Source organism: Nitrosomonadales bacterium, assembly GCA_016716325.1.
Taxonomy (GTDB): Bacteria; Pseudomonadota; Gammaproteobacteria; order Burkholderiales; family Gallionellaceae; genus Gallionella.
The window spans coordinates 1,948,730-2,328,424 of the sequence record JADJWO010000001.1 but is presented as its reverse complement, the minus strand read 5'-3'; the positions used below and the strand labels follow the sequence as shown (position 1 = coordinate 2,328,424).

368 protein-coding genes, 9 tRNA genes, 3 rRNA genes, 1 other RNA gene, 10 pseudogenes and 1 riboswitch (1 of these 392 running past the window's edge) are annotated in these 379,695 nt (G+C 59.0%); of the genes and pseudogenes, 128 read left to right on the top strand and 263 right to left on the bottom strand.

Annotation, left to right across the window (positions count from 1 at the left end; genetic code table 11):
* Positions 1-565: 565 nt before the first annotated feature.
* The 8 genes and pseudogenes from IPM27_11335 to IPM27_11300 all read left to right on the top strand — a co-directional run bounded on the left by IPM27_11335 (position 566) and on the right by IPM27_11300 (position 6,381).
* Positions 566-1,704, top strand: a pseudogene (locus tag IPM27_11335) (efflux RND transporter periplasmic adaptor subunit).
* 3 nt (positions 1,705-1,707) lie between these two features.
* Positions 1,708-2,891 (top strand): annotated as a pseudogene (locus IPM27_11330) (ABC transporter permease).
* A 5-nt stretch (positions 2,892-2,896) separates the two neighbouring features.
* A pseudogene (locus tag IPM27_11325) lies at positions 2,897-3,593 on the top strand (ABC transporter ATP-binding protein).
* Between the two features lie 24 nt (positions 3,594-3,617).
* A pseudogene (locus tag IPM27_11320) lies at positions 3,618-4,228 on the top strand (TetR/AcrR family transcriptional regulator).
* A gap of 120 nt (positions 4,229-4,348) precedes the next feature.
* Positions 4,349-4,691: pseudogene (locus IPM27_11315) on the top strand (cytochrome c).
* Between the two features lie 39 nt (positions 4,692-4,730).
* Positions 4,731-5,198 carry a hypothetical protein gene (locus IPM27_11310; GenBank protein MBK9162126.1) on the top strand — a complete coding sequence of 156 codons (468 nt, stop codon included), beginning with the start codon at positions 4,731-4,733 and terminating at the stop codon, positions 5,196-5,198.
* Positions 5,199-5,252: 54 nt separating this feature from the next.
* Positions 5,253-5,661, top strand: a pseudogene (locus tag IPM27_11305) (hypothetical protein).
* A gap of 402 nt (positions 5,662-6,063) precedes the next feature.
* Positions 6,064-6,381, top strand: coding sequence for a hypothetical protein (locus IPM27_11300; GenBank protein ID MBK9162125.1), 318 nt, complete (start codon positions 6,064-6,066; stop codon positions 6,379-6,381).
* 662 nt (positions 6,382-7,043) lie between these two features.
* Here the strand turns inward: IPM27_11300 and pntB are convergent.
* Complete coding sequence (gene pntB, locus IPM27_11295) at positions 7,044-8,456, bottom strand: Re/Si-specific NAD(P)(+) transhydrogenase subunit beta (protein ID MBK9162124.1); 1,413 nt, start codon at positions 8,454-8,456, stop codon at positions 7,044-7,046.
* Positions 8,457-8,469: 13 nt separating this feature from the next.
* Positions 8,470-10,059, bottom strand: coding sequence for a Re/Si-specific NAD(P)(+) transhydrogenase subunit alpha (locus tag IPM27_11290; GenBank protein MBK9162123.1), 1,590 nt, complete (start codon positions 10,057-10,059; stop codon positions 8,470-8,472).
* 156 nt (positions 10,060-10,215) lie between these two features.
* On the opposite strand from IPM27_11290, the gene mutL reads away from it, so the two are divergent.
* From mutL to IPM27_11260, 6 genes are all read left to right on the top strand, one after another.
* Positions 10,216-12,147 (top strand): DNA mismatch repair endonuclease MutL, encoded by a 1,932-nt coding sequence (gene mutL / locus IPM27_11285; protein ID MBK9162122.1) that lies wholly within the window; start codon positions 10,216-10,218, stop codon positions 12,145-12,147.
* Positions 12,148-12,157: 10 nt separating this feature from the next.
* On the top strand, positions 12,158-12,829 hold the full coding sequence (locus IPM27_11280) for a hypothetical protein (protein MBK9162121.1): 672 nt from the start codon (positions 12,158-12,160) through the stop codon (positions 12,827-12,829).
* A gap of 24 nt (positions 12,830-12,853) precedes the next feature.
* Positions 12,854-14,257: an MHS family MFS transporter gene (locus tag IPM27_11275; protein ID MBK9162120.1), complete on the top strand. Its 1,404-nt coding sequence runs from the start codon at positions 12,854-12,856 to the stop codon at positions 14,255-14,257.
* A 136-nt stretch (positions 14,258-14,393) separates the two neighbouring features.
* Positions 14,394-15,455: a tRNA (adenosine(37)-N6)-dimethylallyltransferase MiaA gene (gene miaA / locus IPM27_11270; GenBank protein ID MBK9162119.1), complete on the top strand. Its 1,062-nt coding sequence runs from the start codon at positions 14,394-14,396 to the stop codon at positions 15,453-15,455.
* A 21-nt stretch (positions 15,456-15,476) separates the two neighbouring features.
* Complete coding sequence (locus IPM27_11265) at positions 15,477-15,866, top strand: DUF302 domain-containing protein (GenBank protein MBK9162118.1); 390 nt, start codon at positions 15,477-15,479, stop codon at positions 15,864-15,866.
* Positions 15,867-15,924: 58 nt separating this feature from the next.
* Positions 15,925-17,091: a nucleotide sugar dehydrogenase gene (locus tag IPM27_11260; protein ID MBK9162117.1), complete on the top strand. Its 1,167-nt coding sequence runs from the start codon at positions 15,925-15,927 to the stop codon at positions 17,089-17,091.
* Positions 17,092-17,134: 43 nt separating this feature from the next.
* On the opposite strand, the gene IPM27_11255 is transcribed toward IPM27_11260, so the two are convergent.
* The 4 genes from IPM27_11255 to IPM27_11240 form a co-directional block, all read right to left on the bottom strand.
* Complete coding sequence (locus tag IPM27_11255) at positions 17,135-18,832, bottom strand: GAF domain-containing protein (GenBank protein ID MBK9162116.1); 1,698 nt, start codon at positions 18,830-18,832, stop codon at positions 17,135-17,137.
* On the bottom strand, positions 18,829-19,200 hold the full coding sequence (locus IPM27_11250; protein ID MBK9162115.1) for a hypothetical protein: 372 nt from the start codon (positions 19,198-19,200) through the stop codon (positions 18,829-18,831). Before IPM27_11250 ends, IPM27_11255 begins: the two co-directional genes overlap by 4 nt.
* Before the next feature lie 66 nt (positions 19,201-19,266).
* The gene (locus tag IPM27_11245) at positions 19,267-19,821 is read right to left on the bottom strand and encodes a GNAT family N-acetyltransferase (protein ID MBK9162114.1); all 555 of its coding nucleotides are present in this window, start codon (positions 19,819-19,821) and stop codon (positions 19,267-19,269) included.
* A 95-nt stretch (positions 19,822-19,916) separates the two neighbouring features.
* Positions 19,917-20,348: a DUF4902 domain-containing protein gene (locus IPM27_11240; GenBank protein ID MBK9162113.1), complete on the bottom strand. Its 432-nt coding sequence runs from the start codon at positions 20,346-20,348 to the stop codon at positions 19,917-19,919.
* 153 nt (positions 20,349-20,501) lie between these two features.
* Here IPM27_11240 and IPM27_11235 point away from each other — a divergent pair, with 153 nt between their 5' ends.
* A complete protein-coding gene (locus IPM27_11235; GenBank protein MBK9162112.1) occupies positions 20,502-21,215 on the top strand; it encodes an autoinducer binding domain-containing protein in 714 nt (237 codons plus the stop codon).
* A 2-nt stretch (positions 21,216-21,217) separates the two neighbouring features.
* On the opposite strand, the gene IPM27_11230 is transcribed toward IPM27_11235, so the two are convergent.
* The 17 genes and pseudogenes from IPM27_11230 to gyrA form a co-directional block, all read right to left on the bottom strand.
* Positions 21,218-22,114: a 4-deoxy-4-formamido-L-arabinose-phosphoundecaprenol deformylase gene (locus IPM27_11230; GenBank protein ID MBK9162111.1), complete on the bottom strand. Its 897-nt coding sequence runs from the start codon at positions 22,112-22,114 to the stop codon at positions 21,218-21,220.
* A 76-nt stretch (positions 22,115-22,190) separates the two neighbouring features.
* Entirely contained in the window at positions 22,191-23,231 is a 1,041-nt protein-coding gene (locus tag IPM27_11225; protein ID MBK9162110.1) for a bifunctional UDP-4-keto-pentose/UDP-xylose synthase, read from the bottom strand.
* A 118-nt stretch (positions 23,232-23,349) separates the two neighbouring features.
* On the bottom strand, positions 23,350-24,267 hold the full coding sequence (locus IPM27_11220; GenBank protein MBK9162109.1) for a formyltransferase: 918 nt from the start codon (positions 24,265-24,267) through the stop codon (positions 23,350-23,352).
* A 146-nt stretch (positions 24,268-24,413) separates the two neighbouring features.
* Positions 24,414-25,340: pseudogene (locus tag IPM27_11215) on the bottom strand (glycosyltransferase).
* Positions 25,341-25,512: 172 nt separating this feature from the next.
* Positions 25,513-25,932, bottom strand: a complete 420-nt coding sequence (locus tag IPM27_11210; protein ID MBK9162108.1) for a hypothetical protein — start codon at positions 25,930-25,932, stop codon at positions 25,513-25,515.
* 7 nt (positions 25,933-25,939) lie between these two features.
* A complete protein-coding gene (locus IPM27_11205) occupies positions 25,940-27,076 on the bottom strand; it encodes a DegT/DnrJ/EryC1/StrS aminotransferase family protein (protein MBK9162107.1) in 1,137 nt (378 codons plus the stop codon).
* Between the two features lie 154 nt (positions 27,077-27,230).
* Positions 27,231-27,602, bottom strand: a complete 372-nt coding sequence (locus tag IPM27_11200) for an EamA family transporter (protein MBK9162106.1) — start codon at positions 27,600-27,602, stop codon at positions 27,231-27,233.
* Positions 27,599-29,239: a glycosyltransferase family 39 protein gene (locus IPM27_11195; GenBank protein ID MBK9162105.1), complete on the bottom strand. Its 1,641-nt coding sequence runs from the start codon at positions 29,237-29,239 to the stop codon at positions 27,599-27,601. Before IPM27_11195 ends, IPM27_11200 begins: the two co-directional genes overlap by 4 nt.
* 102 nt (positions 29,240-29,341) lie before the next feature.
* On the bottom strand, positions 29,342-30,211 hold the full coding sequence (locus IPM27_11190) for a class I SAM-dependent methyltransferase (GenBank protein ID MBK9162104.1): 870 nt from the start codon (positions 30,209-30,211) through the stop codon (positions 29,342-29,344).
* A gap of 14 nt (positions 30,212-30,225) precedes the next feature.
* The gene (locus IPM27_11185; protein ID MBK9162103.1) at positions 30,226-31,098 is read right to left on the bottom strand and encodes a prephenate dehydrogenase/arogenate dehydrogenase family protein; all 873 of its coding nucleotides are present in this window, start codon (positions 31,096-31,098) and stop codon (positions 30,226-30,228) included.
* Positions 31,099-31,192: 94 nt separating this feature from the next.
* Positions 31,193-32,209 carry a 3-deoxy-7-phosphoheptulonate synthase gene (gene aroF / locus IPM27_11180; GenBank protein ID MBK9162102.1) on the bottom strand — a complete coding sequence of 339 codons (1,017 nt, stop codon included), beginning with the start codon at positions 32,207-32,209 and terminating at the stop codon, positions 31,193-31,195.
* Complete coding sequence (locus IPM27_11175) at positions 32,206-33,312, bottom strand: histidinol-phosphate transaminase (GenBank protein MBK9162101.1); 1,107 nt, start codon at positions 33,310-33,312, stop codon at positions 32,206-32,208. The genes aroF and IPM27_11175 overlap by 4 nt, the downstream gene beginning before the upstream one ends.
* A gap of 192 nt (positions 33,313-33,504) precedes the next feature.
* A complete protein-coding gene (locus IPM27_11170; protein MBK9162100.1) occupies positions 33,505-34,275 on the bottom strand; it encodes a methyltransferase domain-containing protein in 771 nt (256 codons plus the stop codon).
* Between the two features lie 22 nt (positions 34,276-34,297).
* Positions 34,298-35,362, bottom strand: a complete 1,065-nt coding sequence (gene pheA / locus IPM27_11165) for a prephenate dehydratase (protein ID MBK9162099.1) — start codon at positions 35,360-35,362, stop codon at positions 34,298-34,300.
* Entirely contained in the window at positions 35,359-36,564 is a 1,206-nt protein-coding gene (locus IPM27_11160) for a phosphoglycerate dehydrogenase (protein MBK9162098.1), read from the bottom strand. The genes pheA and IPM27_11160 overlap by 4 nt, the downstream gene beginning before the upstream one ends.
* Positions 36,557-37,639: a 3-phosphoserine/phosphohydroxythreonine transaminase gene (serC, locus tag IPM27_11155; GenBank protein MBK9162097.1), complete on the bottom strand. Its 1,083-nt coding sequence runs from the start codon at positions 37,637-37,639 to the stop codon at positions 36,557-36,559. Before serC ends, IPM27_11160 begins: the two co-directional genes overlap by 8 nt.
* 87 nt (positions 37,640-37,726) lie before the next feature.
* Entirely contained in the window at positions 37,727-40,273 is a 2,547-nt protein-coding gene (gene gyrA / locus IPM27_11150) for a DNA gyrase subunit A (protein MBK9162096.1), read from the bottom strand.
* A gap of 179 nt (positions 40,274-40,452) precedes the next feature.
* Between gyrA and IPM27_11145 the strand changes: the two genes are divergently transcribed.
* The 8 genes from IPM27_11145 to IPM27_11110 all read left to right on the top strand — a co-directional run bounded on the left by IPM27_11145 (position 40,453) and on the right by IPM27_11110 (position 48,405).
* On the top strand, positions 40,453-41,085 hold the full coding sequence (locus IPM27_11145; GenBank protein MBK9162095.1) for an OmpA family protein: 633 nt from the start codon (positions 40,453-40,455) through the stop codon (positions 41,083-41,085).
* 1 nt (position 41,086) lies between these two features.
* Positions 41,087-41,836, top strand: coding sequence for a bifunctional 2-polyprenyl-6-hydroxyphenol methylase/3-demethylubiquinol 3-O-methyltransferase UbiG (gene ubiG, locus IPM27_11140; GenBank protein ID MBK9162094.1), 750 nt, complete (start codon positions 41,087-41,089; stop codon positions 41,834-41,836).
* A gap of 83 nt (positions 41,837-41,919) precedes the next feature.
* On the top strand, positions 41,920-42,573 hold the full coding sequence (locus IPM27_11135; protein ID MBK9162093.1) for an HAD-IA family hydrolase: 654 nt from the start codon (positions 41,920-41,922) through the stop codon (positions 42,571-42,573).
* A 34-nt stretch (positions 42,574-42,607) separates the two neighbouring features.
* Positions 42,608-42,977, top strand: a transfer-messenger RNA (tmRNA) gene (gene ssrA / locus IPM27_11130).
* A gap of 311 nt (positions 42,978-43,288) precedes the next feature.
* On the top strand, positions 43,289-44,500 hold the full coding sequence (locus tag IPM27_11125; protein MBK9162092.1) for an alpha/beta hydrolase: 1,212 nt from the start codon (positions 43,289-43,291) through the stop codon (positions 44,498-44,500).
* Positions 44,497-45,246: a glycerophosphodiester phosphodiesterase gene (locus tag IPM27_11120; protein MBK9162091.1), complete on the top strand. Its 750-nt coding sequence runs from the start codon at positions 44,497-44,499 to the stop codon at positions 45,244-45,246. Before IPM27_11125 ends, IPM27_11120 begins: the two co-directional genes overlap by 4 nt.
* Positions 45,243-46,643, top strand: a complete 1,401-nt coding sequence (locus tag IPM27_11115) for a carbohydrate kinase (protein ID MBK9162090.1) — start codon at positions 45,243-45,245, stop codon at positions 46,641-46,643. The genes IPM27_11120 and IPM27_11115 overlap by 4 nt, the downstream gene beginning before the upstream one ends.
* A 118-nt stretch (positions 46,644-46,761) precedes the next feature.
* The gene (locus IPM27_11110) at positions 46,762-48,405 is read left to right on the top strand and encodes a hypothetical protein (GenBank protein ID MBK9162089.1); all 1,644 of its coding nucleotides are present in this window, start codon (positions 46,762-46,764) and stop codon (positions 48,403-48,405) included.
* Between the two features lie 65 nt (positions 48,406-48,470).
* On the opposite strand, the gene efp is transcribed toward IPM27_11110, so the two are convergent.
* The 13 genes from efp to IPM27_11045 form a co-directional block, all read right to left on the bottom strand.
* The gene (gene efp / locus IPM27_11105) at positions 48,471-49,025 is read right to left on the bottom strand and encodes an elongation factor P (GenBank protein ID MBK9162088.1); all 555 of its coding nucleotides are present in this window, start codon (positions 49,023-49,025) and stop codon (positions 48,471-48,473) included.
* Positions 49,026-49,037: 12 nt separating this feature from the next.
* Positions 49,038-50,339 carry an elongation factor P maturation arginine rhamnosyltransferase EarP gene (gene earP, locus IPM27_11100; GenBank protein ID MBK9162087.1) on the bottom strand — a complete coding sequence of 434 codons (1,302 nt, stop codon included), beginning with the start codon at positions 50,337-50,339 and terminating at the stop codon, positions 49,038-49,040.
* Between the two features lie 21 nt (positions 50,340-50,360).
* Positions 50,361-50,837 carry a cyclic nucleotide-binding domain-containing protein gene (locus tag IPM27_11095; GenBank protein ID MBK9162086.1) on the bottom strand — a complete coding sequence of 159 codons (477 nt, stop codon included), beginning with the start codon at positions 50,835-50,837 and terminating at the stop codon, positions 50,361-50,363.
* A gap of 374 nt (positions 50,838-51,211) precedes the next feature.
* Positions 51,212-52,411, bottom strand: coding sequence for an ABC transporter permease (locus IPM27_11090; protein ID MBK9162085.1), 1,200 nt, complete (start codon positions 52,409-52,411; stop codon positions 51,212-51,214).
* A 15-nt stretch (positions 52,412-52,426) separates the two neighbouring features.
* Positions 52,427-53,635 (bottom strand): ABC transporter permease, encoded by a 1,209-nt coding sequence (locus IPM27_11085; protein ID MBK9162084.1) that lies wholly within the window; start codon positions 53,633-53,635, stop codon positions 52,427-52,429.
* Positions 53,632-54,312 (bottom strand): ABC transporter ATP-binding protein, encoded by a 681-nt coding sequence (locus tag IPM27_11080; protein ID MBK9162083.1) that lies wholly within the window; start codon positions 54,310-54,312, stop codon positions 53,632-53,634. Before IPM27_11080 ends, IPM27_11085 begins: the two co-directional genes overlap by 4 nt.
* Before the next feature lie 13 nt (positions 54,313-54,325).
* The gene (locus IPM27_11075) at positions 54,326-55,507 is read right to left on the bottom strand and encodes an efflux RND transporter periplasmic adaptor subunit (GenBank protein MBK9162082.1); all 1,182 of its coding nucleotides are present in this window, start codon (positions 55,505-55,507) and stop codon (positions 54,326-54,328) included.
* 21 nt (positions 55,508-55,528) lie between these two features.
* A tRNA-Thr gene (locus IPM27_11070) sits at positions 55,529-55,604 on the bottom strand.
* Between the two features lie 34 nt (positions 55,605-55,638).
* The gene (thiO, locus tag IPM27_11065) at positions 55,639-56,706 is read right to left on the bottom strand and encodes a glycine oxidase ThiO (protein MBK9162081.1); all 1,068 of its coding nucleotides are present in this window, start codon (positions 56,704-56,706) and stop codon (positions 55,639-55,641) included.
* Positions 56,707-56,709: 3 nt separating this feature from the next.
* Positions 56,710-57,633, bottom strand: coding sequence for a 4-hydroxy-3-methylbut-2-enyl diphosphate reductase (gene ispH / locus IPM27_11060; protein MBK9162080.1), 924 nt, complete (start codon positions 57,631-57,633; stop codon positions 56,710-56,712).
* Positions 57,614-58,135: a lipoprotein signal peptidase gene (locus tag IPM27_11055; protein ID MBK9162079.1), complete on the bottom strand. Its 522-nt coding sequence runs from the start codon at positions 58,133-58,135 to the stop codon at positions 57,614-57,616. Before IPM27_11055 ends, ispH begins: the two co-directional genes overlap by 20 nt.
* 147 nt (positions 58,136-58,282) lie before the next feature.
* A complete protein-coding gene (ileS, locus tag IPM27_11050) occupies positions 58,283-61,168 on the bottom strand; it encodes an isoleucine--tRNA ligase (GenBank protein MBK9162078.1) in 2,886 nt (961 codons plus the stop codon).
* A gap of 27 nt (positions 61,169-61,195) precedes the next feature.
* Positions 61,196-62,122, bottom strand: a complete 927-nt coding sequence (locus IPM27_11045; GenBank protein MBK9162077.1) for a bifunctional riboflavin kinase/FAD synthetase — start codon at positions 62,120-62,122, stop codon at positions 61,196-61,198.
* 22 nt (positions 62,123-62,144) lie between these two features.
* Here IPM27_11045 and IPM27_11040 point away from each other — a divergent pair, with 22 nt between their 5' ends.
* Positions 62,145-62,585 (top strand): hemerythrin family protein, encoded by a 441-nt coding sequence (locus tag IPM27_11040; protein MBK9162076.1) that lies wholly within the window; start codon positions 62,145-62,147, stop codon positions 62,583-62,585.
* Positions 62,586-63,240: 655 nt separating this feature from the next.
* Here IPM27_11040 and IPM27_11035 read toward each other — a convergent pair.
* Positions 63,241-65,094 (bottom strand): transporter substrate-binding domain-containing protein, encoded by a 1,854-nt coding sequence (locus IPM27_11035; GenBank protein MBK9162075.1) that lies wholly within the window; start codon positions 65,092-65,094, stop codon positions 63,241-63,243.
* 272 nt (positions 65,095-65,366) lie between these two features.
* Positions 65,367-65,903 (bottom strand): rRNA large subunit pseudouridine synthase E, encoded by a 537-nt coding sequence (locus IPM27_11030; GenBank protein ID MBK9162074.1) that lies wholly within the window; start codon positions 65,901-65,903, stop codon positions 65,367-65,369.
* 29 nt (positions 65,904-65,932) lie between these two features.
* Here IPM27_11030 and IPM27_11025 point away from each other — a divergent pair, with 29 nt between their 5' ends.
* Together IPM27_11025 and IPM27_11020 are read left to right on the top strand one after the other, a co-directional pair.
* A complete protein-coding gene (locus IPM27_11025) occupies positions 65,933-68,155 on the top strand; it encodes an NADP-dependent isocitrate dehydrogenase (protein ID MBK9162073.1) in 2,223 nt (740 codons plus the stop codon).
* 52 nt (positions 68,156-68,207) lie between these two features.
* The gene (locus tag IPM27_11020) at positions 68,208-68,921 is read left to right on the top strand and encodes a hypothetical protein (protein MBK9162072.1); all 714 of its coding nucleotides are present in this window, start codon (positions 68,208-68,210) and stop codon (positions 68,919-68,921) included.
* A gap of 70 nt (positions 68,922-68,991) precedes the next feature.
* On the opposite strand, the gene IPM27_11015 is transcribed toward IPM27_11020, so the two are convergent.
* A complete protein-coding gene (locus IPM27_11015; protein ID MBK9162071.1) occupies positions 68,992-69,195 on the bottom strand; it encodes a cold-shock protein in 204 nt (67 codons plus the stop codon).
* Between the two features lie 244 nt (positions 69,196-69,439).
* Here IPM27_11015 and clpS point away from each other — a divergent pair, with 244 nt between their 5' ends.
* The 3 genes from clpS to gluQ are packed head-to-tail and all read left to right on the top strand — an operon-like array spanning position 69,440 to position 73,065.
* Positions 69,440-69,748, top strand: coding sequence for an ATP-dependent Clp protease adapter ClpS (clpS, locus tag IPM27_11010; protein ID MBK9162070.1), 309 nt, complete (start codon positions 69,440-69,442; stop codon positions 69,746-69,748).
* A gap of 1 nt (position 69,749) precedes the next feature.
* Complete coding sequence (gene clpA / locus IPM27_11005; protein MBK9162069.1) at positions 69,750-72,005, top strand: ATP-dependent Clp protease ATP-binding subunit ClpA; 2,256 nt, start codon at positions 69,750-69,752, stop codon at positions 72,003-72,005.
* A complete protein-coding gene (gene gluQ / locus IPM27_11000) occupies positions 71,980-73,065 on the top strand; it encodes a tRNA glutamyl-Q(34) synthetase GluQRS (GenBank protein ID MBK9162068.1) in 1,086 nt (361 codons plus the stop codon). Before clpA ends, gluQ begins: the two co-directional genes overlap by 26 nt.
* Here the strand turns inward: gluQ and glmM are convergent.
* From glmM to rlmE, 4 genes are all read right to left on the bottom strand, one after another.
* Entirely contained in the window at positions 73,062-74,417 is a 1,356-nt protein-coding gene (gene glmM / locus IPM27_10995) for a phosphoglucosamine mutase (GenBank protein MBK9162067.1), read from the bottom strand. The two genes, gluQ and glmM, sit on opposite strands and share 4 nt — an antisense overlap.
* A gap of 144 nt (positions 74,418-74,561) precedes the next feature.
* Positions 74,562-75,383, bottom strand: coding sequence for a dihydropteroate synthase (gene folP / locus IPM27_10990; protein MBK9162066.1), 822 nt, complete (start codon positions 75,381-75,383; stop codon positions 74,562-74,564).
* A 130-nt stretch (positions 75,384-75,513) separates the two neighbouring features.
* Complete coding sequence (gene ftsH / locus IPM27_10985) at positions 75,514-77,379, bottom strand: ATP-dependent zinc metalloprotease FtsH (protein ID MBK9162065.1); 1,866 nt, start codon at positions 77,377-77,379, stop codon at positions 75,514-75,516.
* Positions 77,380-77,472: 93 nt separating this feature from the next.
* Positions 77,473-78,096 carry a 23S rRNA (uridine(2552)-2'-O)-methyltransferase RlmE gene (gene rlmE, locus IPM27_10980; protein ID MBK9162064.1) on the bottom strand — a complete coding sequence of 208 codons (624 nt, stop codon included), beginning with the start codon at positions 78,094-78,096 and terminating at the stop codon, positions 77,473-77,475.
* A gap of 145 nt (positions 78,097-78,241) precedes the next feature.
* Here rlmE and IPM27_10975 point away from each other — a divergent pair, with 145 nt between their 5' ends.
* Entirely contained in the window at positions 78,242-78,604 is a 363-nt protein-coding gene (locus tag IPM27_10975) for a YhbY family RNA-binding protein (GenBank protein ID MBK9162063.1), read from the top strand.
* 54 nt (positions 78,605-78,658) lie between these two features.
* Here IPM27_10975 and greA read toward each other — a convergent pair whose 3' ends face one another.
* The 9 genes from greA to IPM27_10930 form a co-directional block, all read right to left on the bottom strand.
* The gene (greA, locus tag IPM27_10970; GenBank protein ID MBK9162062.1) at positions 78,659-79,135 is read right to left on the bottom strand and encodes a transcription elongation factor GreA; all 477 of its coding nucleotides are present in this window, start codon (positions 79,133-79,135) and stop codon (positions 78,659-78,661) included.
* An 11-nt stretch (positions 79,136-79,146) separates the two neighbouring features.
* Complete coding sequence (carB, locus tag IPM27_10965) at positions 79,147-82,380, bottom strand: carbamoyl-phosphate synthase large subunit (GenBank protein ID MBK9162061.1); 3,234 nt, start codon at positions 82,378-82,380, stop codon at positions 79,147-79,149.
* The gene (carA, locus tag IPM27_10960; GenBank protein ID MBK9162060.1) at positions 82,381-83,568 is read right to left on the bottom strand and encodes a glutamine-hydrolyzing carbamoyl-phosphate synthase small subunit; all 1,188 of its coding nucleotides are present in this window, start codon (positions 83,566-83,568) and stop codon (positions 82,381-82,383) included.
* Between the two features lie 114 nt (positions 83,569-83,682).
* Positions 83,683-86,673 (bottom strand): EAL domain-containing protein, encoded by a 2,991-nt coding sequence (locus IPM27_10955; GenBank protein MBK9162059.1) that lies wholly within the window; start codon positions 86,671-86,673, stop codon positions 83,683-83,685.
* A gap of 97 nt (positions 86,674-86,770) precedes the next feature.
* Positions 86,771-87,043, bottom strand: coding sequence for a TMEM165/GDT1 family protein (locus tag IPM27_10950; GenBank protein MBK9162058.1), 273 nt, complete (start codon positions 87,041-87,043; stop codon positions 86,771-86,773).
* Positions 87,044-87,072: 29 nt separating this feature from the next.
* Complete coding sequence (dapB, locus tag IPM27_10945; GenBank protein ID MBK9162057.1) at positions 87,073-87,861, bottom strand: 4-hydroxy-tetrahydrodipicolinate reductase; 789 nt, start codon at positions 87,859-87,861, stop codon at positions 87,073-87,075.
* A gap of 12 nt (positions 87,862-87,873) precedes the next feature.
* Positions 87,874-88,998: an outer membrane protein assembly factor BamE gene (bamE, locus tag IPM27_10940; GenBank protein ID MBK9162056.1), complete on the bottom strand. Its 1,125-nt coding sequence runs from the start codon at positions 88,996-88,998 to the stop codon at positions 87,874-87,876.
* Between the two features lie 43 nt (positions 88,999-89,041).
* Positions 89,042-90,703 (bottom strand): DNA repair protein RecN, encoded by a 1,662-nt coding sequence (recN, locus tag IPM27_10935; GenBank protein MBK9162055.1) that lies wholly within the window; start codon positions 90,701-90,703, stop codon positions 89,042-89,044.
* Positions 90,704-90,827: 124 nt separating this feature from the next.
* A complete protein-coding gene (locus IPM27_10930) occupies positions 90,828-91,700 on the bottom strand; it encodes an NAD kinase (GenBank protein ID MBK9162054.1) in 873 nt (290 codons plus the stop codon).
* A gap of 199 nt (positions 91,701-91,899) precedes the next feature.
* Between IPM27_10930 and IPM27_10925 the strand changes: the two genes are divergently transcribed.
* The 4 genes from IPM27_10925 to IPM27_10910 all read left to right on the top strand — a co-directional run bounded on the left by IPM27_10925 (position 91,900) and on the right by IPM27_10910 (position 94,415).
* Entirely contained in the window at positions 91,900-92,334 is a 435-nt protein-coding gene (locus tag IPM27_10925; protein ID MBK9162053.1) for a type I restriction-modification system subunit M N-terminal domain-containing protein, read from the top strand.
* A gap of 188 nt (positions 92,335-92,522) precedes the next feature.
* Positions 92,523-93,131: a hypothetical protein gene (locus IPM27_10920; GenBank protein MBK9162052.1), complete on the top strand. Its 609-nt coding sequence runs from the start codon at positions 92,523-92,525 to the stop codon at positions 93,129-93,131.
* Entirely contained in the window at positions 93,131-94,177 is a 1,047-nt protein-coding gene (locus IPM27_10915; GenBank protein MBK9162051.1) for a nucleotidyl transferase AbiEii/AbiGii toxin family protein, read from the top strand. The genes IPM27_10920 and IPM27_10915 overlap by 1 nt, the downstream gene beginning before the upstream one ends.
* A 16-nt stretch (positions 94,178-94,193) precedes the next feature.
* Positions 94,194-94,415 (top strand): type II toxin-antitoxin system MqsA family antitoxin, encoded by a 222-nt coding sequence (locus IPM27_10910; protein MBK9162050.1) that lies wholly within the window; start codon positions 94,194-94,196, stop codon positions 94,413-94,415.
* Between the two features lie 251 nt (positions 94,416-94,666).
* On the opposite strand, the gene IPM27_10905 is transcribed toward IPM27_10910, so the two are convergent.
* The 6 genes from IPM27_10905 to IPM27_10880 form a co-directional block, all read right to left on the bottom strand.
* Complete coding sequence (locus IPM27_10905; protein MBK9162049.1) at positions 94,667-94,804, bottom strand: hypothetical protein; 138 nt, start codon at positions 94,802-94,804, stop codon at positions 94,667-94,669.
* An 11-nt stretch (positions 94,805-94,815) separates the two neighbouring features.
* Positions 94,816-95,634 carry an alpha/beta fold hydrolase gene (locus IPM27_10900; GenBank protein ID MBK9162048.1) on the bottom strand — a complete coding sequence of 273 codons (819 nt, stop codon included), beginning with the start codon at positions 95,632-95,634 and terminating at the stop codon, positions 94,816-94,818.
* Positions 95,631-96,182: a hypothetical protein gene (locus IPM27_10895; GenBank protein ID MBK9162047.1), complete on the bottom strand. Its 552-nt coding sequence runs from the start codon at positions 96,180-96,182 to the stop codon at positions 95,631-95,633. The genes IPM27_10900 and IPM27_10895 overlap by 4 nt, the downstream gene beginning before the upstream one ends.
* A gap of 74 nt (positions 96,183-96,256) precedes the next feature.
* Positions 96,257-99,361 (bottom strand): efflux RND transporter permease subunit, encoded by a 3,105-nt coding sequence (locus tag IPM27_10890; GenBank protein ID MBK9162046.1) that lies wholly within the window; start codon positions 99,359-99,361, stop codon positions 96,257-96,259.
* Between the two features lie 214 nt (positions 99,362-99,575).
* Positions 99,576-100,604, bottom strand: a complete 1,029-nt coding sequence (locus IPM27_10885; GenBank protein MBK9162045.1) for an efflux RND transporter periplasmic adaptor subunit — start codon at positions 100,602-100,604, stop codon at positions 99,576-99,578.
* A gap of 230 nt (positions 100,605-100,834) precedes the next feature.
* Entirely contained in the window at positions 100,835-101,491 is a 657-nt protein-coding gene (locus tag IPM27_10880; protein MBK9162044.1) for a TetR/AcrR family transcriptional regulator, read from the bottom strand.
* A gap of 115 nt (positions 101,492-101,606) precedes the next feature.
* Here IPM27_10880 and hrcA point away from each other — a divergent pair, with 115 nt between their 5' ends.
* The 3 genes from hrcA to IPM27_10865 all read left to right on the top strand — a co-directional run bounded on the left by hrcA (position 101,607) and on the right by IPM27_10865 (position 104,221).
* Positions 101,607-102,626 (top strand): heat-inducible transcriptional repressor HrcA, encoded by a 1,020-nt coding sequence (gene hrcA, locus IPM27_10875; protein ID MBK9162043.1) that lies wholly within the window; start codon positions 101,607-101,609, stop codon positions 102,624-102,626.
* 43 nt (positions 102,627-102,669) lie between these two features.
* Positions 102,670-103,050 carry a GxxExxY protein gene (locus IPM27_10870; protein ID MBK9162042.1) on the top strand — a complete coding sequence of 127 codons (381 nt, stop codon included), beginning with the start codon at positions 102,670-102,672 and terminating at the stop codon, positions 103,048-103,050.
* An 82-nt stretch (positions 103,051-103,132) separates the two neighbouring features.
* Positions 103,133-104,221 (top strand): ferrochelatase, encoded by a 1,089-nt coding sequence (locus tag IPM27_10865; protein MBK9162041.1) that lies wholly within the window; start codon positions 103,133-103,135, stop codon positions 104,219-104,221.
* 1 nt (position 104,222) lies between these two features.
* On the opposite strand, the gene IPM27_10860 is transcribed toward IPM27_10865, so the two are convergent.
* Both IPM27_10860 and orn read right to left on the bottom strand, forming a co-directional pair.
* Positions 104,223-104,666, bottom strand: coding sequence for a universal stress protein (locus IPM27_10860; protein MBK9162040.1), 444 nt, complete (start codon positions 104,664-104,666; stop codon positions 104,223-104,225).
* A gap of 43 nt (positions 104,667-104,709) precedes the next feature.
* The gene (gene orn, locus IPM27_10855) at positions 104,710-105,255 is read right to left on the bottom strand and encodes an oligoribonuclease (GenBank protein MBK9162039.1); all 546 of its coding nucleotides are present in this window, start codon (positions 105,253-105,255) and stop codon (positions 104,710-104,712) included.
* A gap of 78 nt (positions 105,256-105,333) precedes the next feature.
* On the opposite strand from orn, the gene IPM27_10850 reads away from it, so the two are divergent.
* The 3 genes from IPM27_10850 to rsgA are packed head-to-tail and all read left to right on the top strand — an operon-like array spanning position 105,334 to position 107,764.
* The gene (locus IPM27_10850; GenBank protein MBK9162038.1) at positions 105,334-106,590 is read left to right on the top strand and encodes a M48 family metallopeptidase; all 1,257 of its coding nucleotides are present in this window, start codon (positions 105,334-105,336) and stop codon (positions 106,588-106,590) included.
* Positions 106,587-106,892: a cytochrome c gene (locus IPM27_10845; GenBank protein MBK9162037.1), complete on the top strand. Its 306-nt coding sequence runs from the start codon at positions 106,587-106,589 to the stop codon at positions 106,890-106,892. The genes IPM27_10850 and IPM27_10845 overlap by 4 nt, the downstream gene beginning before the upstream one ends.
* Before the next feature lie 5 nt (positions 106,893-106,897).
* A complete protein-coding gene (gene rsgA, locus IPM27_10840; GenBank protein MBK9162036.1) occupies positions 106,898-107,764 on the top strand; it encodes a ribosome small subunit-dependent GTPase A in 867 nt (288 codons plus the stop codon).
* A gap of 121 nt (positions 107,765-107,885) precedes the next feature.
* Here the strand turns inward: rsgA and IPM27_10835 are convergent, their stop codons facing one another.
* The 3 genes and pseudogenes from IPM27_10835 to IPM27_10825 form a co-directional block, all read right to left on the bottom strand.
* Entirely contained in the window at positions 107,886-108,077 is a 192-nt protein-coding gene (locus IPM27_10835) for a hypothetical protein (protein ID MBK9162035.1), read from the bottom strand.
* Positions 108,078-108,203: 126 nt separating this feature from the next.
* A riboswitch (cyclic di-GMP riboswitch) is annotated at positions 108,204-108,284 on the bottom strand.
* A 179-nt stretch (positions 108,285-108,463) separates the two neighbouring features.
* Positions 108,464-110,833 (bottom strand): Flp pilus assembly complex ATPase component TadA, encoded by a 2,370-nt coding sequence (gene tadA / locus IPM27_10830; protein ID MBK9162034.1) that lies wholly within the window; start codon positions 110,831-110,833, stop codon positions 108,464-108,466.
* 302 nt (positions 110,834-111,135) lie between these two features.
* Positions 111,136-111,504 (bottom strand): annotated as a pseudogene (locus IPM27_10825) (serine/threonine protein kinase).
* A 160-nt stretch (positions 111,505-111,664) separates the two neighbouring features.
* Between IPM27_10825 and IPM27_10820 the strand changes: the two are divergent.
* Genes IPM27_10820 through IPM27_10810 form a run of 3 tightly spaced genes read left to right on the top strand, consistent with a single transcriptional unit; the run spans position 111,665 to position 116,402 of the window.
* Entirely contained in the window at positions 111,665-113,155 is a 1,491-nt protein-coding gene (locus IPM27_10820) for a site-specific integrase (GenBank protein MBK9162033.1), read from the top strand.
* A gap of 8 nt (positions 113,156-113,163) precedes the next feature.
* Positions 113,164-115,749, top strand: coding sequence for an integrase family protein (locus IPM27_10815; GenBank protein ID MBK9162032.1), 2,586 nt, complete (start codon positions 113,164-113,166; stop codon positions 115,747-115,749).
* A complete protein-coding gene (locus tag IPM27_10810) occupies positions 115,746-116,402 on the top strand; it encodes an alpha/beta hydrolase (GenBank protein ID MBK9162031.1) in 657 nt (218 codons plus the stop codon). The genes IPM27_10815 and IPM27_10810 overlap by 4 nt, the downstream gene beginning before the upstream one ends.
* On the opposite strand, the gene IPM27_10805 is transcribed toward IPM27_10810, so the two are convergent.
* The 16 genes from IPM27_10805 to IPM27_10730 form a co-directional block, all read right to left on the bottom strand.
* A complete protein-coding gene (locus IPM27_10805; protein MBK9162030.1) occupies positions 116,380-116,649 on the bottom strand; it encodes a hypothetical protein in 270 nt (89 codons plus the stop codon). The genes IPM27_10810 and IPM27_10805 overlap by 23 nt on opposite strands.
* Before the next feature lie 28 nt (positions 116,650-116,677).
* Positions 116,678-117,379: a carbohydrate porin gene (locus IPM27_10800; protein MBK9162029.1), complete on the bottom strand. Its 702-nt coding sequence runs from the start codon at positions 117,377-117,379 to the stop codon at positions 116,678-116,680.
* Positions 117,312-117,926 carry a carbohydrate porin gene (locus IPM27_10795; protein ID MBK9162028.1) on the bottom strand — a complete coding sequence of 205 codons (615 nt, stop codon included), beginning with the start codon at positions 117,924-117,926 and terminating at the stop codon, positions 117,312-117,314. Before IPM27_10795 ends, IPM27_10800 begins: the two co-directional genes overlap by 68 nt.
* Before the next feature lie 132 nt (positions 117,927-118,058).
* Positions 118,059-118,484 carry a hypothetical protein gene (locus IPM27_10790; protein ID MBK9162027.1) on the bottom strand — a complete coding sequence of 142 codons (426 nt, stop codon included), beginning with the start codon at positions 118,482-118,484 and terminating at the stop codon, positions 118,059-118,061.
* A 100-nt stretch (positions 118,485-118,584) separates the two neighbouring features.
* Positions 118,585-118,893 (bottom strand): DUF3240 family protein, encoded by a 309-nt coding sequence (locus tag IPM27_10785; GenBank protein MBK9162026.1) that lies wholly within the window; start codon positions 118,891-118,893, stop codon positions 118,585-118,587.
* The gene (locus tag IPM27_10780) at positions 118,890-121,985 is read right to left on the bottom strand and encodes an efflux RND transporter permease subunit (GenBank protein ID MBK9162025.1); all 3,096 of its coding nucleotides are present in this window, start codon (positions 121,983-121,985) and stop codon (positions 118,890-118,892) included. The genes IPM27_10785 and IPM27_10780 overlap by 4 nt, the downstream gene beginning before the upstream one ends.
* Positions 121,982-123,283 (bottom strand): TolC family protein, encoded by a 1,302-nt coding sequence (locus IPM27_10775; protein ID MBK9162024.1) that lies wholly within the window; start codon positions 123,281-123,283, stop codon positions 121,982-121,984. Before IPM27_10775 ends, IPM27_10780 begins: the two co-directional genes overlap by 4 nt.
* A 103-nt stretch (positions 123,284-123,386) precedes the next feature.
* Positions 123,387-123,749, bottom strand: a complete 363-nt coding sequence (locus tag IPM27_10770; protein ID MBK9162023.1) for a hypothetical protein — start codon at positions 123,747-123,749, stop codon at positions 123,387-123,389.
* Positions 123,750-124,052: 303 nt separating this feature from the next.
* The gene (locus tag IPM27_10765; GenBank protein MBK9162022.1) at positions 124,053-125,039 is read right to left on the bottom strand and encodes a serine/threonine protein kinase; all 987 of its coding nucleotides are present in this window, start codon (positions 125,037-125,039) and stop codon (positions 124,053-124,055) included.
* 110 nt (positions 125,040-125,149) lie between these two features.
* Positions 125,150-125,773: a serine/threonine protein kinase gene (locus IPM27_10760; GenBank protein ID MBK9162021.1), complete on the bottom strand. Its 624-nt coding sequence runs from the start codon at positions 125,771-125,773 to the stop codon at positions 125,150-125,152.
* On the bottom strand, positions 125,774-126,712 hold the full coding sequence (locus tag IPM27_10755; GenBank protein ID MBK9162020.1) for a CobD/CbiB family protein: 939 nt from the start codon (positions 126,710-126,712) through the stop codon (positions 125,774-125,776).
* Between the two features lie 323 nt (positions 126,713-127,035).
* On the bottom strand, positions 127,036-128,286 hold the full coding sequence (cysN, locus tag IPM27_10750) for a sulfate adenylyltransferase subunit CysN (GenBank protein MBK9162019.1): 1,251 nt from the start codon (positions 128,284-128,286) through the stop codon (positions 127,036-127,038).
* Positions 128,287-128,421: 135 nt separating this feature from the next.
* Positions 128,422-129,327 (bottom strand): sulfate adenylyltransferase subunit CysD, encoded by a 906-nt coding sequence (cysD, locus tag IPM27_10745; protein MBK9162018.1) that lies wholly within the window; start codon positions 129,325-129,327, stop codon positions 128,422-128,424.
* Between the two features lie 109 nt (positions 129,328-129,436).
* On the bottom strand, positions 129,437-130,249 hold the full coding sequence (locus tag IPM27_10740; GenBank protein ID MBK9162017.1) for a phosphoadenylyl-sulfate reductase: 813 nt from the start codon (positions 130,247-130,249) through the stop codon (positions 129,437-129,439).
* The gene (locus IPM27_10735) at positions 130,246-132,339 is read right to left on the bottom strand and encodes a nitrite/sulfite reductase (protein MBK9162016.1); all 2,094 of its coding nucleotides are present in this window, start codon (positions 132,337-132,339) and stop codon (positions 130,246-130,248) included. Before IPM27_10735 ends, IPM27_10740 begins: the two co-directional genes overlap by 4 nt.
* Before the next feature lie 124 nt (positions 132,340-132,463).
* Positions 132,464-133,279: a sulfite exporter TauE/SafE family protein gene (locus IPM27_10730; GenBank protein ID MBK9162015.1), complete on the bottom strand. Its 816-nt coding sequence runs from the start codon at positions 133,277-133,279 to the stop codon at positions 132,464-132,466.
* Between the two features lie 76 nt (positions 133,280-133,355).
* Here IPM27_10730 and cysB point away from each other — a divergent pair, with 76 nt between their 5' ends.
* Both cysB and IPM27_10720 read left to right on the top strand, forming a co-directional pair.
* Entirely contained in the window at positions 133,356-134,282 is a 927-nt protein-coding gene (gene cysB / locus IPM27_10725) for an HTH-type transcriptional regulator CysB (GenBank protein ID MBK9162014.1), read from the top strand.
* A gap of 44 nt (positions 134,283-134,326) precedes the next feature.
* The gene (locus tag IPM27_10720) at positions 134,327-134,659 is read left to right on the top strand and encodes a DNA-binding transcriptional regulator (GenBank protein MBK9162013.1); all 333 of its coding nucleotides are present in this window, start codon (positions 134,327-134,329) and stop codon (positions 134,657-134,659) included.
* 392 nt (positions 134,660-135,051) lie between these two features.
* On the opposite strand, the gene IPM27_10715 is transcribed toward IPM27_10720, so the two are convergent.
* The 13 genes from IPM27_10715 to IPM27_10655 form a co-directional block, all read right to left on the bottom strand.
* Positions 135,052-136,293: a DNA polymerase IV gene (locus IPM27_10715; GenBank protein MBK9162012.1), complete on the bottom strand. Its 1,242-nt coding sequence runs from the start codon at positions 136,291-136,293 to the stop codon at positions 135,052-135,054.
* Between the two features lie 15 nt (positions 136,294-136,308).
* A complete protein-coding gene (locus IPM27_10710; protein MBK9162011.1) occupies positions 136,309-136,887 on the bottom strand; it encodes a LexA family transcriptional regulator in 579 nt (192 codons plus the stop codon).
* A 129-nt stretch (positions 136,888-137,016) separates the two neighbouring features.
* Positions 137,017-137,205, bottom strand: a complete 189-nt coding sequence (locus IPM27_10705) for a hypothetical protein (GenBank protein ID MBK9162010.1) — start codon at positions 137,203-137,205, stop codon at positions 137,017-137,019.
* A 38-nt stretch (positions 137,206-137,243) separates the two neighbouring features.
* Positions 137,244-138,110, bottom strand: coding sequence for a hypothetical protein (locus tag IPM27_10700; GenBank protein MBK9162009.1), 867 nt, complete (start codon positions 138,108-138,110; stop codon positions 137,244-137,246).
* Between the two features lie 144 nt (positions 138,111-138,254).
* Positions 138,255-140,123 (bottom strand): hypothetical protein, encoded by a 1,869-nt coding sequence (locus IPM27_10695; protein ID MBK9162008.1) that lies wholly within the window; start codon positions 140,121-140,123, stop codon positions 138,255-138,257.
* Positions 140,113-140,784, bottom strand: coding sequence for a response regulator transcription factor (locus IPM27_10690; protein ID MBK9162007.1), 672 nt, complete (start codon positions 140,782-140,784; stop codon positions 140,113-140,115). Before IPM27_10690 ends, IPM27_10695 begins: the two co-directional genes overlap by 11 nt.
* A 113-nt stretch (positions 140,785-140,897) precedes the next feature.
* Positions 140,898-141,323, bottom strand: a complete 426-nt coding sequence (locus IPM27_10685; GenBank protein MBK9162006.1) for a hypothetical protein — start codon at positions 141,321-141,323, stop codon at positions 140,898-140,900.
* A gap of 160 nt (positions 141,324-141,483) precedes the next feature.
* Positions 141,484-143,643, bottom strand: coding sequence for a hypothetical protein (locus IPM27_10680; protein MBK9162005.1), 2,160 nt, complete (start codon positions 143,641-143,643; stop codon positions 141,484-141,486).
* Between the two features lie 123 nt (positions 143,644-143,766).
* Complete coding sequence (locus tag IPM27_10675) at positions 143,767-144,423, bottom strand: hypothetical protein (GenBank protein ID MBK9162004.1); 657 nt, start codon at positions 144,421-144,423, stop codon at positions 143,767-143,769.
* A 22-nt stretch (positions 144,424-144,445) separates the two neighbouring features.
* Positions 144,446-145,306 carry a hypothetical protein gene (locus IPM27_10670; protein MBK9162003.1) on the bottom strand — a complete coding sequence of 287 codons (861 nt, stop codon included), beginning with the start codon at positions 145,304-145,306 and terminating at the stop codon, positions 144,446-144,448.
* Positions 145,307-145,397: 91 nt separating this feature from the next.
* Positions 145,398-145,901: a spore coat protein U domain-containing protein gene (locus tag IPM27_10665; protein ID MBK9162002.1), complete on the bottom strand. Its 504-nt coding sequence runs from the start codon at positions 145,899-145,901 to the stop codon at positions 145,398-145,400.
* 26 nt (positions 145,902-145,927) lie between these two features.
* Positions 145,928-146,416 (bottom strand): spore coat protein U domain-containing protein, encoded by a 489-nt coding sequence (locus IPM27_10660; protein MBK9162001.1) that lies wholly within the window; start codon positions 146,414-146,416, stop codon positions 145,928-145,930.
* A gap of 474 nt (positions 146,417-146,890) precedes the next feature.
* Positions 146,891-147,403: a spore coat protein U domain-containing protein gene (locus IPM27_10655; protein ID MBK9162000.1), complete on the bottom strand. Its 513-nt coding sequence runs from the start codon at positions 147,401-147,403 to the stop codon at positions 146,891-146,893.
* A gap of 304 nt (positions 147,404-147,707) precedes the next feature.
* Here IPM27_10655 and IPM27_10650 point away from each other — a divergent pair, with 304 nt between their 5' ends.
* Genes IPM27_10650 through IPM27_10640 form a run of 3 tightly spaced genes read left to right on the top strand, consistent with a single transcriptional unit; the run spans position 147,708 to position 148,652 of the window.
* The gene (locus IPM27_10650; GenBank protein ID MBK9161999.1) at positions 147,708-148,016 is read left to right on the top strand and encodes a type II toxin-antitoxin system HigB family toxin; all 309 of its coding nucleotides are present in this window, start codon (positions 147,708-147,710) and stop codon (positions 148,014-148,016) included.
* Positions 148,006-148,362: a transcriptional regulator gene (locus tag IPM27_10645; protein MBK9161998.1), complete on the top strand. Its 357-nt coding sequence runs from the start codon at positions 148,006-148,008 to the stop codon at positions 148,360-148,362. The genes IPM27_10650 and IPM27_10645 overlap by 11 nt, the downstream gene beginning before the upstream one ends.
* A complete protein-coding gene (locus tag IPM27_10640; protein ID MBK9161997.1) occupies positions 148,359-148,652 on the top strand; it encodes a type II toxin-antitoxin system MqsA family antitoxin in 294 nt (97 codons plus the stop codon). Before IPM27_10645 ends, IPM27_10640 begins: the two co-directional genes overlap by 4 nt.
* A 39-nt stretch (positions 148,653-148,691) precedes the next feature.
* On the opposite strand, the gene IPM27_10635 is transcribed toward IPM27_10640, so the two are convergent.
* Both IPM27_10635 and IPM27_10630 read right to left on the bottom strand, forming a co-directional pair.
* Positions 148,692-149,126 carry a type II toxin-antitoxin system VapC family toxin gene (locus tag IPM27_10635; GenBank protein ID MBK9161996.1) on the bottom strand — a complete coding sequence of 145 codons (435 nt, stop codon included), beginning with the start codon at positions 149,124-149,126 and terminating at the stop codon, positions 148,692-148,694.
* A complete protein-coding gene (locus IPM27_10630) occupies positions 149,108-149,335 on the bottom strand; it encodes a type II toxin-antitoxin system Phd/YefM family antitoxin (protein MBK9161995.1) in 228 nt (75 codons plus the stop codon). Before IPM27_10630 ends, IPM27_10635 begins: the two co-directional genes overlap by 19 nt.
* 164 nt (positions 149,336-149,499) lie before the next feature.
* Here IPM27_10630 and IPM27_10625 point away from each other — a divergent pair, with 164 nt between their 5' ends.
* Genes IPM27_10625 through IPM27_10615 form a run of 3 tightly spaced genes read left to right on the top strand, consistent with a single transcriptional unit; the run spans position 149,500 to position 153,117 of the window.
* Positions 149,500-150,270 (top strand): molecular chaperone, encoded by a 771-nt coding sequence (locus tag IPM27_10625; protein MBK9161994.1) that lies wholly within the window; start codon positions 149,500-149,502, stop codon positions 150,268-150,270.
* 7 nt (positions 150,271-150,277) lie between these two features.
* Complete coding sequence (locus tag IPM27_10620) at positions 150,278-152,692, top strand: fimbrial biogenesis outer membrane usher protein (GenBank protein ID MBK9161993.1); 2,415 nt, start codon at positions 150,278-150,280, stop codon at positions 152,690-152,692.
* Positions 152,692-153,117: a spore coat protein U domain-containing protein gene (locus IPM27_10615; GenBank protein MBK9161992.1), complete on the top strand. Its 426-nt coding sequence runs from the start codon at positions 152,692-152,694 to the stop codon at positions 153,115-153,117. Before IPM27_10620 ends, IPM27_10615 begins: the two co-directional genes overlap by 1 nt.
* 183 nt (positions 153,118-153,300) lie before the next feature.
* On the opposite strand, the gene IPM27_10610 is transcribed toward IPM27_10615, so the two are convergent.
* Together IPM27_10610 and murJ are read right to left on the bottom strand one after the other, a co-directional pair.
* Complete coding sequence (locus IPM27_10610) at positions 153,301-153,654, bottom strand: thioredoxin (protein ID MBK9161991.1); 354 nt, start codon at positions 153,652-153,654, stop codon at positions 153,301-153,303.
* A gap of 270 nt (positions 153,655-153,924) precedes the next feature.
* Positions 153,925-155,469, bottom strand: a complete 1,545-nt coding sequence (gene murJ, locus IPM27_10605) for a murein biosynthesis integral membrane protein MurJ (GenBank protein ID MBK9161990.1) — start codon at positions 155,467-155,469, stop codon at positions 153,925-153,927.
* 229 nt (positions 155,470-155,698) lie between these two features.
* Between murJ and rpsT the strand changes: the two genes are divergently transcribed.
* From rpsT to IPM27_10560, 9 genes are all read left to right on the top strand, one after another.
* Positions 155,699-155,962 carry a 30S ribosomal protein S20 gene (rpsT, locus tag IPM27_10600; GenBank protein ID MBK9161989.1) on the top strand — a complete coding sequence of 88 codons (264 nt, stop codon included), beginning with the start codon at positions 155,699-155,701 and terminating at the stop codon, positions 155,960-155,962.
* 333 nt (positions 155,963-156,295) lie between these two features.
* Positions 156,296-157,468, top strand: a complete 1,173-nt coding sequence (locus IPM27_10595) for an acetylornithine transaminase (GenBank protein ID MBK9161988.1) — start codon at positions 156,296-156,298, stop codon at positions 157,466-157,468.
* A gap of 79 nt (positions 157,469-157,547) precedes the next feature.
* Positions 157,548-158,471, top strand: coding sequence for an ornithine carbamoyltransferase (gene argF, locus IPM27_10590; protein MBK9161987.1), 924 nt, complete (start codon positions 157,548-157,550; stop codon positions 158,469-158,471).
* Positions 158,472-158,483: 12 nt separating this feature from the next.
* The gene (locus tag IPM27_10585; protein MBK9161986.1) at positions 158,484-158,624 is read left to right on the top strand and encodes a hypothetical protein; all 141 of its coding nucleotides are present in this window, start codon (positions 158,484-158,486) and stop codon (positions 158,622-158,624) included.
* Between the two features lie 471 nt (positions 158,625-159,095).
* Positions 159,096-160,322, top strand: coding sequence for an argininosuccinate synthase (locus IPM27_10580; protein ID MBK9161985.1), 1,227 nt, complete (start codon positions 159,096-159,098; stop codon positions 160,320-160,322).
* A 66-nt stretch (positions 160,323-160,388) separates the two neighbouring features.
* On the top strand, positions 160,389-160,877 hold the full coding sequence (locus IPM27_10575) for an Appr-1-p processing protein (GenBank protein MBK9161984.1): 489 nt from the start codon (positions 160,389-160,391) through the stop codon (positions 160,875-160,877).
* Positions 160,878-160,885: 8 nt separating this feature from the next.
* Complete coding sequence (locus IPM27_10570; protein MBK9161983.1) at positions 160,886-161,206, top strand: pyrimidine/purine nucleoside phosphorylase; 321 nt, start codon at positions 160,886-160,888, stop codon at positions 161,204-161,206.
* A gap of 18 nt (positions 161,207-161,224) precedes the next feature.
* The gene (locus IPM27_10565; GenBank protein MBK9161982.1) at positions 161,225-161,713 is read left to right on the top strand and encodes a YajQ family cyclic di-GMP-binding protein; all 489 of its coding nucleotides are present in this window, start codon (positions 161,225-161,227) and stop codon (positions 161,711-161,713) included.
* 63 nt (positions 161,714-161,776) lie between these two features.
* Positions 161,777-162,319: a DJ-1/PfpI family protein gene (locus tag IPM27_10560; protein ID MBK9161981.1), complete on the top strand. Its 543-nt coding sequence runs from the start codon at positions 161,777-161,779 to the stop codon at positions 162,317-162,319.
* Positions 162,320-162,324: 5 nt separating this feature from the next.
* On the opposite strand, the gene IPM27_10555 is transcribed toward IPM27_10560, so the two are convergent.
* The 4 genes from IPM27_10555 to IPM27_10540 form a co-directional block, all read right to left on the bottom strand.
* Positions 162,325-162,549 carry a glutaredoxin family protein gene (locus tag IPM27_10555; protein MBK9161980.1) on the bottom strand — a complete coding sequence of 75 codons (225 nt, stop codon included), beginning with the start codon at positions 162,547-162,549 and terminating at the stop codon, positions 162,325-162,327.
* A gap of 5 nt (positions 162,550-162,554) precedes the next feature.
* A complete protein-coding gene (locus IPM27_10550; GenBank protein ID MBK9161979.1) occupies positions 162,555-163,217 on the bottom strand; it encodes an HAD family hydrolase in 663 nt (220 codons plus the stop codon).
* A 140-nt stretch (positions 163,218-163,357) separates the two neighbouring features.
* On the bottom strand, positions 163,358-164,023 hold the full coding sequence (hda, locus tag IPM27_10545) for a DnaA regulatory inactivator Hda (GenBank protein ID MBK9161978.1): 666 nt from the start codon (positions 164,021-164,023) through the stop codon (positions 163,358-163,360).
* Entirely contained in the window at positions 164,020-165,078 is a 1,059-nt protein-coding gene (locus IPM27_10540; protein ID MBK9161977.1) for an AI-2E family transporter, read from the bottom strand. The genes hda and IPM27_10540 overlap by 4 nt, the downstream gene beginning before the upstream one ends.
* A gap of 62 nt (positions 165,079-165,140) precedes the next feature.
* On the opposite strand from IPM27_10540, the gene purM reads away from it, so the two are divergent.
* Genes purM through IPM27_10520 form a run of 4 tightly spaced genes read left to right on the top strand, consistent with a single transcriptional unit; the run spans position 165,141 to position 168,586 of the window.
* Entirely contained in the window at positions 165,141-166,184 is a 1,044-nt protein-coding gene (gene purM, locus IPM27_10535; protein MBK9161976.1) for a phosphoribosylformylglycinamidine cyclo-ligase, read from the top strand.
* Between the two features lie 5 nt (positions 166,185-166,189).
* Positions 166,190-166,828: a phosphoribosylglycinamide formyltransferase gene (locus IPM27_10530; GenBank protein ID MBK9161975.1), complete on the top strand. Its 639-nt coding sequence runs from the start codon at positions 166,190-166,192 to the stop codon at positions 166,826-166,828.
* Between the two features lie 2 nt (positions 166,829-166,830).
* The gene (locus IPM27_10525; protein MBK9161974.1) at positions 166,831-167,535 is read left to right on the top strand and encodes a DUF3108 domain-containing protein; all 705 of its coding nucleotides are present in this window, start codon (positions 166,831-166,833) and stop codon (positions 167,533-167,535) included.
* A 10-nt stretch (positions 167,536-167,545) separates the two neighbouring features.
* On the top strand, positions 167,546-168,586 hold the full coding sequence (locus IPM27_10520; protein MBK9161973.1) for a DUF3108 domain-containing protein: 1,041 nt from the start codon (positions 167,546-167,548) through the stop codon (positions 168,584-168,586).
* 4 nt (positions 168,587-168,590) lie between these two features.
* Here IPM27_10520 and IPM27_10515 read toward each other — a convergent pair whose 3' ends face one another.
* Positions 168,591-168,986 carry a hypothetical protein gene (locus IPM27_10515; protein MBK9161972.1) on the bottom strand — a complete coding sequence of 132 codons (396 nt, stop codon included), beginning with the start codon at positions 168,984-168,986 and terminating at the stop codon, positions 168,591-168,593.
* A gap of 244 nt (positions 168,987-169,230) precedes the next feature.
* Here IPM27_10515 and IPM27_10510 point away from each other — a divergent pair, with 244 nt between their 5' ends.
* Positions 169,231-170,484, top strand: a complete 1,254-nt coding sequence (locus IPM27_10510) for an RsmB/NOP family class I SAM-dependent RNA methyltransferase (protein ID MBK9161971.1) — start codon at positions 169,231-169,233, stop codon at positions 170,482-170,484.
* A gap of 181 nt (positions 170,485-170,665) precedes the next feature.
* On the opposite strand, the gene IPM27_10505 is transcribed toward IPM27_10510, so the two are convergent.
* From IPM27_10505 to IPM27_10495, 3 genes are all read right to left on the bottom strand, one after another.
* Positions 170,666-171,835, bottom strand: coding sequence for an IS4 family transposase (locus tag IPM27_10505; GenBank protein MBK9161970.1), 1,170 nt, complete (start codon positions 171,833-171,835; stop codon positions 170,666-170,668).
* A gap of 156 nt (positions 171,836-171,991) precedes the next feature.
* Positions 171,992-172,441, bottom strand: a complete 450-nt coding sequence (gene ssb, locus IPM27_10500; GenBank protein ID MBK9161969.1) for a single-stranded DNA-binding protein — start codon at positions 172,439-172,441, stop codon at positions 171,992-171,994.
* A gap of 1 nt (position 172,442) precedes the next feature.
* Entirely contained in the window at positions 172,443-173,801 is a 1,359-nt protein-coding gene (locus IPM27_10495) for an MFS transporter (protein MBK9161968.1), read from the bottom strand.
* Positions 173,802-173,890: 89 nt separating this feature from the next.
* Between IPM27_10495 and uvrA the strand changes: the two genes are divergently transcribed.
* Together uvrA and arfB are read left to right on the top strand one after the other, a co-directional pair.
* Positions 173,891-176,662 (top strand): excinuclease ABC subunit UvrA, encoded by a 2,772-nt coding sequence (gene uvrA, locus IPM27_10490; protein ID MBK9161967.1) that lies wholly within the window; start codon positions 173,891-173,893, stop codon positions 176,660-176,662.
* 59 nt (positions 176,663-176,721) lie between these two features.
* Entirely contained in the window at positions 176,722-177,138 is a 417-nt protein-coding gene (gene arfB / locus IPM27_10485) for an aminoacyl-tRNA hydrolase (GenBank protein ID MBK9161966.1), read from the top strand.
* A 19-nt stretch (positions 177,139-177,157) separates the two neighbouring features.
* Here arfB and cysK read toward each other — a convergent pair whose 3' ends face one another.
* From cysK to IPM27_10205, 56 genes are all read right to left on the bottom strand, one after another.
* Positions 177,158-178,135, bottom strand: coding sequence for a cysteine synthase A (gene cysK / locus IPM27_10480; GenBank protein MBK9161965.1), 978 nt, complete (start codon positions 178,133-178,135; stop codon positions 177,158-177,160).
* An 83-nt stretch (positions 178,136-178,218) separates the two neighbouring features.
* On the bottom strand, positions 178,219-178,605 hold the full coding sequence (gene rplQ / locus IPM27_10475) for a 50S ribosomal protein L17 (protein MBK9161964.1): 387 nt from the start codon (positions 178,603-178,605) through the stop codon (positions 178,219-178,221).
* 39 nt (positions 178,606-178,644) lie between these two features.
* Positions 178,645-179,613 carry a DNA-directed RNA polymerase subunit alpha gene (rpoA, locus tag IPM27_10470; GenBank protein MBK9161963.1) on the bottom strand — a complete coding sequence of 323 codons (969 nt, stop codon included), beginning with the start codon at positions 179,611-179,613 and terminating at the stop codon, positions 178,645-178,647.
* 17 nt (positions 179,614-179,630) lie between these two features.
* Positions 179,631-180,260, bottom strand: a complete 630-nt coding sequence (gene rpsD / locus IPM27_10465; protein MBK9161962.1) for a 30S ribosomal protein S4 — start codon at positions 180,258-180,260, stop codon at positions 179,631-179,633.
* 18 nt (positions 180,261-180,278) lie between these two features.
* Positions 180,279-180,671 (bottom strand): 30S ribosomal protein S11, encoded by a 393-nt coding sequence (gene rpsK / locus IPM27_10460; protein ID MBK9161961.1) that lies wholly within the window; start codon positions 180,669-180,671, stop codon positions 180,279-180,281.
* 29 nt (positions 180,672-180,700) lie between these two features.
* Positions 180,701-181,066 (bottom strand): 30S ribosomal protein S13, encoded by a 366-nt coding sequence (gene rpsM / locus IPM27_10455; protein MBK9161960.1) that lies wholly within the window; start codon positions 181,064-181,066, stop codon positions 180,701-180,703.
* 58 nt (positions 181,067-181,124) lie between these two features.
* Positions 181,125-181,238: a 50S ribosomal protein L36 gene (gene rpmJ / locus IPM27_10450; protein MBK9161959.1), complete on the bottom strand. Its 114-nt coding sequence runs from the start codon at positions 181,236-181,238 to the stop codon at positions 181,125-181,127.
* 22 nt (positions 181,239-181,260) lie between these two features.
* Positions 181,261-181,479 carry a translation initiation factor IF-1 gene (infA, locus tag IPM27_10445; GenBank protein ID MBK9161958.1) on the bottom strand — a complete coding sequence of 73 codons (219 nt, stop codon included), beginning with the start codon at positions 181,477-181,479 and terminating at the stop codon, positions 181,261-181,263.
* Positions 181,479-182,795, bottom strand: coding sequence for a preprotein translocase subunit SecY (gene secY / locus IPM27_10440; GenBank protein ID MBK9161957.1), 1,317 nt, complete (start codon positions 182,793-182,795; stop codon positions 181,479-181,481). Before secY ends, infA begins: the two co-directional genes overlap by 1 nt.
* A gap of 9 nt (positions 182,796-182,804) precedes the next feature.
* Positions 182,805-183,239: a 50S ribosomal protein L15 gene (gene rplO / locus IPM27_10435; protein MBK9161956.1), complete on the bottom strand. Its 435-nt coding sequence runs from the start codon at positions 183,237-183,239 to the stop codon at positions 182,805-182,807.
* Between the two features lie 3 nt (positions 183,240-183,242).
* Positions 183,243-183,428, bottom strand: coding sequence for a 50S ribosomal protein L30 (gene rpmD / locus IPM27_10430; GenBank protein ID MBK9161955.1), 186 nt, complete (start codon positions 183,426-183,428; stop codon positions 183,243-183,245).
* Positions 183,429-183,431: 3 nt separating this feature from the next.
* A complete protein-coding gene (gene rpsE, locus IPM27_10425) occupies positions 183,432-183,953 on the bottom strand; it encodes a 30S ribosomal protein S5 (GenBank protein ID MBK9161954.1) in 522 nt (173 codons plus the stop codon).
* 13 nt (positions 183,954-183,966) lie between these two features.
* On the bottom strand, positions 183,967-184,320 hold the full coding sequence (gene rplR, locus IPM27_10420) for a 50S ribosomal protein L18 (GenBank protein ID MBK9161953.1): 354 nt from the start codon (positions 184,318-184,320) through the stop codon (positions 183,967-183,969).
* 14 nt (positions 184,321-184,334) lie between these two features.
* Positions 184,335-184,868 (bottom strand): 50S ribosomal protein L6, encoded by a 534-nt coding sequence (rplF, locus tag IPM27_10415; GenBank protein MBK9161952.1) that lies wholly within the window; start codon positions 184,866-184,868, stop codon positions 184,335-184,337.
* A 10-nt stretch (positions 184,869-184,878) separates the two neighbouring features.
* Positions 184,879-185,277, bottom strand: a complete 399-nt coding sequence (gene rpsH, locus IPM27_10410) for a 30S ribosomal protein S8 (protein ID MBK9161951.1) — start codon at positions 185,275-185,277, stop codon at positions 184,879-184,881.
* 9 nt (positions 185,278-185,286) lie between these two features.
* On the bottom strand, positions 185,287-185,592 hold the full coding sequence (gene rpsN, locus IPM27_10405) for a 30S ribosomal protein S14 (GenBank protein ID MBK9161950.1): 306 nt from the start codon (positions 185,590-185,592) through the stop codon (positions 185,287-185,289).
* A gap of 10 nt (positions 185,593-185,602) precedes the next feature.
* A complete protein-coding gene (rplE, locus tag IPM27_10400) occupies positions 185,603-186,142 on the bottom strand; it encodes a 50S ribosomal protein L5 (GenBank protein ID MBK9161949.1) in 540 nt (179 codons plus the stop codon).
* A 13-nt stretch (positions 186,143-186,155) separates the two neighbouring features.
* Positions 186,156-186,470, bottom strand: coding sequence for a 50S ribosomal protein L24 (gene rplX, locus IPM27_10395; protein ID MBK9161948.1), 315 nt, complete (start codon positions 186,468-186,470; stop codon positions 186,156-186,158).
* Positions 186,471-186,499: 29 nt separating this feature from the next.
* The gene (rplN, locus tag IPM27_10390) at positions 186,500-186,868 is read right to left on the bottom strand and encodes a 50S ribosomal protein L14 (protein MBK9161947.1); all 369 of its coding nucleotides are present in this window, start codon (positions 186,866-186,868) and stop codon (positions 186,500-186,502) included.
* A 133-nt stretch (positions 186,869-187,001) separates the two neighbouring features.
* Positions 187,002-187,265 carry a 30S ribosomal protein S17 gene (rpsQ, locus tag IPM27_10385; protein ID MBK9161946.1) on the bottom strand — a complete coding sequence of 88 codons (264 nt, stop codon included), beginning with the start codon at positions 187,263-187,265 and terminating at the stop codon, positions 187,002-187,004.
* Positions 187,265-187,456 (bottom strand): 50S ribosomal protein L29, encoded by a 192-nt coding sequence (gene rpmC / locus IPM27_10380; GenBank protein ID MBK9161945.1) that lies wholly within the window; start codon positions 187,454-187,456, stop codon positions 187,265-187,267. The genes rpsQ and rpmC overlap by 1 nt, the downstream gene beginning before the upstream one ends.
* Position 187,457: 1 nt before the next feature.
* Positions 187,458-187,874 (bottom strand): 50S ribosomal protein L16, encoded by a 417-nt coding sequence (gene rplP, locus IPM27_10375; protein ID MBK9161944.1) that lies wholly within the window; start codon positions 187,872-187,874, stop codon positions 187,458-187,460.
* Positions 187,858-188,568: a 30S ribosomal protein S3 gene (gene rpsC, locus IPM27_10370; protein ID MBK9161943.1), complete on the bottom strand. Its 711-nt coding sequence runs from the start codon at positions 188,566-188,568 to the stop codon at positions 187,858-187,860. The genes rplP and rpsC overlap by 17 nt, the downstream gene beginning before the upstream one ends.
* Positions 188,569-188,576: 8 nt before the next feature.
* A complete protein-coding gene (gene rplV, locus IPM27_10365; protein ID MBK9161942.1) occupies positions 188,577-188,909 on the bottom strand; it encodes a 50S ribosomal protein L22 in 333 nt (110 codons plus the stop codon).
* A 9-nt stretch (positions 188,910-188,918) separates the two neighbouring features.
* Positions 188,919-189,197 carry a 30S ribosomal protein S19 gene (gene rpsS / locus IPM27_10360; protein MBK9161941.1) on the bottom strand — a complete coding sequence of 93 codons (279 nt, stop codon included), beginning with the start codon at positions 189,195-189,197 and terminating at the stop codon, positions 188,919-188,921.
* Positions 189,198-189,208: 11 nt separating this feature from the next.
* A complete protein-coding gene (gene rplB, locus IPM27_10355) occupies positions 189,209-190,036 on the bottom strand; it encodes a 50S ribosomal protein L2 (GenBank protein ID MBK9161940.1) in 828 nt (275 codons plus the stop codon).
* A 5-nt stretch (positions 190,037-190,041) separates the two neighbouring features.
* Entirely contained in the window at positions 190,042-190,359 is a 318-nt protein-coding gene (gene rplW, locus IPM27_10350) for a 50S ribosomal protein L23 (protein ID MBK9161939.1), read from the bottom strand.
* Positions 190,356-190,982: a 50S ribosomal protein L4 gene (gene rplD / locus IPM27_10345; protein MBK9161938.1), complete on the bottom strand. Its 627-nt coding sequence runs from the start codon at positions 190,980-190,982 to the stop codon at positions 190,356-190,358. Before rplD ends, rplW begins: the two co-directional genes overlap by 4 nt.
* Positions 190,982-191,626 (bottom strand): 50S ribosomal protein L3, encoded by a 645-nt coding sequence (gene rplC, locus IPM27_10340; GenBank protein ID MBK9161937.1) that lies wholly within the window; start codon positions 191,624-191,626, stop codon positions 190,982-190,984. Before rplC ends, rplD begins: the two co-directional genes overlap by 1 nt.
* Positions 191,627-191,697: 71 nt before the next feature.
* The gene (gene rpsJ, locus IPM27_10335) at positions 191,698-192,009 is read right to left on the bottom strand and encodes a 30S ribosomal protein S10 (protein MBK9161936.1); all 312 of its coding nucleotides are present in this window, start codon (positions 192,007-192,009) and stop codon (positions 191,698-191,700) included.
* Between the two features lie 88 nt (positions 192,010-192,097).
* On the bottom strand, positions 192,098-193,288 hold the full coding sequence (gene tuf, locus IPM27_10330; protein MBK9161935.1) for an elongation factor Tu: 1,191 nt from the start codon (positions 193,286-193,288) through the stop codon (positions 192,098-192,100).
* 25 nt (positions 193,289-193,313) lie between these two features.
* Entirely contained in the window at positions 193,314-195,410 is a 2,097-nt protein-coding gene (fusA, locus tag IPM27_10325; protein ID MBK9161934.1) for an elongation factor G, read from the bottom strand.
* Positions 195,411-195,437: 27 nt separating this feature from the next.
* Positions 195,438-195,908 (bottom strand): 30S ribosomal protein S7, encoded by a 471-nt coding sequence (rpsG, locus tag IPM27_10320; protein ID MBK9161933.1) that lies wholly within the window; start codon positions 195,906-195,908, stop codon positions 195,438-195,440.
* 33 nt (positions 195,909-195,941) lie between these two features.
* Positions 195,942-196,319 carry a 30S ribosomal protein S12 gene (gene rpsL, locus IPM27_10315; protein MBK9161932.1) on the bottom strand — a complete coding sequence of 126 codons (378 nt, stop codon included), beginning with the start codon at positions 196,317-196,319 and terminating at the stop codon, positions 195,942-195,944.
* 116 nt (positions 196,320-196,435) lie between these two features.
* Entirely contained in the window at positions 196,436-200,695 is a 4,260-nt protein-coding gene (rpoC, locus tag IPM27_10310) for a DNA-directed RNA polymerase subunit beta' (protein MBK9161931.1), read from the bottom strand.
* A gap of 35 nt (positions 200,696-200,730) precedes the next feature.
* The gene (gene rpoB, locus IPM27_10305) at positions 200,731-204,807 is read right to left on the bottom strand and encodes a DNA-directed RNA polymerase subunit beta (protein ID MBK9161930.1); all 4,077 of its coding nucleotides are present in this window, start codon (positions 204,805-204,807) and stop codon (positions 200,731-200,733) included.
* A gap of 172 nt (positions 204,808-204,979) precedes the next feature.
* Entirely contained in the window at positions 204,980-205,360 is a 381-nt protein-coding gene (gene rplL / locus IPM27_10300; GenBank protein ID MBK9161929.1) for a 50S ribosomal protein L7/L12, read from the bottom strand.
* 31 nt (positions 205,361-205,391) lie between these two features.
* A complete protein-coding gene (gene rplJ, locus IPM27_10295) occupies positions 205,392-205,889 on the bottom strand; it encodes a 50S ribosomal protein L10 (protein ID MBK9161928.1) in 498 nt (165 codons plus the stop codon).
* A gap of 245 nt (positions 205,890-206,134) precedes the next feature.
* On the bottom strand, positions 206,135-206,830 hold the full coding sequence (gene rplA, locus IPM27_10290; protein ID MBK9161927.1) for a 50S ribosomal protein L1: 696 nt from the start codon (positions 206,828-206,830) through the stop codon (positions 206,135-206,137).
* A 1-nt stretch (position 206,831) separates the two neighbouring features.
* Positions 206,832-207,266 (bottom strand): 50S ribosomal protein L11, encoded by a 435-nt coding sequence (gene rplK, locus IPM27_10285; protein ID MBK9161926.1) that lies wholly within the window; start codon positions 207,264-207,266, stop codon positions 206,832-206,834.
* Positions 207,267-207,392: 126 nt separating this feature from the next.
* A complete protein-coding gene (gene nusG / locus IPM27_10280; protein MBK9161925.1) occupies positions 207,393-207,926 on the bottom strand; it encodes a transcription termination/antitermination protein NusG in 534 nt (177 codons plus the stop codon).
* A complete protein-coding gene (secE, locus tag IPM27_10275; GenBank protein ID MBK9161924.1) occupies positions 207,926-208,273 on the bottom strand; it encodes a preprotein translocase subunit SecE in 348 nt (115 codons plus the stop codon). The genes nusG and secE overlap by 1 nt, the downstream gene beginning before the upstream one ends.
* A 34-nt stretch (positions 208,274-208,307) precedes the next feature.
* Positions 208,308-208,383: transfer RNA gene (locus tag IPM27_10270), tRNA-Trp, on the bottom strand.
* 61 nt (positions 208,384-208,444) lie between these two features.
* Positions 208,445-209,635 carry an elongation factor Tu gene (gene tuf / locus IPM27_10265; protein MBK9161923.1) on the bottom strand — a complete coding sequence of 397 codons (1,191 nt, stop codon included), beginning with the start codon at positions 209,633-209,635 and terminating at the stop codon, positions 208,445-208,447.
* Between the two features lie 49 nt (positions 209,636-209,684).
* A tRNA-Thr gene (locus IPM27_10260) sits at positions 209,685-209,759 on the bottom strand.
* A 10-nt stretch (positions 209,760-209,769) separates the two neighbouring features.
* Positions 209,770-209,843, bottom strand: a tRNA-Gly gene (locus tag IPM27_10255).
* A 72-nt stretch (positions 209,844-209,915) separates the two neighbouring features.
* A tRNA-Tyr gene (locus IPM27_10250) sits at positions 209,916-210,001 on the bottom strand.
* Between the two features lie 115 nt (positions 210,002-210,116).
* Positions 210,117-211,412, bottom strand: coding sequence for a histidinol dehydrogenase (gene hisD, locus IPM27_10245; protein ID MBK9161922.1), 1,296 nt, complete (start codon positions 211,410-211,412; stop codon positions 210,117-210,119).
* A 12-nt stretch (positions 211,413-211,424) separates the two neighbouring features.
* Positions 211,425-212,063 (bottom strand): ATP phosphoribosyltransferase, encoded by a 639-nt coding sequence (locus IPM27_10240; protein MBK9161921.1) that lies wholly within the window; start codon positions 212,061-212,063, stop codon positions 211,425-211,427.
* Between the two features lie 8 nt (positions 212,064-212,071).
* The gene (gene murA, locus IPM27_10235) at positions 212,072-213,322 is read right to left on the bottom strand and encodes a UDP-N-acetylglucosamine 1-carboxyvinyltransferase (protein ID MBK9161920.1); all 1,251 of its coding nucleotides are present in this window, start codon (positions 213,320-213,322) and stop codon (positions 212,072-212,074) included.
* The gene (locus IPM27_10230) at positions 213,319-213,564 is read right to left on the bottom strand and encodes a BolA family transcriptional regulator (GenBank protein MBK9161919.1); all 246 of its coding nucleotides are present in this window, start codon (positions 213,562-213,564) and stop codon (positions 213,319-213,321) included. Before IPM27_10230 ends, murA begins: the two co-directional genes overlap by 4 nt.
* 133 nt (positions 213,565-213,697) lie before the next feature.
* Positions 213,698-213,985 carry an STAS domain-containing protein gene (locus IPM27_10225; protein MBK9161918.1) on the bottom strand — a complete coding sequence of 96 codons (288 nt, stop codon included), beginning with the start codon at positions 213,983-213,985 and terminating at the stop codon, positions 213,698-213,700.
* On the bottom strand, positions 213,982-214,614 hold the full coding sequence (locus IPM27_10220; GenBank protein ID MBK9161917.1) for an ABC transporter substrate-binding protein: 633 nt from the start codon (positions 214,612-214,614) through the stop codon (positions 213,982-213,984). Before IPM27_10220 ends, IPM27_10225 begins: the two co-directional genes overlap by 4 nt.
* A 30-nt stretch (positions 214,615-214,644) precedes the next feature.
* Positions 214,645-215,109, bottom strand: coding sequence for an outer membrane lipid asymmetry maintenance protein MlaD (gene mlaD / locus IPM27_10215; GenBank protein ID MBK9161916.1), 465 nt, complete (start codon positions 215,107-215,109; stop codon positions 214,645-214,647).
* 3 nt (positions 215,110-215,112) lie between these two features.
* A complete protein-coding gene (mlaE, locus tag IPM27_10210; protein ID MBK9161915.1) occupies positions 215,113-215,901 on the bottom strand; it encodes a lipid asymmetry maintenance ABC transporter permease subunit MlaE in 789 nt (262 codons plus the stop codon).
* A gap of 3 nt (positions 215,902-215,904) precedes the next feature.
* Positions 215,905-216,708 (bottom strand): ABC transporter ATP-binding protein, encoded by an 804-nt coding sequence (locus tag IPM27_10205; GenBank protein ID MBK9161914.1) that lies wholly within the window; start codon positions 216,706-216,708, stop codon positions 215,905-215,907.
* 171 nt (positions 216,709-216,879) lie between these two features.
* On the opposite strand from IPM27_10205, the gene IPM27_10200 reads away from it, so the two are divergent.
* From IPM27_10200 to IPM27_10150, 11 genes are all read left to right on the top strand, one after another.
* Positions 216,880-218,301: a sigma-54-dependent Fis family transcriptional regulator gene (locus IPM27_10200; GenBank protein MBK9161913.1), complete on the top strand. Its 1,422-nt coding sequence runs from the start codon at positions 216,880-216,882 to the stop codon at positions 218,299-218,301.
* Between the two features lies 1 nt (position 218,302).
* Positions 218,303-219,775 carry an AAA family ATPase gene (locus IPM27_10195; protein MBK9161912.1) on the top strand — a complete coding sequence of 491 codons (1,473 nt, stop codon included), beginning with the start codon at positions 218,303-218,305 and terminating at the stop codon, positions 219,773-219,775.
* Positions 219,776-219,853: 78 nt separating this feature from the next.
* Positions 219,854-221,581: a pilus (MSHA type) biogenesis protein MshL gene (mshL, locus tag IPM27_10190; GenBank protein ID MBK9161911.1), complete on the top strand. Its 1,728-nt coding sequence runs from the start codon at positions 219,854-219,856 to the stop codon at positions 221,579-221,581.
* Between the two features lie 10 nt (positions 221,582-221,591).
* Complete coding sequence (locus tag IPM27_10185; protein MBK9161910.1) at positions 221,592-222,728, top strand: hypothetical protein; 1,137 nt, start codon at positions 221,592-221,594, stop codon at positions 222,726-222,728.
* Between the two features lie 7 nt (positions 222,729-222,735).
* On the top strand, positions 222,736-224,436 hold the full coding sequence (gene tadA / locus IPM27_10180) for a Flp pilus assembly complex ATPase component TadA (protein MBK9161909.1): 1,701 nt from the start codon (positions 222,736-222,738) through the stop codon (positions 224,434-224,436).
* 2 nt (positions 224,437-224,438) lie between these two features.
* Positions 224,439-225,641: a type II secretion system F family protein gene (locus tag IPM27_10175; protein MBK9161908.1), complete on the top strand. Its 1,203-nt coding sequence runs from the start codon at positions 224,439-224,441 to the stop codon at positions 225,639-225,641.
* Entirely contained in the window at positions 225,641-227,134 is a 1,494-nt protein-coding gene (locus IPM27_10170; GenBank protein MBK9161907.1) for a hypothetical protein, read from the top strand. The genes IPM27_10175 and IPM27_10170 overlap by 1 nt, the downstream gene beginning before the upstream one ends.
* 13 nt (positions 227,135-227,147) lie before the next feature.
* Positions 227,148-227,771, top strand: a complete 624-nt coding sequence (locus IPM27_10165) for a hypothetical protein (protein ID MBK9161906.1) — start codon at positions 227,148-227,150, stop codon at positions 227,769-227,771.
* Complete coding sequence (locus IPM27_10160) at positions 227,768-228,124, top strand: hypothetical protein (protein ID MBK9161905.1); 357 nt, start codon at positions 227,768-227,770, stop codon at positions 228,122-228,124. The genes IPM27_10165 and IPM27_10160 overlap by 4 nt, the downstream gene beginning before the upstream one ends.
* Before the next feature lie 61 nt (positions 228,125-228,185).
* Entirely contained in the window at positions 228,186-228,626 is a 441-nt protein-coding gene (locus IPM27_10155; protein ID MBK9161904.1) for a hypothetical protein, read from the top strand.
* A gap of 710 nt (positions 228,627-229,336) precedes the next feature.
* Entirely contained in the window at positions 229,337-230,140 is an 804-nt protein-coding gene (locus IPM27_10150; GenBank protein ID MBK9161903.1) for a prepilin-type N-terminal cleavage/methylation domain-containing protein, read from the top strand.
* On the opposite strand, the gene IPM27_10145 is transcribed toward IPM27_10150, so the two are convergent.
* The 3 genes from IPM27_10145 to IPM27_10135 all read right to left on the bottom strand — a co-directional run bounded on the left by IPM27_10145 (position 230,137) and on the right by IPM27_10135 (position 233,771).
* Positions 230,137-231,588 carry a cysteine--tRNA ligase gene (locus IPM27_10145; GenBank protein ID MBK9161902.1) on the bottom strand — a complete coding sequence of 484 codons (1,452 nt, stop codon included), beginning with the start codon at positions 231,586-231,588 and terminating at the stop codon, positions 230,137-230,139. The two genes, IPM27_10150 and IPM27_10145, sit on opposite strands and share 4 nt — an antisense overlap.
* A 135-nt stretch (positions 231,589-231,723) precedes the next feature.
* The gene (locus tag IPM27_10140) at positions 231,724-232,104 is read right to left on the bottom strand and encodes a hypothetical protein (GenBank protein ID MBK9161901.1); all 381 of its coding nucleotides are present in this window, start codon (positions 232,102-232,104) and stop codon (positions 231,724-231,726) included.
* 2 nt (positions 232,105-232,106) lie between these two features.
* Positions 232,107-233,771 carry a glutamine--tRNA ligase/YqeY domain fusion protein gene (locus IPM27_10135; protein ID MBK9161900.1) on the bottom strand — a complete coding sequence of 555 codons (1,665 nt, stop codon included), beginning with the start codon at positions 233,769-233,771 and terminating at the stop codon, positions 232,107-232,109.
* A gap of 209 nt (positions 233,772-233,980) precedes the next feature.
* On the opposite strand from IPM27_10135, the gene IPM27_10130 reads away from it, so the two are divergent.
* The 5 genes from IPM27_10130 (at position 233,981) to IPM27_10110 (ending at position 240,346) form a co-directional block, all read left to right on the top strand.
* Positions 233,981-235,072 (top strand): tetratricopeptide repeat protein, encoded by a 1,092-nt coding sequence (locus IPM27_10130; protein ID MBK9161899.1) that lies wholly within the window; start codon positions 233,981-233,983, stop codon positions 235,070-235,072.
* A gap of 1 nt (position 235,073) precedes the next feature.
* A complete protein-coding gene (locus IPM27_10125; GenBank protein ID MBK9161898.1) occupies positions 235,074-236,237 on the top strand; it encodes a L,D-transpeptidase family protein in 1,164 nt (387 codons plus the stop codon).
* Positions 236,234-236,830, top strand: coding sequence for a peptidyl-prolyl cis-trans isomerase (locus tag IPM27_10120; protein MBK9161897.1), 597 nt, complete (start codon positions 236,234-236,236; stop codon positions 236,828-236,830). Before IPM27_10125 ends, IPM27_10120 begins: the two co-directional genes overlap by 4 nt.
* 68 nt (positions 236,831-236,898) lie before the next feature.
* Entirely contained in the window at positions 236,899-237,621 is a 723-nt protein-coding gene (locus IPM27_10115; protein ID MBK9161896.1) for a UDP-2,3-diacylglucosamine diphosphatase, read from the top strand.
* 283 nt (positions 237,622-237,904) lie between these two features.
* On the top strand, positions 237,905-240,346 hold the full coding sequence (locus IPM27_10110) for a cation:proton antiporter (protein MBK9161895.1): 2,442 nt from the start codon (positions 237,905-237,907) through the stop codon (positions 240,344-240,346).
* A gap of 32 nt (positions 240,347-240,378) precedes the next feature.
* Here the strand turns inward: IPM27_10110 and tldD are convergent, their stop codons facing one another.
* The 3 genes from tldD to IPM27_10095 are packed head-to-tail and all read right to left on the bottom strand — an operon-like array spanning position 240,379 to position 246,775.
* Entirely contained in the window at positions 240,379-241,842 is a 1,464-nt protein-coding gene (gene tldD / locus IPM27_10105; GenBank protein MBK9161894.1) for a metalloprotease TldD, read from the bottom strand.
* Between the two features lies 1 nt (position 241,843).
* Positions 241,844-242,698, bottom strand: a complete 855-nt coding sequence (locus tag IPM27_10100) for a carbon-nitrogen hydrolase family protein (protein MBK9161893.1) — start codon at positions 242,696-242,698, stop codon at positions 241,844-241,846.
* Positions 242,699-242,701: 3 nt separating this feature from the next.
* Entirely contained in the window at positions 242,702-246,775 is a 4,074-nt protein-coding gene (locus IPM27_10095) for a hypothetical protein (GenBank protein ID MBK9161892.1), read from the bottom strand.
* An 86-nt stretch (positions 246,776-246,861) separates the two neighbouring features.
* On the opposite strand from IPM27_10095, the pseudogene glnE reads away from it, so the two are divergent.
* Positions 246,862-249,587, top strand: a pseudogene (gene glnE, locus IPM27_10090) (bifunctional [glutamate--ammonia ligase]-adenylyl-L-tyrosine phosphorylase/[glutamate--ammonia-ligase] adenylyltransferase).
* Here glnE and IPM27_10085 read toward each other — a convergent pair.
* Positions 249,569-250,858: an adenylate/guanylate cyclase domain-containing protein gene (locus tag IPM27_10085; GenBank protein ID MBK9161891.1), complete on the bottom strand. Its 1,290-nt coding sequence runs from the start codon at positions 250,856-250,858 to the stop codon at positions 249,569-249,571. The pseudogene glnE and the gene IPM27_10085 overlap by 19 nt on opposite strands.
* Before the next feature lie 192 nt (positions 250,859-251,050).
* Between IPM27_10085 and IPM27_10080 the strand changes: the two genes are divergently transcribed.
* The 4 genes from IPM27_10080 to IPM27_10065 all read left to right on the top strand — a co-directional run bounded on the left by IPM27_10080 (position 251,051) and on the right by IPM27_10065 (position 254,752).
* Positions 251,051-251,971, top strand: a complete 921-nt coding sequence (locus IPM27_10080; GenBank protein MBK9161890.1) for a branched-chain amino acid transaminase — start codon at positions 251,051-251,053, stop codon at positions 251,969-251,971.
* On the top strand, positions 251,946-252,182 hold the full coding sequence (locus IPM27_10075) for a zinc-finger domain-containing protein (protein ID MBK9161889.1): 237 nt from the start codon (positions 251,946-251,948) through the stop codon (positions 252,180-252,182). Before IPM27_10080 ends, IPM27_10075 begins: the two co-directional genes overlap by 26 nt.
* Before the next feature lie 157 nt (positions 252,183-252,339).
* Positions 252,340-253,383 (top strand): lipopolysaccharide heptosyltransferase II, encoded by a 1,044-nt coding sequence (gene waaF / locus IPM27_10070; GenBank protein MBK9161888.1) that lies wholly within the window; start codon positions 252,340-252,342, stop codon positions 253,381-253,383.
* Complete coding sequence (locus IPM27_10065) at positions 253,376-254,752, top strand: phosphomannomutase/phosphoglucomutase (protein MBK9161887.1); 1,377 nt, start codon at positions 253,376-253,378, stop codon at positions 254,750-254,752. Before waaF ends, IPM27_10065 begins: the two co-directional genes overlap by 8 nt.
* A gap of 46 nt (positions 254,753-254,798) precedes the next feature.
* On the opposite strand, the gene ychF is transcribed toward IPM27_10065, so the two are convergent.
* The 8 genes and pseudogenes from ychF to IPM27_10025 all read right to left on the bottom strand — a co-directional run bounded on the left by ychF (position 254,799) and on the right by IPM27_10025 (position 261,195).
* On the bottom strand, positions 254,799-255,890 hold the full coding sequence (ychF, locus tag IPM27_10060; protein MBK9161886.1) for a redox-regulated ATPase YchF: 1,092 nt from the start codon (positions 255,888-255,890) through the stop codon (positions 254,799-254,801).
* Positions 255,891-255,954: 64 nt separating this feature from the next.
* Positions 255,955-256,530 (bottom strand): aminoacyl-tRNA hydrolase, encoded by a 576-nt coding sequence (gene pth / locus IPM27_10055; GenBank protein ID MBK9161885.1) that lies wholly within the window; start codon positions 256,528-256,530, stop codon positions 255,955-255,957.
* Positions 256,531-256,731: 201 nt separating this feature from the next.
* Positions 256,732-257,376, bottom strand: a complete 645-nt coding sequence (locus tag IPM27_10050; protein MBK9161884.1) for a 50S ribosomal protein L25/general stress protein Ctc — start codon at positions 257,374-257,376, stop codon at positions 256,732-256,734.
* An 81-nt stretch (positions 257,377-257,457) separates the two neighbouring features.
* On the bottom strand, positions 257,458-258,408 hold the full coding sequence (locus IPM27_10045; GenBank protein ID MBK9161883.1) for a ribose-phosphate pyrophosphokinase: 951 nt from the start codon (positions 258,406-258,408) through the stop codon (positions 257,458-257,460).
* 88 nt (positions 258,409-258,496) lie between these two features.
* Positions 258,497-258,571, bottom strand: a tRNA-Gln gene (locus tag IPM27_10040).
* Between the two features lie 7 nt (positions 258,572-258,578).
* Positions 258,579-259,426 (bottom strand): annotated as a pseudogene (gene ispE, locus IPM27_10035) (4-(cytidine 5'-diphospho)-2-C-methyl-D-erythritol kinase).
* Positions 259,427-259,666: 240 nt separating this feature from the next.
* Complete coding sequence (gene lolB / locus IPM27_10030) at positions 259,667-260,365, bottom strand: outer membrane lipoprotein LolB (GenBank protein ID MBK9161882.1); 699 nt, start codon at positions 260,363-260,365, stop codon at positions 259,667-259,669.
* Positions 260,257-261,195 (bottom strand): tetratricopeptide repeat protein, encoded by a 939-nt coding sequence (locus IPM27_10025; GenBank protein MBK9161881.1) that lies wholly within the window; start codon positions 261,193-261,195, stop codon positions 260,257-260,259. The genes lolB and IPM27_10025 overlap by 109 nt, the downstream gene beginning before the upstream one ends.
* A 1-nt stretch (position 261,196) precedes the next feature.
* Here IPM27_10025 and IPM27_10020 point away from each other — a divergent pair, with 1 nt between their 5' ends.
* The 6 genes from IPM27_10020 to IPM27_09995 all read left to right on the top strand — a co-directional run bounded on the left by IPM27_10020 (position 261,197) and on the right by IPM27_09995 (position 267,133).
* Entirely contained in the window at positions 261,197-261,970 is a 774-nt protein-coding gene (locus IPM27_10020) for a hypothetical protein (GenBank protein ID MBK9161880.1), read from the top strand.
* Positions 261,971-262,053: 83 nt separating this feature from the next.
* Complete coding sequence (locus IPM27_10015; GenBank protein ID MBK9161879.1) at positions 262,054-263,013, top strand: ABC transporter ATP-binding protein; 960 nt, start codon at positions 262,054-262,056, stop codon at positions 263,011-263,013.
* A gap of 5 nt (positions 263,014-263,018) precedes the next feature.
* Positions 263,019-263,762, top strand: a complete 744-nt coding sequence (locus IPM27_10010; GenBank protein MBK9161878.1) for an ABC transporter permease subunit — start codon at positions 263,019-263,021, stop codon at positions 263,760-263,762.
* 3 nt (positions 263,763-263,765) lie between these two features.
* On the top strand, positions 263,766-265,115 hold the full coding sequence (locus IPM27_10005; protein MBK9161877.1) for a GldG family protein: 1,350 nt from the start codon (positions 263,766-263,768) through the stop codon (positions 265,113-265,115).
* Between the two features lie 216 nt (positions 265,116-265,331).
* Complete coding sequence (locus IPM27_10000; protein ID MBK9161876.1) at positions 265,332-266,261, top strand: Fpg/Nei family DNA glycosylase; 930 nt, start codon at positions 265,332-265,334, stop codon at positions 266,259-266,261.
* 44 nt (positions 266,262-266,305) lie between these two features.
* The gene (locus tag IPM27_09995) at positions 266,306-267,133 is read left to right on the top strand and encodes an acid phosphatase (protein ID MBK9161875.1); all 828 of its coding nucleotides are present in this window, start codon (positions 266,306-266,308) and stop codon (positions 267,131-267,133) included.
* Between the two features lie 175 nt (positions 267,134-267,308).
* Here IPM27_09995 and IPM27_09990 read toward each other — a convergent pair whose 3' ends face one another.
* The 5 genes from IPM27_09990 to IPM27_09970 all read right to left on the bottom strand — a co-directional run bounded on the left by IPM27_09990 (position 267,309) and on the right by IPM27_09970 (position 271,368).
* A complete protein-coding gene (locus IPM27_09990) occupies positions 267,309-267,560 on the bottom strand; it encodes a YfhL family 4Fe-4S dicluster ferredoxin (protein ID MBK9161874.1) in 252 nt (83 codons plus the stop codon).
* 20 nt (positions 267,561-267,580) lie between these two features.
* Positions 267,581-268,054, bottom strand: coding sequence for a pantetheine-phosphate adenylyltransferase (gene coaD, locus IPM27_09985; GenBank protein MBK9161873.1), 474 nt, complete (start codon positions 268,052-268,054; stop codon positions 267,581-267,583).
* Complete coding sequence (gene rsmD, locus IPM27_09980) at positions 268,047-268,586, bottom strand: 16S rRNA (guanine(966)-N(2))-methyltransferase RsmD (protein ID MBK9161872.1); 540 nt, start codon at positions 268,584-268,586, stop codon at positions 268,047-268,049. Before rsmD ends, coaD begins: the two co-directional genes overlap by 8 nt.
* A 96-nt stretch (positions 268,587-268,682) precedes the next feature.
* On the bottom strand, positions 268,683-270,014 hold the full coding sequence (locus IPM27_09975) for an insulinase family protein (GenBank protein ID MBK9161871.1): 1,332 nt from the start codon (positions 270,012-270,014) through the stop codon (positions 268,683-268,685).
* The gene (locus IPM27_09970; protein MBK9161870.1) at positions 270,004-271,368 is read right to left on the bottom strand and encodes an insulinase family protein; all 1,365 of its coding nucleotides are present in this window, start codon (positions 271,366-271,368) and stop codon (positions 270,004-270,006) included. Before IPM27_09970 ends, IPM27_09975 begins: the two co-directional genes overlap by 11 nt.
* Positions 271,369-271,449: 81 nt before the next feature.
* Between IPM27_09970 and ftsY the strand changes: the two genes are divergently transcribed.
* From ftsY to rpoH, 4 genes are all read left to right on the top strand, one after another.
* The gene (gene ftsY / locus IPM27_09965) at positions 271,450-272,427 is read left to right on the top strand and encodes a signal recognition particle-docking protein FtsY (protein ID MBK9161869.1); all 978 of its coding nucleotides are present in this window, start codon (positions 271,450-271,452) and stop codon (positions 272,425-272,427) included.
* Positions 272,424-273,077 carry a cell division ATP-binding protein FtsE gene (gene ftsE / locus IPM27_09960; GenBank protein ID MBK9161868.1) on the top strand — a complete coding sequence of 218 codons (654 nt, stop codon included), beginning with the start codon at positions 272,424-272,426 and terminating at the stop codon, positions 273,075-273,077. Before ftsY ends, ftsE begins: the two co-directional genes overlap by 4 nt.
* Entirely contained in the window at positions 273,074-273,982 is a 909-nt protein-coding gene (locus IPM27_09955) for an ABC transporter permease (GenBank protein MBK9161867.1), read from the top strand. The genes ftsE and IPM27_09955 overlap by 4 nt, the downstream gene beginning before the upstream one ends.
* A 169-nt stretch (positions 273,983-274,151) precedes the next feature.
* A complete protein-coding gene (gene rpoH, locus IPM27_09950) occupies positions 274,152-275,012 on the top strand; it encodes an RNA polymerase sigma factor RpoH (protein ID MBK9161866.1) in 861 nt (286 codons plus the stop codon).
* A gap of 45 nt (positions 275,013-275,057) precedes the next feature.
* Here rpoH and IPM27_09945 read toward each other — a convergent pair whose 3' ends face one another.
* The 7 genes from IPM27_09945 to IPM27_09915 all read right to left on the bottom strand — a co-directional run bounded on the left by IPM27_09945 (position 275,058) and on the right by IPM27_09915 (position 280,405).
* Complete coding sequence (locus IPM27_09945; protein MBK9161865.1) at positions 275,058-275,453, bottom strand: ClpXP protease specificity-enhancing factor; 396 nt, start codon at positions 275,451-275,453, stop codon at positions 275,058-275,060.
* Entirely contained in the window at positions 275,450-276,046 is a 597-nt protein-coding gene (locus tag IPM27_09940) for a glutathione S-transferase N-terminal domain-containing protein (GenBank protein MBK9161864.1), read from the bottom strand. The genes IPM27_09945 and IPM27_09940 overlap by 4 nt, the downstream gene beginning before the upstream one ends.
* A gap of 126 nt (positions 276,047-276,172) precedes the next feature.
* Positions 276,173-276,904 carry a cytochrome c1 gene (locus IPM27_09935; GenBank protein MBK9161863.1) on the bottom strand — a complete coding sequence of 244 codons (732 nt, stop codon included), beginning with the start codon at positions 276,902-276,904 and terminating at the stop codon, positions 276,173-276,175.
* 19 nt (positions 276,905-276,923) lie between these two features.
* Positions 276,924-278,159 carry a cytochrome bc complex cytochrome b subunit gene (locus tag IPM27_09930; GenBank protein ID MBK9161862.1) on the bottom strand — a complete coding sequence of 412 codons (1,236 nt, stop codon included), beginning with the start codon at positions 278,157-278,159 and terminating at the stop codon, positions 276,924-276,926.
* A complete protein-coding gene (gene petA, locus IPM27_09925; protein ID MBK9161861.1) occupies positions 278,159-278,761 on the bottom strand; it encodes a ubiquinol-cytochrome c reductase iron-sulfur subunit in 603 nt (200 codons plus the stop codon). Before petA ends, IPM27_09930 begins: the two co-directional genes overlap by 1 nt.
* A gap of 203 nt (positions 278,762-278,964) precedes the next feature.
* Positions 278,965-279,390 (bottom strand): hypothetical protein, encoded by a 426-nt coding sequence (locus tag IPM27_09920; protein MBK9161860.1) that lies wholly within the window; start codon positions 279,388-279,390, stop codon positions 278,965-278,967.
* 268 nt (positions 279,391-279,658) lie between these two features.
* Positions 279,659-280,405 (bottom strand): Nif3-like dinuclear metal center hexameric protein, encoded by a 747-nt coding sequence (locus IPM27_09915; protein MBK9161859.1) that lies wholly within the window; start codon positions 280,403-280,405, stop codon positions 279,659-279,661.
* Between the two features lie 41 nt (positions 280,406-280,446).
* Here IPM27_09915 and IPM27_09910 point away from each other — a divergent pair, with 41 nt between their 5' ends.
* Positions 280,447-281,598 carry a Do family serine endopeptidase gene (locus tag IPM27_09910; protein MBK9161858.1) on the top strand — a complete coding sequence of 384 codons (1,152 nt, stop codon included), beginning with the start codon at positions 280,447-280,449 and terminating at the stop codon, positions 281,596-281,598.
* Positions 281,599-281,636: 38 nt separating this feature from the next.
* Here IPM27_09910 and tatC read toward each other — a convergent pair whose 3' ends face one another.
* From tatC to IPM27_09840, 14 genes are all read right to left on the bottom strand, one after another.
* Positions 281,637-282,368, bottom strand: coding sequence for a twin-arginine translocase subunit TatC (tatC, locus tag IPM27_09905; protein ID MBK9161857.1), 732 nt, complete (start codon positions 282,366-282,368; stop codon positions 281,637-281,639).
* A complete protein-coding gene (gene tatB / locus IPM27_09900) occupies positions 282,365-282,721 on the bottom strand; it encodes a twin-arginine translocase subunit TatB (protein MBK9161856.1) in 357 nt (118 codons plus the stop codon). The genes tatC and tatB overlap by 4 nt, the downstream gene beginning before the upstream one ends.
* 4 nt (positions 282,722-282,725) lie before the next feature.
* Entirely contained in the window at positions 282,726-282,920 is a 195-nt protein-coding gene (gene tatA / locus IPM27_09895) for a Sec-independent protein translocase subunit TatA (protein MBK9161855.1), read from the bottom strand.
* A 16-nt stretch (positions 282,921-282,936) separates the two neighbouring features.
* The gene (locus IPM27_09890) at positions 282,937-283,287 is read right to left on the bottom strand and encodes a histidine triad nucleotide-binding protein (protein ID MBK9161854.1); all 351 of its coding nucleotides are present in this window, start codon (positions 283,285-283,287) and stop codon (positions 282,937-282,939) included.
* Entirely contained in the window at positions 283,284-283,601 is a 318-nt protein-coding gene (locus tag IPM27_09885; GenBank protein MBK9161853.1) for a phosphoribosyl-ATP diphosphatase, read from the bottom strand. Before IPM27_09885 ends, IPM27_09890 begins: the two co-directional genes overlap by 4 nt.
* 30 nt (positions 283,602-283,631) lie before the next feature.
* Positions 283,632-284,021: a phosphoribosyl-AMP cyclohydrolase gene (gene hisI / locus IPM27_09880; protein ID MBK9161852.1), complete on the bottom strand. Its 390-nt coding sequence runs from the start codon at positions 284,019-284,021 to the stop codon at positions 283,632-283,634.
* A 139-nt stretch (positions 284,022-284,160) separates the two neighbouring features.
* The gene (gene hisF / locus IPM27_09875) at positions 284,161-284,919 is read right to left on the bottom strand and encodes an imidazole glycerol phosphate synthase subunit HisF (protein ID MBK9161851.1); all 759 of its coding nucleotides are present in this window, start codon (positions 284,917-284,919) and stop codon (positions 284,161-284,163) included.
* Positions 284,919-285,665: a 1-(5-phosphoribosyl)-5-[(5-phosphoribosylamino)methylideneamino]imidazole-4-carboxamide isomerase gene (gene hisA / locus IPM27_09870; protein ID MBK9161850.1), complete on the bottom strand. Its 747-nt coding sequence runs from the start codon at positions 285,663-285,665 to the stop codon at positions 284,919-284,921. The genes hisF and hisA overlap by 1 nt, the downstream gene beginning before the upstream one ends.
* An 18-nt stretch (positions 285,666-285,683) precedes the next feature.
* Complete coding sequence (gene hisH / locus IPM27_09865) at positions 285,684-286,385, bottom strand: imidazole glycerol phosphate synthase subunit HisH (protein MBK9161849.1); 702 nt, start codon at positions 286,383-286,385, stop codon at positions 285,684-285,686.
* 6 nt (positions 286,386-286,391) lie between these two features.
* Positions 286,392-286,979 (bottom strand): imidazoleglycerol-phosphate dehydratase HisB, encoded by a 588-nt coding sequence (gene hisB, locus IPM27_09860; GenBank protein ID MBK9161848.1) that lies wholly within the window; start codon positions 286,977-286,979, stop codon positions 286,392-286,394.
* Positions 286,980-287,308: 329 nt separating this feature from the next.
* Entirely contained in the window at positions 287,309-288,400 is a 1,092-nt protein-coding gene (locus IPM27_09855; protein MBK9161847.1) for a histidinol-phosphate transaminase, read from the bottom strand.
* Positions 288,401-288,595: 195 nt separating this feature from the next.
* Entirely contained in the window at positions 288,596-288,790 is a 195-nt protein-coding gene (locus tag IPM27_09850; GenBank protein MBK9161846.1) for a type II toxin-antitoxin system HicA family toxin, read from the bottom strand.
* Positions 288,790-289,023: a DUF1902 domain-containing protein gene (locus tag IPM27_09845; GenBank protein MBK9161845.1), complete on the bottom strand. Its 234-nt coding sequence runs from the start codon at positions 289,021-289,023 to the stop codon at positions 288,790-288,792. Before IPM27_09845 ends, IPM27_09850 begins: the two co-directional genes overlap by 1 nt.
* Positions 289,024-289,170: 147 nt before the next feature.
* Positions 289,171-290,478: a hypothetical protein gene (locus IPM27_09840; GenBank protein MBK9161844.1), complete on the bottom strand. Its 1,308-nt coding sequence runs from the start codon at positions 290,476-290,478 to the stop codon at positions 289,171-289,173.
* Between the two features lie 253 nt (positions 290,479-290,731).
* Here IPM27_09840 and IPM27_09835 point away from each other — a divergent pair, with 253 nt between their 5' ends.
* On the top strand, positions 290,732-290,983 hold the full coding sequence (locus IPM27_09835) for a type II toxin-antitoxin system prevent-host-death family antitoxin (protein ID MBK9161843.1): 252 nt from the start codon (positions 290,732-290,734) through the stop codon (positions 290,981-290,983).
* Positions 290,980-291,234, top strand: coding sequence for a Txe/YoeB family addiction module toxin (locus tag IPM27_09830; GenBank protein MBK9161842.1), 255 nt, complete (start codon positions 290,980-290,982; stop codon positions 291,232-291,234). Before IPM27_09835 ends, IPM27_09830 begins: the two co-directional genes overlap by 4 nt.
* Here the strand turns inward: IPM27_09830 and IPM27_09825 are convergent.
* The gene (locus tag IPM27_09825) at positions 291,206-292,828 is read right to left on the bottom strand and encodes a sulfotransferase (GenBank protein ID MBK9161841.1); all 1,623 of its coding nucleotides are present in this window, start codon (positions 292,826-292,828) and stop codon (positions 291,206-291,208) included. The genes IPM27_09830 and IPM27_09825 overlap by 29 nt on opposite strands.
* 523 nt (positions 292,829-293,351) lie before the next feature.
* Complete coding sequence (locus IPM27_09820; protein MBK9161840.1) at positions 293,352-295,025, bottom strand: HAMP domain-containing histidine kinase; 1,674 nt, start codon at positions 295,023-295,025, stop codon at positions 293,352-293,354.
* Positions 295,026-295,266: 241 nt separating this feature from the next.
* On the opposite strand from IPM27_09820, the gene IPM27_09815 reads away from it, so the two are divergent.
* Positions 295,267-295,971, top strand: coding sequence for a prepilin-type N-terminal cleavage/methylation domain-containing protein (locus tag IPM27_09815; GenBank protein ID MBK9161839.1), 705 nt, complete (start codon positions 295,267-295,269; stop codon positions 295,969-295,971).
* Between the two features lie 45 nt (positions 295,972-296,016).
* Here the strand turns inward: IPM27_09815 and IPM27_09810 are convergent, their stop codons facing one another.
* Positions 296,017-297,990 carry a cation:proton antiporter gene (locus tag IPM27_09810; protein MBK9161838.1) on the bottom strand — a complete coding sequence of 658 codons (1,974 nt, stop codon included), beginning with the start codon at positions 297,988-297,990 and terminating at the stop codon, positions 296,017-296,019.
* A 241-nt stretch (positions 297,991-298,231) separates the two neighbouring features.
* Here IPM27_09810 and IPM27_09805 point away from each other — a divergent pair, with 241 nt between their 5' ends.
* From IPM27_09805 to IPM27_09745, 13 genes are all read left to right on the top strand, one after another.
* Positions 298,232-299,218, top strand: coding sequence for a KpsF/GutQ family sugar-phosphate isomerase (locus IPM27_09805; protein MBK9161837.1), 987 nt, complete (start codon positions 298,232-298,234; stop codon positions 299,216-299,218).
* A gap of 13 nt (positions 299,219-299,231) precedes the next feature.
* Positions 299,232-299,750, top strand: a complete 519-nt coding sequence (locus IPM27_09800) for an HAD hydrolase family protein (protein MBK9161836.1) — start codon at positions 299,232-299,234, stop codon at positions 299,748-299,750.
* Complete coding sequence (lptC, locus tag IPM27_09795) at positions 299,747-300,328, top strand: LPS export ABC transporter periplasmic protein LptC (GenBank protein MBK9161835.1); 582 nt, start codon at positions 299,747-299,749, stop codon at positions 300,326-300,328. Before IPM27_09800 ends, lptC begins: the two co-directional genes overlap by 4 nt.
* The gene (lptA, locus tag IPM27_09790) at positions 300,309-300,896 is read left to right on the top strand and encodes a lipopolysaccharide transport periplasmic protein LptA (protein MBK9161834.1); all 588 of its coding nucleotides are present in this window, start codon (positions 300,309-300,311) and stop codon (positions 300,894-300,896) included. Before lptC ends, lptA begins: the two co-directional genes overlap by 20 nt.
* Positions 300,893-301,615: an LPS export ABC transporter ATP-binding protein gene (lptB, locus tag IPM27_09785; GenBank protein ID MBK9161833.1), complete on the top strand. Its 723-nt coding sequence runs from the start codon at positions 300,893-300,895 to the stop codon at positions 301,613-301,615. Before lptA ends, lptB begins: the two co-directional genes overlap by 4 nt.
* A 48-nt stretch (positions 301,616-301,663) precedes the next feature.
* Entirely contained in the window at positions 301,664-303,088 is a 1,425-nt protein-coding gene (locus IPM27_09780) for an RNA polymerase factor sigma-54 (protein ID MBK9161832.1), read from the top strand.
* A 16-nt stretch (positions 303,089-303,104) separates the two neighbouring features.
* The gene (gene raiA / locus IPM27_09775) at positions 303,105-303,428 is read left to right on the top strand and encodes a ribosome-associated translation inhibitor RaiA (GenBank protein MBK9161831.1); all 324 of its coding nucleotides are present in this window, start codon (positions 303,105-303,107) and stop codon (positions 303,426-303,428) included.
* 48 nt (positions 303,429-303,476) lie between these two features.
* Positions 303,477-303,938, top strand: a complete 462-nt coding sequence (locus IPM27_09770; GenBank protein ID MBK9161830.1) for a PTS sugar transporter subunit IIA — start codon at positions 303,477-303,479, stop codon at positions 303,936-303,938.
* 142 nt (positions 303,939-304,080) lie between these two features.
* On the top strand, positions 304,081-305,019 hold the full coding sequence (locus IPM27_09765; GenBank protein ID MBK9161829.1) for an HPr kinase/phosphorylase: 939 nt from the start codon (positions 304,081-304,083) through the stop codon (positions 305,017-305,019).
* A 10-nt stretch (positions 305,020-305,029) separates the two neighbouring features.
* Positions 305,030-305,866 carry an RNase adapter RapZ gene (rapZ, locus tag IPM27_09760; protein MBK9161828.1) on the top strand — a complete coding sequence of 279 codons (837 nt, stop codon included), beginning with the start codon at positions 305,030-305,032 and terminating at the stop codon, positions 305,864-305,866.
* 4 nt (positions 305,867-305,870) lie between these two features.
* Complete coding sequence (locus IPM27_09755) at positions 305,871-306,251, top strand: NusG domain II-containing protein (GenBank protein MBK9161827.1); 381 nt, start codon at positions 305,871-305,873, stop codon at positions 306,249-306,251.
* On the top strand, positions 306,232-306,753 hold the full coding sequence (locus IPM27_09750; protein ID MBK9161826.1) for a Gx transporter family protein: 522 nt from the start codon (positions 306,232-306,234) through the stop codon (positions 306,751-306,753). Before IPM27_09755 ends, IPM27_09750 begins: the two co-directional genes overlap by 20 nt.
* 125 nt (positions 306,754-306,878) lie before the next feature.
* The gene (locus IPM27_09745) at positions 306,879-307,490 is read left to right on the top strand and encodes a UbiX family flavin prenyltransferase (GenBank protein MBK9161825.1); all 612 of its coding nucleotides are present in this window, start codon (positions 306,879-306,881) and stop codon (positions 307,488-307,490) included.
* On the opposite strand, the gene mutY is transcribed toward IPM27_09745, so the two are convergent.
* Genes mutY through hemN form a run of 3 tightly spaced genes read right to left on the bottom strand, consistent with a single transcriptional unit; the run spans position 307,487 to position 312,238 of the window.
* Positions 307,487-308,575, bottom strand: a complete 1,089-nt coding sequence (mutY, locus tag IPM27_09740) for an A/G-specific adenine glycosylase (protein ID MBK9161824.1) — start codon at positions 308,573-308,575, stop codon at positions 307,487-307,489. The genes IPM27_09745 and mutY overlap by 4 nt on opposite strands.
* Positions 308,575-310,788, bottom strand: coding sequence for an AsmA family protein (locus IPM27_09735; protein ID MBK9161823.1), 2,214 nt, complete (start codon positions 310,786-310,788; stop codon positions 308,575-308,577). Before IPM27_09735 ends, mutY begins: the two co-directional genes overlap by 1 nt.
* Positions 310,789-310,846: 58 nt before the next feature.
* On the bottom strand, positions 310,847-312,238 hold the full coding sequence (gene hemN, locus IPM27_09730) for an oxygen-independent coproporphyrinogen III oxidase (GenBank protein ID MBK9161822.1): 1,392 nt from the start codon (positions 312,236-312,238) through the stop codon (positions 310,847-310,849).
* A 221-nt stretch (positions 312,239-312,459) separates the two neighbouring features.
* Here hemN and IPM27_09725 point away from each other — a divergent pair, with 221 nt between their 5' ends.
* Both IPM27_09725 and IPM27_09720 read left to right on the top strand, forming a co-directional pair.
* Positions 312,460-312,966 carry a hypothetical protein gene (locus IPM27_09725; GenBank protein MBK9161821.1) on the top strand — a complete coding sequence of 169 codons (507 nt, stop codon included), beginning with the start codon at positions 312,460-312,462 and terminating at the stop codon, positions 312,964-312,966.
* Between the two features lie 3 nt (positions 312,967-312,969).
* Entirely contained in the window at positions 312,970-313,647 is a 678-nt protein-coding gene (locus IPM27_09720; GenBank protein ID MBK9161820.1) for a hypothetical protein, read from the top strand.
* A gap of 65 nt (positions 313,648-313,712) precedes the next feature.
* Here the strand turns inward: IPM27_09720 and ccoS are convergent, their stop codons facing one another.
* The 9 genes from ccoS to IPM27_09675 all read right to left on the bottom strand — a co-directional run bounded on the left by ccoS (position 313,713) and on the right by IPM27_09675 (position 322,676).
* Positions 313,713-313,925, bottom strand: coding sequence for a cbb3-type cytochrome oxidase assembly protein CcoS (ccoS, locus tag IPM27_09715; GenBank protein MBK9161819.1), 213 nt, complete (start codon positions 313,923-313,925; stop codon positions 313,713-313,715).
* A 4-nt stretch (positions 313,926-313,929) separates the two neighbouring features.
* Positions 313,930-316,386, bottom strand: a complete 2,457-nt coding sequence (locus tag IPM27_09710; GenBank protein ID MBK9161818.1) for a heavy metal translocating P-type ATPase — start codon at positions 316,384-316,386, stop codon at positions 313,930-313,932.
* Between the two features lie 14 nt (positions 316,387-316,400).
* Positions 316,401-316,955, bottom strand: a complete 555-nt coding sequence (locus tag IPM27_09705) for a FixH family protein (protein MBK9161817.1) — start codon at positions 316,953-316,955, stop codon at positions 316,401-316,403.
* Between the two features lie 27 nt (positions 316,956-316,982).
* On the bottom strand, positions 316,983-318,422 hold the full coding sequence (ccoG, locus tag IPM27_09700) for a cytochrome c oxidase accessory protein CcoG (GenBank protein MBK9161816.1): 1,440 nt from the start codon (positions 318,420-318,422) through the stop codon (positions 316,983-316,985).
* Positions 318,423-318,938: 516 nt separating this feature from the next.
* Positions 318,939-319,919: a c-type cytochrome gene (locus tag IPM27_09695; protein ID MBK9161815.1), complete on the bottom strand. Its 981-nt coding sequence runs from the start codon at positions 319,917-319,919 to the stop codon at positions 318,939-318,941.
* Positions 319,916-320,128 (bottom strand): CcoQ/FixQ family Cbb3-type cytochrome c oxidase assembly chaperone, encoded by a 213-nt coding sequence (locus IPM27_09690; protein ID MBK9161814.1) that lies wholly within the window; start codon positions 320,126-320,128, stop codon positions 319,916-319,918. Before IPM27_09690 ends, IPM27_09695 begins: the two co-directional genes overlap by 4 nt.
* A complete protein-coding gene (gene ccoO / locus IPM27_09685) occupies positions 320,121-320,918 on the bottom strand; it encodes a cytochrome-c oxidase, cbb3-type subunit II (protein MBK9161813.1) in 798 nt (265 codons plus the stop codon). Before ccoO ends, IPM27_09690 begins: the two co-directional genes overlap by 8 nt.
* A 12-nt stretch (positions 320,919-320,930) precedes the next feature.
* On the bottom strand, positions 320,931-322,325 hold the full coding sequence (ccoN, locus tag IPM27_09680) for a cytochrome-c oxidase, cbb3-type subunit I (protein ID MBK9161812.1): 1,395 nt from the start codon (positions 322,323-322,325) through the stop codon (positions 320,931-320,933).
* A gap of 260 nt (positions 322,326-322,585) precedes the next feature.
* Positions 322,586-322,676: transfer RNA gene (locus tag IPM27_09675), tRNA-Ser, on the bottom strand.
* Between the two features lie 52 nt (positions 322,677-322,728).
* Between IPM27_09675 and mltF the strand changes: the two genes are divergently transcribed.
* Complete coding sequence (mltF, locus tag IPM27_09670; protein ID MBK9161811.1) at positions 322,729-324,114, top strand: membrane-bound lytic murein transglycosylase MltF; 1,386 nt, start codon at positions 322,729-322,731, stop codon at positions 324,112-324,114.
* Here mltF and IPM27_09665 read toward each other — a convergent pair whose 3' ends face one another.
* The 15 genes from IPM27_09665 to bioB form a co-directional block, all read right to left on the bottom strand.
* A complete protein-coding gene (locus tag IPM27_09665) occupies positions 324,115-324,897 on the bottom strand; it encodes a two pore domain potassium channel family protein (protein ID MBK9161810.1) in 783 nt (260 codons plus the stop codon).
* A gap of 8 nt (positions 324,898-324,905) precedes the next feature.
* Complete coding sequence (serS, locus tag IPM27_09660; GenBank protein MBK9161809.1) at positions 324,906-326,261, bottom strand: serine--tRNA ligase; 1,356 nt, start codon at positions 326,259-326,261, stop codon at positions 324,906-324,908.
* Between the two features lie 17 nt (positions 326,262-326,278).
* Complete coding sequence (locus IPM27_09655; GenBank protein ID MBK9161808.1) at positions 326,279-327,976, bottom strand: hypothetical protein; 1,698 nt, start codon at positions 327,974-327,976, stop codon at positions 326,279-326,281.
* A 69-nt stretch (positions 327,977-328,045) separates the two neighbouring features.
* Positions 328,046-329,392 carry a replication-associated recombination protein A gene (locus tag IPM27_09650; GenBank protein ID MBK9161807.1) on the bottom strand — a complete coding sequence of 449 codons (1,347 nt, stop codon included), beginning with the start codon at positions 329,390-329,392 and terminating at the stop codon, positions 328,046-328,048.
* Positions 329,393-329,406: 14 nt separating this feature from the next.
* A complete protein-coding gene (lolA, locus tag IPM27_09645) occupies positions 329,407-330,021 on the bottom strand; it encodes an outer membrane lipoprotein chaperone LolA (GenBank protein MBK9161806.1) in 615 nt (204 codons plus the stop codon).
* Positions 330,022-330,024: 3 nt separating this feature from the next.
* Positions 330,025-332,292, bottom strand: a complete 2,268-nt coding sequence (locus IPM27_09640) for a DNA translocase FtsK 4TM domain-containing protein (protein MBK9161805.1) — start codon at positions 332,290-332,292, stop codon at positions 330,025-330,027.
* Entirely contained in the window at positions 332,285-332,947 is a 663-nt protein-coding gene (locus IPM27_09635) for a response regulator transcription factor (GenBank protein MBK9161804.1), read from the bottom strand. The genes IPM27_09640 and IPM27_09635 overlap by 8 nt, the downstream gene beginning before the upstream one ends.
* Positions 332,944-334,341: a hypothetical protein gene (locus tag IPM27_09630; GenBank protein MBK9161803.1), complete on the bottom strand. Its 1,398-nt coding sequence runs from the start codon at positions 334,339-334,341 to the stop codon at positions 332,944-332,946. Before IPM27_09630 ends, IPM27_09635 begins: the two co-directional genes overlap by 4 nt.
* A gap of 2 nt (positions 334,342-334,343) precedes the next feature.
* A complete protein-coding gene (locus IPM27_09625; protein MBK9161802.1) occupies positions 334,344-334,934 on the bottom strand; it encodes an SCO family protein in 591 nt (196 codons plus the stop codon).
* A complete protein-coding gene (locus tag IPM27_09620) occupies positions 334,921-335,631 on the bottom strand; it encodes a sulfite exporter TauE/SafE family protein (GenBank protein ID MBK9161801.1) in 711 nt (236 codons plus the stop codon). Before IPM27_09620 ends, IPM27_09625 begins: the two co-directional genes overlap by 14 nt.
* Positions 335,624-336,304 carry a dethiobiotin synthase gene (bioD, locus tag IPM27_09615; GenBank protein ID MBK9161800.1) on the bottom strand — a complete coding sequence of 227 codons (681 nt, stop codon included), beginning with the start codon at positions 336,302-336,304 and terminating at the stop codon, positions 335,624-335,626. Before bioD ends, IPM27_09620 begins: the two co-directional genes overlap by 8 nt.
* Positions 336,301-337,170, bottom strand: coding sequence for a malonyl-ACP O-methyltransferase BioC (gene bioC / locus IPM27_09610; protein MBK9161799.1), 870 nt, complete (start codon positions 337,168-337,170; stop codon positions 336,301-336,303). The genes bioD and bioC overlap by 4 nt, the downstream gene beginning before the upstream one ends.
* Positions 337,157-337,927, bottom strand: coding sequence for a pimeloyl-ACP methyl ester esterase BioH (gene bioH / locus IPM27_09605; protein ID MBK9161798.1), 771 nt, complete (start codon positions 337,925-337,927; stop codon positions 337,157-337,159). The genes bioC and bioH overlap by 14 nt, the downstream gene beginning before the upstream one ends.
* A complete protein-coding gene (locus tag IPM27_09600) occupies positions 337,911-339,194 on the bottom strand; it encodes an 8-amino-7-oxononanoate synthase (protein MBK9161797.1) in 1,284 nt (427 codons plus the stop codon). The genes bioH and IPM27_09600 overlap by 17 nt, the downstream gene beginning before the upstream one ends.
* A complete protein-coding gene (bioB, locus tag IPM27_09595) occupies positions 339,194-340,189 on the bottom strand; it encodes a biotin synthase BioB (GenBank protein MBK9161796.1) in 996 nt (331 codons plus the stop codon). Before bioB ends, IPM27_09600 begins: the two co-directional genes overlap by 1 nt.
* A gap of 85 nt (positions 340,190-340,274) precedes the next feature.
* Here bioB and IPM27_09590 point away from each other — a divergent pair, with 85 nt between their 5' ends.
* Positions 340,275-340,970: a ComF family protein gene (locus IPM27_09590; protein ID MBK9161795.1), complete on the top strand. Its 696-nt coding sequence runs from the start codon at positions 340,275-340,277 to the stop codon at positions 340,968-340,970.
* 175 nt (positions 340,971-341,145) lie between these two features.
* On the opposite strand, the gene IPM27_09585 is transcribed toward IPM27_09590, so the two are convergent.
* From IPM27_09585 to tadA (IPM27_09510), 16 genes are all read right to left on the bottom strand, one after another.
* Positions 341,146-342,228 (bottom strand): tetratricopeptide repeat protein, encoded by a 1,083-nt coding sequence (locus IPM27_09585; protein ID MBK9161794.1) that lies wholly within the window; start codon positions 342,226-342,228, stop codon positions 341,146-341,148.
* Positions 342,225-343,181: an AAA family ATPase gene (locus IPM27_09580; GenBank protein ID MBK9161793.1), complete on the bottom strand. Its 957-nt coding sequence runs from the start codon at positions 343,179-343,181 to the stop codon at positions 342,225-342,227. Before IPM27_09580 ends, IPM27_09585 begins: the two co-directional genes overlap by 4 nt.
* A gap of 1 nt (position 343,182) precedes the next feature.
* On the bottom strand, positions 343,183-344,883 hold the full coding sequence (locus tag IPM27_09575) for a secretin N-terminal domain-containing protein (protein MBK9161792.1): 1,701 nt from the start codon (positions 344,881-344,883) through the stop codon (positions 343,183-343,185).
* On the bottom strand, positions 344,880-345,320 hold the full coding sequence (locus tag IPM27_09570) for a hypothetical protein (protein ID MBK9161791.1): 441 nt from the start codon (positions 345,318-345,320) through the stop codon (positions 344,880-344,882). The genes IPM27_09575 and IPM27_09570 overlap by 4 nt, the downstream gene beginning before the upstream one ends.
* Complete coding sequence (locus tag IPM27_09565) at positions 345,305-345,976, bottom strand: type II secretion system protein M (protein ID MBK9161790.1); 672 nt, start codon at positions 345,974-345,976, stop codon at positions 345,305-345,307. The genes IPM27_09570 and IPM27_09565 overlap by 16 nt, the downstream gene beginning before the upstream one ends.
* The gene (locus IPM27_09560; protein MBK9161789.1) at positions 345,973-346,614 is read right to left on the bottom strand and encodes a PilN domain-containing protein; all 642 of its coding nucleotides are present in this window, start codon (positions 346,612-346,614) and stop codon (positions 345,973-345,975) included. The genes IPM27_09565 and IPM27_09560 overlap by 4 nt, the downstream gene beginning before the upstream one ends.
* Before the next feature lie 91 nt (positions 346,615-346,705).
* Positions 346,706-347,662, bottom strand: coding sequence for an agglutinin biogenesis protein MshI (locus IPM27_09555; GenBank protein ID MBK9161788.1), 957 nt, complete (start codon positions 347,660-347,662; stop codon positions 346,706-346,708).
* A gap of 104 nt (positions 347,663-347,766) precedes the next feature.
* Complete coding sequence (locus tag IPM27_09550) at positions 347,767-348,210, bottom strand: hypothetical protein (protein ID MBK9161787.1); 444 nt, start codon at positions 348,208-348,210, stop codon at positions 347,767-347,769.
* Positions 348,207-349,013: a hypothetical protein gene (locus IPM27_09545; GenBank protein ID MBK9161786.1), complete on the bottom strand. Its 807-nt coding sequence runs from the start codon at positions 349,011-349,013 to the stop codon at positions 348,207-348,209. Before IPM27_09545 ends, IPM27_09550 begins: the two co-directional genes overlap by 4 nt.
* A gap of 152 nt (positions 349,014-349,165) precedes the next feature.
* Complete coding sequence (locus tag IPM27_09540; protein ID MBK9161785.1) at positions 349,166-349,783, bottom strand: type II secretion system protein; 618 nt, start codon at positions 349,781-349,783, stop codon at positions 349,166-349,168.
* Between the two features lie 7 nt (positions 349,784-349,790).
* Entirely contained in the window at positions 349,791-350,225 is a 435-nt protein-coding gene (locus IPM27_09535) for a prepilin-type N-terminal cleavage/methylation domain-containing protein (protein MBK9161784.1), read from the bottom strand.
* Between the two features lie 191 nt (positions 350,226-350,416).
* Positions 350,417-350,782 (bottom strand): type II secretion system protein, encoded by a 366-nt coding sequence (locus IPM27_09530; GenBank protein MBK9161783.1) that lies wholly within the window; start codon positions 350,780-350,782, stop codon positions 350,417-350,419.
* Positions 350,783-350,949: 167 nt separating this feature from the next.
* The gene (locus tag IPM27_09525) at positions 350,950-351,567 is read right to left on the bottom strand and encodes a hypothetical protein (protein ID MBK9161782.1); all 618 of its coding nucleotides are present in this window, start codon (positions 351,565-351,567) and stop codon (positions 350,950-350,952) included.
* On the bottom strand, positions 351,552-352,073 hold the full coding sequence (locus IPM27_09520; GenBank protein MBK9161781.1) for a type II secretion system protein: 522 nt from the start codon (positions 352,071-352,073) through the stop codon (positions 351,552-351,554). Before IPM27_09520 ends, IPM27_09525 begins: the two co-directional genes overlap by 16 nt.
* Positions 352,070-353,308 carry a type II secretion system F family protein gene (locus IPM27_09515; protein MBK9161780.1) on the bottom strand — a complete coding sequence of 413 codons (1,239 nt, stop codon included), beginning with the start codon at positions 353,306-353,308 and terminating at the stop codon, positions 352,070-352,072. The genes IPM27_09520 and IPM27_09515 overlap by 4 nt, the downstream gene beginning before the upstream one ends.
* Position 353,309: 1 nt before the next feature.
* Positions 353,310-355,013 (bottom strand): Flp pilus assembly complex ATPase component TadA, encoded by a 1,704-nt coding sequence (tadA, locus tag IPM27_09510; GenBank protein MBK9161779.1) that lies wholly within the window; start codon positions 355,011-355,013, stop codon positions 353,310-353,312.
* A gap of 90 nt (positions 355,014-355,103) precedes the next feature.
* Between tadA (IPM27_09510) and IPM27_09505 the strand changes: the two genes are divergently transcribed.
* On the top strand, positions 355,104-355,574 hold the full coding sequence (locus IPM27_09505) for a tRNA (cytidine(34)-2'-O)-methyltransferase (protein ID MBK9161778.1): 471 nt from the start codon (positions 355,104-355,106) through the stop codon (positions 355,572-355,574).
* Here IPM27_09505 and IPM27_09500 read toward each other — a convergent pair.
* From IPM27_09500 to IPM27_09455, 10 genes are all read right to left on the bottom strand, one after another.
* Positions 355,564-356,559 carry an NAD(P)-dependent glycerol-3-phosphate dehydrogenase gene (locus tag IPM27_09500; protein ID MBK9161777.1) on the bottom strand — a complete coding sequence of 332 codons (996 nt, stop codon included), beginning with the start codon at positions 356,557-356,559 and terminating at the stop codon, positions 355,564-355,566. The two genes, IPM27_09505 and IPM27_09500, sit on opposite strands and share 11 nt — an antisense overlap.
* Positions 356,560-356,637: 78 nt before the next feature.
* Positions 356,638-357,090: an SH3 domain-containing protein gene (locus IPM27_09495; GenBank protein MBK9161776.1), complete on the bottom strand. Its 453-nt coding sequence runs from the start codon at positions 357,088-357,090 to the stop codon at positions 356,638-356,640.
* Positions 357,090-357,557 carry a protein-export chaperone SecB gene (gene secB / locus IPM27_09490; protein MBK9161775.1) on the bottom strand — a complete coding sequence of 156 codons (468 nt, stop codon included), beginning with the start codon at positions 357,555-357,557 and terminating at the stop codon, positions 357,090-357,092. Before secB ends, IPM27_09495 begins: the two co-directional genes overlap by 1 nt.
* Before the next feature lie 19 nt (positions 357,558-357,576).
* Positions 357,577-357,834: a glutaredoxin 3 gene (grxC, locus tag IPM27_09485; GenBank protein MBK9161774.1), complete on the bottom strand. Its 258-nt coding sequence runs from the start codon at positions 357,832-357,834 to the stop codon at positions 357,577-357,579.
* Entirely contained in the window at positions 357,834-358,250 is a 417-nt protein-coding gene (locus tag IPM27_09480) for a rhodanese-like domain-containing protein (GenBank protein ID MBK9161773.1), read from the bottom strand. Before IPM27_09480 ends, grxC begins: the two co-directional genes overlap by 1 nt.
* Positions 358,225-360,003 (bottom strand): O-antigen ligase C-terminal domain-containing protein, encoded by a 1,779-nt coding sequence (locus tag IPM27_09475; protein ID MBK9161772.1) that lies wholly within the window; start codon positions 360,001-360,003, stop codon positions 358,225-358,227. Before IPM27_09475 ends, IPM27_09480 begins: the two co-directional genes overlap by 26 nt.
* Positions 359,997-360,209 (bottom strand): DUF2892 domain-containing protein, encoded by a 213-nt coding sequence (locus tag IPM27_09470; GenBank protein ID MBK9161771.1) that lies wholly within the window; start codon positions 360,207-360,209, stop codon positions 359,997-359,999. The genes IPM27_09475 and IPM27_09470 overlap by 7 nt, the downstream gene beginning before the upstream one ends.
* A 37-nt stretch (positions 360,210-360,246) precedes the next feature.
* Entirely contained in the window at positions 360,247-363,447 is a 3,201-nt protein-coding gene (locus IPM27_09465) for an efflux RND transporter permease subunit (protein MBK9161770.1), read from the bottom strand.
* Between the two features lie 84 nt (positions 363,448-363,531).
* Positions 363,532-364,569: an efflux RND transporter periplasmic adaptor subunit gene (locus tag IPM27_09460; protein ID MBK9161769.1), complete on the bottom strand. Its 1,038-nt coding sequence runs from the start codon at positions 364,567-364,569 to the stop codon at positions 363,532-363,534.
* Between the two features lie 71 nt (positions 364,570-364,640).
* Positions 364,641-364,943, bottom strand: coding sequence for a winged helix-turn-helix transcriptional regulator (locus tag IPM27_09455; GenBank protein ID MBK9161768.1), 303 nt, complete (start codon positions 364,941-364,943; stop codon positions 364,641-364,643).
* 100 nt (positions 364,944-365,043) lie between these two features.
* Between IPM27_09455 and IPM27_09450 the strand changes: the two genes are divergently transcribed.
* From IPM27_09450 to IPM27_09435, 4 genes are all read left to right on the top strand, one after another.
* Positions 365,044-366,579 carry a 2,3-bisphosphoglycerate-independent phosphoglycerate mutase gene (locus tag IPM27_09450; GenBank protein MBK9161767.1) on the top strand — a complete coding sequence of 512 codons (1,536 nt, stop codon included), beginning with the start codon at positions 365,044-365,046 and terminating at the stop codon, positions 366,577-366,579.
* Positions 366,580-366,704: 125 nt separating this feature from the next.
* On the top strand, positions 366,705-367,751 hold the full coding sequence (locus IPM27_09445) for a peptidoglycan DD-metalloendopeptidase family protein (protein MBK9161766.1): 1,047 nt from the start codon (positions 366,705-366,707) through the stop codon (positions 367,749-367,751).
* 14 nt (positions 367,752-367,765) lie between these two features.
* Positions 367,766-369,166 carry a S41 family peptidase gene (locus IPM27_09440; protein MBK9161765.1) on the top strand — a complete coding sequence of 467 codons (1,401 nt, stop codon included), beginning with the start codon at positions 367,766-367,768 and terminating at the stop codon, positions 369,164-369,166.
* A gap of 18 nt (positions 369,167-369,184) precedes the next feature.
* Positions 369,185-369,589, top strand: a complete 405-nt coding sequence (locus tag IPM27_09435; protein ID MBK9161764.1) for a hypothetical protein — start codon at positions 369,185-369,187, stop codon at positions 369,587-369,589.
* 72 nt (positions 369,590-369,661) lie between these two features.
* On the opposite strand, the gene rrf is transcribed toward IPM27_09435, so the two are convergent.
* From rrf to IPM27_09410, 5 genes are all read right to left on the bottom strand, one after another.
* A 5S ribosomal RNA gene (gene rrf / locus IPM27_09430) occupies positions 369,662-369,774 on the bottom strand.
* Positions 369,775-369,930: 156 nt separating this feature from the next.
* A 23S ribosomal RNA gene (locus tag IPM27_09425) occupies positions 369,931-372,968 on the bottom strand.
* Between the two features lie 322 nt (positions 372,969-373,290).
* Positions 373,291-373,366: transfer RNA gene (locus IPM27_09420), tRNA-Ala, on the bottom strand.
* 10 nt (positions 373,367-373,376) lie between these two features.
* Positions 373,377-373,453: transfer RNA gene (locus IPM27_09415), tRNA-Ile, on the bottom strand.
* 98 nt (positions 373,454-373,551) lie between these two features.
* Positions 373,552-375,089 (bottom strand): 16S ribosomal RNA (locus tag IPM27_09410).
* The 16S, 23S and 5S rRNA genes sit together here with 2 tRNA genes alongside, the layout of an rRNA operon.
* 350 nt (positions 375,090-375,439) lie before the next feature.
* On the opposite strand from IPM27_09410, the gene tsaD reads away from it, so the two are divergent.
* Positions 375,440-376,456: a tRNA (adenosine(37)-N6)-threonylcarbamoyltransferase complex transferase subunit TsaD gene (gene tsaD / locus IPM27_09405; GenBank protein MBK9161763.1), complete on the top strand. Its 1,017-nt coding sequence runs from the start codon at positions 375,440-375,442 to the stop codon at positions 376,454-376,456.
* Positions 376,457-376,678: 222 nt separating this feature from the next.
* On the opposite strand, the gene plsY is transcribed toward tsaD, so the two are convergent.
* Positions 376,679-377,278, bottom strand: coding sequence for a glycerol-3-phosphate 1-O-acyltransferase PlsY (plsY, locus tag IPM27_09400; GenBank protein ID MBK9161762.1), 600 nt, complete (start codon positions 377,276-377,278; stop codon positions 376,679-376,681).
* Between the two features lie 74 nt (positions 377,279-377,352).
* On the opposite strand from plsY, the gene folB reads away from it, so the two are divergent.
* The 3 genes in view from folB to IPM27_09385 are tightly spaced (at most 54 nt apart) and all read left to right on the top strand, a layout consistent with a single transcriptional unit that may run on beyond the window.
* The gene (gene folB, locus IPM27_09395) at positions 377,353-377,709 is read left to right on the top strand and encodes a dihydroneopterin aldolase (GenBank protein ID MBK9161761.1); all 357 of its coding nucleotides are present in this window, start codon (positions 377,353-377,355) and stop codon (positions 377,707-377,709) included.
* Positions 377,710-377,753: 44 nt separating this feature from the next.
* Positions 377,754-378,989: an MFS transporter gene (locus IPM27_09390; protein ID MBK9161760.1), complete on the top strand. Its 1,236-nt coding sequence runs from the start codon at positions 377,754-377,756 to the stop codon at positions 378,987-378,989.
* Between the two features lie 54 nt (positions 378,990-379,043).
* A protein-coding gene (locus IPM27_09385) for a CHASE2 domain-containing protein (GenBank protein ID MBK9161759.1) crosses the window boundary here: on the top strand, positions 379,044-379,695 show its 5' portion. The gene runs 1,058 nt beyond the window's last position; the window shows 652 of its 1,710 coding nt (coding positions 1-652); it begins with the start codon at positions 379,044-379,046; the stop codon falls past the right edge of the window.

Here is a 379,695-nt window from a genome sequence, read left to right as displayed (position 1 = left end):
CAATACGCTTGGATTGTTCATCGATGGGTTAAAGATATTCAACCAGGCCTTGATCCTACCGCCACTATGGCACCCTTACGATGCGACGAACTAAGGCTACTTTGATTTACCGATGAGCCAAAAACCTGCGGGCAGTGCAACTGTTGCTGGGCCACTCGAAGCTAGAAAGCACCGTGCGGTACCTGGGGATTGAAGTTGACGATGCACTGGAGATATCCGAACAAGCCGAAATATAACCAATTGGTTAGCGGCTGACCTTCCGGGTCAGTCGCTCTCTCGATCCATGGGTCAGGCGGCAATGGCCGCTTTGGAGTAACATGGTGCTATGAGTGCTCCGTGCCATGACCCGCCCGTCAAGGTTGCAAATACGCAGCAAGAAAGCCGTCATTCGTGGTGCGCAGCAATGTGGATGCAGCGGTCATTGATATGAGGCGGCTATAGGATAGCCTAAGTCTTTCCTATATCCAGATTTCAGCATTGTTGCGTTATTCGGTATACCTCGCTAAGATAGCAATCAATTACTATCTTGGTGTTATGTCGTGTCTGCTCAGAAAATCAAAAACTACTGGTTGGGGGTTGCGCTAGCAATCCTTTTGCCTAGGTTGTCCTTACACAAGGACCGCTGGCCCCTGTCAAAGTCACAGTCGAGAAAGTCAGGTCAGCAACCTTGCCAATAGCGTGTTTGGCATCAGTATCTTGAACGCCAGGCACAGTTACAACCTGGCCCCCCCACCATAACAAGCCGAGGTGAAAAGCGTGCTTGTCGATCAGGGTGATAGTGTTGTCACTGGACAAGTACTGGCCGAAATGGATCCAATTGATCTGGATGACAAGTTGGCGGGCAGTCAGCGTGTGGTTCCAGAAAACGGCCAATGCGATCTTGGCGGCGGAAGCGCAAGTAAGCGAAGCACAAAGTCGTTTCAAAACCTTCTCTGCAACCGCGACCCGATATCAGGAGTTGCGTGAACGCGGCTTCGTTAGCAAAGAAGATGTACGATGCAAAACAGCACGAAAGAATGCGGCCGAGGCCGCCTTGGCAGCATCTTCGGCAAATCTCGCCATCGCTCGCGATGAGCATGCCAGATCACAAATCGACGCGCGCGGCATCGGCAAGGCGCGCGCACAAACGCGACTTGTAAGTCCGATCGATGGCGTGGTCGCGGCCAGATCCGTTGAGTCAGGAGCACGCTCGTTGGCGGGCAGGTCGCGCTTCAGGTAATCGATCCAAACAGCCTATGGGTTGAAACGCGCATCGCACAACAACAAGCGGGTTTGGTTCGTGTCAGGCCAGTGGCAGAAATCATGTTGCGTTCACAACCTCATGTTCCACTTATGGAGTAAGGTCGCACGCATCGATATAGTGAGCGATGCGGTGACTGAAAAACGCATCGTCAACGTTTCGCTACATGGCGCACAAGCCAGCATCGGCGAATATGCGGAAGTCACCTCCAAACTACCCGCGCTGAATGACACGCGCAGCATCCCAGCGCAGCCCTTAAACGCGTGGATAACCAGAATGGGGTATGGGTCTTGCAGGATAGCAAAGGTGGCGTTCAAGTCCGTCAAAATCGGCCTCTCACGATGGATGGACGTACCCAAATATTAGATGGATTGGTCGATGGTGATGAGGTGATTGTGTATAGCCAGCAAGCTTTGCGCGAGGGTCTAAAAGTTAAAGTAGTGTCCGCGCTGGTTAAAGGCTAATTCATGATCAATTTGGCGAGCCGCGACATTCTGCATGGCTGGGGAAATTCGTTTTCACTTGCATGGGTCTTAACTGCTGATCGGTGTGACGCTGACCATGGCAGGCGTCTATCGCGGCATGGTGGATGATGCACGCGTGCTGATCGAGAATCGGGGGCCGATCTGTGGGTGGTGCAGCAGGACACCTTGGGGCCGTATGCCGAACCCTCCAGCGTGCATGATGATGTAGCCAAAGACTTGCTGGGCATGCCGGGCATACTTGAAGCGGGCAATGTTACCTACCTGACCATGCAGATACGCCACAACAACAAAGACATCCGCGTGATGTTGGTGGGTTTGGGCGGGCAAGCCGGGTGAACCGAGCTTATCTTGTTGCCGGTCGTCCAATCACACGTTCGCACTATGAAGCACTGGTCGACATCAAGACCGGTCTTGCCGTAGGTGACACGGTCACCATCCGCCGCCACGAATACACCGTGGTTGGGCTCACACGCCGCATGGTCTCATCAGGTGGCGATCCGATGATCTTCATTCCGCTTAAGGATGCGCAGGAAGTACAATTCCTAAAGACAACGATGCGCTCGTGAACGAACGTGCGCACTGCTGCGAACCCGGCCTTCAATCGTCCGGGGGTCCCCGGATTGTTGGAAGCGATACAAGCCAGCCAGACATCGAGTCGATTCGTGAATGCCGTGTTGGTGCGCACTGTGCAGGGTAGCGAGGCCACAGTATCTGAGCAGATCGTGCGCTGGAAACACTTGCAAGCTTATTCCAAAGATCAGATGGATGAGATTCTGGTGGCGCGCCTGATCGCCACTTCATCCAAACAGATATTCATGTTCCTTGTGATTCTCGCCATCGTCAGTGCGGCCATCGTCGCCTTCATTATTTTCACGATGACCATGAACAAGGTACGCGAGATTGCGGTGCTCAAGTTGATCCGGGGCGACCAACAGGACCATCAGCGGCATGATTCTGCAACAAGCCTTAAGCCTGGGTTTGATCGGGTTCCTAGTGGGCAAGTTGTCGGCAACGTTGGGGCACCTATGTTCCCCAAATATGTGTTGCTAGTGTCGGGCGATGCCGTTTTGGGATTCCTTCTGGTGATGCTCATGTGTGCACTTGCCAGTGTCTTCGCTATTCGCGCTGCACTACGAATCGACCCAGCAACTGCGATTGGCGGCTGAGATGAGTGAAACCTGCCATTCACATCGAGAACTTGAAGAAGCGCTACGGCGAGGGCGATACCGCCGTGGATGCGCTCAAAGGCGTGGACATGACTATCTGGCCGGGAGAGGTGGTGGGGTTGGTTGTAGCGGTTCCGGAAAGAGCACGCTACTCAAATGCTTGGGGGCAGTCATTGAACCCACTGCTGGCCGCATGACGTTGGGCGGGCAAGCAATCTATGACGAGGCATGGAAAATCGACGATTTGCGCACCCTGCGCCGTGATCGCATCGGTTTCATCTTCCAAGCGCCTTACTTGATTCCGTTCTTGGATGTCACCGATAACGTCGCCTTGCTGCCGATGTTGGCTGGCATCTCGAATGCTGACTCTGTATTCGGGCACAAGAATTGTTAACAGCACTGGATGTAGGTCACCGCTCCAAGGCGGCTGTTTCACAACTCCGGGGAGAACAGCAACGTGTCTCCATTGCCCGTGCGTTGGCCAATCATCCTGGGATCATTCTGGCTGATGAGCCGACCGCGCCGCTGGATAGCGAACGTGCGCTCAACGTGGTGCGCATCCTGAATCAGATGGCGGAGCAATATCAAACTGCCATCATCGTCGTGACCCATGACGAGAAGATCATCCCCACGTTCAAGCGCATCTATCATATTCGTGATGGGCGTACGTATGAGGAAGCTGGCGAAGGTAGACACGTTTAACGATTTATTCAAAGGAGAGCGATATTGAATCAAGAAACTGTAAAGAAACGGATGAGTTCGGAGGAGCGCCAAAGCGAAATTATTCGTGTGGCGGTGGAGCTGGCTGCGACAAAGGCGTGGACAGCGTCACCACACAAGATATGGCAGATGCCATGAACCTTACACAAGGCGCCATCTTTAGACACTTTGCGACCGAGGACGACATCTGGTTTGCCGTAATCGTATGGGTGCGGAACGCCTGATGAAAGTATTGGAGAAGGCCGCCGCCGATTCGACTGATCCCTTGAATGCCATCGAGCGTATGTTCTTTGCGCACATCACGTTCATCAGCAAACATCCTGCTATTCCCCGTTTGCTGTTCACTGAATTGCTACATAAAGAACGGTAAGTTGCGTCAACTTATTGAAGGGATTATTTCTGGTTATGAGACCAAGATTGCAGGTTTGTTGGAAGAAGCAAAATCACAGTCTTTGGCATCAAATGAACTCGACAGCCAAAGTGCGGCTGTGCTCTACATCGGCATGATTCAAGGGTTGGTAATGCAGTCATCTGTATTTGGTGGAAAGCATGCACTCCAGCGTCAAGCAGAAAAAACATTCCCGATCTTTTTACACGGCGTGAAAACACGCAATTAGTTTGTTACCCACACTAGGAGTCTCCATGAAGAAGCAAACAATCTTAGCTGTATCCCTTATCACCTTCGCATTATCTGTATCTCATGCACAAGCCGCGAACCACTTGAGTTACAAAAAGTGATGAAGGAGTTGGGCAAGAACATGCAAGCTATCACTGACGGCATCGCGCGCGAAGATTGGGAACTGGTCGCCAAGACGGCTCCACACATTGCCGCGCATCCACAACCGCCGATGGCCGAAAAAATGCGCATCATGAGTTTCATGGGGTCTGGAGATGTCCAAGTTCAAAGCGCTCGACGCTGAGACGCATAAGGCCGCACATGGTCTTGAACATGCCGCACATGAGAAGGACGGGCAGAAAGTCATCGCCGCTTTTCAGCAAGTGCAAACCACTTGTTTGAATTGCCACCAAACCTTTCGGAGCAAGTTCGTTGACCACTTCTATGGCACGCCAAGCAAGTAAATCAGCTATTGATAAATCATTATTTAGGGGGAAGGCAATATGAAGAATTGCAAATTGAGTTGGATTATGGTTGCCGTTCTGGCCGTTATCATTTCAGCATTGGGGTACAAATTCACGGTAGGTAATGTGCAGCCGTCTGATGATGGGCGTCAGGCAGTCATGCTAAGTAAAGATGAACGCAACGCCTTGCTGCTGGAGATGCGTATGTGGCTGAAAAGCTCCCAAGGAATATTGGAAGCGGCTTCGGCGAAAGATTTCGATGCGGTCATCAAATCAGCCAAAGCATCTGGAATGGGTGCCGAGGCAGATACTCCTGGCTCGCTGTTCAGGAAGCTTCCAGTTGAGATGAAGGCGCTGGGTTTTGATACGCGAGGAAAATTTGACGATATCGCAGTCGAAGCTGCAAAGTCAAAAGACAGCAATCTGGTAGTTGCCAAGCTGAGTGCGGCCATGAATAACTGCATTGCTTGCCACGAAATTTATCGCTTCGTAGAAGAAACCAAATAAACAAAGTCGAACCGTTCGGGTCTGGCACTTATCTCAAAGAAAGGTGGCATCAGTATGACTACACTTAAACATCCTCGAGGCTGGCTAATAACGTCACTCTCGATCGTGGCAATCCTCTTTGGTTTAATGACGATCAAGGAGGGGAGGGGCAGTGTTGCTGGGCAACGAGGCGGCAGTTTCTGCGGCTGGAAACTATGTGCCATTCGTGCTTTGGTTTAATTTCTTATCGGGATTTGCCTATATCGCTGCTGGCGTTGGATTTTGGTTGCAGAAACGTTGGGCGGTTTGGCTGGCCATTGTAATTGCCGCAGGGATTGCGCTCGCATTTGCCGCTTTCGGCATGCACATCAACTTCGGTGGCGCCTATGAACAACGCACGATTATTGCGATGGGTATGCGTACTGCGGTGTGGTTTGTGATTGCGAGTGTGACGACTCATCTGATGTTTCGCAACCGTTTTTGAAGGTGCTTATGAAATGTGAGCTACTTCATGTCTCTTGATCTGAATAAATTGGCGCGTGAACCCGCTACTGAATAGGTTGTTAGCATGAACGGCAGGCCTAATCGTGCAAAGATCTGCTGTTCGTTAACGAAGAAAAGCATATGACGGGCAATCCGTTACACCAGAAATATTTTGTTACTAAAAACAGTTATCGCCTGTGACAAAAGTCACATAGATCCTTGCGAATTCCAGTGATACTGCAATCGCACCAACAAGCAAGTTTGTAATTTATCAATTAGATTTCGTTGACGTTGTGAAAATAATCAATTAATTTTTCGGAGGCTTAAAATGAAAAACCTGACAGCATTGAAAGTAATCACTGTGGCAGCACTTATTGGAAGTGGAGTTGCGATTGCAGATGAGGTGACTACAACGCCTGTTCAAGCTCAAACGCAAAATCGACAAGTGCTTGGCAAAGAAATGATGAGCCAAGAAGAACGTGATGAACAGCGGAACAAGATGCGTAATGCTACGACAGCCGAAGAACGCGAAACAATCCGTTCAGAACAACACGAAGAAATGAAGGCGCGTGCATCTGAGTTGGGTAAATCTATTTCTGATACTCCATCGACGCGTCGTCAAGGTGGTGGTCAGGGTAAAGGCAGTGGTATGGGCAGTGGTATGGGCGGTGGTATGGGCGGTGGACAAGGCGGCATGGGTAGTGGTCGCGGAGGTCGATAGGATTAATTAGCAACACATCCTCGCCTTCCCGAAACTCCAGACCAGGTTGCTACAACTGACGATCACGGGAATTCGAGGATCAGGTGCCAAACCAGGCTTATGGCTCTGTTGTGCTGAGCCTTGAGCTCTAAAAACGCATTGAGCACCTGAAGCTTAACTAGTTCTCAGCCATAAACAGTTGCCAGCTCGCAATGATGAACTGGCACAACGTGTAGGATAAAGCTGGTCGTCAGCATCAGCTATCAATGATTTGAACAAATTGGCGCTGGTGCCCACCTCTGAATAGGCTGTTCGAATGAGTGTTAGGCCAAATCGTGCCATTTGGTGATGGTCAAGGTGTTAAATACACTGCAAGAAAGCCGACGCTCGTGACCAGCAACAACGGGTCGTTTGTCCGCTTTGCCGAAGGTGGGAGGCGGCCATTCAGCGGCATTTCAAGCCAATGGCCGGTGTACGTTGCATAGCTGACCTAGATGGGACAGTACGCCACCGGCAGCATTGGCCGAGGATGAGACGGTCGTGCCGCACAGTCTAAACTTCCGCTTCGTGTTGATGGCGCCCCTCCGCTTCTTCCTCAATGAAAAAGAGCCGCGAGAGCGGCTCTTTTTAATTTCTACCATTGCGTTCCTGATCTGAATCGGGGGCGGCGCACCCCCGCGCGGTCATGCTTTCAGCGCAACGAATACTTCTTCCAGCATCTTCTTGGCATCGCCGAACAGCATGCGGTTGTTCTCCTTGTAGAACAGCGGATTGTCCACGCCGGCGTAGCCCGTGGCCATGCTGCGCTTCATCACGATGGAGGTCTTGGCCTTCCAGACTTCCAGTACCGGCATGCCGGCGATGGGGCTGGTGGGATCTTCCTGCGCTGCCGGGTTCACGATGTCGTTGGCGCCGATCACGATGGAGACATCGGTATCCGGGAAATCCGCATTGAGTTCGTCCATTTCCATCACGATGTCGTAAGGCACCTTGGCTTCGGCCAGCAATACGTTCATGTGGCCGGGCATGCGGCCGGCAACCGGGTGGATGCCGAAGCGCACGTTGACGCCCTTCTCGCGCAACAGTTGCGTGATCTCATAGACCGTGTGCTGTGCCTGTGCCACTGCCATGCCATAGCCCGGCACGATGATCACGCTCTTGGCGGAGCCGAGCAGTTCTGCCGTCTCGGCCGCACTGATGGGCACCACTTCACCCGCCGGTTGCGCATCGCCGTCGGCCTTGGCCGGCTTGCCGCCACCGGTGCCGAATCCGCCCGCGATGACGCTGATGAAGTTGCGGTTCATCGCGCGGCACATGATGTAGGACAGGATTGCGCCGCTCGATCCCACCAGCGCACCGACGACGATCAGCAGGTCGTTCGAGAGCATGAAGCCCGTTGCGGCAGCAGCCCAGCCGGAATAGCTGTTGAGCATGGACACGACCACCGGCATGTCGGCGCCGCCGATGGCCATCACCATGTGGATGCCGAACAGCAGGCCGATGGTGGTCATCACCACGAGCGCCAGAGTTCCGTCTCCGACCGTTTCCCCGTGCATGAAGTCGTAGGCGAAATAGACCACCAGCAGTGCGCCGGCGAAGTTGAGCCAGTGGCGTGCCGGCAGCAACATGGGCTTGCCGCCGATCTTGCCCGACAGCTTGCCGAAGGCAATGATGGAGCCGGAGAAGGTCACCGCACCGATATAGATTCCGATGTAGATCTCAAGCTCGTGGATGGCTTTTTCCGCACCGCTGAAGGCGATGGATGTGTCGATGTAACTGGCGAAGCCGACCAGCATGGCGGCAAGGCCGACCAGGCTGTGCATCAGCGCGACCAGTTCCGGCATCTGCGTCATCTGCACCTTGCGGGCGGCATAGAGGCCGATGCTGCCGCCCACGACCATCGCGCCGATGATCCAGGGGATGCCGGCCATCGTGACGCGCGGGCCGAACACGGTCGCCAGCACGGCAATGGTCATGCCGATGATGCCGTAGAGATTCCCGCGCCGCGAAGATTCCGGGCTGGACAGGCCGCCCAGGCTGAGGATGAAGAGAATGATCGCGCCAATATATGAAACAGTTACCAGACTTGCAGACATGTTTATTTATCCTTTACTTGCGGAACATCGACAGCATGCGCTGGGTAACCGCAAAGCCGCCGATCATATTGATGGCGGTCAGCGCGATGGCCAGCACAGCCAGCGCCAGGATCCAGCCATCAGGACGCTCGATCGCCATGCCGAGCCAGTTCTGCGACTGCGGCGGCGCGATCTGTACCAGCGCGCCGATGGCGATGATGCTGGAGATCGCGTTGGTCACGCTCATCAGCGGCGTGTGCAGGGCCGGCGTGACGTTCCACACCACCATGTAACCGACGAAACACGCGAGCACGAACACGGTGAAGTGTCCGAGGAACGCTGCGGGCGCATAGGCGCCGATGAGCAGGAACAGCGCCGCTACCGCAACGAACAGCGCCGCCACCTTGCCCAGGGACGCCGGGGCGCCAGCCCCACCATGTGCGGCAGGCGCAGCAACCGGTTTTGCGGCAGCCGGCTTGGCCGCTGCGGCAGGCAATTTCGGCGCGGGAGCGGGCCAGGTGATCTCGCCGTCCTTGATGACAGTCAGGCCGCGGATCGCATCATCTTCCATGTTGACGTTGACGATGCCGTCCTTGGTCTTGCACAGCTCCTCGGTGAGGCGGAACAGGTTGGTTCCGTACAGCGTGGAAGATTGCTTGGCCAGTCGCGAGTTCAGGTCGGTATAACCGATGATGGTCACGCCATGCTTCACGACCGCCTGGCCGGGTTCGGTCAGTTCGCAGTTGCCACCCCGCTCGCCCGCCATGTCGACGATGACGCTGCCGGGCTTCATGCTCTGCACCATCTCGGCGGTGATCAGCCGGGGTGCAGGTTTGCCGGGGATCAGCGCGGTGGTGATGATGATGTCCACCTCGCGGGCCTGCTTCGCGTACATCTCGCGCTGCGCCTGCTGGAAACCCTCGCTCATCACCTTGGCATAACCGCCGCCGCCGCCGCCCTCTTCTTCGTAATCGACCTTGACGAACTCGCCGCCCAAGGATTTGACCTGATCGGCCACTTCGGCGCGGGTGTCGTTGGCGCGCACGATGGCGCCCAGACCCGCAGCGGTGCCGATGGCAGCCAGACCGGCCACGCCGGCGCCGGCGATGAACACCTTGGCGGGCGGAACCTTGCCCGCAGCCGTGATCTGGCCGTTGAAGAAGCGGCCGAAGGCGTTGGCGGCCTCGATGACGGCGCGGTAGCCGGCGACGCCGGCCTGCGAGGTCAGCGCGTCCATCTTCTGGGCGCGGCTCAACATGCGCGGCAGGCAGTCGATAGCCAGCACGGTCGCCTTTTTCGCCGCCAGTTGCTTCATCAATTCCGGATTTTGTGCGGGCCAGATGAAACCGATCAGGATGCCGCCCTCGCGCATCAACTCAACTTCGGCGCTGGTCGGGACACTCACCTTGAACACGATGTCGGATGTGGCCCACAGCTCGGGAGCGCCAGAGACGATCTCGGCGCCTGCCGCGCGATAGGAATCGTCACTGCAATTTGCCGCGTCTCCGGCGCCGGACTCTACCGTCACACTGAATCCCAGCTTGATGAGTTTCTCAACGACTTCTGGTACTGTCGCAACGCGCTTCTCGCCTGCGACCGTTTCCGCAGGAATGCCTATCCGCATGAATCTCTCCTTGGTTCTGAAACAGCCTGGAAGTGTCTTTCAGGGGTTGCCAAGACACTGCAAATACGGCGGCGATTATACCTCATCGCCTGTCCGATTGGCCGGTCGTTCTCCGTTATAATCGACCGCAAACCCGCAAATAACCACGCTCGCGACATGCCCACCATTCATCTGTTGCCAGACCTGCTCATCAGCCAGATCGCCGCCGGCGAGGTGATCGAACGCCCCGCTTCGGCTCTGAAGGAACTGCTGGAGAACAGCCTGGATGCGGGCGCGACCGACATCGCCGTGCAACTCGAGAATGGTGGCATCAAATTGTTGCGAGTGCGTGACGACGGCGGCGGCATCGCGGCGGAACAACTGCCGCTGGCGCTGATGCGTCACGCCACCAGCAAGATCGCCTCACTGGACGACCTGCAGCGCGTCGCCAGCATGGGTTTCCGTGGCGAGGCACTGGCCAGCATGGCCGCCGTGGCGCAACTGACGCTGACCAGCCGCACGCCGGATGCGACGCATGCGTGGAAAGTGGACGCGGCAGACGGCACGCAATCCGAAGCTGCTCCCGCCTCCCATCCGCATGGCACCAGCATCGAGATGCGCGAGCTGTATTTCAACACTCCCGCGCGGCGCAAATTCCTGAAGTCTGAGTCCACCGAATACGCCTGGTGCGAAGAGACCTTCAAGCGCATCGCGCTGTCGCGCCCGGATGTGGCGTTCTCGTTGCAGCATAACGGCAAGAACATCTGGCAACTCGCCGCCACGCGCTCCCCTCGCCCGCTCGCGGGAGAGGGGGAAGCATCTAATTGGAGAACACCCGTTTCTCGCTCCCCTCGCCCGCTTGCGGGAGAGGGGTTGGGGGAGAGGGTCGCCGCCATCCTCGGCGCCGAATTCGGCCAGCACGCCGTCACCGTAGAGCGCCGGATCGGTGCCCTGCACCTCTACGGCATCGCCGCCCTGCCCGCCTACTCGCGCTCGACGCGCGACGAACAGTATTTCTTCGTCAACGGCCGCTTCGTGCGCGACAAGGTGCTGATGCACGCCGTGCGCCAAGCCTATCAGGACATCCTGCACCACCAGCGCCATCCCGCTTTCGTGCTGTTCCTGGAGATGCCGCCGGAACAGGTGGACGTGAACGTACACCCGGCCAAGAGCGAAGTGCGCTTCCGCGAGAGCCAGGGCATCCACCAGTTCGTGTTCCATGCCTTGCAGGATGCATTGAGCGCGACAATGAAAGCTGCATCCCCTGATTCGCCCAACGACATTCTGGATTCGTCATTCCCGCGAAAGCGGGAATCCAGCGTTCCATTTAATGAACTGGATTCCCGCTTTCGCGGGAATGACGGCTCTACCGCTTACAGCCAGCAACCCATACCCTTCAGCGCCGCCCAGCCGCAAGCCGCTTACAAACTGTGGGGATTTCAAACGGAAAGTGGAAAGTCGGAAGTGGCAAGTGGGCAGTCGAATGCCGCGTCTACTCACCACTCGCCACTTCCCACTCCCCATGAACACCCACTGGGCTTCGCCCTCGGCCAACTCTCCGGCATCTACATCCTCGCCCAGAACCAGCAAGGCCTCATCGTGGTCGACATGCACGCCGCGCACGAACGCATCGTGTACGAACGACTGAAGATCGCCTTCGACGCCCAGCAGATGCCGACCCAGCCGCTGCTCATCCCCGTCACCTTCGCCGCCGAAGCGCTGGATGTCGCCACCGCAGAAGAAGAACAGGAAGCGTTGCAGAAGTTGGGCTTCGACATCACCCCGATCTCCACCAACACGCTGGCGGTGCGCGCCATGCCCGCCATGCTCAAGCAATCACACGCCGAGACCGCCGCACGCGAAGTGCTGCACGAACTGCGCGACTTCGGCGCAACGCGCGCGCTCACCGAACGCCGCAACGAATTGCTCGCCACCCTCGCCTGCCATTCCGCCGTGCGCGCCAACCAGCAACTCAGCATCCCCGAAATGAACGCCATCCTGCGCGAAATGGAACAGACCGAACGCGCCGACCAGTGCAACCACGGACGGCCAACCTGGTTCCAGGTGACGCTGGCGGAGCTGGATGCGATGTTCATGCGCGGGAAATAATGGAGCTTCCGTGACGACCATTAAGCATTTCATTAGTCCGAACTTCACTCATGAGAAGCTTGAAGCTCCATCTTTTGAAGACATCGTAGATGTATTTGAGGATAGGATGGCAAATTGGCTTTTACTTCCCGCAAAAACGTTACTCGGAATTCCCCATGGGGATGTGGCAGCAATCGCTTTGGCTATCAATTATTTTGAGGGCATAGAAATATACATTTCTGGCAAAGACAGCAAAAACCACTCCCGAGAGTTCTTCCGTGCTGGGTTTAAGCGTGTCTTCCATCGGAAGGTCAATTTTCTTCAAGAGGCAATGCATGATGCCTTTGCAAAAGCGCTCTACGACTTGCTCCGTTGTGGTTTCGCGCATGACGCCATGTTTCGGTATGGGATCGTATTCACTAAAGTCAGAAAAGAAGCCTTCACAATAACGTGGCCCAAAAAGAATGGGGAATTCGACCCTGATGGTCAGCCACTGTCTGCTGTGATCAATCCTCAACGTTTTATTGAAGGCATCGAGTTTCATTTTAAGAACTACTTGAAAGAGCTTCGATCTCCTGAGCCAACAGCCCTCAAGGAAAATTTTCTTGCTGCCGTCAAACTCAAGTGGAATCTTGATGAATCTGGCCCCCTTATCGGAATGACTGAACATCAGTTCTTGAGTGGCTATATTCCTCGCTCGTGAGCTATACGCATCAAAGAAAACAGCATGATATCCACCACCCGCATCGCCTTCGCCAGCTTCATCGGCACCGCCATCGAGTTCTACGATTTCTACATCTACGGCCTCGCGGTGGCGATGGTGATCGGGCCGATCTTCTTTCCCAACAGCGACCCGGCGGTGCAGGCGCTGAACGCTTTCCTCACTTTCGGCATCGCTTTCCTCGCGCGTCCGTTCGGTGCGCTGCTGTTCGGCCATTTCGGCGACCGCATCGGGCGCAAGACGACGCTGGTGGCCTCGCTGCTGGTGATGGGTATCTCGACCACGCTCATCGGCGTGCTGCCGAGTTACGAGATGGTAGGCTGGACTGCGCCGCTGTTGCTGTGCCTGCTGCGCTTCGGGCAGGGCATCGGCCTCGGCGGCGAATGGGGCGGTGCGGCTTTGCTGGCGGCGGAATATGCGCCCAAGGGCAAACGCGGCTGGTTCGGCATGTTCCCGCAATTGGGACCTCCGGTCGGCTTCCTGTTTGCGGTGGGCAGCTTTCTGTTGCTGGCGAATACGCTGGACGATGCACAGTTCCGCGAGTGGGGCTGGCGCATTCCCTTCCTCGCCAGCGCGGTGCTGGTGGCGGTCGGCTTGTATGTACGAATGAAATTGGAAGAGACGCCAGTGTTTTTGAAGGCTATGCGGGAGCAAGGACTCCTTCCCCCTTGCAGAGGGGGAGAGCGGAGCGAGGGGGCAACTGGGATGGGGGTAGAGTCGGTGAATAGCACAGCTTCTACCCCCACCCTAACCCTCCCCCTGCATGGGGGAGGGAATGTTGGCTCACCACGAACGGCTTTTCATAAGCTGCCTCTGGCCGAACTATTCAGACATCACGCCAAGCCGCTGATCTCCGGCGCGTTGTTGATGGTGGTGTGCTACGCGTTGTTCTACATCACCACGGTGTTCTCGCTTTCCTACGGCGTAAGCAAGCTTGGCATCGCGCGTCCCGATTTTCTCTTCATGTTGTGCATCGCGGTCCTCTTCATGGCGGCGGCCACGCCGCTCGCAGCAATGGCAGGTGATCGCTATGGCCGCAGGCCGGTGCTGATCGTCGCGGGCAGCGCGGCATTGCTCTCCGGCTTTTTGATGGAGCCGATGCTGGGCAGCGGCTCGCCATTGTTGATTACCGCGTTCCTCTCGCTGGAACTGTTCCTGATGGGCGCAACCTTCGCGCCGATGGGGGCGCTGTTGCCGGAACTGTTCCCCACCCGTGTGCGCTACACCGGCGCGGGCGCAGCTTATAACCTTGGCGGCATTTTGGGCGCATCGCTGGCGCCTTACATCGCGCAGCAACTGGTGGCACAAGGCGGATTGAGTTGGGTGGGCGGGTATATCTCGGTCGCGGCGGCGATCAGTCTGGTTGCGGCTCTACTGGTGCATGAGACGCGCGACAGGGAATTGGCATGAGCTTAAAAAATCTTTCACCACGAAGCACACGAAGAGCACGAAGGAAAATCTTTGGAAACCCGCTCGCCAGGATTTTTTGTTTCTGCATTTCCTTTCTTCGTGGCCTTCGTGTGCTTCGTGGTGAGGCTTTTGTTTTATGACAGATAAACTGCCCCATGCCATCTTCCTGATGGGCCCCACCGCTTCCGGCAAGACCGGCGTGGCGGTGGAATTAGCACAGAAACTGCCGGTGGAGCTCATCAGCGTGGATTCCGCACTGGTGTTCCGCGACATGGATATCGGCACGGCCAAGCCGGATGCCGCCACCCTTGCCCGCGCGCCGCACCACCTGATCGACATCATCAGCCCGACCGAGGCCTATTCCGCCGCCGCCTTCCGCCGCGATGCGCTGCACTTGATGGCGGACATCACCGCGCGCGGCAAGGTGCCGTTGCTGGTGGGTGGCACGATGCTGTATTTCAAGGCGCTGCGCGAAGGCCTGAGCCCGTTGCCGCAGGCGGATGCCGAAGTGCGCGCGAAGCTGGACGCCAACATCGCGCAGCACGGCATAGCACACCTGCACGCCGAACTCGCCAAGGTGGATGCGAAAACCGCCGCGCGCCTGCATGCCACCGACACTCAGCGCATCCAGCGCGCGATGGAGATCTATCTGGTTTCGGGCAAGCCGATGTCGGAGCTTATCAAGTCCCCTTCCCCTCTCCCGGCCTTCGGCCACCCTGATGGAACTACTAGCCAATCGACTAAGCCCGCAAGCGGGCAAGTCGCTGGTTATCTCCCGCAAGCGGGAGAGGGGCTGGAGGAGAGGGTAGCTGATGACCTGCCGTACCGCATCCAGCCCATCGCGCTCATTCCATCCGACCGTGCGGTCTTGCATCAGCGCATCGCGGCCCGCTTCGAGCAGATGCTGAAGGATGGACTGGTGGATGAATTGCGCGGCCTGCGCCAGAAATACGCACTGCAGCGCGACATGACCTCGATGCGCTGCGTGGGCTACCGGCAGGCGTGGGAATATCTGGAAGGCGAAATCACCGAGGCGGAACTGATGGAAAAAGGCATCGCCGCCACGCGCCAACTGGCCAAGCGCCAGCTCACCTGGTTGCGTTCCATGCCGGACAGCATCGAACTCGACTGTCTCGATACCAATCTTGCCATCAGGGTTGAGCAGGCGCTCGAACAAGGTAGAATAAGCAATCCCTAATAGACATCAGGAGCACAAGACATGACTGCCATCAACTTCAAGCGCGAGATCGCTGCCACTCTGGATCAAGCCATCGAGCGTGCCACCAAGGCGCTGGCCGCCGAGGGCTTCGGCATCCTCACACGCATCGACATGCATGCCAAGATCAAGGACAAGACCGGCAAGGACATCATCCCCACCGTGATCCTCGGCGCGTGCAACCCGAACCTGGCCTACGAGGCCTACACCGCGAACAGCGATGTGGCCAGCCTGTTGCCGTGCAACGCCGTGGTGCGCGAGATCGCACCGGGAAAGGTGTCGCTGGAATTCGCAGCACCTTCCGGCATGATGCGCATCCTCGGCGATGAAACACTCACCGCACTGGCGGCCGAGGCGGATACACGGATCGAGCGTGCGCTCGCGAATGCCTGAAACATTCCATCGCGTATAATGCGCGCCATGATTTTTACAGCGCGCTAACGTTCGATTTATGAAGATTGCCATTGCCGGTACCGGTTACGTAGGTCTTTCCAACGCCATCCTGCTCGCCCAGCACAACGAAGTCGTCGCGGTCGACATCGTTCCCGAAAAGGTCGAGATGCTGAATCGCAAGCATTCGCCTATCGAAGACGCGGAGATCGAGGATTACCTGCAACACAAGACACTCAATTTCAAGGCCACGCTGGACAAGCGCGAGGCTTACGCCGGCGCGGACTATGTCATCATCGCCACGCCGACGGACTACGACCCGGAGACCAATTACTTCAACACCGGTTCGATCGAGTCGGTCATCCGGGATGTCATGAGCATCAACCCGCAGGCGGTGATGGTGATCAAGTCCACCATCCCGGTGGGCTACACCGTCAAGACACGGGAAAAATTCAACTGCGACAACCTGATCTTCTCGCCGGAGTTCCTGCGCGAAGGCCGTGCGCTGTACGACAACCTGCATCCCTCGCGTATCGTCATCGGCGAACGCTCGAAGCGCGCCGAGGTCTTTGCCGGTCTGCTCAAGCAAGGCGCGGTCAAGCAGGACATACCAACCCTGTTCACCGATTCGACCGAGGCCGAGGCGATCAAGCTGTTCGCCAACACCTACCTCGCGATGCGCGTGGCCTACTTCAACGAGCTCGATACTTACGCCGCCACCCACGGACTGGATACGAAACAGATCATCCAGGGGGTGAGCCTCGATCCGCGCATCGGGGACCACTACAACAATCCTTCGTTCGGTTACGGCGGCTACTGTCTGCCGAAGGACACCAAGCAACTGCTGGCCAACTACCAGGACGTCCCGCAGAACCTGATCCACGCCATCGTCGAAGCGAACACCACGCGCAAGGACTTCATCGCATTCGACATCATCAAGCGCAACCCCAAGGTGGTCGGCATCCATCGCCTGGTGATGAAGAGCGGCTCTGACAACTTCCGATCTTCCAGCATCCAGGGCATCATGAAACGCATCAAGGCCAAGGGGATCGAGGTCATCGTTTACGAACCCGCGCTCAAGGAGCCGGAGTTCTTCCATTCCAGGGTGGTGAACGATCTGGCGCAATTCAAGAAGGAAGCCGACGTCATCGTCGCCAACCGTATCACTGACGACATCAGTGATGTGGCCGGAAAGGTTTACAGCCGCGACTTGTTCGGCAAGGACTGAACGGATTCTGCGAAGACGAATGCAGTGGTCACTGCATTGAACGCTAAGACGGCAAGACGTAGTTCTTTTCGCGGAACAAGGCCATGCAGGCATCCGTCACCACCGGATCGAAATGAGTGCCGCGTTTGCCGCCGATCTCCGCGAGTGCAAGCTCGACACCCAATCCGGCACGATACGGACGATGCGACGCCATCGCCTCGACCACGTCCGCGACACTCAGGATGCGCGATTCTAGAATGATCTGATCGCCCTTGAGGCCCTGCGGATAACCGGAACCGTCCAGCCGTTCGTGATGCTGCCAGACCATCTGCGCGATCGGCCAGGGGAATTCGATATCCTTCAGGATGTCGTATCCGGACTGCGCATGCGTCTTGATCAGATCATATTCCGTCGCGTTGATCTTGCCGGGCTTGCTGAGGATCTCCGCCGGGATGTGTATCTTGCCCAGGTCATGCACCACGCCGGCAAGATGGATGCCGTGCACCTGTTCCGGCGATAACCCCATCTGAGTGGCGATAGCCAGCGCCAGATCGGCCACCCGGGTCTGGTGTCCGGCGGTATAGGGATCGCGCATCTCGACGATGGAGGCGATCGCACGTACCGTATCTTCCAGGCTGCCTTCCAGCTTCACCAGATGCTGCTGTACCATCCCCATCGCAAGGTCGCGTTCCCGGCGCGTCCGCAGGGATCGCACCCCGAATGCCATGTCCCCTGCCATTTCCTCCAGCAAATCGATTTCAGCGGCACTGAAAGCGTTTATCTCCCCGGCATAAACCGCCAGGACACCAAACACCGCGTTCCCTGCATCCAGAAGCGGCAACGCGATACTGGACGCATAGCCGCATTTGAGCGCTTCATTGCGCCACGGGGAATAATGCGCGTCGTTGGCGATATCCTGACATAACTTGGTCTTGCCGCTGCGAATGGCACGCCCGCACGGTCCCATACCCTGCGCATCCTCTGCCCATGTGGGCTGCATGGTATCCGGGCAACTCCGTGCATCAATACCGGCCTGCGCCTTGATCAAGATCGACTTTCTTGCGTCGTTCTGCCTGTAGCCCACCCAGGCCATCTGATAGCCGCCCCCCTCGACGATCGCCTTGCAGATCGAATGCAACAATTTGTCCTCGCTATCGGCACGCACCAATCCCCTGTTCACCGCGCTCAAGGCGGCGAGCGCGCGGTTGGCATGCCGGACCGCGATTTCTGACCGTCTGGATTCGGTGACATCCTCGAAAATATGCAGGGAATGCAGATAATTCCCCTGCTTGTCATATACGGTAAATGCGCGCAGTCGATATATTGCATCGCCGACTTCAAACTCATCCTCGTCTGCCGCCGCTTCGTTCTTTTCCTTCAGCCGCCGGCAGCAGGGCAGCGGCGCATCCATTTTCGGAAATATCTCGTAATAAGGCATGCCTATGATCTGCTTGAAGGGAAGCCCGGCGCATCGCTGGTAAGCCTTGTTGCAACGCAGGACGCGGAATTCCTTGTCATGAAGGAAGATCGGGTCTTCCACCGCATCCAGCGCGCCAATCCATTCATGATGCGCCCGCTCGATCTGTTCGTGCGCGCACTTCAGATTTTCTAGCATCGACTGCAATGCGCTGCGACTCTCTTCCAGTTCCAGCGTATTCAACCTGTGTTCGGCCTTCTGGCATTCAAGTCGTTCCCCGGCTGCTGCCAGTGCTTGGAGCGCTGCATCCAGTTTTTCTTGAGACGATTTATGGTTGGCGCTCATGAACGGACACCGGCGGATTTTTCGGGGAACGTTACAGCACTGGGAAGGTGGTGATTCTCCGCAAATTGCCCGCCCGATTTGCGCACCTGCACCGCTTCTTGCAAGCGATTCGATTTTCCGATCCGTCTTGCAGACCTCTCATGCTCCCTTAACGTTGTCCGGGCAAGCAGAATATGGAATACCGGAGCCAGTGCTGCAGCCATCACAATCGGTGCAATCATCGCAACCAGCACCTTCACCTCGATCTCCGGCATCGCGACTGCACCATGAGAGTGCCAGAACAGGAATGCAATCAATAACTCTCCTACCAGAGCAGCCAGACCTGCTGTAACCGCTACTTCAACCGGAATATTACGGAACATCGCCATTCCCCCACTTGCCCGCCAATCCACTGACTTCACCGGACAAGATAATTCCAAACCTCCATGGAATGCCTACTCGCCCACCTCTATCCAGCATGCGAAGATCAAGTGTCCATCGACACGCATGGGGGGACCGGCACGGTGCGCCTTGAAACCGGCATTGCGCAGCAGCCTCTCCGTGCCGAGAGATGTCACCGCGATCAACCGTTTTGCACCGAACCCCTTCGCGCACTCCAGGGATGCCTGAAGCAAATCTATCGCGACATCCGACGACATCTGCCGCAACGGCGATTGATCGGGCGAGTTGAAATCGACGGCGGCGAACCGGGACAACTCCCAGATGTCGGGAGAGTTGGGCGGCGGCGCACCGTTCAGCAATTGCGGGAACACTTCGGAAAGCAGGTAGGGATGCAGGGTCGGCAACAGCCGCGCGCAGCCGCATATCTCGCCGTCATCATCGCGCACGGCGACATAGACGGTATCTGTACGGTCGAACTGATCCTGTTCCAGGCCATCCGGCGCATGCAGGTCCCAGCCCAGATTCTCGACGAAAACCTTGTGCCGATAACCCGCCACTTGCCGGTAAATTTCCGACAGACCGGCTGCCGTACCTGTGACGATATTCATGGTCACCCCCCCTGGAAAATCGAAAAAACGGATGGGTTGATTTGAGCGCTCAGGGGTATTCCAAACAACTGTCAGAGTTGACAGGTCGCGCGGGGTCAGACTGTGGTAACGGCCTTCAGCGTTTCCGTTTGCCAATCGAAGACGTTCAGCCAGTCCATCAACTGCCTGACGGTCTGCTCCTGCCCGATATCCTGTCCGCAACTATCGACGAACATCAGGTTCGATCCCGGCGTGCCGGTCTGGACAAGCTGCGCCCTTCCTTGCAGGCCGACCAGTTCCCAGTCCCAGCCGACGCTGATGACAGGCATGCCCTTGCTGGCCCATTCTGTGTAGCCGATGATGGGCTGGGAACTGGCGCCGACGCCCCGGTGGACGGGGCGGCTTACATCGACACCGGAAAACAGGTGCTGCATTCCAATCGAGCAGAACGATTCGAAAGTCAGGCGGATATAGCCGTCTCCGGATAAACTTGTCGCCGCGCCGGATCCCGGGCGGGCCTGACATTCAGGATGGGGAGTGAGTGACATAGGTTGTGCCTTCTCGTTGATTGAAGGGATGGATAACAGGAATAATACCGGTATGGCGCGCCCGGTTGCGCTGTCATATCTGTCAGTCCTGTCAGATGTGACAGCTTGGTTTCGGCGGTATGATGTTGCCCATTCTCTGGTACAGGAGGACATGTGAAGGCCCATCAGGAAGAGCAGATCCAGTCGCTGTTGACATGCGATTCCGCGCCGGAATTGTTCCAGCGTATCGCGGTGCTGGCACGCGAACTCGGTTTCGACTATTGCTCCTATGGCATCCGCATGCCTATCCCCGTCTCCGCTCCCAGAACGGAAGTGTTCGATAATTATCCGGCCGACTGGCATACCTGTTACCGGGTACAGAATTATCTGGCGATCGACCCGACCGTTGCGCAGGGTGGACGCACGACCATGCCGTTCGTCTGGTCCGACGAACTGTTCGCCTCGGCACGCAATTTATGGGAAGACGCCCGCTCCTATGGGCTGGAACACGGCTGGGTACAATCCTGCCGCGATGCGCGCGGCATAAGCGGCATGCTGACGCTGGCACGCGACGGGGAAGAACTGTCGGCCAGCGAGTTGCAGGCCAAGAATCCCGAAATGAGCTGGCTGGCGCAGACGGCACATTTCGGCATGGCGCGCTGCCTGACCTCCAGGCTGCTGCCGGAAGCGGAGGCGGCGCTCTCGCATCGCGAGATCGAGGTATTACGCTGGACGGCGGAAGGCAAGACTGCTGGCGAGGTGGCGGACATCCTGAGGATCGCCGAGCGTACCGTCAATTTCCACATCAACAACGCCATGGTCAAACTGAACGCCAGCAACAAGACCGCAGCCGTCATACGCGCAGCGCTGCTGGGATTGCTGCAATAGGGTCAGGCTGCCACGGCCAGCTTGCCGATACGCCCTTCGAACTCGCGCATCACCACTTCGTGACGCGGCAACGCGCCAGCCTCCAGTTCCTGCAGATATTGGCGCAGCGATACCAGTTCATAGCCCTGCGCCTGCCAGCCTTGCAGTAACTGCTCGAATACCGGCATCCATTTTCCGCCTTCCAGTTCCGCGTGCAATGTGAACACATGTCCGGTAGCCGGCGGATCTTCGGTCAGTCGCAGGATGTGTTGCGCGATGTTGTCCAGCGTGATGCCTTCGCGGTTGACCAGCTCGTCCAGCGTCGGCAGTGTGGTCGGCAACTGGGGACAGGCCACGATCTCGGCCTGCCAGGTCGGAATGAAGGGGTGGGTGCCGCGCGTATCGGAACTGTAGTCGAACCCCATGTGCTGCATCAGACGCAATGCGTGGCGGTTCATCTGCCAGCCTGCGGCGGCATGGGCATGCGGCGCTTCGCCGAAGATCTCCAGATAACGATCCACCGCACGCTGCAACTCGCGCCGCGTCCAGGCCTCGTCCTTGTCAGCGACATGATCCTGCCAGCGGATATGGTCGTAACAGTGGATACCGGTCTCGAAACCGGCGTCACGCACGCTGCGCATGATGTCGGCGCAGCGCTTGCCGATGTCCGGCGCGGGCAACAAGGTCCCGTACAGCAACGTCTTGATGCCATAGTGCTCGATTACCGACATGCGCGAGACCTTGCTCAGATAACCCTTGCGGAACACGCGCTTGATGGCACGCCCCATATGGTCCGGGCCGAGCGTAAAGAAAAAGGTGGCTTGCGCGTTGTGGCGTTGCAGGGCTTCGACCAGACGCGGCACACCTTCGCGGGTACCGCGATAGGTGTCCACGTCGATCTTGAGGGCGAGTTGTTTCATTCAGGAATCAGGAATCAGGAATCAGGAGCCAGGAACCAAGTTGCTGAATCCTGACTCCCGTGTCCTGAATCCTGTTTTAATCGACCAGCCCTTTGGCTTCGGCGATCTGGCTGCGGTAGGCATCGAAAATCTTGCGCAGCGTATCGGCCATGTTGACGGTGGGCTTCCAGCCCAGTTCCTCGCAGGTGTTGGTGATCTTCGGCACGCGGTTCTGCACGTCCTGATAGCCCTTGCCGTAGTAGGCATCCGAAGTCGTTTCGACGATCTTCACCTTGGCGGCGGTATCGCGATACTCCGCATACTCACCCGCCAGTTTCAGCATCATGTCGGCCAGGTCGCGGATCGCAAAATTGTTGGCCGGGTTGCCTATGTTGTAGATCTTGCCGGTGGCGATGCCGTCCTTGTTCTCGATGATCTTCATCAGTGCGGCGATCCCATCGTCGATATAGGTGAATGCGCGCTTCTGGTGTCCGCCATCCACCAGGCTGATGTTCTCGCCGCGTACGATGTGGCCGAGGAACTGCGTGACCACGCGCGAGCTCCCCTCCTTCGGGGTATGGATGGAATCCAGCCCGGCGCCGATCCAGTTGAACGGGCGGAACAGCGTGAAGTTCAGGCCTTCCATGCCATAGCCCCAGATCACGCGGTCCATCAATTGCTTGGAGCAGGAATAGATCCAGCGCGGCTTGTTGATCGGGCCGCAGATCAGTTCGGATTCCGCCGGATCGAATTCCTCGTCGTGGCACATGCCGTAGACCTCGGAAGTGGACGGGAACACCAGATGCTTGTTGTATTTCACCGCCGCACGCACGATCGGCAGGTTGGCCTCAAAGTCCAGTTCGAACACGCGCAACGGCTGTTTGACGTAAGTGGATGGGGTCGCGATGGCGACCAGCGGCAGGATCACATCGCACTTGCGCACGTGGTACTCCACCCACTCCTTGTTGATGGTGATGTCGCCTTCGAAGAAATGGAAACGCGGCTTGCCGATCAGATCGGAGATACGGTCGGTGCTCATGTCCATGCCATACACTTCCCAGTCCGTCGTGGCCAGGATGCGGTTGGACAGGTGATGGCCGATGAAACCGTTCACACCCAGGATCAGTACTTTCTTCATTTTTTTTCCTCGATTATCAAATTCTGGCTATCCCCTTCCCCTTGAGGGGGAGGGCCAGGGAGAGGGTGAAATCTTTGCACCCCTCTCCCCCACCCCTCTCCCGCTGGCGGAAGAGGGGCTACTTAAATTCAAATTTTCCCGCGCCGTACTCTTCCGCAAACTCCGCCGCGCTCATCCCGACACCCTCCAGTTCGAAACGCACCACGCGCAACACGCCGCTGCCACAGACCGCATAGGCCTTGCCATCCTTCACATAGAAAGCCGGCTGCTCGCCCGAGGCCGTACACCCTGTAACCAGCGTTTGCAGGATACGCATGGGCTTACCCATCAGTGTCGTGGTCGCGCCGGGATACGGGGGCGCCACCGCGCGCACCAGGTTGTGTATCTGCTGCGCGGACTGCGACCAGTCGACGATGCCGTCTTCAGGTTTGCGCCCGCCGAAATAACCGCCGAGGCTCAAGTCCTGTTTCATGCGCGGCGCGGTTCCGGCCAGCAACGCAGGCAACGCATCATTCAGCGTCATCTCCGCCGCCACGATCACTTTCCGGAATACCTCATGCGCCGTGTCATTGGGCAGAATGGGTATCGCCTGCCGCGCCACGATATCGCCGTTGTCCGGTTTCTCGGTCATGTAATGCAGCGTCGCGCCGGTCTCGGTCTCGCCGAAGATTATCGCCCAATTCACCGGCACGCGCCCGCGGTATTTCGGCAACAGCGAGCCGTGCATGTTCAGCGCCCCGCGCTTCGGGATCGCCAGCAATGGCGCTTTCAGCATCTCGCGGTAATAGAACGAAAAGAAGAAGTCGGGCTGCAACTCGGCAATTCGCTCAACCACTTCGGGAGCGTTCGGATTTTCCGGCGTGATGACCGGGATGTCATGCAATTCGGCCAGTCGTTGCACGCTGTCGAACCAGATGGTCTCCTTCGGATTATCGCGATGCGTCACCACCAGCGCCACGTCCATGCCGTGCGCCAATAACACGTTCAGACAACGACAGCCTACGTCATGGTAGGCGAATACGACCGCACGGCTCATTCCTGAGCATCCGAGAACAATGATGTGTGCCTGTCATCCAGTGGTTTGGCCCTCACCCTCTTTTTCCTGCCTTCACCAAGGAAAGGCTCAGGCTCGCCCGGAACCGGTTCCTTTGCGGCTCGTCCCTTGCCCTTTTTCTCCTGTACCTCCAGTACCGCCTCGATCAGATAGCGCGGACGGTGACGCACCTGCTGGTAGATTCGCCCGATATATTCACCGAGCAGGCCGATGCCGAACAGCGCGATGCCGATCATGAAGAACATCAGCGCGAACAGCGTGAACAGTCCTTCCGCCTCGGGGCCCACCACCAGGCGGCGTATCACCAGGAACACGAAGAACAGGCCGGAGAACACCGAGATCAGCATCCCCAGCATGGAGAACATCTGCAACGGCACCAGCGAGAAGCTGGTCATCAGGTCGAAGTTGAGACGGATCAGGCTGTACATCGAATACTTGGACTCTCCCGCCGCACGCTCCTCGTGCCCCACCACCACCTCTGCCGGATTGCGCGCGAAGCTGTAGGCCAGCGCCGGAATGAAGGTGCTGACTTCCTTGCAACTGTTGATCGCGTCGATGATGTTGCGGTCATAGGCGCGGAACATGCAGCCCTGGTCGGTCATCTTGATGCGGGTGATCCTCTCGCGCAGGCCGTTCATCGCGCGCGACGCGACATGACGCCACCAGCTGTCGTTGCGCTGGCGGCGGATCGAACCGACGTAATCGTGCCCCTCGTCCATCTTCTCCAGCAGCAGCCCGGTATCCTCCGGCGGGTTCTGCAGGTCGGCGTCCAGCGTCACCACGCGCTGGCCCCGGCAGTGCTCGAAGCCGGCCATGATCGCCATGTGCTGGCCGAAGTTGCCGTTGAACAGCACCACGCGCGTCACGTCCGGGCGCTTCTGGAACTGCTCGCGCAGGATCGCGGCGGAACGGTCGCGGCTGCCGTCGTTGACGAAGATGACCTCGTACGCGATGCCGAGTTTGTCCAGCGCCGGATACAAACGGTCGAACAGGGCCTGCAGGCCCTGCTCCTCGTTATAGACGGGAATGACGACGGAAAGTTGAATAGTGCTCATAGGGGCGGCATTTTACCGCATGGGGCGCAGTTCACGAAATCGGGTTTGTAGGGTGCAATAAGCGCAGCGCATTGCACCAGATGTTTAGGGAAGATACATACGGCGCAACGCCCGTTGGTTACCTCGAAGAGATTTTTGCGCCCTTGGAGTGTTGCGTCCGACGCGGGCCACCTCAGGACTTACTGCCCATTCCAAAGGCGCGCGCGATATTGCCGGCCAGTATTTGGGTGAGTTGCTCTGGTTTGTTACCACCCTCAATTTCGGTTGCGAGTCCAATAGCCACATATTTGCACTTGTTGAAATCAACTGATGGCTCGTTGATTTGAGATACATCGGTAACATACGCAAAGCCAATGGGTAAGTTCTCTACATGCGGCTCAATCTGTGTGCCAACCCATCTGGCTGCGATGATTAGATGCGTCACTTCCCGTTCGATATTTTCGACTATCCATTTGAGCGGACTCTCAACTTCACCCAACCAATAGTCCGGGCGATCTGGCCCAGGCATTCGACGCACAAGCTTTACAACAAACGGTGTTTGGCCGTACAGCTCTTCCGGTGCGTAATCGACAGATTTTACGTGTAGCCTCATTGAGCACCTAAGGTAATCTCGACGGCAAGACCAACACCCCGCGCACCGCCGCAACGGTGCGCTCCACATCCGCCCCATCCATCGCATAGAACATCGGAAGCGAGACGATCTGCCTGCCGACGCGCTCGGCGACCGGGAACATGCCTTCCTTGAATCCCCGCGCACGGTACAGCTTGAACAGGTGGATGGGCGCATAGTGGTAGCCAATGCCGATATCGAGCGCCTTCATCTTTTCCATGAATTCGGCTCGGGTGATGCGCTCCGGCAGCACGATCTGGAACAGGTGCCAATTGGTCGATTCGAAATCCTTGGGCGGAAGCTGCGCGCCGGTCTGCGCCTCGAAGTCCGCACCGAAGCAGTCGAAATAATGCCGCGCCAGTTTGCGCCGCTGCGCGGTGATCGCCTCAAGTTGCGCGAACTGCCCGAGACCGATTGCGGCGGCGATATCGGTCATGTTGTATTTTCCGCCCAGCACGTCCACCTCGATGCCATCCCAGCCGCTGCGCGTCACGCCCTGCAGGCGATATTTTTCCGCGAGCGCAACCTCCTCTTCATTGTTCAGCACCAGGCAGCCGCCCTCTGAGGTGGTGATGTTCTTGTTGGCCTGGAAGCTGAACGAGACGAAATCGCCGAACGAGCCTATCGGCTTGCCCTTCCAAGTCGAGCCGATCGCCTGCGCGGCATCCTCGATCACGCGCAGTTTGTGTTTATTGGCTATTGCATACAGCCGGTCCATGTCCACCGGCTTGCCCGCCAGATAGACCGGGATGATCGCGCGGGTCTTCGGTGTGATCGCGGCCTCGACCTTGTCCAGATCAATATTGCGCGTTACCGGGTCGATGTCGGCGAATACCGGCGTCGCGCCGACTTCGAGGATCACGTTGGCGGTCGCCACCCACGAGATCGGCGTGGTGATGACCTCGTCGCCCGCGCCGATGCCGGCGATGCGCAACGCGATCTCCATCGTGCAGGTGCCGGAATTGAAGGTGCGCACCGGACGTCCACCGAAATAGCCGGACAGTTTCTTCTCGAATTCCGCGACCTTGGGGCCGCTGGTGATCCAGCCGGAGCGCAGCACGTCGCCGACCGCAGCGATGGTCGCTTCGTCTATAGTCGGACGGGAAAAAGGAAGGATATTGCTCATTTGAATTTATCCTGTAAAAAAACACTTCACCACGAAGAACACGAAGGCTTTTTCATGGAATTGCTTGTCAAGCGCCTACCGGCAAGGCAATTCGTTCTGGCAGCCCAATCCCTTCTTCATGCACTTCGTGTTCTTCGTGGTTCAGTATGCAAATTTACGCACGCGAAATGATGAGAACGCCGAGGATGATGACGCCCATGCCGACCACCTTGGCCGGATTGAATGCCTCGTTGAACAACCACCATGCCGCCACCGCATTCACCACATAACCCAACGACAGCAGTGGATAGGCAATGCTGACCTGCACGCGCGACAACGCGAGCACCCATATCACCACGCCGAACGCATAGCATCCCATCGCACCGATAATGTGTGGTTCGGTCGCCAGTTTCCAGCCAATCGGCAGGATGTTCTCGCGGCTGTACTCGAAATAGCCGACCGCGTTGGTTCCCGCCTTTATCAACAGTTGCGCGGCAACATTGAACAACACGCCGGTGACAATAAGGACAAAACTGATAAGGCTCATGGCTTTTTCACCACTATGTGTTGTGTATCTTCAAAAATAACCCGCATCGGCAGACCGAGGGATTTCAATTGCGGAAAGAAATATACCGGCACGATGGCCAGCGCTTCCGGTTGGCTGTCCCACACTGCGGCGAATTCCTCGACGGTCGGTATCCAGCGATGCGGCTCCTGCTCGATGCCGTAGCCCATCTCGTCACGGTACTGTACCAGAATGAAGGTGTGCTTGAGGTAGAACGCCAGCGTCTGCTCGTAGGTCAGCACCGAGTAGAACGGGATGTCCGGCCTGACTTCGGCACGGATCGCCTCGGCGATATGTTTGGCGGAACGCTCGCGCGCCACGGACTCGTAACCCGACAAACCGACCTGCGCCGTCAGCAGCGCCCCCAGCGCCAGCGCAAGCATCGCGGCAGGCTTCCTGCCGCGCCACAACAGCGTCATCCCGCCTGCCAGCCCGGCCAGTGAGATCAGCGCGGCGGCCAGCAACCACGGTGTGTAATGCGGATAGAGTTCGGCCTGATTGGGGGTGTCGGCCAGCCGGCCCATGCTCAGGCCGAGCGCCAGCAGTGCCACGGGCACCAGCAGCGCGGGAACCAGTTGCCAGAACAACGCGCGCGCGCGCATCGCGACGATGCGCTTGCCCATCAGCAGCGCCAGCGGCGGGAACATCGGCAACAGATAGGACGGCAACTTGGAGCCGGAGATCGAGAAGAACACATAGACGAACACCGCCCAGACCAGCAGGAATCGTTCGCTGTCGAATTCGCCCCGTGGCACCGTGGCATTACGCACCGTGCGCCACATGGCATCGAACATCGTCACCGTCCACGGCAGCGCGCCGGCCAGCAGGATGGGAACGAAGTAATACCAGGGCTGGTAGCGTCCCAGATCCTTGGTGGTGAAGCGCGTGTAGTGCTCGTAGATGAAGAAGCGCTCGAAGAACTCAGGATTGGCCTTCATCACCAGGTAGAACCAAGGCGCAGTGATCGCAAGGAACACCGCCAGTCCCGGCAGCCAGTGCATGCGCTTGAGCACGGAAAAATCACGCTTCACCACGCAATAGAGGAACAGCGCCGCGCCCGGCAGGATGATGCCCATCAGACCCTTGCTCAGCACGGCCAGCGCCATGCCCGCCCATGCGACCAGCATCCAATTTCGCTGCTGCTTCACTTCGGTCTGCATCTGCCCCAGCAACAAGCCGACGATGCCCAGCGTGATGAAGAAGGTCACGCCCATGTCCAGCGTGTTGACGTGGGCCATCAGCACGTAGAGCAGGCTGCTGGACAGCAGCAGCGCCGCATAGCCCGCGGCCTCGCGCCCGAACAGGCGCACGCCGGCGAACCACACCAGCAGGATGCCGGCGAAGCCGGTCAGCCCGGTCCACAGCCGCGAGGTCCACTGGTGCTCGCCGAACAGCGTGTAGGCCGTCGCGGTCGCCCAGTATTGCAGCGGCGGCTTCTCGAAATACTTCAGCTCGTTCAGGCGCGGCGTCGTCCAGTCGCCGCTCACGACCATCTCGCGCGGAATCTCCGCATACCGCCCCTCGTCCGGCTTGACCAGCGTGCGGTATTCGAGGTTGGAGAACCAGATCGCCGCGATCACGGCGAGCAGGACCAGCAGATAGCGATTCGTGATATTCATCCTGTAAACCCTATTCATCCACGAAAGACACGAAAATCACGAAATCGGTTTTCGATTTTTTCGTGTCTTTCGTGTCTTTCGTGGACAATTGTTTTTCCATTTTTATTTCTCTGCGACCACCAGCAGCGAACCGCCCACCGGGAACCTGATGCCCAGCGCCAGCAAGCCGCGCTCGACCGCCATCACCGCACCGAATGCCGCGTTCAGCAGGGGATGTATCTTCAGGCCCGGATCCATGCCGTCGTCGGCCGGCGGCGCGTTGCGCTGCAACAGGCGCGACAGCCACATCGCCGGCAGCAGCAGCGACACGAACGAGCTGACGTAACGCACCTTGAAGCCTGCCGCATACATCTTGTTCAGCAGCTCGACACGGGTATAGCGGCGCTTGTGGTGCGCGTATTCGTCCATGCGGCTCCACAGCGACGGATGCTGCGGCACGGTGAAGATCACCCCGCCGCCCGTCTTGCAGGCCGCATGGATCTGCGCCAGCGCAACGCCGTCCTCCTCGATATGCTCCAGCACGTCGAACGCGCCGATCAGGTCGAACTCCTCGCGGAACGGGATCGCCGTCGCATCCATCTGGAACAGCGTTGCCGTCGGCACGCGCTGCTTCGCGAACCCCAACCCCTCGGTGAAGATGTCGCTGCCCGAGAGCTGCGCATCCGGATAGGTCGCGCGCGTGTTAGCCAGCACGAAGCCGGTGCCGCAGCCGATCTCCAGCACGCTGGACGCGCGCGGAAAGTGGCGCAGCATCAGCTTCTTCAGCAGCGCGTTGCGCGCGACGAACCAGAAGTTGCCCGCCTCGACTTGCGCATAGCGCTTGAACAACTCGGGATCGAAGCCGTCGTTCTGCGCCGCAAGCTCCGGCGCGAACGACACGAACCCGCCGCGCTCCGCCGGCTTATGGCCGCAGGCGGGACACTTCCAGGATGAGTCGTCAAAAGGCTGTTTGCAGGCCAGGCAGAATTTCATGGGTGACCAGACGATTAATGGGTATGCCAGTTGCTGCGCACCTTGCGCGCTTCGCTGAACACCTGCTCAAGCTTATCGGCATCGCATTGCTCAAGAGCAAGGGACAACACCTTCAACTCGGCAGTGAATTTTTCCAGCTCGCCCAGCAACGCGTCGCGGTTCGCGAGGCAGATATCGCGCCACATCTCGGGGCTGCTCGCGGCGATACGGGTGAAGTCGCGAAAACCGCCGGCGGCGAAGGACAACAGCAGATCGCGGTCATCGCGTTGTGCCAGGTCGTGCACCAGCGCGAATGACAGCAGGTGCGGCAGATGGCTGACCGCGGCGAACACCGCATCGTGCTGTTGCGGGGTCAGTTCGTCCACCGACGCGCCGCAGGATTCCCATGCCCGACGCACGCGCGCCACCGTTTCCGGCGCATTCTCCGGTAGCGGGGTCAGCACCACTCTCCTGCCCCGGTACAGATCGGCATACGCCGCAGACGCGCCGCTCTTCTCCGTGCCAGCAACGGGATGCGCGGGCACGAATTGCGCGATCCTGTCACCGAGATTGCCGCGGGCTGCGGCAACCACATCGCCCTTGGTACTGCCGCCATCGGTCACCAGTGTCTGCATGCCAAGGTGCGGTGCGATGCGCGCAAAGATCGCTGCCATCTGTGCCACCGGCGTGGCGAGCAGCACCAGATCGGCATCGCTCACTTCGACGGCTTCATCCGCGCCGATGCGGTCGAGGATACCCAGTTGCAATGCCTCGTCCAGCGTGGCCCGGCTGCGCCCGAAACCGACCACTTCACCCACCGCGTCAGCCTTGCGTAGCGCCAGCGCGAACGAGCCGCCGATCAGGCCGGCGCCGAAGACGACGATTTTTTTGAATTGCGGTTTGGACATCCCGACCCTCTCCCCTACCCCTCTCCCGCAAGCGGGCGAGGGGATGGATTTCCATAGGGTGGGTTAGGCCTTGTGCCGTAACCCACCAACCAACTTACAGCGTCCGCCCGATCGCGCCGGCGATGGCGCCCAGCGTGGCCATCAACTGTTTCAATTCTCCGGGGGTCAGCGCCTGGTCGGCGTCGCACCATGCGTCGCAGGGACTCGGGTGCATCTCGACCAGCAGGCCGTCCGCACCGGCGGCGACCGCAGCCTGCGACAGCGCCGCGACCATCCAGGCCTTGCCTCCGGCGTGCGAGGGATCGACGATCACCGGCAGGTGGGTCTCCTTCTTCAGCACCGGGATCGCGGTCACGTCCAGCACGTTGCGGTAGTAGGTCTCGAAGGTGCGGATGCCGCGCTCGCAGAAGATGATGTTGTGGTTGCCGCCCGCCGCGATGTATTCCGCCGCCATCAGCCACTCGCTGATGGTCGCGGACATGCCGCGCTTCAGGATCACCGGCTTGTTGATGCGCCCGACTTCCTTCAGCAGGTCGAAGTTCTGCATGTTGCGCGTGCCGATCTGGATCACATCCACATCGTATTCCATGAACGTATCCAGCTGGCGCGCATCCATCAGCTCGGTGACGATCGGTAGCTTGAATTGGTCCGCCGCCTTGCGGAACATGTCCAGCCCTTCCGCACCGTGCCCCTGGAAAGTATAGGGACTGGTGCGCGGCTTGAACGCGCCGCCACGCATCAACCGGCAACCGGCCGCGTGCACATACTTGGCCGACAGGTCCATCTGCTCCTGCGTTTCGACCGAGCAGGGCCCGGCGATGACCTGGATCTGTTTGCCGCCCAGCGGGATGCCGCCGATGTCGATCACCGTATCCGAACGGTGCGATTCGCGCGACACGATCTTGTACTGCTTGGCGATGTGCATCGCCGATTCCACGCCGGGCAATGGCGTGAACATCTCCTCCGTCAGCGGACGCTCGTCGCCGATCGCGCCAATCACGGTGCGCTCGATGCCGCGCGAGATGTTCGCCTTCAATCCCGCAGTCTCCAGCCTTTTTACCACTGCACCGATCTGTTCTTCGGTGACTTCCCTGCCCATTACGATGATCATTTACTTTCTCCAATCGCCTGTCGCAAGGCAGTCAAAAATTTTGCGTTCTCGCTTTCCAGGCCGATGCTGACGCGCAGCCAGTCCGGCATGTCGTAGTTGGCGATGGGGCGCACGATGACGCCCAATGCCAGCAGGCGGCGGAATATCGACCCCGCATCCGCGATGCGGAACGCAATGAAGTTCCCATACGAGGGGATGTACTCCAGCCCCAGCTTTTCCAGGCCATCAGTGATCTGGTTCATGCCTTGCCGATTCAGATCGAACGTCCGCTTCACGAAGGACACGTCACGCAATGCCGCCACCGCTGCCGCCTGCGCCACGCTGTTGACGTTGAAAGGCTGGCGCACACGATTCATCATGTCCGTGATCTGCTCGTGTGCCAGCGCATAGCCGACGCGCAGCCCAGCCAGACCATAAGCCTTGGAGAATGTCCGCGTGATCACCAGGTTCGGGTGCGACTTCAGCCATGCCACGGAATCGTAGCGCTTCTCCTCGGGCAGATATTCGTTGTATGCCTCGTCCAGCACCACCAGGATTTCGGGCGGAAGATGCTGCAGGAATGCGGCCAACTCGCCCGCTTCCAGCAACGTGCCGGTCGGATTGTTCGGATTGGCGATGAAGACGATCTTGGCATTGTTTTCCCTGGCAGCCTCCAGCATCGCCTGCAGGTCGTGTCCGTATCCCTTCGTCGCCGGTACGCTGATGCCGGTCGCTCCGACCGCCTGCGTCGCCAGCGCATAGACCGCGAACGCATGTGCCGAGTAGACGACCTTGTCACCAGGCGCCAGGAATGCCCGTGCCATCAATTCCAGCAGGTCGTTGCTGCCATTGCCCAGCGTGATCCCGGGATGCGCAACGCCATAGCGCCTGGACAGGGCCTCCTTCAGCTCGAATCCATTGCCATCCGGGTACAGCGCAATGGTCTTGATCGCCTCCTGCATGGCGGCGACGGCAGCCGCACTCGCGCCGAGCGGGTTCTCGTTCGAGGCGAGTTTCACGATGCCGGTGATGCCGAGCTCGCGCTCCAGCTCCGAGATCGGCTTGCCGGGCTGGTACGGTGCGATCGCCCGGATGTATGGGGGTGCCAGTTCTGCGTAGTTCATTTCGACAATCATCAATAATCAACAAAAAGGTGCCGTTAAGGCCATAAACCTTTTATCCACGAAAAACACGAAAGGCACGAAACGATCCCAAAGGCACATAAACCAACAGGAATTTTTAACGAACGCTTCGTTGAGATATCCAATCTCCGGTTTGATTTTCCACTTTCGTGTTTTTCGTGGACAGATTCCTATTTATTCAGGTTTGCGCAGTATCCAGTACGTCTCGCCCGGCCAGCCCGGGAACATCGCACCGAACCAAAGATTGAAGCGCAACCACCACTTGCAGTTTTCCAGGAAAAAACCTTTCTTGCGCATGAAGAACGCGCCGGTCAGGAATTCCACTTCCAGTCCGCTGGCTGCCGCCATGTCGCGCACGCGCTTCGGCGAGAACACGCTGACATGGCCGTATTTGCGCGCACCCGGACGTATCTTTTCCTCGCGGGACTGCGCCATACATTCCGGCGTGGAAGGAAAACCGCCGATCAGCATGCCGCCCGGCTTGAGGTGCGGCACGAGTTTCGCCACCAACTCCTCCGGCTTGAACAAGTGTTCCAGCACATGCAGCAGGATCATCGCGTCATATTGCTTGCCGCCCAGCGCAAATTCCGGGCTTTCCAGATCGACCTGGTAGAAATTGTTGTAGCCGACGCGCTCCAGCGTCTCCTTGCGGATGATCGCATCCACCGCGTCCCAGCTCGCCAGCGGCACCGGGTCGCCGCCCAGTTCGATGGCGGCCTTCAGGAATCCGAGCATCTGCCCGACGTCCACACCGATCTCGCACACGTCCAGCGCCCCCTTGCGTGCCGCCTCTTCGCGCAGGAAGTGGTACATGAACCAGTAGCGCACCATGCGGATCGGATAGTGGATATGCCGCGCATCGACCGGAACGCCGTAATGGTCATTCTGGAATGCCGGATTGTTTTTCAGGAACTCGATGTCCCAACCTAATTGCGGAAATGCCATTGATCAACCCTCGAAAAGCCACCTAAACAGCGGCCGGATACGAACCCAGAACTTTCATGAAAGCCGCAGCCTGCCTGAGTTCGGCAAGTGCGTCGGCCACTTTTGCATCGGCCTGATGGCCTTCGATATCCATGTAGAACACATATTCCCACAGTCCCGAACGCGCCGGGCGCGACTCCAGCCTGGTCATGCTGACGCCATATTTGGCCAGCGGCACCAGCAGATCATGCACGGCGCCCGGGCGGTTGGGGGCGGACAGCACCAGCGAGGTCTTGTCATTGCCGGACGGCGCAACCTGCTGGTTGCCCAGCACCAGGAAACGCGTGGTGTTGCGCGCGTCGTCCTCGATGTTTTCCCGGCATACCTTCAGGCCGGAACGCGTTGCCGCCTGTTTCCCGGCGATCGCCGCACTATGCGGATTCTCGGCGGCCAGTCGCGCCGCTTCGGCATTGCTGGCGGCCGGGATGAGCGCCGCATGCGGCAGATGCACATTCAGCCAGTTCCGGCATTGCGCCAGCGACTGCGGATGGGAATAGACCGTCCTGATCGAACTCAATTCGCATTGCTGCGCCAGCAGGCACTGGTGGATCGGCAGCATCAATTCGCCGCAGACCTGCAACGTGCTTTGCAGCAGCAGATCCAGCGTGAGGCCGATCGCGCCCTCGGTGGAATTCTCCACCGGCACCATGCCGTAATGGACCGTGCCGCTCTCTACCGCACGGAACACATCGTCGATGGTCGCGCACGGCTGCCCCTGCACCGCGTTGCCGAACCGTTTGAGCGTCGCCAGTTCGCTGAACGTACCTTCCGGCCCGAGATAGGCGACCGACAGCGGCGCTTCCAGCGCGCGGCATTGCGACATCACCTCGGTGAACAACTGCGCAACGGCGGCATTGCTCAACGGCCCGCGGTTATTGTCCTGCAGGCGCTGCAATATCTGCGCCTCGCGCTCCGGACGCAGCACCACGCCATCTTCCTTGAGGTGGCCGATCTGCTGCGCCAGCGCGGCACGCCGGTTGACGAGCTGAAGCAACTCGTCATCCAGGCGATCGATCTGTTCGCGGTATTGTTTGAGTTCCTCGCTCATTCTGTTTCAGGCAGCGTCAGGTCGCGCACCATCAGCACGCCGGGAATGGCGGAAACCTGCGCGATCAAGGCGGCGGTCGGTCTTGAGTCGATATCCACCAGCGTGTACGCCATCTCGCCGCGCGACTTGTTCATCATGTTGTGGATGTTCATGCCCGCCCCCGCCAATGTGGTCGAAATCTGTCCCAGCATGTTGGGTACGTTGCTGTTGGCGATCGCCAGCCGGAACGAGGATTCGCGGGGCATCGTCACGTTCGGGAAGTTCACCGTGTTGACCACGTTGCCGTGTTCCAGGTAATCGCGCAACTGTTCCGCCACCATCACCGCGCAATTGTCCTCGGCCTCCTGCGTGGAAGCCCCCAGATGCGGCAAAGCGATGATCCGGTCGTTGCCCAGGGTGTTGTTGCCGGGGAAGTCGCACACGTAGCACCGTACATGTTTGTTCGCCAGGCCGGCCAGCACCGCCGCCTCGTTGACAATGCCGTTGCGCGCGAAATTGAGCAGCACACAGCCCGACTTCATCGCCGCAACGCGCTTCTCGTCGATCAGGTTGCGCGTCGCATCCAGCAAAGGCACGTGCAGCGTAACGTAATCGCTGTGTTTAAGCAGATCCTCGACGCTGTGCGCCTTTTTCACTTGAGAAGGCAGACTCCATGCCGCATCCACGGTGATCTCGGGATCAAAGCCGATCACGTTCATGCCCAGGCCGATCGCCGCGTCGGCCACCAGCCGTCCGATCGCCCCCAGTCCGATGATGCCCAGCGTGCGCCCGCGCAGCTCGGTTCCGGCATAGTGCTTCTTGCCGTCCTCGACCAGCTTGTGCATCGTCGCATCGTCGCCCTCGAGGTTCGCGGTGAAATGCAGCGCCGGAACGATGTTGCGCGAAGCCAGCAGCATACCGGTGATCACCAGTTCCTTGACCGCATTGGCATTGGCACCGGGCGCGTTGAACACCGGAACACCGCGCGCGCTCATCTTCTTCACCGGCACGTTGTTGGTGCCTGCCCCGGCGCGGGCGATCGCCAACACGCTGGCCGGGATATCCATTTCCAGCATGTTATGCGAACGCACCATGATCGCGTCCGGCTCGGTGATGTCGGTGCCGGTCACGTATCTCTCGGCAGGAAAACGTTTCAGCCCGACCGAGGCGATCTTGTTGAGCGTCAGTATCCGGAATGTTTTCGGTGCAGATTTCTTAGCCATGTTTTTTCGCAAATTCGTTCATGAAGTCCACCAGCGCCTGCACACCCTCCAGCGGCATCGCATTGTAGATCGAAGCGCGCATGCCGCCGACGGAACGGTGGCCCTTGAGCTGCAACAGTCCGCGTGCGCCCGCCTGCTTCAGGAAATCTCCGTCCAGTGCCGCATCTTTCAGCGTGAACGGCACGTTCATGCGCGAACGGTCGGCCTGGTTCACCGGGCAGTTGTAGAAACCGTTGCTGGCATCGATGGCCGCATACAGCAGGTTCGCCTTGGCGATGTTGTGCTGTTCCATCACGCCGATTCCGCCGTTCTTCTTCAGCCACTGGAACACCAGACCTGCCATGTAGATTGCGAAGGTCGGCGGCGTGTTGTACATGGACTCGTTGTCGGCATGCGTCTTGTAATCCATCATGGTCGGCAGGCGCGGGTCGGCATGACCCACCAGATCTTCGCGCACGATCACCAGCGTCAGTCCGGCCGGGCCGATATTCTTCTGCGCGCCGGCGTAGATCAGGCCGTATTTCCACACCTCGACCGGACGCGACAGGATGTTGGAAGACATGTCCGCCACCAGCGGCACATCGCCCGTATTCGGCACCCAGTTGAACTCGACGCCACCGATGGTTTCGTTCGGCGTGTAGTGGACATAGGCCGCATCCTTATCCAGCTTCCAGGTCTTGAAATCCGGCACATAGGTACAGTTCTTGTCCTTGTTGTCAGCCACCACGTTCACGTTGCAGAATTTCTTCGCCTCGCCGATGGCCTTCTTCGACCACTCGCCGGTGTTCACATAGTCCGCCGACGCTTTGCCGCGCAACAGGTTGAACGGGATCATCGAGAACTGCAGATGCGCCCCGCCCTGCAGGAACAGCACCTTGTAATTGGCCGGGATCGCCATCAGTTCGCGCAGGTCAGCCTCGGCCTGCGCATGGATACCCATGTATTCCTTGCCGCGGTGCGACATCTCCATCACCGACATGCCGCTGCCGTGCCAGTCGGTCAGTTCCGCCTGCGCCTGCTGCAACACTTCCTTCGGCAACACTGCCGGACCCGCACTGAAGTTGTAGATCGTCATGTTTTTACTCCCAATTATTAAAATATTCTGAACAGGATCGAGCAAAACCCGCTGCTCTGCTTCTCGCTCAATCCTCGATCCTCAATCCTAGCTTTCCTCTTCTTCGGGCTCGGCGATGCGGCTCAGACCCGCCAGTTTCTCGCCCTTCTCGACGTTCATCAGGGTGACCCCCTGCGTGGCGCGCCCCATCTCGCGGATCTCCTTGACGCGAGTGCGGATCAGCACGCCGTTGGTGCCGATCAGCATGATCTCGTCTTCCTTGTCCACCAGCGTCGCGGCGACCACCTTGCCGTTGCGCGCCGAGGTCTGGATCGCGATCATGCCCTGCGTGCCGCGCCCGTGGCGGGTGTATTCGGTGATCGAGGTGCGCTTGCCGTAGCCGTTCTCGGTCGCGGTCAGCACCGACTGCTCCTCGTTGCCGGCAACCAGCAGCGAGATGACCTGCTGCTTGGCAGCCAGTTTCATGCCGCGCACGCCGCGCGTATCGCGACCCATCGCGCGCACATCGTTCTCGTCGAAACGCACCGCCTTGCCGCCGTCGGAGAACAGCATCACGTCATGCGTGCCATCGGTCAGCGCCACGCCGATCAGGAAGTCGCCCTCGTCCAGCGCGATGGCGATGATGCCGGCCTTGCGCGGATTGGCAAACTGCGCCAGCGTGGTCTTCTTCACCGTACCGTTGGTGGTGGCGAAGAACACATACCGGTCCTCGACGAACTCGCTGACCGGCAATATCGCGTTGATCTTCTCGCCGTCTTCCAGCGGCAACAGGTTGACGATGGGTTTGCCGCGCGAGATGCGGCTGCCTTGCGGCACCTCGTATACCTTGAGCCAGTAGCAGCGGCCGCGGTTGGAGAAACACAGGATGTAGTCGTGCGTATTGGCGATGAACAGGTTGTCGACGAAATCGTCTTCCTTGGTCGAGGCTGCCTGCTTGCCGCGCCCGCCGCGCTTCTGCGCGCGGTATTCGTCCAGTTTCTGCGCCTTCATGTACCCGCCGTGCGACAGGGTGACCACCACGTCTTCCGGCGCGATCAGGTCTTCCATGCTCATTTCCTGGGTATGCGTGATGATCTCGCTGCGGCGCTTGTCGCCGAACTGCGCTTTCACCGCGGACAACTCCTCGCCGATGATCAGGGTCACGCGCTCCGGCTTCGCCAGGATGTCCAGCAGGTCGGCGATCCTGTCCATCACTTCGCGGTATTCGCCGACGATCTTGTCCTGCTCCAGTCCGGTCAGGCGCTGCAAACGCAGCTCCAGGATGGCTTGCGCCTGCGCGTCAGACAGGAAATAACCCTTGCCCTTCACCAGGCCGAACTCCGGCAGCAGCCCTTCCGGACGGGAAGCGTCGCTGACGCGCGACAGCATGTCCTCGACCAGCGACGAGCGCCAGTCACGCGCCATCAGCTCACGCTTGGCATCCGCCGGGGTCGGCGCCGCCTTGATCAGTGCGATGATCTCGTCCACGTTGGACAGGGCAACCGCCAAGCCTTCCAGGATGTGACCGCGTTCACGCGCCTTGCGCAGTTCGAAGATGGTGCGGCGCGTCACGACTTCGCGACGATGGCGCAGGAACGCGTCGATCACCTGTTTGAGGTTGAGCAGCTTGGGCTGGCCGTCGACGATGGCGACCATGTTGATGCCGAAGCTGTCCTGCATCTGCGTGTCCTTGTACAACTTGTTCAGGATCACGTCGGCGTTCTCGCCACGCTTCAGCTCGATCACCGCGCGCATACCGGATTTGTCCGATTCGTCGCGGATCTCGGAGATGCCTTCCAGTTTCTTTTCGCGCACCAGTTCGCCGATCTTCATCAGCAGGTTGGCCTTGTTCACCTGGTAGGGCAACTCGTCGATGATGATCGCCTGGCGCTCACCCTTGCCGATATCCTCGAAATGGGTGCGCGCGCGCATCACCACGCGACCGCGACCGGTACGGTAGCCTTCCTTCACGCCGGACAGTCCGTAGATGAAGCCCGCTGTCGGGAAATCGGGCGCCGGCACCAGCTCGATCAATTGCTCGATGTCCATATCCGGATTCTTCAGCAGCGCCAGGCAGGCGCCGATCACCTCGCCCATGTTATGCGGCGGGATGTTGGTCGCCATGCCCACCGCGATACCGGAAGAACCGTTCACCAGCAGGTTGGGGAAGCGCGCCGGGAACACCAGCGGCTCATGTTCGGAACCGTCGTAGTTCGGCCCGAAATCCACCGTTTCCTTGTCCAGGTCGGCGAGCAGCTCATGGGCGATCCTGGCCATGCGGATCTCGGTGTACCGCATCGCCGCCGCGTTGTCGCCGTCCACCGAACCGAAGTTGCCCTGCCCGTCCACCAGCATGTAACGCAGCGAGAAATCCTGCGCCATGCGCACGATGGTGTCATACACGGCGGTATCACCGTGCGGGTGGTACTTACCGATCACGTCGCCGACGATACGTGCCGATTTCTTATAAGCACGATTCCAGTCGTTGGACAGTTCGTGCATCGCATACAGCACGCGGCGATGCACCGGCTTCAGGCCATCGCGCACATCCGGCAAAGCACGTCCGACAATGACGCTCATCGCATAGTCCAGGTAGGACTTGCGCATCTCCTCTTCAAGACTGACTGGCAGGGTTTCTTTTGCGAATTGTTCCATGGTATCCGGGGTGATTGAAAATGCTCAGAAAACAGCGCGCAAGTTTACCACGCCACCCCCTTTCGAGACAAAACTGATTACGGGCCGCCCCCTGCGGTATTTACAACGACAAGGGCTAACCCTTACCATCCGGCCATCGTCGAATGCCCCAGCTCCAACTCTAAACACAAAGGAATGCCATGAACCGTGCATTGCACATCGCCTCGCTAGCCTGCCTGCTGTCCATGGCACACGGTGCGCTCGCCCACCCCACCAGCATAGGCTACCTCTACGATGCGGAAGGCCAGCTTGTACGCAGCGGCTTCGGCAGCTGCATCCGCACCGGGGAATGGGCTCCCGACAACGCTCTTGCGGAATGCGATGCCGCCCCCTCCAAAAAAGAACCGGCGGTCACCACACCGGCAACATCGACAGACACACCGGCCGAATCGCTCGATGTCAGCCTGGGCGCGGACGAGCTGTTCGATTCCGGCAAGGCCGAACTCAAGCCGGCCGCCAAGGCGCGGCTCATCAAACTGGCCAACGACCTGAAATCGATCGCATACGACAGCATACTCATCACCGGGCACGCCGACCGCACCGGCCCGCAGGATTTGAACCGGCGGCTTTCCGAATACCGCGCCAATGCCGTACATAATTTCCTGGTCAGCGAAGGGATCACCACCGAAAAAATGTCCAGCACAGGCAAGGGCAGCAGCCAGCCGGTCACCAAACCGGGCGAGTGCGACAAGCTGAAGAGCGTAAAACTGCAAGCCTGCCTCGCACCGGACCGCCGCGTGGAAATCCGCGTTTCGGGCGCGCGCGCGAAATAAAATGGGCGCTCCACACGATCAGCCGGTCGAACCGGCGACCGCCACCGGCACAACGACGCTGAATGCCGACCCTGTCGAACTGGAAAAGTTCTCCCTGCTGGCGCACAAGTGGTGGGACCCCAACAGTGAATTCCGGCCGCTGCACGACATCAATCCGTTGCGCCTGGACTACATCGACCGCCATGCGGGCCTGGCCGGGAAGACCGTGCTGGACGTCGGTTGCGGCGGCGGCATCCTGTCGGAAGGCATGGCGGGAATGGGCGCCAGCGTCACCGGCATCGACCTTGCCGAAAAATCCCTGAAAGTCGCCAAACTGCACTTGCTGGAAAGCGGCAAACAGGTCGATTACCGCAAGATCGCCGTGGAAGACCTGGCTGCCGAACAGCCGGGACACTATGACATCGTCGCCTGCATGGAGATGCTCGAACACGTGCCCGACCCGCGCAGCGTGATCTCGGCCTGCGCCAAACTGGTCAAGCCCGGCGGATGGGTGTTCCTGTCCACGCTCAACCGCAACCCGAAGTCCTACCTGTTTGCCGTGATCGGCGCGGAATACCTGCTGAACCTGCTGCCGCGCGGCACGCACGATTACGCCAAGTTCCTCAAGCCGTCCGAACTGGCACAAGCCTGCCGCAATGCCGGACTGAACCTGGAAAACATCACCGGCATGAGCTACGACCCGTTCAGCAAGACCTATTCGCTGGGACGCGATACCGACATCAATTACATGATCGCCTGCCGGCATGACTAACCCCCTCCCCCGCGCTGTCGCGCTCCCCTCTCCCGCTTGCGGGAGAGGGGTTAGGGGAGAGGGCGGTGTTAAGAGCGTGCTTCGTGATTAAAGCAGTCCTGTTCGACCTCGACGGCACCTTCGCCGACACCGCTCCCGACCTTGCGGCCGCGCTGAACCATACCCGCGCCGTGCGCGGCCTGTCCCCCCTGCCGCTGGAAATACTGCGTCCGCAAGCTTCGCACGGCTCGCGCGGCCTGCTCAAGGTCGGCTTCGGCATCGACCCGGACGCGCCGGATTACGACACCTTGCGCGAAATCTTCCTCGACCATTACGCCAGCCACATCTGTGTGCATACCCGGTTGTTCGACGGCATCGCGCAACTGGTTGCCGAACTGGAGCGGCGCAACATCCGCTGGGGCATCGTCACCAATAAACCGCACCGCTACACCATACCGCTGATGCAGGCGCTGGGCATGTCCGACCGCGCCGCCTGTCTGGTCAGCGGCGACACCTGTGCCCACGCCAAACCGCATCCCGAACCGATGCTCAAGGCCTGCGAACTCACTGGCGTCGCGCCCGCGCAATGCCTGTATCTCGGAGACGACCTGCGCGATATGCAGGCCGCCAATGCATCCGGCATGCGCGGCATCATCGCCAGCTACGGTTATGTCGGTGCCGATGCCTCGGTCGAAAACTGGCAGGCACACGACTGCGTGGACGACCCGATGGAACTCATCGCCCATCTCACCCTCTGAGACTCTGCTACAATCCGCACCGTATCAACACAACGGGGACGACTTGGCTTCGACGTGGGTTGCAAAGCAGCGCAGGGCATACCGAGGACCCGCCACCTCGTAAATCAGCTGGAAAAAACTAGTCGCAAACGACGAAAACTACGCTTTAGCTGCTTAAGTCAGCTAGACCTCACACCACGCTGTCTGTGGAGTGGCTCAAGGCCGCAAGGCTGAGATGAGTGAGGTAAATTACACAGAATCGTGCCGGTCAGGGTCACTTTGACCGGAGCTAGAAACAAGGTGACTCGTCCCGTACCAGCCCGCCGGTTGGCGTGTGCGGGATCAAATCAAACAGCCAGGCTAAGTATGTAGAACTGTCTGTGGAGGGCTTGCGGACGCGGGTTCAATTCCCGCCGTCTCCACCAACAAAAGAAAAAGGGCTGCCCGAATGGGTGGCCCTTTTCTTTTGTTGATGCATGATTTGCATGGAGCCAAATCCGCGTCCGGGACGGCGCGTGGGGTGGGCAGGGAATTCGAGCCGCACTGCTGCGAGCCTACGAACGCCAAAGCCCATGCGGGGGCTTTGGCATATGGGCTCACCTGCTTGCTGTTTGTAGCCCGGAACGGCATTCTCCTTCAGGCGAATGCGCGGCCTGCAAGGCCAATTCCCGCCGACCCATCATCAAACGCGACAATCTGCGTCATAATCCAGCCGGTTTTCCACACGGGAATGGCAATGCAGCATTTGCGCAGCATCTCTGGCTCGGCAGTTCCTCCGCTACAAGCGCGGCACCGGCCTTCCGGATTGAACGCCGGGTTCGATGACATTGCACCGACGTTCGCGGACTATGTCGCTGCCACCCGCGACATGCTGACGAAGGCACGCGCCGCATCGGGCGCAGCCATTCTCGACAGCGTCGTTGGCGGCAACGCCCCGTTCGAGCTGGAACCGTCGGCCGATTTTGCGCCGGGGCACGGCAAGCCTTTCCGCCGTGGCGTACTGCTCACCCACGGCCTGACCGATTCACCCTATTCCATGAGGCATCTGGCGGCATTCTTCCGGCAGAACGGTTTTCGCGTGATGGCGATATTGTTGCCGGGGCATGGCACGCAGCCGGGCGACCTGCTCGAGGCGCGCCGGCAGGACTGGGCCAGGGCGGTCGCGTATGGCGCCGACCGGCTGGCGGAGGAAGTCGACGAGATGTATCTGGCGGGACTGTCGGCAGGCGCAACGCTGAGTATCCTGCACAGCCTGCACGACGAACGGGTGCGCGGCCTGCTGCTGTTCTCGCCCGCATTGCGGATATCGTCTCGCGCCAGGTTCGCCAACTGGCACAAGCTGTACAGTTGGCTGATCCCTTCGGCGAAATGGCTGGAGATCAGGCCCGATCTCGATATCTACAAGTACGAATCCTTCCCGAAGAATGCGGCGGCGCAGATGCATGCGCTGATCCGCGAACTCGACACATGCTTGCAGGGACGCGGCGTGGATATTCCGGTGTTCGCCGCCGCCAGCGCGGACGACGTGACCGTGGACATCTCGGCCACGCTGGCCTTTATGGCGCATGCCGCCCACGCAGCCAACAAACTGGTGCTCTACACCACCACACCGGGGAAATTGCCGCCCGGCATTCCCGCCGCAAGGCTGGAGAGGGTGGACAGTGTGATACCCGCACAGCGGATAGTGAGTTCGGCGCACACGGCCATCGTGATCGCGCCGGAAGACAACCACTACGGGGCGTCCGGAGAATATTCGAATTGCCTGCACTACTACCCTGACGAGATGGAAAAATACAGGGCGTGCCGCGAACATCCCGGACAGTGCCAACAAGGCGAAGTGACGGAAGAGAACCTTGCCGCCGGAATGATGCGCCGCCTGATGTACAACCCGCACTTCGCCGCGCTGGAAGCCTCGATGCGGCGCTTCATCGAAAGCCTGCCCCGATGAGAACCCGGCGAACCTTGATCTTCGCCCATCGCGGCGCCAACCGCGAGGCGGCGGAAAACACCCGCACGGCCTTCGACAAGGCGCTGGAATATACGATCGACGGTATCGAGACTGACGTGCAGTTGAGCCGCGACGGAACAGCCGTACTGTGGCACGACCGCTTCCTCGGCAAGCTCGGCTTGCCGGACAGGCGCATAGACGATTTCGATCTCGCGCAATTGCAGCAGATGGATTTCGCCGCGCATTTCTCCCCTCAAGCCGCAGCGGAAGGCATCATGGGCCTGCAGGCATTTCTGGATGCCTACCGCACGCGCTGCCGCCTGCTGATCGAGATCAAGAACCGCGACTGGGAGCCCCGTGCCCGCCACGAGATCAAGGTACGCAAGACGCTGGAGATGATCGGAACCGCGCAGGACGATACCGTCATCGTTTCTTCATTCGACCTCGCCAGCCTGGTCTATGCCCACCAGCTCACACCGGGGTTCCCGCTGATCTACAACCTCGAGCCGGAGCAGACGCTTGCGGACGCGCGCCGGGCACTGGCCGCACACCCCTTCCTGCGCGGGCTGTGCCTGCCGATAACCTCGCTCGATGAGGCGACGGTCGAATTGTTGCGCGGACACGACAAATGCATCGCGGTCTACACCTGCAACAGCGATGAAGAGATCGCCAGGGCGCTGGGTCACGGCGTGGACATCCTGATCAGCGACGTGCCGCAACAGGCGCTGGCGATGAGGAACGGATGACACGCGCCGCCTCGTTCTGCGCCATCGCGCTCGACCTTGGCACCACCTCGATCAAGGCCGGGCTGCTGGACCGTCACGGCAAGTTGCACAACATCGCGGAACACCCCGCGTCGGCCATCACCATCGACGGCGGGCGCTGCGAGAGCGATGCGCTGGCGTATGCAGCGACAGCCGGGCTGGCGCTTGACGAGTGCCGCGCACAAGCGGGTGGCTGCGTCCCGTTGGGCCTGTGCAGCCAGCGCTCGTCGTTCCTGATCTGGGAACAGGCCGGCGGCCAACCGCTCACCCCGCTGATCTCGTGGCAGGACGACCGGGGCGCGGCAAGTTGCGCCGCATTGCGCGCGCATGAAGAGACGATCCGCGATCTCGGCGGCCTGCCGCTCACCCCCTATTATTTCGCCCCCAAGCTGCGCAAAGTGTTGCAGGACAACCCGGCATGGCTGGCGCGCCTTGAACGCGGCGAACTGCTTGCCGGTACGCTGGACACTTTCCTGATCTGGCGCTGGACTGGCGGCAGGCATTTTGTGACCGACGAATCCATGGCCGCGCGCACTTTGCTGATGGATATCCGCCGGCAGCAATGGTCGCCCGCACTCTGCGACCTGTTCGGCATTCCCGCCGGCATCCTGCCGCGCATCGCGCCCTCCGCCGGGATGGATCTGGAGTTCGACAATGGCCTGAGGTTGCGAGCCAGCCTGGCGGACCAGTCCGCCGCGCTGGTCGCCTCCATTGCCGCCGACGGCAGCGAAGCGCTGGTCAACCTCGGCAGCGGCGGGTTCGTCGCACGTTTCCTGCGTGCGGGCGGCACAGTGCCCGATGGCTACCTGCAAACGCTGGCGTACCGGGACGGCGCCGGGGAAACGCATTTCGCCAGCGAAGGCACGCTCAACTCCATCGCCGTCGCGCTCGCCCCCTACCCGTTCGGCGAATGCCGCTCCGGGGAGCTGGCAACAGACGGGATATTCTGCCTGGCCGAACCCGGCGGACTGGGCGCGCCGTATTTCAGGGGTGACCTGAGAGTGACGTTCTCCGGCCCGGTCGAACACCTGCCGCAACGCCGTATCGCCGCGCTGCTGATGGAAGCGATCATCTTCCGCGTGACGCGGATGCTGGAAGACTTTCACCGCGATTCCGCCATCGGACGCGCCTGTCTTTCTGGCGGGCTGTCCGGATCGGACTGTCTGCAGCAAGGCATCGCCCGATGTGCCCCGTGCGCCGTGTACCGCCTTGACCAGAACCAGTCCAGCCTGCTGGGAGCGGCGCTGCTCGCGGCGGGGATGGCGCCTGCAGGGCACGGCAAAGGCGACAGGATAGCGGTCCCGGACGACACGGGCGCACTGCCGGAAAAATACCGCCGCTGGAAAGTGTGGCTGGACGGATTGCTGGCTTCCCGGTAGCGCGCCTTCCCTGCCGCCCACCGGCGCTTCAGTCTCTGCTTTTCCGGCACGGGACGTTCCGTTATGATGACCGCACAAGACGCGCCCGCCCGTCAGCATCCAGAGCAGGAGACCCACCATGTTTTCCCTGAACGATATCTTTGGCGAAAAACCGGATCACCCGATGTACGACATGAAGGAGGCGCGCAAACTGCTCGCCGACCTGCCGAAGGACGATGCGTTCAAGGCGCTGGACGAACTCGCGTCCTGGCTGTCGTCGGTCAAGGATGCGCAGGGCTACACCCCCATGCTGCGCACCGAGATCATCATGCTGCTGGACGAGACCGGCCAGCCGCTGCATGCCGAACTGCTGCGCCTGTATCTCGGTGAACCGCATCTGCAGGATTTCAAGGGCAAGCACTTGTGGGATGGTCTGCACGGTTTCTCCAAAGTGCTGGCCGAAGCCTATGAAGCCTGCGTGCAGCAATATCGCAGCGCGGAAAAGACACCCTGGGACCTCAAGGAGATCATGCCGGTCATCTGCGTCCGCCTGCTGCGCGCCACTGCCGAACAGATGAAACTGGAGATGATGCATTACATCGCTATCGAGCAATCGGTCTGGAGCCGAATGTTCGAATGCTACCGCTTCGCCGCGGACAGCCAGTTCGACAACATGGTCTACCCCTATCCCAGACATGTCATCCATACCAGCCCGCAGCGCGAATTGCTGCGCGCGCTGATGCTCGACGTCTCCTCTCCCGGCACGCTGGCGCCGGACCAGATCGAGGTGACTTTCCGCATCGCCGGCCGCATGGTCAGTTTCTTCGACCTCAAGGAATCGCCCGATCCCGACTGCCCCTACTGCATCGACCTGTCCAGGCCGTCGGCGCCGATGCGCGCGGGCAGCGATCTCACGGTCACGCCGACCACGCGCTACTTCGGGGCGGTCAGGGCCATCCCCAAGATCGCGGGCATCATCGAACAGAACGAGCACGGGATGATCCAGCGTGAGCAGCGCTTCGGCAGCGAGTTCACCCCGTCGGGCAAACTGACCGTACTCAAGCATCTGCAAACATACTGGAGCGAAGACCCTCCGCAGCGACACCATGAACGCAGGCAGATCGACACCGTTGTCGATGTGGTCCACAGCTTCAGGACGATCAGCCAGTTGGTGACGCGCCTCGACCTGGACACGATGACGAACCTGTCCGAGAAAGATGCCGCCGGCCTGAAGAAACGCTCCGGCATCGGCCTCGCTTCGATCAAGGAGGATCTCGATTACGACATGGAAGAATGGCACATCCTGGATGCAAGCCTGGACGGCATGGGCGGGACGATCCCGAGGGACGGCGGCGCGTGGGTCAAGATCGGCGACCTGTGCGGGCTCAAGCCGAAGAACACACCGTTATGGTGGGTCGGCCTGATCCGGCGCCTGCAAACCGACCTGCAGGGTACGGTGCATGCAGGCATCGAGATCATCGCCAAGAAACCCCTGTCGGTATGGTTGCGTACCCTCGGCAAGGAAAGCGAGAAAGTCTCCAACTGGGAGAGCAGCTCCGGCTCGTTCGATTACGATTACCTGCCGGCCATCCTGTTGCCCGACGCGAACAATTCCTATGCGCATGCCACGATGCTGATCGAATCCGGCGTCTTCGTTCAGGACACCATCTACGAAATGATGCTGGGAGAAAAGAGCCGCAACATCAAGCTCACCGAACTGATGGAAGAAGGGGAAGACTTCGAGCGTGCCGGCTTCCAGTGGCTCCCGTCCGCCCAGAAATGAACCGGGGCACACGCAAACAAAAAGGCCAGCCTCGCGGCTGGCCTTTTGCCTGTTACTGCGGGCGATCAGGCGCGCTTCTTGAACTCGTTGGTGCGCGTATCGATCTCGATCCTGTCGCCGATCTCGATGAACGCCGCGACCGGCAGTTCGAAACCGGTGTTGATCTTGGCCGGTTTCATCACCTTGCCGGAAGTGTCGCCGCGCACTGCCGGCTCGGTGTAGATCACTTCGCGCACGATGGTGTTCGGCAATTCCACGGAGATCGCCTTCTCGTTATAGAACACCACTTCGCACGGCATGCCGTCCTCGATGTAGTTGATCGCGTCGCCCATGCTCTCGGCTTCGATCTCGTACTGGTTGTACTCTTCGTCCATGAACACGTACATCGGGTCGGCAAAGTAGGAGTAAGTGCATTCCTTGCGATCCAGGATGATGTTGTCGAACTTGTCGTCCGCGCTATAGACGGCTTCCTTTGCCTGCTCGTTGAGCAGGTTCTTCATCTTCATCTTGACCACCGAGCCGCTACGGCCGGAACGGCTGTATTCAGCCTTCAGCACGACCATCGGGTCGCTGCCGATCATCACGACATTGCCGGCGCGAAGTTCTTGTGCGGTTTTCATGTTTGCTGCCCCTCAATTTTCGAAGGCGCGCATTCTACCGATTTTCCGCGAAAAATCCAGCAGATTCAAAGCCTGATCGTTCCATGCCAGTTCCCGCGCCCAGGCCTGGGCGCGGCGCCCCAGCTCGCCCCGTGCCGCCACGAAAGCGGGCCATGCCTGCCATGCCTTGCCCTCATCGTTCCATTCCTTCCACAATCCCTGCATCGCGCGGCTCGACTCCGCGCCAAGCGAAGCGCCATAAAGCCCCAGGAAAGCCTGCAATTTGTCCCAGTGCACCGCATCGTGCTGCGGGTAGATCTGCCAGATGAACGGCTTGCCCGCCCATTGCGCCCGCACGCATGAATCCTCGCCGCGCACGAAATTGACATCGCATGCCCACAGCAATTCGTCGTAGCGATCCTGTTCGACGAACGGCAACACGCGTACTGTCAGATTGCCGCGCGAATAGTTGCCCCTCTCCCCCGGCCCCTCTCCCGCAAGCGGGCGAGGGGAATCTATAGACGCGACTTCTCCGAAGTATTGCCTGACCTGCGGCAGGATGCGGCCTTCCGGCACCAGGCACAGCACCGGGTCCCCGCCCTGGGCCCAGACATCGAGCAGGCCGCCGACTGCCGCATTCTCGTACGCGAACAGCGACACCTTGAGCGTTCCCGAGCGCGGCATCTCCATGCCCATGCCCTGCCAGAACGTACGTTGCAGGCCGGCATCGTTCTGGAATTTGTCGCGGCGCACCATCAGGTCGCGCTCCAGCAGCAGGCCGCCGGTTTTCCGGGTAAATCCGGGGAAAAAGAAATGTCTGGTCAACGGCAGGTTGGGGTGCGGCGAAGGCAGCTGATGGCAGTCCTCGACCCAGCTTTCCGCGCTCAGGTATTCGAGATTCAGCCAGACCGGCTTGTGGCGTTGCGCCGCCATTGCCGCGACATAGCGTTCCGGCAATTTGCAGGCGAACGCCTCGATGACCAACTCGGCGGGTATCACATCTGGAAGTTTCTCATCTCCCTTGACTCCCTCTCCCCCATCCCCTCTCCCGCAAGCGGGAGAGGGTGGCCGACAGGCCGGGAGAGGGGGGAATGCGTCAGCAATCCAGCGCCGCACTTCCACGCCGCGGCAATGCTGCGCCTCCCGCGTCACATCGGCTTCCGGGCACAGCATGGCAAAGCTGTGCAGGTCGTCCACCCACAACCGCACCCGCAAGCCGTGTTCTTTTGCCAATATTCGCGCCAGCCGCCAGCTCACGCCGATGTCACCGTAGTTGTCCACGACATTGCAGAATATGTCGCAGCTTGCCGGCCTGGAAAATTTATCTATCTTCATATTGGCACGATCACGCCCGTCTCATCGGCGGCTATGGGTACTGTAAACATAATCCCTGAGATCGGCGACCTGCCTGTTCATGCGCCACAGGACGCCCTGGAAACTGCGTCTCATTCCCCGCGCCACGCGACTCATCATCAGCGGATACGACTCGGCCATGACGTCGAACCGGCTCTTGTTCATGCTCAGGATGACCGCGTCCCCGGACGCATAGAATCTCGCATCGGCATCGCTGACGGAAAAACCGCCCAGATCCGTCATGTCGCCCGGGACCAGCGTGCAGACCGTAGCTTCGCCCACCCCGCACGGGACCTTCACCTTGATGTTGCCGTCCGCCAGGATGGACAGGTTGTCGCACTCCCCGTCTTGCGGCGCCCCGATCGCCTCGCCGGATTTATACGCCCTGGCCTCGAACATGCCCGCGATGCGCTTGAGTTCCGCATCGTTCAATCCGCCGGTAACGGCGGAGGCCTGCAAAGTATCGATCACTGTAGTCATTCTATCCTCCGTGAAAACGCCCGCTTCAGGCATAGCTTTGTATGGAAGTCACAACAGGGAGCACGACGACGAAAGATGCAACGCCGACCACTGCCCAGCGTACCAGTCGGGCGATCATTTCAGTTGCTTTCGTACAGGTCTTTTTCATTTTTTCCTCACTCGTCAAAATTATCGCTACCAGACACTCGTCACGGCGAACAAAGTGTTGCGCCATCACGATTGCTGCGCACTTTGCCAGAACGGCGCGGCGATTCAAAACCAGACTGACGGGCGGAAAACGAAAAAACCGGGCGGCCGGCCACGACCGACGAGCGGAGGAAAAACGGGAATGAACGCAACGGGGATTTTTACCGGAATTCGGCCGTCAGCGGCGCTTATTCGGTATGCAATGCCTCCACCGGGTCGAGCCGGGCGGCGCGCCGCGCCGGCATCACGCCGGCCAGCAGGCCGATGGTGACCGCGCTCAATTCGGCCAGCGCGGCGAACAGCCAGGGCGTATGCACCGGCAACGCCGGGAACAGCCAGTGCAGAACCTGGGCGATGCCGACCCCGAGCGCCAGCCCGGCCAGACCACCCAGCGCGGATAGCAGGATCGCCTCGCCGAGGAACAGCGTCAGCACCTGCCGTTCCCTTGCCCCCAGCGCGCGCAACAGGCCGATCTCGGTGGTGCGCTCGGTGACCGCCATGGTCATGATGGTCAGGATGCCGACCCCGCCCACCAGCAGCGAGATGCCGCCCAGCGCACCCACCGCGAAAGTGATCACATCCAGCACCGAACCCAACACCTCGAGCGCCTGTTCCTGCGAGATCAGCGTGAAATCCTCGCGCCCGTGCCGCTCGATCAGGCGCTCGGTGATCAGCCGCGTGACCGTGGCAAGATCGGCGCTCGGGCGATAACGCACGTTGATCTCCATCAACCCCGGACGGTTGAACAACTCCATCGCGCGCGCGACCGGGATGAACACGGCGTCGTCCATGTCCAGCCCGAGTATCTGCCCCTTGGGCTCCATCACGCCGATGACGCGGTAGCGCTGTCCGCCGATGCGCAGATAACTGCCGAGCGGATTCTGTCCGCCGAACAGCTCCTGGTTGACCCTGGACCCCAGCACCACCTGAGCGCGCGCCTGCTCGTTGTCCTCGTCCGTCCAGAAACCGCCGCTCTGCACCTTCATGCTGAAAGTCGTGGCGAAGTCGCGCCCCTCGCCGAACACGGTCGCACGGCGCGTCTTGCCGTTGGCGCGCAGGTCGGAATTGCCCATCAGGCCGGGATTGACGCTCTCGACATAAGGCAGGCGGCGCAATGCGTCCGCATCGTCCAGCGACAGCGGCCGGACCGAACCCAGGATGCCCACATTACCGCCCTGCATCTGGGTCTTGCCCGGCTGGATCGAAGTGATGTTGGTACCGAACTGCGAGAACTCCGCCAGCACGAACTGGTGCAACCCTTCGCCGATGGAGGTGAGCAGGATCACCGCCGTGATGCCGACCGCGATGCCCAGCCCGGTCAGGAAGCTGCGCATCCGGTAGGACAGGAAGCTGGAGGTGGTCAGGCGGATCAGGTCGGGAAGTAACATCTCAGGAACACCGGTTCATGACCTGGCCAATGCCAGCACCGGATCGAGCTGGGCTGCACGCCGCGCCGGCCACACGCTGAACAGCACCCCGGTGCCGAGCGACGTGGCGATCGCCGCCAGTACCGCCCACCAGGGTGCAGCCACCGGCAGCGACGGATAGAGATGCGCGATCACCATGATCCCCGCCTGCCCGAGCACCAGACCCACCGCGCTGCCGATGCCGGACAGCAGGATCGCCTCGGCCAGGAACAGGTTGCGTATCTGCCCGGCGGGCGCGCCCAGCGCCTTGAGCAGACCGATCTCCCTGACGCGCTGCGACACGGCGATCAGCATCACGTTCATGATCAGGATGCCGGCCACCGCAAGACTGATCGCGGCGATGCCGCCCACCGCCAGCGTCAGCGCGCGCAGGATACGGTCGAAGGTGGCCAGCACCGCGTCCTGCGTGATCACCGTCACATCCTTCTCGCCGTTGTGCCGCTGGAACATGATCTGCTCCACATCATGCTTGGCCTGCTCGATGGTGTCGCGGCTCTTCGCCTCGACCAGGATGCGGAACAGGCCCGAGGTATTGAACAACTGATGCGCCGACGCCACTGGAACGATCACCAGTTCATCGGTGCGCATCCCCATCGATTCGCCCTGCGCGGCCAGCACGCCGATGACGCGGAAGCGGCGGTCACCGAGACGCACCCACTGGCCGATGGGCTGTTCATTGCCGAACAGCTCGCGCCGGAGCTGGTTGCCCAGCACGCATACCGATGCGCTCTCGCGGATATCGCCCGGCGGCAGGAACTCCCCCATCCCCATGCTCATGTGGCGCACCTCGAGCAGGTTATGCGTCGAACCCAATATGATCGCCTCGCGGTTCAGCGCATCGCGTGAAAGGGTGGCCGTACCGACGGTCAGCGGCGCGATACGTTTGACGGAACGGCTGCGCAACACCGCCTCGGCATCGTCTAGCGAGATCTCGCGCGGGATCTGCCCCAGCAGCATGCCCGGGCCGACGCCGGCCGTCTCGGTGCGCCCCGGCAGGACGATCACCAGATTGGTACCCAGCGAAGAGAACTGGTCGACCACATAGCGGCGCGCACCCTCGCCCAGCCCGGTCAGCACCATGACGGCCGCCACGCCGATGGACATCGCCAGGATCATCAGCAGGGTACGTGCGCGACTGCCGCGCAGACTGCCGGAAGCGAGCTGCGCGACGTCGATCATCCTCATGTGCTGCGCCCGGTCTCGCTGACGATCTGCCCGTCCACCATGTGCAACTGCCGGTGGGCGCGGCTGCCGATCACCGGGTCGTGCGTCACCATGATCAGCGCGACCTGCTGTTCGAGCAGCGCTTCCAGCAGGTTGATCACTTCCTTGCCGGTGGCCTGGTCAAGATTGCCGGTCGGCTCGTCGGCCAGCAGCACGGCGGGATGCATGCTGGTGGCGCGGGCGATGGCGACGCGCTGGCGCTGTCCGCCGGAAAGCTGGTCGGGACGATGGTCGGCACGGTCCGTCAGGCCGTAATTCTCCAGCAACTGCGTAACGCGCGCCTTGCGCTCGTCCGGGGAGATGCCGGACAGGATCATCGGCAGTTCGATGTTCATCGCCGCCGTCAGGCGCGGGACCAGATGGAACGCCTGAAACACGAAACCGATCTTTTCGCTGCGCACCCTGGCCTGCTGTTCGTCGTTGAGCGCGCTGACGTTGCCGCCGTCCAGCCGGTAGACGCCCGAACTCGGACGGTCCAGCAGCCCGATCAGGTTGAGCAATGTCGATTTGCCGGAGCCGGACGGCCCCATGATGGAGACATAGTCACCCGCCGCGATGTGCAGGTCGATGCCGCGCAACGCGGCGACCTGCTGGTCGCCGACCGTGAAACTGCGGCTGACTTTCTCGAACTGGATCATCGGCCGCACCGGATCATTGGGCAGGCTTATCCGGTTCCGGTTGCACACGCGCACCGGCCTTCACCCCGGCCCGGTCGAGCGACAGCACGACCCTTTCGCCCTCGTTCAATCCGGACGTGACCTCGGTCTGCTCCCAGTTGGCCAGACCGGTCTTCACCACCCGCTCCTCCAGACTGTCGTCCGATGGCTGGTAAACCAGTACGCGTTTTCCTTCCAGCAGGGTCTGCGTGGGGATGCGCAACACTTTCGGGTGAATCGTATGAACGATCTCGACATCCGCGCTGTAACCGACCAGCAGATTCTCCGCGGTAGGCGGCTCGACGAATTCCACTTCGACTTCCACGGTGCGCGCCTGCTTCTCCATCTCCAGCACATAGGGCGCGACGCGCTTGACCTTGCCCGCGAAAGCCTTCCCCTTGACCGCATCCAGCGTGATGCGCGCCTCCTGACCGACCTTGATGTTGGCCGCATCCACCTCGTCTATCGGCGCGCTGACGAACATACAGCGGTCGTCGATCAGGTCGATCGCGGGCGGCGTCGGGATGCCGGGGGGCGAAGGCGTGGCGTACTCGCCGAGCTCGCCGCTGATATCGGCAATGATGCCGTCGAACGGCGCGCGCAGCACCATGCGCGCCAGTCCGGCACGCGCCACCGCGATGCGCGAGCGCGCCTGCCCGATCTGGCTGTGCGCCGCGTCGCAACCGGCGCGCGCCACCTTGGCGGCGGCCGACTTCTGGTCCAGCCCCTCGGCGGAGATGAAGCCGCGTGCCTGTAACTGGCGCGCGCGCGCGATCTCCTTGTCAGCCAGGTCCGCCTGCACGCAAGCCTGTTTTGCCTGGGTCTGCGCCACGTCGAGCTGCTCCTGCGCAAGCCGCGCCTGCGCCTGCAAATCATCGTTCCACAGTTCCAGCAATACCTGGTTGGCTGCGACGCGCTCGCCCTTCTTCACCAGCAGGTTCGCGATCTGTCCGCCTGCCGGCGGCGCAAGCTTGGCGCGGCGGCATGCCTTGACCGTGCCGGCGCGGGTGTTGCTCACCGTCGCCTCCACCGTGCCGCGCTCGACCTTCGCCAGTTGCACGCGAACCGGGTCTGGGCGCATCAAATACCACGCCGCAACAACCAGCAGGATCACCGCAATGAAATAAGGAAGGTATCTTGAAAGGGGGGGGCGTGCGGGGGCGTGAGAAATGGCCATGCGGGTTCCTCGACAGGGGGGTGGTGCTGGAGAGAGGAATCGAACCTCCGACCTACGCGTTACGAGTGCGTTGCTCTACCAACTGAGCTACTCCAGCCAAAAACGTGGCGATTATAAATGACACACACCGGCTATCGCCAGCGGTATTCCTCCGCGGGCAATGCCTGCGGCCTGCCTTCGATCTCGTTGCACAACAGTTCCGCGCTGGCCAGCGACATGGTCACGCCATAACGGAAATGCCCGCTGTTGGCGTAGAGATTGGCGATGTGCGGATGGCGGCCGATGACCGGGATGTTGTCCGGCGAACCGGGACGGAAGCCTGCCCAGTGCTGCACCGGTTCGACCACCTTCCAGTCCGGGAAGATCGCATGCACGTGCTGCAACAGGCTGGCGCGGGCTTCCGGCGTGGTGGATTTATCGAAACCGACGTCTTCCAGTGTGCTGCCGACCAGCACATGCCCGTCGCGTCGCGGAATGAAATACAGGCTTTCCTGAAGCACGATCGGGGAGAACGGCTGCGCATCGAACTTGAACAGCAATATCTGTCCGCGTATCGGGCGGACGTCCATGCCAAGCGCGTGCTCGCCCAGCAGCGTCTTGCTCCACGCGCCCGCCGTGACGATGAAGGCATCCGCGCCCAGCCTTCCCTGCGTGGTCAGCAACGATGCGACGCGGTCGCCCGCCAACTCGAAACCCAGCACTTCATGCTGCTCAAGGACCGTCCCGCCGAGCATCTCGACGCGCCGGCGCAGCGCGCGCAGCAGGCGCGGGTTGCGCACCTGCGCGACCTCGGGCAACAGCAAGCCGGTATCCGCCGCCTCGACCGGCAGGTGGTCGGCGGGGTTCACATGCCGCAGCGGGAAACGATGCTGTTCACACCAGCGCGTGGCCAGTTCGTCCCGGAACGGCGGCAACACCAGCATGCCGCAGCGCTGGTATTCCGGATCGATGCCGGTGCTGGCCTGCAATCCGGCAACGGCCTCGTCCAGCATCTTCATGCCGCGATGCGCGAGGCGCGTGACCGGTTCGCGATAATCCCACGAGCACAATGGCGACATGATGCCGCCGCCCGCCCAGGAAGCCTCCTGTCCGACCAGGCCGCGCTCGACCAGCGTCACGCGGTAGCCCGCCTGCAACAGGGCTTGTGCGCTGGTCAGGCCGACTGCGCCGGCGCCGACGATCAGGAAGTCTCTTCCCATGGTTCAGGTTTGCAGCGCCTTGGGCAGCGGGAATATGACGTTCTCGACGATGCCCTGCAACTCGGTGATCTCCCCCGCACCCATCTCGTGCAGGCGCGTCACCACATCCTGCACCAGCAGTTCGGGGGCGGATGCACCGGCGGTGATGCCGACGCGCGACTTGCCCGCGAACCATTCCGGCTGCAATCCGCTGGCGTCATCCACCAGATAGGCCGGCACGCCGACGTTCGCCGCGACTTCGCGCAGGCGGTTGGAATTGGAACTGTTCGGCGAGCCCACCACGACCACCACGTCGCATTGCTTGACCAGCAGCTTAACGGCATCCTGGCGGTTCTGCGTGGCGTAGCAAATGTCATCCTTCTTCGGGCCGGTGATGAACGGGAACCGCGCCTTCAGCGCGGCGACGATGCCGGCAGCATCGTCCATCGACAGCGTGGTCTGCGTGACATAGGCAAGGTTCCGCTCGTCGTCCACCTTGAGCGAACCGACCTGCGCGGGCGATTCCACCAGATACATGCCGCCCTCGCTCTGCCCCATCGTGCCTTCCACCTCGGGATGCCCGGCATGGCCGATCATGACGACCTCCTTGCCCTGCTCGCGCAACCGCGATACCTGGATATGCACCTTGGTGACCAGCGGGCAGGTCGCGTCGAACACGGTAAGGTTGCGCGCCTCGGCTTCGCTGCGCACCGATTGCGGGACGCCATGCGCGCTGAATACCAGGATGCTGCCGGGCGGCACATCGGCCAGGTCTTCGATGAAGATCGCCCCCCTGTTGCGCAGACTGTCCACCACGAACTTGTTGTGCACCACTTCGTGGCGCACGTAGACCGGCGCGCCATGCAGCGCCAGCGCCCTTTCGACGATGGTGATGGCGCGGTCCACGCCGGCGCAGAAACCGCGCGGGTTAGCCAGCAGCAGATCCATGTCTTTTCTCCGTAAAGCCGTCCCACAGCAACAGGAACGCGCCGCAGGTGATCGCGGAATCGGCCAGATTGAATGCGGGGAAATAATGTTCGTCCCAGTGGAAATGCAGGAAGTCCACCACGTAACCGTATGCGATGCGGTCGATCAGATTGCCCAGCGCACCGCCCAGGATCAGGCTCAGCGCCAGCGCGAACAGCGGCTGGGCGGCATGCTTGCGCAACAACGCCACGATCCACACCGACGCGGCCACCGCGATACCGCTGAACAGCCAGCGCTCCATCCCGCCGGCATCGCTCAGGAAGCTGAACGCGGCACCGGTGTTATGCGCCAGCACCAGGTCGAACACGCCCAGCACGGCAACGCTTTCACCATAGGCAAAACTGCTGGTGATCCATATCTTGCTGATCTGGTCCAGGATGATGACCAGCGCGCTCAAGCCGAGCCAGCGCGACAACTCCCCTCGCCCGCTTGCGGGAGAGGGGGTGGGGGAGAGGGTATTCATGCGCTTACCCTCCCTCTGCGCTTAGTCATTCCCGCGCAGGCGGGAATCCAGTCAATTGAACAAGCCCCGCCTGGCGGGACGATCTGGCCTTGTCCGCTACGCGGAATTTCTTGAATGCTGGATTCCCGCCTGCGCGGGAATGACGGGTTATGCATATTGGCGCTTCTCGCCGCTGCCGTGCAGGTTGCTCACGCAGCGACCGCACAATACCGGGTGCTGCGCGTCCGCGCCGACATCCTCGCGGTAATGCCAGCAGCGACCGCATTTTTCGTGCAGGCTGGCGGAGACATCGACACGCTGTTCCGCCTCGCTCGCGACGCGATGCACCGTGGCGCGCGAGGTGATGAACACGAAGCGCAAATCGTCGCCCAGGCGCGCCAGCGTTTCGTAGTCGTCGCCCGCAGCATACACGTCCACCTCGGCAGCCAGCGCCGAGCCGATCAGTCCGGCGGAACGCGCCTCTTCCAGTTGCTTGTTGACCCGGCCGCGCCAGTCCGTGATCGCCTGCCAGTCCGCGGACAGGCCGGAGTCGTCCTGCGGCAGCGCGTACCACTCGCCGATGAACACGCTCTCGTCCTTCCCGCCCAGCACCGCCCATGCTTCCTCTGCGGTAAAGCTCAGCACCGGCGCCATCAGCCGCACCAGGCTGTGCGCGATGTGGTACAGCGCATTCTGCGCGGAACGGCGCGCGATGGAATCCGTGCCGGCGGTATACAGGCGGTCTTTCAGGATATCCAGATAGAAACCGCCCAACTCCTCGGAACAGAATGTCTGCAACCGGTAGACGATCTGGTGGAACTCGTATCTTTCGTAATCCGCCCGCACTTCTGTCTGCAGGCGATGCATCAGTTCCAGCGCGTGGCGGTCGATCTCCAGCCATTGACCGGGCGGCAGCGCATGTTTGCCGTGGTCATAATCCGACGTGTTCGCCAGCAGGAAACGCAACGTGTTGCGGATGCGGCGGTAGCCATCGGTCACGCGCTTCAGAATCTCGTCCGAGATGGTCAGTTCGCCGGAATAGTCGGTCGAAGCCACCCACAGGCGCAGGATGTCCGCGCCCAGCGTATCGAGGATCTTCTGCGGCGCGATCACGTTGCCCTTGGACTTGGACATCTTGTGCCCGCTGCCGTCCACCACGAAACCGTGCGTCAGCAGCGCCTTGAACGGCGCGCGCCCGTCGATCGCGCAACCGGTCAGCAGGCTGGACTGGAACCAGCCGCGATGCTGGTCGGAACCTTCCAGATACAGGTCGGCGGGCGAACCCAGCTCCTCGCGGCGGCGCAACACCGCCGCATGCGTCGTGCCGGAATCGAACCACACGTCCAGCGTATGGGTGAGTTTCTTGTAATGCTCGGCATCATCGCCCAGCACATCCACCGAGTTCAGGCTGAACCACGCCTCGATGCCGGATCGTTCGACCAACTTCGCGACCTGCTCCAGCAGTTCCGGCGTGCGCGGATGCAGTTCCCCGGTCTCCCTGTGCACAAAGAACGGCATCGGCACGCCCCAGTTGCGCTGGCGCGACACACACCAGTCCGGACGGTTGCGGATCATCGCCTCGAGCCGCGCGCGTCCCCAAGCGGGGAAGAACTGCGTCGCCTCGACGGCACGGTTCGCCAGCGCGCGCAGGCTCTCGCCAGCGTGCTGCAGGCGCGCCGCGCCATGCTTGCGCTTGTCCTGTATCAGTGCTTCGGCATCCCTCTCCCCCAACCCCTCTCCCGCTGGCGGGAGAGGGGGGAGCGAAGCGGAAGGAGAGGATTGGTCCATCCCGATGAACCACTGCGGCGTGGAACGGAAGATGATCGGCGTCTTGTGTCGCCAGCAATGCGGGTAGCTGTGCTGCACCTTTTCCATCTGTAGCAGGTGGCCGCTGTCCTGCAATGCCGCGATCACCACGTCGTTGGCTTTCCAGACGAACATGCCGCCGACCAGCGGCATGTCGGCAAGGAACTTGCCGTCGTCGCCGACCGGATTATCGACCGGCAGGTCGTATCTCTGGCCGACGAAGTAATCGTCCAGACCGTGCGCCGGCGCGGTATGCACCAGGCCGGTACCCGCTTCCAGCGTGACGTGGTCGCCGCAGATGACCGGCACGATGCGCTCGTACAGCGGGTGCTGCAACGGCAGTAATTCGAGCGCCGCGCCCTTGCATCGCCCGACCGTTTCGCCGTCCAGCCGATAGCGCTGCAAACAGCTTTCCATCAGTTCGGCGACCAGCAGCAGATAGCCCTTCTCGGTCTTCACCAGACAATATTCATGTTCGGGATGCACGCTCACCGCCTGGTTGGCGGGCAGCGTCCACGGCGTGGTGGTCCAGATCACCGCGTACGCCCTCGCATCGCCCGGCAGCGATACGCCGAACGCATTTTCCAGCGCATGCTTGTCCTTCACCTCGAAGCCGACGTCGATCGCCGCCGAGGTCTTGTCCTCGTATTCCACTTCCGCCTCGGCCAGCGCGGACTGGCAATCCAGGCACCAGTTCACCGGCTTGCGCCCCTGGTACAGATAGCCGCGCTGATGGATGACGCCGAGCGCGCGGATGATGTCGGCCTCGGTGCGGTAGTCCATGGTCAGGTAGGGACGGTCCCAGTCGCCCAGCACGCCGAGGCGGACGAAGTCCTTCTTCTGGCGCTCGATCTGTTCTTTTGCATAGGCGCGGCACAGTTCGCGGAATTGCGCGGGCGGGATCGCCTTGCCGTGTTTCTTTTCCACCTGCAACTCGATCGGCAGGCCGTGGCAATCCCAGCCCGGCACATAGGGCGCATCGTAGCCGTCCAGCGTCTTGCTCTTGACGACGATGTCCTTGAGGATCTTGTTCACCGCATGGCCGATGTGGATGTCGCCATTGGCATACGGCGGGCCGTCGTGCAGGATGAACTTTCCTTTCGGCGCGTTGCTGCGCGCTTCGCGGATGCGCTGGTAGCGTTGTTGCGCCTGCCATTGCGCCAGCATCTGGGGCTCACGTTTGGCAAGATCGCCGCGCATCGGGAACGGTGTGTCCGGCAGGTTCAGGGTGTCTTTATAGTCAGTCATATGTCGGTAATCGGTTACGTCGGACAATCATTCGTATTGCTCAAACCACTCCCTGGCATGCTTCACATCCAGCGCGATATGCCGCACCAGCGTCTCCACATCGGGATACTTCTCCTCATTGCGCAGCTTGCGCAGGAACTCCACGCGCAAGTGCCTGCCGTAAACCTGCTGAGCGAACTCGAACAGATGCACCTCCAGCACCGGCTTCGCATCCTGTTTCACGGTCGGCCGGACGCCCAGGCTTGCCACGCCCTGGAGAATGCCCAGCTCCTCGGCATGCACCCGCACCACGAAGATGCCGGCCAGCGGCGGCAGGTTGTGCTTCATCTGGATGTTCGCGGTCGGGAAACCGAGCTTGCGCCCCAGGCCGTCGCCGCGCACCACCCTGCCACTGATGCTGTAGGGACGCCCCAGATACCGGTGCGCGTCGTGCAGTTGTCCGATTGCCAGTGCCGCACGGATCTCGGTGCTGGAGATGCGCACGCCGTCATGCATCACGCTATGCATCGCCTGCACGGCGAAACCGCGTTGCGCGCCGACCTTTTCCATCATCGCAAAATCGCCGGTACGCCCCTTGCCGAAACGGAAGTCGTCGCCGATCAGCACAAAACCGGCATGCACTTTTTCATGCAGCGCATGGATGAAATCCGCTGCGTCCATCCGCGCGAGGCGCTCGTCAAAACGGCATATATGCACGCGATCCAGCCCCATCGTCTCGAACAGCTCGAGCTTCTCGCGCAGGCTGGTCAGCCGCGCCGGCGCCTGGTGCGGCGTGAAATACTCGCGCGGGTGCGGCTCGAAGATCACTACTGCCGTGCCCAATTCGCGCGCTTGAGCAATCGTGCGCAACTCTCCCAGCAGCGCCTGATGGCCGAGATGTACCCCGTCGAAATTGCCGATGGTGACCGCAACAGCTTGTGTGTCGGGAGAATGGAGTCCGCGTAGAATCTGCATAGGGGCGGGATTATACCGTGAGATGATTGGACAACGCATATCCGAACAGGAGGAAAACAACATGCTGGAATATCCGCAAGTGGCACTGGACTTCATGAACCGCGACCATGCGGAATTCGTCGTGCTGCGCGAAAAACTGCTGGACCGGCTGGCGCACCACGCAGCAGACGACGAGGTGGACGCGCTGCTCGGCGAACTGCTGGAACACACCCGGCGGCACTTCGCCGAAGAAGAGCGGCAGATGCAGGAGGCCCGCTTCCCGCCCTACCCGATGCACAAGGGCGAACACGACAGCGTGCTGTCCGGCATGACCGGACAGATCGAACGCTGGCAGCGGGAACGCGATGCCGCCGCGCTACGCGACTGGCTGGATTGCGCCGTAGGTGACTGGTTCGTCCAGCACGTCCGCACGATGGATTTCGTCACAGCAGGATTCATCGAAATGAAGCGCAAAACGGGCTGAATTCCATCAGCCCCTGCTTCATTCCGATTGTCGCGCCGCTGGGGCGGTCACAATCCTGAAACATACAACCCGTACCATGTCACCTGGAAATACATCCCGCAGGCACACCGTCCCGAATCGCCTCTTTGAACTTTTTCCCTGATTTACCTTCCAATCAGCCCGCGAACTTGGATAACCGTCGTCTATGGCATCCATATCCGCTATTTGCATACACAACAGAAAGAGCAGAACACCATGTTTCAAAAAGGTAATTATGACTTCGAATGTCAGTTGGCAACTTATGTTGCTACTGAACTGACAGCGGAGACCGAAAACAAACCGACTGGCAATAATGAGACCAGAGATGAAAGGGCCCAGCCCGAAGGGAACAACCACGCCCAAAAGTCGTAGATCAAATCAAAGTCACCATCCCGGTGAATTGCCGACAATTCACCAATCGCTCCCAACTGCACTCGCCCCCTCTCCCCTTCACCATTGCACCCCGCACTCAAAGCGGCACAATGTAGAAGGCTATCCCCTTAACTGGCGTACCGGATAAATCCATGCATCAGGCAGGTGGTTTTTAAGAGGAAAGGGCGGCTTCCGACACTAAGCGGACAAAGATTAGAGGGGAAATCTGTCAGCGTGACGGTCTCGTGCTAACCCGAAGCGGGCCTCAGGAAACCTTTTCATAAAACCGAATCTGATTGCGACCAGACTCTTTGGCAAGATACAGCGCATCATCCGCCCACTCTAAAATTTCCTCTTGACTGTATTCATGGTTGACAAACAACACCACTCCGATACTCGCAGTACATTGATGCTTGACTGTGGTGTCTGTACTTCCATCAGTGCTTACAGCGAGCAAGTATGGTTCATATAAGGTAGAGCGAATTTTTTCAGCAATCCTGTAGGCTTCCGTGATCGACTTTGATTTACCCGCATCCAATTCGCTCAGAACGACCACAAATTCATCACCACCGAATCGCGCCACCGTATCCATTTCCCGCACGCAACCCCGCAGTCGATTGGCGGCTTCCATCAACAAAAGATCTCCTACCCTATGCCCGTGCTCATCATTCAACGGCTTGAAGTTATCCAAATCAATGAACATCAACGCACCATAGCAGCCACTTCGTTTGCTGGAGGACATGGCCTGACTTAATCGATCTTGAAGTAAGCGGCGATTGGGTAATTTGGTCAGCGCGTCATAAAATGCGAATTGTTGAATTTTCTCCTGGTCGTTCTTTTGCTCTGTAATGTCCTGGTAGATTCCCAGTAGACCGATCGTCTCACCCTTTGAATTTTTCAAAGGAACTTTGGAAGTGCTAAGCCAAATGATGTTACCCGATGGTGTAGACTGAGGCTCCTCATAGTTGAGTTTCGCCACGCCCGATTCCATCACTGCTCTGTCATCTTCACGATACATATCGGCCTGGGCAGACCATCCAAGTTGATAATCATCTTTGCCGATAACATCGTCCGGTTGCTCGCTTCCGCTATCTTTGGCGAAAATCGTATTACAGCCAAGGTAACGTAAATCCTTGTCTTTCCAGAAAACCCGTATCGGTGCAGTTTCGATGATCGTTGCAAGCAAGTTTCTTGAGTTCAACAATTCTGCCGCTGACAATTCGCGCTCAACTTGTCGCCGATAAAAGAAATATCCCGCGATGAACAAGAAAAACGCCACAACGGGAATGAGGTACTTGAGTATGTCATTCAGACCGACTTCCTTGACCTCGTAGGCTCCGAACCACTGGTCGTATAACTCCTGATATGTTCCGCTGGATTTGGTTAAAGCAAATCCATCGTTTATTTGTTCCAATAGCTTGGATCGCCCTTCCGCTACGGCAAATGAGAATTTCTGCGAAAAACCGGCTTTCACTTTAAGCGGTTCAACATTAGTCAAACCCATTTTTTGCAAGGTCTGCATTCCGGCCAGTTTGCCCAGCAACATGGCATCGTACTTGCCGGAAGATAACAATTTCATTCCTTCGGCTGCGGTATCCACCAGCACCAATTGCTTTCCCCATCCTTTAGATACTGCGTAGTCATGGGCCAGATCGGCATTAAGGACGATGATTTTCTTTGCTGCCAGGTCATCTTCAGTTCGGATATTTGTGTCGCCCTTGCGCACAAAAATAGCGCCGTGAACTACGACGTGAGGAACAGTGAAATCGGCAAAATGGTGTCGTTCTTCCGATTGTGCGAGATTGATGAGGACATCAATCCTCCCCTCCTTGAATTCTTGAAGGAGTCGGTGAAATGGCAGCACTCGGATGGTGTAGTTTAGGCCAGCCTCTGCTGCAACAGCCTTCCAAAGATCAACAGTAAAGCCACCTGCCGTCTCATCGGTTATTCCTGTTGCAAAGGGCGGATAGTCTTGCTCGCTGCCAATGACCAGAGTGGCTTTTTCCGGCTGTATGAATTGATGTGAAACTTCAGGAAGGGGATTGGACTTTTCGGTCGTCGCAAGAGCGGCATCGCAAATTACAAACGCAAAAAAAACAGAAATGACAACAGATGTCAAAAAGGCGATTGCTCCCCCCTCTTTATTTGCACACATAGCCTTTATAGAAAACTTTTTTTATTGTCAGCAGTAGAACTCTACTCTTTCAAGTCAAACAAAAAAACTTACTGGATTGGTGGGAATAAATACGAAATCGCGAATAGCTTGTTTTGGCCGATTGTACTCGTTCGGCATTCTGCTCGTCGTATGACCGCAAATGGCACTAACCCGACCATCCGCACAAGAATCGTCCATCCACTTGGCTGTCATTCCAGGTCTGGTGCAGCCGTAGATCATATCTGCCGCCACTCTCCCTGCCCGATCCCGTCCAGCGTCCAGTCGCCGATGCGATAGCGGATCAGGCGCAGGGTCGGGCAACCCACCGCCGCCGTCATGCGCCGCACCTGGCGGTTGCGTCCTTCGCGGAGGGTGAGCGATATCCAACTGGTGGGGATGGCCTTGCGGAACCGCACCGGCGGGTCGCGCGGCCACAGGTTTTCGGGCTCATCCATCAGCCCGGCTTCGGCAGGCAGGGTCAGACCGTCATTGAGTTGCACGCCGCGCCGCAGTTTTTCCAGCGCGCCTTCGTCGGGGATGCCTTCCACCTGCACCCAGTAGGTCTTGGGCAATTTATGTTTGGGATCGGTGATGCGGTGCTGCAACTTGCCGTCGTCGGTCAGCAACAACAGGCCTTCGCTGTCGGTATCCAGCCGTCCTGCGGGATAAACCTCGGGAACGGCGATATAATCCGCCAGCGTCGGATGTGCGCCGTCCTTGCTGAACTGGCAGATCACGCCATAGGGTTTGTTGAACAGCAGGATGCGACTCATCTCAACCTTTCATTACTCCGGACACCATCATGACCACCGCAAAGATCATCTACACCCTGACCGATGAAGCGCCGCGTCTGGCGACCTACTCGTTGCTTCCCATCATACAGGCCTACACCAAGGCAGCCGGCGTCACCGTCGAGACCAGCGACATCTCGCTGGCCGGGCGTATCCTGGCAACTTTCCCCGAGAGATTGACCGCCGCACAGAAGGTCGCGGACGGCCTGGCCGAACTGGGCGCGCTGACGCTGAAACCGGAAGCGAACATCATCAAGTTGCCGAACGTCAGCGCATCGGTCCCGCAACTGAAGGCGGCGATCAAGGAACTGCAATCGCAGGGCTACGATATTCCCGACTTCCCCGAGAATCCGCAGAACGATGCCGGGAAAGAGATCAAGGCCCGCTACGGCAAGGTGCTCGGCAGTGCGGTGAACCCGGTGCTGCGCGAGGGCAACTCCGACCGCCGCGCCGCCGCTTCGGTCAAGCAGTTTGCGCGCAAGCATCCGCACCGCATGGGCAAGTGGGAGCAGACCTCGAAGACCCGTGTGGCGCACATGACCGGCGGCGATTTCTACGGCAGCGAGAAGTCCGTGACCGTGCCGGAAGCCGTCAGCACCCGCATCGAGTTCGTCGGCAAGGACGGCAGGGCCACCGTGCTTAAAGACAAGCTGAATCTCAAGGCGGGCGAGATCATCGACGCCGCCGTGATGAGCCGCAAGGCATTGCGCGCGTTCTACGCCGAGCAGATCAAGGCAGCGAAGCAGGAGGACGTGCTGCTGTCGCTGCACCTGAAGGCCACCATGATGAAGGTGTCCGATCCCATCATGTTCGGCCATGCGGTGTCGGTATTCTTCCGGAAGGTGTTCGACCAGCACGGTACTGCCCTCAGGGAGATGGGTGTCAACGTCAACAACGGCTTCGGCGACCTGGAAGCCAAAGTGCTGGCGCTGCCCGAAAAAGACCGCGCCGCGCTGGTGGCCGATATCGCCGACTGCTTCCGCAACGGCCCGCCACTGGCGATGGTGAACTCCGACAAGGGCATCACCAACCTGCATGTGCCTTCGGACGTGATCATCGACGCCTCCATGCCGCCGATGATCCGCGACGGCGGCAAGATGTGGGGGGCTGATGGGAAAGCGTATGACACGCTGGCAATGATTCCCGACCGCTGCTATGCGACCGTGTATGTCGCCACTGTCGAGGACTGCAAAACGAACGGCGCGCTCGATCCCGCCACCATGGGCTCGGTACCCAACGTCGGCCTGATGGCGCAGAAGGCCGAGGAATACGGCTCGCACGACAAGACCTTCGAGATCGCCGCCGACGGTGTGGTGCGTATCGTCGACGCAAATGGGAAAACTCTGCTGGAGCAGCAGGTCGAACAGGGCGACATCTTCCGCGCCTGCCAGACCAAGGATGCGCCGATCCAGGACTGGGTGAAGCTCGCCGTCACGCGCGCGCGTTTGAGCAACACGCCCGCCATCTTCTGGCTGGACAAGAATCGCGCGCACGACGCGCAGATCATCGCCAAGGTGACGCGGTATCTGATAGACCACGACACTGCGGGGCTGGACATCCAGATCATGGAACCATCCGCTGCCTGCCGCGCCACGCTGGCGCGTGCGCGCAAGGGACTGGACACCATCTCCGTCACCGGCAACGTGCTGCGCGACTACCTCACCGACCTGTTCCCCATCCTGGAACTCAACACCAGCGCCAAGATGCTCTCCATCGTGCCGCTGATGAACGGCGGCGGCATGTTCGAGACCGGCGCGGGCGGCTCCGCTCCCAAGCACGTGCAGCAATTCCAGCAGGAGAACTACCTGCGCTGGGATTCGCTGGGCGAGTTCCTCGCGCTGGGTGTATCGCTGGAGCATCTGGCGCAGACGTTCAACAATCCCAAGGCGCAGGTGCTGGCGGAGACGCTGGACCAGGCCATCGCCAAGATACTCGACAACAACAAATCGCCTGCACGCAAGGTCGGCGGGATCGACAACCGTGGCAGCCACTTCTACCTCGCGCTGTACTGGGCGCAGGCGCTGGCCGCACAAAGCAAGGACGCGGCACTGCAGGCGAGGTTCGCGCCGCTGGCCAAGGCACTGACCGATAACGAGGAGAGGATTGCCGCCGAACTGATTGCCGCGCAGGGCAAACCGGTGGATATGGGGGGCTACTACCACCCGGATTCCGGCAAGACCTCGCAGGCGATGCGGCCAAGCAAGACGTTCAATGCCGCATTGGGTGCAATCTGACCCAGAACAGGATTGTTGTCTTGAACACATGCATCAACGACAGGAGTACGCAATGAAAAAATCCCATCTCGCAATCCTGGGAGTGGTCGCCTTCGCAGCGGCGGCGGCCTATCTCTGGTTCAACAACCCGCTCGACTCGTTGCTGAAAGCGGCCATTGAAAAGTTCGGTTCGGAAATGACCGCAGCACAGGTGCGCGTCAACCGGGTCAAGCTGTCCCCGACCGACGGTCATGGCGTACTTGGCGGCCTGTCGCTGGGCAACCCCAAGGGGTTCAAGACCGACCACGCGTTCAAGGCGGACCTCATCGAGGTGGCGCTCGAGCCTGCCACGCTTGCGGATGACGTGATCGTCATCCGCAGGATACTGATCGACTCCCCCGCCATCACTTACGAAAAAGGCGACAAGGGCAATAATTTCGACGTCATCCAGCGCAATGTCGAACGCTATCTCGGGAGTTCGCCGAAGAAGGAAAAGGATGAGAAGGCGGCCCGGGAACCCGGCAAAAAGATGATCATCGATTCGCTCGTCATCCGTAATGCCAAGGTCAACTACAACGGCATGATCGACCTGACCCTGCCGGACATCGAGTTGCGCAATATCGGCAAGAAGCGCGGCGGCGCAACCTCGGCACAGGTGGTCAGCGCGATCATCGGTGAACTGAACACGCAGATCGCCATTTCATTGGCGAAGTCGGCCGCCATCGGCGCAGTGGGTGGCGCCGCCATCGGCATCGGAATGGGAATCAAGAGCCTGTTGGGCAAGTAGCCACCCTTCACGGCACATAAAAAAAGCCCGGCATTTCCATGCCGGGCTTTTTAACAACCAAAACCGCCGATCAGGCAGCCTGAATGTTGGAAGCTTGTTTGCCCTTAGGGCCCTGAACAACTTCGAAAGAGACCTTCTGGCCTTCTTTGAGGGACTTGAAGCCGCTCATGTTGATTGCGGAGAAATGTGCGAACAGGTCTTCGCTGCCATCATCCGGAGTGATAAAACCAAAACCTTTTGCATCGTTGAACCATTTAACGGTACCAGTTGCCATGTGATTACTTCCTTACTTTAAGAAAAAACGGAGAAACCCTCCGCGAAACTGTTTGAATCTAAGACCGCACACGGCAAGACCAGTACTGCAGATACTTTGAATCAAACACCTGCGCGCTTTTTACTCTCGTTCAGTTGATGCCGTCAAGGGGTTTTTTGAACTATTTTTCAATCGGGCTTGAAAAACCCACGCCAATCGTCAAGCATATCGACTGGACACACTGACGGAATACGCACGAACAACCATGGCTACCAAGGAAAAAAATCATTCGGTTCTCGCGCCGGAACGCGTCAAACCCGCACCGCCGCGCATGTACAAGGTGATCCTGTTCAATGACGATTACACCACCATGGATTTCGTGATCGAGGTATTGCAGCGTTTTTTTGCGATGAACCGAGAACGCGCGCTGCAAACCATGCTCAAAGTGCATAATGAAGGCTCGGCGGTATGCGGCATCTATTCGTTGGACATCGCCGAAACCAAGGTCGCGCAAGTGGTCGAGTTTGCAAAACAGAGCGGGCATCCGCTACGATGCGGCATAGAGGAGAACTGAAATGATCGCGCAAGAACTGGAAGTCAGTTTGCATCTGGCCTTCGTCGAAGCCAGACAGAAGCGCCATGAGTTCATCACGGTGGAGCACCTGCTGCTCGCCATGCTGGACAACCCCTCGGCAGCCCAGGTGATGCGTGCCTGCAACATGGACCTCGAAGATCTGCGCCATGTCGTCACGGAATTCATCAACGCCAACACGCCCGTCGTTCCCGGCGACGACGAAGTGGATACGCAGCCGACCATCGGTTTCCAGCGCGTCATCCAGCGCGCCATCCTGCATGTCCAGTCCACCAACAAGAAAGAGGTTTCCGGCGCGAACATCCTGGCCGCGCTGTTCGGCGAGAAGGATTCCCCCGCAGTACATTTCCTCACGCAACGCGGGCTGAACCGTCTGGACGTGGTGAACTATATCGCGCACGGCATCGGCAAGGATGGCCAGACCGTCAGTTCGCCCACCCAGGGAGAACCCGAAACCGAACAGCCCGGCAACAACGACGAAAGCGTGTTGAAACATTACACGCTCGACCTGAACGCGCAGGCGTTCGCCGGCAAGATCGACCCGTTGATCGGGCGCGAACTGGAGCTGGAGCGCGTGATCCAGACACTGTGCCGCCGCCGCAAGAACAATCCGTTGCTGGTCGGCGAAGCGGGCGTGGGCAAGACCGCGATCGCCGAAGGCCTGGCGCGCCGCATCACGGAAGAGGATGTGCCGGAGATATTGAAGAATGCCCGCGTCTATGCGCTGGACATGGGCGCACTGCTGGCCGGGACAAAATACCGCGGCGACTTCGAGCAGCGCCTGAAAGCGGTATTGAAAGAATTGAAGGACATACCCAATTCCGTTCTGTTCATCGACGAGATCCACACCATGATCGGCGCGGGCGCCGCATCCGGCGGCACCATGGATGCTTCCAACCTGCTCAAACCGGCGCTTTCCAGTGGTGTATTGAAGTGCATCGGCGCGACCACCTACCAGGAATACCGGGGCATCTTCGAAAAGGACCATGCGCTGTCGCGCCGTTTCCAGAAGATCGACGTGCCCGAGCCTTCGGTGGAACAGACCATCGAGATCCTGAAGGGACTGAAGTCGCGTTTCGAGGAACACCACAGCATCAAGTTCAGCGCCGCCGCGATCACCAGCGCAGCCGAGCTCTCGGCGCGCTACATCAACGACCGCCATTTGCCGGACAAGGCCATCGACGTGCTGGACGAAGCCGGTGCCGCACAGCGCATCCTGCCGAAATCGAAACAGAAGAAAGTGGTGGGCAAGCACGAGATCGAGGAGATCATCGCCAAGATCGCCCGCATCCCGACGCGCACCGTGTCGCACGACGACCGCAACGCGCTGAAGAACCTCGACCGCGACCTGAAGGCCACCGTGTTCGGCCAGGATCAGGCCATCGACGCGCTGGCCAAAGCCATCAAGATGTCGCGCAGCGGACTCGGCAATCCGCAGAAACCGATCGGCAGCTTCCTGTTCTCCGGCCCCACCGGCGTGGGCAAGACCGAAGTCGCTCGCCAGCTCGCCTACAGCATGGGCATGCCGCTGCACCGCTTCGACATGTCCGAATACATGGAACGCCATGCCGTGTCGCGCCTGATCGGCGCACCGCCCGGCTATGTCGGTTTCGACCAGGGCGGCCTGCTCACCGAAGCCATCAGCAAGCAGCCTCATTGCGTGCTGCTGCTGGACGAGATCGAGAAGGCACACCCCGACATCTTCAACATCCTGCTGCAGGTGATGGATCACGGCACGCTCACCGACAACAACGGGCGCAAGGCGGACTTCCGTAACGTCGTCGTCATCATGACCACCAACGCGGGTGCGGAGACCTTGAACAAGAGCAGCATGGGATTCACCAAGACCTCTTCTGTCGGCGACGAGATGGCCGACATCAAGAAGATGTTCACGCCTGAGTTCCGCAACCGTCTGGACGCCATCGTCTCCTTCGCGCCATTGTCGAAAGAGATCATCCTGCGCGTGGTGGACAAGTTCCTGATGCAACTGGAAGAGCAACTGCACGAGAAGAAGGTGGATGCGATCTTCACCGACGCGCTCAAGGACTATCTCGCCGAAAACGGTTTCGACCCGCAGATGGGCGCCCGCCCCATGGCACGACTGATCCAGGACACCATCCGCTCCGCGCTGGCCGACGAACTGCTGTTCGGCAAACTGGCGAACGGCGGCAAAGTCACCGTGGATGTGAAGGACGGCAAGGTGGGGCTGGAGTTTGAAGAAGAAGTTGTCCCCGCCTGATTCTGACTACCGGGGGCGCTTCGCCCCCTCCCCCACCGGCCCCCTCCACTTCGGCTCGCTCGTCGCCGCCGTCGGCAGTTATCTCGATGCAAAACACCATCACGGCATCTGGCTGGTGCGCATGGAAGACCTCGACGTGCCGCGTTGCGTGCCGGGTGCGGCGGACGACATCCTGCGCACGCTGGAGGCGTTCGGGCTGCATAGCGACGAACCCGTCATCTGCCAGAGCCGGCGCACGGCAGCTTACGTGGAAGCGCTACAACAATTGAAAGACAGCGGCGCGATCTATCCCTGCTGTTGTACGCGCAAGGAGATCGCCGATTCGGCGCTGCACGGCATCGAAGGTTTTGTTTATCCGGGAACGTGCCGCAATGGCATCAGGCATCCCTCTCCCCTGTCCCCTCTCCCGCAAGCGGGCGAGGGGAACCAGTCGGCGCGAAAGTTGGCTTGGCGGGTACGCACGGACACCAAGCTCCTTCCCCCTTGCAGGGGGAAGGCTGGGATGGGGGTAGAGTCGCAAGGGTTGACCTTATCTACCCCCTCCCTACCCCTCCCCCTGCAAGGGGGAGGGAAGATAAGCCAAGACGGCACAGTTGAGTTCGACGACGCCCTGCAAGGCCGCATCACCCATCACCTCGAAAACGAGATCGGCGACTTCGTTGTGAAGCGTGCCGATGGGTTGTTCGCGTATCAACTGGCAGTCGTGGTGGACGATGCGCTCCAGAACATCACCCATGTGGTGCGCGGCGCCGACCTGCTCGCTTCCACGCCGCGCCAGATCCATCTGCAACGCCTGCTCGGACTATCCACACCGCATTACATGCACCTTCCCGTCGCGGTGAACGCGCAAGGCGAAAAACTCAGCAAGCAAACACTTGCGCCCGCCATCACGGGCGATCATGCCGTTGAGACGCTGATTGTGGCGCTCGACTTCCTGCGCCAGCAGCCGCCTGCCGAATTGCGCGATGGAAGCATCGAAGAAGTGTTGGGGTGGGCGATATCAAACTGGCAGCCGGACAGGCTTGCAGGCTGCCGCGAAATTTGGGTGCAGCCCGGTTAAGCGGCAGCCGAGCGAACGACTCCGGCGATGTTCTCGGCACACTGTTTGACCAGCACCCCGTCCTCGCCTTCCACCATCACGCGCAACAACGGCTCCGTCCCGGACGGGCGCAACAGCACACGCCCTTTGCCGTCCAGTGCGCGTTCGGCTTCCGCCACCGCGTCCCGGACCGGCTGAGATTCCAGCAGCCCGGACGCCTTGCCCGTGACGCGCACGTTGATGAGCAGTTGCGGATACATGTGCAGTCCGCCTGCCGCTTCGGCAAGGTTCTGGCTATTGGCGCGCAGCGCATGCAACACCTGCAGCGCGGAGACGATGCCGTCGCCGGTGCTGTGTTTGTCGAGGCAGATGATGTGTCCGGAATTCTCGCCGCCGAGCTGCCATCCCTGCTGCTGCAACAGCTCCATCACATAACGGTCGCCTACCTTGGCGCGCAGGAACGGGATGCCCAGTTCCTGCATCGCGTGTTCGAACGCAAGATTGGTCATCAGCGTGCCGGCCACACCGCCGTGCATCCTGCCTTGTGCCTTGCGATGCTTCGCGATGACGTAGAGCAACTGGTCGCCGTCGTACAGCTTGCCGGTCGCATCGGCCATGATGAGGCGGTCGCCGTCGCCGTCAAGCGCGATACCAAGATGTGCTTTGTGCTCGACCACGGCTTTTTGCAGATTCTGCGGCTTGGTCGCGCCGTAACCGTCGTTGATGTTCCTGCCGTCCGGCTGGTTGCCGATGGCGACCACGTCCGCGCCCAATTCGTGGAACACGTGGCTTGCGATGTGATAGGTCGCGCCATGCGCGCTATCCACCACGATCTTCATGCCGCGCAGGTTCATATCCGCCGGGAAGGTGCTCTTGCAGAATTCGATGTAGCGGCCGACCGCGTCATCGATGCGCTTGGCCTTGCCCAGACTGTCCGAGGGATTGGTCTGCATCGGCTTGTCCAGCTCGGCCTCGATGGCGTGCTCGACCTCGTCGGGGAGCTTGGTGCCGTTGCCGGAAAAGAACTTGATGCCGTTGTCCTCGAAAGGATTGTGCGATGCGGAGATCACGATGCCCGCCTGCAGGCGCAGCGCGCGGGTGAGGTATGCGACTGCCGGGGTCGGCACCGGCCCGGCCAGATAGACATCGATGCCCGCCGCGATCAAGCCCGCCTCCAGCGCCGATTCCAGCATGTAGCCGGAGATGCGCGTGTCCTTGCCGATCAGCACGCCCTGGCGCTCGTCCTTGGCATGTTCGGCGCTCGCCAGCACCTTGCCCGCCGCGTAACCCAGATGCATCACGAATTGCGGCGTGATGGGATGTTCACCCACCGTGCCGCGCACGCCGTCGGTTCCGAAATATTTTCTACTCATCTCAAGCCTCGTCTAATCGAAAAGCCATCTGTCCACGAAAAACACGAAACTCACAAACACAAACAAAACCATACCCATTCGAAACAAGCAATCCTTCTGCTATTGAATAACGGTTTTATTTCGTGGTTTTCGTGGACAGATGTTTCATTGAGTCATCGCCTGCCACACTTTCAGCACATCCACCGTCTCGCGCACATCATGCACGCGCACGATGGCTGCACCGCGTTGCACCGCCAGCAAGGCTGCCGCCAGTCCGGCGGCCATGCGCTCGTCCACGTCGCGCCCGGTGATCGCACCCAGCATGGATTTGCGTGACAGCCCGGCCAGTACCGGAACACCCAGCGCACGGAATGCCTCCAGACCCCGCAGCAGGTCGAGATTATGCGCCAGTGTCTTGCCAAAACCAAAGCCGGGATCGACGACGATGCGTTCGCGCGCGATCCCGGCAGCCTCGGCCGCAACGATGCGCCCGCGCAGGAAATCCTGCACCTCGGCGATGACATCGGCATATTGCGGCTGTTGCTGCATGGTCTGCGGCGTCCCCTGTTTATGCATCAGGCATACCGCCGCATCGCTTGCGGCAACCGCCTGCAACGCGCCATCGGATTGCAGGGCATTCACGTCGTTGACCATGCTCGCGCCCGCTGCCAACGCGGCGCGCATCACGCCGGGCTTGCAGGTGTCGATGGAAAGCGGGACCGGCATATCGCGCAGCGCTTCGATCACCGGCAGCACGCGATCAAGCTCTTCCTGTTCGCCCACCGGAATCGCGCCCGGACGGGTGGATTCGCCGCCGATATCCAGCATGTCCGCGCCATCGTCGGCGAGCCTGCGCGCATGCGAAATGGCCGCATCGAGCCGAAGAAACCGCCCGCCGTCCGAGAACGAATCGGGCGTGACGTTGACGATGCCCATCACGAGAGGACGGGAGAGGTCGAACTGGAATTTGCCACAGAGGAGAAACATCAGGATACGGGATTCAGGATACGGGATTCAGGATACGGAATTCAGGATTCAGGATTCAGGATTCAGGATACGGGATTCAGGCTTGAAGGTATTACCTGTCTCCTGAATCCCGGCTCCTGTATCCTGGCTTTCAGGTTTCTTGTGCCGGTTGATCGGTCACTGGCGCGGTCGGCGCCTCGTCCTTGGGTGGCTCGGGCGCCTTGCCGCCCGAACTGGGCTTGGGCGGACGCGGCGGATTGCCCGCCATGATGTCGTCGATCTGCTCTGCATCGATGGTCTCCCATTCCAGCAGCGCCTTGGTCATCGCCTCGATCTTGTCGCGGTTCGACTCGATCAGTTTGCGCGCCAGCGCATATTGCTCGTCGATGATGCGGCGGATCTCCGCATCCACTGTCCGCATGGTCGCCTCGGAGATGTTCTTGTGCGTCGTCACTGAACGACCGAGGAATATCTCTCCCTCTTCTTCGGCATAGACCATCGTTCCCAGCGTCTCGGACATGCCCCACTGCGTGACCATCTTGCGCGCCATGTCGGTGGCGCGCTGGAAGTCGTTCGAAGCACCGGTGGTCATCTGGTTCATGAAGATCTCTTCCGCGATGCGCCCGCCGAACAGCACGGCGATGGTGGACAGGATGCGATCCTTGTCCATGCTGTAGCGATCTTCCGTAGGCAATTGCATCGTCAACCCCAGTGCGCGGCCGCGCGGGATGACGGTCACCTTGTGCACCGGATCGGTCTTGGGCAGCAACTTCGCCACCACCGCATGGCCGGATTCGTGATACGCCGTGTTGCGGCGCTCCTCCTCCGGCATGATCATGGACTTGCGCTCGGCGCCCATCATGATCTTGTCCTTGGCCGACTCGAAATCGTCCATCTCGACGAAACGTTTGCCGCGCCGCGCGGCGAACAGGGCTGCCTCGTTCACCAGGTTGGCCAGATCGGCGCCGGACATGCCGGGCGTGCCGCGTGCCAGGATGTCCGCCTTCACGTCCTGTGCCACGGGCACCTTGCGCATGTGCACCACCAGTATCTGCTCGCGGCCACGGATATCCGGCAACGGCACCACCACCTGGCGGTCGAAACGACCGGGGCGCAACAGTGCCGGGTCGAGCACGTCGGGACGGTTGGTCGCGGCGATCACGATCACGCCGCTGGTGCCTTCGAAGCCGTCCATCTCGACCAGCAGCGCGTTCAGCGTCTGTTCGCGTTCATCGTTGCCGCCGCCCAGACCGGCGCCGCGCTGGCGACCGACCGCGTCGATCTCATCGATGAACACGATGCACGGAGAATGCTTCTTGGCCTGCTCGAACATGTCGCGCACGCGCGCCGCGCCGACGCCGACGAACATCTCGACGAAGTCGGAGCCGGAGATGGAAAAGAACGGCACCTTGGCCTCGCCGGCGATAGCTTTCGCCAGCAACGTCTTGCCGGTGCCGGGACTGCCCACCATCAGCACGCCGCGCGGGATGCGCCCGCCGAGGTTCTGGAACTTGGATGGATCGCGCAGGAAATCGACCAGTTCGGAGACTTCTTCCTTGGCCTCGTCGCAACCTGCCACGTCCGCAAAGGTATAGCGCTCCTTATTCTCATCCAGCATGCGCGCGCGCGACTTGCCGAACGAGAACGCCCCGCCCTTGCCGCCACCCTGCATCTGACGCATGAAGAAGATCCATACCCCGATCAGCAGCAGCATCGGGAACCATGACACGAAAATGCTCATCAGGAAGGATTGCTCTTCCTCCGGCTTGGCTTCTATGGTCACGCCGTTCTTCAACAGGTCGGAAACCATCCAGATGTCCTGCGGCGCGTAACTGTTGATGCGTTTGCCGTCGGCAGTGGTCGCTTTCAGGTTGCGGCCTTCGATGGTCACCTTGGTGACATGCCCCTGCCGGACTTCCTCGAGGAATTGCGAATAGTCGAGCGTCGCCTGCGCCGTCTGCATCTGGCGGGTGTTGAATTGGTTGAAAACGGTCATCAGCACCAGGGCGACGACCATCCAGATGGCAATGCTCTTAAAGTTATTCAAGATTACGACTCCTTATACGGCGCATTCGCGTTGCCGAGGTTGGTCATTAGACTATGATTCGCCCTATTGCTCAAGCTTTCCGGTCGCCAGCAGATACACTTCGCTGCTGCGATCGCGCGACGCCTTGGGCTTGCGCGTGGCCACCTTGGCGAAACTTTTCCGCATGGCCCCGAGATACTCTTCGAACCCCGCGCCCTGGAACACCTTGACCAGGAAACTGCCTTCCGGTTTCAGGTGTTCGAGCGCGAATTCCATCGCCAGTTCCGCCAGATGCATGGCTCGCGCCTGATCCGCCGATGCTATGCCGCTCATATTGGGCGCCATGTCCGAAATTACAAGGCCGACCGGCCTGCCTTGCAGCAATGCTTCCAGTTGCCTGAGCACCGCATCCTCGCGGAAGTCGCCCTGGATGAACTCTACACCCGGCAACGGATCCAGCGGCAGCAGATCGAGTGCGACCACCTTCCCGCCATGCCCCACCCTGGCCGCCGCCACCTGCGACCAGCCGCCGGGCGTCGCCCCGAGGTCCACCACCACCATGCCCGGCTTGAGCAAATGATCCCTGGCATCGATCTCAAGCAGCTTGTAGGCGGCACGCGAACGGTAACCCTCCTTCTGCGCCAGTTGCACATAAGGGTCGCTGACATGCTCGCGCATCCATTGTTTGCTGGTCTTGGATGGTTTCATCAATAAACCTTAAAAGCATTTCACCACGAAGCACACGAAAAACACGAAGCCTCCCATCCTGTCAAAGACCTTCATGCCCTTCGTGTTCTTCGTGGTTATTGTTGTTTCTGGGTTAAAATCCGCCTCCCATTTCTGGAAGGCTCTTATGTTATCTCTTACCGTCCCCGAACGCCTCGCCCTGAAGGGCCGCGCCCACGCGCTGAATCCGACGGTGATGATCGGCAATGCCGGATTGACCGAATCCGTGCTGAATGAAATCGCCCAGACACTGAAGACCCACGAACTCATCAAGATCCGCGTGATGGCCGAACGCCCGCAACGCGAACAGATCATGGCGGAAATCTGCACCAAACTGAACGCCGCCCCGGTGCAACATATCGGCAAGGTGCTGGTCATCTACCAGCCGAATCCCGAAGCGCATCTGCCGGAGATCAGGAAAGCACCGCGCCACAAGGGCAGGAAACCGCTGACCAAGAAACAATTGGCTAACAGGGTAAGTGGGAAGTAGTGAGTGGGGAGTGGGAACCCCTACTTCCTACCAACCACTCCCCAACTCCCCGATTCAAATGTACTGCACGTCCACCACTTCATATTCCCGCACCCCGCCAGGCGCCTGAACTTCCGCGATATCGCCGCTGGACTTCCCGATCAGCGCGCGGGCGACCGGTGAGCCGATGGAGATCTTGCGCTGTTTGATATCCGCCTCGTCTTCACCGACGATCTGGTAAGTCACCACATCGCCATTGTTGACATCCTCCAGTATCACGGTGGAACCGAACACGCAGCGCCCGTCGGCCATCAGCGTCTTGGGATCGATGATCTGCGCGCTGCCCAGCTTTCCTTCCAGTTCGACGATGCGCCCCTCGATGAAGGACTGCCGTTCCTTGGCCGCCTCGTATTCGGCGTTTTCCGACAGGTCGCCATGCGCGCGCGCTTCGGCGATCGCATTGATTACCGAAGGACGGTCCACCGTCTTCAACCGGTGCAGCTCCTGGCGCAACAGCTCCGCGCCGACCACGGTCAGTGGTATCTTGCTCATATTCGTATTCCTTAATCGAAGCGGCCGTGCAAAGTCTGCACGTCGTAAACCTGCAGTTCGGCCAGATGTTGCATGCCGACACACGCAGCACGCGCGCCGGAGAGTGTAGTGTAATACGTGACGCGCCCCTGCAACGCGGCATGGCGGATGGAATAGGAATCGCGCATCACTGAAGGACGACTGTCCACCGTGTTGACGATCAGGCAGATCTCGCCGTTCTTGATCATATCGAGGATATGCGGACGCCCTTCGGCGACCTTGTTCACCATCGTCACTGCCACGCCGGCCGACTCAATGGCCGCCGCTGTGCCGCGCGTCGCCACGATGGAAAAACCCAACTCCACCAGCGAACGGGCGATTTCCACCGCGCCCGGCTTGTCCTCCTCGCGCACGCTGACGAACACCCGACCAGTCTTCGGCAGTTTCACACTGGCGGCAAGCTGCGATTTGACGAAGGCTTCCGCAAAGGTCTCGCCCACACCCATCACTTCGCCGGTGGACTTCATCTCGGGCCCGAGGATCACATCGACGCCGGGAAACTTGATGAAGGGGAACACTGCCTCCTTCACCGAGTAGTACGGCGGAATGACCTCTTTGCTGACGCCCTGCGCAGCCAGCGACTGGCCGGCCATGCAGCGCGCGGCGATCTTGGCCAGTGGCACGCCGGTGGCTTTGGATACATACGGCACGGTACGCGAGGCGCGCGGATTCACTTCCAGCACATAGACGGTCTCGCCCCCGCTCTTATCTTTTTGTATCGCGAACTGCACGTTCATCAGGCCGACCACGTTGAGTTCCTTCGCCATCGCCACGGTCTGGCGGCGCAATTCATCCTGCATCGCGACTGACAGCGAATACGGTGGCAGCGAACACGCCGAATCGCCGGAGTGTACGCCCGCCTGTTCGATATGCTCCATGATGCCGCCGATGATGACCTGCTGGCCGTCGGACACCGCATCCACATCCACTTCGATCGCATCGTTCAGGAAGCGGTCGAGCAGGATGGGCATGTATTCGGGATAGGTCTTCGCCATCTGTTCGGCGTTGCCCATGTAGCGCTCCAGATCGCCCTGCTCGTGGATGATCTCCATGGCGCGGCCGCCCAGCACGTTGGAGGGACGCATCACGATGGGATAACCGATCTCACCCACCACTTCCAGTGCGCCCTTCACGGTACGCGCCGTGCGGTTGGGCGGCTGTTTCAGGTTGAGTTTCTTCAGCATGGCCTGGAAGCGCGCACGATCTTCCGCCATGTCGATCATGTCCACCGAGGTGCCGATGATGGGCACGCCGTTCTTCGCCAGTCCGTGCGCAAGTTTCAGCGGAGTCTGACCGCCGTACTGCACGATCACGCCGACCGGCTTCTCGACCGCCACCACTTCCAGCACATCTTCCAGTGTCAGCGGCTCGAAGTACAGGCGGTCGGAGGTATCGTAGTCGGTGGAGACGGTCTCCGGGTTGCAGTTGACCATGATGGTCTCGTAGCCGTCCTCACGCATCGCCAGCGCGGCATGCACGCAGCAATAATCGAACTCGATGCCCTGACCGATGCGGTTCGGCCCGCCGCCCAGCACCATGATCTTCTTCTTGTCGGTCGGTTGCGATTCGCACTCTTCCTCGTAGGTCGAATACATATACGCCGTATTGGTGGCGAACTCGGCCGCGCAGGTATCCACGCGCTTGAACACCGGGCGCACGCCCAGCGCATGACGGTAGGCGCGCACTGCGGCGGCATCGGTCTCCAGTAACGCAGCCAGACGCGCATCGGCAAAACCGCTGCGCTTCAGTGTACGCAGGTGGTCGGCATCCAGACTTTCCAGCGTGTGCCCAGAAAGGGCTCTTTCCTGATCGATGATGTCCTTGATCTGTACCAGGAACCACGGGTCGATCTTGCTGACGTTGAATACCTCCTCGACGCTCATGCCGACGCGGAACGCATCGCCCACCGCCCAGATACGGTCGGGGCCGGGGTTGCCCAGTTCGGACACGATGGCCTGGTGGTCGCTGTACTTGCTGTCCAGCCCGTGCACGCCCACTTCCAGTCCGCGCAAGGCCTTCTGGAACGACTCCTGAAAGGTGCGGCCGATGGCCATCACCTCGCCCACGGATTTCATCTGTGTGGTCAGGCGGTCGTTGGCTTGGGGGAATTTCTCGAAGGCGAAACGCGGGATCTTGGTCACCACGTAATCGATGGTCGGCTCGAACGAAGCCGGTGTCGCACCGCCGGTGATGTCGTTCTTCAACTCGTCCAGCGTGTACCCTACCGCGAGCTTGGCTGCCACTTTTGCAATCGGGAAACCGGTCGCCTTGGAGGCCAGTGCCGAGGAACGCGACACGCGCGGGTTCATCTCGATCACCACCATGCGCCCGTCGTCCGGGTTGATGGAGAACTGCACGTTGGAGCCGCCGGTCTCCACGCCGATCTCGCGCAGCACCGCCAGCGAAGCATCGCGCATGATCTGGTATTCCTTGTCGGTCAGCGTCTGCGCCGGGGCGACGGTGATGGAGTCGCCGGTATGCACACCCATCGGATCGAGGTTCTCGATCGAGCAGATGATGATGCAGTTGTCGTTGCGGTCGCGCACGACTTCCATCTCGTATTCTTTCCAGCCGAGCAGCGATTCTTCGATCAGCAGTTCCTTGGTCGGCGAGGCTTCAAGACCGCGGTCACAGATCTCCATGAATTCTTCGCGGTTGTAGGCGATACCGCCGCCGCTTCCGCCCATCGTGAACGAGGGGCGGATGATGGTCGGGAAACCCATCACCTGCTGCACCTGCAATGCCTCTTCCATGCTGTGCGCGATGGCGGAACGCGCCGAAGACAGCCCGATGCGCGTCATCGCCTGCTTGAACTTCTCGCGGTCTTCCGCCATGTCGATGGCGTCGCGCGACGCACCGACCATCTCGACGCCATGCTTTTCCAGCACGCCGTGCTTGGCCAGATCCAGCGCACAGTTCAGCGCGGTCTGTCCGCCCATGGTCGGCAGGATCGCGTCCGGCTTTTCCTTCTCGATGATCTTCTCCACCATCTGCCAGGTGATCGGCTCGATGTAGGTCGCGTCGGCCATGTTCGGATCGGTCATGATGGTGGCCGGATTCGAGTTCACCAGGATGACGCGATAGCCTTCCTCGCGTAGCGCCTTGCAAGCCTGCGCGCCGGAATAGTCGAACTCGCAGGCCTGCCCGATGACGATCGGACCGGCGCCAATGATCAGGATGCTCTTGATATCGTTACGCTTCGGCATTTACTTCTTCTCCATGGCCGCGACGAAGCGGTCGAACAACGGGGCCACATCATGCGGGCCCGGACTGGCTTCCGGATGGCCCTGGAAACAGAACGCAGGTTTGTCGGTCAGCTCGAAACCCTGCAACGTGCCGTCGAACAGCGACACATGGGTGACACGCGCGTTCTTCGGCAGGGTCGCGGCATCAACCGCGAAACCGTGGTTCTGGCTGGTGATCATCACGCGCTTGGTCGTGGTGTCCTGCACCGGATGGTTCGCGCCGCGATGGCCGAACTTCATCTTCACCGTCTTCGCACCGCAGGCCAGGCCCATGATCTGATGGCCCAGACAGATGCCGTACATCGGGATGCCGACGTCGAGGAATCTCTTCGCGGCGTTGATCGCATAATCGCAAGGTTCCGGGTCGCCGGGGCCGTTGGACAGGAACACACCGTCCGGCTTCATCGCCAGCACGTCGGCAGCGGAAGTCTTTGCAGGCACCACGGTGATCTTGCAGCCGCGCTCGGCCAGCATGCGCAGGATGTTGCGCTTCACGCCGAAGTCATAGGCCACTACGTGGAAGGATTCAGGATTCAGGATACGGGATTCAGGGGAACCCGCGGCACCGCCTTTCCCTGAATCCTGAATCCCGAATCCCGAATCCTGATACCCCTCGCCCAGCTTCCACTCGCGCTGCGTCCATTCGTAAGGCTTGTCGCAAGTGACCACTTGCGCCAGATCCATACCGGCCAAACCAGCAAAGCCCTTGGCCGCCGCCAATGCTGCATCGACATCCTCACCGGAAGCGATGCAACCGTTCTGGGCCCCCTTGCTGCGCAGGATGCGCGTCAGCTTGCGCGTATCGATACCGGCGATGGCCACTACATTGTTTGCTTTGAGATACTCCGGCAGCGATTGCGTCGCGCGGAAATTGCTCACTGTCATGGACAAGTCGCGGATGATGAGGCCGCTGGCGAACACCCGGCTCGACTCCACGTCTTCCGGGTTGCAACCGACGTTGCCGATATGCGGATAAGTCAGCGTGACAATCTGGCGGCAATAGGAAGGATCGGTGAGGATCTCCTGATAGCCGGTCATCGAAGTGTTGAACACCACCTCGCCGACGCTGCTGCCATCTGCCCCGATGGAAATGCCGCGAAATACCGTTCCATCGGCTAGGACTAGGATGGCTGGTTTCGTCTGCGACACGTGTAACTCCTTGATTGACTGGCAATCGGCACGCTCAACCGGGGCGGGAGCATGCCTATAAAGAAGCGGGACGAACCGTGTTCATCCCGCTCATTTGACGGCGCGCATTATAGCCTAATGCGAACGTCCTTTCAAATTGGCTTGGGATACGCGTCGCAGACGCTCACTTTCCTCGAAATCCACTGCGGCAAGTGGAACGCCGAACAAATATCCCTGGAAAATATCGCAACCGTAACGATGCAACAATCTGAGTTGCGCTTCGGTTTCCACACCCTCCGCAACCACATCCAGCTCAAAATTCATACCCAGATCAACGACAGTCATCACCATCACCCTATCGCCCTGATCGGTGGTAATACTGCGGATGAACGACTGATCCAGCTTGATCTGGCTCAAGGGCAAGCGCTTCAGGTAAGACAGCGACGAATATCCCGTGCCGAAGTCGTCAATCGACAGGCCTATGCCATATTCTTTCAGAAACTTCATTTTAGCGATCGCATCATCGACTTCTTCCAGCACAAGACTTTCGGTCAATTCCAGCTTGAGAGATGCCGGGTTGATGCCATGCTTCATCACAACCGCCTGCACCTGCCCGGCAAAATCAGGCTGCCGGAACTGTTTGGCGCTGACATTCACGGCAAGGGTGATATTGCCGAAAAGCGGGTCTCCACGCCATCTGGCGAGTTGTGCACAGACGGTCTCCAGCACCCATCCCCCTATCGGCAGGATCAGTCCCGTCTCCTCCGCCAAACTTATGAACTCGCCGGGATGAACCAGTCCGCGCACAGGATGATGCCAGCGCAACAGTGCCTCTGCCCCAAGGAGTTTGCCCGCATAATTCACTTGAGCCTGATAGAACAGTTCAAATTGCCGGCGTTCGATAGCCTCACGCAGGTCGGACTCAAGGGCGGCGCGCACCTCAATCGCAGCCTGCATCTCCGGATCATAAAAACGAATGGTATTGCGCCCGGCCTCCTTGGATAGATACATCGCCATATCCGTGCGTTTCAGCAGCAGATCGGTGTTTTCATCACGATCGCCGAACACGGTGACGCCGATGCTGGACGAACAGTAATACGACACCACATCCTCGCTGCTCCCTTCCGTGGCGCGCTTCAGGGAATAGGGTTGTTCCAGTGCCGACCGGATCTTTTCGGCCACGACTTCCGCCTGAACCGCCGCCTCATCTCGGTTGACCGAAAGCCCGTCCAGCATCACCACGAACTCGTCACCGCCGAAACGGGCGGCGCTGTCCAATTCGCGGATGCACGACTGGATACGCCGCGCAACCTCGACGATAAGCTGGTCGCCCTGATCATGCCCATACAGGTCGTTGATCTTCTTGAAATGATCCAGATCCAGGAACATCAGGGCCCCGTGACGATGCGAACGGGCACAGGCCACCAACACCTTGCCCAGACGATCGACCAACAGCCTGCGGTTGGGCAACCCGGTCAACCCGTCGTAAAAAGCCAGCTCATGCATCTGCCCCTCAAGGCGCATGCGCTCGGTGATGTCGTGAATGATGGAAAACAGCAACGGCCTGCCCTCAACCTCCACCGGCGACGAATGTACCTCCACCGTGCGCACCTCACCGCTGGCCAGCCGGTGCGGAAACACGAAGTAATTGCATTGAGAATTTAACGCCCGCTGGCGCTCTGCAGCGATCTCATGCGCGTTCAGCACATTGATCTGGGCGATATTCATGCGGCACATCTGCTCGACAGAATATCCATAAAACCCTGCCGCGGCACGGTTTGCCGCGATGACCTCCCCGCTCTCCGGCTCAACCAGCAACATCGGCGACGAGTGCCTCTCGAACATCTGCCGGAAACGTGACTCGCTCTGCCGCAATTGCGTGGTACGCTGCGCCACCTTGTCTTCCAGCGATGCATTGACCCGTTTCAACTCGGCATCAATCTGCTCGAGTTCGCTCAGCTTCGTTTCCACTTCATGCCTGGCTTCACCGACCTCTATGGCCATAGTCACAAATGCGGAAGACAGGTCGGAGAACTCGACCGAACCCATCTCCCCCATGTTGCCGACCACCTCACCCCGCTGCATACGTTCGACAGAAGCGCGCAATCGGGCCACGGGTCGCAAGATCCAGCGCCGCAAAGCCACCCCCATGGCGATCAAGGCCAGCAGGAAGGCCAGCATGAACACCGCGAGCATCGATCCCGCCTGACGGATAGGGCGCAGGTTTTCGGTATCGACCAGCGTCAGGTCGTACCAACCGATTTCCGGCAGTTTGGTCACAACAAGAAGATGCCTCACGCCCTGATAGGTCACCCACAGGCTGGACTTCACCGACGGGTTCGCATCCACTTCCCGCATCCCCAGGCGCAAACGCTCAACATCGTCCCCGCCTTGCAACAAGTGGTCCACTTTCTTCCGCTGGGTGACTTCCTTTGCGATCGTCATGTAATCGATCTGGCTCGGGTCGGTATGCAACTGTATCGCCCTGCTGGCATCGACGTAGATGTTATGGACGCCCTCCACCGATGTGCCGACCGTCTGTTTGAGAAATTCGGTCAGATCGAGACCGGTGCCGATCACCCCCAGCGTCTTGTTTCCCTGCATCAACTTGACGTTGACCCAGACCTTCACCACATTAAGATGCACATCCGGATCGAGGTTGATCTGGTATTCCCTGCCGTCAGCAAGCGTGGCATAGAACCATTTGTCGGCAGCGCTATCCGGCGACAGCGTATAGCGCATCTGCCTTCCCGCATAGCGATTTTCAGCATCGTTGAAATAGTAATGTCCGCTTGCCGCGAAAGCGGCGAAATAGCTGCGGTCACGGAACTTGAGGCGATATTCTTCCAGCACCCCGACACCGCGCCGGAGCGCTGTCTCATCCTGCTCGCGCAGCGCCATGTCGATAATGGCCGGATCGGCTGCCATCTGCCTCGCCAACTCGATCTCGCGTAACAGCGGCGAAAAAGTGCGCAGCTTGTTGAAAGCAGACTGGTGGCTGGCAAAATGCCGCCCCCATTCCCGGTTCACCCTGTCTTCCCACTGCACGAACAGCAGCCATGCTGCCAGCATGAACGCCAGGAAGATGGCCATCATCAACCAGAAGAAGCGTTGATTGAGCTTCATAACCCACCTCCTAACTCATTGACGATGAGCATTGAAATCCGTCCATCGCCTATCCAGCCATGATGCTACCGCACCATGCGCTGATCCTGCTCGCCACTCAGGCCTTCCACAACGTCCACAACCCGATGAGGACGAAACCCGCCCCGGCGATATAGTGCAAAGATTTTTCACTGATGTAGTTGGAGATGACACTGCCGGCCATCACGCCGATGGCGGACGTGGCAATCAGCGCTGCGGACGCCCCGAAGAACACTGTCCACTTGCTGACCTCCCTGTCGGAAGCGAACAACATGGTGGCCAGTTGCGTCTTGTCGCCCATCTCGGCGATAAAGACAGAGGCGAAAATAATGCCGAGGATTTTCCAGTCCATACCGATACCTCAAATGTTCAATTTGTCGTTTATTTCAGCCCCAGCACATCCTGCATGTCATACATGCCCGCCTTGTTGGCCTTGAGGAAGCGCGCCGCACGCAGGGCGCCGAGTGCGAAGGTGGCGCGGCTGCTGGCCTTGTGGGTGATCTCGATGCGTTCGCCTGTGCCCGCGTAGAGCACAGTGTGGTCGCCGACGATGTCGCCGCCACGTACGGTAGCGAAGCCGATGGTGGAGGGATCGCGTTCGCCGGTGACGCCTTCGCGGCCGTACACGGCGCACTTTTCCAGATCGCGGCCCAGCGTGCGGGCGACGACTTCACCCATGCCGAGTGCGGTGCCGGAGGGCGCATCGACTTTATGACGATGATGCGCTTCGATGATCTCGATGTCGTAGCCTTCGCTGAGCACGCGCGAAGCGGTCTCCAGCAGCTTGAACACGAGGTTCACGCCCACGCTCATGTTGGGCGCGAACACGATACCGATGTCCTGCCCACCCGCGCCAAGTTGCGCCTTCTGCTGCGCATTGAGGCCGGTGGTACCGACCACCATGTTCACGCCGAGCTTGCGGCAGATCTCCAGATGGCGCAGCGTACCCTCGGGACGGGTGAAATCGATCAGCACATCCGCGCCCTTCAGCGCGGCTTCCGTATCGGCGGTGATCTTCACGCCTTCGGCAACCACGTTGCCCAACAACGGGCTGCCCGCGTGTTCCAGCGCGGCGTGCAGTTGCAGGTCGTCGGCCTGCGCGACGCAGTCCAGCAGCACCTTGCCCATACGTCCGCCGCTGCCGGCGATGGCGATCCTGATTTTGCTCATCCTGTCATCCCTTTACTTACTCTGCTCGGAAACGATCCGCCACGCATCGCCGACCTTCTCCAGTTGCAGGGTCTTGCGTGAGCTGTCCCGGAACGAATCCGAGCGATAGACCTGGTTGAAGCTCGCGCTGGCATGTCCCGCATCGCGCAACCGTACCTTCAGATTACTGATCTCCACAGCGATGGAAGCGGCCTTATTGATGCGCTCCCTGCGCTGCGCCTCCCACGCCGCCCGATCCATGCCGGACGGCTTGAAGCTGTCGGCATAGCTGGACAGGTATCTTTCGACATCGCGCGCCGACCATGCCGCCACCCACTGCGCAACGGCTTCCTGAACGGCCTGTTCGCCGCCCGCCGCCGGGCTGGCGGATGGCATCTCCGGAGTTGCCTTGGCCGCCTTGCCGGCCTTGCCGGACAACTCTTCCGCGATCAGCCAGCGACCCGATTGCCGGACCAGATTCAGCGTCTTCTCGACACGGTCGCGATATTTGTCGGAACGGTAATCCTGGGTGAACGTGGCCGAAGCATGACTGTCATCCTGCAGGTTGACCGCGATGTCGTTCAGCTCGACCGCGATCTCTCCGGGCTTGCTGATGCGGTTCAGGCGCAGGCTTTCCCACGCGTCGTGACTCATGCCCGGCGGCGCAAAGTCCGGCGTATAGGCGGCCAGGTAATCGCGCGCATTCTTGGCCGACCATGCCGCCGCCCAGGCGTTCACGCTGTCCAGCACTTCCATTTCAGGGTTGGGTTTGGCAACAGACGCGGGTGTCTCGACCACCGGCGGCGCGACCTTCGGCACATCCAGCGCATCCTGTACGACCTTGCCGTCCTGCAACACGCGCACCAGATTGTCGCCCTCGAAGAACAACGCCATGTCCTGCTTCTCGACGATCTCGCCGCGCTGTTCCAGGCGATAGACGTAATCCCATCGGTCACCGTGGAAGGCATCGCTGATCAACGGCGTACCCATCAGGTAGCGCACCTGCGACTTGCTCATGCCGAGCTTCAATTTGTCGCGCATCTCGTCCGTGACGAAATTCCCCTGGCGGATATCCATCTTGTACGGCGACAGCACGGGCGTGTGCAGATAGCTGCACGAAGACAGCAGCAGGGAAACAAGGATCAGTCTGGTACGCATAAGTATTCTCGTCATTTCAATGTCGAAGCCGCCGCATGATACCTCAAGGCGGGCCTCCCAGCATTTCCGCCGCATGCTTGCGCGTGGTCTCGGTGATCTTCACCCCGCCCAGCATCCGCGCGATCTCCTCGACGCGGCGCTCGCCCTCCAGCACGGCGATACGGCTCAGCGTAACGCCCGCTTCCGTCGCCTTGCTCACCTGCCACTGGTGGTCTGCCGCCGCCGCGACCTGCGGCAGGTGCGTCACGCACAACACCTGGTGCCGCTGGCCCAGTTGCCTGAGCAGATGCCCGACGATCTCCGCCACGCGCCCGCCGATGCCGCTGTCCACCTCGTCGAAGATCAGCGTCGGTACGCTGGCCACCTGCGACGCGGCCACCTGTATCGCCAGCGCGATGCGCGACAGCTCGCCGCCCGACGCGACCCTGGCCATGCTGCGCGGCGGCACGCCGGGATTCGCGGCCACCTGGAACTCCACCGACTCCAGCCCGCCGGCATTGCCTTCCTCCAGCGGCGACAACGCGACCGCAAAACTGCCGCCCTGCATCGCCAGCGTCTGCATCGCCGTGGTGATCTCCTTCGCCAGCCGGTGCGCCGCCTTGCCGCGCGCGCCGCTCAGCTTCTGCGCGGCGGCAAGATAAGCCTGCCGTGCGGCCGATTCCTGCTGCGCCAGCACGGTCAGGTCGGCGTCGCCGCCGAGTTCCGCCAGGCGCGCCACGATGTCCTGCAACGCCTCGTCCAGACGCTCCGGCTCGACGCGGTACTTGCGCGCGGCATCCATCACCTCGCGGATGCGCTGCTCCAGTTCCGCCAGACGCTGCGGATCGTTGTCCAGCCGCTGCTGGTAGTGGCGCAACGCGTACACCACCTCCTGCACCTCGGCCTGCGCGCTCTCCAGCATCTGCAACACATCCGCCAGACCCGCATCGTGCGCGACGCCGTCGCGCACACGCGCTGTCAGCGCATTGAGTTGCACCAGACAGGCCCCCTCCGCCTCGCCCAGCGTCTCGATGCCGAATGCGGCAGTCTCCAGCAGGCCCGCCGCATGGGCGAGCCGCTCATGTTCGGCTTGCGTCTCCCGCCACTCGTCCGTCCTGAACCCCAGCCCCTGCAACTCGTTCTGCTGGAAGCGCAGCAACTCGCGCTCGGCGGCCACCGCCCCGGCGTTCTCGCTGAGCGCGATGCGGCGGCGGCGCAACGCCTGCCAGTCGCGGTACAGTACGGCCACCTTGCCCGCATCCGCTGCCGTGCCCGCGTAACCGTCCAGCAACGCGCGTTGCGCGTCGGGACGCAACAACGACTGGTGCGCATGCTGGCCGTGGATATCGAGCAGGAACTCGCCCGCCTCGCGCATCTGCTGCAGCGTGGCGCTGCGCCCGTTGATGAAACCGCGCGAACGCCCGCCCGCATCCAGCACGCGGCGCATCAAACACATCCCGTCATCGCCCACCATCTCCTGCTCGCGCAACCACTCCCCCAGTTTCGGCAGACCCGTGATGTCGAACCCGGCCGAGATCTCGGCGCGCTCGCAGCCGTTGCGCACCATCGCCGCATCGCCGCGCTCGCCCAGCGCCAGCGACAACGCATCGATCAGGATGGACTTGCCCGCGCCGGTCTCCCCGGTCAGCGCAGTGAATCCCGTGGAAAAATCCAGCTCAAGCGAGGAAACGATGACGAAATCGCGGATGCCCAGGAATTTCAGCATGACTATCTTTCGGCAACCGTTACGAGCAGGTCAAGATGCAACGCGCGACGAGGCATACCGATGCTGGTAGACGAGGAGCAAGTGAGCACGCAACGCCGCAGATTGACCGCACAGTAGGTTGCCATCAGAGCGTCTGGTTCCAGAGCAGCTTTTCGCGCAACGTATGGTAATAGCTGTGCCCTTCCGGATGCAGCAGGCAGGCAGGCTCGGGATAGCGTGTCACGACGACCTTGTCGTGCAACTGCAGATCCACATGGGTATGACTGTCGTAACGCACGCAGATATCACCGATGCGGTGCATCAGCAGCTCCAGTTCGGAACCGCCCTTCACCACGATGGGACGGTTGCTCAGCGTATGCGGACAGATCGGAACCAGCACCAGCACATCCAGGCTCGGATGCGCGATCGGGCCGCCCGCCGACAGCGCATAGGCCGTCGAACCGGTCGGCGTGGACACGATCATCCCGTCGGCGCGCTGGTTGTACAGATACTCCCCGTCGATACGCACCTCGAACTCGATCATGCTGCCGATCTGGCTGCGGTGCACCACCACCTCGTTAAAGGCCAGCGCATTGAATATCTCCTCGCCGTCGCGCACCACGCGCGCCGACAGCAACAGGCGCTGCTCGGTGACGAACCTGCCTTCCAGCATCGCGCCGATGCTCTCCTGCATATTGTCCAGCGTCAGGTCGGTCAGAAAACCCAGCCGCCCCTGATTCACCCCGACCATCGGCACGCCGTGCGGCGCAAGCGTGCGCGCGATATTCAACATCGTGCCGTCGCCGCCGATAACGATGGCCAGATCGACCGCAGGCCCCATCTCCTCCAGACTCATCGCGGGATAAGGACTATCCCCGAGATGCTCGGCGGTCAGGCTATCCACCACCACCGTCATCCCCCTGGCAGACAAAAACGCGGCCAGGCTCAACAACGGCCCGGCGATTTCCGGGGCCTTGTATTTGCCGATCAGCGCGACGTTCTGGAAGGGGAATTTCATGGCAGCGATTAAACCACATCGCCCCAGCAATGACAAAGACCGCGCAACCGCCCGCGCGCGCCCATTTCTCGAGCCAAACGGCCCGTCCATCGGATACAATCGGCCCGGCAACAATATATAGGCCAAACGGCATATATGTCTCGTATTCCCTTCGTGCTAGCATCCGCCGATAACAAAAAAACGCTAACAGGGGACACGAATGCTTTGGATTGCCCCCTCTGAAAAAGACCTAGCCAACGATGCACTTGAGCAACGCCTGTGGAATGCCGCTGACCAGTTTCGCGCCAATTCTGGGCTGACTGCGGCGCAGTATTCCGCACCTGTGCTTGGTCTCATCTTCCTGCTGTTCGCTGAGACACGCTTTGCCAAGCGTCGCGCTGAATTGGAGTCCGCTGGCGCATCTTCTCGTCGCGCCACTTCCCGCACTGACGATCCCGCCGCCTACCATGCCGAGAGTGTGATCTTCCTGCCGGAGATCGCACGCTTTGCGCATCTGCTGAACTTGCCGGAAGGCGCGAACGTCGGGCAAACCATAAACGATGCGATGGCTGAGATCGAAAAGCACAATCCGCAACTGGCGGGCGTGTTGCCACGCACCTTACTGAGCACGACGATCCACGTACCAGCTACGTGAATACAGATAAGGCAATGTTCCAGACTCGTTATGACCATATTGTCGCAGTCGTAACTGCAATCAAAGCTCGCACCCCTCCGTAATGGCAATGTTCGATTCCTCCACAGACAACCAGTTCATCTTTCCCTTCCCTTTTTTCAATGGGAAAAGTAGTATGTTTTCCCATCAAAACTGCTTGCACGGTATTTATGCAATCACTTAATAAAAAAGCAATTTCACGAATCTATGGGCGCGGTAGGGGTTGGGCGTTTTCTCCGAATGATTTCGTCGAGGATTTCAGCCGCGATCAGATTGAGAATGCGCTGTCCGGTTTGTGCCGCGAGGGCAAGATACGCCGTGTCTGCCGGGGTATTTACGACTACCCGAAATTCAGCGAGTTGTTGCAACAGGAGCTAAGCCCGGACTTCGATCAGGTGGCGCAGGCGTTCGCGCGCAAATTCAACTGGCGCATCCAGCCATCGGGCGATGCCGCGCTAAATCTGTTGGGATTGTCCACTCAGGTACCAGGTCGGCTGGTGTATCTCTCCGATGGGCCGAACCGTCAGTACGACATTGGCAATTACACGCTGGAGTTCAAGAAGTCGGCCTTGAAAGATGTCGGTTTCAAATACCGCGAAAGCGGGCTGCTCGTACAGGCGCTGAAGGCGCTGGGGCAGGAGCGGGTGGATGAGGCGGTGATTGCAACGCTACGCAAGCAACTGGATGAGACCGCGTGCAAGCGCGTGCTGAAAGATACGGTGACGGCGACTGGCTGGGTGTATGAGGCGATCAAGCGGATTTGCGGGGAGCGCGGCTGATGGAAGCTGTCGCGCGATTATCCGCCGCTGAACGCCGCGAGCTGTTTGCCGAAACAGGAGCGCGCAAGGGGATGATGCCCGCCATCGTGGAGAAAGACTTCTGGGTGTGCTGGACGCTGGGCAGGTTGTTCGCGCATCCCGAGTTGTCGCGTTTGCTGATGTTCAAGGGCGGCACGAGCTTGTCCAAGGTGTTCAATCTGATTGAGCGTTTTTCTGAAGATATTGACCTGATCCTGGATTGGCGCGTGGTGGTTGGCGAGGATGATCCGCTGGCCGCGCGTTCCAACACAAAACAAGAAGCGCTGAATAAAACGATTGAAGCCAAGGCAGTGGATTACATCGGTGGTGAGATGCTGGCGATGATTTCAGGGGCGGTTGATCCAATCTGTCGGTGTGCGGTGGCTGAAGATGACCTGCATGCCTTGAATGTGATCTATCCGGCGGCTTTCTCCGATGCCTATCTGCGGCCGGAAGTGCGTCTTGAGATCGGGCCGCTTGCGGCCTGGATGCCCTACGACCATTACCGAATCAAGCCTTATGCAGCCGAGGCGTTCCCCCAGCTTTTCAAGCAAGCGGATTGTGCAGTGCAAGCCATACGTGCTGAACGCACGTTTTGGGAGAAGGCGACGATTCTGCACCACGAAGCGAACCGTCCGGAAAGCAGTCCACAGCCGCTACGTTATTCGCGCCACTACTACGACTTGGCCATGATGGCCGCTTCTCCGGTGAAAGATGTGGCACTGGCAGACCTCGCGCTACTTGAGGATGTGGTGGCGTTCAAGGAGCGGTTCTATCGACGACCTTGGGCGCAGTACGATCAGGCAAAACCGGGAACCTTCAGGTTGATTCCATCGGGACATGTATTGGCGACTGTGGAGAAAGACTATGCGCAGATGCGCAACATGATCTTTGGTCGCTACCCAGATTTCGGCGAGATCATGGGAACGTTGCGCAAGCTGGAGGCAGAGATCAATGGGCTACACCGAGGATACGCATCATCATCACAGTTTATGTGCCAGATGCCACCATCTGGAATGAAGATTTAAAGACAAGGAGATAAGCATGAAATGCCCTATCTGCAGACACGGAAGCACCCATGCAGGCGTTGCCAGCATCACTCTGGAACGCGGCTATTCAACCGTGATGTTCAAAAGCGTCCCGGCTGAAATCTGCGACAACTGCGGCGAGGTGTTCCACGATGCGAAAGTAACCAAGTCGCTCCTGGAGCAGGCAGACCTTGCCGCAAGGAGTGGGGTCGAGATCGACGTGCGAAGATATGCCTGACGATTTAAGGATGCACTTATAAGTATGGTTTTGTCGTTCCCGCGCAAAGGGGTAAGTAGGCAAATCGCGTAGCGGCTGCTCGCAAAGCGGGAACCCAGTTAATTCAACAAGCTGGATTCCCGCTTTCGCGGGAATGACGACTTGATCAGCACATTCCTAAACAACAAAACCCGCTTCGGCGGGTTTTTTGTTGTCCACAGTTTCTGTGAATAAAGCTGTGAAGAAAAGCCGGAAACGAAGTACTGAGCGCTTTAAATCGGCTGCGCCTCAATAAAGAGCAGCACCTCGCAAAGCAGCCCGGACTCCCCCGCGGTCGCGGGGATAGACTCTTCGGCCAGAACCGCAGCCCTCCAGTGCTGACCTCCGAGGGTGCACAGTTCGACGACCATGCGCCGCGCCATCAGTGGAGCGCGGTTGGTTTTCTTCCAGGTGCGGATGGTGATGCCCCCGCCCTGATCGTCGCGATGTATTCCGGGCTGTCGGATACGGTGTTGTGGCCGGTATGGGCGATGGTCCGCAGCGTCGCCACGCCGGGGGTGAATGCCCGGTACAGCGCGCGCGTGTTCTCCATCGGGATGATCTCGTCGTCGGCCGCCGCGATGATCAGCGTGGGACATTTGACCTGCGGGGCGAAGCGCCAGGATTCGAACGTGTCGAGCAGGATCAGGCCGACCGGCAGGTACGGGAAGTTCCGCTTCGCCAGGTTGAGCAGGCTGTCGTAGGGCGTGACCAGCACCAGGCGGCTGACCGGTTGACCGGCGGCCAGGCGTGTCGCGACGCCGCTGCCGAGGCTTCTGCCGACAAGGACGATGTCGGTGTGTTTGGTCCTCACTTTTTCGAACAGCAACCGCGCGTCCTTGTGCAGTGCTTCTTCCGACGGCTGGCCGGTGCTGCGCCCGTATCCCCGGTAGTTCATCATGTAGATGGCATGATCGGGGAATGCCGCCGCGAATTCGGGCAGCGCGTAAGTCACGTCTTCCGCGTTGCCGCCGAAGTAGATCAGCGCCCTGGCCCCGTCGCGGGGTCGCGCGGTGATGTGCAGGGAGGCGTCGCCCGTGTCCAGCGTGATGTCGCCGGCCTGCACCGGCCCCGCCTGCGTCGGGAAATAGATGTGCGACCGCTGCGTGGCGAACAGCAAGAGGCACAGCCCGGCATAGGCCGCCAGCGCGATGCGGGCGATGCTGTAGAGGATGCGTTTCGTCCGGGATGCGCCGCTCATTTGCCCTGGGTCACGTGGATGCGCGCCTCGGCCAGCTTTTCGTAAAGGCTGATCTGGCGCCGGATCGGCCACCATGCATACAGGAAGATCTCCATCGGGCGCCACATGGCGACCCAGCCGATGATCGTCAGGCTTTCGCGCGCGATGTTGTAGCCGGCATGGTCGCCGACCGATCCGATGGCGTCGGCGGCGAGCAGGCACGACGTGACGAAGGCGAGGCCGATGACGAGGCTCTTGCGGCCCTGCTGGAAGAGTTGTTTCAGCGCGCGGCGCTTGCGCTCGGCCTGGTAGGAGAAGTGGTTGTGGATCGCGCCGGTCAGGATTGCGGCCGGGTCGCCGTCCGTCGGCCATTGTTCGAGGTGGATGGTGATGTCGAAGCGGCTGCCCGGCGCATATCCCGCCGCCCAGGTCTCGATGTAGTCTTCGGCTTGCGGGTCGAGGTCCTTGTTCAGGAACGGCGTCGGGTCCATCGAGTTGAACAGTTGCCCGAGTTCGCGCACGCGCAGCGCGAGCCGGTGGACGGGAAGATGATGGGCGGGTTTGGTCATCGCATATTCCTTGTCGGGCTACTCATCCGGGCTCAATTAGAACATGCTGCTCCCCGCTTCGCACGCCCGTTCTCTCATTCCTCCTTGACCCGGAACCACGCCGCGTACAGCGCGGGCAGGAACAGGCAGGTGAGCAGCGTGGCGAACACCAGCCCGCCCATGATGGATACCGCCATCGGCCCCCAGAACACCTGGCGGGTCAGCGGGATCATCGCCAGAATGGCGGCGGCGGCGGTCAGTGTGATCGGGCGGAAGCGCCGCACCGTGGAGCCGATGATGGCCTCCCAGCGCGACTTGCCCGCCGCTTCGTCCTGGCTGATCTGGTCCACCAGGATCACCGAGTTGCGCATGATCATGCCGGCCAGCGCGATGAAGCCGAGGTTGGCGACGAAGCCGAACGGCACCTGGAACACCAGCAGGGCGAAGGCCACGCCGATCAGCCCGAGCGGCGCGGTGAGCAGCACCATCACGGTGCGGCTGATGCTCTGCAACTGGATCATCAGCAGGGTGATCACGCCGAGCAGCATCAGCGGCACGACGGCCTTGATGGCGGTCTCGCCCTTGGCGGATTCTTCGATGCTGCCGCCCATCTCGATGCGGTAGCCGGTCGGCAGCGTGGCGCGCAGTTCGTCCAGCTGCCGGTCGAGCTGCACCGATACCGTCGCGGGCTGCATGCTGTCCGCCATGTCGGCGCGCACCGTCATGGTCGGCAGCCGGTTGCGCCGCCAGATGATGCCTTCTTCCAGCACCGGCACGAGTTTGGCGACCTGCGCCAGCGGCACATGCCGCCCGCCGGCAACGGGGATGTCGAGGTCGGGCAGGCGGTCCAGCGACCGGGTGTCGCTCCCGCAATCGGCCGGCTTCGCCGGTAACGTGTCGCAACTGCCGCTCCCGCGCCACACCACGTCGATCAGCTGGTCGCCCTCGCGATATTGGGTGAGCGCGATGCCGTTCAGCCAGCCCTGCAACGCCATCGCGACTTCCTGGCTGGAGGTGCCGACACGGCGCGCCTTGTCCTGGTCCACTTCGACGCGCACGCTCTTGACCTTCTCGTTCCAGTCGAAATTGACGTTCTGCAGGTGCGTGCTGGCGCGCATCAGGGTGGCGACCTGTTCGGCGATGCCGCGTATCTGCGCGACGTCCTCGCCCATCACGCGGAACTGCACCGGATAACCGATCGGCGGGCCGTTCTCCAGGCGCACCACGCGCACGCGCAGGTGCGAATAATCGTCGGCAGCGAAACGTTGTTGCAGCCTGCGCTTCAGCGCCTCGCGCTCTTCCAGCCCCCTGGTGACGATGACGAACTGGCCGAAGTTGTCGGCAAACAACTGCTGGTCCAGCGACAGGAAGAAACGCGGCGCGCCGTTGCCGATATAGGACGAGTAGTAATCCACCGCAGGATCGTCCTTGAGCAACTGTTCGATGCGCTCCACTTCATGGCCGGTGGCCTTGAGCGATGCGCCCTGCGGCAACCACACGTCCACCATCAGTTCCAGCCGGCTGGCGTTCGGGAAGAATTGCTTCTGCACGAACTTGCCGAACGCGCCCATCGCCAGCACGAAGACCAGCACGGTGGCGAGGATCACTTTCCAGCGGTTGCGCAGACACCAGGTGACCAGCGCGCGGAAGCGGCGGTAGAACGGCGTGTCGTAGATGTCCTCGCCGTGGCGCTGCGCTTTCTCGATGAGTTTCTTCGGGTCGAGCAACTTGTAGCCGATGTACGGCGTGAACACCACCGCGACGATCCACGAGGTGAGCAGCGCGATGGTCACCACCTGGAAGATGGAAATGGTGTATTCGCTGGCCGCCGATTTGGAGAAGCCGACCGGCGTGAACGCGGCGGCGGTGATCAACGTGCCGGTCAGCATCGGGAAGGCGGTCGAGGTATAGGCGAAGGTCGCCGCCTTGAAGCGGTCCCAGCCCTGTTCCATCTTCACGATCATCATCTCCACCGCGATGATCGCGTCGTCGACCAGCAGGCCGAGCGCGATCACCAGCGCGCCGAGCGAGATGCGCTGCAGGTCGATGCCGAACACTTTCATCAGGAAGAAGGTGATCGCCAGCACCAGCGGGATGGACAGCGCCACCACCGTGCCGGTGCGCCAGCCCAGGCTCAGGAAGGACACCGCCAGCACGATCAGGATCGCCTCGGTCAGCGAGTTCTCGAACAGGCTGATGGAACCGCGCACCACCTCGGGCTGGTTGGCCACCACATGCACGTCTATCCCGGCCGGCAGTTTCGCGACAAGATCGTCCATCGTTGCCTTCAGGTTCTTGCCGAGATCGATGACGTTGCCGCCCCTGGCCATCACGACGCCGATGCCGATGGCGGGCTGTCCGGCGACGCGCATCTGCGGACCGGGCGGATCGGCCAGACCGCGATGCACCTCGGCGATGTCGCCCAGCCGGAAATGCTGCCCGTTCACCAGCAGGTCGGTTTCGCGGATGCGCGCCACGCTGTCGAACGCACCACTCACGCGCAAGCGGATGCGGTCGGTCTGCGTCTCGACGAAGCCGGACGGTGCGACCGCATTCTGCCGCTGCAACGCATCGGCCACCTGCAGCGGCGTGATGCCGAGCGAAGCGAGCCGGGTCTGCGCCACGTCGATATAGATCTTCTCGTCCTGCACGCCGATCAGTTCGACGCGCTTCACGTCCGGCACGCGCCGCAGTTCCAGCGCGATGCGGTCGGCGTGATGGCGCAGCGCGGCAAGGTCGAAGCCGTCGCCGGTCAGCGCGAACACGTTGATCTGCACGTCGCCGAACTCGTCGTTGGGGAACGGCCCCTGCACGCCCTGCGGCAGGGTATGGCGGATGTCGTCGAGCTTCTTGCGCACCTGCCGCCAGGCTTCCGGCACCTCGGTCTTGGGCGTGTAGTCCTTGAGCATCACGAACACCAGCGACTCGCCCGGCTTGGAGGCGGACCGCACGATGTCCACCCAGGCGGTCTCCTGCAGTTTCTTTTCGATGCGCTCGGTCAGTTCGCGCTCGACCTCCTGCGCGGCGGCACCCGGCCAGATCGTGCGCACCACCATGACCTTGAAGGTGAAGTCGGGGTCTTCCGCGCGGCCAAGCTTGAAATAGGAGATCGCGCCCGCCGCCATCAGCACGATGATCAGGTACAGCACCATCTGCTGATGCGTCAGCGACCAGGAAGAAAGATTGGGAAAGCGTTTCATCCTAGAACCTTTGATTTATCCACGAAAATCACGAAAAGCACGAAAACGAAAAGGCTCCGAACCGATTTGCCATGTATTCCATTGGCGATATGGCAGCAGACCGTTCCCGTAAAAGCCATCGTGTCTGGGAAAGCCTTTGTCTCACGGCGAAATCCAGAGGCACACCATTTCGTGCCTTTCGTGTATTTCGTGGACTCGCGGTTTTTTTCAAACCTCATTGGGCGCTTTCGAGGATGCGTATCTTCTCGCCCGCCGCCAGCTTGTGCACGCCGGCACTGACGATGCGCTCGCCCGCCGCCAGCCCGCCGGTGATCAGCGCGCCGTCATCGCGGTAAGCCGATACCCGCACCGGGCGCAGGCTGATGCTGCGGTCCGCCGCGACGATCCACACCGCCGTCCCGTCGCCCTGCTGGAACAGCGCCGTCAGCGGAATGAGGAACCCTTCCCGGTTGTCGCTTCCGGAGAAGCGCACCCGCGCGGTCATACCCAGCGCGACCTGCGCATCGGTGTCCGCCAGCGCGACGCGCACCGGATAGGTACGGCTGGCCGCATCGGCCATCGGCGTGATCTCGCGCACCTTGCCGGCAAGAGGCGCCGAACCATCGCCGGCCAGCGTGACCTCGACGGGAGCACCGGCCCTGATCTCGTTGAAATGGGCTTCCGGCACCGCCAGTGCGACCTCGCGTGCGCCGTGTCGTGCGACACGCACGACCGGTTGCCCGGCAGCGACCACCTGCCCGGCCTCGGCGAACGTCGCCGCGACGATGCCGTCATGGTCGGCGCGCAACGTGGTGTAGGCGGACTGGTTACGCGCCAGTCCGGCCTGCGCCGACGCCGCTTCGAATGCGGCCTCCTTGGCGTCCAGCGCGGCCTGGCTGACAAAGCCTCTGGCGCGCAGTTCGCGGTAGCGTTTGATCTCGGCTTCGGCGAGCCTGAATTGCGCGGTGGCGGCGCCCGCCTGTAATCCGGCGTCCGACGCATCGAGACGCGCCAGCACCTGCCCGGCCTTCACTTGCGCGCCCGCATCGACCAGCCGCTCGACCAGCTTGCCGCCGATACGGAATCCCAATGTCGATTCGTGGCGTGCGCGCACCTCGCCGCTGTAGACATGTCCGGCATCGCCCGCCTGCGTGCCGACCACATGCGTCATGGCCGGACGCTCCGCCTTGGCGGGCGGCGGCGCTTCCTTGCCGCAGGCGGTGAGCGCTACGGCGATAGCTACGAGCAGAATGGATTGCTTCATTTTAAAAACCTTTTCTCAGCCCACGAAATATACGAAAGGGAATGAACCGTAAAACTTCTATCTACCCACGGAAATAACGTTACTCAAGCCAGACAACTGCTCAATAAAACGATGCTGCCCATCATTACATGCGTTCAACCCGATATATGGAGCCACTGTCCCTTCCCCCTTGCAGGGGGAAGGCTAGGATGGGGGTAGATGTGCTGCACATCCACGTTTCTACCCCCTCCCTACCCCTCCCCCTGCAAGGGGGGGGGAACCTTGTTTTCCAGGCCGTTCAGCAACAGATCGAGATGGGTTTTCAGATAGGTGTCCGGTTCCTGCTGGCCGCAGGCGCACGGTCCCAGCGAGTAGCGCCAGATGGCGAGCATCAGCACCGGCGCGATGGCCACGTCGATGCAGGACTCGACATCGATCGCGCGGAATTCGCCCGCCGCGATGCCGCGTTGCAGCGACTGGCGCAGCAGGTCGCGGCCGCGCAGGATGACATGCTCGTAGTAGTAGCGCGCCACCTCGGGAAAATTGCCCGCTTCCGAGATCATCAGCTTGGGGATGCCGCCCAGCGGCGTCGCGCCGACCAGTTCCCACCAGCGCAACAGCAGGCCGCGCAACAGCGAAGCGGCATCGTCCCGGTGCTGCGCCAGCATCAGTTCGCCCTGGTCCAGCACCGGCAGGATGCCCTGCCGGATCACCGCCTCGAACAGCGCCTCCTTGCCGGAGAAATACAGGTACAGCGTGCCTTTGGACACACCCGCACGGGCGGCGATGTCGTCCAGCCGGGTCGCCGCGAAGCCGCGCTCGACGAACAGGTCCAGCGCGGCCGCCATCAACTCTGCGGGGCGCGCTTCCTTGCGTCTTTGTCTGACCGGCGTGGCTGTTTGCTTCATGGCGAATGGTTACTGACCGACCGGTCAGTAATGTAAGTCCGGCCATACCGTCTGTCAACCGCGCCCGCCACCATGCGGCTTCTGGTGCTGCGGCTTGGTGATAGAATCCCGCACCATGCTGAACGAACGCGCACAGATCCTGCTCAAGACCCTCGTGGAACGCTACATCAGCGACGGACATCCGGTCGGCTCGCGCGCGCTGCAGCAATACTCCGGACTGGAAGTCAGTTCCGCCACCATCCGCAACGTGATGGCCGACCTCGAGGAGATCGGGCTGGTCAGCAGCCCGCACACCTCGGCGGGACGCATCCCGACCGGCCTGGCCTACCGCCTGTTCATCGACACCATGCTGGTCACCAAGCCGCTGGACCATGCACGCGTGCAGCAGATGGAACACCAGTTGCAGCCGGACAACCCGTCGCGGCTGATCGCGCAGGCGTCCAGCATGCTGTCCGAACTGACGCACTTCGCCGGCGTGGTCGCCACCCCGAAACGCAACGCCATCACCGTGCGCCAGATCGAGTTCCTGCGCTTGGGCGAGAAGCGCGTGTTGCTGATCATCGTGATGCCGGACGGCGAAGTGGAGAACCGCGTGCTGCTGATGGAACGGGACTATTCGCAGTCGCAGCTCACCGAGGCCGGCAATTTCCTCAACCAGCATTACATCGGCTGCAGCTTCTCGCAGATCCGCGACCGGCTGCACGGCGAATTGCGGCAATTGCACCAGGACATGAGCGCGCTGATGGCGGCGGCGCTCGCGGCGGGCGATGCGGCGGAAGCGAAGCAGGCCGGGGATTACGTCATCAGCGGCGAGCACAACCTGCTGAACGTGGACGACCTGTCCGGCGACATGAACCGGCTGCGCCGCCTGTTCAACCTGTTCGAACAGAAGACCGAACTGCTGCAATTGCTCGACGCCAGCCGCCGTGGCCACGGCATCCATATCTTCGTCGGCAGCGAATCGGGGCTGGCCTCGCTGGACGCGTGCAGCGTGATCACCGCCCCCTACTCCGCCGACGGCCAGGTGGTCGGCACGCTCGCCGTGGTCGGCCCGAAGCGCATGGACTACCAGCGCGTGATCCCCATCGTGGACATTACCGCGCGCCTGCTCGGCAATGCCCTTTCGCATAATTGAAAAGAAACCCACTGTCCACGAAAATCACGAAAGGCACGAAATAATGGGTGGGGATATTCTTTACCGGGAAGAGTGCTATCGAATACAGGGAGCCGTGTTTGAAGTGTACCGGGAAATGGGATGTGGTTTTCTGGAAGGCATATATCAGGAGTGTATGGAGAAGGAATTGTCAAAACAGGCGATCCCATTCCTGGCGCACCCGGAACTGAAGCTTTCTTACAAGGGAGAGCCGTTGAGGCAAATCTGTATCCCGGATTTTATCTGCCATCAATCTATCGTTGTCGAACTCAAGGCTGTCGCAACCACAACTGGAGAACACAAGGCACAAGTACTGAATTACCTGAAAGCAACAGGTATGCGCTTGGGCCTGCTGGTCAATTTCGGCTGCTATCCGAAAGCCACGATCGAAAGGATAGTATTGTGAAACCAGCTTCGAGCAACATTTCGTGCTTTTCGTGTCTTTCGTGGACAATCGTTTTTCCAGAATTAATCCATACAACATTCATATGAACTATCAAACCGAACCCGCCCACACTCACGGCACGCCCGAAAAGACCGGTATCCTGCTGGTGAATCTCGGCACGCCCGACGCGCCGACCCCGGCCGCGGTACGCACCTACCTGAAGGAATTCCTCGGCGACCCGCGCGTGGTGGAGATCCCCCGTGCGATCTGGTGGCTGATCCTGAACGGCATCATCCTCAATACCCGCCCGAAGAAGTCCGCCGCGAAATACGCCAGCGTCTGGCTGAAGGAAGGTTCGCCGCTGCGCGTGTACACGGAAAAACAGGCTGCTTTGCTGCAAGGCTACCTGAGCCGGCGCACCAGGGCGCCTTATGTGGTGGACTACGCGATGCGCTACGGCAATCCTTCGATCCCTTCGGTCCTGCGCAAGCTCAGGGAGCAGAACTGCCAGCGCATCCTGGTGGTGCCGCTGTACCCGCAATACGCGGCCAGCACCACCGCGACGGTCACCGACATCGTGTACCGCGAGCTGCAGCAGATGCGCAACACTCCCGCGATCCGCACGATCAGGCATTTCCACGACCGTCCCGGCTACATCGAGGCGCTGGCGAACAACGTCAACGACTACTGGATGAAGAACGGGCGACCGGAAAAGCTGCTGATGAGTTTCCACGGCCTGCCGCAATTCTCGCTGGACAAGGGCGACCCCTACCATTGCGAATGCCACAAGACCGCGCGCCTGCTGGCGCAACAGCTCGGCCTGAAGACGGAGCAATATGCCGTCAGCTTCCAGTCGCGTTTCGGCAAGGCGGAATGGCTCAAGCCCTACACCACCGCGACACTACAGGAACTCGGCAGGCAAAAGACCCGGCGGGTCGACGTGGTCTGCCCCGGATTCGTCTCAGACTGTCTGGAAACGCTGGAAGAGATCGCGATGGAAGGCAAGGAGGATTTCCAGCATGCGGGCGGCGGCGAATATCACTACATCCCCTGCCTCAACGACCGCGACGACTGGATGCACGCGCTCACCGACCTGGTGATGGACAACCTGCACGGCTGGCTGGCTGAGCCCGACAAGGCCGAACTGGAACTTGGCCGGCAGCGCGCGCTGCAGATGGGCGCGCAGGAATAAGTTATTCGCCGCGCACCAGCAACACCGGCACCGATGCGCCGCGCACCACCCCGTCGGTGACGCTACCGAGGAACAGGCGGCTCAGGCCGGTACGCCCGTGCGTACCGATCACGATCAGGTCGGCCGACCAGTCGCCCGCCTCGCGATCGATCACGCTGGCGATGCGCTCGCCGTGCGCATCGAGCAATGCCGTCTCCACCGCCGCACCGCCCGCGCTGGCCTTCTTGGCCGCCTGAGCCAGCACGCGTTCACCGGATTGCCGTACCGCCTGTTGCAGGCCGGCATAATCGACGTTGGCATACCCCTCGGTATCGAGCGGATAGACCTCCTCGCTCACATGGACCAAGCGCAACCGCGCCCGGTCTCCCGCCAGCTTGACCGCCTCCTGCAGGGCGCGCGCGGCAGTGTCGCTGCCATCGACCGGAACCAGGATACGCTGATACATGGTGATCTCCTCCCCGTTGACTGCCCGACCCGGCGGGACGTTCTCAGAGCCTGATGAAATGCTCGCGGTAGTGGCGCAATTCTTCGATGGATTCGTAGATATCCGCCAGCGCCTCGTGCTTGCCGTGCTTGGTCAGTCCCTTCGCCACTTCCGGCTTCCAGCGTTTGACCAGTTCCTTCAGCGTGCTCACGTCGAGATTGCGGTAATGGAAATAGTCTTCCAGCGCGGGCATCCAGCGCGCCAGGAAACGGCGGTCCTGGCAGATCGAGTTGCCGCACATCGGCGAAGTGCGGGTCGGCACATATTCCCTGAGGAATTCCAGCATCTGCGCCTCGACCATCGCCTCGTCCAGCACCGAGGCCTTCACCTTGTCGATCAGGCCGGACTTGCCGTGGGTGGACTGATTCCATGCATCCATGCCGTCCAGCACGCTGTCAGGCTGGTGCACCACCAGCACCGGCGCTTCCGCGACGGTCTCCAGATCGGCATTGGTGATCACCAGCGCGATCTCGATCACGCGGTCGGTATCCGGTTTGAGGCCGGTCATTTCCATGTCTATCCAGACAAGGTGGTTTTGGTTTTGTGCCATAATTCGCGCGTCTTGAAATCTGAACGGTAAGGCGCATATTGTGTCACAACCGCGCCACCTGCGAATACCCGCCACCCTATGACCGCTATACAGTTCACTGTTTTCTTCATCGTCGCGCTCGCGCTGACCACGCTGGCCAGGCTGTGGCTGGCGCGCCGCCACCTGGCGCATATCGCCGCGCACCGTGCCGCCGTGCCGGAAGCGTTCCGCGAGAGGATCGGCCTGGACGACCACCAGAAGGCCGCCGATTACACCTCCGCGAAGACGCGCTTCGGCATGCTCGACATCCTGTTCGACGCCGCGTTGCTGCTCGCCTTCACCGTGCTGGGCGGCATCCAGTCCCTCGCCAACCTCTGCAACGCGTGGTTCGATACGCCGCTGCTGCAGGGCACGGCGACCATCGTCGCGGTGCTGCTGCTTTCCACCCTGCTGGAAACACCGTTCGGCCTGTACCGCACCTTCGTCATCGAGGAACGCTTCGGCTTCAACAAGATGACCTTCGCGCTCTATCTCAGGGACGCGCTGAAGAGCCTGCTGCTCGGCGCGGCGCTCGGCCTGCCGCTGCTGATCGGCGTGCTGTGGCTGATGGAACGCATGGGCGCATACTGGTGGCTGTACGTGTGGCTGGTGTGGATGGCGTTCAACCTGCTGATCCTGTTCATCTACCCGTCGTTCATCGCGCCGCTGTTCAACAAGTTCACGCCGATGCAGGACGGGGCGATGAAGGCGCGCATCGAGGCGTTGCTGCAAAAGTGCGGCTTCGCCTCCGGCGGGCTGTTCGTGATGGACGGCAGCCGCCGCAGCGCGCACGGCAACGCCTACTTCACCGGCTTCGGCAAAACGCGGCGCATCGTGTTCTTCGACACGCTGCTGGAACACCTGAGCGGCGACGAGGTCGAGGCGGTGCTGGCGCACGAGCTCGGCCATTTCAAGCGCCGCCATGTGCTGAAGCGCATCGCCCTCACCTTCACGATGAGCCTGGGCTTCCTGTGGCTGCTCGGCCAGTTGATGCAGACCGACTGGTTCTACGCGGGGCTGGGCGTCACCACACACTCTACCGCGCTGGCCCTGCTGCTGTTCTTCCTGGTGCTGCCGGTGTTCAGTTTCCCGCTGCACCCGCTGCTGTCGGCCTGGTCGCGCAAGCACGAATTCGAGGCCGACGCCTACGCCGCGCAGCAGACCGGAGCAAGCCATCTGGTCAGCGCACTGGTGAAGCTGTACCAGGACAATGCCGCGACGCTGACGCCCGACCCGCTGTATTCGAAGTTCTACGATTCGCACCCGCCCGCCGCACTGCGCGTCGCCCATTTGCAAAACCTTCAGGAGAACACATGAGACTCGCCACGACCCTCGCCCTGCTCTGCGTCGCAACGGCGGCGACCGCCGCCCCTTTCCCTAACGGCAACGCGCAGACCGGGCAGAAACTGTTCCAGCAATACAAATGCAATAGTTGCCATGCCGCGATGCTGGGCGGCGACGGCAGCGCGATGTTCACCCGTGCCGACCGCAAGGTGCGTAGCGCGGCGGAACTGGTCGAACAGATCCGCTTCTGCAGCGGCAACGTCGGCGCGAACCTCAGCGCGCAGGACGAGCAGCATCTCGGCGCCTATCTCAACCGCTACTACAACCTGAAATAAATCGCTTGAAAACGACAGGACAGATCATTGCCGCGTTCGGCCGCCAGTATCTGGCGCGCCTTGCGGACGGCAGCGAACTGGCCTGCCTGACGCGTGGCAAGAAGAGCGAAGTGGTGTGCGGCGACCGGGTCGAGATACAGCGCACCGCCGACGGACAGGGCGTGATCGAACGCATCGAGCCGCGCCGTTCGCTGCTGCACCGCTCCGACGCCTACCGCGAAAAGCTGATCGCCGCGAACGTCACGCAGATCGTCGTGGTGGTCGCCGCAGAACCGTCGTTCAGCGACGAGCTGCTGGCGCGCTGTCTGGTCGCGGCGTTCGACCAGAAACTGGACGTGCTGATCGTGCTGAACAAGTGCGATCTGGCGCAAGCGGCCGAAGCGGCGCGTTCAAGGCTCACCCCCTATCGCGCCATCGGCTACCGCGTGCTGGAACTCAGCGCAAAACAGGACGTGTCCGCGTTACGCCCCTTCCTGACCGGCCACACCAGTGTGCTGGTCGGCCAGTCCGGCATGGGCAAGTCCACGCTGATCAACGCGCTGCTGCCCGATGCGCAGGCCGCCACGCGCGAGATCTCCGCCGCACTGGATTCCGGCAAGCACACCACCACCCACGCGCGCCTGTACCGGATGGACGAGACCAGTGCGCTGATCGACTGCCCCGGCGTGCAGGCCTTCGGCCTGCACCACCTGAGCCTGGGCGGCATCGAACAGGGGTTCGTCGAGTTCGCGCGATATCTGGGGCAGTGCCGCTTCCACGACTGCCATCATTCCCACGAACCCGGCTGCGCGCTGCGCGAGGCGGTCGCGGCAGGAAAGGTCGATGCGCGCCGGCTGGAACTGTTCCAGCAGATCAGCGCGAACAAGGCTTGATAAAAACTCCGTGGCAGGCCGGAATCCGCATGCTCCGTGCCATATCAACGATGTTGCCGGTCAAATAACGGGACCGTTTCTGCCCGGCACGCAGACGCAGGTGAGTATCCGAATGCCGACCTTATCGTGATGAACGCTTGCGCGTCTTGTTCACATACAGATCGCATACGTGAGGATGCCTGGCCAGCATGGTTTTCAGGTGCGGGATGCATACGACCTCATCCTTGCTTTCCTTTTTCCGGAAAGTATGGATGCAATTCTCGCAGGCCGATTGAGGTGAAGAACCGGCATCGCGTTGTAACAGTTCGGTCATACTTGCCCCCCTTGCCCATCAGACAAAGAACCACGCCGTACATGCGTCCTGTGGCAGGCGTGCCGGAAATTCGTGTTTGTTCAGACCGCATGGGAAACCGGAGAGCGATACAGGAGAGAAACTTCCTGCAGCAGTCCCGCTACCTTAGTTTCCCGTAGGCCGGAGACTTTGCGCCCATGCCTTTCAGCATGTTTGCCAAGTGGCGCGAATGGTATTTCCCTTTGCTTGTGGATGTCAACATCCGCCGAAGCGTGTTGGCGGAAACAGTGCCACTGCCCCCGAGGGATCGTCTCCCGGAGGCATGAAATCATCGCCGCACCGTAACTTAGGATGGTGGAGCGGGTCCCAGCCCGGTCCGGAAGTCCCGCCCGTTTTTCAAGACGCACTCAACTGCAAACCGCCCTGACTTGAAAAATGTCCGTATGCCCCTGCAATATCTTCTCGATCCCGTCCTGCTTCAGGGTATGCATGCCCTGTTCGATGGCCAGTGAAAGCAGTTCCTCGACGGCAGCCCTTCTCTGGACCAGTTTCTTGATTGGCGCGGTCGCCTCAAGGAACTCGTACAGCCCCACTCTTCCCTTGTATCCCGTACCGCCACATTCCGTGCATCCGATAGCGGAATAGAGCAGGAATTCTCCGGCTTGGTTGGCATAGGTCTTTTGCCATCTTTGGTATACGGCTTCCGGATCGAGCAGGGTACCCAGACAATATTCCCCGGCCAATTCCCGAATTTCGCCCACCGATGCAATGCGGCTTTTTCTGCAATGCTCGCAGTAGCGCTTGGCCAACCGCTGCGCAAGAATACCCACCAGCGCATCAGAAAAATTGAACGGATCCATTCCCAGATCGAGCAGTCTCACCGTACTTTCCGGCGCACTGTTCGTGTGCAACGTGGAAAAGACCATATGGCCGGTCAGGGAGGCCTCGATGGCTATCTTCGCGGTTTCGATATCGCGCATCTCGCCGACCATGATGACATCCGGATCGGCGCGCAAAAAACTGCGCATGGCTGCGGCAAAAGTCCAACCGATGCGCGCGTTCACCTGAACCTGGCGCAGCCCGTCCTGGGTGATCTCGATGGGATCTTCCGCCGTCCATATTTTGCTGTCCGGAGTATTGATGAATCCGAGTATCGAATGCAGCGATGTCGTTTTTCCCGATCCGGTCGGCCCGCAAACCAGGAACAGTCCATAGGGCTTCACGACCAGCTTCTGGATCCTGTCCAGCACAGCAGGATCAAGGCCGATCTTTTCGATCGGGATGGGGGTGGAAGCGGCAAGCACCCGCATGACGATATCCTCAAGGCCGTTGGCCGTCGGGACGGTCGCGACACGAAGCTCGATCTTTTCTGCTCCGCGAAGCTTGAACTCGATCTTCCCGTCCTGCGGCTTGCGTTTTTCGGAAATATCCAGCTTCGCCATGATCTTTATTCTTGAGATCAGCGCATTCCTGAAATTGGGCGGAAACTCGAAATATTTGCTGAGCGTCCCGTCGATGCGGAACCGGATGATCGTATTGCGCTTCCCGGCATAGGTCTCGACGTGGATGTCGGAAACGCCCTGGTTATAGGCATCGAGAATCACTTTGTTGACCAGCCTGACCAGCGTGTTGTCCGACTCTGCGACCCCCTCCTCGGATGGCACCTCCTCACCCTCGTCAAGGACCAATTCGGAAGCCAGATCATCGATCTGTTGTGCACTCTCCTCCTTGTAGAACTGTTTGATAGCATGAAGGATGTCATCCTTCGTCGCCATGACCGGCACCACGTGCAGATTGGTCAAGAATTTCAGATCGTTCAAGGGTTGCCAGTTCATCGGGTTTTCTGTCGCGACGATCAGCGTCTTTTCCGTGCAGTACAGCGGCATGATCGTATATTGGCTGACAAAGTTGAACGGGACGAGCCGGACAGCATTGGGATCGATGCTGTAATCCCTGACATTGACGAACGGGATACCCAGTTTTTTTACCAGCATGCGCTTGATGGTGTCTTCGTCGACGATGCCCATGCTGACAATGATCTCGCCAAGCGCTTTTTTCCTGTCCAGCTTCTGTTTGGTCAACGCCGCGTCCAGCTCTTCGGGTGTGATCAACTTTTCACGGATCAGCACGTCGCCGAGCTTCAAATTGGAGCCGGTCTGTCGCTTGACTGCCGCGATGAGCTGGTCCGGTGAAACGATCTGCTCATCGGTCAGGTACTCGCCGATACGCTTGCTACGCAACTGTTCCTGCTTCTCCAGCCCTGTCTCGACATCCTTCCGGGTGACGACATTCTCTTTGATCAGCATCTCGCCGATCGACTCGCCTATGCGGTAGCTCTTGATCGCGTGCGCGGGAATGAAATACCGGATGACCGATTCCGCCGATTTTGGCAAATACAGATAGAGCCCCGATTTGTCTATGACGAAACCGACCGTCTCGCCATCGAGAGTCTTGCCGTTGGTAAACACAACCGAGCAACTCTGCTTCTCGGACGGCTCGAATGAAGCGATATGCCTCTCATCTATCAAGCCCGCCTTCTTTTGCAGGGTCACCGGATGGGCCAGATGAAGCTGGTCGATGAAAGGAAGCTTCGGTCTGGAAATGTCGCCATTGGCAGTCAATATCTCCAGCACCCCCTCCGCTGGGGAAAAGCGCGTCAACTTCCCTTGCAACTCGTGTCCGTCGTTGAACAGGATAAGGCAGGGTTCGCTCTCGAAGGTGTTCAAATCCTCCTTGAACTCATAATAGAACGGGGCCGGCCAATTGATGGGTTTCATGATTGCTCCCTGGATCGGTTCTTCAATACATCCGCCACTCGCCAAATCTCCGAATGAAACCTTGCGACACGATTTGGGCTTGATTCACTCTGCATTGCACAAAATCTGCGTCAGCAGACACGAAATTTTCCCGTCTTGAGCGGAAAAACCTGCGGCTGCATTTTGCACCCGCCAGACGAATTAATCCATATCTACCGACGGGTTCCGAACGCTTGAGGCTGACACCGTGCGCTTCTCTTTTTCAAGAACACTTCGGGTCCGGCCAATTCAGTCGCGTCTGCAAAGCGTGGCTACCAATATCGCTACGCCACCCATAGCGGCGGCTCGTCCATCAGCGCGATCTGCTCGCGCAACTCGAGGATGCGGTCCTGCCAGTAGCGCTGCGTGTTGAACCACGGGAAAGCGGCCGGAAAGGCGGCATCGTCCCAGCGCCGCGCGATCCATGCCGAATAGTGGATCAGGCGCAGGGTGCGCAGCGCTTCGAGCAGGTGCAGCTCGCGCGGGTCGAACTCGAAAAAATCCTCGTAACCCGCCAGCAGGTCGGAAAACTGGCGGGACTGATCGGCGCGTTCACCGGACAACAACATCCACAGATCCTGTATCGCCGGCCCCATGCGGCTGTCGTCGAAATCCACGAAGTGCGGCCCGAGGTCGGTCCACAGCACGTTGCCAAGATGTTATATGATGTGCCAAGAATACAATAAGATTACATAGTTTTGATCGGATATCATCGTTAGGCAAGTATGAAACCAGTATTTTTGCCGTCATGCGAAGTTGTTATGTGATGTCATATGTTCATAAGATTACATAAGACTTGTTGAGGAGGGACTGATGGATTTTGTAGTCATTCGGGCTAAGGTCCTATCAGACTCCACAGGAGCTGTTGCCGAAATCCCCATCCTTCTTACCAGTGAAGGGGCGATTCACCCTTTAGTCGATTATCTGCTCTGGCGACGGCATGATCGCAGCCTTGCTTGGATGCGCAAGGTCGTTGAGGATGTCAGGCTTCTGCTGGCTTACATGCAAGTCAATGCGCACCATTATTCTGATCCGGAAAGCCTGTTCCATGGTTTCATCCAGCGCCTTTATACCGGAACGATTGGTCCAGACGGCATCGATCCGAGCGGCTTATACTGGAGGCCGCAAAAGCACCGGATCATCGGCAACATCCTTACACGCCTGACGGACTTCTCTAACTGGGTGGCCGAACGTCATGGCACAAACCAGATCAATCCCGCGCGCACTGCAAGCAAGTACGATGAACTCATTGCGATTGCCGCAAGGGCAAGCCGAAAGGATCGGGCATTCCTCGGGCACACCTGGAGAGCAATGCCGGAAGGAAAGGCACGGATGGCCCGGAGCACCTTGGCCAAGCAGGCTCCCAAGATCGGGATGGGAGACGATGCCATCGCATTCCCTGAGAAGCACTTCAGTGATTTGCTGCTTAATGGCTTTGTCCGTTACGGAGAAAAAGGAAGCCCAGATCCATCCCGGCGGCTTTTGTTACGGGATTGCCTGATAACGTTACTGATGCACGGCGCCGGCTTCCGACTGTCTGAATGCTTTCACCTATGGCTATGCGATGTCATGCCAGACCCCACTGATCCGACCATTGCGCTGGTTCGCATTCACCACCCAAGCGAAGGCGAAGCTCCGGAAGACTGGTTGGACGAGCATGGCAATCCAGTGAAGGGCAACCGGGCAATGTATCTGGCTGCCAAGCACGCACTCCGTCCGCGCAACGAACTGATCGATAAAAGTTCGGCAGGCTGGAAGGACCCTAGCCTGGACGGCAAATACTACATGCAAGCCTACTGGTTCCCGAGGGAGTTGGGACGCCTGTTTCTTCAGCTCTGGAATCTCTATCTCAGAGAGCTCATTCATATTCAGCGTTTCCATCCGTACGCCTTCGTTGTCGAACAAGGCAAAACAGCAGGTGCTTTGTATAGCATCGATAACTACAAGCAAGCGCATGCCCGTGCCGTTAGACGGATTGGGTTGATCCCATCCAAGGCCATGGGAACCACGCCTCATGGCCATCGCCACGCTTATGGCCGAAGGCTGATGCGGAGTGGCATTGACGCTCAATTAAGGCAAAAGGCGCTCCACCACAAGGCACTAAGTTCCCAAGCAGTCTACGTTGCTCCCAATCCGGCCGATGTCACCCGAGCACTGGATCAGGCAACGCAGATACTCGACACCATGGCAGCAGAAGGTCGGCACGTAAAGCCAGAGTTTGACATCGAACGCTTGCTTGCTTACGGTTTCACCGATGTCGATCCTGATGGCCTGCTTTCAGGCCCCAACCCGAAACTCAAATAACTACTTTTATGGCCCGCCGAAAGAGAAGCAGTATCGTCCCAGTTGCCGCCGACCTATCGTTCGGATGGGTTGAGCGAGAGCTGGGACCTGAATTCCATACATGGAAATTGCTGGCCGCAGCCTGGATCGCCACGCAGCCGTTAGGACTGGCTGATCGGATTAACGGCCTGCGATGCTTCTTAAAGACGTACCTGCACGGGCTGAGATTACCCCTGGAGCCAGCAATACTCTTGCGCCGGAGTCAGCCCTTGCCGGACTTTTATGAAACATCCCTGCCGCAGTCACATGGTGGAATCAAGTGGAACAATAAGGTTCGGCTCTTTCTCGACTGGGTGCTCGAACAGCACTTTTCTGAGCCGGATGATAACGGAAAGCCTGTTGTCAGCCCCGAGTTCTGGAACCCGATTCCCTACCGCTCCCAGCAGGGAGCAATCCGCCCCACGGAATCAGTACACTCCCCGTTACCCTATCGTTATATCGTTGAGCTGAGAGATCGCTTGGCTCAGGGCAAGACCTTTCGCGAGTGGGTCTGGGCGCATACGGTATGCCATGGAGCCTATGGGGTTCGCAACGACTGGTTCGAAGTGACGGAAGATAAAATTGATCGCGATGATCCCGATTGCGTATGGCGCACCAGAAAAACCAGCTACAAGAGAGGAAACCGCACGATCTTCGAATTGTGGAGTCCGACCCGAGCGGTCGCTTTGCTGGTCAAACTGATGCTTCCATTGCGAACACACCAAGTGCGCATGTTGGATTCCGGCGAGGCGGATACATGGCGTTATACCGCAGAAGGATGGAAGTTAAACGACAGCCCACACGCATCCGGATCGGCAAAAAAACCCATTGAACGGGGTATTTTCCGGAAGTTCAACGATCTGGATTTGAGTGAAGTGCGAACTTCTCTCTACATCAACACCAACAAGACCTCGGACATTGCCAAAGACGGGGGCGAAACCGGATATGTCATACCTTGGCAATATCAGGAACTGTTGTATTGGCTCGAAAAGCTCAGGAATTGGCAGGAGAAGTATAACCCTCTCCCGCACCCGATTAGCTGGCGCGAACTCGATCACCGTCACCTCAGAGGCCCCAGGTCGGAGTACCAGTTAGCGAAAATGCCAGATACCTGCTTCCTGTTCCGCGATGCTGCCGCCCACGATGATGACAAATACAAGCCGATTATCGACGACACTCTATTCTCCCTTTGGTACCGGCTGCTGAATGATTTGGAACAGCGCTGCGCGCGTCGAGGAGAGACTGCGATCGAAGGTAAGCCGTTGCGTTTCGTGGTCGACAATACATCAAGGACAACGCTTTACCCGTTGCACAGTCTCCGTGTGTCGCTGCTCACCTGTTTGGCAGTAGATGCGGAAGTCCCCCTTGTCGTGCTTTCGAAGCTGGTTGCCGGGCATAGCCGAGTGATCATGACGCTCTACTACACCAAGATCGGCGTCAGACAAATGACGCATGTGCTCAATGCCGCCAGCGAGAAGCTGGCCCAAACGGCAGAAGCCGGCCTGAAACGGTTTCTTGCCGAGGCAGAATACGATGAGTTGACCCGTGGTGCCGTAATCAACAATCTCGATGGCGTGAAAGCGGCACTGGCAGTCCAGCCGGGTGACAGGAATCCCGCCGGCTGGATGGCTCGCAGCTACGGCTTGTGCCTGGTAGGCGGCAACACTTCCCCGGATGAATTCAACGGAAAGATCGGCGGCTGCCTGAATGGTGGCGACCTGCTGCGCTCCAACACCAAGGACGCCTCAAACAACGTGTACGCCCCTGTTCCCGGCGGAGCTGGGAATTGCATTCGGTGCCGTTGGTTCATCACCGAGCCTCGCTACATCGATGCGCTGAGGGCGCATTTCAACAATCTGAGTTATCACCTCACCGAGGCGACAAAGGTGGCCAAGAGATACGAAATCAAGCTGGAGGCGCTCAAAGCAAAGCGTTACCAAGCAGAACTCGCGGATGTCCCCTTCACAGAACAGGCCGAACTCCTCCGGGTTTCTACGCTATGGGAATCAGCCATCACCAAGACAGACGATTTGGGCAATGACCTCATTGCGACGTTCAGACTCATCAAACGCTGCTTCAAGCTGATTGAGGAACCTGAGAGCAGTAAATGCGGAAAGCAGCAGCTCGTAGCTGTGGGCGGGTTACAGGATCTCAAAATGATTTTCGAGGATACCCAATCGGAGTTGTTGCAGCTTTCCGGCATTTGCGAGGATGCAGAGCTTTATCCCAACGAGAATCCAGGTGAGGCTATCGTGCGCAGAAGCCAGCTGCTCGATAGCGCTCTCTACAGGGAAGGCGTCCAGCCCGTGTTCATGACCTTGTCCAAGGACGAACAACTACGCCTAGGAAACCGATTTATGGAACATCTTTCAATCCTTGCCCAGCCTGACAACCCGAAGCAAGGGTTGAGGCAAGTAGTCGGCATGATCGAATCAGGGCGCAGCCTTGTGGAACTTGGACTTCAGGATGATTGGTCTTCGCTCTTTGATGATCCATCGGCTCAACGTCCGCCGGCCAATGTTTATGATCTTGCCGGGAAACCCACCTCCTTGCCGATAATCGGAGAGATTTCATGAGCAGCATAGATCCGAACCACTTGTTTGAGACCCTGAAAGCTGGCGCGCGACCACAAAAACAACAGAACCTAGAAATCATGCACCAAGTATGTGCTCAACTGCATCGACTGGGTAGCAAGGACTTCTCGCTTGCAACAGTCGGCCGGATGTCGGAGGAACGTGGCGGGATGTCCAGGCGAGCCCTTTACAACACAACTTCGGATGACTTCAAGGCACTGATTCGGGCATGGGCAGAATCAGCGACCGACAAAACCCCAAAAACTAAGCTACGCGAATCACTACCATCGGACAATGAGTTGCTAAAGAAGATCGCAGACCCTGCCCTGAGAGCCTTGCTGGGCGGAATCATTGCAGAACGAGATCGGCTTCGTAGCGAGGTTAAGGTGCTTAAGAGCAACGCCAATGTCGTGATCGATAAACGTGTTCTGCCGGGCCATGTCAATATAACGCCGAAAGGGCAAGTTGTTCAAATCGTGGGAGGGGCGGGATTATCCGATACTGAAAAAGAAGCGCTCGCTCAGGCTATTTCACCTGAGTTTCTTCGTCAGGAAGGATGGGAGGAAGGAGAAAACGGCGAAATACTAAATACACGCGGACGGCGACTTTTCGCGATCGGATTTGCCAACGCAATCAGAAAGCTCTTGATGTCGTGAAAGCAATTACGCCCCAAGTATCTTCTTTCACCAGCCCTCTTTGAAGCCAAAATCGCCCCTGATCTGTCGGTCGACGGTGTTTTGTCGAATGACGGCTTCTCGGTGCGGATTGCCTGACCGCTTTCGCAATCATGGCGGAAGTTCTAATCTCTTTCGAGCGCCATAACAGATAAAACTGGGCATCGGCAATAACAGGGCGCTTGGCCTGGCAGTCCATGTTGCTGATGACGAAGACCGATTGTTTCATCGCCCGCGCCCCATGAGCATGGTTCTCCTTAGAAATTGATTTCCACACGAGCCCCTGCGATCCATACGTTCTGCCGTGCGGGATTCATGTTCGGGCGGAGGACATATTGCACTGTGGGCTGAACCGCAAGCCAAGGATTGACCTGTATGCGGTAGGTTGCTTCGGTGCTTGTTTCGCTGCTCAGGCTGTTATTCAGTCGTTGAAATGTTGAGCTGGCATGACTGACGGTGACGCCAATGGCAGCGATGTCGTCGTCGCGTCCAGCAATCATGCCGTGATAACGCAGACCTATACTGCCAGTCCAGTCCGACTGATGAATATCCTTGCTGGCGACGCCGTAACGCACGAAGCCTGCCAATCCCTGTTCCGGATGATCCTTTTCGTTCATCAGCGTACGTTCCGCCAGGAAATAGGCTCCCTGACTTGGATGAAGTATGGGGTTGAGTGGATCAAGGTCGCTAAAACGAGTGGAGTAGCGCCAATAGCCAATAGCCGTCTTGTTGAAGTATTCGCCATCATTCGACCCATCGGGTTGCGGCGTGAGCCCGAGTTCCACAATGGAAAGCGTCCCGTCCCCCTTGTTCAACTGGATATGGGTGCCGCGGTAGTTATTGGGGTCACCTGGAACGCCATCGGTCAGTGCATATTGAACATAGAAGCCCTTATCTTGCGAGGTGTATTTCACGCGGAGCCCTAATGCGCCGGTCGGGAAGATAGGCGGAGCATTCATGCCCGACTGCCCCCAGATCATTCGCCATGCCGTAGGGAGTCTGGGTAAACACAGCGGAGGTATCGTTGACGTAGAACTCGGAATCTATCGCATACAGACCGAACAGCACGGACAGACTTTCATCGTAGAAGCCCTTTTGAATCCAGGCCTGAAAAAACTGGGCCGTATTGTTCGCCTCGATGTTGTCCACGATAACGAAACTATCGACATAATCCCGGTTAAATTTGCTGCCGAGTTGGCTGTGATATTGGACGTAAGCAGTAGTGGACTTCCATCCCAACCGCTTTTCCAGGTCCATCTTGACCCTGGCTTCTGTGTTGCCCATCCATGCCGTGCCCCGCTTGATCCCACCGGACAGATTGGAAAGAACATCGCTCTTGTGGGTAAAGCCCAGCTCAATTCCTTCGTTATAAAGGTTAGAGCGCACGCCGCCCCAATCACCGGTAAGCGTCTCCGCATTCCAGTCTGGTCCCGTCTCTTCTGCTGCCACAACAGAACCGACGCCCCCAATGGCTATCGCCAAGGCAAAAACATATTGAAGAATCATTCCCCCCCCTTTTTTTATCATTACCGTGATATGGCCCGGTTGGCCTGTTGAACTAGACAACACTTGGATTTCTCCAAGCCAAAGTGCACAATCCCTTCCCAGGGCGGCAACCGTCCACTATATCCTCAAACGTTACCCAAATCGAACCGGGAACGAGCCGCCGGCCTGATCCGTGCACACTCCCGCAGGCTTGGTGTTGAATTTCCATCCCAAGCGGCACGAGACTTCATGTCCATCTGCAGATTTGGCAACCGTCTCGATGGAGTAAACCACATGTTCGGTGTCGAGACCGGAAAAAATCCGATTCCAATGCTTCGGATTGACCCCATAGTAGCGCTTGCGCAGTTCCGCCAGATTGGTCTGGCGATCGACGGCAAAGCCGCGAGCCTCATAACGGCGATCCGGCGCTTCCAGCACAAGGAGGTTGCCTTCCCCGCGATCATGCACCAATTCGCCACCCACAAACGGTGTACTGCCTTGTTTGTCCAACGGGTGAGTCGGGCTGGCGCAACCGGTCAACATCAAGATTGCCAGTATGCTCAGGTAAGATTTTTTCATGGTATTTCCTTTCATCAATAAGTTGTGGCTACTTGATCCGTATCAAGCGTTCGAAAAACGACATGGCCGGCGATTTCTTCATGCCGCAAGTTCATCCGCGTCATAACGCCCCCTGCTTTTCAACCGCAGTCACCTGATAGATGCCGCGCCCCGCCAGACCGCAGTCGGCGATGCGCAACGCCTGCAAGACATCATCCACATCCTCGTCCTTGAGCAGAATGTCCACGCGAACGTGCGGCGTATATCCGATCACGCGGTCGCGCGCGGAAAGCGCCGGGTCATATTCATCCTGAGGGCTGTGCCCCTCGACCTGGATGAACGTGAATCCGGTCACCTGCTCAAGGCTGTGCAGCGTATCCGCAAGCGCACGCTGAATATCGGCATGCACGATCAATGTAAGATTTTTCATCGGGGGCTCCTTTGGGGATTACTGATGTGCAGCTCGGCACGCGCCTCGATCCAGGCATAGAGTGTGGGCAACAGCACCAGCGTGAGCAGCGTCGAGGTAAACAACCCACCGATCACCACAACGGCCAGTGGCCGCTGCAACTCGGAGCCGGGACCGGTGGCGAGCAGCATCGGCACGAGGCCGAGGCTGGCGATGAGCGCCGTCATCAGCACCGGCCGCAGCCGGCGCTCCGCGCCTTCCTGCACCGCTTGAAGCACCGTGCGCCCAGTCTCACGCAACTGATTGATATAAGCCACCATCACCACACCGTTGAGCACCGCCACGCCGAACAGCGTGATGAATCCCACCGAGGCCGGCACCGAAAGATAGAGTCCGGAGAAGTAGAGACTTACCACTCCGCCGATCAGGGCGAACGGGATGTTCAGGATGATCAGGCCGGCTTGACGCACCGAACGGAAGGTTGAGAACAGCATGAAGAAGATCAGCGCGATCGACACTGGCACGACCACCGCCAGGCGTTGCGCCGCGCGCTGCTGGTTCTCGAATTGCCCGCCGTAGTCGATGTGGTAGCCCTCGGGCAGTTTCACCTCGCGCTCGATGGCGGACCTCAGTTCCTCGACGAAACCAACGACATCGCGTCCCTCGACGTTGGTGCGCACGGCGACTAGCCGCCGCGCCGATTCGCGCTGAATCAGCACCGGGCCATCGGCCTCGCGCACGTCGGCGACTTCCCCGAGCGGCACCAGCGCGCCACCGGCAGTCTTGATGAGGAGTTCCTTGATCGCCGCAGGCGAGGCGCGTGCGGCTTCCGGGTAGCGCACCAGCACACCGAAGCGGCGGCTGCCTTCGATGATCTCGGTCACCACCTTGCCACCGACGGCTGATTCGACCACGGCGTTCACATCCTCGTTATTGAGGCCGTAACGCGCGAGCTTTGCCGAATCGATGGCGACCGTGAGGTAGCCCTGCCCGGAAAGGCGCGCGCGGAATATGTCGCTCGCGCCTTGGGTGCGCTGGACGATTTCCTCGATCTTGCCGGACAGCTCCTCGAGCACGGCAAAATCGTCGCCGACGAGCTTGATGGCGACATCGGCGCGCACCCCGGACAGCATCTCGGAGACGCGCATGTCGATCGGCTGGCTGAAACCGGCCTCGACGCCCAGTTCCTCGAAGGGTTCGAGTTTCTCGCGCAGCTTCTCCTGGAAGGCTTCGAGCCCGTAGCCCCAATCCTCGCGTGGCTTGGTCTGCAGGAAGCAATCGGTCTGGTAGAAACCCATTGGGTCGAGCCGTAATTCGTCGGCCCCGCTGCGGCAAATCATGCCGGTGACCTCGGGAATTTCCAGAATCGCTTTCTGGATCGGCGCGTCCAGTGCGAGAGATGCCTCGAGCGATATATCCGAGGATTTCTCCAGATTCACCACCGTTTTTCCTTCGTCCATCGCCGGCATGAACTCCTTGCCGATCAACGGAAACAACGCTGCGGCAGCGATGAGCAGCACAATCGCCCCGAACACCGCGGACTTGCGGTACTCGAGCGCCCATCGCATCACCGGCAGATACACGCGCTTGATCGCCCCCAGCAAGCGGTCTTCGCCGTGCGCACCGGAGCGCATGAGGAAACTCGCCAGCACCGGAATCACGCTGAGCGACAGTAGCAGCGACCCCAGGAGTGCGAACACGATGGTCAGCGCCAGCGGCCCGAACATGCGGCCTTCGAGCCCGGTGAGGGAGAACAGCGGCAGGAATACGATGACGATGATGAGGATGCCGGACAGCACCGGAGCGGACACCTCGACCACGGCGCGATAGACCAGATGCAAGCGGCTCACGCCCTTGGGTGCATGCACGAGCTGGGTGTGGACGTTCTCCACCACCACCACGGCCGCATCCACCAGGATGCCGATGGCGATGGCAAGCCCCCCGAGCGACATCAGGTTGGCGCTGACGCCGAACAGGTTCATCAGGATGAAGGTGGACAGCACCGTCAACGGCAGGATCAGCGCCACGGTGAGCGCCGCGCGCAGGTTGCCGAGCAGCACGATCAGCACCAGGATCACCAGCACCACTGCCTCGCCGAGCGCCTTCTCCACCGTGAGCACCGCAGCGTTGATGAGATCGGTGCGGTCGTAGTACGGCTCGATGGTGACGCCCTTGGGGAGCGTGGGGGCAAGGCGCGCAAGTTCCTGTTTAACGGATTCGACCACGGTGCGGCTGTTGGCGCCGACGCGCAGCAGCGTGAGGCCGGTCACGATCTCGCCTGCGCCGTCCGCGGTGACACCGCCATAGCGCACCAGCGATCCCTCCGCGACCTCTGCGACATCGCCGATGCGCAACGGCAAACCGCCGCGCGTCACCACGGTGATGCTGCGGATGTCGTCGGCATTCCTGAGCTGCCCGACGGTGCGCACCAGCAGCATCTTGTCCTCGCGGTTGACTCGGTCGCCGCCGGCATTGCGGTTATTGCGCCCGATGGCGCGTTCCAGATCGTCGATGGCCAAACCCTGTGCGGCGAGTTTGCCAGGATCGGGGCGCACCTCGAAGGCGCGCACCAGCCCGCCCATCGAGTTCACGTCAGCCACGCCGTCCACGGCGCGCAGCTGCGGGCGGATCACCCAGTCCTGGATGCTGCGCAGTTCGCTGCTCGAATAGCCGTCTCCCCTGAGGCGATACATGTAGATGTCGCTCAAGGGGGTGGCTATCGGTGCGAGCACCACTTCGGCCTCCTGGGGCAGCGCGCCCTTGGCCTGGTTCAGGCGCTCCGCGACCTGCTGGCGCGCCCAATAGATGTCGGTGCCGTCCTCGAAGTCGATGACGATGTTGGATATTGCGTACTTGGTGGTCGAACGCAGGAGCTTCAGGCGCGGGATGCCCTGCATCTCCATCTCGATCGGGAAGGCGATGCGCGATTCGACCTCGGTCGGCGCAAGACCCGGCGCCTTGACGAGCACCTGTACTTGCGGCGGCGAAATGTCGGGGAATGCGTCGATGGGTAGCGTGCGGAATGACCACAGGCCGCCGGCGACCACCGCGACGGCGATGATCAACATCATCAGGCGTTGAATTAGTGCGAATCGGATGAGCGCGGCAATCATGGCTGTTCCCCCTTCCCGCCGACGAGGGACAATCCGGCGGCAAGCCGCAGATCGGCCGAGGCCAGCGCGCATGCCTGCAACAACTCCTGGTAACGGGCGCGAGCATCGAAGTAGGCGTTGTTCGCATCCACCAGCGCAAGGACGTTGGACTCGCCTGCGGCAAAACTGCGACGCGTCAGTTCGAAGACTTTGCGTGCGGGTTCAATCAGGTTCGCATTCACCTGCTCTGTCTGGTTCTGCAGGCGAAGCAGTTGCGCGTATGCCTGCTCCAGACGCATCCTGGCGTCGCGCATCAGAGCCTCGTAACGTGCACGGCTTGCTTCGGCCTCGGCCCTGGCCTTGCCTTCCGAAGTGCGATTCCGGTTCAGGATCGGAATCTCCATGCCGATGCCTATTCCTATCACGTTAATCGTTGCGCCGTTGTTGAAATCCCGGTCATGGAACAGTTTCAACACGGGATCCGGATAACGCTGCGATTCGGCCACTTCGATTCCTTCCCTTGCTGCCTCCGTCTCATGGCGCGCGGTCTCGATGGCGGGATGGCGATCGAGTTCGCGAGCGAAGACATCGAACGAAGATGGACGAGCCGGAAGAGTCAGAAGCGTGGTCTCGGCGGCTCCGTCCGCAAGACCCAGCAGATTCTTGAACCCGATGCGGGCATCCTCATAGTCGCGTTCGGCCAGGATGGTCCCCTGACGGGCATCCTCGCGCATGATTGCGAGCCGCCCGAGTTCAAGAGGACTCAGGTAGCGCTTCAGGCGATCTCCATAGCTCGCTATCCGGCCTGCTGCGAAATTATTGGTAAATTCCAGGCGCTCTTTGGCTAACTGGCGTTTCGCTGCGGCGAATTGCACCGCATGAAAGACGAGGGCCGCTTCATGTTCCAGCAGCAGAGACTGGGCCTGGCGGTTGGCTTGCGCTGCCGAAAGTCCTGACTCGGCTGCGGCACGTTGACGTGCAATCCGGCGTAAAGGAAGCGGCTGGGAGAGCGCCAACTGTGCGAGCCCCGTTCCTCCTTGCCCGTTCAATTGCCCGATTCTGTTATCCGCCCGCAGGTCGATGCTTGGATTGGGCCAAGCTCCCGCCTGAATCAATTCCTCCTGGCGCATATCCACTGCTGCGTCGGACTGCCGGCGTTCCGGCGCCACTTCCAGCACGCGACGGGTTGCCGATTCGAGCGTCCAGACTTTCTGCTCCTTTGCCGATAATAGGACCTCGGATGTCCTCGTAGGCGCGATAGCTGGTTGTGCAAAGGCGGGGTTGAAATACAGCACCGCCAACCCCAGCGGCAATAACAATCTAATCATCGAATTCTCCCGACTGAACGAAGTTGGAATTCGGCGAGACGTCAGAAGCCGCTAAGCACGAGCTAAGCGATATAACAAGACACGTCCCGCCGGATCAGGCGAGAGTTGTTCTGGGTGGACGAAAAAGATCGTCGGGGGAAGATTGCTGAAAGGTTGCCGTCAGTTGGACGGGGTGATCGTCAAGGCACTTCGAAATCCCAAAGGTCGATTGACTTGGCAATCCCATGAAATGGCCGATGGCATGGCACCAGTGATCGCATGGCTTTTCGGGTGTAACGGTCTTGAATGCTTCGTGGTCAGTTGAAAGGTTTACGTCATCCACAACCGAACTGCGCTGCTCGTCGAACCACACGTCGGCTACAGCTTCTTTGTTAAACGTCCAGCCGACTGCATTGCTCGCGAGCGAGAGCATCAGGAAGTAAACAGCCAGGCGGAGAAACCTTTTCATGGCCGGCATGTTAATGCTTATTGCGATTTGATTGCAAATATTGATGTGACACTGCGGTGAGGATAGAGGCAACTCCAGCACCTAAGCCGTTTTCTCGGAAGCAACCTTCAGGGGGATAAACAACGGGCTGAATTGCTCAGTGTGTCTTATGTGACTCCATGGGCTTATCGGCCAAAGGCCGAAGAGCAGACTATCCTCACTATCAGCATGAACTACCGCACTTGGCACGTATGGGGCAAGTTAACGGTCCGATAGAACGTGGCGACCAGCTGGCTGCTGTTTCCCAGGCGACCTTACTGTCAAAGCCCAAGCTCAGATCAACGGCAGTTCCTGCATTAATGCCACCTGCTCGCGCAGTTCAAGAATACGATCCTGCCAGTAGCGGACGCTGCCGAACCAAGGAAAGGCTGCGACAAAGGCAGGGTCGTGCCAGCGGCGGGCGATCCAAGCACTGTAGTGGATCAAGCGCAGCGTGCGTAGCGCTTCGACGAGATGCAGTTCGCGGTCATCGAATTCATGGAATGTCTCGTAGCCGCGCAGCAGTGCCGCAAGCTGACCTCGCACCTCCACCTCATTGCCCGAGAGCAGCATCCACAGATCCTGGACCGCGGGTCCGCTGCGGCTGTCGTCGAAGTCGACGAAATGCGGACCATCGTCGGTCCATAGGAGGTTTCCGGGATGACAATCGCCATGCAGTCGCAGCATCTGGACGTCACCAGCGCGTTGGTAGGCGTGATTCACGCCATCAAGTGCTTGGTCGGCGACGCTGATCCAAGCCGGCCGTAATTCCTCGGGCAGCCAGTCGCCGTCAACCAGGAAATTGCGTGGCTCAATACCGAAGCTCTGGATGTCGAGAGAGGGTCGTGATTGGTACTCTCGGCTTGCACCGACCGCATGGATGCGTCCGAGGAAACGCCCCAGCCATTCGAGCCTATCTTCTCGCTCGAGATCAGGCGACCTTCCGCCTTGCTTGGCGAATAGCGCGAAACGATGATTCTGGAAATGATGCAGCGTTTGTCCGCTGAACGACAGCGGCGGTACAGCGGGAATCTCCCGCTCCGCGAGCTCGATGGTAAATGCATGCTCTTCGAGGATGGCCGCATCGTTCCAGCGACCGGGCCGGTAAAACTTGGCGATGCGCTGGCTGCCGTCCTCGAGCCAGACTTGGTAGACGCGATTCTCGAAACTGTTCAACTGTAGCAGCCGTCCATCGCAGCGCATTCCGAGGCTATCGATCGCGTTGAGAAGACACTCAGGTGTCAGGTCGGCATAAGGGGTATCGAGATCCACGTTTTTCATTACCACAGAGCGCTAGGCAGGTTGGACGAACAGGACTCAAAACTATTGTATACAACAGTTTTAAAATCCCATAATTAATAGGAATCCATCAAAACTATTGTAGTTTGACATCATATAACAATCCGACAGTCGCCATGCAGTCGCAAGGATCTCACTTCTCCGGCGCGGTCGAAGCAGCGCCGCACGCCGTCCAGCGCCAGCGCGACCACGCCGCGATAGACTTCGTGCAACTCCGGCGGAATGAAATCGTGCGCCAGCAGGTATCCGGCCGGCTCGACGCCGAAGCTGCCGACATCCAGCGTCGGGCGATGCCGGTAAGGTTGCAGCGCACCGACCGCATGGATGCGCCCGATGAATCGCCCCATCCATTCCAGCGTGTCGCAATCGTCCATCTCCGGTGCGCGTCCGCCATGTTTTGCGAACACGGAAAAACGAAAACCGTCGGATCTGTGCAGTGTTCGGCCGTCGATCGCCAGCGCGGGCACGACCGGGATCTCGCGTTCGGCCAGCAATGCGACGAATTGGTGTTCTTCCAGGATCGCGTCATCCGACCAGCGCGCAGCACGATAGAACTTGGCGACCAGCGGCGGCCCGTCCTCCATGCCAACCTGATAGACGCGGTTCTCGTAACTGTTGAGCGCCAGCAGTCGGCCGTCGCTACGCAGGCCGATGCTGTCCAGCGCGTCCAGTACGGTATCGGGAGTCAGGTCGGAAAAAGACCGGGGGTGCGCCATCTAACCGAGCAGGCTGGCCAGCGTCAGCAGGGACAGCATGAACAGCATGAACAGCACCGCGCGCCATACCAGCCCGATGGTGCTTTGCATGAAGTCGGCATCGGCATCGTCGCCGACGCCAAGTTCCGGACGGTCGAGCGGCAAGCCGTCCTGCGGGATCGGCATGCCCAGGCGCACACCCAGCGCGCCCGCGCCGCCCGCCAGCAATATCCCGGTTTCCGGGTCGGGCCATGCGGCAGACTGGGTGCGCCAGCAATACGCGGTGTCTTCGAAGTTACCGACGATGGCAAAGGTACTGACCGTCAGGCGGACCGGCAACCACTCCAGCGCATGGAACGCCTGCCGGGCGAAAGCGCCGAATGCGCCCGTATCCGGATTGTCCCGGTTACCCCAGGCCTCCCGCAGGTACTGGCCGAGCCGGTACAGCAGCGCGCCCGCCGCACCGCCCAGCCCGACCGCGCTGAACAGCACGAACCACACGATCACGCCGAACACGTTGTACTGCGAGGCGAGCAGCGCCTCCTCGATGGTGACGCGCGCGACCTCTTCGGCATTCAGTTCGTGGGACGGGATGCCGCGCCACTGCGACAGCAGCGTACGCGCCTCGTCGAGCCGCTCGTCGCGCAATGCCTGGTGGATGTCGGTGAAGTAGTGGCTGAACTGGCGAAAGCCCATGATGAGGTACAGCACCAGCACGTTGAACGCCCAGGCGAACAGCGGATGCGCGCGGTATAGCAGCAGGTACAGCACGATGGCCGCCAGCACCGGCGGCAGCACGGCCAGCAGCCAGGCGATCCGCCCGTGTTCGCGTTCGCCCGCATTGAAGCGGCGGCGGAAGAAATCCGCATAGGCGGACAGCCAGCCGCGCAGGGTCTTGTGCGAGGAGCGCGGCTGCATCTGTTCCAGCAACAGCGCGGCGATCAGGGCGAACAGGCTCATGGGGGCAAGGTGGCATCAAATTCAGACAGGGGGAAGATACCACAGGCACAGCCATTCATTCCAATACGGCAAGGAAGCCTCGAAAACCGTCGCGAACGCAGCCGCTTGCGCGGGAATGACGCGGTTTTTTTCACTCGACTTCATTTCTGATCATCTTGTCCTGATTTATGGAAGGCTCAATAAAAGCTGTCTCAAAAATTAGCGAGGAGGGAGGGATGCAAGGCGCACGGAACGCAGCAACCGGAATGTACAGATAGTACATGAGGATTGCGAGTACCGCGCAACGCCGCAGATGCCCTCCGCAGCAATTTTTAAGATAGCTTCTAAACGATCATTCCCGCCGCAACGGTGTTATTGGTCGCCTCATCGATGACGATGAAACTGCCGGTGCCATGATCGACAAGATAATGGTCGAACACCAGCGGCTGCTGCACCTTCAGCCCGACCCGGCCGATGTCGTTCATGTTCAGCGCGGTGGCGGGATGCTGCTCCAGCGTGTTCACGTCGACGCGGTAATCAAGGCTGGAGAACAGGCATTTCACCGATCGTGTGGTGTGCTTGACGATGTATTTGCGGTTCCGGTCCAGCGGCGTCTCCGACAACCAGCACAGGTTGGCATTGAATTCCTTTGCGACGATGGGGATGCTGTCCGTCTTGACGAACATATCGCCGCGCGAGATGTCGATCTCGTCCTCCAGCGTCAGCGTCACCGATTGCGGCGCGTAGGCACGCTGCAGGTTGCCGTCGTAGGTGACGATCTCCTTGACGCGCGTGGAGCGTCCGCTGGGCAGGATGGTGATCCGCTCGCCCACCGCGATCTCGCCCGATTCGATGCGCCCCATGAAGCCCCGGAAATCGTGGTGCTCCTCGGTCTGCGGGCGGCAAACCCATTGCACCGGGAAGCGGAAATCGGTGGTGTTGAGGTCGTGGTCGATCTCGATGGTCTCCAGCAGGTTCAGCAGCGTGCTGCCGCGATACCAGTCCAGGTTGTCGCCACGCTCCACCAGCATGTCGCCGTTCAGCGCGGACAGCGGCACGCAGGTGACGTTGTTCAGCCCGAGTTGCGCGGCGAATTCCAGATACTCCGTGCGGATCTCGTTGAACCTGTCCTCGGAGTAATCGACCATGTCCATCTTGTTCACTGCCAGCACGATGTGCGGGATGCCCACCAGTCCGGCCAGGAAAGTGTGGCGGCGCGTCTGGGTCAGCACGCCCTTGCGTGCATCGATGAGGATGATGACGAGGTTGGCGGTGCTGGCGGCCGTCACCATGTTGCGCGTGTACTGTTCGTGTCCCGGCGTGTCGCCGATGATGAACTTGCGCTTCGGCGTGGCGAAATAGCGGTAGGCCACGTCGATGGTGATGCCCTGCTCGCGCTCGGCCTGCAGACCGTCGGTGAGCAGCGACAGGTCGACCGACGCCATGCCGCGCTTCTCGCTGGTCTTGCTGATCGCCGAGAACTGGTCTTCGAAGATGGATTTCGAATCGTGCAGCAGGCGGCCGATCAGCGTGCTCTTGCCGTCGTCCACCGAACCGGCGGTGATGAAACGTAACAGTTGTGTGGTGTCGCTCATGATTTTGCACCTCTAAAATTCAATTTCTCTCAGAACCGGATTCCTTCCCCTCTCAGGGGGAAGGTTAGGATGGGGGTGAAACTCATGGCATCTACCCCCACCCCAGCCCTCCCCCTGCAAGGGGGAGGGAGTCAATCAGAAGTACCCTTCCTTCTTGCGCAGCTCCATCGCCGCGTCCGATGTCTGGTCGTCCAGGCGCGTCGCGCCGCGTTCGGTGATGCGCGTGGTCGCGGTCTCCGCGATGATCTCCTGGACGGTGCGCGCGGTGGACGCCACCGGTGCGGTGCAGGTCATGTCGCCCACGGTGCGGAAGCGCACCGACACCACTTCCACCTGTTCGCCCGGCTTGGGCTGCACCAGCTGCGACACCGGCACCAGTTGCCCGTTGCGGCGCATGATCTCGCGTTCGTGCGCGTAATAGATCTCGGGGATGTGCAACTTCTCGCGCTCGATGTATTGCCAGATATCCATCTCGGTCCAGTTGGAGATCGGGAACACACGGATGTTCTCGCCGGGATTGACGCGCGTGTTGTACAGGTCCCACAGCTCGGGGCGCTGGTTCTTCGGGTCCCACTGGCCGAACTCGTCGCGGAACGAGAAGATGCGTTCCTTGGCGCGCGCCTTTTCCTCGTCGCGCCGCGCGCCGCCCATGCAGGCGTCGAAACCGAACTCCTCGATGGTCTCCAGCAACGTCACCGACTGGTAAGGATTGCGCGGCTTGCTCTCGTCCTGGATCACGATGGTGCCGCGCTTGATGGAACCCTCCAGCGAACGCACGATGAGCCGCTCGCCCAGATCGTTCGCCAGCTTGTCGCGGGTCGCAATCACCTCGGGGAAGTTGTGCTCGGTGTCGATATGCACCAGCGGGAACGGGAACTTCGCCGGGCGGAACGCCTTCTCCGCAAGGCGCAACATCACGATGGAATCCTTGCCGCCGGAGAACAGCAGCGCCGGATTCTTACATTCGGCCGCGACCTCGCGCATGATGTGGATGGATTCGCTTTCCAGCGCATCCAGGTGGGTGAAGGGGTATGCAGTCATCGATTTGCTTTCATTTCCATAATCTTTTCGTTTCAAGGCTGCCGCAGGCGCATGAATGATACGCCCGGCCGGCCTCTCTTCCATCAACAGTTCGCTCATGATCTCCCTCCTAGGCGGGAACACCCTGTTCCGCGCCAGCCTGTAACGCGATCTCGACGATGCGCTCGCGGCCAGCCTGGAGAGACGTCCTGTCCGCATGCACTCCGAAACCGTGGGCTACGCCCCCGCCGTTGGGCCTGTGGCTTACGTGTAAGCCACATTCCTTGTTTTCGGGGTTTTCCCACCACCAGCGTCCGGCGCGGATATCCTCGCCCGGCGTGATGGAACGGGTGCAGGGCGCGCAGCCCAGGCTCGGGTAGAACTGGTCGTGCAATTTATTATAGGGCACGTCGTTCTGGCGGATATAGGCCCACACGTCCTTGTTGGACCAGTCCAGCAGCGGATTGAATTTCTGCAGCCCGTTGTCCGCATCGAAGGCGGAGACTTCCAGCGTGCCGCGCGTCACCGCCTGGTCGCGGCGCATCCCGGTGATCCACGCGTCCTTGCCCTTCAGCGCGCGGCGCAACGGCTCGACCTTGCGCACGAAGCAGCAGCCCTTGCGCCTCTCCACACTGTCGTAAAAGCCGTTGATGCCGTGCTGCGCGACATATTCCTCGACCAGTTTCCCGTCCGGGAAATACACAGTCAATGGCAAGGCATAGCGTTCGCGCACTTCCTGCATCAGGTCGTAGGTCTCTTGCGGCAGACGCCCGGTATCCAGGCTGAACATCCCGATATCCGGCTGGTATTTTGCGATCAGGTCGGTCAGCACCATGTCTTCCGCGCCCAGGCTGTTGGCAAACGCCACGTGCCCGAATTCATGCACGGCCTGTTGCAACACGACGAGCGTGTCGGCGATCTTCTTGTTCAAATCCGTATTCATTTCGGCAAAGCCTCCTTCAGGTCCAGTTGCCCATCTTTCTCGGTGGCGAATGCCGCGACCTTGAGCGTCCACGCATCCACCCTGGCGCTCGCCGATGAGACTGCATCGACATCGACATCTTCACTTGCCACGGCCTCGCGTGCGGCATGCGCGAACTCGGCGGCGATCTCTTCCGGCGCCACCAGGTTGAGCTGTGTTGCCAGCACCCTCAGGTCGTCCTGGCGCTTGCCACCCAGCAACTGCGCCACGCCGGAACCGAGCAGGCGCAGGATGGATTCGTTGCACTGCGCCGCCTCGACGTACTTGCGCTGGAACACCAGCGCATTGCGGTACTCGCGCTCGTGCGCCGCCTCGAAGAAATTCGCGCCCACCGTGACCTGCGAAGCGCCCGCGCATTCGCCACCGCCCAGGTTCACCACACGGAAGTCGCTCTTCTCGCCGAAGTCGTGGATCACCTCCTGCAACTGCGCCGGCGACACTTCCGCCAGATCGGCCAGCAGCTCCTTGAAATACTCCGGAGACTGCCGGCGCGCCCACGCGAAGAAACTGCCCTCGCCGCTTTTCAGGTGCTCGTCCTGCACGCGCTGGATCGCCTTGATGATGCGTGCCGCCGGCAGCGCCGGCCCCTTGAGCGCCAGTGCGCCGCCCGCCGTGCCCTGCCCCGCGAAATACATCTGGTAGTGCGGCACCAGCTTGCCGTGCACGCGCTTCGCCTCGCCGTAGATGCCGATGTCGCCGGTCTCCGGTTGCGCGCAGCCGTTGTGGCAGCCCGACACGCGGATGTGCAGGTCGGCCTTGCCGCCCGACAGTTTCGGCGCGACCACCGTGCTGCTGGTGATGCCGAGGCGGCAGGTCGAAGCGCCGGGGCAGGCCACCACGTTGTCGCCAGTCGCCGGTTCCCCCAGTCCCAACAGCGTCAGGCCGCCGCGCAATGCCGCGAGCTTCCGCTCCGGCACGTTGAGCAGCGCAAGATTCTGGTCCTGCGTGCTGCGCACCTCGTCCAGACCGAGTTCGGACAACAGCACCGCCAGCCCGCGCAACTGATCCGCCGTGATGTCGCCGATGGGCAGGGCGACGGGCAGCACGAACAATCCTTCCTGCTTCTGCGCGAACAGCTTGCGCGGCGCGCCCTGCCCCGGCGCAAGAATTGACGATTGCTGTTCTCGTTCGCCTCCTCGCCCGCTTGCGGGAGAGGATTGAGGAGAGGGTGGTGCCTGATGTGCATTCCACTCGCCCTGCGGAGCCGGCTGGTTCGCCAACGCATCGCGGGTGCGCGCGAATTCTTCGCGATATTTCTCGACGAAGCCTTCCGCGCCGAAACGCTCGACCAGGAACTTGATGCGCGACTTCGCCCGCTTGGTGCGGTCGGAATATTTGTTGTGCAGCGTCACCAGCGCCTCCATCGCGAACAGCAGCTCGCGCTCGGGGATGAACTCCTCCACCACGATAGCCTCGCGCGGTTTGTGTCCCAGCCCGCCGCCCGCCTTGATGGTGAAGCCGTGCTGTCCGTCGCGCTCGGTCGCGATCACGCCCAGGTCATGCAACAGTGATTGCGCGCAATCTGCCTCGCAGCCGGAGAACGAGATCTTGAACTTGCGCGGCAACTGCTGGTTGAGCGGGTTGCGCAGGAAATGCACGGTCGCCGCTTCCACATGGGTGCCGATGTCCACGCGCTCCTTGGGGCACACGCCCGCCAGCGGGCAGCCGGTCATGTTGCGCACGGCATTGCCGCAGGCCTCGCGCGAGGTCATGCCCACCGCGGCCAGACGTCGCATCGCCTCCGGCATCTTCGCCAGCGGGATGTAATGGATCTGGATGCTCTGGCGCGTGGTCAGGTGCGCGATGCCGTGCTGTGAGAATTCCGCCGCGATGGTGCCGACGGCATCCAGTTGCCGGGCAGTCAGACGCCCGCCCGGCACCTTGATGCGCAGCATGTTCACGCCCTGCTGGCGCTGGCCGTACACGCCCTGCTGCAGGCGGATGGCGGTGAATCGATCGGGGTCGATGCCGCCCGCCTCGAACGTGGCCAGGGCCTGCTCGAAGCGGTCGATCTCTTCCAGGTCGGACAGGTTGCGTGCATTTAAGCTCATCTCATTTACCTTTCAATCAGAAAATCTTCTTCCACGAAGAACACCAAAGTCACGAAACAAGCCCATCGATCTGCACTTGTATTCCGTTTTTATTTCGTGTGTTTCGTGGACCAATCGCTATGACTCAACTCAAAGCCAGGCGCGTGCCGATCAGCAGCAGCATCAACGCGAGGATGGGACGCAATACCTTTTCGGGTACTTTGGCGCTCAGGTGGCTGCCGATGTAAATGCCCGGCAGCGAACCCAGCAGCAGGCTGCCCAGCAGCACCAGATCCACCGTGCCCAGCGCCAGATGGCCAAGCCCGGCCACCGCCGTCAGCGGCACGGCATGGGCGATGTCGGTGCCCACCACCTTCACGGTGGTCAGGCGCGGATACAGGAACAACAGCGCCACGGTACCCAGCACGCCGGCGCCGATGGAGGAGATGGTCACCAGCACGCCGACGATGGCACCGGTCGCGATGGTGGCGGCGGTCAGATGACGGTGGTGCAGTTCGTGCACCTTGCCGTCGTCGCGCAGCGCGATCTTCCTGATCCAGTCTTTCAGCAACAGCGCTACCGCCGTCAGCAGCAAGGCCACGCTCAGCACGCCGGTCACCAACCCCTTGAGGGAGTTCTCATCCAGCCCGAGCAACTTGAACAAAGCGATGGTGAACAACGCGGCTGGCAGGCTGCCCAGACTGAGCAGGCCGACGATCTTCCATTCCACCGTGCCGTTGCGGCCATGCACCCAGCCGCCCAGCGCCTTGGTGATGGAGGCATACAGCAGGTCGGTGCCGACTGCGGTGGCTGGCGAGACGCCGAAGAACAGCACCAGCAGCGGCGTCATCAGCGACCCGCCGCCGACGCCGGTCACCCCGACGATCAGCCCCACGACAAAGCCAGAAATGGTATAAGGAAAGTCCACGTTATGCCCATCAGTTCTATTGATGGGGCGCATTCTAGGTGCGCATCGTTATATTCCTAAATACTTTTATGTTAGAGTTTAATAACCATTCCGAATAAGCGGGAACGCCATGAACTTCCAGCAACTGAAGTACCTGAACGAGATCGTGCGCTGCAACCTGAACATCTCCGATGCCGCCAATTCGCTCTACACCTCGCAACCCGGCGTGAGCAAACAGATAAAGTTGCTGGAAGAGGAACTGGGCATCGACGTCTTCGTGCGCAACGGCAAGCGCATCGTCGCCATCACCGAGCCGGGCAAGGCAGTCGTCGAGATCGCCCAGCGCGTACTGCGCGAGACCGAGAACCTGAGACAGGTGGGGAAGGAATTCAAACAGCAGGACAGCGGCGCGCTCATCATCGCCACCACCCACACCCAGGCGCGATACGCCCTGCCGCAAGTGGTCAAAGCCTTCATGCAGGCCTACCCCGGTGTGAAGCTGGGGCTGCACCAGGGCAATCCGACGCAGATTGCGGAACAAGTGCTATCCGGCGAGGCCGACATCGGCATCGCCACCGAAAGCCTCGCGCTATACGACGAACTGGTGACCCTGCCCTGCTACGATTGGCACCACTGCGTGGTCGTGCCGACCGGCCATCCCCTGCTGCAGGAGAAGCGCCTGACCCTGAAGAAACTGGCGCAATACCCCATCATCACCTACGACTTCGCCTTTGCCGGACGCAACAAGATCAACCAGGCGTTCAGCGAGGCAGGGATAGAACCGAACATCGCTCTGACCGCCATCGACGCCGACGTGATCAAGACCTATGTGGAACTGGGGCTGGGAGTCGGCATCGTGGCGCAGATGGCCTTCATCCCGGAACGCGACAAGCAACTGCGCATGATCGATGCGGGACACCTGATCGAGCCCAGCACCACGCGCATCGCCATCCGCCAGAACCAGTACCTGCGTGGATACACTTACGACTTCATCGAACTGTTCGCACCGCACCTCACGCGCGAAGTGGTCGCAAAAGCGCTGCATTTGACGAAATGACCAAAGCACAACACGCGTTTGCAACGAACTACTGGAGATATGCCATGACGACTAAAACTACTACAGCAAAACCCAAGAGCGATGCATTCGCAGCCATCCACAGTGCAGCCCAAGGATTGCACCGTGCGGGTGCAATCACCAAAACAACGTTGCGTGAATACGACGCGCTCTGCCTGGATTCGGTCCCGGAATTCAATGCCAAGGACATCAAACGCATTCGTGAGCATGCTCACGTCAGCCAGCCCGTATTTGCGCGCTACTTGAATACCAGCGAGTCCACAGTCCAAAAGTGGGAAACTGGCCAGAAGCGCCCAAGCGGAATGGCGCTTCGGTTATTGAGTGTGGTTGAAAAGCACGGCTTGGAAGTGCTCGTCTGAGCATTACCGATTTCTTGCGAATATTACGGTCGCGTCCCAAGCTATTGATGTTTCCATAATTAATGACATTCGCGGCGTCATTCCCGCGCAAGCGGGAATCCAGCAAGAAAAAATGCATTTTCATTAATCCCACTGGATTCCCGCTTGCGCGGGAATGACGCGGTTTTTTTCACTCGACTTCATTTCTGATCATCTTGTCCTGATTTATGGAAGGCTCAATAGTTGCAGTCATTGCTGTTTAGTGGAGGTATAACGACGTGGTTTGGCCAGATGCGGCCGCTCGGGCATATAGGCCGGGCATAGATACTTTTCCTGATTTCGGGGCGGGATAGCGTGCAGGCATAAATCCTTTTCAAGATAAATTCATGCCGCCCCCCTTTGGCTCTCCCCTGTCATCCGCACTCCAGCACCGGATATGCGAACCGTCCCATCTTTCCTCCCGCCCTGCGCTTTTGCATCGCGCCGCAGATGGACAGCACGTTATCCCCATGCTTGTGATTGATGGCGTGCATTGTCTCCAGTAGCTTGAGGTGTTTTTCCTCCTCTTGCTGTTCTGCCATCTGGAACAGATCGAAGTCCCCCGATTGGCGGATGCCGATACCGCTGGCGATCAAGCCGCAGGCACGGTAGAACCGATCAGGGTCGTAGAGCGTATCCAGCGCCTCGCCCGCCTCTCTCGCCAGCAGAAAGTAGTCTGCACTCGGATAAGGCAATTCGAATGTGCCGGCCTGTTTGTCGAACGACTTCAGGGTCAGGAAGACGGTCAGTTGCCTGGCCGTCAGGCGTTTGGTGATGAGCTCCCTGGATAGTCGCATGGCGTGGTTGAGCAGATGCGCGTGGATGGTCGTCTTGTCTTGGGTGACTTCGCCCATCGATGCGGTTCTGGCCACACTCTTCGGAATCCCGGCCTCGGTCTCGATCTTGTAGACGGGCGTACCGTTGAGTTCGTGCCACAGGTCGGTGCCGGCTTTGCCCAGCAATCGTTTTATTTCGCGCTCCGGCATATCCACAAAATCCGCTGCGGTGTGAATATCGAACTTGTTGAGCAGCGCCTGGCGGTTGCCGCCGATACCGGGAATGTCGCGCACGCCGACCTGTCGCAAGAAATCATGGATGCGCCGGCCTGCCACGATGGTGGTGCCATCCGGCTTGTTGTATTCGGAGGCCATCTTGGCCAGCGTGCGGGTGACGGAGATGCCGACAGAGACAGTGACGCCGACCTCATGATGAATGGTGTTGCGAATCTCATCGGCAATGGCCTGATACGGTTTGCGGTACAGGCTGCGCAGCCCGTTCAGGTCCATGAATCCTTCATCGATGGAATATGCCTCGACCACCGGACTATAGCGCCGCAGGATGGCGAACAGCTTGTCGGATATCTGCCCGTAGTAGCGAAAGTCTGCGGAAAGGTAGTTTGCCTCGGGCAACAGCTTCCGGGCGTCCCAGACCGGCATGCCGGTGGTGATCCCCGCCGCCTTTGCGTCATAGGTCTTGGCCACCACACAGGCATCCTGGCTGGACAGCACGCAGACGGGCCGGCCTTTCAGGTCGGGGCGGCGCAACTGCTCGCAGGAGGCGAAGAAACAGTCCGCATCCACATGCGCGATGGCATTGGGCCAGTTGCCGGGAAGCATGATGGGTACGCCGGGTTATTTGTACTTGCGGAACTGCCCGACGACGATGCCGAATATCTCCATGTCACCCTTGGGGCGGATGACTGGGTAAGCCGGATTGGCGGGGATCAGCACAAATTCGTTCTTCTCTTTGCCGAGCGTCTTCAGGGTGAATTCGTTATCGATGATGGCGACGACCATGTCCCCCACGTTCGCCATGATGCGTTTTTCCACGATGACGGTATCGCCCGGCAAGATACCGGCGTCGATCATGGAATCGCCTTTGACGTTGATCAGCACGGTGCTGGACGGATGCGAGACCAGAAACTCGTCGATGGTCAGCGTGTCATGCTGCGCGTCCCCTGCCGGGCTGGGAAAACCGGCGCGTACGCTGTCGAAGATCGGGCGTTCAAAGAACCGCTTGCCGGGTTTGAGACGTTTTTCCGGGGTGGATTCCAGATAACCCTGCAGCTTGAGCCGTGCCACCAGTGCCGCCACCGGCGATTTTGACTTCATGCCGACGATGCCCATGATGGTCGAATACGGCGGCAACACGCCAGTTTCGGCGTAATAGTCCTGAAGCTTGGCCAGATAGGTTGAGTCGATGTTTTCCATGGGTGCGACAATAATGGAACGGGCGTTCCATTGTCAAGATGATTGGCCATCCTCATGGGGGGGGCTTATTGAGCCTTCCATAAATCAGAACAAGACGATCAGAAATGAAGTCGAGTGAAAAAAACCGCGTCATTCCCGCGCAAGCGGGAATCCAGAGGGTTTAATGGAAATGCATTTTTTCTTGCTGGATTGGATGATGCGGAACAAGCCTTCCGTGTGCGAGCAGACCGTTTCACGCAATTTTCCGTCCGGCGATTCGAGTTTGAACCGTCGACAGATTGTCGACAGTTCCATGCCGCTGATTTTTTCGCGCCACATGATGAGATACCAATAGTCCCTTGGATTCTGGCTATCCGTCAGCGCCGCAACCACATCTCGACGGCGCGACATTCACCATCTTCATTCGCCGCCCGTTCCAATTGCACACTGGCGACCAACTCAAGGAGCTTCTGTCCGGGTTTAATTCCGTATTGCGCTTTGACCCGATGCAGCCAGCTGAAATAAAGGCGTAAGGCATCCGCCGAATACCCTTCCTCCAGCAAGGCGAGCATGGCTTGCATGCATAGCCGTTCGGAATTCGGGTCGAATCTCAAGGCGATCTCGTTCAGGAATTTGCGCGATACGTGGTCGATCTTCTCGTTCTCACGCCAGCGGGCTTCTGTTCTGGCCAGCCAATTGCTGCCGCGCTGCTGCCAGATATCACGCTGCATCGCCAAGTCCTCTTCGCCTTCCATGAACGATCCTTGCATGAGTCGGCAGGCATGTTTCTCGATGTGGAACGCTTGCTGGGGCAAACCCTGTTCATGCAGCGTCTCAGCAGTCTGGCAGAGCTGATCCCATTGCCAGATGTCCAGCGTGAAGTACTGCTCGTTAAAGGAGACCTTCCCTTGATGCCAGAGGATGAGCTGTGCGCCGCTCACCTTGGCGACCAGACGATCCGTCAGTTGCTTCCTGAGTTGACGCAGATTGAATTCGAGATTCTGTTCAGCCTTGTCGCCTTCCGCATCCGGCCACAGCAGGTCGATGATCTGCCGGGTCGGCACGTTGCGACCTCCGCAGGCCACCAGAAAACTGAACAACTGGCTGAGTTTGCGTGAACGCCATTGATGCACCTCGCTACAACGTCCATCGATCTGCATACTCAGACCACCAAAGGTCTGCACGCAAATTCGCTTTCCACTCTCCGTAGCCGAATGGATCGGCGCATTAGCCTCCAAGCCCATGTTTGACGCTCCCTGTATCGATCATGTATGTATCTGAACCACACTCATGATAGGGAGAACGGACTTTTTAGAGCATCACACGAATACGCTAGACCGAAATGCATAGACCTACATACATCTGGCCGCTTACCTGAACATATAACCTCACACAGACACGCCGAATTGACCGTATTCCACCGGCATACACACAAGAATCGCCGTGCCTTTGCCTGGCGCACTCTCGATTTCGACATTCCCCCCGAGTTCGGCTGCGCGTGTGCGAATGTTGCTCAAACCGCGCCCCGCGCGCGGTGCCTCCGGCATACCGCAGCCATTGTCTCGGATCTCAATGCAGGCCCTTTTCCCTTCATCCCGGCAAAAGGCGGAGACAATCAGCGTATTGGCAGCCGCATGCCGAACGACATTCGTAATCGCCTCTTGCATGATGCGTGCAAGGTGCAGGCCAAACCCCGTCTTCAAGCGGCATTCCATCGGCAGTTCTCCCAGCTTCCATTTGATCTTGAGCGGGGTATGTGCGACCTGCGGCTCGATACGGCTGCGCACCATGCCAATGATCATGCCCACATCGTTGTTGTCCTCACCGATGGCATCCACCAGCAGACGCATATCGACGATGGCCTGATCCAGTGCCTTCAATATTCCTTCATCCTTGCGCCCGTCATTGGAGAGCATGCTCTTCAACGCCATCAGATGGCCTCCCATCCCGTCGTGCAGCTCGCGCGAGAAATTCTGGCGTTCGGCTAATATGATGTTCTTGCGCTCCAGTTCCATCCGCTTGGCATGTTCGGCACTCAGCTCCAGGCTGACCTCACCGATCTGTTGTTCGATCAGTTGACGGCGGCGTTCTTCGCTATCGAGCACCTTCGAGAATTGCAGCGTCATCCACAGTCCCAGCAGCAGCAGCACCAACGGCGGGCCGAACTGCATCACCAGCAAAGTCCCCAGTTGGCTGCCCGTGACGATCGCCAGCCAATCGTGTATCCCGATGACCAGACAACAGGCGATGGCGATCGCCATGCCCAGCGCCCGCCCCTGCCGTTCCAGCCAGAATCTGCGCGCACAGAACGCGATCAAGTAGAAGCCTGCGGCGATAGCGCCGATGTGCGTAATATTGAACCAGGTGACGATCATGTCACCCGCGAACACCAGATTGATGATAGAAGTTGAGATGAAGTACACCGCAGCGACTGCTTCGATGCGCGGCCGGGGAACCGCCACGAAACGGTGCACCACCATCAACAGGGCGAGCGTATAAAAACTGATGGAGCTCTGCACCAGCCATTCCCAGACATAGCGGCTCATCCACAGCGGCGGATAAAGCAGCAACTGGTTGGCGATAACGATGCTCCAGAACACCCCCGATGCACACATCCATCCATACAGCGACTCGCCTTTTCGCAACAACCACAAGGTCAGCAACACCAGCGTGACGATCAGCGTCATGGCCAGCGCCGCCACACTGAGCGTGGTATCCACGAAATAGGCCTGTTCATAGAGCGGCCGCACCGCCTCGTCGCGACCGAAATAGACACTCCCGATCCCGCCGCCATCATTCGGATAGGCATACACCCGGATGTACAGCCAGTTGTCCGACGGCTTCAAGGCTCTTTCCGTGAACACGAAATACAAAGGGCGGTGCCAGTTGCGCGCAACCGGATCGTCCATGCTGCCGCCGTCGCCGATCAGCCGGTCGTTCACCCAGACTTCGGCATTCATATCCAGCCGGGGCAATAGCACGCCAAGCTTGCCGGTACCCAGTGCGACATCGTACAACGGCATGCGATACCAGGCATGACCGCCATAGCCGGGATAACGCTTGTTCCAGCTATCCGGCATCTCCAACGGCTCCCAGTCACCCGAATGCGGCGGGCGAACCACATCCGGCGTACTGCGCACCGACTCTGCACGGGTGATGAGCTGATACCGCGCATCCGGCGCGACCGCCTCTGCCTGCGCGGAAAATGCAGCCACCAGCAGGATAAAAAATAACGCCGCGCGCAGCTTATTGGCCATTCAGATTGATCAAGCCCAACTGGCAGGCTTCGAACACCGCCTCGTTGCGGCTGTTCACTTCCAGTTTCTTGTAGATATTGCGGATATGCGAAACCACGGTGTGCACACTGTTGCCCATCATCCCGGCGATCTCGTCGCGCGAATAGCCACGTGCCACCAGTTGCAGCACATCCAGCTCCTTGGGCGACAAAGGCACTCTCAACGGCTGCGCTGGGGACGCTGCTGGGCGCAGCGCATTGATGATGAAACGTGCCACCGCAGGCGAGATCGGCGAGATACCGCCCAGCATCTCCATCGTCATCACCCCGATATCGTCCGGCATCGAATCCTTAAGCAGATACCCCACCGCCCCCGCCCTGATCGCCTCCACCACCCGGAACTCATCCGAGAACACCGTGATCACGATGGCCTCGCTACCCGGCTCGCGCGCCTTCAACAGACGGATCAACTCCGCCCCGTTGCCGTCCGGCAGCCCCAGATCGACCAGCAACACATCCGGGCATTTCTGCATCAAGCGCTCGGCCTCCGCAAACGTCGCCGCCGCCCCGTGCAATGTCAAGCCCGGATGCTGCACGATGGAGCGCGCAAAATGCTCGCGGACAGCATCATCGTCCTCCACGATCAACACACTGCGCTGCGTATTCAATTCACTGGCACTCATCCACTCACCCTGCTCTGACCTTGCCGACTGGCCCGACACCCCGAATCTCCTCCAACACCCCCTGTCGCGTCAAGGAAAAATCCCGGCTCGATCACAGTCCGGCACACACCACCTCAATAGCTGATGCCGATGGTCAAGCGCTCAGACAGATCGAACAATGACGCACCGGCGCGGCGGCGCACTACGATCACACTCCCCAACTCACGCACATACTCCCAATGCTTTGCCGAGCGACCTTCCAGCACAATGTTGAACAGATAGCCGGGCGTCAACTGAATGCGCCGCTCGAACCTTCGCGAAACCTTGCGTGACGTATCATCCAATGAGCCCGGGCCGCTCGCTGTCGGCGGCAGTTTGTTGGGGTCGAAATCACTTTCATCCTCATCCTCCCCTAACTGCACCGCCCGCGCCTGTTCATCAGCATGCACGGTGATGGCCGTGACGCGCAGCGTCGAAGTGACCGTGGCCGCAGCCGCCTGCCCGATGCAGACAAACATCGTTGCGATCAGCATGCCGCTGAAATATCTACCAGAAATCATTGCGTCTCCATAAGATAGCCACCCCCAAGCCGCTGAGATTGCACGCCTAGCGATGAGTGGCTTGTCGAACTGTTTGATACAACCATACAGATGCCGCAATCGGGAAACCACGAAGCCAAGCGTAACCTATGCTGCCAGGCACCCATTGATCTCAAAAAGGTTACGTACAAAGTGGCGAAATTTGAGTTTCCCCAACTACTCCAATTGCCATATCGGGTGCTGTAATGGTTCCTCGTACAATATAGGCTTGCGGGTTTTTGTTTGAAATAAAGCACCCGGCTACCAACACCCTGGGGGACTGATACAGGTGGTTATGTACCACACAAACATCAACACCTGACTTAAGGTCTATGCGGATCACAGGCAATGGGATATGGCGATTCGCAAAATCGGTGAAAACATTATCGCCAACCCACTCATGACCACCAATCGGGTCGAGTGCCATCGGATCTATTGCTGGCGGGACGTTTTCTGGAGCAATAGAGGAATGGTTATACAGTCGGATGACAGCCGAATTTGCAGTTGATTGATCGGCTCTAAAAAAATTATCGAATGTGTTGTGATGAACACTGACCCATTTTGCCATCGAAATGACACCATAGGACCAATTAACTGACAAACTTGCAACTGGCGCGAGTTCGCATGTTGACCCGACACATCCAAACATCGGATATCTGCTCAACGCGGGTCGGCGAACAAATATACAATTTTTCACTGTGACCCAGCCATTGTTCCAACGACCGTTGAGATGTACATCTTTCCAGTTTCCCTCAAGACGCACCCCTTGAATCAATATATCCGCGATCACTGGCAGACTGAGTTCGGCATCCGAATTAAATTCATTAGAAAGGTCAGGCTTTTGCGCAGCACCTTCAATTGAAATACCCGCCATGGTTGATAAGGCATTGGTGTAGGAATACTCACCGCCAATAATTCGGATGCGCCGCCCCTCGCTAATAGACAGACCCAGATAAGCACTATTGAGCACACGGCAATTTTCAAAAATACCGTTTTGCCAAAGACGCTCATCGTTTCTGGGCGCTATTACTTCAACGCCAATACCACCAGACACTGCGTTTAATGATTGCACATGTGAGAACTTGTAGTTTTTGCATCCCCGAATGCGAATATTGTGTTCCATGCCACCATTTTCGGTTGCAGGAAACAACGCCGGATCTGGCCTCATTGCAAGACCTCGACGACTGCGGTTGCCATCAATCACCAAATCAGAAACAACTAGCTCTGTAATATTTTCAAACTCGATAGCAGGGCCTATTTTTTTAATATCTTCCGTGCCGTCTGGTTTTAGCACTGGATTACCATCGTTATCAACGATATGAACATAGTGTTGCTCCAGCGGACTGACACGAATCACGGGAGGATCGGAAGGATCTTTGCCAATGATGCGCAGCGGTTTATCAATCTTATTACTATTGTCACCACCGAATCTTAATATGCCACGGTAGAGCTCACCCAGTTCTGGCCACGGCGCAATTTCAGCAGCGAATTCGGTCGCCGTCATTGTGTCCCTGAGGAAAGGGTGACGAATAATATAGTCGGCGGGTAGCGCTTGCCTGGCGCTAGTATCCGGCAATTCTGAGCCTCGCGGTCTGCATGCGAAATTACGGGGGATAACCAAGGTCACATCATCTGCGCTTGCCAATACGGCTTTCATTTGCGCGATGGCATCGAGAAACAATCTGGTGTCGTTTCGGTCATCACCGCAATCTCCCCCCTGCGGGGGCATCAGGACAACGCGATTGGTGTCGGAGAAAATCCATGTATTCCCGCTTATCTCTGGGTGGTGCAACTCTCCATTCGCATCGCGTATATTCGATTGGTCGGGATACGAGAATGCACCATCAGGCGTTTCGGTGTACGCGAGCAGAATTGGCGGGGTGGGTTGAGGTTGGTTAGGTTGGGGAGGATTGCCTGACGGAATTACTGGCAAACTCAGAATACGATAATGGAGCGTGACATCCAGCGGCCCGTCAACCAGCCGCACATCGTATCCCCCAAGACCCCAGTTATCATTATTGCTATAGGTGCGCTGGAAATTTGCCGACTCATCTCTGGTATTCCTGTCTCTATCGCTGACACTACCGGAAATGACCAGTTGGCCATTTGGCGGGATGCGAACAATCAACTCTTCATTAAGAGGAATCACCTCCCCATCGCTAACCGACAAAGCACCTGATGCATGGCGCTCTGTGATGATTCGTCCATTTGCAGAAATATTCCAGTAAAGCTCCCCTTTTCCAAACGGCTCTCCATTGTTGTGAACTTGAATCGATTCAACCACCACTCTTCTTCTGGTCATTGCAAATTCTCCTTAGCTCGGCTTTGCGGACAAATAATGAGCGTTCGCATCAATGGATCAAACTCGATCATTCCAATATTAAAGCCGCCGGGCCGCACCGTGAGTCATGAGCGAAACGTTTTCTCAGCCGTTGCGAAACCGTATGACGATTTCGGTACAGGCGGTAGCGGGCGCGTCTTGACTCAGCGGTGTCACTACGGCACGAACCGGCGAATCGACCGACTTGCCGGGCGCGCCACCGAATAACTTGCGCTCGAACAGAATCGTTCTGCCGCCACCTTCTGCATCGTCGAGGTAGTTTATCCCCGACGCATTGCTTTTCCCGCCCGGCGCTGCATCGGCCTCCAGCAAGGAAAGCGCCACGCGCGCATGGATCTCCCCGGAATCGACCGTGATGCGCCCCTGCTCCAGACGGGCAAGCTGTTCGTTCAGCAGCCCTTGCTCCCCGGCGACCAACTCAAGCGCAAGCTTTTCGCGCACCGTCGCCAAACCCGCCTTGCTTAAACTGTTTTTCAGCACGATCCCTTGTTCGCTGCCGCACAGCCGCCGCACTTCCTGCAACTGCGCCGCAGTCAACGGCTTGCTCGCGGCCAGTTGCGCGCCGAAACGATCCGCTTCGTATTGCACCACATCTTTTTCGTCCAAATGCCGTGCGGCGAACTGCGCCGCATCCATGCCCGCCAGTTGGCGCAGCGCATCATAGCGCTCTGCCTGATGGCGGTTTGCCGCCAGCGTCGCCTCGCCCAACTCATCGAGCAACCCGGCGACAAACTCGGCCAAGCCAAAGCTCACCCGCTTCATATCAGCCGTTCAACGGGGCGTAGTCGGTCTTGAAGCGGATCAACACGCGGCCGAAGATATCGACTTTGGTGCCGCTGGAATCGCGCTGATAGGATTTGGCGGTGTTGACTGTCACCGTGCGGTTGCTGCTTTTCGACGATTCACGTCGTTTGAATAGCTGCATCAACCGGCCCGGCCCTCTATCACGGCTTTTGTTCTTATTTTTTTCCTTGATTTTCTCTTCCGAACTCGAACCCGATGCGCTGTTGCTCCAAGTGGAAAAAGTGATCTTCGTTTCGATCTCGCCCTCGGTAACCACCAGCCGCATCATGCCCTGTTTGGCCATCGTCTGAAGCAGGCCGTATTTGTTCGATGAGATCAGCGATGCGATCGCATCGTGTATTTTCTGATAGTCCGGCACGGCCTCAACTACACCGCTGTTGTAATCGGCAATCGCCTGTAACTCTTCGCGCTGCCCGACCTTGCCAGCAAGTTCTTGCACCGCCGGCGCAAGCGCATTGATCAGCCCGCCCCACCATTTTGATTCATCCGCAGGCATGGATTCCGACTGAGGAGACTCAGTAGTTGGAGAATCCAGCTTGTCCAGCACCGATTTGATCTTGTCATCGGATACTTCAGGCAATTCGAATCCCTGCACAAAGTCGGCGATCTGATCGAAATCGACATTGCCGCTCGTATTGTTGATATAGGTAGAAAGATCGGAAGTCAGCGACCGCACAAAATCGCCATACTGCTCGACCTGCGCCAGATGCGCCTCGACCAGCGAATCGAACACACCGTTGATCAGATCGCGGGTGAAATCGACAAAGGGAATCTCGCCGAAGCGGGCGGCGGTATCCATGGCGGGGTTATCGGTCGACATCTTCTTCTCCTTTTCTGTTTTCGCACCCGACATGTCAGATGCACACGTTCAAAGCATTGCGCCCCGCGATCACGGGGCGCGGCACAATGGGTCAATAAGCGACAGTGATCGTCACGGTATCCGTATAGCTACCCGCGAAACTCGAAAGCGTCGGCTTTTGAGATGCTCCAAATACCGTATAGGTCTGGGCCGAGCCTGTTCCTGATGCAGAAACGGGTGTCGCCGTATCCCAATAGGCCACTAAGCCGGTATCCTGAAAAAGAAAATATTCGAGCGTGTTCGTGCCGCCGTCAGACATATTGCGGGTGTTCGTGGCCACACCAGGAGCCAACCCGCCATCAAGATTCAATGTGTAGGCAACCCCATTAGTGACGGTCACGGTGAACGTGGTAGTGCTAGTCGGGTTGGGGGTATTAGCGCCGTCAATTTGTGTCGTGCCAAAATCTATCGGGCCTGCGACAACGACATTGGCCGTTGCCGATGAAAACGCAGCCGCCACATTGAGTGTGCCGGTTGCCGTGGCCGCCATGACCGATGCCGGCACCATGCCGAGTGCCACGAGGATCGCTGCGAGTTTGAGTTTGCTGCTTTTCATGTTGTTTCTCCTTGGGTTAAAAAACATTAGTAAGTGACGGTGATGGTGACGATGTCGCTGATCGCACCGCTGGTGCCTGCTGCGGCGAGTAGCGATGCGTAGAGCGGATAGGTTTGCGCGGCACCGGTGCCGGTGAGGCCGCTCAGGTTGCTGCCGGCGGGGCCAAATACGTTGAGGCGGGCGGCATCCTGGTAGAGCACGTATTCGCGGGCGTTGAGGCCGCCGCTGTCTTTCATGAAACTTTGCCCGGCGGCATAGTTCGCGCCGCCGTCGAGCGCGACGGCGTAGGGAAAGCCGCTGCTGACGATGACATCGAAGCTGGTCTGCGCGCTGGCGGTGGCGGTGTCTTGCACGCTGCCGAAGGCGAACGCGCCGGAGACGTTGATGCTGGCTGTGGCCGCCACGGTGGTGGCCGTGACGTTGATCTGCGCGGTGGTGTTGGCCGCCTGCGCCGCTGCGGGCAACAGCCCGGCAAGCGCGATGGCGGCAGCGATGTGACTTAGCTTGCGTCGCATGGTTTGCTCCTTTGGTTGATTGAACAATTAAGGAAACGCTGAACAAGTCTGTTTTTGTCGTTCCCGCGAAAGCGGGAACCCAGTCGAATCAACAAGCTGGATTCCCGCTTTCGCGGGAATGACGACATAATCAGCGCATCCTTAAAAACCTCGTCCACGAAAAACACTAAAAACACGAAATAAAACAAAAATCGTTCTGAACTGCCCGCCCTGTTCATCCTTGCGACCTTAGGAAAGCCGCCATGAATGCATTTCGTCTCTCCCGCGAAGGCGGGAGCCCAGTTGGTTCAAAACACTGGATACCCGCGTTCGCGGGTATGACGAATGGTTCTGCGTTCTAGAGAATTCCCTTTCGTGTCCTTTCGTGTCTTTCGTGGACGATCGCCGATACCGGCTTGGCCGAATGTGCGCACTTTATCCACCCCCTGCCGAGAACTGGCCGAGCGGAAACAAGTTTTTTTATCGCGCGTGTCATCAGTAGTGGATGGTGACGGTGACGGCATCGCTGTAGTTGCCCGCCGGATGGGTGCCGCCGGGGCTGAGGCCGTAGACGGTGATGACCGCGTTCTGGTTGGCGGTAGCGGTGGCGGCGGTGCTGCTGCCTGACGTATAGCTGGCGGCAAAATCGGAGTCGCCCCACAGTTGGGTGCGCGCGGCATCTTTGTAGAGCAGGTAGCTGCGGAAGCCGCCGCTGCCGTTGCTCATGCGCCGCTCGCCGGAGAAGTTGAGCCCGGCATCGAGGGTCACGTTGTAGGGGATGGACTGGTCTATCCTGACGGTGAGGGTGGCGGTGGCTTGCAGGTCGGTCGCGGTGTTGAAGCTGCTGCCGAAGTCCATGGCTTGCACGGTGAGATTGGCCGTGGCAGGAACGGATACGGAGATATTCAGATTATTGGTGGCGACCGCCGCCGTGGCCGTGCCGGGCAGCAGCGTTGCCGATAACAGCGCCGCCAGCAGGCCACAGCGGATGCGATTGAGAGTTTCCATGTTGTCCCTTTGCCTTGTGGGTGACCGGGCAGGCGGGATCACTATTGGGGAGAGATGTCCCAAGCCTGTCCGGTCGGTTCGGCGCGATGGTAAGGGCAGGCAACCGAGAACTGACCGAGCGATGACGGGGATTCGCTCTGCGGGTTTACCGCAGGCGGATGCGCTGTCTGTTATGCAGGGTTTGCTTGCTGCGGATCTTTATGGGTATCCGGATTCCCCGGCGGGCGGTGGCTTTTAATTTGAAAACAACAGATTGACCTTGATTCGTGCCAAGACTACAATCTCCCATATTGGGAGGTTTGACATGCGGGTGATTGCCAAGAGCACATTAGTTAGATTCTGGGGTCAGCCAGAGTGTGCAGATTCGATGGGGGCTTTACAAAGCTGGTACGACGAGGCGACCAAAGCAATCTGGAAGACACCGCAGGATGTAAAAGAGCAGTACAGGAACGCGAGTGTTTGCGGGAACAACCGCATCGTGTTCAACATCGCAGGTAATAAGTACCGCCTGGTTGTAGAAATGCAATATCGCGCCGGGATCGCTTGGGTCAAGTTTGTCGGAACCCATGCGCAGTACTACAAGATCAACGTGGAGACGATCAATGAATATTAAACCGATTCGCAACGACGACGATTTGCGCGCCACCTTTAAGCGGCTTGAACTTGTATTTCAAGCCGCCGAGGGAACGCCCGAGGCAGACGAAATGGAAATCCTGGTAACGCTCATTGAAGCTTACGAGCACAAGCATTTTCCGATCGGTGTGGTCGATCCAGTGGAAGCCATTAAATTCAGAATGGAACAACAGGGTCTCACTCAAAAAGACCTTGAGCCTTATATCGGGTCAAGCGGGCGCGTATCTGAAGTATTGAACCGCAAACGGCGGCTCAGCTTGCAAATGGTGAAACGTCTGCATGATGGCTTGCACATTCCGTATGAAAGCTTACTGTCGGCTACATAAGCAACCCATTACGCGTTCATTCGAACGGCGAAGCGATCTTGATCTATGACGCTGCCGAAGAAGCGGCATGGCTGGCATTTTGCGACCAGGTGGATCGACAGGCTGCGAGTGAGTTGGCATCCATCCGCAAACGCTTGAAACTCACTCAGGCGCAAGCCGCCAAACTGGCGGGGGGCGGCAAGAATGCCTTCTCTCGCTATGAGCACGGACAGGCCAAGCCGGTGGCGGCGGTCATCAATCTGTTCAAACTGCTGGATAAGCACCCTGACCTGATCAAGGAGCTGAAGTGATCAGCCTTTTCCCGCCGAAAGATCCGCTGGACGAGATGCTTACCTGCCAGCTTTTAACGCCTTCAGATGCTTGGCTGCTGCATAGTTCAGCAGGAGTTGGTCTTCAGTGATCAGCAGTGCGCCCAGATGGCGTGCCGTTGCAGCGATCAGGCGATCAGCCGGATCAGGATGGATGTTCCCCGGTAGTCGTGTGCTGGCGACGGCGATCTCGGGTGTAATGGCTTCTATGCGGATGCCCGGGATACCGGCGGCTGCGCTCACCCATTCTCCAACATCCCGATCCAGGGTGAGCCTTCCTTTACTGACCAGCATCGCCACTTCCCAAGGGGAAATGGCCGACAACAGAACCGCTTCTTCAGCCAAGGATTGCTCGATGGCTTTTAATGCCTTCGGGTTGAGCTTGCGGTCGCCATTAAGCAACCACACCCAAACATGGGTATCCAATAGCACCAGATTCACTTGGCAGCTTCCCATTCGGCGTTGATCGGTGAAACGATGTCCGTCTCTCCAACGACACTCCCCTTGAGCGCGCCGAACAGGTGTTGCTCCGGCTCGATGGGCACCAGCTTTGCCACGGGTTTGCCGTGCTTGGTGATGACCAAGGTCCCGCGTTTCTCGGCGATGTCGTCGAGAAGCTTCAAGCACTTGGATTTGAACTCCCCTGCTCCGATGGCTGTTTGCATTGCGCCCTCCCATGGTCACAAAGTATGGTCACAGTGTAGCACGCCACCCTGAACCCCGGATATCTGATTTGGATGGATCAGAAGGCAGGACGATCGGCATCGCTCGGCCAGTTCTCGGTTGTCACCCGCTATCTTTGCGCACCTTAGCTATCAGGAGTGCAACCATGAAATTCGTTCTTATCGCGATTCTCGCCGCCCTTACCACGGTGCAAGCTGCCGTAGCCGCTTCGATCTCGACCTATCCGATGCGCGTGGAACTGGAGGAAGGGGCCAACATCGGTAACCTCACGGTGTTCAATTCTGGCGACAAGCCGGCCAACATTCAGGTGCGCGCCATGGACTGGCAGCAGGATGCGCAGTCCGGCGCGGAACAGTTGACCGAGACCGATGAACTGGTGTTCTTCCCGAAGATCTTTTCGGTTCCGCCCAAGGGGCAGCAGGTGGTGCGCGTGGGATACCAGAAAGAGGTGGGAAATAAAGAGAAGAGTTTCCGCCTGTTCGTACGCGAGTTGCCGGTGGATGAGCCGGGTGTGACCGGTGCCCGCTTCGCGTTGCAGATCAGTTCGCCCGCTTTTATCTACCCCAAAGGGGCGCAGCAACCAACCAAGCCGGAGATCAAAGGTATTGAGCTGGCCGACGGCAAGCTGATGGCGCGCATTGAGAACCACGGCACGCGCTATTACTCGATGAACAAGCTGGAGATGCGCGGCAGCAAGGCGAACAAAGATAGCTACAGCGGCGAAGTGTCCGGCTGGTATGTGCTGGCCGGTGTGAGCAAGCTGTTTCCGCTGAGCATCTCGCGCGCCGACTGCCTGAAGATGGATACCCTCGCGCTGACCGCACACACCCAGAAGGACAAGAGCCAGAGCAGTTTTCCGGTGAGCGCCAAGGTGTGTGAAGGTATCGAGGACAAAGCAGCCCCTGCTGCACACTGAGTCGCGCATGACAATGCAACGACCGCGCCCCCCGCGCGCAGCGGGTTTTGGTTTGCGCACAGTCTTCTCGCTGCTGGCGCTGGCCATGCTGCCGACCTGTCCTTTTGCCGCAGAATCACAGCAGAAAAAGTCCCCCCTTCTATCCGCAACCGCCGGATCGGGACCGCTCATCGCCAGCGTGACGCTCAACACCATGGCGGTCGGCGAGTTTTTCATGATGCGCGACGGCGACGATCTGTTGCTTGACCGCGACACGCTCGCGCGCATGGGTCTGACGCGCGGACTAACGGCCGACGACGGGCAGCGGCTCTCGCTCAAAAGTCTGGCACCGCGGTTGCGCTTCAAGCTGGACGAGAGCAACGGCAGCGTCTCCATTGAGGCCGATCCCGCAATGCTGAGCGGGCACACTGAAACGCTGCAACTGCGCCAGCCGTCGACCGCGACCCTGATCAGCAGCAATGCGCTGTATCTGAATTACAACCTCAATTACAACAAGAGTCCGTTTGCTGCGGATAGCTACAGTGCACCGTTGGAGCTGGCCGCCAACTGGAACGGTCTCTCGCTGATAAATAATTTCAACTGGCAAAATGGGCGTCAGCTGACGCGCACCCAGTCGCAACTGGTATACGACGATACGAACGAACTGCGCCGCTTGATGGCGGGCGATGTGACCGGCACTTCCGGCAATCGACTGGGCAGCAGCACGCTGGGCGGGGTGCGCATGTTCAAGAACTACGGCATGGCCCCCAGCATCTTCACCGGCCCGCCGCTGGCGATGAAAGCGATGCTGCTCAATCCTTCCGAGGTGGAGGTGTATATCGACGGCAATATGGTCTTCAAAGGCAAGTTCCCCGCCGGAGAACTCGACCTGCGCAACATCCCCTACTACCGCTCCGGTTTGGGCGAGTCGAAGATTCTGGTGCGCGATGCTTTCGGCAGGGAGAGTGTCATCAACGATACTTTCTATACCTCCACCGGCTTGCTGGCGACCGGTCTGCACAGCTACGACTATTCCTTTGGCGTGAGGCGCAGCCAGGATGCGCTCGGCGCATTGCATTACAACGGCAAGCCGGTGCTTATGGCCAGCCACCGCTACGGTTACGCCGACTGGCTCACGCCGGGACTGGGCTTGGAAAGCGATGGCAGCGATCTGCGCGGCGGCGTGACGGCCGACATGCTGCTCGGCAATATGGGCCAACTCGGTCTGGTCACCGCCACCAGCCGCAGACAAGGGGTGAGCGGTCAGCAGTTTCAGGCGGACTACAGTTATGCCAGCACCAAACTGCTCTCGCCCGGCCTCTTCTACACCCGCCAATCCGTCAACTACGGCGGCGTATACGATCCACTGAGCCAAAGCCCGACAGCCAACCGCTGGCGCGGCGGGGCTTCGCTGGCGGTGGGGCTCGGCGGTTACGCATCGGTCACCGGCCGCTGGTCGCGCGCGATGCGTTTTGACGACAGCCGCGTGCAGGATGCCACGCTGGCCATGAACACCATGCTGCCGCGCAATGTTTCGCTCTCAACCCAATTCACTCGCAGTTGGCTACCCTCAGCTTCCCCCGAAAACCGCATCCATGCGTCGCTCGGCCACAGTTTCAGCAACGGGCTGTATCTTTCGGCGAACTTTAGCCGCGACAACAGCGGCAACACTTTCGGCATACAACTGCAACTTTCGCCGCCGCTGGGCAACGGCTACGGTTACAGCGCGGGCATTACGGCACCACCACAGGGCGACACCACCAGTACCGCGCGCCTGCAATATCACCACGACCACGGCGAATTCCAGTTGGGGCGCTCCGGTAGCGGTAATGCGCCCACCTACGATGCCAGCATGAGCGGCGCAGTGCTGCTGGCCGGGGGGGAGGCACACCTGACGCGCCCGATCCGCGATAGCTATGCAGTGGTGCGCGTACCCGGCATGAAGCGGGTCAAGGTGCGCGTGCAGAACCAGCAAGTGGGCGAGACCGATGCAAATGGCACGCTGGCGTTACCCCACCTGCATGCCTACATGGATAACACGCTCTCCATCGATACCGCCGAGATCCCGTTCAACTACGCGGTTGATTCCAATTCCAAGGTGGTGACTACCGGCTATCGCGGCGGCGGCGTAATTGATTTCGGAGTCAGAAAGATGCAGATCATTGGCGGCAAAGCTTTCTATCGGCTAGGCGATAAGTTGGAATCGGCGCAATACTCCGGCATGGAATTGAACGGTAACGGGGTCAGCCAGAAGACGGTAATCGGCTTCGGCGGCGAAATCTATGTCGAGGGCATCGCCGCCGGCAGCTACCAGGCGCGTATCTTCAACGAGCGGCGCGACTGCCATTTCACACTGATGGTGCCGGAATCCAAGAATTTCATCAACGACCTCGGCGAGGTGGTGTGCGATCTCGGTGCGGCAGCTAAAAAGGAGAAGCCATAATGCAGATGAAAACACCGCCCCGGATGCTGCTTGCCTGCGCGCTGTTGACAGGAACGCTGACCGCTCAGGCCGCCGCCGTCTGCACCGTGCAGACCACGCCGCTGTCATTCGGCAGCTATTTGGGCAACGCCCTCACCTCGACCGCCACCATCACCACCACTTGCGATCTGCCCGCTGTGGTAACGGTAGAGATGGACAAAGGCGGGGGTGCCAGTCTGTCCAGCCGTGTCATGTCATCGGCGGCCAGCCAGATGAGTTACAACCTCTATACCGATGCCACCCATCAGGTGATATGGGGCGACGGAACCAGCGGCACCCAGACAGTGACCGGCACCAACCTTACTGTGTACGGATTGATCCCGGCGAACCAAACGGTCGCGGCGGGCAACTATGGCGATACGGTGGTGGTGACCATCAGTTATTAGGCGAGCTGAATTCTGCCGCCGTGGTGTGCCCCCCCCGAAACACTAGACACCATTTAGCCTGATAGCTTTGGCTAAAGGGCAGCTGAATTGGGCGTGGCTGTCTGTGTATGAGGCTGGTGATGTAGATATAACGGACATTGGCTCATCTAGAAGCCACCGGCGGCAATGGCCGAAACCCGGCCATCAGACAGCCGCGTTATGCCGCTCGATCACGCTGTCGATGAACTTGCGCAGAAAACCTTCGGTCTGCGAGCTGTGGAAGCGGTCGATCTCGACGCCGTGGCTGTAGGCGACGACGGTGGGGAAGCCGCGCACCTTGTGCTTGCCGGCGATCTTCATGTTCTCGTCGGCATCGACGATGCCGAGGTAGAACTTGCCGTCGTATTCGAACACCATCTTGTGCAATAGCGGCGCCAGCACCCGGCACGGCGCGCACCATTCGGCGCTGATGTCCATCAGCACGGGCAGTTGGTGCGAACGCGCCACCACCCGTTCTTCGAATGTGTCTTCTTCAACGTTGTAGGAATAATCACTCATAACCCCTCCTCCACACTTCAAGGCATCGCTATAAATTCGTCACACCGGCGAAGGCCGGTGTCCAGTTAGACGCCTGACATAAACGCATTTTGATTAAGGATGCGCTGAACAAGTATGGTTTTGTCGTTCCCGCGAAAGCGGGAACCCAGTTAAATCAAGCTGGATTCCCGCTTTCGCGGGAATGACGACTTGATCAGCGCATCCTTAAAACCGCTGGATTCCGCCCTGCGCCGGAATGACGGAATTTTATTTTATAGAGTCGCACTTCGATCAACTCACGCCGCGCTTCGCAAAATCCCGCGGGCGGAAACCCATCAGGAACAGCGCGGCGAAATACACCACCAATCCCATCACGACCAGCCCGCCCAGATGCAGGATGCGTCCCCATCCGCCGCGCTCCAGCCACGAGGCCTCGCTGCCCATGCCGAACCATAGCGAGATACCCAGTGCCGTCAGTGCAACCGCCAGCTTGAGCATGAAGAGGCTCCAGCCGGGCTCGGGACGGTAGATGTCGTGGCGCTTGAGAAAGACGAACAGGATGATCGAATTCAGGCACGCCCCCAGCCCGATGGAGAGCGCCAGCCCGGCATGGGCCAGATCCATGCCAAACACGAACAGCACGTTCATGGCCTGGGTGGCGACCAGCGTGACCACGGCGATCTTGACCGGGGTGCGGATGTTCTGCCGCGCATAGAAGCCGGGGGCGAGGATCTTGACCAGGATGAGGCCGAGCAAACCGACGCTGTAGCCGACCAGCGCGGAACGGGACATGAGCACGTCGTGCGCGCTGAACTCGCCGTGATGGAAGAAGGTCGCCAGCAGCGGCACGGCGATCATGCCCAGCGCCAGCGCGGCGGGCAGCGCCAGCAGGAAGGTGAGGCGCAGCCCCCAGTCGAGCAGCTTGGAGTACTGCACGGTGTCGCTGTTGGCATGCAGTTTGGAGAGCGAGGGCAGCAGGATGGTGCCGAGCGCCACGCCCAGCATGCCGGTGGGGAATTCCATCAGGCGGTCGGCGTAATACAGCCAGGACACGCTGCCTGCCACCAGAAAGGAAGCGAAGATGGTGTTGATGATGAGGCTGAGCTGGGCGATGGAGACGCCGAACGCCGCCGGCCCCATCTGTTTGATGACGCGCCACATGCCCTCGTCCTTCAGGCTGAAACGCAGTGTCGGCAACATGCCGATCTGTTTCAGGAAGGGTAACTGGAAGGCGAGTTGCACCACGCCGGCGACGAACACCGCCCAGGCCAGCGCCAGGATGGGCGGGTCGAAATACGGCGCGGCCCACAGCGCGCCGCCGATGAAGCAGATGTTGAGCAGGATGGGCGCAAAGGCCGGCACCCAGAATTTGTTGTAGGTGTTGAGGATGCCGGCGGCGACCGCCACCAGCGAGATGAAGAATATATAAGGGGAGGTGATGCGCAATAACTGTACGGTCAGGTCGAACTGGCCGGGATTCTTCGCAAAACCCGGCGCGCTGATATAGACGAGTATCGGGGCGGCGACGATGCCGACCAGCGTGACGACGAACAGGATCAGCGCCAGCATGGTGGTGACGTGGTCCACCAGCACCTTGGTCTCTTCTTCGCTCTTGCGGTTGCGGTATTCGCCGAAGATGGGTACGAAGGCCTGCGAGAACGCACCCTCCGCGAACAGGCGGCGCAGCAGGTTGGGCAGTTTGAAGGCGACGAAGAAGGCGTCGGTCGCCAACCCGGCGCCGAACACGCGGGCGATCAGCACATCCCGCACGAAGGCCAGGATGCGCGAGACCAGCGTCAGGCCGCTGATCGTGGCGAGGGCTTTGAGGAGATTCATGCTTGGTTCGTGGCCATCCGCTGTAAACGCCGTGCATCATACCATCGTGGCCGGCGTTGACGTGCCGCCCGCCCGATGCAGGCGGAACCGTCCGCGACTTCCCGGCAATACCAGCAGGATAGCCCCGCCCTATCCGCCCGGCCGCGCCCTCCGCAAATTAAAGTTGCAAAATCCGGCACGAATCACTAGAATGCGCGCCTTTCGTCTTACCGAATTCATAGGAGCAGTCATGGCAAATAGCGCACAAGCTCGCAAGCGTGCACGTCAGGCAACCAAACAGAACGCCCACAATAGTGGCCTGCGTTCGGAATTGCGCACCGCGATCAAGAAGGTCGCCAAGGCGATCGCGACCGGCGACAAAGCCGCAGCGCAAGCCGTTTACAAGGATTCCGTCAGCACCGTGGACAGCATCGCCGACAAGAAGATCATCCACAAGAACAAGGCCGCACGCCACAAGAGCCGCCTGTCTGCAGCGATCAAGGCCATGGCCTGAGCGCACAAGCGCTTCGATGCATCCCGCAAGCCGACAGCAATGTCGGCTTGTTTGTTTGGCAGAACCAATTCTAGGAATCACTTGTTTCGTCTGCATGGCAGATAAAACCAGTAGTGCTTGTCCCGCTACGCGGGGAGTATTGAATTAACTGGATTCCCGCTTTCGCGGGAATGACGGTTCAGATTTCGCGGGAATGACGGTTTGGAGATTTTCTCTGATTTCTCTATCAGAGTGCCATTGTTTCCCTTGCCTAGAGAGGGCTGTTTGGCTCAATATACGCACCTGTATATATGAACGGCGGATGAGTCCGCCGTCTGTTTTTAGAGGTCCCCTATGTCACATGTCATGAATACCTATGCCCGGCTTCCCGTTACTTTCGTGCGCGGCGAAGGCGCATGGCTATGGGATACCGAAGGCAAGCGCTATCTGGACGGCTTGTCCGGAATCGCCGTGAACACGCTGGGGCACGCCCATCCGCGCCTGACCGCCGCGCTCACCGCGCAGATCGGCAAACTGATCCACACCTCCAACGTCTACCAGGTCGCCGGGCAGGAAGCGCTGGCCGACAAGCTGTGCGCCCTGTCAGGCATGCAGGAAGTGTTCTTCAGCAATTCGGGCTGCGAGGCCAACGAGGCTGCCATCAAACTGGCCCGCATGGTCGGCCACAAACAGGGCGTCGACAATCCCTCCATCATCGTGATGGAAAAAGCCTTCCACGGCCGCACGCTGGCAACGCTCTCCGCCACCGGCAACCGCAAGGTGCAGGCCGGCTTCGAGCCGCTGGTCAAGGGATTCGTGCGGGTTCCCTACAACGATCTGGACGCCATTCGCCATGTCGCGCAAAACAACCGGGAAGTGGTCGCCGTACTGGTCGAACCGATCCAGGGCGAAGGCGGCATCCGCACGCTGGACATCGAATACCTGCAACAGTTGCGCGCATTGTGCGACGAACAGAACTGGCTGCTGATGCTGGATGAAGTGCAATGCGGCATCGGCCGCACCGGCAAGTGGTTTGCCTTCCAGCATGCCGGCATCCTGCCGGACGTGATGACGCTGGCCAAGGGGCTGGGCTCGGGCGTACCGGTCGGCGCCTGCCTCGCGGCGGGCAAGGCAACCGGCACTTTCCAGCCAGGCAATCACGGTTCGACGTTCGGCGGCAACCCGCTGGCCTGCACGGCCGCGCTGACCACGCTGGACACCGTCGAACAGGACAAGTTGCTGGCGCACGCCGAGTCGCTCGGACAATTCATCCGCGACGGGCTGACCAACCGCTTGCAGGGCGTGGCTGGCGTCAAGGAAGTGCGAGGACAAGGCCTGATGATCGGCATCGAGCTCGACAAGCCGTGCGGGGAACTGGTCAAGCAGGCGCTCGCCAATGGCCTGCTGATCAACGTGACCGCCGACAATGTGGTCCGCCTGTTGCCGCCGCTGGTGATGACGCAGGACGAGGCACGATCATTGTTGGATATCCTGTGCCCGCTGATCAAAGATTTTTTACAATCCTGACCGAACAAGCATCATGGAAACCGGACAAGTAAAACATTTTAGTTCCGACATCACGCCCGCAAGCGGGCCTGAGTCTTCACTGAAAAGCCTGCGGCATTTTCTGCAATTCAAGGACTTTTCGAGCGACGAGTTCGAATACCTGTTCGAGCGCACCCGCATCATCAAGGAACGTTTCAAGCGTTACGAGAAGTACTGGCCGCTGGAAGACCGCACGCTGGTGATGATCTTCGAGAAGGCCAGCACCCGCACCCGCCTGTCTTTCGAGGCCGGTGTCCACCAACTGGGCGGAGCCGCGATCTACCTGAACACGCGCGACTCGCAACTGGGGCGCGGCGAACCGGTGGAAGACGCCGGCCAGGTCATTTCGCGCATGAGCGACATCGTGATGATCCGCACCTTCGAGCAGGACATCATCGAGCGTTTTGCCGCCAACTCGCGCGTGCCGGTGATCAACGGGCTGACCAACGAATACCACCCGTGCCAGGTGCTGGCCGACATCTACACATGGATCGAGCATCGCGGTAGCATCCGCGGCAAGACGGTCGCCTGGATCGGCGATTCCAACAACATGTGCAACACATGGCTGCAAGCCGCAGAAATCCTCGACTTCAACGTGCATGTTTCCACCCCGCCCGGTTATGAAGTCGAACCGGAACGCGCCGGTCTGTACGGCCACGAACACTACGAAGAATTCACCGACCCGATGGAAGCGGCACGTGGCGCGGATCTCGTCACAACCGATGTGTGGACCTCGATGGGTTTTGAAGCCGAGAACGAAGAACGCCTGAAAGCCTTCGCCGACTGGCAGGTGGACGAAGACATGATGCGCGTCGCCAAGTCCGATGCGCTGTTCATGCACTGCCTGCCCGCCCATCGCGGCGAAGAGGTCTCGGCCGGCGTGATGGACGGCCCGCAGAGCGTGGTATGGGATGAGGCGGAAAACCGCCTGCATGTACAGAAAGCCCTTATGGAATATTTACTGTTGGGAAAAATTAACAGCTAATCGAAGCGCCGCATGTCAGTGCAGGCGGTTTCGGTGAACGCTAACATGAGCATGGCGAATGTTAAGCCGCAAAGCGGCGGCGGAAACCAAAACAGGCTGCACGTGCAAAAAGCATTGATGGAATATTTGTTGCTGGGCAAGATTGAACGTTAAGTGGAACGCGCATCCCAAATGCAGTCCGTTTCGGTGAACGCTAACATGAGCATGGCGAATGTTAAGCCGCAAAGCGGCGGCGGAAACCAAAACAGGCTGCACGTGCAAAAAGCATTGATGGAATATTTGTTGCTGGGCAAGATTGAACGTTAAGTGGAACGCGCATCCCAAATGCAGTCCGTTTCGGTGAACGCTAACATGAGCATGGCGAATGTTAAGCCGCAAAGCGGCGGCGGAAACCAAAACAGGCTGCACGTGCAAAAAGCATTGATGGAATATTTGTTGCCGGGCAAGGTAAATAATTAAGCTGCAAACTACATTAACCACGAAGCACACGAAGATCGCGAAGAAGAATGGGCTACAAAAGCCAGTTCCGGGCAACAGTTCAACACTCCACTCTGGAGTGCTCTCGTGTTCTCTGTGTTCTTCTTGGTGAAATTTGATTTTTTAGATTCAAGGGAAAATATTGCTATGAGCGACATCAAAAAAGCCGTCCTCGCGTACTCCGGCGGACTCGACACCTCGGTCATCCTGAAGTGGCTGCAGGACACCTACCAATGCGAAGTGGTCACCTTCACCGCCGATGTCGGCCAAGGCGAAGAGCTGGAACCGGCGCGCAAGAAAGCGCTGCAATTCGGCATCAAGCCGGAGAACATCTTCATCGACGACCTGCGCGAGGAGTTCGTACGCGACTACGTGTTCCCAATGTTCCGCGCCAACACCGTGTACGAGGGCGAATACCTGCTGGGCACATCCATCGCGCGCCCGCTGATCGCCAAGCGCCTGATCGAGATCGCCGCCATGACCGGTGCCGACGCCCTCTCGCACGGCGCGACCGGCAAGGGCAACGACCAGGTGCGTTTCGAACTGGGCGCCTACGCGCTGAACCCGAACATCAAGATCATCGCGCCGTGGCGCGAGTGGGACCTGCTGTCGCGCGAGAAGCTGATGGCTTATGCCGAGCAACATGGCATCCCGGTGGACATGAAACACAAGCAGGGCGGTTCGCCCTACTCCATGGACGCCAACCTGCTGCACATCAGCTACGAAGGCCGCCATCTGGAAGATCCGATGGCCGAGGCCGAGGAAGAGATGTGGCGCTGGTCCGTGTCGCCGGAGAAAGCACCCGACGCGGCGGAATATCTGGAGATCGACTACATCAAGGGCGATCCTGTCGCGCTCAACGGTAAGAAACTGGCAGCGCATGACCTGCTGGCCGAACTGAACCGTCTGGGTGGCAAACACGGCATCGGCCGTCTCGACCTGGTGGAGAACCGCTATGTCGGCATGAAGTCGCGCGGCTGCTACGAGACACCCGGTGGCACCATCATGCTGAAGGCGCACCGCGCCATCGAATCGCTGACACTGGATCGCGAGGTCGCCCACCTCAAGGACGATCTGATGCCGCGCTACGCCAGCCTGGTCTACAACGGTTACTGGTGGAGCCCGGAGCGCAAAGCGCTGCAGGCCCTGATCGACCACACGCAACAGTCCGTCAACGGCGTGGTCCGTCTGAAGCTGTACAAGGGTAACGTGATCGTGGCTGGGCGCGACTCGAAGACCGATTCGCTGTTCGACCCGACCATCGCCACTTTCGAGGACGACAAGGGCGCCTACGACCAGAAGGACGCCGGCGGATTCATCAAGCTCAATGCATTGCGCATGCGCATCGCGGCGAATTTGCAACACAAAAAATAATACGCAAGCCTCTCTGTGCAGCAAAACGCGGCGACGCATCAGGGGCGCGGATTTATGGAGGTTGCCATGATTCACGAACTGAGCGGGGACATACTGTTAAGCGGCGCAAAAGGTATTGCGCAGGGCATCGCGCCGAACGACGATTTCATGCATGGCTTGGCCCTGCAACTGCGCGAGCGCATGCCGGCCATGTACAAGGACTTCCGCCATTACTGCCACAGTCGCCACCCCAAACCGGGCGAACTGTGGACCTGGATGAGCAGCGATGGCCGCTACCTGGTCAACTTGTTCACACGCGACGGCGCTTACGATCACGGCAGCAAGCCCGGCCACGCCACGCTGAGCCACGTCAACCACGCTTTGCACGCGCTGCGTGGTTTCATCCGCAAGGAGAAACCGGCAAGCATCGCCTTGCCAAAACTGGCCTGTGGACTCGGCGGACTCGACTGGAACGACGTCAAGCCGTTGATCGAGAAGCAACTGGGCGACCTCGACATCCCCGTGTACGTTTATGCGACATATCATAAAGGCGTCAAGGCCAACGAACCCAAATGACAGGAAAAATCACCATGACAGACAAGATCGATAATGTAAGCGTCACCACCAAGGCCAATGTCTATTTCGATGGCAAGTGCGTATCGCACACCGTGCAGTTCGCCGACGGCACGAAGAAATCGGTCGGCGTCATCCTGCCCGCGACCCTCACGTTCAACACCGGCGCACCCGAGATCATGGAGACCGTGGCGGGAAGCTGTCGCTACAAGATCAAGGGCGAGGACTGGAAGATCTGCCAGCCGGGACAAAGCTTCAATGTGCCGGGCAACTCCAGCTTCGATATAGAAATCGTCGGCGAGCCCTATCACTACATCTGCCACTTTAATTGATCGGATAAAGGTACAGCCATGCCATCCTTCGACATCGTTTCCGAAGTAGAGAAGACCGAGGTCAAGAACGCGGTCGAACAGACCAACAAGGAAGTCGGCACACGTTTCGATTTCAAGGGCAGCGACGCCCGCGTGGAACAGGCCGAGCTGGTGCTGACCGTGCATGCCGACAACGAGTTCCAGCTGGGCCAGGTGCAGGATATCCTGAACGGCAAGCTGGCCAAGCGCGGCGTGGACATCCGCAGCCTGGACGTCAGCGACAAGATCGAGAAGGTCAGCGGCAACAAGATCAAGCGCAGTTGCACCGTGAAGGTCGGCGTGGAGACGGAGCTGGCGAAGAAGATCGTCAAGCTGATCAAGGAAAGCAAGCTCAAGGTGCAGGCCAGCATCCAGGGCGACACCGTGCGCGTCACCGGCAAGAAGCGCGACGATCTGCAGGAAGCCATCGCCTTCGTGAAGAAATCGATCACCGATTTCCCGCTGCAATACCAGAATTTCCGCGACTGATTCGTCGCCGATGAAGACTAGCGCCCGGCCAGGCGCAGATCAACTTTCACAAGGGGCCCATCCATGTCCAGAGTCCTCGTCCCCCTCGCACAAGGCTGCGAAGAAATCGAAGCGGTCACCGTCATCGACATCCTGCGCCGCGCCGGCATCGAAGTGGTCAGCGCCGGCCTGGATGAACAACCGGTACGCGCCAGCCGTGGTGTGATGCTGCTACCCGACACCACACTGGATCTTGCGCTGCAACACAGTTTTGACATGATCGTGCTGCCCGGCGGACAACCGGGTACCAACAACCTCAAGGCTGATCCGCGCATCATCGGGTTGCTGCAACAGATGGCGCAACAGGGAAAATATGTCGCCGCGATCTGCGCCGCACCGTCCGTGCTCGCGACCGCCGGATTGCTCGACGGCAAACAGGCCACCAGTTTCCCGACCTGCCTGGATGGTTTCCCGAAAGTCGACGTGCAAGCCGCAGCCATCGTGGAGGATGGCAAACTGGTCACCTCGCGCGGCCCCGGCACCGCGATGGACTTCGCACTGATCCTGGTGGAGCGACTGGCCGGAAAATCAAAACGCCAGGAAATCGAAGCGGGATTGCAGCGCTGACGCAATCACGCCAGGAATCGCACCACGTCCGCCGCATCGAACGGCCAGCCAAGCTCCTTCCCGGTATCGCTGCGCCGTAACACCGGGATGCGCACGCCGTATTTTTCCAGCAGGTCGTCATCCTCGGCGATGTCGACATACTCCGCCGCAACCCCCGCCTCACGAAGGACTTCTTCTGCCTGTTCGCACAAGTGGCAGCAGGATGTGCCATAAAGGATGGGCGCAGGCATCGCGACTAACGCAGATTGATGATCGGCCAGCCGTGCGCTTCGGCGTGGGCGCGCAGCGTGTCATCCGGATTCGCCGCGACCGGGTGTTTCACCTTGCGCAACAGCGGCAGGTCGTTGAGCGAGTCGCTGTAAAAAGTACTTCCTGAAAAGCTGTCCAGCGTCCAGCCGCGCTCACCCATCCAGTTCTCCAGCCGTGTGATCTTGCCTTCGCGGAAACTGGGCACACCGGCAACGCACCCGGTGAATTCTCCGTCCTTGTGCTCCGGCTCGGTGGCGATCAGGTGTTCCACTCCGAATTCCCGCGCGATCGGCGCCGTGACGAAACTGTTGGTGGCAGTGATGATGACGCATATGTCGCCCGCCTCGCGATGCTGACGCACCAGATCACGTGCCGGTCGGGTCATCATCGGCAGCACTTTTTCACGCATGAATTGCGCATGCCACTCATCCAGCGTCTTGCGCGAATGGCGCGACAGCGGCTTCAACTGAAAATCCAGGAACTCGTGGATGTCCAGCATGCCGGCCTTGTACTGCTCATAGAAGGCGAGGTTCTTCGACTCGAACAGTTCGCGGTCGAGTACGCCGATGCCGATCAGGAATTGCGACCACTCGAAGTCGCTGTCACCGTTGAGCAGGGTATTGTCCAGATCGAATAACGCAAGATTCATTGTTGAACCTCACCGCGAAGGACTGAAAGAAATAACAAGTTATTACCGGGCATGCCTGCCACCTTTTGTGCCAATTGAAAAAATTTGCGATCCCATGGAGGAACTTCGTGATCTCTGTGTTCTTCGTGGTGATATGGATTTCAGTCCAACTCCAGATTCTTTTGCAGGATTTCCTTGAGCAACGGCACCGACGGGGTGCGATGCAGACTCAGCGAATGGGCGTCCAGCACATCCAGCAACGCCATCAGGCTGGGCAGGTCGCGCCGCCCGTGGCGTAGCAGGTATTGCGTCACTTCCGGCGGCAGGACGAAGCCTTTGTCCCGCGCATGCTGCGACAGTGCCTCGGCCTTTTCCTCATCGTTCAACCCGTGCAACTGGTATACCAGTCCCCACCCAAGGCGGGTGCGCAGATCGTCGCGCAACGCCAGATGCAACGGCGCGGTACTGCCGCTCACCAGCAGCATCCCGCCGTCCTCGCGCATCCGGTTATAGAGATCGAACAGCCCGACCTGCGCCGCATCGTCGAGGCGCTCGACATCGTCTACGGCGACCACCGTGGCGCTTGGCGGGACACTGCCCGGCGCATAGACCGCGCTCTGTTCCTGCCCCAGTGCCGCACTCACGCATGCACGCAACAAATGGCTCTTCCCGCTTCCCGCCTCGCCCCACACATAAAAGCATCGTTCGCCACTGCTGCCGTCCAGGGCATGACGCAATGCCGAGAACAGTTCGGGATTGCGCCCCACCACGAAATTATCGAGGCAGGGGCGCCAGCCGGGTACGATGTCGAGCAGCAACTGGCTCATGGCCTGTTATACATCTCGCTGGACAGATACCACTCCTTGCCGTGGCGCAAAGCCACCAGCAGCATCGCGGACAACGGCAGCGCCAGCAGCACGCCGAAGAATCCGAACAACTGGCCGAATGCCATCAGCGCGAAGATCACCACCAGCGGATGCAGGCCGATGCGCTCGCCTACCAGCATCGGCGTGACCACCATCCCCTCGAGCAGCTGACCTGCGGCGAATACCGCCCACACCAGCAGCACGCCGCCGAACGAAGTGAACTGCATGGCAGCCGCCAGCGTCGCCAGGACCAGCCCGGTGATCATGCCCAGATAAGGCACGAATACCAGCATGCCGGCGATCAGGCCGACCGGCAGCGCGAACTCCAGCCCGGCCATCCACAATGCCAGAACATAGAACACGCTCATCAGCAACATCACGGAGATCTGTCCGCGCAGGAATTCGGCCAGGATACGATCCACTTCGATAACGATCTCCGTCGTCTTGGCGTGCCAGTGGCGCGGGACAAATCTGTCCGCAAGCGACACCAGCGCGTCCCAATCGCGCAGCAGATAGAACATCGCCACGGGGATCAGCAGCAGATTGACCAGCACACCGATGAGTGCGCCGCCGCTACTGCCTATCCAGGGCAGCAACCTGGCCGCAGTGCCGCCCGCAGTCTGCCAATGGCTCAGCAGGGCATCCTTCACTGCCTGGCTGTCCCATTGCAGGTCCGCACCGAACCATTGCTGCAATTTCGGCAGCAAATGCGTCCGCGCGGCCTCGATCCAGTCCGGCAGGCGCGTCACGAACAGGCGGACCTCCTTTTCCAGTAGCGGTAGCATGATCAGCAGCAACAAGGTGAACAACATGGCCAATCCGGCCATCACCAGGATCACCGCCAGCGTGCGCGGGATTTTCCAGCCGCACAGCCGTTGCACCAGCGGGTTGCAGATATAGGCCAGGATGCCCGCCGCGACGAACGGCGTGAGTATCGGGCCGAGCAGATAGAGCAGCAGTGCGATGGCCGCAGCGAAGGACAGCCATTGCAGGGCGGCAAAGCGTGATAGAGCCATTTTGGGGTAGAATCCGCGAAAAAACGTGTAGCACTTTATCCTGAAGAAAGCGAGAACTCAACTTGAACGCACCCAACCAAAGCCTTTCCTACCGTGATGCCGGCGTGGATATCGACGCGGGAGACCGGCTCGTCGAAAACATCAAGCCGTTCGCCAAGCGCACCATGCGCCCGGAAGTGCTGGGCGATCTGGGCGGCTTTGGCGCACTGGTCGAAATCTCGAAGAAATACCGCGAACCGGTGCTGGTGTCCGGCACCGACGGCGTCGGCACGAAACTCAAGCTCGCCTTCGAACTGAACCGCCATGACACGGTGGGTATCGACCTGGTCGGCATGAGCGTCAACGACATCCTCGTGCAAGGCGCGGAGCCGCTGTTCTTCCTTGATTATTTCGCCTGCGGCAAGCTGGACGTGGACGCCGCCACCGAGGTCATCAAGGGTATCGCAGCTGGCTGCGAACAGGCGGGGTGCGCGCTGATCGGCGGCGAGACCGCCGAAATGCCCGGCATGTATCCGGTCGGCGAATACGATCTGGCGGGCTTCGCCGTCGGCGTGGTGGAAAAGTCCCGCATCATCACCGGCAGGGAGATCGTTGCGGGCGATATCGTGATCGGTCTCGCGTCGAATGGCGCGCATTCCAACGGCTATTCGCTGGTGCGCAGGATCATCGAACTCAGCCAGCCAGACCTGAATGCCCGCTTCGACGGCGAGCGCACCCTGGCCGACTGCGTCATGGCGCCGACGCGCATCTACGTGAAGCCGTTGCTGGCGCTGATGCAATCCATCACCGTGAAAGGCATGGCGCACATCACCGGCGGCGGGCTGCTGGAAAACGTGCCTCGCGTGTTGCCGGAAAATGTCGTCGCGCAACTGGATGGAAAATCCTGGCCGACCCCTGCGCTGTTCGACTGGCTGCGCGAACAGGGCAATGTCGCGCAACAGGAGATGTACCGCACCTTCAACTGCGGCATCGGCATGGTGGTGATCGTGGCTCAGAACGATGCGGATGCGGCGCTGGCGCAACTCAACGCCGCCGGCGAACGCGCCAGCGTCATCGGCGTGATCCGTGCGCGACAGGGCTCCGAGGCGCAAACCCAGGTCGCCTGAACCGCATGAAAAACATCGTCATCCTGATTTCCGGTCGCGGCAGCAACATGCAGGCACTGCTGGAAGCTGAGCTGCCCTGCCGGATCGCGGCGGTGATCAGCAATCGCGCGGATGCGGCGGGCCTGGAGATCGCGCGTGCACAGGGCATCGCCACCGCTGTCGTGGCACATCGCGACTTTCCCGATCGCGAAAGTTTCGATGCCGCGCTGGTCGAGGTGATCGACGCTTACCGGCCGGATTATGTGGTGCTGGCCGGCTTCATGCGCATCCTCACCCCGGACTTTGTGGCCCGCTACCACGGCAGACTCATCAACATCCACCCGTCGCTGCTACCCGCTTATGGCGGACTCGACACGCATGCACGCGCGCTACAGGACGGCGTGAAGATCCACGGCTGCACCGTGCATTTCGTCACCGCCGACCTGGACCATGGCCCGATCATCATCCAGGCCGCCATCCCGGTATTGCGCCACGACGACAAACACTCGCTTGCCGCACGCGTGCTGCACGAAGAGCATCGCATCTATCCGCAAGCCATCCGTTGGCTATGCAGCGGCCAGATCGAACTAAGCGATAGCGGAACGGTCTCATTCCGTAATCGCAAACAAACGGGGTTCACGCTGATCTCTCCCGGTCTGGAGTAACCATGAGATTGTCCTTGCCAGTTCTCGCATGGCTCATGCTGTGCGTCGCCACTCCTGCATCCGCCGCCCCTCCTGGCCGCGTGCAGGCCAGCTACGACATCTACAAGAGCGGCCTGAAGGTCGGCAGGATCGACGAGGTCTATACGCTCAAGAAGGATCGCTACACGCTGTCCAGCACCACGATCCCGGTCGGGATACTGGCCATCTTCAAACCGGAAAGGATCTTTGTCGAAAGCAGCGGACTGGTTGGCAAACAGGGTTTGCAACCGTTGCATTTCGACCACCGTCGCGAACTCGACCAGAGCAAGAACACCCGCGCCGAGTTCGACTGGAAGCAGGGCCAACTCACCCTGATCCACCAGACCCAGCAAACGGTAGTCGCGTTGCCGGAAGGTACGCAGGACCGTTTGAGCGCGATGTACCAGTTCATGTTCCTGCCCATGGGAAACACGATCATGCTGAATTTTCCGATGACCAACGGCAAGAAACTGGACAATTACGCTTACTCGATCACGCGCGGCGAGAAACTCAAAACGCCTGCCGGCGAGTTCAATACGCTGTATCTCGACAACCATGCAGGAACGGGGGAGAGCCGCACCGAGATCTGGCTGGCCACCCAGCGCTACAATCTGCCCTGTCGGATGACCATCACGGACGCCGACGGTGACCAGATCACCCAGGTGTTGAGCAAGCTCGAAATCAGGTAACCTCGCCGCCATGCCGCAAATGCCCGCCCTGAGCCTGCCGAAGCGGCCTGCCGGAAGGATCTCGCTGGCCATCGGCCTGTCGCTCCTGATCCATGCCATCGTACTGTTCGCGCCGCAGGTCGAATTACCGCCCAGCGAAGTGCCTTTGCCGCCGCTCGCCGCAAAGCTGGAAGTTCTGCCCAAGATCCCACCCGGGCCCGCGCCGGTCAAAAAACCGATGCCCAAGCCGCAACCGGCACCGCCTGAAAAGACCGTGCCGGAAACCATACAAGCCGACGACAGCCCCGTCGAAGGGATGCCGCAGGAAGAACCTCAGATCGATCCCGAGCCGCAGCCTCCCGGATCCGCAGAAGCCGCACCGGAAACGCAGCCGCCTCCTCCACTCCTTCCCAGACACGCTCAGCTTACCTTCATCGCTTACAAGGGTACGGACCTTGTCGTCGGCGAGGCGCGCCACAACCTGGATTTCGGCGATGACGACAGCTACACGCTCAAGGTCTCCACCAATACCACCGGATTGGTGAGATTCTTCAAGACCTTCGACCTGAACCAGCACAGCAGTGGCACATTGACGGAGCAGGGACTGCGCCCTGCCGAATACAGCGAGATGAAAAATTCTGGCAATGACAAAGAACAGGTCGGCGTGAAATTTCACTGGGCAGAAAAAACCCTGTCCTTCTCGAACGGCCGGCAAACACAGTTGCCCGAGCAGACGCAGGACATTGTCAGCTTCCTGTACCAACTTTCGCGATTGCCCTTGGGCAAAGGCACGGTACCGCTGTACATCACCAACGGCAAAAAGCTGGAACGTTATGAATTGACGGTCGGGGAAGAAGAATACATCCAGACCCGGTTCGGCAGGCTGCGCGCCTTGCCGTTACGCAAGGTTCACGCACAAGGGGAAGAGGGACTGGACATCTGGCTGGGGCTGGAATACCGCCTGTTGCCCGTCAAGGTTCGACAGATCAACCGTGACGGGCAGATTGCCGGAGAAATGGCCGTTTCGGATATCCGCGTGTCGGACGAGTCGCATCCCGCCGCGCAAGACTGAAAGCTCAATTGAGTCCCGCCTCCTGGCAATCCGGTCCATCCGTCATTCCCTTCCTGGCATCCCGGCGCGTCATCCAGTGCCGCAAATAATGGATGAAGTGACTGATTGCACTCTCGGACCAGATTCCCCCTTTTTGCTCCAGATAGGCCCTGATGCGTTGCAGTTCCATTTCCAGATGCAGATGTCCGGCAGCATCCGGTGAGGGAGAAGGATGCCCCGCATGGGGCTCCTCGCTGTCCGGCATGAGACGGATGCTTGCATAATGTTCCATCTGTTTAACGGCACGCACCAATGCATAACAGTCCTTGATGTGCACTGCATCAGCCATGCGGGCGACAATGGACGCCAGTTCCAGATGTTCGACGTCATCAACGGCAGTTTGCCCATCCATCCGTTCCATCGCATACCCCCCGCTATGAATTCATTCCCGGAACGACCCGCAATACTGGCAGTCGAGCCATGGCGCTAACTGTACCCTTTGTTTCCCAATGAGCATATATGCCGAAATATCTATATATTTCGGCCTAGTCACCACATACCCCAACCGATTATCCCCTTTCCTCCAGTCAAAGGCCCGCAACAACAACATGTTGCGACCACAACCCTGTTAAACTGCGAACCTGAATTTTTCAAGCAATGTCACCATGCTGATCACCGAATACCGACTGGATCTCGTCATTCAGGCCCTGCGCGCCATCCTGCCGCTGGCACACCCCGCCGACACCACGCTACGTTATTTTTTTCAGGACAACCGTATTGGTTCCAGCGAACGCGCACTGGTCGCCGAAACCGTATTCGGCGTGCTGCGCCACCGCCTGCTGCTGGAGCACGCCTGCGGCGAACAGGCCACACCGCGCCGCATGGCCCTCGCCTGTCTGCTCAGGTTCGGCGGCTATAACCTGCGCGAGATCGAACCGGTATTGAAGCGTGATGAAAAGGACTGGCTCGCTACGGTAAAGGGTGTAAAGACCAAAGAACAGCCATTATCGGTACAGGCCGAATTGCCCGAATGGCTGGTGGAAAGAATGCGCGCCAGTTATCCGGATGCCGAAATCCTCGCATTGGGCCAGGCGATGCAGCAAGGCGCACCACTGGATATCCGCGTCAACACCCTGCTCGCCAAACGCGAGGATGTGTTGCAGCAACTGCACGACAAGAACATCGAAGCTGCCGCCACGCCCTGGTCGCCCATCGGCATCCGCCTCAAGAAGAAGATCCCGCTCAATCGCGATGCGTTGTTCACCGAAGGCAAGGTGGAAGTACAGGACGAAGGCAGCCAGTTGCTCGGCTTCCTGCTTGCCCCCAAACGCAACGACATGGCGGTGGATTTCTGCGCCGGCGCGGGCGGCAAGACGCTGATGCTATCCGCATTGATGAATTCGCAAGGGCGCTTATACGCGATGGATGTGTCGGAAAAACGCCTCGCCAACCTCAAGCCGCGCCTGAAACGTTCCGGCGCCAGCAACATCCAGCCGATGCTGATCGCGCACGAGAACGACCTCAAGGTAAAACGGTTGGCAGGCAAGATCGACCGCGTACTGGTGGATGCGCCATGCAGCGGCTTGGGCACATTGCGCCGCAATCCCGATCTGAAGTTCCGCCAGTCACCCGACAGCCTTGAGGAGCTGACGCAGAAACAAGCCGCGATCCTCGCCTCCGCCAGCCGCCTGCTGAAAAAAGGCGGTCGTCTGGTCTATGCGACATGCAGCATCCTGCCGGAAGAGAACCAGCTTATCGTACAAGCCTTCCTCGCCACACATCCCGACTTCGTACTGAGACCGGCCGGAGAGGTATTGCAGCAACAAAAGATCGCGCTGGAAATGGAAGATTACCTCGAACTTCGTCCCCATCTGCACAATACAGACGGCTTCTTCGCGGCCGTGCTGGAACGGGTATAACCAGAATAATCTTTAGGCACGAAACACCATTGTAGGAGCGCAATTTATTGCGCGCCTACACAACCCCAACGGCCTAAACGGCCTAATTGACAATCCGGGTTTATTCCGGAATCCCACAAAACAAAACGACCGCCGCAGCGGTCGTAAGTTTACATAACTACTCTAGGTCACTAGTGTCCGGTTAAGAATCGAATAGATTCAGTTGGTTGTTGAAATCGGTGTTTTCTGGCTGCCCACCGATGCCCTGCAAGGCTTGCTGGATGGGCATTTTCTCGAACAGCGTGACCGATAGAATCTGTAGCAAAGTGTAGAGCGAAGCGTCCAGATTGAGGCGCTTTTTGATGATGGCGACGAGGACGTAGACCGAGACGGCGATCCAGATTTGCGCCTTCACCGCATTCTCGGACGTGCCATAGAAACGTTGGATACGAAGATGCTGCTTGACCCATTTGAAGAACAACTCCACCTGCCAGCGGCTCTTGTAGAGCGCGCAGATCGTTGCCGCCGGCAACGTGAAGTTGTTGGTGAGAAACACCAGCGTCTTGTTGGTTTCCGGGTCTTTGAAGCGGATGCGGCGCAACGGCTCCGGGTAATCCTGTCGGGTATAAAACCCGTCGAGCGCAATCGTCTGATCGCAGATGATGCCGAGGCTGCGGTCGGTTTTGGCAGAATACATCCGGTGCGCGTCGAGATTCGACTTGGCGCGGGTGACGAAGAACGCCCCGGCCAGATGCAGCCGATGCAAACGCACGAAATCGACGTAGCCCCGATCCATGACATAGATAGCACCCGGCTCCGGGATCAACAAGTCGAGGATGCGGGCGTCGTGCATCTTGCCATCGGAGACGTGGATGAAGCTGGGAATGCTGCCGCGCAAGTCCAGCAGCGTATGCATCTTCACCGCTGCCTTGGTCGTTCTGAAATGCGCCCATGGAAATACCGACAGGCACAGATCGATGGTGGTCGAATCCAGTGCGTACACTGTGTTGGTCAAATCCAAGCCCAAGTCTTCGCTGGCGTAAAGCGTTCTGGCTTGAGCAATCAAACGGTGAGCGAATTCGGCGTAGATGCGCCAGTCGCGCAGTTCGTTGGCATCGGCCAGTGTCGAACGGGATACCGTGCTTCTGATGCCCATGTGGTAGAGCTTGGCAGCCTGTGCCGAGAGGCAGGCCTCGATGTCGCGCAAACTCTCGCGATAGGTGAGTTGAGCGAAGGCCAGAATACGGAAGTGTTCGGCACAGGACAATGTCCTGACGCGATGATCGCCGCCATGCCGAGCCACGATGCGATGAAAGGTCTTCCATGGCAGGAAGTCCATGACTTGGGCGAACAAGGGCTTGCCAACGTACATCGCAGTCTCCAGCAGCAGGAAAGCTGCCAGACTGCACCAAGGCTGGTTCGCCGTTCAAGTCGGAGACACTATAAAAATCTCCGGATGCGGCATCAAATAAGGATTTCAGAGTCATGGAATCGTTTTTAACCGGACACTAGTGACTCTAGGTACGTCCTAAAACGGGATGTCGTCGTCGAAATTGTCGAAGCTGCTCTTGGCCGCTGCGGGTGCAGCCTTGGCGGGAGCGGCCGCGGCAGGTTTGCTTTCCACCACTTCGAAGCTGCCTGCACCTGACGATTTTCCGCCCAGCATGGTCATTTCGTTGACCACGATCTCGGTGGTATAGCGATCCTTGCCTTCCTTGTCCTGCCACTTGCGCGTCTGAATCTTGCCTTCCACGTAAATCTGCGAGCCCTTCTTCAGATACTCGCCCGCGATCTCAGCCAGACGACGATAGAACACAAGGTTATGCCACTCGGTCTTTTCCTGTTTTTCTCCGCTCTTGTCCTTCCAGTTCTCGGAAGTCGCCAGTGTGCAGTTGGTCACCGCTTCGCCGCTGGTCATATAACGGGTCTCGGGGTCCTTGCCCAAACGGCCTATCAAGATCACTTTATTCACCGACATGTCATGCTCCTTTCATCACAAGTTGTTCTACTGCCGTTTCATCGAATCCCTGCATGTCTACCTTGATACAGGCCATCCCTTCGCTTGCCACTACCATCACCTCGCGCACGCCGGAAAGCTGCAGGAGGCGCTGGCGCAATTCTACCGCAGCGGCTTCCGTCATTTCCGGCAAATGATACATCCTGGTGCGCACCGCAGCCGGAGGTTGCATGCCGGACGCCACCACCAGCCATGCCAGCAACAGCATGATGGCGAACACGAATACCGCATTGCCGCCGACATACTGCATCAATGCCCCACCCGCTGCCGCGCCGAAGAACGCGCCAAGGAATTGCACACTGCTGTAGACGCCCATCGCGGTTCCCTTCGCGGCCAGCGGCGCAATCTTGCTGATCATTGACGGCAGCGTCGCCTCCAGTACGTTGAATGCCGTGAAGAATATCAGCAGTGCGAAGGCCACGCCCCACAGGCTGTCCTGCGCGAACATCAACAGCGCCTGTGCGCTCATTGCCAGCGCCACCGACATCATGAAAACCGGCTTCATCTTCGCCTTCTTCTCAGCAACGACAATGGGAGGCACCATCAAAAGGAACGCCGCCAGCATCACCGGCAGGTAGATTTGCCAATGCTGCGAAACGTCAAGCCCGTCGCGCTCGAGGACGAACGGTACCTGCATGAACACCGACATCAGGATCGCATGCAGCGAGAAGATGCCGAAGTCGAGGCGCAACAGATCCTTGTTGCGCATCACCCCGGCGAAATGCTCCCAACTCGCTTCGGTGTCGCTGTGGAAGCGTGTGATCGCCGGGTCTGGAATCACGAACTTCACCACCCCCATCGCCAGCAAGGCCAGCACGCCTGTCAGCCAGAAGAGGCCCGGGACGCCGATCAAATTGTTGAGCAGCGGCGACAGCACCATCGAGACCGAGAAAGTGATGCCGATGGTGATGCCGATCATCGCCATCGCCTTGGTGCGATGTTCCTCGCGGGTCAGGTCGGCGGTCAGCGCCATCACTGCCGCGTTCAACGCGCCCGCCCCCTGCACCACACGCCCGACGATCACCCAGTAGATGTTGTCTGCAGAAGCCGCAACGAAACTGCCCAGCGCAAACAGAATCAGGCTGGCGTAAATCACCGGTTTGCGCCCATAGCGGTCGGACATCAGGCCCGCCGGGATCTGAAGGATCGCCTGGGTCAGGCCATATGCACCCAGCGCGATCCCCATCAGCAAATGGCTTTCGCCGCCCGGCAGATGTTCCGCATACAGCGCAAAGACCGGCAGGATGATGAACAGGCCGAGCATGCGCAGGCCGTAGATGCTCGCCAAGCCCAGGCTGGCACGGCGCTCGGTCACGGTCATCGTGTCTGTAACTTGTTGCATGGATGATTTTGGAAAGAAATGGAAAGTCGCGTATATTAACAGGTCGTCTTCACTACTCGCCAGCCAGCATGGAAAGCATCAAGATTCGCGGTGCGCGCACCCACAACCTGAAGAACATCAACCTCGATCTGCCACGGCATAAACTGGTGGTGATCACCGGCTTGTCCGGTTCGGGAAAGTCTTCGCTGGCGTTCGACACCCTGTATGCGGAAGGTCAGCGCCGCTACGTGGAATCGCTGTCAGCCTACGCGCGCCAGTTCTTGCAGTTGATGGAAAAACCGGACGTGGATCTGATCGAGGGGCTGTCGCCCGCCATTGCCATCGAGCAGAAGGCTACTTCGCACAACCCGCGCTCCACCGTCGGCACGGTCACCGAGATTCACGATTACCTGCGCTTGCTGTTCGCGCGTGCCGGCGATCCCTATTGCCCGCAGCATGATCTGGTGTTGCAGTCGCAATCCGTTGGGCAGATGGTAGACCATGTACTGGAATTGCCGGAAGGCACGAAGATCATGATCCTGTCCCCGCTGGTGGTGGAACGCAAGGGCGAGCAGGTCGATCTGTTCGACGAGTTGCGCGCACAGGGCTTCACACGGCTGCGCATCAACGGAACGGTGCATGAGATCGATGCGCTTCCCTCGCTGCAAAAGAACAGGAAGCACACCGTCGAGATCGTGGTGGACAGGCTGAAGGTCGGAGCGGAATCCAAACAACGCATGGCCGAATCGTTCGAGACCGCGTTGCGCCATGCCGATGGTCGCGCACTGGCGGTGGAAATGGATAGCGGCCAAGAGCACCTATTCTCGGCAAAGTTCGCCTGTCCGATCTGCAGCTATTCGCTGCCGGAACTGGAACCGAGACTGTTCTCGTTCAACAACCCGATGGGCGCATGCCCAAAGTGCGACGGCCTTGGCGTCATCAGCTTCTTCGATCCCGCGCGCATCGTCGCCTTCCCGCAAATGAGCCTGAGTTCCGGTGCAATCAAGGGCTGGGACAGGCGCAACCAGTTCTACCACCAACTGCTTGCCAGCCTCGCCAGCCATTACAAATTCGATCTGGATCAATCGTTCGAAAGCCTGCCGGATACTATCCAGCAGGTGTTGCTGTACGGTTCCGGCAAGGAGGAGATCGGGTTCAGGTATCTCAACGAGCGCGGCAAACCGACACTGCGCGAGCATGCCTTCGAAGGTATCGTCAACAATCTGGAACGCCGATACAAGGAGACCGACTCGCCCACCGTGCGCGAAGAACTGGCGAAATACCTGAACAGTTGCACCTGCCCGGAGTGCAAAGGTACGCGTCTGCGCCTTGAAGCCCGCCATGTGCGCATCGCGGACATGAACCTGTATGAGATCAGCGCCATGCCGCTGAAGCTGGCTCTGACCTTTTTCCAGGGATTGAAGCTGTCCGGGCACAAGCAGGCGATCGCGGAAAAGATCGTGCAGGAGATCGCCTCGCGCCTCGCTTTCCTGAATAACGTCGGGCTGGACTATCTGTCCCTGGAACGTTCGGCAGAAACACTCTCCGGCGGAGAAGCGCAACGTATCCGTCTCGCCTCCCAGATCGGCTCCGGCCTGACCGGCGTGATGTACGTGCTGGACGAACCCTCCATCGGCCTGCACCAGCGCGATAACGACCGATTGCTGAACACGCTGATGAAACTGCGCGATATGGGCAATAGCGTGATCGTGGTCGAGCACGACGAAGATGCGATCCGCCATGCTGATCACGTGGTGGACATGGGGCCGGGTGCAGGCGAGCACGGCGGCCTGATCGTCGCACAAGGCTCGCCGGAAGAGATCTGCCGGAACACGCAATCGCTCACCGGGGATTACCTGACCGGACGTCGTCGCATCCCTTTGCCGAAAAAATATAAGCTGCCAGATGCCGAACGCATGTTGCGTATCGTCGGCGCCAGCGGCAACAACCTGAAGGGCATCACCCTGAATCTGCCGGTTGGCCTGCTGGTGTGCGTGACCGGGGTATCCGGCTCCGGCAAGTCCACGCTGATCAACGACACGTTGTATCCGGCGGTGGCGCAACATCTGTATGGCAGCAACACCGAGCCTCAGCCCCATACCGAAATCGCCGGACTGGAATTCTTCGATAAGGTGATCAGCGTCGACCAGTCGCCGATCGGCCGCACGCCGCGTTCCAATCCTGCCACTTACACCGGCCTGTTTACTCCCATTCGCGAACTGTTCGCCGGTGTCCCCGCGGCACGCGAACGCGGCTACGGACCTGGAAGGTTCTCGTTCAACGTCAAGGGCGGACGTTGCGAATCCTGCCAGGGCGACGGACTGATCAAGGTCGAGATGCACTTCCTGCCGGACGTATATGTACCGTGTGACGTATGCCACAGCCAGCGCTACAACCGCGAGACGCTGGAGATCCAGTACAAGGGCAGGAACATCCACCAGATATTGCAGATGACGGTAGAACAGGCCCATGAGTTCTTCAAGCCCGTGCCCGTCATCGCACGCAAGCTGAAGACCCTGCTTGACGTGGGCCTGGGCTACATTTCGCTGGGACAATCCGCCACCACGCTTTCCGGCGGCGAAGCGCAACGTATCAAACTGTCGCTGGAACTGTCCAAGCGCGATACCGGCCGGACGCTGTATATCCTCGACGAGCCGACCACCGGCCTGCATTTCCATGATATCGCGCTACTGCTCAAGGTGATCCACAAGCTGCGCGATCAGGGAAATACGGTGGTAGTGATCGAACACAATCTAGACGTGATCAAGACCGCAGACTGGGTGATCGACCTGGGACCGGAAGGCGGCGATGGCGGCGGACGGATCATTGCCGAAGGCACTACGAAAGGATCTCGCCGCTAACAAGCATAGCGTGACCGGAACCTACCTGAAACAGGCGCTCGATCAGTAGGTATGCGGGGATGCTACTCATTTCCGGAAAGATCAGCATCCCGGACCGCGAGATCGAACTGAATGCGATACGCGCCCAAGGTACTGGCGGTCAGAATGTCAACAAGGTTTCAACTGCGATCCATCTGAGGTTCGACATCAATGCCTCTTCGCTTCCCGAAGCCTTCAAGAAAAGATTGCGGCAAATCCCTGACGGCCGTATTTCCTGCGACGGCGTGATCATCATCAAGGCGCAGCGCTATCGAAGTCAGGAGAAGAATCGCAGCGATGCGTTGGCGCGACTGGCCGACTTATTGCAAAGCGCCACGATCACGCACAAGAGACGTATCCCGACCAAGCCGACGCGCAATTCGGTAAGAAAACGCATCGAAGATAAAATACAGCGTGGCAGGATCAAGGCAGGTCGAGGCAAGATTGATGGCGAATAGCTTCTACGCCACTCGCCAATCAGGCCGCCGCAATGCCTTTTTCGTCGAACATGCCCTCGAACAGGATGGAACTGAGATAACGCTCGCCGGAATCCGGTAACACGACTACGATGGTCTTGCCGGAATTCTCGGGACGCTTGGCATGGCGCACAGCTGCCGCCACCGCAGCACCGCTGGAAATACCCGAAAGGATGCCTTCTTCGTGCGCAAGACGACGTGCGTACTGCACCGCCTCTTCGTTGCTCACTTGCTCGATCTCGTCCACCATGGACAGGTCGAGGGTATCAGGCACAAAGCCAGCGCCGATGCCCTGTATCTTGTGCGGGCCGGGTTTCAACGCTTCTCCGGCGCGATGCTGCGTAAGGATCGGGCTGGCGGACGGCTCGACCGCAACAGAGGTGATCTTTTTGTATTTGACGTTCTTGATATAGCGCGATACGCCGGTAATGGTTCCACCGGTACCCACGCCCGCAACGAAGATGTCCACTTTCCCGTTCGTATCGTTCCATATCTCGGGGCCGGTCGTCTTTTCATGAATTTCTGGATTGGCAGGATTCTTGAACTGTTGCAACAGTACATATTTCGGATCGGAAGCCGCAATCTCTTCTGCCTTGGCTATGGCGCCCCCCATACCCTTGGCACCCTCCGTCAATACCAGGGTCGCCCCGAATGCAACCAGCAGCTTGCGCCGTTCGATGCTCATGGTCTCCGGCATGGTCAGCGTCAGCGGAATACCGCGCGCCGCCGCAACGAATGCCAAGGCGATACCGGTGTTGCCGCTGGTAGGTTCCACGATATGCTTGCCCGGATCCAGCAGACCACGTCGCTCTGCGTCGGCGACCATCGCCGCACCGATACGGCATTTGACAGAATAGGCCGGGTTGCGCCCTTCGATCTTTCCGAGAACGGTAGCGGGCGCACCGTCGGTAATGCGATTAAGGCGTATCAGCGGGGTACGTCCTACGGATAGCGAGTTGTCGGCGAACCAGTTAGGCATGTTGATCTCCCGGTTGATTTTTTGAAAGTGTATCAAACAAAAAGCCGGGATATCCCGGCTTTTTGTTTGAACTTGAAACAGAACTATTCGGCTTCCACGGCTGTTGCTTCTGCCGGACGATCCATCAGTTCGATCAACGCCATCGGCGCGTTGTCACCTTGACGGAAACCGAACTTGAGGATGCGCAAGTAACCGCCGTTACGTGCCGCATAGCGCGGACCGAGTTCATCAAACAGCTTGGTCACCATTTCGCGATCACGCAGACGAGAGAACGCCAGACGGCGATTGGCCAGACTCGGGGTCTTGCCCAGCGTCAAGATGGGTTCTGCGACACGGCGTAGCTCCTTGGCCTTGGGCAGGGTGGTCTTGATGACTTCGTGACGTAACAGGGACACAGTCATATTGCGGAACATCGCCAGACGGTGGCTGCTGGTACGATTGAGTTTTCTTAAACCTGAACGGTGACGCATGATTTGCCTCTCTTAACTTCTTCTATGTGCTGCGCTGCCTCAAACGGAAGCGACAGGCCAGTTTTCCAGTTTCATACCAAGCGACAAATTGTGCTCGGCAAGAACCTGTTTGATTTCATTCAAGGACTTGCGACCAAGATTCGGGGTTCGCAACAAGTCATTCTCGGTGTGCTGAATCAGGTCACCGATGTAATGGATGCTCTGCGCCTTGAGGCAGTTGGAGGAACGTGGTGTCAGTTCCAGATCATCCACCGGACGCAACAGAATCGGATCGACTTTCGGCGCCTGTACCTTTTCAACGACAGGCTCAGTCCCTTCCAGTGCAGCAAACACGGAGAATTGGTCAACCAGAATGCGCGCAGCATTGCGGATTGCCTGTTCCGGATCAATCGCACCGTTGGTTTCGATGTGCATCACCAGCTTATCAAGGTCGGTACGCTGTTCGACGCGCGCGCTTTCGACAGCATAACTGACTCGGCTGACCGGGCTGAAAGATGCGTCCAGTGCGATATGACCGACTGCGCGTGTTTCGTTCGGCGCCTGGCGGGAAATGGAAGACACATAACCACGCCCTTGCTCCACTTTGATCTGCATGTCCAGCTTGCCGCCGTCAGTCAGGTGCGCAATCACGTGATCCGGGTTGACCACCTCGACATCCGCATTGCCGCTGATATCCGACGCAGTCACCACGCCCGCCCCATCCTTCTTCAGGGTCAGGACAACCTCATTCATGTTGTGAAGACGCAGTACTACACCTTTCAGGTTCAGCAGGATATCCACGACATCTTCCTGCACGCCGTCGATGGTCGCGTACTCATGCAACACACCGGCGATCTTCACCTCGGTTGGAGCAGCGCCAGCCATGGATGACAACAGGATACGACGCAATGCATTACCAAGCGTGTGACCATAGCCACGCTCGAAAGGCTCCATCACCACCTTGGCTTGGGTGTCGGAGATCTTTTGCACATCAATGATGCGTGGCTTCAAAAATTCGTTCTTGGGCATATGCTACTCCGCGTGGATTACTTGGAATACAACTCAACCACGAGATGCTCGTTGATGGTTGCGGGCAGTTCAGCACGTTGCGGCTTGGCCTTGTATGTACCCTTCAACGCCTTGGTGTCCATCTCGATCCATTCCGGGAAACCGCGCTGCTCGGCAGCTGCCAGCGCCGCCTTGATGCGCAGTTGTGCCTTGGATTTTTCGGCAACCTCAACTACGTCTCCAGGACGCACTTGATAGGAAGGAATGTTCACGCGCTTGCCGTTCACCAACAAACCGTTGTGGCGCACGACTTGCCGCGCTTCGGCACGCGATGCACCAAAGCCCATACGGTAAGTGACGTTGTCCAGACGCGACTCCAGGTTCTGCAACAGGTTCTCACCGGTAATACCGCGCTGGCTCTCAGCCGCCTTGTAGGCCAGACGGAACTGTCTTTCCAGAACGCCATAAATACGACGGACTTTTTGCTTTTCACGCAATTGACCACCATACTCGGACAGTCGTGTGTTTTTCTTCTGCCCGTGTTGACCGGGTGCGTAAGCCCTGCGCTCAACCGCGCATTTGTCAGTGAAACACTTCTCACCTTTCAAAAACAGCTTTTCGCCTTCGCGGCGGCACTTACGGCACTTTGCATCGAGATTTCTAGCCAAGATCGACTCCTAATTGTTTTAGATACGGCGCTTCTTAGGCGGACGACAACCGTTGTGAGGCACCGGCGTAATATCAGAAATGCTGGTGATCTTAAAACCAGCGGCGTTCAACGCACGCACTGCGGATTCGCGTCCCGGACCAGGGCCCTTGATACGCACTTCAAGATTCTTTACACCGCATTCTTGGGCAGATTTTCCGACAACTTCAGCAGCAACCTGCGCGGCAAACGGCGTACTCTTGCGCGAGCCCTTGAATCCTTGCGCACCACTGGTAGACCATGCCAATGCATTGCCTTGGCGGTCGGTGATGGTAATGATGGTGTTGTTGAAAGAAGCATGAACATGAGCGACACCCTCGGCTACGTTCTTCTTGACTTTCTTGCGCACTTTCGTGCTACTTGGCTTAGCCATGATTTGATCCTCTGTGCGTTATAGCAAACTTACTTCTTGGCGCCGGCGATCGCCTTGCGCGGCCCCTTGCGGGTACGTGCGTTGGTGCGAGTACGCTGACCGCGACACGGCAAGCCGCGGCGGTGGCGAGTGCCTCGATAGCAACCAAGATCCATCAGTCGCTTGATGCTCATCGTCACTTCGCGGCGCAAGTCGCCTTCAACCGTAAATTTGGCGACTTGTTCGCGCAGCTTTTCCACTTCCGCATCCGTCAAGTCTTTCATCTTGGTGGATGCGTTCACCCCTGCCGATACGCAGATCTCTTGCGAACGTGTACGACCGATACCGTAGATTGCAGTCAAAGCAATCACGGCGTGTTGGTGGTTGGGGATATTTACCCCTGCAATACGTGCCATGCAGTTACCCTATCTTTGAGAAACGAAAATTATAACACCCGCAGCCAATTCTATTCAATTAGCCTTGGCGTTGCTTGTGGCGTGGCTCTTTGCAAATAACACGCACCACGCGGTTGCGAATAACGATCTTGCAGTTACGGCAAATCTTCTTTACTGACGCCTGAACTCTCATTTGCTTCTCCTTGCTTACTCAACTATTTGGCGCGGAACACAATCCGTGCCCTGCTCAAATCATATGGAGTCAACTCCACAGTCACCTTGTCGCCCGGCAAAATACGTATGTAGTGCATGCGCATCTTTCCCGAAATATGGCCCAATACCACATGGCCGTTTTCCAGCTTGATTCGGAAGGTGGCATTGGGCAACGACTCCTCAATCTCACCTTGCAGCTGAATTACCTCTTCTTTAGCCATTAGCGTGCTAGCCCGCCTTTAAAGTTGGCCTTTTTCAGCAAGTTCTCATACTGATGCGTCATCAGATAGGACTGCACTTGCGCCATAAAGTCCATCGTGACCACCACCAGAATCAACAGCGATGTGCCGCCGAAATAGAATGGCACGTTCCATTTCACCACCAGAAACTCCGGCAACAAGCAAACCAGGGTGACATACACCGCGCCAACCATCGTCAAGCGCAACATTATTTTCTCGATGTACTTCGCAGTCTGTTCGCCGGGACGAATACCGGGCAAAAATGCCCCGCTCTTCTTCAGGTTATCAGCTGTTTCCTTCGGGCTAAACACCAACGCCGTATAGAAAAAACAGAAAAACACAATTGCTGCGGCATACACCATCACATAAATCGGCTGACCAGGCGACAGTTTCTCGCTAACATCTTTCAGCCAACTCATTCCATCTCCGCTGCCAAACCATCCCGCGATCGTCGCCGGGAACAGGATGATACTGGAAGCAAAAATCGGCGGAATCACACCAGCCATATTCAACTTCAACGGCAAATGCGAACTTTGTCCGCCATACACCTTATTACCCACCTGACGTTTGGCATAGTTCACCAATATCTTGCGCTGACCACGTTCGACAAACACAACCAGTGCCGTAACCGCGACCGAACCGACCAGCAGGAACAACACCAGAGGTATCGAAAACGCACCAGTACGTGCAAGTTCCAGTGTGCCGCCGATTGCACTCGGCAAGCCCGCAGCAATGCCGGCAAAAATAATCAACGAAATACCATTGCCCAAACCGCGCTCAGTAATCTGCTCACCCAGCCACATCAAAAACATCGTCCCTGTCACCAAGGTAATCACGGAAGTCAACTGGAACATTGCGCCCGGATTCGGCACCAACCCCGGCTGAGATTGCAAGGCGACCGATATACCGAATGCTTGGAACAAGGCAAGAGCCAATGTCCCATACCGCGTATATTGAGTGATTTTACGACGCCCTGCCTCGCCTTCCTTCTTCAACTGCTCAAGATGCGGAACGGCAATCGCCGCCAACTGCATGATGATCGATGCCGAAATGTAAGGCATGATACCAAGCGCAAAAATCGTGAAGCGTTCCAGCGCCCCCCCCGAGAACATATTGAACATCCCCAGGATACCGCTTGATTGCCGCTTAAACAAATCTGCCAACACAACCGGATCGATTCCCGGAACCGGGATATGCGCGCCGATTCGAAACACAATCAGCGCGCCCAGCAAGAACCACAGGCGCTGACTCAAATCGCCATACTTGCCCTTTGCAACACCCCTAACAGCTGTACTCACGTACCGACCTTATTCCGCAAAACTGCCGCCAGCGGCTTCGATTGCCGCGCGCGCGCCCTTGGTCGCCAGCACTCCCTGCAACTTGACCGCACGGGATATTTCGCCACACAGAATCACTTTCGCACTCAATGCGGTAGCGTGAACCACGCCTGCCTGCTTGAGTGCGAGCAGGTCAATACTATCGACAGGCATCCTTTGCAAATCCGATAAACGCACTTGCGCAGTATCGTTGCGCGTCAGTGAAATAAAGCCGCGCTTCGGCAAACGACGTTGCAACGGCATCTGACCGCCCTCGAATCCGACCTTATGAAAACCGCCCGCACGGGATTTTTGCCCCTTATGGCCACGACCAGCAGTTTTGCCCAGGCCGGAACCAATTCCGCGTCCGACACGGCGTTTAGCATGCTTTGCGCCTTGTGCAGCTTGAATATTATTGAGTTGCATCTGTTATGCCTCGCACTTGACCAAGTAAAACACTTTGTTGATCATGCCGCGCACGCAAGGAGTATCTTCCAGTTGCACGGTATGGTTGATGCGGCGCAGACCCAAACCGCGAATGGTATCGCGATGCGATTGCTTGGCGCCAATCAGGCTCTTGATCTGCGTCACTTTGATTGTTTTGGCTTGTGTCATGTCTTACCCCATAATCTCATCAACGCTCTTGCCGCGCTTGGCAGCAATTTCGGACGGCGCGTTCAGCGCTTTCAAACCGTTCAATGTGGCACGCACCACGTTGTATGGATTGCTGGAACCAATACACTTGGCCAGCACGTCACGCACACCTACCGCCTCGAATACCGCACGCATCGCACCACCTGCGATGATGCCAGTACCTTCCGATGCCGGCTGCATCAGCACTTTCGCCGCACCGTGCTTACCGACCACCGTATGATGCAGTGTGCCATTCTTCAGGCTGACCTTGATCAGATTGCGACGCGCCTCGTCCATTGCCTTTTGTACGGCAACCGGCACTTCCTTGGATTTGCCTTTGCCCATGGCTACTCGCCCATCGCCATCTCCGACAACCGTCAACGCGGCAAATCCCATGATGCGCCCACCCTTGACTACCTTGGTGACGCGATTCACGGAAATCATCTTCTCGATCAGACCGTCATCACGCTCTTCCTGCTGCTGCATTTTTCCTTGCGGCTTAGCCATCACTCAACTCCAATCAGAACTGTAGACCATGTTCACGCGCGGACTCAGCCAACGCCTTGACACGACCATGATATCGATTACCGGAACGGTCGAACGCCACCTGCGTGATGCCCGCTGCCTTGGCCTTTTCAGCGATACGCTTGCCCACCACGACCGCAGCAGCCTTGTTACCGCCGTTAGCCAGATCCTTGCGAACATCCGCTTCCAAACTGGATGCACTGGCAAGCACCTTGGAACCACAAGCAGACAATACTTGGGCATAAATGTGCAGGTTAGTACGGTGAACAGCCAGACGTACTGTTTTCTTCTCAGCAATGCGTGCACGGGTTTTGCGTGCCCTGCGCTGACGTGATTCTTTCTTGTTCAACATATCCGCCTCAATTATTTCTTCTTGGTTTCTTTCAGGATCACCACTTCGTCGCTATAGCGCACACCTTTGCCCTTGTATGGCTCAGGTTCACGGAAAGCACGGATTTCAGCGGCGACTTGTCCGATACGCTGCTTGTCGGCACCCTTCAACACGATCTCGGTTTGCGTCGGAGTTTCGACCTTGATACCGCTCGGCATCTTGTAAGAAACCGGATGGGAAAAACCCAAGGTCAGGTTCAGGGTGTCGCCGGCTGCCTGAGCACGATAGCCCACGCCGACCAGCGTCAGCTTGCGTTCAAAGCCCTTGCTGACACCTTCAACCATATTGGCCAGCAATGCGCGGACCGTACCGGACATCGCGCCAGCCTGAGCGGAATCGTTCTGCGCCTTGCACAACAGACTATCGCCCTCGCGCACCACGCTCACATCGTCCGACAATGCCTGCTTGAGGGTACCCAGCGGCCCCTTCACCGAAATTTCATTCGCAGCCACCGCAACCTCAACACCGCTCGGCACCACAACAGGATTCTTGGCAACTCTAGACATATCTACCTCACTACGCGACTACGCACAGCACTTCACCGCCAATACCATTGGCACGTGCTTTGCGGTCGGTCATCAAACCCCTGGAAGTGGAAACGATAGCAATACCCAAACCGTTCATCACCCTTGGAATATCCTCGGAACCCTTGTAAATACGCAGTCCCGGACGGCTGACGCGCTGGATGTTCTCGATTACCGGACGGCCGCTGTAATATTTCAAGCCAATTTCCAGCGTAGCTTTGCCGCCATCACCCTTGATGACACTGAAGCCATCCACATAGCCTTCGTCTTTCAGCACCTCGGCGATCGCCACCTTCAACTTCGAAGAAGGCATCACCACCGTGGTTTTTTCCGCCATCTGCGCATTGCGAATGCGCGTCAACATGTCGGAGATCGGATCACTCATACTCATATATTTCTCCTACCAGCTGGCCTTAACGACGCCGGGAATCTCACCGCGCATCGCGAATTCACGCACCTTGATACGCCCCAAACCAAACTTCCTGAAAGTGCCACGCGGACGACCAGTCAACGCACAACGATTGCGCAGCCGAACCGGGCTTGCATCGCGGGGCAACGCCTGCAGTTTCTGACGCGCAGCAGCGCGCTCCTCAGTGCTGAGCGCCATATTGGTAATCGTTGCCATTAACTCTGCGCGCTTGGCCGCAAACCTTTTCACGGTGTCACGGCGCTTCTGCTCACGGTTAATCACTGCCATCTTAGCCATTAGTCTTCCCTCATTTCTTTAATGGGAGTTTGAATGCCGACAAAAGCGCTTTGGCTTCTTCGTCGGTCTTCGCGGTGGTGGTAATCGTGATATTCATACCACGCAACGCATCAATCTTCTCGTACTCAATCTCCGGAAAAATGATCTGCTCTTTCACGCCCATGTTGTAGTTGCCGCGCCCATCGAACGACTTTCCAGAAATACCGCGAAAATCGCGAATGCGCGGAATCGCAACGGAAATCAGACGATCCAGAAACTCATACATGCGCTCCTTGCGCAAGGTCACCTTGCAACCCACCGGATAGCCTTCTCGAATCTTGAATCCGGCAATGGATTTCTTCGACATTGTGACCACCGGCTTTTGCCCGGCAATCTTTTGCATATCGCCGACGGCAAAATCCATCACCTTCTTGTCTGCCACCGCTTCGCCAACCCCCATGTTCAGGGTGATCTTTTCGATGCGCGGCACTTCCATGATGGACTTGTAGCCGAACTGCTTCATCAAGTCCTTGGAGACCTTGTCCTTGTACAACTCATACAAACGAGCCATGCTGTCTTACCCCTTAAGCGTCAATCACTTCGCCGTTGGACTTAAATACGCGAACCTTGCGTCCATCTTCCAGCGTTTTAATACCGACTCGATCGCCTTTCTTGGCAGCCGCATTGAAGATTGCCACATTCGAAACATGAATCGGCAATTCCTTCTCCACGATACCACCCGTCAAACCCTTTACCGGGTTAGGCTTCTGATGCTTCTTTACTTTATTGATACCACTCACCAACAGGTAATCGCCCAGCACGCGCAACACATTGCCGCGACTGCCCTTATCCTTGCCTGCGATGACGATCACATCATCGTTCTTCTTAATCTTGCGCATGATTTTCCTCGACTCGATCCGTATGCCGCTTACAGCACTTCAGGTGCCAGCGAAACGATCTTCATGAACTTCTCGGTACGCAACTCGCGAGTCACCGGCCCGAAAATACGCGTGCCGATCGGCTCCAGCTTGGCATTCAGCAACACGGCCGCATTACCATCGAACTTGACCAGCGAACCATCGGTGCGACGCACACCCTTGGCAGTGCGAACCACCACGGCGTTATATACCTCGCCCTTCTTTACGCGACCGCGCGGAGCTGCATCCTTGATACTCACCTTGATGACATCACCAACGGAAGCATAACGACGCTTGGAACCACCCAACACCTTGATGCACATTACAGCTCGCGCACCGGTATTATCAGCCACATCTAAAACAGACTGCATTTGTATCATTATTTAATCTCCAACTTATTCCGCTCAAGGCGGCCAGTTTTGGAACCCGTTCGGGTTAGGTCGCCGCAAGCGGCGATGAAACGAAGCCGCGCATTATATGCAAATTCGGGAAAGATGCAAGCAGAAATTACAACTAAGCGGCAGCACCCTTTTCCAGCAGCTTTGTAACGCGCCAGGTTTTTGTCTTGGCTAACGGGCGGCACTCTTCGATCGTCACCACATCGCCCGCATGAAACTCATTAGCTTCATCATGTGCATGGTACTTCTTGGAAACGCGAATGATCTTGCCCAGCAACGGATGTTTTACCTTGCGCTCGACCAGAACGGTTACGGTTTTGTCCATTTTGTCGCTTACAACGGTACCGGTCAGGGTACGCTTCAGTTTGGAATCGCTCATTACTGGACACCCTTTTCTTTCAATACGGTTTTTACGCGTGCGATATCGCGGCGCACCTTGCGCAACTCGCTGGTATTTGTCATTTGCTGCGTTGCCACCTGCATACGCATACCGAATTGCGCTTTGGTCAGGGACAACAATTCCTGTTGCAGATCCACCGCAGACTTTGTTTTCAGTTCACTGGCTTTCATCTTATGCACCTACCTGTCTGACCACGAAGGTGGTCGCGATTGGCAACTTGGCGGATGCCAGACGGAACGCTTCGCGTGCCACGGCCTCATCCACCCCATCCATTTCATACAGCATTTTGCCTGGCTGGATTTCAGCGACGTAGTACTCAGGATTGCCCTTACCATTACCCATGCGAACTTCAGCCGGTTTCTTGGAGATCGGCTTGTCCGGGAAAACGCGTATCCAGATGCGACCGCCACGCTTGATGTGGCGCGTCATGGCACGTCGTGCTGCCTCGATCTGACGCGCCGTCAAACGACCGCGCGCAACCGACTTGAGGCCAAACTCGCCGAAACTAACCTTGTTGCCACGTGTGGCAATGCCGGTATTGCGGCCTTTCTGTTCCTTGCGGTACTTCCTTCTAGCTGGCTGTAGCATGCTTTGCTCCCGACTTTCTTGCTTTCTTTTCCGGCTCGGCCGCAACCGGCGCAGTAACTTCCTGGCCGGAAACTTCACCCTTAAATACCCAAACCTTCACGCCGATGATGCCGTAGGTGGTTTTCGCTTCCGAGGTTCCGTAATCAATATCGGCGCGCAGTGTATGCAACGGCACACGGCCTTCACGGTACCACTCGGTACGCGCGATCTCGATGCCGTTCAGACGTCCCGCGCTCATGATCTTGATGCCTTGCGCGCCCAGACGCATTGCATTTTGCATCGCGCGCTTCATGGCACGACGGAACATGATGCGCTTTTCCAGTTGAGCGGTGATGTTATCGGCTATCAACTGCGCATCGACTTCCGGCTTGCGCACTTCCTCGATTGCGACATCCACCGATTGCAACCCCATACGCTTGCGCAATTCTGCGCGCAAGGATTCGATATCCTCACCCTTCTTGCCGATTACCATGCCAGGACGCGCGGTGTAAATCGTAACCTTCGCATTCTTGGCCGGACGCTCGATGATTACCTTGGAAACACCAGCGGAAGCCAGTTTCTTTTTCAGGAAAGCACGAATCTCGATGTCCCGAATCAACAGATCGGCAAAATTCTCGCTGTTGGCATACCACTTGGAGTCCCAGTTCTTGCGAACGCTCAACCGGAAACCGGTTGGATGAATTTTCTGTCCCATAGTTATCCTCAGTTTCCGACGTGAACGGTGATATGACAGGTCTGTTTCTCGATCCTGTTGCCACGCCCTTTGGCACGCGCCATGAAACGCTTCAGCGATGCCGCTTTGTCGACGTAGATGATCTTGACTTTCAATTCGTCAATATCCGCACCATCGTTATGCTCAGCATTGGCAATCGCGGATTCCAGCGCCTTTTTGATAATTCCAGCGCCTTTCTTCGGACTGAAGGTCAGGATGTTGAGCGCTTGCGCAACCGGCAGACCGCGGATCTGATCAGCCACCAAGCGGCCTTTCTGCGCGGAGAGATGAATGTTTTTTGCAACTGCGATAGTCGTAGTCATCATGCCCCCTTATTTCTTGGCCGCTTTTTTATCAGCAGCGTGCCCCTTGAAGGTACGCGTCAGGGAAAACTCACCCAGTTTGTGACCTACCATGTTCTCAGATACATACACGGGAATATGCTGCTTCCCGTTATGCACTGCAATCGTCAAACCGACGAACTCGGGCAACACCGTCGAGCGGCGCGACCAGGTTTTCACCGGACGTTTGTCGTTAGTCGCACGCACTGCCTCAACCTTCTTGAGCAAGTGAGCGTCAACAAATGGACCTTTTTTAATGGAACGTGCCATATATCTACCCCTTAAGCCTTAAAGCGACGACGCACGATCATGCTGTCGGTACGCTTGTTGCGACGTGTACGGAAACCCTTGGCCGGCACACCCCATGGACTGACCGGATGACGGCCGGCTGCAGTTCTGCCTTCACCACCGCCGTGCGGGTGATCGACCGGGTTCATCACCACACCACGTACCGTCGGACGAACACCGCGCCAACGCATCGCGCCAGCCTTACCGATGGAACGCAGACTATGCTCGGAATTACCCACTTCGCCCAGCGTCGCCTTGCAGTCGATATGCACCTTGCGGATCTCTCCGGAACGCAAGCGCAACTGGGCATAACTGCCTTCGCGCGCCAGCAATTGAACGGAAGTGCCTGCAGAACGTGCCAATTGCGCACCCTTGCCAGGAAGCATCTCAATGCAATGCAGGGTCGAACCGACAGGAATGTTGCGCAGCGGGAGTGCGTTGCCCGGCTTGATCGGAGCTTCGGATCCACTCAACAGGGTTGCGCCTGCGGAAACCCCCTTGGGAGCGATGATATAACGGCGCTCACCATCGGCATAGCACAGCAAGGCCAGATTGGCACTACGGTTCGGATCGTATTCCAGACGCTCAACAGTCGCCGGAATACCGTCCTTGTTGCGCTTGAAGTCAACCATGCGATAGTGCTGCTTATGACCGCCGCCCATATGACGAGTGGTGATATGGCCATTATGGTTACGTCCCGCAGTCTTGGACTTCTTTTCCAGCAATGCAGCTACTGGCTTGCCCTTGTGCAATTCACGATCGACAACGCGCAATACGCCGCGCTGTCCCGGGGTTGTTGGTTTTAGTTTAAGCAATGCCATGATGATTATCCTTGCTCGCTTGCAGCAAAATTGATTTCCTGTCCGGCAGCCAGACACACATAGGCCTTCTTCCAGTTGTTGCGGCGACCGACATAACGACCAGTACGCTTGACCTTCCCTTTGACGCACGCTATCTGGACGCTATCCACGCTGACCTTGAACATCAGTTCAACGGCAGCCTTGACCTCTGGCTTGGTCGCATCGGGCGCAACACGGAAAATCACTTGCTCGTTCTTGTCGGCGACGTAAGTGGCTTTTTCGGAGATTTGCGGGGCGAGCAACACTTTCATCAATCGCTCTTGGCTGAATTGTTGCGTACTCATGCGAACATCTCCTCGATTTTGGCCACCGCATTGCGCGTCACCACTACGCTGGGGAAACGCACCAGACTGACCGGATCAGCCTGATTGGCTTCCAGCACCAGAACGTTCGGCAGATTGCGCGAAGACAGGTACAGATTCTCATCAATACTGTCGGTGATAATCAGTACACGACCGGAGTCCAAACCCATACTCTTGATTTTTTGCGCCAGCAGCTTGGTCTTGGGCGAATCGACAGTCAGGTCATCCACCACCACAAGGCGTTCCTCGCTGACCAGTTTCGACAGAATCGACGCGAAGCCTGCGCGATACATCTTGCGATTCACTTTTTGCGTGTAATTCTCTTCCCCGGTATTCGGAAAAATCTTGCCGCCGCCACGCCACAACGGGCTGGACGCCATACCGGCGCGTGCGCGACCGGTACCTTTTTGCGCGAATGGCTTGCGCGTGCTCTTGGCGATCTCGCTACGTCCCTTTTGCTTGCTGTTTCCGGAACGTGCATTCGCCATGTAAGCAGTGACCAGCTGGTGAACCAGGTCCTCGTTATATTCGCGGCCGAACAATTCGTCGGAAGCACTCAGGTTTGCAGTTGCCTGCCCCTTATCGTTAATGACTTTGAGTTCCATTACGCACCTGCCTTTACTGCGGGACGCACGATCACGCTGCCGTTTTGCGCGCCTGGAACGGCACCCTTGACCAGCAGCAGTTGACGCGCGACATCAACACGCACGACCTGAAGATTCTGGACGGTCTTTTGCACATCGCCGAGATGCCCGGTCATGCGCTTGCCCGGAAATACGCGACCTGGATCCTGCGCCATACCGATAGAACCCGGCACGTTATGCGACTTGGAGTTGCCGTGCGTTGCACGGCCGGACTTGAAGTTGTAGCGCTTGATGGTACCGGCATAGCCCTTACCTTTGGATACGCCGGTTACATCAACGAGCTGCCCCACTTGGAACATTTCAACGCTGACCGTCGAACCAACCTGCAGATCGGCCAGTTGTTCAGGGGATACAGTAAATTCTTTCAATGCACTCCCGGCTTCCACACCCGCCTTGGCGTAATGTCCGGCGGCAGCCTTGCTGACACGACCGGGACGGCGTACACCGTGCGCCAACTGCACAGCAGTATAACCATCAGTATCCACGGATTTAACCTGAGTGACACGATTATTGGACACTTCCAGCACTGTCACCGGCAACGAAGAACCGTCCTCGGTGAAAACGCGGGTCATGCCAATCTTGCGACCGACAAGTCCTAGACTCATTTTAATTTCCTCTTGTTAAGGGGCCGACTACAATTGGTCAGCCGATTTTGCTGCTTTTGCTACACTTTACCTTACTGCAACTTGATTTCGACATCCACGCCTGCCGGCAGATCAAGCTTCATCAGCGCATCAACTGTTTTATCTGTCGGATCGACAATATCCATCAGGCGCAGATGGGTGCGAATCTCGAACTGATCGCGCGAAGTCTTGTTGACGTGCGGGGAACGCAACACATCGAAACGCTCGATCTTGGTTGGTAGCGGCACCGGTCCATTTACCACCGCGCCGGTGCGCTTGGCAGTTTCAACAATCTGCGCTGCCGACTGGTCAATCAAGCGATAGTCAAACGCCTTGAGGCGAATGCGAATTTTCTGACTTTGCATAATTATCTCTTGCATTTACGGCGGCCTAGCCGCCAATTAAAGAACGAAAACGCGTGGCCGCAGCCACGCGAGGGCGCGCATTGTATCTTTACTCGATGATCTTTGCAACCACACCGGCGCCGACGGTACGACCGCCTTCGCGGATCGCGAAGCGCAGACCTTCTTCCATCGCGATCGGGTTGATCAGGTTCACCGTGATCGACACGTTGTCGCCAGGCATCACCATCTCGGTTCCGGCCGGCAGCTCCACCGCTCCGGTCACGTCAGTCGTACGGAAGTAGAACTGAGGACGGTAGCCTTGGAAGAACGGAGTGTGACGACCGCCCTCATCCTTGCCCAGAACGTAGATCTCGGCGGTGAACTTGGTGTGCGGGGTGATGGAGCCGGGCTTGGCCAGAACCTGACCACGCTCGACTTCTTCACGCTTGGTGCCGCGCAGCAGTACGCCGACGTTGTCGCCTGCCTGACCCTGGTCGAGCAGTTTGCGGAACATCTCGACGCCGGTACAGGTGGTCTTCAGGGTCGGCTTGATGCCAACGATCTCGATTTCTTCGCCCACTTTGATGACACCACGCTCGATACGGCCAGTTACGACGGTGCCGCGACCGGAGATGGAGAATACGTCTTCCACCGGCATCAGGAAGGTGCCGTCGATGGCGCGTTCCGGCGTCGGAATGTAGCTGTCCAGCGCTTCAGCCAGCTTCAGGATGGAGCCTTCGCCCAACTCGCCGGCATCGCCTTGTACGGCTTTCAGCGCGGAGCCCTTGACGATGGGAATGTCGTCGCCAGGAAATTCGTACTTGGAGAGCAGCTCGCGCACTTCCATCTCAACCAGTTCCAGCAGCTCTTCGTCGTCGACCATGTCGCACTTGTTCAGATACACGATGATGTAGGGCACACCAACCTGACGAGCCAGCAGGATGTGCTCGCGGGTCTGCGGCATCGGGCCGTCAGCAGCGGAGCAAACCAGGATCGCGCCGTCCATCTGGGCAGCACCGGTGATCATGTTCTTGACGTAGTCGGCGTGGCCCGGGCAGTCAACGTGTGCGTAGTGACGGCTCGCGGTCTCGTATTCGACGTGCGCGGTATTGATGGTGATGCCGCGCGCCTTTTCTTCAGGCGCCGCGTCGATCTGATCGTAGGCCTTGGCTTCTCCACCAAACTTCTTGGACAGCACCATCGTGATCGCCGCCGTCAGGGTGGTCTTGCCGTGGTCCACGTGACCAATCGTGCCCACATTCACGTGCGGCTTCGTACGTTCAAATTTGCTCTTTGCCATTTCGCTCTCCGACTAAAGTTCTGAATTATTTCTTGCTGTTCATCACGGCTTCAGCGACATTCTTTGGCGCTTCGGCGTAGTGCTTGAATTCCATAGTGTAGGTTGCACGCCCCTGCGTTGCGGAACGCAGCGCGGTCGAGTAACCGAACATCTCAGCCAGCGGCACTTCGGCTTTCACGGCCTTGCCACCGCCCGCCATGTCTTCCATGCCCTGCACCATACCGCGACGGGAAGACAGGTCACCCATCACCGTACCGGTGTAATCTTCCGGCGTTTCCACCTCGACTGCCATCATCGGCTCCAGCAACACCGGATTGGCTTTGCGCATGCCGTCCTTGAACGCCATGGAGGCAGCCATCTTGAACGCATTCTCGTTCGAGTCAACATCGTGGTAGGAACCATCAAACAATGTGACCTTGACATCCTCGACAGGGTAGCCTGCCAGCACACCATTCGGCAACGATTCCCGCAATCCCTTTTCAACCGCAGGAATGAATTCGCGAGGAACAGTACCGCCCTTGATTGCGTCCACGAACTCGAAGCCCTTGCCAGCCTCATTCGGCTCCATCTTGATCCAGACATGACCATACTGACCGCGACCGCCGGTCTGCTTGGCATATTTGCCTTCAACCTCAACCAGCTTGCGGATCGCTTCGCGGTAGGCCACTTGTGGCGCACCCACATTGGCTTCCACGCCAAACTCGCGCTTCATGCGATCCACCAGAATCTCAAGATGTAACTCACCCATGCCGGAAATAATCGTCTGACCGGACTCTTCGTCGGTACGTACGCGGAACGACGGGTCTTCCTGTGCCAGACGGCCCAGCGCAATACCCATCTTTTCCTGGTCAACCTTGGTCTTTGGCTCAACCGCCACGTGGATCACTGGCTCCGGGAACACCATACGCTCAAGAATGATCGGCTTATTGACATCGCATAGCGACTCGCCGGTGGTCACTTCTTTCAGGCCGATACAGGCAGCAATATCTCCAGCCAGGATCTCATCAACTTCCTTGCGCTCGTTCGCATGCATCTGCACGATACGACCAATGCGCTCTTTCTTGCCGCGCACCGGATTGTATACCGTGTCACCTTTTTTCAGCACGCCGGAATACACGCGCACGAAAGTCAGTTGACCAACGAACGGATCGGTCATCAGCTTGAATGCCAATGCAGAGAAACTCTCGCTGTCATCCGCCTTGCGGGTGACATGTTCCCCACCCTCGGTCTCGCCACCCACATCAGGAATATCCACCGGGGAAGGCAGCAACTGGATCACAGCATCCAGCATGCGCTGCACACCCTTGTTCTTGAACGCGGAGCCACACAACATCGGCTGAATCTCGCAGGCGATGGTACGCTGACGCAGGCCGGCGACGATCTGCTCTTCAGACAACTCGCCGTTCTCGAGATAGAGGTTCATCAACTCTTCGGAAGCTTCGGCAGCAGACTCGACCATCAACTCGCGCCACTCATTGGCGGTTGCCACCAAGTCAGCAGGAATATCACGGTAATCGAACTTCATGCCCTGAGACTCTTCGTCCCAGATGATCGCCTTCATCTTGACCAAATCGACAACGCCGACGAACTTCTCTTCAGCGCCGATGGGAATCACGATGGGCACCGGATTCGCCTTGAGGCGCGTCTTCATCTGGTCCACGACCTTGAAGAAGTTGGCACCGGAACGGTCCATCTTGTTCACGAAGGCCAGACGCGGCACCTTGTACTTGTTGGCCTGACGCCACACTGTCTCGGACTGCGGCTGCACGCCACCCACGGCGCAATACACCATGCAGGCACCGTCCAGTACGCGCATGGAACGCTCCACCTCGATGGTGAAGTCCACGTGCCCCGGAGTGTCGATGATATTGAAGCGATGCTCCTGAAATTGCAGCTCCATGCCTTTCCAGAAGCAGGTCGTCGCAGCGGAGGTGATGGTGATACCACGTTCCTGCTCCTGCTCCATCCAGTCCATCGTGGCCGCACCGTCGTGCACCTCACCGATCTTGTGGTTCACACCCGTGTAGAACAGGATACGTTCGGTGGTAGTGGTCTTACCAGCGTCGATGTGTGCGCTGATGCCGATATTACGATAGCGTTCGATTGGTGTTTTGCGTGCCACGATGATTACCTGACTGTCTTTACTTGATTAGAAACGGAAATGCGAGAACGCCTTGTTGGCTTCTGCCATACGATGTACTTCTTCGCGCTTCTTGACGGCGCCACCGCGACCCTCGGATGCGTCAATCAATTCACCGGCCAGACGCATATCCATGGACTTCTCGCCACGCTTGCGAGCCGCTTCGCGCAACCAACGCATCGACAAGGCCATGCGACGCGAAGGACGCACCTCGACCGGAACCTGATAGTTCGCACCGCCCACACGACGACTCTTCACCTCGACTTGCGGCTTGGCATTGTTCAACGCCAGATTGAACACCTCGATCGCGTCCTTGCCGGTCTTCTTGCCGACCTGCTCCAGCGCACCGTACAGAATGCGCTCCGCGACCGACTTCTTACCGGCCGTCATCAATACGTTCACGAACTTGGACAGGTCCTGATTACCGAACTTCGGATCAGGCAGGACTTCGCGTTTGGGGACTTCTCTGCGTCTTGGCATATCAACCTCGAATGAATTACTTGAAAATCAGACTTACGCCTTCTTGGCGCGCTTCGCACCGTACTTGGAGCGCGCCTGCTTGCGATCCTTCACACCTGCAGTATCCAGACTGCCGCGCACCATGTGATAACGCACACCCGGCAGATCCTTTACACGACCACCGCGCAACAGCACCACCGAGTGCTCCTGCAGGTTATGGCCCTCGCCACCGATGTAGGAGATGACTTCGAAACCATTGGTCAAGCGAACCTTGGCTACCTTACGCAACGCAGAGTTAGGCTTCTTGGGGGTCGTGGTATACACACGCGTACACACACCGCGTTTTTGCGGAGAACCTTCCAAGGCAGGCACCTTGCTCTTTTCTACGATTGCAACACGCGGCTTGCGGATCAACTGGTTAATGGTTGGCATTATCTACACATCCTAAAAAGATTCCGAAAAATTCGTTAAAAATCAACAAACAAAAAACTCACCGTCGCAGCATGACAAAATCCGGTCCGCTGCGACGGCAAAAAAGGTTGCGAATTCTATTGAGAAACCCCTGACGTGTCAAGAGATTCCGGCTCTGCGTCAAGCAACTCCTCCGGCGCAATCGCATCCGCTTCCTGCAGTTCACGCCCCTCAGCCAAATCGATTCCCAGGCGTTGTTTGCGGCGCGTGTTGTGATAAGCCAGACCGGTGCCGGCTGGAATCAGACGACCCACGATGACGTTTTCCTTCAGGCCGCGTAACTCGTCCTTCTTGCCCATGATCGCCGCTTCGGTCAGTACACGCGTGGTTTCCTGGAACGACGCCGCAGAAATAAACGAATCGGTAGACAGCGAAGCCTTGGTGATACCCAGCAACATGTAATCGAAAGTCGCCGGTTTTTTCCCGTCCGCAACCACGCGTTCGTTCTCTTCCAGCAGGTCGGCACGTTCCACTTGCTCGCCGGTAATGAAGCGCGTATCCCCCGCATCGTTGATCTGCACGCGGCGCAACATCTGGCGCACGATCACCTCGATATGTTTGTCGCTGATCTTCACACCTTGCAGGCGGTACACATCCTGTACTTCGTCGGTGATGTAGCGGGCCAGCTCGTCAACTCCCAGCAAACGCAGAATATCGTGCGGATTGGCCGGTCCATCCACAATCATCTCACCGCGGTTGACCACTTGGCCATCATGCGCCAGCACATGCTTCTCCTTTGGAATCAGGAACTCATGCGCCACGCCATCCACATCGGTAATCACCAGGCGCTGCTTGCCCTTGGTATCCTTGCCGAACGAAACCGTACCCGTGCATTCAGCCAGCACACCCGCATCCTTGGGTACGCGCGCCTCAAACAACTCAGCCACGCGCGGCAGACCACCGGTAATGTCGCGCGTCTTGCTGCTCTCCTGCGGTATACGCGCCAGCACATCACCCACACCCACATGCTGACCGTCTTCGACGGTAATGATGGAACCGGTCTGCAAGGTCACGCTGACCGATGTCTCCGTTCCCGCCAGCTTGACTTCCTGCCCCTCATCGTCGATCAGGCGCACCATCGGGCGCAGTGCAGTCTTAGCCTGCCCGCCACGCTGTTTCGGATCGATGACCACCAGCGTAGACAAACCGGTCACATCATCAATCTGCTTGGCAACCGTTACACCCTCTTCGACATTCTGGAAACTCACCCTGCCGGCGTATTCGGTGACGATCGGACGGGTATGCGGATCCCATGATGCCAGCACCGTACCGGCACGCACAGCATCACCCTGCTTGACTGCCAGCATTGCCCCGTACGGGACCTTGTGGCGCTCACGCTCACGACCATGCTCATCGGCCACGATCACTTCGGCGCTACGCGCCACGACGATCAGTTCGCCGCGCACCGTAGTCACCACGCGCATGTTCTGGCTGAATTTCAGCGCACCATTCGACTTGCTTTCCACCTGGCTGGCCACCACGGTACGCGAAGCCGCACCACCGATGTGGAAAGTACGCATGGTCAACTGAGTACCCGGCTCACCGATGGACTGGGCGGCGATCACGCCCACTGCCTCGCCGACATTGATTTGGCCACCACGGCCAAGATCGCGGCCATAACACTTGGCACACAAACCAAAGCGGGTTTCGCAATTCAGTGGGGTACGCACGCGCACTTCGTCTATGCCCAGCGCCTCGATACGTTCCACGGCCGCTTCATCAAGCAGAACACCTGCCGAATAAAGCGTTTCCGATGTCTCGGGATTGATCACATCTGCGCTCACCACGCGTCCGAGAATACGTTCACGCAACGGCTCAATCACTTCACCGCCCTCGACAATCGCCTTCATGAAGGTACCATTCCCGGTACCGCAATCGTCCTCGATCACGACCAGATCCTGAGTCACGTCCACCAGACGACGTGTCAGATAGCCGGAGTTCGCGGTCTTCAACGCGGTATCGGCCAGGCCTTTACGTGCACCGTGCGTGGAAATGAAGTACTGCAACATGTTCAGGCCTTCGCGGAAGTTCGCGGTGATCGGCGTCTCGATGATCGAACCGTCCGGCTTGGCCATCAGGCCGCGCATCCCTGCCAACTGGCGAATCTGCGCCGCCGAACCGCGCGCACCGGAGTCGGCCATCATGTAAATGGCATTGAACGATTCCTGCATGACGGGCTTGCCCTTCTCCATGCGCGGCTCCCCCGTAACACGGTCGATGACCGGTTCGCTGCCCAACTGCTCCATCATCGCCCGGGCCACGATATCGCCGGTACGTCCCCAGATATCCACCACCTTGTTATAGCGTTCGCCATCGGTCACCAGACCGGACGTATACTGGGTATGGATCTCATGCACTTCTTTTTCCGCAGCACCGATCAGATCGTTCTTTTGCGGCGGCATCAGCATATCGTCCACTGAAATCGAAATACCGGCCCGGGTCGCATAACTGAAACCGGTATACATCAGCTTATCGGCCATGATCACGGTATCGCGCAAACCGCACTGACGGAAGCTGGCATTGATCAGGCGCGAGATCTCCTTCTTCTTGAGCGTCTTGTTGATCAACGCGAACGGCAGTCCGGCGGGCAGCACTTCCGACAGCAGCGCACGACCGACCGTGGTTTCGTAACGGGTCAGCTTTTCCACTGGCTGGCCGGCTTCGTCCCGGTGACTCTCTTTGAGACGCACCACCACCTTGGCTTGCAGCTCCACTTCGCGCGACTCATAGGCACGCGACACTTCGGCGATGTTGGCAAACATCGAGCCTTCGCCCAGCGCGCCGACTTTCTCGCGCGTCATGTAGTACAAGCCCAGCACGATGTCCTGCGAAGGAACGATGATCGGTTCGCCGTTGGCCGGCGACAACACGTTGTTCGAAGCCAGCATCAGGGTGCGGGCTTCCATCTGCGCCTCGAGCGACAACGGCACATGCACTGCCATCTGGTCGCCGTCGAAGTCGGCGTTGAACGCGGAACAGACCAGCGGGTGCAACTGGATCGCCTTGCCCTCGATCAGCATCGGCTCGAACGCCTGGATACCCAGACGGTGCAGTGTCGGCGCGCGGTTCAACAGCACCGGATGTTCGCGGATCACTTCTTCCAGGATATCCCACACGACAGGCTCTTCGGCCTCCACCATGCGCTTGCTCGCCTTGATGGTGGTCGCCAACCCCATTGCCTCGAGTCGGCTGAAGATGAACGGCTTGAACAGTTCCAGCGCCATCTTCTTCGGCAAACCGCACTGGTGCAGCTTGAGCTGCGGGCCGACCACGATCACTGAACGGCCGGAGTAATCCACGCGTTTACCCAGCAGGTTCTGGCGGAAACGTCCGCCCTTGCCTTTAATCATGTCCGCCAGCGACTTCAACTGGCGCTTGTTCGCGCCGGTCATCGCCTTGCCGCGGCGGCCGTTGTCCAGCAGCGAATCCACCGCTTCCTGCAGCATGCGCTTTTCGTTGCGCACGATGATATCAGGCGCCTTCAGTTCCAGCAGACGGCGCAAACGATTGTTGCGGTTGATCACACGGCGGTACAGATCGTTCAGGTCGGAAGTCGCGAACCGACCACCATCCAGCGGCACCAGCGGACGCAATTCCGGCGGCAACACCGGCAACACTTCCATCACCATCCATTGCGGCTTGATGCCTGAAGCATTGAATGCCTCCAGCACCTTCAAACGCTTGGCATATTTCTTGATCTTGGTCTCTGAACCGGTTGCTGCCAGATCGGCACGCAACGTCTCGATCTCGCTGGTCACGTCCAGATTGCTCAGCAAGGCACGCACACCTTCCGCGCCCATCATGGCGGTGAACTCGTCGCCGTACTCCTCGGTCTTGGCCAGATAGTCGTCTTCCGACAGCAACTGACCACGATTCAACGGCGTCATGCCGGGCTCGGTCACTACATAGGCTTCGAAGTACAGCACACGCTCGATGTCACGCAGCGTCATGTCCAGCACCATGCCCAGACGTGACGGCAGCGACTTCAGGAACCAGATGTGCGCGACCGGGGAGGCCAGCTCGATATGCCCCATGCGCTCACGGCGCACCTTGGACAGCGTGACTTCCACGCCGCATTTCTCGCAGATCACGCCGCGATGCTTCAGGCGCTTGTACTTGCCGCACAGGCATTCGTAATCTTTCACCGGTCCGAAGATCTTGGCGCAGAACAGGCCGTCGCGTTCCGGCTTGAAAGTGCGATAGTTGATGGTTTCCGGCTTCTTCACTTCGCCGTACGACCAGGAACGTATCTTCTCAGGCGACGCAAGACCGATCTTGATCGCATCGAATTCTTCTTTTTGTGTGACCTGTTTGAACAAATCCAGCAATGATTTCATGTGAGACTCCTATTCGTCTTGTGCCAGAACCGCTATCAGTTACGCATCAGATCCATGTCGATGCCCAAGGAACGGATTTCCTTGATCACCACATTGAAGGATTCCGGCATGCCTGCATCGATCTTGTGGTCGCCCTTGACAATGCTTTCATAAACCTTGGTACGTCCCGCCACATCGTCCGATTTCACGGTCAGCATTTCCTGCAGGGTGTAAGCGGCACCGTAAGCTTCCAGCGCCCACACCTCCATCTCGCCGAAGCGCTGTCCGCCGAACTGCGCCTTGCCGCCCAGCGGCTGCTGGGTCACCAGAGAGTACGGGCCGGTCGAACGCGCGTGCATCTTGTCGTCCACCAGGTGGTGCAACTTGAGCACATGCTTGTAACCGACCGTGACCTGGCGATCGAAGGCCTCGCCGGTACGCCCGTCATGCAGCGTGGTCTGTCCGGACAGCGGCAAGCCCGCCAGTTCCAGCATGTACTTGATCTCTTCCTCGCTGGCGCCGTCGAACACCGGCGTCGCGAACGGCACGCCCACCGTCAGGTTGCGGCACAGCTCAATGATCTCGTCATCGCTGAACGATTCCAGATCGACGACCTGGCCATTGTGATGGTTGTAGATCTTGTTCAGGAACTTGCGCACCTCGGTGATTTTGGCGTTGGTTTGCAGCATCTCGTCGATCTTCTTGCCCAATCCCTTGGCAGCCCAACCCAGATGGGTTTCCAGAATCTGGCCGATGTTCATCCGGGACGGGACGCCCAACGGGTTCAGCACCACATCGACCGGCGTACCATCTGCCATGTACGGCATGTCTTCCACCGGCACGATGCGCGACACCACACCCTTGTTGCCGTGACGGCCGGCCATCTTGTCGCCGGGCTGCAGACGGCGCTTCACGGCCACATACACCTTGACCATCTTCTGTACGCCGGCTTGCAGTTCGTCGCCTTGCGTCAGTTTTTTCTTCTTCAGTTCGAACGCCGCATCGAATTCGATGCGCTTCTGCGCCAGACCTTCCTTGACCTGCTCCATCTGCGCCGCCACGGCATCGTCCGCCACGCGGATATCGAACCATTGGTGCGGTTCGATACTGGACAGATACTCCTTGTTCAACTTGCTGCCCTTGGCCAGCTTCTTCGGACCGCCATTGGCAACCTTGTTGTGCAGCAACTTTTCCAGACGCGCAAACACGTCCGCTTCCACGATGCGCATCTGATCCGCCAGATCCTTCTTGTAGCGGTTCAGTTCGTCGTCGATGATCTGTTGCGCACGATTGTCGCGTTGCAGCCCTTCGCGGGTGAACACCTGAACATCGATCACGGTACCGGAAATGCCCGCGTCGACACGCAGCGACGTATCCTTCACATCGGACGCCTTCTCGCCAAAGATCGCACGCAGCAACTTCTCTTCCGGAGTCAGCTGGGTCTCGCCCTTGGGCGTGACCTTGCCGACCAGCACATCGCCCGGTCCGACTTCCGCGCCGATATGCACGATGCCGCACTCGTCCAGGCGCGCGAGCTGCGCTTCGGACAGGTTCGGAATATCGCGCGTAATTTCCTCGGCGCCGAGCTTGGTGTCACGTGCGGCAACGGTCAGTTCCTCGATATGAATGGAGGTGAAGCGGTCATTCGACAGAACGCGCTCGGAAATCAGAATCGAATCTTCGTAGTTGTAACCATTCCAGGGCATGAACGCGACCAGCATGTTCTGCCCCAATGCCAGCTCGCCCATATCGGTAGAGGCACCATCGGCAATCACGTCGCCGCGGCCGATCACATCGCCGACCTTGACCAGCGGACGCTGGTTGATGTTGGTGTTCTGGTTGGAACGGGTGTACTTGGTCAGGTTATAGATATCCACGCCGACTTCGCCTGCAGTGGTCTCGTCGTCATTGACGCGCACCACGATGCGGCCCGCATCGACGTAATCGATGCGCCCGCCGCGCCATGCCTGCACGGTCGTTCCTGAGTCGACTGCCACGGTGCGCTCGATGCCGGTGCCGACCAGCGGCTTCTCGGCGCGCAGGCAGGGGACTGCCTGACGCTGCATGTTCGCCCCCATCAGCGCGCGGTTTGCATCGTCGTGCTCCAGAAACGGGATCAGCGATGCCGCAACCGACACCACCTGCGACGGCGAAACGTCCATATACTCCAGCTTATCCGGCTCGGCCAGCACGAACTCGTTGTGCTGACGCGCAGACACGATGTCGTTGGTAAAGTGACCGCGCTTGTCCAGCTCGGCGTTCGCCTGCGCGATGGTGAATTTACCCTCCTCGATCGCCGACAGATATTCCACCTCGTCCGAAACCTTGCTCTTGTTCACCTTGCGGTATGGCGTTTCGATAAAGCCGTACTCGTTGGTACGCGCGTACAAAGCCAGCGAATTGATCAGACCGATGTTCGGACCTTCCGGCGTCTCGATCGGGCATACGCGGCCATAGTGGGTCGGATGTACGTCGCGCACCTCGAAGCCGGCGCGCTCGCGGGTCAGGCCGCCTGGGCCCAGTGCGGAGATACGCCGCTTGTGCGTCACTTCGGACAACGGATTGGTCTGATCCATGAACTGGCTCAGCTGGCTGGAGCCGAAGAACTCCTTCACCGCAGCCGAGATAGGCTTGGCGTTGATCAGATCGTGCGGCATCAGATTATCGGTCTCAGCCTGCCCCAGACGCTCCTTGACGGCACGTTCGACACGGGCCAGACCGGCGCGGAACTGGTTCTCGGCCAGTTCGCCGACGGCACGCACGCGGCGGTTGCCAAGGTGATCGATGTCGTCGATCTCGCCACGACCGTTGCGCAACTCGACCAGTATCTTGACCACCTCGACGATGTCCTCATTGGACAGCGTGGTCGCACCGGTCAATTCCTCGCGCCCGACGCGACGATTGAATTTCATGCGACCGACGGACGACAGATCGTAACGCTCTTCATTGAAGAACAAACCTTGAAACAGGTTTTCCACCGCATCCTCGGTAGGCGGTTCGCCGGGACGCATCATGCGGTAGATCGCCACACGCGCAGTCCACTGATCGGTTGTCTCGTCGGTGCGCAACGTCTGCGAAATGAAGGCGCCGTGATCCAGATCGTTGGTATACAGCGTCTGTATCTTGGCGATGCCAGCGACCTTCAGGTTCTCCAGTAGCGTTTCGCTGATCTCGTCGTTGGCATTGGCAACAATCTCGCCGCTGTCCGTATCCACGATGTTATGCGCCAGTACACGGCCGACCAGGAAATCCTCGCTCACGGCCAGCTTGTCGATGCCCGCTTCCTGCATCTCGCGGATATGACGCACGGTGATTCGTTTGTCCTTGGCCACAATGACCTTGCCGGACTTACCAACGATATCGAAGCGCGCGATCTCGCCACGCAGGCGCTCGGGAACCACCTCGAACTGGATGCCCTTCTTGCCCAGATGGAAGGTATCGAATTCGAAGAACATCCTGAGCATGTCTTCATTGCCGTAGCCCAGCGAACGCAGCAGTATGGTCACCGGCATCTTGCGGCGGCGGTCAATACGGAAATACACGTAATCCTTGGCGTCGAACTCGAAGTCTAGCCATGAGCCGCGGTAAGGAATCACGCGTGCGGAAAACAGCAACTTGCCGGAAGAATGGGTCTTGCCGCGGTCATGCTCGAAGAACACACCGGGAGAGCGGTGCAATTGCGACACGATCACGCGCTCGGTACCGTTGACCACGAACGAACCGGTGTGGGTCATCAGCGGGATCTCGCCCATGTAGACCTCCTGCTCCTTCACTTCCTTGACTGTGGGCTTGGATGCCTCCTTGTCCATAATGGTCAGGCGCACGCGGGCGCGCAGTGGCGAAGCGTAGGTCAGGCCGCGCTGCTGGCATTCCTTGACGTCGAAAGGCGGCATGCCAAGCTGGTAACTGACGAAATCGAGCCGCGCATTCTTGGAGTGACTCAGGATCGGGAATATCCCGTTGAAAGCGGCTTGCAATCCCTCGTTCTTGCGCTGCTCGGGAGAGGTGTATGCCTGCAGGAACGCAGCATAGGATTCCAGTTGGGTGGATAATAGGAATGGAACCGGCAAGGCACCGATTCGCTTGGCAAAACTTTTACGAATACGTTTTTTTTCGGTAAAAGAGTAGCTCATACAATCTCCACGATTAAGGGATTACGAAGTTTCAGAAACGGCACAAACAGCAAATCGTCCCGTAGCAAAAAATCAGGGGGCAGAATGTATTCCGTCCTTTTCTGTCCGCTGACTTCTTAAAGCGGCAAAAGGCTGACGGTGATATCCGCCAGCCTTCCTGCAGCAAACCGCCTTACTTAAGTTCGGCAGTCGCGCCAGCTTCAACCAACTGCTTCAATGCAGCATCGGCATCCGCCTTGGAAACACCTTCCTTGACCGCCTTCGGTGCGCCATCGACCAGATCCTTGGCTTCCTTCAGGCCCAGGCCGGTAATAGCGCGAACTGCCTTGATGACGTTCACCTTGTTGTCACCGACGCCCTTGAGCATCACAGTGAATTCGGTCTGTTCGGCAGCAGCGGCAGCACCGCCAGCGGCAGCACCACCAGCAGAGGGAGCTGCCATCGCAGCAGCAGACACGCCAAACTTCTCTTCAATTGCCTTGACCAACTCGTTCAATTCCAGCACGGACATGCCGTCCAAAGCTGTCAAAAATGCGTCTTTATCGAATGCCATGTTATTTTCCTAACTTTATAAATTAATCAGATCAAGCTGCAGCGGGTTCCTTCTGCTCGGCCACTGCGCTGAGTACGCGAGCCAAGCCAGAAACCGGCGATTGCAGCAAACCACACAGTTGTGCCAGCAGAACTTCCTTCGACGGCACGGAAGCCAGCGCATTCACGCCTGCAGCATCCAGCATCTTGCCGTTGTAGGAACCTGCCTTCACGACCAGCTTGTCGTTCGTCTTGGCGAACTCGTACACTACCTTGGCGGCCGCAACGGCATCCGCGCTGATGCTGTACACCAGCGGGCCGACCATCTTGTCAGCCAAGGCTTCGAACGGAGTACCCTGCACCGCGCGGCGCGCCAGCGTGTTCTTCAACACGTGGAAATACACCCCGGAGTTGCGCGCGTTGGCACGCAACCTGGTGATGTCGCCGACTTCGATGCCGCGATACTCTGCCAAGACGATGGTCTGAGCCTGCGCCACTTGGGCACCGACTTCCGCGACCACGGCTTGTTTTTGTTGCAGATTGAGACTCAAGTCTTCCTCCTTAAATATATCCGGAACGCACTTGCGTACGTTCCACCCGTTACAACTGCGACCTTGAGCCAGAAGAATGACGATTCCTGCTCGCGGGCACACCATCTACGTGGGCCGGCAGATTGCTCCGCCATTTAAGCCCAAGGCCAATCGCTCCTTCGGCACCTACGGTCTTGGACGCTGTCAGCACGCCAGCACTCCAAAAGCGGTTACGGCGGGACATACGTCCCGCCGACTTAAAACATTTATGCGGCCAGACTGGCCTGTTCCACGCGAATACCCGCACCCATCGTACTGGAGATGGAAACCTTCTTCAGGTACACACCTTTGGACGCGGCAGGCTTGGCCTTGTTCAACGCATCGATCAACGCCAGCAGGTTCTCGCGCAAGTCTTCCGGCGCGAACGAAGCGCGGCCGATTGTGCATTGCACGATACCATTCTTGTCGGTACGGTATTGCACTTGGCCGGCCTTGGCGTTCTTCACTGCACCCGCCACGTCTGCGGACACCGTACCCACCTTGGGATTAGGCATCAGGCCGCGCGGACCGAGGATCTGACCCAGTTGGCCGACCAGACGCATCGCGTCCGGACTGGCGATCAGCACGTCGAAATTCAGGTTGCCGCCCTTAATGGATTCGGCCAAGTCTTCAAAACCAACGATATCGGCACCGGCAGCCTTGGCTTCTTCTGCCTTCGCGCCCTGCGCGAACACCGCCACGCGCATGGTTTTGCCAGTACCTTTCGGCAGCACGACAGAGCCACGCACCAGCTGGTCGGATTTCTTGGCATCAATGCCCAGATTCACAGCGACATCAATGGATTCGTCGAATTTCGCCACGGCAGTTTCCTTGACCAGATTCAGCGCATCGTTCAAAGGATACAGTTTGCTGCGGTCGACTTTGGCGGCGACCGCCTTGTAGCGTTTGGAAACGTTAGCCATGTTATTTCACTCCTTCCACAGTGATGCCTATGCTGCGCGCGCTGCCGGCGATGGTGCGCACTGCAGCATCCATATCAGCGGCCGTCAGATCCGGCATCTTGGTCGTCGCGATCTCTTCCGCCTGCTTGCGGGTCAGGTTGCCGACCTTGTCGGTATGGGGCGTCTTGCTGCCCTTCTGGATGCCGGCAGCCTTCTTGATCAGGATGGTTGCGGGGGGCGTCTTCATCACGAAAGTGAAGCTCTTGTCCGCATACGCCGTGATCACGCAAGGAATCGGCAGACCCGGCTCCACGCCCTGGGTTTGCGCATTGAACGCCTTGCAGAATTCCATGATATTCAGTCCGCGCTGACCCAGTGCTGGACCGATGGGGGGACTGGGATTGGCCTTACCGGCCGGGACTTGCAGCTTGATATAGCCGACGATTTTCTTTGCCATGATGCACTCCTACTCTAACGGGTACCAGCGAGACGCTCGGTCTCTCCCCAACATGAGAAACAACAAATGGGAAACGGCATCTGCATTTTTTGCAGGCTGCGTTCCCCAAATCTTATTTCTCGCTCTTCAGCCTTTCTCTACTTGGCCGAAATCCAGTTCCACGGGTGTCGAACGACCAAAGATGGCCACCGCCACACGTATTTTGCTCTTGTCGTAATTGACATCCTCAACCGTACCATTGAAGTCCGTGAACGGACCGTCCTTGACGCGCACCGTTTCACCCACCTCAAACAGCACCTTGGGCCTGGGCTTCTCGATCCCGGCCTGCATCTGCTGCATGATGTTCTCAACTTCCTTCGCACTGATCGGGGTCGGCTTCATCGCGGAACCACCCAAGAAACCGGTCACTTTGGGCGTATTTTTCACCAAGTGCCAGCTTTCATCGGTCATTTCCATCTCGACCAGCACATAGCCGGGAAAGAACTTGCGTTCGCTGATGCTCTTCTGGCCGGACTTCAGTTCCACGACTTCCTCAACCGGCACCAGAATCTGGCCGAATTTATCCTGCATGCCCTCACGCTGAATACGCTCGGCCAATGCACGCTGCACGCTTTTCTCAAACTGCGAGTACGTATGAACTACATACCAATGCATGGCCATTATTCACCTCGTCCCATCAGCTTATTCACCACCATCATCAAACCGGCATCCACCGCCCAGAGAAACAGCGCCATCGTTATTGCGAACAGAATCACCACACCGGTGGTTTGCAGCGTCTCCTTCCTGGTCGGCCAAACTACGCGCTTTGCCTCGGCAACGGAATCGCCGCCAAACGCAAAGAACCGCCTGCCGGGCTCGCTGGTCAAACCCACACCCGCCGCCGCCGCCAGACCAACCAGCACCGAAGCCAGCCTCAACACCGCCGCACTGTCCTGCAGGTAATAAAAACCTGCGACCCCCGCCGCAACCAACAGCAGAGCAACGAGCAACTTGATTTTGTCCGCCATGGTGACCATTCCAATCAATTGTTACTAAACTTCTTGGCAGGCCAGGAGGGTCTCGAACCCCCAACCCTCGGTTTTGGAGACCGATACTCTACCAATTGAGCTACTGGCCTATAAACCCATTACAACAACAGCGGAGCGAATTCCTTCGCCCCGCCAGCATTGCGCTATCTATTACTCGATGATCTTTGCAACCACACCGGCGCCGACGGTACGACCGCCTTCGCGGATCGCGAAGCGCAGACCTTCTTCCATCGCGATCGGGTTGATCAGGTTCACCGTGATCGACACGTTGTCGCCAGGCATCACCATCTCGGTTCCGGCCGGCAGCTCCACCGCTCCGGTCACGTCAGTCGTACGGAAGTAGAACTGAGGACGGTAGCCTTGGAAGAACGGAGTGTGACGACCGCCCTCATCCTTGCCCAGAACGTAGATCTCGGCGGTGAACTTGGTGTGCGGGGTGATGGAGCCGGGCTTGGCCAGAACCTGACCACGCTCGACTTCTTCACGCTTGGTGCCGCGCAGCAGTACGCCGACGTTGTCGCCTGCCTGACCCTGGTCGAGCAGTTTGCGGAACATCTCGACGCCGGTACAGGTGGTCTTCAGGGTCGGCTTGATGCCAACGATCTCGATTTCTTCGCCCACTTTGATGACACCACGCTCGATACGGCCAGTTACGACGGTGCCGCGACCGGAGATGGAGAATACGTCTTCCACCGGCATCAGGAAGGTGCCGTCGATGGCGCGTTCCGGCGTCGGAATGTAGCTGTCCAGCGCTTCAGCCAGCTTCAGGATGGAGCCTTCGCCCAACTCGCCGGCATCGCCTTGTACGGCTTTCAGCGCGGAGCCCTTGACGATGGGAATGTCGTCGCCAGGAAATTCGTACTTGGAGAGCAGCTCGCGCACTTCCATCTCAACCAGTTCCAGCAGCTCTTCGTCGTCGACCATGTCGCACTTGTTCAGATACACGATGATGTAGGGCACACCAACCTGACGAGCCAGCAGGATGTGCTCGCGGGTCTGCGGCATCGGGCCGTCAGCAGCGGAGCAAACCAGGATCGCGCCGTCCATCTGGGCAGCACCGGTGATCATGTTCTTGACGTAGTCGGCGTGGCCCGGGCAGTCAACGTGTGCGTAGTGACGGCTCGCGGTCTCGTATTCGACGTGCGCGGTATTGATGGTGATGCCGCGCGCCTTTTCTTCAGGCGCCGCGTCGATCTGATCGTAGGCCTTGGCTTCTCCACCAAACTTCTTGGACAGCACCATCGTGATCGCCGCCGTCAGGGTGGTCTTGCCGTGGTCCACGTGACCAATCGTGCCCACATTCACGTGCGGCTTCGTACGTTCAAATTTGCTCTTTGCCATGATTTTTCCTTATCAATGTCAAACGTTAACAATAAAAATACAAAATTACTGGTGCCCATGGCGAGAATCGGACTCGCGACCTCTCCCTTACCAAGGGAGTGCTCTACCACTGAGCCACATGGGCAAAAACCTACTGGAGCGGGTGAAGGGAATCGAACCCTCGTCGTAAGCTTGGAAGGCTTCTGCTCTACCATTGAGCTACACCCGCACAACTTCGCCGCCACCGCGACCAAGCAATCAAACGCCCATCGCCGCCCAGTCAAACTTTACTGCATCATTTTGGTGGAGGGGGACGGATTCGAACCATCGTACTCGTAAGAGGGCAGATTTACAGTCTGCTGCCTTTAACCACTCGGCCACCCCTCCAAAAAGAGCCCGCGATTATCCACATTTCAGCAAATCGTGTCAAAGGAAATCTGTATTTCACAGCAAGAAGCAGACCATCCGCGCTACCGACAACGGACAACCCCCACCCCGGAAGTCATTTTCTCCTGAACAATGCCGATTGGGCGTGCGCCTGCAATCCCTCGCCAAACGCCAGTACCGAAGCAATAGCCCCCAGAGATTGCGCACCTTGCGCGGACACCTGAATGAGACTGCTGCGTTTCTGGAAATCGTAGACGCCTAACGGAGAGGAAAAACGCGCCGTACCGGAGGTCGGTAGCACATGGTTCGGGCCGGCGCAGTAGTCACCCAGCGATTCGGACGTGTAACGGCCCATGAAAATCGCACCGGCATGCCTGAGCTTGGGTAGCAGTGCTTGCGGATTGGCCACGGACAGCTCCAGATGCTCCGGTGCGATGCGGTTACTGATGCGGCACGCTTCGTCCATATCGGCCACATGGATCAATGCGCCGCGATTCTCCAATGCGGTCCGAATGATATCCTTGCGCGGCATCTGTTCCAGTAACCGGTCTGCGCTGGCCGCAACCGCCTCGTTGAATTCCGCATCGGGAGACAACAGAATGGCCTGCGCCAACTCGTCATGTTCAGCTTGGGAGAACAGATCCATCGCCACCCAGTCAGGATCGGTCTGCCCGTCACAGATCACCAGAATTTCCGATGGCCCGGCCACCATATCTATCCCGCAAACGCCGAATACACGGCGTTTCGCCGAGGCCACATAGGCATTTCCGGGACCGACGATCTTGTCCACCTTGGGTATACTTGCCGTGCCGTAGGCCAATGCGGCCACCGCCTGCGCACCGCCGATCGTGAACACGCGATCCACACCGGAAAGGTGCGCTGCCGCCAGCACCAATTGGTTCTTCACCCCATCCGGGGTCGGCACGACCATGATCAGCTCAGCCACCCCGGCCACTTTCGCTGGCAGTGCGTTCATCAACACGGAAGACGGGTAAGCCGCCTTGCCGCCCGGCACATACAGCCCCACACGATCCAGCGGGGTCACCTGTTGACCCAGCAGCGTGCCATCGGCGTCCGTATAACTCCACGACGCCTGGATTTGCTTGCGGTGATAATCGGTCACGCGTTGCGCAGCCTGCTCCAGGGCACTGCGCTGATCGGCAGGCAGCCCCTCGAATGCCACCTTCAGTTCGGCTCGCGGCAATTCCATCGCTTCAGCATCCGCCAGCGGTAGGCGGTCGAACCTGGCGGTATATTCGAGCACCGCCGCATCACCCCGCAACTGGACATCCTTCAGGATATCGGCAACCGTTGCCTCCAGCACTTCATCGGCCGTTTCCTCGAACGCCAGCAATTTACCCAATTCGGCATCAAAGCCTTCATTGCTTGTGGAAAGTCGTCTGATTTTCATTGGCAACAAATCCTATTTCTCAATCGTTTCGGCAAACGAATCCAGCATCGGCTGAATGATTTCATGCTTCAATTTCAGCGCCGCCTGGTTCACCACCAGACGCGACGAGACATCGCCGATATGTTCCACCGCTTTCAGGTTGTTCGCTTTGAGCGTATTGCCACTACTCACCAGATCCACGATGGCGTCCGACAAACCCACCAGTGGTGCCAGTTCCATCGAGCCATACAGCTTGATCAGGTCCACATGCACGCCCTTGGCAGCGAAGTGCGCTCTGGCCGTTTGCACGTATTTGGTCGCCACGCGCAAACGCGCGCCCTGACGTACCGCTGATTCGTAATCGAAATCGCCACGCACCGCCACCATCATCCGGCAACGCGCGATATCCAGATCCAGTGGTTGGTACAAACCCGTACCGCCGTGTTCGTCCAGCACATCCTTGCCGGCCACACCCATGTCGGCCGCGCCATATTGCACGTAGGTCGGCACATCGCTGGCGCGCACGATGATCAGCCGCACATCCGTGCGATTGGTCGGCAGGATCAACTTGCGCGAAGACTCCGGGTCTTCCAGCGCGACAATGCCCGCCGCCTTCAGCAACGGCATGGTCTCTTCAAAGATGCGTCCCTTGGACAGTGCGATGGTGATCATTCAAATTCCTAACTGACGCGGCGTATCTGCGCCCCTAGGGCCGACAGTTTCGCCTCGATATGCTCATAACCGCGATCCAGATGGTAGATACGATCCACGATCGTCTCGCCTTGCGCCACCAGACCGGCGATCACCAGCGAAGCCGAAGCGCGCAGGTCAGTCGCCATGACGGTCGCGCCTTCGAGTTGCGCGCAGCCCTTGATGACGGCGGTATTACCTTCCACCTCGATCTGCGCTCCCAGACGGCGCAATTCCTGGACATGCATGAAACGGTTCTCAAAAATCGTCTCGACCACGATGGCGCTGCCCTGCGCGATCGTATTCAGCGCCATGAACTGCGCCTGCATATCGGTCGGGAAAGCCGGGTAGGGTGCGGTACGCAGGTTCACCGCGACCGGACGGTTGCGCATTTCCAGACTGATGCGATTTCCCGATATTTCCACCGTTGCGCCGGCTTCGCGCAATTTTTCCAGCACACTGTCAAGGATATCGGCACGCGCATCGGTCAGCGTGATACACCCGCCCGTAGCAGCTGCAGCAACCAGGAAGGTGCCGCTTTCTATCCGATCCGGCATGACGCGGTAATCCGCCCCATGCAAATCCTTTACGCCCTGTATGGTAATGGTATCGCTGCCTGCGCCGCAGATCTGCGCACCCATCGCGATCAGGCAATTGGCCAGATCCACCACCTCGGGTTCTCGCGCCGCATTTTCCAGCACCGTGACCCCATCCGCCAGCGCGGCCGCCATCATCAGGTTTTCCGTACCGGTCACGCTCACCAGATCGAAACAGATGCGCGCACCCTTGAGACGGCTGGCTTTCGCGTGGATGTAGCCGTGCTCGATATGGATTTCCGCCCCCATCGCCTGCAGGCCCTTGATATGCAGATCCACCGGCCGCGACCCGATCGCACAGCCGCCGGGCAGCGAAACGCGCGCCTCACCAAAACGGGCAACCAGGGGTCCCAGCACGAGAATTGCAGCGCGCATGGTTTTCACCATGTCGTAAGGTGCTTCCAGCTTATCCACCTGCGCCGCATCAAAGATCGCCGACTGCGAATCAACGGCAACACGCACGCCCATCTGCTGCAGCAACTTGGCCATCGTCGCAACATCGTGCATGTCAGGCAAGTTGTCCAAGCGCAGGCTTTCTGCCGTCAGCAGACTGGCGCACATGATCGGCAATGCGGCATTCTTGGCGCCGGAGATTCGCACCTCGCCATTAAGCCGGCCGCCGCCCTGTATGGCCAGTTTCTTCATGATTGCACCTTGGCCGCCCATTCCTGCGGCGTATAGGTTTTCATCGACAATGCATGGATCTCCTCGCGCATCCGGTCTCCCAATGACAGATATACCAATTGGTGACGCTGCACACGATTCTTGCCGGCAAAAACATCGCTTACCACTACGGCTTCAAAATGCGCACCGTCCCCCACCACGCTCAAATGCTCGGTAGCGATACCTTGTACGATATTGAGTCGAATGCTCTCAGGAGTGACCATTATTCAGATTCTTTAAACTTATCGGTTGCAAAAATGCCTCGGATGCACTTCATCCAAGGCCAAAGGCGTGCATGATACTAAAAAACCCGCAGGGAATGCGCGCGGCTCCGGACGGGCCGCGTGCTTTATCAAATCAAACCGGTTGGCCGGGCAACAATTCAGCCACCCCATACAATTGCGCCAGACTGAGCAAATCTTCAGGCAAACCCGTCACGCTCAACTTGCGATTACCGCTCCGCGCCGCTCTTGTCCAGCCCAGCAGCATACTGATCGCCGCCGAATCGACGGCCTCGACCTGAGAGAAGTCGACCAGCAGATCCTGCCCATCCACGAATTTCAAGCCGGCCTCAAACAAAGCCGGCACGGTCGCTATCGTCAGGCGGCCCTGCAATACCAGCCGGTCGCCCTCGAGCTTGATCATTTCACCTCCGCCTTTTGCCGCATCGCATCGGATGCCTTGGCGTTCTTGTCGGACAACATCCGGATCAGACCGTCAATGCCATCCTGCTCAATCTGCGAAGCAAATGTGCCGCGATAACTGGTCACCATGCTGACTCCCTCGATGGATACGTCAAAGACTTTCCAGTTATCGGCGGTTTTCACCATCTCGTAATCGACCGGGATCGGTTGCACGCCCTGTTTGTTGATGCTGGTCCTGACAGTCACTTCGTTTTCGTCAGCCACCATCCTGAACGGTTTGACCTCGACCGTTTGATCGCGGTAAACGGTAAAGGCCTTGGTGTACGTGCGCACCAGCAAATTGCGAAACTCCGCAACCAGCACCTGCCGCTGCTCGGGCGTTGCGGATCGCCAATGCTTACCCACCGCCAGCCGGGTCATACGCGTGAAATCAAAATGTGGCAAAACCTTGGCCTCCACCAGAGCCAGCGTCTTTTTCTGGTTGCCCGCCTGAATATCCTTGTCCTGCTTGATGATGGTGACAACTTCCGCCACGGTATTCCTGATCAGGGCATCCGGCGCCAGCACCTCAGCCTGTGCGACCCCCACCATGCACACCAGACATGCGACCGCATTGAACAAACCCTTCATCTTTGACTTCCTTTCATCATTTCGCCGGAATCACTTGGTGGATTCCTCCGCCTTGCTGTAAATGAACTTGCCTATCAAGTCTTCCAATACCATGGCCGATTGGGTTTTCCTGAGCTGATCGCCATCCTTGAGCATTTCCTCTTCCCCGCCGGGCATCAGGCCGATATATTGCTCACCCAGCAGACCCGAGGTGAGGATATTGGCGAATGTGTCTTTCGGAAACTTGTAACGGTTATCCAGACTCATCACCACCTTGGCTTCATAACGTTCCGTATCCAGGGTAATGTCCGTCACGCGGCCAACCAATACACCCGCACTCTTGATTGATGCCTTGGTCTTCAAGCCGCCGATATTGGAAAAGTAGGCATGCAACTGATATGTCTCCGACACATTATATGTGCTCAGGTTCCCAACCTTCATTGCCAGCATCACCAGTGCCGCGATACCGCCGACGACGAACACCCCCACCCACAGGTCCAGCGTAGTCCGTTCCATAACTCAAGCTCCTCCGAACATCATTGCAGTCAAAATAAAATCCAGCATCAGGATCGCCAGCGACGAGGTGACCACCGTGCGCGTGGTCGCGCCGGACACGCCTTCCGCAGTGGGCGGCGCATCGTAACCCTCGAACAGCGCGATCACAGTCACAACCGTACCAAACACGAAACTCTTTATCACCCCATTCAGAATATCTTCGCGAAAATCGACTGCGGCCTGCATCTGCGACCAGAAAGAGCCCTCGTCCACGCCGATCTGCACCACCCCGACGAAATAGCCGCCGAACACCCCGACCGCACTGAACATCGCAGCCAATAACGGCATGGAAATCACGCCCGCCCAGAAACGCGGTGCAACGATACGCGCAATGGGGTTCACCGCCATCATCTCCATCGCCGTGATCTGTTCGGTCGCCTTCATCAGCCCGATCTCTGCGGTCATCGCCGACCCGGCACGGCTGGCAAACAGCAATGCGGCGACGACCGGTCCGAGTTCGCGTACCAGACCCAACGCCACCATCACGCCCAGCGCAGATTCAGAACCGTAGCGTTTGAGTGTCTCATAGCCCTGCAATCCGAGCACCATGCCGACAAACAGCCCCGCCACGATGATAATGATGAGCGACATCACGCCGGTGGAAAACAACTCCTTGATGGTCAGGTGAAAACGCCTGAAGCTGCTGCCGGAATGCAACAGGATGAGCATGAAAAAACGCGTCGCCAACCCGATGCGCCACACCGCGTTGGTAGCCTGATGGCCGATTGACCTGAATGTTTTGACTGCCGGCATGTTCTAACCCTGTAAATTCAAATCCTGGCGATATTCACCGCCGGGATAATGGAACGGCATCGGACCATCCATCTCGCCGTGCACGAACTGATGCACAAACTCCTTGTCGGATGCGCGTATCTGATCCGGCGTACCTTCCGCCACGATCACCCCGCTCGCCATGAAATAGACGTAGTCCACGATCTTCAGAGACTCCTGCACATCATGGGTGACGATGATCGAAGTCGCCCCCAGCGCGCCATTCAGCCTGCGGATCAGGTCGCCGACCACCGTCAATGAAATCGGATCCAGCCCGGCAAACGGCTCGTCATACATGATCAGCATCGGATCGAGCGCCACGGTACGGGCCAGAGCCACGCGCCTTGCCATGCCGCCGGACAGTTCGGAAGGCATCAGGTCATGTGTGCCGCGCAACCCGACCGCGTGCAGCTTCATCAATACCAGATCGTGAATCAATTCTTCCGGCAGATCGGTATGTTCGCGCATCTGGAAAGCCACGTTATCGTACACCGACATATCGGTGAACAACGCGCCGAACTGGAACAGCATACCCATTTTGCGGCGCATCGCGTACAGCCCATCCTGGTCCAGTTCATGAAGCTTTTGCCCGTCCACCTTGACGTAGCCTTTGGTCGGTTTGAGCGCACCGCCAATATGCCGCAACATGGTGGTTTTCCCGCAACCGCTCAGTCCCATGATGGCAACCAGCTTACCTCTCGGGAAAGTCATGTTGATACCCTCCAGAACGGGGCGCCGGTCATAGGCAAAATTAAGGTCGCGAATTTCGACCAGGTTGGACGAGGACAAAACTGAAATCCAGGAAATCGGGAAGCGGCATTCTAAACTACTGCGCAAACAATCCTCAACCAAAGGCTGCTCGCCACCGATTCCCGGCCCATCGCCATGCCCTTTATTAATGGTTGAGCTTGTCCCCGCTTGCCGTTATGCTCCGTAACCAGTGTTTATCCCGACGGGCATATGTTGAACACCACCACGGCGCTTCCCAGTCTATTGATCGTTGACGACGATCCGCTGATCCGCGAAGGATTGGCGATCGCATTCGAGCGCGACTTCACGGTACACCAGGCCGAATCGCGCAGCACGGCGATCAAGGTACTGCGCGAATTGCCCGCTCCTCCGCAACTGGCGCTGATCGACCTGGGACTCCCCCCCGAACCGCATCGACCCGACGAAGGCTTCCACCTGATCGCCGAACTGCTGGCTCATTCGCCGAAAATCAAGATTTTCACGTTATCCGGACAAAGCGAGCAAAGCAACGCGCGCCATGCACGCGCACTGGGCGCGATCGATTTCATCGCCAAACCTTGCGCGCCGGAAAAGATCAAAAAACACCTGGATAATGCGCTGGGGCTCCAGGACAGCGAACGTTCCGAGACCACCCAGGATGATCGCTCCATGGGATTGATCGGGCAAAGTACGGAAATGCAGGCGTTGCGCAACCAGATCCAGACCTATGCCGCCTTGCCCTTCCCGGTGCTCATCGAAGGTGAATCCGGGTGCGGCAAGGAATTGGTCGCAGCGGCGCTGCAAAAATTCGGCGGCAAGCCCGATGCCCCTTTCAAGATCATCAACTGCGCGGCGATTGCACCGACGCTTCTCGAACCCTCCCTGTTCGGGCACAGCAAGGGAGCATTCACCGGCGCGGCAAATGCGCAGTCCGGCTTTTTCGAGGACGCGACGGATGGCACACTGCTTCTGGACGAGATCGGGGAGCTGCCGCTGGAACTGCAAACCAAGCTGCTGCGGGTACTGGAAAACGGTGAATACCAGCGTGTCGGAGAAACAACGACACGCAAGAGCCATGCGCGCATCATTGCCGCGACCAACCGCAATCTGCGCGAAGCCGTAAAAGCCGGCACGTTCCGCGCCGACCTTTACCATCGCCTGAACGTCTTTTCCATAGCCGTCCCACCGCTACGCGAATTGGGACCGGACAAGCTGCAACTGCTCAACCATTTCCGCTCCCATTACGCACGGCAACTCAAGCAAATCCCGTTCGAACTGCACCCCGAGTCGCTGCATCTCTGGGAACAATACAGTTTTCCGGGTAATGTCCGGGAGCTTCGTAATATCGTCATCAGGCTGACCACGAAATTCCCCGGCCTGACCATCAATACCGCGCAATTGCAGGAGGAGTTTGATCCGCAGTCGAGCATAGCATCGACGGGCGACCCGGATTCCGACGTGATCAGGCAACGCATCCGGGAGGGCAATTTCAGCCTGGACAGCCTGTTGCGCGAACAGGAGAAGCTGTATATCGATGCCGCACTGGAACTGGCGATCGGCAATGTCAGCGAAGCCGCCAAGCTGCTAGGCATAAACCGCACCACGCTTTATAGTCGCATGGACGCACAATCCAAAATGAAGGCGCAAAACTGACATGTATCTGGAACACTTCGGCCTCAGCGAACACCCGTTCAAAATCACCCCGGTGACGGAATTCTTTTTCAGCGGCGCCAACCGCCAGGAGATCCTTGACGCGCTGATCTACTCCATCAGCGAAGTCGAAGGCATCATCAAGGTCAGCGGCGAGGTCGGCAGCGGCAAGACCATGATCTGCCGGATGCTGCTGGAGAAACTTCCGGCGCATATCGAAACCATCTACCTGGCCAATCCCAGCCTGTCGCGCGAAGAGATGCTGTACGCGATCGCCGACGCGCTCGGCCTGGGTATCGAGGGTGAACGCGTCGGCATCATCATGCAGCGCATCCAGAACCGGCTCGAGGAAAAAGCGCGCGAAGGCAAGCGCGTCGCGGTGCTGGTGGACGAAGCACACGCCATGCCGCTGGACACGCTGGAAGAATTGCGCCTGCTGTATAACCTGCAAGTGGGCAATTTCAAACTGTTGCAGATCATCCTGTTCGGCCAGCCGGAACTGAATGCCAAACTGGACCAGCCCAACATGCGCCAGCTCAAGGATCGCATCGTGCATCACTTCAACATGCAACCTCTTTCGCGCGACATCCTCGAAAATTACCTGATGTTCCGGATGCGCACTGCCGGCTACCACGGACCGACCATTTTTTCGCCGGCCGCGCTCAAGCAGATCGCCAACGCCTCCAGCGGCCTGATGCGCCGCGCCAATGTGCTGGCCGATAAATCGCTGCTCGCGGCATTCATCGAGAACACGCACAACATCGAACCGCGCCATGTCCAGGCGGCGATGCGCGACAGCGAACTCAAACCGACAAGGCGCGCGCTCACATTGCCCGACAAAAAGTGGCTGCTGGGAATCGCTACGGCGATCCTGTTATTGCTGGCCGGACTGGTTGGCTGGTGGATGGTGGACGAGCCACGGCAACCGCCCGTACAAGCGTCCACCCAACCCGCCCAGGTGGTTGCGGCATCGCCCCCCGCCCTGCCGCAACCCGAAGCCGAACAGACAGCGCAACCGGACAATACCATCGCGCCCGTCGCCAAAGCTCCGTCTGAACAGCCGCAACCAACAACACCGGACGCGCCCGCAACGCCCGCATCCAAACCTGCTACCGATACCGTCGCGCCAGTCGTCGCCACCCCGCCACAACCCGCACCCCCGGCGGTAAAAACGAGCCTGTTCGAACAGCGTCTTGCTGCCGGCAAGCAAATGCTCGCGCAACATCAGGCAGTCGCCAGCATCCAGTTGTTCTACAACGAACGGATACAGCCAGACAGAATGGAAGGATTCCTGAAGCGGGCAGACAAGCTGGGGGTGCTCGCGAAAATCTACCTGTTGCCGGCCAAGTTTGGCAACCAGGACGGCCTGCGCGTGTTATATGGCGCCTATCCATCGGTCGACGCTGCGCGTAACGCGATCAAGGATCTGCCGTCCCGCTATCAGGAAGCCTTCGCCACCTCCATCCATGTTTTTTGAGGATGATCCGTGCAGCGTATTGAGCGAGACCCGCAAAGCTGCTAGTCTGGCAACTGCATAACAGGGGAGAATGAAAACATGCATGCTCGCAGCCTGATTTGTCTGTGCGCCGTCAGCGCACTCATGGCCGGATGCGGCACTGCGCCGATCCAGCCGTCCAACAAGCACATTCAGCGACAGGATACGCAGCCCGAGACCGCCAGCGCCATTCCCGAACCGATCAAGCACAGCGTTGCCCTCCCACCACCGCAAGCCACCCCAAAAGCAGAAACCTACAGCGTCATCGTCACCCAGACCCCGGCACAGGAAGTCCTGTTCGCACTGGCACGAGACGCCAAAATCAACCTGGACATCCATCCGGGAATCCAGGGCAACGTCACGCTGAACGCGCTGAACCAGACCCTGCCGCAGATCCTCACGCGCATCGCCAAACAAGTGGACATGCGCTACGAACTGGACAACGGCAGCCTGACCGTGATGCCGGACACCCCCTACCTGCACCATTACAAGATCGACTACGTGAACATGGCGCGCGACGCGGAAAGTTCGATCAACAATGCCATGCAGGTCAGCGGCACCGGAGGCACCACAGGAAGCGCTGCCGGAGGCGCTAACAATTCATCCATTTCGATCAAGAACGTTTCAAAGAACCGTTTCTGGGAGACGCTGACCCAGAACATCAAGGACATCCTGCGCGAGACTGATAAGGAAGTCGTCGTAGGTCGCCGTGCTGCCACCAGCAGTCAACAAGCTGCCCAGACTGAATCGGCCGCCGGCGATGGCGAGGCGGAAAAACCCCAAACCGCACCGACCACGGCGAACAGCACTGCCGAGAGCGATTACCGGAACTACCAGACCCTGTTGGCAGCGTCGGTGATCGCCAACCCGGAAAACGGCATCATCACCGTACGCGCCACCGGACGCCAGCATGAAAAGATCCAGGGATTCATCGACCAGGTGATGAACAATGCGCGCCGCCAGGTCATGGTCGAAGCGACCATCGTCGAAGTGCGTCTGAGCGACCAGTACAAACAAGGGATCAACTGGTCGGCGCTGGTCAAGGCGGGCGGCAAAAGATTCCGGATCGTACAAAGCTCGGCCGGACTGCCCACCGGCGTCGGCAACGGCATGTTCGGCATCATCACCAACCCGACCCCCGCCACGGTCGCCCAACAGCTCTCCCTGCTGGAATCGTTCGGCAACGTCAGGGTCCTGTCCAGTCCCAAGCTGAGCGTACTCAACAACCAGACCGCGATGATGCGCGTAGTGGACAATCTGGTGTACTTCACCATCAAGGCCGACACGACTACCAACCAGACCAGTGCCGTCACCACTTTCACCTCCACGCCTAACACCGTCCCGGTCGGCTTCACCATGAGCATCACCCCGCAGATCAGCGACAGCGACGTGGTATTGCTCAATCTCAAACCGTCGATCTCGCGCGTGATCCGTTACGTCCCCGACCCCAATCCCAGCCTGGGCATCATCAATCAGGGCATCCCGGAAACACAGACGCGCGAGATGGAATCGGTCATGCGAGTGGAGAATAACCAGATCGCGGTGATGGGCGGCCTGATGCAGGACGAGATAAACAACCAGACCGACGCGATACCCGGAATATCCAAGGTCCCGCTGGCTGGAGAACTGTTCAAGCAGCGCAACGACTCGACGACGAAGACCGAACTGGTGATCTTCCTGCGCCCTGTAGTCATCAAGGATGCCAGTGTCACCGGGGATTTCAGCTCCTACCGCGACATGCTGCCGGATCAGGATTTCTTCAAAGAACAGGCCGGCGACAAGCCCTAGGGAAGCGGATATGAGCCTGCTTCTGGACGCACGCAAAAAGTCCCGGCAAGAACCTTCCGCCCAGACGAAACATGCCACCACGGCGGACGAACTCCGGCTGGAAGACCATCCATCGGCCGCGGCCTCCACGGCCCCCCGAACTGCCGCCGAGATCCACGCCGAGGAAGTCGCGCAGGCCGCGCGTCAAACGGGGCAGAACCTGTTCGACGCAAAAGTACCGGCGTACACAGCCAGCACCGTCCATGCTTTCCCCAACCGCAACCTGTTGCTCGCGCTGGCCGGCACGGTCATCCTGCTGGGCATCGGCGGCGCCTACCTGTGGTATATCGATTCCGGCAGTAGCAGCACGACCCCGTTGCTCCCAGTCAACGCACCGCCGATGCTGCCAGTGCCGCCACCAACCCAGTCGGAACCGGCCGTCGTCGCAGCGGAACCGGGGACTGACCTGGTTTCCGGCATCGAACCTGCCCCGGACGAACCCGTGCCGCAAGCGGAACCCGTTGCTCCCCCCGGGCCCGCAACATTCGTAGAGCCGCCGGTTCGTCCGAGACCGCCGGTACGCATCGAACAGCAACGCGTCGAACTGGTCGATCCGTTGTTGCGCGATGCCTATCTCGCCTATCGCACCGGCAAACTGGAGGAATCGCAACAGTTGTACCTGGCGATGAGCAAGAAGGATGCGCACAATGCCGACGCACTGCTCGGACTGGCGGCCATCGCCCTGCAGCAGGATGAAAAGCTGGTGGCGGCGCATTATTTCTCGAAGGTGCTGGTACTCGATCCGCGCAATGCGCTGGCGAACGCCGGGATGGCGTCGTTGTCGGCGGATAATGACGGCAATGACGAGACTCGACTGAAAAATCTGTTGCACGAACAGGGCGATTCCGCCGCACTCCATTTTGCTCTCGGCAACCTGTATGCGGAGCAGTCTCGCTGGGGCGAGGCGCAACAGGCTTACTTCAATGCCTACACGCTTGCGCCCGGCAATGCCGAATATGCCTTCAACCTCGCCGTCAGCCTCGATCATCTGGGGCAAGGCAAGTTGGCGACACAATACTACCGGCGCGCCATCGAGCTTGATCAATCCGGCAACCCGGGTTTCGATCACGCGCAAGTCGAACAACGGATACAAGCTCTGACGCACTGATCACGATATGCAGGGAAACCAACTCCAACAGCCACTGGGACACATACTGGTCAACAAGGGCGTCATCAGTGAAGACCAGTTGCGCATCGCACTGCAGGAGCAGACCAAGTCGCACCAGCCGCTCGGCCGCCTGCTGGTCGGGCTGGGCTTCCTGTCGGAAGCGACCATCCGCGACGTCCTGTCGGAAAACCTCGGGCAAGAGAGCGTAGACCTCGCCTCCATCATCATCGACCCGGCGGCGCTGGCGTGCATCCCCAAGGATATCGCGCGCCGCTACCAGTTGCTGCCGCTGTCGGTCGACCAGGCTGGACGCATCCTTACCCTGGCGGTGGCTGACCCCGACAACATCATCGCGCTGGATCAGGTGCGCGCCCTGCTCAAGGACGAATACCGCCTGATCACGCAACTCGCCAGCGAATCCGACATCCTGCGTGCGATCGACCAGTATTACGGCTTCGAGCTCTCCATCGACGGCATCCTGCACGAGATCGAACCGGGCGAGATGGAATACCAGGGGCTGCAAAGCGGCGTGAACGAATTCAGCCAGCCGGTGGTGCGCCTGATCGACGCGCTGCTCACCGAGGCGGTGCAGCGCGGCGTTTCCGATATCCACTTCGAACCGGAAAGCAGCTTCCTGCGCATCCGCTACCGCATCGACGGCGTACTGCGCCAGGTGCGCAGCCTGCACAAGAGCTTCTGGCCGGCCATGGTGGTGCGCATGAAGGTGATGAGCGGCATGAACATCGCCGAAACGCGCGCGCCGCAGGACGGCCGCATCTCGTTGCGTCTGTCCGGCCGTCCGATCGACTTCCGCGTGGCTTCGCATCCCACGTCGCATGGCGAAAACCTGGTGCTGCGTATCCTGGACCGGCAAAAAGGCATCGTGCCGCTCGACCAGATCGGCCTGGACGAAGCCGCGCTCAACATGCTCAAGATGATCATCGCCAAGCCGGAAGGTATCGTGCTGGTCACCGGTCCGACCGGCAGCGGCAAGACCACCACGCTATATTCCGTGCTGAACCACGTCAACACGGAGTCGGTCAACATCATGACCCTGGAGGACCCGGTCGAATATCCCATTTCGCTGATCCGCCAGACCTCCATCAACGAAGCCGTCAAACTGGATTTCGCCAACGGCATCCGCTCCATGATGCGCCAGGACCCGGATATCATCCTGGTCGGCGAGATCCGCGACCACCCGACGGCAGAAATGGCGTTTCGCGCCGCAATGACCGGCCATCAGGTGTATTCGACGCTGCATACCAACTCGGCCATCGGCGCGGTCCCGCGCCTGCTCGACATCGGCATCCTGCCGGACATCATGGCGGGCAACATCATCGGTATCGTCGCGCAACGGCTGGTGCGAGTACTGTGCAAGGAGTGCAAATATCCTTACGCACCCGACGCACTGGAACGCAAACTGCTGGGCATTCCAGTCGACCGGGACATCACGCTGTATCGCGCCGCCGGCTGCGAGGCCTGCAACCATCAGGGTTACAGGGGACGCATGGCCCTGATGGAACTGCTCAAGATGGATCATGATCTGGACGATCTCGTCTCGCGCCGCGCCAGTACCCGGCAAATCAGGGAAGCCGCTCTTGCCAAGGGATTCCGGCCGTTGGCGATGGACGGCATCCGGCGCATCCTGCAAGGCATCACCTCCCTGGCGGAAGTCAGCCGCGTGGTCGATCTCAGCGACAGGCTGTAACGATGGCCCTCTACTCCTACCGCGCCATCAACGCACAAGGCAAAGCCAGCAAGGGCCTGCAGGATGCGGCCAACCTGATAGACCTCGAGATGCGCCTGAAACGGGGCGGAATGGACCTGATCGACGCCAAGGTGGACAGCGGCAGGGCAAGGTGGGGGCGCGGCAAAATCAAGCGCACCGAACTGATCACCTTCTTTTTCAATCTCGGGCAGCTTTCCGGCGCTGGCGTCCCGATGCTGGAAAGTCTGGCCGATCTGCGCGACACGATGAACGACCCGCGTTTCCGCGAGATCGTCGCCAGCCTGGTCGAGTCCATAGAAGGGGGCAAGAAACTCTCGCAGGCGATGGCGGAACATCCCGATGCATTCGACAAGATCTTCATCAGCCTGATCCATGCAGGCGAGGAAAGCGCGCATCTGCCGCAAGTGTTCGAGCACATCACCGAGTCGCTGAAGTGGCAGGATGAAATGGCCTCGCACACCAAGACCATCATGATGTACCCCGCTTTCGTCGGTACCATCGTGGTGGCGATCACCTTCTTCCTGATGATCTATCTGGTACCGCAACTGGTCAGCTTCATCAAGGGCATGGGGATGGAGATCCCCATTCAGACGCGCATCCTGCTGGCCACCTCGGCGTTCTTCGTGGATTACTGGTATGTGCTGATCGCGCTGCCCATCGTCCTGCCTATTGTCACCGTCCTGATCATTTCGTCCAGCCCGGAAATGCGTTACAGGTTCGACATGCTTAAACTGAACATGTGGGTGACCGGCCCGATCCTGCGCAAGATCATTCTGGCGCGGTTTGCCAACACGTTTGCGATGATGTACGGCTCCGGCATCACCATACTGGATTGCATCGCCAATTCGCGTGACGTCGTCAACAATCTCGCGGTCGTCAAGAGCCTGGACGATGTCAGACACGAGATCGAGTCCGGAAAGAACCTTACCCAGAGCTTTCAGGAAACCGGTATGTTCCCGCCACTGGTGATACGCATGCTCAAAGTGGGCGAAGCCACCGGTTCGCTGGACAAGGCTTTGCTCAATGTCAGCTATTTTTATGATCGCGACGTAAAAGACTCCATCCAGAAAGTACAAGTCATGATCGAACCAACCATGACCATCATTCTCGGCGCGCTGCTCGGCTGGGTGATGCTGTCGGTACTCTCACCGATCTACGACATCATCGGAAAGGTGCAACTCTGATGAAACAATGCCTGCTACTGCAACTGAGTGCCGACCGCCTGAATGCACAGCACATGGTGCACGGCAAGATCGCCGCTCAGCGCGTATTCACCGACTCCGAAGAAGGCCGCGATAACTTCGCTTCGTTCCTGAAAGCGGCGAAGTGCCCCGCCTATCTGCTGGTCGATCTGATTGAAGAAGATTTTCGCCATGAAAGCGTACCGCACCTGATCGGTGGAACCCGAACCGCGCTCTTGCAACGCAAATTCGAGCAGTTCTACCGTGGCACGCCTTTCCGTCAGGCGACACTGTTACAAAGACAGAAGACCGGGCGCCGCGACGACGACATGCTGTTCTCGGCGCTCACCAATCCCGCGCTTGTCTTGCCCTGGGTGGAAGTCCTGCAGACGCAGAAAATCCCGCTGGTAGGTATCTATTCCGTTCCGCAGATCAGTACGCCGCTGATCAAGGATCATCCCTCCAATCACCTGCTGCTGATCTCCTGGGAAAAATTCTCCGGACTGCGTCAGACCTACTTCAGCGGACATCGTTTGCAGATATCGCGCCTGTCGCCCGTTCATGCCGGACTGTCGTTCCAGCAAGCCGTGGTCACTGAACTCACCCGCACTTACCAATACCTGAAAAGCCTGAGCCTGTTACCCACGGGCCAGACTCTTGATGTGCGCATCCTGTGCCATAACGACGATAGGGTCGAACTGAAGACGGAACTGCCCAAGAGTGGAGACATGCGGTACGACTTTACCGACATTGCAGAACTCGCCGGGCAACTCAAGATCGATCATCGCTGTACGGACTCGGATGCCAGCCAGATATTCCTGCATTATCTGATGGCAAAGCCGCCCCAAATAAATTATGCCAATGCCGAACACACCCACTACAACACTGTACGGCAATTGCGCCTCGCGCTCGGCTGGACTGCCGGCGCAATACTGTTTGGCAGTCTGGCGTGGAGTGCGGCAGATGTCTGGCAAAGCATCGGGGACGTGAGCGAAGCGGATTCCCTCACAGCTCAGGCGCAACGCATCCAGCGCGAAGCGCAGCAGATCACGCTTTCCTTCCCCAACACCCACGCGCCCGCTTCGGACATGAAGGCAGTGGTATCCGTGATGCGCAACTTGGATGATTACAAACCACTGCCGCGCAACGTACTTGAACCGGTCAGCTCAGCGCTTGAACGCCATCCGAAAATCGAACTCAACGAACTTGCCTGGGAAATGGATCCTGATGAACCTGTTGCGGAAAATACGCTTGCTGGTGTTCCCGCCCAAGTCATCACCCTCAAAGCTCGTCTGGTCGGCTTCGACACCGAGTACCGTGCCGCATTGGGCTATCTGGAACACTTCCGGAACGATCTGACCGCGCAAGGATATCAGGTAACAATGCTGAGCGAACCGCTCGATGTCAGCCCGAAGGGCAACATCACCGATCAACGGATGACGAACATGAATACGCTAGAATTTTCCCTGAAACTTTCGCGGAGACCGCCCGCGTGAAGAGGATCATGCCATGATGTTCTCTAAATCGGATCTGCCGATACTGCGCTGGAGCCTGCTGGCGATGGGCTTATCCGTGCTGCTTAGCGCGGTCCTTCTGTATGGCAGCGGACAATATGCCGACGAGTCGCAAAAGAACCTCCGCAACGCACAGAACCAAGTCAAGCAGGCACGCAATAGTTTGACCTCCGCACGTGACGACCAGGAAAATATGACTGTCTACGCGGATGAATACGCCATGTTGCAGCAATACAAAGTCATCGGCGACGATCAGCGGCTTGACTGGATGGAAGGACTGAAGAATCTTCGCCAGCAAAATCTGGTGACCGATTTCCGCTATACCATCGCGCCGCAAAAGGCCTATATACCGCAACCACCCTTCGACAGCGGCAACTTCGACATCCGCTACAGCGAAATGAAACTGCAATTCGATCTGCTGCACGAGGGACAACTGATGGCCTTCCTCACCGCGCTACGCAGCCAGATCAAAGGCTGGTACCAACTGGAAGGATGTAAACTGCTGCGCACCGGTGTAGCCGAAGACGGAACCGCCGCCCCTGCTGACACTTTGAAAAACCTTACTGCAGAATGCCACGGTGGCTGGATCACATTGAAGAACAGGAACGACCCGCAATGAAGAAAACTCCGTTGATTGTTTCTGCTATCGCATTGCTCGCCGTCGCGAACCCATCGCGAGCCGACGATGTGGGCAGGCTTTTCTTCACGCCCCAACAGCGCGCGCAAATGGACGATGGCAAATTACAGAACACCAATCCTGGCGATAACAACCGCGTACTGTCGGTGACCGGTATCGTGCAAAGGCACGGCGGCGAGCGCACCGTATGGATCAACAACGTACCGCAACTGGCCGGCAAGAGCGATGACAACTCGCCGGGTAGTCTTCCGGTCGACATACCGGGACAGTCGCAACCGGTCCGGATCAAGGTCGGCGAAAAAGTGTTGCTGAATCCGGCATCTACAGAGCCATAATCTCTCCATGCGCCTGCAACATCGACATCCAGCCAGATCAGCCCAGCGCGGCGCGGCACTGATGATGCTGTTGATCGTGCTGGTGTTGGGTTTAACGGTCGTACTGGTCAAGTCCCTTAGTGCGACCGACCTCAATACCAAGCGCCAAATGGCCACTGCCACAGCATTGGCTCAAGCCAAGGATGCGCTGCTTGGTCGCGCGGTTAGCGATGACAACATGCCGGGCAGCCTGCCTTGCCCTGACACGGACGATGATGGTTCTGCCGAAATGTTTAGTGGAAATAATTGCCCCAGCTATATAGGTAGGCTCCCTTGGCGCACCCTGAAGCTGCAGGACCTGCGCGATGGCACGGCGAGCGGTTATGGTATGCGCTGTCACCTGCTTTTCGCGATGACAATTCGGCTCAACCGCTCAACAGCAACACCAAGGGAACTCTGTTGGTATACAACGCCGATGGCACGTCTCTGCAAACACAGAGTGGTTACAGCGCAGTTGCAGTGATATTTTCACCGGGCCGCCCCCTTGGCTCGCAGACACGAAACACGGTTGCCCAACAGAACGATGCGGCAAACTACCTGGACACCGCCAACAGCCGGAACAATGCTTCCGCCAGCGGCCCGTTCATTGCCGGCACAACATCCGACACGTTCAATGACCAACTCCTCTTCATCACCACCCAAAATCTGACGCCTTTGGTTGAACAACGGGTGGCCGGTGTCGTGAAAAAGGCGCTTGACGATTACTACTCGGCCAACGGCTACTATCCATGGGCAGACAGCTTAGCCACAGGCTCCTTACCCTACGATTACAAGGCCAACGATGGGCAAAACCGGGGATGGTTGCCCGACGATGCGTCTGCAGGCGATGCACCCGACTGGGTCGCGGGCAGCCTCCCTCAATGGTTCTTCGACAACGAGTGGTATGCGCTGATCTACTACAGCGTTGCGGAGGACTACACGGAAGACCCCGACAGCAACAACACGCTGAGCGTGGATGGCGCCAACGGGGTACGCGCCCTGTTCTTCATGCCGGGCACGCCCTTTAATTCGCAACAACGAACGACCTCATCGGAGTTAGGCACTCTGTCTAATTATCTGGAAGATTCCGAAAACAAAGACAATAACGACGACCTTTATGTCACTCCCGGCTCGCAAGCCCCAGACCGGGATCGGCTTTACTGGCGTTCATCATCATCACATGGAAGCCTTAACATGACTGGATCGCAAAGGCCCACAGTGAAAAAATCGGACTCCGGCTTTACGCTGATCGAACTGGCGATGGTGCTGATGATCGTCGGGCTATTGTTGGGTGGACTGCTGGTTCCACTCAACGCACAAATGGAACAAAAAGGCATCTCGGAAACGCAGCGAAGTCTGGAAGAAGTCAAGGGCGCGTTGATCGGCTTTGCCATGATCAACGGACGCCTGCCCTGCCCCGCACAGGCAACGTTGGCGACCGGGGCGGCCGGGGCGGGCGAAGAAACCCTCGCCAGCAACACCTGCGCCTGCGCCTCTTCCGGTTCGACCGTGGCACAAGTCGGCTCCACCGCATGCACTGAAACCAGCGTGACCGGTGTGTTGCCCTGGGTAACGCTGGGATTAAATGAAACGGATGGATGGGGCCGGCGTTACACCTACCGGGTCGCAGCCCATTTTGCCGATAAGTTCGGCGCCAGCACCTTTGGTTCGGGATGCACTCCCAGCCCCACACCCACGTCAAGCAGTTTTGCCCTGTGTTCGCCCGGCGTGCCGGATGTGTTTTCTGCAGCGTCAGGGGGTACGACCGTCGTGGCGGACGTGCCGGCCATCATCGTCTCGCATGGCAAAAACGGCTATGGCGCCTACCTCACTGATGGCAGCAAACTTTCAGGTGCGGCCGGCGATGAAGCGGAAAACGCTGACAACGACAGCATCTTCGTAAGTCGCAGTACCACCAGCGATTTCGATGACCAGCCGGTTTGGATTACCGGCAACATTCTGATCGGCCGCACGGTGAGTGCCGGCAAACTGCCCTAAGCCCTGCGCCAGGCCGTGCCCTGCGGCGTGTCTTCCAGCACGATGCCCGCATCCAGCAATTCCTTCCTGATACGGTCGGCCTCGGCGAAGTTCCTGGCCTGCTTGGCGGCGATGCGAGCTTCGATCTGTGCATCGATGGCCGCATCATCCAGACCTCCTTCTGTCGCCCCGCCTTGCAGGAACTCCTGCGCATCGCGCTGCAGCAGCCCCAGCACACCGCCCAGCGTTTTCAACTGTGCGGCCGCTTGTGCTGACTGGGTACGGTTCACCTCATTGGCAAGATCAAACAGCGCGGCGACCGCTTCCGGCGTGTTGAAGTCGTCGTCCATGGCGGCTTTGAAACGCTGGGCGTGAGGCTCGTTCCAATCAACGACACCCTCTCCCCCACCCCCTCTCCCGTTCACGGGAGAGGGGAGTTGACTTCCCTCTCCCACTTGTGGGAGAGGGACTGAGGGAGAGGGAACGGTTTTTAGCGCCGTATAAAGCCTGGTCAACGCACCCTTTGCATCGTCCAGATGCACATCGGAATAGTTCAGCGGGCTGCGGTAGTGCGCGCGCAGGATGAAGAAGCGCACGACTTCCGCGTCATATTTCTTCAACACTTCGCGGATGGTGAAGAAGTTGCCGAGGCTCTTGGACATCTTTTCCTCGTCCACGCGCACGAAGCCGTTGTGCATCCAGTAGTTCACGAACTGGCACTGATGTGCGCCTTCGCTCTGCGCGATCTCGTTCTCGTGGTGCGGGAACTGCAGGTCGGCGCCGCCGCCGTGGATATCGAAGTGCTTGCCCAACAGCTCGGAACCCATCGCCGAACATTCGATGTGCCAGCCGGGGCGGCCCTTGCCCCACTTGGAATCCCATTTCACCTCATCCGCTTCACTGTCCTTGGCACCCTTCCACAGCACGAAGTCGAGCGGGTCGTGCTTCTCAGAAGTCACTTCCACCCGTTCACCAGCGCGCAGGTCTTCGAGCGACTTGCCGGAAAGCTTGCCATAGCCGCCGAACTTGCGCACCGCATAGTTCACGTCGCCGTCCGCCGCCTGATAGGCGAGCCCGTTCTTTTCCAGCGCTTCGATCATCGCCAGCATCTGCGGGATGAACTGTGTGGCGCGCGGCTCGTGGTCCGGGCGCTGAATGCCCAGTGCATCGGCATCTTCATGCATCGCGTCGATGAAACGCTGCGTCAACGTGTGGATGGATTCCTTGTTCTCTGCCGCGCGCTTGATGATCTTGTCGTCGATGTCGGTGATGTTGCGCACGTAGGTCACGTCGTAACCGCTGGCCTTCAACCAGCGATACACCATGTCGAACACCACCATCACCCGTGCATGGCCGAGATGGCAAAAGTCGTACACCGTCATGCCGCACACATACATGCGCACGGTATTCGGTGTGATGGGCTTGAAGTCCTGCTTGTCGCGGGCGAGGGTGTTGTAGATTTTTAACATATTGCAATTTCACCTATACGTCATTCCCGCGAAAGCGGGAATCCAGATGATTAAATAATCCCGTGTATCGCACGGACAAAACCAACGGCCTTTAATATTAGAACCGCTGGATTCCCGCTTTCGCGGGAATGACAGTCAAATCGGCATGGGCTTACTGTCGTTCAAATTGCGCCACCCTTTAAGAACTCGGTACGCAAGCCATGTAGCTAACGCTATGTACCAAGCCATCACCAGCCCCGCATATATGACCTCACTTCTCATTGCAGCGCCAATTTCCGCTGTTAAAGGCACCCCAATTACGTTACCCAGCAAACCAACCCAAAACGTACGAATTTGCCATGAGAAATGGCTTTCCAACCATGTTCCTACAACTGCAGATTTATTGACATAATTAATAATGATGGCGATAAAGCAAGTAATCCCTGTGAAGATAGTCAATGCATAGAGAATATATCCAGTCCGCGTCAGCGATTTCAGCCTCTCCCCCCTATTTACAGCGACAAATTCTTTGTCCATGACTAATCCTTGAGCCAAGAGTCTTTCAACGTAACAGTGCGATTGAACACCAACTTGCCGCCCGACTGATGATCGCGACGATCCGTTACAAAATAGCCGAGACGCTCGAATTGGTAGCGCGTCTCGGGTTTGGCATCGCGCACAGCAGCCTCCACCCAGCCCTGCACCACGGTAAGCGAGCCCGGATTCAAATGGGTATGAAAATCCACTTCCTTGTCGGCGTCCGGCTCGGGCACGGTGAACAACCGGTCATACAGGCGGATCTCGGCGGGCAGCGCGTGCCCGCGCGACAGGAAGTGGATAACCCCCTTGACCTTGCGCCCCTGCGGATTCTTGCCCAGCGTATCGTGGTCGATGCTGCACTTGAGTTCGATGATCTTTCCTGCGGCATCCTTCACCACCTCGTCGCAACGCATCACATAACTGTGGCGCAGGCGTATCTCTCCGCCGAGGGTGAGTCGCTTCCAGCCCGGCGGCGGCACTTCGGCGAAGTCGTCGGCTTCGATGAACAGTTCGCTACTGAAGGGCACCACGCGTTTGCCCAGCTCCGGCACGTTGGGATGGAAGTCGGCTTCACGCATCAGCGCGCCGTCGGCATTGGTGATGGTCACCTTGAGCGGGTTGATGATAGCCATCACACGCGGGGCGCGCAGTTCCAGATCTTCGCGGATCGCGCCTTCCATGATCGCCATGTCCACGATGTTCTCGCTCTTGGAGACGCCGATGCGCTTGGCGAATTCGCGTATGCCTTCCGGCGTGTAGCCGCGCCTGCGCATGCCGGAGATCGTGGGCATGCGCGGGTCGTCCCAGCCGCTCACCTTTTTCTCGGTCACCAGTTGCAGCAGTTTGCGCTTGCTGGTGATGGTGTAGTGCAGTTCGAGGCGCGAAAACTCGTACTGGCGCGGGTGGCAGGGGATGGTGATATTGTCCAGCACCCAGTCGTACAGCGGACGGTGATCCTCGAATTCCAGCGTGCAGATGGAATGGGTGATGCCTTCCAGTGCGTCGGAGATGCAGTGGGTGTAGTCGTACATCGGGTAGATGCACCACTTGTCTCCGGTGCGGATGTGGTGGGCGCGCTTGATGCGGTAGATCACCGGGTCGCGCATGTTGATATTGGGCGAGCCCATGTCGATCTTGGCGCGCAACACCATTGCGCCGTCGTCGAACTCGCCCGCTCTCATGCGTGCGAACAGGTCGAGGTTCTCGGCGACAGGACGGTCGCGGTTCGGGCTGTTCCTGCCGGGCTGGGTCAGTGAGCCGCGATATTCGCGCATTTGCACGGGCGTCAGGTCATCCACATAGGCCAGATCCTTGTTGATCAGCTCGACCGCGAAGTCGTACAGCGCATCGAAATAATCCGACGCCCAGCGCACGTCGCCGTTCCACTCGAAACCCAGCCAGCGCACGTCGTCCTGGATGGATTGCGCGTATTCCTCGCTCTCCTTTTCCGGGTTGGTATCGTCGAAGCGCAGGTTGCACAGGCCGTTGTAGTCCTTGGCCAAGCCGAAGTTCAAACATATGGACTTGGCGTGGCCTACGTGCAGGTAGCCGTTCGGCTCGGGCGGGAAGCGCGTGACGATGCTGGTGTGCTTCCCGCTGGCAAGGTCATTGTCAATGATGCTGCGGAGAAAATTGGAAACAACGGGTTGAGGAGCGCTGCTCATGCTGTGTCTTTATCGATCAGGATTGGTTTTGTTGGCTGGTTCCGGCCAAGTTGGCAAAATGCGGACGGGATTTTACCCGAAAACCTTGAGTAACACCCCCTTACGGCGGACATTAACTGTGAAAATGCACAGCTTATTTGGTAGAATCCGCCGCTAATCAACCAGCGCAATCCTGCAAATGCGCCATTTCGGAAATCTATTTCAATATCATGGTGAACATATTGAACCGTTTTAACCATACTCGCTTCCTTGTCCGTTCATGCCGTCATGCCGCCATACTGGTCTCGGCATTGCTGTTTTGCGCCAGTCTGCCCGCACAGGCCGACGATGTGCAGGATGCCAACCGGCTTTTCAAACAGGGCCAACACAGCCAGGCGATGGACAAGGTCAACGGAGTGTTGGCGAACAAGCCCAAGGACGCGCAGGCGCGTTTCCTCAAGGGCCTGATCCTGACCGAGCAAGGCAGGGCCGACGATGCGATCAGGATGTTCTCGGCACTGACCGAGGACTATCCGGAACTGCCCGAGCCTTACAACAACCTCGCCGTGCTGTATGCCAGCCAGGGCCAGTACGACAAGGCCAAGTCGTCGCTGGAAATGGCGATCCGCACCCATCCCAGCTATGCCACCGCGCACGAGAACCTGGGCGACATCTACGCCAAGATGGCCAGCCAGGCCTATGACCGCGCGCTGCAACTGGACCGCAGCAACACCGCGACACAAACCAAGCTGGCGATGATCCAGGACCTGTTCGCCAATAACGCCCGGCCAAAATCCAGCACGGCACGCAACGCCCCGACGGATACCGCCAGCAAGCCGCAACCCGTTGTCGCACCGCCTGCCGAACCTGTCATTACGGTGCCTGCCGCCAAACCCGTGGAGACCGCCAAGGTCGCGCCTGTGCCTCCGGCGAAACCTGCCGCACCCGAAAAACCTGTCGCCCCCCCCCCTGCAAGCGCGAACAACAGCGACGAAGTATTGAAGACTGTCAAAGCATGGGCTTCCGCATGGTCTGCACAGAACGTGAAGCAATACCTGTCGTTCTATGCCGCTGACTTCCGCACACCGGACGGCGAAAGCCGCGCCGACTGGGAAGCGACGCGCCAAGCCCGTGTCAGCGAACCGAAATCGATCCGCGTCGGCATCAGCGACGCCAAGGTAAGTTTTAGCGACGCCACCCACGCGACCGTGACATTCCGCCAGTCCTACCGTGCCAGCCATATGAAGGCCAACGGCCGCAAGACCCTGCAATTGGTCAAGTCGAACGGCAAGTGGCTGATCCAGGAAGAGCGTGCCAAGTAACATGCGCACGCTGGCCATTCCATTGCTGCTGTGCGGTTTGATGACCGGCATCGCGCATGCCGCACCGGATTCACAGACAACGGAAGCACGGTTTGCCCGTAGTCTGCAGGCAATCCAGAACAGCCGCATCGATATCGCAATGAACGAAGTCGACAACCTGTTGCGCGTCAATCCCAATTTCAAGCTGGCCCAACTGGTCAAGGGTGACCTGCTGATGGCGCATGCCGGCGCGATCAGCAGTTTCGGCAGCGCGGCCAATGCCCCGCGCGACAAGATCAAGGATCTTCAGGATGAAGCGCGGGCACGCCTGTTGCGCGCCCAGTCCCAGCCGGTCAAACTCGCGCCGCGCTATCTCTGGCAACTCGCCGCGAACCAGAAATACGCTCTGGTGGTGGATACCAGCCGCTCCACGTTATACGTTTACGAGAACGTCGGCGGCGAGCCGCGCTACGTATCGGACTACTACGTCACTATCGGCAAACTCGGCACGGAGAAAGTTTACGAGGGCGACCAGCGCACGCCGATCGGCGTCTATTTCGTCAAGGCCAACCTGCCCAGGAAACAGCTCGCCGACATGTACGGCAGCGGCGCCTATCCGCTCAACTACCCGAACGAATGGGATCGCAAGAACAAGCGCGGCGGTAGCGGCATCTGGCTGCACGGCACCCCGAGCGACACCTACAGCCGCCCGCCGCGCGCCAGCAACGGCTGTATCGTGCTTGCCAATGCAGACCTCGACAAACTGGCGCCGTACCTTCAGGTCGGCGTCACGCCGGTCATCATCGCCAACAAGATCGACTGGCGCAACGAGCACGATCAGAGCGGGCGGGCCAGCCTGTTGCAGGAAGTGGAACGCTGGCGCAGGGATTGGGCCAGTCTGGACACCGGCGCTTACCTGGAACATTACGCGCGCGACTTTTCCAGCGACGGTATGGACTACGCCGCATGGGTCAAACACAAGCAAGCGGTGAATTCTAGAAAATCCTGGGTCAAGGTCGACATCGACGACATCAGTATATTCACCTACCCAGACCGGCCCGACATGGCGGTAGTCAACTTCGAGCAGGGATACGAGAGCGACAACCTGTCGAACCGCATGAAGAAACGCCAATACTGGATCAGGCAGAACAACCGCTGGCGCATCCTCTATGAGGGTGCCGCATGAATCCGGCAAGACTCGTTGCCGCACTGTGCGCGTTGCTGCTCTGCTTCGCGATGCAAACCGCATCTTCCGCAACCCAAGGTCCATCAACTCAAGGCAAGAAAACCATGATCAAACTGCATACCAATCACGGCACCATCACCCTGCAACTGGACGCCGAAAAAGCGCCCCTCACCGTCAAGAATTTTCTCGACTATGTGAACAGCGGCTTCTACAGCAACACCGTGTTCCACCGCGTCATCCCCAACTTCATGATCCAGGGCGGCGGTTTCGAGCCCGGCATGAAACAGAAACAGACCGGCGCCCCGGTCAAGAACGAGGCCGCCAACGGCCTGAAGAACGACAAATACACCATCGCCATGGCGCGCACCGGCGATCCGCATTCCGCCACCGCGCAATTCTTCATCAACGTGAAGAACAACAGCTTCCTCGACTATCCGGGGCAGGACGGCTGGGGTTACTGCGTGTTCGGCAAGGTCGTCGAGGGCAAGGAAGTCGTCGATGCCATCGGTACGGTAAAGACCGGCAACAGCGGCTTCCATCAGGACGTGCCGAAAGAGGACGTCATCATCACCAAGGCGGAAGTGGTGCAATAAGGATTCAGGATACGGGAGTCAGGATTCAGCAAACCCGCTACCGTATCCTGACTCCTGTATCCCCTTCGATGCCCCATTCCCTTTTCATCTCCGACCTGCACCTCAGCGCCGACGAACCCGGCAGCATGGCGGCGTTCCGGCGCTTTGCCGCCGACCTCGCCCCGGGGGCCGAAGCGATCTACATCCTGGGCGACCTGTTCGAATACTGGGCGGGCGATGACGATCTGGACGATACGTTCCACCGGGAAGTCATTGCCGTGCTGCGCGACATCACCAAGGGCGGAACCAGGCTATACCTGATGCACGGCAACCGCGACCTGCTGATGGGCCCGGTGCTGGCCGAAGCCTGTCGCGCCACCCTGCTGCCCGACCCGGCGCCGGTCGACCTGTATGGCACACCGACCCTGCTCAGCCACGGGGATACGCTGTGTACCGACGACGGGGAATACCAGCGTTACCGTGCCAGCGTCCACGACGCCGGATTCCAGCGGCAGTTCCTTGCCAAACCGCTCGCCGAACGCAAGGCTTTCATCGAACAGTTGCGCGCCCGCAGCATGGCGGAAAAACAAACCAAGGACGGCGCGATCATGGACGTGAGCGACGATGCCGTCGCCTCGCTGCTGCGTCAACATCACTATCCGCGCCTGATCCACGGCCACACCCACCGTCCTGCCCGCCATGAGCATGTGATCGACGGCCATACCTGCGAACGCTGGGTGCTGGATGACTGGCATGCTCAGGGATCGGCCCTGCGCTGCGACGCGCAGGGTTGCCGTGTGGTGACGTTCTAGCGGCTCCGCGCCTTGATTTTCCGCACGGTATCGCACCAGGAACCGCAAACACATCAAGTTGCCGTTTCATTTCTGCCCCCCTCACGCACCTATACCGAAAGATCCATGCAATCCGGCCTTGCTGCGTTTTGATACAATCAGGCTGTAACGCCCGCGGGCACGAAGCGGTACTGAGCCAGTCCATTCAGGTCTGCTTCAGGTTCGGGGAGCAAGCATCGCCGCCAGACAACCATGGTCCACGTTCTGGCTTTGGAGTTACGCCGTCTTCTGGGGAGCCTGGCTTATGCCGATCTCGGAAATCGTACTGATCACGATGGGGCTGCTGACCGTCGCCATGCTGGCAGCGGGCATCGAACGCAAGCTGCCGATCCCCTACACGGTGTTCCTGGTCATCATCGGCATCCTCATGGGCGAGGCGGCCCGCGACTGGACCGCGCTGGGGCCGCTGCTCGAATTCCAGCTGACGCCCGAACTGGTGCTGTTCCTGCTGCTGCCCGCCCTGATCTTCGAGTCCGCCTTCAATCTCGACGCACGACAGTTGCTGAAGGATATCGGCCCGGTCATGGCGATGGCCATCCCCGCCCTGTTGCTTTCCACCGCGATCATCGGCATCGGCCTGTGGCTGTCGCTGGGCATCGATCTGGTCATCGCCCTGCTGTTCGGCGCGCTGATCTCGGCGACCGACCCGGTCGCGGTCATCGCGCTGTTCAAGGAACTGGGCGCGCCGTTGCGGCTGACGATCCTGGTCGAGGGCGAATCGCTGCTGAACGATGCGACCGCCATCGTGGTCTTCAGTATCCTCATGGGCATCCTGGCATCCGGAACCTTCGCCTGGTCGGATGCCGGCGGCGCGGTCGGCGAATTCATCCGCGTGTTCTTCGGCGGAATACTGGTCGGCACGATCATCGGCATCGTGCTGAGCGAACTGCTGTACCGCATGGGTCTGGGGGTCAGTTCCTACATCATCCTGTCGCTCATCCTGGCCTATGCGAGTTTCGCCGTGGCCGAGCATCTGCTGCATGTATCCGGCGTGATGGCCGTGATAGCCGGCGCGATCACGCTGGGCTTGCTCGGCGTCAGCCGCATCCCGCAGTCCGCAACGCATGTGGTCAAGGAAACCTGGGAGATGATCGCGCTGGTGTGCAATTCGCTGCTGTTCCTGATGGTCGGGGTCTCGGTCGATGCCGCGCAAGTCATCGGCAGCATCGACGTGATCGCCGTCGCCGTCGTGCTGGTGGTCGCGGCGCGCGCCGCAACGGTCTACAGCGTGGTGCCGGCGGCTGTCCGGCTGTTCCGGCTGCCGCATGTCAGCCTCGGCGACCGGCACATCATGTGGTGGGGCGGACTGAAGGGCGGGCTGGCCATCGCGATCGTCATGTCCATCCCGAACAGCATCGCGGAAAAAACCCTGCTGATGAACCTGACCCTGGGTGTGGTCATGTTTTCGCTGCTGATCAATGCACCGACGATCCGGCCGCTGATCAAGTATCTCGGCATAGACCGGCTGACGGATGACGAACGCGCCGAGGTCCGTCACGGGTTGGACCAGTCGAAAGCCAGCGCGAACGGCGCGCTCGAACATTTCTACCGGACCGGGTTGATCACCGGCAGCACCCGCACCATCATCGAAAACAGGAACCGCGACATCTTCACCAGCGAAGCCACGACCCGGACGTCCAACAAGGATATCCGTTACCTCACGATCTCCGCGCTGCGGATAGAGATAGAGGAACTGAAGCACCTGTACGACATCGGCATGCTCCGGTACTACAACTATCTCGACATCCGCAACAACATCAAGCTCGACCGCGAAAGCTGGATCGCCAATCCGGAAAAGGTCTCATCGGGGAAACAACCGAAGAACAGCAATTATTTCGTCAGGATCGAGAACGCGATATTGAGACGCCTGCGCGAACTCGACTGGGCGGCAGGCTTGCTGTCGCGCTACCAGTACATGCGTTTCTCCAATAGCCTGCAACGGGACATCGCGGGCATTCTGCTCTGCCACGCCGTGCTCGATGCGCTGGACAAGGAAACCGGCTATGACCGCGATGTCCGGGACTCGGTCGTCGGCGTGTATCGCGACCGGCTGCAAAGGCGGCAACGGCGCGCCAATCTGGTCGCCGAGGAATACCCGGAATTCTTCAACCGTTTCATCACGCGGCTGCTGTCGAAAGTATCCCTGAATGTGGCGGACGAATATATCCAGCAGGCATACCAGCACGGCGAAGTCGGCCCCAAGGCGTTCGCGCTGATCGAACGGGTCATCAAGGCGGAGATCGCCAGGATCCCGCCCATCTCCGAGGCGCCGCCCAAGCTGCTACCGAGCGACCTGATCGGTACTGTGCCGCTACTGAACGGCCTGTCGGCCGAACTGTTGCGGCGCCTGGCGGACAACGCACAGTCCGTGACCTTCATGGCGAAGGATATCGTGATCGGCGAAGGCGAGAAGGGCGATGCCCTTTACCTGATCAGCCACGGGCATGTCGCCGTGTATCGCGAGGAACAGCCGGAAACGATACTGGCGGAACTGAAGGACGGCGACTTTTTCGGCGAGATGGCCCTGCTGGGTGACCAGGTGCGCACTGCCAGCGTGCGGGCCGTGCGCCCCACCACGGTATTGCGGCTGCGCCACAAGGATGTGATGTCGCTCGCCGAGATGGAGCCGGAATTGAAAAGCCGGCTGGAGGAAGCGGACAAGGCGCGCCGCAAAGCCGACCAGTAGCACACGGCCGACGAAGCAAGAACAGCCCCGCGCTAGGCCGTGCCGCCCACCGTCAGCCCGTCGATCTTCACCGTGGGTTGTCCCACGCCGACCGGTACGCTCTGCCCTTCCTTGCCGCAGGTACCGACACCGGGGTCGAGCGCCATGTCGTTGCCGATCATCGAGATGCGCGTCAGCACGTCCGGCCCGTTGCCGATCAGCGTCGCGCCTTTCACCGGGCGGGTGATCCTGCCGTCTTCGATCAGGTAGGCTTCGGCCGTGGAGAACACGAACTTGCCGCTGGTGATATCCACCTGTCCGCCGCCGAAATTCACCGCGTACAGGCCGTGCCTGACCGATGCGATGATCTCCTGTGGATCCTTGTCGCCGTTGAGCATATAGGTATTGGTCATGCGCGGCATCGGCAGGTGCGCGTAGGATTCGCGCCGCGCGTTTCCGGTCGTGTCCACGCCCATCAGCCTCGCGTTGAGCGAGTCCTGCAGATAGCCTTTCAGGATGCCGTTCTCGATCAGCGTGGTGCATTGCGTCGGGTTACCCTCGTCGTCCATCTGCAGTGAGCCGCGCCGGCTGGCCAGCGTGCCGTCGTCCACGACGGTCACGCCTTGTGCCGCGACGCGTTCGCCGATCCGGCCCGCAAAGGCCGAACTGCCCTTGCGGTTGAAATCGCCTTCCAGTCCGTGCCCGATCGCTTCGTGCAGCAGGATGCCGGGCCAGCCGTTGCCCAGCACCACGGTCATGTTGCCCGCCGGCGCCGGTGCGGCATCCAGGTTGACCGCCGCCTGATGCACCGCCTGAGCTGCATAGTTGCGCAGCATCGCATCGTCGAAATAGCCGTAATCGAAACGCCCGCCACCGCCCGCCGAGCCCTGTTCGCGGCGGCCGTTGCTTTCAATGATCACAGTGACCGACAGGCGCACCAGCGGGCGGATATCGGCATTCATCAGGCCGTCGCTGCGCGCCACCATCACCACTTCGTATTCTCCCGACAGCCCGGCCATCACCTGCACGACGCGCGGGTCGAGCGAGCGCGCATAACGTTCGATGCGTTCCAGCAGCGCAACCTTGTCGGAGTCCTTGAGGCTGGCGATCGGGTCGTGCGGCAGATAGATGTCGCGCCGCGAGCCGTAGTGCAGCAACGGCGCCTTGCGGTTGCCACCCTGCCGCGCGATCGCCCGCGTGGCTTGTGCCGCACTGTCCAGCGCATTCAGGCTGATGTCATCGGAATAGGCGAAGGCGGTCTTCTCGCCGCTCACCGCACGTACACCCACGCCCTGGTCGATATTGAAGCTGCCGGACTTGACGATACCCTCTTCCAGCGACCAGCTCTCGGCGCGGCTGTACTGGAAATACAGATCGGCATAATCGAGCCGGTGCGCCATCATGCCGGCGAACACCTGTTCGATATGCTTCGATTCGAGGGAGAACGGCGCCAGCAGCGATTGCTGCGCTGTGGCGAACAGCGTATCGAACGGGACGGTCTGAGCGGACGCACCCATCCTAACAGCCATGCAGGACGCGATGCGACAACGCGGGCAGGCTGGCGCGCAGGCTGGCCTGATAGGAAGGATTGACGTCGGCGATCACCACGCCGGAACCGCGCGGCAGCCTGTCCAGTACGCGGCCCCACGGGTCGACGACCATGCTGTTGCCGTGTGTCTCGCGCCCGCTGACATGATAGCCCCCCTGCGCGGCAGCGATCACATAGGCCAGATTCTCGACGGCTCGGGCACGGACCAGCACCTCCCAGTGCATCTTGCCGGTAGTCTCGGTGAACGCGGCAGGCAGCACGATGATGCTCACGTCGCCCATCGCGCGGAACAGTTCCGGGAAGCGCAGGTCGTAGCACACCGCCAGGCCGATGCGCCCGAACGGGCTGTCGACCACGACGACCTGATCGCCCGGCTCGATGGTATTCGCTTCCTGATATTTTTCGTTGCCCAGTTCCAGATTGAACAGGTGGATCTTGTCGTAACGCGCCACTTGCGCGCCATGCTCGTCGAACACCAGACAACTGTTCAGCACCTTGTCCGGAGAAGTCGCCGCCAGCGGGATCGAGCCGCCCACCAGCCAGATCTTGTGCTTGCGCGCCATCTCGCCGAGGAATGACTGTATCTGTCCCTCTCCAGGCTGCTCGCGCACCTGGACCTTGTCCTGGTCGCTCATCCCCATGATGGCGAAGAATTCCGGCAACACCACCAGCTTCGCCCCTTTTTCCGCCGCCATCGCAATCAGGCGGCGCGCCTCGCTGAGGTTGCCCGAGACATTCGGTCCGGACGCCATCTGGATGGCGGCGACTTTGAATGCGCCGGCTTGCGCGGCAATGCGTTGCTGGGTGGAATTTACTTCATTCATGATTCACTTTCCTGTTTGTCTGGTCTGGTTTTCCATCTGTCTGGCCGGAGCGCGCCCTGCCTTGGTCACGCTCGGATCATTCCATGTGCCGGTGACATTGTATTCAAACGACACCAACTTATCGAGCGGATCTCCCAGCACCTTGTTGACGATGAGTGCGCCGATCCCCGCCACCGGGCCGGCCGCGAACGCCCCGAGCAGCGATACGCTGTCACCCAGCGTCGGCAGGATACGCACCTGCAGATCCTGTGTTTCGCGGTTCAGATCGACACTGCCTTTCATGGTCACCTTGGCGGACGAGCCGTCGATATGGAAATCCTCCGTGTCCATCACGCCATGCTTGATCTTGGCATTGCCATTGATGTTGTCGAACTGGAACCCGTCGCTGAACACATCGGTGAAATCCAGCGTGATGCGCTTGGGCAATGCCTGCAGACTCAGGATGCTGAGCAGCTTCCCGATGCCCGGTTCCATCTTCAGGAACTGTCCCTTGCCGGTATCCAGCTTGAGCGTGCCGTCCAGTGTGGCGTAATTGAATTCAGCCGGCGTTCCAGACCACAGCAGGTTCGCTGCCAGCTTTCCGCTACCGCCCTTGACGGTGTTCGGGTAACCGGAACGTGTCAGGATCTTTCCGGCATCGCTGATCTCCAGTTGCAGATTGACCTGGCTCAGAGCTCCCTTGCTGATACCGTCGCCCGATTGGGGCGCAGCCCTGTCCTTGCCGGAGTCTGCCGCAGGATCGCCGCTCCCGATCGTGGGCGCGTTGCCATACCAGATCCCGTCGCCCATCAGCGAACCGTCCGGATTGGTGATGCGCAGGCGGCGCATGCGCCAGCTCTGTCCTTCCGGATGGCCGACCAGTTCGAACCGGCCGATCTGCTTGCCCTTGATCTGCAGATTCTCGATCGCCACTTCCAGCGCGGGCAGACTGGCCGGGTTCGTCGTGCCGTCCTGCACGGTGCGGGCGGGCTGCTGCGCGGCCTTGCTGCTCCTGGCCGACGGTGCGGATCGGAGCGATGGTTCGTCGCCCGGCCATTGCATGTTGTCCAGATGCACGCTGAATTTCCCACCCGCTTCATACCCGTGCGGCAGCCAGGCCACTTCACCGTTCAGCACGTTGCTGGAAAGCTGCGCAGCCAATCCGTCGCCGCGCTCGGCAGCATCGATGTGCAGCCCATTGACGGTCATGCCATAACCGACCAGCTTCCTGACGGACAGTTTCGCTCCGGCGATCGGAAGCGGCGAGACACTTTCGCCATCGCCCGCCAGCCCTTCCCAGCCCTGTATCGACAGGACCGGCAGATTGCCGATCAGCCACACGCCATCCCTGTCCGTCCACTTGCCTGCCCCGCCGAAATCGATCACGCCCCGCTTGACCGCCATCGCGCCGTTTTCGTCGCGTCGCGCCAGACGCACGCTGAGCAGCTTGCCAAGTTGCGCACGGATGACATCCTGCCCTTCGGCGACGTTCACCTTTTCCACATGCAGCGGCATGGCTTCGTTGGCACGCTTGGCAAAAGGTTGCGGCAGGCTGGAACCGATCCCCTCCAGCGTGGAGTTGACGGTGAGCTGCGCGGAACTCTTCACCACGGCGATATCCGCATCCCACGCCGCGCCACCGCGCAGATATTGCAGCAGGGGATGAGGGTCGGTAGCGCGAAGTTTGTCGAGATCGCTGCGTCCCTTGACGACGGCATGTACCACACCGCCTTCGGCGGTCTGCATGTCGATGCTGGCATCCCCGCCGAGTATCTTCGCGGATACGCCCTTTGCCTGCATCCCGGACTCGGTGAAGGAAAGCTCTCCGCGCGTGTCGCGCAACCAGGGGATGCCCTTGCCCAGGTCGATATCGTTATCCTGCACGCGGTACGTGCCCGACACCTGTAACGGCGTACGGTCGGGTACTTTTTGCAGGCTTGCGCCCTGCTCCGCCGTACTTTGCGCGGCATCGGCCGCAAGCGCACCCTCCTGCGCGGCGGTATCCGTTCCGCCGCCCAGCAGCGGAAAACGCACGAACAGATCGAGATGCCCGTCACCGACGGCATGCATACCGTCAGTAAAGCTGTCGATATAGCCGCGCACCGGGCTGCGCTGGATGTATTGCAGGAAGACATCGCTCGCGCCCGTCGCCTCGCCCCGGATCTCCAGCGGCACATCCTCGCTCGCCAGATCCGGCATGACGGCACTGACGTTGCGCAAGTTCGCCCCCAGCGTGGTCGCGGAACCTGCCTTCACTTCAAGCTTGTTGCCGCGTATCCAGAATTCGCCCGAGATGTTTTCGATGACAGGCCAATCCTTGTCGAATTCCAGCGTGACGCCTTGCGCGTGCCCGCCGATCTCGAGCAGCGCCTTTTCGGTCCCATCCAGCGGGAAATCGTCCAGGTTACCCTTGATGCGGACGCGGAAATCTCCGGTCTGACCCGACTGGATCGCACCTTTCAGCCAGTCGTTGTCCTCCTTGTCCAGCGCGACCAGCGGGGTATACCGGTAAGCTTGCCGGACATCGCCGCGCGTCAGGCTGATCGTCAGGTCGATTAGCCCCCTGCTCGCTCCCTGTGTCCGGTAACTGCCATACAGATTACCCGCCAGATCATCGTTGGCGATGGCGACATTATTGACAGTGACCGACCACTCGCCACGCCTGCGCTCCCAACCTGCCTGTCCGCTCAGTGCGCTAAAGAACAGCGGCTCGACCAGCGCGCCGGGTGCATCCACCTGCAGACCGTGGGCGCGGATATTCATCGAGCCGCCCTGGTCGTTGCCGTCCACATCCAGCGATAACCCTGAGAATCCCGGCATTCCATCGTATTGGCGCATCGCGAGGTTCTCGAACTGCCCCTTGATCCTGAAGCCGTCCATCTTTTCCAGCGAGCCCTGCCATTGCACATCCAGGTTGTCCACCTCGCCTCTCGGCGCATAAGCGTCCAACCGGGCGCGCAGACCGGCTTCCAGCGGCACGAATGCCGCCAGGCTGGACAGGGTCTCCAGTTGCAACCGGTTGGCGCGTAACGTACCTCCCGCCGCGCGGCCCTCTCCAGGGGACACACTGCGAAAATAAAAATCCGTGGGTTGCAACGCCAGACCGTTCTTCAGGCGCATCGCCAGATGCCGCGTGGAGACCTCCAGCCCGCCCGGCACATCCTGCCACGCCGCGCGGCCGTGCAGGTTGTCCACCGTCATTTCCTGCACGTCCGCGGACAGCCGGGTCACCACATCATGCAGATCCATGTCGGCGGTGAGCTGCGTCACCTTTCCGCCCTCCAGGCTCAACCAGCCGCGCAACGCACCGCGCCCGCTGCTGAACTCGTCCGGCAGGTCCAGCCAGGGGCGCCATGCCGTCACGTCGGTATAGTCGAGTTGTGTAAAAAGGCTCCCGCGCCATTCGCCGAGGTCGTCGAAACTGTCGCCATGGAAATCGCCGCGCACATCCAGCGGCGTGGACAGCGCGGCCGGCGGCAGGGCGCGCAGCGCGAAACGATGATGGCCGAAGAAGTTCTCGAAGCGCAGGCCTACCTTGTGCAGCACCAGCGGCGGAGCTTCGCGCAATTCGTCCACCCAGACGATGAGCCCATCGCTTACCGCCATGTGCGACTGGTGGAGCAGCCAGTTCGCCAGATCGCTGTCGCCGCCCTGCTTGTTGAGGGCGATGCCGCCGATGAAGATCCGGCCTTGCGCATCCCGCCGGATCAACAGCTCCGGCCTGGATATTTCCAGGCTGGCCAGCCGCAGTTCCGCAGTGAGCAGCGACATCCACGACACGCTACCGTCGATGCGCGGCAATTCCAGTGCGGGCTGCCCCCTCTCGTCCAGGATGGTCACTTTGGAAAACCTGAGCCGTGGATGGAACCCCTGCCAGTCCGCCTCTATCCGGCCGATGCCGACCGGGTTGCCGAGCGCGATCGCCATGGATTCGGTGATCCTGTCATGGTGCTGTCCGATATCCGGCAGCACCCAGTAACGTAGCACGATGATGGCGCACGCGATCAACACGGCGATCGTCGCCGAAACGACGATGACCAGGCGCGTCAGCCAGTTCAGACTGTGCCAGAGCAATCGGACAGGAAGGGATTTCAACATTGGTATCGAACGAGCAAAATCGCCGGAATATGTGCGAGGGACTTATAATCGAAGCCAGTTCGCATTCTAACTTGAAGCCCCCCCCCATGAATACATCAAACATGCCATCCGCAACCTTCGAGGTCTTGCTGTCGAAAACGCTGCACTGCAGCCGTTATGTTCGCCGTGCGCTGGAGTCCGACACCTCCATCAAGGAATGGTTGCAGGAAAACCACGCATCGCCTTCCGGTCATGCCGAACTATGGGCTTCGTTGCGACAATCCGGCCATGATCTGGACGACGAGGCCGACCTGACGCGCGCATTGCGCAGATTGCGCAAGCAGACGATGACCAAGCTGATCCTGCGCGACCTGAACGGTCTTGCCGACCTGAACGAGGTGATGCAGACCATGACCGCGCTGGCGGAAGTCGCGGTGCAACAGGCGCAAACCTGTTTGATGCGGTCGCTGCAACAGCAATTCGGCAGCCCCTTGTGCGCGACGAACCGCGAACCCCAGGAATTGCTCATCATCGGCATGGGCAAGCTGGGCGGCGGCGAACTGAACGTCTCGTCCGACATCGACCTGATCTTCGTCTACGCCGAGGACGGCGAGACCGACGGCCCGCGCAGTCTGGGCAACCACGAATTCTTCACCCGCTTCGGCCGCCGCCTGATCAGCCTCATTAATGAACTTACCGCCGACGGCTATGTGTTCCGCGTGGACATGCGGCTGCGGCCCTATGGCGACAGCGGTCCGCTGGTGATGAGCTTTGCCGCGCTGGAAGAATACCTGGTCAGCCAGGGGCGTGAATGGGAACGTTACGCGTGGATCAAGGCGCGCGTCATCGCGCCGGCCGAAAATCCGAAAACCGGGGAACTGGAGCGACTCGCGCGACCGTTCATATTCCGCAAATATCTTGACTTCGGCGCGATCGATTCGATGCGCAAACTGCATGCACAGATCCGCCAGGAAGTGCAGCGGCGCGACCGCATGAACAATATCAAGCTCGGTCCGGGCGGCATACGCGAGATCGAATTCACCGCGCAGGTATTCCAGCTGATACGCGGCGGACGGGATGCCGCCCTGCGAATCCGCCCCACCCGCAAGGTTCTGCAATTGCTGGCGGCGAAAGGGCAGCTTGCCGAGACTGCGGTTGCCGGCCTGGATGCAGCCTACGTCTTTTGCGCAATCTGGAACATCGGTTGCAATACCTGGACGACCAGCAGACCCAGGAACTTCCCGGTAAAGACGAAGACCGGCAGATCGTCGCGGAAGCCATGGGCTATGCCGATTTCACCGCGCTGCTGCACGACCTCGACCAGCATCGTGCGCACGTCACCCGGCAGTTCGAACAGGTCTTCAGCCAGCAACGCGAAGAGCAGGACGATGCACAGGTCTGGCGCGAAGGCATCACCGCCGACGAATTGACGGCATATCTGAAAAACCTGGGATATCGAGATGACGCGGCAAGCGTGGAGCGTCTGTTGCAACTGCGCAACAGCAGTCGTTATCGCCAGCTGCCAGACCTGAGCCGGCAGCGCGTCGACAAACTGGTCCCGCAGTTCATCGCGCTGGGCGCGCAACACGCCGACCCGGACACGACCCTGTCCAGGCTGCTGAGCCTGCTGGAAGCCGTCAGCCGGCGAGCCGTTTACCTCGCCTTCCTCGCCGAATTCCCGCAGGCCCTGCAACGCCTGGCCACGCTGGTTGCGGCAAGCCGCTGGGCAAGCGAATACCTGACGCAGCACCCTGCACTGCTCGACGAACTGCTGAGCGCACGCGAGATCTACCAGGCGCCATCATGGTCGCAGATCGATCACGACCTGCAGACCCGTCTCGACGATTGCGCCGCCGACACGGAACGCCAGCTGGACGTGATGCGCCATGTCCAGCAGGAGCAGATATTCCACCTGCTGGCGATGGACCTGCAGAATCTGCTGCCGCTGGAGAATCTCAGCGATCACCTGAGCGACCTGGCCGACCTGATCCTGCGCCATGTGCTGACGCTCTGCTGGGCGACTGCGCGCAAGCGGCATCGCGACAACGCGCGATTTGCCATCATTGCGTACGGCAAGCTGGGCGGCAAGGAGCTCGGCTACGCCTCCGACCTGGACCTGATCTTCCTGTACGACGACGACCATCCCGATGCGCAGGAGGTCTATGCACGACTGGGACAGCGCATCAATGCGATGCTGGGCAGCTACACCTCGTCCGGCCGCCTGTACGAGACCGACCTGCGTCTGCGCCCGAACGGCGCGAGCGGCCTGCTGGTCAGTTCGATCGGGGCATTCGCCGAGTATCAGGAGCGTCAGGCCTGGGTATGGGAACACCAGGCATTGACGCGCGCACGCTTCTGCGCCGGCGACGCGCAAGTAGGAACGGCTTTTGAGGACATCCGCCGCCGTGTGCTGTGCCAGCCGCGCGACCCGGGCGAACTGCGCAAGGAGATACTGTCCATGCGCCGGAAGATGCATGACGGCCATCCCAACGACACGCCGCTGTTCGACATCAAGCATGACAGCGGCGGCATGGTCGACATCGAGTTCATGGTGCAATACCTGGTGCTGGCGCACGCCCACCGGCATCCGCAACTGACCGGCAACATCGGCAACCTGGCGCTGCTCAGGCTGGCCGGCGAACTCGGGCTGATCCCCGCCGGACTCGCCGAACGGACCGGCACGCTGTATCGCGTACTGCGCCAGACACAGCACCGCATGCGGCTCAACGACAGTTCGGCGCCCTGCCGCATGGCGCAAGGCGGGATCGACACGCAGGCTTGCCGCGCGCTATGGACGGAACTTTTCGGCGGAGATCAGGCGGAAGCGCCCTGACCCGTTTGCGGCGCCTGGGCGTTGCTATCGACAAGCGAATTGAGGCGGTACATGATCATCTCGCCCTTGCCCTTGACGTGGATGATGGCGGGCGGCGCAAAATCGTATTCGTGCCTGATGCGGTTGTAAGTGGTCTTATCCACCTGGATCACATCCCGCACGGCTTCATCGGTCAGCCGGCTGGCGATGTTCACTGTGTCGCCCCACAGGTCGTAGATGAAACGCTTGGTGCCGATCACCCCGGCCACCACCGGCCCGGTGGCGATGCCGGTATGGATGCCCAGCTTGTATTTCGCGAATTGCGGATCCTTGTTGATGGATTCGCGCATCTCCAGCGCCAGGTTCGCGATGTCGCAGGTGTAGTTGTCGCGTTCACGGCTCAGACCGCCCACCACCATGTAGGCATCGCCTATCGTCTTGATCTTCTCGACGCCATGTTTTTCGCATAGCTCGTCGAACCCGGAAAATATCCTGTTGAGCAACGCCACCATCTGCTCCGGCGAAAGCGATTCGGTCAGCTGCGTGAAATCCACCAGGTCGGCGAACATCACTGTCACGTCGGCATGGCCGTCGGCGATCAGATCCTGGTTATGCTTCAGCCGTTGCGCGATGCTGTCCGGCAACACGTTGAGCAACACCCGCTCCGATTTCTTCTGTTCTTCGGCCAGCAACTGGTGCTGCTGGTCGAGCTGATCCTTGATCCTGTCCATCTCCACGACGAAATAGCGCACCAGGAAATAGATGATGGAAGACATCGCGGCGAAATTGAGCGCAAAGAATATGCCGATGGTTTTCATCGGCACGCCCCCGACTTCCTGCCCGAGGAAATAATCGAACGTGCCGGACACGACCGTCATCACGATATAGGCGATGAACCAGGGAATGGACTCGCGCCAGCTCGACACGACCAGCGCGCCGATCGGCGCCAGCAATGCCCAGAGCATCACACCGCTGGAGGTCACGGAACTCCCGATGCTCCATTGCATGACGAACGGAGCGAACAGGAACAGGCTCAACTGGATGAAACGGAATGTCTCGAAGCGTTTGGTCTTGAAGTAGTAGAGTAGCGAAGCGACCGAGATGATCTGGTATCCGACCGGTACGTTGGCCGAATAGTGCAGCCCCATCATCCAGTAGATCGCCAGCCACAGCACCACCGCCAGATTCATGAAGGCACAGGCGAAGATCAACAGACTCTTGCGCAATTTCTCTTCTTGCGTGTCCGTCGTTTCCTCGGTGATTTCCGGAATGATTCCTGGAAAATTCGTCATCCGCGTACCCGGCCCCTGTTTTTTGCCCAACCTTGGGTTTGATTGACTGCCGTTGTCATGATACCCGATTTAACGTCCGGGGAAACACATCAAATCGAAACCGAAATTTGATGTTGCCGCTTCATAAACCCGCCGGAAAAAGCTAGAATCGTTGCCCTGTAACCGACTCACCCAAACAAAGGAATCCCATTTATGTCGATGTCCGACCGCGACGGTTTCATCTGGTATGACGGCAAGCTCGTGCCCTGGCGCGACGCAACGACCCATGTGCTGACTCACACGCTGCATTACGGCATGGGCGTCTTCGAAGGCCTGCGCGCCTACAAGGCGGCAAACGGAACGGCGATCTTCCGCCTGCAGGAACATACCGACCGCCTGTTCAATTCGGCCTATATCTTCCAGATGAAGATGCCGTACGACAAGGCGACCATCATGGAGGCCCATCGCGAAGTAGTGCGCGCGAACAAACTGGAATCCTGCTACATCCGCCCGATCGTTTTCTACGGTTCCGAGGCGATGGGCATCGCCGCCACGACGCTGTCCACCCATGTCGCGATCGCGGCCTGGCCGTGGGGCGCCTATCTGGGCGACGAAGGCATGCAGAAAGGCATCCGCATCAAGACCTCCAGCTTCACCCGCCATCATGTCAACGTGAACATGTGCCGCGCCAAGTCGGTGACGACCTACGCCAATTCAATCCTCGCGCACCAAGAAGTCGCCAACGACAACTACGACGAAGCACTGTTGCTGGACGTGGACGGGTATGTGGCCGAAGGCGCGGGCGAGAACATCTTCATCGTCAAGAAGGGCAAGCTGTACACGCCCGACCTGACCTCCTGCCTGGAAGGCATCACGCGCGACTCCATCTTCACGCTGGCCGGGGAAATGGGCATCGAGATCATCGAGAAGCGCATCACGCGCGACGAGGTCTATTGCGCTGACGAAGCATTCTTCACCGGGACGGCCGCAGAGGTCACGCCGATCCGCGAACTCGACCACCGGATCATCGGCTGCGGTTCGCGCGGCCCGGTCACGACGAAACTGCAACAGGCGTTCTTTGATTGTGTGGCAGGGAAACATCCGCAACATGCCGGATGGCTGGACTACGTTTAAGGGGAACCACGTGAACAAACAAGACATCACCCAGCGTTATATCGAAGTGACCGCGAAAGACCTGCCGCTCAGCTGCCCGATGCCGGACACACACCTGTGGAGCGCGCACCCGAAAGTGACGCTCCCGCTCAAGCACGGCGGCGAAGCGCGTTGTCCGTATTGCGGTACGCTGTATCGTTTCAAGGGCGAACTACCCAAGGGACATCATTGAAAAGTCCTTTGCACATCTACTGCGCTTGGTGATACTTCGTCGAAAAGTGGTTCCAAACCCTCATGTATAACCGCATACATTCCGACTTCCCGCCTCTTTTCTCCTTGCCCGACCTGCGCTCGCCACATTGTGCAAAGGTCTTGATGCCTGCCCCATAATGCGCAGAATCCTCATCATCGGCCCCAGCTGGGTAGGCGATGCCATGCTGGTACAGCCGATGTTGCTGCGTCTCAGGCAACGCCATCCGGACTGCCTCATCGACGTGCTGTCCCCGCCCTGGACCGCCGCCCTGTTGCGCGCCATGCCGGAAGTGCATGAAGTCATCATCAACCCTTTCCCGCATGGCGCATTGCAACTCGGCGAGCGCTACCGGCTCGGCAGGCGATTGCGTACAGCGCGCTACGACCAGGCCATCGTGCTGCCCAACTCGCTGAAATCGGCCCTCGTCCCGTTCTTTGCGCACATCCCGTTACGCACCGGTTTCGTCGGCGAAGCCCGCTACGGGCTGCTCAACGACCTGCGCAAGCTGGACAGGATCGCGCTGCCGCTGATGGTGGAACGCTTCGCGCAACTCGCCGAGGCGCCCGGCACGCCGGTCCGGCGCCCCATTCCCGATCCGGCTCTGACCATCCCGGTGGCGCAGCGCGATGCCGTTCTGGAAAAGCTGGGCCTGACGCTGGACAAACCCGTCGCAGCGTTCTGTCCCGGCGCCGAATATGGCCCGGCGAAACGCTGGCCGGAGGCTTATTTCGCCGAGACCGCGCAACATCTGCAACAGCACGGTTATACGGTGTGGCTGATCGGTTCCGGCAAGGATCGTCCGGTCGCCGAAGAGATCGACCGGCTCGCGGGCGGCTCGTGCGCCAATCTGTGCGGGAGAACGGATATCGGCGAGGCCATCGCCCTGCTGTCCTGCGCACGCCTGGTCATCAGCAACGATTCCGGCCTGATGCACCTGGCGGCCGCGCTGGATCGCCCGATGCTGGCGCTGTTCGGCTCCAGCAGCCCGCAGTTCACCCCGCCGCTGTCCGCGAAAGCGCATATCCTCAAGCTCGATATTGAGTGCAGCCCCTGCTTCAAGCGCGAATGCCCGCTCGGGCATTTCGATTGCATGATGAAACTCCCCCCCGGACTGGCTTGGGAAAAGTTGCGCCGGATCGATCCCAGTCTCGATCCAGCAATGGAGCGACACGATGCGTGACATCCCCAAGGAGATTTTCAAGGCCTATGACATCCGCGGTATCGTCGGCAAATCACTGACTGACGATATCGTCGAACGGATCGGCCATGCCATCGGCTCCGAAGCCGTGGCGCGCGGCCAGCGTGGCATCGCCATCGGCTATGACGGACGCCTGTCCGGCCCCGCCTTCGCGCGGGCGCTGGCGCGCGGCATCCGGAACAGCGGCATCGACGTCATCGATGTCGGCATGGTCGCCACGCCGATGACCTATTTCGCCGCCTTCCAGCTCAACACCAACTGTGCGGTGATGATCACCGGCAGCCACAACCCGCCCGATTACAATGGCCTGAAGATGGTACTCGCCGGCGAGACCTTGTCCGGCGAGACGATACAGGCGCTGCGCCGGCGCATCGAACAGAACGATCTCACACATGGCACGGGCAGCTACGCACAATACGACATCGCGCCGGAATATCTCGCGCGCATCGTTGGCGACATCAAACTGGCCCGCCCGATGAGCATCACCGTGGATTGCGGCAACGGCGTGGCAGGCGATTTCGCCGCCAAACTGTATCGCGGTCTCGGTTGCGAGGTGACCGAACTGTTCTGCGAAGTGGACGGAAATTTCCCCAACCACCATCCGGACCCGTCCGATCCGCACAATCTTGAAGACCTGATCACCGCGCTGGCGGATAACGGCAGCGAACTTGGGCTGGCTTTCGACGGCGACGGCGACCGCCTCGGCGTGGTCACCAAGGACGGAAAGATCATTTATCCGGATCGCCAGTTGATGCTGTTCGCCGCCGACGTGCTGGACCGCCACCCCGGTGCGGAGATCATTTTCGACATCAAGTCCACACGCAACCTGTTCGACTGGATACGCAGGCACGGCGGCAAACCGATGCTATGGAAGACCGGCCATTCGCTGGTGAAGGCCAAGATGCGCGAGACCGGCGCGCTGCTGGCCGGCGAGATGAGCGGGCACGTGTTCTTCAAGGAGCGCTGGTACGGTTTTGACGACGGCCTGTATGCGGGCGCGCGACTGCTGGAGATACTGAGCCGGCTGGGCAACCCGAGTGCCGCGCTGAACGCGTTGCCGGACGCGGTCTGCACGCCGGAACTGCACGTCCGTACCGCAGAAGGTGAAAACCATGCGCTGATCGCACGACTGCAGAAGGAAGCGCATTTCGACGGCGCGCTCGACGTCATCACGATAGACGGCCTGCGTGTGGAATATCCGGACGGCTTCGGGCTGATGCGCCCATCGAACACCACGCCGGTGATCGTACTGCGCTTCGAGGCGGACGATGTCGCCGCGCTGGACCGGATACAGGAAAGTTTCCGCCGCATCCTGCTGGCGGCCGCACCGGCATTGCAACTACCGTTCTAGCGATCCGGCAAGCGGCAGTCGCTACAAGCTCGACGCCGTCGCGCCGTCACACGTTGAACAGGAAGTTCATCACGTCGCCGTCCTGCACGACGTATTCCTTGCCCTCGACGCGCATCTTGCCCTTTTCCTTGGCGCCATGTTCACCGCCGCAGGCGATGAAATCGACGTAGGAGATGGTCTGCGCGCGGATGAAGCCTTTCTCGAAGTCGGTATGGATCACGCCGGCAGCCTGTGGCGCCGTGTCGCCTTTGTGGATGGTCCAGGCGCGCACCTCTTTCACGCCCGCCGTGAAATAGGTTTGCAGGCCGAGCAGGTCGTAGCCGGTGCGGATCAGGCGATTCAGGCCGGGCTCGTCCAGGCCGAGATCGGCGAGGAATTCCAGCTTGTCGGCATCGTCGAGGTCGGCGAGTTCCTGTTCGATCTTGGCGCACAATGCAACGACCGGTGCGCCCTCCCGTGCCGCATGTTCGCGCAGCCGGTCGAGGTAGGGATTGTTCTCGAAACCGTCTTCCAGCACGTTGCCGACATACATCGCCGGCTTCACGGTCAGCAGGCACAGCGGCTTGACCGTCAGCTTCTCGTCATCGGTCAGGCCGGCAGTGCGCGCCGGGTTGCCCTCGTTCAGGTGCGGCAGCAGTTTTTCCAATACCGCGACCAGGTGTTGCGCATCCTTGTCGCCGGACTTGGCCTTCTTGCCTTCGCGCTGGAGGGTGCGCTCCACCGCCGCCAGGTCGGCCAGCGCCAGTTCGGTGATGATGGTCTCGATGTCGGAGATCGGGTCAACCTTGCCCGCGACGTGCACCACGTTCTCATCGTCGAAGCAACGCACCACGTTGACGATAGCGTCAGTCTCGCGGATGTTGGCGAGGAACTGGTTGCCCAGCCCTTCGCCCTTCGAAGCACCCGCCACCAACCCGGCGATGTCGACGAACTCGACGATGGCATGCTGCACGCGCTGCGGGTTGACGATCTTCGACAGCTCATCGAGACGCGGATCGGGCACCTCGACGATGCCGACGTTGGGCTCGATGGTGCAGAACGGATAGTTCTCCGCAGCGATGCCCGCTTTTGTGAGCGCATTGAACAAGGTGGATTTACCCACATTGGGGAGACCGACGATACCGCATTTGAGACTCATGGCTTTTCCTCTAATAACAGGATTGAGCAAAACCCGCTGCTCCGCATTCCCTCAATCCTAAATCCTAACTACTATGCAGCTTCAGCATCGCCGCTTCCAGCTTGCCCTCGATGACCAGCGGCGAGACATCCTGCGCACGCTGCATCGCCTCATCGATCAGCACCTGTTCTTCCTTGCGCGGCGCGTTCAATACGAAATTGCTCACTTCGCTGCGCTCGCCGGGATGCCCGATGCCGATGCGCAAGCGCCAGAAATCGCGGCTGCCCAGCTGCGCGATGATATCCTTCAGGCCATTGTGGCCGCCGTGGCCGCCGCCCAGCTTGAGTTTGACGCCGCCCGGCGGCAGATCCAGCTCGTCATGCACGACCAGTATCTGGCCCGGCAATATCTTGTAGAACAGCGCCAGCGCGACCAATGCCCGGCCACTGACGTTCATGAAGGTCTGCGGCTTGAGCAGATGCACCTCATGTCCGTGCAGACTCGCCTTGGCGACGAGTCCGTGGAACTTGCTGTCGTTCCTGAAGTTGGCGTTATGCAGGCGCGCGAGCTCATCCACCCACCGGAACCCGGCGTTATGGCGCGTGTCCTCATACTCCCTGCCAGGATTGCCGAGGCCAACGATGAGTTTAATGGCTTGCATATGAATACCTCTAAAGATTCAGAGTCCGCCAAAATGCAAGGCGCGGGGAAAATCTCGCCGCGCTGCATATGCATGGTATGCAAGCCAGAAATTTTTCCGCAACGCCGTAGTTGGGATGAAGTCTGAATTTTGAGTGGCGTTCATAAATGAAAAACCCGCCATGCACCGTTCGATGACATGGCGGGCAGTTCAGATCGTGAATTACTTCTTGGCTTCTGCGGCTGGCGCAGCGGCTTCTGCGGCAGGTGTAGCGGCACCTTCTTCCGATGCGGCCTCCACTGCGCCACGCGGCACTTGCACGACCGCCACGGCATCGCTGGCATGGTGATGGGTCGCCACTTCCACGCCCTTGGGCAGCTTGACGTCGGACACGTGGATGGAATGGCCCAGTTCCAGATTAGCCAAGTCCACCTCGATGAAGGACGGCAGATCCTTGGGCAGGCAGACGATATCCAGATCGTTCAGCACGTGGCTGATCTTGCCGCCACCCAGCTTCACGCCCGGCGCGATTTCACCGTTCAGGAAATGCAGCGGCACCTTGATGTGCATCTTCTTGTTCGCGTCCACGCGCTGGAAGTCGATGTGCTGAACTTGTGCGCGGAACGGATGCATCACGAAATCGCGCAGTTGCACCGCCTCTTTCTTGCCTTCCAGATTCAGCGTCAGCACGGAAGCGTGGAACGCTTCCTGACGAAGCTTGTAGAACACCTCATTGTGATCAATTTCGATCATTATCACGTCACCCGAGCCATACACAACACCTGGCACGCGGCCGGTGTTACGCAGACGGCGGCTCGCACCCGTACCTTGCGCCTTGCGAATTGTTGCATTGATTTCAATCGTCATTTCACTTCTCCAAAAAACGGGACCGTCCGCGACCAGACGATCCCTGCATTGCGGCAACCGACATGGCTGCCGCCAATCCCCTTACTCGGTGAACAGCGAGCTCACCGACTCTTCGTTATTGATGCGGCGGATCGTTTCCGCCAGCAATTCCGCAGTACTCAACTGGCGGATGCGTCCGCAGTTCCGCGCCCGTTCGTTCAGCGGAATGGTGTCGGTGACGACCAGTTCATCCATCGCCGAGTTTTCGATGCGTTCGATCGCCGGGCCGGACAGCACCGGATGGGTACAGTAAGCCAGTACGCGCGCGGCGCCCTTTTCCTTCAGCGCACTGGCGGCCTCGCACAGCGTATTGGCGGTATCCACCAGATCGTCCATGATCAGGCAGGTCCGCCCCGACACGTCGCCGATGATGTTCATCACCTTGGCCACGCCCGGCTTGGGACGGCGCTTGTCGATGATCGCCAGGTCCGCTTCCAGCTGCTTGGCCAGGGCGCGGGCGCGCACCACGCCGCCAACGTCCGGCGACACCACGATCAGATTCGGATAATCGTTCTTCCAAACATCGGACAGCAGGATCGGGCTGGCATAGATGTTATCCACCGGAATGTCGAAGAACCCCTGAATCTGGTCCGAGTGCAGATCCATCGTCAACAGACGGTCCACCCCGGCGCTGGTCAGCATGTCTGCCACCAGCTTGGCGGTGATCGCGACGCGCGCCGAGCGCAGGCGGCGATCCTGGCGCGCATAACCGAAATACGGCATCGCAGCAGTGATACGTCCTGCAGAGGCGCGTTTCAGCGCATCCACCATCACCAGCACTTCCATCAGGTTATCGTTGGTCGGCGCGCAGGTGGATTGCAGCACGAACACGTCCTTGCCGCGCACGTTCTCGAGAATCTCCACCATCACTTCCCCGTCCGAGAAGCGGTTCACCGTGGCACGTCCGAGATGAAGATGGAGATACTGCGCGACCGCCTCGGCGAGCTTAGGATTGGCATTGCCGGTAAACACCATCAAGCTGTCGTAGGACACGTGATTCCCCCAAAGAATCCGATAGCGGGGCCTGCGCCCCGTGAATCCGGCCCAGGCTGTTCACGCCAGTCTGTGCCGAAACTGTGTTTGGCTGGGGAGGTAGGGATCGAACCTACGAATGCCGGAATCAAAATCCGGTGCCTTACCACTTGGCGACTCCCCAATAAAAACTACTCGGACACCCAATCATGCAACGGATGCCTTGCCAATCCTTGCGCAACGACTCCGCGCATCCCGTCGGGCACTGCCGCAAGGCCGCTTCGGCCTGGCTGCGGTCGGGAAATCCGGCGAACACACAGGCGCCGGAGCCGGTCATCATCGCTTTTCCGCAGCCATCCAGCACGGCCAGATAACGCGCCACTTCCGGGTAAAGTTCGCATACCACCGGCTGCAAGTCGTTATGCAGATGGCTTTGCCCTTCCGAGAGGGCGCGCATTGTGATGGAAACAGTGTTCCGTGTCAATTCCGGATGCGCAAAAATACCGGCCGTCGGCACGTGCACCGGAGGGAAAAGCACCACGTACCAGACTTCCGGCAGGGGACATGCCTGCAGTTGCTCACCCACCCCCTCGGCGAATGCGTTCTCGCCGAACACGAACACCGGCACATCCGCCCCCAGCGAGAGCCCCAGTTGCATCAGGCGCTGGCGCGACAAGCCCAGCGACCACAGGCGGTTCAGCGCGATCAGCGTGGTCGCCGCATCCGAACTGCCGCCGCCCAGCCCGCCGCCCATCGGGATGCGCTTCTCCACTGCGATATCCACGCCCAGCGCGCAGCCGGTCTCGGCCTGCAATAGCCGCGCGGCGCGGACACACAGATCGGATTCCTCGGGAACGCCCTCGATGCCATTGGTGCGCTGCACGATGCCATCCTCGCGCAGCGTGAAATGCAGCGTGTCGTTCAGGTCGATGAAACGGAACAGGGTCTGCAGCAGGTGATAGCCGTCCGCCCTGCGGCCGACAACATGCAGGAACAGGTTAAGTTTGGCCGGGGCCGGGCAGGTGATGGTTTGCGTCATTTTGAAAAGATCATCTCACCACGAAGCGCATGAAGATCACGAAGAAATCTTTGGGGAAGGATATCCGAGGACATGTACTCGAGATACTCTCGTTCTCAAAGTAACGCATGGTTTTCCCTTCGCGGCCTTCGTGTTCTTCGTGTTCTTCGTGTTCTTCGTGTTCTTCGTGTTCTTCGTGTTCTTCGTGTTCTTCGTGTTCTTCGTGTTCTTCGTGTTCTTCGTGGTTTAAATACGACAAGGTTATGGAAGCTCCCATTCGTCGATCAGCAACTGCAACTGCAATCCCTCGCGGCTCAATCGCAGGTGCGTCGGCATGCTGTCCGGCTGGTCCCCGGCATAGCGCAGGTAACGCACCTCCCAATCGTCCTGATACAGCACGACGATCCGCCCGCCGGCATCGCGCTCCACCCGTGCCGCGCTGCCGGCGTCCGGCAGCCCGAGCACCCAGCGGTGCAGGCCGTTCAGCGGCAGATGCCAGTGCAGCACCTGCTGCATCAGCGATTCCGCATCGGCGGCCCGGTAATGCTTGTCGCCGTCGTCCAGCGTCGCTTGGTCCGCATCGCGGTAGACGCGCGCAGCCGTGGCACCGAGCGGCGCGAGCAGCAGCAGTTCGTCGGACTGCGCGCGATGCGCCCAGCGCAACCCTGCCGAATGGCGCGTGCCGTTATGGCTGATCGCGATGCGCCCGTTCAAGGTGAACGATGCGGATTCGGCCTGCGCAGGCCGCAACACCGGCGCGGGCGTTGACGACAACCCGGCACAACCACCCAGCAACAACGGAACGACCAGTAAGCAGCAATTCGCCCAAAAATGGAGATCCGGTGTCCGCTTCAAGGCACGAACCGTTTCATCACCGCCTGCAACACTTCGTTGCCGGGATTGGTCTTGAGGCTGTCCTGCCAGATCTTCCTGGCTTCCAGCTTGTCGCCGCGCACCCATAACACCTCGCCCAGATGCGAGGCGATCTCAGCATCGGCATTGGCACCGAAGGCCTTGCGCAACATCTTCACGCTGTCGTCCAGCCTGCCGAGGCGATAGTAACCCCAGCCGACGCTGTCCATGATGGCGGCATCATCCGGCGCGAGCTGCAGGGCCTTCTCCACCAGCGCGACCGCCTCCGGGACGCGCTCGTTGCGTTCCAGCAGGCTGAAACCCAGCGCATTGTAGGCGTGTGCATGATCCGGCTTGATCTGGATCAGCTTGCGCAGCAATTGTTCGGACACCTGATGTTTGCCGAGCTTGTCCGCCTGCATCGCAGCCTCGTAAAGCAGGTCGGGATGATTGGGCAGTTTTTCCAGACCTTGCTGCAACACCCGATAGGCATCCTCCGTGCGCTTCGCGTCGCGCAGGAATTGCGCCTCGATCAGCAACAACTGCACGCGCTGCTGGTTATCGGCAGGCTGCAGCCGGTGCAGGTATTCCAGCGCCTCGTCCGGCTTGCCGCGCCTGTTCAGCAGGTAGGCCGCACGCAATTGCGCCGCATAGTGGAATTCGCCCCCTTTCACCTCGAGGTAATGCGCGAGCGCCTTGTTCTCGTCCTCCTTCGCCTCGCCCAGTTGCCCGAGGTAATACTGCACCGTATCCCTGTCTTTCTTGCCCTTGGCCAGCGCCTGCTGGAGCTGCGTCTCCGCGCCCTGCAGGTCGTTCAGCTGCAGCGAGATCAGCGCGATCGCGAACGCCAGGTCGGGATTGTCCGGGGTCGCCTGCGCCAGGCGCTGGAATTCGGCGCGCGCAAGCGGGTACTGTTTCTGCTGCAGCAGCGCGCGCATATTGCAGGCGGATCTCGCGCTCGTCCGGAAAACCGGACAGATAGCGGCGCAACACTTCCAGCGCCTGCTGCGGCGCATCCTTCATCAGCAACTGCGCCTCCAGCGACACCGCACTGCTCCACTCCGGGCGCAGGGTGCGCGCCTGGCGCGCTTCGTCCAGCGCGACGACCGTGTCGCCCGCCAGCATCGCCAACTGGGCCACCGACCAATGCGCCTCGGCAACGCTCGGATAGGGTTGTGCAAGATTGCGCAGCAGTTTCAGCACGGCTGGCTTGTCCGGATGCGAGGCGACCGACTGCAATATCTGCAGGAAAACCTTCCCTGCATTCGCCTGTTCGGCCTGCAACACCTTGGCCAGCTCCTGCTGCGCCTCGTCCAGCCTGCCACCGCGCAACAATATCGAAGCCAGCATCCGGCCCGCCATCGGCGAGGTCGGCTCGAGTTCCTGCCACTGGCGGAACGCCTCGACGGACTTTTCCATGTCGCCGGATTCGAACGCCAGTTGCGCGGCGCGCCTGGCCATGCGCGGGTCGCGCGTCCGCCGGACCAGATCGGCGCTCGCTTCCACGGCCAGCGCCTTGTGTCCGCGCTGGTTGGCGATCTCGGTCAGCAGGAATTCGTACAGCAGCTCGTCGCTCAATTCGACGTCGGGCAATACCGGTGCGACCTCTGCCTGCGGCGCGGGCTGCGGCGCAGACTGTGCCGGTTCGGCGCGCTGCGGCGCCTGCGCACAGGCGCCGAGCAACAAACTGCCGACGATAAGGTATTTATATGAACACATGGCGATAACTGCTTTTGATGCGGGCGCACATATTAGGTTATATTTAGCCGAACCCACAACCACGACACACCCCTACCTTGTCCAACGCCCCATCCGAAATCACGCTCTCCGCGCGCAACCTGACGCGCAGCTTCGGCAACAGACAAGTGATCCGCGACGTATCCCTGCAACTGAAGCGCGGCGAAGTGCTCGGCCTGCTCGGCCACAACGGCGCGGGGAAGAGCACCACGCTGCAGATGCTGACCGGCTGCCTGCTGCCCGGCAGCGGCACGATCGAGATTTGCGGCATCGACCTGCAACAACGCCCGACGCTCGCGAAGATGCATATCGGCTACCTGCCGGAAACGCCGCCGCTATACCGCGAACTCAGTGTGGACGATTACCTGACCTTCGCGGCACGGCTGCGCGGCCTGCAGCGCGACGCTGTCGCCGATGCGCTGGCACAGACCCGGCAGCGCTGCGGCCTAGAGACGGTCGGCAGCAAGATCATCGGCACCCTGTCCAAGGGCTACCAGCAACGCGTCGGCATCGCGCAAGCCATCATCCACCGGCCGGCTGTGATCGTGCTGGACGAACCGACCGTCGGCCTCGACCCCGCGCAGATCCGCGATATCCGCAGCCTGATCCGCGAACTCGGCAACACGTACAGCGTGATCCTGTCCACCCACCTGCTCGGCGAAGTGGAAAACGTGTGCGACCGCGTGGAGATCATGCAACACGGCAGGCTCATCTACGGCGATACCAGCGCGCGCATGCAGCAGTACGGCAGCGTATCCGGCTTCACCGTCAGCCTGGGCAACCCGCCCGCCCTGGACGAATTGCAGGGCATCGCCGGCATCGCCAGCGTCGAACGGCTGTCCGACACCCGCTTCCGCGTGTTGCATGCGCCGGGAGAGAATCCCGGCAGCACGTTGCTTGCCCTGGCCGCGCAACATGGCTGGCAACTGGAACAGCTCACCCCGTTACAGACCACGCTGGAAGAAGTGTTCGTCAAGATCACCGATGCCGAAAACGCCGCCACGGGAGACCGCCCATGATGCGCCTGATCACCTTGCTGGCGATGCGCGAACTGCGCAGCCTGTTCGCCATGCCCTCGACCTGGTTCGTGCTCGCGGTGCTGCAATTCATCCTCGCCTGGTTCTTCCTGGCGCGGCTGGAGGCGTTCCTGGAGATCCAGCCGCAACTCGCCCAGCTCGCCAACCCGCCCGGCGCGACCGCCATGGTGGCCGCGCCGCTGTTCAATACCGTGGCGATACTGCTGATGATGCTGGTGCCGATGTTCACCATGCGCATGATCGCCGAGGAACGGCGCAGCCAGACGCTCACGCTGCTGCTGTCGGCGCCACTGTCGGGGCGGCATATCGTGCTCGGCAAATTCCTCGGACTGATGGCCTTCCTGACCATACTGATGGCCGGCGTGCCGTTGATGGTCTATACCCTGGCGCTCGGCACGCAGCTCGACCACGGCCTGCTGCTGAGCAACCTGCTCGGCCTGCTGCTGCTTTCCGCCTGCTATGTCGCGTTGGGACTGTACGTCTCCGCGCTGACCACGCAACCCGTCATCGCCGCCATCGGGGCGCTGGCGGTGCTGGCCGGCCTGTGGCTGGCCGACATCGGCGCGTCTGCGGAAGATTCGGTCTGGCACCTCACCTCGCCGTTCAGGCGCTTCGAGAGTTTCAATGCCGGCTTGCTGGACAGTGGCGATGTCGCCTTCTTCCTGCTGTTCACCGCCTTCTTCCTGCTGCTGACGATGAAGCGGCTGCATAACAACCGCCTCTACGGATAAGCCATGCTGCGCAGATTCCTCACCACCCCGTCGTTGCGCAACCTGCTGTTCGTGTTGCTGCTGACCACGACCGTATCCGGGCTGGGTTACCTCGCCACGCGACACCATTTGCAGCGCGACGTCACGCAGAGCGCCATCAACAGCCTGGAGACCGGCAGCATCGAAGTGCTCGGGCAACTGGACGGCCCGGTCAACATCACCGTGTACGCCACCGAACAGGACCCGCGCCTGGGCGACATCCGCAAGATCATCCGCGACTTCGTCTCGCTTTATCAGCGTTACAAAAAAGACATCGAACTGGTGTTCATCGACCCGGTCAAGGAGGAACAGAAGGCGCGCGACGCGGGTATCCAGTTGAACGGCGAGATGGTGGTCGAGTACGCCGGGCGCAGCGAACACCTCACCCTGATCAACGAACAGACGCTCACCAGCGCGCTGCTGCGTCTGGCGCACAACCGTGACCAGATCGTGATGTATCTGGACGGGCACGGCGAGCGCAAGCTCGACGGGCAGGCCAACCACGACCTGGGACTGGTCTTCGGCGCCAAGCTCGGGCAGAACGGCTTCCGCATCGGCAGCCTGAATCTGGCGCTGGCGCAGGAAGTGCCGGACAACGCCGGCGTCGTGGTCGTCACCCAACCGCAGGTCGATCTGATGCCCGGCGAAACGGACAAGCTGATGCGCTATGTCGAGCGCGGCGGCAACCTGCTCTGGCTGGCGGATGCCGGGCCGTTGCGCGGACTGGAACCGCTCGCCGAAAGGCTCGGCCTGCTGTTGCCGCCCGGCATTGTGATCGACCCGTCCGCCACCGAAATGAATGCGCCCGCTTCGTGGTCGCTCGGCGCAGCCTATACGCCGCACCCCGTCACGCGCGACTTCAACCTGATCACCGCATTCCCGGAAGCACGTCCGCTGGCCTGGAACGAGGACGACGAATGGCAACGCCACGTGCTGCTGGAAGTCGCGCCGCGCGGATGGGTGAGCCGCTACCCGAAACCGGGCAAGCCGGCTTTCGACAAACGGCACGACACCCCCGGCCCCGTTGTCATCGCACTGTCCCTGCAACGCGACGTCAACGATCGCGAGCAGCGCATCGTGGTGGTCGGCAACGGCGCGTTCCTCGCCAACAGCTTCGCCGGCAACGGCGGCAACGTCGACCTGGGCGTGAACATGGTGAACTGGCTATCCAGCGACGAGCATCTCATCACGCTGCAACCGCGCGCCATAAAAGACGGCGACCTCGCGCTCAGCAAGACGCAACTCACCGTCATCAGTGTCGGCTTCCTGCTGATCGTGCCGTTGCTGCTGGCAGGCGTGGGCGCATCCATCTGGTGGCGCCGCCGCAAGAACTGAAAAGCGATTCATCCACGAAAACCACAAAAATTTGCATGGGTATTGCCGGGCAATCAGGGGAAACAAATGATTCATCGCCCGGCATAGCCGGGCGATGGCGAACCTGGTCCCTTGGCGCCATCGCTTTCCACGCGCTCATAATTTCGAGCCTTTCGTGTTTTTAGTGGACACCGTTTTTTGACATGATGAATTCACCGGACCACCAGCCCTGAAATCATGCCCGAACTGCCCGAAGTAGAGACCACCCGGCGCGGCCTGGCCAAGCATCTCGTCGGCGCGACCATCGCAGATGTCGTCATCCGCAACGCCAGCCTGCGCTGGCCGATCCCGGAGAACCTGCCGAAGCTGCTGCGCGGACGCACCATCCTCTCGCTGGAACGCCGCGCCAAATACCTGCTGGCAGACTGCGGCAGCGGCACGCTGATCCTGCATCTTGGCATGTCCGGCAGCTTGCGCATCCTGCCCGCCGGCACGCCGGCGGAAAAACACGACCACTTCGACCTGGTGCTGGACAATGGCATGCTGATGCGGCTGCGCGACCCGCGCCGCTTCGGCGCGGTGCTGTGGCACAAGGGCGATCCGGCCACCCACCCGTTGCTCGCCACGCTCGGCCCGGAGCCTTTGGAGGAACACGACCTATTCCTTCCCCCTCACAGGGGGAAGGATAGGATGGGGGTAGAACAGCGGCCATGTACAGCATCTACCCCCTCCCCAACCCTCCCCCTGCAAGGGGGAGGGGGTTACAAGTTCGATGCGCGCTACCTCTATCAGGCCACGCGCAAGCGCAGCGTCAGCATCAAGCAATGCATCATGGACAGCCGTGTGGTGGTCGGCGTTGGCAACATCTACGCCAACGAGGCGCTGTTCCGCGCCGGCATCCGGCCCCGGCTCGCCGCCGGCAAGCTCAGCCTGCCGCGTTGCGCAAAACTGGTCGGAGAAATTCGCGCAACGCTGGCCGAAGCCATCGATCTCGGCGGCAGCAGCCTGCGCGATTTCGTCGATACGGCCGGACAGCCCGGCTACTTCCAGCAGACCTACCGGGTCTATGGCCGGGCAGGCGAAGCGTGCCACAAATGCGGCACGACCATCCGGCAGATCAGGCAGGGCCAACGTTCCAGCTTCTACTGCGCACATTGCCAAAAATGAAATGGGGTATCATCCGGCATGCCATCTATCATGCCGGAGAAAACATGAAGTTCGCCCTGCTTGCCGCGCTGGCCCTGCTTGCCGGCATACCCGCAGCCCGCGCCACGCCGTTGCCGCGCCCCGACCATGTGGTCGTCGTGATCGAAGAGAACCGCGGCTATGCGCAGATCATGGACAAGCGCAACAGCGACTCCTACATCCACAAACTGGCAAAACAAGGCGCGCTGTTCACGAACTCCTACGGCATCATGCACCCCAGCCAGCCGAACTATCTGGCCCTGTTCTCCGGCTCGACGCAGGGCGTCACCAGCAACGCCTGCCCGCTCCGTTTCGACGGCGACAACCTTGCCACCGTGCTGCGGAAAAACGGATTGAGCTTCGCCAGCTATGCCGAATCACTGCCCGCGACCGGCGACCTGAGCTGCATGTCCGGCGCGTACCAGCGCAAGCACAACCCGCTGGCGAACTGGCAGGGAGCAAGCACCCCCGCCGAACTGAACCGGCGCTTCGCAGACTTCCCGCAGGATTTCGACAAGCTGCCGACCGTGTCTTTCGTCATCCCCGACCAGGACAACGACATGCACGACGGCAGTTTCTACATGGCCGACGCGTGGCTGGAAAAGCACATCGCGCCATATGTCGAATGGGCCTTCAAGCACAACAGCCTGCTGATCCTGACTTGGGACGAAGACAACTACAAGGAACGGAACCGCATCGTGACGATCATGGTCGGCCCGATGGTCAAGGCGGGCAGGAGCAACCAGCCCATCGACCACTACAACGTGTTGCGCACGCTGCTGGATTTCTACGGCCTGCCCGCGCTCGGCTACAGCCGCGACGCCGAGCCGATCAGGGACATCTGGCGGAAATAAAGCATCATAGATATCCGCCTCGGTGGTCATTTCAGCAGGTGGGAATTTCGTCCGCAGGGGATACCACAGCAGATGAAATTCCCGACCAGTGAAACATAGGGACAGCAATGCATAGCCGCAAAAGAAACAGCCGCACAGGATCCCCGTGCGGCTGTTGTGCGACAACGCTAAGCGACTACTTGGCAGCCATCAGCCGTTCATATTTGGCTTGCAGTTGTTCCTGTGACTCTTCGTGCGCCGGGTCTTTGGGGATGCAGTCCACCGGGCACACCTCGACGCATTGCGGGGTGTCGTAGTGCCCCACGCATTCGGTGCATTTGTCCGGGTCGATCACGTAGATGGTGTCGCCCTGCGTGATCGCGTCGTTCGGGCATTCCGGCTCGCATACGTCGCAGTTGATGCATTCGTCGGTGATAATCAGTGCCATGTTTCTCCTCCTGTTAAGTTCTATTGATTCTTCTTGCGCAACCTGTCCGCCACCGCAGGCGAGACGAACTGGCTGACATCCCCGCCGAAGCGCGCCACCTCACGCACCATGGTGGCCGAGATGAAGGTGTATGTCTCCGCCGGCGTCAGGAACAGCGTTTCCATTTCCGGGTACAGGTTGCGGTTCATCCCCGCGAGCTGGAACTCGTACTCGAAGTCCGATACCGCGCGCAATCCGCGCAACACCACGCGCGCATTCTGCGCCTGTACGAAGCTCATCAGCAGGCCGCTGAAACCCTCCACCCTCACGTTGCCGAAATCCGCAAAGGCTTCGCGCGCCATGTCCACCCGCTCATCCAGCGAGAACAGCGTGTGCGTACGGCTTTCCGCCACCGCGACGATGACCTCGCCGAACAGTCCGGCGGCACGCCGCACCACGTCTTCGTGGCCGCGCGTGATGGGATCGAATGTTCCCGGATAAACCACCTTAATCATCGACCAGCTCCAGTAATTTGTATTGCACCTGCCCCGCCTTGCCCGACTTGATCTCTTGCCACGGCGGCGGAACCGCTATCGCCGCGCCGGACTCGACATACAGCCTGCCGTTCTCGTTCAATCGCTGCGGCAATATTTCCAGCAGCCTGGGCAGATAGTCGCTATCGAAGGGCGGGTCAAGGAAGATCACGTCGTATCGCAACGCATCATTGGCTGCTAATTCTAGCCCATCCTGCGCCCGCACGAAAACATTCCCACACCCCAGCTTGCGGACATTGTCCTGCAGGGCTTTTGCCACGCGCGGATTCTTTTCCACCATCACCACGCGCCCGGCGCCGCGCGAAGCGGCCTCGAACCCCAGCGCGCCGCTGCCGGCGAACAGGTCAAGGCAGCTGCGCCCGTGCAGCGTCTGCCCCAGCCAGTTGAACAGCGTCTCGCGCACCCGGTCCGGCGTGGGCCGCAACCCCTCCGCATCGGGAAAGGTGATGATGCGGCTGCGCATTTCGCCGCCGATGATGCGAACCTTGTTCAATTTAAAATCGGACCGTCCACGAAAAACACGAAAGGCACGAAAGAGGATGTTCAACAAGAATAATTCGTGTCTTTCGTGGACAAAAGCATTTGAAGTTCATTTTGCCGCCCCATCCGGCGCGCCCACGATGACCGTCGCCATCGCCTGCGGATCGAGATGGCGTGCGAACGCGTCGCGTATCTGCGTGACGCTGACCTGCTCAACCTTGCGCGGGAAGTCGTCCAGATAGGTCAGCGGCAGGTCGTAGAAGCCGATGACGCCGAGATATTCGAGTATCTTGCGGTTGCTGTCGATGCGCAGCGGAAAGCCGCCGCCGATGTTCTGTTTGGCTGCGGTCAATTCCTTTTCGGTCGGTCCTTTGGCGATGAATTCGGCCAGCGTGCCTCGCACCAGTTGCAGAGCTTCGTCGGCCTGTTCCTTCTTGGTCTGCAGGCCGATCTGGAACGCGCCGGGCTGTTTCATCGGCATGAAATAGCTGTACACGCTGTAGGCCAGGCCGCGCTTCTCGCGCACCTCGTTCATCAGGCGCGATACGAAGCCGCCCCCGCCGAGGATGTAGTTGCCGACATACAACGTGAAATAGTCCGGGTCGCTGCGCGCGATGCCCGGCGCGCCGATCAGGATGTGGCTCTGGCTGGCGGGATGGTCGATGCGCTGCTCGCTCGCTGCGATACGCGTGGTGACGTCGGGCAGCGCGACCTGCGCATCGGACTGCGGCAATTGCGCGGTAAGCTGTTGCGCGATGGCCTCGGCCCCGGCACGCGTCACGTCGCCCATGATGGCGACGACCGCGCCACCGGCCCGGTAGTGCGTGCGATAGAACTCCTGCAAGTCCCGCACCGCGAGTTTTTCCACGCTGGCGACTTCGCCGGATGCGCGCAGCGCATAAGGATGCGCGCCGTAAACGGCCTTGCTGAAAGCCTTGCCAGCAATGGCTTCAGGCTTGGTCTCGGCTTCCCGCAGCGCGGCGATGACCCGCGCCTTTTCACGCGCCAGGATCGCTTCCGGGAACGCCGGGTGCTGCAGCACGCGCGCCATGATATCCAGCGCCCGGTCGCGTTCCGCCGCGCTGCTCAGGGTGCGCAGGGACACGCTGGCCCGATCCGGGTCGAAGCCGCCGCCGAACTGGGCGCCGATATCCGCCATGCCGCGCGAGATGTCGTCTTCACTCAGGCCTTCCGCGCCGAGGTCGAGCATGTGGTGCGTCAGGCCTGCCAGCCCCGATTGCTCGATCGTATCGAAGCTGCTGCCTGCCGGGAAAGCCACGGACACATCGAGCATCGGGATGTCGTGATCCTCAACGAACAGCACCCGCGCACCGCTGGCGCTCTGCCAGTGCTGTATCTGGGGCGACGCGCAGGCGAAGGTCGCAACGCAGCACAATGCTGCCGTGCCAACAAGGCCGGCCAGTCCGAATCTAGCGAACATGCGAGTTGCCCTCCATCCTGGTTTTCGGTTTGCCCGACAGGGGCTGCGGGTCGAGCACCGCAACGGTCAGATTGTCTTCCTGAAGGAATTCACCGGCGACCTGGCGCACCTGTTCGGCGGTAACCGCCTGCAATTTCTCCAGCATCAGCGGGATCACGCGGTGTCCCAGCCCGATGCTTTCCATCTGGCCGATCTGCATCGCCTGATAGAACACCGAATCCCGCTTGTACACCTCGCCTGCCGTCACTTGCGCCTTGACGCGCTTCAGCTCCTCCTCGCTCACCCCGTCCTGCACCAGTTGCGCGATCTCGCGGCGTAACGCGGCTTCGACATCAACCACCGTCTTGCCGGCGCTGGGCGTGGCTTCCATGATGAACAGACCCGGGCCGCGCGATACCGAGTCATAGCCTGCGCCCGCACCGCTGGCGATTTGCTGTTCGCGCACCAGATGCTTGTTGAGGCGCGCCGATTCGCTGCCGTCCAGCACCCCGGCCAGTATCTCCAGCGCGTAAGGCTTCCAGTCCTGCCCGGGATCGCGCAGCACGGGCGCATGGAAGCTCATCACGACATGCGGCAATTCGGCTGGTGCCTTGACCACCAGCCGCTTGATGCCGGTCTGCGCGGGTTCATCATAATCACGGCGCGACGGCATCACGCGCGTCGGGATCCCGCCGTAATAGCGTTGCGCCAGCGCGAACACTTCGTTCGCACTGACATCGCCGGCGATGACCAGCGTGGCATTGTTGGGTGCGTACCAGCGGGTGTACCACGCCTTGGCATCCCCCACCGTGAGCGATTCCAGGTCACTCATCCAGCCGATCACCGGATGCCGGTAGGGATGCTCCTGATAGACCGTCGCCATCATCTTTTCCTGCAGCAGCGCGTGCGCCTCATCCTCGGTGCGCCAGCGCCGTTCTTCCATGACCACCTTGATTTCCTTGGAGAATTCGGCAGCCGAAAGGGTCAGGTTCTGCATCCGATCCGATTCCAGCTGCATCGCCAGCGGCAGTTTCGATTTGTGCAATTGCTGGAAATAGGCGGTGTAGTCGTAGCTGGTGAAGGCGTTTTCGCGGCCGCCTGCCGCCGCGATGCGTTTGGAGAACTCGCCCATCGGCACCGCCTTGGTGCCTTTGAACATCATGTGTTCCAGCACGTGCGCGATGCCGGTCACGCCGGTGCGTTCATCCATGCTGCCGGTCTTGTACCAGATCTGCTGTACCACTACCGGTGCACGATGGTCTTCCTTGACGATCACCTTCAGCCCGTTCGCCAGGGTACGCTCGAACACTTCGGCTTGCGCGGCGGTCTGCACCCACCCGCACAACAGTGCGATGCAAAACAGATAAACTTTCATGTCTCTAGCCCTTCAAGGTGTAATCGGCATAAAATGCGCGCGCATTATGCCCCATTTTTCCATATCCCGACCCTATCCGGCATGTTCAGTTTTCTGAAAAAGAATCCGTCCGAATCGTCTAACACCCAATCCGGTGGTGGCTGGGTCGCACGCCTGAAAGCCGGTCTGGCACGCACCGGCAACCAGTTCGCCGACCTGTTCGGGCGCGGCGGGAAAATCGACGACGACCTGTATGAGGAACTGGAAACCATCCTCATCACCGCCGATGTCGGCATGGATGCGACCAACGCGCTGCTCTCCGACCTGCGCCACCAGGTCAGGGAACAACGCCTGAACGAGGCGGCGCAGCTCAAGGAAGCGCTCGCTCACTGCCTGTTCAAGTTGCTCAAGCCACTGGCACAGCCGCTGCAGGCCCGGTTTGATCAGCCGGAGGGGCCGCACAAGCCGTTCGTCATCATGCTGTGCGGCGTGAATGGCGCAGGCAAGACCACTTCGATCGGCAAGCTGGCCAAACATTTCCAAAGCCAGGGCCAATCGGTACTGCTGGCGGCTGGCGACACCTTCCGTGCCGCGGCGCGCGAGCAATTGATGGCCTGGGGCGAGCGTAACAACGTGACGGTGATCGCGCAGCAGAGTGGCGATTCGGCCGCGGTGATCTACGACGCGGTGCAGGCGGCGCAGGCACGCAAGATCGACGTGGTGCTGGCCGACACTGCCGGACGCCTGACCACCCAGGCGCACCTGATGGAAGAGATCAAGAAGGTCAAGCGCGTGATCGCCAAGGCCTTGCCCGATGCCCCGCATGAAGTACTGCTGGTACTGGATGCCAATACCGGGCAGAACGCGTTGTCGCAAGTCAAGGCTTTCGATACGGCGCTCGGCGTGACCGGCCTGATCCTGACCAAGCTGGACGGCACCGCCAAGGGGGGCGTGATCGCCGCCATCGCCAAAGCGCACCCGATCCCGGTGCGTTTCATCGGCGTTGGTGAAGGGCTGGACGACTTGCGCCCGTTCGTCGCGGAAGATTTCGTCGCGGCACTGATGGGGCTGGAACCGTGATCCATTTCAACCAGGTCCATAAACGCTATCCCGGAGGCTATGAGGCGCTGAAGAACGTCTCGTTCGACATCGCCGAGGGCGAGATGGTGTTCCTCACCGGTCACTCCGGCGCGGGCAAGAGCACGCTGCTCAAACTCATCGCCGCGATCGAGCGTCCCAACTCGGGCAGCGTGCTGGTCAACAACCAGAACGTCGGTGCGCTCAAGGACGGCGCGTTGCCTTATCTGCGCCGCAATCTCGGCATCGTCTTCCAGGATCACAAACTGCTGTTCGACCGTAATGTGTTCGATAACGTGCTGTTGCCATTGCAGATCTGCGGCTTCGATCACCGCGAAAGCAGCAAGCGCGTGCGCGCCGCGCTGGATAAGGTCGGCTTGCTCAATCGCGAGAAGTCCGAGCCCATCTCGCTGTCTGGCGGCGAGCAGCAGCGCCTGTGCATCGCGCGCGCCATCGTGAACCGCCCGGCCATCCTGCTGGCCGACGAGCCGACCGGCAATCTGGATGCGGCATACGCGCAGGAGATCATGGCAATATTCAGGTCGTTCCACCAAGTCGGCGTCACGCTGCTGATCTCCACGCACGATGCCAGCGTATTGCAGGATACCCAGGTGCGTGTGCTCGCCTTGAAGGAAGGTGAGTTGCGATCATGATGTCCGCTTTTGCCATGCATATCGCCGTACTTCGCACCGCGCTGCGCCGCATGTTTGCCTCGCCTCTGGCAGGATTGCTCAACATCCTTGTGATCGGCATCGCGCTTGCGCTGCCATCCGGCGTTTATGTATTGCTGCATAACGCCCAGGGACTGGTTACCCAGCTTTCCAGCACGCCCCAGATCAGCCTGTTCCTCGACATGGAGGTCAAGGACGACGACATCGACAAACTGCGCAAGCAACTCGCGCAACATCCCGCCATCGCCAGCGCCGACTTCGTCCCGCGAGCCCAGGCGCTGGAGCAACTCAAGCAAAGCACCGGCCTCGCAGACGTGATCGGCGGACTGGACAAGAACCCGCTCCCGGATGCCTTTGTCGTGCATCCCAGAAATGCCGACGCGCAAGCTCTGGATGCTTTGCAACAGGAATTGTCGAAGCAAGCCGGCGTCGAGCAGGCCCAGCTCGATTCTGCCTGGGCATACAAACTCGAGGCCTTGCTCAAATTCGGTCATCTTGCGGTGTTGATCCTCGCCAGCCTGCTCAGTTTTGCGCTGATCGCCATCACCTTCAATACGATCCGCCTGCAGATACTCACCCAGCGCGACGAGATCGAGGTCGCAAAGCTGATCGGCGCGACCAACGGTTTCATCCGCAGGCCGTTCCTGTATTTCGGCGCGATGCAAGGAGCGCTCGGTGGAATCGCGGCATGGTTGATCATCACGGCAAGCCTGTTACTGCTCAACCACCAGCTCGATGCACTATCGCAACTCTACGGCAGCCAGTTCGCACTCCGCCCCCTGTCTGCCGGAGACAGCCTGTCCTTGTTGCTGTTCTCGGCCTATCTCGGCTGGCTGGGCGCCTGGCTGTCGGTGGCGCGGCACTTGTCGCAGATCGCACCACGCTGAATCTCTGAACTGCCGCCACCCCGCTTTTTTCTGCACAATCGGCCATCGCTCCGATCTTTTATAACCAGATTGATTCAGGTAGCACATCCTTACCCCTTGTTTGAACTTCACCCCCTTCTGGCACTCAAACTGCATGAGTGCTAATATACTCCCCGTAAGGAGGCCAATAATGAATGCAACCATGAATCTGCCAATTCCATCTGCCACAGGCAGCCTGGAAAGCTATATTCGATCAGTAAATCTGTTCCCCGTGCTCACGCAGGAGGAAGAGTTCGCGTTGGCTACGCGTTTTAAATCCGAGAATGACCTGGATGCTGCGCGACAATTGGTTCTGTCCCACCTGCGGGTGGTTGTCAGCGTGGCGCGCGGTTATGCCGGCTACGGCTTGCCGCAGGCCGATTTGATTCAGGAAGGGAATATCGGCCTGATGAAAGCAGTGAAGCGTTACGACCCGGATCGCGGCGTCCGTCTGGTTTCGTTCGCGCTGCACTGGATTCGCGCCGAGATCCACGAATTCGTCGTGCGCAACTGGCGCATGGTAAAGATCGCCACCACCAAGGCCCAACGCAAGCTGTTCTTCAACCTGCGCAGCCTGAAGGAGGGACTGGAGCCGCTCAAACCGCAACAGGTCAGTGAGATCGCTCAGCAACTCAACGTCAGCGAACGCGACGTGGTGGAAATGGAAGCGCGATTCGCGGGACATGAGATCGCGCTTGAGGGCAACAGCGACGACAGCGAAGAAAGCTATACGCCCATCCATTATCTGGCCGATAGCGAGGAGCACGAGCCGTCGCGTATCCTGGAAACGGCCGAACGCGAACGCCTGCAAACCACAGGTTTGGCGAATGCCTTGACCGGACTGGACGAGCGTAGCCGCCGCATCATCGAGGCGCGCTGGCTGCGCGAAGGCGATGCCGCCACGCTGCATGAACTGGCCGCCGAATTCAACGTTTCTGCGGAGCGTATCCGCCAGATCGAGCAGAAAGCTCTCAGCAAGATGCACTCGGCACTGGCTTTGCCCGCAGCCTGACAGACGGGTCGCATAATGAAAAAGCCGCAGGAAACTGCGGCTTTTTTACTTTACGATCTTCAGATGGGGTTTGTGCGGAACCGGCTTGGACGGCGGCTCACCACTGTCCGAACCGGGGGGCACCGGCTGATCACCCGGCTGGAACACCAGCCCCTGCCCGGTTTCCTTGGCAAAAATTCCTATCACCGCCTCGACCGGCACCATCAGGTTGAACGGCACGCCGCCGAAACGCCCATTGCAGGTAATGACCTCGTTGCCCATCTCCAGATTACGCACCGCGCCCGCGCCGATATTCAGGACGATCTCTCCGTCTTTCACATACGCTGTCGGAACTTCTGTTTGGTCATTGACGCGAACAGCAAGATAAGGAGTCAGCGCGCTATCCACACACCAGTCGTAAATCGCACGAATCAGGTAAGGCCGCGTGGATAATTCGCTCACTTGCGCATCGCTCTTTCGGAGGGAGTCAAGGCGTCGATAAATCCCTGGCGTGAAAACAGCCGCTCCGCATATTTCATCAGCGGCACGGCATCCTTGCCCATCTGGATGCCGTAATGGTCAAGACGCCACAACAACGGAGCGATCGCTACATCCAGCATGGAAAATTCATCGCCCAGCAGGAATTTCTGCTTGGACAGTATCTGAGCAAGTTGGGTCAGGTTGTCGCGGATTGCGGCGCGCGCCCTGTCTGCGGTCTTGCCGCCCTGCTCCAGAATCTCCACATGGCTATACAGTTCCTGCTCGAAACGATGCAGGAACAAACGCGCGCGACCGCGCATGACGGGATCGGGAGGCATCAGTTGCGGATGCGGGAAACGCTCATCAATATACTCATTGATGATGTTGGCTTCATACAAAACCAGATCGCGCTCGACCAGCACCGGAACTTTGCCATAAGGGTTGATCGTCGCCACATCTTCTGACTTGTTCATCAGGTCGACATCGATGATTTCGAAGTCCATGCCCTTTTCGAACAATACAATACGGCAACGGTGTGAATATGGGCAGGTGGTGCCCGAATAAAGTCGCATCATAAGAACAACCCGCAATTAATAATACTGCATAAAAAACCAAAAGGCGGAGCCCTTGACTCCGCCAGATGGCACTCGACCGAGTAGTCGAAAAATTACCACAAATGAACCGTGCGCTTCAACCTTGCATCAGTGGATATCCTTCCACAACTCCTTTTTCAGAGCTAAGACCAATACAAAAAGCACGAACAGGAAGGCCAGCACAATATAACCAATCTGATGACGAACCATCTTCGCAGGCTCACTCATGAAGACCAGATAATTGACCAGATCGCCCATCGCGCTATCGTACTCGGCAGCGGTCATGGAGCCTGGGGTTTGCAGCACCAGTTTCTTCATTTCATGACCTTCATGCCCCTCTGAGCCCAACACTTGTTCACCCTGCAAATCAGCCAGAACGAACGGCATGCCGACATTGGGGAAGGTCACATTATTCCATCCACTTGCGCGAGCAGAATCCACATAGAAACTGCGCATGTAGGTGTACAGCCAGTCTGCACTGCGCGAACGCGCAATCACGCTCAGGTCAGGTGGCACAACGCCATATGCCAGCTTTGCCGAGTTTGCATCCATCGCAGCCTGCATCGTTGACCCGACTTTCACATCCTCAGGAAGTTCCAACTCCTTCTTGATCTGCTCCTCGCTCATGCCGATATCCGCCAGGCGGTTGTAACGCATGGAAGCCGCGCTGTGACAGGCAAGGCATCTTGAGGTGAACAGTTTCACACCGCGCTGTAACGAAGCCGGGTCCTGAAGGTTGACAGGCGCCTTGTCCAGATGAACGCCAGCACCGCTGGCGATCGCCATTGCCGGCACAGCCATCAGCAGTGCCAGCATACATAGTTTCTTGATTGCATTCATGTCAGCAAACCTCTCTCGATTATTTGAACGTGACACGGTCAGGTTCGGGTTTGGTCTTGTCGATCTTGGTGTACCAAGGCATCAGGATGAAGAATGCGAAGTACACGACCGACAGGATGCGCGAGATCAGCGTGTAAATCTCGGTTGCCGGCATCAATCCCAGATAACCCAGACCCACGAAACTCACGACGAATGCCGCCAGAAAACCCTTATAGAGTGGGCCGCGATAACGGATGGACTTGACCTTGCCGCGATCCAGCCAAGGCAGGAAGAAGAACGCCACCGTCGCCACGCCCATCGCCACCACACCCGGGAACTGAGAACCGAACAGCGGGGGCACCGCGCGCAGAATCGCATAGTACGGAGTGAAGTACCACACCGGAGCGATGTGCTCTGGCGTCTTCATCGGATTGGCCGGTACAAAGTTGTTGTACTCCAGGAAATAACCGCCCATATCCGGCGCGAAGAACACGATGGCGCAGAAAATGATCAGGAAGCCGAGCACGCCGACGCCGTCCTTGACGGTGTAGTACGGATGGAACGGGATTCCATCCAGCGGTTTGCCATTTGCATCTTTGTGCTTCTTGATCTCGATACCGTCCGGATTATTGGAACCGACCTCATGCAGCGCGATCAGATGCGCGCCCACGATCAACACCAGGACCAACGGAATCGCAATCACATGCAGCGCGAAGAATCTGTTCAGCGTGATGTCGGAGACGACAAAATCACCACGGATCAGGATAGCCAGATCAGGGCCGATGAAAGGAACCGAAGAGAACAGATTCACAATCACCTGCGCACCCCAGAACGACATTTGACCCCACGGTAGCAAATAACCCATGAAGGCTTCGCCCATCAGCGCCAGATAGATGATCATGCCGATGATCCACAGCAATTCACGCGGTTTGCGGTATGAACCGTACATCAGTCCGCGGAACATATGCAGATAGATCACCACGAAGAACATCGAAGCGCCGGTCGAATGGATGTAACGCAGCAACCAACCCCATTGCACATCACGCATAATGTACTCGACCGAAGCGAAGGCGAATAACGCATCGGGCTTGTAGTTCATGGTCAGGAAGATGCCGGAAAGAATCTGGATTACCAGCACCAGCAAGGCCAACGATCCAAAAAAGTACCAGAAGTTGAAGTTCTTCGGAGCATAGTATTCCGAAACGTGCTCTTTCCAGAGCGCCATAAGCGGAAAACGATCATCAATCCAGCCAATCAATTTATTGAGTAGGTTCATCATGCATCCCCCTTGCTATCGTCGCCGATCAGCAGGCGAGTATCGCTCAGATACTTATGCGGCGGAATAATCAGGTTGGTCGGTGCCGGCACTCCCTTGAATACGCGCGCGGCCAAATCGAAGCGTGAGCCATGGCACGGACAGAACCAGCCACCGGCCCAATTAGCGCCCAAATCTGCCGGCGCCACCTCCGGACGGAAGGTCGGCGAGCAACCAAGGTGAGTACAGACGCCCAACACGACCAGAACTTCCGGCTTGATCGAACGGGTAGAATTGTTGCAGTAATCCGGTTGTTGGGGCACTTCTGAAGTCGGGTCGGCTAACTCGTCATCGTGCTTGGCCAGCAGATCGAGCATTTCCTGGGTACGACGCAAAATCCAGACAGGCTTGCCCTGCCATTCGACATTGATCATCGTGCCAGGCTCTATAGCGCCAATATCCACCTCAACCGGCGCACCAGCCGCCTTGGCTCGCTCGCTCGGCATCAAGCTCAAAACGAACGGCGCTCCGGCCCCCGCCGCTGCGACGCCGCCCGCGGCCGTCGTGGCGGCGATCAGCAGTCGCCGCTTGCTACGATCCACATTATCAGTCATTTCCCTCATCCCTTCTGTTAACGCGTTAATTATTCAATCGGGCGCGACCTGTCGGCGACCCGAAAATTTCTTTTATTAATGGAAGATGAATAGGCATTGCTTGTTCATAGATCAGCAATCCATGCAAGCAACAAGGTTCGCCCCCCCAACGAACCCGATGCCAACTGCGAGTCGAATACTACATAACTAAAACAATTCCCACAAACAATTGGTCAATTGTTTTTGGCGCCTTGTTTGACCCATTTTCTCAGGATCAAGATGTACTGACGGTCAAGCGTTCCAGCCCCATTCAACCCGGCAGGCATCTTCAACCCCTTGTTGGTGCCTGTCAGCAATTTTGTAAAGGTGCTGGTTTCACTGTTACCCGGAATAACAACCGGGCCGAATTTGGTGCCTTTCATCAGTGTTTCGTAGGAACTCAGATCCAATCCGCTCTTGTTATAACCCCTGCCTCCGGGCTTATGGCAGTTCAGACAGTAATCATGAATAATCGGCTGGACATCATTCTTGAAGCTGACATCTCCACCCCTTAAAACTTTCATGGCTTCCCGCTCAGGCATGTTGGTCCCCACTTCCCCCATCGCATTAAATGAAAGTGCAGCCAAAACCACCCCGCTCAACAACATCCCGATTTTCATTTTTATCGCCCCCCTTAGTGTCCTGCCACCAGAATCCGAGATGGATTCAAATTCATGGCCGCCATACAAAATTATTCCTAACGCAGCGGAATGGCGCTGCCCCCCCCGACAACAACAAGCCGATGTCCCCGTGCATATCCCCAGAATCGCTGTACAAGACAAGGCCACGAGTCAACCCAGCCAAGTCTTGAGAACCACACAGGAATGCAAACATCCGAGCAACATACTACGCAACACGCCCTGTTATTGCAACATCCGGCACAATCAATCAGACTGGGTTGGACTGATCAAAAAAACAGTGTTCCAGGTTGAATTGTCGCGCCAAATGTTCACCCAGCGCCTGGATACCCAGACGCTCGGTCGCATGGTGCCCGGCAGCAATGAAGGCCACTCCGTTCTCATGTGCCAGATGGAATACCGGCTCAGAAATCTCACCGGTGATGTAAACGTCTGCCCCCTGAGCGATTGCCGCTTCAAAATAATTCTGGGCCCCGCCGCTGCACCACGCTATCTTTTGCACAACACCCGACATGTCCCCAATAACCTGAGGCGTCCGCCGCAACTCCATCTCGATCTGTCGGGCAAATTGCGCCAACTTCAACGGATGCTCAAGAATCCCCAGGCAAGCGACGTCCTGTTCACCGAACCTGCCCTGTTCTACCAGCCCCAGCAACTTGCCGAGTTGCGCGTTGTTGCCGAACCCGGGGTGCGCATCCAGAGGCAAATGGTAGGCCAGCAGGCTCACATCGTTGCGCAACAACTGGGCAATGCGCCGCTTCTTGATGCCGATTATCGTGGCATCCTCATTGCGCCAGAAATAACCGTGATGCACCAGGATCGCATCCGCACCCCACGCGATCGCCTCGTCGAGCACCTGTTGCGAAGCGGTAACGCCGGTGGCGATACGCCGCACTTCCGGGCGCCCCTCCACCTGCACGCCGTTCGGGCAGTAATCCTTGAACAGCCCGGTTTCCAGCAGGCTTGCGTTATAATCGCGCAGTTCGTTAAGCAGCATGAGTCCCTTTCATCAATCGAAACAGGCGGGTTCATCATACCATGCGCAAACACTGGCTTTTGTTTACCCAAACCGTCACCATCGCGTTGGCATTGCTGTTCGTCGTCCATGCGCTCAAGCCGGAACTATTGCCGAACGCAGCTCGTAGCGGGGTCGTCACCCTTTATGAAAGCGTCCCCACCACGCTCCCCGACGACAAACCAGCAACCATGGGCTTGAGCGCGGCCGCACAAAAAGCCATGCCGGCAGTGGTCAACATTTTTACCAGCACCATTATCAAAGCGCCGGTTAATCCCTTCATGGACGATCCGCGCTTCCGGTTCTTCTTCGGCGATCCGGGCGAAAGCGAGCCGCAAGACAATTCCAGCCTGGGCTCGGGCGTAATCGTCAGTCCGGACGGTTACATCCTTACCAACCACCACGTGGTGGAAGCCGCCGACCAGATCGAAGTCGCGCTGGCCGACGGGCGAAAAGCCAAGGCGCGTGTCGTTGGTTCCGACCCGGAAACCGATCTCGCCGTAATCAAGATCGAATTGCCCGAAATGCTTCCTGCCATCACCTTTGGCCATCCGGAAAAAGCGCACGTAGGCGACATGGTGCTTGCCATCGGCAATCCGTTCGGCGTTGGGCAAACGGTCACCATGGGCATCATCAGCGCGCTCAAGCGCGACCACCTGGGGCTAAGCACTTTTGAAAGCTTCATCCAGACCGATGCCGCAATCAACCCCGGCAATTCCGGCGGCGCGCTGGTGGACACCAATGGCGATCTGATCGGCATCAACAGTGCGATCTACTCGCCGAATGGCGGCTCGCTCGGCATCGGCTTTGCCATTCCCACCAGTACGGCGAAAAAAACCATGGAACAGATCATTCAGCACGGCTCGGTAACACGTGGCTGGATTGGTGCAGGCGTGCAGGAACTGACCCCGGAATTGGCCGAATCCTTCAAACTCGGCAACACCAGAGGTGTGTTGATTACTGAAATAATTCGCAACAGCCCGGCGGAACACGCCGGAGTGAAAACCGGCGACATTCTGGTCGAGATCGACGGCAAGCCGGTAAATGACTGGAGTTCCATGCTGGAAACCGTCGCCAACCTGGCACCCGGCAAAGTGGTCATGGTGAAACTGTTGCGCGACGGCACCGAGCAGGTTTTACAAGTAAAGATCGGCAAGCGCCCGAAAGTGCAGTAAGCAACCCGCCCGAAGCGGCAGAATGAGCCGCATCCGCCTTACGCCACCCTGGTGTTGCCGCCGTTGCCCAGCCATGCGGCAACCAGGATTCCCGCTTCGTACAGCAGCCACAGCGGAATGGCCAACAACAGTTGCGACACCACATCAGGCGGCGTGAATATCGCACCGACAACGAATGCGCCTACAAAGACATATGGGCGTGCTTCCCGCAATTTCTCGACGCGAACCACGCCCATTCGTACCAACACCACCACCGCGACCGGGACCTGGAAAGACGTCCCGAAGGCAAGGAACATACCGATTGCAAAACTGAAGTATTTGTCAATGTCCGTCATGACCGCCACTCCCTCGGGAGCGACCGCCGTAACGAACCCGAACACGACCGGGAACACCACGAAATAGGCGAAGGACATGCCACAATAGAACAATATCGTGCTGGCCATGATCAAGGGCAGCACCAGACGCTTCTCATGCGCATACAGCCCTGGCGCAACGAAGCGCCACAACTGGAACAGCACGTAAGGCAGGGCAAGCAGGAAGGCGACCAGCATCGTCATCTTCACTGGTACGAAGAACGGCGTGGTCACATCCGTAGCGATCATCTGCCCGCCCAGTGGCAATTTTGCCAGCAACGGCTGTGCCAGCAACGAATAGATATCCGAAGCCCACGGGAAGAGACAGATAAAGGCCAGAACGATCGCGATGGCCGCATTCAGCAACCGTGACCGAAGCTCGACCAGGTGGAAAATCAGCGTTCCTTTCTGGCTCATCTCGATGAATCAGACTGGACGTTCGAATGATCGGAACCCTGCTCCGGCACCTGCTCTTCCGTCCGAGCCTGTTTGTATTGCGCCTGCAGGACTTGTTGCTCCAGTGTCAGTTTCGCGGATTTGAGCTCGTTCTCGATTTCACCCACCTGACCGGCAAACCTGTCCCGCATCTTTTTGGCTTCTTCCAGGTCCATCTCTCTGGAAATATCGTTCTTGACCGTGGAAACGTAGCGTTGCACCCGCCCCCATAACTGTCCCGCAACGCGCGCGACTTTCGGCAGTCGCTCCGGCCCGACGACGATCAGCGCCACCAGCGAAATGACCACCAACTCGGAGAACGCGATGTCGAACATCGCGTCACTTATCCTTCACTTCGCCTTCGATGACCTTGGTCTCGCGCTTGTCGGCATCCTCATCACTCTTCATGCCCTCCTTGAAGCCGCGCACCGCACCGCCCAGGTCACTGCCGATGTTGCGCAGCTTCTTGGTGCCGAACACCAGCACGACCACCAGCAACACGATCAACCAATGCCAAATACTCAATGCGCCCATGATATCCCCCTTGGAATTAACTGCGTTTGACCATGGGCGGGATATTGCCACCCCCGATGACATGGACATGCAGATGGAATATTTCCTGTCCGCCGCCCTTGCCCGTATTGATCACGGTACGGAAACCGTTATCCAACCCCTGTTCCTGCGCCAGTTTCGATGCCAGCAAAAGCATCTTGCCGAGCAGGATAGTGTGCTGCGCCTCTGCATCCTGCAATGAGTGCAAGTGCATTTTTGGCACCAGCATGAAATGCACCGGCGCGACCGGGTTGATGTCGTGGAAGGCAAAAACGTCCTCGTCCTCGTACACCTTGCGGCTGGGGATCTCGCCACGCGCGATCTTGCAGAACAGGCAGTTATCGCTCACTTCCGGCTCTCCTTTTCGGTGATGCCCGACACGCCCTCGCGGCGCGCCAGTTCATTGAGCACATCTGCCACACTCAACCCATTGTGCGCCAGCAGCACCAGCGTGTGGAACCACAGGTCCGCCACTTCGTACACCAGATGCTGTTTGTCGCCGTCCTTGGCCGCCAGCAGCACCTCGCCCGCCTCCTCGATCACCTTCTTGAGAACGGCATCATCGCCCTTGGCGTACAACTTTGCGACGTAGGAAGACTCCGGCGCTGCGCCCTTGCGCGCTTCCAGTGTCTCGGTCAGCTTTTGCAATATCTCGTTGTCCATTTTTTGCCCTTCCCGCTTTTGCGGGAAAAATCATTTCTTGTAGATCTCGTCCGGCGACTTCAGAATCGCGTCAACCTCTACCCACTCACCCTTTTCCAGCTTGCTGTAGAAGCAGCTCTCGCGCCCGGTATGGCAGGCGATGCCGCCTTGCTGTTCCACTTGCAGCAGGATCACGTCGGCGTCGCAATCGAGGCGGATCTCCTTCACCTTCTGCACATGGCCGGATTCCTCGCCCTTGTGCCACAACTTCCTGCGTGAGCGGGACCAGTATATCGCCTCACCGGTCTCGACAGTACGCTTGAGCGCCTCACGGTCCATCCAGGCCACCATCAGCAAGCGACCGCTCGCCGCATCCTGTGCGATGGCAGGCACCAGTCCGTCCGCAGACCAATTGACTTTACCCAACCATGCGTCGCTCATAAAACCCTCCATGCAGCGTCACGAGCGCAGGTGAGACCAGCAGAAGGCCGGCGAGGAACCGGAGCGACGCCAATACATGAGGATTTCGAGCCGGGCTTCGACAACGTATCACCAAGCGCAGTAGCTGCGCGGAGGTTTTTCATAACCGCACCTCGATGCCTTGGCCCGCCATGAACGCCTTCGCCTGCTGCACCGTATATTCGCCGAAGTGGAAGATGCTGGCCGCCAGAACCGCATCGGCGCCACCTTTTGTCACACCATCGGCCAGATGTTGCAGGTTGCCCACGCCGCCGCTGGCGATCACGGGAATCTCCAGCGCATCGGTCACCGCACGAGTGAGCGCCAGATCGAACCCCTTTTTCTGCCCATCCTGATCCATGCTGGTCAGCAGGATCTCGCCCGCACCCAGCATCTGCATCTTCCGCGCCCACTCCACCGCATCCAGCCCGGTGGGTTTGCGGCCACCGTGGGTGAACACCTCCCACTTGCCCGGCCCGACCTGCTTGGCGTCGATGGCGACCACGATGCACTGCGAACCGTAACGACCGGATGCGTCCGCCACCAGTTGCGGGTTCAGCACGGCGGATGTATTGATGCTGACCTTATCCGCCCCCGCATTGAGCAGGTTGCGCACATCCCGTACCTCGCGCACGCCACCGCCGACCGTCAGCGGGATGAACACCTGGGAAGCCACCTCTTCGATGATATGGAAAATGATGCTGCGATCATCCGAACTTGCCGTAATGTCGAGGAAGGTCAACTCGTCCGCCCCCTGCTCGTCGTAGCGGCGCGCGATCTCCACCGGATCGCCCGCATCACGCAATTCGACGAAACTGACCCCCTTGACCACGCGACCGGCGGTCACATCCATGCAGGGAATGATACGTTTGGCGAGCATCAGGGCTTGGAGGTCAGCTCGTCCGCCAGCGCCTGAGCCTCGCGGAAATCCAACGTACCCTCGTAGATGGCGCGACCGGTGATCGCACCGCTAATGCCTTCGGACTGCACCGCGCACAACGCGTGCACGTCGTCCAGATTGGTGATACCGCCACTGGCGATCACCGGCACGCGCAACGGTTGCGCCAACTCGACAGTCGCTTCGATGTTGACGCCGGTCATCATGCCGTCGCGTCCGATGTCGGTGTAAATGATCGCTTCCACCCCATAGCCCTCGAAACGCTGGGCAAGATCGGCCACGTCGTGGCCGGTCAACTTCGACCAGCCATCCACCGCCACTTTGCCCCCTTTGGCGTCCAGCCCCACCATGATATGGCCGGGGAATGCATCGCAGGCCTCATGCAGGAAACCGGGCACTTTCACCGCGGCCGTGCCGATGATGACATACGTGATGCCAAGGTCGAGATAACGTTCGATCGTCTCGAGGTCGCGGATACCACCGCCGAGTTGCACCGGGATATCCATGCCCACAGCCTCGATGATGCTGCGCACAGCGGCCTCATTCTTCGGTTTTCCGGCAAACGCGCCATTCAGGTCAACCAGATGCAAACGGCGCGCGCCTTGCTCCAGCCAATGCACTGCGGTCGCGGCAGGGTCTTCCGAAAACACTGTCGCACCCTCCATCACGCCCTGTTTGAGGCGCACACACTGACCGTCTTTCAAATCAATCGCAGGAATAATCAACATGGCAGTACTTGAAAATATCTAAGGGATCCATTGGGTGAAATTCTGCAGCAGTTTCAGCCCTGCTGCTTGGCTTTTTTCCGGGTGGAACTGCACCGCGAACAGGTTTTCCCGCGCCACCGCGCACACGAACGGCGACGGGTAATCGCTGGTGGCCTGGATGATCGCGTCATCCTGCGGCCGCACGTAATAACTGTGCACGAAATAGAAACGCTCATCCTGGGCGATGCCGTTCCACAACGGGTGCTCAAGAGTGTTCCCTCTCCCGGAGGGCGAGGGGGCAACCGTCGCATCTCCTTGCGGAAATGCGGGATGTTCGACCCTGTGCACGCGGTTCCAGCCCATGTGCGGCACCTTGAGCTTGCCGCCCTGCGCATCGTGCATGTTGCCGGCAAAACGCACCACTTCACCCGGCAACACAGCCAACCCGCGCACATTGCCTTCGGCGCTGTGCTCGAAGAGCATCTGCAGGCCGATGCAAATCCCGAGGAAAGGCTTGCTGTGAGCGGCTTCCAGCACCGCATCACGCAGGCCACGGGCATCCAGTTCGCGCATGCAGTCCGGCATCGCCCCCTGTCCCGGGAACACGACGCGGCCGGCTCCGGAAACCACTTGCGCGTCATCCGTTACGACAACCTCCGCAGCAGGCGCCACGCTGCGCAAAGCCTGTTCGACCGAACGCAGATTGCCCATCCCGTAATCGACTACCGCAATATCGACCATAGTGGTTTACAACGAACCTTTTGTGGAGGGCGTCACACCGGCCATGCGCGGATCGAGTTCCAGCGCCATGCGCAATGCGCGGCCGAACGCCTTGAAAATGGTTTCTGCCTGATGGTGCGCATTGTTACCCGCCAGGTTATCGATATGCAACGTCACCAGCGCATGATTGACGAACCCCTGGAAGAATTCATTGATCAGATCCACATCGAATTCGCCGATGCTGTCGCGCACGAATCCGCAGTTGAACACCAGCCCTGGGCGACCGGAGATATCCAGCACCACGCGCGACAGCGACTCGTCCAGCGGCACATAGGCATGGCCGTAGCGGCGCAGGCCCTTCTTGTCGCCGACCGCCTGATTGAACGCCTGGCCCAGCGTAATGCCGATGTCTTCCACGGTGTGATGCGCGTCGATGTGCAGGTCGCCCTTGGCGTGAATGCCGATGTCCACCAAGCCATGGCGGGCGATCTGGTCTAACATGTGATCGAGGAACGGCAGGCCGGTATCGAATACCGCCTTGCCACTACCGTCCAGATCCAGTTCGACGGTGATCTGGGTTTCCAGGGTGTTGCGTGAAATTTTTGCGCTACGCATGTTATTCCCTTATCAAATCCTGATTCACCCGCAGGAGCGCAACTTGTTGCGCGATGGTAGTTCGATACGATCGCGCAACAAGTTGCGCTCCTACACGGTCTTCGTTATCTCATTAAGTTCCTGGTCGGTCTCCGCCGAAACTTGCTTACCTTGTCCGCACACATTCTCTCAAGGCAGCCATGAACCGCTCGTTTTGGCTCCGACATGACCTGAAGTTCGGTCTCCGCCGAAACTTGCTTACCTTGTCCGCACACATTCTCTCAAGGCAGCCATGAACCGCTCGTTTTGGCTCCGACATGACCTGAAGGTCGGTCTCCGCCGAAACTTGCTTACCTTGTCCGCACACATTCTCTCAAGGCAGCCATGAACCGCTCGTTTTCTTCCGGTGTACCCACTGTCACGCGCAAGCAATCCTTCAGCATCGGATGCGCGCCATGCAAATTCTTGATCAGTACACCGCGCTGCTTCAGGCCATCGAACACTTCGGCAGCCCTCGCCACGCGGAACAGCAGAAAATTCGCTTCGCTGGGATAGGTCTGCACGCCCTCCATATCGCGCAATTGCTGTAACAGCGCCGCGCGATCCAGCTTGATCTGTTCCGCCTGCCGCTGCAACACCGCATGGTGTTCCAGCAATTTCCCCGCGACCAACTGCGGCAACACGCCAACATTATACGGCAAGCGCAGCTTTTCCAGATGTTCCAGCCAGGCCGCGCTTCCGGCCAGAAAGCCGAGACGCAATCCGGCCATGCCCAGTTTGGAAAAAGTGCGCATCACCAGCAGGTTGGGATAGCTCGACAGATGCGTGATGAAGCTGTCACTGGCAAAGGCGTAATACGCCTCGTCCACCACCACCAGTCCCGGCGCAGCCGCAATGATCTGCCGCACCTCGTCCGCGGCAAACAGGTTGCCGGTGGGATTGTTCGGGAAGGCCAGAAACACCAGCGCCGGCTTCTCCCGTTCGATGGCCGCCAGCGTCGCCGGCAGATCCAGCGAGAAATCCTCTGCCAGCGGTACACCGACATAACGCATCCCGGTGAACGTCGCGATCATCCGGTACATCACGAACGACGGTTCCACGCTCAACAACGTCGCGCCCGGCTTGTTCAGCGCCAGCGCCAGCAACTGGATCAACTCGTCCGAACCGTTGCCGAGCAGCACTTCCATACCGTCCGGCAAGTCCAGCAGGCCGCGTATCCTCGCCTTCAGCGAGGCCGGGTTAGGGTCGGGATAGCGGTTGATGGCCGCCTCCGCCACCAGCGCCGCGATCTCGTCGCGCAACGGCTGCGGAATCAGGTAGGGATTCTCCATCGCGTCCAGCTTGATATAACCGCTGCTGTCCGGCACGTGGTAAGCATGCAAAGCAAGGATTTCCGGACGGATCAATTCGTTGGCCAGGCAGGAAGGAGAAACGGGCAACATGGGGACGGCAGGTCATTCTGCGTAAGGTTTGAAACGGCGCACAGCTTACCACAGCAACACTGCACGGCACAAAATCGGGTGCAAAAAACAGGGGTGACCGAAATCTCCCTTCTTCGTATTGCATCAGCTTTTGTGTGATGGATATCCGCTATACCCCAGTCCATCATTCGATTCGCCAACTCGTTCAGTGCGATCTTAGAATTTTTTCGGCAAACCAGCCTGTTTCAGCACGGCATTCGCGGTATACCTCGATTTGATCTTACTGTCGACTGGAAAGCGAACCATCGTTATTGGACTGAACCAGATTTCATGGTCACCCCTTCCTTGTCTTTCAAACCGGCAGCCAGCTTCTAACAACAATGTTTTAAGCTGTGCGGTATAACTTTCCATCAGGCGGCTTGGCGATGAGCCACTTCAAAACGGCGGGTAAACAACTCGAACGGCATCTCATCACCGTCGGGATAGCCATTGGCCTCTAGCAATTCCGGAATCAGAACATGCAATTTGGCGAGTAACGCTTCCGATGTTTCAGCCTCTGCAACCAATCCCGGAACATCGTCGCTGGTCGCGACCCAAACGTTCGCTTCCTCATCCCACTCTGCCCTGATAAATAGCGATTTCATGGCACACCTCATAATTATCGACGGGGCAGTGTAGCAGAAAAAACAAGCGCAAAAAAACAGGGGAGACCGAAGTCTCCCCTGCTTGTACTACATCAGCTTTTGTGTGACGGGTATCGCTTGCGCTCCACCCATCCTACTCGGGCTAACTTAGAATGCAGCTTCCAGCAAGAACGTGGTCAACTGGTCGCCGGTGTTGCCGACAACAGTCTGGTCCTTGGAACCGCCGATGCTGTAAGCGGAACCGCTGTACATCGAGTGGTTCAGGTGCAATGCCACGTTCTGGGTCAGGTCATACACGGCAGACAGGGTGAAAGCGTTGTCCTTGTCAGCCTGACCAGCCACACCCAGCAAGCCACCGGTACCGGTTTCAGCATTGCGGTACGCAGCACCGATGTGCAGAATGTGCGGGATCACGCTGTAGTCAGCGCCGATGGTCCATGCGGAGGTCCTGTTAACACCGCCACCGTACACGTTACCTGCGGTGCCACCAACCACTAGGGCGACAGCCGGAGCGGTAGCCCAGGTTGCGTACACGCCCAGATCCTTGCCGCCGACTTGGCCGAACGCTTGGAAGTCCAGAGAAGTCGCCTTGGTGTCAACCAGAGTTGTTACGGTAGCCAATGCTGCGCCTAGATAGCTTTGGCCGCTGGTGAAGGCTGCGCCGATGTGCATCGCCCAGTCGGAAACGGTCGGAGTTGCAGCGACACGCACGAAGGTGGAACGCAGTTGTGGCGAGGTTGCGCCGGCAGCAGCCGCGAAGTCAGGTGCAAAACGGGTCACGTTGATGTAGCCCATGTCGCCCTTGGCCACGAATGCCAGACCGGTAGCTGCGCCTGCGCCGTTACCCACGAATTGCATCGCGGAGATTTCCCTGCGGTGTTCCATCCAGCGGATGCCACGAACCATACCGGTGCTGGACTCGTCGTAGCCGTAAGCCACGCCCAGAGCGTCGGTCAGGAACGGGATGACGGACAGCTTGGCGCCGCCCATGTCAAACACGACAGGCATCTTGAAGCCGGCCACGATACCGCCCAGAGGGCCGCCAACCACGTTGTTTTCCATCATGAAGCCGATGTTTTCTGCAACGCGGCCGCCGAAGAACAGGCTGAACTCGTCAGGGATCTGCCACTGGCCGCCATTGGTGGTGGTACCGGAAACCGTAGCGGGAGCGTCAGCGCCGTTGGTCTTCTGGTAACGAGCCTTCAACAGCAGAGCTGCGTTCAGGGTGTTAGGAATGGACAGGTGTTCGCCTTCCACTTTTTCCTGCGCGCCCATCATGGTGTAGCCGGCGGCCTTGAAAGCCTGACCGAAGCCGTTCAGGATCGGGTAGTGTTGCTGGTGGCAAGCGGAGCAAGCCATGCCGGTTTGACGGGCAAATGCCGGGATAGCGGACGCTTCCGGTGCGAATGCCGTAGCAGCCATTACGCCAGCGATAGAGAGAACGATTTTCTTCATTGTGATATTTCCTTTTGAGAAAAGTTAATTAAGCTTAAGTTACTTTGAAAAACTAGCGATCGGCGAAACCTCCCCCTTTCACTGGGTGCGGACTTTATCCAAGCGAGCGACGGCCTGTCAAAAGTTTAACGGGGAAGTGTGGTTTTTTTGCAACAAGGCTAAAGCGGGGGAGTGGGGAGTGGGGAGTGGGGAGTGGGGAGTGGGGAAAATTATGCTACGATGCCAACATGTACACAAATAAGGACAGAGATTTATGGATGCCATCACTTACACTAACGCGCGCAATAGTCTTGCAAAAACCATGGATCAGGTGAATGAAAATCACGAGCCGATCATTATCACGCGCCAGAACGGTGCGGCGGCGGTACTGATGTCATTGGAAGATTTCAATGCGTGGGAAGAAACCGCGTACCTGTTGCGCACCCCCGCCAACGCAAAGCGTTTGAGCGACGCAGTTGCGGCCATAAACAGCGGCAAGGTGAAAGAGCGGGCGCTGCTCAAATGAAAACCCACTGGGCGGACGAAGCATGGGAGGATTATCTGTGGTGGCATAAAACGAATGGCAAAATTCTCCAGCGCATCAACCGACTAATCGAAAGCATTCAAGAAACACCGTTTAACGGATTGGGCAAACCGGAGCCGCTGAAACACGAGTTATCCGGGTACTGGTCGCGCCGCATTACCAATGAGCACCGGCTGGTTTACAAGATCGCCGATGAAGTCATCGTTATCGTGCAATGCCGCTATCACTACTAGTCGGGGCCAAGTCCCCCAGCACGTCCAGCAACGGCCCCAGATGTTTCTCATAGCGCCGCCAGCGTTCTACGGATGAAGTATAAACAGGTCGCCGGACTTGAAGGAAACTAGCCGTTCTTACAGGACGCGCCTGTTTATGTGATTCGAGGCAGGCATCGTTCCATTCCAATCCGCAGTATTCGATCATCCGTTTCGCCTCGGCCTCACGATTTTGCACGATGTCTTCATAGTACACATCCAAAAAGGCCTCTTTGGGCAACACCTTCCGCCAGTGCGCCATCAGGCGCGCGTAGCCAACGTAATAGGCGCCCAACTCGTCAAAGTCATACGACCAAGGTACGTGATCATTGGCAAACAGATTGGTAAAACAAGAGAAACAGGTATCCACGGGATTGCGATTGACATGGATGATTTTTGCATTGGGAAACATTAGATGAATCAACCCAATAAGCATATAATTGGCCGGCAACTTATCGGTTATACGTCTCGAGTCCGGGCTATGAGCAGTCAAAGCCGTCAAGTACTCATCCGCCCATTGCCCAAGTCTTTCCCGGTTCAATAACCGCAAGCTGCCCGGATATATCACGCCCGATATGCCTCTCCGGGCAATCGTATGCATATCCGGCAACTCCCCCGCCCCATATACAGCCGGATGGCTCGCGATGATATGCTCCGTCAAGGTCGTGCCGGATCGCGGCATCCCCACGATAAAAACCGGCGTCTCCGAGGGGTTGCCGCCGCCCCGCAAGCCCGCCAACCTTGCCTCGTCAAAAATCCGGATCAATTCGTCCACGTTATGTGACTCGACATGTGAATCATATTGGAGTGAACGTCGTTTAAGCTTTGCCCCTTCCGCGAAATGGGAAAAAGCCTGGTCGGTACACGCCATATCGTCATAGCCTTTGCCGAGCGCAAAATTCAAATGAAGCAGATCGGGTTCGGAAAGCGCCAATGTCTTGTTCGCCACGCGCTGTCCGATCTCGACAAGCGCCTTATGGTTTTCATCATCAGGCTGAACCTTTTTGCTTTGGGCGAGAAAATAACGCGCCTCCACGCAATCCTTATTGGTCTCAAGCACCTTTCTAAAACAAGCTTCAGCTTCCGCAACTCTGTTCAATTGGACGAGCGTCACTCCCAAATTTTGCAATGCATCTGCATAATCAGCTTGAAGCGATATCGCCTGACCAAAACGAACGGCAGCTTCCTCATGACGCCCGCGCTTCGCCAGCAAGTCACCCAGGTTATTCAACACTTTGGCATCCTGGGGCAACAACTCCGCCGCTCGTTGATAGGCATGCAACGCATCCTTGCCTTGCGAAGACAAAGCCGCGCTCAATATCTTCCAGCCAAACCCGGAACCGGGGTGGCGCCGGACAAGCAGGCCCGCCTGATGCTCCAGTTCCGCATAGCGCCCCGACTGGTACAGCGCGATCAATTGATTCTGCTCGTTCGCGGTCGGCGCGCTGGCTATGTCCGGTACCCGTCCTGCGTTGCGGGCGGAGGACGGCCCGCCGGCTAAGGATAGGTTCGAGCAGCAGTGCTTGTATTTTTTCCCGCTGCCGCAGGGACATGGGTCGTTTCTGCCAGGTTTCACGTTTACGATTCCTTAAGTTCGTTTTGCATGCGGGGATTTTACCGCACAGATATCTTCAGTGACTGTCATTCCGGCGCAGGCCGGAATCCAGTTGGTTAAATAATCCCCCGCGTAGCGGGACAGAACCAAAGTATTGTCCGCTTCGCGGAGTATTTGTCTCGCTGGATTCCCGCCTGCGCGGGAATGACGGAATGGCGCGTTCTGCACGTTGTCGCCAATTCCGGGAATCTCAATAATTGACTGGATTCCGGCCTGCGCGGGAATGACGGAATGGCGCGTTCTGCACGTTGTCGCCAATTCTCAGGAATCTCAATAATTGACTGGATTCCGGCCTGCGCCGGAATGACGGAATGGCGCGTTCTGCACATTGTCGCCAATTCCGGGAATCTCAATAATTGACTGGATTCCGGCCTGCGCGGGAATGACAACTTGATCCGTGCATCCTTAAAGCAATGATTTCGGGTGTTGGACATGTGTCGCCTGAAAAGCTGACTGCTGTGTAGTTTATGTGCCGAAGCCCCATTTATCCGCGCAACTCGAAGCACACTTTGCCGCGCTGGTTGCTGGTCAACGCCAGATGGTAGCCGAGTTGTTCGGCCCAACGTGCCGCCTGGTATAAGCCCACCCCCAGCCCGTTCCTGGAAGCAACGACGCTGCGCAACAGATTTGCGGCGATGGCTTGCGGCACCGGCTCGCCACTGTCGCAGACCGTGATACGTAGCGGCATGGCGTGCATTTCGACCGTGATATGGATATCGGGACTGGATTGACGCTTGCTCAGCGCATTGTCGAGCAGGTTGTCCAGCACGCAATCGAACATGACGGCGGGTATTTCGCCGTCCGGAAAAGTGCGCGGCGCGACCCAGCGGATCTGCTGGTGCTGGTTGCGCGTCCGCAACATATCCCACCAGGCCGCCAGCGACAGCAGGGGCGCATCGGCACTTTCCGGCTGCGATTGCTGGAGTTTTTCCAGCACCAGTTCGATGCGCCGCGCAAGCAGCGGCAATTGCTGTTGCAGGAGCTGCTGGGCACGCTGTTCGCTGCTTTGTGCGATGGCAGTGAGCGAAAGCAGCGACTGCAGCATGTTCTTCAGGTCGTGGGTCAGCCGCGCGCCCGTCTCGTATACGGTCTGCAACCGCGTGATGTCGCGCAGGCTCTGTTCGCGCTGCTTGGCCTGATAGAAGTAGCCGATCAACTGCGCCAGCAACTGGATATGCAGCAGCACGGTCGGGTTAAGCGATTGCCTGGCATACAGGGTCAGGTGCAAATCGCCCTCCTGCACCGTCACGGCATGTTCGCTGAACTGGCCCGACTGTTCCGCCCTGCCCGGAGTCCGCCATGACAGGCCAGACAGCCAGGGCAGGTCGCCCAGCAGAGCGGTGGCGCGTGTCAGGTAACTGGTCGCATCGGGCTCGTTTTGCGCCGCTTCGGCCAATCGTGCCAGCCAGCTCTCGAAAGGGGTGCCGACATTCAGCAGGTAGCGCGAGAACATCACCTGCAGACCGCTGAATCCGAAGCGCGGATTCCACAGGCCGCCCAGCGCCAACAGGATCATCCCCAACAGGAATAGCGTGCGTAACAATGCCTCCAGATAATCCGTTGCGCCCAGCGTCATGAAAGCCAGGCTGCCAAGCACCACCAGCGCCAGCAACATGAACAACAACAGGCTGTAGATGAAGTCGATGGTCTGCGCGGTCTCGACCGGTTCTTCGCTGACCGGCAACACAGCGATGCTGACCAGCAGCACGGGCAGCATGTACCACATCAGGATGCGCCCGACTTCGATGGTGGACTGCACCCCGAACAGGTGCGGCACGACCCACAGCAACAGCACCGCAAGCAGATAAGCCATCACGGAAAGATTGAGCAACCGCCCCCAGTATGTGCGGAACGCAAGCACCCGTCCGCCAACCAGACCGAACAATCCGGTCAACCAGAACGCGACCACCCACCAGTTCAGCCAGAACATGACTACTGCTGCCGCCATGATGATGAAGGCAAACCCGCTGCGCCCGACTTCGCGTTCGCCACGCCATAACGGTTGCCAGATCAGCATGACGCCGAGGTGCGCGAGAAAGATCGGATGCACCCAGGTGCTGTCCACACCAAACAGCATCGCGCCATGCAACGACGCCAGCATCGCCAGCAACAGCCAGCGTCCGGTCTGCAGGCGCAGCCCCCCTTTAAGTGTCAGCATTTCGTCAGGAGCCCGTCAGCAATCCGTCACAATCGGCCCGACTCAAAGTTGCACATTGAATTAAAAAGGTCATTGGGCGACTCTCGATAAACCATATTGATAAAAATATAACCAATTGTAAGTTAAATGATTTAACCTAATTCCAACCGAAAAAACGACCCTATCCAACGCCACCTCGAAAAACTTGGCACAGCTATTGCTGTGTTTACTGCGCAATATTCACAAACAGGAGACTAGCATAATGAAACACAAACAATCAGGTTTTACCTTGATCGAGATCGCCATCGTGCTGGTGATCATCGGTCTGCTGCTCGGCGGCGTGTTGAAAGGCCAAGAGTTGATCAATAGCGCCAAGGTCAAGAATCTGGCTGCCGACTTCAAGAACATCCCGGTGTTCATCTACGGCTACCAGGATAAATTCAAGGCATTGCCGGGCGACCAGACACAGGCAAAACTGGATGCACAGTTCCCGCCAGCCAACACGGGCACCGTCTGCACTCCGGCAGCTGCAGGATTGTGCGCAACCGGGAATGGCGTGATTGACGGCGCATGGAATGCAACAACGGTAGCTTCAGAATCCTTTGTGTTCTGGCAGCATGTGCGCCTGGCCGGCTTGGCTCCCGGCGCCACCGCCACCGCTTCTGCCGACTACCTACCAGTCAATGCGGCGGGTGGTACGATAGGTATCCAGAGCGGCACGACCGACGTCACCAAAACGCCGATCAAAGACCTGTCGGGCACTCCGGTGGCTATCCGCGGTTCCTATATCATCTGTTCCAAAGGCATCCTGGGTAAGTTCGCCAAGCAACTCGACACCACCATGGACGACGGCAATACCGCCACCGGCTCGATGATGTCCGCACTGGAGACCGGCTATGCCATCGGCGATGATGCGGTTGCGACCATCGACGACGCATTGACCTACACTGTCTGCATGGGAATCTGATCTCGATCACACCCGGCGTGACCAAGCCCGCTTCGGCGGGCTTTTTTATCGCCCTTTGTGCAACCAGACCTCCGCCTGCTGCAACGCCTCCGGCAGACCGAGCAATACCAGCACGTCGCCCGCCTGCAGCAGCATCTCTTCGCTCGGCTGGGCTCCGCGCAGGTTGCGCCGCCGCACGGCGTTCACCTCGACATTCAACATTTCCAGGCCGACCTCGCGCAATCGCTTGCCTGCCGCATCGGAATCTTCCCTGAGCAGCACGCTGAGGAAGCGCGATTGCAGGTTTTCGCTGGCCTCGCCGATCTCGTTCTGTGCAGTGCGGAAATAACTGCTGAACGCCGCATAGCGGCGCGCACGCGTTTCCTGCACGCGACGGATCACGCGATTGAGCGGCACGCCCGCCATCAGCATGGCCTGCGAAGCGAGCATCACGCTGCCTTCGGTGACTTCCGCCACCACCTCTGCCGCGCCCGCCTCCTTCAATGCCTCGATATGGCTGTCGTCGTTGGTGCGCACCACCACCGGCAGGTCGGGGCGCAGCTCCTTGACATGGCGCAGGATCGCCAGCGCGGAATGCTTGTCCTTGTAAGAGATCACCAGCGCCCTGGCGCGCATCAACCCGGCGGCCATCAGCACTTCGCGCTTGGCGGCATCGCCATACACCACACTTTTCTTCGCGGCGGCCGCTTCGCGCACATGACTCGAATCCAGATCCAGCGCAATGAAATCCAGTTTCTCTTCCTCCAGGAAATGCGCCAGCGTGTTGCCGCTGCGCCCATAGCCGCAGATGATGATATGACCGTTGCGCCCCATGGTCTGGATGGCGATCTGGTGCATCTGCATGGCGCGATTGGTCCACTCGGCAGCGGAAAAGCGACGCGCAATGGCTTCGCCGTACTGGATCAGGAACGGCGCCGCCAGCATCGACAGCAACATCGCGGCAAGCGTGATCTGCATGACATCTTCATTCAGCAGGTGCGCGTTATCGGTCAGCGTCAACAACACGAAGCCGAATTCACCGGCTTGCGCCAGACCGATCGCACTTCGCAACGCGACGCCCCAATCACCTTCGAAAGCGCGCGCCAGCAAGGCCACGATCAATGCCTTGGCAGCGATCAGCGCAAACAGCGCCAGCAGTATCCAGCCGAAATCGCCCGCCACGCCGCCCACATCGAGTTTCATGCCGATGGTGACGAAGAACAGGCCAAGCAGCACGTCCCGGAACGGCTTGATATCTTCTTCCACCTGATAACGGTATTCGGTTTCCGAGATCAGCATGCCCGCGACGAACGCGCCCAGTGCCAGCGACAGCCCGGCCAATTCGGTGAAGTAGGCCAGACCCAGCGTGATCAGCAGCACGTTGAGCATGAACAGCTCGGAGGATTTCTGCCGCGCCACGATGTGGAACCACGAGCGCATGATGTGCTGACCGAATACCAGCAGCACCAGCAATACACCGGCGGCATTGAGCGTGGCATAGGCAAGCGTGGCGGCAAGATCGTCCGGGTTGGAAGCCAGCGCCGGGATGATGATCAGCAACGGCACCACGGCCAGATCCTGGAACAGCAGCACACCCATCATCTGCTGGCCGTAAGGCAGATTCAGCTCGGCACGCTCGACCAGCATCTTGCTGACGATGGCCGTGGAAGACATCGCCAGAACGCCACCCAGAGCCAGACCGGCGCGCCAGTCCAGGCCGAACAGTGCGGCGACCGCCATGACCGCCAGCATGGTCATGACCACCTGCGCGCCACCCAAACCGAATACCGTGCGTTTCATCGCGCGCAAGCGCGTCAGGCTGAATTCCAGGCCGATGCTGAACATCAGGAACACCACGCCGAATTCGGCCAGGTGCCGTGTCCCCGGCGCATCCGGTATCCACGCCATCGCGTGCGGACCGATCAGAATGCCGACCGCAAGATAGCCCAGCATCACCGGCAAATGCAGGATGCGGCACAGCACCACCACGTTTACCGCAGTGGCGAGCAGGATCAATACCAGAGAAAGCGAGTTTTCCATCAATCGACGACATATGCAGGTTACCGGCACGATAATGCCGTACTCATGCATGCTTTGCAAAATTTGTTAGTGGGGAGTGGAACGGCACTGCATGCCTCAGCGGGGAATGGGGAAACTACTCCCCACTACCAACTCCCCACTACCAACTCCCCACTACCAACTCCCCACTACCAACTCCCCACTACCAACTCCCCACTACCAACTCCCCACTACCAACTCCCCACTAGGTATAATGCGCCGCATGAACCGACCCCTTTCCGCCACACCGCGCGCACTTGATCTTGGGCGCGAAGTATTGAATATCGAAGCCGATGCTGTCAGGGCGCTCGCCACGCGCCTCGACGACAGTTTCCTGTACGCGCTGGAGGTGATCCTGCATTGCCACGGGCGCGTCATCGTCAGCGGCATGGGCAAATCCGGCCATATCGCGCGCAAGATCGCCGCGACCATGTCCAGCACCGGCACGCCCGCCTACTTCGTGCATCCCGGTGAGGCCAGCCACGGAGACCTGGGCATGATCACCAGCGAGGATGTCATCATCGCGCTGTCCTATTCCGGCGAAAGCCAGGAACTGATGACCATCGTTCCGGTCATCAAGCGTCAGGGCGCGAAGCTCATCAGCATGACCGGCAACCCATCCTCCAGCCTGGCCCGGTCGGCAGATGTGCACCTCAACGCGGCGGTGGACAAGGAAGCCTGCCCGATGGGGCTGGCGCCCACGGCCAGCACCACAGCCGCGCTGGCACTGGGCGATGCGCTGGCTGTCGCGTTGCTGGACGCAAAGGGTTTCGGCGCGGAGGATTTCGCACGCTCCCATCCGGGCGGCAGCCTCGGACGGCGCCTGCTCACCCACGTGCGCGATATCATGCGCAGCGGCGAACGCCTGCCGATGGTGCGCGAAGACGCGATGCTGAGCGATGCGATCCTGGAGATCTCCAGAAAAGGCGTGGGCATGACCGCGATCATCGACGAAGCGCAGCACGTGCTGGGCATCTACACCGATGGCGATCTGCGCCGCACTCTGGAAAAGCAACTGGATTTCAACATCACGCCGGTACGCGACGTGATGTCCGCAAACCCGCGCTGTATAGGCCCGGACGCCCTTGCAGCCGAGGCGGTGCAGGTAATGGAGCAACACAACATCAACCAGATACTGGTGGTGGACGGACAACACAGGCTGGTCGGGGCATTGAACATGCACGACCTGCTGCATGCGAAAGTCATATAACAAGGAGAAAGACATGTTACTGAGCCGCGCTAAACTGATTCGCCTGATCGCCTTCGACGTGGACGGCGTAATGACCGACGGCGGGCTGTTCCTGTCCGATTCCGGCGAGGAGTTCAAGCGCTTCAACTCGCTGGACGGGCATGGTCTGAAGATGCTCAAGGCCAGCGGCGTCGAGATCGCCATCATCACCGGCCGCACGTCGCGTTGCGTCGAGATGCGCGCACAGAATCTCGGCATTGCACATGTCTACCAGGGTGTGGAACGCAAGCTCGACGCGATGGTCGACCTGCTTGCCAGGCTGAAATTGTCGCGCGATGCCACCGCCTACATGGGCGACGATGTGGTGGATCTGTGCGTGATGCGGCACGTCGGCCTGGCGATCAGCGTGCCGGAATCCCCGCAACTGGTGCGCGAACATTCCGATTACGTCACGCGGCGCAGCGGCGGACACGGCGCAGTGCGCGAAGCCTGCGAACTGATCATGTCGGCGCAAGGCACGCTGGACGCACAACTGGCCCCTTACCTGAAATGACCTTTGCATCTCGCGTCCGTCACTGGCTGCCGCTGTTGCCGCTACTCGGCCTGTTGGGAGCGACCTACTGGCTGAACCAGCAGGTGCAGCCGATACCCTACAAACCGGATGGCAGCACACGCCACGACCCCGATTCGATCATGGAGAACTTTTCCGCGCTCCAACTGGACGAACAAGGTTCGCCGCGTTTCATCATGGCCGCAAAAAAGTTGCAGCATTATCCGGACGATGACAGCACCACGCTGGAAATACCCCGCCTCACTTCGCTGTCCGCCGACCGACCGGCAGTGCACGTCATCGCCAGGCGCGGGGTCGTTTCCAGCCGGGGTGACGAGATATTCCTGCATGAGGAAGTCGAGGTCCTGCGCGAGGCCAGCGCGGAACGGGAAGAGCTCGCGCTGCATACCCGATACCTCCATGTCGTCCCGGATCGCGACTGGGCCGACACCGACCACCCCGTGACCATCGTTGATCCGCATAACACCGTGCACGCGACTGGGCTGGAAATGGACAACAAGGCACGCACCCTGAAGCTGCTTTCACAAGTCAGGAGCGAACATGTCCCGACGCGCAAATAACCTGTGGCTGGCAGCCTGTCTGCTGCTGCTCGCGCCGGCAGGCCATGCCGAGCGTGCCGACCGCGACAAGCCTATCCATCTGGAAGCCGACCAGGTGCTGATAGACGATGCGCAACAGGTCAGCACCTTCATCGGCAACGTGCAATTCACCCAGGGCACGATGCTGATACGCGGCGACAAGATCGTCGTGGTGCAGGACAGCGAAGGCTTCAAGCATGGCACGGCCTATGGACGTCCCGCCAGTTTCCGGCAGAAGCGCGAGGGGTTGGACGAATACATCGACGGCTACGGCGAACGCATCGAATACGACACGCGCGCCGAAACGGTGGATTTCCACGTGCGCGCACATGTCACACGCAGCCTCGACGAGGTGCGCGGCGAACATATCACCTACAGCCAGAAGACCGAGATATTCCAGGTGCATGGCGGCAGCACGACCGATGTGGGCAAGCCGCCGAAACGGGTTCGCGCGGTGTTGCATTCCAAACCCAAACCGGGCGAAGCGCAACCGCAAGACCCGTTACCCATCGCCCCGAGCGACACACTGACACCAGCGGAGCAAGAATGAGTGAATTGCGCGCCGTAGGCCTGATGAAAAAATACGCTTCACGCACCGTCGTGCATGACGTCTCGCTATCGCTGCGCAGCGGCGAAGTGGTCGGGCTGCTGGGCCCGAACGGCGCGGGCAAGACCACCTCTTTCTACATGATCGTGGGGCTGATCGCGACGAACGGCGGTGAGATATTCATCGACGACCGCAACATCACCCATATGCCCATCCACCGCCGTGCGCGCCTGGGGCTGGGTTACCTGCCACAGGAAGCCTCGATCTTCCGGCGCATGACCGTCGCGCAGAACATCCAGGCGATACTCGAATTGCAGGGCTTGCCGGAAGACGACTTGCAGAATCGGTTGGAGGCGCTGCTGGAGGACCTCCACATCACGCATATCCGCGACAATCCGGCCATCAGCCTGTCCGGCGGCGAGCGGCGGCGCGTGGAGATCGCCCGCGCACTGGCGACCGACCCGCGCTTCATCCTGCTCGACGAACCGTTCGCCGGCGTCGACCCCATCGCCGTGCTGGACATCCAGAGGATCATCCGTTTCCTCAAGGAGCGCAATATCGGCGTGCTGATCACCGACCACAACGTACGCGAAACGCTGGGCATCTGCGATCGCGCCTATATCATCAATGCCGGTGCCGTCATGGCCGAGGGCAAGCCGGATGAAATCATCTATAATGAAGGCGTGAGGAAAGTATATCTGGGTGAACACTTCAAGCTATGACGAGAAGGTATCCCGGAAGGGGGCATACCCCGGACACGACACTGAATAATGAAAGCATCTCTTCAACTTCGGATGTCCCAGCAACTGACGCTTACACCTCAGTTGCAGCAGGCCATCCGGCTACTCCAGCTCTCCACGCAGGACATGCATCAGGAAGTCGCGCGCATGCTTGACGAGAACCCGATGCTGGAACTGGCCGAGGAATCTGCTCCCCAGCCTTTCTCCGGCGAACCTCGGGGCAGCTTGGGCGAGACCGAGCCCGCGCCATCGCGCGACAGCGACCGCGGCGAGGACGATTTCGGCAATGAACCTGCCGACTGGATGATCGGCGGCGGCATGGCGCGCAGCATCGACGACGAGGACGATTCCTATCCGGAACAGGCTGCCGGCCATGCCACACTACGCGAACACCTGCACGACCAACTGACTACCAGCACGCTGGATGCGAATGACCGCAAGGTGGTCGGCATGCTGATCGACGCGCTGGACCAGAACGGTTATCTGGCGCAAGACCTGGCCGAACTGGCCGGGATGCTGCCCGAAGAACTGGACATCACACTGGACGACCTGGAAACCGCGCTGGTACAACTGCAACATCTCGACCTGCCCGGTCTGGGTGCTCGCAACCTGAGCGAATGTCTGGCGTTGCAACTCAAGGCGATGCCCGAGGACGTGCCGCAACGTGACCTTGCGATCCGGCTGGTCACCCACCACCTCGACCTAGTGGCAGCACACGACTTTGCCAGAATCAAAAGGCTGTTGCGCTGCTCGGATGACAATCTGCGCGCCGCCCAGAGCCTGATCACCGGCCTGAATCCGAAACCCGGCGCCGGGTTCGACCAAAGCGTCGCCGATTATGTTGTGCCCGACGTGATCGTGGAGAAACACGGCGGCAAATGGCGCGCGCGGCTCAACGTCGATGCGATGCCCAGGCTGCGCGTCAACCAGATCTATGCCAACATCCTGAAGCAGCGCGACGAGAAGAATGCCACGCAACTCGCCACACAATTGCAGGAAGCGAAATGGCTGATCAAAAACCTGCAACAGCGTTTCGAAACCATCCTGCGCGTCGCCCAGGCCATCGTCGAGCGTCAGGGCAACTTTCTTGAGCACGGCGAGATCGGCATGCGCCCGCTGGTATTGCGCGAGATCGCCGAGGCGCTGGAATTGCACGAATCAACCGTCTCGCGCAGCACGGTGCAGAAATTCATGCTGACCCCGCGCGGCATCTACGAATTCAAACATTTCTTTGGCAGCGGCCTGGCCACGGAAAGCGGCGGCACCTGCTCCTCCACTGCAATACGCGAACTGATCAGGCAACTGGTCAGTGCGGAAGACTCGCGCAAACCGCTTACCGACAGCCGCATGTCGGAAATCTTGGCACGGCAGGGCATCGTTGTCGCCCGGCGTACCATAGCAAAGTACCGGGATGCATTGCATATACTCCCGGTGAATCTACGTAAATCACTCTAACTATAAGGAGCACACCATGAACCTCCATCTAACCGGACGCCATCTGGAAATCACTCCCGCGATCCGCGACTATGCAACCGGGAAGTTCGGCAAGATCAAGCGGCATTTCGACAACGTGATTGACGTAAACATCATCCTTTCGGTGCAGAAGCTGAAACAGAAAGCCGAAGCCACCATCCATATCAGCGGCAAGGACGTTTTCGTGGAATGCGAGGACGAGAACCTGTATGCTGCGATCGATGCGCTCGTCGATCGCCTGGATCGCCAGGTGATCAAGCACAAGGAAAAGCTGTCGGCACGACGCCACGACGATTCCGGCAAACATGCCGCAGGGGAATAACCAACCAGGGGCGGCAGCGATGCCGCCCGTTTACCATTCGAGTTCGCCATGAACCTGATCAGCAAAATTCTTTCGCCAGACAACATCCTGCTGGACACCGAATCCACCAGCAAGAAGCGTATTTTCGAACGCGTCGGCCTGTTATTCGAGAACAACCAGCAAATTGCGCGCAGCCAGGTATTCGACAGCCTGTTCGCCCGCGAAAAACTCGGCTCGACCGGACTGGGGCAAGGCGTGGCCATCCCGCATGGCCGCATCGCAAAACTTCGCGACGCCACCGCCGCCTTCGTCAAGACCGCGAATCCGATTCCTTTCGATGCGCCTGACGGACAGCCGGTGAGCATGATCTGCGTGCTGCTGGTACCGGAACGCGCCACCGACCTGCATCTGCAGATCCTCGGCGAACTGGCTCAGATGTTCAGCGACCAGTCGTTCCGCAATCGCCTGAACGCCTGTACCGATGCCGCGAGCATCCATCAATTGATCTACGACTGGAACAGCTCGGCATGAAAACCGCTATAAATCGTAGCGAGCGGTTCGAGAGCAAGGCGCACGGAGCACAGCGAACGAGACATACCGAATGGGTAGGCGAGGAGCGAGCGCCGCACAACGCTGCGATCGAATCGCGCAGTAGGTTTATAGAGGTTTTCAAATGAGCCAGATCAATATCCGGCAACTGTTCGAAGACAAACAGGCGCGTCTTGAACTCAGCCGCGTGGCCGGGACCGACGGCGTCGGCCACATCATCGACAGCGACAAGGTGAATGCCTCCAACAAGGGGGTGGTCGGCCATCTCAATCTGATCCACCCGAACTGGGTGCAGGTACTCAGCGAGACCGAGCTGAACTATCTGAACAACCTGAGCGAGGGACAACGCAACATTGCATTCGATCAGATCGAACGGAGCGGCACGACCTGCCTGATCGTGGCCGGCACGAGCGACATACCGTCTGAACTGATAGCCTTCGCCGATCGCACCAACATCCCGCTGTTCTCTTCTCCAAAACCCAGCGTCTACCTGATGTGGCTGATCCGCCACTATCTCGCCAAGGAACTGGCGGAATCGACCTCGCGCCACGGCGTGTTCCTTGATGTGCTGGGCGTCGGCGTGATGATCACCGGCGAGAGCGCGGTCGGCAAAAGCGAACTGGGGCTCGAACTCATCACACGCGGCAGCGGACTGGTCGCCGACGATATCGTCGAATTGCACCATATCGCTCCGGACACGCTGGAAGGACGCTGCCCGGAACTGTTGCGCGATTTCCTCGAAGTGCGCGGGCTGGGTGTGTTGAACATCCGCACGATGTTCGGCGAAACAGCCGTGCGGCGCAAAAAAAGCCTCAAACTTATCGTAAACCTGCACCGCCCACCGGATGACGACCTGTCCAGGATCGACCGTCTGCCAATCAACGCCACGCACCAGGAAATCCTGGGCGTCAGCATCAGCACCGTCAACATCCCCGTTGTGGCGGGACGCAATCTCGCCGTCCTGGTCGAGGCCGCAGCGCGCAATTTCGTGCTGCACCAGCGCGGCATCAACACCATGCAGGAATTCATCGCGCGGCATAACCAGATGCTGCACGAGGAATAAGGGCGGTCCGATGCAGCTGTTCCTGATCAGCGGCCTGTCCGGCTCCGGCAAAAGCGTCGCGTTGAAGACGCTGGAGGATGCCGGTTTCTATTGCGTGGATAACCTGCCTGCCGACCTGCTCCCAGCCTTGATCGACAACCTGCAACAATCCGGGAATACTCAGATTGCGGTGAGCATCGATGTGCGCAGCGGCGGCAGCGTGCAACAACTGCCGCAGCATATCGCACAGCTAAAACAGCAAAGACAGGACGTACACCTGCTATTCCTGGATGCGCAGACCGACACCCTGGTGAAACGTTTCTCCGAAACGCGCCGCCTGCACCCGCTGAACGACGGGGAGCGCACCCTGACCGAATGCGTGGCGCGCGAACGCGAGTTGCTGGCCGAAATCAGCGGCATCGGCCATCGCATCGACACCAGCGAACTGGGCGCCAATGCGCTGCGCGCCTGGGTCAAGGCATTCATCCGGCTCGACCGTGCACGCCTCACCCTGCTGTTCCAGTCGTTCGGGTTCAAGAACGGCATCCCGCTCGATGCCGACATGGTGTTCGACGTGCGCTGCCTGCCCAATCCACACTATGACCCGGCGTTGCGCCCACTCACCGGGCGCGATCCCGCGGTGATCGAATTCCTGCAGCATGCACCCGACGCGCAGAAAATGTACCAGGACATCCGTTCCTTCGTCGAAAGCTGGCTGCCCAGCTACATCGCCGACAACCGCAGCTACCTGACCGTCGCCATCGGATGCACCGGCGGGCAACACCGCTCGGTGTATCTCGCAGAAAAGCTCGCGCGCCACTTTGAAGGGCAACAGCAAGTGCTGGTACGCCATCGCGGGCTCACCTGACCCCATGCAAACCGTCGCGTTGCGTTACATCAGGCCAGGTGACTGGCTGACGCTGGCGCTGGGTTGCCTGTGTGTGGCACTGGTCACACTCAATTTATGGAACAGCGAACCCGCCAGCAAGGCCATCATCCGCAGCAGCGGAAAGATATTTCGCGAAGTGCCGCTGTCGCGTGACCAGCAGATCGAGGTGCCGGGCCGGCTCGGCACCAGCGTCATCACCATCGAACAACGCAGGGCACGCATCAGCTTGGATCCCAGTCCGCGCCAATATTGCGTGCGCCAGGGATGGCTGCAACATGCCGGTGAAGTCGCCATCTGCCTGCCCAACGAAGTGAGTGTAGAGCTGGCGGGAGGCGAAAAAAAATATGACAGCCTCAATTATTAAACTCGATACGACCTCAGAAGATCATCATATCGCGCGGATGGCGGCGGTCGCTCTCGGGCTGACCGTACTCGAGAGCGCCTTCCCGTCGCCGCTGCCCGGCGTAAAACCCGGGCTGGCCAACATTGTCACATTGATCGTACTGGCGCGTTTCGGCTGGCATATCGCAGCATGGGTGACTCTGCTGCGCGTAGTTGCGGGCAGCCTGCTGTTCGGCAACTTCCTCGCACCCGGTTTTTTCCTCAGCCTGTTCGGTGCGCTGCTCAGTCTGCTGGTGCTCGCCTTTGCGCAACACCTGCCGCAACGCTGGTTCGGCCCGGTCACTCACAGCATCCTCGCCGCCTTCGCACACATCTCCGGACAGATGCTGGTGGTTTACCTGTGGCTCATTCCACACAGCGGGATCGCCTACCTGGTTCCTGTCTTTGCCGCCGCAGCGCTGGTGTTTGGCACAGTGAACGGGTTGGTCGCGGCAAGATTCATGGACGGCAACAAAAACCGTTAGTCCGCGAAAAACACGAAACTCACGAAAACAAAACACCAGGCCGCCACGAATGGTTTTCGTGTTTTTGCGAGCTTTCGCCTCACTGCGAAATGCCCGCCTACCCCGTTTCGTATTTTTCGTGGAAAATAGCTCGTATGAAAACCATCACCCTCGCCTTCACTGGCGCTTCCGGCCTGCCCTACGGCATGCGCCTGCTCGAATGCCTGCTGCAAGGCGGCCATCAGGTGCACCTTGTCTATTCTCAGGCAGCGCAGATGGTCGCCAAGCAGGAACTGGATTTCACCCTGCCCAGCCGCCCGCAGGACGCGGAGCAGATGCTCGCAGACCGCATCGGCACATTCAGCGGCGAACTCAAGGTGTTCGGCATCCAGGACTGGTATGCCCCGATGGCTTCCGGCTCCAATCCCGGCGACGCGATGGTGGTGTGTCCCTGCACCATGGGCACGCTCGGCAAGATCGCCGGGGGCATCAGCGACGACCTGATCTGCCGCGCCGCCGATGTAATGCTGAAGGAAAGACGCACGTTGATCATAGCCCCCAGAGAAATGCCTTTCTCAACCATCCATCTGGAGAACATGCTCAAGCTCTCGCACGCCGGCGCCATCATCATGTCGCCGAATCCGGGGTTCTACCATCATCCGCAGAGCGTGCAGGACATCGTGGATTTTGTGGTGGCGCGCATCCTCGATCATCTGGACATTGCACAAAAGTTGATAAAACCATGGGGGGACGATTAACCCGCGCAGCGCTTGACTTTCATCCGGTGCAATGCGCTGTATTTATAAGCCCCGCATGATTTGATTTTCTTCAGCATGCTTCTTACCGGCGTCGGTATCGCCGCCCGCAACGCTTCCTCCATATCCAGCCACAAACTGCCAGGTTGTATGGCATACAAAGGTTTGCACGGCAGTCGGATCAGCAGTGGCGTGATGTGCAGCTTGAAGTGCGTAAAGGTGTGGGTGAAGACCACCAGTTCCTCTCCTTCGCTCGCACTCATTCCGTTTCGCAGGAACCAGTCCCTGGCCGCTATCTCATCGTCGAACTGCGGCGGACACCATAACCCACCCCAGATACCGTTGCCGGGGCGCTTCTCCAGCAGGATGTCATTGCCGTGCATCAGCAATAAAAACGTGGCCTGCCGCTCAGGCACAGACTTCTTCGGGCGCGGCGTGGGCAACTCATTGGTACGACCGGTGTTGAATGCGACACAGCCGGCCTGTACCGGGCACTCGCCGCATTTCGGCTTGCTGCGCGTACAGACGGTCGCGCCGACATCCATCAGCGCCTGTGTGTAAGTGGCGACTCCGCTACGGGGCAGCAAGGTTTCGGCCTGTTGCCACAAGAGCGCTTCCACCCGCCTGTCACCAGGCCACCCGGCGATGCCGCAGTAGCGCGCCAGCACACGCTTGACGTTACCGTCCAGGATCGCATGCCGTTCGTGATACGCCAGTGCGCAGATCGCTGCGGCGGTGGAACGACCGATGCCGGGCAGCTTGAGGATATCTTCAAATTTGCATGGGAATTTGCCGCCATGTTGCGCGACGATGAACTGCCCAGCCTTGTGCAGGTTGCGTCCGCGCGCGTAGTACCCGAGGCCGCTCCAGTGTGCAAGCACCTGCTCTTCGCTGGCTGCGGCCAGCAAAGAGATGTCAGGAAATGAGGTGATGAAACGCCGGTAATACGGAATGACGGTGGCGACCTGCGTCTGCTGCAGCATAATCTCGGACAGCCACACCCGGTAGGCATCCTGCCCCTGCCAAGGCAGGTCGTGGCGACCATGCCGGCGTTGCCAGCGAATGAGACGCGCCGCGAAACGATCCACTAACGGAACAGGCCCTTGAGGCTGTCCTTCAATTGCTCCTGAACCTTGGTCTTGATCTCCTCCTTCTTGGCCTCGACCTTCTGCTTGGCGATCTCGCCGACCATCGCACCGAAATCCAGGGTGTATTTCAGGTCGCTGAACGGCCCGCTGGCTCGCACCGGAACGGTGATTCCGCCGACTGCATCCTTGCCGCCCTGCCCTTCCAGCGTCTTTGCCAGCGTGGCCTTGGCAAGATAGTTCATGCTGTCGTTGCCGATGTCGATGTCGCCGTTTCCGGTCAGACGCAACAATGGCGATTTGAGCGAAAGGTCGTCGTTGTGCGCCACGCCATTGTTTACCTTGAAGGTGGCCTTTAGTTCGCTGAAATCGGTCTTCTCACTCTGATTGGCAGACTGGGTCTGTGCGCTGCCCTTGCCCAGCATGCCCTGTGCATCGCGCAGTTTCTGGGCGATGTTGATGCCCTTGATTGCGCCATCGGCAAGACTCAGCGACATCGTGCCATTGAGTGCCTTCTTCATCGCACTGACCGTATCACCGCGCATGGCGAGGTTCATCCCGATGTTACCCTTGCCTTCCAGCGTATCGAAATCCGCCGCATCCCTGGTCAGCGCGGCTACATTGATGCCGCTCAGCGTCTGGTTGATGGAAATGGACGGCGTGGCCTGCGCATCGACACTGATACTGCCCTTGACACTGCCCTGATACAGGTTGGCCGACAGCGGCGCGATATTGACCTGGCCGTTGCGCGCCTTCATATCGAGCCGCACGTTGCTGGATTTCACGTTTGCGACTTTCAGTGCGCCGATGCGCAAACTGCCGTTCAGGTTGAGCTTGCGCAGGCCGGACAGGTCGATCGGCTGCTCCTTGGCTTCAGCCGGTTGCGCTCCGGCAGAGGATTTCGGCATATACAGGTCCGCATCGAACTGGTCGACATCCACGTCGAAATCGATCGCCGGGTCGGCAAAACCGCTCACGCCGACCCTGGCCTTGATCTGGCTCTGCAACAACCCGCCAGCGAGGTTCGCCTGCACGCTCTGCTTCTTCGCATCGATCTGTACGCTACCCTTCATCTCGCTGTTCACCGACTTGTTCGGCAACTTGTCGCCGGTCGCATTCACCGACAGTACCAGCTTGTCCAGGTTGAATCGTTGCGCCTCGAAATCGCCCGACAGCGGCGAGGCCAGCTTCACCTTGAACGCCTGCTCGGGCTGTTTCACGTCGAGGTCGAGCGTGAGCGCGCTGATCTGGAATGCCTTGGCATTGCCTTGCATATCCGGCACCGTGAGGGCCGCGACGATGCCGCCCAGCTTCGCATTCAGTGTCAGCTTGTCGCCCGAGAATTTGTCCTTGGTAAGACTTAGCACCGGCGCGTCCAGGGTAGCCTCAAAATCGTCCTTGCCCTTGCTGCCGGTCGCCTTCAGCGCAAATTTCTGCGCACCGAATTCCTGCGTGGACAGGTTCGCGCTGATATCACCGCCGGCCTGCAGCTTCAGGCCGGTGATATCCAGCGCCGAGCCATTCAACTGCAAATCGAGCCCGCCCAGCCGGTACTGTTGCTTGTCGAGATCGAAGGTCAGCTCAGTCTTCAGTTGCGCAGCGATATCCAGCTTGGGTTGATTGGCCTGCACGGCGGCAGACAACTCGATCCTGCCCGGCACGCCATTGGCGATACGCCCGGTATGCAGGTTCAGATCCTTGACGGAATATTGCGCCCCCGTACTCTCGTCCAGATAAGTGAGCGCGGTCTTTTCGATGGAGACTGCAGCGATGTCGAACTCCACTTGCTGCTGCCCAGCTTCGGATTGTTTCTCATCCTTGCCGAGCAGGTCGTCGATGTTGGTGCTGCCATCCGTGCGTTTGACCAGCGTGGCCTGCAGGCCACTTACCGATACCGCGTCCACCACCACCTGCCTGGAAAATAGCGGGATCAGCGCCAGCGAGACATGTGCCGAATCGATCGAGGCAAACTGTTTGTCGCTCCTGAACTCGGATAACGACACCTTGCCGAGATCGGCGCCGATACTGGGGAAAAACGACAGTGCGATATCTCCGTCCAGCCGCAGATCGCGCTGCTTGCTGTCCTTTACCGCCTGAATGATCTTGGCCTTGTAGTCGTTCGGATTGAAGGTCGCGGCCACATAAGCCGCTCCCGCCACCGCCACACCGACGACGCCAACGACACCCAACAATCCATATTTGACGATTCTGTTCATGTGCGCCCCGTAATTTTTAAAGACGGAAAAATAATATCGAAGAGTATCGCAGACCCGGCTAGATCACCTTGGAATAGCGTGCATGCTCGGTGCGCGTCCGCAGGTACTTGTCGAACACCATACAGATGTTGCGTATCAGCATGCGCCCCTTGGGGGTGACAACGATGCGCTGTGGCGAGAGCTCCAGCAGGCCTTCACGCTGGTACTCGTTCAATTCATCCTGCTCGGTGGCGAAATACCGGTCGAAGTCGATGTTGAACTCGCGGTCGAATGCCTGTTTGTCGAGCTCGAAATGGCACATCAGGGCCTGGATGATCTCGCGGCGCACCCGATCGTCGTCGTTCAGTTCCATACCGCGCATGATGGGCAACGCATCGCGATCCAGCGCGTCGTAATAATCCTCCAGCTCGCGGTAGTTCTGGCTGTAGGTCGGCCCGATTTTGCCGATGGCACTGACGCCCAGCGCGACCAGGTCGCAATCAGAGTGGGTGGAGTACCCTTGAAAGTTACGATGCAGACGCCTCTGGCGTTGTGCCACCGCGAGCTCATCTTCCGGCTTGGCGAAATGATCCATGCCGATATACACATAGCCTGCCCCGGTCAGTTTGTTGACCGCCATGCTGAGGATGTCCAGCTTGGTCTGCGGCGCTGGCAGGTCTTCTTCGTGGATGCGCCGCTGCGGCTTGAAGATGGTCGGCATGTGGGCATAGTTGTAGATGGACAGGCGATCCGGATCGGCCGCGATCACCCGATCCAGCGTGCGTCCGAAACCCTCCAGCGTCTGCTTCGGCAGGCCATAGATCAGGTCGATGCTGACCGATTTGAAGCCATTTGCACGAGCCGCCTTGATGATGCGCAGCGTCTCTTCCTCGCTCTGGATGCGGTTCACCGCGCGCTGCACCTCGTCGTCGAAATCCTGCACGCCGATGCTGATACGATTGAAACCGGTTTCGCCGAGCAGGGCGATGGTGTCATCCGTCACCTTGCGCGGATCGATCTCGATAGAGTACTCGCCGTCATCGACCAGCTTGAAATTGCGCCGTATGGCTGCCATCACCTCGCGAATCTCGTCATCGCTCAGGAAGGTTGGCGTCCCGCCGCCGAAATGCAGTTGCTCCACCGTCTGGCCCGGACCCAGCAGATCGGCCTGCATGTCCATCTCCTTGATGAGATAGCGCACATATTCGGCCGCCTTGCTCTTGTCTTTGGTGATGACCTTGTTGCACGCGCAGTAGAAGCACAGCGTGTTGCAGAAAGGGATGTGGATGTACAGGGATAACGGACCGCCACCGGACTCGCGGCGCCTGCCTACCCAATGCCTGTACCTTCCGGCGTTGAAGTCTGCCGCAAAGCGATCAGCTGTCGGATAGGAAGTGTAGCGCGGGCCGTTCTTGTCCAGCCTGCGAATCAACTCGAGATCGACGACCAGCTGGTTTACTGCACTATTCATAGACTTCCTCTGCCAGATGCACACCTTGTGGACGCATGTCGCGCCAGTCGCGGGGCATTCCGGCCTAAATATCCAAAAAAGGGCGATGATTATAACCCAATCACCGCCATCAACCTCCAACCGAAGCGCCTCCTCATGGCATAATCACACCCGCTTGACTGCATGCCGCTATCGTACGGATTTTCGCAAAATTATTATATTCAGGAGGAGGCCCCAAAATCATGGAAATTCGACCCACTGACCAGGAAAAAAAACGCGCACGCCATTTGCATTCGGTTCTGCTGTTCAATCTGGTCGTAAATCACATCTTCCTTTTCCTGATGGCGTTGACGCTGATCTACCAGACCAGTCTATTACTGTACGCGAACATAGCCCTGTCTGTTTTCCTGATGGGATACATCCTGGTCAAGGCAAAGCAATCGCTCACTGCGGAACCGTCCTGGTTTGTACGCTGCCACTGGCAGTTTGCGGCCAAGCGCACCAGGCTATTCATGATGCTGTTCCTTGCGTTGGGGGCCCTGACTCTCATCCTCTATTATGGCGGCAAGGCCATGGGGATGAAGGCCGTCGCAACCTGGGCGCTGACCGGCGGTCTGGGTCTGTTGCCATTCATGGTGGCCGTGCTCGGCCTGATCGTTATTGAGTTCGATGCCAACCAGCAGTCTGAAAACGGCAAGGTTCCTGCCAGCGCCATCGCCTATTACCCACCCGAAAAAGAAAACGAATAACGCATGGACAAGAAAATCATCCTGGGAGTCATCGCCCTCGTCGTCGTGTCACTGTCCGTCCTGCTGATGCTTCCGGACGAAGCCACATACACCCCGGACACGCTGCCGTGGAATATCACTCATCCGACACCCGATACCACGCGCGTCTTCGGCATCACCCTTGGCCAGACATCACTGGACGAGGCTGCGCGGATTTTCAAGCACGAGGCAGAGATCGAGATCAGCCTGTTCAAGTCTGCCGAAGGAAAAATGAGCGTGGAGGCTTTCACGGAGGAAGTGAATTTCAACGGCTTGAAGGCAAAGATCGTGATGAATATAAACCTGCCCCCCAACGAACTGCAGGGAATGTTCGAACGAGGTCTGCGCATGAACAGCACCCCGAGCGGCAAACGCATCACCCTGACTGCGGACGATCTGGCGCGCGTACGCAGCGTGCCAATAACCGGATTGACCTATCTGCCCAATGTAAAACTGGATGAGGCCATTATCATCAAACGCTTCGGCAATCCTGCCCAGCGCATACGCGAAAGCAAGACCAAAGCCATTCATTTGCTGTATCCGCAGCATGGCCTCGACCTTGTGCTGGGCAACGAGGAAAAACCAGTCCTGCAATATCTGGCGCCCAAAGATTTTGATCTGTTGAGCGCTCCCTTACTGGCGAATGGCGAAGTATTGAAATAACGCAAAAAGACGCGAGCGCAATGGTCAGCCGGACACTCCGGCCATAAGGGATCAATGTCCTGGGATCATTGTCCGGATACCGAAGAGCCCTTTTCCTTTGGTGCCTTCTGGCCAGGAGAGCTGATCAGCATCGCATCCTCATCGTCGTCCAGCAGGATGCGGCTTGCATTGCCTTCCATGTCTTCGTATTGCCCCTTCTTAACCGCCCAGATGAGGATCGCAACGAACACCAGACCGAAAAAGGTCATACCGGGAATGAGGCTGTAGATCACTTCCATTTGTTTATCCCTTGAACAGGTTGCGAATACGCGCCGCGTTCCCGATCACCAGCAACGAGCTGATCGGCATGGTGATCGCGGCCACCAGCGGCGTCACATGGGCCATCATTGCCAGCGGAACCATGATGCTGTTGTAGACGAACGACAGGCCGATGTTCTGCTTAATGGTACGCAATGTGCGCCGCGACAGCAACGTTGCCAGACGGACCTTGTCGAGCTCGTTCTGCATCAGCACGATGTCCGCGCTTTCCACTGACACATCCGTGCCGGATCCCAGTGCGATTCCGACATCGGCACGAATCAGGGCCGGCGCATCGTTGACACCGTCACCCACCATCGCCACGCACTCCCCGCGCTGTTGCAATTGCTGGATGACCCGATCCTTGTCCTGCGGCAGCACTTCGGCGATGACCTCCATTCCGCCCAGTTGACGCGCGATGGCGTCTACCACCGGCTTGCGGTCTCCGCTCAACAGGGTCATGCCGATACCGGCCCCGCGCAGGGTATTCACCAGGCTTTGCGCATCGGCACGCAGCGTATCCGCCAGCACGATGACGGCGGCATGTTGCCCGTCCACTGCCATATGTACGCAGGTCTTGGCCTGCTCTTCGAATTCCGCGCGCATCCGCAACAGGTCGCCTTGCAAGGTGACCTCGTGTTGCCCTAGCCATTCCGATGTCCCCAGCAAAATGCGCCGACCATCGGACTCGGCCTCCACACCGGCGCCAGCCGACGCATGGAATCCGCGCACCGCGATGTTGCGATAGGGCAATTGGCGTTCATCGGCGGCCCTGACGATGGCCTGGGCCACGCTGTGCTCCGACAAGCGCTCGATTCCTGCCGCCAAGGCCAGCAGGCTGTCCTCGTCCCGTCCGGATGCGGCAATCACCTGCTCGGTGCGCATCCTGCCTTCGGTCAGCGTGCCGGTCTTGTCGAATACGAAATGCGTGACCTTGGACAGGGTCTCCAGCACCACACCATTCTTCACCAGAATGCAGTGCTTGGCCCCCAATCCGGACGCGACTGCAATCGACATCGGCGTGGCCATGCCCAACGCGCAGGGGCAGGTGATGATCAGGACGGAGGTGGCTGCCATCAATGCCATCTCGAAATCTGCTGACCAGATATAGAACGTGATGCTCGCGCAAACCAGAGTTGCCAGCACGAACCATGGCACGATGCTGTCGGATATCCTCTGGATCGGCGCCTTGGACGACTGCGCCTCTTCAACGAGCCGAATGATCTTGGCCAGCATGGAGTCCTGCGATGTCGCCTGCACCTCGATCACAAGAGCTCCGCTACCATTCAGTGTGCCCGCCGAGACATGGTCGCCGGTTTGTTTCCTTACAGCAACCGATTCGCCACTCAGCATCGACTCATCGACCGATGATCGCCCCTCGCAAACCAGACCGTCCATCGGGATCTTGCTGCCAGGCTTAACCAGTACGCGCTCCTCCAACTGTATCGCACGTACCGATATGATCTTTTCCTCTCCATCCCGCAGTACGGTCGCCACACGCGGCTGAAGATCCATCAGGCGACTGGTCGCAGCCACCGCCTGATGACGGAACATGCCCTCCAGATAGCGGCCGATCAATATCACGAAGGTCAGATTGGTTACCGTATCGAAATACACCTCGCCGGCTCCGCCCAGTGTTACGTAAAGCGAATAGGAGTAAGTAGCCGACAGACCGAGCGCTATCGGCAGGTCCATGGTCAACCGCGCGTTGCGTAAACCGCTCCATGCACCCTTGAAGAACGGGAATCCGGAATACAGCAATGTGGGAGTCGCCAGCGCACAGGCCATCCAGTGGAAAAAGTCCACGAATTGCCCCCTGTCGGCACCGCTGTAGAGCGCGATCGCGATCAGGTTCAGGTTCATCATGGCAAATGCCGCGAAGAACAAACGGAACAGTATCGCGCGGTTGGCCTTTTTCATCGAACCTTCGGCGACTTCGGGATCGTATGGCACACCTGCATAACCTATGCTGGATAACTGGCGGATCAGGCTGGAAAGCTTGACGCCTCGGTCATCCCAGCGCAGATGCAAGCGCTTGCCGGCCATGTTGACGTTTGCCGTCAGCACGCCGGGAATTCGCATCATGCCGCGCTCGATCAACCAGACGCAGGCGGCACAATGGATTCCTTCCACCAGCAAGTGCGCATCGCGCAGCTCGCCCTGACGATTGACGAAGTCCTGTTGCACCTCGTCAAGGTCGTACATTTCTATGTCTCTGGGGGGGGTGGGGGGAGGCGCCAGAAGCGTGCCTTGAGGCGTACGCTGATAATAGCCTTGCAGTCCGGCCTCATAGATCGCTTCGCACACCGACTGACAGGCAAAACAGCAGAAGTCGCGCAATTCTCCCTCGAGTCTGCTGTGGTAATCGGCATCGGCCGCGATCGGCAAGCCGCAATGGAAACACCCTGCATGAGCAAGGTCGCCGTCTTCAGTATGCTGCATTCAATTGATCGCGGTTACTGTTTTGGAATGGCTACAAATACCTTTTGCTCCATGTGGAATTGCCGATCTTCTAGCTTCGCCCTGATGAGAAGATCCCAATTGCCCGGCCGCGGAAACTTCAGACTGCCTTCATAATGCCCGGCTGCCGCCTCATACATGGAGCCCTTGAAATCGAAAGCAGGATCAGCCGGCCATTGTGCGTCGACTTCCACTTTCAAACCATGCACCGGTTGCCCATCGTGGTCATTCAACGCCAACTTCAAATCCGCCGGACTGGCCAGGAGAATAAATCTCGCCGCATCAGGCGTGGCCATGCTGTCGTTCTGCAATTGGTGGGACGAATGCAGCTTGGCCTGCCAACCCAGCGTGGATCGCTCCGCCTGCTCCTGCACCCACTTTGCGTCGTACTTGTTGTGCGCCTTGACGTTGTAGTTGTCGTCAAGCAGGCGCATCGGATGATGCAGCGCATTCCACAGAAAACGCCCGTTGACCAACACCCCGGCAAGTATGATCGCCAGCAGCCCGAATACCCACGGATTGCGCCAGCCTTTGTGTTTTTGTGAAATCAAGGCAATCTCCTGTACATAGTTTCCCGGTCAGCGCTTGGGAGCGTTGAACATGGTGTCATATTCCGCTGTCATCGTCGGATCATCCACGTTCACCACGCGGAATTTGAGCTTGGTCACTTCCTGCGCGACATTCTCTGCCGGCGCCCTGACGAACACGGTAAACGCCGTCGCCTTGCCGTGGATCGCCAATTGTTTATTGTCTGAATCGACGATAACCTGATCCCTGATACCGCCCTCTGCGCTGACCTTGACGTAAACATCCTTGTCGGTCTTGTTCAGCACCTTGAAGGTGTATTTGTTCTGGATCGATCCATCGCTCATGAGCACATACAGCGGCTGCCGTTCCGGCGCCACCCTCAGCGTCAGTGAGCCCAGATGGGTCAGGCCCCAGATGATGCCGAGCAGCGACACAAAAATAATGCCGATGTAAACCCATGTCCGCGGATGCTGGTGAAGCTTGTGCGCCGGCCGTCCTTCCATTTCTTCCAGCGAAGCATATCGTATCAGCCCGCGTGGACGCCCAATCTTGTCCATGATCGAGTCGCATGCATCCAGACAAAGGCCGCAGGTAATGCAGCCCAACTGCTGCCCCTCGCGGATATCGACGCCCGTTGGACACACCTGCACGCACTGGAAACAATCGATGCAATCGCCCAACTTGCCATCTTCGGCACTGGCTGCACCACGGCGTATCCTGCCGCGCGGCTCACCACGCTTCTCGTCGTAGGTGGGAAATATGGTCTGCGCATCAGCCATCACGCCCTGGATGCGGGCATAGGGACATAACCACAGGCAGGTCTGCTCACGCAGGAAACCCGCCAAAAAATATGTGCCCAAAGTGAATGCAATCAATGTCGACCATTCCAGCAACGTCAGATTGAACCTCACCAGATCGTGCCAATACTGAAATGCATCTTCCAGCCAGACCGTAACGCTGATTCCAGTGAAGATGGAAATGGCTATCCATATGGCATGCTTACTTGCCTTCTTGAGAATCTTGTTGCCATTCCACGGGGCGGCATCCAGCTTATGCCGGGCATTCGGTTGCCCCTCGATTTTCTCCTCGACCCATGTGAACAGATCGACCCATGATGTCTGGAAGCAGAAATAGCCGCAAAACACACGCGAGGCAACCGAGGTGATCGCAAACAGGGTCATCGCCAGCAGCAGCAACAGCAATGAAACCATCCAGATGTCCTGCGGCAGGATAGTGAGACCAAAGATATGGAATTGGCGATTATTGACATCCAGCAACAAGGCCTGCCTGCCATCCCAGCGCAAATAGGGAGCGAAGAAGAAAATCAGCCAGAACGACTCGGTAATGTATTTCAGGGTTCGGAAACGGCCCGGCATGCGTTTGGCATGGATGGTCTTTTCACCCATGTTGACCGCCCATTCTTCATGTTCGCGGTATAAACCCGTAACGCTACCCACCTCCGAATTTGATTTCTGTACCGGTTCGCTCATGCCCGCTCCTGATGGTTTTATGACGCCCTTATGGCTGGGCGCTCAATATATAAGCTAATGCTAAATAAGTCCAATATTACGACTCGAAGCCTTCTTCGTTCTTCATGGCAACTCGTTGCATGAGCGCTGGCTCTTTTTTCAATGCCGTATAGCGCCGAGAGCCGAAAGATTAAACAAAGATGACTTGCTATGAAACAACGCATTTCAGCGCAGCCATGTAAGTAAATCCCTGCCTAAACTCTACCCTCAAGAGAAGAATTTACGCAGGGGCCACCTGAAGGCCATTATCCCGGAATGAAAAAAGGAGGAGGCTAGCCTCCTCCTTCCCTGGTCCGGCAATATTACTTATCGCCAGACTTCTTCTTGGAATTGAAGTACAGCCAGACCAACGCAGCGATTACCACAGCGAATGCGCCTGCCGTGCCGATCATCAAGCCCCAGTATACAAAGTCTTGTGACATTTTGATTTCCTTTCAAAAACCTGCACGGCTTATCGCCGTGCAGTCAAATGGACATTTACTCGGCAGCAGGCGCCGATGCAGCGGCTACCTCAGACGCGACCTCGACAACAGGAGCCTCGACAACGGGAGCTGCATCCGCCTGGCCACCACCGAACTTGTGAACGTAGACAGCCAGCTTCTTCATGTCGACAGCGGAAAGCTTGCCGCCTTCAGTGAAGTTGGGCATGACTGCGACACGCGCATTCGGATTGCCGGAATTCACGCCATACTTGATGGTGTGCTTGATGCCTTCCACAGAACCGTCAAAGCGCCAGACCTTGTCGGTCAGGTTGGCCGAACCCATGGCCTGCACGCCCTTGCCGTCTTCGCCGTGACAAGCTGTACAGCCGCTCGCCGCAAACAGCGGCGTGGAAGCCGGCTCACCCTTGGCGATAGCATTGGCCAGCGTGTCGATATCAGCATCGGACACCATGCCTTCGTGTGCCATCATCATGCCCTGACGGCCATTCTGGATGGACTCATGGATAGCGTCGATGGAGCCGCCAAACAGCCAGTCGTCGTCGAGCAGAACCGGCGCCATCAGGCCCTGTTCACGCATGGCGAACTTGTTGCCGGACTGAATCGTACCCACGCCGTTCTGACCATGACAACCTGCGCAATTGTCGCTGAACAGCACCTTGCCGGAAGCCTGCGAGTACTTGGTCATCTCATCGTCCGCCAAAATGGCGGCCGGCGTCATGTCCTTCAGCTTTTCTTCCCACTTGCCACGGTAGTCGTCCAGAACCTTCTGATCAGCTTCCAGCTCCTTGATGGCGGACCACTGGCCGGAACCTGGCAGACCGACACCCTTCCAGAAGGTACCGTTTGTTGCCAAGGGAATGGATGGATACATAATAAAATAAACCACCACCCAAATCGCACTGGCCGTCAGACCCAGCATCCACCACTTCGGCGGCTGATTGATCAAGTCGCCCAAATCATCATCCCACACATGCCCCGTGGTTGGCACACCACCGGAGTTTTGATTGTCACTCATTTTTTTTCTCCCGAATTGTTGTAATCGTCCTCATCCCGCAGGGCCATATCGCCCTGCGAGTTGAACGCATCCTTGTTCTTAGGATTGAACACCAGCACATAGACCACAACCATCGCCACAAACGCGGCTACGGTGAAGAACACCCCCAGCCAGTCATTGCGGGTCATCGCTGCCCAATCCGTGTGCAGGTAGTCCATCAGCTTAGTCACGATAGTTCACACCTTCTTCGAACTTCACGTGATTACCCAAGGATTGCAGATAGGCGATCATTGCGTCCATTTCCGTCTTGCCCTGGAGCTCATCATTGGCGCTCGCGATATAAGCGTCAGAGTAGATGCTCTTGGGAACCGGGTTGAACGGCATCTGAGTCATAACTTCCATCGTCTTGCGGTTTTTCTCCACATCGATCGGATTGTTCTCCAAGAAGAAGAAGTTAGGCATCACGGACTCGGGAACCACATCGCGGGGATATTTCAAGTGCTTGCGATGCCATTCGTCAGAGTACTTGCCAGCCAGGCGCGCGAGATCCGGGCCGGTACGCTTGGAACCCCACTGGTAGGTATGGTCGTACATGGACTCTTCGGCGATCGAGTAATGACCATAACGATCCTTTTCGTCGCGGAACGGACGGATCATCTGCGAATGGCACAGGAAACAACCTTCGCGAATGTACACATAACGCCCAGCCGTTTCCAGCGCGGTATAAGGACGAACACCGTCGCCGGCCTGCCACTCATCCAGCGTCTTGTGTGCGGAGGTGGCAGGATTCCAGACGATCTTGTCCATCGGAATCACGTTGCCGTTCGCATCCTTGTGCTGGGTGCCGTTGAAAGTACCGTCGCCACCAGACATACCGGTGTTTGGCAGATAGAACAGCGGCACGATTTCGACGATACCGCCAACCGCCACCGCAACTGCCGTCAGGACGAACATCAGGAGCGTATTGCGCTCGATCTTGTCCTGGAACTTGGTTGAATAAATATGATCGTGATCAGACATGTTTTTCTCCCCTTATGCTTTAGCTGGCGCAGCTTGAACACCGCGTGCAGCACTTGCCTGACGCACTGTCATCACCACGTTGTACAACATGATCCATGTACCCAGGTTGAAGATCGCACCACCGACGGTACGCATCACGTAGTACGGATGCATCGCGGATACGGATTCAACGAAGGTGTAGGTCAAGGTGCCGAATTCGTCGTAATCGCGCCACATCAGACCCTGCATGATCCCGGACACCCACATCGACACGATATAAATCACCGCACCGATCAAAGCCACCCAGAAGTGCACGTTAACCAGACTCTCGGAATACATCTCGGTATTCCACAGCTTCTTGATCAAGTGATAGATCGCGCCGAAGGAGATCATGGACATCCAGCCCAGAGCACCCGCATGCACGTGACCCACAGTCCAGTCAGTATAGTGCGACAGCGCGTTCACGGTCTTGATGGACATCACCGGACCGTCGAAGGTGGACATCGCGTAGAACGCCATCGCAGTCACCAGGAAGCGCAGGATGTAGTCGGTACGCAGTTTGTCCCATGCACCGGACAGCGTCATCATGCCGTTCATCGCACCACCCCAGGACGGGATGATCATCGCCAGGGACACCGCAGCACCCAGGGAACCAGTCCAGTCAGGCAGCGCAGTGTATTGCAGATGGTGTGCGCCCAGCCAGACATAACCGAAGGTCAGCGTCCAGAAGTGCAACACGGACAGGCGATACGAGAACACCGGACGACCTGCCTGCTTGGGAATGAAGTAGTACATGATGCCGAGGAAACCACCGGTCAGGTAGAAACCAACCGCATTGTGACCCCACCACCACTGAATCATGGCATCTTGCACACCGGAGTAGACGGAATAGGCAGTCACCATATCCACCGGGATCGCCATGCTGTTCACAACGTGCAGGTAAGTGATCATGACGATCATGCCCATGGTGAACCAGTTCGAGACGTAGATGTGCGAAGTTTTGCGGATCGCCGTGGTCATGATGTGGTTCAAACCGAACGACAACCACACAACCGCAATCATGATATCCACCCACCAAGGCAACTCAGCGTATTCCTTGCCGGAAGACATCCCCAGCGGCAGAGTGATCACAGCCAGAACAATGATCAGATTCCAGCCCCAGAAGTTGAACCATGCCAGCTTGTTGCTCCACAGCTTGGTCTGCCCCGTGCGTTGCACGATGTAGTAGCCGGTTGCCATCAGCACACAGCCGCCGAACGCAAAGATCACCGCATTGGTATGCAGAGGACGCAGGCGTCCAAAGGTAATTTCAGCAATATCAAAGTTCAAAAATGGCCACGCCAATTCGGCTGCAACGTACACACCGATCAGCGTACCTACCACTGCATAGATGACAGCCGCGATGGTGAACCACCGGACCACATCCATATCGTACTTTACTGGTGTCGCTTGATTCGCTTCCACAAGTATCTCCTCCCGAGAGCTAAGTTAAAAACGGCGAGCCTTTCACTCGAAAAACAACGCGTGAAACAGCACACCTCTCCATACAGCTTAAAAAGCTGCGCAATAATGGCATACCAGTCAGGGGGGAGTAAAGGGGAAATCAGCACTAATTACGCGCATACCCATCAAAAATGCTCAGGATTAGTGCATGCCGAACATGAAGGCGTAATCAGCAATCTGGCATCTGGCGGAGAGGGAGGGATTCGAACCCTCGGTACGGGGTTACCGTACGCCTGATTTCGAGTCAGGTACATTCGACCACTCTGCCACCTCTCCGAAGGACGCGCATTCTACCAGCAACCTCCGATTTAGTGCAGAATGTCCCCCCATGTGGAATCCGACCCGGCGCTTGCAGGTGATTATCGGCAGCATATGTCTGTTGCTGGCGGGCTGCAGCGAACAGCTTCCCGCTTGGCGAGACGGCCGATTGCTGGTTATCGTACCCGAGGCTTCAAGGGGTGCATCTGCCGAGTTCGAACGAGAGATGGCATTGCTCTTTGGCCAGCATCTGCACACCTCCGTTGAACTGACACCCGTCCCCCCAGACAATATTGACAGGTCGTTGCGCAAGCACCGCGCGCATCTCGCTGCCGCCTCGCTACGCAGCGAGGTCAATATCCACTCGCTGTACTTCGGGCCTAGTTATCAAACGGTGCGCGAGCAGGTGGTATGCAGCCGCGAAGATATCCTCCCGAAGAAATTGACCGATCTGACCAAAGAAAATCTGGCTGTCGTTGCCGGCTCGGCGCAGGAAGTCGCGCTACGCGAAGCTCTCGAAAAGTCGCCTTCGCTGCAATGGCAATCCCGCCTCAATGTGACCGTCAGAGAATTATTGCAGGAAGTATCTGAAGGCTTGCTGGATTGCACCGTGGCTAATGAACTGCAACTTGCCGATGCGCGCAACTATCATTCGAACTTGGCAACAGCCTTCGATATCGGCCCGCCTTCCAAGCTGGCCTGGGCGTTTTCCATGGACGCCGATCCAGAGCTTGTTCGCGAGGTGAAGGTTTTCTTCGCGCGCATCCAGAAGGACGGAACGCTGAACCGCTTGCTGGATCGTTACTATGGGCACAGAAGCCGGTTGCACTCGCTTGATGCGGCCGCCTTCATCAGTCGCTATGAAACCATACTGCCGCGTTACCGCCACCTGTTCGAGGAGGCTGCCGCTGTCACCGGCGAGGATTGGCGCCTGCTGGCGGCGTTGTCCTATCAGGAATCGCAGTGGGATCCGCTTGCCACATCCTTTACCAACGTCCGCGGCATGATGATGTTGACCGATGCGACGGCGGACCAGATGAAGGTTCGGAACCGGCTCGATCCGCGCGAAAGTATCATTGCTGGCGCAAAATACCTGGTATGGCTCAAAGAACAGATGCCGGCACGCATCCCCGAACCGGATCGCACCTGGCTGGCGTTGGCCGCCTACAATCAGGGTTACGGGCATCTTGAAGATGCGCGCGTCCTGACCGTTCGCGCCGGGCTCAATCCGGACAACTGGGTGGACGTCAAGAAATGGATGCCCAAACTGAACCAGCCAGGTTATTACGAGAGACTGAAATACGGATATGCGCGTGGCGGCGAGGCGGTGATCCTGGTGGAAAGCATCCGCAGCTACTACGACATACTCAAACGTCTGGAGTCCGATCAAGCGTCGGACGCGTCGGAATCGGTATCTTATCGACTGATAGAGCCGCTTAGAAAGCTATTGGACTAACTAGTCGTTCCGGTTATTGCGCTGTTCCAGCAGACGCTCGATACGTTGCAACCGCATGGAAATATCCTTGAGCGCCCTGTCCGCCTGTCTTTCTTCCTTCTCCACACGTTCCACATCGCTCCCCACGAAAAATGCCGCCAGGTTGGCAGTCAGCATGGACAGCAACACCACCCCGAACAGCACCACCAGGGAGGCGAACAACCGCCCCGCACCGGTGTGCGGCACCACATCACCGTAGCCCACGGTGGCCATGGTGACCCATGCCCACCACATGCCGTCCCACACATCGCCCACCGAGGGATCGATGCGCGACATGATGATACCGGACAGCAGCATGGTGACGAACGCCACGACCAGTGTCGCGCCGAGATTGTGTTTGGAAAGCAGCTTGCGCGCCGACTTGGACATGCGCACCAGCAGCGCCAGCACCAGCAGCAAACGCAGGCTGCGCAGCAACCCTGCCAGCGGAGCGTATTCCCAGAACGCGGGAAAACCGCCGATGATGATGGCGAGGTTCAGCCAATTGCCAAGCAAATAACCCCGCTTGTTCCCGACATGCCGGGTGAGTATCCAGGTCTCGATCAGGAACGCGAGCCACACCAGCCAGTCGGCAGTACGCGCCACGGTATGCGAGAGCGTACCGGTCTCTTCCAGATACCACTGCACCACGATCCAGAGCGCCACCGCCACCATCGGCCATTCCAGCCGGAGAGCCCATTTTTTCGCCGCTTCGGTCTCGTTCTCAGGAACGCCTGCGATGCCGAGTAGATGAACGACTCTCATTTTGCGTCCTACTTGGAAAGTTTCTCCATGCCACCCATGTACGGGCGCAGCACTTCGGGGATAGTCACGCTGCCGTCGGCATTCTGGCAATTCTCAAGGACTGCGACCAAGGTTCTGCCCACCGCCAGCCCGGAGCCGTTCAGCGTGTGCAGCAGTTCCGGCTTGCCAGCGGCGTTGCGGAAGCGCGCCTGCATGCGGCGCGCCTGGAAGGCTTCGAAATTGGAGCAGGAAGATATCTCGCGGTAGGTGTTCTGCGCCGGCAGCCACACTTCGATGTCGTACGTGGTCGCGGCGGAAAATCCCATATCGCCGGTGCACAGCTTCACCACGCGATACGGCAGGCCGAGCTTCTGCAGGATGACCTCGGCATGGCCGAGCAGCGCTTCCAGCGCGGCATAGGAATGGTCCGGATGCACCATTTGGACCAGTTCCACCTTCTCGAACTGATGCTGACGGATCATGCCGCGCGTGTCGCGTCCATACGAACCGGCCTCGCTGCGGAAACACGGCGTATGTGCAACGTACTTCAGCGGCAGTTTTTCCAAGGGCACGATCTCGTCGCGCACCATGTTGGTCACCGGCACTTCGGCGGTGGGAATCAGATAAAACGATTTGATGGATGGAGTAATACCTTCCATATCATCTCGCGACATTGTCGTTATATCGCGGATCGTCGCTGCAACGCCGGCATCGCCAGATACTATCTTGAACAGATCCTCTTCGAACTTCGGCAACTGCCCGGTGCCGCGCATCGAATCGGCGTTTACCAGATAAGGCACATAGGTCTCGGTGTAGCCGTGCTTTTCTGTATGAGTATCCAGCATGAACTGCGCGAGTGCGCGGTGCATGCGCGCCAGCGGGCCTTTCAACAGCGAGAAGCGCGCACCGGCGATCTTGGTGGCGGTCTCGAAATCCAGCCCGCCCAGTCCTTCACCGATGCTGACATGGTCCTGCACTTCAAAGTCAAATTTCCTGGGCTCGCCGAAACGATGCGTCTCGACGTTGTCCGCTTCCGAGTTGCCGACCGGCACGTTGGCATGCGGCAAATTCGGGATCACTGCGAGGAAGGCGTCCAATTCGGCGAGCACTTGCGGCAGTTTGGCTTCCAGTTGCTTCAGTTCATCGCCCAGCGCCCCCACCTCGGCCATGATGGCTGTCGTGTCCTCGCCCTTGGCCTTGGCCTGCCCGATCAGTTTGGAAGTCGCATTGCGCTTCGCCTGCAGCTCCTGCGTGCGCGTCTGTATCGTCTTGCGCTCGGCCTCCATCTGCTCGAACCGTCTTGTATCCAAATCAAAGCGACGCTCGTCCTTCAAGCGACTAGCTACGTTATTCAAGTCATTACGTAATGTCTGTATATCCAGCATATCTTATCTCTTCAGATTCATTCAGTTTTCGCGCGGATCAGGAATGGCCCCAGCACCAAGGCATCCAGCCTGGCCGCCTGGAATGCGAGGATCGCCTCTTCGGCAGTACGCACGATGGGTTCCTCGTGCATGTTGAAGCTGGTATTGATCACGCTCGGCACGCCGGTCAGCGCGTAATACCCCTTGAGGATGTCGTAGTAGTCCGGATTGTCCTCGCGGCGGATCACCTGCGGACGCGCCGTACCATCGACATGCACCGCCGCGGGGATGTTCTTCTTCGCCGTATCCGAAGCATCATAGGTAACCGTCATGAAGCGGGCGGAAACATGGCCCTCGTTCCAGTCCGGAAAATATTCCCCGGCCTGCTCGTGCAGGACGACAGGCGCGAAAGGCATGAACTCGGTGCGCGCGAATTTCTTGTTGAGCCACTGGTTGATGCTCGGGTCGTGGCAGGGCGCCATCACGGTGCGGTTGCCCAGCGCGCGCGGGCCGTATTCCATCTTGCCATCCGCGCGCGCCACCACCTTGCCGTCGGTGAGCAGCTGCGCGGCAGCTTGCGCCAGATCTTCCGGCTCCTCGTAATTCACGTTGAGCTTTTGTAACGCCTGCAATGCGTTCTCGCGATTGATCTCGGTGCCCAGATAGACCTGCCCCAGTTCGGGATGCAGACCGCCACGCAAACGCGACAGCGCCTCGAATGCGGCGCCGGTCGCCAGCCCTCCGTCGCCCATGTTGGGGTGGACGTAGATATTCTCGACCCCCGGCAACGCAAGGATGCGCTGGTTCAGCTTCACGTTGGAGAACACCCCGCCGGCCAGCGCCAGTTTGCTGACCTTCAATTCGGCCACATGATCCTGCACCCACGCGCAAATGAGTTGCTCGGTGTAAGCCTGCAACCCGGCGGCGATGTCTTCGCGCGACAGTTCGCCGCATAGTTCCTGCACCACCACGCGTCCCATCGGCGAGACCGGCCGTAACGGCACGCGCGTCAGCTTTGCATCGAACAGCGCATCCCAGTCGGCAGGGTTGGTATGCGCCATCAGGCGCGACAGGAACGGTTCGGGATTGCCGAAAGCGGCCAGCCCCAGCACCTTGCCCTCATGGCGCCCCGCGATAAAACCCAGATGATGGGTGATGGCGGAATACAGCAGGCCGATGCTGTTCAGGTAGGGCAGATGCGTGATCTCCTGCAACTTTCCGTTCGCGCCTACCCATACCGACCCCCACGAAAAATCCCCCGCGCCGTCCAGTGTGATCACGCCGATGCGCTCGTCGCCGAACGGACAGGCGTAATAGGCGGAGGCCGCGTGCGCCAGATGATGTTCGACCGTCTGCGTCGGCTTGCCGGCCAGCACGCCGGCCGGCTTCCTGCGCGGACGCAATACCCGCACATAACGCTCGAACTGGTGTTTCCAGTAGAACTTGTTCAGTTCCGGCTCCTGCTTGCGCAGGGCGGATATCCGTCTGAACAGCCTGTCCAGATAAGGTTTCTGCTCCCATCGCGACAGGCTGGCCAGCGCGACCATGTCGACATCCCGCTCGCTCACCCCCGCGATGGACAACACTTCCGCGATGGCCCCGACCGGATAGGCATTATCCCCCTTGATCCTGGAGATGCGTTCTTCTTCCACAGATGCAACGAGCTTGCCATCGACCAGAATTGCGGCGGCGGAGTTGTGTTCGCGCCGGTTGCCGTTGATGCCGAGAATGATCATAAAAATCCTGTAAAAATATTCTGTACTGCGTGAAACATCCGCTTCGTAATTATCGCTACAGCCCCCGCACTACCCGCCAGAATCCTTCCTAGCGACCGTGTCCGGCCCACCCGCCTGCGCATCCATCTCGCGAAGCCTTGCCAGTTTTTCGGCGATCTTCGCTTCCAGCCCGCGCCCGGTCGGCTCGTAGAAACTCACTGCGGGCATGCCATCCGGGAAGTAATTCTCGCCCGCCGCATATCCCTCCGCTTCATCGTGCGCATAGCGGTAGTCCTTGCCGTAATCCAGTTGCTTCATCAGCTTGGTCGGTGCATTGCGCAGATGCAGCGGCACTTCGCGCGAACCGTCCTGCTTGACGAATGCGCGGGCGGCATTATACGCGACGTATCCCGCATTCGACTTGGCCGCGACGGCGAGATACAACACGGCCTGCGCCAGCGCCAGCTCCCCCTCCGGCGTGCCGAGACGCTCGTAGGTCTGCGCCGCCTCGTTGCATATCTGCATGGCGCGCGGGTCGGCCAGCCCGATGTCCTCCCAGGCCATGCGCACGATGCGCCGCGCCAGATAGCGCGGGTCGGCGCCGCCATCCAGCATGCGCGTGAACCAGTACAGCGCCGCATCCGGGTTGGAGCCGCGCACCGACTTGTGCAGCGCGGATATCTGGTCGTAGAACGCCTCGCCGCCCTTGTCGAAGCGGCGCAGGTTCTGCGCCAGCGTGGCATCGAGGAAGGCGATATCGATGTTACCCACCCCCGCAGTCGCGGCAGCGGTCTGCAACTGTTCCAGCACGTTCAGCAGGCGGCGCGCGTCACCATCCGCATAACCGACGATGCGCTCCCGGGCGGCCGCATCGAACGCGATATCGGGCAATGCCGCCAGCTGCGCGCGCGCGAACAGCTCGTCCATCTCGGTTTCCGACAATGACTTCAGCACGTATACCTGTGCCCGAGACAGCAGCGCGCCGTTCACCTCGAACGAGGGATTCTCGGTGGTCGCCCCGATGAAGGTCACCAGCCCGCGCTCGACGAACGGAAGGAACGCATCCTGCTGCGACTTGTTGAAACGGTGCACCTCGTCCACGAACAGGATGGTATGGCGTCCGCGCTGTTGCAGCATGAGCTCGGCCTGGGCGATGGCATCACGGATGTCCTTCACCCCGGACAGCACCGCCGACAGCGGCACGAACTCGGCATCGAAGGCGGACGCCATCAGGCGCGCCAGCGTGGTTTTGCCCACGCCCGGCGGCCCCCACAGGATCATCGAATGCAATTTTCCGGATCGGAATGCAAGGCGCAGCGGTTTGCCTTCGCCGAGCAGATGCACCTGCCCGATGACCTCGTCGATATGCCCGGGACGCAGCCGCTCGGCGAGCGGTGCGGCGGGCGAAGCGGATTCAAAAAGATTGCCGGTGGACATATGGCGCCGCGCAATCAGTCGCTGAAGACATCCGCGCCCTCGGGCGGCACGAACCTGAACTGCTGCGGGGGGATCCCGGGGTTGCGCCGCATCCCGGAAAAACGCAGCACGGTCTTGTGCCCGAACGCGTCGTACAGTTCCATGACGGCCAGTTCGGCTTGCGCGTCAAAAGCCATGAATATCTTCTCGAAGCTGCTTTCCTGCGTCCGGGGTATGGCCTGCAACCACTCCAACCCGTCCTTTGTGCCGACATCCCGCAGATCGAAGCCGCGCTCGATCTCGTTGCTGCCGGACAGCAGCGCGGCCGGACTGCTGCCCAGCGCCGCATCCAGCTTCCTGACCGTCACCTGGTTCAGATCCAGGTCATACAGCCAGAACTGCTCACCGTCGCCGACGATGATCTGCTCGTAGGGTTTCCGGTAGGTCCAGCGGAATTTGCCGGGACGCTGGAATTGCATCAGGCCGGAAGCGCTCTGGATGCGCCTGCCGTTCTGATCCAGCACCAACTGGGTGAACTCCGCCTGCGCGGAACGCGTCGCCGCAACAAAGGACTTGAGTTTTTCGATCGCGCCCGCCCCGGCATTGAACGAAGCGACACACAGAACAATGAAACAGATATTCCTCAGCATGATCTATTCGTGGCGGGCCGGCGCCAGCACTTCGCGGTTGCCGTTGCTCTGCATCGGCGAAACGATGCCGGCGGACTCCATCTGCTCGACCAGGCGCGCGGCGCGGTTGTAGCCGATGCGCAGATGGCGCTGCACCAGCGAGATCGATGCGCGGCGGTTCCGTAGCACGATCTCCACCGCCTGGTCGTACAACGGGTCGGCTTCGGCGTCCAGGCCGGCACCGCCCTCGCCCCCCTCGCCGGATTCTTCCGGCGAGTCCAGCACGCCATCGATGTAGTTGGGCTCGCCCTGCTCCTTCAGGTATTCGGCGACGCGATGCACTTCCTGATCGGACACGAAAGCGCCATGCACGCGTTGCGGATGGCCGGTTCCGGGCGGCAGATAGAGCATGTCGCCCTGTCCCAGCAGGGCTTCCGCCCCCATCTGGTCGAGGATGGTGCGCGAATCGATCTTGCTCGACACCTGGAATGCCACGCGCGTCGGCACGTTGGCCTTGATCAGGCCGGTGATCACATCCACCGACGGGCGTTGCGTGGCAAGCACCAGATGGATGCCGGATGCGCGCGCTTTCTGCGCCAGACGCGCGATCAATTCCTCGATCTTCTTGCCGACCACCATCATCAGGTCGGCCAACTCATCGATGAACACCACGATCAGCGGCAACTCTTCCAGCAACTCGGGACTCTCAGGCGTGATGGAGAACGGATGGGCGAGCGGCTCTCCCGACTTCAGGGCATCTCGCAGCTTCTGGTTGTATCCGGCGATGTTGCGCACACCGAAATGGGACATGAGCCGGTAGCGACGGTCCATCTCCTGCACGCACCAGTTCAGCCCCGAAGCGGCCTGACGCATGTCGGTGACCACCGGCGCGAGCAGGTGGGGAATACCTTCATAGACGGAAAGTTCCAGCATCTTCGGATCGATCAGCAACAGGCGCACCTGTTGCGGTGTGGATTTGTACAACAGCGACAGGATCATCGCGTTGATCGCCACCGATTTGCCGGAACCGGTGGTGCCCGCCACCAGCACGTGCGGCATCCTGGCCAGGTCGGCGACCACCGGCTTGCCCGAGATATCCTTGCCCATCGCGATCGTCAGCGCGGAATGCATGTCGGCATACACCTGCGAACTGAGTATCTCCGACAGATGCACCATCTGACGCTTGGCATTGGGCAGTTCCAGGGCCATATAGGCCTTGCCGGGAATGGTCTCGACCAGGCGTATGCTGACCACCGACAGCGCGCGCGCAAGATCCTTCACCAGATTGGTGATCTGGCTGCCCTTCACGCCGACGTCCGGGTCGATCTCGTAGCGCGTGATCACCGGCCCGGGATAGGCGGCGACGACCTTCACCGCCACGCCGAAATCCTTCAATTTGCGCTCGATCAGGCGCGAGGTGAATTCCAGCGTATCTGCCGAAACCACCTCGACCTGATGCGTGGCCTGATCAAGCAGATGCAGTGGCGGCAGCGGCGAATCAGGCATGTCGGAGAACAGCGGCGCCTGCTTCTCTTCGACCACCCGTGCCGACTTGGTCACCTCCATCACCGGCATCTCGATATGGATGGGCAGGTGCTCCTCGACACGGCGCTTCTCTTCCTCGACGATGGCATCGCGTTCGCTCATCGCCTGCACGCCGATACGCTTGTCCTGGCGCGTTTGCCAGGTATTACGCAGCCACAGGAAGGCGGATTCCAGCAGCGCCCCGAGACGATCCATGAAGCGCAGCCACGACAGTCCGCTGAACACGCTGAAGCCGGTGGCCATCAATGCCAGCAACAACAGGGTCGCACCGGTAAAACCCAGCATGCGCGTCAGCGCATCGCCCAGCATGATGCCAAGCATCCCGCCCGGCGCCAGCGGCAGTGTGACTTGCAGGGTATGCAAACGGATCGCCTCGAGCGCGCTACTGGCCAGCAACAGCACCAGAAACCCCGCCACGGAGACCCACAGGGCGCGCTTGTCGAAGATACTATCGGCGGCCAGGTTGTGGTATCCCGCCCAGATACGCTCGAGCATCAACACCACCCACCACCACGCCGAAAAGCCGGACAGATAGAACAGCAGGTCGGAAAGATACGCACCGAGCACACCGCCGGGATTGACGGTCAGCGCACCACTGGCAGTATTTGACCAGGACGGGTCGGCGCGATGGTAACCATACAGGGAGATGGACAGATAAAGGGCAGCTGCGACCAGCAGCAGCCAGCGCGACTCGCGCAACAGTGCGAACATCCTGCCTGCCGGGGAGGTGTGATCGGCCTCAGCCATCGACACCCACCAGCCCCAACTGCTCGGCGACCCGTACCGCCTCCATGCGGCTGCTGACGCGCAGGGTCTGGTAGACGGCCGCCACGTGGATCTTGACGGTTCCCTCCGCAAGATGGATCGTCTCGGCGATCTCCTTGTTGGTCAAGCCCGCGGCCAGATGCCTCAACACCTGCATCTGGCGTGGCGTCAGACCGAACTCGTTGGTGTTCGGGCTGCGGCCGTCTTTTTGTTCGCCATCATCCTCGCCGCCAACGCTGCGATATTGCAGGATCTGCGGCGGAACATACACCCCGCCGGAAAGTACCAGGCTCAAGGCACTCAACATCACCGGAGCGGTCGAACTCTTGCATACGAAGCCCATCGCACCGGAATTCATCACCTTTTCCATATTGCCGCGCCCGTCTTCACCGGACACCACCACCACCGGGATATGCGGATAACGCTGATGAAAGAATTTGACGGAAACCGGCCCGTCGCTGCCCGGCATGTTCAGGTCGAGCAAGGCCAGATCCAGTTCCGGATGCAGCTCGGCCAACCTGAGCGCTTCCGGAAAATTTCCGGCTTCCAGTATTTCGCAAACTTCCGGCAATTGCTGCAACACATAGCGCAACCCCTCGCGGAACAGCGCATGATCGTCTGCCAGCAGAATCTTCATGGTACGTCCCCTCCCTCACTTATGCGATCCCGACGCTGGCAATCATAACATCCGGCACGCATCGGAATCTGCAGGATGAAGCTGCTCCCGCCGCCCAGTATCGACTTCACCTTCATCCGGTAGCCCAGCAACTGTTCAATGCGCTTCACGATGGACAATCCCAGCCCCAACCCCTTGCTGCGATCGCGATGCTGGTTGCCGACCTGGTAATACTCCTCGAAGATATGCGGCAGGTGTTCCTGCGCGATGCCGATGCCGGTATCGCTCACCTCCAGTTCCAGATCGTCACCCTCCTGCCGGCAAACTATTGCCACTTCGCCCTGTTCGGTATAGCGGATGGCATTGGTGATCAGGTTGCGCAGGATGCGCTCCAGCAACAACGGATCGCTATAGACCATCAGGTCGGAATCCGCCACCACGAAGCGCAGCCCCTTCCCCTGCGCCACCCGGGAAAATTCGGCATGCATCCGGTCCAGCACGGCCTGGATCGCGAACGATTCCTCATGCGGCTGCACCACGCCGGCATCCAGTTTGGAAATATCCAGCAGCGCGTCGAACATCGTGCCGAGCACCTCGACCGAACGGTCTATCTGTCCGACCAGCTCCACCCCCTCGCGCCCGTTGACATGCCCCTTGAGCGCCTCGACGAACAAGGTCAGCGCATGCATCGGCTGGCGCAAATCGTGACTGGCCGCAGCCAGAAACTTCGATTTCATCAGACTCGCCTGTTCGGCACGCTGTTTTTCCCAGGTCAATTGTCCGACCAACCGCTCGTTCTCCAGCCTGCCGCGCAATGATTGTTCGAAAGTGCGGCCCAGATCCTTTCCGGCATTCAGCACAAAGAACAGATACACCACCAGCATCGCCGCCAGAATGAGGTGTGAACGGTCGCCGACCGCCACATTTATCGCAATGATCGGCAGGATCAGCAGCGTGACAAAAATATAAAGGGCCGGAGGAAAGACCGGGTTGGTCGTCGCGGCCCCGGCTGCCACGCCCAATACCACGCAGATCAGCATGGCCTGATAGGCCAGGTCGCCAGGAACGAACAACAACAGCCCGCCCGCACCCCACACCGCGCCCACACAACTGACCAGCACGACAAATCGTGTGCGCCAGCGCCGGCATTCCTCCAGCGTGCCCATCTCCTTGCGGTAACGCCATATCATGAAGATTTCTACCAGAAGGAATGCGAACAGCGTCGCTATCCATGACAGCAACGTGACGTGCGGCACCCTGCCCCACATCAATTCGACCAGCAGCAAGGCGATCACGGCCTGCCCGGCTATCAGCAACGGGTAAGAGCGCAGCCGCGCGCGCAATTGTTCTGCGCGCACCGGCAGATTCGATTCGTCGATATCGCACGAGAATGCCTTGGCCAGGCTTGCGGACATGGTTATTTTCCGCCCATGGCCAGCAGCAGCCGGATGTCCTGCGCCAGCCAGTCGGCTCGCTGCCCATAGGGCGCGAGCAGGCGCACCTTGCCGTTCGCATCGATCAGATACGTGCCGGCGCTGTGATCCACGTTGTAGCCCGAGGTGGTCGGCTGCTTCTGATACACGACGCCAAACGCCTCTGCAACCTTCACGGTGGCTTGCACATCCCCGTACAGACCGAGGAATGAGGGGTGGAACGCGGGAGCGTACTGCGTCATCAGTTCGGGCGTATCGCGCTCCGGATCGACGGTCACGAACAGCACCTGCACCCTGTCGGCATCCTTGCCCAGCGTGTCCATCACCTGCGCCAGATCGGCCATCGTGGTCGGACATACATCCGGACAATGGATATAGCCGAAGAACATCACCACCACCTTGCCGCGAAAATCCGCCAGCGTGCGCAGTTTGCCATTATGGTCGGTCAGCCTGAAATCCGCCGAGGCCAGTTTGCCGCCGACTTCGCTGGCATGGAACGGGGATGGCAACCTGGGTTCGCCGCAGGCTGCCAGCACCATCGCCAGCATCAGGAAGATTACATTACGCCGCCACATGACAACTCCCCGCCCAACCGTTTATATAGAACGTATAGCCCACCTTGATCAACCCATACACGCCGAGCCCGACCACCAGCAACCCGGCGACCAAGCGTACGCGCGGTGATTTCACCCAGCTTTCGATACTTTCCCAGAATAGTCCGATTGCCAGCAGATTCGGCAAGGTTCCCAAACCGAACGCCATCATGATCAATCCGCCCCGTATCGGGTCGCCGCTCGCCAAAGCGGTCAGCAGCACGCTGTACACCAGACCGCATGGCAGCCATCCCCACAGGATGCCCAGACCCAATGCGCGCGGCACGGTATTCAACGGCAACAGTCTGGCAGTATAAGGTTGCAAGCGTTTCCATACCCCCCCGCCCAGACGCTCAAGCTGCCGCACCACACCCCAGATGCCCGCCAGATACAATCCCAACGCGACCAGCATGAAACTGGAAAGTGCAAACAGCAGATGTTGCACCGGCACCGCGTCGCGCATCAACAGACCGGCCTGTCCCACTGCACCAACCAATGCCCCGGCCAGCGCATAACTGGTGATACGCCCGCCACTGTAGGCGAGATGGAACGGCCAGTGTGCCTTGTCTCTCGGTACTTGTGCGGTGAAGATGCCGACGATGCTGCCGCACATACCGAGGCAATGCACGCCACCGAGCAGTCCGACGAAAAATACCGCGATGATGCTGAATTCACTCATTCGTCGAACCTTGCTCCAATAGTTTCAGATCGATATGCCGTGCTGCCACGCCGGCATCCGGTATTGCCATCTGCGACACCACACCCAGCAAAGGCGCGGCGATGCGTTCGCGCAACGTGTCGATGTTCTCCTGCAACGCAGGCATCCCGCCATCCAGCACGTTCGCCACCCAGCCCGCGCATTCTAATTGGTAATCGGCAATGGCGCGCAGCGTCAGCAACGCATGATTGAGGCAACCCAGCCGCATGCCCACCACCAGGATCACCGGCAAGTCCAGCGCCTGTGCCAGATCCGCGCTGTCCTGCGTGTCGTTCAGCGGCACCATGAAACCGCCTGCGCCTTCCACGATCACCGTGTTTGCCCGCTTTGCCAGTTCGCGATAGGCAGCTTCGATGCGCGACAGATCGATACGCACACCCTCCTTCCCCGCCGCGAGGTGCGGCGCGATGGCGGCGCGCAGGCAATAAGGATTCACCTGTCCATAGCTGAGCGGGACATTGCTCAATGAACGCAGCAATCTGGCATCCTCGTTGCGCCCATCCTCATCGCAACCGGCAGCGACCGGTTTGAAACCGGCAACGGTCCTGCCCTGCGCCGCAAACGCATGCAACAAGGCACAACTCACCAATGTCTTGCCGACACCGGTATCGGTTCCGGTGATGAAGTAGCTCATAGCCTGAAATCCGTCCGGATGATCGAGCGCCCGTCCGCAACCTGCTTCGGCGCGGGTTTCCATGCATGGCCGTAGATGATCTCGAAGGTCGCCGGCAACTTGCCATCGCGTCGCAGTGTTTCGTAATTCTCCGTGACACGACGCCAGGCTGCCTTGCCCATCATCCCCGGCGCGCGTCCCGCCGTGGCATTGTGTGCGCCGATGCGCTTCAGGTCCTGCATCACGGCGCGCACATCGTCATAGGTCAGCGTGATCTTCTCCATCTCCATCACCGGGTCGGCGAAACCCGCAGCCACCAGCATGTCGCCGATATCGTGCATATCGGCGAAACGGTTCAGGTGGTTATAGCCGTCCACCTCACGGAAAGCGACGCGCAACTCCTTCAGCGTATCGACCCCGAAACTGGAGAACATCAGCAATCCCTCCACCTTGAGCACGCGATGCAATTCGACGAAAGTGGCGGGCAGGTCGTTGCACCATTGCAGTGCCAGATTGGACCACACCATCTCCGCGCTGCCGGAAGCGACCGGCAGCGCCTCGACATCGGCACACAGATAGCTTTCGCGCTTGCCGGCAAACAGCTTCTTCCACCAGTTCGATGTACCCCTTGCATGCTGCAGCATGCCGAGCGCGATATCGAGCGCAGTGATATCGGCCTTCGGGTAGCGCTCGCTTAACTGGCGTGTCCCCCATCCGGTACCGCTGCCGACGTCCAGCACGCGCGCAGGTTGCAGCTTGACGTAATCGAGCCGCTCCAGCATGCGTACGCAGACCTCGCGCTGCAGCACCGCGGCAGCGTCGTAATCCGCAGCGGCGCGGCTGAAAGCGCGCCGCACCTGTTTCTTGTCTATTTCAAATTCGTTCATCCAGAAAGCTCTTTACTTGTTCGACAAATGTATCCGCATGGGACAGGAACGGCGCATGCGCCGCGCCGGCGATCTCCACCATACGTGCCGTCGGCATCGCCGCGGCCAGATGGTATGAAGCTTCCGGCGGGGTCAGCCGGTCGCGTTCGCCCGCGATCACCAGCGTCGGCTGCATTATTCTCGGCAAGGCATCGCGCAGGTCGGCATCGCGCAGGATATCCAGCCCGCCACGCAACGCCGCCAGTTGTGGCTCGCCACGGCTGAACAACTGCTCACGCAATCCGGCCAGCAGTTCACGTTCACCTTCGCTACCGCGAACCTGCAGGGCAAGGAAACGCCGCAGGGTCGCAGCATGGTTCTTTTCCAGTTCGGCGGCGAACTGCTCAAGGATCACACGCGGCATGCCGAACGCCCAGTCTTCACGTTCGGCGAAGCACGGCGTGCTCGCCACCAGGATCAGACGCTCCACCTTCTCCGGTTCGCGTGCCGCCCAGGATTGCGCGACGATGCCGCCGAGCGACCACCCCAGAAGCGTCACCGGCTGACCAAAGTGCGCGGCCAGTTGCGCGACGACCGTCTCCAGCGAGAAAGTTTCGGTCGGAGAACTCAGGCCATGTCCCGGCAGATCGACACGATGCACCGTGAAATCCTGCGCGAGATTTTCGACGATCTCGCCCCAGATCCCGCCATGCATCCCCCAGCCATGCAGCAGGATGAGCGGCGCGCCGTTGCCTTGCGTTTCAACGTGCAAGCTCATGCAACGCCCCGCTCAATCGTTCGACATCCTCCACGCTGTGCGCGGCCGAAAGCGTGATGCGCAAACGCGCCGTGCCCTGCGGCACCGTAGGCGGGCGGATCGCCGCGACCCAGAGGTCACGCTCGCGCAGGGCTTCGCTTAAAGCCAGAGCCTGCCGGTTGTCACCGACCAGCAGCGGCTGGATGGCAGTATCAGAGGGCATCATCGCCCAAGGCAGATCAGCCAGGCTGGCGCGCAGTTTCCCGATGAGCCGGAACAGGTGATCGCGCAATTCATCTCCTTGCTCGATGAGCCTCAGGCTCGCCATCAGTGCCACCGCGAGTGCCGCCGGCGCAGCCGTGGTGTAGACGTAGCTGCGGGCATGGTTCACCAGCGTATCGATGACCACCCGATCCGCTGCGACGAAGGCGCCGGAGACGCCGGCGGCTTTGCCCAGCGTCCCCATCAGGATGACGCGCTCAAAACCCGGCTGCGCGGGCGATCTGCTGTATCGCGTGCTCGCGAGCTCCTCCCCTACCAACGCGGTATGTGTCGTCGCTCGCTGTGCGGCTCCTTGCAGTTCATCCCGCTCGCTCGGGTTTCCTGATTCGCCATCCAATCCAAAATGAGACAGGCAGCCTCTGCCCTGCGCGCCCAGCACGCCGAAACCGTGCGCATCGTCCACCAGCAGCCATGCATCGTGTTTCTCGCACAACGCCAGCAGCTCCGGCAGTGGCGCGATGTCGCCGTCCATGCTGAAGACCGCATCGGTGATGACGAGCTTCCTGCCGCCCTGTTGCTTCGCCAGCAGGGAATCGAGTTGCGCCATGTCGCCGTGCCGGTATCGTTGTACCTTGGCGCGCGACAGCAGCATGGCGTCGTTCAGCGAAGCATGGTTGAGCTTGTCGGCGAACACCGTATCGTCCTTGCCGACCAGTGCCTGCACCACGCCGAGGTTGGCCATGTAGCCGGTGGAGAACAACAGCGCGGCGGGTTTGCCGACGAAGGCAGCCAGTTGCTGTTCGAGTTCATGATGCGGTGTGAAATGTCCGCTCACCAGATGCGCCGCCCCGGCACCCGCTCCCCATTGCTGAACACCCTGTTGCAGCGCCTCTTTCAGCTGCGGATGATTGGCCAGGCCGAGGTAATCGTTGCTGCAGAAGGAAAGGTAGGGCGCGCCATCGACCGCGATGTGCGGCGACTGCGGACTGTCCAGCGTGCGGCGGCGGCGCAACAGGCCCTGTGCGGCGCGCTCATCCAGATCGCGTTGCAGCGCCGCAAACGTCATCAGTGGTTCTCAGAAAAGGGATACATGCCCAGCTTGTCCATCAGCGCCCGGTCCTTGGCCACTTCGGGATTGCCGGTGGTCAGCAATTGCTCGCCATAGAAGATGGAGTTGGCGCCGGCGAGGAAACACAGCGCCTGCACCGCCTCGCTCATCTGCTGCCGCCCGGCGGAAAGCCGCACACGCGCCGTCGGCATGGTGATACGTGCCACGGCGATCATGCGCACGAAATCGAGCGGGTCGATGTCCTGCTCCCCGGCCAGCGGCGTGCCTTCCACCTTGACCAGATTGTTGATCGGCACGCTCTCGGGATAAGGATTCATGTTGGCCAGTTGCGAGATCAGCCCTGCGCGCTGCGTCAGCGTCTCGCCCATGCCGATGATGCCGCCGCTGCAGACATGCATGCCGGCGCGGCGTACACGTTCCAGCGTGTCCAGCCTGTCCTGGTAGTCGCGCGTGCTGATGATATTGCCGTAGAACTCCGGTGCGGTATCCAGGTTGTGGTTGTAGTAGTCCAGCCCGGCCTGGCGCAACTGCTCGGTCTGCTCGTCGTCCAGCATGCCCAGCGTGGCGCAGGTCTCCATGCCCAGCGCCTTGACCTCCTTCACCATCTCGATCACGGCCTCCATGTCCTCGCGGCTCGGCTCGCGCCAGGCAGCGCCCATGCAGAAGCGGTCGGCACCGGCCTGCTGTGCCGCTTTCGCTGCTTTGATGACCTCCTGCACTGCCAGCATCTTGCGGTTCTCCACACCCGCACTGTGGAACGCCGATTGCGGGCAATAGCCGCAATCTTCGGAACAGCCGCCGGTCTTGATTGACAACAGCGTGGAAAGCTGCACCTGATTCGGGTCGAAGTGTTCGCGGTGCACCTGCTGGGCACGGAACATCAGGTCGGCGAACGGCAACTTGAACAATGATTCGATGTCGTCCACACTCCAGCGCATTGAAGTATCGTTTGCAGGGACAGGGCGGCAAAATTCTACGGTCTGGGTATTCATGGTGGTTTAACCGGGTTCAAGGTCGTAACAGGACGCGCATTATCGCGGAAAGGACGGAGGCTTGCCAATTTCAGGCGACACTTTTATGAACATTCGCACAATAGTTAAGCGCATATTGCCTGCCCACCCCTGCGTACTGTGCGGCAGCATGAGCCATGATGGACTCTGGTGCGGCGCATGCGACGCGTCATTGCCTTATCTCGCCATGCCGCGCTGCCCGGTCTGCGCGCTACCCTCACATGACTGGGAGACTTGCGGACATTGCCTGGCGCAACCGCCGATGTTCAGCCGGACCGTTGCGGCGTTCGGCTACCACTTCCCGCTCGACAAGCTGATACATGCGATGAAATACGGTGAACAGCTCGCCCTGGCGCATGCCTTCGCGCAGAAACTCATATGCCGCATCGACGACACGGAACTCCCGGAATTCGTCATTCCGATGCCGCTGCACCCCGCCAAGTTGCGCGAGCGAGGCTTCAACCAGTCGCAACTGCTTGCTGCCCATGCCGCCCGCATGCTGCACATCCCGCTGTTGTCCGATGCATGCCGGCGCGTACGCGACACGCCGCCGCAATCCGCCTTGCCGTGGAAAGAACGCCAGAAGAATGTACGCGACGCGTTCCGTTGCGACAGGGACATGAGCGGCAAACATGTCGCTCTGGTGGATGACGTGATGACCACCGGCGCCAGCCTGAATGCATTCGCCGAAGCGGTACGCAAGCGCGGCGCGCGCAGGGTCGATGCCTGGGTCGTGGCGCGAACCCTGCCCCGCGACCACTAAGCAATCTTTGAACTTGGAAGAAAGCAGTTAGTCCACGAAAGGCACGAACAACACGAAAGCAATCAAAAAGATGTCACGCTTTTGATTGTCACCCAATGGGTTAATTGTCATGCCCACACCGCCTATTGATTTATTTCGTGACTTTCGTGTTTTTCGTGGATCAAAGGAGGTTTTATTAAAGCGCTTTGAGTTTTTGCTTTACAAAGGACTGCAGTTCGGGACTCAGCATCTTCGATTCGAGCGCACGCCGGTATGCGTTGCCGGCATCCTCGTTGCGCTGCACCGCTTGCAGTGAGATGCCGTAGCCCATCAGCCAGATCCCGTTGTTCGGAGCGAGTTGCAGCGCCAGCTGGTAGTGGTTGATCGCCTCCTTGTGGCGGTTCTGGCGTTGCAGCAGTGCGGCAAAGAACGCCTGGTAATCGGCATTCGCATCGGCATAAGGCAAAGTCTTCTCAAGCGTACCCATCGCCTGCTCGGCCGTACCACGTTCCACCTGCAATCTCGCCAGCAACATCGCGAATCCGGCATGTTGCGGCCTGCTCTTCAACCCCTCTTCCAGCACCCGTTCGGCATCCGCGCCGCGCTTTCCCTCAAGCAGCAATGCAACCATCGCCTGGCGCGCCGCATCGTGGCCGGCATCCAGACGCAAAGCTGCCTCGTATCCTGCCAGCGCATCGTCGGTACGCCCCTGCTGCATCAGTGCTGCCGCCTTGCGGAATTCGGCATCGGCCTTTTGCGCGGGGCTGATCTGCTTTATCGGCGCTGCACCCGCGAATGTTTGCGCGGACGGCTGGAGCTTGGGCGGCGCAATCTGTGCCGATCTCTGCACATCCTGCCGCGCCACCTCAGCCCGCTTTGCCGCAGGAGCGGCCTCAATCCCGGGGACGAGCCCATTGCTTTCCTCGCGCTGGACGGAGGGAATCGGCACCGAACTCAACTCGAAACTCAGTCGCAAATCCGGCAATGGCACTTCTGCCGGTTGCTCGCCTGATGACGCAATCGCCGAAGCATCCGATGAAACGGTTGCGGCAATCTCAGGAGAATCGGCCGCCTGTACGGTTGACTGCGCCACGCTTTCCAATTTGCGGGGCCCGGCCCACTGCCAGACGGCAAGCGCGGCAACCAGCAGCGATCCAAGCAGTACAGGCACGAACGGGCTGCGCCGGTTGCGCGGCACCGCACGCACCATGGTCTGCTCCGGCGCGGTATGTTCGCCGCGCTGCTCGAGCTGGTTGAGCACCTGGTTAATGACGCTCATTGCAACGCCACCCACGCCAACCCCAACGAGGCAGCAACGGCAGTCCCGATCAGCGCAACAGCCCAGGGTAACCAGTCGCGGCGCACCTCCGGCGTATCGGCTGCCGCATCGCGGACATGTCTGGGCAGCACTTGCTGCCTCCCCTCGCTGAATGCCAGCATCATCGACTTGTGCGAAACGATGTTGACCAGCCTCGGCGTACCTCCGCTGATACGGTGCAGCTTGCTCACCGCACCTTTGCTGAACAGTGTTTCGCCGCCGAATCCGGCCACGGCAAGGCGATGGCGCAGATAGCGTTCCAGTTCCTCCCTGCGCAATCCCTGCAGGTCATACTGGAAACTGATGCGTTGGCGCAGCTGGCGTATCGAATGATGGCGCAATCTTTCGTCCAGTTCCGGCTGCCCGAACAGCACCACCTGCAACAACTTGCGTTTCTCGGTCTCCAGGTTGGTCAGCAGGCGCAACACTTCCAGGCTTTCCAGCGGCATCGCCTGCGCCTCGTCCAGACAGACCAGTGCGCGCTGTCCCTGACGCGCGCAATCCAGCAATGCATGCGTCAGGCCTTTCAGCAACCGGTGCTGGTCGGTGTCCTTCTCCAGCGGCAGGCGGAACTCGTCGGCCAATGCCAACAACAGGCTGCGTGGCTCGAGATACGGGTTGGGAATGTAGGCAGTGACGAACCGCGGCGCGGGTGGCGCAGCCACAGCCCCGTCCTGCGTGCCGATCAGCGTGGTGGACTGCCGCCCCTGGTTCAGCGTGGCAAGGAACTTGCGGCACAACAGCGTCTTGCCATTGCCGACCTCACCGGTGATCTTGATGAAGCCCTCGCCGTTGCGCGCCGCCACCAGCAAGGTGTTGAGCGCCTCCTGGTAACTGGAGCAGGCGAAGAAGAAACTGGTGTCGGGTGTCAGTCCAAAGGGAAGTTCGCGCAGGCCGAAGTGCTGTAGATACATATCAGGGTTTTGCGCCCTGCCCGGTCATCCCGTTGAAGCGGTCTCGGCTGCGCGTGATGTCGTCCGACCAGTCCCTGTCGTTGTCCACCACGGTGGGTTTCAGCAGGATCACCAGTTCGCGCTTCTCCGTGCGCTTGCTGGTCTGGCCGAACACCTGCTTGGGCAAGCCGGGCAAACCGGACTGGTCGTCGAAAGTCGCCTGGCGCATCAGGCCGCCGATGGCGACGATCTGCCCGTCGCGCGCACGCACGATGCTGTCGGTCTCGGAAACGGAACTGGAGGCCAGCGGCAGATTCATGGTGCCGCCCACGCCGCCGACGTTCACCGTCTTGTTGACCGTGCTGACCAGACTCACCGAAGGATGGATATGCAGGATGATGTCGTTGTTCTGGTCGATGCGCGGCGTCACATCCAGCGCGATCCCCGAGAAGAACGGTTGCAAGGTTACGCTGGGCGTAGTGGTGGTCGCCGTCCCGGTCGTGGTGGTCGAGGTGATGTTGGTCACGAAGAACTCGTCCGTACCGACCTTCAGCACCGCCTTCTGGTTGTTCAGCGTGGCGATACGCGGACTGGACAGCACGTGGACATTACCCTGCGTCTCCAGGAAGTTCAGCAGCGCCGCAAAATTGCTGGTCTGGAAGGCCAAGCCGAACAGTGTGCCGAGTGCGTTCGCGCCGCCCACCAGATCGGTGCCGGGCGTGACCGTGCCGAGGTTGGTTCCGCCGGTCAAAGCACCCGGTGTCAGCGCACCCGCGCCCGCTGTTCCCGGAACCATGGTTCCGCCAGCAGCGATCTGTCCGATTGATGCCCTGCTGTTGGGGCCGCTCTTGAAAGCCGCCCAATTCACCCCGGACTGGAAGCCGTCGTTCAGCTGTACTTCGACGATCTTGGCTTCGAGTATCACCTGCCGCTCGATGGAAATCTGCGACGCCTTGAGATAAGCAGCGATATTCTTCAGTTCATCCGGCATCGCACGCACCACGATCACGCCGGACATCGGGCTGATCACCACGCTGCGCCCGGGTTCGTTTCCGACGATCGCCTTCAGCGACTGTTCCAGTTCGCTCCAGAAATCCGTTCTGCTGGTCGTCGTCACCTTGCTGCTGTCTTGGGCTTGCGTGCGATTGGCGGTACTTGTCGTGGTTGTCGTTGCGGTGCCAGGCGTTCCGCCCGTCGGACTATCGGACACGGAACCGGAGGTGACGCGCAGCGAGGATTTGCCTTCGCGCAAGCCGGTCAGGTAGTTCACCTGGAAGATGCGTGTCTGCAGGGTCAGCGGCTGGATGTAGATGCGCGTGCCGTCCATCTTGTAGTCGTAACCGTATATCTCCCGTATCGCCTCCAGCGCCTCAAACACCGTCACATCCTTCAGGTTCAGCGAGATGCTGCCGCCGACTTCGGGGTGCAACAGCATGCTGTAGCGCGTGCCCGATACGATGGCCATAAAAACTTGCTGCACCGGCGTATTGTTCACCGCGAGATCGAACTTGGTCTCCAGCGGCTTGTTTTCCACGGCCGGCATATCCGCCGTCAGGGGGGGCAGCAGGGCATTGTTGACCGCATCGGCCTTGCCGGGCTGCGCGCTCTCCTGCACAGCCTGGTCCATTTCGCGCTGGATGGCATCCGCCGCTCCATTCCGGCTGCCAGGCGTGGCGCAACCAGCCAGTAACAACGCCACACACAACCACAATGTAGTCCTCATTTTTCCTCCTGTTGCGCGTCGGTTTTTGTCTTGCGCTTACCCGACTGCGTCTTGTTCGCGGATGATGCAGAGCCTGTTCCGCCTGTTTTTTTCGTAATGCTCACATCAGGAAACAGCGTCAATACCTGACGGCCCTGCGGGCCACGCAATACAACACTACCTTCGTTCACTTCGACCAATCGTGCATCGCCGTGCTTCTTGCCCAACTCGATGGTTTCACCGTCGATGATCGCCGCACGCCGGGTTTTGGAAATAATGATCGAGCGTAAGCCCGATGCCTGAATTCCCTCCGCGCCAGCTCCTACTGCAGCTTCAGGAGCCACAATCATAGCAGGTGGACGTGTCGGGTCGGTCAGGTTTTCCGCAGCATGGACGCTGACAGCCTGAAACGCCACCAGGAAGATCAAGGCCATGAATGATATCAAACGGTCAGCCATGTCTCATCCAGACTCAGCGTATACAACGTCAGGGTCAGCAACGAATCGGGATATTGCTCCACCTTCATGCTCACCTCTCCCCAGAACATCTGCGCAGGCAGTTTTTCCAGCGCAACCAGATATTGCATCAGATCCAGATAACCGCCACGCACGGTGATCACAACGCCATGTTTGAATATCTGCCTCTGCGCGGGCGGCCCCTGACCGGGGCCGGACTGTGCATTTTCAATCAACAGACTCACCGGCAGGGTCTTCAACCCGACCAACTGCAGTTTGCCATTCCGGTTCAGCACCTGTTCCAGCAACGCCGCCATTTCGTCCGGCGCAACCAGACGGTCGCGCCGACTTTGCAGGTAATCCTCCTGCTCCTTGAGTTGCGCCTTGAGTTGCGTCAGCCGGGTGTGCAGCGGCGAACGTTCGACATCGTTCTTGGCCTGCAGCAATGCCGCTGTCTGCGCCTGCAATTCCTTCATCTTCTCCTGTTGCTGTACCACCTGGGCCGATAGCATCCTCTGTTTGGCCAACAACGGGTCGAGCAATACGGCATTCATCACTGAAACCACCACGAACGCCGCCGCCGCGAAGATCATCGCGCGTTCGCGCAGCGACAGGTCGTCTATCCTGCTGCGCGCCATCTCCCAATAGGCTCTTATCATTTCTTGCCTCCGGTTTCAGGACTGGAACGCAGGGAAAACTGGACATAGCGGACAGATTGCGCGGGCTTGCCACTCCCGCCCGCACCCATACCCCCCTGCTGCATCTGCAGATCGGAGAACATCTTGCCACGCATGATATCTTCCTTGCCCAGCCGCTGAATGTAGGCCGGCAACAACTCCGGATCCGTCACCCCGCCGCTCAGGCTGATCTGCGACGCATCCCCGGCCATGCTGAAACCGGTCAGCCACAGCCCCGGCACAACCTGCCGCGAGAACGCACGCATATATTCCGAATACCCGCTGGTATTACCGACCGCGCCGGACTTCAGGGACTCGAGCAATTCACCCTGCTCGGCCACCTGTTTTTCCAGACGCTGAACCTCGTTCTGCAGCACCTGATTGGCCTGTTGCGGGGAAAACTCTGCGGAATAGCGCGCCAGACGCGCCATTTCGGAATTCTGGCGTTTGGTGCTTTCTTCCGATTGCTTGCCTAGCTGGGCGACCTGATACAGCGCAAAACCATAAAACAGCAACGAGCCCAACACGATCAGCCCCAGCGCCTGCAGCATGGCCAGCAGCGAAAAATATTTGCGCTGCTTCATGAAGATCGGATTGAAAAGATTGATCTGCTGGCTCATGGCAACCCCGCCAACTCACAACACGCTTGCCGCACAGGCAACCTTGCACAACGTGCTTGGCAAACTACACCGCCGTATTTACGGATGATCGTCATAAGGCTTTGCTTTCGTGACGCAACGCTGCTCCCAATGCCGGCAACGCATGCGCGACGAACCCGCTGTCCGCAAGCGCCGGCACCACACCGATATCCATGACTTCCGACAACTTGATCTGCTCCACTCTCCCGCCAACCGTTTCGGCCAGGTGTCCGGTCAACCCGCATTCGTCCGGCACACTGACCAGCACGCGGCTCACCGGCAGGTGATTGAACTGACGCTCGAAATAATCCAGAGAACGCTGCAATTCCAGCACCACGCGGTCGCGATATTGCGCGCGCACGTTTTCGTCGGCATCCTGCAGTTGACCGGCGCTGATCTCGAAACGACGGGCCAGGTATAGTTCACCGCTGGCAGTAAACGTCAACAGGCCTCCGTTATCATCAAACGCCAATAGCGCCAGCGCACTATCGCCCTCCTCGAATAATGCCGCAATGTTGCGTTGTGCCATTTCGGGGATATCGATCACATCCAGATCGAGGTTGGCCTGCTCGAACAATGCAATGCGCTTCTGGATGGTGCCGTTCTCTGCCGCGATCGCGTACATGGATTGCGGGCGATCAGCTCCATATTTGCTGGCCGGGATCTGCAACACGTCTATCGTGGCATCGTCGACATGACAACTCAGTCCATCCTTGATCTTCCAGCGTATCGCCGTTTTCAGTTCACTGGCCGGCACGTTGGGCGCCTCGACCAGCAACATCTGGTATTCGCCCGGAGCCAGCAATGTAGTAAAGGCATGGCTCCCGATATCCGTCTCGCGGCGCAGCTTTTCGAGGGCTGCCGCCGAAACCGTACCCAATTCGTGATATTCGCAACGCGTCACCGCCGGCATTGCGCCAACGAACCTGATCTTCGCCAGATAAACCCCGTGCTGACCAAGGACAACCGCAAACCAGCCGGCGTCGCGGCTTTTCGGCTTGAATAACGATGAAATGTGCGGAATTTCCATAATTGGGATTAAGTTAATTTAATAACTAATTGTTGTCAATTGTTTTTCGCCTGCACCGCCCATTTGCGCCCGAGCGGACAACCGATTCCACATGCGCAGGGAAGTTACTGTGCGATCGTTACATTCATCTGCCGCTCCACGTAGCCCGGCGTCGCCACGGATCCCTGCGTCGCCGTCGAGGTCAGTTGGTACACATTGATAGTGACCGCGTCTTCTGTGTGTGCCGTCGAATTGCATTCCACGTTCACGTTAAAACCGGCCAGCGTGTTTGGCAAGGGCGCGACCACCTGCGAGGTCGGGCCCGGCTGGCAGGCGGTAGCGAACGCGCCGCCCGCTGCCGCGCTCTGGATGATCTGGTATGCGCCCCAGTTCACACCGGCGCGCGCAGCCTGATAGGCGCGTGCGCTCATCACGTCCAGCGCGATGTTCTGCTGCTGCGTGGTAGACAGCGTGACGGCAAACGTACCGAGCGCGGCGATCACCACCAGCAGGAAGATGGCGGAAATCAGACTGAACCCGTGTTGCATCTTGCGCAGGATCGTTCTCATGGCTGGTTACTCACATGCGCCGCGCTGTACAGCGAGACGGTTTCGCCTTGTTCAGTGATACCAAGGTGCATGGTCACCAGGCCGGAACGCTGCGCCACCACATTGGCGTTGTAATCGAAGCGGCAACCGCTGACATGGGTCGCCAGCCGAACGCTGCTTCCCGTGATGGGCAACGTCGTCGGCTGAGCGGCCTGGATCGCATACCCCTGCCAGCGCAACAGCGCCCCCGCCCCGTCGCACACATAACTGACCGGCGTGGTGATGACATGGAAACGATTGCCGGGCGAATCGAATGGCAATGCGTTCGCCGAAGTGATACTGATGGTATTCGCACCTACCGCACTGACCGCGCGCCGGTTATGTGTTGCCAGCGTGTTGCCGGCGTAGGCGTCCGCCCCCGCACTTCCGAGGTTGTACACCACAACCTGGTCGCCAACTGCCACGGTGGGTAACGGCCCCAGCACTTCGAAACAGGTATCTGCCGCAACAAACGACAACGCATCGCCAGCGGCGTTGCCGGGAACGGCGGCGCACAATACCCCTGCATCGGCTACGGCGCGGTAACGCCCGCCACTCGTGGTCGGCAGGAACTCGATGAAACAATCGCCCACACCATCGCAGGCGCCCGTCACCCGCACACTGTTCGGCAACGCCAGGCGCAGGTCGCGCACGACACGGCGCACTGCGGTATCGGCGATATCGGTCATGTCGGCGCGGCGCGACACGTCCATATACTGCTGTATCGGCGCCTTGAGGAACACCGCCACCATGCCGCCGATGATGCCGGTGATGACGATCACCATGATCATCTCGACGAGCGTGAAACCTTTGCTGGAGAGTAAGGAGCAGGAAGTGGGGAGGGGAGAACGGACTCCCCCAATCAAGCGCTTAGCCCCCCCCCTCTTCCCACTGAGGCCCGCAGGGCCGGCCCACTTCCCACTCCCCACTTCCCGTCTCATGGTGTCGTCCTCGGCGCATAACGGGTGCGTATCCCTTCCACGGTCATCTGATTGCCCGATGGATCGGCGACCGTGACCGTGATGAGCAGCGCATCCCCGCTTGCCGCAGTGATGCCCCCGAAATCGATCGCCGTCACTGTGATGGGCTGGAGCGTGAAACCGGCCAGCCCGGTGTTCGTATTGGTGATGTCCATGATGGCGCCAGAAGCCATGCCGAATCCGTGATAATCGTTGACATTGTCGAATGTCGTGGCGGTCGAGTAGCGCGTCTCGGCTGCCGGCTGCTCGGCAAAAGCAGCCTCCGGCCCGGCGGCTTCCACGGTCGAATTGCAGCCGCCCGGTCCAACGGTGGCGGAAACGGCTGAGGCTGCATTCAGGTCGTTCGGGTCGCAATAGGTGAACGGCATCAGTTCCGCTTCTTCCAGCAGTGATTCGGCAATCGCCAGCGCCTGCTTGTGGATGAGCGGATCGGCGCTGTGCCTGGTCGTCTGGTTCATCACCAGCAGGATCCCCGCCAGCGCGACGCTGACGATGACGATGAACATGATCAGCTCGATCAGGCTGATGCCATGCTGGGATGCGGGAGTCGCGCGTCCCGTTCCTTGCGTAGCCATTTTTGGCCTATTGGTGGACATAACCCGTTTCCGCTTCCACGATGACGGGCGAGGCGTAGCCGCTCACCGCGATGCTCTGTGCCGCGCTGGGTTTGCCCAGCGCGTCAAAATTGAATGCCGCATTGGCGACTGTCACGCCGGACGGCGCATTGATCGTATAACTGCCGCTGCCCGACAGCGAAGTCAACGGCGTGCCGCAAGCGGCCGTCGTCCCGACCGACAGCGACAGGCTGTTGCCGGCGATGGCAACACACGTGAACCGGTGCTGGGCGATGGCGATCTTCTGCGCATAGCGCAACGAAGCCTGCACCTGATCGGCAAAACCGCGCGACTGAAATGCGCTGCTGCCGGAAAAGCGTGGCACCGCATACACCGCCAGCACGCCGACGATGACGACGACCATGACGAGTTCGATCAATGTAAATCCTGCCTGATGTTTCATTTTCGTTATGATTGAATCCCAAGCAAGCCACGGAAAATCAATGTGTGTGGCGACGATGTTTCAAGCGAGGTCACAGTGTAGCAAAAAGTGAAATGTCAGACGAAAAACAGGGGGGCATTGCCCCCCTGTTTACCTTGCCATACGGTTACACCCGCAAAGCAAGGGGTGTCCGTCACACCCTGTCGCTCTGGTTATTGAGTGGTAACAGGAATGACCGCGCTTTTCGCTGAACCGCCATCGGTTTGCGTCACCAGGCAATCAGGTGTCGTGCCGGAAATGGTATAGCCGCTAGGAGTGCCGCCTTCCAGAATGAGACCCGCAACTGTGGAACATACACTAGCCGAGGTGACTTGAGTGCCGTAAGCAGTACTCACAGCCCGTCCGGCGTAATTGACTGCACCTGCCGAATTGACCGCCCCCACGACACCGTTTAACGCAGCGGTTTTGGCTTCCGCCGACAGATCCACGAACTTCGGCAGCGCTGTTGCCGCCAGAATCCCGAGGATCACGATGACCATGATCAATTCGATCAGGGTAAAACCTGCTTGTTTTTTCATTTTGACTCTCCTTAAATAATCGAAGCCGCAGCCCCATTTTTATGAACGTCCCAACCTCATCCGGCAATTCCTTGACGCATCAAGGAATTTACTCAGACGGGTTGACTATAAAACGATGACTCGCTTAATGCAAGCCTTGCTTGTAACATAAGCGACCGGCGGTCGCGCTAGACCAACAGCCGGAACATCGCAAAGAACAGGTAGATGCTTCCCACCAGCAGCAGCCAGCCTGTCGCACGCGCATGGCGTGCAACGAAGCGGTCCACCTGGTCATGCGGAACATCCAGCAATCTTGTGGCACGGCGCGAAGATACCCATTGGTTCGCTTCGTCTTCCATGCCGTGCAACAGGCTGGGGCGCAGCCACAGGAACAGGCCGACCATCAGCGCGGCGGCGGCACCGGTCAGCGCGCCGAGCACCAGCGCGTCCAACAGTCCGTCGAGCATTGCCAACGGCACCCGGCCGGTCATGTAGTGCAGCGCATCAGGCTTGTCGAACAACATGCCGAAGTAAACAAAAAGATACGCTGCGCCCGCCACCACGGCCATTCCCGCCGGTTGATGATGACGGTAGAACCAGCGCTCGACGCTGATGCTGCGATCCAGCATCTGGTTCAGGTGGCGTGTCGAGATCCAGCGGTTCGCCACGCGATTGACGCGCTCCAGAAAATGCGGCCTGAAGATAAGCAACAGAGCCAGCGCAACGCCTGCCAGCGCAACGACCAGCAAAAAGAGCGCAAGACTGCGCCACAGCAGGACTTCGCCCGGATTCACGGCGAGAACCACGAATACGGTTCGACGGGCTCGAACTGGATGCCGGCCAGTTCTGCGGGGGCATCCTGTAGCGAGGGCAGGCGCGAAACCTCGCGGCTCACGACGACATGGAAGCGTATCCAGTTCTTGCCGTCCCTGCCCGGCGTAAAGTAATTGGCGTTGCGTATCACATAGACCAGGTCGCGCGACTTGAGGTCGAACACCCAGTTGCCGGATTCCACCGCCAGCGGCGTGGGATCGTAGAATTCCCCGGAATAGTTGCGCGGCTTCTTTTGCAGCCAGTTCATAGGATTGTCCTGGGCCAGCGCCCCCAGATCGGACGGTTTCCCGCGCGTGATCAATTGTCCGTACTGCATGGTCAGGGCGCTCTGCACCGTTCCCACCACGGTTTCCATCGCGGTTTTCTCGGCCTGCTCCTGATAGAACCGCATGCGATCGAGAAACAACCCCATCATCACCACGATGATGATGATCACCACGATCAGTTCGATGAGCGTAAAACCTCTCTGCCGGCTCATTTGTGCAACGCCGCCTTGCCGAGGTCCCACATCGGCAGGAATACGCCCAGCGCCAGGATCAGCACCAGAATGCCGAGTGCCACGATCAGGATCGGTTCGATCTGTGCGCTCAGCGTCTTGACCTCGTACTCGACTTCGCGTTCATACATGGCGGCGATCTCGAACATCAACCCGTCCAGGTCGCCGGTCTCTTCGCCGACGGCGATCATTTGCAGCACCACCGGGCTGAACACACCGGCGGCAACGGCGGTACGCAGAATGCTCTCGCCGCGCTCGACCCCGTCGCGCATCTGCTCGATACGACTGCGCATGAATTCGTTGTCCACCACCATGCCGACCACGTTCATCCCCTGCAGGATGGGCATGCCGCTCTTGAAGGACAGCGCCATGCTGCGCGCAAAACGAGCCAGCGTAGCCTTGAAGATGATCTTGCCGGCGATCGGCAGCTTGAATTTGTATTTATCCCACTTGTAACGCCCGTCCGGCGTGTTGATGTAAAAACGGAAACCCATCACCGCACCGATCAGCATCGCCAGCATCATCATCCAGTAATCCACCATGAAGCCGGAAAAACCGATCAGCATCTTGGTGATGGCAGGAAGTTCGGTATGGAAACCGGCATAAACCTTGGCAAAAGCGGGAATCACGAACAGGTTGATCACGACAATGGCTATCGCCATCGCCAACACCACGAAACTGGGATAGCGCATCGCCGACTTGATGCGTTCGCGCATGTCGCGCTCGAATTCCAGATGATCGTACAGACGCAGGAACGTCTCGTCCAGCATGCCGGTCATTTCACCCACCTGCACCATGCTGACATAGAACGAGGAAAACACCTTGGGATGGCGGCGCATCGCGGTACTCAGATCGCGCCCGCTGTCCAGGCTTTCGCGCAGATCCTGGATCATCGCCGCAAGGGTCGGATTGTTCGTCGATTCCTGCAACCCCGCCAGCGCGCGCAGGATGGGCACGCCCGACCGGAGCAGGGTGTACATCTGGCGGCTGAACAGCAGCAGGTCCAGTTGCGTGATCGGCTTCTCGGTGAACAGTTTCTTGTACCAGTCCGGCTTGCCCGGGGCTCCGCTGCGGATACCGCGGAACGGGCTGATCTCGATTGGCGTGATGCCGGTATTGATGAGCTGGTCGGCGATCACCCCGCTGTCGTCGCCATCCAGCGTACCCTCCACCAGATCGCCGCGCATGTTGCGTCCCTTGTAGGCGAATACTGCCACGCTAATCCTCGACCTGATTGCTGATGCGCATCACTTCGGCCACGGTGGTATGGCCCAGCATCATTTCCTGCAGCGCGTGATCCATGATGGTCTTCCCGCGCATATGCTCCCTGGCCACCTGCATGAAGTGTGTGGCACTCTCGTGTGCGGCCGCTTCGGTCATATCTCGGTCCATTTCCACCATTTCGTATACGCCCATGCGGCCGTGGTAGCCGGTGCCATTGCAATGCGAGCAACCACGCCCGTGCAGCAACCCGCCGCACTGTTCGGGCGTCACGTTCTCCGCCTTCAGCCATTCGGTTTCCTGCGCGCTCGGGATATGCTTTTCGCTACAGCTTTCGCAGACGCGACGCAGCAAGCGCTGCGCGACCACTGCCTGCACCGATGAGGCGACCATGTAGCGCGGCGTACCCATATCCACGAGGCGGAACAAGGTGCCGGCCGCATCCCGGGTATGCAGGGTGGAAAATACCAAGTGACCGGTCATCGCCGCGCGCAGCCCGATCTGCGCCGTTTCAGCATCGCGCATTTCGCCGACCAGGATCACATCCGGGTCCTGACGCAATGCGGAACGCAGCACGCGCGCAAAGGTCAGGTCGATCTTCTCGTTGATCTGCACCTGGTTGATGCCGGACAGACGATATTCGACTGGGTCTTCCACGGTGATGATCTTCTGGTCGATGGTATTGATCTCGGCCAGCGCGGAATACAGCGTGGTGGTCTTGCCGCTGCCGGTGGGGCCGGTGACCAGCACCATGCCGTTGCTGCGCCGGATGATCTCGCGGAAACGCTTGAGCATGTCGGGCGGCATCCCCAGCTTGTCCAGCCCGATCATCCCTCCATCCTGGCGCAACAGGCGCATCACCACCGACTCACCGTGCTGCGTGGGGCAGGTCGCGATACGCACATCCACACCCTGCTCGCGTACCCGCACATGGAAACGGCCGTCCTGAGGCAAACGCTTCTCCGAGATGTCCAGGCCGGACATCAGCTTGAGTCGCAACACCAGCGCCGGGGCGATCTTGTTGTCAGCCTCGGTTTGCAAATGCAGCGCGCCATCGATGCGGAAACGGATGAGCAACCTGCCTTCCTGAGGCTCGATATGGATATCGGAAGCGCGTATCTGCGTCGCGTCGTCGAACATGGTCTGTAGCAACTTGACGACCGGCGCGTCCTCCTGCCCGACGTTGTCGGTCAACGCCCCGAAGTCGATGTAGGTGTCACCCAGATCCTCGCTCAGTTCGCGCGCCAGGCCGGTGATCTCCTCGGTACGCCGGTATCCGCGATCGATGCTTTCCAGCAACTGCCCCTCAGTGACCACCGCCACGTCGATATCGCGCTTGACGATGCGGGAAATCTCATCGAACGCGAACAGGTCGGTCGGGTCGGCCATACCGACCAGCAACATGCCATTGCGTTCTTCCAGCACGATGGCGCGGTAGCGACGCGCCTGATTCTCAGGTAACAAACGGACATGCTGGAGGTTGATGTTGTAGTACTTGAGATTGATGTAGGGAATGTTGAGCTGCTTGGCGAGGGATTCGGATATCTGCTCTTCGGAAACGAATGCGTTATCCACCAATACGCGCCCCAGCTTGCGCCCGTTGCGCTTTTGCTGCTCGAGAGCGAATTTGAGTTGATCCTGCGATATGATCTTTTGCTGAACCAGCAAATCGCCTAAGCGAATTTTCTCCGGACGCGCCATGACATCTTCCCTGATATAGTTATCGCCGCAGTAAAACTGTTCTGCGAATGGAAGTTAGCCTTTTTTTCCTGTACTGACAAGCCTTACTTCATGTTCCATGTGATCCTCTACCAGCCGGAAATCCCGCCAAACACCGGCAACATCATTCGCCTGTGCGCCAACACCGGCTGTCAGTTGCATCTGATCCGTCCGCTCGGCTTCACACTGGAAGACAAGCAACTTATCCGTGCCGGGCTGGATTATCACGAGTTTGCCACGTTGCGCGTGCATGACAACCTTCCGGATTGCTTGTCCGGGCTGGATGCATCGCGCGTGTTTGCGCTGACCACCAAGGGGTCGCAAACATTCCATCGGTTGCGCTATCAGCCGGGCGATGCGTTCTTATTCGGTCCCGAGAGCCGCGGTCTTCCTGCCGAAGTCCTGGCGCAATTCAAAGCCGGACAGCGCGTTCGCGTACCGATGCAGCCAGATAGTCGCAGCTTGAATCTGTCGAACACGGTTGCGGTGGCATTATTCGAGGCGTGGCGGCAATGCGGATTCGCCGGCGCGATTATTGATTGAATTCCAGATTGGGTGCGCGGTTAAGCAGATCGGCAACCACTTCGCCGGTTGCCACATGCTCATACAGGATGCGGTAGACCGCTTCGCAAATGGGCATTTCCACGCCCAGTTTCAGCGCAAGCCGATGGACTTCGCGCACCGTGTAAACACCTTCCGCGACATGACCGAGCCGGCGCAATATGTCCGCCAAGTCATGCTGTTGTGCCAGCATCAAGCCGACCTGCCGATTGCGCGACAGGTCTCCGGTACAGGTCAGGATCAGGTCGCCCGCGCCGGACAGTCCGGCCAGCGTTTCCGGGCGGCCGCCAAGCTTCAGTCCGAGCCGCGATATCTCGGCCAGGCCCCGTGTCAGCAGGGCGGCGCGCGCATTATGTCCCAGCCCCAAGCCATCGCATATGCCGGATGCGATCGCCATGACGTTCTTGACTGCGCCGCCGACTTCCACACCGACCACATCGGTGCTGGCGTATATGCGCAGGCGCGAATGATGCAGGGCCCTTGCCGTGTTGCGCGCAAATTCCTCGTCGGCGGAAGCAAGCGTCAGCGCGGTAGGCAAACCGCGCGCCACTTCCTGCGCGAAGCTGGGCCCGGAAAGCACGCCGCAGCGCGACGTTTGCGACAACTCCTCGGCAACCACCTGATGCGGCAACAGCGATGTCTCTGCCTCGAAACCTTTGCACAGCCATAGCACGCCGAACGAGCGATACGGCATATCGGCAACCTGCCGCAACGTCGCCCGTAGCGCACCCGTCGGCACGGCGAAGATGACCAGATCCGCCGCCGCCAGGGCACCCTGAAGATCTGCGCTCAACGCAAGGTCGGCCGTCAGGTCGATATCCGGCAAATAGCGCTGATTGCAATGCGTGGCACGCATCGCCTCGATCTGCCCGGCATCGCGCGCCCACAAGGTGACACGGTGGTGATGGGCAAGGCTGCTGGCCAGCGCAGTGCCCCATGCCCCCGCGCCGATAACGGTGATGTTCATATGCACGATCCCGATTTCATCCGGTCACCGGCAAGAAAACCGGGGAACAGCTTCATTTCGCCGAAAAGCAAGGCCAAATCATTCGCCCCAGACTTCTGTGCTGCGCACATAGCCGATCTCGCCATCTTGATGGCGTACCTTGATCCAGCCGGTACCGGTCGACTCGATGCGCTCCAATGCCACTTGCTGACGCACCTGAAACAACCGAGCCGCGCCGGAATCCGGCTCCGCGCGGACATCCAGCAGCAAAGGCAGCGCAAACACATAACGCTCGCTGCTCAACGCGCGTTTTTCCACCCAGTACAACCCACCGGAACGGTCGCGTACCTTGACCCACTCATCCAGCGTGACAATCTGCTCGAACGGCATGTGGCGATTCACGACGAACAGTTTTTTGGCTTTGAGTGAAGGCGCATCGTAGAGTATCGCGCTACTCTCGCCGACCGAAACATAATCTATCGCGCATACGGAGCTTGCACCACATAACAGCGCGAATGAAGCCACCATGCGTATGACAGAAAATTTGCCCATCAATGCGAAGTGGCAGAAGCCCCGGCCTGTTCCTGCTGTTTCTTTTGCTGGTAGAGCACCTCGAAGTTGATCGGGTTCAACATTACCGGTGCAAAACCGGCGCGGACAGATATATCCGAAACGACTTCGCGCAGATACGGGAACAGGATGTTCGGGCACATCACCGCCAGGATTGGATCTATCTCTTCGGCAGGCACATTGCGCACCTGGAATATGCCGGCCTGCTTGGCCTCGATCAGGAACATCACTTTCTCGCCCAACTTCGCGGTTACCGTCGCCATGACCACCACTTCGAACGTACCTTCCTCAATCGAGCTGGCCTGGGTAAGCAACTGCACCTCGATGTGCGGATTGTCGCGTTCCAGGAATATTTGCGGAGCATGCGGAATCTCCAGCGAAACATCCTTCACGTAGAGCTTCTCCATGCCGAACACTGGCTGGGCATTTTGTTGTGCTTCTTCAGTCATATCGCTTCCTTAAATGTTATTAATTCGCCAAAAGTCGAGCCAACTCACCGGATTGATCGAGCGTCACCAGATCGTCATAGCCGCCGACATGTCGGTCACCTATATAAATCTGCGGCACGGTACGTCGCCCGGTTTTTTCCATCATCGCCACTCGCAGCTCCGGTTGCAGATCGACGCGGACCTTCTCGATCTCCTGGACGCCCCTGCGCTGCAATAACTGCTCAGCCCTGATGCAGAATGGACAGACCGCAGTACTGTACATCAATACTCTGGCCATCATTTGTCAAGCGGCAAGTTGGCTTTCTGCCATGCCATCATGCCCCCGGCAAGATTATAAACCTGGCCGAAGCCCCGCTTGCCAAGTATCACGCAGGCATTGCCGGATCTGTTCCCGCTGCGGCATACCACCACGACAGGACGCTCCCTGAACTTTTCCAGTTCGCCGATACGCTCACCAAGCTTGCCGAGCGGGATCCACCTGGAATTCAGTACGTGCCCCGACTTGTACTCTTCCGCCTCGCGCACATCCAGCACCAGCGCATTCTTGTGGTTGACGAGTTGCAGCGCCTCAGTCGAGTTGACCTCCCTGATGCCGCGAATGCGATTGCCGAATATCGACCAAAACAGCATGAGGCCGCTGAACAAGGCGATGGAAATGGGGAAAATGTTACTGACGACGAACTGCACGTTCATGCTCCTGTTCTTTCTGAAGGGCGAATTCTAGCAGAGCGGAAAAATGCGCGGGATCCTTCTCGGCCAAATCGTCTAGCAGACGGTGCGCGTCCTTGTTTCTCGGATAAGACCAGATCGCTTGCTCCAGCACTTGTTTGGCCGGCCCCATCTGGCCATCCTGCGCCAGCAGAAACGCTTGTCGGTAGACCGCCTGCGACTCCGGAATGAAGCGTACCGCATTACTGTTTAGCGCGAGCTTTTCCTTGAGGCGATCATCATTGACCGCGACGTACGAACTCATGAACAGCTCGGCGTAGGGCGATAGCAGCGATCCGCCATGCACCTCCATCAGACCATCGCGGCTGCGCTGGAACGCCTCGGCGACATTACCCGAAACCGGGCGGATCGCCAGCACGTCTTTCAGTTGCAGATATCCACTGCGCAACTGTAACAGCGTCATCAAGCCCAGCAACAGCATCGCCATCATCGACAAGCGCCCCACGTTGCGCAATTCCAGCCGGTAGCGTGTTTCGTCCAGCGCCCCCAGCAGGAATGCCGCGATTGCCACGAAATAGGTGTACCACAGCGGATATTCAAGCAGGCTATGGATGGCCAGCACGCCCAATATGGCATAGCCCCACCATTGTGCTGCACCCGGCACGACGCGACGCAGGCCGTTCAACCAGATACCCAAGGCAAAGAACAGTGCCAGCAACCCCGCAAGTCCCGCTTCGGCGGCGATCTGCAGAACGACGTTATGGGCATTGTTATAGAGTCCGGAAATATTGCCCGGCTGCAGTACCGGCAATAATTGAAAATGATGCCAGGCAAATTGTCCGAAGCCAACCCCTAGCCACGGTGATTGCGTGAACATCAGCCATGCTTCCTGCCACAGGTACAGCCTTATAGCGCCGGATGCCGCGTCACCGAACAGGCGTTGCACGGTATTGACGCCGCTGTCCGCTCCGGCCAGAAACGGTAATTGCACGACCAAGTGCGTCAAGCCGAAGCCCGCCAGCAGCAACAGGCTGTAGCGCAGCAACAGGCGAAAACCGGCGTCGCGGTACGCACTCCACCATGCCATGCCAGCCATCAACAGAAGATACAACCATGAGCTGCGCGACCCGCTCAGAGTCATCACGAACAGTAGCGGTATGGCCAGAACCACCGCGTGGGCTGGTTTCAGCCTGCGCAACTGCAACAGCAAACCGAGCGAAGCCAGACCCAACGCAATGTAATTTGCAAAATGATTAGGCTGCGCAAGGTTTCCGTACACGCTGGATGAAACCTTCATCACCACGATGAAATCCAGCGGCGTATGCCAGCGATAATGCTGCAATACGCCGAGCAGGGCACTCAACTCTGCGCCCACCAACAAAAAGACAGCCAGTCCGACAGCCAATGTATCGATGCCAAAACTGGCGCGCAGTCTCGCGCCGAGCAACATCAACATTGCTGCAAACAGCAGATACAACAGATACAGCAACCCCTGGTCGAAATAAGCGATCATGCCCAAGACCATTTGCAACAGCACTACGGCGATCAGCGCTATCGGCAATTGCGCAATGCGCGGGATTTCGGGCTGTTGCCAGAACTCGCGCGCGACCAGCAAGGTGAGCGCGAAAATGCCCAGCAAGGCGCTCCACCATTCCTGGTCAAACGAGGTCAGCGGATATTGGTGCCGGTAATGCAGAAAAGGGAAAACCCACATCAACCCGACCATGGCCAGACTGAAGTGGGCCGGACGGATCGACCGCAACGTATCTTTCAGCACGTACCGTTTTTAATGCCGAACTTGGCAAGGATGTTATTCAGCGGGCAGAACTGGGTGAAGCCGCTCTGGAACAGATTCAATCCGACGAATGCGGTGAACAAAAGGAAGTATTTGCTCACGAACAATGGACTGGCGTCCACTCCCAGCGCCAGCGACAACAAGATAAAACTGCCCGCAACGATGCGTACGATACGCTCTGCATTCATGGTTCTGAAGCTCCTTGATATTTGATTGGAATGGATTCTACGGGAATTTCTTGTACAGCACCGAGTAGTACAACACGGGTATCACCACCAGCGTCAGCAATGTGGAGACAAGGATGCCGAAAATCAAGGACAGCGCCAGCCCATTGAAGATCGGGTCGTCGAGAATGAACAGCGCCCCCAGCATCGCAGCCAGGCCGGTCAGAATGATCGGCTTGGCGCGCGCGCCGGCGGCGGCGATCACCGCATGTTGCGGATCCATGCCATCGCGTAATTGCAGGTTGACAAAGTCAACCAGCAGGATGGAATTGCGCACGATGATGCCCGCCAGTGCGATCATGCCGATCATCGACGTGGCAGTGAACTGCGCACCGAACAGGGCATGACCCGGCATCACACCGATGATGGTAAGCGGGATCGGCGCCATGATCACCAGCGGCACAAGGTAGGACTTGAACTGCGCCACCACCAGCAGGTAGATCAGGATCAATCCCACGCCATAGGCAATGCCCATGTCGCGGAATGTCTCGAAAGTCACTTGCCATTCGCCGTCCCACTTCATCGCATAACTGGCATAGGGATCACCGGGTTGCCGGAAGAAGTAGGGCTCGAGCACACCGCCCTGTTCGAGTGCCATGCCGCCGGTCTTGCCGTTGATGCCGAACATGCCATACAGCGGACTGTCCAGTTTGCCCGCCATATCACCGAACACATACACTACCGGCAACAGATCCTTGTGGTAGATCGGATAATCGCGCGGCACCGGAACCACTTGCACCACCTCGGAAAGCGGAATCAATACGCCGTCGCGCGCGCGCACCTTGAGTTTGAGCACCTCGTCGATGCGACTGCGCCGCTCCGGCGGCAGACCGATGCGCAACGGTGGCGCATATTTGGCGTTCTCGTCATGTAGCGAGGCGACATCCTGGCCAGACAGCGCCATGCCGATCATGTCCACGATGTCATGCGGAGCAACGCCAAGCAGGGCAGCCTTGCTTTGCATCACTTGCAACAGCAATTTTGGCGCGGCTTCCGTAACACTGTCGTCGATGGCAACGATATCTTCGGTCTTTGCGAATTGATCACGCACCTTGCCGGCCACCGCACGCGCGCCATCGTAATCCGGCCCATAGATCTCCGCGACGATGGGAGACATGACTGGCGGCCCGGGCGGCACCTCTACGATCTTCACCTTCGCACCCCAGCGTTGCGCGATCTCCTGGATCGGTCCCAGTGCGGCAGTCGCGATCTCGTGGCTGCTGCGGCTGCGCTGATGCTTGTCTTGCAGGTTGACCTGGATATCGCCCTGCTCGGCCGCACTGCGAAGATAATACTGGCGGACCAGACCATTGAAATTGATCGGCGAAGCCGTGCCTGCGTAAGCCTGATAATCCGTCACTTCAGGCACTGTTGCCAGATAGCCGCTGATCTCATGCAACACTGCGCTGGTCTGCTCCAGCGCAGTACCGGTGGGCATGTCCACTATGATTTGGAATTCCGATTTGTTATCGAACGGCAACATTTTCAGAATCACCAATTTCACCGCGCCCAGCGACACCGCCAGCAACAAGCCGCCGAAAATGGCCAGCCACAGCTTGCGCCGTGCCGGCTTGCCGTGCTCCCGATTGAGGAACGGACTCAGCTGTTCGCGGAAGAAACGGCTGACGGCAGTGTCGCGCTCGTCCTTGAGCGTCTCATGCTGCGCGCCGGCAAAACGATATACCAGCCAAGGAGTGATGACGAATGCCACTGCCAGCGAGATCAGCATGCCCATGCTGGCATTGATCGGGATCGGGCTCATGTACGGCCCCATCAGCCCGCTGACGAAAGCCATCGGCAGCAATGCCGCAATTACCGTAAAGGTGGCAAGTATGGTCGGGCTACCTACCTCGTCCACAGCTTCCGGTATGATTTCGGAGAGCGGTTGGTGCTCGGCCATCGCACGGCGGCGATGGATGTTCTCCACCACGACGATTGCGTCATCCACCAGGATACCGATGGAAAAGATCAGCGCAAACAGTGATACGCGATTGAGCGTAAAACCGTAGGCCCAGGAAGCAAACAGCGTCACTGCCAGAGTCAGCAGCACTGCGATTCCAACCACCAGCGCCTCGCGCCGGCCCATCGCAAACCATACCAGCGCAACTACCGCGAAGGTCGCGAATAACAGCTTCTTGATCAGCTTCATCGCCTTGTCATTCGCTGTTTCACCGTAGTTGCGAGTAATGCTGACCTGCACATCCCCGGGAATCACGCTACCCTTGAGCTCATTCACCCGCTTCATCAGTTTGTCGGCAATCTCTACGGCGTTTTCACCGGGCTTTTTGGTGATCGCCAGCGTGACCGCAGCGAACTCCCCTTCGGCTTTGATCTGTTTGTCCGTAGCAGCCAATCCAGTGCCCAGCCATACATAACTGTCCGGCTGGTCAGCTCCGTCCCTGACGTCAGCGACATCGCGCAGAAATACCGGCTTGCCATTAGTCACGCCGACCACCAGTTCGCGCACTTCATTGGCATCGCTCAGGAAACTGCCGGTCTGTACCAGCACTTCACGATTGTCCTGCACCATATTCCCGGCATTCTGCGAGACATTGGCGGAGCGCAGCGCAGCACGCACATCCTGCAGGGTGAGCTGATGGGCATTCAGGCTCTCCGGGCTGAGCAACACGCGTACCATGCGTTGCGTTCCGCCCAGCGTACTCACCTCGCGTGTGCCGGGCACCCGTTTCAGTTCGGCCTCGATGGCATGCGCCACCTGTGTCAGTTCGATCCCTCCCCCGACCAGTTGCTCGCGCCACAAGGTCAGGGCGACCACAGGTACGTCATCGATGCCTTTGGCCTTGATGATGGGTTGCGCGACTCCCTGCGTAACCGGCAGCCAGTCGGCATTGGAATTTACGACATCGTAGAGCTTCACCAGCGAGGAAATATGTTCTTCGCCTACCTTGAACTGCACGGTAATGACCGCCATTCCTGGCTGCGCCACCGAATACACATGATCCACGCCGGCGATCTGCGCCAACACCTGCTCGGCAGGAGTCGACACGGTTTGCGCGACGTCCCGCGCCGATGCGCCGGGGTAGGCGATCATCACGTTCGCCATGGTCACATTGATCTGCGGCTCTTCTTCGCGCGGCGTCACCAGCACCGCGAAAGCGCCCAGCAACACGGCAACCAGCGCCAGCAGCGGGGTCATCTGCGAATGCAGGAACAATTTGGCGATACGCCCGGAGATGCCCATCAATGATTACCCATCCTGATAAAAAAGCCGCCGGCTTGTGGTGGCCCGATTTGTCAATAACGCACCATCAAAAACAACCGGTGTCTAACGCTGTTGCATTCTTGTCATGCCCGCCCTGACCGGATCCAGAGCCACTTTCTCGCCCGGATTCAAGCCAGCCAGCACCTCCACCATCCCGTCGGAGACTGTTTCGCCGAGACGTATCTGGCGTAACTTCATAACGCCCTTGTCGTCCGCCACATACACCGCAACCACCTCGCTACGGCGCAATACGGCGCTTGCCGGCATTACCAGCTTGCTGGCTTTGCCAATCACAAAATGGGTGCGCACGAACATGCCCGGATAGATGCCGGGTTCGTTGGCAGGCAGATTCACGCGTAGCAGCGTACTGTGAGTCCGGGCGTCAGCCACCGGTTGAACCGTTACGGATTCCGCCTTGATTCGGCGATTCAGCGAAGGAACTTCCACCGTCGCTACGGGCTGCGCACCAATTTCGGCCAGTTTGTACTGCGGCACATTGACCAGCACGCGCATCCCGGACGGATCGAAACCGGTCATCAGCGGCTTCCCTGGCATCACCATTTCCCCGAGTTCCACCAACCTTGCAGCCACCACCCCACTGTAGGGAGCCATCACTGCGGTATAACCATGCGCGAGACTGGCCTGCCCGGCTCCCGCCTCACTGGCGGCAGCCTGCGCAAGCGCTATTTTGTAGTCCGCCTGCGCTTTATCGAGCGCCGCCTGGCTGATGAATTTCTGCGCGAACAACTGCCTGGAACGCTCATAGGTCGCTTTGGCATTCTGCATGTTGGCTTGCGCCTGCAATACCTGCGCCTGACTGCCAATCAGCGCTTGCGCCGCTTCGCGCTCATCAATGCGCAGAATCACCTGGCCTTTCCTGACATGATCGCCAATATCGAAGCTTACTTCTTTGACTCGTCCGCCTATTTGCGCAGACACAGTGGTCTGGCGCACTGCCTCTACCAGGCCATCCGCGCTATAGGTCTGCACCACTTCGCGGTACTGCACGGGCGCGACGGCAAGCGGTTCAGACGCCTGTGCAACAGTCGAACCGGTCAGCAACAGCAAACAAAATATCCATGACTTTTTCACTTGGTTCACCCAACCCCCAATGGCCGCCTGACTGCAAGAATATTAGATTATACTAATATTCAATGCGTACAGCAACCCAATTATGTAGTGCAGAACACATCCCGCATCATGCCGACCAACTTCAGGGTGCGCAGGTCCCCGATCCGATAAAACACCCGATTCGCATCCTTGCGCGTGGCCAATACACCCTTCTCCCGCAAGATCGCAAGATGCTGGGAAATATTGCTTTGCGATGTGCCGACACGCTCCACAATGTCCTGCACATTGACCTCCTGATTGCCGAGCACACACAATATTTTGAGGCGTAGCGGATGCGCAATCGCCTTGATGGCATGAGCGGCCTGCTGAATGTCCTCATCCCTATCCATCAACTCGTTTTCCATGCTTTTCTCCCTGTTGCCTGCCGGGCTGTGCCAGAAAGGCAATGAATTCGTAGTAAAATGCGCGGTCTCAAAAATTACTAACCGCTTATATTCTACATTAATGAACATTACCCCCGTATTGCTGATCATTCTGGATGGTTTCGGCCACCGCGTCGAGTCCGACTACAATGCTATTCTGGCAGCCCGCAAACCCAATCTGGATGCGCTTTGGCGCGATTATCCCCATACACTGATCCATGCCTCGGAAAAATCCGTTGGCCTGCCTTCCCGCCAAATGGGTAACTCCGAAGTGGGGCATCTAAATATCGGCGCAGGTCGCGTGGTATTCCAGGACCTGAGTCGCGTCGACGTTGCCATCGAAGATGGCAGTTTTTTCACCAACCCAGCCCTAAACGGGGCAATTGCACAAGCCAAGCAGCACAACAGCGTGCTGCATATCATGGGCCTGCTTTCGCCGGGCGGCGTGCATAGCCATGAGAACCATATCCTTGCCATGCTTGAAATGGCGGCACGCGCCGGCCTGCAAAAAATCTGCCTGCACGCCTTTCTGGACGGGCGCGACACCCCGCCGAAAAGCGCCGAGCAATCGCTGCTCCTTTTGCAGCAGCGATGTACAGCCCTGGGTGTCGGCCGGATTGTCAGCATCTGCGGGCGCTTTTATGCGATGGATCGAGACAACCGCTGGGAGCGGGTGCAGCCCGCCTATGAATTACTCACCCAGGGGCGCGCCGAATTTACGGCATCAGATGCATTAAACGGATTGACTCAGGCTTATGCGCGCGGCGAATCGGACGAATTTGTCAAGCCGACCGTCATCGTTCCGGATAATGCTGCGCCAACCGAAATGCAGGATGGTGACGTAGTGATATTCATGAATTTCCGTGCCGACCGCGCACGCGAGATCGCGCGCGCGCTCACTGACGAATCGTTTACGGGATTCCAGCGTAACCACTTCCCAAAGCTTGCCAGCTTCGTTTCGCTCAGCAATTATGGTGAAGATTTCCAATTGCCCTGCGCATATCCGCCCGAAGAGATTCACAACGGTTTTGGCGAATATATTTCGAACATGGGCTTAAAGCAGCTGCGCATTTCCGAGACGGAAAAATATGCGCACGTCACTTACTTCTTCAGCGGCGGCAATGAACAGCCCTATCCAGGCGAAGACCGTATATTGGTACCATCACCCAAAGTTGCCACCTACGATCTTCAACCGGAAATGAGCGCGCTCGAAGTGACCGATAAACTCGAAGCTGCGATCATGAGCCGTCAATACCACGCCATCATCTGCAACTATGCCAACGGCGACATGGTGGGACACAGCGGCAACATGGAGGCCGCCACCAAAGCCATCGAAGCGCTGGATGTCTGCATTGGCCGCGCGGTGGAGGCAATGCGATCCATCGGTGGCGAGGTCATCATCACCGCAGACCACGGCAATGCCGAACAGATGATAGATCGCACTACCCATCAGGCGCATACCGCACACACCCTGAATCCTGTTCCCTTCCTATATGTCGGGCGCAAGGCATCCCTCGTGGGAAACGGGGCTCTGCGCGATATCGCACCGAGTATGCTGACCATCATGGGTTTGCCACAACCTGCAGAGATGACTGGACACAGCCTGATCCATCTATAGTGACCTTCGATACACGCCTCCTGCCGCTGATCCTGTACTGCCTGACCCTGACCGGTACGGCATATGCTGGCCAGCAGGAGGAACTGGCCAACCTGCGTAACCGCATCGCCGCCGTGCAACGCGAAATGGACAAGACCAGCGAGTCAAAATCGGAGGCTGCCGATGCGCTACGGGAATCGGAACGCGCAATCAGCAACAGCAACCGAAAACTTGCCGAAATCGCAGCACAACAGCACGATGCCGACAACAGGCTTGGCGAATTGCAGGCACGTCTGCGGCAATTAAACGACCGCATGACAGAACAACGCTCTCAGCTAGGTAAATTGCTCTATCAGCAATATCTTGGCGGCCGGCAGGAATATCTCCGGATGATCCTGAGCGACCAGAATCCCAGCCAGGTTGCGCGCGACATGCAGTATTACCGATACATTGCCCATGGCCGTGCAGACTGGCTTGTCGCCTTGCGCGACGATTTCACGGCCCTGGACGCGGTCAGGGCTGCCACACGCGAACAGCGCGAACAGCTGGCATCGTTGCGCACGGAACAATCTGCGCAGAAAAAAATCCTCGAGAAAGAGCAGCGCACACGAAAAGTCATGTTGCACAAGATTTCACTGCAACTGCGAGCGCAACGTCGCGAGATCGGTCGCCTGCAACGTAACGAAAACCGGCTGGCATCCTTGGTCGAGAAGATCACGGAAATGCTTGCGCAGCCCAAATCAGGCACACTGTTCCGCAATGACAATCTCCCGGACAACCGCTTTGATGGCAAACCATTCGAACAACTAAAGGGCAAACTGGCACTGCCGGTCAGGGGCGAAGTCACCAACCGGTTCGGCACACCGCGCCCCGATAGCACGATACTCTGGAAAGGTTTGTTCCTGAGAACTTCCAGCGGACAAGCTGTCAAGGCAATTGCTTCCGGTCGGGTTGTTTTTGCCGATTGGCTGCGCGGCTTTGGTAACCTGCTCATCGTCGATCATGGCAAGGGATATATGAGCCTGTATGCCAACAATGAAACGCTCTACAAACAGGTTGGCGATATGTTACACGGCGGTGATACCGTTGCCGCAGTCGGGAACAGCGGCGGGAACGAAAATTACGGTTTATACTTTGAACTGCGCCATAAAAGTAAACCGCTCGATCCGATAGATTGGCTGGCAACTAAATAACATTGAGGAGTTTTATGCGTTTTCTGGAAAAAGCTGGCTTGGTTGGTCTGGGGTTGGTGGCGGGCATCTCCGCCAGCTTGCATTTCGCCGCAATAGCAGACAAGGACACGCTTGCCACCCCGCTTCCGATTGAGGAATTACGAGCCTTCTCCGAAGTATTCGGCCGCATCAAGAGCGACTACGTTGAACCCGTTACCGACAAGAAGTTGATTACCGAAGCCATCAACGGCATGGTGAGTGGCCTTGATCCGCACTCGTCTTACCTCGACGCAGATGCTTTCAAAGAGTTGCAGGTCGGCACTCAGGGCGAGTTCGGCGGGCTCGGCATCGAAGTCGGGATGGAGGACGGCCTGGTCAAGGTTGTTTCCCCAATTGAAGACACACCCGCATTTCAGGCTGGCATCAAGAGCGGCGATCTGATTGTCAAACTGGACGACACGCTGGTCAAAGGCATGACATTGAGCGAGGCCGTCAAACGCATGCGCGGCAAACCTGGAAGCAAGATCGTCCTGACCATTATCCGCAAAGAAGAACCCAAACCGCTCACCATCACTCTGGTGCGCGCCATTATCAAGGTGCAGAGCGTGAAATCCAAACTGATCGAATCAGGGTATGGTTTCGTGCGCATCACACAGTTTCAGGAGCACACCGGGGAAAACCTTGCCGCCGCACTGGAGGCCTTGGTCAAACAGAACCAAGGCCCGCTCAAAGGCCTGGTACTCGACCTTCGTAACGACCCCGGTGGATTATTAACCGGTGCAGTTGGTGTTTCTGCCGCTTTTCTGGCCAGAGATGCGCTGGTGGTCTACACCGAAGGTCGCACCGACGACGCAAAAATGCGTTTAACCGCCAGCCCGGATAATTATCTGCGCGGCAATGGCAAGGCTGATTATCTCAAAAATGTGCCGGACTCCATGAAAAGTGTACCGCTGGTCGTCTTGGTAAACGGCGGCTCCGCATCAGCTTCGGAGATCGTGGCAGGTGCATTGCAAGACCATAAGCGCGCAGTCATCATGGGCACACAGACCTTCGGAAAAGGTTCCGTGCAGACTGTTCTGCCCTTGGGCAACAACACCGCCATCAAACTCACGACTGCACGTTATTACACACCTGGCGGGCGCTCCATCCAGGCCAAGGGCATCGTGCCCGATATCCTTGTAGATGATCCCGGCCGATCCGGAGTTGATAATGCGTTCCGTTTACGTGAAGCAGATCTGGACAAACACCTGATTAACGACAAGTCTCCCGCAGAAGGAAAAGACTTGGACAGTATGAGCCCCCCCCCTTCTCCCAAACCCGTCACCAATGAAAATGATACGAAATCGGCTCCAGTCGAGTTTGGTTCCAGGGATGATTATCAACTTACCCAGGCATTGAACCTACTGAAAGGAATGCAGATACTGCAAGGCAGGTAACATTTACAGGATGAATCCATGATCAATCCATTCGAACTGCACAAAGTGCGCGACATTGTATTTGACGCTGGCTCGTCTGATCAGATTGGGCGCGCCTATCAACTATTGTCCGGCCTCCCGGATTTCAAAGTGGAATATGGCAGCGTGCCGAATTCATTGCGCGTCTTCTACAACTTGCATAATTACACGCTTGAAGGCTTGGAAAGCGGATTGGAAAAAGAAGGCTTCCATCTGGATCACAGTGTGTTGCACAGCATCGGGCGTAAAGTGATCTACTACTGCGAGGATACCACTTGTCACAATCTGGATATTCCCGTGCATCCCACCAAAAAGAACGAACGCGATGTATTCGTAAAAGCCTATGACAATGAGCTACATGGCGATCACGACTACACCCCGCCGGAATTACGGGAGTACAAATAACCTTCTGCAGAAAAGTCCTCGTTGTATAAAGCAAAAAGCCCAACACATGGTTGGGCTTTTTGCTTTATGGGAGTCTGACGATGACCTACTTTCACATGGGAATCCACACTATCATCGGCGCTAAGTCGTTTCACTGTCCTGTTCGGGATGGGAAGGAGTGGGACCAACTCGCTATGGTCGTCAGACAAACTGTTCGGTATTCGACGGTGTTCTGTCGCCTACCCTGTTTGTGGCTCGCCGATCCGGTTTTGAGGCCGGAGCAACTCGCCGTTATCTGGAAGAAGTAAAGTTTTCTGTGTCTTGATTGCGTGTTGCGAAACGCCTTTGTTACTTAACGTTATAGGATCAAGCCTCACGGGCAATTAGTACTGGTTAGCTTAACGCATTACTGCGCTTCCACATCCAGCCTATCAACGTCCTGGTCTCGAACGACCCTTCAGCAGGCTCAAGGCCTGAGGGAAATCTTATCTTAAGGCGAGTTTCCCGCTTAGATGCTTTCAGCGGTTATCTCTTCCGAATTTAGCTACCCGGCAATACGACTGGCGTCATAACCGGTACACCAGAGATTCGTCCACTCCGGTCCTCTCGTACTAGGAGCAGGTCCCTTCAAATTTCCAACGCCCACGGCAGATAGGGACCAAACTGTCTCACGACGTTTTAAACCCAGCTCACGTACCACTTTAAATGGCGAACAGCCATACCCTTGGGACCGGCTACAGCCCCAGGATGTGATGAGCCGACATCGAGGTGCCAAACTCCCCCGTCGATATGAACTCTTGGGAGGAATCAGCCTGTTATCCCCAGAGTACCTTTTATCCGTTGAGCGATGGCCCTTCCATACAGAACCACCGGATCACTATGACCTACTTTCGTATCTGCTCGACTTGTCAGTCTCGCAGTTAAGCATCCTTTTGCCATTGCACTATCAGTACGATGTCCGACCGTACCTAGGATACCTTCGTACTCCTCCGTTACAATTTGGGAGGAGACCGCCCCAGTCAAACTGCCTACCATGCACGGTCCCCAGCCCCGATCAGGGGCCTAGGTTAGAATCTCAAACACACCAGGCTGGTATTTCAAGGTTGGCTCCACGAGAACTGGCGTCCCCGCTTCAAAGCCTCCCAGCTATCCTACACAAGTCTATTCAAAATCCAATGCAAAGCTACAGTAAAGGTTCATGGGGTCTTTCCGTCTAGCCGCGGGTAGATTGCATCTTCACAAACATTTCAACTTCGCTGAGTCTCGGGTGGAGACAGTGTGGCCATCGTTACGCCATTCGTGCAGGTCGGAACTTACCCGACAAGGAATTTCGCTACCTTAGGACCGTTATAGTTACGGCCGCCGTTTACTGGGACTTCAATCAAGAGCTTGCACCCCATCATTTAATCTTCCAGCACCGGGCAGGCGTCACACTCTATACGTCCACTTTCGTGTTTGCAGAGTGCTGTGTTTTTATTAAACAGTCGCAGCCACCATTTCACTGCAACCCCATCGAGCTTCACGGGCAAGCCGCTACACTCTACCGGGGCGCACCTTCTCCCGAAGTTACGGTGCTAATTTGCCGAGTTCCTTCACCCGAGTTCTCTCAAGCGCCTTAGAATTCTCATCCTGCCCACCTGTGTCGGTTTGCGGTACGGTCCCAATGCAACTGAAGCTTAGTGGCTTTTCTTGGAAGCTTGGTATCAGCAACTTCAGCACCTAAGTGCCTCGTTATCACGCCTCGACATTGACCTCCCGGATTTGCCTAAGAGATCTGCCTACACGCTTGAACCGGGACGTCCAACACCCGGATTGCCTAACCTTCTCCGTCCCCACATCGCATTGCATTGAGGTACAGGAATATTAACCTGTTTCCCATCGACTACGCTTTTCAGCCTCGCCTTAGGGGCCGACTCACCCTGCGCCGATGAACGTTGCGCAGGAAACCTTGGGCTTTCGGCGAGGGAGCCTTTCACTCCCTTTATCGCTACTCATGTCAGCATTCGCACTTCTGATACCTCCAGCATGGTTCACACCACACCTTCGCAGGCCTACAGAACGCTCTCCTACCATATGTACACTTCCTTTAAGCAACTCATCCCCCATCCACCGGATCAGGGAGGGCAGCCGCTTTGGCTCCGACATAACCTGAAGGTCAGTCTACGCCAAAGCTTCGCTTGCTCACGGCTTCGCCGTTCGCATAAGCGTCTGCCATCGAGGAATTGTTTAAAGTGAAGTGTACATATCCGCAGCTTCGGTGCACAGTTTGAGCCCCGTTACATCTTCCGCGCAGGACGACTCGATCAGTGAGCTATTACGCTTTCTTTAAATGATGGCTGCTTCTAAGCCAACATCCTGACTGTTTTAGCCTTCCCACTTCGTTTTCCACTTAACTGTGTCTTGGGGACCTTAGCTGGCGGTCTGGGTTGTTTCCCTCTTGACACCGGACGTTAGCACCCGATGTCTGTCTCCCATGCTCGCACTTCTCGGTATTCGGAGTTTGCAATGGTTTGGTAATCAGCAATAGACCCCTAGCCATGACAGTGCTCTACCCCCGAGAGTGATACATGAGGTACTACCTAAATAGTTTTCGGAGAGAACCAGCTATTTCCAAGTTTGTTTAGCCTTTCACCCCTATCCACAGCTCATCCCCTAACTTTTCAACGTTAGTGGGTTCGGACCTCCAGTACCTGTTACAGCACCTTCATCCTGGCCATGGATAGATCACTTGGTTTCGGGTCTACGCCCAGCAACTATCGCCCTTATCAGACTCGGTTTCCCTACGCCTCCCCTATTCGGTTAAGCTCGCTACTGAACGTAAGTCGCTGACCCATTATACAAAAGGTACGCAGTCACCCTTGCGGGCTCCCACTGTTTGTATGCATGCGGTTTCAGGTTCTATTTCACTCCCCTTCCGGGGTTCTTTTCGCCTTTCCCTCACGGTACTGGTTCACTATCGGTCGATTACGAGTATTTAGCCTTGGAGGATGGTCCCCCATGTTCAGACAGGGTTTCTCGTGCCCCGCCCTACTTGTTCCAAACCTATTTCCACTCCTGAATTTTCAAATACGGGGCTATCACCCACTATGGCCAGACTTTCCAGACTGTTCTCTTAATTCAGAAGCTAAAGTTTGCAGGCTCTTCCGCGTTCGCTCGCCACTACTTACGGAATCTCGGTTGATTTCTTTTCCTCCGGGTACTTAGATGTTTCAGTTCTCCGGGTTCGCTCTACCCTGCCTATGTATTCAGCAGGGAGTGACCCTTGCGGGCCGGGTTTCCCCATTCAGATATCTACGGATCAAAGCTTTTTGCCAGCTCCCCGTAGCTTTTCGCAGGCTAACACGTCTTTCATCGCCTGTAATCGCCAAGGCATCCACCACATGCACTTATTCGCTTGACCCTATAACGTTAAGCCCTCAGCTTTGCAGCCAAGGCGTTATCGGTGCTTCGCATTTTAAACTTTTACTTCCACCGGACTGATTTAAGGATCCGGTCTTAGCAAAGGTTTGTGACCGATTCACGACGACTAATCGCAAATCAGCTTGATACAATCAAAACCCATGTTTTTCATGCTTCCGCTTCCGCAGGTCGCCCCCGCTTCCACTTCCGCGTGAATCACTTTCTTTACTTCTTCCAAATTTTTAAAGAACTACATCGGCAAAAGCCGATATCAAAGCCCAGCAGCTTGGATATCGATTCTCACTCGCTCACCACAAGGTAATTGGTGGAGGTTGACGGGATCGAACCGACGACCCCCTGCTTGCAAAGCAGGTGCTCTCCCAGCTGAGCTAAACCCCCATTTGTACTCTGGTGGGTCTGGTTGGACTCGAACCAACGACCCCCGCGTTATCAACACGGTGCTCTAACCAGCTGAGCTACAGACCCGAACTTTCATCGAGCCCGCTTCGAGCCTAAGCCCTTGCCAGCCCGTTACCTTGTTGAACAACCGATGAGTGTAGACACTCAGCCTCTGGATACTCTAGAAAGGAGGTGATCCAGCCGCACCTTCCGATACGGCTACCTTGTTACGACTTCACCCCAGTCATGAAACCCAGCGTGGTAAGCGCCCCCTTGCGGTTAGGCTACCTACTTCTGCCAGATTCCACTCCCATGGTGTGACGGGCGGTGTGTACAAGACCCGGGAACGTATTCACCGCGACATGCTGATCCGCGATTACTAGCGATTCCGACTTCATGGAGTCGAGTTGCAGACTCCAATCCGGACTACGATCGGCTTTCTGGGATTGGCTCCCCCTCGCGGGTTGGCTACCCTCTGTACCGACCATTGTATTACGTGTGAAGCCCTACCCATAAGGGCCATGAGGACTTGACGTCATCCCCACCTTCCTCCGGTTTATCACCGGCAGTCCCATTAAAGTGCCCAACTGAATGATGGCAATTAATGGCAAGGGTTGCGCTCGTTGCGGGACTTAACCCAACATCTCACGACACGAGCTGACGACAGCCATGCAGCACCTGTGTCCAGGTTCCCTTTCGGGCACAATCACATCTCTGCGATCTTCCTGGCATGTCAAGGGTAGGTAAGGTTTTTCGCGTTGCATCGAATTAATCCACATAATCCACCGCTTGTGCGGGTCCCCGTCAATTCCTTTGAGTTTTAATCTTGCGACCGTACTCCCCAGGCGGTCAACTTCACGCGTTAGCTGCGGTACTAAAGAAGTCTCCTTCCCCAACACCTAGTTGACATCGTTTAGGGCGTGGACTACCAGGGTATCTAATCCTGTTTGCTCCCCACGCTTTCGTGCATGAGCGTCAGTGTTAACCCAGGGGGCTGCCTTCGCCATCGGTATTCCTCCACATATCTACGCATTTCACTGCTACACGTGGAATTCTACCCCCCTCTGCTACACTCTAGCCTTCCAGTTCCAAATGCAGTTCCCAGGTTAAGCCCGGGGATTTCACATCTGGCTTAAAAAGCCGCCTGCGCACGCTTTACGCCCAGTAATTCCGATTAACGCTCGCACCCTACGTATTACCGCGGCTGCTGGCACGTAGTTAGCCGGTGCTTCTTCTTCCGGTACCGTCATCCATACAGGGTATTAGCCTGCACGATTTCTTTCCGGCTGAAAGAGCTTTACAACCCGAAGGCCTTCTTCACTCACGCGGTATGGCTGGATCAGGGTTTCCCCATTGTCCAAAATTCCCCACTGCTGCCTCCCGTAGGAGTCTGGACCGTGTCTCAGTTCCAGTGTGGCTGGTCGTCCTCTCAGACCAGCTACGGATCGTCGCCATGGTGAGCCTTTACCTCACCATCTAGCTAATCCGATATCGGCCACTCCGAAAGCGATAGGTCTTGCGATCCCCACCTTTCCCCCTCAGGGCATATGCGGTATTAATCCGGCTTTCGCCGAGCTATCCCCCACTTCCGGACACGTTCCGATATATTACTCACCCGTTCGCCACTCGCCATCAGGTGCAAGCACCCATGCTGCCGTTCGACTTGCATGTGTAAAGCATACCGCCAGCGTTCAATCTGAGCCAGGATCAAACTCTTCAGTTCAATCTCTGCTTTTTGGTCCGTCTCCGGACCGGTCTTACTCAAAGTGAATCATTGACATGATTCTTTTCAACTTCGCGTAAGCACTTCTACTACTGTTTTTTTAAAGTAGCCCCCTCGTCCAAAAAACTCGGGAACCCCCAAAAACCAAGTGCCTACACTCGTCGATTGTTCATCTGTTCTGTTAAAGAGCGGCTGCCAAAATCAATGACCGGGCAGCGAAGAGGTGCGCATTATAGGGACAGAAAAAATCCCGTCAACACTTTTTTGAAATATTTTTGCAATCGACTGCAATCCGGCAGTCCGGTCTCGATATTTACTACAATGACACACCGACTGGAAGGCTAAAACCAATGTCACTCATCACACTCGGAATCGAATCATCCTGCGACGAAACAGGCGTCGCGCTCTACCAGACAGAGCGAGGTTTGCTTGCGCACGCGCTGCATACCCAAGTCGCCATGCATGGCGAATATGGCGGCGTCGTTCCAGAACTCGCCTCGCGCGACCACGCGCATCGCGTCATTCCGCTGGCAAGACAGGTATTACAGTCTGCCGGCATCTCGCTGGAACAGGTCGACGCTGTCGCCTACACACAGGGGCCCGGGCTGGGTGGTGCACTGCTGGTTGGCGCCAGCGTTGCGAATGCGCTGGCCTATGCGCTCGACATCCCCACCATCGGCATCCACCATCTGGAAGGCCACCTGCTCTCCCCGCTGCTGTCCGACCCCGCGCCCGAATTCCCGTTCGTCGCCCTGCTGGTATCGGGCGGACACACTCAACTGATGCGCGTGGATGCTATCGGACACTATGTCTTACTAGGCGAGACACTGGACGATGCCGCAGGGGAAGCCTTCGACAAAAGCGCCAAGCTGCTGGGTCTGGGTTATCCGGGCGGCCCGGAGCTAGCCAGACTCGCCGCACAAGGCCGACCCGGCCTGTATAAACTGCCGCGCCCGATGCTGCACAGCGGCAATCTGGAATTCAGTTTCAGCGGACTAAAGACAGCGGTGCTTACACTCGTCAGACAAAGCAATGACAACGAGCAGACAAAAGCCGATATCGCGTACGCAACGCAGGAAGCCATAGTCGATGTGCTGGCATTCAAGGCACGCGCTGCGCTCGCGCAGACCGGGCTGGATCAACTGGTTGTCGCGGGCGGAGTAGGCGCAAACCGGCTGTTGCGCGAACGCCTGAGCGAAGACATCGGCAAACGCGGCGGAAAAGTGTTCTATCCCGATCTGGAATTCTGCACCGATAACGGCGCGATGATTGCTTTTGCTGGGGCCTTGCGTCTTGCACAACGGAAAGGGCTCAAGGATTACCGCTTCGATGTCAAGCCACGTTGGGACCTGGCAGGGATCGCATAAATCCGGGAAAATTCAGATCACGGAATCCAGCCGGGGAACTATTTTGAAATTTATCCCTCTACGGCTACAGATGGCGCAAGCCATCACCCGTTTCTCCTCCCTGAGCGGGTGTCTTAACCCCTCCCTAATTGGTTAAGACTTTTTGCCCCTGACCTTATCCCCTTAGGCTCAGGGGCATTTTTTTACCCCTGCCTCAGCCTGCACATTTACTGGAAACGAAGATCATTGACCTTTGTTGCTCTTGCCGATCTTCGATTCTTTCCCGGCCAGCAGGTTCTGGATGTTGCTCTTGTGCCGCCAGATCAGGAACAGCGACATAACACCACATGCGAGCGCCCACTCATGCGGCACGCTCAATAAATAGGCATATACCGGCGCCCCGGCGGCGGCAACCAAAGCCGACAATGACGAATAACGAAACACCACCGCCATCAGTAACCAGGTTAATAGCGCGCCCAGCCCCACCCAGACATTCAGTGCCAGCAGCACGCCCAGCGCCGTGGCAACGCCCTTGCCACCCTTGAAGCCGAGAAAGACCGGAAACACATGACCCAAAAACACCGCCAATGCGACCAGCGCGACTTGCGCATCCGGCAAGGCAAAGCGGATCGCCAGGAACACCGCCAGCCAGCCCTTCGCCGCATCGCCGAACAGCGTCAGCACCGCAGCCGCCTTCTTGCCGCTACGCAGCACGTTGGTCGCGCCGGGATTGCCCGAACCGTAGGTACGCGGATCGGCAAGACCGAACAATTTACTGCTGACAACCGCAAAGGAAACCGAGCCCAGCAGATAGGCCGCCACTACAAAAATTAGGGTCAACATCGGGAATGCCTTAGAATCCAAACGGGAACGAATTCTACAGTGAATCGTCATTCAGTCACCAACCCGGAAACACGATGGACATCATTTTTTTGCGCGAACTCAAGGTCACCACGCTGATCGGCATCTATGAGCGCGAGAAGGTCGTGCCGCAGACCTTGCAAATCGACCTCGATATCGCATTACCCAACAGCCGCGCCTGCCTCAGCGACGATATCGACGACGCGCTGGATTACGCCGATGTCGCGCAGCACATCCAGACTGTGCTGGGCGAAGGACACTTCTCGCTGCTGGAAACGCTGGCGGAACACATCGCGCAGATCATCCTCAAGGATTTCAATGCCCCCTGGGTCAAGGTCAGCGTCGCCAAGCTACAGGCGATACGCAACTGCAAGATGGTAGGGATCAGCATCGAGCGCGGACAGCTCAAATGACGCATCCTGCCTTGCGCTGACCGTTTCACGGCATCAGGTCTTACGTGCACCCCCCCCTCACTCCGCAGCGCGAAAGGCATTTACTGCTCACGCTTGCCGGCATCCAGTTCAGCCATGTGCTCGATTTCATGATCATGATGCCGCTCGGCCCGATCCTGATCGCCGCGTTCGGCATCACCACCCATGAATTCGGCCTGCTGGTCGCCTCCTACAGTTTCAGCGCCGCGCTATCCGGCCTGCTCGCCGCAACCTTTGTCGACCGCTTTGAACGCCGACGCATGCTGCTGACGATGTTCGCCCTGTTCGGTCTGGCAACGCTGGCCTGCGGTCTCGCACCGGGTTATGCCACCCTGCTGGCCATGCGCGGACTGGCCGGCGCGTTCGGCGGCGTAATGGGCGCGCTGGTGCAGACCATGATTGGCGACGTGATCCCGTTCGCGCGCCGCGCCAAGGCGAGCGGCACCGTATCGGCGGCCTTTTCAGTATCCACCGTCGCCGGCGTGCCGTTATCGCTGTGGCTGGCCAACCATTTCCAGTGGCGCGCGCCGTTCATATTCATCTCTGTACTGGTCGTACTGTTCATCCTCGTCGGCCTGCGCGGCCTGCCCGAACTGCGCCATCACATCAGCGCCGAAAAACAAGCGCATCCGTTCGCCGCGATGTTCGCCGTGCTGCAGGACGCCAACCACCTGCGCGCATTGCTGTTCTCCGCACTGATCATCTTCTCCGGCTTCACCGTGATCCCCTACATCACGGTATACGCAGTACACAACGTCGGCATCCTTCAGGCGGACATCATGTACATCTACCTGTACGGCGGAATGGCAACGCTGATCACCGCGCGTCTGATCGGCCACTGGGCCGACCTGCGCGGCAAGATAAGGATCTATCGGCTGATCGCCTTCTGCGCGTTGCTGCCGCTGCTGGTGGTCACACACATCGGCGCCGCGCCGCTGTGGTTGTGGCTGGTCTGCACCACCACCTTCTTCGTGCTGGTATCCGGGCGCATGATTCCGGCGATGGCGATCATCACCTCGGCTGCACAGCCCCGTCTGCGCGGCACCTTCATGTCGCTCAATGCCACCACCCAGTCGCTCGCGATGGGGCTGGCGACCACGCTGGCCGGCTACATCATCAGCCAGGATGCGAGCGGCAGCATCGTCGCTTACGGCACGGTGGGTTATGTGGCCATCACCGCGAACCTGCTGGCGATCTGGTTCGTCTCGCGCATCACGATGCACGACCAGCACGCAGTCGCCCCTGATGTCGCACCGAAGTAAGCCCTTCAAGCTGTCCACCGCCTGTAGAATGACACCCTGGATCACGGAGCCGGCATGAAACTTAAATCCCTCATCGGTCGCCTGCAACAAGCGCGGGCGCACTTCGCCGAACGCATCGCGACACTATTGAGATACAGCTTCTATCTCTACCTCGCCGGTCTGTTCAGCGTGTTCGCGGTACTCGACGCCACGGTATTCCATGCCACCGCCGAGATGCGCCAGACCGCATTCGACACGATGGTGCGCTACCGCCTGGTCGTACCCGAACCCGATCCGGACATCGTCATCGTGGACATCGACGAGGCCAGCCTTGCGGCGATGGCGCCGGATTACGGGCGCTGGCCCTGGCCGCGCCAGGTACTGGGCGAATTCCTCGAACAACTGGAGAAGCAGCAGCCCAGGGCCGTGGTATTCGACATCCTGTTCAGCGACGCGGACGTATACAACCCGGACAGCGATGCCTATTTCGATGCCGCCATCGCGGGCACGAGCAACACCTATTTCCCGATGCTGCGCCTCGATCCCTCCAGCGACTCACTGAGCCAGATCAAACCCGCAATGATTCCCGGTGTCGCCCCGCTGCCGGGCGCGCAGGCTGACCCGGACGCGACCGTGGCAATGGTGCTGCCGCACTTCCAGTCCGCGCTCGACGGCGGTCGCCTCGGCCTGCACAACATCTATCCTGACATCGACGGCGTCGCGCGGC

Excerpts from the sequence above, each read along its gene's own strand:
- IPM27_11310 (MBK9162126.1), top strand. The coding sequence starts at position 4,731 with ATGAAGAATTGCAAATTGAGTTGGATTATGGTTGCCGTTCTGGCCGTT.
- pntB (MBK9162124.1), bottom strand. The coding sequence starts at position 8,456 with ATGTCTGCAAGTCTGGTAACTGTTTCATATATTGGCGCGATCATTCTC.
- IPM27_11290 (MBK9162123.1), bottom strand. The coding sequence starts at position 10,059 with ATGCGGATAGGCATTCCTGCGGAAACGGTCGCAGGCGAGAAGCGCGTT.
- mutL (MBK9162122.1), top strand. The coding sequence starts at position 10,216 with ATGCCCACCATTCATCTGTTGCCAGACCTGCTCATCAGCCAGATCGCC.
- IPM27_11275 (MBK9162120.1), top strand. The coding sequence starts at position 12,854 with ATGATATCCACCACCCGCATCGCCTTCGCCAGCTTCATCGGCACCGCC.
- miaA (MBK9162119.1), top strand. The coding sequence starts at position 14,394 with ATGACAGATAAACTGCCCCATGCCATCTTCCTGATGGGCCCCACCGCT.
- IPM27_11265 (MBK9162118.1), top strand. The coding sequence starts at position 15,477 with ATGACTGCCATCAACTTCAAGCGCGAGATCGCTGCCACTCTGGATCAA.
- IPM27_11260 (MBK9162117.1), top strand. The coding sequence starts at position 15,925 with ATGAAGATTGCCATTGCCGGTACCGGTTACGTAGGTCTTTCCAACGCC.
- IPM27_11255 (MBK9162116.1), bottom strand. The coding sequence starts at position 18,832 with ATGAGCGCCAACCATAAATCGTCTCAAGAAAAACTGGATGCAGCGCTC.
- IPM27_11250 (MBK9162115.1), bottom strand. The coding sequence starts at position 19,200 with ATGGCGATGTTCCGTAATATTCCGGTTGAAGTAGCGGTTACAGCAGGT.
- IPM27_11245 (MBK9162114.1), bottom strand. The coding sequence starts at position 19,821 with ATGAATATCGTCACAGGTACGGCAGCCGGTCTGTCGGAAATTTACCGG.
- IPM27_11240 (MBK9162113.1), bottom strand. The coding sequence starts at position 20,348 with ATGTCACTCACTCCCCATCCTGAATGTCAGGCCCGCCCGGGATCCGGC.
- IPM27_11230 (MBK9162111.1), bottom strand. The coding sequence starts at position 22,114 with ATGAAACAACTCGCCCTCAAGATCGACGTGGACACCTATCGCGGTACC.
- IPM27_11225 (MBK9162110.1), bottom strand. The coding sequence starts at position 23,231 with ATGAAGAAAGTACTGATCCTGGGTGTGAACGGTTTCATCGGCCATCAC.
- IPM27_11220 (MBK9162109.1), bottom strand. The coding sequence starts at position 24,267 with ATGAGCCGTGCGGTCGTATTCGCCTACCATGACGTAGGCTGTCGTTGT.
- IPM27_11210 (MBK9162108.1), bottom strand. The coding sequence starts at position 25,932 with ATGAGGCTACACGTAAAATCTGTCGATTACGCACCGGAAGAGCTGTAC.
- IPM27_11205 (MBK9162107.1), bottom strand. The coding sequence starts at position 27,076 with ATGAGCAATATCCTTCCTTTTTCCCGTCCGACTATAGACGAAGCGACC.
- IPM27_11200 (MBK9162106.1), bottom strand. The coding sequence starts at position 27,602 with ATGAGCCTTATCAGTTTTGTCCTTATTGTCACCGGCGTGTTGTTCAAT.
- IPM27_11195 (MBK9162105.1), bottom strand. The coding sequence starts at position 29,239 with ATGAATATCACGAATCGCTATCTGCTGGTCCTGCTCGCCGTGATCGCG.
- IPM27_11190 (MBK9162104.1), bottom strand. The coding sequence starts at position 30,211 with ATGAAATTCTGCCTGGCCTGCAAACAGCCTTTTGACGACTCATCCTGG.
- IPM27_11185 (MBK9162103.1), bottom strand. The coding sequence starts at position 31,098 with ATGTCCAAACCGCAATTCAAAAAAATCGTCGTCTTCGGCGCCGGCCTG.
- aroF (MBK9162102.1), bottom strand. The coding sequence starts at position 32,209 with ATGATCATCGTAATGGGCAGGGAAGTCACCGAAGAACAGATCGGTGCA.
- IPM27_11175 (MBK9162101.1), bottom strand. The coding sequence starts at position 33,312 with ATGAACTACGCAGAACTGGCACCCCCATACATCCGGGCGATCGCACCG.
- IPM27_11170 (MBK9162100.1), bottom strand. The coding sequence starts at position 34,275 with ATGGCATTTCCGCAATTAGGTTGGGACATCGAGTTCCTGAAAAACAAT.
- pheA (MBK9162099.1), bottom strand. The coding sequence starts at position 35,362 with ATGAGCGAGGAACTCAAACAATACCGCGAACAGATCGATCGCCTGGAT.
- IPM27_11160 (MBK9162098.1), bottom strand. The coding sequence starts at position 36,564 with ATGGCTAAGAAATCTGCACCGAAAACATTCCGGATACTGACGCTCAAC.
- serC (MBK9162097.1), bottom strand. The coding sequence starts at position 37,639 with ATGACGATCTACAACTTCAGTGCGGGTCCGGCAGTGTTGCCGAAGGAA.
- gyrA (MBK9162096.1), bottom strand. The coding sequence starts at position 40,273 with ATGGAACAATTCGCAAAAGAAACCCTGCCAGTCAGTCTTGAAGAGGAG.
- IPM27_11145 (MBK9162095.1), top strand. The coding sequence starts at position 40,453 with ATGAACCGTGCATTGCACATCGCCTCGCTAGCCTGCCTGCTGTCCATG.
- ubiG (MBK9162094.1), top strand. The coding sequence starts at position 41,087 with ATGGGCGCTCCACACGATCAGCCGGTCGAACCGGCGACCGCCACCGGC.
- IPM27_11125 (MBK9162092.1), top strand. The coding sequence starts at position 43,289 with ATGCAGCATTTGCGCAGCATCTCTGGCTCGGCAGTTCCTCCGCTACAA.
- IPM27_11120 (MBK9162091.1), top strand. The coding sequence starts at position 44,497 with ATGAGAACCCGGCGAACCTTGATCTTCGCCCATCGCGGCGCCAACCGC.
- IPM27_11115 (MBK9162090.1), top strand. The coding sequence starts at position 45,243 with ATGACACGCGCCGCCTCGTTCTGCGCCATCGCGCTCGACCTTGGCACC.
- IPM27_11110 (MBK9162089.1), top strand. The coding sequence starts at position 46,762 with ATGTTTTCCCTGAACGATATCTTTGGCGAAAAACCGGATCACCCGATG.
- efp (MBK9162088.1), bottom strand. The coding sequence starts at position 49,025 with ATGAAAACCGCACAAGAACTTCGCGCCGGCAATGTCGTGATGATCGGC.
- earP (MBK9162087.1), bottom strand. The coding sequence starts at position 50,339 with ATGAAGATAGATAAATTTTCCAGGCCGGCAAGCTGCGACATATTCTGC.
- IPM27_11095 (MBK9162086.1), bottom strand. The coding sequence starts at position 50,837 with ATGACTACAGTGATCGATACTTTGCAGGCCTCCGCCGTTACCGGCGGA.
- IPM27_11090 (MBK9162085.1), bottom strand. The coding sequence starts at position 52,411 with ATGTTACTTCCCGACCTGATCCGCCTGACCACCTCCAGCTTCCTGTCC.
- IPM27_11085 (MBK9162084.1), bottom strand. The coding sequence starts at position 53,635 with ATGAGGATGATCGACGTCGCGCAGCTCGCTTCCGGCAGTCTGCGCGGC.
- IPM27_11080 (MBK9162083.1), bottom strand. The coding sequence starts at position 54,312 with ATGATCCAGTTCGAGAAAGTCAGCCGCAGTTTCACGGTCGGCGACCAG.
- IPM27_11075 (MBK9162082.1), bottom strand. The coding sequence starts at position 55,507 with ATGGCCATTTCTCACGCCCCCGCACGCCCCCCCCTTTCAAGATACCTT.
- thiO (MBK9162081.1), bottom strand. The coding sequence starts at position 56,706 with ATGGGAAGAGACTTCCTGATCGTCGGCGCCGGCGCAGTCGGCCTGACC.
- ispH (MBK9162080.1), bottom strand. The coding sequence starts at position 57,633 with ATGGATCTGCTGCTGGCTAACCCGCGCGGTTTCTGCGCCGGCGTGGAC.
- IPM27_11055 (MBK9162079.1), bottom strand. The coding sequence starts at position 58,135 with ATGAATACCCTCTCCCCCACCCCCTCTCCCGCAAGCGGGCGAGGGGAG.
- ileS (MBK9162078.1), bottom strand. The coding sequence starts at position 61,168 with ATGACTGACTATAAAGACACCCTGAACCTGCCGGACACACCGTTCCCG.
- IPM27_11045 (MBK9162077.1), bottom strand. The coding sequence starts at position 62,122 with ATGCAGATTCTACGCGGACTCCATTCTCCCGACACACAAGCTGTTGCG.
- IPM27_11040 (MBK9162076.1), top strand. The coding sequence starts at position 62,145 with ATGATTGGACAACGCATATCCGAACAGGAGGAAAACAACATGCTGGAA.
- IPM27_11030 (MBK9162074.1), bottom strand. The coding sequence starts at position 65,903 with ATGAGTCGCATCCTGCTGTTCAACAAACCCTATGGCGTGATCTGCCAG.
- IPM27_11025 (MBK9162073.1), top strand. The coding sequence starts at position 65,933 with ATGACCACCGCAAAGATCATCTACACCCTGACCGATGAAGCGCCGCGT.
- IPM27_11020 (MBK9162072.1), top strand. The coding sequence starts at position 68,208 with ATGAAAAAATCCCATCTCGCAATCCTGGGAGTGGTCGCCTTCGCAGCG.
- IPM27_11015 (MBK9162071.1), bottom strand. The coding sequence starts at position 69,195 with ATGGCAACTGGTACCGTTAAATGGTTCAACGATGCAAAAGGTTTTGGT.
- clpS (MBK9162070.1), top strand. The coding sequence starts at position 69,440 with ATGGCTACCAAGGAAAAAAATCATTCGGTTCTCGCGCCGGAACGCGTC.
- clpA (MBK9162069.1), top strand. The coding sequence starts at position 69,750 with ATGATCGCGCAAGAACTGGAAGTCAGTTTGCATCTGGCCTTCGTCGAA.
- glmM (MBK9162067.1), bottom strand. The coding sequence starts at position 74,417 with ATGAGTAGAAAATATTTCGGAACCGACGGCGTGCGCGGCACGGTGGGT.
- folP (MBK9162066.1), bottom strand. The coding sequence starts at position 75,383 with ATGTTTCTCCTCTGTGGCAAATTCCAGTTCGACCTCTCCCGTCCTCTC.
- ftsH (MBK9162065.1), bottom strand. The coding sequence starts at position 77,379 with ATGGTCGTCGCCCTGGTGCTGATGACCGTTTTCAACCAATTCAACACC.
- rlmE (MBK9162064.1), bottom strand. The coding sequence starts at position 78,096 with ATGAAACCATCCAAGACCAGCAAACAATGGATGCGCGAGCATGTCAGC.
- IPM27_10975 (MBK9162063.1), top strand. The coding sequence starts at position 78,242 with ATGTTATCTCTTACCGTCCCCGAACGCCTCGCCCTGAAGGGCCGCGCC.
- greA (MBK9162062.1), bottom strand. The coding sequence starts at position 79,135 with ATGAGCAAGATACCACTGACCGTGGTCGGCGCGGAGCTGTTGCGCCAG.
- carB (MBK9162061.1), bottom strand. The coding sequence starts at position 82,380 with ATGCCGAAGCGTAACGATATCAAGAGCATCCTGATCATTGGCGCCGGT.
- IPM27_10955 (MBK9162059.1), bottom strand. The coding sequence starts at position 86,673 with ATGAAGCTCAATCAACGCTTCTTCTGGTTGATGATGGCCATCTTCCTG.
- IPM27_10950 (MBK9162058.1), bottom strand. The coding sequence starts at position 87,043 with ATGGACTGGAAAATCCTCGGCATTATTTTCGCCTCTGTCTTTATCGCC.
- dapB (MBK9162057.1), bottom strand. The coding sequence starts at position 87,861 with ATGAGCAAAATCAGGATCGCCATCGCCGGCAGCGGCGGACGTATGGGC.
- bamE (MBK9162056.1), bottom strand. The coding sequence starts at position 88,998 with ATGCGTACCAGACTGATCCTTGTTTCCCTGCTGCTGTCTTCGTGCAGC.
- recN (MBK9162055.1), bottom strand. The coding sequence starts at position 90,703 with ATGCTGAAATTCCTGGGCATCCGCGATTTCGTCATCGTTTCCTCGCTT.
- IPM27_10930 (MBK9162054.1), bottom strand. The coding sequence starts at position 91,700 with ATGAAATTCCCCTTCCAGAACGTCGCGCTGATCGGCAAATACAAGGCC.
- IPM27_10925 (MBK9162053.1), top strand. The coding sequence starts at position 91,900 with ATGCTTTGGATTGCCCCCTCTGAAAAAGACCTAGCCAACGATGCACTT.
- IPM27_10920 (MBK9162052.1), top strand. The coding sequence starts at position 92,523 with ATGCAATCACTTAATAAAAAAGCAATTTCACGAATCTATGGGCGCGGT.
- IPM27_10915 (MBK9162051.1), top strand. The coding sequence starts at position 93,131 with ATGGAAGCTGTCGCGCGATTATCCGCCGCTGAACGCCGCGAGCTGTTT.
- IPM27_10910 (MBK9162050.1), top strand. The coding sequence starts at position 94,194 with ATGAAATGCCCTATCTGCAGACACGGAAGCACCCATGCAGGCGTTGCC.
- IPM27_10905 (MBK9162049.1), bottom strand. The coding sequence starts at position 94,804 with ATGGTCGTCGAACTGTGCACCCTCGGAGGTCAGCACTGGAGGGCTGCG.
- IPM27_10900 (MBK9162048.1), bottom strand. The coding sequence starts at position 95,634 with ATGAGCGGCGCATCCCGGACGAAACGCATCCTCTACAGCATCGCCCGC.
- IPM27_10895 (MBK9162047.1), bottom strand. The coding sequence starts at position 96,182 with ATGACCAAACCCGCCCATCATCTTCCCGTCCACCGGCTCGCGCTGCGC.
- IPM27_10890 (MBK9162046.1), bottom strand. The coding sequence starts at position 99,361 with ATGAAACGCTTTCCCAATCTTTCTTCCTGGTCGCTGACGCATCAGCAG.
- IPM27_10885 (MBK9162045.1), bottom strand. The coding sequence starts at position 100,604 with ATGAAGCAATCCATTCTGCTCGTAGCTATCGCCGTAGCGCTCACCGCC.
- IPM27_10880 (MBK9162044.1), bottom strand. The coding sequence starts at position 101,491 with ATGAAGCAAACAGCCACGCCGGTCAGACAAAGACGCAAGGAAGCGCGC.
- hrcA (MBK9162043.1), top strand. The coding sequence starts at position 101,607 with ATGCTGAACGAACGCGCACAGATCCTGCTCAAGACCCTCGTGGAACGC.
- IPM27_10870 (MBK9162042.1), top strand. The coding sequence starts at position 102,670 with ATGGGTGGGGATATTCTTTACCGGGAAGAGTGCTATCGAATACAGGGA.
- IPM27_10865 (MBK9162041.1), top strand. The coding sequence starts at position 103,133 with ATGAACTATCAAACCGAACCCGCCCACACTCACGGCACGCCCGAAAAG.
- IPM27_10860 (MBK9162040.1), bottom strand. The coding sequence starts at position 104,666 with ATGTATCAGCGTATCCTGGTTCCGGTCGATGGCAGCGACACTGCCGCG.
- orn (MBK9162039.1), bottom strand. The coding sequence starts at position 105,255 with ATGGCACAAAACCAAAACCACCTTGTCTGGATAGACATGGAAATGACC.
- IPM27_10850 (MBK9162038.1), top strand. The coding sequence starts at position 105,334 with ATGACCGCTATACAGTTCACTGTTTTCTTCATCGTCGCGCTCGCGCTG.
- IPM27_10845 (MBK9162037.1), top strand. The coding sequence starts at position 106,587 with ATGAGACTCGCCACGACCCTCGCCCTGCTCTGCGTCGCAACGGCGGCG.
- IPM27_10835 (MBK9162035.1), bottom strand. The coding sequence starts at position 108,077 with ATGACCGAACTGTTACAACGCGATGCCGGTTCTTCACCTCAATCGGCC.
- tadA (MBK9162034.1), bottom strand. The coding sequence starts at position 110,833 with ATGAAACCCATCAATTGGCCGGCCCCGTTCTATTATGAGTTCAAGGAG.
- IPM27_10820 (MBK9162033.1), top strand. The coding sequence starts at position 111,665 with ATGGATTTTGTAGTCATTCGGGCTAAGGTCCTATCAGACTCCACAGGA.
- IPM27_10815 (MBK9162032.1), top strand. The coding sequence starts at position 113,164 with ATGGCCCGCCGAAAGAGAAGCAGTATCGTCCCAGTTGCCGCCGACCTA.
- IPM27_10810 (MBK9162031.1), top strand. The coding sequence starts at position 115,746 with ATGAGCAGCATAGATCCGAACCACTTGTTTGAGACCCTGAAAGCTGGC.
- IPM27_10805 (MBK9162030.1), bottom strand. The coding sequence starts at position 116,649 with ATGAAACAATCGGTCTTCGTCATCAGCAACATGGACTGCCAGGCCAAG.
- IPM27_10800 (MBK9162029.1), bottom strand. The coding sequence starts at position 117,379 with ATGAATGCTCCGCCTATCTTCCCGACCGGCGCATTAGGGCTCCGCGTG.
- IPM27_10795 (MBK9162028.1), bottom strand. The coding sequence starts at position 117,926 with ATGATTCTTCAATATGTTTTTGCCTTGGCGATAGCCATTGGGGGCGTC.
- IPM27_10790 (MBK9162027.1), bottom strand. The coding sequence starts at position 118,484 with ATGAAAAAATCTTACCTGAGCATACTGGCAATCTTGATGTTGACCGGT.
- IPM27_10785 (MBK9162026.1), bottom strand. The coding sequence starts at position 118,893 with ATGAAAAATCTTACATTGATCGTGCATGCCGATATTCAGCGTGCGCTT.
- IPM27_10780 (MBK9162025.1), bottom strand. The coding sequence starts at position 121,985 with ATGATTGCCGCGCTCATCCGATTCGCACTAATTCAACGCCTGATGATG.
- IPM27_10770 (MBK9162023.1), bottom strand. The coding sequence starts at position 123,749 with ATGCCGGCCATGAAAAGGTTTCTCCGCCTGGCTGTTTACTTCCTGATG.
- IPM27_10765 (MBK9162022.1), bottom strand. The coding sequence starts at position 125,039 with ATGAAAAACGTGGATCTCGATACCCCTTATGCCGACCTGACACCTGAG.
- IPM27_10760 (MBK9162021.1), bottom strand. The coding sequence starts at position 125,773 with ATGGCGCACCCCCGGTCTTTTTCCGACCTGACTCCCGATACCGTACTG.
- IPM27_10755 (MBK9162020.1), bottom strand. The coding sequence starts at position 126,712 with ATGAGCCTGTTCGCCCTGATCGCCGCGCTGTTGCTGGAACAGATGCAG.
- cysN (MBK9162019.1), bottom strand. The coding sequence starts at position 128,286 with ATGAGCGACACCACACAACTGTTACGTTTCATCACCGCCGGTTCGGTG.
- cysD (MBK9162018.1), bottom strand. The coding sequence starts at position 129,327 with ATGACTGCATACCCCTTCACCCACCTGGATGCGCTGGAAAGCGAATCC.
- IPM27_10740 (MBK9162017.1), bottom strand. The coding sequence starts at position 130,249 with ATGAATACGGATTTGAACAAGAAGATCGCCGACACGCTCGTCGTGTTG.
- IPM27_10735 (MBK9162016.1), bottom strand. The coding sequence starts at position 132,339 with ATGAGCTTAAATGCACGCAACCTGTCCGACCTGGAAGAGATCGACCGC.
- IPM27_10730 (MBK9162015.1), bottom strand. The coding sequence starts at position 133,279 with ATGCGCCCCATCAATAGAACTGATGGGCATAACGTGGACTTTCCTTAT.
- cysB (MBK9162014.1), top strand. The coding sequence starts at position 133,356 with ATGAACTTCCAGCAACTGAAGTACCTGAACGAGATCGTGCGCTGCAAC.
- IPM27_10720 (MBK9162013.1), top strand. The coding sequence starts at position 134,327 with ATGACGACTAAAACTACTACAGCAAAACCCAAGAGCGATGCATTCGCA.
- IPM27_10715 (MBK9162012.1), bottom strand. The coding sequence starts at position 136,293 with ATGCTTCCCGGCAACTGGCCCAATGCCATCGCGCATGTGGATGCGGAC.
- IPM27_10710 (MBK9162011.1), bottom strand. The coding sequence starts at position 136,887 with ATGGAAAACATCGACTCAACCTATCTGGCCAAGCTTCAGGACTATTAC.
- IPM27_10705 (MBK9162010.1), bottom strand. The coding sequence starts at position 137,205 with ATGTGGCGCGAAAAAATCAGCGGCATGGAACTGTCGACAATCTGTCGA.
- IPM27_10700 (MBK9162009.1), bottom strand. The coding sequence starts at position 138,110 with ATGGGCTTGGAGGCTAATGCGCCGATCCATTCGGCTACGGAGAGTGGA.
- IPM27_10695 (MBK9162008.1), bottom strand. The coding sequence starts at position 140,123 with ATGGCCAATAAGCTGCGCGCGGCGTTATTTTTTATCCTGCTGGTGGCT.
- IPM27_10690 (MBK9162007.1), bottom strand. The coding sequence starts at position 140,784 with ATGAGTGCCAGTGAATTGAATACGCAGCGCAGTGTGTTGATCGTGGAG.
- IPM27_10685 (MBK9162006.1), bottom strand. The coding sequence starts at position 141,323 with ATGATTTCTGGTAGATATTTCAGCGGCATGCTGATCGCAACGATGTTT.
- IPM27_10680 (MBK9162005.1), bottom strand. The coding sequence starts at position 143,643 with ATGACCAGAAGAAGAGTGGTGGTTGAATCGATTCAAGTTCACAACAAT.
- IPM27_10670 (MBK9162003.1), bottom strand. The coding sequence starts at position 145,306 with ATGTCGACCGATAACCCCGCCATGGATACCGCCGCCCGCTTCGGCGAG.
- IPM27_10665 (MBK9162002.1), bottom strand. The coding sequence starts at position 145,901 with ATGAAAAGCAGCAAACTCAAACTCGCAGCGATCCTCGTGGCACTCGGC.
- IPM27_10660 (MBK9162001.1), bottom strand. The coding sequence starts at position 146,416 with ATGCGACGCAAGCTAAGTCACATCGCTGCCGCCATCGCGCTTGCCGGG.
- IPM27_10655 (MBK9162000.1), bottom strand. The coding sequence starts at position 147,403 with ATGGAAACTCTCAATCGCATCCGCTGTGGCCTGCTGGCGGCGCTGTTA.
- IPM27_10650 (MBK9161999.1), top strand. The coding sequence starts at position 147,708 with ATGCGGGTGATTGCCAAGAGCACATTAGTTAGATTCTGGGGTCAGCCA.
- IPM27_10645 (MBK9161998.1), top strand. The coding sequence starts at position 148,006 with ATGAATATTAAACCGATTCGCAACGACGACGATTTGCGCGCCACCTTT.
- IPM27_10635 (MBK9161996.1), bottom strand. The coding sequence starts at position 149,126 with ATGGGAAGCTGCCAAGTGAATCTGGTGCTATTGGATACCCATGTTTGG.
- IPM27_10630 (MBK9161995.1), bottom strand. The coding sequence starts at position 149,335 with ATGCAAACAGCCATCGGAGCAGGGGAGTTCAAATCCAAGTGCTTGAAG.
- IPM27_10625 (MBK9161994.1), top strand. The coding sequence starts at position 149,500 with ATGAAATTCGTTCTTATCGCGATTCTCGCCGCCCTTACCACGGTGCAA.
- IPM27_10620 (MBK9161993.1), top strand. The coding sequence starts at position 150,278 with ATGACAATGCAACGACCGCGCCCCCCGCGCGCAGCGGGTTTTGGTTTG.
- IPM27_10615 (MBK9161992.1), top strand. The coding sequence starts at position 152,692 with ATGCAGATGAAAACACCGCCCCGGATGCTGCTTGCCTGCGCGCTGTTG.
- IPM27_10610 (MBK9161991.1), bottom strand. The coding sequence starts at position 153,654 with ATGAGTGATTATTCCTACAACGTTGAAGAAGACACATTCGAAGAACGG.
- murJ (MBK9161990.1), bottom strand. The coding sequence starts at position 155,469 with ATGAATCTCCTCAAAGCCCTCGCCACGATCAGCGGCCTGACGCTGGTC.
- rpsT (MBK9161989.1), top strand. The coding sequence starts at position 155,699 with ATGGCAAATAGCGCACAAGCTCGCAAGCGTGCACGTCAGGCAACCAAA.
- IPM27_10595 (MBK9161988.1), top strand. The coding sequence starts at position 156,296 with ATGTCACATGTCATGAATACCTATGCCCGGCTTCCCGTTACTTTCGTG.
- IPM27_10585 (MBK9161986.1), top strand. The coding sequence starts at position 158,484 with ATGTCAGTGCAGGCGGTTTCGGTGAACGCTAACATGAGCATGGCGAAT.
- IPM27_10580 (MBK9161985.1), top strand. The coding sequence starts at position 159,096 with ATGAGCGACATCAAAAAAGCCGTCCTCGCGTACTCCGGCGGACTCGAC.
- IPM27_10575 (MBK9161984.1), top strand. The coding sequence starts at position 160,389 with ATGATTCACGAACTGAGCGGGGACATACTGTTAAGCGGCGCAAAAGGT.
- IPM27_10565 (MBK9161982.1), top strand. The coding sequence starts at position 161,225 with ATGCCATCCTTCGACATCGTTTCCGAAGTAGAGAAGACCGAGGTCAAG.
- IPM27_10560 (MBK9161981.1), top strand. The coding sequence starts at position 161,777 with ATGTCCAGAGTCCTCGTCCCCCTCGCACAAGGCTGCGAAGAAATCGAA.
- IPM27_10555 (MBK9161980.1), bottom strand. The coding sequence starts at position 162,549 with ATGCCTGCGCCCATCCTTTATGGCACATCCTGCTGCCACTTGTGCGAA.
- IPM27_10550 (MBK9161979.1), bottom strand. The coding sequence starts at position 163,217 with ATGAATCTTGCGTTATTCGATCTGGACAATACCCTGCTCAACGGTGAC.
- hda (MBK9161978.1), bottom strand. The coding sequence starts at position 164,023 with ATGAGCCAGTTGCTGCTCGACATCGTACCCGGCTGGCGCCCCTGCCTC.
- IPM27_10540 (MBK9161977.1), bottom strand. The coding sequence starts at position 165,078 with ATGGCTCTATCACGCTTTGCCGCCCTGCAATGGCTGTCCTTCGCTGCG.
- IPM27_10530 (MBK9161975.1), top strand. The coding sequence starts at position 166,190 with ATGAAAAACATCGTCATCCTGATTTCCGGTCGCGGCAGCAACATGCAG.
- IPM27_10525 (MBK9161974.1), top strand. The coding sequence starts at position 166,831 with ATGAGATTGTCCTTGCCAGTTCTCGCATGGCTCATGCTGTGCGTCGCC.
- IPM27_10520 (MBK9161973.1), top strand. The coding sequence starts at position 167,546 with ATGCCGCAAATGCCCGCCCTGAGCCTGCCGAAGCGGCCTGCCGGAAGG.
- IPM27_10515 (MBK9161972.1), bottom strand. The coding sequence starts at position 168,986 with ATGGAACGGATGGATGGGCAAACTGCCGTTGATGACGTCGAACATCTG.
- IPM27_10510 (MBK9161971.1), top strand. The coding sequence starts at position 169,231 with ATGCTGATCACCGAATACCGACTGGATCTCGTCATTCAGGCCCTGCGC.
- IPM27_10505 (MBK9161970.1), bottom strand. The coding sequence starts at position 171,835 with ATGTACGTTGGCAAGCCCTTGTTCGCCCAAGTCATGGACTTCCTGCCA.
- ssb (MBK9161969.1), bottom strand. The coding sequence starts at position 172,441 with ATGTCGGTGAATAAAGTGATCTTGATAGGCCGTTTGGGCAAGGACCCC.
- IPM27_10495 (MBK9161968.1), bottom strand. The coding sequence starts at position 173,801 with ATGACCGTGACCGAGCGCCGTGCCAGCCTGGGCTTGGCGAGCATCTAC.
- uvrA (MBK9161967.1), top strand. The coding sequence starts at position 173,891 with ATGGAAAGCATCAAGATTCGCGGTGCGCGCACCCACAACCTGAAGAAC.
- arfB (MBK9161966.1), top strand. The coding sequence starts at position 176,722 with ATGCTACTCATTTCCGGAAAGATCAGCATCCCGGACCGCGAGATCGAA.
- cysK (MBK9161965.1), bottom strand. The coding sequence starts at position 178,135 with ATGCCTAACTGGTTCGCCGACAACTCGCTATCCGTAGGACGTACCCCG.
- rplQ (MBK9161964.1), bottom strand. The coding sequence starts at position 178,605 with ATGCGTCACCGTTCAGGTTTAAGAAAACTCAATCGTACCAGCAGCCAC.
- rpoA (MBK9161963.1), bottom strand. The coding sequence starts at position 179,613 with ATGCCCAAGAACGAATTTTTGAAGCCACGCATCATTGATGTGCAAAAG.
- rpsK (MBK9161961.1), bottom strand. The coding sequence starts at position 180,671 with ATGGCTAAGCCAAGTAGCACGAAAGTGCGCAAGAAAGTCAAGAAGAAC.
- rpsM (MBK9161960.1), bottom strand. The coding sequence starts at position 181,066 with ATGGCACGTATTGCAGGGGTAAATATCCCCAACCACCAACACGCCGTG.
- rpmJ (MBK9161959.1), bottom strand. The coding sequence starts at position 181,238 with ATGAGAGTTCAGGCGTCAGTAAAGAAGATTTGCCGTAACTGCAAGATC.
- infA (MBK9161958.1), bottom strand. The coding sequence starts at position 181,479 with ATGGCTAAAGAAGAGGTAATTCAGCTGCAAGGTGAGATTGAGGAGTCG.
- rplO (MBK9161956.1), bottom strand. The coding sequence starts at position 183,239 with ATGCAACTCAATAATATTCAAGCTGCACAAGGCGCAAAGCATGCTAAA.
- rpmD (MBK9161955.1), bottom strand. The coding sequence starts at position 183,428 with ATGACACAAGCCAAAACAATCAAAGTGACGCAGATCAAGAGCCTGATT.
- rpsE (MBK9161954.1), bottom strand. The coding sequence starts at position 183,953 with ATGGCTAAGCCGCAAGGAAAAATGCAGCAGCAGGAAGAGCGTGATGAC.
- rplF (MBK9161952.1), bottom strand. The coding sequence starts at position 184,868 with ATGTCTAGAGTTGCCAAGAATCCTGTTGTGGTGCCGAGCGGTGTTGAG.
- rpsH (MBK9161951.1), bottom strand. The coding sequence starts at position 185,277 with ATGAGTATGAGTGATCCGATCTCCGACATGTTGACGCGCATTCGCAAT.
- rpsN (MBK9161950.1), bottom strand. The coding sequence starts at position 185,592 with ATGGCTAAGATGGCAGTGATTAACCGTGAGCAGAAGCGCCGTGACACC.
- rplE (MBK9161949.1), bottom strand. The coding sequence starts at position 186,142 with ATGGCTCGTTTGTATGAGTTGTACAAGGACAAGGTCTCCAAGGACTTG.
- rplX (MBK9161948.1), bottom strand. The coding sequence starts at position 186,470 with ATGCGCAAGATTAAGAAGAACGATGATGTGATCGTCATCGCAGGCAAG.
- rplN (MBK9161947.1), bottom strand. The coding sequence starts at position 186,868 with ATGATACAAATGCAGTCTGTTTTAGATGTGGCTGATAATACCGGTGCG.
- rpsQ (MBK9161946.1), bottom strand. The coding sequence starts at position 187,265 with ATGAGCGATTCCAAACTGAAGCGTACCCTGACCGGTACCGTTGTAAGC.
- rpmC (MBK9161945.1), bottom strand. The coding sequence starts at position 187,456 with ATGAAAGCCAGTGAACTGAAAACAAAGTCTGCGGTGGATCTGCAACAG.
- rplP (MBK9161944.1), bottom strand. The coding sequence starts at position 187,874 with ATGCTACAGCCAGCTAGAAGGAAGTACCGCAAGGAACAGAAAGGCCGC.
- rpsC (MBK9161943.1), bottom strand. The coding sequence starts at position 188,568 with ATGGGACAGAAAATTCATCCAACCGGTTTCCGGTTGAGCGTTCGCAAG.
- rplV (MBK9161942.1), bottom strand. The coding sequence starts at position 188,909 with ATGACTACGACTATCGCAGTTGCAAAAAACATTCATCTCTCCGCGCAG.
- rpsS (MBK9161941.1), bottom strand. The coding sequence starts at position 189,197 with ATGGCACGTTCCATTAAAAAAGGTCCATTTGTTGACGCTCACTTGCTC.
- rplB (MBK9161940.1), bottom strand. The coding sequence starts at position 190,036 with ATGGCATTGCTTAAACTAAAACCAACAACCCCGGGACAGCGCGGCGTA.
- rplW (MBK9161939.1), bottom strand. The coding sequence starts at position 190,359 with ATGAGTACGCAACAATTCAGCCAAGAGCGATTGATGAAAGTGTTGCTC.
- rplD (MBK9161938.1), bottom strand. The coding sequence starts at position 190,982 with ATGGAACTCAAAGTCATTAACGATAAGGGGCAGGCAACTGCAAACCTG.
- rplC (MBK9161937.1), bottom strand. The coding sequence starts at position 191,626 with ATGAGTCTAGGACTTGTCGGTCGCAAGATTGGCATGACCCGCGTTTTC.
- rpsJ (MBK9161936.1), bottom strand. The coding sequence starts at position 192,009 with ATGCAAAGTCAGAAAATTCGCATTCGCCTCAAGGCGTTTGACTATCGC.
- tuf (MBK9161935.1), bottom strand. The coding sequence starts at position 193,288 with ATGGCAAAGAGCAAATTTGAACGTACGAAGCCGCACGTGAATGTGGGC.
- rpsG (MBK9161933.1), bottom strand. The coding sequence starts at position 195,908 with ATGCCAAGACGCAGAGAAGTCCCCAAACGCGAAGTCCTGCCTGATCCG.
- rpsL (MBK9161932.1), bottom strand. The coding sequence starts at position 196,319 with ATGCCAACCATTAACCAGTTGATCCGCAAGCCGCGTGTTGCAATCGTA.
- rpoC (MBK9161931.1), bottom strand. The coding sequence starts at position 200,695 with ATGAAATCATTGCTGGATTTGTTCAAACAGGTCACACAAAAAGAAGAA.
- rpoB (MBK9161930.1), bottom strand. The coding sequence starts at position 204,807 with ATGAGCTACTCTTTTACCGAAAAAAAACGTATTCGTAAAAGTTTTGCC.
- rplL (MBK9161929.1), bottom strand. The coding sequence starts at position 205,360 with ATGGCATTCGATAAAGACGCATTTTTGACAGCTTTGGACGGCATGTCC.
- rplA (MBK9161927.1), bottom strand. The coding sequence starts at position 206,830 with ATGGCTAACGTTTCCAAACGCTACAAGGCGGTCGCCGCCAAAGTCGAC.
- rplK (MBK9161926.1), bottom strand. The coding sequence starts at position 207,266 with ATGGCAAAGAAAATCGTCGGCTATATCAAGCTGCAAGTCCCGGCCGGT.
- nusG (MBK9161925.1), bottom strand. The coding sequence starts at position 207,926 with ATGGCCATGCATTGGTATGTAGTTCATACGTACTCGCAGTTTGAGAAA.
- secE (MBK9161924.1), bottom strand. The coding sequence starts at position 208,273 with ATGGCGGACAAAATCAAGTTGCTCGTTGCTCTGCTGTTGGTTGCGGCG.
- tuf (MBK9161923.1), bottom strand. The coding sequence starts at position 209,635 with ATGGCAAAGAGCAAATTTGAACGTACGAAGCCGCACGTGAATGTGGGC.
- hisD (MBK9161922.1), bottom strand. The coding sequence starts at position 211,412 with ATGAAAATCAGACGACTTTCCACAAGCAATGAAGGCTTTGATGCCGAA.
- IPM27_10240 (MBK9161921.1), bottom strand. The coding sequence starts at position 212,063 with ATGATCACCATCGCACTGTCCAAGGGACGCATCTTTGAAGAGACCATG.
- murA (MBK9161920.1), bottom strand. The coding sequence starts at position 213,322 with ATGAAGAAACTGGCCATACAGGGCGGCGGCCGGCTTAATGGCGAGGTG.
- IPM27_10230 (MBK9161919.1), bottom strand. The coding sequence starts at position 213,564 with ATGGTCACTCCTGAGAGCATTCGACTCAATATCGTACAAGGTATCGCT.
- IPM27_10225 (MBK9161918.1), bottom strand. The coding sequence starts at position 213,985 with ATGATCAAGCTCGAGGGCGACCGGCTGGTATTGCAGGGCCGCCTGACG.
- IPM27_10220 (MBK9161917.1), bottom strand. The coding sequence starts at position 214,614 with ATGAAGGGTTTGTTCAATGCGGTCGCATGTCTGGTGTGCATGGTGGGG.
- mlaD (MBK9161916.1), bottom strand. The coding sequence starts at position 215,109 with ATGGAACGGACTACGCTGGACCTGTGGGTGGGGGTGTTCGTCGTCGGC.
- mlaE (MBK9161915.1), bottom strand. The coding sequence starts at position 215,901 with ATGCCGGCAGTCAAAACATTCAGGTCAATCGGCCATCAGGCTACCAAC.
- IPM27_10200 (MBK9161913.1), top strand. The coding sequence starts at position 216,880 with ATGTTGAACACCACCACGGCGCTTCCCAGTCTATTGATCGTTGACGAC.
- IPM27_10195 (MBK9161912.1), top strand. The coding sequence starts at position 218,303 with ATGTATCTGGAACACTTCGGCCTCAGCGAACACCCGTTCAAAATCACC.
- mshL (MBK9161911.1), top strand. The coding sequence starts at position 219,854 with ATGCATGCTCGCAGCCTGATTTGTCTGTGCGCCGTCAGCGCACTCATG.
- IPM27_10185 (MBK9161910.1), top strand. The coding sequence starts at position 221,592 with ATGAGCCTGCTTCTGGACGCACGCAAAAAGTCCCGGCAAGAACCTTCC.
- tadA (MBK9161909.1), top strand. The coding sequence starts at position 222,736 with ATGCAGGGAAACCAACTCCAACAGCCACTGGGACACATACTGGTCAAC.
- IPM27_10175 (MBK9161908.1), top strand. The coding sequence starts at position 224,439 with ATGGCCCTCTACTCCTACCGCGCCATCAACGCACAAGGCAAAGCCAGC.
- IPM27_10170 (MBK9161907.1), top strand. The coding sequence starts at position 225,641 with ATGAAACAATGCCTGCTACTGCAACTGAGTGCCGACCGCCTGAATGCA.
- IPM27_10165 (MBK9161906.1), top strand. The coding sequence starts at position 227,148 with ATGATGTTCTCTAAATCGGATCTGCCGATACTGCGCTGGAGCCTGCTG.
- IPM27_10160 (MBK9161905.1), top strand. The coding sequence starts at position 227,768 with ATGAAGAAAACTCCGTTGATTGTTTCTGCTATCGCATTGCTCGCCGTC.
- IPM27_10155 (MBK9161904.1), top strand. The coding sequence starts at position 228,186 with ATGATGCTGTTGATCGTGCTGGTGTTGGGTTTAACGGTCGTACTGGTC.
- IPM27_10150 (MBK9161903.1), top strand. The coding sequence starts at position 229,337 with ATGACTGGATCGCAAAGGCCCACAGTGAAAAAATCGGACTCCGGCTTT.
- IPM27_10145 (MBK9161902.1), bottom strand. The coding sequence starts at position 231,588 with ATGTTAAAAATCTACAACACCCTCGCCCGCGACAAGCAGGACTTCAAG.
- IPM27_10140 (MBK9161901.1), bottom strand. The coding sequence starts at position 232,104 with ATGGACAAAGAATTTGTCGCTGTAAATAGGGGGGAGAGGCTGAAATCG.
- IPM27_10135 (MBK9161900.1), bottom strand. The coding sequence starts at position 233,771 with ATGAGCAGCGCTCCTCAACCCGTTGTTTCCAATTTTCTCCGCAGCATC.
- IPM27_10130 (MBK9161899.1), top strand. The coding sequence starts at position 233,981 with ATGGTGAACATATTGAACCGTTTTAACCATACTCGCTTCCTTGTCCGT.
- IPM27_10125 (MBK9161898.1), top strand. The coding sequence starts at position 235,074 with ATGCGCACGCTGGCCATTCCATTGCTGCTGTGCGGTTTGATGACCGGC.
- IPM27_10120 (MBK9161897.1), top strand. The coding sequence starts at position 236,234 with ATGAATCCGGCAAGACTCGTTGCCGCACTGTGCGCGTTGCTGCTCTGC.
- IPM27_10115 (MBK9161896.1), top strand. The coding sequence starts at position 236,899 with ATGCCCCATTCCCTTTTCATCTCCGACCTGCACCTCAGCGCCGACGAA.
- IPM27_10110 (MBK9161895.1), top strand. The coding sequence starts at position 237,905 with ATGCCGATCTCGGAAATCGTACTGATCACGATGGGGCTGCTGACCGTC.
- tldD (MBK9161894.1), bottom strand. The coding sequence starts at position 241,842 with ATGGGTGCGTCCGCTCAGACCGTCCCGTTCGATACGCTGTTCGCCACA.
- IPM27_10100 (MBK9161893.1), bottom strand. The coding sequence starts at position 242,698 with ATGAATGAAGTAAATTCCACCCAGCAACGCATTGCCGCGCAAGCCGGC.
- IPM27_10095 (MBK9161892.1), bottom strand. The coding sequence starts at position 246,775 with ATGTTGAAATCCCTTCCTGTCCGATTGCTCTGGCACAGTCTGAACTGG.
- IPM27_10085 (MBK9161891.1), bottom strand. The coding sequence starts at position 250,858 with ATGACGAATTTTCCAGGAATCATTCCGGAAATCACCGAGGAAACGACG.
- IPM27_10080 (MBK9161890.1), top strand. The coding sequence starts at position 251,051 with ATGTCGATGTCCGACCGCGACGGTTTCATCTGGTATGACGGCAAGCTC.
- IPM27_10075 (MBK9161889.1), top strand. The coding sequence starts at position 251,946 with ATGCCGGATGGCTGGACTACGTTTAAGGGGAACCACGTGAACAAACAA.
- waaF (MBK9161888.1), top strand. The coding sequence starts at position 252,340 with ATGCGCAGAATCCTCATCATCGGCCCCAGCTGGGTAGGCGATGCCATG.
- IPM27_10065 (MBK9161887.1), top strand. The coding sequence starts at position 253,376 with ATGCGTGACATCCCCAAGGAGATTTTCAAGGCCTATGACATCCGCGGT.
- ychF (MBK9161886.1), bottom strand. The coding sequence starts at position 255,890 with ATGAGTCTCAAATGCGGTATCGTCGGTCTCCCCAATGTGGGTAAATCC.
- pth (MBK9161885.1), bottom strand. The coding sequence starts at position 256,530 with ATGCAAGCCATTAAACTCATCGTTGGCCTCGGCAATCCTGGCAGGGAG.
- IPM27_10050 (MBK9161884.1), bottom strand. The coding sequence starts at position 257,376 with ATGACGATTGAAATCAATGCAACAATTCGCAAGGCGCAAGGTACGGGT.
- lolB (MBK9161882.1), bottom strand. The coding sequence starts at position 260,365 with ATGGGTGCGCGGCGACAAGCTGGAAGCCAGGAAGATCTGGCAGGACAG.
- IPM27_10025 (MBK9161881.1), bottom strand. The coding sequence starts at position 261,195 with ATGCGCGCGCTGCTGCAGCAGAAACAGTACCCGCTTGCGCGCGCCGAA.
- IPM27_10005 (MBK9161877.1), top strand. The coding sequence starts at position 263,766 with ATGCTGCGCAGATTCCTCACCACCCCGTCGTTGCGCAACCTGCTGTTC.
- IPM27_10000 (MBK9161876.1), top strand. The coding sequence starts at position 265,332 with ATGCCCGAACTGCCCGAAGTAGAGACCACCCGGCGCGGCCTGGCCAAG.
- IPM27_09995 (MBK9161875.1), top strand. The coding sequence starts at position 266,306 with ATGAAGTTCGCCCTGCTTGCCGCGCTGGCCCTGCTTGCCGGCATACCC.
- IPM27_09990 (MBK9161874.1), bottom strand. The coding sequence starts at position 267,560 with ATGGCACTGATTATCACCGACGAATGCATCAACTGCGACGTATGCGAG.
- coaD (MBK9161873.1), bottom strand. The coding sequence starts at position 268,054 with ATGATTAAGGTGGTTTATCCGGGAACATTCGATCCCATCACGCGCGGC.
- IPM27_09975 (MBK9161871.1), bottom strand. The coding sequence starts at position 270,014 with ATGTTCGCTAGATTCGGACTGGCCGGCCTTGTTGGCACGGCAGCATTG.
- IPM27_09970 (MBK9161870.1), bottom strand. The coding sequence starts at position 271,368 with ATGAAAGTTTATCTGTTTTGCATCGCACTGTTGTGCGGGTGGGTGCAG.
- ftsY (MBK9161869.1), top strand. The coding sequence starts at position 271,450 with ATGTTCAGTTTTCTGAAAAAGAATCCGTCCGAATCGTCTAACACCCAA.
- IPM27_09955 (MBK9161867.1), top strand. The coding sequence starts at position 273,074 with ATGATGTCCGCTTTTGCCATGCATATCGCCGTACTTCGCACCGCGCTG.
- rpoH (MBK9161866.1), top strand. The coding sequence starts at position 274,152 with ATGAATGCAACCATGAATCTGCCAATTCCATCTGCCACAGGCAGCCTG.
- IPM27_09940 (MBK9161864.1), bottom strand. The coding sequence starts at position 276,046 with ATGATGCGACTTTATTCGGGCACCACCTGCCCATATTCACACCGTTGC.
- IPM27_09935 (MBK9161863.1), bottom strand. The coding sequence starts at position 276,904 with ATGAATGCAATCAAGAAACTATGTATGCTGGCACTGCTGATGGCTGTG.
- IPM27_09930 (MBK9161862.1), bottom strand. The coding sequence starts at position 278,159 with ATGAACCTACTCAATAAATTGATTGGCTGGATTGATGATCGTTTTCCG.
- petA (MBK9161861.1), bottom strand. The coding sequence starts at position 278,761 with ATGAGGGAAATGACTGATAATGTGGATCGTAGCAAGCGGCGACTGCTG.
- IPM27_09920 (MBK9161860.1), bottom strand. The coding sequence starts at position 279,390 with ATGAAAATCGGGATGTTGTTGAGCGGGGTGGTTTTGGCTGCACTTTCA.
- IPM27_09915 (MBK9161859.1), bottom strand. The coding sequence starts at position 280,405 with ATGCTGCTTAACGAACTGCGCGATTATAACGCAAGCCTGCTGGAAACC.
- IPM27_09910 (MBK9161858.1), top strand. The coding sequence starts at position 280,447 with ATGCGCAAACACTGGCTTTTGTTTACCCAAACCGTCACCATCGCGTTG.
- tatC (MBK9161857.1), bottom strand. The coding sequence starts at position 282,368 with ATGAGCCAGAAAGGAACGCTGATTTTCCACCTGGTCGAGCTTCGGTCA.
- tatB (MBK9161856.1), bottom strand. The coding sequence starts at position 282,721 with ATGTTCGACATCGCGTTCTCCGAGTTGGTGGTCATTTCGCTGGTGGCG.
- tatA (MBK9161855.1), bottom strand. The coding sequence starts at position 282,920 with ATGGGCGCATTGAGTATTTGGCATTGGTTGATCGTGTTGCTGGTGGTC.
- IPM27_09885 (MBK9161853.1), bottom strand. The coding sequence starts at position 283,601 with ATGGACAACGAGATATTGCAAAAGCTGACCGAGACACTGGAAGCGCGC.
- hisI (MBK9161852.1), bottom strand. The coding sequence starts at position 284,021 with ATGAGCGACGCATGGTTGGGTAAAGTCAATTGGTCTGCGGACGGACTG.
- hisF (MBK9161851.1), bottom strand. The coding sequence starts at position 284,919 with ATGCTCGCCAAACGTATCATTCCCTGCATGGATGTGACCGCCGGTCGC.
- hisA (MBK9161850.1), bottom strand. The coding sequence starts at position 285,665 with ATGTTGATTATTCCTGCGATTGATTTGAAAGACGGTCAGTGTGTGCGC.
- hisH (MBK9161849.1), bottom strand. The coding sequence starts at position 286,385 with ATGGTCGATATTGCGGTAGTCGATTACGGGATGGGCAATCTGCGTTCG.
- hisB (MBK9161848.1), bottom strand. The coding sequence starts at position 286,979 with ATGCGTAGCGCAAAAATTTCACGCAACACCCTGGAAACCCAGATCACC.
- IPM27_09855 (MBK9161847.1), bottom strand. The coding sequence starts at position 288,400 with ATGTTGCCCGTTTCTCCTTCCTGCCTGGCCAACGAATTGATCCGTCCG.
- IPM27_09850 (MBK9161846.1), bottom strand. The coding sequence starts at position 288,790 with ATGGAAAGTTATACCGCACAGCTTAAAACATTGTTGTTAGAAGCTGGC.
- IPM27_09845 (MBK9161845.1), bottom strand. The coding sequence starts at position 289,023 with ATGAAATCGCTATTTATCAGGGCAGAGTGGGATGAGGAAGCGAACGTT.
- IPM27_09840 (MBK9161844.1), bottom strand. The coding sequence starts at position 290,478 with ATGAAGAAAATCGTTCTCTCTATCGCTGGCGTAATGGCTGCTACGGCA.
- IPM27_09835 (MBK9161843.1), top strand. The coding sequence starts at position 290,732 with ATGGATGCCATCACTTACACTAACGCGCGCAATAGTCTTGCAAAAACC.
- IPM27_09830 (MBK9161842.1), top strand. The coding sequence starts at position 290,980 with ATGAAAACCCACTGGGCGGACGAAGCATGGGAGGATTATCTGTGGTGG.
- IPM27_09820 (MBK9161840.1), bottom strand. The coding sequence starts at position 295,025 with ATGCTGACACTTAAAGGGGGGCTGCGCCTGCAGACCGGACGCTGGCTG.
- IPM27_09815 (MBK9161839.1), top strand. The coding sequence starts at position 295,267 with ATGAAACACAAACAATCAGGTTTTACCTTGATCGAGATCGCCATCGTG.
- IPM27_09810 (MBK9161838.1), bottom strand. The coding sequence starts at position 297,990 with ATGGAAAACTCGCTTTCTCTGGTATTGATCCTGCTCGCCACTGCGGTA.
- IPM27_09805 (MBK9161837.1), top strand. The coding sequence starts at position 298,232 with ATGAACCGACCCCTTTCCGCCACACCGCGCGCACTTGATCTTGGGCGC.
- IPM27_09800 (MBK9161836.1), top strand. The coding sequence starts at position 299,232 with ATGTTACTGAGCCGCGCTAAACTGATTCGCCTGATCGCCTTCGACGTG.
- lptC (MBK9161835.1), top strand. The coding sequence starts at position 299,747 with ATGACCTTTGCATCTCGCGTCCGTCACTGGCTGCCGCTGTTGCCGCTA.
- lptA (MBK9161834.1), top strand. The coding sequence starts at position 300,309 with ATGTCCCGACGCGCAAATAACCTGTGGCTGGCAGCCTGTCTGCTGCTG.
- lptB (MBK9161833.1), top strand. The coding sequence starts at position 300,893 with ATGAGTGAATTGCGCGCCGTAGGCCTGATGAAAAAATACGCTTCACGC.
- IPM27_09780 (MBK9161832.1), top strand. The coding sequence starts at position 301,664 with ATGAAAGCATCTCTTCAACTTCGGATGTCCCAGCAACTGACGCTTACA.
- raiA (MBK9161831.1), top strand. The coding sequence starts at position 303,105 with ATGAACCTCCATCTAACCGGACGCCATCTGGAAATCACTCCCGCGATC.
- IPM27_09770 (MBK9161830.1), top strand. The coding sequence starts at position 303,477 with ATGAACCTGATCAGCAAAATTCTTTCGCCAGACAACATCCTGCTGGAC.
- IPM27_09765 (MBK9161829.1), top strand. The coding sequence starts at position 304,081 with ATGAGCCAGATCAATATCCGGCAACTGTTCGAAGACAAACAGGCGCGT.
- rapZ (MBK9161828.1), top strand. The coding sequence starts at position 305,030 with ATGCAGCTGTTCCTGATCAGCGGCCTGTCCGGCTCCGGCAAAAGCGTC.
- IPM27_09755 (MBK9161827.1), top strand. The coding sequence starts at position 305,871 with ATGCAAACCGTCGCGTTGCGTTACATCAGGCCAGGTGACTGGCTGACG.
- IPM27_09750 (MBK9161826.1), top strand. The coding sequence starts at position 306,232 with ATGACAGCCTCAATTATTAAACTCGATACGACCTCAGAAGATCATCAT.
- IPM27_09735 (MBK9161823.1), bottom strand. The coding sequence starts at position 310,788 with ATGAACAGAATCGTCAAATATGGATTGTTGGGTGTCGTTGGCGTCGTC.
- hemN (MBK9161822.1), bottom strand. The coding sequence starts at position 312,238 with ATGAATAGTGCAGTAAACCAGCTGGTCGTCGATCTCGAGTTGATTCGC.
- IPM27_09725 (MBK9161821.1), top strand. The coding sequence starts at position 312,460 with ATGGAAATTCGACCCACTGACCAGGAAAAAAAACGCGCACGCCATTTG.
- IPM27_09720 (MBK9161820.1), top strand. The coding sequence starts at position 312,970 with ATGGACAAGAAAATCATCCTGGGAGTCATCGCCCTCGTCGTCGTGTCA.
- ccoS (MBK9161819.1), bottom strand. The coding sequence starts at position 313,925 with ATGGAAGTGATCTACAGCCTCATTCCCGGTATGACCTTTTTCGGTCTG.
- IPM27_09710 (MBK9161818.1), bottom strand. The coding sequence starts at position 316,386 with ATGCAGCATACTGAAGACGGCGACCTTGCTCATGCAGGGTGTTTCCAT.
- ccoG (MBK9161816.1), bottom strand. The coding sequence starts at position 318,422 with ATGAGCGAACCGGTACAGAAATCAAATTCGGAGGTGGGTAGCGTTACG.
- IPM27_09695 (MBK9161815.1), bottom strand. The coding sequence starts at position 319,919 with ATGAGTGACAATCAAAACTCCGGTGGTGTGCCAACCACGGGGCATGTG.
- ccoO (MBK9161813.1), bottom strand. The coding sequence starts at position 320,918 with ATGTCTGATCACGATCATATTTATTCAACCAAGTTCCAGGACAAGATC.
- ccoN (MBK9161812.1), bottom strand. The coding sequence starts at position 322,325 with ATGGATGTGGTCCGGTGGTTCACCATCGCGGCTGTCATCTATGCAGTG.
- mltF (MBK9161811.1), top strand. The coding sequence starts at position 322,729 with ATGTGGAATCCGACCCGGCGCTTGCAGGTGATTATCGGCAGCATATGT.
- IPM27_09665 (MBK9161810.1), bottom strand. The coding sequence starts at position 324,897 with ATGAGAGTCGTTCATCTACTCGGCATCGCAGGCGTTCCTGAGAACGAG.
- serS (MBK9161809.1), bottom strand. The coding sequence starts at position 326,261 with ATGCTGGATATACAGACATTACGTAATGACTTGAATAACGTAGCTAGT.
- IPM27_09655 (MBK9161808.1), bottom strand. The coding sequence starts at position 327,976 with ATGATCATTCTCGGCATCAACGGCAACCGGCGCGAACACAACTCCGCC.
- IPM27_09650 (MBK9161807.1), bottom strand. The coding sequence starts at position 329,392 with ATGTCCACCGGCAATCTTTTTGAATCCGCTTCGCCCGCCGCACCGCTC.
- lolA (MBK9161806.1), bottom strand. The coding sequence starts at position 330,021 with ATGCTGAGGAATATCTGTTTCATTGTTCTGTGTGTCGCTTCGTTCAAT.
- IPM27_09640 (MBK9161805.1), bottom strand. The coding sequence starts at position 332,292 with ATGGCTGAGGCCGATCACACCTCCCCGGCAGGCAGGATGTTCGCACTG.
- IPM27_09635 (MBK9161804.1), bottom strand. The coding sequence starts at position 332,947 with ATGAAGATTCTGCTGGCAGACGATCATGCGCTGTTCCGCGAGGGGTTG.
- IPM27_09630 (MBK9161803.1), bottom strand. The coding sequence starts at position 334,341 with ATGTCCGCAAGCCTGGCCAAGGCATTCTCGTGCGATATCGACGAATCG.
- IPM27_09625 (MBK9161802.1), bottom strand. The coding sequence starts at position 334,934 with ATGTGGCGGCGTAATGTAATCTTCCTGATGCTGGCGATGGTGCTGGCA.
- IPM27_09620 (MBK9161801.1), bottom strand. The coding sequence starts at position 335,631 with ATGAGTGAATTCAGCATCATCGCGGTATTTTTCGTCGGACTGCTCGGT.
- bioD (MBK9161800.1), bottom strand. The coding sequence starts at position 336,304 with ATGAGCTACTTCATCACCGGAACCGATACCGGTGTCGGCAAGACATTG.
- bioC (MBK9161799.1), bottom strand. The coding sequence starts at position 337,170 with ATGAACGAATTTGAAATAGACAAGAAACAGGTGCGGCGCGCTTTCAGC.
- bioH (MBK9161798.1), bottom strand. The coding sequence starts at position 337,927 with ATGAGCTTGCACGTTGAAACGCAAGGCAACGGCGCGCCGCTCATCCTG.
- IPM27_09600 (MBK9161797.1), bottom strand. The coding sequence starts at position 339,194 with ATGACGTTTGCGGCGCTGCAACGCGATCTGGATGAGCGCGCCGCACAG.
- bioB (MBK9161796.1), bottom strand. The coding sequence starts at position 340,189 with ATGAATACCCAGACCGTAGAATTTTGCCGCCCTGTCCCTGCAAACGAT.
- IPM27_09590 (MBK9161795.1), top strand. The coding sequence starts at position 340,275 with ATGAACATTCGCACAATAGTTAAGCGCATATTGCCTGCCCACCCCTGC.
- IPM27_09585 (MBK9161794.1), bottom strand. The coding sequence starts at position 342,228 with ATGAGCGTCATTAACCAGGTGCTCAACCAGCTCGAGCAGCGCGGCGAA.
- IPM27_09580 (MBK9161793.1), bottom strand. The coding sequence starts at position 343,181 with ATGTATCTACAGCACTTCGGCCTGCGCGAACTTCCCTTTGGACTGACA.
- IPM27_09575 (MBK9161792.1), bottom strand. The coding sequence starts at position 344,883 with ATGAGGACTACATTGTGGTTGTGTGTGGCGTTGTTACTGGCTGGTTGC.
- IPM27_09570 (MBK9161791.1), bottom strand. The coding sequence starts at position 345,320 with ATGGCTGACCGTTTGATATCATTCATGGCCTTGATCTTCCTGGTGGCG.
- IPM27_09565 (MBK9161790.1), bottom strand. The coding sequence starts at position 345,976 with ATGATAAGAGCCTATTGGGAGATGGCGCGCAGCAGGATAGACGACCTG.
- IPM27_09560 (MBK9161789.1), bottom strand. The coding sequence starts at position 346,614 with ATGAGCCAGCAGATCAATCTTTTCAATCCGATCTTCATGAAGCAGCGC.
- IPM27_09555 (MBK9161788.1), bottom strand. The coding sequence starts at position 347,662 with ATGGAAATTCCGCACATTTCATCGTTATTCAAGCCGAAAAGCCGCGAC.
- IPM27_09550 (MBK9161787.1), bottom strand. The coding sequence starts at position 348,210 with ATGAGAACGATCCTGCGCAAGATGCAACACGGGTTCAGTCTGATTTCC.
- IPM27_09545 (MBK9161786.1), bottom strand. The coding sequence starts at position 349,013 with ATGGTGATCGTCATCACCGGCATCATCGGCGGCATGGTGGCGGTGTTC.
- IPM27_09540 (MBK9161785.1), bottom strand. The coding sequence starts at position 349,783 with ATGGCTACGCAAGGAACGGGACGCGCGACTCCCGCATCCCAGCATGGC.
- IPM27_09535 (MBK9161784.1), bottom strand. The coding sequence starts at position 350,225 with ATGAAACATCAGGCAGGATTTACATTGATCGAACTCGTCATGGTCGTC.
- IPM27_09530 (MBK9161783.1), bottom strand. The coding sequence starts at position 350,782 with ATGAAAAAACAAGCAGGTTTTACCCTGATCGAATTGATCATGGTCATC.
- IPM27_09520 (MBK9161781.1), bottom strand. The coding sequence starts at position 352,073 with ATGAGCCGGCAGAGAGGTTTTACGCTCATCGAACTGATCGTGGTGATC.
- tadA (MBK9161779.1), bottom strand. The coding sequence starts at position 355,013 with ATGGCGCGTCCGGAGAAAATTCGCTTAGGCGATTTGCTGGTTCAGCAA.
- IPM27_09505 (MBK9161778.1), top strand. The coding sequence starts at position 355,104 with ATGTTCCATGTGATCCTCTACCAGCCGGAAATCCCGCCAAACACCGGC.
- IPM27_09500 (MBK9161777.1), bottom strand. The coding sequence starts at position 356,559 with ATGAACATCACCGTTATCGGCGCGGGGGCATGGGGCACTGCGCTGGCC.
- IPM27_09495 (MBK9161776.1), bottom strand. The coding sequence starts at position 357,090 with ATGGGCAAATTTTCTGTCATACGCATGGTGGCTTCATTCGCGCTGTTA.
- secB (MBK9161775.1), bottom strand. The coding sequence starts at position 357,557 with ATGACTGAAGAAGCACAACAAAATGCCCAGCCAGTGTTCGGCATGGAG.
- grxC (MBK9161774.1), bottom strand. The coding sequence starts at position 357,834 with ATGGCCAGAGTATTGATGTACAGTACTGCGGTCTGTCCATTCTGCATC.
- IPM27_09480 (MBK9161773.1), bottom strand. The coding sequence starts at position 358,250 with ATGAACGTGCAGTTCGTCGTCAGTAACATTTTCCCCATTTCCATCGCC.
- IPM27_09470 (MBK9161771.1), bottom strand. The coding sequence starts at position 360,209 with ATGAATGCAGAGCGTATCGTACGCATCGTTGCGGGCAGTTTTATCTTG.
- IPM27_09465 (MBK9161770.1), bottom strand. The coding sequence starts at position 363,447 with ATGGGCATCTCCGGGCGTATCGCCAAATTGTTCCTGCATTCGCAGATG.
- IPM27_09455 (MBK9161768.1), bottom strand. The coding sequence starts at position 364,943 with ATGGAAAACGAGTTGATGGATAGGGATGAGGACATTCAGCAGGCCGCT.
- IPM27_09450 (MBK9161767.1), top strand. The coding sequence starts at position 365,044 with ATGAACATTACCCCCGTATTGCTGATCATTCTGGATGGTTTCGGCCAC.
- IPM27_09445 (MBK9161766.1), top strand. The coding sequence starts at position 366,705 with ATGGACAAGACCAGCGAGTCAAAATCGGAGGCTGCCGATGCGCTACGG.
- IPM27_09440 (MBK9161765.1), top strand. The coding sequence starts at position 367,766 with ATGCGTTTTCTGGAAAAAGCTGGCTTGGTTGGTCTGGGGTTGGTGGCG.
- IPM27_09435 (MBK9161764.1), top strand. The coding sequence starts at position 369,185 with ATGATCAATCCATTCGAACTGCACAAAGTGCGCGACATTGTATTTGAC.
- tsaD (MBK9161763.1), top strand. The coding sequence starts at position 375,440 with ATGTCACTCATCACACTCGGAATCGAATCATCCTGCGACGAAACAGGC.
- plsY (MBK9161762.1), bottom strand. The coding sequence starts at position 377,278 with ATGTTGACCCTAATTTTTGTAGTGGCGGCCTATCTGCTGGGCTCGGTT.
- folB (MBK9161761.1), top strand. The coding sequence starts at position 377,353 with ATGGACATCATTTTTTTGCGCGAACTCAAGGTCACCACGCTGATCGGC.